377 protein-coding genes, 5 tRNA genes and 2 pseudogenes (1 of these 384 cut by a window edge) are annotated in these 394,724 nt (G+C 61.3%); 201 read left to right on the top strand and 183 right to left on the bottom strand.

What is annotated here, in order from left to right; all coding sequences use genetic code 11:
• The 3 genes from R8L07_21985 to R8L07_21975 form a co-directional block, all read left to right on the top strand.
• Nucleotides 1–2,107, top strand: a 2,107-nt coding sequence (locus R8L07_21985; protein ID MDW3208214.1) for a CHAT domain-containing protein, incomplete at its 5' end; no start/stop codon positions are given.
• A 30-nt stretch (nt 2,108–2,137) separates the two neighbouring features.
• Nucleotides 2,138–2,674 (top strand): isoprenylcysteine carboxylmethyltransferase family protein, encoded by a 537-nt coding sequence (locus R8L07_21980; protein MDW3208213.1) that lies wholly within the window; start codon nt 2,138–2,140, stop codon nt 2,672–2,674.
• Nucleotides 2,675–2,680: 6 nt separating this feature from the next.
• The gene (locus tag R8L07_21975) at nt 2,681–3,292 is read left to right on the top strand and encodes a TetR/AcrR family transcriptional regulator (GenBank protein ID MDW3208212.1); all 612 of its coding nucleotides are present in this window, start codon (nt 2,681–2,683) and stop codon (nt 3,290–3,292) included.
• Between the two features lie 67 nt (nt 3,293–3,359).
• On the opposite strand, the gene R8L07_21970 is transcribed toward R8L07_21975, so the two are convergent.
• Both R8L07_21970 and rpmE read right to left on the bottom strand, forming a co-directional pair.
• Complete coding sequence (locus R8L07_21970) at nt 3,360–3,824, bottom strand: Hsp20 family protein (GenBank protein MDW3208211.1); 465 nt, start codon at nt 3,822–3,824, stop codon at nt 3,360–3,362.
• A gap of 243 nt (nt 3,825–4,067) precedes the next feature.
• Nucleotides 4,068–4,289, bottom strand: coding sequence for a 50S ribosomal protein L31 (gene rpmE, locus R8L07_21965; GenBank protein ID MDW3208210.1), 222 nt, complete (start codon nt 4,287–4,289; stop codon nt 4,068–4,070).
• Nucleotides 4,290–4,534: 245 nt separating this feature from the next.
• Between rpmE and R8L07_21960 the strand changes: the two genes are divergently transcribed.
• Both R8L07_21960 and R8L07_21955 read left to right on the top strand, forming a co-directional pair.
• The gene (locus tag R8L07_21960; protein ID MDW3208209.1) at nt 4,535–4,807 is read left to right on the top strand and encodes a histidine kinase; all 273 of its coding nucleotides are present in this window, start codon (nt 4,535–4,537) and stop codon (nt 4,805–4,807) included.
• A 98-nt stretch (nt 4,808–4,905) separates the two neighbouring features.
• Nucleotides 4,906–5,556: a MarC family protein gene (locus tag R8L07_21955; GenBank protein MDW3208208.1), complete on the top strand. Its 651-nt coding sequence runs from the start codon at nt 4,906–4,908 to the stop codon at nt 5,554–5,556.
• A 58-nt stretch (nt 5,557–5,614) separates the two neighbouring features.
• Here R8L07_21955 and R8L07_21950 read toward each other — a convergent pair whose 3' ends face one another.
• Nucleotides 5,615–5,995 (bottom strand): hypothetical protein, encoded by a 381-nt coding sequence (locus tag R8L07_21950; GenBank protein MDW3208207.1) that lies wholly within the window; start codon nt 5,993–5,995, stop codon nt 5,615–5,617.
• A gap of 232 nt (nt 5,996–6,227) precedes the next feature.
• Here R8L07_21950 and clpS point away from each other — a divergent pair, with 232 nt between their 5' ends.
• Both clpS and clpA read left to right on the top strand, forming a co-directional pair.
• The gene (gene clpS, locus R8L07_21945) at nt 6,228–6,611 is read left to right on the top strand and encodes an ATP-dependent Clp protease adapter ClpS (GenBank protein ID MDW3208206.1); all 384 of its coding nucleotides are present in this window, start codon (nt 6,228–6,230) and stop codon (nt 6,609–6,611) included.
• A gap of 156 nt (nt 6,612–6,767) precedes the next feature.
• A complete protein-coding gene (gene clpA / locus R8L07_21940; GenBank protein ID MDW3208205.1) occupies nt 6,768–9,113 on the top strand; it encodes an ATP-dependent Clp protease ATP-binding subunit ClpA in 2,346 nt (781 codons plus the stop codon).
• Between the two features lie 75 nt (nt 9,114–9,188).
• Here the strand turns inward: clpA and R8L07_21935 are convergent, their stop codons facing one another.
• Nucleotides 9,189–9,794, bottom strand: a complete 606-nt coding sequence (locus tag R8L07_21935) for a hypothetical protein (GenBank protein MDW3208204.1) — start codon at nt 9,792–9,794, stop codon at nt 9,189–9,191.
• A 344-nt stretch (nt 9,795–10,138) separates the two neighbouring features.
• On the opposite strand from R8L07_21935, the gene R8L07_21930 reads away from it, so the two are divergent.
• A complete protein-coding gene (locus tag R8L07_21930) occupies nt 10,139–11,452 on the top strand; it encodes a HAMP domain-containing sensor histidine kinase (GenBank protein ID MDW3208203.1) in 1,314 nt (437 codons plus the stop codon).
• A 7-nt stretch (nt 11,453–11,459) separates the two neighbouring features.
• On the opposite strand, the gene R8L07_21925 is transcribed toward R8L07_21930, so the two are convergent.
• From R8L07_21925 to R8L07_21880, 10 genes are all read right to left on the bottom strand, one after another.
• Nucleotides 11,460–12,065 carry a hypothetical protein gene (locus R8L07_21925; GenBank protein MDW3208202.1) on the bottom strand — a complete coding sequence of 202 codons (606 nt, stop codon included), beginning with the start codon at nt 12,063–12,065 and terminating at the stop codon, nt 11,460–11,462.
• A 260-nt stretch (nt 12,066–12,325) separates the two neighbouring features.
• Nucleotides 12,326–12,862 (bottom strand): hypothetical protein, encoded by a 537-nt coding sequence (locus R8L07_21920; protein ID MDW3208201.1) that lies wholly within the window; start codon nt 12,860–12,862, stop codon nt 12,326–12,328.
• Nucleotides 12,859–14,100 (bottom strand): DUF2325 domain-containing protein, encoded by a 1,242-nt coding sequence (locus R8L07_21915; GenBank protein MDW3208200.1) that lies wholly within the window; start codon nt 14,098–14,100, stop codon nt 12,859–12,861. Before R8L07_21915 ends, R8L07_21920 begins: the two co-directional genes overlap by 4 nt.
• Before the next feature lie 113 nt (nt 14,101–14,213).
• A complete protein-coding gene (locus R8L07_21910) occupies nt 14,214–14,654 on the bottom strand; it encodes a YqaA family protein (GenBank protein ID MDW3208199.1) in 441 nt (146 codons plus the stop codon).
• A gap of 12 nt (nt 14,655–14,666) precedes the next feature.
• A complete protein-coding gene (locus tag R8L07_21905; GenBank protein MDW3208198.1) occupies nt 14,667–14,822 on the bottom strand; it encodes a hypothetical protein in 156 nt (51 codons plus the stop codon).
• A gap of 4 nt (nt 14,823–14,826) precedes the next feature.
• Nucleotides 14,827–15,315 carry a GFA family protein gene (locus R8L07_21900; protein MDW3208197.1) on the bottom strand — a complete coding sequence of 163 codons (489 nt, stop codon included), beginning with the start codon at nt 15,313–15,315 and terminating at the stop codon, nt 14,827–14,829.
• Between the two features lie 48 nt (nt 15,316–15,363).
• On the bottom strand, nt 15,364–15,624 hold the full coding sequence (locus R8L07_21895; protein MDW3208196.1) for a hypothetical protein: 261 nt from the start codon (nt 15,622–15,624) through the stop codon (nt 15,364–15,366).
• 400 nt (nt 15,625–16,024) lie between these two features.
• On the bottom strand, nt 16,025–16,459 hold the full coding sequence (locus tag R8L07_21890) for a hypothetical protein (protein ID MDW3208195.1): 435 nt from the start codon (nt 16,457–16,459) through the stop codon (nt 16,025–16,027).
• Nucleotides 16,460–17,812: 1,353 nt separating this feature from the next.
• Nucleotides 17,813–18,847, bottom strand: coding sequence for a proline racemase family protein (locus tag R8L07_21885; protein MDW3208194.1), 1,035 nt, complete (start codon nt 18,845–18,847; stop codon nt 17,813–17,815).
• 1 nt (nt 18,848) lies between these two features.
• Nucleotides 18,849–20,894, bottom strand: coding sequence for an NADH:flavin oxidoreductase (locus R8L07_21880; GenBank protein ID MDW3208193.1), 2,046 nt, complete (start codon nt 20,892–20,894; stop codon nt 18,849–18,851).
• Between the two features lie 116 nt (nt 20,895–21,010).
• Here R8L07_21880 and R8L07_21875 point away from each other — a divergent pair, with 116 nt between their 5' ends.
• Nucleotides 21,011–21,664 carry a TetR/AcrR family transcriptional regulator gene (locus R8L07_21875; protein MDW3208192.1) on the top strand — a complete coding sequence of 218 codons (654 nt, stop codon included), beginning with the start codon at nt 21,011–21,013 and terminating at the stop codon, nt 21,662–21,664.
• A gap of 125 nt (nt 21,665–21,789) precedes the next feature.
• Here R8L07_21875 and vapB read toward each other — a convergent pair whose 3' ends face one another.
• The gene (vapB, locus tag R8L07_21870) at nt 21,790–22,020 is read right to left on the bottom strand and encodes a type II toxin-antitoxin system VapB family antitoxin (protein MDW3208191.1); all 231 of its coding nucleotides are present in this window, start codon (nt 22,018–22,020) and stop codon (nt 21,790–21,792) included.
• A 148-nt stretch (nt 22,021–22,168) separates the two neighbouring features.
• Here vapB and R8L07_21865 point away from each other — a divergent pair, with 148 nt between their 5' ends.
• Nucleotides 22,169–22,804 carry a tyrosine-type recombinase/integrase gene (locus R8L07_21865; protein ID MDW3208190.1) on the top strand — a complete coding sequence of 212 codons (636 nt, stop codon included), beginning with the start codon at nt 22,169–22,171 and terminating at the stop codon, nt 22,802–22,804.
• Between the two features lie 177 nt (nt 22,805–22,981).
• A complete protein-coding gene (locus R8L07_21860) occupies nt 22,982–23,914 on the top strand; it encodes a CPBP family intramembrane glutamic endopeptidase (GenBank protein MDW3208189.1) in 933 nt (310 codons plus the stop codon).
• Between the two features lie 74 nt (nt 23,915–23,988).
• Here the strand turns inward: R8L07_21860 and merA are convergent, their stop codons facing one another.
• The 4 genes from merA to R8L07_21840 are packed head-to-tail and all read right to left on the bottom strand — an operon-like array spanning nt 23,989 to nt 26,429.
• Complete coding sequence (gene merA / locus R8L07_21855; GenBank protein ID MDW3208188.1) at nt 23,989–25,419, bottom strand: mercury(II) reductase; 1,431 nt, start codon at nt 25,417–25,419, stop codon at nt 23,989–23,991.
• Between the two features lies 1 nt (nt 25,420).
• A complete protein-coding gene (merF, locus tag R8L07_21850; protein ID MDW3208187.1) occupies nt 25,421–25,669 on the bottom strand; it encodes a mercury resistance system transport protein MerF in 249 nt (82 codons plus the stop codon).
• 5 nt (nt 25,670–25,674) lie between these two features.
• On the bottom strand, nt 25,675–26,007 hold the full coding sequence (locus R8L07_21845) for a cation transporter (protein MDW3208186.1): 333 nt from the start codon (nt 26,005–26,007) through the stop codon (nt 25,675–25,677).
• Between the two features lie 23 nt (nt 26,008–26,030).
• Nucleotides 26,031–26,429 carry a mercuric transporter MerT family protein gene (locus R8L07_21840; GenBank protein MDW3208185.1) on the bottom strand — a complete coding sequence of 133 codons (399 nt, stop codon included), beginning with the start codon at nt 26,427–26,429 and terminating at the stop codon, nt 26,031–26,033.
• A gap of 78 nt (nt 26,430–26,507) precedes the next feature.
• Between R8L07_21840 and R8L07_21835 the strand changes: the two genes are divergently transcribed.
• The 13 genes from R8L07_21835 to R8L07_21775 all read left to right on the top strand — a co-directional run bounded on the left by R8L07_21835 (nt 26,508) and on the right by R8L07_21775 (nt 35,165).
• Entirely contained in the window at nt 26,508–26,921 is a 414-nt protein-coding gene (locus tag R8L07_21835; GenBank protein ID MDW3208184.1) for a helix-turn-helix domain-containing protein, read from the top strand.
• Nucleotides 26,922–28,287: 1,366 nt separating this feature from the next.
• Nucleotides 28,288–29,748, top strand: coding sequence for a multicopper oxidase family protein (locus R8L07_21830; GenBank protein ID MDW3208183.1), 1,461 nt, complete (start codon nt 28,288–28,290; stop codon nt 29,746–29,748).
• A gap of 59 nt (nt 29,749–29,807) precedes the next feature.
• On the top strand, nt 29,808–30,218 hold the full coding sequence (locus tag R8L07_21825) for a DUF411 domain-containing protein (protein ID MDW3208182.1): 411 nt from the start codon (nt 29,808–29,810) through the stop codon (nt 30,216–30,218).
• Between the two features lie 12 nt (nt 30,219–30,230).
• A complete protein-coding gene (locus R8L07_21820; protein ID MDW3208181.1) occupies nt 30,231–30,410 on the top strand; it encodes a hypothetical protein in 180 nt (59 codons plus the stop codon).
• Nucleotide 30,411: 1 nt separating this feature from the next.
• The gene (locus R8L07_21815; GenBank protein ID MDW3208180.1) at nt 30,412–30,981 is read left to right on the top strand and encodes a DsbE family thiol:disulfide interchange protein; all 570 of its coding nucleotides are present in this window, start codon (nt 30,412–30,414) and stop codon (nt 30,979–30,981) included.
• A gap of 14 nt (nt 30,982–30,995) precedes the next feature.
• Nucleotides 30,996–31,538 carry a TlpA disulfide reductase family protein gene (locus R8L07_21810; protein MDW3208179.1) on the top strand — a complete coding sequence of 181 codons (543 nt, stop codon included), beginning with the start codon at nt 30,996–30,998 and terminating at the stop codon, nt 31,536–31,538.
• Complete coding sequence (locus R8L07_21805; protein ID MDW3208178.1) at nt 31,535–31,849, top strand: hypothetical protein; 315 nt, start codon at nt 31,535–31,537, stop codon at nt 31,847–31,849. The genes R8L07_21810 and R8L07_21805 overlap by 4 nt, the downstream gene beginning before the upstream one ends.
• A 28-nt stretch (nt 31,850–31,877) precedes the next feature.
• Nucleotides 31,878–32,144, top strand: coding sequence for a hypothetical protein (locus tag R8L07_21800; protein ID MDW3208177.1), 267 nt, complete (start codon nt 31,878–31,880; stop codon nt 32,142–32,144).
• 65 nt (nt 32,145–32,209) lie between these two features.
• Nucleotides 32,210–32,857 (top strand): SCO family protein, encoded by a 648-nt coding sequence (locus R8L07_21795; protein MDW3208176.1) that lies wholly within the window; start codon nt 32,210–32,212, stop codon nt 32,855–32,857.
• 50 nt (nt 32,858–32,907) lie between these two features.
• Nucleotides 32,908–33,303 (top strand): copper chaperone PCu(A)C, encoded by a 396-nt coding sequence (locus R8L07_21790; protein MDW3208175.1) that lies wholly within the window; start codon nt 32,908–32,910, stop codon nt 33,301–33,303.
• On the top strand, nt 33,300–33,926 hold the full coding sequence (locus tag R8L07_21785) for a cytochrome-c oxidase (GenBank protein ID MDW3208174.1): 627 nt from the start codon (nt 33,300–33,302) through the stop codon (nt 33,924–33,926). The genes R8L07_21790 and R8L07_21785 overlap by 4 nt, the downstream gene beginning before the upstream one ends.
• Entirely contained in the window at nt 33,923–34,435 is a 513-nt protein-coding gene (locus R8L07_21780) for a hypothetical protein (protein MDW3208173.1), read from the top strand. The genes R8L07_21785 and R8L07_21780 overlap by 4 nt, the downstream gene beginning before the upstream one ends.
• A complete protein-coding gene (locus R8L07_21775; GenBank protein MDW3208172.1) occupies nt 34,428–35,165 on the top strand; it encodes a cytochrome c biogenesis protein CcdA in 738 nt (245 codons plus the stop codon). Before R8L07_21780 ends, R8L07_21775 begins: the two co-directional genes overlap by 8 nt.
• Nucleotides 35,166–35,433: 268 nt before the next feature.
• On the opposite strand, the gene R8L07_21770 is transcribed toward R8L07_21775, so the two are convergent.
• A complete protein-coding gene (locus tag R8L07_21770; GenBank protein ID MDW3208171.1) occupies nt 35,434–36,066 on the bottom strand; it encodes a cation transporter in 633 nt (210 codons plus the stop codon).
• A gap of 82 nt (nt 36,067–36,148) precedes the next feature.
• On the opposite strand from R8L07_21770, the gene R8L07_21765 reads away from it, so the two are divergent.
• Nucleotides 36,149–36,586 (top strand): helix-turn-helix domain-containing protein, encoded by a 438-nt coding sequence (locus tag R8L07_21765; GenBank protein MDW3208170.1) that lies wholly within the window; start codon nt 36,149–36,151, stop codon nt 36,584–36,586.
• Nucleotides 36,587–36,868: 282 nt separating this feature from the next.
• On the opposite strand, the gene R8L07_21760 is transcribed toward R8L07_21765, so the two are convergent.
• Both R8L07_21760 and R8L07_21755 read right to left on the bottom strand, forming a co-directional pair.
• Nucleotides 36,869–38,053 carry an ABC transporter ATP-binding protein gene (locus R8L07_21760; GenBank protein ID MDW3208169.1) on the bottom strand — a complete coding sequence of 395 codons (1,185 nt, stop codon included), beginning with the start codon at nt 38,051–38,053 and terminating at the stop codon, nt 36,869–36,871.
• A gap of 961 nt (nt 38,054–39,014) precedes the next feature.
• Nucleotides 39,015–39,428: a MerR family transcriptional regulator gene (locus tag R8L07_21755; GenBank protein ID MDW3208168.1), complete on the bottom strand. Its 414-nt coding sequence runs from the start codon at nt 39,426–39,428 to the stop codon at nt 39,015–39,017.
• 75 nt (nt 39,429–39,503) lie between these two features.
• Here R8L07_21755 and R8L07_21750 point away from each other — a divergent pair, with 75 nt between their 5' ends.
• The 3 genes from R8L07_21750 (at nt 39,504) to R8L07_21740 (ending at nt 42,348) form a co-directional block, all read left to right on the top strand.
• The gene (locus tag R8L07_21750; GenBank protein MDW3208167.1) at nt 39,504–40,292 is read left to right on the top strand and encodes a glutaredoxin domain-containing protein; all 789 of its coding nucleotides are present in this window, start codon (nt 39,504–39,506) and stop codon (nt 40,290–40,292) included.
• A gap of 134 nt (nt 40,293–40,426) precedes the next feature.
• Nucleotides 40,427–41,101, top strand: a complete 675-nt coding sequence (locus tag R8L07_21745) for a cytochrome c biogenesis protein CcdA (GenBank protein MDW3208166.1) — start codon at nt 40,427–40,429, stop codon at nt 41,099–41,101.
• Entirely contained in the window at nt 41,098–42,348 is a 1,251-nt protein-coding gene (locus R8L07_21740; GenBank protein MDW3208165.1) for an MFS transporter, read from the top strand. Before R8L07_21745 ends, R8L07_21740 begins: the two co-directional genes overlap by 4 nt.
• 201 nt (nt 42,349–42,549) lie before the next feature.
• On the opposite strand, the gene R8L07_21735 is transcribed toward R8L07_21740, so the two are convergent.
• The 5 genes from R8L07_21735 to cueR all read right to left on the bottom strand — a co-directional run bounded on the left by R8L07_21735 (nt 42,550) and on the right by cueR (nt 47,007).
• Entirely contained in the window at nt 42,550–42,975 is a 426-nt protein-coding gene (locus tag R8L07_21735; protein MDW3208164.1) for a hypothetical protein, read from the bottom strand.
• 391 nt (nt 42,976–43,366) lie between these two features.
• Nucleotides 43,367–44,269, bottom strand: a complete 903-nt coding sequence (locus R8L07_21730) for a hypothetical protein (GenBank protein MDW3208163.1) — start codon at nt 44,267–44,269, stop codon at nt 43,367–43,369.
• Nucleotides 44,270–44,340: 71 nt separating this feature from the next.
• Entirely contained in the window at nt 44,341–46,005 is a 1,665-nt protein-coding gene (locus R8L07_21725) for an acetolactate synthase large subunit (GenBank protein MDW3208162.1), read from the bottom strand.
• 178 nt (nt 46,006–46,183) lie between these two features.
• Entirely contained in the window at nt 46,184–46,618 is a 435-nt protein-coding gene (locus R8L07_21720; GenBank protein ID MDW3208161.1) for a cytochrome c, read from the bottom strand.
• Complete coding sequence (gene cueR / locus R8L07_21715; GenBank protein MDW3208160.1) at nt 46,615–47,007, bottom strand: Cu(I)-responsive transcriptional regulator; 393 nt, start codon at nt 47,005–47,007, stop codon at nt 46,615–46,617. Before cueR ends, R8L07_21720 begins: the two co-directional genes overlap by 4 nt.
• Before the next feature lie 123 nt (nt 47,008–47,130).
• Between cueR and R8L07_21710 the strand changes: the two genes are divergently transcribed.
• On the top strand, nt 47,131–49,287 hold the full coding sequence (locus R8L07_21710) for a heavy metal translocating P-type ATPase (GenBank protein MDW3208159.1): 2,157 nt from the start codon (nt 47,131–47,133) through the stop codon (nt 49,285–49,287).
• Here R8L07_21710 and R8L07_21705 read toward each other — a convergent pair whose 3' ends face one another.
• From R8L07_21705 to R8L07_21675, 7 genes are all read right to left on the bottom strand, one after another.
• Nucleotides 49,288–50,112 (bottom strand): VCBS repeat-containing protein, encoded by an 825-nt coding sequence (locus R8L07_21705; protein ID MDW3208158.1) that lies wholly within the window; start codon nt 50,110–50,112, stop codon nt 49,288–49,290.
• Between the two features lie 10 nt (nt 50,113–50,122).
• Nucleotides 50,123–51,382 carry a polyhydroxyalkanoate depolymerase gene (gene phaZ / locus R8L07_21700; protein ID MDW3208157.1) on the bottom strand — a complete coding sequence of 420 codons (1,260 nt, stop codon included), beginning with the start codon at nt 51,380–51,382 and terminating at the stop codon, nt 50,123–50,125.
• 198 nt (nt 51,383–51,580) lie between these two features.
• Nucleotides 51,581–53,161, bottom strand: a complete 1,581-nt coding sequence (gene serA, locus R8L07_21695) for a phosphoglycerate dehydrogenase (protein MDW3208156.1) — start codon at nt 53,159–53,161, stop codon at nt 51,581–51,583.
• A 4-nt stretch (nt 53,162–53,165) separates the two neighbouring features.
• Nucleotides 53,166–54,323 carry a phosphoserine transaminase gene (locus tag R8L07_21690; protein ID MDW3208155.1) on the bottom strand — a complete coding sequence of 386 codons (1,158 nt, stop codon included), beginning with the start codon at nt 54,321–54,323 and terminating at the stop codon, nt 53,166–53,168.
• Nucleotides 54,324–54,433: 110 nt separating this feature from the next.
• Complete coding sequence (locus R8L07_21685) at nt 54,434–55,108, bottom strand: gamma-glutamyl-gamma-aminobutyrate hydrolase family protein (GenBank protein MDW3208154.1); 675 nt, start codon at nt 55,106–55,108, stop codon at nt 54,434–54,436.
• Complete coding sequence (locus tag R8L07_21680; protein MDW3208153.1) at nt 55,105–56,133, bottom strand: amidoligase family protein; 1,029 nt, start codon at nt 56,131–56,133, stop codon at nt 55,105–55,107. Before R8L07_21680 ends, R8L07_21685 begins: the two co-directional genes overlap by 4 nt.
• Nucleotides 56,134–56,166: 33 nt before the next feature.
• The gene (locus tag R8L07_21675) at nt 56,167–58,023 is read right to left on the bottom strand and encodes an SLC13 family permease (protein MDW3208152.1); all 1,857 of its coding nucleotides are present in this window, start codon (nt 58,021–58,023) and stop codon (nt 56,167–56,169) included.
• A gap of 389 nt (nt 58,024–58,412) precedes the next feature.
• On the opposite strand from R8L07_21675, the gene R8L07_21670 reads away from it, so the two are divergent.
• A complete protein-coding gene (locus tag R8L07_21670) occupies nt 58,413–58,643 on the top strand; it encodes a hypothetical protein (protein ID MDW3208151.1) in 231 nt (76 codons plus the stop codon).
• Between the two features lie 114 nt (nt 58,644–58,757).
• Nucleotides 58,758–59,276, top strand: coding sequence for an invasion associated locus B family protein (locus tag R8L07_21665; GenBank protein MDW3208150.1), 519 nt, complete (start codon nt 58,758–58,760; stop codon nt 59,274–59,276).
• Here the strand turns inward: R8L07_21665 and R8L07_21660 are convergent.
• Together R8L07_21660 and R8L07_21655 are read right to left on the bottom strand one after the other, a co-directional pair.
• Nucleotides 59,261–59,533 carry a hypothetical protein gene (locus tag R8L07_21660; GenBank protein MDW3208149.1) on the bottom strand — a complete coding sequence of 91 codons (273 nt, stop codon included), beginning with the start codon at nt 59,531–59,533 and terminating at the stop codon, nt 59,261–59,263. The two genes, R8L07_21665 and R8L07_21660, sit on opposite strands and share 16 nt — an antisense overlap.
• A gap of 267 nt (nt 59,534–59,800) precedes the next feature.
• Nucleotides 59,801–59,875, bottom strand: a tRNA-Thr gene (locus tag R8L07_21655).
• Between the two features lie 138 nt (nt 59,876–60,013).
• Between R8L07_21655 and R8L07_21650 the strand changes: the two genes are divergently transcribed.
• The 3 genes from R8L07_21650 to R8L07_21640 all read left to right on the top strand — a co-directional run bounded on the left by R8L07_21650 (nt 60,014) and on the right by R8L07_21640 (nt 62,510).
• On the top strand, nt 60,014–60,202 hold the full coding sequence (locus R8L07_21650; GenBank protein MDW3208148.1) for a hypothetical protein: 189 nt from the start codon (nt 60,014–60,016) through the stop codon (nt 60,200–60,202).
• 221 nt (nt 60,203–60,423) lie between these two features.
• On the top strand, nt 60,424–61,698 hold the full coding sequence (murA, locus tag R8L07_21645; protein ID MDW3208147.1) for a UDP-N-acetylglucosamine 1-carboxyvinyltransferase: 1,275 nt from the start codon (nt 60,424–60,426) through the stop codon (nt 61,696–61,698).
• Complete coding sequence (locus R8L07_21640; protein ID MDW3208146.1) at nt 61,698–62,510, top strand: PhnD/SsuA/transferrin family substrate-binding protein; 813 nt, start codon at nt 61,698–61,700, stop codon at nt 62,508–62,510. Before murA ends, R8L07_21640 begins: the two co-directional genes overlap by 1 nt.
• 1 nt (nt 62,511) lies before the next feature.
• Here the strand turns inward: R8L07_21640 and R8L07_21635 are convergent, their stop codons facing one another.
• The gene (locus tag R8L07_21635) at nt 62,512–63,042 is read right to left on the bottom strand and encodes a hypothetical protein (GenBank protein MDW3208145.1); all 531 of its coding nucleotides are present in this window, start codon (nt 63,040–63,042) and stop codon (nt 62,512–62,514) included.
• Nucleotides 63,043–63,103: 61 nt separating this feature from the next.
• Complete coding sequence (locus R8L07_21630; GenBank protein ID MDW3208144.1) at nt 63,104–63,898, bottom strand: helix-turn-helix domain-containing protein; 795 nt, start codon at nt 63,896–63,898, stop codon at nt 63,104–63,106.
• Nucleotides 63,899–64,000: 102 nt separating this feature from the next.
• Here R8L07_21630 and hppD point away from each other — a divergent pair, with 102 nt between their 5' ends.
• Both hppD and R8L07_21620 read left to right on the top strand, forming a co-directional pair.
• Complete coding sequence (gene hppD / locus R8L07_21625; GenBank protein MDW3208143.1) at nt 64,001–65,080, top strand: 4-hydroxyphenylpyruvate dioxygenase; 1,080 nt, start codon at nt 64,001–64,003, stop codon at nt 65,078–65,080.
• Nucleotides 65,081–65,123: 43 nt separating this feature from the next.
• Nucleotides 65,124–65,918 carry a creatininase family protein gene (locus tag R8L07_21620; GenBank protein MDW3208142.1) on the top strand — a complete coding sequence of 265 codons (795 nt, stop codon included), beginning with the start codon at nt 65,124–65,126 and terminating at the stop codon, nt 65,916–65,918.
• Here the strand turns inward: R8L07_21620 and R8L07_21615 are convergent.
• From R8L07_21615 to R8L07_21565, 11 genes are all read right to left on the bottom strand, one after another.
• Complete coding sequence (locus tag R8L07_21615; protein MDW3208141.1) at nt 65,915–66,634, bottom strand: SOS response-associated peptidase; 720 nt, start codon at nt 66,632–66,634, stop codon at nt 65,915–65,917. The genes R8L07_21620 and R8L07_21615 overlap by 4 nt on opposite strands.
• A gap of 7 nt (nt 66,635–66,641) precedes the next feature.
• Nucleotides 66,642–67,256 (bottom strand): CDP-alcohol phosphatidyltransferase family protein, encoded by a 615-nt coding sequence (locus tag R8L07_21610; GenBank protein ID MDW3208140.1) that lies wholly within the window; start codon nt 67,254–67,256, stop codon nt 66,642–66,644.
• 85 nt (nt 67,257–67,341) lie between these two features.
• Entirely contained in the window at nt 67,342–68,436 is a 1,095-nt protein-coding gene (gene paaE / locus R8L07_21605; protein ID MDW3208139.1) for a 1,2-phenylacetyl-CoA epoxidase subunit PaaE, read from the bottom strand.
• Nucleotides 68,437–68,446: 10 nt separating this feature from the next.
• Nucleotides 68,447–68,971, bottom strand: a complete 525-nt coding sequence (gene paaD, locus R8L07_21600; GenBank protein ID MDW3208138.1) for a 1,2-phenylacetyl-CoA epoxidase subunit PaaD — start codon at nt 68,969–68,971, stop codon at nt 68,447–68,449.
• Nucleotides 68,972–68,974: 3 nt separating this feature from the next.
• Nucleotides 68,975–69,748, bottom strand: a complete 774-nt coding sequence (paaC, locus tag R8L07_21595; GenBank protein ID MDW3208137.1) for a 1,2-phenylacetyl-CoA epoxidase subunit PaaC — start codon at nt 69,746–69,748, stop codon at nt 68,975–68,977.
• Nucleotides 69,749–69,751: 3 nt separating this feature from the next.
• Nucleotides 69,752–70,045 carry a 1,2-phenylacetyl-CoA epoxidase subunit PaaB gene (gene paaB, locus R8L07_21590; GenBank protein ID MDW3208136.1) on the bottom strand — a complete coding sequence of 98 codons (294 nt, stop codon included), beginning with the start codon at nt 70,043–70,045 and terminating at the stop codon, nt 69,752–69,754.
• Nucleotides 70,046–70,057: 12 nt separating this feature from the next.
• The gene (gene paaA, locus R8L07_21585; GenBank protein MDW3208135.1) at nt 70,058–71,041 is read right to left on the bottom strand and encodes a 1,2-phenylacetyl-CoA epoxidase subunit PaaA; all 984 of its coding nucleotides are present in this window, start codon (nt 71,039–71,041) and stop codon (nt 70,058–70,060) included.
• Nucleotides 71,042–71,199: 158 nt separating this feature from the next.
• The gene (locus R8L07_21580) at nt 71,200–71,640 is read right to left on the bottom strand and encodes a DUF2948 family protein (protein MDW3208134.1); all 441 of its coding nucleotides are present in this window, start codon (nt 71,638–71,640) and stop codon (nt 71,200–71,202) included.
• A gap of 74 nt (nt 71,641–71,714) precedes the next feature.
• Complete coding sequence (locus R8L07_21575; GenBank protein ID MDW3208133.1) at nt 71,715–72,347, bottom strand: flavin reductase family protein; 633 nt, start codon at nt 72,345–72,347, stop codon at nt 71,715–71,717.
• Nucleotides 72,348–72,451: 104 nt separating this feature from the next.
• Complete coding sequence (locus R8L07_21570; protein ID MDW3208132.1) at nt 72,452–73,366, bottom strand: fumarylacetoacetate hydrolase family protein; 915 nt, start codon at nt 73,364–73,366, stop codon at nt 72,452–72,454.
• Between the two features lie 131 nt (nt 73,367–73,497).
• The gene (locus R8L07_21565) at nt 73,498–74,637 is read right to left on the bottom strand and encodes a cupin domain-containing protein (GenBank protein MDW3208131.1); all 1,140 of its coding nucleotides are present in this window, start codon (nt 74,635–74,637) and stop codon (nt 73,498–73,500) included.
• 227 nt (nt 74,638–74,864) lie between these two features.
• On the opposite strand from R8L07_21565, the gene R8L07_21560 reads away from it, so the two are divergent.
• Together R8L07_21560 and R8L07_21555 are read left to right on the top strand one after the other, a co-directional pair.
• Entirely contained in the window at nt 74,865–75,590 is a 726-nt protein-coding gene (locus R8L07_21560; protein MDW3208130.1) for an FCD domain-containing protein, read from the top strand.
• A gap of 212 nt (nt 75,591–75,802) precedes the next feature.
• Entirely contained in the window at nt 75,803–76,156 is a 354-nt protein-coding gene (locus R8L07_21555) for a DUF1428 domain-containing protein (GenBank protein MDW3208129.1), read from the top strand.
• Between the two features lie 46 nt (nt 76,157–76,202).
• On the opposite strand, the gene R8L07_21550 is transcribed toward R8L07_21555, so the two are convergent.
• The 3 genes from R8L07_21550 to R8L07_21540 all read right to left on the bottom strand — a co-directional run bounded on the left by R8L07_21550 (nt 76,203) and on the right by R8L07_21540 (nt 81,046).
• Nucleotides 76,203–76,757 (bottom strand): putative glycolipid-binding domain-containing protein, encoded by a 555-nt coding sequence (locus R8L07_21550; GenBank protein MDW3208128.1) that lies wholly within the window; start codon nt 76,755–76,757, stop codon nt 76,203–76,205.
• A gap of 235 nt (nt 76,758–76,992) precedes the next feature.
• On the bottom strand, nt 76,993–78,000 hold the full coding sequence (locus tag R8L07_21545) for a hypothetical protein (GenBank protein ID MDW3208127.1): 1,008 nt from the start codon (nt 77,998–78,000) through the stop codon (nt 76,993–76,995).
• Between the two features lie 481 nt (nt 78,001–78,481).
• A complete protein-coding gene (locus tag R8L07_21540; GenBank protein ID MDW3208126.1) occupies nt 78,482–81,046 on the bottom strand; it encodes an FAD-dependent oxidoreductase in 2,565 nt (854 codons plus the stop codon).
• 445 nt (nt 81,047–81,491) lie between these two features.
• Here R8L07_21540 and R8L07_21535 point away from each other — a divergent pair, with 445 nt between their 5' ends.
• Together R8L07_21535 and R8L07_21530 are read left to right on the top strand one after the other, a co-directional pair.
• The gene (locus tag R8L07_21535; GenBank protein ID MDW3208125.1) at nt 81,492–82,112 is read left to right on the top strand and encodes a PAS domain-containing protein; all 621 of its coding nucleotides are present in this window, start codon (nt 81,492–81,494) and stop codon (nt 82,110–82,112) included.
• 211 nt (nt 82,113–82,323) lie between these two features.
• Nucleotides 82,324–83,895, top strand: coding sequence for a trimethylamine methyltransferase family protein (locus R8L07_21530; GenBank protein ID MDW3208124.1), 1,572 nt, complete (start codon nt 82,324–82,326; stop codon nt 83,893–83,895).
• 69 nt (nt 83,896–83,964) lie between these two features.
• On the opposite strand, the gene R8L07_21525 is transcribed toward R8L07_21530, so the two are convergent.
• Entirely contained in the window at nt 83,965–84,417 is a 453-nt protein-coding gene (locus R8L07_21525; GenBank protein MDW3208123.1) for a hypothetical protein, read from the bottom strand.
• A 131-nt stretch (nt 84,418–84,548) separates the two neighbouring features.
• On the bottom strand, nt 84,549–86,177 hold the full coding sequence (locus R8L07_21520) for an ABC transporter substrate-binding protein (protein MDW3208122.1): 1,629 nt from the start codon (nt 86,175–86,177) through the stop codon (nt 84,549–84,551).
• 209 nt (nt 86,178–86,386) lie between these two features.
• Between R8L07_21520 and R8L07_21515 the strand changes: the two genes are divergently transcribed.
• On the top strand, nt 86,387–87,991 hold the full coding sequence (locus R8L07_21515) for a choline dehydrogenase (GenBank protein ID MDW3208121.1): 1,605 nt from the start codon (nt 86,387–86,389) through the stop codon (nt 87,989–87,991).
• Between the two features lie 37 nt (nt 87,992–88,028).
• On the opposite strand, the gene R8L07_21510 is transcribed toward R8L07_21515, so the two are convergent.
• Nucleotides 88,029–88,103 (bottom strand) — tRNA-Val (locus R8L07_21510).
• 102 nt (nt 88,104–88,205) lie between these two features.
• Entirely contained in the window at nt 88,206–88,706 is a 501-nt protein-coding gene (locus tag R8L07_21505) for an anti-virulence regulator CigR family protein (GenBank protein MDW3208120.1), read from the bottom strand.
• A 160-nt stretch (nt 88,707–88,866) separates the two neighbouring features.
• Between R8L07_21505 and R8L07_21500 the strand changes: the two genes are divergently transcribed.
• Complete coding sequence (locus R8L07_21500; GenBank protein ID MDW3208119.1) at nt 88,867–89,700, top strand: DUF3108 domain-containing protein; 834 nt, start codon at nt 88,867–88,869, stop codon at nt 89,698–89,700.
• A gap of 212 nt (nt 89,701–89,912) precedes the next feature.
• Entirely contained in the window at nt 89,913–90,128 is a 216-nt protein-coding gene (locus R8L07_21495; protein MDW3208118.1) for a hypothetical protein, read from the top strand.
• Nucleotides 90,129–90,209: 81 nt separating this feature from the next.
• On the opposite strand, the gene R8L07_21490 is transcribed toward R8L07_21495, so the two are convergent.
• Nucleotides 90,210–92,282, bottom strand: coding sequence for a methyl-accepting chemotaxis protein (locus tag R8L07_21490; protein ID MDW3208117.1), 2,073 nt, complete (start codon nt 92,280–92,282; stop codon nt 90,210–90,212).
• Between the two features lie 254 nt (nt 92,283–92,536).
• Here R8L07_21490 and glmU point away from each other — a divergent pair, with 254 nt between their 5' ends.
• Nucleotides 92,537–93,892 carry a bifunctional UDP-N-acetylglucosamine diphosphorylase/glucosamine-1-phosphate N-acetyltransferase GlmU gene (gene glmU / locus R8L07_21485; GenBank protein ID MDW3208116.1) on the top strand — a complete coding sequence of 452 codons (1,356 nt, stop codon included), beginning with the start codon at nt 92,537–92,539 and terminating at the stop codon, nt 93,890–93,892.
• 34 nt (nt 93,893–93,926) lie between these two features.
• Nucleotides 93,927–95,756 (top strand): glutamine--fructose-6-phosphate transaminase (isomerizing), encoded by a 1,830-nt coding sequence (gene glmS, locus R8L07_21480; protein MDW3208115.1) that lies wholly within the window; start codon nt 93,927–93,929, stop codon nt 95,754–95,756.
• Here the strand turns inward: glmS and R8L07_21475 are convergent, their stop codons facing one another.
• A complete protein-coding gene (locus R8L07_21475; GenBank protein MDW3208114.1) occupies nt 95,757–96,203 on the bottom strand; it encodes a GNAT family N-acetyltransferase in 447 nt (148 codons plus the stop codon). It lies immediately after the preceding gene.
• Nucleotides 96,204–96,308: 105 nt separating this feature from the next.
• Here R8L07_21475 and R8L07_21470 point away from each other — a divergent pair, with 105 nt between their 5' ends.
• The 10 genes and pseudogenes from R8L07_21470 to R8L07_21425 all read left to right on the top strand — a co-directional run bounded on the left by R8L07_21470 (nt 96,309) and on the right by R8L07_21425 (nt 106,745).
• Nucleotides 96,309–96,851, top strand: a complete 543-nt coding sequence (locus R8L07_21470; protein ID MDW3208113.1) for a hypothetical protein — start codon at nt 96,309–96,311, stop codon at nt 96,849–96,851.
• 91 nt (nt 96,852–96,942) lie between these two features.
• Nucleotides 96,943–98,190 carry an MFS transporter gene (locus tag R8L07_21465; GenBank protein MDW3208112.1) on the top strand — a complete coding sequence of 416 codons (1,248 nt, stop codon included), beginning with the start codon at nt 96,943–96,945 and terminating at the stop codon, nt 98,188–98,190.
• Between the two features lie 141 nt (nt 98,191–98,331).
• Nucleotides 98,332–98,856: a hypothetical protein gene (locus R8L07_21460; GenBank protein MDW3208111.1), complete on the top strand. Its 525-nt coding sequence runs from the start codon at nt 98,332–98,334 to the stop codon at nt 98,854–98,856.
• 102 nt (nt 98,857–98,958) lie between these two features.
• Entirely contained in the window at nt 98,959–99,984 is a 1,026-nt protein-coding gene (locus R8L07_21455) for a hypothetical protein (GenBank protein MDW3208110.1), read from the top strand.
• A 175-nt stretch (nt 99,985–100,159) separates the two neighbouring features.
• A complete protein-coding gene (locus R8L07_21450; GenBank protein ID MDW3208109.1) occupies nt 100,160–101,284 on the top strand; it encodes a porin in 1,125 nt (374 codons plus the stop codon).
• A 255-nt stretch (nt 101,285–101,539) separates the two neighbouring features.
• Entirely contained in the window at nt 101,540–102,343 is an 804-nt protein-coding gene (locus R8L07_21445; protein MDW3208108.1) for an ABC transporter ATP-binding protein, read from the top strand.
• A pseudogene (locus R8L07_21440) lies at nt 102,253–103,044 on the top strand (ABC transporter ATP-binding protein). The gene R8L07_21445 and the pseudogene R8L07_21440 overlap by 91 nt, the downstream one beginning before the upstream one ends.
• 3 nt (nt 103,045–103,047) lie before the next feature.
• Nucleotides 103,048–104,073 carry a branched-chain amino acid ABC transporter permease gene (locus R8L07_21435; GenBank protein ID MDW3208107.1) on the top strand — a complete coding sequence of 342 codons (1,026 nt, stop codon included), beginning with the start codon at nt 103,048–103,050 and terminating at the stop codon, nt 104,071–104,073.
• An 11-nt stretch (nt 104,074–104,084) separates the two neighbouring features.
• On the top strand, nt 104,085–105,458 hold the full coding sequence (locus R8L07_21430) for a branched-chain amino acid ABC transporter permease (GenBank protein ID MDW3208106.1): 1,374 nt from the start codon (nt 104,085–104,087) through the stop codon (nt 105,456–105,458).
• A gap of 93 nt (nt 105,459–105,551) precedes the next feature.
• Nucleotides 105,552–106,745 carry an ABC transporter substrate-binding protein gene (locus tag R8L07_21425; protein ID MDW3208105.1) on the top strand — a complete coding sequence of 398 codons (1,194 nt, stop codon included), beginning with the start codon at nt 105,552–105,554 and terminating at the stop codon, nt 106,743–106,745.
• A 60-nt stretch (nt 106,746–106,805) separates the two neighbouring features.
• Here the strand turns inward: R8L07_21425 and R8L07_21420 are convergent, their stop codons facing one another.
• Nucleotides 106,806–107,417 carry a PAS domain-containing protein gene (locus R8L07_21420; protein ID MDW3208104.1) on the bottom strand — a complete coding sequence of 204 codons (612 nt, stop codon included), beginning with the start codon at nt 107,415–107,417 and terminating at the stop codon, nt 106,806–106,808.
• 93 nt (nt 107,418–107,510) lie between these two features.
• The gene (locus tag R8L07_21415) at nt 107,511–108,515 is read right to left on the bottom strand and encodes a putative transporter (protein MDW3208103.1); all 1,005 of its coding nucleotides are present in this window, start codon (nt 108,513–108,515) and stop codon (nt 107,511–107,513) included.
• Between the two features lie 150 nt (nt 108,516–108,665).
• Here R8L07_21415 and R8L07_21410 point away from each other — a divergent pair, with 150 nt between their 5' ends.
• Nucleotides 108,666–109,490 carry a dienelactone hydrolase family protein gene (locus R8L07_21410; GenBank protein ID MDW3208102.1) on the top strand — a complete coding sequence of 275 codons (825 nt, stop codon included), beginning with the start codon at nt 108,666–108,668 and terminating at the stop codon, nt 109,488–109,490.
• A gap of 18 nt (nt 109,491–109,508) precedes the next feature.
• On the opposite strand, the gene R8L07_21405 is transcribed toward R8L07_21410, so the two are convergent.
• The 4 genes from R8L07_21405 to R8L07_21390 all read right to left on the bottom strand — a co-directional run bounded on the left by R8L07_21405 (nt 109,509) and on the right by R8L07_21390 (nt 112,401).
• Complete coding sequence (locus R8L07_21405; GenBank protein ID MDW3208101.1) at nt 109,509–110,132, bottom strand: PAS domain-containing protein; 624 nt, start codon at nt 110,130–110,132, stop codon at nt 109,509–109,511.
• Nucleotides 110,133–110,310: 178 nt separating this feature from the next.
• Nucleotides 110,311–110,895: a hypothetical protein gene (locus tag R8L07_21400; GenBank protein MDW3208100.1), complete on the bottom strand. Its 585-nt coding sequence runs from the start codon at nt 110,893–110,895 to the stop codon at nt 110,311–110,313.
• Nucleotides 110,896–111,276: 381 nt separating this feature from the next.
• A complete protein-coding gene (locus tag R8L07_21395; GenBank protein ID MDW3208099.1) occupies nt 111,277–112,158 on the bottom strand; it encodes a bile acid:sodium symporter family protein in 882 nt (293 codons plus the stop codon).
• Nucleotides 112,159–112,324: 166 nt separating this feature from the next.
• Nucleotides 112,325–112,401 (bottom strand) — tRNA-Met (locus R8L07_21390).
• A gap of 212 nt (nt 112,402–112,613) precedes the next feature.
• Here R8L07_21390 and R8L07_21385 point away from each other — a divergent pair.
• Entirely contained in the window at nt 112,614–113,465 is an 852-nt protein-coding gene (locus R8L07_21385; protein MDW3208098.1) for a phytanoyl-CoA dioxygenase family protein, read from the top strand.
• Nucleotides 113,466–113,483: 18 nt separating this feature from the next.
• Here R8L07_21385 and R8L07_21380 read toward each other — a convergent pair whose 3' ends face one another.
• The 5 genes from R8L07_21380 to R8L07_21360 form a co-directional block, all read right to left on the bottom strand.
• Nucleotides 113,484–114,266, bottom strand: coding sequence for a hypothetical protein (locus R8L07_21380; protein ID MDW3208097.1), 783 nt, complete (start codon nt 114,264–114,266; stop codon nt 113,484–113,486).
• Between the two features lie 12 nt (nt 114,267–114,278).
• Nucleotides 114,279–115,421, bottom strand: coding sequence for a tRNA 2-thiouridine(34) synthase MnmA (mnmA, locus tag R8L07_21375; protein MDW3208096.1), 1,143 nt, complete (start codon nt 115,419–115,421; stop codon nt 114,279–114,281).
• 85 nt (nt 115,422–115,506) lie between these two features.
• Entirely contained in the window at nt 115,507–116,151 is a 645-nt protein-coding gene (bluB, locus tag R8L07_21370) for a 5,6-dimethylbenzimidazole synthase (protein MDW3208095.1), read from the bottom strand.
• Entirely contained in the window at nt 116,148–116,705 is a 558-nt protein-coding gene (rsmD, locus tag R8L07_21365; GenBank protein MDW3208094.1) for a 16S rRNA (guanine(966)-N(2))-methyltransferase RsmD, read from the bottom strand. The genes bluB and rsmD overlap by 4 nt, the downstream gene beginning before the upstream one ends.
• Nucleotides 116,686–117,663 (bottom strand): pseudouridine synthase, encoded by a 978-nt coding sequence (locus R8L07_21360; protein MDW3208093.1) that lies wholly within the window; start codon nt 117,661–117,663, stop codon nt 116,686–116,688. Before R8L07_21360 ends, rsmD begins: the two co-directional genes overlap by 20 nt.
• Before the next feature lie 109 nt (nt 117,664–117,772).
• On the opposite strand from R8L07_21360, the gene R8L07_21355 reads away from it, so the two are divergent.
• Nucleotides 117,773–118,219 (top strand): nucleoside deaminase, encoded by a 447-nt coding sequence (locus R8L07_21355; GenBank protein ID MDW3208092.1) that lies wholly within the window; start codon nt 117,773–117,775, stop codon nt 118,217–118,219.
• Nucleotides 118,220–118,652: 433 nt separating this feature from the next.
• Entirely contained in the window at nt 118,653–120,185 is a 1,533-nt protein-coding gene (locus R8L07_21350; protein ID MDW3208091.1) for a M48 family metalloprotease, read from the top strand.
• Nucleotides 120,186–120,195: 10 nt separating this feature from the next.
• On the opposite strand, the gene R8L07_21345 is transcribed toward R8L07_21350, so the two are convergent.
• Entirely contained in the window at nt 120,196–120,999 is an 804-nt protein-coding gene (locus R8L07_21345; protein MDW3208090.1) for a DUF4198 domain-containing protein, read from the bottom strand.
• Between R8L07_21345 and R8L07_21340 the strand changes: the two genes are divergently transcribed.
• The 10 genes from R8L07_21340 (at nt 121,000) to R8L07_21295 (ending at nt 128,582) form a co-directional block, all read left to right on the top strand.
• On the top strand, nt 121,000–122,154 hold the full coding sequence (locus tag R8L07_21340; GenBank protein ID MDW3208089.1) for a HupE/UreJ family protein: 1,155 nt from the start codon (nt 121,000–121,002) through the stop codon (nt 122,152–122,154).
• A gap of 88 nt (nt 122,155–122,242) precedes the next feature.
• Nucleotides 122,243–123,133, top strand: a complete 891-nt coding sequence (locus R8L07_21335; protein ID MDW3208088.1) for a bifunctional helix-turn-helix domain-containing protein/methylated-DNA--[protein]-cysteine S-methyltransferase — start codon at nt 122,243–122,245, stop codon at nt 123,131–123,133.
• 78 nt (nt 123,134–123,211) lie between these two features.
• Nucleotides 123,212–123,877, top strand: coding sequence for an ATP phosphoribosyltransferase (hisG, locus tag R8L07_21330; GenBank protein ID MDW3208087.1), 666 nt, complete (start codon nt 123,212–123,214; stop codon nt 123,875–123,877).
• Nucleotides 123,867–125,186 (top strand): histidinol dehydrogenase, encoded by a 1,320-nt coding sequence (hisD, locus tag R8L07_21325; GenBank protein ID MDW3208086.1) that lies wholly within the window; start codon nt 123,867–123,869, stop codon nt 125,184–125,186. The genes hisG and hisD overlap by 11 nt, the downstream gene beginning before the upstream one ends.
• A 51-nt stretch (nt 125,187–125,237) precedes the next feature.
• Nucleotides 125,238–125,732 (top strand): UPF0262 family protein, encoded by a 495-nt coding sequence (locus R8L07_21320; protein MDW3208085.1) that lies wholly within the window; start codon nt 125,238–125,240, stop codon nt 125,730–125,732.
• 37 nt (nt 125,733–125,769) lie between these two features.
• Nucleotides 125,770–126,210 carry an arsenate reductase ArsC gene (locus tag R8L07_21315; protein MDW3208084.1) on the top strand — a complete coding sequence of 147 codons (441 nt, stop codon included), beginning with the start codon at nt 125,770–125,772 and terminating at the stop codon, nt 126,208–126,210.
• A 1-nt stretch (nt 126,211) separates the two neighbouring features.
• A complete protein-coding gene (locus R8L07_21310) occupies nt 126,212–126,796 on the top strand; it encodes a Maf family nucleotide pyrophosphatase (protein MDW3208083.1) in 585 nt (194 codons plus the stop codon).
• Entirely contained in the window at nt 126,793–128,169 is a 1,377-nt protein-coding gene (locus R8L07_21305; GenBank protein ID MDW3208082.1) for a ribonuclease E/G, read from the top strand. Before R8L07_21310 ends, R8L07_21305 begins: the two co-directional genes overlap by 4 nt.
• A gap of 3 nt (nt 128,170–128,172) precedes the next feature.
• A complete protein-coding gene (gene yacG / locus R8L07_21300; GenBank protein MDW3208081.1) occupies nt 128,173–128,415 on the top strand; it encodes a DNA gyrase inhibitor YacG in 243 nt (80 codons plus the stop codon).
• 91 nt (nt 128,416–128,506) lie between these two features.
• Nucleotides 128,507–128,582 (top strand) — tRNA-Phe (locus tag R8L07_21295).
• 155 nt (nt 128,583–128,737) lie between these two features.
• On the opposite strand, the gene R8L07_21290 is transcribed toward R8L07_21295, so the two are convergent.
• Complete coding sequence (locus tag R8L07_21290) at nt 128,738–128,959, bottom strand: hypothetical protein (protein ID MDW3208080.1); 222 nt, start codon at nt 128,957–128,959, stop codon at nt 128,738–128,740.
• Between R8L07_21290 and R8L07_21285 the strand changes: the two genes are divergently transcribed.
• Both R8L07_21285 and R8L07_21280 read left to right on the top strand, forming a co-directional pair.
• Nucleotides 128,931–130,073, top strand: coding sequence for an aromatic ring-hydroxylating dioxygenase subunit alpha (locus R8L07_21285; GenBank protein MDW3208079.1), 1,143 nt, complete (start codon nt 128,931–128,933; stop codon nt 130,071–130,073). The two genes, R8L07_21290 and R8L07_21285, sit on opposite strands and share 29 nt — an antisense overlap.
• Before the next feature lie 332 nt (nt 130,074–130,405).
• On the top strand, nt 130,406–132,364 hold the full coding sequence (locus R8L07_21280) for a methyl-accepting chemotaxis protein (protein MDW3208078.1): 1,959 nt from the start codon (nt 130,406–130,408) through the stop codon (nt 132,362–132,364).
• Between the two features lie 21 nt (nt 132,365–132,385).
• Here R8L07_21280 and R8L07_21275 read toward each other — a convergent pair whose 3' ends face one another.
• A complete protein-coding gene (locus R8L07_21275; protein ID MDW3208077.1) occupies nt 132,386–133,135 on the bottom strand; it encodes a ribonuclease T in 750 nt (249 codons plus the stop codon).
• A 283-nt stretch (nt 133,136–133,418) separates the two neighbouring features.
• Between R8L07_21275 and R8L07_21270 the strand changes: the two genes are divergently transcribed.
• The 4 genes from R8L07_21270 to R8L07_21255 all read left to right on the top strand — a co-directional run bounded on the left by R8L07_21270 (nt 133,419) and on the right by R8L07_21255 (nt 137,593).
• Nucleotides 133,419–134,693 (top strand): extracellular solute-binding protein, encoded by a 1,275-nt coding sequence (locus R8L07_21270; protein ID MDW3208076.1) that lies wholly within the window; start codon nt 133,419–133,421, stop codon nt 134,691–134,693.
• 104 nt (nt 134,694–134,797) lie between these two features.
• Complete coding sequence (locus tag R8L07_21265; protein MDW3208075.1) at nt 134,798–135,676, top strand: ABC transporter permease subunit; 879 nt, start codon at nt 134,798–134,800, stop codon at nt 135,674–135,676.
• On the top strand, nt 135,676–136,518 hold the full coding sequence (gene ugpE / locus R8L07_21260) for a sn-glycerol-3-phosphate ABC transporter permease UgpE (GenBank protein ID MDW3208074.1): 843 nt from the start codon (nt 135,676–135,678) through the stop codon (nt 136,516–136,518). The genes R8L07_21265 and ugpE overlap by 1 nt, the downstream gene beginning before the upstream one ends.
• A gap of 1 nt (nt 136,519) precedes the next feature.
• The gene (locus R8L07_21255; GenBank protein ID MDW3208073.1) at nt 136,520–137,593 is read left to right on the top strand and encodes a sn-glycerol-3-phosphate import ATP-binding protein UgpC; all 1,074 of its coding nucleotides are present in this window, start codon (nt 136,520–136,522) and stop codon (nt 137,591–137,593) included.
• A 4-nt stretch (nt 137,594–137,597) separates the two neighbouring features.
• Here the strand turns inward: R8L07_21255 and R8L07_21250 are convergent, their stop codons facing one another.
• On the bottom strand, nt 137,598–137,894 hold the full coding sequence (locus tag R8L07_21250) for a DUF1330 domain-containing protein (GenBank protein MDW3208072.1): 297 nt from the start codon (nt 137,892–137,894) through the stop codon (nt 137,598–137,600).
• Between the two features lie 102 nt (nt 137,895–137,996).
• On the opposite strand from R8L07_21250, the gene R8L07_21245 reads away from it, so the two are divergent.
• From R8L07_21245 to boxB, 3 genes are all read left to right on the top strand, one after another.
• Nucleotides 137,997–138,905: a LysR family transcriptional regulator gene (locus R8L07_21245; protein ID MDW3208071.1), complete on the top strand. Its 909-nt coding sequence runs from the start codon at nt 137,997–137,999 to the stop codon at nt 138,903–138,905.
• A 130-nt stretch (nt 138,906–139,035) separates the two neighbouring features.
• The gene (boxC, locus tag R8L07_21240) at nt 139,036–140,694 is read left to right on the top strand and encodes a 2,3-epoxybenzoyl-CoA dihydrolase (protein MDW3208070.1); all 1,659 of its coding nucleotides are present in this window, start codon (nt 139,036–139,038) and stop codon (nt 140,692–140,694) included.
• 31 nt (nt 140,695–140,725) lie between these two features.
• Nucleotides 140,726–142,153 carry a benzoyl-CoA 2,3-epoxidase subunit BoxB gene (boxB, locus tag R8L07_21235; GenBank protein ID MDW3208069.1) on the top strand — a complete coding sequence of 476 codons (1,428 nt, stop codon included), beginning with the start codon at nt 140,726–140,728 and terminating at the stop codon, nt 142,151–142,153.
• A gap of 99 nt (nt 142,154–142,252) precedes the next feature.
• Here boxB and R8L07_21230 read toward each other — a convergent pair whose 3' ends face one another.
• Nucleotides 142,253–143,344: a putative zinc-binding metallopeptidase gene (locus R8L07_21230; GenBank protein MDW3208068.1), complete on the bottom strand. Its 1,092-nt coding sequence runs from the start codon at nt 143,342–143,344 to the stop codon at nt 142,253–142,255.
• A gap of 158 nt (nt 143,345–143,502) precedes the next feature.
• Entirely contained in the window at nt 143,503–144,369 is an 867-nt protein-coding gene (locus tag R8L07_21225; protein MDW3208067.1) for a transglutaminase family protein, read from the bottom strand.
• 195 nt (nt 144,370–144,564) lie between these two features.
• Here R8L07_21225 and R8L07_21220 point away from each other — a divergent pair, with 195 nt between their 5' ends.
• Complete coding sequence (locus R8L07_21220; GenBank protein ID MDW3208066.1) at nt 144,565–145,098, top strand: PAS domain-containing protein; 534 nt, start codon at nt 144,565–144,567, stop codon at nt 145,096–145,098.
• Nucleotides 145,099–145,151: 53 nt separating this feature from the next.
• Here R8L07_21220 and aat read toward each other — a convergent pair whose 3' ends face one another.
• The 11 genes from aat to paaG all read right to left on the bottom strand — a co-directional run bounded on the left by aat (nt 145,152) and on the right by paaG (nt 154,649).
• Complete coding sequence (aat, locus tag R8L07_21215; GenBank protein ID MDW3208065.1) at nt 145,152–145,808, bottom strand: leucyl/phenylalanyl-tRNA--protein transferase; 657 nt, start codon at nt 145,806–145,808, stop codon at nt 145,152–145,154.
• Between the two features lie 60 nt (nt 145,809–145,868).
• Entirely contained in the window at nt 145,869–147,209 is a 1,341-nt protein-coding gene (accC, locus tag R8L07_21210; protein MDW3208064.1) for an acetyl-CoA carboxylase biotin carboxylase subunit, read from the bottom strand.
• A gap of 25 nt (nt 147,210–147,234) precedes the next feature.
• Nucleotides 147,235–147,687, bottom strand: a complete 453-nt coding sequence (gene accB, locus R8L07_21205; protein ID MDW3208063.1) for an acetyl-CoA carboxylase biotin carboxyl carrier protein — start codon at nt 147,685–147,687, stop codon at nt 147,235–147,237.
• 79 nt (nt 147,688–147,766) lie between these two features.
• On the bottom strand, nt 147,767–148,216 hold the full coding sequence (aroQ, locus tag R8L07_21200) for a type II 3-dehydroquinate dehydratase (protein MDW3208062.1): 450 nt from the start codon (nt 148,214–148,216) through the stop codon (nt 147,767–147,769).
• A gap of 71 nt (nt 148,217–148,287) precedes the next feature.
• Nucleotides 148,288–149,031 carry a class I SAM-dependent methyltransferase gene (locus R8L07_21195; GenBank protein ID MDW3208061.1) on the bottom strand — a complete coding sequence of 248 codons (744 nt, stop codon included), beginning with the start codon at nt 149,029–149,031 and terminating at the stop codon, nt 148,288–148,290.
• Nucleotides 149,028–149,873 (bottom strand): TauD/TfdA family dioxygenase, encoded by an 846-nt coding sequence (locus tag R8L07_21190; protein MDW3208060.1) that lies wholly within the window; start codon nt 149,871–149,873, stop codon nt 149,028–149,030. Before R8L07_21190 ends, R8L07_21195 begins: the two co-directional genes overlap by 4 nt.
• Nucleotides 149,874–149,991: 118 nt before the next feature.
• Nucleotides 149,992–150,870: a phenylacetic acid degradation operon negative regulatory protein PaaX gene (paaX, locus tag R8L07_21185; GenBank protein ID MDW3208059.1), complete on the bottom strand. Its 879-nt coding sequence runs from the start codon at nt 150,868–150,870 to the stop codon at nt 149,992–149,994.
• 9 nt (nt 150,871–150,879) lie between these two features.
• Nucleotides 150,880–152,175: a phenylacetate--CoA ligase PaaK gene (gene paaK, locus R8L07_21180; protein ID MDW3208058.1), complete on the bottom strand. Its 1,296-nt coding sequence runs from the start codon at nt 152,173–152,175 to the stop codon at nt 150,880–150,882.
• A 3-nt stretch (nt 152,176–152,178) separates the two neighbouring features.
• A complete protein-coding gene (gene pcaF, locus R8L07_21175; GenBank protein ID MDW3208057.1) occupies nt 152,179–153,384 on the bottom strand; it encodes a 3-oxoadipyl-CoA thiolase in 1,206 nt (401 codons plus the stop codon).
• Between the two features lie 3 nt (nt 153,385–153,387).
• Nucleotides 153,388–153,846 carry a hydroxyphenylacetyl-CoA thioesterase PaaI gene (gene paaI, locus R8L07_21170; GenBank protein ID MDW3208056.1) on the bottom strand — a complete coding sequence of 153 codons (459 nt, stop codon included), beginning with the start codon at nt 153,844–153,846 and terminating at the stop codon, nt 153,388–153,390.
• Nucleotides 153,847–153,854: 8 nt separating this feature from the next.
• A complete protein-coding gene (gene paaG / locus R8L07_21165; GenBank protein MDW3208055.1) occupies nt 153,855–154,649 on the bottom strand; it encodes a 2-(1,2-epoxy-1,2-dihydrophenyl)acetyl-CoA isomerase PaaG in 795 nt (264 codons plus the stop codon).
• A gap of 141 nt (nt 154,650–154,790) precedes the next feature.
• On the opposite strand from paaG, the gene paaN reads away from it, so the two are divergent.
• Nucleotides 154,791–156,476 (top strand): phenylacetic acid degradation protein PaaN, encoded by a 1,686-nt coding sequence (gene paaN, locus R8L07_21160; GenBank protein ID MDW3208054.1) that lies wholly within the window; start codon nt 154,791–154,793, stop codon nt 156,474–156,476.
• A 21-nt stretch (nt 156,477–156,497) separates the two neighbouring features.
• Here paaN and R8L07_21155 read toward each other — a convergent pair whose 3' ends face one another.
• From R8L07_21155 to R8L07_21145, 3 genes are all read right to left on the bottom strand, one after another.
• Nucleotides 156,498–156,923 carry a hypothetical protein gene (locus R8L07_21155; protein MDW3208053.1) on the bottom strand — a complete coding sequence of 142 codons (426 nt, stop codon included), beginning with the start codon at nt 156,921–156,923 and terminating at the stop codon, nt 156,498–156,500.
• A 95-nt stretch (nt 156,924–157,018) separates the two neighbouring features.
• A complete protein-coding gene (locus tag R8L07_21150; protein MDW3208052.1) occupies nt 157,019–157,213 on the bottom strand; it encodes a hypothetical protein in 195 nt (64 codons plus the stop codon).
• A gap of 95 nt (nt 157,214–157,308) precedes the next feature.
• On the bottom strand, nt 157,309–157,614 hold the full coding sequence (locus tag R8L07_21145) for a DUF1330 domain-containing protein (protein ID MDW3208051.1): 306 nt from the start codon (nt 157,612–157,614) through the stop codon (nt 157,309–157,311).
• A gap of 119 nt (nt 157,615–157,733) precedes the next feature.
• Here R8L07_21145 and R8L07_21140 point away from each other — a divergent pair, with 119 nt between their 5' ends.
• Entirely contained in the window at nt 157,734–158,891 is a 1,158-nt protein-coding gene (locus R8L07_21140) for an aminotransferase class I/II-fold pyridoxal phosphate-dependent enzyme (GenBank protein ID MDW3208050.1), read from the top strand.
• 1 nt (nt 158,892) lies between these two features.
• On the opposite strand, the gene R8L07_21135 is transcribed toward R8L07_21140, so the two are convergent.
• Complete coding sequence (locus R8L07_21135; protein ID MDW3208049.1) at nt 158,893–159,375, bottom strand: Lrp/AsnC family transcriptional regulator; 483 nt, start codon at nt 159,373–159,375, stop codon at nt 158,893–158,895.
• Between the two features lie 132 nt (nt 159,376–159,507).
• Between R8L07_21135 and rocF the strand changes: the two genes are divergently transcribed.
• Together rocF and rocD are read left to right on the top strand one after the other, a co-directional pair.
• On the top strand, nt 159,508–160,464 hold the full coding sequence (rocF, locus tag R8L07_21130) for an arginase (protein ID MDW3208048.1): 957 nt from the start codon (nt 159,508–159,510) through the stop codon (nt 160,462–160,464).
• Between the two features lie 13 nt (nt 160,465–160,477).
• The gene (gene rocD / locus R8L07_21125; GenBank protein ID MDW3208047.1) at nt 160,478–161,686 is read left to right on the top strand and encodes an ornithine--oxo-acid transaminase; all 1,209 of its coding nucleotides are present in this window, start codon (nt 160,478–160,480) and stop codon (nt 161,684–161,686) included.
• A 67-nt stretch (nt 161,687–161,753) separates the two neighbouring features.
• Here the strand turns inward: rocD and R8L07_21120 are convergent, their stop codons facing one another.
• The 4 genes from R8L07_21120 to R8L07_21105 all read right to left on the bottom strand — a co-directional run bounded on the left by R8L07_21120 (nt 161,754) and on the right by R8L07_21105 (nt 167,485).
• The gene (locus tag R8L07_21120; GenBank protein MDW3208046.1) at nt 161,754–163,421 is read right to left on the bottom strand and encodes an ATP-binding protein; all 1,668 of its coding nucleotides are present in this window, start codon (nt 163,419–163,421) and stop codon (nt 161,754–161,756) included.
• 297 nt (nt 163,422–163,718) lie between these two features.
• The gene (locus tag R8L07_21115) at nt 163,719–165,569 is read right to left on the bottom strand and encodes a ribonucleoside-diphosphate reductase subunit alpha (protein ID MDW3208045.1); all 1,851 of its coding nucleotides are present in this window, start codon (nt 165,567–165,569) and stop codon (nt 163,719–163,721) included.
• Between the two features lie 438 nt (nt 165,570–166,007).
• Nucleotides 166,008–167,099 (bottom strand): AI-2E family transporter, encoded by a 1,092-nt coding sequence (locus R8L07_21110; GenBank protein ID MDW3208044.1) that lies wholly within the window; start codon nt 167,097–167,099, stop codon nt 166,008–166,010.
• Between the two features lie 53 nt (nt 167,100–167,152).
• Nucleotides 167,153–167,485, bottom strand: a complete 333-nt coding sequence (locus R8L07_21105) for a GcrA family cell cycle regulator (protein MDW3208043.1) — start codon at nt 167,483–167,485, stop codon at nt 167,153–167,155.
• A 462-nt stretch (nt 167,486–167,947) separates the two neighbouring features.
• On the opposite strand from R8L07_21105, the gene R8L07_21100 reads away from it, so the two are divergent.
• A complete protein-coding gene (locus R8L07_21100; protein ID MDW3208042.1) occupies nt 167,948–168,754 on the top strand; it encodes an SDR family oxidoreductase in 807 nt (268 codons plus the stop codon).
• A gap of 34 nt (nt 168,755–168,788) precedes the next feature.
• Nucleotides 168,789–169,634 (top strand): hypothetical protein, encoded by an 846-nt coding sequence (locus R8L07_21095; GenBank protein ID MDW3208041.1) that lies wholly within the window; start codon nt 168,789–168,791, stop codon nt 169,632–169,634.
• Here the strand turns inward: R8L07_21095 and R8L07_21090 are convergent.
• The 4 genes from R8L07_21090 to R8L07_21075 all read right to left on the bottom strand — a co-directional run bounded on the left by R8L07_21090 (nt 169,618) and on the right by R8L07_21075 (nt 172,525).
• Nucleotides 169,618–170,073, bottom strand: a complete 456-nt coding sequence (locus R8L07_21090; GenBank protein ID MDW3208040.1) for a GNAT family N-acetyltransferase — start codon at nt 170,071–170,073, stop codon at nt 169,618–169,620. The two genes, R8L07_21095 and R8L07_21090, sit on opposite strands and share 17 nt — an antisense overlap.
• Nucleotides 170,063–170,917 carry an aminotransferase class IV gene (locus R8L07_21085; protein ID MDW3208039.1) on the bottom strand — a complete coding sequence of 285 codons (855 nt, stop codon included), beginning with the start codon at nt 170,915–170,917 and terminating at the stop codon, nt 170,063–170,065. The genes R8L07_21090 and R8L07_21085 overlap by 11 nt, the downstream gene beginning before the upstream one ends.
• A gap of 62 nt (nt 170,918–170,979) precedes the next feature.
• Nucleotides 170,980–171,315 carry a PilZ domain-containing protein gene (locus tag R8L07_21080; protein ID MDW3208038.1) on the bottom strand — a complete coding sequence of 112 codons (336 nt, stop codon included), beginning with the start codon at nt 171,313–171,315 and terminating at the stop codon, nt 170,980–170,982.
• A gap of 250 nt (nt 171,316–171,565) precedes the next feature.
• Nucleotides 171,566–172,525: a ribonucleotide-diphosphate reductase subunit beta gene (locus R8L07_21075; protein ID MDW3208037.1), complete on the bottom strand. Its 960-nt coding sequence runs from the start codon at nt 172,523–172,525 to the stop codon at nt 171,566–171,568.
• A gap of 213 nt (nt 172,526–172,738) precedes the next feature.
• Between R8L07_21075 and R8L07_21070 the strand changes: the two genes are divergently transcribed.
• Nucleotides 172,739–173,350, top strand: coding sequence for a transferase hexapeptide repeat family protein (locus tag R8L07_21070; protein ID MDW3208036.1), 612 nt, complete (start codon nt 172,739–172,741; stop codon nt 173,348–173,350).
• Between the two features lies 1 nt (nt 173,351).
• Here R8L07_21070 and R8L07_21065 read toward each other — a convergent pair whose 3' ends face one another.
• Both R8L07_21065 and R8L07_21060 read right to left on the bottom strand, forming a co-directional pair.
• Entirely contained in the window at nt 173,352–175,340 is a 1,989-nt protein-coding gene (locus R8L07_21065; GenBank protein MDW3208035.1) for a hydantoinase/oxoprolinase family protein, read from the bottom strand.
• Between the two features lie 137 nt (nt 175,341–175,477).
• The gene (locus tag R8L07_21060; protein ID MDW3208034.1) at nt 175,478–176,947 is read right to left on the bottom strand and encodes a methyl-accepting chemotaxis protein; all 1,470 of its coding nucleotides are present in this window, start codon (nt 176,945–176,947) and stop codon (nt 175,478–175,480) included.
• A gap of 261 nt (nt 176,948–177,208) precedes the next feature.
• Here R8L07_21060 and R8L07_21055 point away from each other — a divergent pair, with 261 nt between their 5' ends.
• Entirely contained in the window at nt 177,209–177,826 is a 618-nt protein-coding gene (locus tag R8L07_21055; GenBank protein ID MDW3208033.1) for a hypothetical protein, read from the top strand.
• 6 nt (nt 177,827–177,832) lie between these two features.
• Here R8L07_21055 and R8L07_21050 read toward each other — a convergent pair whose 3' ends face one another.
• Complete coding sequence (locus R8L07_21050; GenBank protein ID MDW3208032.1) at nt 177,833–179,353, bottom strand: gamma-glutamyltransferase; 1,521 nt, start codon at nt 179,351–179,353, stop codon at nt 177,833–177,835.
• A gap of 124 nt (nt 179,354–179,477) precedes the next feature.
• On the opposite strand from R8L07_21050, the gene R8L07_21045 reads away from it, so the two are divergent.
• Nucleotides 179,478–180,620 (top strand): M14 family metallopeptidase, encoded by a 1,143-nt coding sequence (locus R8L07_21045; GenBank protein MDW3208031.1) that lies wholly within the window; start codon nt 179,478–179,480, stop codon nt 180,618–180,620.
• Nucleotides 180,621–180,653: 33 nt separating this feature from the next.
• On the opposite strand, the gene R8L07_21040 is transcribed toward R8L07_21045, so the two are convergent.
• Nucleotides 180,654–181,358, bottom strand: a complete 705-nt coding sequence (locus R8L07_21040) for a response regulator transcription factor (protein ID MDW3208030.1) — start codon at nt 181,356–181,358, stop codon at nt 180,654–180,656.
• A gap of 176 nt (nt 181,359–181,534) precedes the next feature.
• Between R8L07_21040 and fliI the strand changes: the two genes are divergently transcribed.
• The 4 genes from fliI (at nt 181,535) to R8L07_21020 (ending at nt 185,656) form a co-directional block, all read left to right on the top strand.
• Nucleotides 181,535–182,893, top strand: coding sequence for a flagellar protein export ATPase FliI (gene fliI, locus R8L07_21035; protein ID MDW3208029.1), 1,359 nt, complete (start codon nt 181,535–181,537; stop codon nt 182,891–182,893).
• Nucleotides 182,893–183,315 (top strand): flagellar FliJ family protein, encoded by a 423-nt coding sequence (locus R8L07_21030; protein ID MDW3208028.1) that lies wholly within the window; start codon nt 182,893–182,895, stop codon nt 183,313–183,315. The genes fliI and R8L07_21030 overlap by 1 nt, the downstream gene beginning before the upstream one ends.
• A 181-nt stretch (nt 183,316–183,496) precedes the next feature.
• Nucleotides 183,497–183,889, top strand: coding sequence for a hypothetical protein (locus tag R8L07_21025; protein MDW3208027.1), 393 nt, complete (start codon nt 183,497–183,499; stop codon nt 183,887–183,889).
• 111 nt (nt 183,890–184,000) lie between these two features.
• Nucleotides 184,001–185,656: a caspase family protein gene (locus R8L07_21020; protein MDW3208026.1), complete on the top strand. Its 1,656-nt coding sequence runs from the start codon at nt 184,001–184,003 to the stop codon at nt 185,654–185,656.
• On the opposite strand, the gene R8L07_21015 is transcribed toward R8L07_21020, so the two are convergent.
• The 4 genes from R8L07_21015 to R8L07_21000 all read right to left on the bottom strand — a co-directional run bounded on the left by R8L07_21015 (nt 185,657) and on the right by R8L07_21000 (nt 189,443).
• Nucleotides 185,657–186,094 carry a hypothetical protein gene (locus R8L07_21015; GenBank protein MDW3208025.1) on the bottom strand — a complete coding sequence of 146 codons (438 nt, stop codon included), beginning with the start codon at nt 186,092–186,094 and terminating at the stop codon, nt 185,657–185,659. It abuts the gene before it with no gap.
• Nucleotides 186,091–187,599, bottom strand: a complete 1,509-nt coding sequence (locus tag R8L07_21010) for a hypothetical protein (GenBank protein MDW3208024.1) — start codon at nt 187,597–187,599, stop codon at nt 186,091–186,093. Before R8L07_21010 ends, R8L07_21015 begins: the two co-directional genes overlap by 4 nt.
• 102 nt (nt 187,600–187,701) lie before the next feature.
• Nucleotides 187,702–188,454, bottom strand: coding sequence for a MinD/ParA family protein (locus R8L07_21005; protein ID MDW3208023.1), 753 nt, complete (start codon nt 188,452–188,454; stop codon nt 187,702–187,704).
• Complete coding sequence (locus R8L07_21000) at nt 188,451–189,443, bottom strand: hypothetical protein (protein MDW3208022.1); 993 nt, start codon at nt 189,441–189,443, stop codon at nt 188,451–188,453. The genes R8L07_21005 and R8L07_21000 overlap by 4 nt, the downstream gene beginning before the upstream one ends.
• 235 nt (nt 189,444–189,678) lie before the next feature.
• On the opposite strand from R8L07_21000, the gene R8L07_20995 reads away from it, so the two are divergent.
• A complete protein-coding gene (locus tag R8L07_20995; GenBank protein ID MDW3208021.1) occupies nt 189,679–190,209 on the top strand; it encodes a hypothetical protein in 531 nt (176 codons plus the stop codon).
• Between the two features lie 26 nt (nt 190,210–190,235).
• Here the strand turns inward: R8L07_20995 and flhA are convergent, their stop codons facing one another.
• The 12 genes from flhA to R8L07_20935 all read right to left on the bottom strand — a co-directional run bounded on the left by flhA (nt 190,236) and on the right by R8L07_20935 (nt 204,239).
• Nucleotides 190,236–192,362 (bottom strand): flagellar biosynthesis protein FlhA, encoded by a 2,127-nt coding sequence (gene flhA / locus R8L07_20990; protein ID MDW3208020.1) that lies wholly within the window; start codon nt 192,360–192,362, stop codon nt 190,236–190,238.
• 53 nt (nt 192,363–192,415) lie between these two features.
• On the bottom strand, nt 192,416–193,810 hold the full coding sequence (locus R8L07_20985) for a sigma-54 dependent transcriptional regulator (protein ID MDW3208019.1): 1,395 nt from the start codon (nt 193,808–193,810) through the stop codon (nt 192,416–192,418).
• A gap of 5 nt (nt 193,811–193,815) precedes the next feature.
• The gene (locus R8L07_20980) at nt 193,816–194,652 is read right to left on the bottom strand and encodes a MotA/TolQ/ExbB proton channel family protein (protein MDW3208018.1); all 837 of its coding nucleotides are present in this window, start codon (nt 194,650–194,652) and stop codon (nt 193,816–193,818) included.
• A gap of 17 nt (nt 194,653–194,669) precedes the next feature.
• Nucleotides 194,670–195,089: a flagellar motor switch protein FliN gene (gene fliN / locus R8L07_20975; protein MDW3208017.1), complete on the bottom strand. Its 420-nt coding sequence runs from the start codon at nt 195,087–195,089 to the stop codon at nt 194,670–194,672.
• Nucleotides 195,090–195,092: 3 nt separating this feature from the next.
• The gene (locus R8L07_20970; GenBank protein ID MDW3208016.1) at nt 195,093–195,956 is read right to left on the bottom strand and encodes a FliH/SctL family protein; all 864 of its coding nucleotides are present in this window, start codon (nt 195,954–195,956) and stop codon (nt 195,093–195,095) included.
• A 28-nt stretch (nt 195,957–195,984) separates the two neighbouring features.
• Nucleotides 195,985–197,001 (bottom strand): flagellar motor switch protein FliG, encoded by a 1,017-nt coding sequence (gene fliG / locus R8L07_20965; protein ID MDW3208015.1) that lies wholly within the window; start codon nt 196,999–197,001, stop codon nt 195,985–195,987.
• Between the two features lie 154 nt (nt 197,002–197,155).
• On the bottom strand, nt 197,156–198,805 hold the full coding sequence (fliF, locus tag R8L07_20960; GenBank protein MDW3208014.1) for a flagellar basal-body MS-ring/collar protein FliF: 1,650 nt from the start codon (nt 198,803–198,805) through the stop codon (nt 197,156–197,158).
• Nucleotides 198,806–199,190: 385 nt separating this feature from the next.
• A complete protein-coding gene (locus R8L07_20955; protein MDW3208013.1) occupies nt 199,191–199,460 on the bottom strand; it encodes a DUF1153 domain-containing protein in 270 nt (89 codons plus the stop codon).
• 186 nt (nt 199,461–199,646) lie between these two features.
• Entirely contained in the window at nt 199,647–201,131 is a 1,485-nt protein-coding gene (locus R8L07_20950; protein MDW3208012.1) for a flagellar hook-basal body complex protein, read from the bottom strand.
• Nucleotides 201,132–201,196: 65 nt separating this feature from the next.
• The gene (locus R8L07_20945; protein MDW3208011.1) at nt 201,197–201,892 is read right to left on the bottom strand and encodes a FlgD immunoglobulin-like domain containing protein; all 696 of its coding nucleotides are present in this window, start codon (nt 201,890–201,892) and stop codon (nt 201,197–201,199) included.
• A gap of 56 nt (nt 201,893–201,948) precedes the next feature.
• Nucleotides 201,949–203,526, bottom strand: coding sequence for a flagellar hook-length control protein FliK (locus R8L07_20940; GenBank protein MDW3208010.1), 1,578 nt, complete (start codon nt 203,524–203,526; stop codon nt 201,949–201,951).
• Between the two features lie 287 nt (nt 203,527–203,813).
• Nucleotides 203,814–204,239 carry a flagellar protein FlaG gene (locus R8L07_20935; protein MDW3208009.1) on the bottom strand — a complete coding sequence of 142 codons (426 nt, stop codon included), beginning with the start codon at nt 204,237–204,239 and terminating at the stop codon, nt 203,814–203,816.
• 233 nt (nt 204,240–204,472) lie between these two features.
• Between R8L07_20935 and R8L07_20930 the strand changes: the two genes are divergently transcribed.
• Nucleotides 204,473–204,901 (top strand): flagellar biosynthesis repressor FlbT, encoded by a 429-nt coding sequence (locus tag R8L07_20930; protein ID MDW3208008.1) that lies wholly within the window; start codon nt 204,473–204,475, stop codon nt 204,899–204,901.
• 5 nt (nt 204,902–204,906) lie between these two features.
• Here the strand turns inward: R8L07_20930 and R8L07_20925 are convergent, their stop codons facing one another.
• The 3 genes from R8L07_20925 to R8L07_20915 form a co-directional block, all read right to left on the bottom strand.
• The gene (locus R8L07_20925; GenBank protein MDW3208007.1) at nt 204,907–205,575 is read right to left on the bottom strand and encodes a methionyl-tRNA formyltransferase; all 669 of its coding nucleotides are present in this window, start codon (nt 205,573–205,575) and stop codon (nt 204,907–204,909) included.
• A gap of 80 nt (nt 205,576–205,655) precedes the next feature.
• Complete coding sequence (locus R8L07_20920) at nt 205,656–206,159, bottom strand: flagellar biosynthesis regulator FlaF (GenBank protein ID MDW3208006.1); 504 nt, start codon at nt 206,157–206,159, stop codon at nt 205,656–205,658.
• A 153-nt stretch (nt 206,160–206,312) separates the two neighbouring features.
• Nucleotides 206,313–207,350 carry a flagellin gene (locus tag R8L07_20915; protein MDW3208005.1) on the bottom strand — a complete coding sequence of 346 codons (1,038 nt, stop codon included), beginning with the start codon at nt 207,348–207,350 and terminating at the stop codon, nt 206,313–206,315.
• 372 nt (nt 207,351–207,722) lie between these two features.
• On the opposite strand from R8L07_20915, the gene R8L07_20910 reads away from it, so the two are divergent.
• The 9 genes from R8L07_20910 (at nt 207,723) to R8L07_20870 (ending at nt 219,216) form a co-directional block, all read left to right on the top strand.
• Nucleotides 207,723–208,682, top strand: coding sequence for a flagellin (locus tag R8L07_20910; GenBank protein ID MDW3208004.1), 960 nt, complete (start codon nt 207,723–207,725; stop codon nt 208,680–208,682).
• Between the two features lie 259 nt (nt 208,683–208,941).
• Nucleotides 208,942–210,906 (top strand): hypothetical protein, encoded by a 1,965-nt coding sequence (locus R8L07_20905; GenBank protein MDW3208003.1) that lies wholly within the window; start codon nt 208,942–208,944, stop codon nt 210,904–210,906.
• On the top strand, nt 210,903–212,927 hold the full coding sequence (locus tag R8L07_20900) for a 6-hydroxymethylpterin diphosphokinase MptE-like protein (protein ID MDW3208002.1): 2,025 nt from the start codon (nt 210,903–210,905) through the stop codon (nt 212,925–212,927). The genes R8L07_20905 and R8L07_20900 overlap by 4 nt, the downstream gene beginning before the upstream one ends.
• Nucleotides 212,928–212,944: 17 nt before the next feature.
• Entirely contained in the window at nt 212,945–213,958 is a 1,014-nt protein-coding gene (locus tag R8L07_20895) for an N-acetylneuraminate synthase family protein (protein MDW3208001.1), read from the top strand.
• 6 nt (nt 213,959–213,964) lie between these two features.
• On the top strand, nt 213,965–215,803 hold the full coding sequence (gene asnB / locus R8L07_20890; protein MDW3208000.1) for an asparagine synthase (glutamine-hydrolyzing): 1,839 nt from the start codon (nt 213,965–213,967) through the stop codon (nt 215,801–215,803).
• A 6-nt stretch (nt 215,804–215,809) separates the two neighbouring features.
• A complete protein-coding gene (locus tag R8L07_20885; GenBank protein ID MDW3207999.1) occupies nt 215,810–216,928 on the top strand; it encodes an N-acetyl sugar amidotransferase in 1,119 nt (372 codons plus the stop codon).
• 28 nt (nt 216,929–216,956) lie between these two features.
• Nucleotides 216,957–217,685 (top strand): hypothetical protein, encoded by a 729-nt coding sequence (locus R8L07_20880; protein MDW3207998.1) that lies wholly within the window; start codon nt 216,957–216,959, stop codon nt 217,683–217,685.
• Nucleotides 217,685–218,521: a class I SAM-dependent methyltransferase gene (locus R8L07_20875; GenBank protein ID MDW3207997.1), complete on the top strand. Its 837-nt coding sequence runs from the start codon at nt 217,685–217,687 to the stop codon at nt 218,519–218,521. Before R8L07_20880 ends, R8L07_20875 begins: the two co-directional genes overlap by 1 nt.
• Nucleotides 218,518–219,216 (top strand): GNAT family N-acetyltransferase, encoded by a 699-nt coding sequence (locus tag R8L07_20870; protein ID MDW3207996.1) that lies wholly within the window; start codon nt 218,518–218,520, stop codon nt 219,214–219,216. The genes R8L07_20875 and R8L07_20870 overlap by 4 nt, the downstream gene beginning before the upstream one ends.
• Here the strand turns inward: R8L07_20870 and R8L07_20865 are convergent.
• The 3 genes from R8L07_20865 to R8L07_20855 form a co-directional block, all read right to left on the bottom strand.
• Nucleotides 219,213–219,914, bottom strand: coding sequence for an NTP transferase domain-containing protein (locus R8L07_20865; protein MDW3207995.1), 702 nt, complete (start codon nt 219,912–219,914; stop codon nt 219,213–219,215). The genes R8L07_20870 and R8L07_20865 overlap by 4 nt on opposite strands.
• Before the next feature lies 1 nt (nt 219,915).
• On the bottom strand, nt 219,916–220,995 hold the full coding sequence (locus tag R8L07_20860; protein ID MDW3207994.1) for an NAD(P)-dependent oxidoreductase: 1,080 nt from the start codon (nt 220,993–220,995) through the stop codon (nt 219,916–219,918).
• Between the two features lie 70 nt (nt 220,996–221,065).
• Nucleotides 221,066–222,223, bottom strand: coding sequence for a DegT/DnrJ/EryC1/StrS family aminotransferase (locus tag R8L07_20855; protein MDW3207993.1), 1,158 nt, complete (start codon nt 222,221–222,223; stop codon nt 221,066–221,068).
• Nucleotides 222,224–222,433: 210 nt separating this feature from the next.
• Here R8L07_20855 and R8L07_20850 point away from each other — a divergent pair, with 210 nt between their 5' ends.
• Nucleotides 222,434–223,618, top strand: a complete 1,185-nt coding sequence (locus R8L07_20850; protein MDW3207992.1) for a glycosyltransferase — start codon at nt 222,434–222,436, stop codon at nt 223,616–223,618.
• Between the two features lie 24 nt (nt 223,619–223,642).
• On the opposite strand, the gene R8L07_20845 is transcribed toward R8L07_20850, so the two are convergent.
• The 6 genes from R8L07_20845 to R8L07_20820 all read right to left on the bottom strand — a co-directional run bounded on the left by R8L07_20845 (nt 223,643) and on the right by R8L07_20820 (nt 229,407).
• On the bottom strand, nt 223,643–224,143 hold the full coding sequence (locus R8L07_20845; GenBank protein MDW3207991.1) for a PAS domain-containing protein: 501 nt from the start codon (nt 224,141–224,143) through the stop codon (nt 223,643–223,645).
• 127 nt (nt 224,144–224,270) lie between these two features.
• Nucleotides 224,271–225,284, bottom strand: a complete 1,014-nt coding sequence (locus R8L07_20840; GenBank protein MDW3207990.1) for a Gfo/Idh/MocA family oxidoreductase — start codon at nt 225,282–225,284, stop codon at nt 224,271–224,273.
• A 26-nt stretch (nt 225,285–225,310) separates the two neighbouring features.
• Nucleotides 225,311–227,344 (bottom strand): flagellar basal body rod C-terminal domain-containing protein, encoded by a 2,034-nt coding sequence (locus tag R8L07_20835; protein MDW3207989.1) that lies wholly within the window; start codon nt 227,342–227,344, stop codon nt 225,311–225,313.
• 84 nt (nt 227,345–227,428) lie between these two features.
• Nucleotides 227,429–227,857 carry a hypothetical protein gene (locus tag R8L07_20830; GenBank protein ID MDW3207988.1) on the bottom strand — a complete coding sequence of 143 codons (429 nt, stop codon included), beginning with the start codon at nt 227,855–227,857 and terminating at the stop codon, nt 227,429–227,431.
• Nucleotides 227,854–228,222, bottom strand: coding sequence for a rod-binding protein (locus R8L07_20825; GenBank protein ID MDW3207987.1), 369 nt, complete (start codon nt 228,220–228,222; stop codon nt 227,854–227,856). Before R8L07_20825 ends, R8L07_20830 begins: the two co-directional genes overlap by 4 nt.
• Nucleotides 228,223–228,225: 3 nt before the next feature.
• Entirely contained in the window at nt 228,226–229,407 is a 1,182-nt protein-coding gene (locus R8L07_20820; GenBank protein ID MDW3207986.1) for a flagellar basal body P-ring protein FlgI, read from the bottom strand.
• Between the two features lie 123 nt (nt 229,408–229,530).
• On the opposite strand from R8L07_20820, the gene R8L07_20815 reads away from it, so the two are divergent.
• Both R8L07_20815 and dksA read left to right on the top strand, forming a co-directional pair.
• The gene (locus R8L07_20815; GenBank protein MDW3207985.1) at nt 229,531–230,109 is read left to right on the top strand and encodes a flagellar assembly protein FliX; all 579 of its coding nucleotides are present in this window, start codon (nt 229,531–229,533) and stop codon (nt 230,107–230,109) included.
• Nucleotides 230,110–230,427: 318 nt separating this feature from the next.
• Complete coding sequence (gene dksA / locus R8L07_20810; protein MDW3207984.1) at nt 230,428–230,793, top strand: RNA polymerase-binding protein DksA; 366 nt, start codon at nt 230,428–230,430, stop codon at nt 230,791–230,793.
• 235 nt (nt 230,794–231,028) lie between these two features.
• On the opposite strand, the gene flgH is transcribed toward dksA, so the two are convergent.
• From flgH to flgF, 4 genes are read right to left on the bottom strand one after another with little or no spacing between them, the layout of a single operon-like run.
• Nucleotides 231,029–231,805, bottom strand: coding sequence for a flagellar basal body L-ring protein FlgH (flgH, locus tag R8L07_20805; GenBank protein MDW3207983.1), 777 nt, complete (start codon nt 231,803–231,805; stop codon nt 231,029–231,031).
• A 44-nt stretch (nt 231,806–231,849) separates the two neighbouring features.
• A complete protein-coding gene (gene flgA / locus R8L07_20800) occupies nt 231,850–232,872 on the bottom strand; it encodes a flagellar basal body P-ring formation chaperone FlgA (GenBank protein MDW3207982.1) in 1,023 nt (340 codons plus the stop codon).
• Between the two features lie 31 nt (nt 232,873–232,903).
• A complete protein-coding gene (gene flgG / locus R8L07_20795) occupies nt 232,904–233,689 on the bottom strand; it encodes a flagellar basal-body rod protein FlgG (GenBank protein ID MDW3207981.1) in 786 nt (261 codons plus the stop codon).
• Nucleotides 233,690–233,730: 41 nt separating this feature from the next.
• Nucleotides 233,731–234,462, bottom strand: coding sequence for a flagellar basal-body rod protein FlgF (gene flgF, locus R8L07_20790; protein ID MDW3207980.1), 732 nt, complete (start codon nt 234,460–234,462; stop codon nt 233,731–233,733).
• A 278-nt stretch (nt 234,463–234,740) separates the two neighbouring features.
• Here flgF and R8L07_20785 point away from each other — a divergent pair, with 278 nt between their 5' ends.
• The 9 genes from R8L07_20785 (at nt 234,741) to R8L07_20745 (ending at nt 244,285) form a co-directional block, all read left to right on the top strand.
• Entirely contained in the window at nt 234,741–235,253 is a 513-nt protein-coding gene (locus R8L07_20785; GenBank protein MDW3207979.1) for a flagellar basal body-associated FliL family protein, read from the top strand.
• 91 nt (nt 235,254–235,344) lie between these two features.
• A complete protein-coding gene (gene fliM / locus R8L07_20780) occupies nt 235,345–236,439 on the top strand; it encodes a flagellar motor switch protein FliM (GenBank protein MDW3207978.1) in 1,095 nt (364 codons plus the stop codon).
• A gap of 96 nt (nt 236,440–236,535) precedes the next feature.
• Nucleotides 236,536–237,069, top strand: coding sequence for a DUF6468 domain-containing protein (locus R8L07_20775; GenBank protein ID MDW3207977.1), 534 nt, complete (start codon nt 236,536–236,538; stop codon nt 237,067–237,069).
• A 7-nt stretch (nt 237,070–237,076) separates the two neighbouring features.
• Nucleotides 237,077–237,733, top strand: coding sequence for a hypothetical protein (locus tag R8L07_20770; protein MDW3207976.1), 657 nt, complete (start codon nt 237,077–237,079; stop codon nt 237,731–237,733).
• Nucleotides 237,734–237,932: 199 nt separating this feature from the next.
• Nucleotides 237,933–238,319, top strand: a complete 387-nt coding sequence (locus R8L07_20765) for a response regulator (GenBank protein ID MDW3207975.1) — start codon at nt 237,933–237,935, stop codon at nt 238,317–238,319.
• Between the two features lie 49 nt (nt 238,320–238,368).
• On the top strand, nt 238,369–238,872 hold the full coding sequence (locus R8L07_20760) for a DinB family protein (protein ID MDW3207974.1): 504 nt from the start codon (nt 238,369–238,371) through the stop codon (nt 238,870–238,872).
• A 213-nt stretch (nt 238,873–239,085) separates the two neighbouring features.
• The gene (locus R8L07_20755; protein MDW3207973.1) at nt 239,086–239,922 is read left to right on the top strand and encodes a hypothetical protein; all 837 of its coding nucleotides are present in this window, start codon (nt 239,086–239,088) and stop codon (nt 239,920–239,922) included.
• Nucleotides 239,919–240,725 carry a flagellar motor protein MotB gene (locus R8L07_20750; GenBank protein MDW3207972.1) on the top strand — a complete coding sequence of 269 codons (807 nt, stop codon included), beginning with the start codon at nt 239,919–239,921 and terminating at the stop codon, nt 240,723–240,725. Before R8L07_20755 ends, R8L07_20750 begins: the two co-directional genes overlap by 4 nt.
• On the top strand, nt 240,722–244,285 hold the full coding sequence (locus R8L07_20745; protein ID MDW3207971.1) for a hypothetical protein: 3,564 nt from the start codon (nt 240,722–240,724) through the stop codon (nt 244,283–244,285). The genes R8L07_20750 and R8L07_20745 overlap by 4 nt, the downstream gene beginning before the upstream one ends.
• A gap of 21 nt (nt 244,286–244,306) precedes the next feature.
• Here R8L07_20745 and fliP read toward each other — a convergent pair whose 3' ends face one another.
• The 3 genes from fliP to R8L07_20730 form a co-directional block, all read right to left on the bottom strand.
• Nucleotides 244,307–245,071: a flagellar type III secretion system pore protein FliP gene (gene fliP / locus R8L07_20740; GenBank protein MDW3207970.1), complete on the bottom strand. Its 765-nt coding sequence runs from the start codon at nt 245,069–245,071 to the stop codon at nt 244,307–244,309.
• Nucleotides 245,068–245,463 (bottom strand): flagellar biosynthetic protein FliO, encoded by a 396-nt coding sequence (locus R8L07_20735; protein ID MDW3207969.1) that lies wholly within the window; start codon nt 245,461–245,463, stop codon nt 245,068–245,070. The genes fliP and R8L07_20735 overlap by 4 nt, the downstream gene beginning before the upstream one ends.
• A 72-nt stretch (nt 245,464–245,535) precedes the next feature.
• Nucleotides 245,536–245,883: an EscU/YscU/HrcU family type III secretion system export apparatus switch protein gene (locus tag R8L07_20730; protein ID MDW3207968.1), complete on the bottom strand. Its 348-nt coding sequence runs from the start codon at nt 245,881–245,883 to the stop codon at nt 245,536–245,538.
• Between the two features lie 389 nt (nt 245,884–246,272).
• On the opposite strand from R8L07_20730, the gene flgB reads away from it, so the two are divergent.
• The 8 genes from flgB (at nt 246,273) to recA (ending at nt 253,123) form a co-directional block, all read left to right on the top strand.
• Nucleotides 246,273–246,680 (top strand): flagellar basal body rod protein FlgB, encoded by a 408-nt coding sequence (gene flgB / locus R8L07_20725; GenBank protein MDW3207967.1) that lies wholly within the window; start codon nt 246,273–246,275, stop codon nt 246,678–246,680.
• A 27-nt stretch (nt 246,681–246,707) separates the two neighbouring features.
• Nucleotides 246,708–247,118 (top strand): flagellar basal body rod protein FlgC, encoded by a 411-nt coding sequence (flgC, locus tag R8L07_20720; GenBank protein MDW3207966.1) that lies wholly within the window; start codon nt 246,708–246,710, stop codon nt 247,116–247,118.
• Nucleotides 247,119–247,233: 115 nt separating this feature from the next.
• On the top strand, nt 247,234–247,554 hold the full coding sequence (gene fliE / locus R8L07_20715) for a flagellar hook-basal body complex protein FliE (GenBank protein MDW3207965.1): 321 nt from the start codon (nt 247,234–247,236) through the stop codon (nt 247,552–247,554).
• An 83-nt stretch (nt 247,555–247,637) separates the two neighbouring features.
• Entirely contained in the window at nt 247,638–247,904 is a 267-nt protein-coding gene (gene fliQ / locus R8L07_20710; GenBank protein ID MDW3207964.1) for a flagellar biosynthesis protein FliQ, read from the top strand.
• Nucleotides 247,905–247,932: 28 nt separating this feature from the next.
• Entirely contained in the window at nt 247,933–248,694 is a 762-nt protein-coding gene (gene fliR, locus R8L07_20705; protein ID MDW3207963.1) for a flagellar biosynthetic protein FliR, read from the top strand.
• A gap of 18 nt (nt 248,695–248,712) precedes the next feature.
• The gene (gene flhB, locus R8L07_20700; GenBank protein ID MDW3207962.1) at nt 248,713–249,789 is read left to right on the top strand and encodes a flagellar biosynthesis protein FlhB; all 1,077 of its coding nucleotides are present in this window, start codon (nt 248,713–248,715) and stop codon (nt 249,787–249,789) included.
• Complete coding sequence (locus tag R8L07_20695) at nt 249,786–251,804, top strand: response regulator (GenBank protein MDW3207961.1); 2,019 nt, start codon at nt 249,786–249,788, stop codon at nt 251,802–251,804. Before flhB ends, R8L07_20695 begins: the two co-directional genes overlap by 4 nt.
• A gap of 218 nt (nt 251,805–252,022) precedes the next feature.
• Nucleotides 252,023–253,123 carry a recombinase RecA gene (gene recA, locus R8L07_20690; GenBank protein MDW3207960.1) on the top strand — a complete coding sequence of 367 codons (1,101 nt, stop codon included), beginning with the start codon at nt 252,023–252,025 and terminating at the stop codon, nt 253,121–253,123.
• Nucleotides 253,124–253,233: 110 nt separating this feature from the next.
• Here the strand turns inward: recA and rsmA are convergent, their stop codons facing one another.
• The 6 genes from rsmA to R8L07_20660 are packed head-to-tail and all read right to left on the bottom strand — an operon-like array spanning nt 253,234 to nt 260,843.
• On the bottom strand, nt 253,234–254,076 hold the full coding sequence (gene rsmA, locus R8L07_20685) for a 16S rRNA (adenine(1518)-N(6)/adenine(1519)-N(6))-dimethyltransferase RsmA (protein MDW3207959.1): 843 nt from the start codon (nt 254,074–254,076) through the stop codon (nt 253,234–253,236).
• The gene (pdxA, locus tag R8L07_20680) at nt 254,073–255,074 is read right to left on the bottom strand and encodes a 4-hydroxythreonine-4-phosphate dehydrogenase PdxA (GenBank protein MDW3207958.1); all 1,002 of its coding nucleotides are present in this window, start codon (nt 255,072–255,074) and stop codon (nt 254,073–254,075) included. The genes rsmA and pdxA overlap by 4 nt, the downstream gene beginning before the upstream one ends.
• 11 nt (nt 255,075–255,085) lie before the next feature.
• A complete protein-coding gene (locus R8L07_20675) occupies nt 255,086–256,384 on the bottom strand; it encodes a peptidylprolyl isomerase (protein MDW3207957.1) in 1,299 nt (432 codons plus the stop codon).
• A gap of 2 nt (nt 256,385–256,386) precedes the next feature.
• Complete coding sequence (gene lptD, locus R8L07_20670) at nt 256,387–258,600, bottom strand: LPS assembly protein LptD (protein MDW3207956.1); 2,214 nt, start codon at nt 258,598–258,600, stop codon at nt 256,387–256,389.
• A complete protein-coding gene (lptG, locus tag R8L07_20665) occupies nt 258,600–259,700 on the bottom strand; it encodes an LPS export ABC transporter permease LptG (protein ID MDW3207955.1) in 1,101 nt (366 codons plus the stop codon). The genes lptD and lptG overlap by 1 nt, the downstream gene beginning before the upstream one ends.
• A 21-nt stretch (nt 259,701–259,721) precedes the next feature.
• Complete coding sequence (locus R8L07_20660) at nt 259,722–260,843, bottom strand: LptF/LptG family permease (GenBank protein MDW3207954.1); 1,122 nt, start codon at nt 260,841–260,843, stop codon at nt 259,722–259,724.
• 305 nt (nt 260,844–261,148) lie between these two features.
• On the opposite strand from R8L07_20660, the gene R8L07_20655 reads away from it, so the two are divergent.
• The gene (locus R8L07_20655; GenBank protein ID MDW3207953.1) at nt 261,149–262,630 is read left to right on the top strand and encodes a leucyl aminopeptidase; all 1,482 of its coding nucleotides are present in this window, start codon (nt 261,149–261,151) and stop codon (nt 262,628–262,630) included.
• Complete coding sequence (locus R8L07_20650) at nt 262,627–263,097, top strand: DNA polymerase III subunit chi (GenBank protein MDW3207952.1); 471 nt, start codon at nt 262,627–262,629, stop codon at nt 263,095–263,097. Before R8L07_20655 ends, R8L07_20650 begins: the two co-directional genes overlap by 4 nt.
• Nucleotides 263,098–263,202: 105 nt before the next feature.
• Here R8L07_20650 and R8L07_20645 read toward each other — a convergent pair whose 3' ends face one another.
• A complete protein-coding gene (locus R8L07_20645) occupies nt 263,203–263,808 on the bottom strand; it encodes a urate hydroxylase PuuD (protein MDW3207951.1) in 606 nt (201 codons plus the stop codon).
• A 308-nt stretch (nt 263,809–264,116) separates the two neighbouring features.
• Between R8L07_20645 and R8L07_20640 the strand changes: the two genes are divergently transcribed.
• Nucleotides 264,117–264,713, top strand: coding sequence for a superoxide dismutase (locus tag R8L07_20640; GenBank protein ID MDW3207950.1), 597 nt, complete (start codon nt 264,117–264,119; stop codon nt 264,711–264,713).
• A gap of 56 nt (nt 264,714–264,769) precedes the next feature.
• Here the strand turns inward: R8L07_20640 and R8L07_20635 are convergent, their stop codons facing one another.
• Entirely contained in the window at nt 264,770–266,302 is a 1,533-nt protein-coding gene (locus R8L07_20635) for a hypothetical protein (protein ID MDW3207949.1), read from the bottom strand.
• 269 nt (nt 266,303–266,571) lie between these two features.
• Between R8L07_20635 and R8L07_20630 the strand changes: the two genes are divergently transcribed.
• Entirely contained in the window at nt 266,572–266,733 is a 162-nt protein-coding gene (locus tag R8L07_20630) for a hypothetical protein (protein MDW3207948.1), read from the top strand.
• Between the two features lie 21 nt (nt 266,734–266,754).
• A pseudogene (locus R8L07_20625) lies at nt 266,755–267,150 on the top strand (superoxide dismutase).
• Nucleotides 267,151–267,245: 95 nt separating this feature from the next.
• Here the strand turns inward: R8L07_20625 and R8L07_20620 are convergent.
• Nucleotides 267,246–268,103, bottom strand: coding sequence for a LysR family transcriptional regulator (locus tag R8L07_20620; protein MDW3207947.1), 858 nt, complete (start codon nt 268,101–268,103; stop codon nt 267,246–267,248).
• Nucleotides 268,104–268,201: 98 nt separating this feature from the next.
• On the opposite strand from R8L07_20620, the gene R8L07_20615 reads away from it, so the two are divergent.
• Both R8L07_20615 and R8L07_20610 read left to right on the top strand, forming a co-directional pair.
• Nucleotides 268,202–269,131, top strand: a complete 930-nt coding sequence (locus R8L07_20615) for a DMT family transporter (protein MDW3207946.1) — start codon at nt 268,202–268,204, stop codon at nt 269,129–269,131.
• Nucleotides 269,128–270,168: a helix-turn-helix domain-containing protein gene (locus R8L07_20610; GenBank protein ID MDW3207945.1), complete on the top strand. Its 1,041-nt coding sequence runs from the start codon at nt 269,128–269,130 to the stop codon at nt 270,166–270,168. The genes R8L07_20615 and R8L07_20610 overlap by 4 nt, the downstream gene beginning before the upstream one ends.
• Nucleotides 270,169–270,220: 52 nt before the next feature.
• Here the strand turns inward: R8L07_20610 and R8L07_20605 are convergent, their stop codons facing one another.
• From R8L07_20605 to R8L07_20590, 4 genes are all read right to left on the bottom strand, one after another.
• Nucleotides 270,221–271,045 carry a DUF2182 domain-containing protein gene (locus R8L07_20605; GenBank protein MDW3207944.1) on the bottom strand — a complete coding sequence of 275 codons (825 nt, stop codon included), beginning with the start codon at nt 271,043–271,045 and terminating at the stop codon, nt 270,221–270,223.
• Entirely contained in the window at nt 271,045–271,692 is a 648-nt protein-coding gene (locus tag R8L07_20600) for a DUF1326 domain-containing protein (protein MDW3207943.1), read from the bottom strand. The genes R8L07_20605 and R8L07_20600 overlap by 1 nt, the downstream gene beginning before the upstream one ends.
• Before the next feature lie 257 nt (nt 271,693–271,949).
• Nucleotides 271,950–272,849: a hypothetical protein gene (locus R8L07_20595; protein ID MDW3207942.1), complete on the bottom strand. Its 900-nt coding sequence runs from the start codon at nt 272,847–272,849 to the stop codon at nt 271,950–271,952.
• A gap of 119 nt (nt 272,850–272,968) precedes the next feature.
• On the bottom strand, nt 272,969–273,640 hold the full coding sequence (locus R8L07_20590) for a hypothetical protein (protein MDW3207941.1): 672 nt from the start codon (nt 273,638–273,640) through the stop codon (nt 272,969–272,971).
• Nucleotides 273,641–273,783: 143 nt separating this feature from the next.
• Here R8L07_20590 and gatB point away from each other — a divergent pair, with 143 nt between their 5' ends.
• Nucleotides 273,784–275,241 carry an Asp-tRNA(Asn)/Glu-tRNA(Gln) amidotransferase subunit GatB gene (gene gatB / locus R8L07_20585; GenBank protein ID MDW3207940.1) on the top strand — a complete coding sequence of 486 codons (1,458 nt, stop codon included), beginning with the start codon at nt 273,784–273,786 and terminating at the stop codon, nt 275,239–275,241.
• 345 nt (nt 275,242–275,586) lie between these two features.
• Here the strand turns inward: gatB and R8L07_20580 are convergent, their stop codons facing one another.
• From R8L07_20580 to phaC, 4 genes are all read right to left on the bottom strand, one after another.
• Nucleotides 275,587–277,542, bottom strand: a complete 1,956-nt coding sequence (locus R8L07_20580; GenBank protein MDW3207939.1) for a CocE/NonD family hydrolase — start codon at nt 277,540–277,542, stop codon at nt 275,587–275,589.
• 110 nt (nt 277,543–277,652) lie between these two features.
• On the bottom strand, nt 277,653–278,516 hold the full coding sequence (locus tag R8L07_20575) for a DUF2189 domain-containing protein (GenBank protein ID MDW3207938.1): 864 nt from the start codon (nt 278,514–278,516) through the stop codon (nt 277,653–277,655).
• 160 nt (nt 278,517–278,676) lie between these two features.
• Nucleotides 278,677–279,828: an HD domain-containing phosphohydrolase gene (locus R8L07_20570; protein MDW3207937.1), complete on the bottom strand. Its 1,152-nt coding sequence runs from the start codon at nt 279,826–279,828 to the stop codon at nt 278,677–278,679.
• Nucleotides 279,829–279,927: 99 nt separating this feature from the next.
• The gene (gene phaC, locus R8L07_20565) at nt 279,928–281,679 is read right to left on the bottom strand and encodes a class I poly(R)-hydroxyalkanoic acid synthase (GenBank protein MDW3207936.1); all 1,752 of its coding nucleotides are present in this window, start codon (nt 281,677–281,679) and stop codon (nt 279,928–279,930) included.
• A 446-nt stretch (nt 281,680–282,125) separates the two neighbouring features.
• On the opposite strand from phaC, the gene R8L07_20560 reads away from it, so the two are divergent.
• From R8L07_20560 to recJ, 6 genes are all read left to right on the top strand, one after another.
• Nucleotides 282,126–283,214, top strand: a complete 1,089-nt coding sequence (locus R8L07_20560; protein MDW3207935.1) for an OmpA family protein — start codon at nt 282,126–282,128, stop codon at nt 283,212–283,214.
• Nucleotides 283,215–283,220: 6 nt separating this feature from the next.
• Nucleotides 283,221–284,480, top strand: a complete 1,260-nt coding sequence (locus R8L07_20555; GenBank protein ID MDW3207934.1) for a CaiB/BaiF CoA-transferase family protein — start codon at nt 283,221–283,223, stop codon at nt 284,478–284,480.
• A 160-nt stretch (nt 284,481–284,640) separates the two neighbouring features.
• Complete coding sequence (locus R8L07_20550; GenBank protein ID MDW3207933.1) at nt 284,641–285,849, top strand: LL-diaminopimelate aminotransferase; 1,209 nt, start codon at nt 284,641–284,643, stop codon at nt 285,847–285,849.
• Between the two features lie 19 nt (nt 285,850–285,868).
• A complete protein-coding gene (locus tag R8L07_20545; GenBank protein MDW3207932.1) occupies nt 285,869–287,158 on the top strand; it encodes a homoserine dehydrogenase in 1,290 nt (429 codons plus the stop codon).
• 76 nt (nt 287,159–287,234) lie between these two features.
• Nucleotides 287,235–288,197, top strand: coding sequence for a class II fructose-bisphosphatase (glpX, locus tag R8L07_20540; GenBank protein MDW3207931.1), 963 nt, complete (start codon nt 287,235–287,237; stop codon nt 288,195–288,197).
• A 9-nt stretch (nt 288,198–288,206) separates the two neighbouring features.
• Nucleotides 288,207–289,997: a single-stranded-DNA-specific exonuclease RecJ gene (recJ, locus tag R8L07_20535; protein MDW3207930.1), complete on the top strand. Its 1,791-nt coding sequence runs from the start codon at nt 288,207–288,209 to the stop codon at nt 289,995–289,997.
• 12 nt (nt 289,998–290,009) lie between these two features.
• On the opposite strand, the gene R8L07_20530 is transcribed toward recJ, so the two are convergent.
• Nucleotides 290,010–291,299 (bottom strand): flagellar hook-basal body complex protein, encoded by a 1,290-nt coding sequence (locus R8L07_20530; GenBank protein ID MDW3207929.1) that lies wholly within the window; start codon nt 291,297–291,299, stop codon nt 290,010–290,012.
• Between the two features lie 193 nt (nt 291,300–291,492).
• On the opposite strand from R8L07_20530, the gene R8L07_20525 reads away from it, so the two are divergent.
• The 7 genes from R8L07_20525 (at nt 291,493) to R8L07_20495 (ending at nt 301,713) form a co-directional block, all read left to right on the top strand.
• Nucleotides 291,493–291,568: transfer RNA gene (locus R8L07_20525), tRNA-Glu, on the top strand.
• 79 nt (nt 291,569–291,647) lie between these two features.
• Nucleotides 291,648–293,018 (top strand): tyrosine-type recombinase/integrase, encoded by a 1,371-nt coding sequence (locus R8L07_20520; GenBank protein ID MDW3207928.1) that lies wholly within the window; start codon nt 291,648–291,650, stop codon nt 293,016–293,018.
• 867 nt (nt 293,019–293,885) lie between these two features.
• Complete coding sequence (locus R8L07_20515; GenBank protein MDW3207927.1) at nt 293,886–294,545, top strand: recombinase family protein; 660 nt, start codon at nt 293,886–293,888, stop codon at nt 294,543–294,545.
• Between the two features lie 117 nt (nt 294,546–294,662).
• A complete protein-coding gene (locus R8L07_20510) occupies nt 294,663–295,031 on the top strand; it encodes a hypothetical protein (GenBank protein ID MDW3207926.1) in 369 nt (122 codons plus the stop codon).
• Nucleotides 295,032–295,519: 488 nt separating this feature from the next.
• Complete coding sequence (locus R8L07_20505; GenBank protein MDW3207925.1) at nt 295,520–297,061, top strand: class I SAM-dependent DNA methyltransferase; 1,542 nt, start codon at nt 295,520–295,522, stop codon at nt 297,059–297,061.
• Nucleotides 297,058–298,224 carry a restriction endonuclease subunit S gene (locus R8L07_20500; GenBank protein MDW3207924.1) on the top strand — a complete coding sequence of 389 codons (1,167 nt, stop codon included), beginning with the start codon at nt 297,058–297,060 and terminating at the stop codon, nt 298,222–298,224. The genes R8L07_20505 and R8L07_20500 overlap by 4 nt, the downstream gene beginning before the upstream one ends.
• A 3-nt stretch (nt 298,225–298,227) precedes the next feature.
• Nucleotides 298,228–301,713 (top strand): DEAD/DEAH box helicase family protein, encoded by a 3,486-nt coding sequence (locus R8L07_20495; GenBank protein MDW3207923.1) that lies wholly within the window; start codon nt 298,228–298,230, stop codon nt 301,711–301,713.
• A gap of 211 nt (nt 301,714–301,924) precedes the next feature.
• Here R8L07_20495 and R8L07_20490 read toward each other — a convergent pair whose 3' ends face one another.
• Nucleotides 301,925–302,773: an IclR family transcriptional regulator gene (locus R8L07_20490; protein MDW3207922.1), complete on the bottom strand. Its 849-nt coding sequence runs from the start codon at nt 302,771–302,773 to the stop codon at nt 301,925–301,927.
• A gap of 257 nt (nt 302,774–303,030) precedes the next feature.
• Between R8L07_20490 and R8L07_20485 the strand changes: the two genes are divergently transcribed.
• The 4 genes from R8L07_20485 to R8L07_20470 are packed head-to-tail and all read left to right on the top strand — an operon-like array spanning nt 303,031 to nt 307,381.
• Entirely contained in the window at nt 303,031–304,242 is a 1,212-nt protein-coding gene (locus R8L07_20485) for an aminotransferase class V-fold PLP-dependent enzyme (protein ID MDW3207921.1), read from the top strand.
• A gap of 4 nt (nt 304,243–304,246) precedes the next feature.
• Nucleotides 304,247–305,227: a pyridoxal-phosphate dependent enzyme gene (locus R8L07_20480; protein MDW3207920.1), complete on the top strand. Its 981-nt coding sequence runs from the start codon at nt 304,247–304,249 to the stop codon at nt 305,225–305,227.
• A gap of 14 nt (nt 305,228–305,241) precedes the next feature.
• The gene (locus tag R8L07_20475) at nt 305,242–306,405 is read left to right on the top strand and encodes a DSD1 family PLP-dependent enzyme (GenBank protein MDW3207919.1); all 1,164 of its coding nucleotides are present in this window, start codon (nt 305,242–305,244) and stop codon (nt 306,403–306,405) included.
• A 10-nt stretch (nt 306,406–306,415) separates the two neighbouring features.
• Nucleotides 306,416–307,381, top strand: coding sequence for an ornithine cyclodeaminase family protein (locus R8L07_20470; protein ID MDW3207918.1), 966 nt, complete (start codon nt 306,416–306,418; stop codon nt 307,379–307,381).
• Between the two features lie 106 nt (nt 307,382–307,487).
• Here the strand turns inward: R8L07_20470 and R8L07_20465 are convergent, their stop codons facing one another.
• Genes R8L07_20465 through puuE form a run of 4 tightly spaced genes read right to left on the bottom strand, consistent with a single transcriptional unit; the run spans nt 307,488 to nt 311,616 of the window.
• A complete protein-coding gene (locus R8L07_20465) occupies nt 307,488–308,849 on the bottom strand; it encodes an 8-oxoguanine deaminase (protein MDW3207917.1) in 1,362 nt (453 codons plus the stop codon).
• A 3-nt stretch (nt 308,850–308,852) separates the two neighbouring features.
• Complete coding sequence (locus tag R8L07_20460; protein MDW3207916.1) at nt 308,853–309,347, bottom strand: ureidoglycolate lyase; 495 nt, start codon at nt 309,345–309,347, stop codon at nt 308,853–308,855.
• The gene (locus R8L07_20455; GenBank protein MDW3207915.1) at nt 309,344–310,201 is read right to left on the bottom strand and encodes a bifunctional allantoicase/(S)-ureidoglycine aminohydrolase; all 858 of its coding nucleotides are present in this window, start codon (nt 310,199–310,201) and stop codon (nt 309,344–309,346) included. Before R8L07_20455 ends, R8L07_20460 begins: the two co-directional genes overlap by 4 nt.
• Nucleotides 310,198–311,616: an allantoinase PuuE gene (gene puuE, locus R8L07_20450; GenBank protein ID MDW3207914.1), complete on the bottom strand. Its 1,419-nt coding sequence runs from the start codon at nt 311,614–311,616 to the stop codon at nt 310,198–310,200. Before puuE ends, R8L07_20455 begins: the two co-directional genes overlap by 4 nt.
• Nucleotides 311,617–311,791: 175 nt before the next feature.
• Here puuE and uraH point away from each other — a divergent pair, with 175 nt between their 5' ends.
• From uraH to R8L07_20410, 8 genes are read left to right on the top strand one after another with little or no spacing between them, the layout of a single operon-like run.
• On the top strand, nt 311,792–312,151 hold the full coding sequence (gene uraH / locus R8L07_20445; GenBank protein MDW3207913.1) for a hydroxyisourate hydrolase: 360 nt from the start codon (nt 311,792–311,794) through the stop codon (nt 312,149–312,151).
• Between the two features lie 3 nt (nt 312,152–312,154).
• A complete protein-coding gene (gene xdhA / locus R8L07_20440; GenBank protein ID MDW3207912.1) occupies nt 312,155–313,615 on the top strand; it encodes a xanthine dehydrogenase small subunit in 1,461 nt (486 codons plus the stop codon).
• Between the two features lie 11 nt (nt 313,616–313,626).
• Nucleotides 313,627–315,957, top strand: coding sequence for a xanthine dehydrogenase molybdopterin binding subunit (gene xdhB, locus R8L07_20435; protein MDW3207911.1), 2,331 nt, complete (start codon nt 313,627–313,629; stop codon nt 315,955–315,957).
• Nucleotides 315,958–315,961: 4 nt separating this feature from the next.
• Nucleotides 315,962–316,819, top strand: coding sequence for a xanthine dehydrogenase accessory protein XdhC (xdhC, locus tag R8L07_20430; GenBank protein ID MDW3207910.1), 858 nt, complete (start codon nt 315,962–315,964; stop codon nt 316,817–316,819).
• On the top strand, nt 316,812–318,371 hold the full coding sequence (locus R8L07_20425; protein MDW3207909.1) for an ABC transporter ATP-binding protein: 1,560 nt from the start codon (nt 316,812–316,814) through the stop codon (nt 318,369–318,371). The genes xdhC and R8L07_20425 overlap by 8 nt, the downstream gene beginning before the upstream one ends.
• A complete protein-coding gene (locus R8L07_20420; GenBank protein MDW3207908.1) occupies nt 318,361–319,437 on the top strand; it encodes an ABC transporter permease in 1,077 nt (358 codons plus the stop codon). Before R8L07_20425 ends, R8L07_20420 begins: the two co-directional genes overlap by 11 nt.
• Nucleotides 319,434–320,357, top strand: coding sequence for an ABC transporter permease (locus R8L07_20415; GenBank protein MDW3207907.1), 924 nt, complete (start codon nt 319,434–319,436; stop codon nt 320,355–320,357). The genes R8L07_20420 and R8L07_20415 overlap by 4 nt, the downstream gene beginning before the upstream one ends.
• Nucleotides 320,358–320,382: 25 nt before the next feature.
• Complete coding sequence (locus R8L07_20410) at nt 320,383–321,459, top strand: BMP family ABC transporter substrate-binding protein (protein ID MDW3207906.1); 1,077 nt, start codon at nt 320,383–320,385, stop codon at nt 321,457–321,459.
• Nucleotides 321,460–321,522: 63 nt separating this feature from the next.
• On the opposite strand, the gene R8L07_20405 is transcribed toward R8L07_20410, so the two are convergent.
• On the bottom strand, nt 321,523–322,437 hold the full coding sequence (locus R8L07_20405; GenBank protein ID MDW3207905.1) for a LysR family transcriptional regulator: 915 nt from the start codon (nt 322,435–322,437) through the stop codon (nt 321,523–321,525).
• A 111-nt stretch (nt 322,438–322,548) separates the two neighbouring features.
• Between R8L07_20405 and R8L07_20400 the strand changes: the two genes are divergently transcribed.
• The 12 genes from R8L07_20400 (at nt 322,549) to R8L07_20345 (ending at nt 335,215) form a co-directional block, all read left to right on the top strand.
• A complete protein-coding gene (locus R8L07_20400; protein MDW3207904.1) occupies nt 322,549–323,805 on the top strand; it encodes a urate hydroxylase PuuD in 1,257 nt (418 codons plus the stop codon).
• The gene (gene guaD / locus R8L07_20395) at nt 323,806–325,110 is read left to right on the top strand and encodes a guanine deaminase (protein ID MDW3207903.1); all 1,305 of its coding nucleotides are present in this window, start codon (nt 323,806–323,808) and stop codon (nt 325,108–325,110) included.
• Nucleotides 325,111–325,362: 252 nt separating this feature from the next.
• The gene (locus R8L07_20390) at nt 325,363–327,024 is read left to right on the top strand and encodes a PAS-domain containing protein (protein ID MDW3207902.1); all 1,662 of its coding nucleotides are present in this window, start codon (nt 325,363–325,365) and stop codon (nt 327,022–327,024) included.
• 155 nt (nt 327,025–327,179) lie between these two features.
• Nucleotides 327,180–329,207 carry a TonB-dependent receptor gene (locus R8L07_20385; GenBank protein ID MDW3207901.1) on the top strand — a complete coding sequence of 676 codons (2,028 nt, stop codon included), beginning with the start codon at nt 327,180–327,182 and terminating at the stop codon, nt 329,205–329,207.
• Complete coding sequence (locus R8L07_20380; protein MDW3207900.1) at nt 329,207–330,358, top strand: ABC transporter substrate-binding protein; 1,152 nt, start codon at nt 329,207–329,209, stop codon at nt 330,356–330,358. The genes R8L07_20385 and R8L07_20380 overlap by 1 nt, the downstream gene beginning before the upstream one ends.
• A complete protein-coding gene (locus R8L07_20375; GenBank protein ID MDW3207899.1) occupies nt 330,351–331,448 on the top strand; it encodes an iron ABC transporter permease in 1,098 nt (365 codons plus the stop codon). The genes R8L07_20380 and R8L07_20375 overlap by 8 nt, the downstream gene beginning before the upstream one ends.
• The gene (locus R8L07_20370; protein ID MDW3207898.1) at nt 331,448–332,266 is read left to right on the top strand and encodes an ABC transporter ATP-binding protein; all 819 of its coding nucleotides are present in this window, start codon (nt 331,448–331,450) and stop codon (nt 332,264–332,266) included. Before R8L07_20375 ends, R8L07_20370 begins: the two co-directional genes overlap by 1 nt.
• Nucleotide 332,267: 1 nt before the next feature.
• On the top strand, nt 332,268–332,609 hold the full coding sequence (locus R8L07_20365) for a DUF2218 domain-containing protein (GenBank protein MDW3207897.1): 342 nt from the start codon (nt 332,268–332,270) through the stop codon (nt 332,607–332,609).
• Nucleotides 332,606–333,259, top strand: coding sequence for a MotA/TolQ/ExbB proton channel family protein (locus R8L07_20360; GenBank protein ID MDW3207896.1), 654 nt, complete (start codon nt 332,606–332,608; stop codon nt 333,257–333,259). Before R8L07_20365 ends, R8L07_20360 begins: the two co-directional genes overlap by 4 nt.
• A complete protein-coding gene (locus R8L07_20355; GenBank protein MDW3207895.1) occupies nt 333,256–333,681 on the top strand; it encodes a biopolymer transporter ExbD in 426 nt (141 codons plus the stop codon). The genes R8L07_20360 and R8L07_20355 overlap by 4 nt, the downstream gene beginning before the upstream one ends.
• 5 nt (nt 333,682–333,686) lie before the next feature.
• The gene (locus R8L07_20350) at nt 333,687–334,094 is read left to right on the top strand and encodes a biopolymer transporter ExbD (GenBank protein ID MDW3207894.1); all 408 of its coding nucleotides are present in this window, start codon (nt 333,687–333,689) and stop codon (nt 334,092–334,094) included.
• Nucleotides 334,091–335,215, top strand: a complete 1,125-nt coding sequence (locus R8L07_20345) for a TonB family protein (GenBank protein ID MDW3207893.1) — start codon at nt 334,091–334,093, stop codon at nt 335,213–335,215. Before R8L07_20350 ends, R8L07_20345 begins: the two co-directional genes overlap by 4 nt.
• Before the next feature lie 3 nt (nt 335,216–335,218).
• Here the strand turns inward: R8L07_20345 and R8L07_20340 are convergent, their stop codons facing one another.
• The 3 genes from R8L07_20340 to R8L07_20330 all read right to left on the bottom strand — a co-directional run bounded on the left by R8L07_20340 (nt 335,219) and on the right by R8L07_20330 (nt 338,683).
• Complete coding sequence (locus R8L07_20340) at nt 335,219–336,235, bottom strand: AraC family transcriptional regulator (protein ID MDW3207892.1); 1,017 nt, start codon at nt 336,233–336,235, stop codon at nt 335,219–335,221.
• A 143-nt stretch (nt 336,236–336,378) separates the two neighbouring features.
• Nucleotides 336,379–337,884 carry a glycerol-3-phosphate dehydrogenase gene (gene glpD, locus R8L07_20335; protein MDW3207891.1) on the bottom strand — a complete coding sequence of 502 codons (1,506 nt, stop codon included), beginning with the start codon at nt 337,882–337,884 and terminating at the stop codon, nt 336,379–336,381.
• A gap of 13 nt (nt 337,885–337,897) precedes the next feature.
• Nucleotides 337,898–338,683 (bottom strand): DeoR/GlpR family DNA-binding transcription regulator, encoded by a 786-nt coding sequence (locus R8L07_20330; GenBank protein ID MDW3207890.1) that lies wholly within the window; start codon nt 338,681–338,683, stop codon nt 337,898–337,900.
• A gap of 161 nt (nt 338,684–338,844) precedes the next feature.
• Between R8L07_20330 and R8L07_20325 the strand changes: the two genes are divergently transcribed.
• The 14 genes from R8L07_20325 to R8L07_20260 all read left to right on the top strand — a co-directional run bounded on the left by R8L07_20325 (nt 338,845) and on the right by R8L07_20260 (nt 353,655).
• Nucleotides 338,845–340,581, top strand: coding sequence for an ABC transporter substrate-binding protein (locus R8L07_20325; GenBank protein MDW3207889.1), 1,737 nt, complete (start codon nt 338,845–338,847; stop codon nt 340,579–340,581).
• Between the two features lie 131 nt (nt 340,582–340,712).
• Complete coding sequence (locus R8L07_20320; protein MDW3207888.1) at nt 340,713–341,780, top strand: ABC transporter ATP-binding protein; 1,068 nt, start codon at nt 340,713–340,715, stop codon at nt 341,778–341,780.
• Between the two features lie 10 nt (nt 341,781–341,790).
• Nucleotides 341,791–342,867 carry an ABC transporter ATP-binding protein gene (locus tag R8L07_20315; protein MDW3207887.1) on the top strand — a complete coding sequence of 359 codons (1,077 nt, stop codon included), beginning with the start codon at nt 341,791–341,793 and terminating at the stop codon, nt 342,865–342,867.
• A complete protein-coding gene (locus R8L07_20310; GenBank protein MDW3207886.1) occupies nt 342,864–343,727 on the top strand; it encodes a sugar ABC transporter permease in 864 nt (287 codons plus the stop codon). The genes R8L07_20315 and R8L07_20310 overlap by 4 nt, the downstream gene beginning before the upstream one ends.
• Complete coding sequence (locus R8L07_20305) at nt 343,727–344,527, top strand: carbohydrate ABC transporter permease (GenBank protein ID MDW3207885.1); 801 nt, start codon at nt 343,727–343,729, stop codon at nt 344,525–344,527. The genes R8L07_20310 and R8L07_20305 overlap by 1 nt, the downstream gene beginning before the upstream one ends.
• A gap of 18 nt (nt 344,528–344,545) precedes the next feature.
• Nucleotides 344,546–344,824: a DUF2160 domain-containing protein gene (locus R8L07_20300; protein MDW3207884.1), complete on the top strand. Its 279-nt coding sequence runs from the start codon at nt 344,546–344,548 to the stop codon at nt 344,822–344,824.
• A 3-nt stretch (nt 344,825–344,827) separates the two neighbouring features.
• On the top strand, nt 344,828–345,247 hold the full coding sequence (locus tag R8L07_20295) for a methylglyoxal synthase (protein ID MDW3207883.1): 420 nt from the start codon (nt 344,828–344,830) through the stop codon (nt 345,245–345,247).
• The gene (locus R8L07_20290) at nt 345,244–346,281 is read left to right on the top strand and encodes a carbohydrate kinase family protein (protein MDW3207882.1); all 1,038 of its coding nucleotides are present in this window, start codon (nt 345,244–345,246) and stop codon (nt 346,279–346,281) included. The genes R8L07_20295 and R8L07_20290 overlap by 4 nt, the downstream gene beginning before the upstream one ends.
• Nucleotides 346,282–346,311: 30 nt before the next feature.
• Nucleotides 346,312–346,902, top strand: coding sequence for a LysE family transporter (locus tag R8L07_20285; GenBank protein ID MDW3207881.1), 591 nt, complete (start codon nt 346,312–346,314; stop codon nt 346,900–346,902).
• Between the two features lie 124 nt (nt 346,903–347,026).
• Nucleotides 347,027–348,850, top strand: coding sequence for an ATP-binding protein (locus R8L07_20280; protein ID MDW3207880.1), 1,824 nt, complete (start codon nt 347,027–347,029; stop codon nt 348,848–348,850).
• Nucleotides 348,847–350,184 carry a sigma-54 dependent transcriptional regulator gene (locus tag R8L07_20275; GenBank protein ID MDW3207879.1) on the top strand — a complete coding sequence of 446 codons (1,338 nt, stop codon included), beginning with the start codon at nt 348,847–348,849 and terminating at the stop codon, nt 350,182–350,184. The genes R8L07_20280 and R8L07_20275 overlap by 4 nt, the downstream gene beginning before the upstream one ends.
• A gap of 268 nt (nt 350,185–350,452) precedes the next feature.
• A complete protein-coding gene (locus tag R8L07_20270) occupies nt 350,453–351,466 on the top strand; it encodes a TRAP transporter substrate-binding protein (protein ID MDW3207878.1) in 1,014 nt (337 codons plus the stop codon).
• A gap of 198 nt (nt 351,467–351,664) precedes the next feature.
• Nucleotides 351,665–352,282: a TRAP transporter small permease gene (locus tag R8L07_20265; GenBank protein ID MDW3207877.1), complete on the top strand. Its 618-nt coding sequence runs from the start codon at nt 351,665–351,667 to the stop codon at nt 352,280–352,282.
• Between the two features lie 5 nt (nt 352,283–352,287).
• A complete protein-coding gene (locus tag R8L07_20260) occupies nt 352,288–353,655 on the top strand; it encodes a TRAP transporter large permease subunit (GenBank protein MDW3207876.1) in 1,368 nt (455 codons plus the stop codon).
• Nucleotides 353,656–353,664: 9 nt separating this feature from the next.
• On the opposite strand, the gene R8L07_20255 is transcribed toward R8L07_20260, so the two are convergent.
• Nucleotides 353,665–355,059: an amidase family protein gene (locus tag R8L07_20255; GenBank protein ID MDW3207875.1), complete on the bottom strand. Its 1,395-nt coding sequence runs from the start codon at nt 355,057–355,059 to the stop codon at nt 353,665–353,667.
• 15 nt (nt 355,060–355,074) lie between these two features.
• Entirely contained in the window at nt 355,075–356,178 is a 1,104-nt protein-coding gene (locus R8L07_20250) for an FAD-binding oxidoreductase (GenBank protein MDW3207874.1), read from the bottom strand.
• A 277-nt stretch (nt 356,179–356,455) separates the two neighbouring features.
• On the opposite strand from R8L07_20250, the gene R8L07_20245 reads away from it, so the two are divergent.
• The 4 genes from R8L07_20245 (at nt 356,456) to R8L07_20230 (ending at nt 360,763) form a co-directional block, all read left to right on the top strand.
• Nucleotides 356,456–357,442, top strand: coding sequence for an ABC transporter permease (locus tag R8L07_20245; GenBank protein ID MDW3207873.1), 987 nt, complete (start codon nt 356,456–356,458; stop codon nt 357,440–357,442).
• Nucleotides 357,443–357,813: 371 nt separating this feature from the next.
• Nucleotides 357,814–358,674 carry an ABC transporter permease gene (locus R8L07_20240; GenBank protein ID MDW3207872.1) on the top strand — a complete coding sequence of 287 codons (861 nt, stop codon included), beginning with the start codon at nt 357,814–357,816 and terminating at the stop codon, nt 358,672–358,674.
• Nucleotides 358,671–360,344: an ABC transporter ATP-binding protein gene (locus tag R8L07_20235; protein ID MDW3207871.1), complete on the top strand. Its 1,674-nt coding sequence runs from the start codon at nt 358,671–358,673 to the stop codon at nt 360,342–360,344. The genes R8L07_20240 and R8L07_20235 overlap by 4 nt, the downstream gene beginning before the upstream one ends.
• 2 nt (nt 360,345–360,346) lie before the next feature.
• The gene (locus tag R8L07_20230; GenBank protein MDW3207870.1) at nt 360,347–360,763 is read left to right on the top strand and encodes a thioesterase family protein; all 417 of its coding nucleotides are present in this window, start codon (nt 360,347–360,349) and stop codon (nt 360,761–360,763) included.
• A 27-nt stretch (nt 360,764–360,790) separates the two neighbouring features.
• Here the strand turns inward: R8L07_20230 and R8L07_20225 are convergent, their stop codons facing one another.
• The 3 genes from R8L07_20225 to R8L07_20215 all read right to left on the bottom strand — a co-directional run bounded on the left by R8L07_20225 (nt 360,791) and on the right by R8L07_20215 (nt 364,514).
• A complete protein-coding gene (locus R8L07_20225) occupies nt 360,791–361,333 on the bottom strand; it encodes a hypothetical protein (protein ID MDW3207869.1) in 543 nt (180 codons plus the stop codon).
• 95 nt (nt 361,334–361,428) lie between these two features.
• The gene (locus R8L07_20220; GenBank protein ID MDW3207868.1) at nt 361,429–362,547 is read right to left on the bottom strand and encodes a CaiB/BaiF CoA-transferase family protein; all 1,119 of its coding nucleotides are present in this window, start codon (nt 362,545–362,547) and stop codon (nt 361,429–361,431) included.
• 65 nt (nt 362,548–362,612) lie between these two features.
• Nucleotides 362,613–364,514, bottom strand: a complete 1,902-nt coding sequence (locus R8L07_20215; protein MDW3207867.1) for an ABC-F family ATP-binding cassette domain-containing protein — start codon at nt 364,512–364,514, stop codon at nt 362,613–362,615.
• A gap of 197 nt (nt 364,515–364,711) precedes the next feature.
• Here R8L07_20215 and ndk point away from each other — a divergent pair, with 197 nt between their 5' ends.
• The gene (gene ndk, locus R8L07_20210) at nt 364,712–365,134 is read left to right on the top strand and encodes a nucleoside-diphosphate kinase (protein ID MDW3207866.1); all 423 of its coding nucleotides are present in this window, start codon (nt 364,712–364,714) and stop codon (nt 365,132–365,134) included.
• Between the two features lie 79 nt (nt 365,135–365,213).
• Here the strand turns inward: ndk and R8L07_20205 are convergent, their stop codons facing one another.
• The 3 genes from R8L07_20205 to purM form a co-directional block, all read right to left on the bottom strand.
• Nucleotides 365,214–365,348 (bottom strand): hypothetical protein, encoded by a 135-nt coding sequence (locus tag R8L07_20205; GenBank protein ID MDW3207865.1) that lies wholly within the window; start codon nt 365,346–365,348, stop codon nt 365,214–365,216.
• A 104-nt stretch (nt 365,349–365,452) separates the two neighbouring features.
• Nucleotides 365,453–366,112, bottom strand: a complete 660-nt coding sequence (gene purN, locus R8L07_20200; protein ID MDW3207864.1) for a phosphoribosylglycinamide formyltransferase — start codon at nt 366,110–366,112, stop codon at nt 365,453–365,455.
• 8 nt (nt 366,113–366,120) lie between these two features.
• Nucleotides 366,121–367,188, bottom strand: coding sequence for a phosphoribosylformylglycinamidine cyclo-ligase (gene purM / locus R8L07_20195; protein MDW3207863.1), 1,068 nt, complete (start codon nt 367,186–367,188; stop codon nt 366,121–366,123).
• A gap of 62 nt (nt 367,189–367,250) precedes the next feature.
• Between purM and R8L07_20190 the strand changes: the two genes are divergently transcribed.
• The 4 genes from R8L07_20190 to R8L07_20175 all read left to right on the top strand — a co-directional run bounded on the left by R8L07_20190 (nt 367,251) and on the right by R8L07_20175 (nt 371,519).
• On the top strand, nt 367,251–368,429 hold the full coding sequence (locus tag R8L07_20190) for a DUF2066 domain-containing protein (protein ID MDW3207862.1): 1,179 nt from the start codon (nt 367,251–367,253) through the stop codon (nt 368,427–368,429).
• Nucleotides 368,426–369,124, top strand: a complete 699-nt coding sequence (locus R8L07_20185) for a hypothetical protein (GenBank protein MDW3207861.1) — start codon at nt 368,426–368,428, stop codon at nt 369,122–369,124. The genes R8L07_20190 and R8L07_20185 overlap by 4 nt, the downstream gene beginning before the upstream one ends.
• A gap of 18 nt (nt 369,125–369,142) precedes the next feature.
• The gene (locus R8L07_20180) at nt 369,143–369,922 is read left to right on the top strand and encodes an SDR family oxidoreductase (protein MDW3207860.1); all 780 of its coding nucleotides are present in this window, start codon (nt 369,143–369,145) and stop codon (nt 369,920–369,922) included.
• Nucleotides 369,923–370,007: 85 nt separating this feature from the next.
• Nucleotides 370,008–371,519 carry a CHAD domain-containing protein gene (locus tag R8L07_20175; protein ID MDW3207859.1) on the top strand — a complete coding sequence of 504 codons (1,512 nt, stop codon included), beginning with the start codon at nt 370,008–370,010 and terminating at the stop codon, nt 371,517–371,519.
• A gap of 28 nt (nt 371,520–371,547) precedes the next feature.
• Here R8L07_20175 and R8L07_20170 read toward each other — a convergent pair whose 3' ends face one another.
• Nucleotides 371,548–372,072, bottom strand: coding sequence for a histidine phosphatase family protein (locus R8L07_20170; protein MDW3207858.1), 525 nt, complete (start codon nt 372,070–372,072; stop codon nt 371,548–371,550).
• A gap of 263 nt (nt 372,073–372,335) precedes the next feature.
• On the opposite strand from R8L07_20170, the gene R8L07_20165 reads away from it, so the two are divergent.
• Both R8L07_20165 and ppx read left to right on the top strand, forming a co-directional pair.
• On the top strand, nt 372,336–374,534 hold the full coding sequence (locus R8L07_20165; GenBank protein MDW3207857.1) for an RNA degradosome polyphosphate kinase: 2,199 nt from the start codon (nt 372,336–372,338) through the stop codon (nt 374,532–374,534).
• Nucleotides 374,535–374,617: 83 nt separating this feature from the next.
• Nucleotides 374,618–376,120 (top strand): exopolyphosphatase, encoded by a 1,503-nt coding sequence (ppx, locus tag R8L07_20160; protein MDW3207856.1) that lies wholly within the window; start codon nt 374,618–374,620, stop codon nt 376,118–376,120.
• 19 nt (nt 376,121–376,139) lie between these two features.
• Here ppx and R8L07_20155 read toward each other — a convergent pair whose 3' ends face one another.
• The 5 genes from R8L07_20155 to nhaA form a co-directional block, all read right to left on the bottom strand.
• Nucleotides 376,140–377,384, bottom strand: coding sequence for a M23 family metallopeptidase (locus R8L07_20155; protein ID MDW3207855.1), 1,245 nt, complete (start codon nt 377,382–377,384; stop codon nt 376,140–376,142).
• 1 nt (nt 377,385) lies between these two features.
• Complete coding sequence (gene rnd / locus R8L07_20150) at nt 377,386–378,552, bottom strand: ribonuclease D (GenBank protein MDW3207854.1); 1,167 nt, start codon at nt 378,550–378,552, stop codon at nt 377,386–377,388.
• 74 nt (nt 378,553–378,626) lie between these two features.
• Nucleotides 378,627–378,938: a DUF190 domain-containing protein gene (locus R8L07_20145; protein ID MDW3207853.1), complete on the bottom strand. Its 312-nt coding sequence runs from the start codon at nt 378,936–378,938 to the stop codon at nt 378,627–378,629.
• Nucleotides 378,939–378,947: 9 nt separating this feature from the next.
• Nucleotides 378,948–379,910 (bottom strand): sodium-dependent bicarbonate transport family permease, encoded by a 963-nt coding sequence (locus R8L07_20140; protein ID MDW3207852.1) that lies wholly within the window; start codon nt 379,908–379,910, stop codon nt 378,948–378,950.
• A gap of 9 nt (nt 379,911–379,919) precedes the next feature.
• The gene (gene nhaA, locus R8L07_20135; GenBank protein ID MDW3207851.1) at nt 379,920–381,131 is read right to left on the bottom strand and encodes a Na+/H+ antiporter NhaA; all 1,212 of its coding nucleotides are present in this window, start codon (nt 381,129–381,131) and stop codon (nt 379,920–379,922) included.
• A 116-nt stretch (nt 381,132–381,247) separates the two neighbouring features.
• Between nhaA and R8L07_20130 the strand changes: the two genes are divergently transcribed.
• On the top strand, nt 381,248–381,433 hold the full coding sequence (locus R8L07_20130) for a helix-turn-helix domain-containing protein (GenBank protein MDW3207850.1): 186 nt from the start codon (nt 381,248–381,250) through the stop codon (nt 381,431–381,433).
• A 12-nt stretch (nt 381,434–381,445) separates the two neighbouring features.
• Here the strand turns inward: R8L07_20130 and R8L07_20125 are convergent, their stop codons facing one another.
• On the bottom strand, nt 381,446–382,321 hold the full coding sequence (locus R8L07_20125; protein ID MDW3207849.1) for an ABC transporter ATP-binding protein: 876 nt from the start codon (nt 382,319–382,321) through the stop codon (nt 381,446–381,448).
• Nucleotides 382,322–382,624: 303 nt separating this feature from the next.
• Between R8L07_20125 and aspS the strand changes: the two genes are divergently transcribed.
• The 3 genes from aspS (at nt 382,625) to R8L07_20110 (ending at nt 387,011) form a co-directional block, all read left to right on the top strand.
• The gene (gene aspS, locus R8L07_20120) at nt 382,625–384,415 is read left to right on the top strand and encodes an aspartate--tRNA ligase (protein ID MDW3207848.1); all 1,791 of its coding nucleotides are present in this window, start codon (nt 382,625–382,627) and stop codon (nt 384,413–384,415) included.
• A gap of 123 nt (nt 384,416–384,538) precedes the next feature.
• Nucleotides 384,539–386,095 (top strand): FAD-dependent oxidoreductase, encoded by a 1,557-nt coding sequence (locus R8L07_20115; protein MDW3207847.1) that lies wholly within the window; start codon nt 384,539–384,541, stop codon nt 386,093–386,095.
• 7 nt (nt 386,096–386,102) lie between these two features.
• Nucleotides 386,103–387,011, top strand: coding sequence for an NAD(P)-dependent oxidoreductase (locus R8L07_20110; protein ID MDW3207846.1), 909 nt, complete (start codon nt 386,103–386,105; stop codon nt 387,009–387,011).
• Nucleotides 387,012–387,376: 365 nt separating this feature from the next.
• Here the strand turns inward: R8L07_20110 and R8L07_20105 are convergent, their stop codons facing one another.
• On the bottom strand, nt 387,377–388,012 hold the full coding sequence (locus tag R8L07_20105; GenBank protein MDW3207845.1) for a hypothetical protein: 636 nt from the start codon (nt 388,010–388,012) through the stop codon (nt 387,377–387,379).
• 204 nt (nt 388,013–388,216) lie between these two features.
• Between R8L07_20105 and R8L07_20100 the strand changes: the two genes are divergently transcribed.
• Nucleotides 388,217–390,256 (top strand): NADH:flavin oxidoreductase, encoded by a 2,040-nt coding sequence (locus R8L07_20100; GenBank protein MDW3207844.1) that lies wholly within the window; start codon nt 388,217–388,219, stop codon nt 390,254–390,256.
• 27 nt (nt 390,257–390,283) lie between these two features.
• Here R8L07_20100 and R8L07_20095 read toward each other — a convergent pair whose 3' ends face one another.
• Both R8L07_20095 and R8L07_20090 read right to left on the bottom strand, forming a co-directional pair.
• Nucleotides 390,284–390,778 carry a hypothetical protein gene (locus R8L07_20095; protein MDW3207843.1) on the bottom strand — a complete coding sequence of 165 codons (495 nt, stop codon included), beginning with the start codon at nt 390,776–390,778 and terminating at the stop codon, nt 390,284–390,286.
• A 174-nt stretch (nt 390,779–390,952) separates the two neighbouring features.
• Entirely contained in the window at nt 390,953–391,777 is an 825-nt protein-coding gene (locus tag R8L07_20090) for a DUF1194 domain-containing protein (protein MDW3207842.1), read from the bottom strand.
• Nucleotides 391,778–391,901: 124 nt separating this feature from the next.
• Between R8L07_20090 and R8L07_20085 the strand changes: the two genes are divergently transcribed.
• Nucleotides 391,902–392,741, top strand: coding sequence for an alpha/beta hydrolase (locus tag R8L07_20085; protein MDW3207841.1), 840 nt, complete (start codon nt 391,902–391,904; stop codon nt 392,739–392,741).
• Here the strand turns inward: R8L07_20085 and R8L07_20080 are convergent.
• Nucleotides 392,725–393,201, bottom strand: a complete 477-nt coding sequence (locus R8L07_20080; protein MDW3207840.1) for a PAS domain-containing protein — start codon at nt 393,199–393,201, stop codon at nt 392,725–392,727. The two genes, R8L07_20085 and R8L07_20080, sit on opposite strands and share 17 nt — an antisense overlap.
• Before the next feature lie 180 nt (nt 393,202–393,381).
• Between R8L07_20080 and R8L07_20075 the strand changes: the two genes are divergently transcribed.
• Together R8L07_20075 and R8L07_20070 are read left to right on the top strand one after the other, a co-directional pair.
• Entirely contained in the window at nt 393,382–394,320 is a 939-nt protein-coding gene (locus R8L07_20075) for a threonine/serine dehydratase (protein ID MDW3207839.1), read from the top strand.
• A gap of 357 nt (nt 394,321–394,677) precedes the next feature.
• Nucleotides 394,678–394,724 carry the start of a metal-dependent hydrolase gene (locus R8L07_20070; GenBank protein ID MDW3207838.1) on the top strand. Its footprint extends 1,048 nt past the window's final position, so only the first 47 of its 1,095 coding nucleotides appear in the window; its start codon is at nt 394,678–394,680; its stop codon lies off the right edge, out of view.

Below are 394,724 nucleotides of genomic sequence, written 5' to 3'. Positions count from 1 at the left end.
GCCGATCGCGCGCGGCAGCCGCGGTGCCGCCGACCTCGGCGCGCGCAAGGCGTCGAAGCGGAATCCCCGCGCGGTGATGAACGAAGGTCTGAATGCGATGACCGCCATTCTGACCTTCGGGATGAATAACCCGAATTCCGAAGACAGCTTCTACGCTCAACAGGTGCGGACATTCGCTCGGATCGAGCCGCTCGGCTGGCTGGCGACCATCGAGGCGCTGCGCGGTGACCCGGATGCGGCCCAGCGGTATCGGAGCGGGCTGATGGCAATCTATGAGCAGTCCAACAAATCCGAAATTGACGATGCGACCCAACTGGCACTTCTGCGCCGATGGATCGGACAGAGCTACTTCATCGAAGGACGCTACGAAGACGCCTACAATGCCTTCACCCGGGATGACCGATCCGGCTTCCAGAAGGCGACGGACGCGTTTATCGGCGCGCTGATGGTGATCGAGAAGCCGATCCTCGAGCCGATTGCCTATGCCGTTGCCGGGACAAATTTCGACGATATCGGGTTCGTTCAGGATTTCCCCCTGCAGGTCATGGTCTATCGCACCGCCTTCAAGGCGGGGCGCATCGACGAGGCCCAGGTCGGCTATGACGAGTTGCTGGCCGAGTCTCGATTGGCGAGTTTCGGGGACACCCATTTTCAGATCCTCTATGAGCGCGGCCAGATTGCCCTGGCCCAGGGAGATCCGGCCGGGGCGCAGCGCTACTATCGCCGTGCGATCGAGGTCCTGGAACGCCAGCGGTCCAATCTCGAGAGTGAGTCCTACAAGCTTGGTTTCGTCGGGAACCGCAACGACGTCTATCTGGACCTGGTCCGCCTCCTGATCGCGGAAGGCGATGCCGTCGCGGCATTCGATTATGCGGAACGGGCCAAGGCCCGTGCCATGGTCGACATGCTGGCCAGCCGGCGTCAGTTCGCGACCAGCAATCCCGCGGTGGCCGTCCTTGTCGACGAACTGGATACTCTGGAGCGCAAGTCTGTCGAGGTGGCGTCCCTGGACGTCGACAGCCAGGCCAAGCGGGCGGCGACCCTCGACCAGAAGCGGCAGGCCCTGCAGTCAGCCGCGCCGGAGCTGGCATCCCTGGTGACGGTGTCGCCGGAACAGGCCGCTGCCATTCAGGCCCGATTGGCGCCGGACGAAGTCCTGCTGGAGTATTTCGGGCAGGGTGAAGATCTGATTGCCTTTACCGTCACCCGCCAGGAAATCCGGGCCGTGGCACTGCCGCGGTTCCCCCTGGCGTCGACCGTGACCAATTTCCGCCGGTCTGTGCAGAATGTGCGGGCGGATGCCTATCTGAAGGCCGGGCAACGGGTGTATGACCGTCTGGTTGCGCCGGTGGAAGGCCAGTTGGTCGGCAAGCGGCTGACCATCGTGCCGCATGGACCGTTGCACTATGTCCCCTTCGCCGCGCTGCATGACGGATCGTCCTTCCTGATCGACCGGTTCAATCTGAGAATCCTACCCAGCGCGTCGGTCATGCGATTCCTGAACAAGGAGAACGCGCCAACCCAGGAACTCCTCGCCTTTGGCAACCCGGATCTTGGCGACCCGTCTCTGGACCTTCCGGGGGCGGAAAACGAAACCCGGGCCATCGACAAGGGCTGGGAGCATTCCCGCGTTCTGCTGCGCCAATATGCGTCGGAATCGAGCTTCAAGAAGTTTGCGCCGGCCTTCCGCTACCTGCATCTCGCCTCTCACGGCCAGTTCGATCCCACGGCGCCGCTTTCGTCGCGCCTGCTGTTGTCGCCGGGCGATGGGGAGGACGGTTCCCTCACCGTGGATGAACTCTACGGTTTGCGTCTCAACGCGGACCTGGTGACGCTCAGTGCCTGCGATACCGGTTTGGGGACGGTGGAGACCGGAGACGATGTGATCGGCCTGACGCGCGGCTTCCTTTATGCTGGGGCGCAGTCGGTCGTGGCCAGCCTCTGGCCCGTTTCGGACGAGGGCACCGCCTATCTCATGGAGCATTTCTATGAAAACCTGCGGACCATGCCGAAGGCCCGCGCATTGCGGGAGGCGATGATCGAGACCCGCAAGGAGTTTCCGCACCCGGTCTTCTGGTCGGCGTTCCAGCTCACCGGCTCGGTCTGAGGCGGCACGAACCGGATACCCGGCACCGAAATGCCGGGTATCCGGAATTTTCTTGCGCCGATACTTAAAAATGATAAAAAACATAAACCTTCAATTAAATCCATTCCGCAGGGAGTCTCGCTGTTGACCTGGTTCATTCCACCCTATCTGGTCGCGATCCTGATCACCGTCTGCGTGACAATTCGGCTGACGATCGATTCTATCCCGCTTCTGCCGCCGCCGTATAATCTTGCAGGGCTTTTCTTCATTCTGGCCGGCGTGGCGCTGCTGCTGATGGCGGCGCGGCGATTCAAGGCGGTGCGGACGAACATCCACACGTTTCGCGATCCGAACCGACTCGTAACCACCGGCCCGTTCGCAGTGACCCGCAATCCAATGTATCTGGGCTTCCTGATTGTCCTCACGGGCGTGGCGATTGTCTGTAATACCGCCCTCGGCTTCGTGGTCGTGCCGATTTTCTTCATCGCCGCCAACTGGTGGTACATTCCGTTCGAGGAGGCACGCACGGCAGAGCAGTTTGGCTCAGAGTACCAGGCCTATCGCGAGCGGGTCAGGCGCTGGATCTGAACTCCGATGCCGCGCCCTAGAATCGACGTCGATGCGCAGAAAGACCGCATCCTTTCCGCCGCCGAACAGATCCTGCGGCGGACGGGCAAGGCAACCCTGACCGTTCAGGATGTCGCCGATGAATGCGGCATGTCCCCCGCCAATGCCTACCGTTTCTTCCGCAACAAGGAAGACATGATCCGTAGCCTCGTGGCGCGATGGTTCCGGGAGATCGAGGTCGAACTCGATGCCGTTGTGGATACTGTCGCCGATCCTGAACAGGCGCTTCGGGACTATGTGGTGACCCAGCATCGGTTGAAATGCGCGCGCTTCGATGCCGATCCGGCCCTGTTCCGGACCTATCTCGCGCTGGCGGACCGTCATCGGGCCGCCGTTCAGGGGCATGTCGAGAGACTCCACCGGCAGTTTGAAAGACTGGTTGCCCGCTTTCTGGCGGCCGAGGGCCTGACGCGAACACATGCGGTTGAAGCGGCGCGCATGCTGCAGGATATGACGGTTGCCTATCGGGCGCCGCAGATGATCGCACTGGACAGGGATGCGCGCACTCGGGAGCGTTTGGACCGCATTCTCGACCACGCCATTGCGGCGCTGAGAACCCATCGATGGGATCCGGCCTAGCCCGAAAATGATCGGGGCGCGCCGATCCTGCGACGCGCCCCGATTCCGGTCCGGTGAAAGGTCGCTGTTACGCGGCCTTTTTCTCTATGGCTTTCCGATTGTTGCCATTCGCGGTCGTGATTGCGATCTGGCGCGGCTTGGCTTCTTCCGGCACTTCACGCTTCAGCGAAATGTGCAGAAGGCCATTCTGCATGGAGGCGTCTCCGACCTTGATATGGTCGGCCAGGCTGAACTGACGCTCGAAGGCGCGTTCCGCGATGCCACGATGCAGGAATTGACGCTCGACGGCGTCTTCCGGGACGGAAATCTTGCCTTTCACGGTCAACTGGTTTTCCTGCACCGTGATTTCCAGGTCGTCCTCGGAGAAGCCGGCCACAGCCATGGTGATGGTGTAGCTATCCTCGTCGAGCTTTTCGATATTGTAGGGCGGGTAGGTCGGCACCTGTTCGGCCGCCAGAGTGTCCAGTGTACGGGCCAAGCGATCGAAGCCGACGGTCGTACGCAACAGCGGGGTCATATCAAATCCACGCATGGTGATCCTCCTTCTTGAGCGATACCAGTTTTTCCCGAGACGCCCCGATGACGGCGGCGTCTCCCGTTGTGCCGAATTGCGTTGGTCCGCTTATCGGAACCCCAAGCTGGGCATTCCACGGCGCCTTCCGGCCAAGCGGATATGGGAATAGAATTCTGGTCGTTCAAGAGGGAAAAATTGGACCCGGAACGCGAAAAGGGCGGCCTGAGGGCCGCCCAGAAACGCACGTCCAGCAAGCGCTGCTTACTTGATGCCGAAACCGGCGAAGCGCTTGTTGAAGCGGTCCAACTGGCCGGACGCCATCAGCTTGCCCGTGCCGCCGGTCCAGGCCGGATGTCCGGTCGGATCGATGTCCAGCTTCATTTCGTCGCCTTCGGAACCCCAGGTCGAGCGCGTCTTGTAGCTCGTGCCGTCGGTCATGGTGACGGTGATCCAGTGGTATTCCGGATGAATGTCTTTTTTCATCGCACTCGCGCTCCAAAATTCCTGCGTCGCGTCGCGCCTACGGCGCCGTATCGACGGCTTCTCATCTGCGTATCGAGCGCGGCTTGTACCCGCGCAGGGTCCGCAATGCAACCGGTTTCTGCGGAAAATCTCGTTGTCGACGCCCGAGGGAGAACGGGGCTATGCTGCGACCAGAGGCAATCTGGGACAATCCAGGGGCAATCGGGAATGTCCGAATTCGAACACCATGGTGAGGAGACCGTCCAATGACGCATTTTCTTGTTTCCGACGAGCATCCCGACGGTCAGCGTCTCGAGACGATTCTGCGCGTGCTCCGGAAGGACGTTCTGATCCGCTGCACCAAGATTACCGACGATGTCCGCCCCGAGGCCCAGCACGTACTTGCCAACAACATCAAGGTTCTGGAGCATCTGAGTGAGGCAATTCGCCTGGCGGAGGATTCGACCCGGATCCTCGATAAGGCCTTTGGGCCGAGCCAGGCCGCGAAGGGCGGACCACCCCGGATCGGAACGGAGTAGTTTTTTCTCGGCGATCTCTCCTTTTTGCATGAATCGGTGCATATATGCGTGAGAGCGGGCCGCGCGCGTCCGATTGACGTCGATATCAGGATTTTTGCATGCCGGATTGGCTAAACTGGGCGGAACTCGCGCGGGAATTCATCACCATTCTGGTGGTGGTGGATCCGATCGGGTCCCTGCCGGTCTTCTATTTCGCCACGGCGCGGGTGCCGAAACATCTCCACATCAAGTTCGCCGTGCGCGCGGTCCTGATCGCGACCATCGTCCTGCTGCTCTTCCTGGTCGGCGGTCAGATTCTGCTTGAGACCCTCGGTTTGCGGTTCGGGTCGTTCCAGATTGCCGGCGGTATCATTCTGTTCCTGTTTGCGATGACCATGATCTTTGGCGAGGCGAAATCGGATCGCGAGATCAAGGAGGCGGAAAGGGACTATCTTTCGGGCGCGGTCTTTCCAATGGCGATGCCGTCGATCGCTTCCCCCGGGGCGATGCTGGCCATTGTCGTGTTGACCGACAACCATGAAACCCCGATTGCCGAGCAGGCCGCGACGGGCGTTCTGCTCCTGGGGGTCATGGCAATTACGCTGGTTCTGCTGCTGATGGCCGCAAAGCTCAAACCCCTGCTGGGAAACACCGGTGCCAATGTGGTCAGTCGCGTGATGGGCATCATCCTGGCCACCATCGCGGTCGATGCCGTCCTGGGCGGGTTCCAGGACCTCGGCCTGTTGGAACTGCTGCCGCCGCAGGGCTGATGCCGCCCAGACCGGCTCCGGGGGAACGGATTCCGGGGCGCGTAGTCTGGGCGTGGTTTCAGGGCGCGCGGGTCGGCAGGCTGGCCGGATCCAGTTCATCCATCCATCCCAGATGGGACATGCCTTCGGCGTCGAGGTAGCTGCGGTACTGATTCTCTTTTCCCTTTTCGACGAACAGCATGTACAGGAGGCCATGGGCATCGTTCCGGCATAGCGCGGCGCGCAATCCCTGTCGCGGCAGCGTGCCATTCAGGGAATTGGATGCGTAATAGCCGAATTCCTTGCGCGTGACGTCAAAGGCGGTGGCGCCCCGATTGTCGGTGCGAAAGGTCACCTGCTCATCCGGGGCCAGTCGGACCGTGCCACAATCCAGCAATTCGATGTCGCCCTTGGCGCCCACACGGAACGGGCGGGGCGGATCCTGAATATCAAATTTCATCGCTGCCTCCGTCAGACGGACCTTTCCGCAGCCCCAAAGTCAGGGACTTAACCAGATCATCATGACGGGTGCCGCCGATCAACCGGTCCTTCGGCATGATCTCCCCCTTTGAATGCGCTTGAATCGCACAATATAATGCGGTGCACTGAGGCAGTGGCCGTCGGTCGGGGCATCCCGGCCCGAGGCGGCTTCACCCGATTTTCCAACAAGAGTCAGGATCGGTCGAACAGACATGACGGAATGGCAGCGGCAGGAACCCGGGGCGGCGCTTCACGGCGGGCCGGACAGGGACGACCGCAAGGACGGTGATGAAGGCGGCGGTCCCGGTACCGGCGTCGTCACGAAGACGCGTCCGAAGACCAAGAAGCCGTCGATGTACAAGGTGCTGATGCTGAACGACGACTACACGCCGATGGAGTTCGTCGTCTTCATCCTGGAGCGCCTGTTCAACAAGAGCCGCGAGGAGGCCACGCAGATCATGCTGCATGTCCACAATCGCGGTGTCGGCGTTTGCGGCGTCTATACTTATGAAGTGGCGGAGACGAAGGCGACGCAGGTCATGGACCTGGCGCGCAAGGAAGGCCACCCGCTCCAGTGTACGCTGGAGAAGGAATAGGGAAAACCGGCGCGGGACTTGCATAGCAGGCTCCGCGTTCCAAACTGAGTCTTAAGGACTTCGTTAACCCGACTCGTATTAGACTTGAGTCATCAGGGCCGGCCAACGGACGGAATCCTCAGGGGCCGGCTCCTCGAACCAGGAGACTGCCGTTACATGTTATCCAAGGCTCTGGAACAGACTCTGCATCGCGCCCTCGGTCACGCCGGGGAACGCAGCCATGAATATGCGACTTTGGAGCATCTGCTGCTCGCCCTGACCGAAGATCAGGACGCTGTCGCCGTCATGCGTGCCTGCGGGGTCGATGTCGAGAAGCTGGGCGGCAGTCTGTCGGACTATATCGACAACGACCTCAGCAATCTCGTCACGCTGCTGGACGAGGACCCGAAGCCGACCGCCGGTTTTCAGCGCGTACTGCAGCGCGCTGCGATTCACGTCCAGTCGTCCGGCCGTGAAGAGGTGACCGGCGCGAACGTCCTGGTCGCGATTTTCTCGGAGCGGGAAAGCCACGCCGTCTACTTCCTGCAGCTTCAGGACATGACGCGCTTCGATGCGGTGAACTATATCTCGCACGGCATCGCCAAGGTGCCGGGGCAGGAGCCCGATCCGGCGGCTGCGAGTGCGGCCCCGTCCGGGACGGAGGAAGATGCCAAGGCCGAAGACGTCAACAAGTCGGGGCACGAGGCGCTGGACGCCTATTGCGTCGATCTGAACGCCAAGGCAGGCGAAGGCAAGATCGACCCGCTGATCGGGCGCACGCAGGAAGTCGAGCGTGTCATTCAGGTCTTGTGCCGCCGGACCAAGAACAATCCGCTTCTGGTCGGCGATCCCGGTGTCGGCAAGACCGCTATCGCCGAGGGCCTGGCGAAGCGGATCGTCGAACTGGACGTGCCGGACGTGCTGGCAACCTGCACGATCTTCTCGCTGGACATGGGCGCGCTGCTGGCCGGGACCCGCTATCGCGGTGATTTCGAGGAACGCCTGAAGGCGGTGATGAAGGAATTGGAGCAGACCGAAGGCGCCATCCTGTTCATCGACGAAATCCATACCGTGATCGGCGCCGGTGCCACGACCGGCGGCGCTATGGACGCATCCAATCTGCTGAAGCCCGCGTTGCAGTCCGGATCGCTGCGCTGCATTGGGTCGACGACCTACAAGGAATATCGCGGCCATTTCGAGAAGGACCGGGCGCTTGCCCGCCGCTTCCAGAAGATCGACGTGACCGAACCGTCCGTTGATGACGCAATCAAGATCCTGATGGGGCTGAAGCCATATTACGAGGATCACCACCGGGTGAAGTACACCCATGATGCCATCAAGACGGCGGTGGAACTGTCGTCGCGCTACATCAACGACCGCAAGCTGCCGGACAAGGCGATCGACGTGATCGACGAGGTCGGCGCGGCGCAGATGCTGCTGGCGGAAAGCAAGCGCAAGAAGCAGATCGGGACCCGCGATGTCGAGGCGGTGGTCGCCAAGATCGCCCGTATCCCCCCGAAACAGGTCAGCCGCGACGACCGCGACGCCTTGTCCAATCTGGAGTCCGACCTGAAGACGATGGTCTATGGCCAGGACAAGGCGATCGATGCGCTGACCTCGGCGATCAAGCTGGCGCGTGCCGGTCTGCGCGAACCGGAAAAGCCGATCGGGTCCTACCTGTTCTCCGGCCCGACCGGCGTCGGCAAGACCGAGGTCGCCAAGCAGCTGGCCCGAACCATGGGCGTCGAACTGAAGCGCTTCGACATGTCGGAGTATATGGAGCGGCACACGGTGTCCCGTCTGATCGGCGCGCCCCCGGGTTATGTCGGCTTCGATCAGGGCGGTCTTTTGACCGACGCTATCGATCAGACGCCGCATTGTGTCCTGCTGCTCGACGAGATCGAGAAGGCGCATCCGGATCTGTTCAACGTCCTGTTGCAGGTCATGGATCACGGCAAGCTGACGGACAATAACGGTAAGTCGGTCGACTTCCGGAATGTGGTTCTGATCATGACCACCAATGCCGGGGCCGCCGACATGGCGAAGCCCGCCATCGGTTTCGGCCGGGAGCAGCGCGAAGGCGAGGATACCGAGGCGATCGAACGACTGTTCACGCCGGAGTTCCGCAATCGCCTGGACGCCGTGATCCCCTTCGCCCGGTTGTCGAAGGATGTCATCGGTCAGGTCGTCGACAAGTTCGTGATCCAGCTGGAAGCGCAACTCGCCGATCGCGATGTGACCATCGAACTGACCGACGAGGCGCGTGCCTGGTTGGGCAACAAGGGCTACAGCGACCTGTACGGTGCCCGCCCGCTGGCCCGGATCATCCAGGAACACATCAAGCGACCGCTGGCCGAAGAGCTGTTGTTCGGCAAACTGGCCAATGGCGGCAATGTCCTGGTCGATGCCGACGCGTCCGAAGACAAGCTTCGCTTCGCCTTCCCGGATGCTCCGGCCAAGAAGGCCAAGGGGAAGAAGGGCAAGGGTTCCAGTTCGGTGCCAAAGACCGGTGAGAAGGCCTAGGTCGAAACCGTCCTGAAAGAACAAGCCCCCGGCCCAGTGAGCCGGGGGCTTTTCTGTTCGCGCCGTCGACTACGCTCAAACCCAGGCGTGCGGTGCCTCCAGAACCCTGAAGGATTCGATTTCCGACGGGGGCCGGGTGGATGTACTGAACAGGGTGGCGAAGGGAATCGGCGGCTTGGTGACCGTGATCAGGGCCAGGATGCAGATGCGGCCGTTCCGCCGGATCGGATAGAAGCTGCGCTCGGTCAGGAGGGACCTTTCATAATCGAAGCGGGCCTTGGTCGAGGAAAATACCGGACGATACGATTCATGCGCACGCCGTGCCAGAGCGGTGACGCTCCGCCGAATGTTGAGGAAGGGAAACTTCGACAACGGCTTGCCGGTCATGTTCACTCTGGAAAACTCGATCAGTTTCTCCCCCATCACGCGATAGACGAAATCCGCGGCTGTCCCATCCTCCGATTCGACAACATCGAAGAGGACGAGGCTCGGGAACACGGAGTGATGAAAGTTTTCGGGACGTATGTCCTGCCAGTCTGGCATGTCACCGTCGCCGGGCAGGCCGGAAAGATATTCCGACAGCCAGTAATGTTCCTGGTGCGTCGGAAGCAGATCGCTCGATGGGATGAGTCGGGGCGTTGCGCGGGCCGTTGCGGCACTGACGATGGTCTGAATGAACATTGTGGAGCGAACCTCGGTTTCAGTCGCTCCCCACCCCTCGAGGAAAAGACTAACAAGGCCGTCCTAACCAATGGTTAACAGACGGCCTGCGTGACGATTCTCCGCCCTCTCCAAGTAGCCGGGGAACTGAGCCTTGTGTGATCTGTTTTACCAGAGGTTAAGGAATCTCGAGGTAAAAGAAGAATATTGCGGTCGATACTGACGCCTCAAGGGAAGAAACGGCAGGTTGTATTGTGACAATTACTGCTTCCAATGCTGAGGGTGCAGTCAAGTTTTTCCGACTGCCAGCATTACATGCCGTTAGTCTGCGTGCGGTTTCGCTCGCGCTGTCCTATTTCGGACTGGTGGCAATTGCAGTCTATGCGCTCTATGAAGATTTCGAGACGCGGGCACGTGACGTGGCGGTCATACAGGCCGAATCGAACTCCGTTGGCTGGGCGGAATTCTTCGGTCATGGGATTGCAGCGGACTCCACACTCTTTTCTGCAAAGCTACCCTCGGCTGCCGAGCGGCGGCTATTGGAGGCGGCTTTGTCCGTACCGGGGGTCTTCCGGTTCAAACTGTTCGACACCAATGGCCAATTGCTTCTGATTTCTGACGATGCGGGCGTCACTTTGGCAACGGCGAAGGATCATCATGCCGACGTTGCCGCCGAGGTCGCGCGATCCGGCATTGCGCAATCCTTTCTAAAGGATGGGGATGAGCGGGACGGTCGACCGGATGTGTATGTGGAATCTTATGTGCCGGTTCGGGTCGGAGGGGAGGTCGTAGGGGTCGCGGAGGTCTATCTGGATGAATCCGCGACAACTCGCCATTTCCGGCTGGAATTTCTGGCGCTTGGCGTTCTTGTGGCTGGCGCGATCGCGCTGTTGCTTTGCTTGCCGTGCCTTGGCCTGGTCATGGCCTTGAAAAGACTGCGTGCGAAGCGGCGGGACCTGATTGCGCAACGCATGAGGGCAGAACGCGCCGAGCGGGTGAAGGCGGATTTCATGGCGTGTATGAGCCATGACCTGCGAACACCGTTGAATTCAATTCTCGGGTTTTCGGATCTGATGCGCCTGCAGGTCGGGCGCGCCAAAGACCCGGCAGGCTGCGTTGAGTATGCCGAACTGATTCACACGAGCGGCAGCAACATGCTGACCCTGGTGAACGACATTCTGGACCTCTCGGCGGTGGAACTTTCCAAGACGCCGCATCAGGCGCGCATGATCGACCTGGAAAGCGAATTGTCCACTTGCATCTCAGAGGTTCGGGCCGCGAATGCCGGTAGAAATGTGGCGATCCAGTTGCATCTACCGAAAACCGTTCCGGTGCCACTGGTCGACCCTCACGTTCTCAGCCGCATTGCGTCCAACCTCCTGTCGAACGCAGTCAAGTTTACCGCGGATGGTGGGCGTGTTGATTTGCGGGCCTATCGCGCCGGTGAAGCGGTGTGCATCGATTTCATCGACACCGGTATCGGCTTGGCCCCGGAAGACATCGACGTCATCGTCGAACCCTTCACCCAATTGGGGCACAATCCTCACCTTGCACGAAAAGGTGTCGGGTTGGGACTTCCGATCGTGAAGGCCTTGCTGGACAAGGCCGGTGGCAAAATGGCCATTACCAGCAAACTGGGGCTTGGCACGACAGTGACGGTTTCCCTACCGGCGGCATGATGCCGAATCAGGCCCACGCATTCGGAGCATCCAGCATTCGGAAATAGTCGTCCTCCGCCGCTTCAAGGAATTTCTCTTTGAACAGCTCTGAATAGGGCGGCGGTGGTTTGGTGACGGTAATCAGGCCCAGAATGGCCGGCCCGCCATTACGTCGGATGGGATACATGCTGCGTTCGGTCAGCAACGTCTTGTCACCGTCCACATTGGCGTAGGTCGCGCAGAATATCGGACGGCCGGAGGTGTGAGCCTGCTTGGCGATCTCCATCACCGTATCCCTGATCTTGGGGTAGGGGAATGTCGACAGGGGCTTGCCGGTCATGTTTACCTTGGAGAATTCGATCAGCCGGTTCCCCATGATCCGGTAAACGAAATCGGCAGGGGTACCTTTCTCATCCAACACAACATCGTACATGACAAGGGATGGGAAGAGTGACGGATGAAACTCTTCCGGCCGCACGTCGCGCCAATCAATCATCCCGTCTGCGCCGGCGGCCTGCAGCAGATATTCGGACAGCCGGTAATGTTCCTGGTGGGTTGGTAACAGTCCCTCGGATTCATGAAACTGCGGATTTTGCCGCATTGCGCCCTCGGCGTCGAACAATTGACCGGACATCTCGGAGACATTCCCCCTAACGGCACGCCCCATACCTCCGTACCAAAGGTAGCGAATACTCCCTAACCATTGGTTAAGCGGACGGTACCGGGTTCGGGGGGATGTCGGAAAGCGTCCGGACCCAGGCAGGACCTGTGCAGAGCCTCGAACGGGGAAGCGGTGTTCGTGCCAAAGACCTGTGGCCTACACCAATGTGGGGGGCTGTCCTGAGACGGGCTTACCGGGACCGGCTTTGTCGGGCCGGTCCCGGTTGGTCGCAATCAATGAATGGTGTGGACCGTTGCGGTTTGGCCCTCGATCGCCTCGCCGGCCGCGGCGGTGTGCAGGATCCAGGGACGGGGGCGCAGCCGCAATTCGGCGTCGATGAAGGCATGGGCAAGCGCCTGCAGCGGGATCCGGGACAGCCGGATCGCCGCCGGCGGCAGCCAGACCGACAGGTACTGGTCCGGCGCCATCGGCAGTACGGCCGGGTCATGGCGCCCGGTCTGCTGCATCGCGGCCAATGCCCCCATCAGGCGATGTTCGTCCTGGCTGACGCTCTTGCAGTTCGGGCAGCGGATGTCGATCGACACCTGCGTGGAGACCGCCAGGACCGTCATGAAATGGTCCAGCGCGGCCTCCGTGCCGTCGGGAACGTCCGACAGGATCAATCCGTGACGGATCGCCTCCGCCGCCTCGCGGTCTTCGGTCCGGTAGGCCCGTACCCACATCCGGATGGCCCAGAGCGCGAGCTGTTCAGGATGGTTCAGGGCCCGGAAACTCTCTTTCAGATAGGCTTCATCGGCAAGACGGCTCAACGGTATGTCCTCGCTTCCTCGGGTGTGGCGTCACGGGCGGAAAGCGAAGTTCCGCCGTCCTTGATGGTTTTTTCCAACCCGGCCAGGAAGGAAGACAGGCTGGATGTACGCAGCGGTACGAAGGGCTTTCGGGTCTGCTGGCATACCGATTTCAGCCGGTACATGGCCTTGTGGCTGACGCAATCCGTGGGAAAGAACACCGCATCCGCCTTCAGGATCGCGCCGGAGAGTTCCTCAAGCGATTGTTCCAGCCCGCCGTCGTGATGCAGTAACACGCCGTTCCAGTCGGCCACCAGGTTGCGCATCTGCCCGACATGGCGCGTGCGTCCGCCGACATACAGCAGGCAACGGTCCTTCAGGTCGCAGCTGAAATTGGCGCAGCGGCCTGTCGGATCATCCGTTGCCGCATCATCGCCCATGGCGTGCTCCAGCGCCTGAATTTCCTCTCGCAAGGTTGGCACGAGGGCGCGGAATCCGGCATTCTCCTGGCGCAGCGTCGCATTCTCTTCGCTCAGGCGGGCGAGTTGCGCTTCCAGGTGGGCGACGATGCCGCCGGCATTACCGCGCTCCATGGCGCAGGGCGGTACCTTGCGGCTTTCCTTTCGCGCCGTTTCCAGCCGCCCCGACAGGCTGGCGACCTGACTTTCCAGCTCCTCGATCCGGGCATCCTTTTCCCGGATCTTTGCGACGGACCTGGCGCGGGTGTGCTCGGCCAGTTCCTGGGCGGCCGCCAGATCGCTTTCCAGACGCCGCAGATTGGCCAGATCGGCGCGGTTGGATGCCCCGACCAAATGGGACAGCATGTGGACGTCGTTGTAGATCTTGCTGCCCAGCCGCAGATCGATTAGCGGATGGCTGAGCATCGCCCAGTATGGGCCGGGCACATCGCCGATGCTGAAGGCTGCGGTCCAGGCATCACACAGATCGGAAACCGTCCGTACCTTCTGGAGCTTGCGAATCGCACCGGCATGGCGACGGTTCAGCACCTTCTCCAGCATTTTCGCGGCGATCGTCGGCTTGCCGCACAGTTTCACGAAATAGCCGTGGAGGTAGCTGTCGACGTCGTAATAGGGATCCGTGGGCGGCTTGTAGCCCAGCTTCCGGGCGACGCGGCGCAGGTCCCCCAGGGTCAGGCAGGTGCCCACGATCGAACAATGCCAATTGGAATCGATTTCCCAAAGGCGGCGGCGCCGGTCCAGGCCGCAGGTCAGACTAGTCGGTTCGCACTTCTCGCACATGACATTCTCTCGAGATATTCTGAGAATGCGAATGATTTGCAAAATCAGGTGACGCGTCAACCCTTGTGTGCAGAATTTTTGTGGCGCCTCTCATCCGATGTGGATGGGCGAGGTCAGATCCACTGCAGGGTGAGGGCGGCGACGACGATGTAGCGCACGGTCTTTGCGATCGCGACCAGGACGATGAAGCTGATCAGGGGTTCCTTGAGAATTCCGGCGACAACGGTCAGAGGGTCGCCGATGAAGGGCGCCCAACTCATCAGGAGGCTCCATCGCCCGTATTTGTGGTACCAGCGAATTGCGCGGTCCAGCTGTTCCTGGCGGGCCGGAAACCAGCGTTTGTGACGAAACCGCTCCACGCCCCGTCCCAGCGCCCAGTTCACGACGCTGCCCAGGGTGTTTCCAACACTGGCGACGGCGATCAGTAGCAGCAGCGTGTAGTCCTGAGACAGGATGAGGGCGGCCAGCCCGATTTCGGACTGCGCCGGAAAGATCGTTGCCGCGAGGAAGGACAGCAGAAAGAGGCCGCCATAGATACCGAGGGCTTCGTACACGGCGGTGATGGCCTAGTAACGCCGACGTGCTTCCCGTTCCTCGTCGCAGGTAACGGAGGATTCGGAGAGACAAAGTTGCGTCAGCAGGTCGCGTCCCATCTCACGCCAGTCCCAGGCCATGCATCCGGAAAGGATCAGCATTGCGAAGACGGAGGCCGCCATGCGCATGGGCCTATTCATGGCCGGGCCTGACCGCTGCGAGAAGGCGCTCAAACTGCTCCGGCGGCCAGATCTGACGCATGTCGTAATACTCCGGCACGGAGAGTGCGCCATTTGGAATCGGAGTCCAGGGGACCTTGCTTGAGGTGAAGATGTGGATGTCCGGCGGGAACCGGTCCGGCTCGTCCAGGGTCCCGACCCGGATGAACCGCAGCTTTTCACCATTGGAATACTCGCTCCAGAGCGCGATATGGCATTCAGGACAGCGATAGACAATGTGCGGATTGCCGCTTTCGGTGGGAAGGCGACACGGCGTCGGCTCGCCGGCCCGAATCTCTACCTTGGACCCTTCCACCAGGGCATTGACGACAAAGGCGGATCCCGTCTCCCGCTGGCAGAAACGGCAATGACAGCAATGCACAAACATCGGGGGCGCGTTCACGCGATACCGGACATTGCCGCAGGCGCAGCCGCCCTCAAAACGGGAGTTGTCTTCAACCATGCCGAAACCCTAGTCGCCGACACGGCACCTGTCTACCGCTGCTCCGTGTCAGAAATGGATTCCGGTAAGCGGCTGGTCGAGATAGGTCGGAAAGGGGGGCTGGGAGGCCTGGTTGAGGAAAAGCTCGCATTTCGTCATGACGATGGAGTCCTGCGGTGCGCGCCCTGTGGCAATGCGCTGAATCCGCGGACGCTCGACACCGCAGGTTTCGACCGACTGCCAGCCATAGTTCCAATGCGTTATCGGGCCGCAATGCAGCAGGTCCGGGCGGCAGACGACAATCAACATGACGGCAAAGACGGAATTCATGAAACGCCTCATCACACCAACAGTGATGCGGCTTGATAATAATAATGAGTCGCAGTTTCAATGGCCGATTTGAGAGAGTCGGCGATGCGGAGGTCGACCATTCTCCGCCTTCGGCGGACGGTGGCACATAACACCGGACGGACGTGGCAAGGTTTCCTGGAAGATCATCTCACGCCCGCGCTACGCGAGGCCTGGATCAATGCCGCCCAGTTCCACTCGCTCAGCGGACGTTCGGATCGAATGGCGCTATGGGAGGCCGTTAGCCAGATGCGGACGCTACCGAAATCTGGAAGTAGTTTGACGGCTCAAGCCATAGTCGCCCGATCAAGATTGATCGGACAATGGGTAGGAGTGCACCGCACTAATCGTCCCCATCCCCCCCAAATTGGTCAATCCACACTCACATATGTACGACAACCGCCACAACCGCCAACACTGCAGGCAACAAAAACACAAACAGCACAAACCAAGCCCAACAAATCCAGACAAGCTGAAAACAACGCCCTCTCACCAACGCAATACGCGCCCTCGCATCAGAGCAAATATCCAAGCCTTGAATATTTCTGGAATTTAGAAACCCCAACATAATTTGAGATTTGCTAGTATCTATCCCGTAAACCTCAGGCAGATACGAAACCCCAAAATACAAATAAATAGACAAAAATAAAAATGTACATAGAAATGTAAAAACTAGCGGAGTAATCATTAATATTGAGATATCGAAAATAAATGTAAAATACAAAGATAGAAACGAAACAAAAACCTGAATAATAAATAGGGCCCTAAACCTCTTCCACGTAGAGAAGTCTGCCTCAACTATTTTTGTTACGCTCACCGCTCCGTCCCACACATTACCCAGAACCCACCTTCTCCAGTATCGAAAAAAACCACCGGCCGTCCGCACCAGATTTCATACTTGCGTACGAAGCTGCAATCAAACCGATTTGATTTCGCAAAACGCCCCCATCTAAGAGAGACTTAACAAAATTACCACAATAGAAAGTGTCCTTTCCAGGGAAGCAAAGGGACTCTAGGTGTTCCACAGAGGTCGGGTACCTTCGTCGGTCTTGTTGAGCTACCTGATTCGCAGCTTAGAACGTCTCTTTCGGGTCAGGCAGCGGGCCAGACCCCAGGCCCCTTCCGCCGACGACGGATAGCCAGAAGCGGACAGTCTCGCGGGCCCAAACCAATTGCCAGAAACGGACATGCGGTCGCAGCTTTGTCTCTGGTCCTCCCTAACCGACATGACTTCGAGACGCTCGGTTGCCCGCCATTCTGTAGGGGTACACGGGGCTATTTGACGGTAAAACCGTCTTGCCAAACGTGCTGGCTCATTGCCCTGACGGTGACACCCCAAGAGCCAACTCGCAAAGGTGCATTTACCGGGCAACGAACTATTACCCAGTTACCAACGTGCGAGGAACTAGTTGGTCCAATTGCACGTTCAACAACCAAACGATGACCATCCGGTGAGCGCCATTCGATTTCTAGATCGGTTTGCCTCGGCAGTGCGTTCGTTAGGATGAAGAGGTAAACTTCCTCTGTAGAAGCGAATACGTGACGAACCGGCGGACTGTCCGGATCATAGAACACAGCAGGTCGGTATGGAGGTGTTGCGGCGGTCAGTCGAACTCGCTCAAATAAATCGGCTGCTGGGCGTTTCAGAGCAGCGACTTGTTCGTATCTTTGGCGGCCAATACAACGCCGATAAGCCCCTGAAGGAAATCCTAGCGCCTTTTCACGGACAATTGGCTCGCCAGCCGCCGATACGCCTAAAAGTTCCATTTCTCCGTGGGCATTACAGGCATCCCACATGGCGATGCCCAGTTCCTCCCGATCGTTTACTGTTGGAGTCGCTTGTTCAGCGCATGCACTTAGGAGGAATAGAAACAGTCCAATTATAGATCGATTCATGAGAGTGACCGGTAACGCCTGAAAATATCGCAAAGCGCGAGTATAAAATTTATTGGCAATTGAGAATAGCCTCTTTCTACTGTTCTACGCCAATCTAGATTCACCTGAGTGCCAGAATCACAATCTTCTGTTTGGTCCTGATTCCGATGGGCACCGACGTCGGAGTGTACATAACTCTACCCCTGTCGAGTGACGGCGTCTGGCCGGAACATGAGTCTGGTAGCTGCCGTGAAATCCATACGATAGTAGCCAGGAACGGACATCTCCACTGGTTCTATTTGCTTGTCATTGGCCAGGTATCGGCAATCCTATATCCACTCGGCCATGGATCGTCCGGATCCAGCATATGCTGATGCGTTCCGGTTACCCATGCGCGGCCACTGATCTGCGGTCGGATTGCGGTGAGGCTACCTACCTGGGTGGTACCCAGGATCTTGCCGTGAAACTCTGATCCGATGATCGAAACGCCGGTGAAACGGTCTCCGACCCCCATCAAACCTCTAGCATGAAGCAACGCCATGCGTGCCGAAACGGCGGTGCCGGTCGGGGAGCGGTCGAGTTTACCTGGTTGAATCGAGACAACAGATTGTGCCCTTAGGCCGACCCCGTCCTGTTCGAGAGGCCCGGCAAACAGGCAGAACGAGTGATGCCCCCAATCGGGCCGTGTTGGATGGTGGAATGTCAGTTGCGCATTGGCGGCATTGGTAATCCGAACACCGAGTTCGGCCAGGTGACGGGCATCTTGAACATCGAGTTTCAACTCGAGATCTTGAGTATCCACGACGACAAAGCTATCGCCGCCGAAGGCTGTGTCGACAGAAATGGTGCCCAGTCCCTCAACCACCAATTCGACGCCCAAGCTGTGTGCGAATGACGGCAGATTCTCGACGGTAATCCTTTCCGCTTTGCCGTTAGCGCAGTCCGCGCGAACGTGGACCAATCCGCCAGGAGCTTCCAGTACCATTTCAGTGACAGGCTCCGTCATCGGAACGATCCCCGTGTCCAAAAGAGCCGTTGCGACACAAATTGAGTTGGACCCGGACATTGGCGGAGTGTCTTCGGGCTCCATGATGATCCACGCAGCCTGGGCATCCGGGTGTCGTGGCGGCACCAGTAGATTGACGTGCCGGAATACTCCGCCACGCGGTTCGTTCAGAACAAAGTTCCGGAGAGTCTGGTCCTCGGCGATCCACTTGCGCTGCTCCCACAAAGTGTCACCTGGCGGCGGAGAAACACCGCCAACGATGACATCGCCGACTTCTCCCTCCGCATGCACCGAGACGACATGGATGATTTTCGTAGTGCGCATTTCAGACGTCCTTGACGAGGCGCAACGCGTCATAGATCGCGGCGTGGGTGTTTCGTGCGCTAACGGCGTCACCGATCCGGAAAAGCTTGAATTTGCCATCAGGATTACGAACGAGATTCTGTGGACGACCGGCAATTAGCGCCTCGTGGTCAACGGCTCCTTGATTTGATGCGAGAGGCTTCAGCTCAAAGTAAAGATCGGCCAACGGTAGAGTACCGTAGTTCAGAACTACTTGGTCATAGGTCTTCTCAGTCGTGTGGTCGCTGTAGTCCGTCCCGATTGTAGCCTTCAGCCGGTTTCCGTCCTTCTGCACCCCTTTGAGCCTTCGTGTGACCGTGAAGGTGACGTCCTTATCCTGCAGTGCGCGCATGTAAGGGACGAGGTTCATCGCCATGACGTCAGGGGCGAAGGTGCGATCCGGCGTCATGATCTCGACTTTTGCACCTGCATTGGCAGCAATTTCTGCGGCCATCAAACCGGGATGATCGCCACTTTCGTCATAGATCAAGACATCCTGCCCCGGTTTCACGTCCCCGGAGATCAAGTCCCATGCGCTGACAACAAGGGACGCTTCCTCACCGCTTTCAAACAGCTCCATGTTTGGCAAGCCGCCTGTAGCGACGATTACCACGTCCGGGTTCAGTGCGGTTACATCGTCGACCTCGGCCCAGGTGTTGAACCGAAACTCGACGTCCCGGGCGGCGCATTGGGCCATCCGCCAATCAATGATGGACATCATTTCCCGCCGTCGCGGATTCTGTGCAGTCAAACGGATTTGACCGCCCGGGTTCGGCTGAACCTCGAAGACGGTGACATCATGACCGCGCTCGGCAGCTACCCTTGCCGCCTCCAAACCGGCCGGGCCCGCACCGACAATTACGATTTTCTTCTTATCGGTTGCGGGCGCAATCTCGTGCGGCATGGTTAGTTCGCGTCCGGTAGCCGCATTGTGGATGCAGAGCGCCTCTCCACCCGCGTAGATTCGGTCAAGGCAGTAGGTGGCCCCGACACATGGGCGAATATCCTGCTCTCGCCCCTCCACGATTTTCTTTACAATATGCGGATCAGCCATGTGGGCGCGGGTCATGCCGACCATGTCGAGCAAGCCTGACGCGATGGCGTGCCGGGCCGTCGGGACATCCGGGATTTTTGCCGCGTGAAATGTCGGCATGCCCGTCGCTTCCTTAACGGCCCCGGCAAAGTCGAGATGCGGTGCGTTCTTCATGCCTTGCACAGGGATGACATCAGTCATCGCCGGGTCCGTGTGAATGCGGCCGCGAATGACATTCAGGAAATCGACCATTCCGCTGGCGGCGAGCCGCTTCGAAATCTCGAGACCTTCTTTCGGAGTGATTCCGCCTGCCTCGGCTTCGTCGGCGGTGTAGCGCAGTCCGACAACGAATTCGTTGCCAACGCGGTCGCGTATCCCACCCAACACGTCGAAAACCAGTTTCATCCTGCTTTCCAAGGTCTGGCCGCCGTAGGGGCCGTCCAGATCGTTGGTCAGAGGCGACCAGAATTGGTCTATCAGGTGGCCGTAAACTTGCAGCTCAATGCCGTCCATGCCGCCGGCTTTCATTCGCTCCGCGGCGTCAGCATAGTCTCGAATTATTCTTTCTATGTCCCAGTCTTCCGCGAGTTTTGGGAATGCTCGGTGAGCGGGCTCCCGATGCTTGGAAGATGAGACGGAAGGGAGCCAATCGCCCTTGGACCAGTTGGTACGCCGCCCCAGATGCGTGAGCTGGATCATGACGGCACAACCATGATCGTGGCACTTGTCGGTTAGTTGCCGGATCCATGGAACCACTTCGTCCTTATAGGCGAGGATGTTGTTGAAAACCGGGGGGCTGTCTTTCGACACCGCTGCGGAACCGGCCGTCATCGCCAGTGCCACGCCCGCCTTTGCGCGTTCCGCGTGATAGGCCGCATATCGTTCCTTCGGCATTCCGTCTTCTGGATATGCCGGTTCATGGCTGGTCGTCATGATCCGGTTGCGCAAAGTGAGATGCTTTAGCTGATACGGCTGAAGTAGTGGATCTTTGGACATGGCGCTCTCCTCAATGGATGAGCGGGTATCTCATAAAATGTACACATGTGTCAATTGTGAGTACAGCACTGTTCATTTCCCTTGTTCAATGGGGAGGCGCGGAGTATCTACAGGGTATGAATGATGGTACCGGCATGCATAAGGAATCGGGTTGGCGGGGGTCACGCGAAACCTGGTTGGAGGCGGCAAAGTCAGCCTTGGTCGAATCCGGGGTCGACGCCGTGAAGATTCAGCCGTTGGCCACGGCTATGAGCATTTCGCGCACGAGCTTCTATTGGTTCTTCAAGGATAGACCGGCGTTGCTCGACGCGCTCTTGAGCGAGTGGGATGAGAAGAACACCGGTGCGTTTGTGGCGGCTTGCGCAGCCTATTCCGAAACTATCACAGAGGCGGTTCTCAACCTTATTGCCGTATTCCATGACGAAAACTGCTTCGAGCCGCAACTCGACTTCGCGATTCGTGGCTGGGCTCATAAATCAGAGGCCGTGGCACGGCGAGTCAACGCAGCGGATGAGCGACGCCTCGACGCGATCCGTTCGCTATTTGTGAAGTACGGCTTCTCAGCAGACGATGCTGATGTCCGTGCCAGGACGGTCTACCTGACCCAAATTGGATATATCTCCATGCAAGTGGTGGAGAGTACCTCCGAACGCATGCGGCGCGTTCCGTCATACGTGAAGACATTCTGCGGTCAGGCCGCAACTGACAGCGAAATGGCTCGGTTCTACGCACGCTTCGACTTTGAAACCGCGACCGAAATACAACGCTAGTTGTGAGTTGAAACCTCGACTTCTGCACTCTTCTGATATGGGTCAGGCAGCAAGCCAGGCACCACGCCCCTTCTGCCGGCGGCCGTTAGCCAGAAGCGGACGTTTTAAGGTGGCTGCACGCGCCTTCAGAGACCTTCGCGCACCTGTTGCCCAGGTTGATCGCGCGTGGCCATGAAGTCCGAGGTCGCCCGGTCGCCTTCGAAGAAAGTTCTCCACGTTGCGCCTTGTGGGTAAATCACAAGCGCGTTTCCAACGGCCAGGACTTCAACCTTTTTGATGTGATCCGGAAACGCCAATGCCTTTGGGATCCGAACGGCCTGGGTTCGGTTGCTGTAAAAGACTGTAGATTTTGTCATCGCCTTCCCTCCCAGGGCTTATGGGGAAACAAGTTTGGCCCCGCTGCATATGCCGATCTTGTTCAGGTTAGCAGGGGTTGGCAATTCGGTCGTTTCATCTACCGACCGCATACTGCTCTCTTCCATCCATCTTCTGAGGAGAGCTCCGATGGTACATTTAACCATTAACTGCGCCCCAAGCAGACGCCGTGTGCCCTGGAACAAGGGAAAGTTCACTGGCCCGAAGCCACCTTTGAAAGCGAAACATGTATGGGCCATTCGAGCGCATCTTGGGTTGTCAAGGAAGGTTCGGGATCTCGCCCTCTTCAATGTGGCGATCGACAGCAAACTGCGTGGTTGTGATGTCGTCGCTTTGAAGGTGAACGACATAGCCCCGAATGGCTGTACGGCGAATCGAGCGACGGTCCGTCAGCGGAAAACCGGCAGACCGGTCAAGTTCGAGCTAACCGAACCAACACGGGAAGCCGTCGATGCCTATCTCGAGTCACCCCGGCGGCCACTGGGAGAGTATTTGTTCCCTGGGAACCGCGGTAGAGATGAGCATCTAACAACTAGGCAATACGCGCGACTGGTCGGCAACTGGGTCACATACATTGGTCTCGACCGGGCCTTGTACGGGACACATTCGCTGAGGCGTACAAAGGCGACGCTGATCTACCGAAAAACCGGAAACCTGCGTGCCGTCCAGCTGTTGCTGGGCCATACAAAAATCGAGAGCACCGTTCGTTATCTAGGAATAGAAGTCGATGATGCGCTCGAAATTGCTGAACAAGTTGAAGTCTGACCCTTAGGGCGGAGCGGATTTGGTCCGCTCTGCCTCCTCTAGTGGAACGTAGCCAGGAACGGATGTGCGTTGGAAATTAGGTTGGTACTCAAAGCTCGCTGAATCTGTGCCGGTTACTATTCTTCGTTGACGCTATTTCTGTTCCTAGTTGCCTGAAAGTAAACACCTGAGTTTATAATGAATGGGGCCGCATCAATTCCATTTGATCGCGCGGCGCATGGAGGAAAATTGAAAGAGCACCAAGAAGGCGAACCGCAAATGGATTCATCGGCGATGTTTGCTGTACTTCGGGGGCGAAGTTTGTTGCTGATGTTATTGCTGGCAACGGCGCTTCCACTCTTGAGTGCTAGATTCATTTGGCCTGAATTTTTTGTAGCTGAGGTACGGTCGCTTCCGGACGCGATTGTCGGGTGTGCGGTGTATGTTCTCTTAGCCAGCTTAATTTGGGTTGCTTGTAAGAAAGCGGGCATTGCAGATCAAATTTCGTTTGGGCACCGGCTAAATGCAAAACAGGTTTGGATTTACAGTCTTCTTGGCATCCCGCTAGTTGGCGTTTCGGTTTTTGGCTTATACTCAGTTTATTTGCCACTATCATACGCTTGGCCGGATTTCGTGGTTTTTTGGGTATTGGACGTTCCGCCTCTTATCTGGTGGGAACCACGAATTGAAGCTGTTCTTGCGAGTGGGGTTAATGCGATTGTCCTCGTGGCTATCGCGCCTGTAGTCGAAGAATTATTTTTCAGGGGCTTTCTGCTTAATAGGTGGCACCAACAATATGGGCCCGCCAAGGCGGTAGTGTTCTCGTCCATGATATTCGCCTTGTTTCATGTTGACGTTGTTGGCGGGTTAATTTTTGGAGCTGTTCTCTCAGCAATTTACATGAAAACAAAATCTCTTTTTGGGCCCATAGTCATCCACATGTCGAACAATGCGATTGTGTTCGTGTTGCTATTAGTCGAAGGGACAGTTTATAGCGGGACACAGAATTGGACCTTGGATGAGTTTCGAGCCTTTTGGTGGTTGGGGCCCCTTGGCGCTGTAATAGGCATTCCGTGGATCGTTTGGTTTTTCCGAAAATCGCTTCATCATAGACAAGCGCCCTCAACCTGAATGTCCGTCACGGGGCCATTAGTGAGGCAGGCCCCCTGGCTCCTTCGCCGGCGTCCGTTAGCCAAAGGCGGACGTTATCCGGCACAGCATGATAGCTTGGTGACATCCTTGTCGAAGGTTTGGGCTGCGAGCTTCAGTCCCTCGACCGTAGTTAGATAGGGGAAAATGGTCTCTCCAAGCGCTTTGGTCGTCATTCCGAATTTGAGCGCCATGGCCAATGTCTGGATGCTGTCGGCGCCCTCGGGTGCGAGGACCTGACCCCCGAGCAGGTGGTCGGTCTTGGCATCCGCAACCAGCTTGATCAGTCCCCGCGTGTCGCGCGCGGCAAGCGCGCGCGGTACTGCGTCCAGCGGCAAGATGGAGGTCTTGATCGCGTGACCGGTCGCCTCCGCCGCTGCCTCGGTAAGGCCCACGCCCGCCACCTGCGGGTCGGAAAACACCACCCACGGCATGGCACTGTTGTCGTAGGCAAGGCTGTCGCCGTTCAGCGCATTGAGGGCGGCGATCTTCGCCCCATAGGCCGCCATGTAGACGAACTGATCGCGATCAGTCACGTCGCCGGCGGCGTAGACACCAGACCGAGACGTACGCATCCGGTCATCGATAACAATGGCGCCACGGCTGTCCTGTTCAATGCCGGCATCATTCAAGCCCAGCGCATCGGTATTGGGCGTGCGCCCTGTCGCGATCAGAAGCCTCTCGGCCTTCAGCTCGATCAGACGGCCATCTTCCTTTATGCAGACAGTCACGCCGGTCTCGTCTTCGCGGCAGGCATCGTAGGCGATGCCGCAATGAAGGACGATTTCCTCGTCCCGGAATACGTCTGCCAGAGCTGCGGAAATTTCCGGCTCTACCTGCGGCAGAAGGCGCGAGCGGCAGATCACTGTCACCCTGACACCCATACGGGCCATCATCTGCGCGAGCTCGGCGCCGATATAACCACCGCCGAGGACGATCAGGCTCTCGGGTAGTTCTTCCAGTTCCAGAAGCGTCGTACTGGTCAGGTAGCGCACGCTTTCGATACCGCGAACAGGCGGCACGGCAGGCCGCCCGCCCGTAGCGATGATGGTCTTTCCAGCAGCTACGGCGGTGTCGTCAACGAGGACACCTGCCCCGTTCAGCCGGGCCTCACCTTCCAGATAGGCAATAGTGTTGTATTCGGGTAGGAGGTCCGCGTACTTCTTCTGCCTGAGCGTGGAGACGAGGTCATCCTTGGCGGCGATCAGACGCCGCCAGTCATTCAACTGGGTTTCCCCGGTCAGCCCCGGAAAACGACCCACGGCGCGTGCGCCATGCAGCGCCTCGGCGGCCCGGATCATGGTCTTGGACGGAACGCAGCCGACATTGACGCAGGTACCGCCAATGGTGCCATGGCCGATCAGCGCCACGTTCGCGCCCTGTTCGGCGGCCGTGATGGCGGCGGAAAATCCCGCCGAGCCAGCGCCTATGACGGCGATGTCGTAACTCGCTTTGGATGATTTGGTCGGGGCGCAGCAGTCCGCCATGTCAGTCTCTTTCCTTGTTTGTCTGAGTGCTCGTATCGCAACAGGCCGCCGCGCGGGTGCGCCGCCACAGGCCGTAGGCCGTCAGGCTGAGGAAGACGGCGAGCGAGGGCAGAAGCACGTAGTCGAGCCCGCCCACCCAGGCCGACAGGCCGAGCGCACCGAGGGCAACGACCAGCACGGGGGTTGCGCAGCAGATGGCAGCGATGACCGTGCCAATGATGCCGGTCTTGAGGATCGTGGCGTCCTTCATCAGGCTCAGCCTTTGACCGATGCAGGATAGCCCGCGTCGGTGGAGGCGGCGGCAATGGCGTCTGCGTTCGTCACCGACGGGTCGAAAACCACCGTCGCCGTCTTGGCGTCGAAATCAACAGCTACCGATGTTACACCCGCAACGCCCTCCATAGCCTTCTTCACAGTGATGGGGCACAGGGCGCAATTCATGTTCTCGATCGCGAATACCTGGGTCTGGGCGGCGGACACTTGCTGGGATGCAAACTGCGCTGTGGCCGGGGGCACGGACGACCCGATTGTCCAGCCAAACCCGATTAGGGTCAGCAAAGTGATGGAGAGGATGACGGTTCGTTTCATCAGTGTAGTTCCTAAGTTCCGGTTCAGTAGAATATCGGCGCCCACCAATTGATGGTCAGCGCGAGCAGAACGATGACGGTTGAAAGCCATAGGGCGGTCTTGGCGATGACGGTCGAATTCGGCCTAGCGCAGTAGCTGCCGTCTTCGCAGGCTGGTTTGGTTTTGAAGTAGACCTGCCAAAAGCCAAGTCCGATGAAGGTCAGCGCAACACCTGCAAAGTAAGGTTTGAAGGGCTCCAGTGTCGTCAGATTGCCGATCCACGCCCCGGAAATGCCCAGAACCACAAACAACAGCGGTACAACACAGCAGGTCGACGCGAGAATGGCCCCAATCACGCCTCCTGCCGTAAAGAGCTTTCGCTTCCGGTCGTCGATGTCTCTCTCAACTTGTAACGGGCGGATTTTTGTCTCGGTCGTGCTCATACGTCATCATCCTCGCTTTCACTCTGGCGCTAAGGTAATGTCTGTAGTGCCTACAGACTCAAGAGGGTTTTCATGATCATGGTTGATCACATTTCCGAGAGACGTTTGATGCGTGCGGAACTCGCGCGGCGGACGGGCTGCAACCTGGAGACCATTCGCTACTACGAGAAAATCGGCATGATGCCAGCCCCCCCACGCACGGCCGCTGGCTATCGTATCTATGATGATGCGCACGTTTCGCGCCTGCGCTTCATCTTGCGCGGCCGGGAATTGGGGTTCTCCATCGGGGACTTGCGTGGGCTTTTGCGTCTAGTCGACCGGGGGACTCAGACTTGTGCCGAGGTGAAGGTGCTTACGGAACAGCATCTGTCCGATGTGCGCACCAAGATTGCGGACCTCAAACGAATTGAGAAGGTACTAGCCGCAACGGCGGCGCAGTGCTCCGGCGAACAGGTGCCGGAGTGCCCGGTATTGGAGGCTCTAGCGTCTTGATCGGGACAGTCTTTGTCTATATCGGCGACGTTGCCGAGATTGCTGTGTGCTTCGTGGCCTGCGCCATAATGGTGGTTCAACCCGTCTGATAGAGCCTGACGCAATCGGGTACCCCGTTAAGTCGTCGGGAAGCTAGCATGGGGCAGCCCAAATGGGCTTGGCAAACGTCCGTAGTGGGTCAGGCAGCAGGCCAGATCCCTGGCTACTTCGCCGGCGGCCGTTAGCCATCCAGCAAATGTAGTGGTACAGCACTCTCCTGATAGCCGGACTCTCACAAACCTTGGACGATTGTCGGCATTTGCGTCTACGACGGTTGTGTGCTGTCGAAGACCTAAATCCGCACCGCATTAGCCTTGCATGGTAAACGTACCGCCAACCCGATTTACCGGGCTTAGCCGATAATCGCAGTTCACGGGCTGGAAAGTCCTCGCGGGCGCCAAGGATGGTCTCGTGGCGAATGCCGCCAAGGCCAGTACATCGAACTTCTGTCCGCCTTGGTCCGGAATTTCCTATCTCGACTGAACCGCCCGCCTGATTGCCGAGAGCAGCGCCGTAGACGGTTACACGGTGGGAGTCGGCGATTCCATTATCACAACTGAATAGCACCGGATAGGCCGGATTTCCCCGGCATCCAGCTAGGCAGCCAGTTTGTTGCGTCAATAGAGCCGGTCGCATCAGACAATGGCAATGCCCCTCAAAACCGGCGCGTCGCCGAACGCGCTCGGCGAGATCATCTTCCTATATTAGACGATTGTGGAGAGGTTGGAGCTCGCCGCGTAGACGGTAGTGGCGTTACTGTGCTGCTGCACGGGATGGGGCATTAATCCAATGATGCGACATCTTACACCTCGACAGCTCAAAGCCTGCACCATATAAGGTGATATGCATTTTCGCACCCGCATCTTCACGCTTGCCATAATCGCCCTCTTCGCGACAGGCGCAGTCGTTCATTCGGTGGGTGCGAACAGTATGTCGCTCAAAATGGCCGTGGCTGACATTGGCGGAGTTGGCATGGAAATCTGCCAAGGGTGTGGCACCGACGTTGATAGAGAAATGAGCGAACCGACTTGCGAAATCGTTTGCACGGTCGCTTTCGCTGCCAGCCTCAGCCAGGTCGATACGTTCAGCCCCCGCATTGCTGAGTTGGCTACGCTACAATTGGTGGAACACCTGACAGGCTGGACCGGTCTGCCTGAACCTTACCCTCCCCGAACTCTCATCTGATCCAACGCGGGTCGAGGCGCGCCTCGTTCATTGCGTTCTGACGCGATTTCCGAGCCTTTGCGCCGGCTATCGCCGCTGACCTCATGCACGGATCAAGATCTGCGCGTGTGACGCGATACAGACACCAGATGAGACCACAACAATGTCACCAATCCACACCTCGGCGCTGTCACGGCGAAGCCTGCTGACAGCGCTTGCCGCCGGCTCGGCGAGTCTTGCAATGCCGATCATTATGACAAAGGCTGCGCGCGCCGAAACCAAGGCGTTCTCGCTGCGCGCCGCACGCGGCAGGGCACGTCTCGTACCCGAGCCGCACGGCGAAACCCCGGCCTGGTGCTACAATGGCGCCGTTCCCGGCCCCGAGATCCGCGTGCGACAGGGCGAGCGCCTGCGCATCACGGTCGAGAACGCCCTGGCCGAGGAAACTACCGTCCATTGGCACGGGGTGAGGCTACCGAATGCGATGGACGGCGTGCCGCACCTGACTCAACGCCCGATCGCGGCGGGCGATACCTTCGTTTACGAGTTCGACGCGGTCGATGCCGGAACGTTCTGGTACCACCCCCACCAGCGTAGCTTCGAGCAGGTCGGGCGCGGCCTCTACGGTCCGATGATCATCGAAGAGACCGAACCCCCTCGCGTGGACCGCGATATAACCTGGGTCATCGACGATTGGCGGCTGACGCAATCCGCCGAGATCAGCGAGGATTTCGGCAACCGCCACGACATGAACCACGGTGGCCGGGTCGGCAATACCGCTACGATCAACGGCCGCGTGCCGGATACGTTTGCAGTGCGTCGCGGCGAGCGGGTGCGGTTGCGGCTCATCAACGCCGCGAATGCGCGCATCTTCGGCCTCGACTTCCAGACTCACGCGCTCAAGGTCATCGCGCTCGACGGCCAGCCGGTCACCCCGCACCAACCAACGGACGGTCTGGTCGTCCTCGGCCCTGCCATGCGTGCCGACCTCATCCTCGACATGACAGGCGAGCCGAGCAGCCGAGTCTCGGTTGTCGACCGGTTCTATAAGGGCCTCGAATACCGGCTGGTCGATCTCGCCTATGACGAAGCGCCGCTGAGGGAATACACGCCCGACTGGCCCATCGCCCTGCCGGCCAACCCGCTGCCCGAGCCGGATCCCGGCACGGCCCGTCGGCACGACGTCGTTTTCAACGGTGGCATGATGGGCGGCATGGTGATGCGCGAGATGGGCGGCAGCATGGGCGAAAGCGGCTCAGGCGGCATGGGGGGAACTATGGGCATGATGCACGGTAACGGCATCTGGTTCATCAACGGCAAGGCTGCCGAAGGCCATGTCCTCGATCCGATGCTGACGCTTGACCGCGGCAAGAGCCATGTGATCGCGATGACCAACGCGACAGCCTGGCATCACCCGATCCACCTACACGGCCACTCCTTCCGGGTGATCTCGCGCAACGGCGCCAAGACGACCCACCGCGAATGGCAGGACACGGTGCTGATGGCGCCCCGAGAGAAAGTCGAGATTGCCTTTGTCGCCGACAATCCCGGCGACTGGATGTTCCATTGTCACATTCTCGAACATCAAGCTGGCGGGATGATGGGTGTCATCCGCGTCGTCTGACCTAGAAAACCAAGGAGAGAACCATGCGCAAAACCGCTATCGCCGCATTTACCGCCACCATGTTGGGTGTCGCCGGCTATTTAACTCTGGGCACTAAGGCACAGGCCGAAGAGGTGACCCTCTACAAGAACCCGCAATGCGGCTGCTGCGAAGTCTATGCCGAGTATCTGCGAGAAAATGGCTTCACAGTCACCGTCGAGCCGACCCATGAACTCGTCCCGATGAGCCGCGCGGCCGGCATCCCTGACGATTTCCAGGGCTGCCACCTCGCCTTCATCGACGACTACGTTGTGAGCGGCCATGTGCCCGTGGAAACGGTCAATCGCCTGCTGGACGAGCGGCCGGACATCAAGGGCGTGACCTTGCCCGGTATGCCGCTAGGTTCGCCCGGCATGAGCGGCGTCAAGACCGCTCCCTTCACCATTTACGCCGTAGGTGACGATCAACCGTCCGTCTACGCGGTCGAATAAGGAGAGTTTTCGATGAACAACGCACCGACCGAGATGGGCATGAGCGGTCAGATGATGGACTGCATGGGCGGCATGATGATGTGGGGCATGGGTCTCGTCGGACTGCTCGTAGTCGCGCTGCTCGTGCTGGGCATCGCCGGGCTGATAAAATATCTGTTCGTCGACGCTCGGCGTCGGAACGATCATGGCTGAGATGTTCCGAAGCAGGACGGGCTCTCAACGTCGGACTGTCTACCGGCTCGTCTTCGCGGCTCCCGTAGTGCTTTTCGGCATCTTGGCCATCGCCCTTGGATGGAGCCTCACGCAGAACGCAAGAGACATCCCTTCGGCGCTGATCGGCAGGCCTGTGCCTGAGTTTACCTTGCCGCCCGTCGAGGGAAGGACACTGGGGCTATCCAGCGGTGATCTGCACGGCGAAGTGTCGCTCGTCAACGTCTTCGCCTCCTGGTGCACGGCCTGCCGCTACGAGCATCCGCTGTTGATGGACCTCGCCCGGCGCGGTGTCGTGCCGCTGCACGGCCTGAACTACAAGGACCGGCCGGCGGACGCCGCAGCATGGCTCGACGAGCTGGGCGATCCCTACACCCGCTCCGGTGCCGACCGGGACGGCCGGGTTGCCATCGATTGGGGTGTCTATGGCGTCCCCGAGACCTTCGTCGTCGATGCAAATGGCCGCATTGCCTTCAAGCAAATCGGCCCGGTGACGCGCGAGGTTCTTGAAAACACGATCCTACCGCTGGTGGAACGCTTGCGGACGGAATAAGTGGAGACACAACCATGAAGACCATTTCCATTGCCGTGCTCGCCCTCTTTCTTGGGTTGGGGACTTCCGTAGCGGCTGAGCCGTCGGCGATGCGCCTGCACGAGACGCCGCAGCCCGTCCCCCGAATCGACTTCACAGGCGGGAGCGGTGCACCGCACACGCTGGAAGCCTGGCGGAGCAAGGTGGTCCTTCTCAATGTCTGGGCCACCTGGTGCGGACCGTGTCGCGCCGAGATGCCTACGCTCGACCGACTGCAAGCAACGTTGGGTGGCGAGCACTTCGAGGTTCTGGCGCTGTCGATCGACCGTGCGGGAGCCGACTTGGTCCGTGAGTTCTTCGACGAGATCGGTATCGAGCATCTGGGCATCTTCGTGGACAAGACGGGTAAGGCCTCCCGCGATCTCAAGATCTTCGGGCTTCCGGGAACGTTGCTCATCGGACCGGACGGCCGGGAACTCGGCCGGCTGATCGGGCCGGCGGAATGGGACACGCCGGAAATGATTGCCTTCTTCGAGACCGTGATCGCCGACCATACAGGAAAGGAAACGAACCCATGACCAGTGAAGGCAGACCCGAGGACGCCGTCCCGCCAGCGGCGCCACGCGCTTTTCCGTCCTGGCTGACAAAGCGGCGGATTCTCATGCTCGCTGGAGCCGCGGTCGTCGGCCTCGGGCTCGTGCTGAACTGGAGTTGGCTGACGGCGATCGGCGCCGCGCCGATCCTGCTCACCCTCGCCCCGTGTCTTGCCATGTGCGCGCTCGGCCTGTGCATGCGCGGCGGCGGCACGGCCGCTTGCCAGACCCGCGGCAAACCATCCGTCAGGACAGAAGCGCCCGACGTTATCGCTCGGCGTTCCGAAGAACGCTGAGATTTTCACACGAGAAAGGAGAACGACCATGCGTAATACCCTGAAAACCTTGGCTGTTGTCGGCGGATTGTTCGTCGCGACATTCCCTGCGCTCGCCGACGAACAACGGCCGCATCAGGCAGAAGGACAGATGCCGGGCATGATGCAGGGCGAAAACGGAATGTCCGGAATGATGGGCATGATGCAGATGATGCAGCAGATGGGTCCGATGATGGAGCAATGCCGCGAGATGATGGCGGCCATGACGAACCACATGAAATCGGGCCCGCACGCAACGGAGTCCGACGAGGGCTGACTGTCATGCGCCCGCTCGGGCTTTGGGCTCTCTCGGCCCGAGCGGGCGTGCTTCGAGGTAATTCAATGACTTCTCGCACATTCCCAAAACTGGCCCGGGTTCGATACGCCCTCTGGGGTCTCACCGTCGTCGCGGCGTCCGTATTTGCCGGCCTATACATGAGAGGGACACCGGCACCGCAGGAAGGCCGGCAGGCCACGCAAATCGGTGAAGCGGCGATCCGCTCGGAATTCACGCTGACTGACCACACCGGAGACCGCGTCACCGAGGCCGACTTTCTGGGTCGCTGGCAATTGGTATTCTTCGGGTTCACCTATTGCCCCGATGTTTGTCCCACGACGCTGGCCTACATGGCGAGCGTCCTGGACACACTCGAAGCGACGGCGGACAGAATCGCGCCTCTGTTCATCACAGTCGATCCTGCGCGGGATACGCCGACAGTAATGGCCGACTATGTATCGGCATTCCATCCGAAACTCACCGGCTTGACCGGTAGTGAAGAGGATGTCGCCGCTGCGGCCCATGCCTTTCGCGTCTACTACGAACGGTTGGAGGAAGGCAGCGCCCAAGACGGCTATCTCATGGCGCATTCGGGCCACATCTACCTCATGACCCCCGAGGGGCGGTTCGAGACCACCTTTCTTGAAGGCGATCAACCCCCGGAAGAGGTGGCTCGGAAAATCCAGGACGTCATAGAGAGGTACGGAAAATGAGAGCTGCTCTATTGATCGTCGCTGTTTTGGCGTTTTCGCCAGTATCCGCGATGGCCGACGAGACCGTGAGGATTGTGGAGCCCTGGGCCCGTGCCACCATTCTCGCATCCCGTCCCGGCGCCGTCTATCTGACCATTGAGAGTACGCGCGACGACCGGTTGCTGTCGGTTGAGAGCCCTGTTGCCGACCGGGTGACGATCCACACCACTGAGAACAACGACGACGTCAATCGGATGGTGCTCCTCGACGCATTGAGTTTGCCGGCGGGCGAGCGGGTCGTGCTCGCGCCAGGCGGCACACATCTGATGTTGATGGGCCTGAGCGAGCGGCTGACCGAAGGTGCGCGGTTTCCTATCACCCTGCGTTTCGATCAGGCTGTCGAGGTCACAGTCACTGTCCCTGTGCTCGGCGTCGGGGCCAACGGGCCGGAAGAGGATATGCAATGAAATACCTCGCCATTCTGGGCCTACTTGTAGCAGTCATGCCGGCGTTCGCCCATCACCCCGGCGAACGATTGGACGAGGTGATGGCGAACAAAGAACCCGCCTTCGAACCGACGGATACCCGGTCGATGCCGGATCTGGCGCTGACCGATGAGCAAGGCGCCAGGCTGACCTTTCGCGATCTGCGGGAAAGCATCGTTGTCCTGAGCTTCGTGCCTCGCGATTGCGGGGCTCCCTGTGTGGAACAACAGGACAACCTCGCCTCGGTGCAGGAGCAAGTGAACATCACGCCCATGAAGCAGATGGTGACGTTCCTGACGATCCGTGATCGCAAAACCTCCAACGGTGCACCTTGGGATAACGCGAATTGGCGATCAGTGGCGCCCCAAGACGAAGTGGTGGCCGAAAGCGCCCGCCGCTTCGCGACTTTGAGCGATCGAAACCCATCGTCCCCGCTCGTTCACGTGATCGATAGGGGTAGCCGGCATGCCGGCCTGTTTCACGGAACCGAATTCCAACAGATCAACCTCGTTCGCTATATCAACGGCCTGACGAACGCGCCCCCGGCCGGTGACGAACCAGAACCCGACACTTGGTGGAATAGCCTCATGGGGGTGTTCAAATGAGCGTTTCCGGGTCAGCGAGTACGTACGGTCCTGGCAACCAGTCAATCTCATGGCTGAGGGCCTTGCGCCGGTACATCTTCTTTGTCGCCCTCGCAAACCTAATCTGGGAGTTCGCACACCTGCCGCTATACACGCTCTGGGAAACTGGGACAGCTGAAGAGATCGTCTTCGCTGCCGTTCATTGCACCGGCGGCGATATACTCATCGCACTCAGCACCATCATGTTGTCCCTGTTCCTGTTCGGCACGGGGGCATGGCCTGGCAAACGCCGGCTGCCTGTCGTCGCGGCCACTGTCCTCTTTGGGGTAGCCTATACGATCTTCAGTGAGTGGTTGAATATCGAGGTCCGGGAGGCTTGGGCCTATGGCGACCTGATGCCTGTGATTCCCGTTCTGGAGGCCGGTCTAAGCCCAGTCTTGCAATGGATCATCGTCCCGCTCGCCGGCTTCCGTTTTGCCACGGCGTTCCCGGTGGTGCCTCCTTGTGGGAATGTGACCGACGATGCTTGAGCTATCCGGAATTGGCTTGATCGCCGCATTCCTGGCCGGCGCCGTATCGTTTGTATCGCCCTGCGTCCTGCCTTTGGTGCCGGGCTATATCTCCTATGTCGCCGGACAAACGGCGGGCGCGACCGTTGTCGAATCGTCCCATCGTCGACGACAGGCACTGAGCATGGGCCTTTACTTTGTTCTTGGGTTTTCCACTATTTTTATGGCTCTTGGCGCGAGCGCGACCGCGCTGGGTCAGATGCTGTTAGGCTACCGGTACGGGCTCAATCTCGTTGGCGGCGCCATTATCATCCTGTTCGGTATGTTCTTGATCGGCATGGCAAAGATCACGATGCTGCAACGAGATTTCCGGTTCTACCTTTCCATTCCTGGCGGGCGGCCACTATCTGCCTATGTTCTTGGTCTCGCCTTCGGTTTCGGCTGGACGCCCTGTATCGGGCCAATCCTTGGTGCCATTCTGACTGCAAGTGCAGCCACTGCAACAGTGCCCGAGGGCGTCGCTCTGCTTGGCATCTATTCGGCGGGCCTAGGAGTGCCGTTCCTGCTCACAGCCACTTTTACTAATTGCCTGACACGGCACCTTCGCACGATCAGTCGAGTCGGCCATCGGCTGCATCAGTTTGCGGGGCTGGTAATGATAGCAATGGGGCTTGCCATGATAACTGGGCAGCTTTCGGCGCTGTCCTATTGGCTGCTCGAGGCATTTCCATCACTCGGTCGCATCGGATAACATTCGAAATTGGACCAGCGTCTCAAAATCGAGCATTCTAGCTTAGTAGATATCGTAAATTTCCCACATGCGTATGTAGATTTTTGCGTCGTCACGAGTTGTGTGACCAAGAGCGGCCAATAGAACAGCGTCCCGTCCACACCTTTGATTCAAATCAACTGATAGTCGTCGATACCATCATATTGAATCAATCCAGAACGTGAAGGGTTCTCTTGTGCGCCAAGCCATCAAGAGCCTAACGTTAGATGGTCCCGTTCATGACCGAACGTTACCGTCCTGACGTGTCACGTGGCATGGGCAGTTCCTCGAAGGCTTGGCGAATGATCTGGACTGCGGACCATGAAAACAGCCCTGCCATGACGGCTGCGACAACGAGGTCGGGCCACCCCGTTCCCGTGCCCCAAACGCCGATCGCCGCGAGCATAACAGCGATATTGCCGATGGCGTCATTGCGGCTGCACAGCCAAACCGAGCGGACATTAGCGTCGCCGTCCTTGAACCGCATTAGGATAACGACACTGGCCATATTGGCGGCAAGCGCAAGAAATCCAATTGCCCCCATAACCTCCGCCTTGGGCACGCCGATGAGGAAGGCCTGATAAATCGAGCTGCCGAGAACCCAGACGCCCATCCCACCAAGGCTTAGCCCCTTGAACACCGCAGCAAGCGACCGTGCCCGGATAGACATGCCGATGACGCAGAGGCTCAGGGCATATGTCGCTGTATCGCCAAGGAAATCGAGTGCATCGGCCTGTAGCGCCTTCGATCCCGCTAACGCACCGGCGGAAATCTCGACAACGAACATCGCTGCGTTAATAGCGATAACCGCCCACAGCGCACGGCGAAACGCAACCGACGCGCCATCGAACTTTGCTTCCGATCCGCAACACCCACCACTCATTTTTACTCAATCCTCTTGTCATATCCCGATTGAGTTCACAAAGTAATTGCTACAGCCACTGTAGGTTCAAGAGGAAAATTGCATGCCCACTTCGCTAACCATCGGCAGGGTATCGAAGGCGACGGATTGCAAGGTTCAGACGATCCGCTACTACGAAGATATCGGACTCATTCCGCCACCCGATCGATCGGGCGGGAATCAGCGGGTGTACGAGCCCCGACATGTCGAGCGAATTCGGTTCATTCGGCACGCCCGGGAACTTGGGTTCTCGCTTACCGCTATCCGCGATTTACTCAGTCTTTCGGACAATCCTCAGCATTCATGTGAGGCCGCTGATATGATCGCCCGGGAACAGCTGGTCGAGGTCAAACACCGGATCGGTCGATTGCAATCTTTGAAAACGGAACTGGAACGCATGATCGATCAATGCAGCGGCGGCAAGGTTTCAGACTGCCGGGTGATCGAGGTCCTCAGCGATCACAACGAATGCGTCTCCGATCATGGGTCCGCGACGACGTGACGAATGTCCGCGATGGGTCAAGCAGCGAGCCGGGCTGCAGGCCCCTTTCGCCTCCGCCCGTTCGTTAGGAACCGACTCCCCCGAAACACGGAAGAACACTTGGTCTGCATCCCAGTTTAGGAAGGAGGCCTGAAAATACCTAAGGGCTCTTCAGTGATCCAACATGATTGTCTGAGCGGGTCGCATCAGAGCCTGCGCAACTGGAACATTCCGATCATTCTGCAGGGGCAAATGCCTTCGTCGGTAAGAAAGATTAAGGTGGCAATCACGTCGAGGCCAACCCTAAGTACGTGTGCGAATTTTCAGAAAGCTTTGAATTTCCTCGTATCGCACATGTACGTCGGCAGAAGCTTGATAGTATCGAAAGAGCTCTTTTACCGGCGAAGCCAGATCTTTGTATGCAGTTAGTACAGCAACCAGTGCACCAAGCGACAAGCGACCCTCGATCACAAGAACGCCGCCGATCGTGTAAAAGAAGAATGGCGTCAATTGACCGATGAAGTTGTTTAAAGATTTCATGAAGAACTTTCGCTCGTGAATACGAAAGCGAATGCTTTGGAGTTGGCGAAAAGAACGAAATAACGCCTCCTGCCGCTTATCTTCGGAATGCGTCACATCACTCACCAAAGCCCCAAACCGTCGAACCTCGCGAACCCGCTCTCTCGCCAATTCGTTAATGCGAGCCTGGAGCCGCGGTACAATCAGGATTTGAACCGGTAGAAGCGCAAGGGCTGCCCCACCAAGTATTGGGTCCTGCATTAACATAAAAAATATGATTGTCAGGAACGTACCGCCTTGAAAAACCGGCAATACGAGCGCCTCTCCTGCAAAACCTCCGATGGGCTCAACTTCCTGAGCCGCGACAGGAATAAAATCTGCGCCATGCCCGCGGCCGGGGCCTCGTTGCCAGATGCGATAGGTTAACAGACGTAGTCGGCGGGCAAATATCTCAGACACCCGTCCCGCCTTTACGTTGACCTGATATTTCAGGAACCCGTTCAGAGCTACAACCGCCAGGAACGCTGCGCATAACAACGCCAAGAGAGTGATCTGGTCGACGCTTATTCCAAAGTACTCGACTGGAAAATGGCCTGACTCGATCGCGTTGTTAATGATCAACTTTGGCAACTCAAGTGTCAGATACAGAATTGGGAGAGACGCAGCCGCCCAGACGATTAGGGCGATTTGGGGTCCTTTCGTGCTTGAAAGAATGAATGCCAGGAGCGGTCTCTCTAGCGAAAACGGGTTTTGAACCCGCTTGAATAGGTGTCTGCGTTGTTGCCGCCGAAAGATTCGTCCAATCGCTACAATGCCGGGTATTCCCGCGACAGCAAGCAATGCGGCTGGCAAACCAAACATGATGAAATGGGTGACCAGATGGATTGACCAGTGATAGTCGTTTCCCAGCAACGCAGTGAGGCTGTGTCCGGCCAGATGCATATCGTTCAACAACTGGACGCTTGTCATAGCGTGACCTTCCTCGAGACGGTCGCCCGTTGGCCGACACAATCATTTTTCCCAAGAGCGACAGACAGATCGACATGCCTGCTCCGAGCGTCATGAGTATAGCCATAACGTTTTTGCCCGTAGTTCCGGCGAATCCCACCGTGGCAACACGTCACTATTGGGTCTCCCCAAACGGGGTCTCAATTTTGCTGTTTAGGTTCGTTTGGGCAGGTGCTGTTCGGATCATTGAGAAGGCAGTGGCAGCAATCGCGACCGCGATAGCGATCGCGGCAATTAACCGGAATGAGGACACAGTAAGGAACTCCTTCAGACACAGGAAATGGAGGTACGATTGAATTTTTTGAGCCATCCGCCGACCGCGCGTCTTTGAAGCGCCTCACGTCAAGTAGAAGGCGTCCAAGACAGTGATTTCCGGCAGATGGAAAGTGGGCGTTGATTAAACGCGAGGAGGCTTCTTTGGGCTATCCTCGATAAATGTCGCAGGCCGAACATCGGAAGCGAAATAATCGGCCCGTACAAACAAGGCCGATGAAATGATTCCATTTGCAATGTCGAGCAACGGGGCCGTACACACAATCATGCAAAGCCCCTGATCGTGGTCTGAGTGCCGTTCGTGATTCTTCTCCGCCGAGGACATATCCGCGGGACTAGCGACAGTGCCGTGATGACCCTCAATGTGAGAGTTGCTCATTAGCGGAGCGTTTGTTGCAAAGAGAAATGCAATTGCAATCAATGCCCCGGCAATTCTGAAAAATGGGCGCATCAGAACCTCCACCACGCAAGATAGTCTTAGCCATTCAATTCACAAGGAGTTTCTGACGGGCGAAACTGAACTTTTCTCCTGCTCCTAGCCATGCGGAACAGGTTGGAAACGGCGAGGCATCCAGAAGCGAACACGCAAGCCGGGCAATTCAAACGCACCAGTGCTGTCTTTAAAATCCACAGGCCGGTAGAGCCGAAACTATCGGTTCATTGGCTCAAATGACGCAAGAATTGGACAACGTTCCTCCGCCCCAGAAATGCACGAATCAGCAAGTTTCTTCAAGGCTCTACGTGCATTCCTGAGTTCCAGAATCTTGGCATCAAGCGCTTGAATACGGATCGTAGCCATTTGATGGGCTTGCGCTCGGTCGTTGGTTTCGTCGAGCGCAATCAGCTTTGCGATCTCGTCGAGCGTGAATCCTGCTGTTTTCGCAGCTCGAATGAACTTCAATGTCCGAAGGTGCTCGCCTCCATAGCGCCTTGTTTTTCCTTCGCCGGTTCGCCCTAAGGGCCGTTCCGGAGTGTCCAGGAGACCGAGCCGCTGGTAGAAACGGACGGTTTCAACCCCGACACCACATGATTGCGCAAGGACGGATATAGTCATGTGTTTCATATCTTGACTCCGTACCTATATACGGCAGGTACAACGCCGGCACTTCGTATCATACCCCAACTAGTAGGTGCCAACATGAACATCGTATCAAAACCGAATCCCACCTCAGCAGTGCTCTACCGAATGGTGACCGATGAGCACTTATGTCCGTTTGGTCTGAAGGCCAAAGATTTGCTTCGCCGTAGCGGATATGACGTCGATGATCGCTTATTGCGATCCCGAAAGGAAGTCGACGCGTTCAAGCAAGAACACGATGTCAAGACCACACCTCAGGTCTTTATTGGAGAAGAAAGAATTGGGGGGTATGACGACCTGCGCCGACATTTAGGCAAGTCGGTGCCGGAACCGGGTGCGACTAGCTACAAACCGATCATCGCGCTCTTTTGTATAACGGCCCTAATGGCCATGGGTACAAGTTTCGCTGTTCACGGATCCCCACTGACCGTCCAAGGTATCGAGTGGTTCATTGCGTTCAGCATGTCGGTCCTCGCCCTGCTAAAGCTGCAGAATGTCGAAACCTTTTCGACGATGTTTCTGAACTATGACCTGCTTGCACGGAAATGGGTTCCGTACTCTTATATCTACCCCTTTGCTGAAGGGATCGCGGGCGTTCTCATGATTGCCGGGGCGTTGAATTGGCTTTCTATTCCATTGGCCTTTTTCATCGGTAGCGTCGGCGCCATCTCGGTGTTCAAGGCCGTGTACATTGATCGGCGGGAGCTCAAGTGCGCCTGTGTTGGCGGGTCGAGTAACGTGCCACTCGGATTTGTTTCTCTCACGGAAAACATCATGATGGTCGCAATGGCAGTATGGATGGCATTGGGGCTTGCCGGAGTCACGTTCGCAACTGGGCACGGCATGTAGCTGACACCTAATTCGGCGGGCCGGTCTCCTCTTCCCTTCATTGAGCATTGACCGGCCCTACGCTACTTGCTCCCCATTTGTAGGAGGCGAAATTCGCTTGACCTTCCACCTGCTGGTAGCCGCACAGTTGTTGGATGACTGGTCTTTCGTTTCATACTCTGATCATCTTACCTGCTGGCCTCGGTCTTATTGGATTCGTCGAGCCCTGTACAATCGGCGGCCACTTGATCTTCCTAGGTACGCAGCCAGGTCAGAAGCGCGTCCAACAAACCAAGGCCTTTATCACCTTCGTCGTTACTAGAACCACCGTTGCCGGCGGATGCGGTGCTCTGATCGCATTACTTGGTCGGTACATTATCGATGTTCAGACAACTTTTAGGATCGTGTTCGGCATTTTGTATGTATGCCTCGGGGCTGCTGCTGTTTTTGGAACTACGCATTATCTAAAAGCTTCCATAGACATCGCTCCCAGGTCTTGGCGCAATGCTACGAGCCCCTTAACTCTCGGGTTGGCGTTTGGACTGAACATACCGGCTTGTGCCGCCCCGATCCTATTTGGCTTGCTAACTATGGCGGCCACAGGCGGTACGGCTGCCTCCGGCTTTGTAATGATGGCCGTTTTTGGCTTGGCCATGTCTCTACCGCTGGCTTTGTTCATCTACGTGCCGCGAGTAACGTGTTGGCTGACCTTGGCCGGTGGTTACATGCGACGGCGACGTTCGGTTCTGGCTGCAACCTTCTTTGTGTTGGGCGTATGGTCAATTTGGTTCGGCCTCTATGTAGACCCTGAAAACTGGTCAGGGAAATGACAGTACGCCGTCGTTTTGCCAGCGTTGCGATGGCCGGTGTCACATTCCAGGCTGGATCGTCCGCCGTAGACTCCTCGACTATTGTTGCGGCCCTAGTTTTCCAATTGACCGGCAGCTCTATTCTTGTCGGCGCCGTAACTACGATTCTCCGAATTGGTTGGTTGTTCCCACAACTCTTCGTTGGCTTTCTTGCGCAGCGAGGTGCAGACAGCCGGCGTTACTATATGATTGGCGCCTTCGGGCGCGCCCTTTGCATCGGTTGTATAGCGGCAACCCTGTTCTACAGTGCGGATTGGAAGGCCCCCTGGCTAGGTGCCGCAGTGATGACCCTCTGGACCGCCTATGCCTTTGTCAGTGGGATCGTAGCCGTCCCATATAATGATATTGTCGCCCGGGCGGTGCCGTCCGAGCTGCGAAGTCGGCTGTTGGCGACCCGGTTTTTCGGCGGTGGCGTCCTGGCGCTAGGTGTCGCTTATCTTGCCGACAGGCTCCTTGCCGCCCAGATGTTTCCAGTCTCCTACGCCGCACTGTTCGCTATTGCGGCCGGGCTGATGCTTATTTCATCTATCGTGTTTGTTACAATGGGAGAACCTCCGCAAGCCAAAGGCAGCTTAAAAATTCCGAGCTTTCACATCTACTTACTTGAAGGAAGAAAAGTCTTCGTAAGAGATAAGCAATTTCGAATGTTCGTTTTTGCCCAGTGGTGCGGTGGTGCTGTTATGATGGCGATGCCTTTTTACGTGGTTCATGTCGCCGAGTTGGGGTTTGATCTACAGCGGGTAGCTATTCTGCTTGGTGCCCAAACAGCAGGCGGTCTAGTTTCGAACGTACTTTGGGGCTGGTGGGGTGATGCTCGCGGCAAAGGTAGCTTGCTTCAAGGGATAACCTTCTTACGCATCTTGCCTCCCTTCGCGGTGTTAATTTTCTCATCTGGCGCGATGCCTAGCGAAATTGATCCATTCGTAATATTTGCGGGCGTTTTTTTCGTTCTCGGTGCGTTGGCAAATGGCCTGACGATCGCGGTCATTGGCTTCCTGATGGATATTTCACCCGAGGCGCTACGCCCCGCTTATAGCGGCTACTTCAATGCCCTTACGACACCCGCCTATCTTTTCCCTCTGATTGGCGGAGTCATTGCGGATTCTGGTAGCGCCATAGCGATCTTTACAATTTCCGCTTTAGCCGCAGCCGCACAATTCGGATTAGTCAGAAGCATTATGAGATCGCCTGTACAAGCCGGCCATTGAGTCCGTTATGGGTCAAAACCCGGCAGATTAACTCCACAGGGCAGCCCGTCCGCTTGTGCTTTCGTTTCAGACTGATCCGTATCGTGCGCCTGCAACAATCGGCATGCCCCAGCGAACTCTACGCTGCGGCGAGTCCGGTTCTGGTGTCTTTTCAGACCGCCCGAGATCTCGACTGAACATTGACGCTCGTTCGGTGCCGGGTCAGGAGGCCGGGTCCGGGGCTGCTTTCTTCGCGATCTCCGGCTTCATTTCCCAGGATTGGCCGGCGGCGACCAGGCAGCTGATCCCGTCGGGGCGGGTGATGACAATCGTCCAGGATCCCGAGTCGGAGACGAACAGTTCGGCGACCATGCCGCTGCCCGTCACGCCGTATCCCGCTTCGGTCTCGTTGAACCCGATCTTGAGGCGTTCGACCACGGAGTCCCGCAGACCGCAGGCCGCCGCTTGTGCATCCGCGACCTTGAGCGGCCAGGCGAGAGCCAATGCCGCCACAAACGCCGCGGTCACCAGGCTCAGACGGGTCGCCTGCCACGGGGCGCGTGCCGTCGCGTCACTTGCGGCTGAATTCGGACGAATGGTGTTGTACGGAGAGTTCCGGTCCGTGAATCCGATGTCTGAGCGTGTCATGGCGTTCTCCTTTCCGGACCGGATCGGAACCGAACGGGTCCGAACCGACCCACTGCCATGGCGCATTCTGCGCCGTTTCGCCTACGCTCCCTGCTGATGCACGTCCTCTTTTGCGGTCCCGACACTGTCCCATCGAACCATGGCCGTGCGGGGCCGACCCTCCTGCCAATGTCTCCGCCGATGTCACTGTCGATGTCTCCGTCGACCTAGCGAGACATGTCTTTACATTGATGTTGGGACGATTCTGGTAAAGTTCGAGTAAATATATTCGCCTTGCCGAAAATGTGATCGGCGCCCTCGGCTCCCGGTCAGGGAAATTTATAATTTGGTTTCAGATAGATAGGGGCGATATCCGACGCTTGAGATGCGCGCCCCGACGGTCTTGGTGCATTCAGGGGGCGCCCGGGACGGTCGCGTCCAGGGCGGCGGTCAGGTCCTGCTGCGGGCTGCGCATACAGGCATCATAGATCATCGGCATCAGATCGCGCCGGTCGTCCAGTTCCGCAGGGCTCAGATTCCACGCCGCGCCCTTGGCCGTGTAATAGCCGAGCACGAAGTGAACCAGCATGGTGAACTCATTGGGATTGCCCTTGAAGGGATTCGGCGGGCGACCGAAAACCGCGTCGCAGGATCCGCCGAACATGACACCGCCTTCAACTGCGGGCCGGTCGGGCAGGGGCGCGGGAATCGTGTTCGACAGCGCCTCCAGAAAGCTGGCCTCCGGGTCATCCAGGCAATGCTGCCGGAGCCCCGGAATGACATCCCGCCGGGTTGCGATTTCGTTGACGCCGAGTCCGTTCGGGGATGCCGCGCTGTAGAAGCCCAGGGCGAACATCGCGACCCAGGGCATTTCCTCTTCGGGGCGGCTGTAGACCCTTTCGCCGGGCTGGAAGAGCGCACCGCAGCGGTCTTCATAGAATGCCCTGTCCGGGACTGCCCTGTCCGGTGCCGTGCCGGCGGCCGGGTTTGCGGTCAGGAACCGTGCCAGGGGTCGCCGCCCCTCCGGCGTGATGGCAAAGGTTCTGGTTTCTGGCGGCAATCCCGCCGGCGGCTCCACCGGCCGCAACCAGCCGCGCGCCGCCAGCTCTGACCAGAAGGCGTGGTTTGCCGACCCGTCGACGGTCATCAGAACCGCATCGCCGGATCGAAGCGCCTGCGGCAGCGTTGCCTGGTCGCCGGGCGTCAGTGCCTGCCAGCGTTCGACCAGCGCCGTGTCCTCCTGGGCGATGGCGGGCGCGACCGGACACAGGCAGACACACGCCGCGAGGGCTGCCATACGAACTGATTTCAGCATGTCGCCTCCGTCGGAAAATCGATTTCGGCGGACCCTACGCGTCGCGGGGCAGGGGGACAATGCCCGCGCCTTTACAGGGCGACGCTGACATTCCCCAGCCGCTCCGACAGGCGCATGTTCTCGGAGTAATCGACCGGAATCGCGATCAGGGCGGGGCCGTCCTGCTGGAACGCCTCCTCCAGGGTCGGAATGATCTGATCCGTCGCGGTGATCTCCCGGCCCCACATGCCGAAGCTCTTCGCCAGCTGGACGAAGTCCGGATTGTTGAAGGCGAGGTCCGAATGCTTGCCCTGGAAGCCGTTCTGCTGCTTCCACTTGATCAGGCCGTATTCGCCGTCGCACCAGACCATGGCAACCACGTTCAGCTTCCGGCGCACCGCGGTTTCCAGTTCCTGCACATTCATCAGGAAACCGGCATCGCCGGAAATCGACAGGACCTTTCTGTCCGGATACGCCATCTTTGCGCCGATCGATCCCGGCATGGCGAAACCCATCGTGCAAAATCCGTTGGAGATCAGGCAGGTATTGGGCTCCTGACACTGATAGTGGCGCGCGATCCACATCTTGTGCGCCCCGACATCGGACAGCAGAATGTCGTCGGGCCCCATGAACTGACGGACATCCCACAGGATCTTCTGCGGCTTGACCGGGACGGCGGTATCGTCCTTCTCGGCGGAGAACTCGTCCGACATGATCCCGCGCAGCTTCGCCCGGTCGTGGATATCGAACAGGGGCAGGCGGTCCTCGTACATGTCATTGACCGCCTCGTTCAATTGCCACAGGGCGTCGGCCAGATCCGCGACGACTTCCACAGTCGGCTGATAGTCGCGGTCGACTTCCGCGGGCCAGAAATCGATATGGATGATCGTCTTGTCGTCCTTGTTGGTCCGGTTCCATGCCGCCGGACCGTATTCGACCAGATCGTAGCCGCAGGAGATCACCAGATCGGCATCGTCGAAGGCAAGGTTGTTATAGTCGCCGGAGCCCAGCCCCATGGTGAAGAGGCAATGCGGATCGTCCATCGGCACTGCGCCCTTGCCCATGAAGGTATTCACGACACCGATCCCGGTTTTCGTCGCCAGGCGATAGAGCTGCTTTGCGGCGCGTTTCCGGATCGCGCCATTGCCTGCCAGGATGATCGGCTTCCGGGCCTGGCCGATCAGGCGTGCGGCCTCCGCAATCGCCTTGTGGTCGGCGGCCGGGCGGCGGACCTTGTTGATGCGGATCGGCTTGTCGTCGATTTCCTGCTTGGCGACATCTTCCGGCAGTTCGATCACCGTGACACCGGGCTTCTCCTGCTCGGCCACCTTGAACGCCTTGCGAACCACTTCCGTGATGTTCTTGGCGGAGACGATGGACTGGGCCCATTTGGAGATCGGTCGCATCATCGCGACGGAATCCATGTTCTGGTGGCTTTCCTTGTGCAGCCGGTTGGTGGATCCCTGACCGATAATAGCGACCACCGGGGCGCGATCCATGTTTGCATCGGCCAGACCGGTGACGAGGTTCGTTGCCCCCGGGCCCAGTGTCGACAGGCACACGCCCGCCTTGCCGGTCAGGCGGCCATAGGCATCCGCTGCGAAGGCGGCGGCCTGCTCGTGCCGGCACAGCACGAAATCGATGTTGGAATTCATCAGGGAGATCATGACATCGGCGTTTTCTTCGCCGGGTACGCCGAATATCCGTTCGACCCCTTCGGATTCGAGACATTGAACGAAAAGGTCGGAGGCTTTCATCTGGCTTTTCCCTTCAGGACTTCGAATTTGGGCACCTGCCGAATCCGTCCGGATCGAGCAGACCGGGTGCGGGCGGCGAGAGTCCCTGCGGATGTCTCAGGCCCTGGCAGTTTCGGACTTCCGGCCGCAGGGTGGCAAGTAAACCATCGATGACGTGGATGGACAAAGCCGCAGCGCGCTACTGACGGCTCATTTTGTCGTGGCGCGCCCGGATTTCCGCAGGCCAGGTGCTCTTGATGTAGGACAGTACGGCGATGATCTCTGCGTCGGTCAGTTTCTCAGCATAGGCCGGCATGTCGGTCTGGTAGTCCTCGCCGGCAAATTTCTGCAGGCCGTATTTGGTGATGTCGAACAACTGGCGTTCGCTGTGATGCCATGTGTGCCCGGTTTCGTCATGGGGCGGGGCAGGCATTCTTCCATTGGCCTTGCGCTGCCGCCAATCCGGCTCGCCTTCCAGTTTTGCCCCATGGCATGCCGCGCATTCCGACTGATAGATCACGCTGCCGAGACCGATGAAGTCTTTGTCGTCGGGCAGGAAGAAGGTTTCGGCCGATGCGGCCGCGGTCGTCATTGCAAGAACGGAAGCGGCGGCAAGTGCCATCCGGCAAGTCATGGTTTGTCTCCGGCAAGGTTTTCCAGGATTGGACAGGACGGGCGGGAATCTCCGTCGCAACAGTGCACCAGATGCGACAGCGTATCGCGCATCGCGTTCAGCTGCCGGATCTTCGCGTCGATTTCCACCAGGTGGTTCTGCGCCACCGCCTTAACCTCGGCGCTGGTCCGGTTCTCGTCGGTGTAGAGGCCCAGAAGCGTGCGGCAATCCTCGACCGAGAATCCGAGGTCCCGCGCGCGTTTTACGAAGTGCAGGAGCTGCACGTCCTCATAGCTGAAATCGCGATACCCGTTGTCGCAGCGCGTCGCGGACACAAGGTCGATCTGTTCGTAATACCGAATTGTCTTGGCGGGCAATCCGGTCAGTTTGGCCGCGTCCGATATGTTCATTTTCCGCCCTCCAGGTGCCGAAGGAATTTTTTTTAAAGCTTCCACCCACTGGAGGGTCAATACACCTCTTGACCTTCCAGTCACTGGAAGCCCCATCTAGGGTGGCGAAAGGAAGGTGGCAAGATGGCTATCCAAGAATTCGACATTGATGGAATGACCTGTGCCGGCTGCGCCCGCACAGTGGAAAAGGCTCTTTCCGGCGTGCCTGGCGTGGCACAGGCGACGGTAAATCTGGCGCTGGAGCGCGCCCATGTGGAAGGCGATGCATCCAGCCAGGATCTGATTGCGGCGGTAGGGCGCGCGGGCTATGCCGCCTGGCGCAGGGAGGATATCGATCCGGAAGAGCGAGAGGCGGCAGTTCGCGCCGAAACCCGCAAGACATGGCTGTGGCTCGGTCTGTCTGCCGTTCTGACGGTGCCGTTCCTGGCGCAAATGATCTTCATGGTGCTCGGGCTTCACTGGATGATGCCTTACTGGCTCGAGCCTTTGCTGGCTGCGCCGGTCGTCTTTGGCGCAGGGTTCAGGTTCCATAAGGGGGCGCTTCATGCGATCCGGTCGCTCAGCGGGACCATGGACCTGCTGGTCTCCATCGGGACGGGGGCGGCGTATTTCTATTCGCTGTGGTTGGTCCTGACCCTGGGGGCGCAGGCTGAGGGACATCTCTATTTCGAGGCCGCCGTCGTCATCATAACGCTGGTCCTGTTCGGGAAGCAGTTGGAGGCGCGCGCCAAGGCCGGTGCCAGCGAGGCAATCCGTGGGTTGATGGCATTGCGCCCGGACACCGCCCGGCGGGAGACCGCGTCGGGGGGCGAAGAGACTGTGGCCATCGACGCCGTGGCGCTGGGCGACGTCCTGATCGTGAAATCCGGGGAACGTATCCCGGTCGACGGCCACGTGGTCGGCGGTGGTTCCGATGTTGATGAGTCTCTCGTAACCGGGGAAAGCGTGCCGGTACCGAAAGGGGTGGGCGACCCGGTGATCGGGGGCGCGGTCAATGGCGATGGTCTCTTGCGCATCGAGGCGACCGCCATCGGCAAGGATACGACCCTGTCGAAGATCACGCGATTGGTCGAACGGGCGCAAAGCGGCAAGGCGCCCGTCCAGAAACTGGTCGATCGGGTCAGCGCCGTCTTTGTGCCGATCGTTCTTGTGATCGCGATTGGCACCTTCGCCGGGTGGATGATTGCCGGTCAGGGGTTTGAGCAGGCAATCATTGCGGCAGTCTCGGTCCTTGTGATCGCCTGCCCCTGTGCCTTGGGGCTCGCATCGCCCACAGCCATCGTGGCCGGAACCGGGGCCGCGGCACGTGCCGGCATTCTGATCAAGGATGTCGATGCGATGGAGCGCGCCATGGGCATCGATACCGTGCTTTTCGACAAGACCGGCACGCTTACACGGGGCAAGCCCGAACTGGTGGCGGGATCGGATGACGCGGAAGCCCTGCGCGACGCGGTTATTCTTCAGCGTGGCAGTGAGCACCCGCTGGCCAATGCCTTCCGACAGGCATTTGATGGCAACATGGACGAGCTGCCGTCCCCGGATTCCTTCCGCAATCACTCCGGTGAAGGGATAACCGGTACGGTCGACGGACGGGCCCTGGGGCTGGGCAATCGGGCCCTGATGAAGCGAATGAAAGTCTCCCTGGCAGCCGAGGATGAAAGCCGAATCCACGCGCTGGAGGAGAAGGGCAGTACGGTTGTCCTGATGGCGCAGGATGGCCGCTTGCGCGCCATTTTCGGCCTGGCCGACACACCGCGGGACGGTGCCCGGGCGATGATTGCCCGGTTGAAGGGTCGCGGACTTCGCCTCGGCATGATTTCAGGCGACAGCCCGGCCGCTGCCAGGCATGTGGCTGAAATGCTGGGGCTCGATGATGTCGAGGCGCAGGTGAAGCCGGACCGGAAGGCCCGAACGGTGCGGACCTATCAGGAAAACGGCAGCCGGGTTGCCATGGTCGGTGATGGTATAAACGATGCGCCGGCTCTGGTTCAGGCGGATCTTGGGATCGCCATGGGCACGGGGGCGGAGATCGCCTTGGATGCCGCGCCAATCACGCTGATGCGGCCAGATCTGGACCTCGTGGCGGGTACTCTGGAAATCTGCCGTCGTACGGTCTGGAAGATTCGGCAGAACCTGTTCTGGGCCTTCATCTACAATGTGATCGGTCTGCCGCTGGCGGCATTCGGGTATCTCAGTCCCGCCATTGCCGGGGCGGCCATGGCGATGAGCTCGGTCAGTGTGGTCACAAGTTCGCTGCTGCTGCGGCGTTGGCGGCCCTGATCACTGTTTCTCGGGATAGGGGCGGGTAATGGTGCGATTCAGCCCGCCCCTGACCGGGACCTTAACAAAGTTTCCAATCAGTTCCAGGTCCCCCGATATTTCGCGGCGCATCTTGTAGGCTGCGATTTCCCGGAAATCGCCCCCGGCCATGGAAAGGGCCACCAGTTCCTTGCGATCCTGACGCGGCAGCAGGAGGTCCGTAACCCCGTCGCCGTCCCAGTCCGTCGCCAGGGCCAGTCCCAAAGCCCGCGAGCCGATTGCGTGGGTCGAGTATCCTGCCCTTCGCGATTCCTCGACCAGCCTGTCGGATGCCCCATCCCAGCCATACAGGATCAGGATGCCGCCGATATGCGGCGTGCGGATGACGGCAATTTCCTGCGCCCCGTCGCCATCGAAATCTGCCACGCCGGCCGGATTCAGCCACCGGTTCGCCGTTCCGATAGGCGCTGCCTCCGCCACTGGTTTCACGGCGCCGTCGCGGACGGAGAAAAGGGTGATCGTGGCGCCGAGATTGCTATAGGACCGGATCGTCAGAATTTCCGGTGTGCCGTCGCCATCGACGTCTGCAATGCGCGGGGTCAGGTCTTCGAAGACACTGTCTTCCGGCAGGTCATAACGGTAGGACTTGCCGTCCTGCTCGACGATCAGGCTGCCGGCTTCGATGGCGTCCCCCAGAATGCCGTGGGCGTAGCGCTCGGTTGGCGTCGCGTACCAGGCCTTCAGGCCCATGCCCTCGGCGATCGCGCCGTCGGGCAGCATTTCCTGCGCGGCGACGGGCAGGGACAGGGGGAGGAACAGGGCGAGGGCCGGGAGCAGACGGATCATGCCCGCCAGTCTAAGCCGCGTCCTGTTTGACGTCACCTGCTTCCATTCGGCGGACGAAGGCACCGATTTTCGGACAGATCTGCTCGCGCCAGCGGCGGCCGTTGAAGATGCCGTAATGGCCGACCTGTGGCTGCATCAGGTGCTCGCGCAGGGCTTCCGGAATGTTCGGGCAGATGTCGTGTGCCGCTTCGGTCTGGGCCGGGGCGGAAATATCGTCCAACTCGCCCTCGACCGTCATCAGACCGATATCGCGAATCGTTTCCGGGCGCACCAGGCGACCCTTCCAGGTCAGTTCACCCTTCGGCAGCGAATGTCGACGGAAGACGTGATCGACCGTCTCCAGGAAGAAGTCGGCCGCAACATCGGCGACGGCCATGTATTCGTCATAGAAGGCCCGCGTGCGGTCGGCGGATTCGCCGTCCCCCTGCACCAGATGCTTGAACATCGACCAGTGGGCGCCGGCGTGGCGCGCCGGGTTCATCGACCAGAAGGCGCGCAACTGCAGGAATCCCGGATAGACCTTGCGATTGGCGCCCGGATAGCGGGCCGGTACGCGATGGATCACGTTGCTTTCGAACCAGGACATCGACCGGTTTTCAGCGACCTGGGTCACCACCGTGGACGCCGCGCGGGTATCGACCGGGCCGCCCATCAGGATCATGCTCGCCGGGCAATGCGGGGCCTTCTCTTCCGCCAGCAGGGCCACCGTGGCCAGCACCAGTGGAGCCGGCTGGCAGACCGCCATGATGTGGACCGGTCGCGGGTCCTCGGCATGCAGATGGGCCAGGAAATCCATCAGGTACTGCATGTAGGCGTCGATGCCGAACCGACCCTCGGTTTTCGGCACCTGGGCCGCATCGTGCCAATCCGTCACCCAGACTTCATTCTCTTTCAGCAGCGCACGGGCGGTATCGCGCAGCAGCGTCGCGTAGTGACCGGACATTGGCGCGACCAGCAGAATACGCGGCTGTTTCCGATCGAATCCAGTCTTGCGGAAACGCACGAGGTCGCCGAACGGCTGGCGCACAACCGGCTCGATCTCGATCGGCTGCGGCTTTCCGTCAATTTCGACCGTTTCGATGTCCCATTCCGGCTTTCCGCGTTCTGCCAGCAGACTTTCGACGACGCCGGAGCCTGCTGCCATCATGCGACCGAGAGGGGTCCAGCTAAGAGGATGGAACGGGTTCACGAAGGTCAGGCGCGTCGCCTCCGCCATCAGACGGACCGGCGCCAGCGCACGGGATCGCGCATCGTACATCGAGTAAAGCATCGAGAATCCTTAATGGTTCGAAACCGGCTCGAGTGTACCGACATATATTGCAGGTGCGAAAGACAAAATAGGCCAGATCGGCGAAACTCATTTTACGGGATTGAAAACAAGGCGTGTTTGCGCTGCCGCAATCCCTGCTGCGGGCGCTCAATTCCCGACTACGATGTGCGCGTATCCTCGGCGACAACCGCCGGGCGGTCAGAATTTCAGCGTCTTGACCTGCTTGATCTGAGGCAGGGCCTGAATCTGCGTCAAAACCTCCGGCGAGATCGCCTCATCGACGGAAATCAGGGCGATGGCGTCACCGCCGGCCTCCGCACGGCCCAGATGGAAGGTCGCGATATTGACCCCCGCATTGCCCAGAACCGTCCCCAGACCGCCGATCAGGCCGGGCTTGTCGTGGTTCGTGATGTAGAGCATATGCGGTGTCAGTTCCGCCTCGATCGCGATGCCCTTGATGTCGACGATACGGGGCAGGTCGCCGCCGAACAGGGTACCTGAGACGGAACGGGTGAAACGCTCCGTCGTGACCGTCAGCTTGATCAGCGTCTGATAGTCGCCGGGGCGGTCATGAATCACTTCGGACACATCGACGCCGCGTTCGCGGGCAAAAACCGGGGCGTTGACCATATTCACCGCATCGGAGAACGGCTTCATGACCTCCGCCAGTGCCGCCTGGACCAGCGGCTTGACATTCAGTTTCGCAACATGGCCTTCGAATTCCAGCGTCACGGCCTTGAGGGCGGTTTCCGTCACCTGTCCTGCGAACGAGCCCAATTGGCAGGCCAGCGTCATGTAGGGCTGCAGGCGGGGTGCATCCTCGGCGGAGATCGACGGCATGTTGAGCGCGTTGCTGATGGCGCCTGTCAGCAGGTAATCGGACATCTGTTCCGCGACCTGCAGGGCGACATTTTCCTGCGCCTCTTCAGTCGCAGCGCCGAGATGCGGTGTTGCGACGACGTTGGGCGTATCGAACAGCGGGTTTTCCCGTGCCGGCTCAACGGTGAAGACATCCAGTGCCGCACCGGCGACATGGCCGCTGTCCAGCGCGTCCTTGAGCGCCGCCTCGTCCACGATTCCGCCGCGGGCGCAGTTGACGATGCGGATCCCCGGTTTGCATTTCGCCAGCGCCTTCGCGTCGAGCAGATTGCGGGTGCTGTCGGTCAGCGGCGTGTGGATGGTGATGAAATCCGCCCGTTCCAGCAGATCGTCCAGACCGACCTTCTCGACACCCAACTCGCGCGCCCTTTCCGGCGACAGGAACGGGTCATAGGCCACGACTTTCATTTTCAGACCCTGGGCCCGGTCGGCCACGATGCTGCCGATATTGCCGGACCCGACGAGACCCAGCGTCTTGCCGAACAGTTCGACGCCCATGAATTTCGATTTCTCCCACTTTCCGGCGCGGGTGGATGCGTCGGCGGCGGGAATCTGCCGGGCCAGGGCCATCATCATGGCGATGGCATGTTCGGCAGTCGTGATGGAATTGCCGAAAGGCGTGTTCATCACCACAACGCCGTTACGGGTCGCGGCGGCCAGATCGACGTTGTCGACGCCGATCCCGGCCCGACCGACGACCTTCAGGTGTCCGTTTCCGGCGTTCAGCACCTCTTCGGTCACCTTGGTCGCGGACCGGATGGCCAGCCCGTCGTAATCGGCGATACGCGTCAGCAGGTCTTCCGCCGGCAGGCCCGGCTCGAAGTCGACCTCGATACCGCGGTCGCGGAAGACCGCAACGGCACGATCGCTCAGCTTGTCGGAAATCAGAACTTTCGGCATCGGCTTACTCCGCGATTATCTGGGCATAGGCCCAGTCGAGCCAGGGCATCAGCGCCGCCATATCCGACGGCTCGACCGTGGCACCGCCCCAGATGCGCAGACCTGGCGGCGCGTCGCGGTAGCCGTTGATGTCCAGCGCGACGCCTTCCTTTTCCAGCAGGGTTGCCATGCGCTTGGGCGCCGTCGCGCGTGCGTCTCCCTCCAGCGGGCAGGCGTCGGACAGCATCAGGCAGATCGATGTGCTGGATCGTGTCGCCGGATCGTTGGGCAGGAATTCGATCCAGTCGGTCCGGGCGACCCAGTCTTCGACGGTTTCCAGATTGTTCTGCGACCGCTCAATCAGGGCGGACAGCCCGCCGATACTTTCGGCCCAGGTCAGGGAATCGATCGCGTCTTCGACGCACAGCATCGACGGCGTGTTGATCGTCTCCCCTTTGAAGATCCCCTCGATCAGCTTGCCGCCCTTGGTCATGCGAAAGATCTTCGGCATCGGCCAGGCCGGGCTGTAGCTCTCCAGTCGCTCCACGGCGCGGGGGGACAGGACCAGCATGCCGTGGGCCCCTTCACCACCCAGCACTTTCTGCCAGGACCAGGTGACGACATCCAGCTTGTCCCAGGGCAGATCCATCGCAAAAGCGGCGGACGTTGCGTCGCAGATCGTCAGGCCCTTGCGATCGGTGGCGATCCAGTCGGCATCGGGCACTTTCACGCCGCTGGTCGTCCCGTTCCACGTGAAGACGACGTCCCGGTCCGGATCGACCGCGCCCAGTTCGGGCAACAGACCATAATCGGCCTCGATCACGCGCACGTCTTCCAGTTTCAGTTGCTTTGCGACATCGGTGACCCAGCCCTTGCCGAAACTTTCCCAGGCCAGCATGTCGACGCCACGCGGCCCCAGAAGTGACCACATCGCCATCTCGACAGCACCGGTATCGGAGGCCGGAACGATGCCGATACGATAGTCGTCCGGAAGGCCCAAGATGGCTCGGCTGCAATCAATGACTTCCTTCAGCTTCGCCTTCCCCGGTCCGGAACGATGGGAACGACCGAGAAGGGCGTCGTTCAGCGCCGCCGGCGACCAGCCGGGTCGCTTCGCGCAAGGTCCTGAGGAAAACAGCGGGCTAACCGGACGTTGCTCCGGCTTTTGGACGTTGGCGGTCACGGGCGGGGTCTCCATCGAGAGGTCGAAGTGTGCGGAAGCTAGGATCGGGTGACGCCGCCGTCAACGGCCAATTTGTCGCTAAATCGCGGAAAGGTGTCGCATATATCTGTCTAGCGCGCAGCAGTCACAAGGGCGCGGTACAGTCGCTGCTGCGACGATTTCTGCGGCATGTATTCCGGATGCCACTGAACCCCCAGCATGAAACGATCGCCCAGATGTTCCAGACCCTGGGTGACACCGCGCCGGTCCGCGGCGGCCAGACGCATGCCGTCGCCGGGATACTCCACGGCCTGATGGTGCAGGGAGTTCACCCAGATCTCCGTGCGGCCCAGGATGGCAGCCAGTCGCGTGTCCGGAGCGACATCCACACGCTTTCGCGGCAGCACGGTGCGCAGTTTGGGAAGGTCCGGGTAGCGGGCATAGATGTCCTCGATCAGGGAACCGCCCCGCCAAAGTGCCAGCATCTGAGCACCGCGGCAGACGCCGAGAACCGGAACGGTGCTGCCGCCAAGTGTCTCGAGCAGCGCGTATTCCAGGCGGTCCCGGTCCGGGTCGATCCGGATCGCGGGGTGCACGGCGCCGCCATACAGTGAGGCGGAGATGTCGTCTCCACCGCCGATGACGAGGCCATCGAGGTCGGCTGCGGCCGCCTTCACGTCGTCGACCCGGCTGGCGGTCAAGCGCCGCGCCCTGCCGCCGGCCCGCCAGATGGCAAATCGCTGAAACTGCCAGGAGCGCCAGCCCCGCATGTGGCTGGTCGTGACTCCGATCAGAGGCTTGCTCATAACCGGTACTCCGCGCCCAGACTTTCAGAGAAACGGGCCAGATCGCCGGACAGGGGAAAGGTCGACAGGGTCTGGAACGTCCGACACGCCGATTCCAGAGCGCTTCTGTCGCTCGCGAGACGCTCCACCGCCAGCCATCGGCGCCATTCTGCGATGGGGCCTGCGTGGTTTTCAGAGAACAGCGTGTTGGGAAGGCGCCAGTGATAGGTCGGGCGTGGCTTGATCCGCGGATCGTCGATGACGGCCCGCACCTGCTCTCCGCGCAGATGTGCAAACAGGGGCAGCATGTCCAGTTCCCGATTTCTGGTGTTGTTGAACGACAGATAATCGGCAATCAATCCTTTAAGGTCTGGTGAATAGTCCGCCCGACAGACATGCCGCAGATAAGAGGTCGGGAAGGGGTCGATATACGGGAAGGCACGTCTGGTTCCATCGACCCGAATATCGCTGCGCAGCCAAGGGCTCAGCAGCAGATAGGCCTGCATAGTCGGCAGGATGTCCGCTACATCCTCGCCCGTCGTCTCGACATTGAGGTGAAGGCCGAAAGCATAGAGCAGCCCCTCGTCCGTGCCGGCGGCGCCGGCCTGGCCGAGATCCCGGTAAAGGGTTTCCATCTCCATCAGACGCGGCCATTCGATCGGCGGGGCAACGATCTCGCACGGGACGAGGTCTCCGGCCAGATCGCCCAGGATTCGACTGGTTTCGGCATCAAGCTCGCGAATCCATTCCACCAGATCGGATAACCAGGGGCGGGTCGGGTCGACCTCTCGCAGGCGGTCGTTGGGATGGACGTATTGCGCGTCCAGTTCGACCCGGAAAGGGGCCGGATTGCTGTCTTCTATCGTGTAACGATGGGGGCTGTTCTGACGGATTTCACCGCCGAAGCGCTTACGCACCAGTTCCGCCGCGTCCCGGGGGCGCAAGGCAGCGAATTCGAACTCCAGCCCGACACGGCGGAACGCGCCGTCCGGTCCCTCCGGACTGGGCGGTGGCGTGATTGCGGATTTGGTCGGAATGCCCGTCACAACATCAAGGGATGTAGGGGGCGCCGCGGCAATTTAAAGGCCGAACCAGAACGGGGCGAAAAGACTGAAGGCGATCCAGCAGATCAGCAGCAGCGGCGTGCCGGCCCGGATGAAATCCTTGAACTTGTATCCGCCGGGCGCCATGACCAGCAGATTGGTCTGGTAGCCGACCGGACTGCCGAAGGAACAGTTCGCTGCGAAAACCACGGCAACCGCGAAGGCCTCCGCCGGCACACCGATGTCGTGGGCGATCGCGACTGCGATCGGTGTGAAGAGGACCGCCGTAGCCTTGGTCGATAGGACATTCGCCAGCACGGCGGTCAGCAGGAAGAAGCCGGACAGGACCACCGCCGGGCTGGACTCGCCCAGCAGTACCACAAGACCGTGGGCCAGGAAGGCCGCGCCGCCGGTCGCTTGCATTGCTGCGCCAAGTGCCAAGGCGGCGGCGATCAGCAGGATGATCTTGTGATCGATGGCGCGGATTGCCTCCTCCGCACTCAGGGCGCCGGAGATCACCATGGCCGCGGCACCGGACAGGGTGGCGACTTCCGTTGGAAGAAGGCCGGTCGCCGCCGACCCGACGGTTGCGAAAAAGATCAACCCCGCCCGCTTTGCATGGTGCGGCTGCGGCAGATCCTCCGCCGACCACTCCAGCAGGACGACTTCCTGACTGCCGCGCAGGGCCTCGATATCCGCTCGGCGCCCCTGAATCAGCAGGATGTCGCCCGGTTCGAGCGGGATCTCCGTCGGGCGCGTGCGCGGCATGCGGATGCGCCGCTCGATGCCCAGGACGACACAATCGTGGCGATACCGGAATCCGATCGTATCCAATGTGCGTCCGACCATCCGAGACCCGGGGGTCACCATCACTTCCGCAACCGACTGGGCACCGGACCGCCAACGTGCATCGGCATCGATCATGCGCGCCATGCCGCTGCCGGACATGATTTCCGGCGTCAGGGATTTCGGATTGTCCTTGTGGAACTGCAGCAGGCGATCCCGCGTCGCGGCGACGATCAGGATGTCATCACGCTGCAGTGGAATGTCCTCATAGGGCGGGGTGAAGCTCTCGTCGCCGCGCTCGATCGACAGGACGGTGATGCCCGGCAGGCCCGGAAAGAAACCGGCGGACGGCGTCATTCCTTCCAGCACACTGCCGCGCCGAACGGTGATCTGTGCCTTGAACTGCTTCGCCTCGCGCTGGGCACCGCCGGTCTCGCCTTCCCGGTCCGGCAGCAGCTTCGGCAGGATCAGGATAACATAGACCATGCCGGCACCGGCTACGACGAGTCCCGGAATGGTGAAACTGAAGAAGTCGAAGCCCTCCTCGCCCAATTCGATCATGGCGCTCGACACCAAGAGGTTGGTGGACGAGCCGATCAGGGTCGTCATGCCGCCCAGGATCGCAGCGAAACTGAGGGGCATCATGTAGCGCCCCGCGCTGCGGTTCGACCGGACGGCAAGTGCCTGCATGATGGGGATGAACAGCACGACGACCGGGATGTTGTTCAGCACCGCAGAGACAGCGCCAACCAGCAGCAGCGCCATTCCAATCGCCGCCGTCGGACGTCCTTTGGCGGCTGCGTAGACGACGGTCGCCGCCGAATCCAGGGCGCCGGTCCGGTTCAGGCCTTCGCCGAGTATCAGCAGCGCCAGCACCGTCAACATGGCGGGATTGGCAAAGCCGGTCAGCAGCTTGTGGGCGTCCAGCAGGTTGTCGCCATCCGGTCCCGGGACCGGAATCAGGTGGAAAACCACCATCAGCGCACAGATCACCGCGAGGGAGGTGACCTCCAGCGCCAGTTTTTCGGTCGCGTACAGATAAAGGGTACCGGCAATCAGAATGAAGACCAGGATCATCTCCAGGGTCTTCACATCGGTCAGTTCCATTTCGGTATCGCCCCCATACTGAAACCCGCTGTGACCAACCGGCCAACGCCGAGCTTAACGCATTCTTCGACAGAAGTAGAATATCCCGCACCGATCGGGAAACATCAGATATTCGGTGCTGCCATTCGCCCCAGAATCGCAATCGGTTACCCAAGGGACAGCCGCTTCAAAAACCAATCTGCCGAAGAGCGCTACCCTTGCCGTATTGGTATCCCGGCACCTCTGGCGCATCAAATCCAATCACGACCACTGGTTGGTCGCAGAAACGGCATTTACGGTCGCTTACGAAAAAAATCTGTTGAGTTCGCACCGAGTCCAGGTATATCTCGCACTGCACAATCGGTTGGCGCGACCGACCGCATCTCTCTGCAGAACCGGACCTGACGACTATGCCGAAATATCGGACCCATTTCGAACTGGATATTCAGGATATCGACCGCATCGAAGCATCCCTGACACAGCGTGTCGGCGATCTATCCCGTCGTGTGCTGTCGGCGGGGGGCGACAAGCCCGAAGTATCGAACCTGCAGAACGAAATTCAGCAATTGCGCGGTCTGCTCGGTCGGATCCATCAGCAGAAGATCTGGTACGCGCCCAAGGATTTCCAGCCGGGCGGCTGAGGCGGCGGACACATCCCCGGATGCCGTTCCCACGCGGAATGGGGCGGGTTTATTGCGCGGCGCCCCGCGGTTAGTGTAGAGCGGATACCTTCTCAATCCGCTCCGGGTGCCGATATGCTCATTCGAATTCTCACCGTACTGGGACTGATGTCCCTGATCGGATTTTCGGGTCTTCCGGCGCTTGCGCAGAGCGCGGAAGGGGCGACGACGGAAGTGCTTCGCGAAAGCCATGGCGACTGGGACATTCGCTGCAGCTCCGCCAAACCCGAAGATTGCTACATGATCCAGACCGCGGTGGATGATCGCGGTCGGCCGATGGTGGAGTTCAGCCTGATTCGACTGGCATCCGATGCGCCCGCGCCGGCCGGCGCCACGGCGGTGGTTCCATTGGGAACGGCGCTTCCGGAAGGATTGCTGTTCCAGGTCGATAATGGCGAGCAGTTGCGCTTTGCCTACGATTTCTGTGCCCGGGCAGGATGTGTGTCCAATCTGGCGCTGACAGCGGATCAGATCGAAGCGATGAGGCGTGGGCTTTTCGCCATCGTGACGATCAGGTCCGCGGCCCGTCCGGAGCAGCCGATATCCGTCCGGATTTCGCTGCGCGGATTCACGGCCGCCTATGGTGCGCTCTGATCGACCGGCCTCGACACCGGCGCTCGCGCGATCAGCAGGTGCGGCGAAATCGCCATCGGTCGAATGATCTTTGAAACGCCCACCCGTCGGGCGGATTGAACCCGGGTGCGTTGTCGCAATATGGAACGCATGCCGCCGATTGCCGCGGCCGCTCCTTTCAGAGAGGAAAGGCGGAACAGGCAAAGGTCGCGGATCACCATGCCCGCCTGTGAGATCAGGAACAGCGGCAGGGTCGCAATCAGGATGGCCGCCGGCATGTTTTTCAGCCAAACCCGGATTCGGTTCCGGGTCCCGAAACACGATGCGAAGGCGCTGTAGCGGGCTTCGAAAAAGCGATCATTTGAAGTTCAGAAACTAAAGTTAAGCTCGATCTTAGATGAATGAATGAAGATAACTCTATCTTCATTACTTTCTTCTTATAGAGCAGGGAAAAGTTTGGTTTGTGGAGTGACGTCTACGCAAGTATAGCCCAGCTAGTCTAGCAGGGGCAATCGGAAACCCGGAAGGATCAATTGTAGGAAACATGGTGCTGCCGGAGAGAATTGAACTCTCGGCCTCTCCCTTACCAAGGGAGTGCTCTACCCCTGAGCTACGGCAGCTTCTTGGATGGCGGAAGGAATGTCGAGAATCCGACGTTCCCTGCCCAAGCGGGCGCGCTTATGCCATAGCGTCGGGGGGTGTGCAAGGGCGAAGGTGCGCCGCTTGACTTCACCGCCGTGGAGCGGCATTTCCGGTGCATGACGAAAGGCCGCAAACTCTCCGACAGCGAACAGGCCCGCCTTGATCGACAGGCCGAAAAGTTGCGCGCGAATCTGGCCCGCCGAAAGGCGCAGCAACGCGCACGACGGCAGGAGACGCAGGGCGAATCGTCTAGTCTTCCCGACGAGGGTGCCGGGGGCGGCGGCGGTTCGGACCCGACCGACTGACTGCCGCGGCCCTTCGCCCCGAATTCGCCCCGTTTCGGCCTTCATGACCGTCCAGATGAACGCGTATGTCCAGGGACCGCCGGGCAGGCCGCCCGGTCCAACCGAAGAACAGGCTCCGCAGAGAGGTTTCCATGTCACCCCATGATCTGAATAATGCGTTCCAGGACAACATTGTCGCGCCGACCGAAACCCAATTGGCGGCGACCGGAAAGTCGGGTGGCATGGATAAGATCAGGATCGTCGGCGGGACGCCGCTGAAGGGTGAAATCCGCATCGGCGGCGCCAAGAATTCGGCGTTGAAGCTCATGTGCGCGTCAATCCTGACCGACGGGGTGCTGACGCTTTTGAATGTGCCGCGCCTGGCCGACATCCGCACCACAGCGCAGTTGCTGGAGAGCCTTGGGATCGATGTACGCTTCGATGCGCCGGAAGGCGATGCCGCGCCGCAGCGTCTGTCGCTGAACGCCGGGACGCTGAACAACACGGTCGCCGAATACGACATCGTCCGAAAGATGCGTGCCGGGGTTCTGGTGCTGGGGCCGCTTCTGGCGAAGCATGGGAAAGCGCGGGTATCGCTGCCGGGTGGTTGCGCCATTGGAACGCGGCCTGTGGACCTGCACCTCAAGGGCCTGCAGCTTCTGGGCGCCGAGATCGAGTTGGACGGCGGCTACATCATGGCTGAAGCGCCGTGTGGCCTGACGGGTGCCGACGTGACCTTCCCCTTCGTCTCCGTAGGCGCCACCGAAAACCTGATGATGGCGGCAAGCCTGGCGCGCGGAACCACGCGCCTGATCAATGCCGCGCGGGAGCCTGAGATCGTCGACCTGGCCGATTGCCTCAAGGCCATGGGGGCAAAGATTTCCGGAGCCGGCAGTGACACGATCGAGATCGAAGGCGTTGATACACTGCATGGTGCCGAACACGCCGTCATGCCGGATCGCATCGAGACCGGCACCTATGCCATGGCCGTCGCGGCGACGCGCGGCGATGCGACGCTGGTCGGTGCCCGGCCGGAAACGCTGGGGGCCGCAATTTCTGCGATGGAGGCGGCGGGCGTAATCGTCGACCGCGTGCCCGACGGCATGCGCATCCGATGCGGGGCGCTCATCGGGACAGACGTGATGACGGAACCCTATCCCGGCTTCCCGACCGATCTGCAGGCCCAGATGATGGCGCTTCTGTCCACGGCACAGGGCGCGTCCATGGTGACCGAAACGATTTTCGAGAACCGCTTCATGCATGTCCCGGAGCTGAACCGCATGGGGGCCAGCATCAATCTGCATGGCCGTTCCGCCATGGTTCGCGGGGTTCCCCGGTTGACCGGCGCGCCGGTCATGGCGACGGACCTGCGGGCCTCGGTGGCGCTGGTGATTGCCGGACTGGCAGCCCAGGGAGAGACCTTCGTGAACCGGATCTATCATCTCGACCGCGGGTATGAACGACTGGATGAGAAACTGGCCGCCTGCGGTGCCGTGATCGAGCGCGTCGCCGGTTGATGACAGCGCCTTTTGCCAGCCTGCCGCAATACGATCTGCCCGAACTGACCGACGCGACGGACGCGTGGTGGGATGGCCTTGCCGCGCATCTTCGCCGGCATGGTGTCGAGGCGGTCCCGGAAAGCCTGACACGGGTTGAAGACGCCGAGGCGCTTTGGCGCGATCCAGCCCTTATGCTGACCCAGACCTGCGGTTATCCCCTGATGACGGAGCTGAAGGATTATCTTCAGCCGGTGGCAACGCCGCATTACGATTGCGAAGGGTGTGAGGCCGGGCTGTATTCCAGTGCCCTTGTTGTCCGCCGATCCGACCGGATCGCGACCCTGAACGATCTGCGCGGCAAGCGTGCTGTCGTGAACAACGCCAATTCCCATTCCGGCATGAATGCATTGCGCCATGCCGTGGCGCCGCTGGCGGAGGCAGGCCGGTTCTTCGCCGATTTTCTGTACAGCGGAGGCCATGCCCATTCGGCCGAGGCGGTCCGACGGGGCCGCGCCGACATCGCCGCGATCGACAGCGTCACCTGGGCTTTGCTGCAACGGGTCCGTCCTGAGGCAACAGACGAGCTGGAAGTGGTGCAGTGGACGCGCAAGGCTCCTGCCTTGCCGTATGCAGTGCGGATCGATGCCACGCCATCGCAGGTTCGCCGCATTCAGGAAGCGGTACTGGACGCGGCCGAGGACCCGGATCTGGGCGATGTCCGGGCTGCCCTGCTGATTAAGGGGATGAAGGCGGCAGGTTTCGACGACTATGCCCCGATCCTGACCATGAAAGCGGAAGCCGAAAGCCGGGGCTACCCGCAGATCGGGTGAGCTAGTTTCGGCTGCGGCGTGCCTTCACGAACTGGACCCCGCCCGACAGAAGCTCCGTCACCGCTTCCCGAAGGATCCCTTCCGATTTCTGACGCATCTGCAGGTCGATCTGAGGCTTCACGCTTTGCAGATCGGGAAAGGCCGGCGACATCTGGCGCTCTGCGGCCAGCGACGTCAGTTGTTCGTCGGTCAGATGTGCGGAGTAGGCCGCCGCCATATTGCATTCCCAGGACGGGGTAAGCATCAGCAGGGACTGGTCCAGAAGTTTCTGGTAGAAGCCGATCAACTGCTGCCCGTATCCCCTTTGTTGGGCTTCGGCCAGCGTGGCATTGAAGGTCGGTGTTTGCTGCGCCATGCCCATGATCATGCCGGCCAGATGACGCTTCGGCTGGACCGTCTGACGCACGAAGCTCAGGCTTGCCGCCGTTCCACATCGCACGCCTTCGGTCGACTGGGCGGATGCGGAGGGGGATGCGGCAATCAGGAACAGCGAGGCGGCCAGCGCACAGATCGGACCGCGAATAAGGAACATGGAAACACCTATTGGGTTCGGATATCGCCGATATGGCGATGACCCCGCATAACTTCCAGCCCTATCCCATCTGCCCTGCGGTTGAAAGGGCGGCACGGGATATCCTCTGCGCCGTGGCGGACAGGCTGCCGAGATGGGCCGCCGCCACGGAGGATGCATCCCGGTCCCGTGCCGGCCAGACCAGGCTTACCGCGCCGATGATGCGATTTTCGAGGGCGATCGGCACGGAAATGTCCATCGGCTCCGCGCCGTAGTCGGAACTGTCCGGCCAATAGCCGGCAGCCCGGATTCCGTATCCCCGCCGACGGGTCTCGGACAATTCCCGTTCCAGTCGGCCGCTGGTCAATTCAAAGCGAATTGCCGGCGAATCCGCGGCCTCGATGTAAGTCAGAATGCGGCTGCGCTCCCGCGTATCCATGAACGCCAGAACCGCCCGTCCGGGGGAAGAGAAGAGAAAACTCGGACGGAAACCGGCAACGAGCGGGTCGACGCCACCGGGGACGCGTTTGCGCGTGCTGTCGACGACTTCCAGTGAGGGCACCGGGGTCAGTGCGACCAGATCGGCCGGAAATCCGGTCTCGCGGCTCAACGCCTGTACTTCCGCCATTCCGCTGTGCAGCAGCGACTGCCGAATGTCGGTTGACGGACGCGCGGTCGTGGCGGGGAGGTAGCGACCGTCATTGATGCGCCGGGCGATCCATCCGGCTTCCTGAAGGGTGGCCAGAAGCCTCAGTAGACTGGCCTTCGGCAGCCCGGTTTCCCGTGCGAGCGTGGCGAGGCTGCTGGCGCCCTTCCGGTGGAGCCGGTCATATACCGCCAGGCCGCGCCGCAGGCTTTCAATGGTCTTTACAGCCACGAAGGACGATCTCGTCGTTTCACTTGGTGAAACACCCACCTACCATAACTCCGGCATTCAAACTACCTTCATGGAAACGTTTTTCCTTGCTGGAGGCAGACCATGACCCAGGATGCGCAGAACCCGATTGGACTTCAGGGCTTTGAATTCGTGGAGTTTTCCGCCCCGGACCCAAAGCTTCTCGAGCAGGTCATGACCGCATTGGGGTTCACCAAGGTGGCGCAGCACCGGTCCAAGAAGACGGCGCTCTACCGGCAGGGCGATATCAACTTCATCCTGAATGAACAGCCACGCAGCCAGGCGGAATATTTTGCGGCCGAGCATGGTCCCGCCGCCTGCGCCATGGCCTTCCGGATTCAGGACGCCCACCACGCCTATGACGAACTGTTGCGGCGCGGGGCGGAGCCAATGGAATTGCCGACCGGCCCGATGGAACTGCGTCTGCCCGCGATCAAGGGTATCGGTGGGGCGCCAATCTTCCTGATCGACCGGTTCGGCGACCAGGCGACGATCTACGACATCGATTTCAAGTATCTCGACGGCGTCGACCGCAACCCGGTAGGGGCAGGGCTGAAGACCATCGATCACCTCACCCACAACGTCTACAAGGGGCGGATGGGCTATTGGGCGTCCTTCTATGAACGCTTCTTCAACTTCAAGGAAATCCGGTATTTCGACATCAAGGGCGAGTATACCGGATTGCACTCCAAGGCCATGGCGGCGCCGGACGGGCTGATCCGTATCCCTCTGAACGAGGAGGCGACGGAAGGCAAAGGCCAGATCCAGGAGTTCCTGGACGACTTCAACGGCGAGGGCATTCAGCATATCGCGCTTTCTACCGACGACATCTACGCCACGGTCGATCGCCTGCGGGCACTGGGCGTCGATTTCATGAAGCCGCCGCCCGAGACCTACTACGACATGCTGGAAGAGCGTCTGCCCGGCCATGGCGAGCCGGTGGACGAGATGAAGGCACGAGGTCTGCTGGTCGATGGTTCCACGGATGACGGGGACCCGCGTATCCTGTTGCAGATATTCACGAAACCGCTTCTGGGTCCGGCCTTCTTCGAGATCATCCAGCGCAAGCATGACGAGGGCTTCGGCGAGGGCAACTTCAAGGCGCTGTTCGAAAGCATCGAGCGCGATCAGGTGCAGCGCGGGGTGATCACCGCCAAGGCGTGAAGCGGCGGTTGCGGTTCCGGGCGTCACCGGCCATTCTCGCACCATGACGGCACGGTATTGGGCGGATCTGACGGTGGAGGAGTTTCGCGCGGTCGACACAGACCGCGCGATCGCCATTCTGCCTGTCGGCGCCACTGAGCAGCACGGTCCCCATCTGCCGCTCTCCGTCGACAGTGACCTCGCCGCTGCAGTGCTGAATGCGGCGATACCCGAAATCGATCCGGCCGTTGATGTGCTGATCCTGCCGATGCAGGCCATCGGCCGCAGTATCGAGCATGAGGATTTTCCCGGCACACTCAGCCTTTCCGCCGATACGCTGATGCGGCTTTGGATGGATATCGGTGCCGGCGTCGCCCGGGCGGGGCTCCGCAAGCTGGTGATTTTTAACGGTCATGGCGGGAATGTCTCGACCATGGATATCGTCGCCCGCGATCTGCGGGCGGCCCATGGCATGTTGACCGCGCATACATCCTGGTATGCCCTGGCCGAGCCGGATGGCGTGCTGGATGCCCATGAATTGACCCATGGAATACATGGCGGCGCATTAGAGACATCGGCCATGCTGGCGATCCGGGAGGCGGCTGTCCGCAAGGACAAAATGGCGGCGTTTCCCTCCGCGGGGGAGGGGTGGGCCGAGCGCAATCGCTTTGTCGGCGTCGGCGGCAAACCGGTGAAACTCGGCTGGCTGATGCAGGACCTCAACCCGGATGGGGCTGCGGGGGATGCCTCGGCGGCAGATGTGGCGACAGGCTGCCGGCTGATCGAGCGCGCTGCGGCGAATCTCGCGGCCTTTTTGTCCGAATTCGACGCGATGGAGCCGCCGTTCCGCCAGGCCTAGAACAGCGACATCTGATCGTCCGCCTTCTTTGCCGGTTCCTTCAACTGTTCGGGATCCAACTCGATTGCTGACGCCAACTCGGCATCGTCATTGCGGACATCGTTCAGCCGCCTGCTGACCGGGTGATAGACAAGTTTCCGCGCGCCAACATAGGGGCGCATGACCCGGGCGGCCTCGTCCTCTTCGGCATTCAGCCACGTGTCGAACCGATGCGGATCGACGATGACCGGCATGCGGTGATGCAGGTCCTTCAACGCGTCATTGGCGTCTGTCGTGACAATGCTGCAGGTCTCGACATCCGACCCGTCCGCCCCCTGCCAACGCTCCCACAGGCCCGCAAAGGCGAAAACCTCGCCATCGTCGAAGGCAATGCGGAAAGGCTGCTTCTTGCCGCCCAGCGTCTTCCATTCATAAAAGGCATCGACCGGAATAAGGCAGCGGCGTCGCTTGAATGCGGTCTTGAACGATGGCTTGTCGCGCACCGTTTCGGCACGGGCGTTGATCATCTTGGCGCCGATGGACGGATCCTTCGACCAGCCGGGGATCAGGCCCCAACGCGCCATGAAGCAGGTGCGCGCGCTGTTTTCGTCCCGGACGGCCAGCACGGCCTGGGTCGGCGCGATATTGTATCGGGCGGGCAGGTTGGGAATGCGGTCGAACCCGAACAGTCTGCGAATGCCCTCGATCGGTGTCGTCAGCGAATACCGTCCGCACATATCGGCCCTAACCCTCTTCCTTGAACATCGCCCGCGCCGCCAGAATGCGGGTTGCGGTCGTCACCCAGCACAGCGCGCCGAAGATAACGGCGAGGACCGGGAAATGCTCGGGCAAAACGCAGCACAGAACGAAAAAGGCGATGGTCTCCGTTCCCTCCGTCAGCCCGCCGAGATAATAGAAGGATTTCGAGCCGCGCAGGTCGGTCGACAGCTCCCGCTTGGCCGCGACGATGGCAAAGGCGAGGAAGCTGGTGCCGGTGCCGACAAAGCTGAAGATCAGAAAGGCGGCGGGCAGGGCGTTTTCGGTCGGGCTCAGGGCCGCAAAGCCCAGGGGGATCGCCGCATAGACGATGAAATCCAGCACGATGTCCAGATAGCCGCCGAAATCCGTCGCCCCCTGGCGCCTTGCCAGTGCTCCGTCCAGCCCGTCCAGCAGGCGGTTTGCCAGGATCAGGGCGAGGCCAATCCAGATCGCGTTCAGACCGATCGCGGCTGCGCCGGCGATGCCGAGAAGGAAGCCGAACACGGTCACCGCATTCGCGGAAAGTCCGACCCTGGTCAGCCGGGACGCAAGTGCATCCAGGGGCGGGTCGATCAGGGGGCGGAGGCGTGCATCCAACATGCCGCCATGATGCGGCGCGGATCATCGCGAGACAACAATCACGCTTGCGCGAAAGCGGCGGCCCTCGCGAAGCCCGCATGAAATCCTATTTCGCGTCGAAATCCAGCACCACGCGGTCCGTCATCGGATGCGACTGGCAGGCCAGCACGAAACCTGCCTCTGTTTCCTCCGGGGTCAGGGCATAATTGACGTCCATGGCGACCTCCCCCTCCAAGACCTTGCACCGGCAGGTGCAGCACATGCCGCCCTTACAGGAATAGGGAATGTCGGCGCGGCTCTCCATCGCGATATCCAGAATTGCCGGGCCGTCCGAGGCGACGTCCAGATCGCTTTCGATACCGTCAAAGATCAGGGTGACCTTGCGCTGCTTGGCGCGGTCCGCATCGCTGAGAGTCTTGGCCCGTTCTTCCCGGGCCTTCTGAGCCGCCGCGCCGCCATCTGCCGGTGTGAACAGTTCCGTGTGAATTTTGCCGTCGTCGACACCGGCATCCTTCAGGGCGGCTGTCACCTCCTCGATCATGCCTTGCGGGCCGCACAGGAACACCTCGTCCGCATCCGCCGCATCGACGGGACCGGCGAACAGCGCAGCGCATTTTTCACGGTCAATCCGGCCGTTCAGCAAGGGCACTTCGCGCGGCTGGCGGGACAGGATGTGGATCTGGCTGAACCGGGTCGGATAGACGTCCTTCAGTTCCTGCAATGTTTCCAGGAAGATGATCGAGGCCGACGTCCTGTTGCCGTAGATCAGGGTGACCGTGCTATTCGGTTCGGCTTCCAGATAGGTCTTGGCGAGGGACAGGATCGGCGTGATGCCGCTGCCCGCCGCAATCATCAGATAGGATTTCGACGCCGCCGCGTCGACCGGCGCGGTAAACCGCCCCTCCGGCGGCATGACCTGGAGCGTGTCCCCGACCGTCAGCACATCGTTGGCATAGGTCGAGAAGCGGCCATCCAGCACCTTCTTCACGGCCACGCGCAGTTCGTTGTCGTTGACGCCACTGCAGATGGAATAGGAACGCCGGATATCCTCGCCGTCGATTTCGGCACGCAGCGTCAGGTACTGGCCGGCCGCAAACCGGAACGTTTCGCGCAGATCCTCCGGCACGTCCAGGCGAATGGAAACGGCGTCGTCCGTTTCGCGCCGAATGTCCGAAACCGTCAGGGAGTGAAAGCCCGCCATTACCCGATCCTCAGATACATTTGAAATACTCGAAAGGCTCCAGGCAGTCCGTGCAACGGTACTGCGCCTTACACGCGGTGGAGCCGAACTCACTGACCTTTTCGGTCGCCGCGCCGCCGCAGTGAGGGCAGGGAACCTCCGGATCGGCACCAAACAGTGCACCGCGGCCGACCCCTTCGTCGGCTGCCTTGCCGACGGGCGGGGCGATGCCGTATTCGCGCAGTTTGCGCCTGCCCGCATCGCTGATCCAGTCCGTGGTCCAGGCCGGGGCCAGGACGGTATCGATGGTCACGTCGTCATAGCCAGCCCGTAGCAGCCGGTTGCGGATCGACAGGTTGATCGCGGCCGTCGCCGGGCAGCCCGAATAGGTCGGCGTTACCGCCAGGCGCACCGCGCCGTTCTCGTCGACACGAACGTCCCGAACGACACCAAGATCGCGAATGGATAGCGCGGGGACTTCAGGATCCGGCACCTCTTCCAGAAGGTCCCAGATCGCTGCCTCGCGCCGCTTGTCATCCAGGGCGACGACGGTCATGGCCTACCACTCCATGTCCGGATAGGCGCGCTGCATGAACTGCAGGTCGGACAGGATGAAGCCGAGATATTCCGAATGCGCGCCGCTGCGGCCACCGCTGCGTGGAAACTCCGCTTCGGGCCGGCTCAGGGTGGCCTCGGCCAGAACACGGTCGACCATCGTGTCCCAGGCAGGACGCAGGGATTTCAGATCCGGACCGATTCCGGCGGCAGTCATGGCTTCGTCCAGCGCGTCGGTTTCGAAGAGCTCGTCGACGAAAATCCAGTGCTCGTCCAGGGCAAGCTGGACCCGTCGCTTGCTTTCATCCGTGCCGTCGCCCATGCGAATGATCCATTCACCACTGTGGCGACGGTGGTAGGTCACTTCCTTCAGTGACTTGGCGGCAATGGCGGCCAGTTCCGAATCCGCGCTTTTCGACAGCGCCATGTAAAGCTCGACATGGAAGCAATCGATCAGGAATTGCCGTACCATTGTCGCCGCAAAGTCGCCGTTCGGCTGCTCGGCCAGCAACAGGTTCTTCCACTCGGTCACGTCGCGCTTGAAGGCGAAATCGTCCTCGTCTCGGCCTGCGCCTTCGACCGTTCCGGCATAGGTGTAGAGCAGGCGGGCCTGGCCTATCAGGTCCAGCGCGATGTTGGACATCGCAATGTCCTCCTCCAGAACCGGGCCGTGGCCGCACCACTCGGACAGGCGGTGACCCAGAATCAGAGAGGTATCGCCCAAACGCAGCAGGTACTCTGTCAGGTCCCGGCGGTCGATGTCGGTCTTCGTCGCCATGGCTTACATGTTCTCCACGCCGTCCGGCACTTCGTAGAAGGTCGGATGGCGGTAGACCTTGTCATCGGCGGGATCAAAGAAGGGGCCGCGCGATTCAGGCTGCGAGGCATGGATATGGGCGGCCTCGACGACCCAGATGCTCTCGCCTTCACGGCGGCGAGTGTAGACGTCACGGGCGTTCTGAATCGCCATCTCGGCGTCGACCGCGCGCAGCGAGCCGACATGCTTGTGACTTAGGCCCTGGCGGCTGCGCACGAAGATTTCCCAAAGCGGCCATTCGCGGGAGGAAGCGGGCATGGCGATGTCTCCTTACTCGGCGGCGGCGGCCTGACGGCGCGCGCGGCGTTTCTCGGCATGGGCCAGGGCGGCTTCACGCACCCAGGCGCCATCCTCCCAGGCCTTGCGGCGGGCTTTCAGGCGTTCGCGGCCGACGGGGCCGCCGCCCTTCAGAATGCGTTTGAATTCGTCCCAGTCGATCGGTCCGAAATCGTAATGGCCGCGGTCCTCGTTCCATTTCAGATCCGGGTCCGGGATGGTCAGCCCCAGGATCTCCGCCTGCGGCACGGTCATGTCGACGAAATGCTGGCGCAGGTCGTCATTGGACCGTCGCTTGATCTTCCATTCGGTGGATTGGTTGCCGTGGGTCGACTCACTGTCATGCGGGCCGAACATCATCAGGGACGGCCACCACCAGCGGTTAAGGGCCTCCTGCGCCATTTTCTTCTGGGTTTCGGTACCCTGGGCCAGTTTGGTGACGATCTCGTAGCCCTGGCGCTGGTGGAAGCTCTCTTCCTTGCAGATGCGCTCCATCGCGCGGGCATAGGGGCCGTAGGAGCAACGGCACAGCATCACCTGGTTCACGATGGCGGCTCCGTCGACCAGCCAGCCGATGGCGCCGATATCGGCCCAGGTCAGGGTCGGGTAGTTGAAGATCGAGGAATACTTGGCGCGTCCGTCATGCAGCGCCTCAATCGTCTCGTCACGCGTCGTCCCAAGCGTCTCGCAGGCGCTGTAGAGATAGAGCGCGTGGCCGGCCTCATCCTGGATCTTGGCCAGCAGGACGGCCTTGCGTTTCAGGGTCGGCGCCCGGGTCAGCCAGTTCCCTTCCGGCAACATGCCGACCACCTCGGAATGGGCGTGCTGCGAAATCTGGCGGACCAGAAGCTTGCGATAGCCGTCCGGCATCCAGTCGCGGGGCTCGACCTTTTCCTCGGCCTCCAGCAGGGCCTCGAAGCGGGCTACCCCGGCTTCGTCCCAGTTCTCGTAACCCTTCTTGTCGCGAAGTTCGTTCATGCTTCCATCCCTGCCACGGCAGCCCGCAGAACGGGCTCGAGTGTCTCATCGCCTTTATGATACACTTTTTGACGATAACTTCAATTATTTTGTATCACGTTGATTCGTGCGAAATCAGGGCGCGGTTCCGCGCGCACCGAAAGTGATGCTGTCCGGAATCAGTCTTCGGCGTCGTTCGGCCGGTGTTCCGGCCGCCACTGCGTCGGCCAGGGCTCGCCAAGATCCTCCAGGCCGACTGCCAGCTTCCCGACAGTCAGCCGCAGGGCCGCGTCGCCGGAGAAGGTCAGCATCACAGTGTCGTCGTGATAGGCAATTGACAGCAGCGACAGCATGCGGTCGCGACCGTCCTTCGGCATGTTGCGGCGCTCGACCTTGGTCACGAAGTCGAAACGCAGGCCGGAATGCGTCCGGCTGTAGGGGGGGAAGTCACCCGCAACCTCCCAGCGGAAGCGGTTCAGCGCGATCAGGAAACGCTGTTCGTCCGCCAGGTAGATCATGTCCCCGGCAGGAGCCAGGGCGTCCTGCACCATACTGGACAGAACCGACAGGTCCTCCAGGTCGAAGGCCCGAAGTTTGAGAGGCGCCGCCTCGTTACGCATTACAGTGATATCCCCCGTCAATGCCTTGATCGGACGATACAAGTCCCGCCGGGGAGTGTCGAGGGCTGCGGCAATCAGTCCTTTTTCGGCCAGTCCGCCCAGGTTGGCCGGTCGAGCTGGAAGGTATCGCCCGTGCGGGTATACCAGCCGCTGCCATGCATGCGTCCGATCGTGTGGATGCTGGGCGTGTCGACATACCCCTTTTCCGCATCCATGACATATTCGTCGTCGATGCGGATGCCCAGAACCCGGCCGACGACCAGGGTCTGGCGCGGTCCGGTGACTATGGAGGCATGGTTGACGCATTCGAAGGATACCGGGGATTCCGCAATCTGCGGCGGTTTCACGAATTGCGACGGCCGCTCCGTCAGCCCGGCGCAGGACAGTTCATCGACGTCGCGCGGGGCGTCGATGGAGGTGACGTTCATCTTCTCGGCCACGTTCTCCGTGACCAGATTGATGACGAATTCGCCCGTGGTCAGAATGTTTTCCGCCGTGTCCTTGAATCCCTTTTTCGGGTCCTTCAACAAACCGATGACGACTGTCGGCGGCTCGCTGCCCATCACGTTGAAGAAGCTGTAGGGTGCCGCGTTGACGACACCTGCTTCGGACATGCTGGTAACCCAGGCGATGGGCCGCGGCGTCACGGTCGAAGTCATCAGCTTGTAGGCGATCTGACTCGGAATCTGGCTCAGGTCGAACTGCATTGTCAGGCTCTCCGCTGGTCCCGCGAAGGCTCCTGCTTTCGCAGGAGCACGGGGTAGGGCGTGTTCCTGCGGAAGCAGGAACCTTCATAGGTGTCGTGTCGTTGTCAGCCGATCTTCACGACCGGATGACGGATGGTGCCGATGCCCTCGACATGGGCTTCGACCACGTCACCGGGCCACAGCCATTCCTGCGGCGTGCGACCGGCGCCGACGCCTTCCGGCGTGCCGGTGGCGATGATGTCGCCCGGTTCCAGCGTGATGCCCTGGGAGATGTCCGAAATCAGAGTCGGGATCTTGAACAGCATGTGCTTGGTGTTGGAGTTCTGCTTCTCGACACCGTTGACCGTCAGCCACAGGTTCAGGTTCTGCGGATCGGCGACTTCGTCCGGTGTCACGATGCAGGGACCGAACGGCGCATAGGTGTCCATGCCCTTGGAATAGATCCACTGACCGGCGCGGCGGTTGTCGCGGGCGGAGATGTCGATCATCACGCTGTAGCCGAAGACATGACGCATCGCGTCCTCTTCCGAAACCTTGCGCGCCGTCCGGCCGATGATGACGGCCAGTTCGACCTCCCAGTCCAGCTGCTGCGTGATCGCGGCATTGTGCTCGATCGCCTGGCCCGGGCCGATCACGGCGGTCGGCGGCTTGGAGAAAATCACCGGCTTTTCCGGCAGGTCCTTCGGGCCGTCCAGCGGCTTCTTGGTCTCTTCGACATGTTCCAGGTAGTTCAGGCCGATGCCGAAGATGTTCTTGCGCGGCCGCGGGATCGGTGCGCAGAGGCTGACATCCTCCACCGGCAAGGCGGCGCCCAGCGGCCATTTGTTGCGCGTCACGTCCAGGACCTGACCGATTCGGCTCAGCGCGGCCGGTCCCAGATCGATCAGTTCCAGCATGGTTTCCGGAAACACCTCGCCGGTTGCCTCACCCAGGAAACCGATATCGATGACATTGTCCTCCTCAATCGCGCCCAGGCGGGCAGGGGCTTCGATGGTGGAGCGGAAGGTCACGAGTTTCATGCGGTTTGGTCCTTTTTGATATTCGATGTTCCCTACCTGCCGTGTTCCTGCGAAAACAGGAACCTTCTATGACGTCGGCCCGGTGGTGGTTCATGTAGGCTCCCGCTTTCGCAGGGGCGCGGTTGCGGTGTCTATTCGGGCAGCGGCTGGTGCCCGCCATTGTCGCCGAAGGCTTCCTCGCGATAGAGGCCCAGCGCCTTCATGACCGGCAGGTCGTTGAAGCAGAACAGGCAGGCGTCTTCACTGTCCGACGCATTGGCATGTTCGTGCCAGGCCCAGGACGGGACGCAGAAAATGTCCCGCTCGGACCAGTCGAAGCGCTGTCCGTTGATGATCGAATGCCCGGAGCCCTTGGCGCATTGATAAAGGTAGCTGCCGGTGTGACGGTGGGCGCGGGTTCTTTCGCCGGGGCGCAGCATCTGCATGCTGGCACCGATGGTCTGCATCACCGGGCCGCCGGTCACCGGGTTCACGTAATTCATCATCACCCCGTCGAAGGGCGAACCATCGCTGCTTTCCGCCAGCCGCGACAGCGCCTCATAGGTCGGCTCCCATTCGTATTTGAACATCGGAGAATAGCCCTTCTGCCAGTCGCCGCCGGTTGCGGTCAGGCTGTAGGGCGTCAGGCCGGGATTGCCCCAGGCCTTGGTCATGTCATCGACCGGGTAGGCCGTCGCTTGCTGCAGGTCGGGATGAACCTCGTAGAAATTCGCCTCCAGGCAGTTGACCAGCGGGATATCCAGGCCGTCCTGCCAGATGCAGGGGGTCCCGTCCTCGGACACCGCGTGTTCGTGCCAGGTGCCGTTCGGCGTCAGCACGAAGTCGTTGCGCTTCAGCGTCATCTTGTGTCCGTCGACGATGGTATAGGCGCCGGAGCCTTCCATGATGAAGCGCAGGGCAGAGGCGGAATGCCGGTGTGCCGACGCGCGCTCCCCCGGATGCATGACCTGCAGTCCGGAATAAAGCCAGCCCACCGCCGCGGCCACTTCCTTGCGGCCCGGGTTTTCGAGATAGATCACCCGGCGGCCTGCCTTTTCCGGCGATACCAGATCGACCGAACGCAGCACATGCTCCCGAAGGTCGTTGTAGCGCCAGATCATCGGCAGGGAATCCGATTTCGGCTCCCAGGGCTCGATCTTGTTGGCGACGGTCCACAGGGCGCCCGCGCTGAAGGTTTCCAACTCGTCGTAATAGGCGTCCAGCTCCGGAGTATCCTCGACATTGGCGCGTCCGGCGACGTCCTCGCGATGGTTCTGACGGCTTGAGGTCATGGTCTGCACTCCCGGTATGCGTTTCGCCGGCCCGTTTGTCCCGGATCGTTGTCGAAAGACTGACTCCGGGGGGCCGGCTTGTAAACAGGATTTTCGAAAATCTTGTGCATTTACGAAATAGCTCCTATCGTGCTCCTGCGAAAGCAGGAGTCTTCTTTGACCGTGCGCGTTGCCGGATCGGCGAAGGCTCCTGCTTTCGCAGGAACGCGTATTAAAGGATACATCCAGTGACCCAGCCCCTGACCTCCCCTTACGCCCCCGCCGCGGCCAATGACGCGCCTGGCAAGGTGACGCTGGCTGAAAGTGTGTATGAGCGGATGCGCTGGGACATCGTGCGCGGGGCGCTGGCGCCCGGCCTGCCGTTGCGTCTGGAACAGTTGAAGGCCCGTTACGGCGCCGGCTTTTCGCCCCTGCGGGAGGCGTTGAACCGCCTTCAGGGGGAACGCCTCGTCCAGGCCCTGTCGCTGCGCGGCTTCATCGTCGCCCCGCTGTCGCCGGAGGAAATGAAAGACGCCATCGAGTCGCGCATCGTCATTGAGACCGAGGCCCTGCGCCGGGCGATCCAGCGCGGTGACGATGCCTGGGAGGCGGAGATTCTTGCCGCCGCCCATCAGCTTTCCCGACAAACCGGCCGGATCGCGTCGGACTTGCCCGGCGAGGCGCTGGATCAGGCGCTGATCGAGCTGGAATCCCGTCACCGCCGTTTCCACCGCGCCCTGATCGCTGCCTGTGGCTCGCCCCGCCTGCTGCAGATGGCCGATACGCTCTACATGGAAACCGAACGCTACCGCGTCACCGCTCTGACCCGGGCGGTGACCACCGGCGAACGCAACGCCGACGCCGAACACAAGGCCCTGGTCGACGCCATCCTGGCGCGCGACGCGAACACCGCCATCGAGCTGCTGGAGCAGCACTTCCGGGACACCGGGCGCCAGATGGTGGGGCTGATCTAGGGCGGTTGCGCCGGAAGCCGCACCGAATGCCAGCTGGGCTACAGTTTAGGGGACCGCACAATTCCGGGCGCATGTCCCTGTACTGGAAGCCGCCAGACAAGACCCGTCCCGAACTGGCCCCATTTCAGGTGGTAGGAGCTTACCGCGACCGTCGTTGAACGGACACGGATACGTGGTAGTGTCCAGTGCGTTAAAATTCTTGGGGAAAGACGATGGCCTATATTGACTGTTTCGTTGCGGCGGTGCCGAAGGATCAGCGCGAAGCGTTTCTGAATCACGCCCGGGTGGCGGCGGAGGTGTTCAAGGATTGCGGCGCGTTGCGGGTGGTGGATTGCTGGGCGGAAGATGTCCCGGACGGGGAGGTCACGTCCTTTCCGATGGCGGTCAAATGCGGCGCGGATGAAAGCGTCGCCTTGGGATGGGTCGAATGGCCGGACAAGGAAACCCGAAACGCCGGCTTTGAGAAACTGATGCAGGACTCTCGCATGGACCCGGCAACGAATCCGATGCCCTTCGACGGCAAGCGACTGATCTTCGGCGGTTTCGATAAGATCTCCGATGTCTGATGGCGTTTGGCGGGAGACGGGATGGTCCGCCTTCGGCTGCCGGGGATCAGGTTCTCGCACCCCAAAGTCCGGGATAGTCGATCACCAGTCCGAAATCGTCGACCTGCAGGTCGAACCGGTATCCCGGTGACGTGTATCGATAAACGCGCTCTTGAAGTCGTTCGTAGCTCTGCACCAGCGGTTTCACCTGCCAGTCCTGCGTGTCGAGCCATAGGGCCGTGACCTCTGCCCGTGCGCCGACGGCAAGGCGGAGGCGGCGGATGGCGAGCGTGTTGGTGGCGGGGGTGAAGCCGAGGTCGACGTCACGGGCACCGGCTACGCCGTCCAACCGTGCGCCGTTCAGGCTCCAGCCACCATCCCCTTCCCTGGACAGGGCGATGTCGACATCCCGCGATCCATGCCAGCCGGTGACCTGTGCCTGTTCGCTGGTCCAGTCGGGGGCGCAACGGATCGTGTAGGCAAGGGACGCGACTTCGCTCTCTTCGACGAAATTAGCCGTGCCGTCGACGGCCCAGCCGCCATCCGCGCGGCGACGAATGCCGCAGGCTTCCGATCCGTCAACGTCCAGGCGCTTCCAGAAGATCGTCCGGTCTCGATCCATGGTCTCGTTCCTTCATGCCGGTAATGCCGGGACATGGTGCCGGGCGGCAGGGAGGGCGCAAGAAGAAAAACGGCGTGGGTGAAAGCTTCGCAGCCTTCAGTCGTGCAAGTCAAAAAAGCAGCGTTGTTCCGACTGAATACGCCCAAGCTTATAGCGTCATCTATACAATGTTTGGATCGCAAAGGAATTTCATACCGACCGACGCCGTTTGGAGAGTTTTCAGAACGGAGTAAGGTCAGGCCGGATCGGAAAGTGTCATTCCATGGCGCGCGGCGCCGCGCTTTACAAGGTCTGCAACAAGAGCGACGTAAAAGGATTCGTCCCTGCTGCACGACAATACGAAGTTGCTGCCAGGATTTATTGCAGGCTTGTTCAATTCGAGAAACGCGACGGTGTCATCCGCTGGATTGTAACGGAAGTCCGCGCGGAAAAAATCCAAAGGGTAGAATTCTTTGTATAGTTCTTTGCAATAGGCGTTCAGGCGTTTTGCCAAGTGTGGGGCGTCCAGGCGCTCTCTCGTCCTCCCTTTCCCACCCTCCATTTTTTGCGCCCGAGTCTGAATGTTTCCCGGTGCGTCGGAAGTTACCTTTAGGGGCCAACCGACTTGGGCATTCTGCATGCCATCGCCCACACACGCGATGGTAACATCAAACCCGGGCACGAACGCCTCCACCAAAGCGTGCTGACCCTCGTGCAACAATCTCTTCAAGCGACGTTCCGCAGTAACACGGTCTTTTGATACGGCTTCCTCATTGATGAACTCGGAACTCATGCCGAAACGCGGCTTGACCACACAGGGGAACCGAACGGGGCTCCAGTCGACGTTGGCATCGGCCGGGCTGACGGAAATCCAAGTGGCCGTAGGAATGCCACGCTTCAATGCTTTCAATTTGCACGCATGCTTGTCTTCCACTAGCGCCAATGTCAGTGCGTCACCGCACAGCATGGGCAAGCCGATCGCTTCGCAATGTGCCGCGACAACCGATTCTTCGCTCGAAAGACTGTCGCTCGAGTACACGGAAACGGCATAATCGCATTGCTTTCCCAGAGTCAGCACGTCTTTGGGGCTTCTAGCCACAATCACGTTCGGGCAGATCGCCCGCAGCGCTTGGAAGAGTGAAATGTGGTAGGCTACGTGAACGGAATCGGTGCGGATTGGAGGATGGTATTCGGGTGAATAGCGGCGTTCAAAATCAGGAGGTACGAACCCTGCCACGAGCAGGATGGACTTAATCTGTCGCACAGATCGGTGCCTAACCTTCAGGTTTAAACGGCAAATCGTACGCCGGGAGGCGACTGTGTAGGGCCGCAGGACAGTATTCGATTTCCGATGGCCATGTCCAGACGTCGTAGAATGCTGAACGCGCTCAGAGGTCGGGTTAGAAGGACGCAAGCGGTCTTACGCGGCGTTGCGGGGCATCCGGCACGTGGTTCCCGACAAAACGCGACGTTTGGGCGGTTGGCAGACTACCATCAGCGAGAAGCGTTGTTGGCCCGCGGGATTGGCGCGCTCACGGAAGTGTTCCTCGCTGAGGTGGCCTGTACAAAAAGCGTTCCGAAATGGAATCGATTGAGGTCCACCTTCTCACGAATTCGAGACAGCATCTCATGAAGCGATGACACGCGACCAAGTGACAGGTGCTTCAGAAGAAAGGAACGGCGCGGAGACTGGCTCCGCGCCGCGTGAGGCTGAACAGGGGGATGAAACGAAACGTCGTGCGGCCTTACGACTTCATCCGCGCATTGGTCGGGTCGTAGAGGGCTTTCATGCCGACTGCTTCGACCTTCACCGGGAATTTCTGGTTGAAGAACTCGATCTCCAGTTCGCGGCCTTCCTGGCAGTATTCGTGGGGCAGGTAGCCCAGCGCGATGTTCTTGCCGATGGAGGGGCCGAAGGCCAGCGAGGTCGTGTAGGAGCGTCGGCCCAGGCTGTCGATCAGGACCTCGTTGGTCGCCGGATCGACAATCGGGCAGTTGCCGGTCATGAACCGGGCGACTCCGTCCTTGTCGGTATTGTCGGTGACCGTCAGCGTGCACAGCATCGCCGCCTGATGGGGCAGGTCGCGGTGGCGCAGGTTGGCCTCCTTGCCGCGGAAATCGGCAGCCTTGACCTTCGGACGGGCGAGGCCGGCTTCCAGCAGATTGTATTCGGTCAGCAGGTCGGCGTTCTGCAGACGCAGGCTCTTTTCCAGGCGGCGGCTGTTGGCATAGGTCTCCACGCCGACCGGGGTGATGCCGACCTCCCGGAACATGTCCCAGAGCGCCAGGCCATAGGCCATGGAGAAATGCAGTTCCCAGCCCTGTTCGCCGACATAGGAGATGCGAAAGCCCTTCACCGGAACGCCGCGCAGGGTGAAATCCTTGCAGGCGCCGAAGGTGAAGTTTTCCGGGTCCAGGCCGGCCGGGTTGTCCGCCAGTTGCTTGAGCGTGGCGCGGGCGTTCGGGCCCCACACGCCGATGCAGCCGTAATGATCGGTGCGGTCCTCGACGAAGACGTCCCACTCCTTGTCCTGGGCCATGCGGCGCAGATAGGTGGCATCGCGGTTGCCGGCATCGCCGCCGTCGATCATCTGGAACCGGTTCTCACCCAGGCGAAGGACGGTCAGGTCCGCCATGACCCCGCCGGTATCGTCGAGGAAGTTGGTATAGACGCCTTTGCCAACGGCCGTGTCGCCCGCCACCTTGGACGAGGACACGTATTCCATCAGCGTCGCGGCATCCCGCCCGGTGATGTCGTAGATCGCGAAATGGGACAGGTTCACCATGCCGATATTCTCGGACAGTTCCAGATGCTCGGCGTTGGAGACGCGCCAGAAATGGCGGTTGTCCCACTCGTTCAGACGCTCCGGCACGCGGTCGGCGTATTTTTCCAGCAGGGGGGCGTTGCTGGCATAGCCATGCGCGCGCTCCCAGCCGGCAATTTCCATGAAGTGACCGCCCAGTTCCTTCTCGCGCAGGTAATACGGCGCCGTGCGCAGATTGCGGCCCTTGGAATAGGGTTCACGGTTGTGGACCGGCGGATTGTAGATCTTGAACGCCGTCTCGTAACAGCGATCGTAGATGTATTTTTCGGACTTCTGGATAGGGTAATAGCGGGCATAGTCGATTCCGTGATGGTCGATATGGGTACGCCCGTCTGTCATCCAGTCGGCGATGATCTTGCCGGTGCCCGGGCCGTCCTTGACCCAGACGGAGACGCCGTACCACAGGCCGCGCACATCGGGCGATTCCCCGATCGACGGCCCACCGTCGGCGGTGACCTGCAGCAGACCGTTGAAGGAATGCTTCTCGTTGTAGCCCAGCTCTCCCAGGATCGGGGTCAGTTCCAGCGCGCGCTCCAGCGGTTCCATGATCTGTTCCATGTCCAGATCGCGCTGGGACGGGGACAGGCGCGCCTCTTCCTTTTCCAGCAGGTCGCGTGGATGGACCAGGCGGGGGTCCTTTTCCTCGTAATAGCCCCATTCGATCTGGCCGCCCTCGGTCGTGCCGGCGGCGCCGGTATCGCGCAGATAGGCGGAGTTGCCCTGATCGCGCAGCAGCGGATAGCCGATCTCCTTGCCGGTGCCCTTGAATTCGTCATAGGGCCCGAAGAAGGTCAGCGGATGGTCGACCGGCATGACCGGCAGGTCTTCCCCCGCCATCTCCGCAATCAGGCGGCCCCACAGGCCGGCGCAGACCACGACCCTGGAGGTCTCGATATAACCGCGGGAGGTTTGAACGCCCTTGATGCGGCCGTTTTCGATATCCAGGCCGGTGCAGGGGGTGTTCGGCATGGTCTCCAGCTTGCCGGTGGCTTCGGCCTCCTGGATCATCTCACCCGCGACGGTCTGGGAACGTGGGACGACCAACCCGGCATCCGGGTCGAACAGCGCGCCCTGGATCATGTCTTCCTCAATCAGGGGCATGCGCTCCTTGACTTCCTGCGGCGTGATCAGGTGCACGTTGCTGCCGAAGGCACGGCCGGAGCTGACGCGGCGTTCCAGTTCGCGCATGCGCTCGTCGTCGCCCTTGCGCGCGACTTCGATGCCGCCGATACGTTCATAGCGACCGCGCTTCTCATAGAAGTCGATCGAGTATTTGGTGGTGAAGATCGTCATCTGATCATGCGCGGTCATGAAACAGAAGTCGGACGCATGCCCAGTGGAGCCGATATCCGTCGGAATGCCCGACTTGTCGATGCCGATGATGTTCTCCCAGCCCCGTTCGATCAGGTGATGGGCCACCGAAGCCCCGACGATGCCACCCAGGCCGATGATCACGACATCCGCCTTCTTCTGGAACTGCGCCATAGATACCGTCTCCGTCATAGAAGAATTCGTTGAGTTCCGTCCCGTGCCGATCGATCCGGTGATCGGATTCGACGCAGGCAGGGCAGCCCGCCTCAGGATCGGGCTGCCGTCAAACTGTCCATCGCGGCGCAGGATGTTGAAATCCGGCCGATCCGGCTTTCACGATTGCGACGTTGACGGCAATTCCTACGCCACGGGGGCTCCCGAGAATGGCAGGGTAACCGGTCGTAGTAGCCCGTTGTAGTTGCCAAATTATGGTTAACGGCGTATGAATATGAGACTAGGGGCGGGAGAAGAATCTCCTATAATTTGGCGTACGGTTACCGGGCTTTAAGCTTTTCCGTGAGAAGCTGCACGCGGCGAGGAGCTCCCTCGCCGCAAGCCGGACACCTGTGTCCGGGGCGGTCCCTCATGGACAATGGCGATTCTGCAGTGTGGTGCATAGATGCCGGAAGGCGGAGATTCAAAGGCAGCCGCGCGATCTGATCTGGCCGCGGATATGATCCTTTCCGACGAGCGGGAGAGGGTGGCGGCCTTCTTCGCCCGGGAGGCGATGGATCCGCCGACCTTCGTCTGGAACCCGGACCCCGAGACGTTTCCGCATCTCCTGCTGAAGGAGTTTCTGGCGACATGGCAGGCAATGCCGCGGACGGATGCCTGCCCGTTGCCACAGGTCAGGGATTTCGACGTCTTCACCTTTCGGCACGCGATTGGCCACATGATGTATCTGGATGTGATCGACGGCGGAAGGGACTTCCGATACCGTGTCTATGGCAGCCGGATCGCGCAGTTCTCGGGCTTCGATCTGACCGGGAAGTGTCTTGGTCATGCCGATGCGCCTTCGATCAGCCGGGATTTCATGCTGGCCTGCTACAAGGCACTGATCCGACGGCAGGAGCCGCTGTTCACCCAGCACAAGTCGCCGCGCGATTTCCTGGTTGCGACATGGAGCCGGCTGCTGCTGCCCCTGGTGAATGAGGCCGGCCAGACGGAACGGCTTCTGGGCGTCAACATTCCGAGCGGCAAGGAACCCCTGAATACCAGTGTCCGCTCCGTCTTCAACTAGCGCATTTCCGATCCAGCCGCCAAACACTCCGATGACGCGGCTAATGAGGAAGGAAGTCGCGAATTCGAACGTCGACGCCGCGTCCCGGGTCCATAAGGAGGCTTCGGGTTGGCGCGGAACCACGTGAACCCGAGGTCTGAGGCGATTGGTTTATCTGACTCCGTCCGCCAGCGCTGGCGTGCGGATAGCGGCGTTCGAAAGGGAATTCCAGATGAGTGAACAGACGGCCGAAACCACCGGTGGCGGAAGACGGGCAGGGCGCGGCGGTGGCGGCGGGCGCGCCGCACGACAGGCGGCGCGGGCCGCCGGCGGGCAGACTGCGCCGGCCTATATCACCCGTAAGATCGGCTATTTCGAATTGCTTCAGGAAGAGACGCTCGAACTCATCGAGCGTAATGCCGACACGGTGCTGGAGGAGATCGGTCTTGATTTCCGCGGCGACGAGGAAGTGCTGCAGATGTGGCGCGACCAGGGCTGCGACGTGCAGGGTGAACGCGTTCATTTTCCGCGCGGTCTGTGCAAGAAGCTGATCCAGGACACCGCGCCGTCGCTCATCACCCAGCATGCCCGAAACCCGGCGCGCACGGTCAAGATGGGCGAGGGGCATACGGTTCTGGTCCCGGCCTACGGCCCGCCCTTCGTCCGTGACCTCGACAAGGGGCGCCGATACGGCACGATCGAGGATTTCCGCAACTTCGTGAAACTGGCCTATATGTCGCCTGGGCTTCACCATTCCGGCGGCACGGTCTGCGAACCCGTCGATGTTCCGGTGAACAAGCGCCATCTGGACATGGTCTACAGCCATATGCGCTATTCCGACAAACCCTTCATGGGGTCGGTTACGGCGCCGGAGCGCGCTGAGGACACTGTGGAGATGTGCAAGATCCTGTTCGGCGCGGACTTCGTCGACCAGAACTGTGTCGTCATCAACCTGATCAATGCCAACTCGCCGATGGTCTGGGACGATACGATGCTGGGCGCGCTGAAGGTCTATGCGCGCAACAATCAGGCGACGGTGATCTCGCCATTCATCCTGTCAGGCGCGATGAGCCCGGTCACGGTGCTCGGCACGCTGACGCAGCTCTATGCCGAAGCGCTGGCGGGCATGGCCCTGACACAGGTCTGTCGTCCCGGGGCACCGGTGGTGTTCGGGACCTTCGCCTCGTCGATATCCATGCAGTCCGGTGCGCCGACCTTCGGAACCCCGGAACCTTCACTGGTCCTGTATGGCGCGGCACAGCTGGCACGCCGGCTGGGGGTGCCCTTCCGGTCCGGGGGCGGGTTCACGGCGTCGAAGACGGCCGATGCGCAGGCGGCCTATGAATCGGCAAACACGCTGCAGACGGCGGCGCTGGGGGGTGTGAACTTCATGCTGCACACCGCGGGCTGGCTCGAAGGCGGCCTTGTCATGGGCTACGAGAAGTTCGTGATGGATGCGGATCAGGCATCGATGCTCGGTCGCCTGCTCGATGGTCCGGACCTCAGCGAAAACGGTCAGGCGATGGACGCGATTCGCGAGGTTGGCCCGGGGATGCACTATCTCGGCTGTACCCATACGCAGCGGAATTTCGAGACCGCCTTCTACCGCTCGCCGCTTGCCGACAACAATTCCTACGAACAATGGGAAGCCGAAGGCAGCCTCGACATGAACCAACGCGCCAATGCCCGCGTGAAGAAGCTGCTTTCCGAGTACCAGGCACCGGAGATCGACCCGGCGGTCGACGAGGCTCTCCAGGCCTTTGTCACGCAGCGCAAGAACTCCATGCCCGACGCCGCCTACTAGGTGCCGACTGTCCCGAGTGAAGGAAGTGCCGGCGTAATGCCGGCACTTTTCTTTTTTGGGAAAGACCTGTCAGCGCATGATTTCCCGGGCCATCTGCTGAAGCTGCCCGGGAAGGTCCGCTTCCACGCGACCGAGCCATTTCAGTGCCTCATCCAGGTCTTCGAACGTCGCGCGTTCTTCGTCGTAATCTGAAATCTGCTCCGCCATGCCGAAGATCAGACGCACGGTCACAAGGCTGAGCGGATTTGGGCAGACGACTGCGAGTTTCGTCGGCGCTACCCCGCCGCCGTCGCCGAAGTAGGTTTCCCTGTCGACGTGAGCGATCTCCATACCGGCCTGCGGGGTCAGTTCGCTGAGTTGTGCGTTCGGATGCAGCAGCATCAGGGTGTCCAGCGTAACGCCCTCTGACGGGTCGAAGCCGGGATTGGATATCCCGTCGATCACGTCCCGGGATGCTACGTGACCCCACATGAACCCGACGATAAGCGACCGGTCCGGCACAAGCCGCAACGCGTATCCCACGATCCCCAACCCCAACCTTGTTTGCTGAATCGTACCGCAATCGTTGTCGGCGGTCGAAGGGCCGTTTTGAAAAAAGAACGGCCCGGGCGATGCCGGGCCGTTCCAGTACGTTGTCGAACTGAGAGTTTCGCTTACGCGAACCACCAACGTTCGGCGTTCTTGTGACCATCCAGTTCCCAGTTGCTGGCCATTTGCTCCGGCAGCTGGATCTTGGAACTGGCCGCATGGGTGTAGGCCATGTAGATCGGGATGATGTTGCCGCAGTCTTCGTTACAGATCCGCTGCATCTCGACATACATTTCGCGACGCTTCGTCGTATCCAGTTCGGCGCGGGCCTGAACCAGAAGCTCATTGAAGCGTTCGTTTTCCCAGAACGATTCGTTCCAGTCGGCACCCGAGGAGTAGATCTGGCTGAAGATCCAGTCTTCCGTCGGACGGCCGCCCCAGTAGGAACCGCTGAACGGCTTCTTCAGCCAGACGTTCGACCAGTATCCGTCATCCGGCTCACGCACGACGTTGATCGTGATGCCGGCTGCCTTTGCGGTTTCCGCGAAGAGCTGCGCACCGTTGACCGCGCCTTCAAAGGCGGTGTCGGCGATATGCAGGTCGACCGTCAGGTTTTCCATGCCCGCCTGTTTCAGGTGGAACTTGGCCTTTTCCGGATCGTATTCACGCTGCGGCAGTTCTTCCGGCGTGGCGCGGTAAATGTTGGCCGGGCCGATCGGATGGTCGTTGCCGACTTCGCCCAGACCCTGAAGCAGTTTCTCGACGAACTCGTTCCGGTCGATCGAATACTTCAGCGCCAAGCGGACATCGTTGTTGTCGAACGGTGCCGTGTTGCAATGCATCGGCATCGTCGCATGCTTGTTGCCGAAGGTTTCAAAGACCTGGATGGTCGGTACCTGACGCATCAGGCTGACCGTGTTCAGATCCAGGTTCGTGATGCAGTCCAGTTCGCCGGTCTGCAGACCCGTGTTGCGCGCGTTGGCGTCCGGCACGAACAGCGATTCGACTTCGTCGAAATGCGCACGGCCTTCCTTCCAGTAGTTCGGGTTGCGCTTCACGACGGTACGAACGCCCGGATCGAAACTGACCAGCGAGTAGCCGCCCGTACCGACGCCGGATTCCCAATCGATCGTGCCGTCGTCCTTTGCCGGGCAGATGCCCAGGTGGTAGTCCGACATCAGGAACGGGAAATCGGCACTGCCGCCGCTCAACGTGAAGACGACCGTATCCTTGCCGTCTGCCTTCACATCGGTGATCGGCGAGACGATGCCCTTCGCCGCGGAATCGGTGTCCTCACCGCGGTGATGGTTGATCGAGGCTACGACATCAGCGGCTTCCAGCGTCTTTCCGTTATGGAATTCCACGCCCTGGCGCAGCTTGAAGGTCCAGGTGGCGGCATCCGGTGCTGCTTCCCAGCTCTCCGCCAGTTCACCGGTCAACTGCCCGTCAGACCCGATTTCCGTCAGGTTGTTGCGCAGCATACCGAAGCTGACATTGATCATGTAGGAATCGAGGATCTGTGCCGGATCCATCGTATCCCCGGACCCGCCGCCGGTCAGCGCCTGGCGGAAACGTCCGCCTTTTTTCGGGGTTGCCGCCTGAACCCGATCGACATGGCCGAACACCGTGGTGGAGGCGACGCCCGCACCGAGCGCGGCGGCAATGAATCCGCGACGGCTCAGTTCTCCGCGCGCGAATGCCCTCTTCATGAGATCAAATTTGTGACGGAGCTCCCCGTCCATCTTATTCGACATCTTTGTACTCTCCCTGTTATTGGACGGTCCCAGTACCGCCATCACATGGTAGCGCCAAGCGCGCGGAGCCGTTAGCGCAGATATACTCGCCGTCCCTTGAGATAAGGTCACCAGCACGCGCGCCTGACCTTTCCGACGAGTGGGCTCAAGGCTATCATGTCCCTGATGCAATGCAACAAATTGGGGACGGGGACGCGGTGACGGCTGGGCTGGGAGAATTCGATTACATCATCGTCGGAGCAGGGACCGCAGGCTGTGTCCTGGCCAATCGGCTGAGCGCAGACCCGAAGAACCGGGTCCTGCTTCTGGAGGCCGGGGGTAAGGATGATTACCTGTGGATCCACATTCCCGTCGGCTACCTTTATACGATGGGCAATCCGCGCACCGACTGGCTGTTCCGGACAGAGGCGGAACCCGGCCTGAACGGTCGCGCGCTGGACTATCCGCGCGGCAAGGTTCTGGGCGGCTGTTCGTCCATCAATGGCATGATCTACATGCGGGGGCAGGCCCGGGATTACAACATCTGGCGCCAGATGGGAAATACGGGTTGGGGCTGGGACGACGTCCTGCCTTACTTCGTGAAATCCGAAGACCATGTGGACGGCCGAAACGACAATCATGGAACCGGCGGTCCGTGGCGTGTCGAGCATCAGCGCCTGCGCTGGGACATCCTGGACGCCTTCCGCGAGGCGGCAATTGAAACCGGCATTCCGGCCACGGATGACTTCAACACCGGAAACAATGAAGGCATCGGCTATTTCCAGGTCAATCAGCGGCGCGGCGTCCGCTGGTCCTCCGCGCGCGGGTTCCTTCGCCCGGCGATGAACCGGCCGAATCTGCAGGTCGTAACCAAGGCACACTGCAAATCGGTCATCATCGAAGATGGTCGCGCCGTTGGGGTCGACCTACTGGTCGACGGATCGGCAACATCCGCGCGCGCGGCGGGGGAGGTCGTTCTGGCCGCCGGCGCGGTGGCGTCGCCCGTCATCCTGCAACGGTCGGGCATCGGCCCCGGCGCGGTGCTTCAGGAACACGGCATCTCCGTGCGCCATGATCTGAAGGGGGTCGGCGAGAATCTGCAGGACCATCTGCAAGTTCGGCTCGCCTTCAAGGTTGAGGGGGTGCGCACGTTGAATGAGCTGACCCACAACCCGCTGCGCAAGGCCGCGATGGGGTTGGAATACGCGCTGTTTCGGTCGGGGCCGCTCAGCATGGCGCCCAGCCAGTTGGGCTGTTTCGCGAAATCGGATCCGGACCGTGAGACGCCGAACCTGCAATACCATGTGCAGCCCCTGTCGACGGACAAACTGGGGGAGGCGTTGCATCCGTTCCCAGGCTTCACCGCCTCGGTCTGCAATCTGAGGCCTGAAAGCAGGGGAACTGTCCGATTGCGATCAGCGGATCCGATGGACAAGCCGGTCATCCGGCCAAACTATCTGCACGACCCTGCGGATCGGAAAGTCGCTGCGGATGCGATCAAGCTGACCCGCCGAATCGCCCAGGCGCCCGCGCTGCAGAAATTCAGGGCGACGGAGTTCAAGCCGGGACCGCAGATCGACGGCGATGAGGAACTGGCCCGTGCTGCCGGCGATATAGCGACGACCATCTTCCATCCGGTTGGAACCGCAAAGATGGGGCCGGCTTCAGACGATACTGCCGTTGTGGATCCGGAACTCCGGGTTCACGGCATTGGCGGCCTGCGTGTTGTCGATGCGTCCATCATGCCGACCATCACTTCGGGCAACACCAACTCGCCAACCGTCATGATCGCAGAGAAGGCGTCCGACATGATCCTGCGCGCTGCCAGAGCCTGAGGCACGCGTGAAGGGAAGTCTAATGATCGGGAAGGAATGGTGGGCGGTACTGGGATTGAACCAGTGACCCCTCGCGTGTGAAGCGAGTGCTCTCCCGCTGAGCTAACCGCCCGTCGCCGTAGCGGACGGTCGGATACTCCCTGGCTTGGGGACTGTCAAGCGACGGCGACCCGGAAACGGTTTCCTGGCCGCAATTTTCCGCAGGAAGGAAAATTCACTGTGCGCGCACGACATCTACCAGGATGTCGACTACGACACCGGTTGCCGCGTCCACCAGCGCGACATCATCGCCCACTATCAGGGCATCGACTATCTTCCCGACGCTGGAATCGCGATTACGCAACTCGGCCTGCAGCGGGGCCGGGATGCTCTTCTTCGCGATACCGGGGGGCAGCGGTTTGCCGCGGGCGACATTCTTCGCAATCCCGGGGGGCAGGGCTTCCACTGGTTGAGGGTGGCTCTGGAAGTATTCCTCAATCAGCGCCCGGGACGACGAATCTATAATGGACCGGGCGATCACGTCCCCGATATCGTCAGAAGGCTGTGGCGTGGAAGACTGTTCCTTTTGGGCGTTTCCGCCTTTGTCCTTGTTGGCATTCTCGTTCTTCGCATTCGCGCCGGCGGGCACCAGGAAAGCAAACACCGCCACAGCGGCAAGGCCTGCGACGAGGGTCCTGGCTCGGATAGTGCGATGCTTCGATTCGGCATAAGTCATGCTGTGTCTCCACAAGTTGGTGCTGCCCGACCCTTAACGAAGATTTGGGGGGCAGTTTCGTTCTTTCAAATTTTGACCGTCATATTTCTGGACCACCGACAGATATGAACCCATATCAGCCCTAATGCGTGACGCGAACACCACGACGAGACCAAAATTCATGCTGGGCGCACTCTTTGTTGCCGCCCTGATTTTCCTGTCGATCGGCGCGTCGGCGGCTCGTGCCGACACGTCGGACCCGCTGACCCTCGAATACGAGGCCTATTTCGGGGGCTTTCATGTCGCATCCGGGCGTACGTCGATTGCGCTGGAGGGCGAAGGCTACACGATCACCGGAAAGGCTAGGGCGCGCGGTCTCCTGGACTGGTACAGCGGCTGGCAGGGGAATGCGGTCTCCAGGGGACAGATCGGCACGGATGGTGCGGTCGTCCCGTTAACCCATGACAATGGCGGTGTCTGGCGCGGCAGCACCCGTCGAAACGCGCTGGTCTTTCAGCCCGACGGGTCGGTGGAGGTGGCACAGGAATCCCCGCCGGACCCGAACAAGCTGACCCCGATTCCGCCGGCATCGATTCCCGGAAGCGTGGATCCGATCAGTGCAATCCTGTTTCTCGCGGGGGTGATCGAAAAGGGCGGCGGATGCAATGGCAGCATCCCGATCTATGACGGTCGGCGCCGATACGATCTGTCCGTCACGGAAGGCGCAACCCGGACCTTCGAGAAGAACGATTACACGATCTTCGCCGGGGAGGCGACCGCCTGCGAGATCGAATTCCAGAAGATCGGCGGCTTTCGCAAGGACCAGTCGAAATATTCGCGGACTGCGCGCGACCGCACCGTCTGGGTGGCGCGGCCACTGCCCGATGCACCGCCGATTCCGGTGCGGGTGGATGTCGAGACGGATTTCGGACAATTGGTTGTCCACCTGACCGCGGCGCGGCACAGCGGCCGCGAAATCGCGCTGGAACCCGGCAGAGACAATCTGGCCGATTGACGGTTCTGATCGCACAGACTTGAGAGCAGGGCGATTGCGGTCCTGCCATGCGGCGCATGCTTCGCCTTCCGCCCGGCATGCCGCAACATTCCCCCTTTCGGTCCGCAGAGGAAAAACAACTTTTCCGATATAAAAAAATCGAATCCGTAAACGAATTGGAAACCTTGTTATTCTATTTTCCGGAGCATCCAGTCGAGGGTGGGGACCAGCGCATGGAAACGACGAACGACCGCATCAACAATATTCGTACCGTTCTGGCGGATATTGTGGGCAGTGATCTGGCGGACAGTCTGGTTCGTGCCGGCCGCAAGCGCGGCGAATTCGATCTGGACATGCAATTGGCCATCAATGATGGGCTGCAATCCCTTACAATCGAGAAGCGACAGGAAGCCATCGCGCTTCTCGATTCGATGCTTCAGGACGCCTGACGGAATGTAGGCGCCGCTTGCCACGATTGCGGGCGGGATGAACCCCGCCCGCTTTTGAATCGTCCTGGTTCGACCTCGGGATCAAACCGACTGGCTGCGGATTCGATCCAGGAAGGCATTGACCTGGCGGTCCAGTTCCTGAGCCCGGTCGGACAGTTCCTGGCTGATATCCTCCACGGTCTTGGCGCGCTCGCCGTTCTGTACCGCCAGGTCCCGCATTTCTCCAACCTGATCGGAAACCGTCGACGTGCCGGCTGCCGCCTGGCCGACGGCGGAGGAGATTTCGCGTGTTGCCGCCTCCTGCTCCTCGATGGCCGCGGCGATCGATGCCGCGGTCGAGTGGATATCGGCGATCGTCTGGGAGATCGACTTGATGGCGTCGACCGTTGTCCGGGTCTCACCCTGAACCGCCTCGATCTGCTGCGCGATCTCGCCTGTCGCCTTGGACGTCTGGTTGGCCAGGGATTTGACCTCGTTCGCAACGACGGCAAAGCCTTTCCCGGCCTCTCCCGCGCGCGCTGCCTCAATCGTCGCATTGAGGGCCAGCAGGTTGGTCTGTTCGGCAATATCGTTGATCAGGGACAGAACCTCGCCAATTCGGTCCGCTGCGCGCGCCAGATTGCCGACCAGAGTGTTCACCCGATCCGCCTCCGATACGGCGCCGTCGGCCACCGACGTGGCGCGGGTGACTTGGCTGGCGATCTCACGGATGGAACTCGACAGCTCCTCCGCGCTGGCGGCGACCGTGTTCACGTTTTCCGAGGCCTGGTTCGCCGCGTCGCCAACGATGGAGGACTTCTCCTGATTCGTCGACGCGGAGTTGCGGACATCCTGGGCGGCCTGACGGAAGGCGTCGCAGCTGCGGTTGACGCTGCGAATGATCTCTCCGACGGCCGCTTCGAAATCCTCGGCAAACTGCCGGCGGGCGACCGCCCGTTCCTGGGACTGTCGCTGCTGATCCTCCAGCCGTTCCTGTTCCAGGGCCCGCATGCGGATTGCGGATTCCCGGAAGGAATCCAGAGCGGTGTTGATCCTGCCGATTTCGTCCCCGCGATCCTGGCCCGGGACTGCACTGTCCAGATCGCCCGCTTCCAGCCGCGCGATGGAGGCCGCGGTCGTGCGCAGCGGTGCCTTGATGATGCGACTGGCGACCAGGAACAGGACAAGGGCGACCACGCCAACAACGCAGAGACCGCCGATCCAGGAAATAATCATCAGGTCATGAACCGGCTTCTGCACGGTGGCATCGGGGATTCGCACAACGACCGACCAGGGGGTGGTCGTGCCGGTGATCTTCGCCGGTTCAAAGATCAGTCGCTCATCGTTAACTTCCTCGACCAGTCGGTCGCCGGCCTGCACGGCTTTCAGGGCGCCCGCGAGTTCCGGAGAGGTTTCGCTGATCGGCTTCCCGCGGATTTCGTCATCTTCATGGGCGACCCAGGATCCCTGATACGACAGCAACTGCAGGCGTCCGTCACCGAATGGGTTCTCTGCCGCGAAGGCTTCCGACAGATCGTTCAGGCTGATGTCGACGCCGGCAACGCCGACGACCTTGCCCTCGTGAAGGATCGGCACACAGAAGGACACCAGCACGACCCATTGCCCCTCGATATCGTACCCGACGGCATCCGTGACATAGGGCTTGCCGGTTTCAAGCGGGACCTGGAAATAGGCGTTTTCCGGTCCGCTGCCCTGATATGCCGTCAGGTGATAGGGCTGAATGCCCTTGCCGAAATTGTAGAAGTAGGTGGAGTAGCGTCCGGTTTCGTCGGTGAACGGTTCCTTGCCCTTGAACTCTTCATCCCGGCCGTCGAGAGCGTTCGGAATGAAGCCCGCCCAGGCGCCCGCCAGGGCCGAGTTGTCCTCCATCGTCTTTCGCAGAACGTTGTTCAACGCGTCACGATCCACGGCACCGGCTTCTTTCAGCCCTTCGAACACGGAAGACAGGCTGGATGCCAGGGTCATGCCTTCATTCAGCAGGCGAGAGACCTGTTCAGCGTGCTTTTCGGCAATCGCCTCGGCCTTCTCGTTCGAGAGTGTGGAGACCGAATTCGCAGCAAGGCTGGTCTGGAGCCAGATTGCGACAATCAACAGAATGGCGGTGCAGGCGACACTGATCAAAGTCAGCTTTGCGCCGATGGATAGGTTCTTCATTTGAGCGTTTCCCGTTTCCCCGTCATGCCCACAGGCATGCTCTGCCCAATGTGGTAAGCAAGTATGATTAAGAAGTGATTAAGTGCGCGCACCAAATCGCCGATTTCGGCATGCTGTCACAAATCGAAATAACCCGTAACGGGCCGAAACACGATGTGACTTGGCCGGATGTCCGGCGTATGGCAGTTTCCCGGCCCATTGGCGCTGAAAACCGCGTCTCCGTCCCGATAGAAAGTCTCTGCTGGTTATTCCTGATGTCCGACCATCCGATTGCCGCCGTCATTCTCGCCGCCGGAAAAGGAACGCGCATGAAATCCGCGCTTCCCAAGGTCCTGCACAAGGTCGGTGGCATGCCGCTGATCGGCCATATCATCGCGGCGTTGGAGCCGCTGGCACCAGCGCTGCAGGTCGTTGTGGTCGGGCCAGAAATGGACAGTGTCACCGCAGCGGTTGCGCCGATCCCGACCGCCGTCCAATCGGACCGGCTCGGCACGGCCGATGCGGTCAAGGCGGCCAGACCGTCATTGCAGGGTTTCGAAAACGGAACCGTCTTCGTCCTGTTCGGCGACACCCCCTTTATCGCACCGGAAACCCTGTCGGCCATGATCGATGCGCGGCGCGCGGGGGCCGGAATTGTCGTCCTGGGATTCGAACCTGAAGATCCGGCGGAATACGGTCGCCTGGTAACCAACAATGCCGGCGCGCTGGAGGCCATTGTCGAGTTTCGGGACGCCGACGAGGCAACACGCGCCATAGGCCTTTGCAACTCCGGCGTCATGGCGATCGACGCCGCGCGGCTGTTCGACCTGATTGATCGGATCGGCAACGATAATGCGAAGGGTGAATATTATCTGACGGATATCGTCGCCCTGGCGCGCGCCGACGGCATGGAATGCCGGGTGATCGTCGCCGATGAATCGGAACTGTTGGGCATCAATTCCCGCACCGAATTGGCCGACGCGGAGGCTCAGTGGCAGGGCCGTGCCCGCAATGCGGCAATGGACGGGGGCGCGACGCTGCTGGACCCGGCCACGGTCTATTTTTCCTGGGACACAATTGTCGGACAGGATGTGGTGATCGGGCAGAACGTGGTCTTTGGCCCCGCGGTTCACATTTCCGACAATGTCGAAATCAAGGCGTTCAGCCATCTGGAAGGATGCCGCGTTTCCAGTGGCGCGGTGATCGGACCCTATGCCCGGCTGCGCCCGGGGGCGGAAATCGGCGAGGGTGCCCGGGTCGGAAACTTCGTCGAGGTGAAGAATGCGACGCTGGGGACAGGCGCCAAGGCGAACCATCTCAGTTATATCGGGGATGCGCAGGTCGGTGCGCGCGCGAATATAGGGGCCGGCACGATCACCTGCAATTACGACGGCTATCTGAAGCATCGCACCGTGATCGGCGAGGAGGCCTTCATTGGCTCCAACTCCGCTCTTGTCGCCCCTGTGACCATAGGTCAGAGAGCCACGGTGGGGGCCGGGTCGACGATCACGAAGCCCGTCTCGGATGATTCGCTGGCGCTGGCGCGTGGCGACCAGAAGGAACATGTCGGCATGGCGGCCCGGATGCGTCAGCGTCTGAAGGCCCGCAAGGACGCGTTGAAGAACAGTTAAGGGCGCTGCCCTCAAGCAAGATCGGGAAATTTTCATGTGCGGTATTATCGGCATTCTGGGTAAGGCGGACGCAGCGCCGCTTCTGGTCGACGGCCTGCGGCGTCTTGAATACCGTGGTTATGATTCCGCGGGTATTGCGACGCTGGTGAACGGGCGGATTGGCAGGCGTCGCGCCGAAGGCAAACTGGACAACCTTGCGGCGGTCCTGGCATCGGAGCCGCTGGCCGGGACCACCGGTATCGGTCATACCCGATGGGCCACACATGGCGTGCCGTCGGAGGCAAATGCCCACCCGCATGCGACGGAACGCGTCGCCATCGTCCATAACGGCATTATCGAGAACTATCAGGAACTGCGCGACGGGTTGTCGGGCAAGGGCGTCAGTTATGACAGTGAGACCGACACGGAGGTCGTGGCCCATCTGGTGTCGGATTTCCTGGCCCAGGGCCTGAGCCCGCAGGAAGCGGTCGCGAAAACCCTTCCCATGCTGGAAGGGGCGTTCGGATTCGTCATGGTCTTCGCCGGCCACCACGATCTGATGATCGGCGCGCGCCGCGGGAGTCCGCTGGCCATCGGCTACGGCGATGGAGAAATGTATTTCGGATCGGATGCACTGGCGCTGGCGCCGCTGACCCGGCGGATCTGCTACCTGGAAGAAGGCGACTGGGCGGTCATTTCCCGCGACAAGGCGGAGGTTTTCGATACTCAGAGCAATCCGGTCGAACGTCGCGTCGTCGAGACAGCTGTGTCCGGGGCGATGATCGGCAAAGGCAATTATCGCCACTTCATGCAGAAGGAAATCCATGAACAGCCCGCCGTGATCGGCGACACGCTTCACACCGTGCTCAATCCGGCGACCCAGACCATTACGCTGCCGGATCTGCCCTTCGACCTAACGTCGGTGCCGAAGGTCACGATTGGCGCCTGTGGCACCGCTTCTTATGCCGGCATGGTGGCGAAATACTGGTTGGAAAGCGTGGCGCGGCTGCCGACCGAAGTCGATATCGGCTCCGAGTTGCGCTATCGGGAAACGCCGTTGCCGAAGGATGGACTGGCGCTGTTCATCAGTCAGTCGGGCGAGACCATGGATACGCTGGAGGCGCTGCGTTACGCCCGGCAGCAGGGTCAGAGCATCCTGTCCATCATCAATGTGCCGGAATCGACGATTGCCAGATCCTCGGATGCGGTAATCCAGACCAAGGCGGGTCCGGAAATCGGCGTCGCGTCGACCAAGGCGTTTACGACCCAGCTCACTGTTCTGGCGTGCCTTGCCATTGCGGCGGCCAAGGCGCGCGGACATCTGACCCGGCAGCGGGAGGCGGAACTGGCGTCGGCGCTGGCCGAAGTGCCGGGAAGGGCTGCCGAGGTTCTGAACCATGACGACTACATCCGTCAGATCGCTCAGACGGTTGCGGAGGCGCGCGACGTCTTCTTTATGGGGCGCGGATCGGCCTATCCGATTGCCATGGAAGGCGCGCTGAAGCTGAAGGAAATTTCCTATATCCACGCCGAAGGATATGCCGCCGGAGAGATGAAGCACGGCCCCATCGCGCTGATCGAGGAAGACGTGCCGGTCGTAATGATCGCGCCGTCCGGCCCGCTGTTCGAGAAGACGGCGTCCAATGTTCAGGAAATGGTCAGCCGGGGCGGACGGGTAATCTTCCTGTCCGACGCCGCGGGGATCGAGAAGATGAGCCGCATGGCCAAACCGTTCGCCAGCATCGAACTGCCCAAGGTGGATCCCTTCGTGGCGCCAATCCTCTACACCATTCCGGTCCAGCTGCTGGCCTATCACACCGCAGTCTGGAAGGGCACCGATGTCGACCAGCCCCGCAATCTGGCGAAGGCGGTGACCGTCGAGTGATCAGGTTTCCATATACATCGTGATGCGCCTGGAATCGGCAAAGCCGCACTTTCGGTAATAGTCGGTCAATCCCTGATCGGCCTCCGCTTCGGGTGTAATGACCAGAATGACCTGGCTGGCATCACGCGACCTTGCCCAGCGGACCGCGCTGTCCAGGAGCAGGCGCGAGAGGCCCTGTCCCCGGTAATCCGGGGAGACATAGAGGTCCTCCAGTTCGCAGGACCAGCCGAATTCGACTCCGAAGGTGACTGTTGCGGAGCTCATCCCGACAGGCTTGCCATTGTTCTCCGCGATCCAGACTGCTGCGCGGTCTTCGGATAACATCGTCGCCAGATTGCGGGCGACGTGCTCTTCGGGAACTTCGATCCCGTCTTCCCGATAGAAATCGAGGTAAAGCGGCAGGAGTCGTCTTTCGTCGCCTTGACGTGCACGTTGGATGGAAATCACTATCGGGGCCCTCATGTTCAGGATCGGCATGCAATATCAGTTCAAGGAGCTTGTTACGGGTCGAGGCGGCGTTGTCCAGTGCGACCTGTATCAGGAAAGGCAGACATGACCGATCTGGGGCCGCTTCCCCGTATTTCGGCCAGTGACGTTGCGGACGATGAATTGCGGTGCCGGCTCGCGCTTTGGCATGCGCAGCGCATCGACGGCATGGGAGTGCCCTTGACGCGTGAGATCGATCCCTTTGCCGTGCCTGCGCTGGCAGGATCGGTCATTCTGTACGATGTCGATCCGAAATTTGGGCTTAAGTTCCGACTGGTCGGCGAGGACGTGAAGGCCCGCATCGACCGCAATCCCAAGGGACTGCCCCCTGAGGCCGTCGTGGGTGATGATGCTTACGGTCAGCTTATCGTCGCACAATTGCGGCATTGCCTTGAGGCGGGGTTGCCGCTGTATTCCCACCATGACTTCCGGGCGCCAGGTGATGAAATGGTCAGGCCTGCGATTCGCATTGCCATGCCCTATGGCAATGGTCGGCGTGTCACCAGGTTGCTCTGCTATCAGAAATTCTCCGGGAAACTTGCCTTTCCGAAGACGCCGGACGACCCGGATTGGCGCATTGTGAAAATCGCTCTGGTCGATCGGGCATGATGGTCCGGCTCGCCAAACCGGATACCGTCGCCTAGTCTCCGGACCGCGCCGGCGGAGTGTCCGCGGGTCGGCGAGCCGGGAGGCAGGAGACATGCAGGCACGAACACGATCGATCGCGACGATTCTTCTGGGGGCCGGCATCGTCTTCCTGGGATACGGTCTGATGGTGACCGTCCTGCCGATCCGTGCGCAGTTGGAAGGGTTCGGCGAAACCGCGATTGGTCTGATGGGGTCGGCCTATTTCGTTGGTTTCGTAATCGGTTGCGCGGTCGGGCCCGGCGTGGTGAAGGCCGTCGGCCATACACGCGCCTTTGCGGGCTTCGCGGCCCTGGTCGCGGCTCTTGCGCTGGTCTTTCCTCTGGCGGTCGATCCCTGGCTTTGGATGGCGCTGCGGTTCATCAGCGGCATCTGTCTGGCCGTAGTCTACATGGTGATCGAAAGCTGGTTGAACGAACAGGCGACCAACCGGATTCGCGGTATGGTCCTGTCCGTCTACATCATCGTCGGGAACCTGGCCACGATCGGCGGCCAACAGATGGTTGTGGTCTACGATGCCGCCGGTCTGGCCCTGTTTTCGCTGGTCGCGATCCTGATTGCGATATCACTTGTTCCAGTGTCGCTGACTCCGGTGAATGAGCCCGATCCGATTCCCTCGGCAAAGCTGCGGATCGCGAGGCTCTATCGCCTGTCGCCGACCGGATTCGTCGGATGCTTGCTGGTCGGTCTGGCGGATGGCGCCTTCTGGACCTTCGGCCCGGTGTTTGCGCAAGACAAGGGATTGCCGGTGCAGGAGATCGCCTTCTTCATGGGGGCGTTCATGGCGGGGGGCACCATCCTGCAATGGCCGCTGGGATGGCTGTCGGACCGGATTGATCGACGCATTGTCGTCGCCGGCTGTGCCGCCGGGTCCATCGCGACGGGCCTGGCGCTCGCCTTCTGGGAGCCGGATCAGGCATGGATGGCGCTGGCCCTGGCGCTCGCCCATGGCGGCGTGATGATCCCGATCTACGCCCTTTGTATTGCGCATGCCAATGACTTCGCCCCGCACGAGGAAATGGTCGAGGTGTCGAGCGGCCTCCTGCTGCTCTATGGTGTTGGTGCCGCGGTCGGACCCATTGTCATCGGCCCGGTGATGGAACGGGCCGGTTCGGGCAGCCTGTTCGTCATGATCGCCGCAACCTTTGCGGCGCTGGCGCTCTTCGCCCTTTACCGGATCGGCATTCACCGTGTCGCTGAACAGGCGACCCGAGGCCAGTTCGCACCGGTTCCGAAATCGTCTCCTTCCGTTTATACACTCGAGGCTGACGACGCGGACGAGACCGAGGAACTGGGCAAGTAGCTGTTGGCAGTTCAGCAGGCTGCCGCCCGTCCGACCGACTGTTCATGGTCGGCCTTTCCCTCGGGAACACACGCGTCCGGCGACGTCCCCGTTGAAAAGACGGTTTGCGGCACCCGAAAGCTGGGCTAGTTTTCAATCGATATGGCAAACAAGGTCCAGATTTCCTGCAACTATCAGCCCGACGAGGATCGCATCCTGATGCGGGCGCGGCTGACCGACAAGGACGCGCGGATGTGGCTGACACGCCGCATGGTGCTTCAGTTCCTGGCGTCGATCGGCAAGATCTTCGACCATCTGACGGGAACTCAGGCGCAGCCGACGGAACAGCGGCAGGCCGTTGCCGACTTCCGGCGCGATGCAGCCGTCAGTCAGGCAAATTTCCAAACCCCCTATGACGATGACGGTCTGGAACCCTATCCTGCTGACGGCCCGCTGCTGGTAAAGAAGCTGAACGTCGCCGCGCTCGACAATGGTGGTGTTCGTCTGACATTTACCGGAACCACGACCGATGGGGTGCGCTTGAACCTGGGCGAGAAGGAACTGCACGCCGTGGTTCACATGCTGCGCCAGACTGCAGAGAAAGCGCAATGGGCCCTTGGGGCCCATCTTGGTCCGGTTCAGGACGCAGCCAAGTCTGCGCCGGCAAAGCCTAAGGTGCTGAACTAAAAAATCCAAAAAGTTCAATTTTAGGGTGCGCTCGAATGCGCCATATCCTACCGTTATGCCGTAGCGGCAGGGGCACGCGTTGCTGCATCGGGTGCCCGGGGGATGTCTAGCGATACGGGGGATCGTGTGAAAATCAGTGTTGTTTTGCTTGTCTGCGTGATGCTGGTTGGCTGTCAGACTTTGTCGAAGTCCACCGGCAACGGGCCGATCAAACTGTCACGACAGGCAGCGCAGGCCTTCGATTACTATCTGGCGAACGATCCGCTGGTGTTCGCAGTAACGGCCGACGGCAGAGGCGTATACTACTATCGATGTATCGAAGTGGGCTGCGACCACAATCGCGTGGTGGCGACGACGATAGCAAAATGCACGGCCCGATATGGCCGTGCCTGCAAGCTGTTTGCGATACGCAAGGAAATTGTTTGGCAAAACCCCGGAAACTGGCGCCCGGCCGGCAGCGAGACCACAGCGTCATCCCAGAACAGGATTGCCGCCCGGATCCGAACCACACTATCAAAAGAGGCGGCCTATTGGCGTTACCGAAAGGCGCCTGGGCATAAGGCATTGGTTGCAATGGCACCCGGAACCAATGGCAGGATTGCGCATTGGGGTGTTTCCTATGGACATGCCTCACCGGCAGACGCCTTGCGAGTCGCTCAGCAGTTCTGTGTCGGCGCAAGCAGTGGCCCGAGATACATTGGCTGCCGCGTTGTGGAACTCAACGGGCAAACGATGTGGCCGATGCACAAAGATGAGCTGTCAAAGGCAAGGCTGGTTCAACTGACTGATGTAGGCGAGAAGATGCCGGCCTATTCGGGAACGCGTCCATTGACTTTGACCTGGGACGGTGAAAACGCCTGGACGACGGAGATGTCCTACGAGATGCGGGTCGGAAGGATTGAGTTCACCTTTCAGCGAGTAGAAACCGACACCTTCTGCACGGGCGAGGCGGTGCTGGTTGATGGCTCCGGGGGGCTTCAGTTCCAGTTCCGCTGTTCGAATGGCAAGGCCGTGTCCGGAACAGGGACGGTCTCGGCTACGGGAAGCACGGCAAGCCTGAAGGGACATGATGCATCCGGTGCGGCTGTCGACCTTGCCGTCGGGCCGGATCCTGTTCTGTTTCCGTAGTATCGGGGCAGACATATTCGGTTCCACGCAACAGAATGTTGCGCATTTGTCACTTGATACTTCGATTTTGATTTCGGCGTGGCGCGCCCTGTTGCCCGGCGAAAACTTCGCGCGTAGAAGACTTCGGAGCAATAACCAAACGGGCGACTAGCCTGGTCTGATTTGGAGGTATGAAATGAAGAAAGTTCTGTTGACCACGTCGGCGCTGGCCGGTGCGTCCCTGCTGACGGCTGGCACTGCGGCGGCTGAAGCCCCGGTGATGACGTTCTCGGGTGCTCTGGCTTATGAAATGGTTGCGTTTGGCGGCGACCAGGCTGATGCCGGTACCGGTTTCAACGTGACGGCGAACGAGCAGCAGTCCGAGCTGGTTTGGGACGCGCGCGGTTCGGCTGACAACGGCCTGAACTACCGTGCGAACATCCAGTGGCGCTGGGCCAACGGCGGCGCCGGTGGCAACGCTGGTACGTTTGACGAAGCGTGGATCGACTTCACGGGCGGTTTCGGTCGTCTGTTCATCGGTGGCGAAGACGGCGTGTCCGATCTGGTTGCCGGTACGTCGGGCCACACGGTTCAGGTTGGTACCTGGGGTACGGACGGCAACAACGCGCTGCGTCACGTGAACTTCCTGGGCATGGCCACGGGTCTGCACTACTACGCGTCGCATGCCGGCATGACGTCGGACGCGAACAAGATCGGCTACATCACGCCGAACTTCGGTGGTTTCAGCGCCGGTGTTTCGTACTCGCCGAACTCGACGTTCCTGCAGGCGCAGGGCACGAACAACGACGGTAATGCGAATGCGTTCGAATTCGCTGCCGGTTGGTCGGGTTCGTTCGGTGACGTGACGCTGGGTGTTGACGGTTCGTACGGCATTGCCGACGACCAGTCTGGCGTGAACGGTACCGACAACGAAGACGTCCGTGGCTACATGGTCGGCGGTACGGTTGGTTTCGCTGGCTTCCAGATCGCGGGTGCGTTCCTGGACAACGGCGACTCGAACTGCGTGAAGACGGTTGTGAACTGTGACGCGGGTGACGGCTGGAACGTCGGTGCGTCGTACAACTTCGGTCCGGGTGCAGTCTCTGTGATGTACCAGAACTCGGAGAACGACACGGACGGCAACGGCCGGGACGACGAAGTGTCGATCCTGCACGCTGGTGTGAACTACAACATCGCGGAAGGCCTGTCGGCTCACCTGAACGGTTACTGGTTCGACCTGGAGAACGAGTCGGGCTCCGGCGTGGCTGCGAACTCCAACGACGCGACCGTCGTTATCCTGGGTACCCGCGTTACGTTCTAATCGCGGAAACCCAATGGGTTCGGGAAGGGGCGGCTTCGGCCGCCCCTTTCTTTTTTGGCTGAAATCAGACCAAGGGAAAATCAGGTTCCCTCCGTGCGAGGCGCGGAAAATCCACTGATTTTGCGGTTTCCAGGGAAAGTTCGGATTGAAGAATCCGGTGGGACTCGGCATGTTGCCCTAACATTGGCGGGCAGGGACATGGTGGCCGGATCGAAACGCGGATCCGAGAAACACCAGACCTAGGGTTGGGGCCGGATGATCAGAACAGAAAATGTCGTAAAGCGCTTCGGCGGTTTGACCGCAGTCGATGGCGTCAGCCTTACCATAGAACAAGGCAGCATTACCGGTCTTGTCGGACCGAACGGGGCGGGAAAGACCACCTATTTCAATCTGATCGCGGGCCGATTTCCCCCGACATCCGGAAAGATATTTCTGGATGGCGAGGATGTGACGGGGTTGCCGCCGCACGATCTGTTTGCACATGGCCTGTTGCGAACCTTCCAGATTGCGCATGAATTCTCCCATCTGACCGTGCGGGAGAACCTGATGATGGTCCCGCCGGATCAGGCCGGAGAAACGCTTTGGAATGCGTGGTTCCGACCCAGCGTTGTTCGGCAGCAGGAGGCGGAAATTCGCGACCGCGCTGATGATGTCATCGATTTTCTGAACCTGTCGCATATTGCCGACGAACTGGCGGGCAATCTTTCCGGCGGGCAGAAGAAACTGCTGGAACTCGGCCGCACCATGATGGTGGATGCGAAAGTCGTGCTGCTGGACGAAGTCGGCGCCGGGGTAAACCGAACACTGCTGAACGAGATCGGCGACGCGATCCTGCGTCTCAATGCCGACCGCGGCTATACCTTCTGCATGATCGAGCACGACATGGATTTCATCAGCCGCTTGTGCAATCCGGTGGTCGTCATGGCCGAGGGGCGGCTGTTGGCCAGCGGCACAGCGGAAGAAATCAAGGCGAACGACGCCGTGATCGAGGCCTATCTCGGCACCGGACGCGATCGGGCGGAGGAGCGCTCCTCGGAGAAGGCGGAGGCGGACGCATGAGCCACCTGATCGGCAAGGATATGCGCGGGGGCTATGGCGGCGCGGACATTCTCAACGGCTGCACAGTTGCGGTCGACAAGGGACAGATCGCGGTTGTCGTCGGCCCCAATGGCGCCGGAAAGTCGACCGCCATGAAGGCACTGTTCGGCATGCTCGATCTGCGCGAAGGGAATGTGACGCTTGGCGGTCGGGATATTACGGCGCTCAGCCCGCAGGATCGGGTGGCCTGCGAAATGGCGTTCGTCCCGCAGACCAACAACGTTTTCGCCGGGATGACCGTCGAGGAAAACCTGGAAATGGGCGCCTACCTGCGTCGTGACGATTTCTCCGGCACGATGGAGGAGGTGTTTGACCTGTTCCCCATCCTGAAGGAAAAGCGCAAGCAGTTTGCGGGGGAACTGTCCGGTGGTCAGCGCCAGCAGGTCGCTGTCGGTCGCGCCCTGATGACGCAACCGAGCGTCCTCATGCTCGATGAGCCAACTGCCGGCGTGTCGCCAATCGTCATGGACGAACTGTTCGACCGTGTGATCGCCATCAAGAAGACCGGCATCGCGGTCCTGATCGTCGAACAGAATGCGCGGCAGGCATTGGAGATTGCGGATATCGGCTACGTCCTGGTTTCCGGCGAGAACCGCTTCACCGACACCGGCGAGGCCCTGCTGGCCGATGCCGAAGTGCGGCAATCATTCCTGGGGGGCTGATCCATGTCCGAGACATTCGAGCTCCTGAACGCTTTGGCGCTGATGTCGAATTTCGTATTCGTGCCGGCGCTGTCCTATGGGTCTCAACTGGCGCTCGGCGCGCTGGGCATCACGCTGGTCTTCGGCATTCTACGGTTTGCCAACTTCGCCCATGGCGACCTGATGGCCTTCGGGACGATGGTGGTCGTCCTCGTGACCTATTGGCTCCAGGCGCAGGGCATCGGGATCGATCCACTGCCTACCGCATTGCTGGCCCTGCCGATCGGTATCGTCGTTGCGATCGCCGCGACCCTGCTGATCGACCGAAGCGTATTTCGGTTCTATCGCAAGCGCCGGGCGGCGCCGGTGATCCTCGTCGTTGCCTCCGTCGGTGTGATGTACGTCCTGAACGGGGTGACGCGGTTCATCATCGGGCCGGACGATCAGCGTTTCGCGGATGGGGAGCGCTTTCTCATCAACGCGCGGGAATTCAAGGAAATCACCGGCCTTGCCGAAGGCGTTACCATAAAATTCAGTCAGGGGGTGACGGTGGTCGTGGCGATCGTCGTGGTCGCGGCCCTGTTCTGGTTCCTGCAGAAGACCCGGACCGGCAAGGCGATGCGGGCCTATTCGGATAACGAGGACCTGGCGCTTCTGTCGGGCATCAATCCGGATCGTATCGTTGCCGTGACGTGGATCCTCGCGGCTGTTCTGGCGACAATCGCAGGGACGCTCTACGGGCTGGACAAGAGCTTCAAGCCCTTCACCTATTTCCAACTCATTCTGCCGATGTTCGCGGCAGCCATCGTTGGCGGGATCGGGCAGCCCATCGGTGCCATTGTCGGCGGCTATATCGTTGCCTTTTCTGAGGTGATGGTGACCTACGCTTACAAGAAGGCGCTCGCCTATCTCGGCCCGGGCGGCTGGGAGCCGGACGGCCTGATGCAGATACTGTCGACCGAGTACAAGTTCGCGGTCTCCTTCATCATTCTGGTCATTGTGCTGCTTGTGCGACCGACCGGCATCTTCCGCGGAAAGGTGATCACATGAGGATCGGGGACATGTCGCCACTCGGCCGGAGAACTCTGTTCGCCTATATCGGCATGGCGCTGCTGCTGATTCTGATCGGCTTTCTGCAGTCCTGGTCCGTCGCCCTGGTCATGATCAACCTTTGCCTGATCTCCGCGATCATGGCGCTGGGCGTGAACATCCAGTGGGGCTATGCCGGGCTGTTCAGCGCCGGGACCGTTGGCTTTGCGGCCCTGGGCGGCCTTGCGGGCGTCCTGATCTCCGAGGCCCCGGTTCCGGAGGCCTGGAGTGCCGGCGGATTCAATGTCCTGATGTCCGCCGCGATGCTGGCGGTCCTGGTTGCGGCGATCTTTGTCATCTTCGCGGTCATGCGGCCGGGGCGCACGCGCAAGATCGTCCTGACGCTGACCGTTCTCGTCGGATATTTCATCGTTCGACAGTTCTTTGACGCGGGCACCGATGCCATCGAGGCGGTCGATCCGGCGCTGACCGGATTCCTGGGCGGGCTCAATCTGCCGATCATCCTGTCCTGGCCCGTGGGGGGGCTGCTTGCCGCCCTGGTTGCCTGGGGGATCGGCAAGATCGCCTTGGGACTGCGCGCGGACTATCTGGCCATTGCGACGCTGGGGATTGGCGAAATCGTCATCGCCGTCATCAAGAACGAAGAATGGCTGGCGCGCGGTGTGAAGAATGTCAGCGGCCTTGATCGCCCGGTTCCCAAGGAAATCGTCCTGCAGGAATCGGACTGGTTCCTGGGCTGGGTCGAATGGTTTCATGCCTCCGCCCTGCAGGGGGTGAGCGGCGATGCGCGCCTCGACATGCTGCGGGGATTCGCCCAGTACGACGCCGGTATCGCGGTGAAACTGTGCTACGTGATCCTGTTCTCCGCAGTTCTGGTCTGCCTGTTCGTGCTGGCTCAGAAGGCGCTGAATTCGCCCTGGGGCCGGATGATGCGGGCCATCCGCGACAACGAGGTCGCTGCCGAAGCGATGGGCAAAGACGTTACCAAACGCCACCTGCAGACCTTCATCCTGGGCTCTGCCGTTATCGGGATCGCCGGGGCGATGCTGACCACTCTGGACGGGCAGTTCACGCCGGGGACATACAATCCGCTGCGCTATACCTTCCTGATCTGGGTGATGGTGATCGTCGGCGGCTCGGGCAATAACCACGGTTCCGTCATCGGTGGGTTCCTGATCTGGTTCGCCTGGGTTCAGGCGGAGCCGGCCGGTGCATTCGTGTTGGATCTGCTGACCTCCGGACTTGCGGAAGACAACCCGGTACGCGAGCATCTGTTGGGCGCTGCGGCGCACATGCGGCCCCTGTTGATGGGGCTTGTGCTGCTGCTTGCGATGCGTTTCAGTCCCAAAGGCATTCTGCCGGAGCCGGTACGCGCCGATCGCTGATCGGGGGTGGAATCAGGACCGACGCGGGCGGAACGCAATGACAATAATGGAGCCGCCTCATGGGGAAGCGGCCTTAATCTGGGAGTAGTCTTGATGAAGAAACTGTTGCTAGCGACGAGCATGCTGGCCCTGGGCGCGACGGGCATTTCCGGCGCGGCGCAGGCTGAGGTCAAGCTCGGCATCATTCTCGGCTTCACCGGGCCGATCGAATCCGTCACGCCCGGCATGGCCGATGCGGCGGAACTGGCGATGAAGGAAGTCTCCGACAGCGGCAAGCTGCTCGGTGGCGAAACCGTGACGCCGGTTCGGGCCGACTCGACCTGCGTCGACAGCGCGGCCGCGACGGCTGCTGCCGAACGTCTGGTGACTTCCGATGGAGTCGCGGCGATCGTCGGCGCAGATTGCTCCGGTGTGACCGGCGCGGTGGCCAACAACGTCACCATTCCGAAGGGTGTCGTGATGATCTCGCCGTCGGCGACGTCGCCGGCTCTGTCCGCCCTGGAAGACAACGGCTATTTCTTCCGTACCGCGCCGTCCGATGCCCGTCAGGGTCAGGTTCTGGCCGACATCATGAAGGACCGCGGCCTCAAGTCGGCGGCGGTAACCTACACGAACAACGACTACGGCAAGGGTCTGGCCGATGCGTTCCAGTCCTCCTTCGAAGCGGCCGGCGGCACGGTAACGACCTCTGTTGCGCATGAAGACGGCAAGGCGGACTACTCGGCTGAGGTCGGCACGCTGGCCGCATCGGGCGGCGACGTCCTGGCGGTCTTCGGTTATGTCGATCAGGGTGGTCGCGGCATCATCCAGAGTTCGCTGGACACAGGTGCGTTCGACACCTTCCTGGTCGGCGACGGTATGACTTCGGAAGCACTGGTCGAAACCTTCGGTTCCGACATCGACGGTACCGTCGGCACGCTGCCGGGGAACGATTCCGAAGGGGCCAGCATGTTCCTCGACTTCGCGAAGGCGAATGGCGTGGACGGCGATGGTGCCTTCCGTCCGGAAAGCTACGACGCGGCTGCGCTGATTCTGCTGGCCATGCAGGCGGCCGGCACGACCGACAGCGCCGCGGTCAAGGACAAGGTCATGGAGGTCGCCAACGCGCCGGGCGAGCCGATCCTGCCGGGTGAACTGGCCAAGGGTCTCGAGATCCTGGCGAATGGCGGCGACATCGACTATGTCGGCGCGACCGCCGTGGAACTGATCGGGCCGGGCGAGGCCGCCGGCTCCTACCGCGAACTGCTGGTCGAAGGCGGCGCCTTCACCACCGTGCAGATCCGGTAATTCGAATACGATTTGAAGGGAAGGGGCCCGGCGGCGACGTCGGGCCCTTTTTCCATGGGGTCAGTTCAGGCCTGCCGCGAATGACAGGGAAACCGGGTGTTCCTCCGGTTTGAGCACCTGATTTTCCGGAGGGACGACCGTGTCGTACTCCACCACCCAGCCCCCCAGGATCTGATCGACATCGGCGCCGTTCTTGGACATCGGTAGAGCCAATCGACGATAGATCGCCGATGGCAGGTCGCCGCCGTCGAGTGCAGATACGCTGAGCCCTGCCTGACGCGTTGTAGCGACGGTACAGAACAGTTCGTTGAGATGGTCCAGCATCGCACCGTGCCGAATATCCTCGACACACAGCCCCTCCACGCGTTGCCGGACCTGGGACTGGATGAAGGTGCCGACCAACCGATAGCGATGACGCCGCGCATTCTCCAATGGCTCCGTGATGAAGACATGGGGCAGCAGCATGCGGATTTCAGCGGGGTTCAACCTGTCCCGAGGCATGCATCCGTCGACGCTACGCCGATCGCACCAGTAGTCGAACAGCTGAACCAGAACCGGGTCCGTCAGAATCTGTCGAAGTTCGCCCATCGACACGCAATCGTGCCGTCGCAAGTCGTCGCGCCGCATCGGTGTCGGCCACCCTTCTTCCGGCGCGATACGAGACCGGCGCATGCGACCCTCACCGCATGCGTGATCCTGTGCCGTATCGGCCCATCACCCCTTCCGTCCGGGAAAGAAGCCTAGGGGGTAAATCTTAACGAAGTGTTAGGATTCCGGCAGTGCCCTGCTTGGCGGAACATCCCGGTAGATTTCGGCTTCGAAGGCGCGCAGACGCTTATAGACCGAGATAAGTTCGACGATGATGCTCCAGCTTCGGACCAGGAACTGGAAGGATGATTCCACGCGGCCGAAGGCCCGCACGATCTGCTGCATCACACCCAGAGATATGGCGCCGGACACAATCGTCGGGCCCAGTGCGATATAGGGCACGATTACCCCGAACTGCAGATAGGACCACTTGGCGACGTCGAAATACATGTAGTGGAAGAACAGCCGGAAATAGTTGCGCCGCACATGGTGAAACAGTTCGGCGACCGTCGGCGGCTGGGCCCGGTCCTCGTGATCCTCGCCATAGACCAGTTCCTTGCGGTAGGCGGCCTCAACCTTCTGGTTGTTGAACTCGAGGCCGGGCAGCTTGATGCCCACCACGGCCAGCACGGCGGTTCCGAACAGGGCAAAGATCACCGCGACATAGACAAGCGCGTGTTCCACTTCGCCAATCCCGGGCAGCACCTTCACGGATTTCGATAGTTCCCAGAGGATCGGCAGGAAGGCGAACAGTGTCATCAGCGAATCCAGCAGGTTGCTCCCCAGCGATTCCATGATGGTTGCGAAGCGGCGTGTGTCCTCCTGGACCCGCTGGCTGGCCCCCTCGATATGGCGCAGGCGCTCCCAATGGGACATGTAGAAATTGTTCATCGCATGGCGCCAGCGGAACACCCAATGCTTGGTGAAGAAGGACAGCATCACGGCGACGACGATGTAGATGCCGGCGATCCTGGCGAAGGTCGCCAGGAACCCAAAATACTCATCCAGCGTCACGGAGCCCGGCTCCCCCAAAGCCTTCTGGACCAGATCGTAGAAGCCCCCGAACCATTCATTGATCTGGACATCGATCTCGACCTGATACCAGGTCCCGCCGACGATCACGGCCATACCCAGCCAGGCCCACAACATCCATTCACGGCTCAGAAAGAACGAGCGGAACATGGGATGGTCTCACTTTCTCGATTTCTGGAAGTTTGCTCGGATTTCAGCACGGGAGAGTTTGTCGGATTCGCCCCCGGATGACGATACGCAAATTGGCGCGCCCACGGGTTTCAAGCTAACGTGAACCGGTATGTCGTGGGGGAGGATGCGATGCGTCTCTTGAAACTGCTGCCGCTCTGTCTGGCCTTCTGCTTGGTGGGGTGGAGCCAGACGCTGAAGATCGACAGTTGGCCGGCACCGTTTCAGGACCCGGTCCGGGTGACCGCCAAATTCTGGCCCGCCCCGCACCTGGAAGGGCGCGCGCCGGCAGTTATCCTTCAACACGGCTGCGGCGGCTGGTATGGCGACAATATCGAAAACTGGGCCCTGTGGTTCAACGCGCGCGGCTTTCATGCGCTTGCCATCGACAGTTTCGAATCGCGCGGGCATCCGGACGGCATCTGCGCGTCTCTCGCGACCGGCGCGAAGGTCGGCCTGCTGGCGCGGACGGAGGACGCATACGGCGGTCTGGCATGGCTAGCGGCGCGAGACGACGTCGATCCGGCCAGGGTGGTACTGATGGGCTTTTCCAACGGCGGAACGACTGCCCTGAATGCGGTGACGAAGGGGAAGCTGCCGCGGAACGTTCCCGTCGACCTGCGCTTTGCCGCGGCGATCCCGATGTATCCCTGGTGCGGTGTCGGTGCCAATGCCGGCACCTTCGAAACCCTCGCGCCGGTCCAGGTCATCATCGGAGAGGCCGATGACTGGACGCCCGCGCGCCTGTGCGACAAGGCGATGGAGAACCAGGCCGGAAGCCCGGCGTTTCAGGTCGAGAAGATTCCCGGTGCCTATCATTCCTTCGACATGACGGCCTGGCGCGGCCAGCCAGTCGGGTCGCGCGACTATCTTGGCTATCGTCTGGAGCCGAATGCCGAAGCGATCGCATCAGCGCAACAGACGATTGACGCGTTTCTGAGCCGCGAATTGAACTAGGGGAGACCGTCCCGGCGATCAGCTATAGCGCTGATCGTGCATGAGTTTCCATTCATGGGAACTCAGTTCGCGTCCCTTGTCGGCCAGGTTGCAGACCAGAAACCGGACCACCTTGTTTCCGAATTCGTCATGCACCGGCAGTATCAGCCGCTTCCAGGCGCTCGCATCGATCCAGCTCAGCGGCTGGTGATGGGTGAACATCGGTTTCGCGGTCCTGAATACGGCGCGGTAGCAGGCGCGATAGAACAGTGCCTGGTTGGATCGAACGGACCGGTTCATCTCCGACACCAGTTTGCCGGTCCAGTCCTTGCCGACCATCGAGGATATGCCGGTGCCGTACACCCTGTATCGGGCATCCATACCGTCCTCTTCCACATCCAGAAGCATAATTTTCGACAGGACTTTTCCTATCGCTGTCGGGTCCACCATGCTTGACGTGAAGAGGCTGTCGGATCGCCTGGCCTTTTGCGACTTCCAGAAGTCCAGCACGTCCTGGTGGGCTTTCTCCTGGGGAAGCCAGGATTCGTCGACGAATGCGATGTCGTCGACACCATGCGCGAAGGCGTCACGCCATCGGCCCGAGACAATCAGGTCGGCCGCGCCTTCTATCGACTCCGTACTCGGATCAATCCAGTCAGGCATCTTTACCTCTATCCGGAAGGACCGGAATTATCGCCGAAAATCTCTAACACAGGCTTAATCGCAGTCCCCGCCCCAATCAATGCGTTGAGGTGCCTCACCCCGGTACCTGTGACGGTTTCGGCCAAAGGAAAACGGCGCCCGATAGGGGGCGCCGTCTCCTCAGGGATTGTCAGGCCGATTACATCACATTGGCCTCGTTGGCCGCGTCGACATACTCGCGCCAGCTCTCGACATAGTCGTCTCGGGCCGCGTCCCATTGCGCGTAAGTCTCGGCTTCATGCATCCGATACCAGTTCGAGCGGACTTCGTTCAGCTTCTCGGCGACCGATTCCGGTGCGTCAGCTTCGACCACGAGGATTTCGTGACGCACGATGTCATAGGACGTGCTCTGCTCGAACGTACGGCGTTCTTCCGGAACGGCGGAGTTCGATGCCCAGCCCTTCCTCTCGGCCGCTTCGAACTCGCTCTTGAACTCGGCCCAGGCTTCCTCGAAATCGGCCTTCAGGCTGTCGTATTTCGGGCTGCCGACCGGTTCGTCGGATACGGTGTTCCAGTCCTGGTTGACCTTGACCCAGGAGGCGCGGACCGACGGATCGATTTCCATCGTTTCCATGCGCTCTTCGTAAAGGTTCACTTCGCGCTCGATGTGGCGCTCGTAGTTTCTCCGCTCTTCGGGGACGGCGCTGCCCGTTTCGGCCATCGCCGGCGCTGCGGCGAAACCAAGAGACATGGTCAGGGCGGTGGCTGTCAGAAGCGGTTTCATACAATGAACTCCTTTCGCTTTGGCATGCGTGCCGGAGCTGCAGAAATCCTGCCGGCCCCGGCCTGGGGCACCGTCAAATCGTAGGGGGTGCGAAGATTTGAGAGCCTCGGCCCGACAGGAAGGTGCCTGCCCGGCGCCCCGGCTCACCGAACCACATAATGTCTGTGATACACGCGTCAACCGCTCGGGAACATTTCCAGGGGGCTGGAAAGGCGTTGCTGGTCGGTTGCAACGTGGCCTGCTGTCCAGTTTTCCGGGCGTTGCAGCGCGGCCGAGATTTCGAGATTTTTCCTCTCGTGGCGGGGTGCTCTCGCCGTCATTGGGCGAGGGGAATCGCCTCGTCCGTCCTGCCCATGGCCCTGGTCGAGGCGCGCGCGTAGCCTAGGACGGCGCGTGCCTGCGTCGAAGATAGGCGATGAAGATCAGCGCCGTGGCGAACATGATCAGGCTATAGGTCGCGGCCGGGACCGTCGCCAGACCGCCGCCGAAAAGCAGGGTCGCAACGGCGATGGCCAGGGTCCCGTTCTGCAGCCCGCATTCGATCGAAATGGCGATGGCCTGCGGTGCGCCGGTGGCGAGACACCGTGCGATGGCGTAGGCCAATCCCATCATCACGACGTTGAGCGCCAGCGTCACAAGCCCGGCCTGGGCGAAGTAATCGACGATATTGGCACGCTCCTGAAGAATCGCGCCCAGCAGGACGAGCGCGAACAGCACGGCGGACGCCTTGTTGGTCGCCGGCACGATGCGCCGCGCGAGGCCTTCGGCGAAGCGCCGGGTCAGCAGGCCGATCAGCACCGGGATCGTGACGATCACGAAGACACCGATCGCGGTGCTCGTGACCGAAACGGGCCCGGCATCGCCGCCGACGAAATGTCCGTAGGAGAAGACGACGATGAACGGGATGGTCAGAACCGACAGAAGGCTGATCACCGCGGTCAGGGAGATCGACAGGGCCACATCGCCCCTGGCGAAGGCCGTCAGGATGTTCGACGTCACGCCGCCCGGCGCCGCGGCGATGATCATCACCCCCAATGCCAGTTCCGGGGCCAGTTCCGGGGCCAGTTCCGGGGTGAGCGGCCACAGGCTGACCAGGCCGAAGGCGACGAGGGGCAGCAGCACGATCTGGGACAGCGCGCCGATCAGGAAGTCACGCGGCGCCTTCGCAACCCGGGCGAAATCCGCGACGGTCAGCCCCAGCCCCAGTGAAAACATGATGAAGGCCAAGGCCAGCGGCAGCACCACATCCGTCACGATTCCCATCTCGTCCCCCCATCGTCTTGATCTCGCCGGGGTAATTTCCCCGACCCGTGAGCGAGACTAAGGAGATTTGCCGCCCGATGCGAGCGCGGAAACGGGCACAAACGACTGCACCTGCCCATTCCCGTGTTGGATGGGCCGCGATCCAAAACGAAGCTGATAGAGGGGATGGTGGCGGATCAGGGACTCGAACCCCGGACACATGGATTATGATTCCACCGCTCTAACCAACTGAGCTAATCCGCCGTGATGCCGTTCCGCATCGATCCCCGCCGGCAGGCTTTCCGGCCGGGCCGGAGTTCCTTCGACGAGGTGCGCTTATCTATAAAGACCGCGCCGGGCTGTCAAGCGGGTCGAACGCGCAAATTTGTGTCCTGAACCGCATAGTCGACGATCACCGACGGTTTCACCATCGGGGCAGGGCATAGGGCGCCGTATGTCAGGGAGGCCGGAAGTCGATGCTGACGGATGAACAGCGGGAATTCTATCGGGAGAACGGCTATCTTGTCCTTGAGCGCCTGATCCCGGAGGCGCGGCTGGTCGAGATCCGGGAGGTCATTTCGGCCTTTCGGGAGCGCGCGCGGCGCGTGACCGCCAGCACACCGGTCTTCGACGTGGCGCCGGGGCATGGTCCGGAGACACCGAAGCTCCGCCGGGTGAAGGACCCGGTCCTTCAGCATCCGACATTCGATGCGCTGATGCGCGATCCGCTGATCGTCGATCCGGTCGCCGACCTGCTGGGCGGCACGGCGCGATTCGACCATTCCAAGCTCAATTTCAAACCGCCGGGCGGGAAGGCGCAGATCGACTGGCATCAGGACTGGGCGTTCTATCCGCATACCAATGACGACCTTCTGGCCGTCGGTGTGATGATCGAGGATTGCACGGCGGAGAACGGGCCGCTGATGGTGATTCCCGGATCGCACAGAGGACCGGTCTACGATCATCACGATGGCGGGTTGTTCGTCGGTGGCATTTCCGACACGGACCTGACCGGGGAGGTGCCGAAGGCGGTTTCCCTGACCGCGCCGGCAGGGTCGGTTTCGATCCATCATGTCCGCACCCTGCATGCGTCGACGGAAAACCGGTCCGACCGGGAGCGGCCGCTGCTGCTCTTTTCCTATTCCGCCGTGGATGCCTTTCCGGTCTTCGAGGCGCGGGACCTGTCCGCCTATGACACGCTGATCCTGAGAGGGGAGCCAACGCTGACGCCCCGCGCCACCGGTGTCCCGATGCGCCTGCCCCTGCCGCGGGAGGCCACGGCGGATTCGATCTATGACAACCAGGCGGGGCGCAAGAAGGTTGCCTGACGGCGTCCCTCCGGGAAATCAGTCGATGAGATGGGCCGGAATATAGCGCCGGATTTCCGGGACGGGCAGACGATCCAGCAGCGCGCCGCTGCCGGCACCGTCCCGGACGATGGCGGCAAGCCTGTCGCGCGTGGCCTCCGGCACCGCCTTGGAACAGGCAAGCCAGCCATAGACCTCCGCCAGGACGGCCTCTTCCTTCAGGATCAGGTCCGGGTCCGCCGCCAGCCTGAAGTTGACCACGATGTCGACATCGATGATCCCGCGCAGGCGACCGCGCTTCAGCATCTCGAATATGCTCTCGCGCTCCGATATCGGGGTGACGTCTTCACCGGCCAGCCGGGCGTAGTGTTCGATTGTCGTGCCCAACATCACACCATACCGGTCGTCGTCCAGATCGGCGGACATGTTGCCGGAGCCATAGCGCACGATGCGCGACCGGATGATCGGCAGGACCCAGTGATAGTCGTCTTCGACCTGGGGCAGGCGGATCAGGCCGATGGAGCAGACCAGAATGGGTTCGCGCATCGCGACATGAACCCGTCCCGCCGGGAGGGAGGGGGTATCGATCGTCCGGTCGAGATGCTCCTTCAGGTAATCCGTGAAGGCGGTCTGGATCCGGCCGATTTCGCGGACGCCGCTTTCGACGACCAGCAGCGACAGCGGCGCGCCGTCGTCCCCTTCACGTGTCGTCCCCGAGGGGGCGTCCTGTGCCTGAACCGGTCGGGCCAGGCTCAGAACCAGCAGCAATGCAGAAAGGCCGATGGTTGCGCCGCACCGGGGCAGGGAAAGCCGCAATGGCATGCGTCCGGACTCTCAGGCCGCCAGTTCGTCGGGGCCGCGAATGCCCTCGCGCAGGATCCAGCCGCCACCCAGAACATGGCTTGCGGCGCCGTCAGGGTCGTAGAAGACGCAGGCCTGGCCCGGGGAGACGCCCTGCTGCGGGTCTTCGAATACAACCTCGACATCGCCCAGCGTCGTCGCTTCGACCCGTGCCGGGACCGGTGCCATCGTGTTCCGGATCTTGACCAGCACCGGCTGAGGGCCGTCGGACAGGCGCGCCGGGCCTAGCCAGTTGACGTCGGACAGGCGCAGGCGAGCCACGGCCAGTGCCTCGCGCGGACCGACGATGACACGCGCCGCCTCGGGGTCCAGCCGCACGACATAGAGCGGGTCTGTGTCGTCCTTGCGGCCGCCTATGCCCAATCCCTTGCGCTGTCCGATCGTGTAGTTCAGCACGCCGTCATGCTGCCCCAGGACGCTGCCGTCCATGTGGACGATTTCACCCGGGCGGGCGGCGTCGGGGCGCAGCTTCTCGACGATACGGGCATAGGACCCGTCCGGGACGAAACAGATGTCCTGGCTGTCCGGCTTTGCTGCCACGGGCAGATCGAAGCGCTCCGCCAGGGCCCGGGTCTGGGTCTTGTTCAGGCCCCCCAGCGGAAACCGCAGGAAATCGAGCTGTGCCTGGGTGGTCGCGAAGAGGAAATAGCTCTGATCCTTGGAGGGGTCGACGGCGGCGTGCAGTTCCGCGCGGCCTTCCGGTGCGCGGTGGCGGCGGATGTAATGGCCGGTGGCCAGTGCCTCCGCACCCAGATCCCGCGCGGTGCCGAGCAGATCGCGGAACTTTACCGTCTGATTGCAGCGCACGCAGGGGATCGGAGTTTCACCGCGGGCATAGGCGTCCGCGAAATCCTCGATCACGGCGTCACGAAAGGCGCTTTCGTAATCCAGGACGTAATGCGGGATGCCGATCCGCTCCGCCACGTTGCGGGCGTCGTGGATATCCTGGCCGGCGCAGCAGGCGCCCTTGCGCTGGATCGCGGCCCCATGGTCATAGAGCTGCAGCGTGATGCCGACGACGTCGTAGCCCAGCTCCTTCAACAGCGCCGCGGTGACGGAGGAATCCACCCCGCCGGACATCGCCACGACCACGCGCGCGCCATCCGGCACATCCATGTCGGGCAGGTCGAAGTCGGACAGGCTGGCTTTCACGTCACTCATGGCGGGGGAGATATAGGAAAAACCCCGTCTGACGCAAGGATTACCGGCGGAAGATGCGGTCTTCCACGGGGCGGCGCGTCTCCCAGCCGGCGCTTTCCAGCTCCGGGGTGTCGCTGGTTCTGGCCGGATAGCCGATGCACAGATAGGCAATGAACCGCCAGTCCTGTGGAACGTCCAGCGCGGCGTTCATCTCGCCGGGATCCAGGATCGACAGCCAGCCCAGCCCGATCCCTTCCGCCCGTGCCGCGAGCCAAAGCGTCTGGATCGCGCCCACGACGGAAAAATCCAGGGTCTCCGGCATGGTCTTGCGGCCCAGCCCGGATCCCTGGTCCGGATCCGGGTCGCAGAACACCGCCAGTTGATGCGGCGCATCGTCCAGACCCTGAAGTTTCAGACGGGCGTAGAGCGAGGCCTTGTCGCCGTCATAGCCCTTCAGCGCCTCCGCATTGCAGGACTCGAACGATGCCTTGATGCGGGCACGTGCAGTCTTGTCATCGACGAGAACGAAGCGCCAGGGCTGGCTGAGCCCGACGGAGGGCGCGCGGTCGGCCGTCGCCAGCAGACGCTCCAGCACGCCGTCCGGCAGGGGATCGGTCAGGAAATGCCGTACGTCCCGGCGCCAGGCGAACAGCTCGTCCAGGGTCGCGCGGAAATCCCGGTCGAATTGCGGGGCCGACCCGGTCATCCTTGCCGCTCCAGAAACAGGAACCGCGTTGCGCCATACTTCCGGTCGTCGACCTGTTCCAGTCCGTCCGGGACGCTGAAATCGCGTTTGGGGTGCACCTGAACGACCGCCAACCCGTCATCGGCCATCCATCCTGCACTGATGGCCGCGGTCAGCGCCGTCGCCGCGGCATCCACGTCATAGGGCGGATCCAGGAACAGCAGGCCGCAGGCATCCCGCGCTCTTGGCGGGCGTGTCGCATCCTGGGTCAGGACATGGCAGGCGGTTGCCGCGTCCTTCATCCGGGTGATGTTCCGACGCAGTACCTGCAGCGCACCCGGGTCGGTCTCCAGGAAATGGCATTGCGCGGCACCACGGCTGATCGCTTCCAGGCCGACGGCGCCGCTGCCGGCAAAGAAATCGGCCACCGAACGGTCGCGCAGACGGCCCAGATACTTCGGGCCTGCCAGAATGTTGAACAGGGATTCCCGCGCCCGGTCTGTCGTCGGGCGGGTGGTATGGCCCTCGGGCGCTTCCAGCGTCAGACCGCGTCGGCTACCGGCGACGATCCGCATTCGGCGTCCCCCGTCGTGTGGCCGGGCGCCCGGCCCCGGAAGGTCTGGATTCCGCCGATGCCGAAGTCGGAGCGCGCCCGCCCGCCCTCTTGGCGGCACCCTTCTTGGCGAGGGGCTTCTTCGTCGCGGCCTTCTTGCCGCCGGCTTCATCATCCGGGCGTGACTTGACGTTGCGCCGGGGGCTGAACTTCTGCTTCGGCTTGGCCTTCGCCCAATTGCCGTGGTTCTTGCTGCTTTCCCCGCCGATCAGGTCGCGCATGATCTTGGCCGGAACCTCCTCCACAGCGCCGCGGGCCATGGCGCCGAGGTGAAACGGTCCATAGGACACCCGGATCAGGCGGTTCACCACATAGCCGAGATGCTCCATGACCTTCCGGACCTCGCGGTTCTTGCCCTCGGTCAGGGATACCACCACCCAGGCATTCGCACCTTGCTGCCGCTCCAGCTCGGCGCGGATTTCGCCGTAGCGAATGCCGTCGATGGTGACGCCGTTTGCCAGGCTTTCCAGCTTTTCGGCTTCGACACGGCCGTGGACGCGCACGCGATACCGGCGAATCCAACCGGTGGCCGGCAATTCCAGCTTCCGGGCCAGTTCGCCGTCATTGGTCAGAAGCAGCAGGCCTTCGGAGTTGAGGTCCAGGCGACCGATGCTGACCACCCGGGGCAGGGCAGGCGGCAGGCGTTCGAAGATGGTCGGGCGTCCCTTCTCATCGCGGGCGGTGACCACAAGGCCGGTCGGCTTGTTGTATTTCCAAAGCCGCGCGGCCTGTTCGGCGGGCAGCGGCGTGCCGTCGACCAGGATTTCATCCTCCGGGCCGACATTCAGGGCCGGGCTGGTGATCTTCGTGCCGTTTACCACGACACGGCCGGCCTCGATCCAGCGTTCCGCATCCCGTCGCGAGCACAGACCTGCGCGCGCGATGCGTTTCGCCAAGCGTTGGGAATCGCTATCGGTCATGGCGTGCTTGCCCTTGCCCTGCTAGAGAATTGCGTGTCGGCAAAGCCTTAAACCTGTGGGCGGGCCGCCGCAAGCCGCGTGGAGACGCGCACTTTAACGGAAACGCGCCATGCCGGACCCAATGGATATCGCATTCGAGGAAGCCGAACTGGCCGCCCAGCGCGGCGAAGTGCCCGTTGGCGCGGTCATCGTGGAGGCCGCCAGCGGCCGCATCCTTGCGCGGGCCGGCAATCGGGTCGAGGCGGAGTGCGATCCGACGGGACATGCGGAACTGCTGGCGATCCGTGCTGCCTGCGCGACAAGGGGGGAGCCTCGGCTGCCGGATTGCGATCTCTATGTGACGCTGGAGCCTTGCGGGATGTGCGCGACCGCGATTTCTCATGCCAGGCTGCGCAGGATCGTCTTCGGCGCCTATGACCCGAAAGGCGGCGGCGTGGAGCATGGCGCCCGCATTTTCGAGCGGGATACCTGTCACCACCGTCCGGAAGTCGTGGGCGGTGTGAGAGAGAAACAGGCCGCCGATCTGCTGCAGCAATTCTTCAGGAATTTGCGTTGAGAGGGTCAAAATAGAGAAACCCGAACCTCTTGCCTGAGGGTGGGGAGGGTCGGCAAGAGGCCCGGGGATCTCGATTCCGGTCGAGACCGGATGACTTGCCTGGCACGGTGCGACTTGCGATCGGGTGACATGGTCCGCACCAAGCACACTCATAGTTCCAATAAGCATGCCAGTTTGGTGTTGGTGCCCAATTCGGTTGCAAAAAATGAATTAAAATATTGTTTTTAAAGAAAGAAAAAATCTTTAGTCAATTTCTTTGCCTGTGGTCTCGTGTCCAGGTCCGGCTGAGAGATTTGCAATTTGCAATTCATTCTGCAAATCCCATTTCGATATGCGAATGCCCTGAATTTGGACATACGTACTGTTTTTCAGGGCAACAGCACATTTATAGTCTGGATGCGATACGAACAGGTGTGAGGACGTAATGCGGGACATGACGAACGTCGCGGGCGGCAAGACCCACATATGCGGATTGGGCTGCGCGCACGGGTATCACGTAAGCCGGCGCGCTGCCCTGAAGCTGGGGCTGGTCGGCGGCGCAGCTGCGACAGTGTCAGGCTGCGTAACGACCAATCGGGCGACCGGCGAGAGCCAGTTGACCGGGTTCAATACCCTGGAAGACGACAAGAAGATCGGTCGGGAGCAGCATCCGAAACTGGTCGAGGCTTTCGGCGGCGAATATGAGAACCCGCGCCTGCAGACCTATGTGTCGCGGATCGGTCAGGAGCTGTCCCGTTACGCCGAGTATCAGGAATTTCAGTATCAGTTCACCATCGTCAACTCTCCGATCATCAACGCCTTCGCCTTGCCGGGGGGTTATTGCTATGTCTCGCGCGGCCTGATCACCCTTGCTTCCAACGAGGCGGAACTGGCGGGCGTCATCGCACATGAGATTGGCCATGTGAATGCGCGCCACACGGCGCAGCGGATTGCCCAATCGCAACTGGCGCAGGGACTGCTGATGGGGGCGGTGCTGCTGACCGGTCAGCGAGCGGTGGGACAATTGGGCAGCGGTATCGCCAACGCCGTCCTGAAGAGTTTCTCACGCGAGCAGGAACTGGAAGCGGACAGCCTGGGCATGCGCTACATGTCCGAAGCCGGGTATGATCCGGAAGCCATGGTCGGCTTTCTGGACACGATGCGCGATCATTCGCAGATCGAAGCCGAAAAGCGTGGCCTTCCCGCAGGCAGCGTCGATGAGCGCAATATCAATGCGACGCATCCCCGGACGATCGAACGCGTCCAACAGGCTAAAACCATTGCTGCGGAGTATTCGAATGCCGGTCAGGTCGTGAACCGAGATCGCTACCTGGAGAACATTGACGGCATGCTCTATGGCGACGATCCGAAGCAGGGGATTGTGCGCGGAACGGAATTCATCCATCCCGACCTGCGTTTTCGATTCGAGGTCCCGGAAGGTTTCACGATCCAGAACGGGACGAGTGAGGTCGTCGCCCAGAAGGACAATGTCAAAGCCGCCATCGTCTTTGATGCCGATCGGAACAAGTCCGGCGACATATTGAGCTACCTGACCGGGGATTGGGGCAAGGGCGTCAATCTGACCGACGTCGGGCGCATCGACATCAACGGTCGCCCTGCGGCGACGGGGGCAACCCGGCTCAACGGCCTGGACTATCGTGCCGTAGCGATCCAGGGCGAGGGGGACCGCGTGTTCCGGTTCCGGTTCATTTCGGATCCTGCCCAGACCTCCGGTCTTAATGTACCGTTCCGGGAGACGACCTATTCCTTCCGTTTGCTCAGCGAAGCGGAGGCATCGCGGATTCAGCCCTACCAGATCATCGTGGTTCCGATTTCGCCCGGCGACACTGTCGCGTCGCTGGCGTCCAACTTCCCGGAAGGAAAGTTCAGTCAGGCGGCCTTCCGTGTGATCAACGACCTGAAGCCGCAGGAGGCCCTGCCGAATGGCGGACGGGTGAAAGTCGTCGTTGGCGGTGGGGGTGTCTGACCCGCCCGGGTCAGGGTCGCCCGAAGGTCGTTGAGGCCCAGTAGCTGATCCAGGGCGGGTCCATGTCCTCAATCATATGCACCGCATTCAACAGGTATTGCCCCGGACCCAGGTCCGGCAGCAATGCTTCGCCGGCGGCGTTCGTGGTCACGTCACGACGCATGGCCGTGCTCTCCGCACCCGCTTTGTAGAATACCTTGATCTGACGGTCGGTCAGGGGTTCACCCTGCCACAACAGACGGACGGCGAGCCGGTCCGTTTGGAATGGGTTGTCCGACATGATCAGTTCGAGCGGCAAGCCAAAGGCCCGGTCGCCGCCCTTGGCATGACCAACCGCGACCAGAGCCTTGGCGCAGCGGACAAACCCTTCGGTAAACTTGTCTGGGTCCAGACCGCGTTCCTGGTGCCGGGCCAGGATCGACGGCAGGCCTTCGTCCTCCAGATAGCCGGCGAAGACCGACCAGTCGTCAAAATCCACGGTTTGCCCGGTTGATTGATACACCACAACATGAAGCCCCTGGGTAAACGTCGGCGCATTGAGGATCGGTACATCGCCCACAATGCCGTCCACCGGGCGCATGCCGTCCGGCGCATGCAGTTCAAAACGTGTAAAACGCTCCGGCAGATAGAGGTGCCTGTAACCTTTGAAGTTCTGTCCTGTCTTCGCATTCCCGATGATCGACGCGCCGGCTTCCACCTGAAAGGCGTAGGGTTCGAGCCAGAACTCGTGAGCCTTGGCGTTCGGGATGCTTGCCAGCCAGAGGAGGGGGCTTAGGATCACCGGCAAGGCGGCGAGGGCGAGGCGAAGTTGCACGTGTTGGATTCCTTTCAGGGCGAGCTTATGCCGCTGCGTCTTGGGCGCAAGTGGCTGATTTCCCTATTCCTGCTGCTTGCTTTTTCCGGCCCTGCTGGCGCGCATGAAATCACGCCGACCCTGGCCAATCTGTCTTTTGACGACGGTCGCTACCGGATCGAGATCACGACCAATCTGGAGGCCCTTTTGGCGGGAATCGGGCCCGACCATACCGACACGTCGGACGCGCCCGGCGCCGCGGAATACGATGCCTTTCGGCAAATGACGTCTTCGTCGCTGCAGGGTGTCTTCACCTCGAATTCGGAAGCGCTGCTGACAGGCATTGAAGTCCGGATCGATGGAAACCGTGTCCGACCGAAGATTCAGGACCTTCGTATTCCACCGGTGGGCGATACCGATTTGCCGCGGGAGACAGTTCTGGTCCTGGCTGGGGACCTGCCGGGCGCGGCCCGAAATCTGACCTGGGCCTGGAGTCGGGATTTCGGGTCCAGCGTGCTTCGGGCGCAAAGCGACGACGGTGCGCCCGTTGCCGTGTGGCTGCAGAACGGCGAGCGCAGCCCGCCCATTCCGGTCATCGGCGCACCGGCACAATCCTGGGTACAGGTTGCCTGGGACTATCTTGTGATCGGCTTCACGCATATTCTGCCCAAAGGCCTGGATCACATACTTTTCGTGGTCGGGCTGTTCCTGTTGAGTCCGAAACTGCGCCCGCTGTTCTGGCAGGTCACCGCCTTCACCATTGCCCATACCGTGACCCTGGCGTTGGGGATTCTGGGTGTCGTGGTGCTGTCGCCGGCGGTCGTTGAACCCCTGATCGCGGCCAGCATCGTCTATGTCTGCATCGAGAACCTGATGACACAGCGGCTGACGGCCTGGCGTCCGGCTATCGTCTTTGGTTTCGGGTTGCTGCACGGGCTGGGATTCGCTGGTGTCCTGGCGGAGATTGGATTGGGGCACGATACCTTCGTCACCGGGCTGGTAGCGTTCAATGTCGGGGTGGAGGCAGGGCAGATCGCTGTTGTCCTGATCTGCTTTGCGGTGACATTCCTGATCCGTGGGCGGAGCTGGTATCGACGGGCTGTTGCCGTGCCGGCATCCACGGTCATCGGACTGATCGCGGCCTATTGGACGATCGAGCGCCTGGGCATCATATAACCGCCGCAAGAACCGGGTGGGGCCGGGGACGACGGCAGAGTACAAGAGGTCCAGATTTGCATGTGAATGCGGAGAAGGACCAAACGGAATGTCGATAATGATGGACGATATCGAAAACCAGCGGGATTACCGGCGGATCGGCAAGGCGCTGGATCATCTGGCTGAATCCTGGGGCGACGATCGGCCCAGCCTGTCGGACCTCGCGGAGCGTTGCGGCATGAGCGAATTCCACTTCCAGCGCGTTTTTCAGCGCTGGGTGGGCCTCAGCCCGAAAAAATTCCTCAGCGTGGTCAGCCTGGAACAGGCAAAACAGGCCCTGGACGGTCAGTCCGACCTGCTGAACGCCAGTTTCGATGCGGGCCTGTCGGGGCCGGGACGGCTGCACGACCTGTTTGTGACTTACGAAGCGATGACACCCGGCGAATACAAGCGTGCCGCCAAGGGGCTGGACATCCGATGGGGTTGGCATGACGGACCATTCGGCAAGACACTGCTGCTGGCAACGGACCGGGGGTTGTGTGGTCTGGCGTTCCTCGACGCGCGGGGCGAGGCGGAGTGTTTCCGCGATATGGCCGATCGCTGGCCCGAGGCGTGCCTGCGGGAAGACCCGGTCTATACGCAGGACTACATGGATCGCATCTTCGCCGAGCCGGAATCCATCGATGCCGACCGGGGCATCCGCCTGTTCCTGAAGGGGACCGAGTTCCAGGTGAAGGTCTGGGAAGGCCTGATGCGGATTGAGCCGGGCAATTACACGACCTATGGCAGCCTTGCCGAACGCATCGGCATGCCCAGCCGGGCGGCGCGCGCAGTGGGGACCGCTGTCGGGGCCAATCCGATCAGCTGGCTGATCCCCTGTCACCGCGTGATCCGGAATTCCGGAATGTTGGGCGGCTATCGCTGGGGCCTGCCGCGCAAGATCGCCATGATGGGATTTGAACGTACCGGCCAGGGACTGCGCCTCGACGTCGCGGGGTAAGTGCCGATAAACACTGGAAACGGCGGGGCCGGTGTGCCATTTACCGGCTCACGAAATCAATTGACCGGTCCCGCCGCCATGACCACAGCGAACGAGCCACTTGTGCTGGCCCTGCCCAAGGGCCGGATTCTGGACGACCTGCGCCCGATGCTGGAAGGCGCGGGCATCCAGCCGGAACCGGCATTCGACGACCCGAAATCGCGCCTGCTGCAGTTTTCGACGAACATTCCGAACCTGTCGATCATCCGAGTGCGCAGCTTCGATGTCGCGACTTTCGTGGCGTTCGGCGCCGCCCATCTTGGCGTCGCGGGGAACGATGTCCTGATGGAATTCGACTATCCGGAACTCTATGCGCCGGTCGATCTGAATATCGGCTATTGCCGGATTGCCGTCGCTGAGCCGGCGGAATTGAGTGCCGCGGACGACCCCAGCCGCTGGAGCCATATCCGCGTTGCCACCAAATATCCCAATATAACGCGCCGGCATTTTGCGCGCCGTGGTGTTCAGGCCGAGTGCATTAAACTGAACGGGGCGATGGAATTGGCGCCCGGCATGGGGCTGTGCCGCCGCATCGTCGATCTGGTCTCGACGGGACGCACGCTGAAGGAGAACGGTCTGGTCGAGGTCGAAACCATTGCCGAGATCACGTCGCGCCTGATCGTGAACCGCGCCGCGTTGAAAACCCGGTCGGAGGAGGTCGGCGGCTGGGTCGATCGGTTCCGGGAGGTCGCCCGTGCCGCATAAATTCGACGTTGCCGACCGCCTTGACGCTACCGATGAAGGTTTTGAAGAGGCCTTTCAGGCTCTGCTGAACGCAAAGCGTGAAATGGATGAGGATGTCGATCGCGTCGTCGCCGATATCCTGTCCGATGTCCGTCATCGTGGTGATGCCGCACTGGTCGACTACACCAATCGTTTTGATCGGGTTGCCATTTCGGCTTCGGATCTGCGCATTCCGCAGGCGGAACTGGAAGGCGCGGCGGCGAAATGCGAACCTGAAACCATCGCCGCGCTGAAGCTGGCGGCGGACAGGATCCGTTCCTTCCACGAAAAGACGCTGCCGGGCGGGCTGGATTACACGGACGCGGCCGGGGTGCGCCTGGGTGCGCGCTGGACGCCGGTTTCCGCAGCCGGTCTCTACGTCCCCGGCGGTACAGCCGCCTATCCCAGTTCCGTCCTGATGAATGCCATGCCGGCCAAGGTCGCCGGCGTGCCGCGCCTGGTCATGGTCGTGCCGACGCCGGACGATGTGATCAACCCGCTGGTCATGGCCGCGGCGCATCTGGCAGGGGTGGACGAGGTCTACCGTGTCGGCGGGGCCCAGGCGGTCGGCGCGCTGGCCTATGGTACCGAGACGATCCAGCCGGTCGACAAGATCGTCGGACCCGGCAATGCCTTCGTCGCCGCCGCCAAGCGCCGCGTCTTCGGAACGGTGGGGATCGATATGATCGCCGGTCCATCGGAAATTCTGGTCGTTGCCGACGCGGAGAACGACCCGGACTGGATCGCTGCGGATCTGTTGAGTCAGGCCGAGCACGATACTTCGGCGCAGTCGATCCTGATCACCGACGATTCCGGTTTTGCGGATGCGGTAGAAGCCGCCGTCTCCGCCCGACTGGAAACCCTGCCGCGCAAGGAAATCGCCGGGGCAAGCTGGGCGAGCCACGGGGCGGTCATTGTAGTGGAGAGCCTGGACGATGCGCTGCCGCTGATCGACCGAATTGCGCCTGAGCACCTGGAACTGGCTGTCGCCGATGCCGATGCGATGGGACAGAAAGTGCGAAATGCGGGTGCCATATTCCTGGGTCGGTACACACCGGAAGCGATCGGAGACTACGTGGCGGGGCCGAACCATGTTCTGCCGACCGCGCGAAGCGCCCGTTTTTCCAGCGGTCTGGGCGTCGTCGATTTCATGAAGCGGACATCCTTCGTGCGCTGTGATGCCGACAGCCTCTCGCAGATCGGGCCGGCCGCGGCCACGTTGGCGGAAGCGGAAGGACTGGGCGCCCATGCCCTTTCCGTTACCGTGCGGCTCAATATGCCGTCTCGCTAAGAGTTTTTCTCTCCTCTAAACTCCGCCCCGCGAGAGCAATGGAGCACGGCCATGAGCGAATCGAAGTTCGACGAAACCACCGACAAGATTGTTGCCATCGATCTGGACGAGAAGAGCGTCGTCCGCCGCAGTGTCGAGGTCGAACACGAACGCAAGGTCGCGATGTACGACCTGCTGGACATGAACCGCTTTCGTCCCGTCGGGGACTTTACCGGTCCGTTCAAGGTGCGCCTCGGAATCGAGGACGGCAAACGTCTGATCTTCAAGATCGACGATGAAGACGGTACCAATCTGACCAATGTCTCCATGCCGTTGTCGCCGTTCCGCCGCATCGTGCGTGACTACTTCCAGATCTGCGAAAGCTATTACGACGCGATCAAGAAGCTGTCGCCCAGTCAGATCGAGACCATCGATATGGCCCGGCGCGGACTTCATAATGAAGGGGCCGACGTGTTGGTGGACGCCTTGAAGGACAAGATCGACATCGACAAGGCGACGTCGCGGCGCCTGTTCACGCTGGTATGCGTACTGCACATTCGCGGCTGATCGGAAAGGACGGGACAGGCTACCGAAAGCGCGCGCGATGATCTTCTCCGCCGACGACCTTCCCGATGCGGTCATGTTCTGTTGCACCATGAACTCGATCCGCTCGCCGATGGCCGAGGGCATTATGAAGTCATTGTTTGGAACGAAGATCTATGTCGACAGTGTCGGCGCGCGGGAAGGGGATCTGGACGGCCTGATGGTCGAGGTAATGTCGGAAATCGGCATCGACATGTCGAAGCACCATGCCAAGACCTTCGATCAGCTGGAGGATAACTTCTTCGACCTGATCGTTGCCCTGTCACCGGAAGCGCAGCACCACGCGGTGGAACTGACCCGTACCATGGCCTGCGATGTCGTGTTCTGGAACACCTTCGATCCGTCGATCATCGAGGGCAGCCGGGAGCAGAGGCTTGACGCCTATCGGCAAGTACGCGACCAGATCCGCCAACGAATCATGAAGACTTTTTCGGTAGAGTAGATTGAGCCAGAAACCCCAGCTTGTTCTCGCCTCCGCCAGTCCGCGGCGCCTCGATCTGTTGGCGCAGATCGGAATCGTGCCGGACCGTGTATGCCCGGCGGAAATCGACGAGACCCCTTTGAAGGCCGAATTGCCGCGAAACCTGGCGCGGCGTCTCGCGGAGGGCAAGGCGCGCGCGGTCGCGGACGGACAGAGTACCGGCGTCGCAGTACTGGCCGCGGATACGGTCGTTGCGGTCGGTCGCCGCATCCTGCCGAAAGCCGAGGATGCAGCGACGGCCCGCGAATGCCTTGCACTGCTTTCCGGCCGGCGTCATATCGTGTATGGCGGCATCGCGTTGATCGGTCCGGATGGCAAAGTCCGGTCGCGCGTCGTCGAGACGGCGGTTGTCTTCAAGCGTCTCGAGGACCGGGAAGTCGACGCCTACATCGCGTCGGACGACTGGGATGGCAAGGCGGGCGGCTATGCGATCCAGGGCCGTGCGGCCGCGCTGATCCGGCGCATCAACGGATCCTACACCAACGTCGTGGGCCTGTGCCTGCATGAGACGTCCAAACTACTCAATGGAATCGGACTGACGGTATGAGCAGAGCGGCGGAAATCTATATTGAAGGCAGTCCTGCCGAACGGCGGGCGGGTCATCTGGATGCCGATGGCCGCGCCATTGCCATCGACATCGACCGTGCCAACCGGCCGCGCCTGACAGGCGGGATCTACCTTGCACGCGTCCGGTCCGTCGACAAACGGATGGGCGGCGCTTTTCTGGATCTGGGCATCGGGCCGCATGTCCTGCTGGCCAAGGCTCGTGAGGTAGAGGAAGGCGATTCCCTGATCGTGCAGGTCGCCCGCGATTCTCACGACGATAAAGGGCCCGCCGTTGTCCGGCAGGTCGTTCTGTGGGGCCGCTATGTCGCCCTGCAGCCCGGTCGTGGCGGCGGTCTGCAATGCGCGCGGGCTCTGGGTCAGGGCAAACGGCGCGCAGAGGCGCTGAAGGAAGCAGAAGCCGCAATCAAGGACCCGACGGATCTGATCCTGCGGGGGCCGGCTGCCTCCGTTTCGGGGGAGATTCTGTCCGCCGAGACAGCCCGCCTGCATGCGCTCTGGGCCGAGGTGCAGGCTCGCAAGGCCGCAGCCAAGGCCCCCGCCCTGTTGATGGAAGCGCCTGGTTTCATCGACCTGTGCCTGCGGGAGGCCGGACCCGACGCCCGGGTGGCGCTGGACGACAGGCTCGACTTCGCAGCGGCGGAGGAACTGGTGCGCGAACGCTACCCGGACCTGTCCGAAGGCCTGGCGTTTCATCAATCGGCGACGCCGATCTTCGATGCGTCCGGTTTGTCGGACGTTCTGGAGGAGGCGCTGGGCGCCGAAGTGCCGTTGACCGGCGGTGGGCGGATCACAATCCAGGAAACCAGGGCGCTGACGGCCGTCGATGTCGATATGGGGGCGGGCGAAGCCGGTTCCTCCATGAAAGACGAGGCGCTGCATCGCCTGAATCGCCGCGCGGCGGACGAGATTGCACGACAGATCCTGCTGCGCCGCATCAGTGGTTTGATCGTGATCGATTTTGCGGGCGTGAAGCAGCGCGGCAAGATGAAGGCGCTGCTTGACATGTTGCGCAGCCGCCTGAAGGGCGGGGAAGGGCATGCGGATGTTCTGGGCATTTCCGCCGCCGGGCTGGTGGAAATCACCCGGCAGAGAATCGGCCCCAGTCTCGCGCAGCTCTGTCTCTCGCCAAGCCCGGCCCTGCGGCCCGCGCCCGATGCGGAGGCGGCTGATATTCTGCGCCGTGCCCTGCGCCTGAGAGGGGCCGGGAAGCCGGTGGCGGATCTGTCCGAGGCTGCTGCCGCGCTGTTCAAGGGGCCGCTGAAGACCGCCCTGGAGGAAACCGAACGGCGCCTGGGCCAGCCGCTGATCCTCAATCCCGGGGCACCGCGTCCCGATGTGCGGATGGAGGCCTGACCCATGCTGGATCCGGAACGTACCCGCGTCGACAAGCGCAAGAAGGTGAAATGCCCGATCTGCGGAAAACCGCCGGGCGATGACGTGAAGCCGTTCTGCTCAAAGCGCTGCCAGGACGTGGATTTGAACCGCTGGCTGGGCGGCGCCTATCGCATCGAAACCGACGAGGCGCCGGACGATATGGCCAATGATCCTCGGTCGCGGGAGGGCGCCGAAGGCTGGCCGTCCGATAACGACAAATTCTGATCCCCATAACGTCGAAACAGGGGTTGCAAGACGCCCTGAAACCTCTTAAACACCCTCTCGCGCTCGCGGACAAAACAGTCTGTCAGAGCCTGCCCAGGTAGCTCAGTTGGTAGAGCATGCGATTGAAAATCGCAGTGTCGGTGGTTCGATTCCTCCCCTGGGCACCACCTTTCCTCGGAAAAAGTTGAAGCGTGAAAGCGGATCCGGGTTGGTTCCGGCGACCTGTTCTGCGTGCCCTCCGGCAGGGCCCTCCGGCAGGGCCGTTGAGGGGCGCCCTGACCGCGGTCAGGGGCTCGGTGCCGTCGGATTAGGTTTTTTCAAATCAGAACTTTGAGAGAATATGGTTTTGCTGCGTCAGGAACTGCGATACCGGTTTCGGGAGCGCTGGATTTCGTGCTGAATGCATGCGTTCCCTGATTTTGCGTTTCGCGACCTGAACCTTCGCCGGATTCGGCGCTTCGGTATCGGTCGCCCAAGGGTTTCTCGTTGCTCTCTTGCCGCCGGAGTTGCGTGAAATGATGCGATCCTTCTCGAAGCCCAGCATCGCCGATCTGTCCGAAACCCTGCGCCATGTCGCCGCTCTACCGGAAGACTTTGCCCAGTGCCTTCCGGGGGCGTTCTACACCAATCCGGAATACTTCGCCCACGAGGTCGACAGCATCCTGTCGTCGGAGTGGCATTGCCTCGGGCGGGTGGACGAAATTCCCAATCCGGGTGACTACTTCACGTTCCAGATCCTGGACGAGCCCTTGCTGGTTGTCCGCGGTGATGACGGCGCCATTCGGGTTCTGTCCAACCTGTGCCGTCACCGCGGGATGCTGCTGGCCGAAGGGGCCGGATCGGTCCGCAATTTCGTGTGTTCCTATCATGCCTGGAGCTATGCCCGCGACGGTGCGTTGCTGAACGCGCCCCGGATGGAGAACAAGGGGGTCAAGGCCGGGAGCTGCCGTCTGCCGGAATTCCGCAGCGAGACCTGGAACGGTTTCATCTATGCCAATTTGGATGAGGAGGCAGCGCCGCTTGCCCCGCGTCTGGGCGGTCTGGAATCGTTGATCGGCGCGTATCGCCCCGCGGAGATGCGAACGGTGCGCAGTTTCGATGAGGTCTGGCATACCAACTGGAAATGCCTGATCGAAAATTTCATGGAGGCGTACCATCTGTCCGTGGTGCATCCGCAGACGCTGCGCCCCTATACCCCGACGGGGCTGAGCCGCAAATCGTTGTCCGATGACAATTTCACCGCCTATTGCGCGAACTATCCGGCACGGGCCCGGTCTCGAGGGGTCGGAGCCCCGGGCCTTTCGGAGGACGAGCGCCGACGGTCCACCCTGTTCAACCTGTTCCCGACCCAGATAGCCAGCCAGTCGGCGACGCTGCTCGTATCCTTTTCTGTGATGCCGCTGGCGGTTGACCGCATCCGGGTCCGCTGGACCCTGTCGACCTATGGCGACGAACTTTCACCGGCAGAGCTTGAGGAGCGCATTGCCCTCTGGATCGAGGTGAATCGCGAGGATCGGGAAAAACTGGAAAGGTTGCAGACCGCGCTGCGGTCCCGCCATGCCCCGTCGGGTCCATTGGCGCCGCGGGATTTCGAGGGCACGATCTGGGACTTCTATCGCTATCTCGGACGGCGGCTTCCGGTGGCAGACCCGGTCTGACGCCATCGACCGGCAATTAGAGCATGCCAAACCCGAATGGGTTCAGCTCTGATAGCGCGTCACATCGTTGGGGTCGCGTAAAGATTGTCCTGCCGAAACCATGTCGTGTCAGAACGCAGTCCCCCCCAAATCAGTGCGCCGGCACCACCATTCCATGAATGCAATTACGTTGGTCTCGCAACAAGGGAAATCCTTTAAAAATCATAAGGTTCCTGAGATTTCTATTAATCGATTCTTCAGGTTTTAGCGTCACTACTCCCGGAAACATCCTGGCCTCGCCCCACCACACCCGGTTTGGCGAGCCTTCGGTCTTCTTTCAGGAGTAGGGTTCAATGACAGGTGCGGGATTCTTCAAGTCAACGGGCATCCGGACGCAGATCAGTGTTCTTGCCGCAGTCGCTGCGATCAGTTTCGCCGTGGTTGCCGTTACGGTCATCGCCGGCAGTGTCTATCAATCTCAGCTCCAGACGGAAGCCGATGCAGCCCGCGATTCGCAATCGATAACGCGTGCCGTAGCCTATGGGTTTCTGAATGCGCGGCGGCGCGAGAAGGACTTCCTGATCCGCAAGGACGAGACCTATATCGGAAAGCATGCCGACGTCATGGCGTCGATCTACCAGAACCTGGATCAGCTGGACGACGCGGCCGTTTCCGAATTGACCCGGGAGGTCCGGACCGGTCTGGAGACCTATGAGGCTCAGTTCGCGTCGGTCGCGAGCACCTGGAAGGAAATCGGCCTGAACGAGGAAGAAGGCCGCCTTGGTGCCTTGCGGGCTTCCGTCCACAATGTCGAGGAGCGCCTGAAGGAGTTTCAGGACGACCGGCTGACGGTGATCATGCTGATGATGCGCCGCCACGAGAAGGACTTCCTGCTGCGGCTGGCGGAGAAGTATGTCGAACGCATGCCGAAGCGATATGCGGAGTTCACGGAGGCGCTGCCGACCTCCAGTGTTCCGTCCGACGTTCGTCCGGAAATCGACAGCCTGATGCAATCCTATCTGAACGACTTCAACCGGATGGCCGAACTGCGCCTGAACCTTGTGGAACAGGAGTCTGAACTCTCGGCTCTCTTTGCGGCGATTCAACCGACCTTCGAGGAGATTCTGGCGCATTACGATCGGACGGCTACTGAATCAATGGAGGCGGCCGAGGACGCGGCGCGGACCGTACAGGCCATCGTCATCGCCGTGATCGTGATTGCAGCCGTCGTAATGGGCGGGCTCGCCGTCATGATTATCGGCAGTGTCTCACGACCGATCGCGGCGATGACGGATGCGATGTCGCGCCTCGCCGCTGGTGAGAAGGATATTCCGATCCCGGCGACTGACTACACAAATGAGATGGGGCGCATGGCGCAATCGGTGGACGTCTTCAAGAGTGCCATGCTGGAAGCCGAAGAGGCATCCGCCTTGCGCGAAGCGGACGCCAAGGCGAAGGCGGAACGGGCGGAGCTGCTTCAGCGCATCACCCAGGATTTCGAAGCACGGTCCACGCAGGCGTTGGAAACCGTCGACCGGTCGGTGACGCAGCTCGGCCGAAATTCCGAGGAAATGAGCAATGTGACCGAACGGGCAGCGAGTCAGGCCAGTGCCGTTGCAGCCGCAGCGCAGGAGGCTTCCTCGAATGTTCAGACGGTGGCCGCCGCTACCGACCAGCTGACGGCGTCGATCCGCGAAATCGGGTCCCAGATCACCGTGTCGACCCAGGTCACGCGGGATGCGGTCGAACAGGCGCGGGAAACCGATGTGATCGTCAAGGATCTCGCCGTTTCCGCTGAACAGATCGAAGAGGCGGTGAAGCTGATCAACGACATTGCCGAGCAGACCAACCTTCTGGCGCTCAATGCGACCATCGAGGCGGCGCGCGCGGGAGAGGCCGGGAAAGGCTTCGCCGTTGTTGCGGAGGAAGTGAAATCGCTGGCCAATCAGACGGGTCGTGCGACGGAGGAGATCGGCGGCCAGATCGCCAAGGTCCAGCGCAATACACAGTCCGCTGTCTCGGCGATCACGACCATCGCGTCGACGATTGAAAAGGTAAACGAGGTCGCTGCGGCCATTGCTGCGGCGATCGAACAACAGACCAGCGCGACGCAAGAGATTGCCCGAAATGTCGAGGAGGCCGCTCAGGGCACGAATATGGTGACGCAGAATATCGACGGGGTATCGAGCTCCGTCGGGGCCGCCGACAAGACGGCGAAGCAGGTCCGCGTCGACAGTGGGGAGGTGGCGACCCAGTCGCGGCTTCTGAACAGTCTGGTCGAGACCTTCCTGGTGAAGGTGCGGGAAGCCTGATCGTACCCGGCGCCGGCGGGGTCAGCCGTTGAACCCCGCCGCGTCGACCTTGCCGGCCCTGCATCCGGGCCTGCCGGCAGGGGCAGCGGCGATCATTTCCGACAGGGTGTCTTCGCCGGGCTGACCGGTTAGCGCAATGCGCAGCTCAACGATCAGGGGCGCGGCGTCTGTGTTGCGGCAAACGATCTCGACGCGGGCCCCCGATCCCGGGCCAAAGGCCTCGTCGAACGCGGCTCGGATGGCATCGGATGTAAGGGTGCCGCCGATCGCATTCCGGAACATGTGCCGGACGGGGGACGCGTTCAGCGCCGCCAGCAGCGCAAGGGAATGGGCGAAATAACTCTTCGGGTCACGCGGGTGATAGCAGGTGCCGTGCTTGATCCATTCATGCCGGTCCAACCCGGATTGCGTGCCCGGCATTGCCTCTGCCAGCTGATCGCGCAGCGTTTGCGGGAGGGACGGCACCGGCAGGGCCATCCAGCCACCAGTCCGGTCCAGATCGACAATCTTTGGCGTAACGCCGCAATAGGTGTTGTCGCGCGGCTGCGGCCATAGGCCATGCAGCGTGAAATGCGTCGCATCGAACCGGGTATCCGTCTGGGTTCGGCATTCGGGAAGGTCCGGTTTCGTTTCGCAGAATCCGGGCTGCCACGATACGGCAAGCACGAGGTCCTGTTCTTTGGCATGGACGTCCCCGGCCGAACCCAGCGTCCAGAACAGGACGGCCAGCAGCAGGGACAGGATCAGGGACTTCTCACGGAAATTCGTCATGACATCCGTATGCTAGGCCCTTCGCACGATTGGTCCAGTGATAAGCCTGTGACGGTCGATGCTGCGACACGAAACTGCAACGCATCGATAAGTCCGCCGTAACAATCCCGACATAACGCTGTCTCACAGCGGCTGTAGACCTCGCGCTCATCCTGCGCGCCAAAGGTGGTGAAATCGCGCAGGCGGTCCGGAACACAGGGGCTGCCACCGATCCCAATCGAGTTCCTTTCGACATCTAGGGGAGAAAGTGCGGATGCGACGCAGCACTCTTTTCGCCGCGGCCATGGCGGCGGGCATGGGGTTCATGGGCACGGCCCAGGCGGAACCCACGGAAATCACCTTCTGGCACGCAATGGGCGGCCGACTGGGCGAAGTGGTCGACGAAATGACCGCTGAGTTCAATGCCAGCCAGAGCGACGTCAAGCTGACCTCAATCTACAAGGGCGGGTATGAGGACACGATGACGGCCGGTATCGCCGCCTTCCGGGCCGGCGAACATCCGCACATCATTCAGGTGTTCGATGCCGGTGCGGCGACGATCATAAACGCACCGGGCGCGGTTTATCCGGTGGCCGACCTGCTCAAGGAGCACGGTGTGGGCTTTGACGTTGAAGCCTATATCCCCGGCGTCCGTTATTTCTATGCCGACAGCGACGGCAAGATGATCGGCATGCCCTTCAACTCCTCGACGCCGCTTCTGTATTTCAACAAGGAGGCATTGGCGAAGGCGGGTGTCGAAGCGCCGAAGACCTGGGAAGACTTCGAGGCAATCGCACCGAAACTGGTCGAGGCCGGTTATGTGCCGCTGTCTCAGAGCCACAGCCCGTGGATCTTCTCGGAGAACTTCCATTCCCGGCATAATCTTCAGATGGCGACGGCCAATAACGGCTTCGATTCCACCGATGTCGACATCCTGTACAACAATGAGCACCTGAAAGGTCATTGGGCCAAGGTGAAGGGCTGGCTCGACAAGGGCTGGTACGGCTACTACGGCCGCGGCTGGGGCGAGAATCAGGACGCTTTCGTTCAAGGCAAGACGGCGATGTGGTTGGGGTCTTCGGGTTCCTTCGGCGGCCTGCGCAAGTCGGCTGAATTCGATTTCGGCACGACCTATCTGCCGTATTGGCAGTCGATCATCGAAGAGCCCAAGGGCACCTTCATCGGCGGTGCGGCGCTGTTCGCTTTCTCCGGCCATGACGACGACGAATACAAGGCGGTCGCCAAGTTCTTCGAATACATGACGAAGCCGGAAACCCAGTTCTTCTGGCACAAGGAAACCGGCTATGTGCCGATCACGACCGGTGCCTACGATCTGGCCAAGAAAGCCGGCTACTATAACGAGGCCCCGGATGCCGAGGTCGGCATTCTGCAGCTTTCCCAGCCGGGCGGCGAATGGACCAAGGGCTATCGCCTTGGCTACTACGTCCAGATCCGTGAGGTCATGTACAAGAATTACGAGCAGCTGCTGAACGGCGAGGCCTCGGTGGACGAAGCCTTCCAGGCTATCGAATCTGAGTCGAACGAACTGCTCGACCGGTTCCACGACACCTATAACTGATCCGGACGAACCCGCTCACCGGAGTTTTGCGGCGTGCCGGCTTGCCGGTGCGTCGCCTCCGGTGTGGCGGGATCGCAATGAAGGGCGGGGGCCATTCAGTCGTCATGAAGCGCGTACAGTTCGAACGATCGCCGATCCCCTATCTGTTTCTGCTGCCGCAGATCGGCATCATATTCGTTTTCTTCCTCTGGCCGGCGCTGCAGGCCGTCTATCAGTCCTTCCTGCTGGAAGATGCCTTCGGCCTGTCGAGCCAGTTTGTCTGGTTCCGGAACTATGAGGACATGGTTCTGGATCGGGACTGGGTGCGTTCGGCCGTCTTCACGCTGGTGTTTTCGGCCATCGTCGCCTTCGGGTCTCTGGGGGTCGCGCTGCTGTTGGCGGTGAAGGCGAACGAGGCCATACATGGCGCCACGACCTACAAGACATTGCTGATCTGGGCCTATGCCGTAGCCCCGGCCGTGGCGGGACTGATCGGACATGTCCTGTTCAATCCGCTGGTCGGCGACCTGCATTTCCTGCTGAACGGTCTGGGCTGGGATTTCGATCGCGGGACGGATGGGCTCGACGCGGCGTTCATGGTGTCGCTGATCGCGATCTGGAAACAGGTTTCCGTCAATTTCATCTTCTTCCTGGCAGGTCTGCAGAGCATTCCGAAATCGGTCCAGGAAGCGGCTGTCCTCGACTGCCGCAGCCCGGAAAAGCGGTTCTGGACCATAACCTTCCCACTTCTGGCGCCGACCACCTTCTTCCTGCTGGTGATCAACATCACCTACGCCTTCTTCGAGACCTTCGGGATCATTGATGTGACGACACGCGGCGGACCCGGCGGTGCCACGAATACGCTGGTCTACAAGGTCTACAAGGACGGTTTCCTGGGCGCCGATCTGGGCGGCAGTTCGGCACAGTCGGTGGTTCTGCTCCTGATGGTTCTGGCGCTGACCGTGTTCCAGTTCCGCTTCGTCGAACGGAAGGTCCACTACTGATGCTGCGCACCATCCTCACCCATCTGATCCTGATCGGGGGCGTCCTGTTTCTGGTCACCCCGCTCTGGGTCGCGCTGGCCAGTTCGACCCATGCGCCGGAGACGCTGATGCGCGATGGGCTGCAATTCTGGTTCGGCGACCGCTTTCTTGAGACCTACAAGAGCGTCCTGTTCGAAACCGGCGGCGTGACCAAGAGTTCGACCGCCGCTGGAATGCTGGTCAACAGCCTGATCCTCGGGCTGGGTTTCGCCATCGGCAAGATCGTGGTTTCCATGCTGGCCGCCTATGCCATCGTTTACTTCCGGTTCCCGCTGGCGCTGCCGATGTTCTGGATCATTTTTCTGACCCTGCTGCTGCCGCTGGAGGTCCGCATCGTCCCGTCCTACGAGGTCGTGGCGCAGCTCGGGCTCTTGAACACCTATACCGGCCTGATCGTGCCGCTGATCGCCTCCGCTACAGGGACGTTCTTCTTCCGGCAGTTTTTCAAGTCTGTACCCGACGAGTTGCTGGAGGCTGCCCGCATCGATGGGGCGGGACCGTTCCGGTTCTTCATCGACATCCTGCTGCCGCTGTCCAAAACGATGATCGCTGCGATCTTCATCATCATGTTTGTGGTTGGCTGGAACCAGTATCTCTGGCCCCTGATCATGACCACGGACGATCAGCTCTACACCATCGTCATCGGGATCAAGCAGGCCTTCCAGGTCGTCTACGAGGGTGGGGAGGTCCCGCAGTTCCAGGAAGCCTTTGCTCTTGCCGTGCTGGCAACGCTGCCGCCGGTCCTGGTTGTCCTGTTCTTTCAGCGCTGGTTCGTGCGCGGATTGTTGGAAAGTGAGAAGTGACATGGCCCAGATTTCCATCCGTTCCGTCGAAAAACGTTACGACAACGGCGCCCATGCGGTGCGCGGGGTGTCCATGGACGTGGAAGACGGTGAACTGGTCGTCCTGCTGGGCCCGTCGGGCTGCGGGAAGTCCACCTTGCTGCGCATGGTGGCGGGGCTGGAAGGCATCACCGAGGGTGAGATCGCCATCGACGGCAGGCGAATCAATGAGGTCTCACCGTCCGAGCGGGACGTCGCAATGGTGTTCCAAAACTATGCCTTGTATCCGCATATGTCCGTCTTCGACAATCTGGCATACGGGTTGAAGAACCGCGGTGTTGCAAAAGGGGAGATCCGTCGCCGCGTCGATGAGGCCGCCGCGATTCTGGAGATCGGTGACTATCTGGAGCGCAGGCCACGGCAACTCTCCGGGGGGCAGCGTCAGCGCGTCGCCATGGGACGTGCCATCGTGCGAGAGCCGAAGGCCTTCCTGTTCGATGAACCGCTGTCCAATCTGGACGCCAAGCTGCGCGTCCATATGCGCGTCGAGATCAAGCGCCTGCAGCAGCGCCTCGGTGTGACCAGTCTCTACGTCACCCATGATCAGGTCGAGGCAATGACCCTCGGCGACCGCCTGATCGTCCTGAACCAGGGGGTCGCTGAACAGATCGGCACGCCGCTGGAACTCTACGAACGCCCCGAGACGCTGTTTGTCGCCGGCTTTATCGGCACGCCGGCTATGAACCTGCTGCCGGGTCGACTTGAGAATGGCGGGCTTCATGTCGCCGGTGGCGGGCATGTAAGCCTGCCCGACACCATCACCGCCGCGGCGGGTGGTGCCGGTGTGACGCTTGGGCTGCGGCCCGAACATCTGACGATCGGAGGTGCCGGGCCGGTACAGATCGGCGCCCGGGTCGAACTGGTCGAGCATCTGGGCGCCGATATGCTGGTACATGCCCGGCTGTCGGAAGGGGGGCCGCTGCTTACCGCACGGTTGGCGGCAGGGGCTGCGATTCCTCCGGACGGTACTGTCCCGTTCAGCCTCCGCCCGGAGAACATTCGCTTGTTCGACAGCGACAGCGGCCGCCGGCTTTGAACGTCTATCCGCCGGCCGGGTCCATCAGATAGATCGTGGTGTCCGCGCCGCCGGTTCTGAGGGCGTGGATTTCCTTCAACGCCGGATCGCCATGCCAGGCCCGTACCGCCTCGGCATCGGGAAAGGCCAGCAGGACCATGGCGGCCGGTTGCGGCAGAGACCCTTCAAGCAGTTGGGGGTTGGGGGCCTTCACGGCGACCGAACCGCCATGTTTGGCAAGCGCGGTTGCGGCGGCTTCCTGATAGCGCTTGAAGGTTTCCGGGTCGGTCGGCGTTACATGGGCGAGGGCGTATACGGTCATTGTCTGCACTCCGGTATCTGTTGGGGTGCCGTGAGGGTGCGACAGGTCGTGGCGTGAGAAAATTCTCAAAATCTGTCGCACAGTTGTGCAAAAATGCACAGCATGACGGATTGGGATGACCTGCGGATCGTGTTGGCGGTGTCGCGTGCCGGTGGCTTGAGCGCCGCTGCGCGTTTGCTGGGCGTGAACCATGCCACGATTTCACGACGGGTGGCCAAGCTGGAAGACGGTCTCGGCGTGCAGCTTTTCATGCGGCAGCCGGACGGCCTTGTGCCGACGGAAGCGGGACAGCGCGTGGCCGCAACCGCCGAGGCCATGGAAGATGCGCGGCGCGAGTTGGACCAGGCCCTGGAAACCCGCGACCGTGATCTTTCCGGCAGACTGGTCGTGACGGCGCCTCTGCTGGTGCTTGTCGGCCCTTTCGCACGGGTGTTTGCTTCCTTCAGGACGCGCTTTCCCGACATTGAACTCGATTTCGTGACCGGTACCGGCCTGTTGGACCTGCATCGCAGAGAGGCCGATGTCGCCATCCGTGCGGTCGACGCGCCCGAGGAGGATCTGTGGGGGCGTCGACTGACCGAGGTCAGGGCGGCAATATATTGCACATCGGACTATCATGAGAGGGCGCACGTTCTGGTGCAGCGGGACGGCCCGCTGGCACCGTTGGAATGGATCGGCTTCATCGGACAGGCGCACCCTCCCGAAGAAATCATCAACAGGTTTCCGAATGCGTTCATTGCGGCGCGTTTCAACGACAAGCCCGCGATGATCGGTGCCGCGCGCGCGGGCATGGGATTGGTGAGATTGCCTTGCTTTATCGGCGATTTGGAGCCCGGCCTCATGCGCTTTCCGGATCTGCCTCTGCACCGCTACGCCGATATCTGGGCGCTGACCCACCCGTCGTTGAAACGGGTCGAACGGGTCCGCCGCTTCATCCAGGAATGCGCAGCTGAAGCCAGGCGAATGAGACCCCTGTTCCTCGGCGAGGGCACCAGAGGTGGTGAAGAGTAAAGGCGAGAACAGGCATTATAGTTCCTTGTCAAATTCTGGAATTGCATTATAGTGCATGTTCAGAAACAGAACGTACTCGGCGTTATCCCTGCTTGTGGGCGTCGTGTGCCGATTGGGAAGGGACAACATCATGGCTTACGACAATCTCATCACCTATGACCGCGATCCGGAGAGTTACAGACATTGGTCTCTGGATGTGGACGGCGAGATCGCGACCCTGACCCTGACCGTCGATGAGGACGGGGGGATCCGACCGGGTTATCAGCTGAAACTGAACTCCTACGACCTGGGCGTCGATATGGAACTGCACGATGCCCTGCAGCGCATCCGTTTCGAGCATCCGTCTGTGAAGTCCGTCATCCTGACATCCGGTCTGGACCGCATGTTCTGTGCTGGCGCGAACATTTACATGCTGGGTACGTCGTCCCATGGCTGGAAGGTGAACTTCTGTAAGTTCACGAACGAGACCCGGAATTCGATGGAAGACAGCTCCAAGCACTCGGGGCTGAAGTTTATCGCCGGCTGCAATGGCGTGACTGCCGGTGGTGGGTACGAAATGGCCCTGGCATGCGACGAAATCTTCCTGATCGATGATCGATCCAGCGCGGTCAGCCTGCCGGAAGTACCTCTGCTGGGCGTTCTGCCGGGCACGGGCGGTCTGACGCGCCTGACCGACAAGCGCAAGATGCGTCGTGATCTGGCGGATGTCTTCTGTACGTCGACTGAGGGTGTGCGCGGTCAGCGCGCCAAGGAATGGCGCCTCGTCGATCATATCGCGCCGAAGCAGGTTTTCATGGAAAAGGTCCGTGAACGCGCGGCCGAGCTTGCAAAGGAAAGCAAGCGCCCGGACGCGGCCGAGGGCGTGAAGATGACGCCGGTCAAGCGCGAAATCCGTGACGACGGCTACAGCTATCCGAATGTCGATGTGACGCTGGACGGGGATGGCCGCAAGGTAACAATCACCGTGAAGGCGCCGACGACAACTGTCCCCGCCGACATCGATACGATCCTGAAGCAGGGCATGGACTGGTGGCCGCTGGCCATGGCGCGGGAACTGGACGACGCCATCCTGATGCTGCGTACAAATCATGAGGAAGTCGGTCTTTGGGAGTTGAAGACGCAGGGTGACGCCGCGCGCGTGCTCGAAGCCGATGCTGCCGTCCTGAAGAATAAGGACAACTGGTTCGTGACCGAAGTGCTGGGCATGATGCGCCGCACCTTCGCGCGGCTGGACGTCACGTCCCGCAGCATGTTTGCGATCATCGACGAAGGCAGCTGCTTCGCGGGCAGCCTGTTGGAACTCGCCTTCTGTGCGGATCGTTCCTACATGCTGGACCTGCCGGATGACGAAGAGAATGCGCCGGCGATCATTCTGGGCGACATGAACTTCGGCCCGCTGGAAGAAGTCAATGGCCTGACCCGGCTGCAAACCCGTTTCCTGGCGGAAGAAAACATTCATGAGCAGCTGATGAAGCGCAAGGGCGAGCCGCTGGTCGGCCCGGTCGCCGAGGAAATCGGCCTTGTCACCTTTGCCCCGGACGACCTGGACTGGGACGACGAGTTGCGCATCGCCATTGAGGAACGTGCGTCGCTGTCCCCGGACGCGCTTACGGGCATGGAAGCGAACCTGCGCTTCGGTGGCCAAGAGACCATGCTGACAAAGGTCTTCGGCCGGTTGTCTGCATGGCAGAACTGGATCTTCATCCGCCCGAACGCCGTCGGCGAAAAGGGTGCGCTGAAACTCTTCGGAACCGGCTCCAAGGCCGATTTCGACTGGAAACGCGTCTGAGCCTAGACCGAAGAAAGAGGGAGCCCGAGAGATGGCCGCTATCGATTACCAAGAGCGTATTCCCAACAATGTCGACCTGAACAATGACCGGCGCCTGCAGCGCGCGCTGGAACATTGGCAACCGAAATTCCTGAACTGGTGGCAGGATCTGGGACCTGAAGGTTTCATGAGCCACGACGTCTACCTGCGCACGGCCGTGTCCGTCGATGCCAAGGGCTGGGCTCATTTCGGCCACGTGAAGATGCCGGAATATCGCTGGGGCATTTTCCTGGCAGATCGAGAGATGGACCGGACGATCGGTTTCGGTGACGAGTTCGGCAAGCCGGTCTGGCAGGAAGTTCCCGGAGAGCATCGCGCCGTGCTGCGTAACCTGATTTCCACCCAGGGCGATACCGAACCCGCGTCGGTCGAGCAGCAGCGCCTGCTGGGCCAGACCTGTCCGTCCCTCTATGACCTGCGCAACCTGTTCCAGGTCAATGTGGAGGAGGGGCGTCACCTCTGGGCCATGGTGTATCTGCTGCACGCATATTTCGGCCGGGATGGCCGCGAAGAAGCAGAAGAACTGCTGATGCGTCATTCTGGCGATGTCGACAATCCGCGCATCCTCAGCACGTTCAACGAGCCCATCGACGATTGGCTGAGCTTCTTCATGTTCACCTATTTCACCGACCGGGACGGCAAGTTCCAGCTGAAATGCCTGGCCGAGAGCTCTTTCGATCCGCTGGCACGTACCTGTCAGTTCATGCTGACCGAGGAAGCCCACCACATGTTCGTCGGCGAGACGGGTATCGGTCGCATCATCAAGCGGGCGCTGGAAGTCATGAAGGAAACCGGCAGCGACGATCCGGAAGTGATCCGCAAGGCCGGCGCGATCGACCTGCAGCTCCTGCAGCGCTACGTGAACTTCTGGTTCTCGTCATGCCTGGACCTGTTCGGTTCCGAAAAGTCGTCCAATGCGGCGAGCTATTTCGCGAGCGGTGTCAAGGGACGGCCCGACGAGGCGCGGTTCGAAGATCACATCTGCCGCGACACGACTTTCGATCTGGATGTGCCGGACGAAAACGGCAGGGCGGTGACGGAAAGCATCCCGATGCGCAACGCCATGAACGAAGTCGTCCGTCAGGCCTATATCAAGGACTGCATGGTCGGTCTGACCCGCTGGAACCGCCTGATCAAGAAGGCTGGGTTCGACTTCGAGATTACACTGCCGAGCGAGCGGTTCCGCCGTTCCATCGGGCCGTGGGCGAACATGACCATGGACCCGACCGGCAAGCAGATCTCGCCGGAAGAGTTCGAACAGCGCAAGACCGAGTTCCTGCCGTCGGAAGAGGATCGGGCCTATGTGAAGAGCCTGATGAAGCCGGTCATGGAGCCGGGCAAGGTGGCGGCGTGGATTGCCCCGCCGGACCGCGGCATCAACAACCAGCCGGTGGATTACGAATACGTCCGCGTACACTGATCCCTGATACGAGTTCCCGTTACGGAAAGCCCCGCCCACTGGCGGGGCTTTCTGCGTTTGCGGGAAGGGCCGGTGTTACTGGCGCACCAGGCGTTACTCTTACCCCGCTGCCTGGGCCGCCACCGCCTCCTGTGAAGCATTGGCTGCCGCTTTCGTGATCGTGTCCCGAACGAACCGGACTTTTTCGACAACGTCCGGGACAACCAGTTCCGGTACGAAATCGATCAGGCCCATGCCTCTGTTCAACTCATTCAGAAGTATCCCCAGCCTTGCATAGGCGTCGAGAAGATCGTCGACATTGTCCGGCACGTCGAGGGTCATCAGTCCCGATGCGCTGGCGGTCTCCATCACGTCGACGACGTCGAGATAGAAGGCGAAAGTCTCGGCCCAATCTTCCCAGGGATGCATGGTCGCGTAGGCGCTGATGAAGGAATCCTGCCAGTCCGCCGGCGGTCCTTCCGCGTAGTGCCGTTCCAGGGCTTCCCCATAGGTCGGGTTCTCGGGATCGCCGAACAGGTCCTTGAACGCGGCAAGCGCCGGCGGGTCGCCCTCGATCAGAAGATCCCAATAGTAGTGGCCGATCTCATGCCGGAAATGGCCGATTACGGTCCGGTGCGCCTCGCCCAGATCCACACGCATCTTTTCACGTTCAACCGCGTCCGCCTCACGGATATTGATCGTGATTTTCCCGTCCGCGTGACCGGTGAAAACACGTTCATTCTTGCCAACCGTGCGCCAGAGACTTTTCGGGGCGATACTATCCCCCTTGAAGTCAAAGGAAAGTCCGGGTGAAAAACCGTCGGCACGCGCACCATGCGGCAGACCCAACCCGTCCAGGCCGTGAATGAGGCGTCGCTTCGCCTGCTCCAGCAGAAGCCAATGTTCGTGATTTCCCGGAACGGAGAGATCGGGGATCGTGTCATTGTACCGGCAGCAATCGCATAACCCCCCGCTCGTCATGCCGGTTTCGGGATCGACGGGCAGGTTTCGATTACAGACGTCGAACTCAACCCGGTTTGAACATTTGGCGACCGGACGCTCGCACCGCACGCACTGCATGCCGTCGGCGAATTCCTCCATTGCCGTCATTGTCTGGCAATACGGACACCAGCCCACCTCCCGCTCGCAGGCCAGACACTCGGTGTTTTCGAAGAACAGGCGATTGCCGCAGTCACAGGAAAATCGTTGCATTTCTGGTTCTCCATGAACCGATGAAACACCGGGGTTGCTGCCTGATCGGATACCGGCCACCCGCCGGACACCATCGCTTTCGGTGAAGCCGGTCGATCAACAAAATCAGCATATGTCCGAAGTTGTCGCTTTGCACTCGAAAGAGCGATGGTCCGGCCCTATCGGCGGCCGTATAGTGCCCGACGCGCCCCGTCTTCTGAGGATGGCGTCTCCGGCGTATGTTGGGCCTCGTCCGTCCATACATGCCATTCGACGAGCTTGTGCGGCCCAAAGGTGGTCAGCATGGCGCAGTCGGCAGCGTCGCGTCCCCGTGCCATCAGAATGCGCCCGCGCCGCCGGACATTGAAACGGGCGTCGAATGTGTACCAGGCGCCGCCGAGAAACACTTCGAACCAGGCCGAGACGTCCATTGGAAATGGCTCGGGTTCAATATCGATGTCCCCCAGATAGCCGGTGCCGTAGCGGGCGGGAATGTTGAGGGCGCGACAGAAGGTGATCGCGAGATGTGCAAAATCCCGACACACACCGGCGCGGCGCTCAAACACTTCCGCAGCCGACATGTTGGGTCTGGAATGGGAATACCCGAAGGTAATGTTGTTGTGGACCCAGTCGCAGACGGCCTGGACCCTTGGCCAGCCGGGCGCAGTATCGCCGAAGAGGGTCCATGCATGGTCCATCAGTCGATCCACTTCGCAGTACCGGCTGCCGAGCAAGAACCGAAGTGTTTTCACAGGCAGGCTTTCGACGGGAAGCTGCGTGGCGTCGGGGACCAGAGGGTCCGGCTCAAACGGGTCGTTCACGATCGTGTTGGCGCTCAGTCGAAGATCGCCGACGGGCGCGATGCCGCGAACGCACCGGTTACCGAAATGGTCCAGAAAAGGTTCCAGCGGTATCGCGGGTTGGGCCGTAACATCGTCCGGTTGGCACAGGGCGTCCGCCCGGTCCGGATGAACCTGCAGCATTGCCATGAAAGGCGCCGGTTGGGTGCAGGCCACGACAATCTCACACCCGGTAGAGATGAACATGATCTCACTGGTCCAGAACGGTTGATGGAGCCGTTATCATACCCGTCGGATCGATGTGTCGCCTAGGGGGCATCGAGAAAGGGGCACGACGCTTTTCCGAGAGAAGCGATGGTGTGGCGCGTCCAATGCTGTAGAAGAGAACCCTTCCGCTCGACGACACATGGGTGCATGCTGACCTTGAAAGTCAGGTGATGCATGCCGTTTCGGAACACTCCCACAGCGCGGCTCTTGCAGTCCTTTCTGGAGTTCTGGCGGCGTTGTGGCGCCGGCGGAATCCCTACCAAAGCCGCGTTGGATCCCATTGGCCTCGCCCGCGGTGGGTTTATGCCGCATATCTGGCTCGTGGAACGCGTGGGGGAAGACAGGTTCGTATACCGGATTGCCGGTGAACGAATTATCGAGGTCTTAGGCTTCTATCCGCGTGGCAAAGAGCTGCACGACCTGTTTCCGGGCCCCGTGGCACAGGAACTGACAGCGCGCTGGTCGAAGCTTCTGGATGAAAGGCTGGGCTACCACAATCACGGAAAAATTGTGGCGCCGGACGGCGGCGTCTTCATCGGGGAGCGCCTCGGGCTTCCTTTGCTGGACAGCGCCGGTGAGCCCCGCTTTGTCGTCGGCGTGACACAGTATCTGGTGCGGAACCGCCTGCCTGAAAAACGACCGGAAATTACCATCCGTTCGGAGCCGTCGGAGTTACTGACGGTCGACGATCTGCTTTCCGGAGACTGACACCGGTCCAGGCGCCCGCTGATATCCCTTCAGGAGGTGCCGGAATGACGCGGCTACGTCTCAGACGGCAGGCCGTCCAGATACTTGAGCGCTTCGCCGTCCGCATAGCCGTGGAAGAAATCGGCCTCGTGGTTCAGGGCGTCGGCCAGCAGGGCACGGTACTCGCTGCGTGGGACCTCTTTGGCGCCGAATTTCTGCAGATGCTTTGTGACAAATTGTGTGTCCAGCAGGCGGAAACCGGCAAAGGTCAGGCGCGCAACAAGATGGGCAAGGGCGAGCTTGCTCGCATCCCGCTCGCGCGAGAACATGCTTTCCCCGAAAAAGGCGCTGCCCAAGGTGACGCCATAAAGGCCGCCGACCAGGCGGTCGCCGTCCCACACTTCAACCGAATGGGCGTGGTTCATGCGGTGGAGCGCCGTATAGAGCGTCAGGATCTTGTCGTTGATCCAGGTGCGCGGACGACGTTCCGTCGATTCCGCGCAGCCATCCATGATGCCCTCGAAATCACGATCGAATGTGACCCGGAACCGGTTTGAGCGGATCGTCTTGCGCAGTCGCCGCGGGATATGGAAACCATCGAGGGGGATCACACCCCGGATACGGGGGTCGATCCAGAACAGGTCCGGATCATCCCGGTCCTCGGCCATCGGGAAAACGCCGATCGCATAGGCCCGCAACAGCATGTCCGGCGTGAGATCAAGCGGTTCCATTATGCCTCGGCAACAAGGGCGTCTCCACGTTGCGGCCGATGACGGTGCTCTGCCCTCGGCCTATTTCAGGCCCATCCACTTTTCCAGCCAGTGGATGTCATAGTTTCCGTCGATAAACGGTCGCTCCGCAATGATTTTCTGATGCAGCGGTATCGTGGTCTGTATGCCGCCGATGACATATTCGTCCAGGGCACGACGTAGACGCATCAGGCATTCGTTGCGGTTGGCGCCGTGCACGACAAGCTTCGATACAAGGCTGTCGTAATACGGCGGCACGCGGTAACCGGAGTAAAGCTGGCTGTCCACGCGGACACCCAGGCCACCCGGCGCGTGATAGTCGGTGATCCGGCCCGGGGTCGGCATGAAGGTTTCCGGGTGCTCCGCCGTCACGCGGCATTCGATGGCATGTCCGGCGATCTCGATATCGCTCTGCTTGAACGCCAGCGGCATTCCGGCAGCGACCTTGATCTGCTCCCGCACGAGGTCGATGCCGCAGACCATTTCCGAAATCGGGTGTTCGACCTGCAGTCGGGTATTCATCTCGATGAAGAAGAACTCGCCGTCCTCGTAGAGGAACTCGATCGTGCCCGCACCGCGATAGCCCATCTCTCCGATGGCCTTGTTGACCGTGTCGCCGATGCTCTTGCGCTGGGATGCGTTGAGCGCCGGGGAAGGGGCTTCCTCGATCACTTTCTGGTGCCGGCGCTGGATCGAACAGTCGCGTTCGCCCAGGTTCACGCAATTGCCCTGGCCGTCACCAAGCACCTGCACCTCAATATGCCGGGGGCGGCTGAGATATCGCTCCATATAGACCGTGTCGTCGCCAAAGGCCGCTTTGGCCTCGGTTCGACAAATGGCCCAGGCCTGAGCGACATCGGCCATCTTGGACGCAACCTTCATGCCGCGCCCGCCGCCGCCGGCGGCCGCCTTGATGATCAGCGGGAACCCGATCTCTTCGGCCAGCTTCAGGGCCTCTTCCTCGGTGTCGACCGAGCCGTCGGACCCGGGAACGACGGGGATGCCCAGCCGCTTGGCCTCATCCTTGGCCGCCACCTTGTCGCCCATGACGCGCATATGTTCAGGCGTCGGGCCGATGAAGGTGATGCCGTGATCCTCGACCATTTCGGCGAACCGGGCGTTTTCCGACAGAAAGCCGACACCGGGATGGATCGCGTCCGCGCGGGTCAGCGTCGCCGCGGTCAGGATCGCCGGAATATTCAGATAGCTGTCCTTCGGGGCGGGCGGACCGATGCAGATCGCCTCATCCGCCAGCCGAACATGCATGGCATCGGCGTCCGCCGTCGAATGGATGGCGACGGTCTGGATGCCCATTTCCTTGCACGCGCGGTGAATGCGAAGGGCGATTTCGCCGCGGTTGGCGATCAGGACTTTTTCAAACATGGCCGTCAGATCCCGCTTTCGCGTGTCATTCGATGATGACCAGCGGTTCACCGAATTCGACGGGGTGACCGTCGGCGACAAGGATTTGCGTGACCTTGCCGGCTTTCGGCGCCGGAATCTGGTTCATGACCTTCATGGCCTCGATGATCAGCAGTGTCTGGCCTTCGGTGACCTGGCTGCCGACCGAGATGAAGTTGGCCGCGCCAGGTTGCGGTGCCATGTAAACGGTGCCGACCATGGGCGAGGTGACTGCGCCCGGATGGCTGGCCGCGTCGGAGGCCGCCGGGGCATCGCCGGCTGTCGGGGGCGCGCCCGCAGGCGGGGCATAGGCCGGCGCCGCTGCATAGACCGCACCGCCGCCGCGTTGCAGACGCAGCTTGTTCTCGTCCTCTTCGACGACCAGCTCGGTCAGGCCCTTGTCTTCCATGAGATCAGCCAGCTTGCCGATCAGTTCGATATCGACGTCGAGTTTCGCCATAAGGCCAACCCACCCCTTATTCGTGATGTCCGTTGGCCCCCTTGTACAGGGGTTCGCACGGACAGAAAAGACGCCAGACCTAACGATCGCCGCTCAATATCTCGGCCATCGCCTCCAGCGCCAGTCGGTATCCGGTCGTCCCCAGCCCGCAGATCATGCCGACGGCGATCGGCGCAATCAGGCTGGTGTGCCGAAAGCTTTCGCGCGCGTGGATGTTGGAGATATGCACCTCCACCACCGGCAGTTCCGCCGCTGACAGCGCATCGCGCAGCGCAACGGATGTATGGGTGAGCCCGCCGGCGTTTATGATGATACCGGCATGGCCTTCCCGCGCTTCGTGACACCAGTCGATCAGATTGCCTTCATGGTTCGATTGCCGGCAATCCGCAGCCAGCCCCAGGGTCGACGCGGCGTCTACGCACATCGCCTCGACATCGGCCAGCGTGGTCGCGCCATAGATGGACGGTTCACGCTTGCCTAACATGTTCAGGTTCGGCCCATTCAGGACCATGACGCGGCGATCAGCCATGGGACTGCTGTTTCCTTAAGAATTGCAACGCGATAGCGCGAGAGACTAGCCGAATCCGCGGAAGGCGACAACTACGCCGGACGCGCGATGACGATGATTTCGCGCTCGTTTTCGTCCAGGGGGCGGCGATCCCAGAAACCAAACAGTTCCGGATCGGCAAATTCGCAATCCCCCAGCATCCGGACGAGGTCCGGCACCTCGACATAGTTCAAGGTTCCGATTCCCGTATGCCGGCTGCCATCAGGAAATGCGAAATGGGTTTCGTAGGTGACGCGGTTGCGCGACCCGCTGACGACCCGGTTGTGAACCGTGACCGGGCCGACATTCGGCACATCCACTGTCTCCAAACTCTCTTCCGGATTCCAACTGCGCCAGCTTTCGAAGGCCGGATTGCGGGTTTCAAAGGCCAGAGCGCCGCCCGTTGCCAGATGTCGCCGAAAGGTCCGAAGGACTTTCAATATGGACGCTTCATCCAGAAAGACCTGAAAGGCGTGGCCGGACAGGACGATCCAGTCGAACCGTGCTTCCAGATCCAGGTTCTGTGCCTCAGCCTGAACCCATGTCACCCGATCGCCGAACGGCTTGGATCGCGCGATGTCCAGCATGGCTGCCGCCGGGTCGGCGCCCGTGACCTCATGCCCGCGCCGCGCCAGTTCGACGGCCAGCGTTCCGGTGCCGCAGCCGACATCCAGCACGCGACACGGTTTGGTTCCGATCAGACCTGCATAGAAATCCTGATCCTCGCGCCAGGGGTTCAGGGAATCGTATACCTGCGCCATGCGCGGGTCGGTATAGGATGGGTCGGGGCCGCTCATTCCGGGCGCTCTCCTGCAAAGGTCGTTCGGTACATGAGGCGCCGATGGCCGTCATAATCATTGATTGCGTAATGCAGGGTCATCCGGTTGTCCCAGATGCACAGGTCCCCCGGACGCCAGCGGTGCCGCATGGTGAAGTCGGGTCGCAGGCAATGCTTCAGCAATCGTGCCAGAACGTCCCGGCTTTCGTCTTCGGGCAGACCTTCGACCGCCACCGTATAGGTCGGGTTCACGAACAGTGCCTTGCGTCCACTTTCCGGGTGGGTCCGCACGATGGGATGCAGTCGGGGACGGTCCGCGTTTTCGTCACCCCGTCTCATCCGGATACTTCTGGAAACGGCTATGTCGCTGGGCGGGGCGTGTTTCTTGCCGTAAGGCGCGCCCAGATGGACGGCCTTGCGATGTTGGACGATCGCCTTCAGGTCACCCGGCAACCGTTCATAGGCGGCCACCTGACTGGACCACAATGTGTCACCGCCATAGGGCGGTACCTCGACGGATTGCAGCAGCGACCCGCCGGGTGGTGCTTCCAGGAAGCTGAAGTCGGAATGCCAGTCTCCGCCGAAAACCTCGATGTTGCATTCGTCGGCCTCCTTCAGAACCGCAATGACCTCGGGATCCTGGGCCGATCCCTCGACATAGGGTACCTTCAGAACCTCACCGAAGATTTGCGTCGCCTGTTTCAAGGCCGGCATTTCCAATGCCTGTCCGGGCAGGACCAGAACCAGATGACGGCCCAGCAAGTCCCGCAGCGCCTTTGCCTCGTTGCCGGCGATCGGTGCCGACAGGTCGATACCGGTGACTTCCGCGCCGAGATACCCTGCAATCGGGTCAACTTTCATGGAACCGGTTCCTTTCGGACCGGGACCTTAGTGCGAAATGCCGATGGGCGGCAATGCCGGTCGATTCAGCCAGTTTCAATGTGCAAAGATGAGACCGGCAGGGCAGGGGAAAGTCGCCCTATTTGAAGCGCGGCATGGCAAGTCCATTCGCGGCTTCTTCCGCCAGGACCCTTTTCAGATGCGATTGGGACGCGGGCTGGAGCGCGCGATACAGATCGCGGGCGAGGCTCCGTGCCGCATGACCAGGCCATCGTTCCGGCAGAAGCATGTCCGGCAGCGCAGGATCGCGCAGCAGGGCCCGGCGATAGGCATGGATCAGCAGGGTGCGCGCAACGAAGGCATCTTCCGGCCCGAGATGAGGCGCATCGCTGCGCAGCCGTTCGAAAAGGCTGAGGAACTCGGAATAGTCGGCCGCAATTTCCTCCAGAGGCCAGGCCTTTGCCGCCAGCCCGGGAAGCGCTCCATCGGACCGGGACTCGGCGGCAAAGACGACGCAATCCTCGGTGCTCTCCAGTTCTGAAAGCACGGTATTGACCTGATCTGCCGCATCGCCCCGCGCCGTCCCCAGCAGTCCGGGCGCCAGACGCGCGAAACCCAGCCATCCCAGTTCCCGGGAAAGAGCATCCCGCTCCGCTGCCGACAAGGCGTCGGGCATCGCGATCAGGGTCCATTTGCCGTCCCGCTGCGGCGGTTCCGAGGCATAGATGCGTGCCTGGGCGGAATCGAACTGCCGTCGGCCGATGCGGGTCAGGGTGTATCGACTGCGTCGGCCGACACGCTCCGCTTCCAGAATACCGTCCTGGACCAACCGGAACACCGCCGTACGAGTCACGCGCTCGTTCAAACCCAGCGGCGCCACGAGGTCGATCAGCGCGCCCAGCCAGCAGCCGCCGCCAAAGGGCAGGACGGAATCGCCATAAACCGTAACGATCAGCGATTTCGCGCGCGGTCTGTCCGGCGAAAGCAGTTGCAGAAAGGCACAGGCGGCGGAGGACATCGGGCTGGATCAGGCCTTCCGCAGATCGACAACCCGTTTCGCCTTGCCGATGGAACGCTCGACCGCACCTTCGTCCAGCACGTTCACGGCCGCCGAAACGCCGATATAGGACTTCACCAGATGGGCGAGGTCCCTGGCGGCCGTGGCGCGGCTGTCCGCGTCGCTGCCGGGTTTTCCTTCGACATTGATCGTCAGGGTGTCCATCGAACCGTCCTTGCCGATTTCCAACTGGTAATGTGGCGCCAGCCGGGAATCCTTGAGGATCAGTTCCTCGATCTGGGTCGGGAAGACATTGACGCCGCGGATGATCAACATGTCGTCGCTGCGGCCGGTGACCTTCTCCATGCGGCGCATCGACCGGGCCGTGCCTGGCATCAGCCGTGTCAGGTCACGCGTGCGATAGCGGATGATCGGCAGCGCCTCCTTGGTCAGGCTGGTGAAGACCAGTTCGCCGAACTCTCCATCGGGCAGCACTTCGCCGGACTCCGGATCGATAATTTCCGGATAGAAATGGTCTTCCCAAACATGCAGACCGTCCTTCGTCTCGACGCATTCATTGGCGACGCCGGGGCCGATCACCTCGGACAGACCGTAGATGTCGACGGCGGACAATCCGGTTCGCGCCTCGATCGATGTCCGCATCTCGTTGGTCCAGGGTTCCGCCCCGAAGATCCCATAGCGGATGCTGCACTTGTCCTTCGTCAGGCCCTGACGGTCCATCTCGTCTGCCAGCGCCAGCATGTAGGACGGCGTTACCATGATGACGTCCGGTTCGAAATCGGCGATCAGCTGAACCTGCTTCTCGGTTTGGCCACCCGACATCGGGATCACCATCGCACCCAGGCGTTCGGCCCCGTAATGCGCGCCCAGGCCGCCGGTGAACAGGCCGTAGCCGTAGGCAATGTGGACCTTCATTCCGGGTCGGGCCCCGGCGGCGTACATCGACCGTGCCATGACATCCGCCCACATGGAGACGTCATTGGCGGTATAGCCGACGACCGTCGGCTTTCCGGTCGTGCCTGAAGACGCATGAATCCGCGCCAGTTCACTGGTCGGATGGGCGAACATGCCGAACGGATAATTGGCCCGCAGATCGTCCTTCACCAGGAAGGGGAACTTTGACAGATCGGACAGATCCTGAAGGTCGTCCGGATGAACGCCGGCCGCATCGAAGCTCTCCTTGTAGTGGCGGATCTTCGAATAGGCGTGGTTCAGGGTCGCCCGCAGCCGCTCCAGCTGCAGGGACCGGATCTCGTCGATACTTGCGGTTTCGATCGGGTGAAGGCCCGGAATCCGTTCGTTCATGCGTTACACCTTTTCCAGTACCGTCGCGATGCCCTGTCCGACTCCGATACACATGGTGCACAGGGCATAGCGCGCGTCGCGGCGGTGCAGTTCCTCGACCGCCGTCAGGATCAGGCGCGCGCCGGACATGCCGAGCGGGTGGCCCAGGGCAATGGCGCCGCCATTCGGGTTAACGTGTTCGGCGTCATCAGGCAGGCCCAGGCGCCGGGTGACCGCGAGGGCCTGTGCGGCAAAGGCCTCGTTCAGTTCGATCACGTCGATGTCGCCGATCTTCAGACCTAGGCGCTCCAACAGCTTCTCGCTGGCGGGGGCGGGACCGTAGCCCATGATGCGCGGCGCCACACCGGCGGTGGCCATGCCCAGCACACGCGCGCGCGGCGTCAGGCCGTTGGCGGCGGCCGCTGCCTCCGAGGCGACAAACAGCGCCGCCGCGCCGTCATTCACTCCGGACGCGTTGCCGGCAGTCACACTGCCATCCTTGCGGAAGGGCGTCGGCAGCTTGGCCAGTTTCTCGGCGCTGGTGCCGGGCCGGGGGTGTTCGTCGCGGTCGACCACGATGGGATCGCCCTTGCGCTGAGGAATGGATACAGGCGCGATTTCTACGGCCAGGCGCCCGTTTTCCTGGGCAGCGACGGCGCGTTGCTGGGAGCGGGCGGCGAAAGCATCCTGATCGGCGCGGGAAATCTGGAAGTCCTCCGCGACATTCTCTGCCGTCTCCGGCATGGAATCGATGCCGTAGCGCTCCTTCATCAGCTTGTTGACGAAGCGCCAGCCGATCGTGGTGTCATGAATTTCGGCATTGCGGGAAAAAGCGGTGTCGGCCTTGCCCATCACGAAGGGCGCGCGGCTCATGCTCTCCACGCCGCCGGCGATCATCAGCGAGGCATCCCCGGCACGGATGGCCCGCGCCGCGGTTCCGACCGCATCCATGCCCGACCCGCAAAGCCGGTTCATGGTCGACCCGGGCACGCTGTCCGGCAGGCCTGCCAGCAGGGCTGCCATGCGGGCGACATTCCGGTTGTCCTCGCCCGCCTGATTGGCGCAGCCATAGATCACATCGTCGATGGCTGCTGCATCCAGTTTCGGGTTCCTTTCCATCAGCGCCGCGATCGGGTGTGCGCCCAGATCGTCGGCCCGCACCGGGGACAGGGCCCCGCCATAGCGGCCGATGGGCGTGCGGATGGCGTCGCAAATGAAGGCGTCGGTCATAGATCAATCCTCTGCGTCGGGTGTCAGGCCCGGGACGATCACGCCCTTCAAGCGCCGGGATTTGCCCCGGAACAGCGCGATCGTGGCACCGTCCTGATTGGTGATGCGGACATCGTAAACGCCGCTGCGGCCCGCCAGGGCCTGTTCGCGGCATTCCGCTGTCAGCTTGTCGTTCAGTCGCCCTGGGCGCAGATAATCGATTTCGCAGCCCTGGGCGACGGTTACCTTGTTATAGGCATTGCAGCCAAAGGCGAAAGCACTGTCAGCCAGGGAAAACAGGAACCCGCCGTGACAAGTCTTGTGCCCGTTCAGCATATCCTCGCGAACTGTCATGGACAGTTTGGCATAGCCGGGGCCGATGGCGTCGACCGACATGCCAAGACCACGGGTTGCCGCATCCGCGGCCAGCATCGCCTCCGCTGCTTTTTCGGCCACTTCCTGCGGGTCTGGATCGCCGGTCATGGCGCTGGTCACTCGCCGCGGAAGACGGGCTGGCGCTTTTCCAGAAAGGCCGAAACCCCTTCGCGGTAATCGGCCGTTCGCCCAGCCTGACGCTGCAGGTCCCGCTCCAGGTCCAGTTGAGAATCCAGATCATTGTCGACCGCGGCGTGGATCGCCTGCTTGATGAAGCCGTAACCCACGGTTGGACCCGCAGCCAATTGCGCCGCAATCGACTTCGCCTCGGTCATCAGCGCGTCATCGTCCACGCATTTCCAGATCAGGCCCCATTGCTCAGCCTTCTCGGCAGGCAGCTTTTCGCCCAGCAGTGCCATGCCCTTGGCGCGGGCCATGCCAACCCGATGGGTAAGGGACCATGTGCCCCCGGCATCCGGCACGAGACCCAGCTTGCAGAAAGGTTCCAGGAATGCGGCGGAACGGGCGGCCAGCACGATATCGCAGGACAGCGCGACATTTGCCCCGGCGCCGGCGGCAATACCGTTCACGGCACAGATGACCGGCATTTCGAGACCGGCAATGGTTCGGACCAGCGGATTGTAGAGGCGCTCGATCGTGTCGCCGAGATCGATTTTGGCGCCGTCATCGTTCCCCATCTGCCGGTCGGAAAGGTCCTGTCCGGCACAGAACCCGCGGCCGGCACCGGTGAGGATCACGCATCGCACCGCCTTGTCGGACTGTGCCTTGGTCAAGGCATCACGGATCTCGGCGTGCATCTGGTCATTGAAGGAATTCAGCTTGTCCGGACGATTCAAGGTGATCGTCGCGACCCCGTCTTCGATGTCGAAGAGAATGGTCTCGTAACTCATTCTTCAGCCTCCCTTGAGCCCGTTCCGGCAAATTTGATTAACGCCAAAATGATACAAGATTAGACACTGCGCAAGGAATTTGGTATCAAATCGCACTGCCGATTTCGGCAATCCAGAACCCTTCTTCAGGAGTAAATCCGCATGGCGAACAGCTTCTTCGACGCCCATCGCGACACGCTGAACCTGGCCCTCGACGCCATGCGCAAACGGGATTACTGGACCCCCTATCCGGAACGCGCGAGTGGCTCCATCTACGGGGAAACTGCGGCCGCGGACGGGGAAGCCGCGTTCAAGGGATATCTGGGAAATCTGTTCGACCTTCCTGGGCATCCGTCGGAAGGGGAGGTTGCTTCGGATGAAGCGTCGCCCTACGGGATTCCGTTGAACCTGTCCTATCCGCGCCTTCCCGTGGATCTGGCGGTTCGGTCCGCCGGGGCGGGCATCAAGGCGTGGCGCGATGCGGGGCCGGATGTGCGCGCGGGCGTCTGCCTCGAAATGCTGGACCGGATCAACAAGCGCAGCTTCGAGATGGCGCATGCCGTGATGCATACGACCGGGCAGGCCTTCATGATGGCGTTTCAGGCCGGCGGTCCGCACGCGCAGGACCGTGGGCTGGAAGCGGTCGCAACGGCCTATCAGCTTCAGTCCGCGGTGCCGGAAACGGTTCGCTGGGAAAAGCCGCAGGGCAAGAACCCGTCGCTCATGCTCGACAAGAAGTACCGCATCATGCCCAAGGGCATCGCGGTAACGGTCGGGGTATCGACCTTCCCGACCTGGAACGGCTATCCCGGGATCATGGCGTCGCTGGCAACCGGCAACCCCGTCATCATCAAGCCGCACCCGACGGCGGTCCTGCCACTGGCGATTTCGGCGCGGATTATGCGCGACGTTCTGTCAGAGGCGGGGTTCGATCCCAATCTGGTGCTGCTGCTGACCGATACCCGGGCGAATCCGGTCGGGCAGGACCTCTGCACGCGGCCGGAAGTGAAGATCGTCGATTTTACAGGCTCGAACGCATTCGGCGACTGGCTGGAGGAAAACTGCCGACAGGCGGCGGTCTATACGGAAAAAGCCGGTGTGAACGCGGTCGTCGTCGATGATTTCGATAACTTCAAGGGACTGTGCCGTAACCTGGCCTTCACGCTGTCACTCTATTCGGGGCAGATGTGCACGACGCCGCAGAACATCTTCATCCCGCGGGAGGGGATCAAGGTCGGCGGCCAGACGATGAGCTTTGACGAGGCGGCGGCGGCCATCGCCGGGGCGGTCGACAAGTTCAACAGCGATCCGGCCAAGGCGGTGCACGTGCTGGGCGCCATCCAGGCCGAGGCAACGGCCGAGCGGATCGAGACGGCGCGGGGAATGGGTAAGGTGCTGCTGGACAGCCGAAAGATCGACCATCCGGACTTCCCGGAGGCGCGGATCCATACGCCGCTCATTCTGCAGGTCGACGCAGCGGAGCGGGAAAAGTACGAGAATGAGCTTTTCGGCCCGATCACCTTCATTGTCGCCTGCGACGGGATCGACGGGGCGCTTGAGGCGTGGCGGTCGACCGTTGCGACGAAGGGGGCCATCACCTCCGCCATTTACACGGATCGCCCGGCGGTACTGGAGGCCGCTGAAAGCCTGGGTGAGGAATTGGGCGTTCTGATGAGCGTCAATCTGACCGGCGGCGTTTTCGTCAATCAGACAGCCGCTTTCAGCGACTACCACGCCAGCGGGGCGAATCCGGCCGCCAATGCGTCCCTTGTGGATACCGCCTTCGTGGCGGGCCGTTTCCGGGTCGCGGAAACGCGGGTGCATGTGGAACCGGCCGCGCAGGAATAGGGATTTTTTCCGGGAGCCGGGTCAGGCGTCGAGGACTTCGTTGACGCTGGCCCGATGACTTTCGTCGGCAGCGTTGACCAGCATCAGGGAATAGCCGTCGGCTGAAAGTGCCTCCAGGCGGTCCATGATGTCCTGGCTGATCTTCAGTTCGTCCCCCAGATCATCGAAGACGTGGCGTTCGGAAGCATCGATCTTGAGGTCCGCCTGGGCGAGAACGAGCAGTTCGTAGAGAACGATCCGCTTCGCGCGCGGCGTGTCTAGGACGGTCAGGTTGTCGTTGGTCATCAGATCCTTCGGGTCGACATCCAGGGACTGCCCCAGTTCCGCCTCGACCCGTTCGATCGCGGCCTTTTCATGGTCCTCCAGACGCCAGTCCGCCAGCACCATGCGCTTGGCCAGTGCCATGAACATCTTCTTTTGAGGGTCGGACAATTCGTTCAGGAACATGACAGGTAATCTCCCTTTGCCTGGCCGGCCCCGATCATATCCGAGGCACGGCCGGGCACAAGGGGAAGGCGACGATGGCCTGCCGGTCTCTCAGATCAGTTGACCGCGACGAGGGCAACGCCGAGTTTGCTTTCGAGGGCCTTGACCTGGGAGAGAGCACCTTCATCCAGTTGTGCCGGTGCCATCTCGACCTCCTTCAGGGCGACCAGGGGACGGCCGAGCCTGGTCTCAAGTTCCTTGATGGCGTGAAGATCGCGCTCGTTCAGGTTGGCAAAAGCGAAATACGACATTCGAACCTCCTGTATGGCCGGTTGCCTCATGCGGGTCCCGCTTGGTGGTACGTCGTCGAGTCCGTGACCGGATTACGTCACACGGCACGGGTCCGTCAGGCGAAGGCGCTCGGGTCGATCCCTTCTACGAGGATGGCCGAGCCTGTGGCATTCGCCAGCCGGACCGGCAGGACCTTCTGGTACTCGGGCGAATGATACCATTTCTTTGCCGTTTCCTTGTCCGGAAATTCCAGGACGACGATGCGGTTCGGCATCCAGTCGCCTTCGACCTGCTCCGCGGCGCCGCCCCGGATCAGGTATCGGCCGCCATAGTCCGCAATCGTCTGGGGCACCGCGACCTGGTACTCCTTGAACGCTTCGGCATCGGTGACGGTGATATTGGCGATGAAATAGGCCTTCACGGCGATTCTCCCTTTTGATTTGACCTTTTTGGCGATGCGGCGACAGTGTCGCCTCCATTCTGCCGCATGGGCAATCTCAATTCCGTTCGTGCCTTCATTCTGTACCGGGAGAAACCGAAATGACCGATCGCAAAGGCGCCAATTCGCTGTCGCCGGAAACTCTGGCCGCCCAGGCTCTGGGGTGGGAAGATGAAGCCACCGGGGCCGTGGTGCCGCCGGTCCAGTTTGCGACGACCTTCACCCGGCGCGACGATTACGGACCCCGCGACAATGTCTATATCCGGCCCGACTGCCCGACGTCGGCCCATGCGGAGGAGGTGCTGCGTGCGCTGGAAGGGGCGGAGGCCGCGCTGAGCTTCGGCTCCGGCATGGCCGCCTGTACCGCCGCGTTCCACGCGCTGCAGGCGGGCGATCACGTGGTCTGCGCCCGCACGATCTATCACGGTGTCATTGCCTGGCTGGAAAACTTTGCCGAGGCACGCGGCATTACCTATTCCTTCTTTCCGAACCACGACCTCAATGCGCTTCGCGAGGCGATCCGGTCGGGTGAGACGAAACTGGTCTGGATCGAGACGCCGGCCAATCCGATGTGGTCGGTAATCGACATCGCGGAAGCGGCGCGGATTGCGCATGAAGGCGGCGCGGCGCTGGGGGTCGATTCCACCTGCGCGACGCCGGTTCTGACCCGTCCGCTGGAATTGGGGGCCGATCTGGTCTGTCACGCGGCGACCAAGTATCTGGCGGGCCATTCCGACGTTCTGGCGGGCATGCTGGCCTGTCGGGAAAAATCCCCGCTTTGGGAACGCATCGTAACCCACCGCAAGTTCGCCGGTCCGATGCTCGGCGCGATGGAGGCCTTCCTGCTGATCCGGGGGATGCGGACACTCTATCTGCGTGTCGAACGTCAATGCGAGAGTGCCATGAAAATCGCGACCTTCCTGAAGGACCATCCGAAGGTGGAGACGGTGCGCTATCCTGGACTGCCCGATGATCCGGGCCATGCCGTCGCGGCCTCCCAGATGTCAGGCGGTTTCGGCGGAATGCTGTCCTTCCAGCCGCTCGGTGGCATGAACGAGGCCATCAAGGTGGTGCTGGCCTGTCGCGTGCTGAAACCTGCGACGTCGCTGGGCGGTGTGGAAAGTCTGATCGAACACCGCAAGACGTCGGAACACGGCGTCGTCACGGAGACGCCGGAGAATCTGATCCGGATATCGACGGGGATTGAGCGGGCGGAGGACCTGATCGCGGATCTGGATCAGGCATTGTCGGTGCTGTGAGCTAATCCAAGCCGGACAGCAGGCTTTCCAGGGGCAGACCGTCAAAATCCTTTGTACGGTCCAACACGACATGACTGGCGATCCGGACCTTTGCCGGACCGTCCTCGATCTGTTTTTCGCTGATCCGGTGATAGTCAGCGACGCTGCGGCAAACAAACCAGAGCATGTAGTCGAAGTCGCCGCTGACCTTGAAGCACTGGATGATTTCGGGAATGTCCGCCACCAGGGCCTCAAAAGCGCGATAGTCCTCGTGACCGGCCGTGTCCAGGCTGACTGTCGTCAGGACCATGACGTTCGGACAGAGCCGGTCGAGGTCGACCTGGGCATGAAACGGTCCGATGATCCCGTCCGTCTCCAACCGCCTGAAGCGTTGAAGGCAGGGGCTGGGCGACAGGCCGACGCGGTCCGCCAACGCCTGATTGCTGATCCGTCCATTACGTTGAATCTCCATCACGATTTTGCGGTCGATGCGGTCGAGGGCCATGCCGGAGAACCTTTCGTCGAGGCGGATGGTAACAGCAGAATCTGCTGAACAGCCCGGTCATATAAGCGGGAAATTTCGATCAGTATCTGGCATAATCCCATGAAATCCGCAATCGAGGGCCGGTGAAAGATCATGACAGTCGCGAAAGAATCTACCGCACGGAAACCCGAAGTCGCTCTGATCGGCGCGCCGAGTGATATCGGCGCTGGCCATCGCGGCGGGTCGATGGGACCTGAGGCGCTCCGGGTTGCCGGCCTGGCCCAGGCCCTGCAGCGCATGGGATGCACCGTTGAGGATCGCGGTAACCTGCACGGGCCGGTCAATCCTGATCAGCCACCGGTGGAGGGGTATCGTCACCTGCCCGAAGTCATTGAATGGTGTACCGCTGTGCGCGACGGCGTCCATGGCATCCTCAGGGATGGAAAGATGCCGATCCTGCTGGGCGGCGATCACTGCCTTGCCATCGGGTCCCTGGCCGGGCTGGCGCATTACTGTGCGGAACGCGGTGAGGAATACTCGGTCCTGTGGCTGGATGCCCATGCCGATTACAATACCGCCGACGTCTCGCCCAGCGGCAACATCCACGGCATGCCGCTGGCCGTGGCCGCCGGCCACGGCCCGGACGGTCTGACCGGCCTTGGCCCGTCCAAGCCGTTCTTGAATCCGAAGCGCGTCGTTCAGGTCGGCATTCGCTCCGTCGATGCGATCGAAAAGAAACTGGTCGTCGCATCCGGCATGGAAGTGCACGACATGCGCCGCATCGACGAAAACGGCATGCGCCAGACCATGACCGATGTTCTGGACCGGCTGGCGTCGCTGGGCGGCCACGTCCATGTCAGTTTCGACGTCGACTTCCTGGACCCGTCCATCGCCCCGGGAGTGGGCACGACCGTACCGGGCGGGCCGACCTATCGCGAGGCGCAGTTGTGCATGGAAATGATCCATGACAGCGGCCTGATGAAATCCCTCGATCTGATGGAACTGAACCCGGCCTATGATGTGAAGAATGCGACGGCGAACCTGACCGTCGAGCTTGTCGAGAGCCTGTTCGGCGAACAGATCCTAAGCCGCCACGACGCGGCGCTTTGAGAAGGTACCAGCCATGAACGCCATTGCCTCCACCGATTTCCTGGCCGTCGAATCCGAACTCGGCGCCCACAACTACAAGCCGCTGGACGTTATCCTGACCAAGGGCGAGGGCTGCTGGGTCTGGGACGTCGACGGCAAGAAGTATCTGGACTGCCTGGCCGCGTATTCGGCGGTGAATCAGGGGCACTGCCATCCGCGCATCTTCGAGGCCATGATGAAACAGGCCAGCAAGCTGACCCTGACGTCGCGGGCATTCCGCAATGATCAACTGGCGCCGTTCTATGAGGAAATCTGCGCGCTGACCAATTCCTCAAAGGTGCTGCCGATGAACAGCGGGGCCGAAGCCGTCGAAAGCGCCATCAAATGCGTGCGCAAATGGGGCTACGAGGTGAAGGGGGTCCCGGAGGACAAGGCGGAGATCATCGTCTGCCAGGACAATTTCCACGGCCGGACGCTCAGCATTGTCGGCTTTTCCACCGACCCCAGCGCGCGCAGGAACTTCGGACCTTTCGCGCCGGGCTTCAAGGTCGTTCCCTTCGGCGATGCCGATGCCTTGGAGGCGGCCATCACGCCCAACACGGTCGGCTTCCTGGTCGAACCGATTCAGGGTGAGGCCGGTGTCATCATCCCGCCGGAAGGGTATCTGCGCGCCGCGCGGGAGATCTGTACCCGCCACAATGTCACGCTGATCCTCGATGAAATCCAGACCGGGCTGGGGCGCACGGGTAAGCTCCTGGCGGAAGAGCATGAGGGGATCGAAGCGGATCTGACCCTGGTGGGGAAGGCGCTCTCCGGCGGCTTCTATCCGATCTCCGCGGTCCTTTCGAACTCCGAGGTTCTCGGGGTTCTGCAGCCCGGTCAGCACGGCAGCACATTCGGCGGAAACCCGCTTGCCTGCGCCGTTGCCCGTGAGGCGCTGAAGGTGCTTGTCGAAGAGGGCATGATCGAGAACTCCGAGAAACAGGGCGCCTATTTCCTGGAGGAGCTGAAAGGCATCCGCAACAACGCCATCAAGGAAGTGCGCGGGCGCGGCCTGATGCTGGCGGTCGAATTCCATCCGGAAGCCGGCGGCGCGCGGAAATACTGTTACGGGCTGAAGGACAAGGGCGTCCTGGCGAAGGAAACCCATGAGCATACGATCCGCTTTGCCCCGCCACTGACGGTCAGCCGAGATGAAGTCGACTGGGCGCTGGAGCGGATCAATTCCGTCCTGACCGGCTAATCTTCGGGGCCGTTCCCTGGAGCACAGCGGTCTGTCTGCCGGCAGGCGGACCGCCGCCCGGGTCTTGTCACGATTGCGCCGCTGAGGCGATGGTAGGCTGGTCGGCGCACAAGTCTGTGCTTCGCCTTTTAGACCTGGACGGCGCGTCGGTCTCTTGACCGGATGCCTTTTTCTTGGGGCGGCCTCCCGATCGTGCAGCCGGAACGTCTCTTGGAAGGGTGAAAATCACGGTGGTTCCCGAACCGTGAGCGCTTTCGATTTTCAGGGTGCCGCCGTGTAGCTTGGTAAGATTGGCCGCCAGAAACAGGCCCAGCCCCGTTCCTTCCTTATCGCGAGCATGGGCGCTCTCCACCCTTTCAAACGGTGCAAGGGCAACCTCGATCTCTTCCGGGCTCATGCCAGCGCCTTCGTCCCGGATTCGGACTTCAACCATATCCTTTCCAGCGCCGCGCAAATGCACCGATACAACGCTACCGGCTGAGGAGAACTTGATGGCGTTGGTGAGAAGGTTGTTGATGATCTGGATGACGGCGCGCCGGTCCGCCGATGCGTCGGGAACTGTTCCGTCGCTCTTCAGGACAAGAACTATACCGGCGGTCTCGGCAATCTGACGAACCTGACGAAGGCAGGTTTCGGTCAGTTGGACGAGGTCGACCTGTTCCCGCTTTAGGGTGTACTTGCCGGCCTCGATCTTGGATGTGTCCAGGATATCGTTGATCAGGGATGTTAGCAGCAGGCCGCTTTGGTGAATATCGTCCAGATAGCCGCGGTAGCGCGTATCGCCGATCGGGCCGAAAAGTTCGGACATCATGGTCTCACTGAATCCCACGATCGCGTTAAGCGGCGTTCGTAGATCATGGCTCATCGCCGCCAGGAATTCAGTCTTGGCAAGATTGGCGCGCTCCGCTTCCTGGCGTGCCTGTTCCGCTTCAGCCTTGGCCTGTCTCAGATGAATTTCACCGTTCACCCGTTCCGTGATGTCCTTGGTCACCCCCATGAGCTTCACGACGGTGCCCTCATCGTCAAAGACCGGCTGGAAGCTGCTTTCGAAGTAGAGGATCTCGCCACCGGCATTGACCCGGAATTCGAACATTGAGCCGAAACCGAGCCTTGCATCATCCATAAGCTTGGCAATGCGTTCCTTGTCCTCGTCGATTGGCACGTCCAGATAGTTCAGGCCGCAGATCAGCTTTTCATCCTCAACGCCCATCATCTGGAGGCCCGCCGGGTTCATCGACTGCAGTCGGCCTTCCAGGTCGATCTCGTGAATGCAGATCGGGGCAGCCTTCACGAGGTTCTTGTGTTTCCGCTCGCTGTTTCGCAGGGCGCTGTCCATGTCAGCTTGCCGCCGACGCCGTTCCGACCGGTCGAGCAGGTGGCGCGTGAAGGATTGTAGCAGTTCGGCGAATTGCTGTCCGTCGGAACGGACAAAGAAGGATGTTATGCCAAGGTCGAGGATTCGCACGGCCTCGGCCTGGTCCCGTTGATCGGATAGCAGCAGAAGGACCGGTACGAAGGGGTGGCATTCAAGGATCGATGTCACCAATTCGATCGTTCCGGCACCGGCGAGAGTATTGGACAGGACGATCAACTCCGGCTGCCGGTGGTCGATGGCGTCCCTAATGGCCGCGACCGACCCGGCATGCTGAGTTTCAGGAGCCAGGAAATCCAGGGCACGGGCAACCTGTTCCGCAACGGCCGTGTCTGAATCTGCAACCAGTATCAAAGGCATCATCTCGCGCCCGTGCCGCCACAAGCGACACCCCTTCCATGCACGCCAACTTTGTTGATGCCTTCTCCCCATGCCGACGAACGGTTGTGCCGCCGGTCAGACAATCCCCTTTGAGATATCACACAATCTATAAAAAATGTATGAATAAATCCCGCTGTGGAGTTGCGGATATCTTCGTGCCACGCAATACGTGCCTGGGCGCCTCAATGGGCGGATGAGCGTCTGCGCCACCGCCAGAGTCGACAGAGCGATCGACGGCCGAACCTGCTTCCGAACGCTCTGTCGGTTTCATTCAGGACGTTACTGGCAGCTGAGGCATTCCTCGTATTCGGGCTGGACGGCGGGGCGGGGGGCGTCGCCGCTGTTTACCCGGCCGGCCATCGGGATCGATACCGCGCCGCTGCCGGCCATGTTGACCCGCACCGTGTCGTCGGCCTCTGCTCGCTGGATCGACTTGGAGCGGCAGTAGTAGAGGCTCTTCACCCCTTTTTTCCACGCGCGGAAATGCAATTGGTGCAGGTCGCGCTTGTGGACATTGGCCGGTAGGAAAACGTTCAGCGACTGCGCCTGACAGATGAACGGTGCCCGGTCGCCGGCATGGTCGATCAGCCAGCGCTGATCGATTTCGAAGGCCGTCTTGAAGACGTCCTTCTCCTCATCCGACAGGAAGTCGAGATGCTGGACCGAACCTTCATTGACCGAGATCGACGACCAGGTGTCGTCGTCGTCCTTACCCTTTTCCGCCAGCAGCGCCTTCAGATGCCGGTTCCGGACAGTGAAAGAGCCGCTTAGCGTCTTGTGGGTGTAGCTGTTCGCCGCGATCGGTTCGATACCCGGTGAAGTGCCGCCGCAGATGATAGAGATGGATGCGGTCGGTGCGATCGCGAGCTTGTTGGAGAAACGCTCCTGAATGCCGAACTCCGCGGCATCCGGGCAGGCGCCGCGCTCCGCCGCCAGATCGCGTGAGGCTTTGTCGGCCTGAGCGCGGATATGCTTGAACATCCGGGTGTTCCAGACCTTTGCCATGACACCTTCCATCGGAATCATCATCGCCTGCAGGAAGGAATGATACCCCATCGTGCCTAGACCGACCGAGCGTTCCCGCATGGCCGCATATTTGGCGCGTGAGAAGTCGTCCGGCGCATTGTCGATGAAATCCTGAAGCACATTGTCCAGGAAGCGCATCACATCCGGCACGAAATCGTCTTCCTGCTCCCATTCGAGGTATTTCTCGAGGTTCAGGGAAGACAGGCAGCAGACCGCGGTGCGCTGTTCACCATGGTGGTCGACACCGGTCGGCAGCGTGATTTCGGAGCAGAGGTTGGACGTCTTGACCGTAAGCCCGGCCAGTTTCTGGTGCTCCGGAATGTTCCGGTTCACATGGTCGCCGTAGAGAATGTAGGGCTCGCCCGTTTCAATCCGGGCGGTCAGGATGCGAATCCAGAGATCGCGGGCCCGGACCTTGCGGATCATCGCCTTGTCTTTCGGCGATACCAGCTTCCATTCCTCGTCATTCTCGACCGCGCGCATGAAGTCGTCGGTAATGACGATCCCGTGGTGCAGGTTCAGTGCCTTCCGGTTCGGATCGCCGCCGGTCGGGCGTCGGATTTCGATGAATTCCTCAATCTCCGGGTGCCAGATCGGCAGGTAGACCGCAGCCGAACCGCGGCGCAGCGACCCCTGGCTGATCGCCAGCGTCAGGGAATCCATGACCCGGATGAAGGGAACCACGCCCGACGTCTTGCCGTTGCCGCCGACGGTCTCGCCAATGGAGCGCAGATTGCCCCAGTAGCTGCCGATTCCGCCGCCACGGGCCGCGAGCCAGACATTCTCGTTCCACAGGCCGACAATGCCTTCCAGGCTGTCGGTGCTTTCATTCAGGAAGCAGCTGATCGGAAGGCCGCGCTTGGTGCCGCCATTGGACAGGACCGGCGTGGCCGGCATGAACCAGAGCTTCGAAATATAATCATAGAGCCGCTGCGCATGGGCTGAGTCATCGGCAAAATGCATTGCAACGCGGGCGAACATGTCCTGGAAACTTTCGCCGGGCATCAGGTAACGATCGCTGAGCGTCGCCTTGCCGAACTCGGTCAGCAGACCGTCGCGGCTGCGATCGACGGTGACCTTGATGCCGCGCTCGTTCTGCTTGATGTCGCGAAGTTTCCGGTCGAGGTCGGCTTCTTCCTGCTGTCGCGCCGGGCGGGTGCCCTTTTTGGCCTTGTCCAGGGTGCGATCGAGGTCTCGCAGGATGTCGTCCTGGTTCGAAGACTTGATGGATCCGTCCGGCACGTGTCTTACCCCCAACTGCTCTGGCCTATGGCCCGCTTCGGTTCTGTCTTTTATCCCCAAACCGAAACCGCATTCCCTCTGATCGGGAAGCCCCGGTTTTGCGGCGTCTGTTCGGGATGCTCTGCCCCGATATTCACAGCCTGTGGACTGAATTGCCTGTGGATAACTTTATATTCACCCACAATATAGCGGCCATCTCGACTGCGGGGCACAAGATATAGCGAAGTGAGAGTCCGTGTCAAAGGCAAAAGTGACCAAATAAAGACTCGAAAGCGGAACGATTCCGGCGTCCGGACGGGGTCAGGCGGCCGTGTCTTTTCGGTCCACATTGCCGGTCGCCGAGAGCACGATCGCGATCGGTCGTGTCGCCTCGAACCCGGCGCAGACAATCATGGCAATGACCATGAAGGGCATGGATAGAACCATTCCGACGATGCCCCAGATCTGGCCGAACACGGCCAGCGAAAGCAGGATGACAAGCGGACTGAGATTCAGCGACCGTCCCATCATCCGGGGCTCGATGACATTGCCGACGGTCAGTTGCACGCTGGCCAGGACCACCGTCGTGATGACGAAGGGAATCGGCGAACTGAACTGCACCAGTGTCAGAACGGCGGGGAAGGCGACTCCGGCCAGCGATCCGACATAGGGAATGTAGTTCAGGATAAAGATCAGGACGGCCCAGAAGCCCGCGAAATCGACCCCGACCAGGGCCATGACGATATAGCTCAGAATCCCGGTAATCGCGCTGACGAAGGTCTTCAGACCGATATAGGTCTGAATATCCTTGGTAATGCGGCCGATCATTTCGCGCGCCCGCTTGCGGTCGTCGGTCTTCGTGAACAGTGCCTCCACCTTGCGACCGAACGTGACCTGCTCCAGCAGGATGAAGACGACATAAAAAAGAACGGTCAAAGCGTTCCCGGTGACGGAGGCAAGGGCGGACACGGCACTGCCCAGGGTCTTGCCGACATCGATCTGGTCGATCAGATCGCGGATGCTGGGGAGTTCCTTTGCACCGGCAAGCGCCAGCCACCGGTCGACCATGCCGCGAATGTTCTCTTCATACTCGGGAACGGCGGCGCTGACCGCCGCGATGTTGCTGCGGATCAGATTGGCCAACGCAACGAAGGCCAGGATGAAGATCAGGATCGACAGGGTCATTCCGGCCCAGGCCGGCAGCGATCGCCCGGCGATCGTGATCCGATTGATCCGAACGGCAAGGGAATCCAGCAGGATGACAATAAAGACGGCGATCACGAAGGGCAGGAGAATGGCCTCCGCGATCACCATCAGATAGACCAGAAGCGCGACCAGCGCGAAGGCGGAGAAGACGCTCAGAACCCGGATGTTCGCCAGATTTCGTGGCGCGGAGTCCGTCTCGTCCGTCATCGGAATAGACCTTCCGGGGTCGGGCGGGGCCGGTCACCTCGGCCCGGCCTGAATTAGGCGGCGTTGTCGTCCTTGCGCCGATACGCGACCGAGCAATGCTTCTCGCAATAGGGTTTGCCCGGAACGGCGTTCTTGCCACAGAAATGGAACTCGTCGGTGCCCGGATGGCCAATCGGCCACTGGCAGTGACGCTCCACCACATTCGGGATGGGCAGCGGCGTGTGCCGCTTGACCTGCGTCGGACGGGAGGAAAGGCCGAGGCGGTGCGCCTTGCCGATCACCGCGTTCCGCGTGACACCGCCAAGTTTCTCGGCGATCTGTCGGGCCGTATAGCCGTTGGTCCACATTCCCTTGAGGAGGGTGACCCGCTCGTCCGTCCATTCCATGATAGACCGTCTCCTGCTCTTGGGGCGGGCCGGCGTCTGGCCTTGCCGTGCCGCGCCATTCTTCGAAGCGACACCGTTGGGCGTAGATCCATCGGTCACACGGAGTCAGACTCCACGCGGAATTCCAATATATCTTGTGCCGTCGGTGTGTGCGGGCACAATATACGGCGTATTTCGGAGTCTCAAGCGAAAAATCGATTCGGGCGAGATTCTCTCCGGCGCGCCGCGATTCCAATCCGGGGTCAAGAGCGGAATCGATCGTTTCCCAACAAGGATTCGGACTGAATCAGCCATTTTCACCGGAAATCAGCCGCGAATCGGGTCGCGTTTCCAACCACAATATCTTGTGCGTCGGATGGTAATCTGTCCAGGCGGAACAGGTCTTCGGATAGCCGGTCCATTGTCATCGGGACGGTGCGTTCCGATAATGCCCGGCAACGATAAACGGGGAGAGAAATCAAGATGGCCGATCGGTTGAAGGACAAGGTGGCCCTGGTGGTCGGCGCAGGGTCTGTCGGGCCCGGATGGGGAAACGGAAAGGCCGCCGCTGTCCTGTTTGCCCGGGAAGGGGCTGCAGTGCTTTGTGCGGACGTCAATCTGGCCGCGGCGGAGGAAACGGCGCAGATCATCCGTGATGAGGGCGGTCGGGCAACGGCCGTCCAGGTCGATGTCGTCCGTCAGGACGAGATCAAGGGCATGGTCAACGCCTGCTTGGACGCCTTCGGGCGCATCGACATCGTGGACTACAATGTCGGTCTTGCGCATGTCGGCAGCGTGGTCGACCTGCCCGAAGAGGACTGGGACCGGATTTTCGACGTCAATTTGAAGGGGTGCTACCTGACCATGAAGCACGTCCTGCCGGTGATGGAGAAGCAGGGCGGCGGGTCGATCGTGAACATCTCGTCCATCGCGTCTATCCGCTATACCGGCGTGCCCTATGCCACCTACTACGCCACCAAGGCGGCAATGAACCACCTGACCAAGACCGTGGCGGCCGAGTATGCGCCGAAGGGGATTCGGGTCAATGCGGTGTTGCCGGGTCTGATGAAGACCCCGATGGTGGAAAAATCGGCGGGCCTGGCCGGCACCTATGCCGATGGCGATGTCGAGGCGATGTGGAAGGTGCGGGATTCGCAATGCCCGATGGGACATATGGGGGATGCCTGGGATGTCGCCTATGCCGCGCTTTTCCTCGCATCGGACGAATCCAAATACGTCACCGGTCTGGAACTGCTGGTCGACGGCGGGATCACGCTTAAGTATAGCTGAAAGATCCTGTCCACCGGCCGGGAGCGGATGTTCCATGTTGCGTTTCATGATCGCTATCGTATTTGCCGCACTGCCTTTTGAGGCAGCGCTGGCCGAAGATATTCCCTATCGGTATCCGACCCAGGAAGGGTTCATCGTCGCCATCGACGATGCCTCCCGCCGGGCTGTTCCACAGGACGACCCTGTGGCTGTGGCGGCGATGGACCGACTGGCCGAAGTGCTGGAGAGCGACGTCTACAGAGTTCCGGTCGAGTATGGCCGAACGCTCGCCTGGAATGTCGGGGAACGGTTGATAAACGGCATGACGCGGCAGGACCATCTTGCCCTATACAATCGTTCCCGGGATCGGGATGTCTCGCGCATTCAGCCGGCATCGGTGCTGTTCCTCAGGCTGAATCGGCGGGGTGAGGGGCTGTCGGCCCGCATGGATTGGGTCGACGTGGTGCGTGGCGAGATCCTGGCACGCTATGCCTCGGAGCCCGTCACCGGGACGACGCCGGGCGAAGTTGCGGACCGGCTGACGGCATTCTTCCGGGACAGCGCGGATGCGATCATTGATCAATTGGGCCCGGCACCGCCGCGTGGATATGGCGAGGTTCCTCCGGCATGGCTCATCGTCCCGATCTCCTATCGAATCGACTTTCGCGATTTGCCGGCCGATATCCGGCAGGAGAGTGTCGACTTCCTGACGGTCGAACTGCCCTATTTTCTGGGGAGCACGGTACGACATGTCGAGCCGGACCGGCTGGTACTGTCCTACGAGACCCGGGCGCCGAGCTGGTGGGTTGCGGACCGGCTTATGGAACTGTTTGAAGAACTGGGCGTAGATGCCCGGATCGAGCCGAGAGAGGTCGGGTTGAGGATCACGCCGGCTGAGTGAGGGACATCCGGTAGCGAACGGAGTCGGACGGCCCTGCGACCTTGTCGTACAGACCGCGGGCCCGGTAGTTGTTGATCTCCGTTGTCCAGTAGAGACGATCGCATCCCAGGTCTCGGGCGGCGTCGCCAACCGACTCGATCAGCTTCCGTCCGACCCCGCTACCGCGTATGTCGGCGGCCACATAGAGGTCCTCCAGATAGCAATCCTTCCCGTCCAGCCAGGTGCTGAAATGGGTCAGATAGGCGGCGAAGCCGACCGCAACGCCGTCGTCCCGGGCGATCAGACAATGGACCGGAAGATCGTCGTCGAGCATGCGCGACCAGGTCTTCTCGGTGCGCCCCTCCGGAAGGGTCGTTCGGTAGAATGTCAGATATGCCTGCCACAACTCCCTCCAGTCTTCGAAGTCGGCGGCGTGCACCGGGCGGATTTCAAGTGTCATAGGATACGTCCAAACGGTGCTGGGGACGGTCATGCCAGTCCCAATAGGTCTGCTTGATGCGAAGTGTGGCCGGGCCGGGGGCGTCGTTGCTGAAGATCCGGTCGTCCAATCGGCGGATCGGCATGATGCCGCCGCCGGTCGTTGTGGCGAAGGCTTCGTCGGCCTCCTTGAATTCGTCGACGGTGACCGGTCTTGTTTCCACCGGCATGCCCAGTTCCTCGCAAACCTCGATCGCCGTTCGCCGGGTTATGCCCTCCAGAACGCCGCGATTGGGCGTAATCACGGTTCCGTTCTTTATCGCAAAGACATTGAACCCCGGGCCTTCACAGACGAACCCCGATGCATCGGCCAGCAACGCGCTGTCGGCGCCTGCATCCTCAGCCTCGAACAGGCCGTAGGTCATGTCACCCCAATGGTAGTTCTTAACCCGGGGGTCGACGGATTCGGGCGGGATGCGGATCGAGTCCGGGACGATCAGATGGGCTCCGCGCGCCACGACATCCTCCGGAAAGACCCAGACCCACGGTCGGGCATAGGCGACCAGATAGTTGGCGCACGCTCCGGGCATGCGGCTGGCCCGGACCGGCACGCCGCGCAGACAGACCATGGCGACATAGGATCGGCGCAGGCCGGAACGGCGCACGCATTGGATCAGAATGTCCCGAATCTCGTCTCGGCCCTGGGGAATCGACAGGCGCAGCTTTGCCATCGAGGCCTCGAACCGGTCGAGATGGTCTTCCAGCCGAAAGAAGGCGCCATCCCATACCGAGACCACGTCATAGGTGGCGTCGGACCGCACGAGTCCCCAATCGGTGACGCCGATCCTGGCGTCCGCGAGCGGCATGTACGCACCGCCCATCCAGGCGATACCGTCGGTTGGTGGCGGTGAGGTCATGCGGGTACCAGTTACTTGCGGGCGAGATAATCCGTCAGGAGACGCTTCCAGTTAGGATGAGGGCTTTGGTAGTGGATCGCAAGGCCGTCCCCCAGTCTCCGGATGACGCGGCCGGACGCGGCGACCGGCAGGATCTGACCGCGAACGGGAACCAGGAGATTGAAGATCAGCGCCTGGCCGGTAGCGATCCATGCCGGCGCCCCACGAACCTGAATGCCGGTCGCGGAAATGTCGACGATGTCCAGCTCGCGACCGTCCATCTCGAAGCGAATCTTGTTCGACGAGAACCTTGGAAATCGACGGTTTTCTGACGATTTCTTGGATAGAATGCCACCCATCCGGAACATGATTCCCCTCCAAAACCAGCCAGGATGAGACGAAGTCTACTACCCTATGGTTAAGAAAAAACCCACAAAGGAAAGATTTTCCAGTGTGGGTTCAGGTTGCGGCCCGGTACGTGGCCGCTGAGGCACAGGGGTATCGGAAACTTCAGGACCCGGATCCTGTCGATCCAGGCCCGGCTCCGGTCCCTGCGGCCGGCCACCAGAGGCGCAGCGGGCCCGATCCGGGCTGCCGCGCGCCGTCGCGGGGACCCTACTATTCGAACGCTTCCTCCCAGGAACCCTGGGTCGACGCCTTGGAATACTCCGTCGCGCGGTTCTCGAAGAAGTTGGTATGTTCGACGCCGTTCAGCATCTCGTCCATCCAACGCAGCGGGTTCTTGTCCGTGTGATACATCGGCTGCAGACCCAGTTGGGTCAGGCGGCGATCCGCGATGTAACGGATGTAACGCTTCACATCCTCCGCCGTCAGGCCCTCCACGGCGCCAAGCTCGAATGCGAGGTCGATGAAGGCATCCTCGTGGCTGACGATGGTATCGCAGGCCTTGTAGAGGTCGCGCTGGAACGCTTCGGTCCAGATCTCGGGATTCTCGGAAATGAAGGTCTTGAACAGCCGGATGATCGAGGCGGTGTGCAGCGACTCGTCGCGCACCGACCAACTGACGATCTGCCCCATGCCTTTCATCTTGTTGTGGCGCGGGAAGTTCATCAGCATGGCAAAGCTGGCGAAAAGCTGCAGACCCTCGGTGAAACCGCCGAAGACGGCCAGCGTCTTGGCAATGTCCTCTTTCGTGCTGGTGCCCCAACCCTGCATGTAGTCGTATTTGTCCTTCATCTCCTTGTATTTCATGAAGGCGGTGTACTCGACCTCGGGCATGCCGATCGTGTCCAGCAGGTGGCTGTAGGCTGCGACATGGACCGTCTCCATATTGGAGAAGGCGGCCAGCATCATCTGGACTTCGGTCGGCTGGAAGACCTGGGAATAATGCTTCATGTAGCAGTTGTTGACCTCAACATCCGCCTGGGTGAAGAAGCGAAAAATCTGGGTCAGAAGATTGCGCTCGGCCTTGGTAAGCGTCTTGTGCCAGTCCTTGACGTCGTCGGCCAGCGGCACTTCCTCGGGCAGCCAGTGGATGCGTTGCTGGGTCAGCCAGGCCTCATAAGCCCATGGATAATTGAATGGTTTATAGACCGGGCTGGCATCAAGCAGCGACATGGTTAACCCTTTAGAACAGCGTTGCGTGGATCAGTCTGGGAGAATAATAGATATGGTGTTTCGTGCAAGCCTGATTTCTATATCTTGTGGGTTTTCCCCAGCTTCCTAACAGGCTTTCCACAGGGTTTTCCACCAGAACCGTGCTATCGGCTTGTCAGGCATAGCCGGATCGGCTTGGCTTCCAGGCAAGAACAGACTCTGGAGGCCGCCGCAATGCTGAAACCGAAAACCTATGCGTTGGAAGGGGTGCGCCCCGTTATCCATCCGACTGCCTTCGTGCATCCGACTGCGGTACTGATCGGCGATGCCATCGTCGGCCCGCGTTGCTATGTCGGACCGGGCGCGGCGATGCGCGGCGATTTCGGCAGGGTGATGCTGGAGGAAGGCTCAAACCTGCAGGACAATTGCATCATGCACGCCTTTCCCGGCATGGATTGCGTGATCGAGGTTGACGGTCATATCGGCCATGGCGCGATCCTGCACGGCTGCCGCGTCGGGCGGAACGCACTGGTCGGCATGAATTCGGTCGTGATGGACGGTGCCGTGATCGGCGACAGCGCGATGGTCGCGGCAATGGCCTTCGTGAAAGCGGGGTTCGAGGTGCCGCCGCGCATGCTGGCGGCCGGCACACCGGCGAAGATCCTGCGCGAATTGAGCGATGCGGAAATCGCCTGGAAGGAAGAGGGCACACGCGACTACCAGCGGCTCAGCGAACGCTGCCACGCCAGTCTGGAAGAATGCGAGCCGCTGTCGGAGGAGGAACCCGACCGACCGAGGCTCGACGCGGGAGCTTCCGTGCCGCTCTATCAGAAGAAGGGTGGGTAGCTCACGCGCCGGCCAGTTTCGGGCGGCCGTAGGCGGTGGCGCCGATCCGGCTTTCGATGAAGACCTGGAATGAACCGGCGACGGTCGCGACCCGGTCGTCACGGCTGGATTCGACCCGGATCTCGGTGGCGCCGGCATCGACCGCCCTGGCTCTGGCCTCAGATTCCGCGAGGCCGATCGCGCTTGCGGCAGCTTCTTCCAGGTCCCGGAAGTCCGTGACACCATCCAGACCATGCACCCGGAACAGGCCCTCCGCGGGGGAGGTGATCAGGATCTGCACACGCTGACTGACGCCGCCCGCGACGGCACCGACGGCATTGCAGACCTCCGCGAAACGGGGCACGTCGAATTCCGTGTTCAGGCGTTTTGCGATTTCCGGATAATAGGTGCGGGCGGGGGCGCCGATGCCGATCAGCGGCCGGCGCAGCCGGACTTCGAAATCGATCAGGTCTTCGGACGCGTCATGGGCCGTAAAGGCCGCCTCCATGAAGCGTCGGCCGCTGCGCCCGGGCGCGTCGGGCAACACCGTCTCCACCACGGCCATGCAGGATTGTATCGTCAGCCGGTCGATGACCTGACGGGCCAGTTCCTCGCCGGAATCCGCCAGCGGGATTCCCGGGCGGCGCTCCGTGCGGGCGCTCAGTTCGGATGCAAGGCGCGCCGCGTCGACATTCCAATCCGCGTGCAGTCCCAGCACATGGGCCGCGTCCGAGGGGGTGAAGCCGCACAGGATCACCAGCCCCCGATCCACAAGGCGCAACAGCGGTTGTTCCGGTGCCCGGGCAGCCAGCAATTGTTCAAGGGATTTCGGCCCGTCCTGCAAGGCATCCCAGACGCGCTGTTCCCCGCGGCTGAGGGCCCCGCCGCGGCGTTCGCGCAGTTTGATTGCGAACCGGCCGTCATGCGGCTTCGGCCATGGCCGCGCCAATTGCGCTTCCAGGATCGGCAGAACGGTATCGTGGTCGCGGGCCAGCAAGCTGATCGGCACCATGCGGCGCGGTCCGACCCGCAGGCGCTTCTCGTCATCCAGCCCGATCTCGCTGTCGCCGCCCAGGCCGATCGTGTGAACCGCAATGGCTTCCACCATCGTTCGGTACCCGCCGACAATCGCACCGTCCGGCGCCAGGACCGGTCGGGCATTCCGCAGGACCGCGATGTCGGTCGTGGTGCCGCCGATGTCAGAGATGACGCAGTCCTCGCGACCGCTGAGGAACTGGGCACCGACGACACTGGCCGCCGGGCCGCTGAGGATTGTTTCGACCGGGCGTGTCAGGGCGGTTTCCGCCGAAATCAGCGAACCGTCCCCTTTGACAACCATCAGGGGGGCCTCGATGCCATTTTCGGACAGCATGCCCTCGACCGCCCGGATCAGTTGCTGAATCAGCGGCACGAGGCGTGCGTTCAACAATGCCGTCAGCGCGCGGCGCGGGGCGTCGAGCGCGCTGGCCATTTCATGGGCACAGGTGACGGGCAGGTCGATGCGCGATCGCACGGCATCCCGGACGGCAACTTCATGGCTGGGATTGCGGACACCGAAATAGCCGCAGATCGCGACGGCAGAGACCTTTTCCGCCAGGGCGTCGATCTTCGGCAAGGCCTCCTTCAGGTTCAGCGGCATCCGTTCATGGCCGTCCGGTCCATGCCCGCCTTCCAGAAACAGCACGGGGTCGGACCCCATCGCAGCGCGCAGACCGGCCCGGTCCAGGGCTTTCTCGTCCTGCCCGATCAGGATCAGGCCGACCGGGAATCCATGCTGCTCAACCAGGGCATTGGTTGCCAGCGTCGTGGAAAGCGAAACGAGGCGAATTTGGGTTGGATTCAGGTCCGGCGCGGACTGCAGCGCGGCGGTTGTCGCTTCGCGAACACATATGGAAAGATCATGCTTGGAGGTCAGCGCCTTGGCCGACGCCAACACGGTGCGGCTTTCGTCGTCGAACAGAACGGCGTCGGTGTAGGTGCCCCCCGTATCGATGCCCAACAACAATGCCATCCGCTTCCCTCCGCCGTTCGCATTGCAGACCGTCCGACGCTCTTCGCACCGGCCCGGCGGCGCGTCAATCGCGGTATCGTCACCGAAGAGCCGGAACGCGACATTCAGGGCGGAACCGGAGGAAGTGCCTGGCAAACTTACAGGGCGCGGACCTCGCGGAGGAAGTCGTCGACGGAGGAGGAGAGGGATTCGGCCTGACGGCTTAGCTCGGAGGCAGCCCGCAACGTCTCACCGGCGGCGGATCCGGTTTCGCTGGAGGCCTGGCTGACACCGGCAATGTTGGCGGTGACTTCCTTCGTGGCCGTCCCTTGTTCCTCCACGGCGGCAGAGATCGTTCCGGAAATTTCGCTGATCTGGGAGATGATTTCCGTAATGGCACCGATCGCGTCGACCGCGCCGGTCGTTGCGGTCTGGATGCTGCGGATCTGGCTACCGATTTCGTCCGTGGCTCTTGCGGTCTGGTTGGCCAGCGACTTGACTTCATTCGCGACGACAGCGAACCCCTTGCCGGCTTCACCGGCGCGCGCCGCCTCGATTGTCGCGTTTAGCGCCAGAAGGTTCGTCTGGCTGGCAATGTCGTTGATCAGTTCCACGACGTCGCCAATCTTCGACGCAGCCTCGGCCAGGCCCTGGACCTGCTGGTTGGAATTGCGCGCCCGCTCCACGCCGCTGCGGGAAATGTCGGACGCCTTGGCGACCTGGCTGCTGATTTCCTCAATGGATTTCGCGAGTTCTTCGGAGGCGGCGGCAACCGTATTGGCCTGAACATTCGCTTCTTCGGCTCCTGTGGCCATCGTTTCGGATGTCGCCTGTAGCTCGGTCGCCGCGGACGAGACGCCGTCGACGATGGATTTCACATTGGATTCAAAATCGTCCGCCACTTTGACCTGACGCGTCACGACCGACCAGGTCAGCAATGCCGCGATGTATCGACCGTCATTTCCGTGAATGGCGGAAACCCGAAGGTCCAGCGTCTCCGGGCCCAACCGGATCTTGGTGTTGTACGGCAGGTTGCTTTCGTCCCGCAGCAGCCTGCGCTGGTGTTCCGGCGCCTTGTGGAACACGTCAATGCTTGTTCCGACCAGATCCTTTGCCTTGATCGGCAGCAGGTGTTCCAGGCCGGACAAGGTGCGGACCGTTGCATCGTTGGCGTAGGTAATGGTGAAGTTTTCCAGTTCGCACATCATCGCGTTTACCGGAATCTGGTCCAGCATCTGTTGCTGGACCAGCACGCTTTCCTCCTGCCTGGCCTTCTCCGTGATGACAGACCATGTCACCATGGGGGCGATATACTTGCCGCGACGATCAAGGATCGGCGTTATGTGCAGGTCCAGCTTTTCGCCGCCGATCGATATGACCGCACGATGCGGCAAGTTCTTGACGTCGGCCAGCATCTTCCGCTGGTGCGCGGGGTTCTTGTGAAACACGTCGATCGAAGTTCCCAGCATTCGGTCGGCGGGGCAGGGGAGGGCATGTTCGATCGACTTCAGGGTCTTCCTTGCAGCCGCGTTCAGAAAGTCGATCTTGAAGGATTTCAGGTCGCAGGTCATGACGTTGATCGGCATGTTCTCAACCATGGACCGGAGAGTTTTCGGATCGTGGATCATCGCAGATTGTCACCCTGTCTGTTTACGAAACCGAGTTCTCAGAAATGGTGAACACGTTTAACGAGAAATGCAAACATTCTATTGTTCGAATTCAATCGCGTGGCTCAAACTGTCGCGCAGTACGCGGTGCAGGATGCTACTGCCCGTATCTCGTGTATTGAAAGTTGAAGTGTCCAATGCCGGAAATCGGGTGTGCCGTTCCATGCAGAGACGTTAGGAGTTCCGGTCAGGGATGAACGAACCGAAACAGGCAGGACAGTCATGCGCAGACCAATGACCTGGAGATCCTTGGAAACACTGGGTCGGGTGCGGCTCAGCGAGAGTTTCTTCATGCGCGATTTTCTGTTCAGCGAAGTCGCAGCCATGCATGGAATGAGCAATGTTCCGGAAGATCCGGACACCGCTATCGAGGCGGGAAAAGGGTTGTGCGAGACTTTGCTGGAACCCTTGCAGGAAACCTTCGGCAGGATTGCCGTAAGGTCGAGTTATCGCTCGCCTCAGGTGAATCGGTTCGGGAACGAGAATGGCATGAACTGCGCGCGCAATGAGGCGAACCGGGCCCATCACATCTGGGATCGTCGCGACAGGGCGGGACGACTGGGGGCCACTGCCTGCATCGTCATCCCGTGGTTTGCCGATCGCTATGACAAGGGGGCCGACTGGCGCGGACTGGCCTGGTACATCCACGACCATCTGCCCTATCACAGTCAGTGGTTCTTCCCGAAACTGGCCGCCCTGAACCTGCAATGGCGTGAACAGCCGGAAGGCCGCATCGACAGCTATATCCGGCCGCGCGGCTGTCTGACCAAACCCGGCATGGCCAATCATGGCGGCAGGCACGAGAACTGGTACCAGGACTTCCCGGCGTTCCGGGGATAGATCAGGTCAGGCGACCAGAACGGCGGCGCCACCGCGGCGCGGATCGCCCGCGGCAAATACACCGTCCGGGCCGGTTCCCGCCAGGTGCACACCGCCGAAGAAAAAGCTTTGATCCTCCCAGACCTGACTGTCGGGAAAGTCCTGAACCAGCCGTGCGACGACCGCTGGCGGATGGCCGCCCTCAACGCTCAGATGTCCTTTCTCGACATGCAGTCGGGGGGCGGCAATGGCGGCTTCAGGCGTCAGATCGCCGTCGATCAGGTTCAGCAGGACCTGCAGGATGGCGCTGCGTATCCGGTTCGACCCGCCGCTGCCCAACGCCACTCGCCGCCCATCCGGCAGGGACGCAATGCAGGGTGACATCATCGAGGAGACACGGCTGTTCGGCCGCCAGGTGAAGAACCCGCCGGGATTCAGGTCCTCTTCTCCCAGCATGTTGTTCATGGCGATACCGGTGCCCGGAATGACGCGTCCATTCCCTTCCCCGTTCGACAGGGACAGGGCGGCGAGCGCACCGTCTGCGTCGACAATCGACAGATGCGTGGTGCCGCCGGTCTTCAGCGCGATGGTGTTCGACGTCGGGAGTTCCTCGTCAAACAGGCGCAGCAGGCTGTCCGGGCCGGGGTCGTCGGCGAACCCGCTGCGACGGCGCGCGTCGCCGGTTCGGGCCATGACCTCGGCGAGGATCGCGGCGCGCTGTCCCGAATCCGTTGCCGATGGGTCCTTCATGCGGTCCATCAGGGTCAGGGCAAAATCGATCAGCGGTCCACCGGAGGACGGCAGATCGTTGAGTGAGATGCACGCGCCGCGGTAGTCGAGGCGCCGGGGCGGTCGGGTCGCAACCCGGTATCCGGCCAGATCCTCCGCCGTCAGCAGCCCGCCATCTGCGCAATCGCGACAGATCGCTCTGGCCACGTCGCCCCGGTAGAACAGGTCCGCGCCTTCCGTGACGAGCGCATCCAGAAAATCTGCGAACCCGTCGGGACGAAAGCGATCGCCGGTGCGTTTCAGGCTACCGTCGGTGTTGCAGTATAGGGCACGGGATCCCTCGGTGGACATCGCAATCGGGGTCACCACCTCAAGCACGATCGCCTGAAGCGGATCGAGGGGCGCGCCCTCCCGCGCCAGGTCGATTGCCGGGGCCAGGGCCTCCTTCAGCGGCATTCGCCCCAGGGTTCGATGGATGTGGAACAATCCGGCGACCATGCCCGGCACCGCCGCAGCGGCCCGCCCGATATGGAAGGCCTGGGTGGTCGTCCCGAAATCGGCATGGATTTCGGCAAAATCCAGTCCGTCCGTCACCGCCCGCCCGGGGGTCTGGGTGAAGAAGTCGACGATGTGAACCGGCTGATCGCTCGGCGCGGCCATAAGAAAGCCGCCGCCGCCATAGGAACACAGAACGGGCTCCGTAACACAGGCCGCCGTCATGCCGGCGATGGCGGCATCGAAGGCGTTGCCGCCCATGCGCAGGACGTCCGCGGCGACACGCGCCGTCTCACTGTTCCCAGCCGCTACCGCCGCCGCCATTACATCCCCCGAACACCGTCCATCCGGTCATTCTAGGGATTTTCGGGCAAATCAGAAAGTCGGGCTTGTCGGGTCGGGGGGGGCGCCGTACGGTCCGGCATCCCTCACTCTGAAGAGTAGCATCATGACCCATAGCGTGGAACGCATCCCCCTTAAATCGCCGTCTCCGGGTACGGAACGCTTTCTGACGGTTCATCGTTTTGGTGAACGCGACGCGCGGCCCAAGACCTATCTGCAGGCGGCGCTGCATGCCGATGAATGGCCGGGGCTGATGGCGTTGAACCACCTTATCCCGATGCTGGCCGAGGCGGATGCCGCGGGCCGGATCACCGGGGAGATCGTGGTGTTGCCCTATGCCAATCCGATAGGCCTGTCGCAGCGCATCGGTGGTGCTGCGGCAGGGCGCTATGCCCAGGACGGGTCCGGCAACTTCAATCGCAACTGGCCGGACCTGTCGGCCGGTGCGGCGTCCTATCTGAACGGCGCGTTGAGCGGTGACGCGGAGCGGGACGTTCCGGCCATGCGCGCGGCGTTGCTGAAGGCTGTCGGCGATCTGTCGACGCGCACGGACACTGCACACTGGCGTGCCCAGCTACTGTCGCTGAGCATCGATGCCGATCATGTCATCGACATTCACTGCGACAATGAAAGCCTGGCGCATCTCTATTGCCACCGCCGTCACGCGGATCAAGGGGTTGCCCTGGCGGCCTATTCCGACATTCCGATCGTCCTTCTGGAAGAGGAAGCCGGCGGATTCTCTTTCGACGATTGCAACGCCGGCGTATGGCGTCGCATGGGGGATCTGGTTGAGAACGGCAATAGTTTGCCGATGGCATGTTTCGGGTGCACCCTGGAACTGCGCGGGAAAGACGACATCAGCGACGAACTGGGCCACAGCGATGCAACGGGCCTCTATAATTTCCTCATTGCACAGGGCGCGATTTCCGGAGATGCGCCGGAAATGCCCGATGCGCCGGAACCCTATCGCCTGGAGGAGGTCGACACGGTAACCGCACTGGAAAGTGGTCTACTGGCCTACAAGGCCGACGTCGGCGAGATGGTGCGGGAAGGGCAGGTTCTGGCGGAATTGATCGACATTTCCGCCGCGGATCCCACCAAGGGGCGGACGGTCTTGCGCTCGGAGACCGACGGAATCTTCTTCGCCCGGGTTGATTTGCGACTGGTCGAGGCGGGAGAGCGCATTGGCAAGGTCGCCGGACGCAAACCGCTGGCCAGCCGCCAACAGGGCGCGCTGCTCGAAGATTAGGCGCGCGGCGAAAACATGGGGAAAAGGTCGGCGTCAGCCGGCCTTTTTTCGTTCACCGCCCTCATTCGGATCCCGCAGCACATAGCCCCGGCCCCAGACGGTTTCGATGTAGTTGTCGCCGTCCGCCGCCGTCGCCAGTTTCTTGCGCAGTTTGCAGACGAAGACATCGATGATCTTGGCTTCCGGTTCGTCCATACCGCCGTAGAGATGGTTCGGGAACATCTCCTTGGTCAGTGTCGAGCCCTTGCGCAGGGCCAGAAGTTCCATGATGCCGAATTCCTTGCCGGTCAGATGGACCGGTCGCCCTTCGATTTCCACCGTTCGGGAATCAAGGTTCACACTCAAGGCGCCGACATTGATGGTGGATTGGGAATGGCCGCGCGCGCGTCGCACGATCGCCTGAATCCGTGCCATCAACTCGCGCTTGTCGAACGGTTTGGTCAGGTAATCGTCGGCGCCGTAGCCCAGGCCCTTGATCTTGTTATCCATCTCGGCCAGTCCGGATAGGATCAGGACAGGGGTTTCAATTCGGGCATCGCGCAAGCGGCGAAGGACTTCATATCCGTCGATATCCGGAAGCATGAGATCCAGAATGATCAGGTCGTAATCGTACAATTTGCCGATTTCCAACCCGTCCTCGCCGAATTCCGAGTGGTCGACGACATAGCCCTCCGACGAGAGCATCAGTTCGATGCTTTGTGCCGTGAGGCGGTCGTCCTCTACCAGTAAGATGCGCATCAGCACGCTCCTGTGTTCGCGACGCCGCGAATGCGTTAACCGAATTTGATTATAGGGATACCATGATACCGGCACCGATGCCAAATGGTTGCGTCGCGGCAAGATGCTGAAAAGCATCGAAATGTTTCCGGAATCCGATAAATTGCGGGGGTTCGGGACTCGAAACTGGATGAAAAATGACGACGGTACTGGACCACCTCATTGCGGATTTCAGCCGCATTCCGACACGCAGCATCCACGGCCGTGTCGCCGCGGTTCAGGGCATGCTGGTCGAGATTGAGGGCGTCGATGGACATCTGTCGATCGGCGACCGGTGCACCCTGCATGCCCGGCGTGGGAAAAAGATCCCCTGCGAGGTCATCGGCTTTCGCGATAAGCGCGCGCTGGCCATGCCTTACGGCGCGCTGGAGGGCGTCGCGCTTGGAACGCGGGCTGTCATCCTGAACAGCGAACCGGCCATTCGGCCGACAGACGCCTGGCTCGGCCGGGTCATCAATGCCTTTGCCGAACCGGTCGACGGCCAGGGACCGCTGACCATGGGAGAGAAGCCCTATGCTGTGCGCGCGGAACCGGTTCCGGCGCATCGCCGTCGGCGTACCGGCGCGAAGATTGACCTCGGCGTGCGCTGCCTCAACACATTCACGACCTGTTGCCGCGGTCAGCGCATGGGCATATTTGCCGGTTCCGGTGTCGGCAAGTCCGTGCTGATGGCGATGATGGCCCGCTTCTCGGAAGCCGAAGTGATCGTCATCGGTCTGATCGGAGAGCGCGGTCGCGAAGTTCAGGAGTTCATCCAGGACGAACTCGGCCCGGAAGGGTTGGCCCGAAGTGTGGTCGTCGTCGCCACGTCGGACGAATCAGCGCTGATGCGGCGAGAGGCCGCCCATGTGACCCTGTCCGTGGCGGAATATTTCCGGGACCAGGGAAAGGACGTCCTGTGCCTGATGGACAGTGTCACCCGTTTCGCAATGGCCCAGCGCGAGATCGGACTGTCGGCCGGGGAACCGCCGGCGACGAAAGGCTATACGCCGACGGTCTTTGCCGAGTTGCCGCGCCTGCTGGAGCGGGCGGGGCCGGGCGCCGGCGAGGGGACGATTACCGGACTCTTTACCGTGCTGGTCGAGGGGGATGACCATAACGAGCCGATTTCCGATGCGGTGCGGGGGATTCTGGACGGGCATATCGTCCTCGACCGGACAATTGCGCATCGCAATCGGTTTCCGGCCGTGAACATTCTTCGGTCCGTCTCCCGAACCATGCCGGATTGCAACACAGAGGAGCAGACGGCGCTGGTGAACCGGGCGCGTCGCCTGCTCGCGGCCTATGACGACATGGCGGAACTGATCCGTCTCGGCGCCTATCGGAAGGGATCGGATCCGCTGGTGGATGAGGCGATTTCCTATAACGGTCCGTTGGAGGCCTTTATCGGGCAGGCCAAGCACGAACGTAGTAACCTTGAACAGGGGTATCAGGAACTTGCGGAGGTTCTGGGGGAAACCTACGGCGAGGCCGGCTCCGCTGCGGCTGATGACTGATGGCGAAGGATACGCTCGAGACATTGATCCGCCTGGCCGGAAGCGAGGTCGATGAGGCACGTCGCGGATTGCAGAAGGTTCTGGCCGAAGAGGATAGGATACGGGCGGATATCGCGGCGCTTGAAGCATCCATCGAAGCGGAAAGCGACCTGATCCGCCGCCAGCCGGAGCTTTCCGGCAGTTTCGGCTTGTTCCTGGCGCGCGCAAAGGTGCGACGCGGAGAACTCGACACCATGCTGGACGATGTACTGCCACGGGTCGAAGCGGCCAGGGACGTTCTGGCCGAAGCGTTCGCAAATCAGAAGAAGTACGAAATCGCCAAGGAAAACAGAGAGTCTGCCGCCTCTGAGGAGGCGAGACGCCGGGAAGGAATCGCGCTGGACGAGATCGGCTTGAATGCGCACCGTCGCCGGAACGAGTGATTTCTGCGGTATAATTATGTTTCGATCTGATTGCTTCCGATTGTCAGATTGTGCCGCCCGATCCGTCTTTTGAACGCAATTTTGCGAATATGTAAACTGCGCGCCCCGGCCTCTGGACAAACCTGTTTCCGGCCCCTTATTTCCCGCTCCTCATGACACGGCCAAGCGGGAAATACTCGGAATGGCGTATCGGATTTTTGAATCGGACCGGGTGACGACAGTCAGCGCATCCGGGAGCGTTACCCAGACGGAACGCCTTGCGATGCTGAAGGACCTTGCGGCCTCCCTTCAGGTGAATCCCCGTCAGACGATTTTGGTCGATTGCAGCTCCAGCAACATGACGTGCAGCCTGGAAGAGGCGCACGAGTTCGGCAAGGAACTGGCAACTGTCCTGGGGGAGCATCCCAATCTGTCGGTCGCAATGTATCTGCCGCACGACGAGCAGGTCCTGAAGCATTTCGATCTGTCGGTCATGGTGGCGCGCGGCAAGGGGGTGGATATCGCGACCTTCACCGATCCGGACCAACTGCTGACCTACACGGCGCTGCGTTCGGCCCCGCCCGATTGGTGCTGAGAGCCGCGCAATTCCTCACAATTTTGATCTCCGATGCTTCGATAGTATGCTAGTGGATGCGTCGGGCGGCGAATGATCCGTGAGTAGCGGACAAAAGCGGCGGGGATCAAGATGGCCAAGATTACTCAGGTGCTCCTGGCGGGCCTCCTTCTGGCATTCGTGTCTCACACCGCGAACGCCGAAGACCGGCACGCATTGGTGATCGGCAACAGTTCCTATTCCATTGGTCCTCTGGACAATCCGCGCAATGATGCGCAACTGATGGCCGATGTCCTGCGCGCGACCGGGTTTGAAGTCACGCATCATACGGATCTGACCTATCGACAGTTTCAGCGTGCTGTCGTTCAGTTCGGCCGCGATCTTCAGGCAGCGGGAGAGGACACGGTCGGCATGGTTTATTATGCCGGGCACGCGGTTCAGACCAACGGCGAGAATTACCTCGTTCCGGTCGACGCCGATATCGCCGATACCCTGGACCTTGAAATTCAGACGCTGCGCGTTGCAACCTTGATGAAGAGCCTTGAGGCTGCCGGCAACAGGCTCAACCTCGTGGTTCTGGACGCCTGCCGCAACAATCCGTTCAAAAGTATTTCCCGATCCGCAAGCCGCGGGCTGGCAAAGGTCGATGCGCCTTTTGGGACGCTTCTGGCCTATTCGACATCGCCAGGGGAGATCGCGACCGATGGCACGGGCCGAAACAGTCCGTATACGGCGGCGCTGGCGCGTGCCATGCGAACGCCCGGTCTCCCGGTGGAGCAGGTGTTCAAGCGTGTTCGCATCGAAGTTCTGGAAAAAACCGGCAACCGCCAGATCCCTTGGGAAAGCTCTTCCCTGACCGGGGACTTCTACTTCCTGCCCGAAGCGCCGGTGGCAGCGGCACCTGCGCCGGCACCCGTGCCGGAAAGTAACAGTCGCGATGCGGAGGTGGAGTATTGGAAGTCGATCGCGAATGCGACCGATCCGACGCTTTTTGAGAGTTATCTGTCCGTCTATCCCGATGGTCTTTTCGTCGATATCGCCAGGCAGCGTGTCGACAGCCTGACCGCACAACGCGAAGCGGCGGCGCAGCAGCAGGCCGCACAGCAGCGCCAGGCCATGGCATCCCAGGCCTGGCAGGCGGTCAAGGATAGCGAGGATCCCGCGCTGGTACGTTCCGTGATCGATCAGTATCCGGACACGGTTTATGCTCAGTTGGCGCAGGTGAAACTGCAATCGATTCAGAGCCGTTCCCAGGTCGCCGCCGTGACGCCATCCGTCGACGACGGAGAGCGGGAGCGACTGTTTTGGCAATCCATCCAGAACAGCACCGAGCGGTCGGATTACCGCGCCTATCTCGATCGCTTCCCGGACGGGACCTTTGCCGCCATTGCCCGTAATCGGGCGGAGAACGGGTATCAGCCCCAGACCGCAGCCCTGGGAAATGCCGCCACAGCCGCACATCCCTACGATGGCCGTTGGATGGTCACCTGGAAGGTCGTGGGGGGCTATTACAACGCCGTGCGCTGGTGTGCCGCCGGCGAGAAAGGGACGACGGAGGTCGAAATCAGGAACGGTGAGTTCGACGGTACCTTGCGGTCCAATTTCTCAGGAACGGCCTATGTGAAGATCAAGATCGATGAAGGGGGCGGGGTGCGTTTCCACGCCCGTGTCCCGGGCTGGAGCGTCGGCACCATCGCGAACAACTTCACGATTGAAGGCGACGGTTTCGACGAAACTCTGAAGTCGACCGGCTATTGCCGCGCCGAACTGGCGATGCGCCGAAAGTAGTCAGAACGACGGCAATCGAGACAGCAGGGCTGGATTGTCCCAACGCGGCCGCCGGTCTTCCATAAGTACGGCATGCCCCGAATCCAGACCGTCTTCAGAGGCGGCAACGCGAATCTGAAGGAAACGGGGCACCAGTTCGTTGTTCAGGTCGTCGAGTACCATCGCCGCCAGGGATTCAAGGCTCTCCGCGTCCGGCAGGGCGGCCAGATAGACCCCGAAGGCATCCTCCTGCAGCAGCAGTTTGTCCGGCACGTAGCGCAGTTGCAGCGATGCGCCGCCATCGACCGTCATGCCGATGACCTTGCACAGATAGTCGACACGCGGCAGTGGGTTTCGCACCGTTTCCACATTGGACTGGCGCTCCAGGCGTGCGCGGACGATTTCGGCATCCTGAGCCAGGGCTTCCGCCGCAGCGCTGTTTTCGGACGTGTTGCTCATACGGTGAACCCTCCCGGCTTTGGCTCGTCGATTTCGGGAAACAGGTCGAAGGCGGGAACAACCGAAAAGTCGATCCGACCGCCCAGTCCCAGGGCCGACACCGTATCGGCGAACAAGCCTCGGATCTCATCCCGCTCGGCGGCGTCGAAGGGCTTCTTGGTGCGAACGACCAGATCGATCTGTCTTTCCTTTGCCAGTCCGTCGAACTGGATCGGGCCAAGTCGGCTGAAATCGGCTTCTACGACGAAGCGTTTGGATTCGGGCCGAGAGCCGCCGTTTTCTCCGTCCTCATCGTTGTCCCGCCTGGGGCGCGTGTACAACCGAATCTGCTCCAATTGGCTATCGTTCAGGAGGGGCAGTGTCGTCACCCGCCAGTCCTGACCGGCGGAATCCCGGGCTTGTCCGGTCTGGCTCAAATCACCCTCCAGACGCGACAGAAGCCCGGACTTCTTCGCCCCGGACTCCGAAAGCGCCCGGATATTGTCGCCGCCGAGCCATTTGTCCAGCCCGCCCTGACGCATGGCGCCGATCAGGAAGGCCGCCGCGAGGCCGAGCTGGGCGTTGGGCTGCGGAATCAGCGACTGTGTCAGGCGTTGGGCGGCTGCCGGGTCGCCGCTGCGCAGAAGGTTTACCGCGTCCTGCAGGGCCTGGAAACGCGCCGTACCCATGTCCGCCGATCCGCTTCCCGCTGCCGGAAGCCGGGGGGCGCCGACAGTACTGAGGAGAAGTTGCGTTCCAGCTGGCGGTGTGGAGGGAAGCTGGATCGAAAGGCTGCCGATCTGTGATTGGGCGGCGACCGTGCCACCGGCGGTCTGGCCTGTGACTGTCGCCGTGAAGGCGCCCTGCGCACCGCTGGCAGACAGCGGCTGCCCCTGCGGTGCGAAGCCAAGCAGGCGCAGCTGTACCGCACTGCCGGGCGGCAGCGCGGCGGGCGTGCGGGCGGTTGCTTGCGGGGCATTCGCCGGATTGCTCGCCGGTTGGGTGGTGGTCGGTCCCGCTTGCTGCGGCGCTGACGCTGACGGGGCGGAACCGCCGCTTGCGGCAGCCTGCCCCGCCGCTCCATTCGTTGGTGCCCCGGTCACGGTCGCGGAGAAGACGGACCCTTGCGTCAGGGTCGTGACGACGGCCGGTTGCGGGGATGTGGCTGCGCCCTGGGATGTACCTGCGCCCTGCGGCACGGCGGTCTGCGTCGCGGCCTGGCCCGTCGACTGCGGCTGCAGGAACAATGTCGTGGGGGAGCCGGTTGCCTGTAGGGCCACGGCCAGCGTCGTCCCCACGGGCAGAGGCAAGGGGGTCTGTACGGTCACGGATTGTCCGCCGGGAACGGACAGGGTCAGTTGCCCCGCTGCCGGCTTGCCCGTGACCTGGGCGGTAATGCTGCCGCCATTCTTCAGAGCCGTTGCCAGGCTAGGTGGCAAGCTGGGCAGTGTAGCGGTCCCGGACGGCAATGTCGTCGTGCCGCCGCCTGTCGTGGGTCCCGTCGTCGGGACGATGGGTGTCTGCATCGGTCCTCCGGTCGGTTCTCCGACCGCCTCTATACCATATCCCGGCGCGGCCGTCCGTTCTGGGCGCCGCATTCAGGCCTATGCAGAATTCGCGCCAAGAGGTCAGATCAGCGACCGGGCGATGGCTTCGACATCCGATGCGGCTTCCGAGGTCGGGGACCGAGTAATCAGCGGCTGCTGCGCGCGAATGGCCTCCCGCACGCGATTGTCGCGTCGTACGATCCCGGCCAGGCCCGGTTTGCGTCTCAGGAAGCCTTCACAGGACTTCGCCAGGGTATCATACGTCCTGCGACCGCGGTTGGCGCTCTCCGCCGCATTCACGACGACCTGAATGTCCATTTCCGGATGGCTGGCCCAGCCCAGCTTGATGAAGGCATAGCCGTCGGTCAGTGAGGTCGGCTCGTCATTGACGATCAGAAGCGTCCGGGCGGCCTTTGCGGCGAGCATCTGCACGGTCTTGTCGACCCCGGCGCCGAGATCGATCAGCACATGATTGTACCCGCCGGCCAGTGCGATCAGTTCTCGTCCGATCCGCTCGATCCGCGGCGGCGGAAGCGTGGCCAAGGAGCCGCTGCCGGACCGGCCGGCCAGAACGTCGAAATTGCCCTCCGGAAAGCGTTCGATGCACTGGCTCAGGCGGGACTTGCCCGCAATAGCCTGACCCACGTCGTGCTTCGGCATCAGGCCCAGCTGAATGTCGATATTGGCGAGGCCGAGATCGCCATCGAACAACAGGACCTTGCGCCCGGCCCGCGCCATCGCGTGAGCCAAGGTGATGGCAAACCATGTCTTGCCGACCCCGCCTTTGCCGGAGGCGACCGCGATCAGATTGTTGGTCGGTATTTCCGCGTTCATGACGCGCCTACTCCTTCACCGCGGCTATCCTGCGCCGCCAGATCCTCGGGAAGCAACAGCCGGGCCAGACCGGCCGCATCGAGTGCCTGCAGGCCCTTGCCGATTTCAGGAGCCAGCGACACTTCCGACAGATGCAGCCCGCCGGCATCTGCCGCCGACAGCAGCGCCCCGTAGCGCTTGGCCATGTCCAGTCCGGTCATAAGAAGGCGCGTCGCGCCTACCGGGCGGAATGCCTCCGCCAATTCCGCGGCCTCCTCGGCATCCCGGCCGGCCGCCAGGACCAGAACGGTCTCGACCTTGCCGGCCTCGGCCATCTCGACGAGGTGGGCGATATCCGCCATCTCGTAGGGATTGCTGCCTGGTGTATCGATTATCACCATCTCGCTGCGTCTGAGTTTGGTAAGGACATTGGCAAGGGCGTCGCCGTTTGCCGCCTCGTACAGGGCTGCCCCGAGCTTCTCGGCGTAAATTCGCAACTGGTCGACCGCTCCCACACGCACCGGATCGGCCGCGATCAGGTTCACCGGCGGGGCGCCATCCTTGTCGTGCGACAACGCGATCCGTGCCGCAAGCTTTGCGCAGGACACGGTCTTGCCGACCCCGGGTGGCCCGATCAACATGATGGGCGGGCCGCCGGGCGCATGGGGAAGGTTCTTGAACTTGAACACTTTCGACAGGGCGGCCGTCAGGACGGAAACCGGCGTCGTGTCCGTACCGTCGGTCGCCGCATCAATGATGCGGTCGATGATCCCGTTCGGGACATGGTGGCGTTCCAGAACCTCCGTCAACAGTTCCAGAGTCTCCTCGGAGGCGCCTTCGCTGAAGAAGTCGAAATCCTGGTCGTCGGGATCGATGGCGGCGGTTACCCGTGCGCCACGATTGGCATCGTCTTCATGCGTGGCAACGATAATGGCATTGGGGCCAAGTGTCTGGCGCACCAGTTCCATTGCCGATGCCAGTGTATCTGCATGAAAAGTCTTAAGACGCATGTTGAAAGGACTAGAGGAAGTCCTCGCGGCTGGAAAGTATGAAATCCGATATGCATCGGCCAAAACATGCTATAATGGCGCCACGTGCAGAAGGCACGGATGCCAAAGGTCAGAAACCATGATCGTGCAAGGATCGTCACAGGCCGGTCTGCCAACAGCCGCCAGCGGCCCGACCAAACACCGAAAATCTGTAACGGAATCGCGTCTTTCCGAGAAGCCGCAGGCTGTCCAGAGCATGGAAGCCGCGGTTGAGAAGGCGAAGGAGACCCGCAAGGCGTTTGCCGCCCAGCGCGTCAAGCAACTGCGCGAACAGATGCAAATCATGCGGTGGTTCGCCATTGCCAGTCCGAAAACAGCGGCACAACAGGCAGCGCGGCTGGGGCAGGATCTGAAAGCCGCGGTGCGCGACTATGCGGACCCTGGTGCGGGCCTCGGCATGCCCGGTATGAAGAACGGTCACACCTCGCTTGAAATCGGCGCCGAAGACGATGGGGCCGCCATTCGGGAAAAATTGCGCGCCCAGTTGGATGTCCTCAAGAAGGCGGTCGAGGACGAGCCGCTGGACAAGGCGTTCGTCGTCGACGTTCTGGCGCTGCGGTCGAGTATCGCCGGACTGGTCGATGTGGCGCAGTCCGGGGCCAGAAACGACCTGACCGCGCGGCGCAACATCCGTCGGGCGCAGCACGCGCTTCAATCCGTGGCAGCGATGCTGGGGCAGGCCCCGCCGCCGGCACCGTCCACCAGCATTCTGAGCATCCTGGCCTGACACGGACCGACTTCGCAGCCTGAATGTCAGATCTGATCGACGGTCTTGATCTTGGCCTTGGGATGAATTTCGTTCTGGCTCATCACCACCGTGACCGGGCGGAAGCGTTCGATGACGGATCGCACATAGGGGCGGATCGCCGGACCAACCAGCAGGGCAGGGGTCTCACCCTGCATGGCCTGTCTTTCGAAGACAGTGCGGACCTGGTTGATGAACTCCTGCAGCTTCGATGGCGCCATGGCGAGCTGTTTCTCCTCGCCCTGTCCGACGATGCTTTCGATGAAGGCCTGTTCCCAGGCCGGGCTTAGCGTGACCAGCGCAACGAAACCGGCGTCGTTGGTGTAGGCATCGGACAGCTGACGTGCCAGTCGCGAACGGACGTGCTCCGTGATCTGGGTCAGGTTTCGCGTATAGCCCACGGCTTCCGAGATCCCCTCCAGAATTGTCGGCAGATCCCGGATAGAGACGCGTTCGTTCAGCAGGTTCTGCAGGACTCGCTGAACGGCACCGAGGGCGATCTGGTTCGGGATCAGGTCGGACACCAGCTTCTGCTGTCCCTGCGGCAGTTCATCCAGCAGCTTCTGCGTCTCCGCATAGGACAGAAGTTCGGACATGTTGTCCTTGATGATCTCGGTCAGATGCGTGGTGATGACGGTGGCACTGTCGACCACCGTATAGCCGCGGAACATGGCCTCCTCGCGCTGGTTCTCCTGGATCCACACGGCCGGCAGGCCGAAGGTAGGCTCGACCGTCGCTTCGCCCGGCAAAGAGATCTTGTCGCCGCGCGGGTCCATGCACAGCTGCATGTTCGGCCGCAGGTCGCCGCGCCCGGCCTCGATCTCCTTGACGCGAATGATGTAGGTGTTCCCGGGAAGCTGCAGGTTGTCCTGAATGCGCACGGCCGGCATCACAAAGCCCATGTCGCCGGCCAGTTGCCGCCGCAGCGCCTTGATCTGGTCCGTGAGCTTGTGTTCCTGCGATGCGTTGATCAGCGGCAGCAGCCCATAGCCGAGCTCCAGTCGGATCAGATCGATCTGTAGCGCGGCGGAGATCGGTTCCTCTTTCGGTGCGGCCTCGGCGACGGCCTCTTCTTCTAGGGCCCGAGTTTCCTCCTCGACCTTCCTGCGTGCATTGGTTTGCGACACCATGAAGGCCGCGACACCGGCCAGGGTCGCCATGATCAGAAACGGCCAGGCCGGCAGGTCCGGGATCAGCGCCATCAGCAGCAGAAGTCCGGATGCAATCCCCAGGGCACTGGGATAACCGGACAATTGTCCGAAAAGGGCCTTGTCCGTTGCGCCCGTGACACCGGCCTTGGTGACCAGCATACCGGCGGCGACGGATACGATCAGCGCCGGAATCTGGCTGACAAGCCCGTCGCCGATGGTCAGCAGCGTGTAGTTCTCCGCCGCATCGGCCATAGACATGTCGCGCTGGACGACACCGATGATGATGCCGCCGACGATGTTGATGAAGGTGATCAGGATCCCGGCGATCGCATCACCGCGGACAAACTTCGACGCACCATCCATGGCCCCGAAGAAGGAGCTTTCGCTTTCCAGATCCTTACGCCGCTTGCGCGCCTGGTCCTCGTTGATCAGGCCGGATGACAGGTCGGCGTCGATTGCCATCTGCTTGCCCGGCATGGCGTCCAGGGTGAAACGTGCGGCGACTTCGGCGATACGACCCGCACCTTTCGTGATGACGATGAAATTGATCAGCACAAGGATCGAGAAGACGATCACCCCGATGACATAGTTGCCGCCCGCGACGAAGCCGCCGAAGGCCTCGATAACCTGGCCCGCTGCATCGGTACCGGTATGCCCTTCCGACAGGATCAAACGGGTCGAGGCGACGTTGAGCCCCAGCCTGAGCATGGTCGCGATCAGCAGGATTGTCGGAAAACTGGTCAGTTCCAGGGGGGTGACGATGAACACCACCGTCATCAGGATGATGACCGACAGGGTGATCGAGATCGTCAGGGAAAGGTCCAGAAGCCAGGTGGGCAGGGGGATCAGCAGCAGGACCAGAATGGCGACGATGCCGACCGGCAGGAACAGTTCCGTGCTGGTAAAGGCCGCACGCAGCCGTTGCCCGGTTTCACCGCCGGGGCCACGCGTTACCCGATTGCCGGAGCCATCCGTCTGCGCCATTCGTTTCGTCTATCCTTCAGCGTCATTGCCGCTGCAACCCGTCAGCCTACCTGTCACGATTCGCCCGGCGCCGGGACGGCGTGACCTTCTTCCGAATACTGTTTCAGCTTGTTCCGCAGCGTGCGGATCGAGATTCCCAGGATGTTGGCCGCGTGGGTTCGGTTGCCCAGGCAATGTCCCAATGTGCCGATGATCAGATCGCGTTCGACATCGGCCACCGTGCGTCCGACCATGGATTGCGTATCGCCCCCGGCATTGCCGGCGACCGATCCCGGAACAGCGGCTTCCGGCGGCGGCGAGACGGCGGGGGCTTCGTTCGGCACGGCAGGAGACGACGCAGCGGCAGCTGCTTCGGTCAGCAGGATGGCATCCGTGCCGATCTCATCACCGGAGGCCAGCAGAACAGCACGATGCATCGTGTTCTCCAACTCCCGGACGTTGCCCGGCCAATGATAGGCCTGCAGCATCGCGGCGGCATCCCTGGACAGGGCGCGGACCGGCATGCCGTTGGCCTCGGTATACTTCTTGATGAAATAGTCGGCCAGCAGCGGAACATCCATCGGCCGCTCCGCCAGGGCGGGCAGGCTCAGATTGACCACGTTCAGGCGATAGTAGAGATCTTCGCGGAAATCGCCCGCCTTCACGGATTCCTGAAGATTGCGGTTTGAGGTCGCCAGGATGCGGACATCCACCTTGACCGGCTTGCTGCCGCCGACCCGGTCGATCTCGCGTTCCTGAATGGCGCGCAGCAGCTTGGCCTGAAGGCGCGGATCCATCTCGCTGACCTCGTCCAGCAGCAGGGTGCCGCCATCCGCCTCCTCGAACTTGCCGACACGGCGTGCGATGGCGCCGGAGAAGGCGCCCTTCTCATGTCCGAAAAGCTCGCTTTCCAGAAGGTTCTCCGGGATTGCCGCGCAGTTGACGGCGACGAAGTTTCCGGTCGCACGCCGCGACTTGGCATGGATGTAGCGCGCCATCACTTCCTTGCCTGTACCGGACTGCCCGGTGATCAGGACCGATGCGTCGGACGGCGCGATCTGATCGGCCAATTTGATGACGCGCTGGGTCGCCGGATCGCGATGGATGATGCTGCTGCTTTCTTCGGCGACGGCTTCCAGCACGGCGGCGATCAGGTCCGGATCCGGCGGCAGCGGCAGATATTCCTTCGCGCCGGCCCGGATGGCACCTGCGGCGGCGGACGCTTCGGTTCCTTCGATACCGCAGGCGACGACCGGCGTGTTGATATGCTCCGCCTCCAGCCCCTTGCACAGGCGTTCGACATTCAGCCGGACGTCGATCAGAACTAGGTCCGCACCCTTGCCTGACCGGAGATGCTCCAGCCCCTGATCGATGGAATCCACCGCAGCGACCTTGGCGCCGCGCTTGATCGCGATCTGGCTGGCGCCGGTCATATGTCCTTCCAGTGTGCCGATAATCAAAAGCTTCATGGGACCTATCCGAAATAGTCCACCCGCTGAGACGGGGGCAGAACGGTATTGAACAACATCTCGAGGCGGCGAGGGTTTTCCTGACGCCCGATTGAGGACGCCGCCATGACGTAAAGCTGGTTCAGCAGCATTTCCTCGGTCGCATTACGCTCCATCTTGGAGGCCAGGGGCGTGAACACGACGTTGGACAGCAGGGCGCCGTAGAAGGTGGTCAGCAGCGCGACCGCCATGGACGGTCCGATCGTATTGGGGTCGTCGAGATTTGCCAGCATCTGGATCAGCCCGACCAGGGTACCGATCAAGCCCATGGCCGGGGAAATTTCCGCTGCCTTCTTCAGGATCGAGACCGATCGGCTCTGACGCTGGGCGATGGCCTGTACTTCGCGCCGCATGATGCGTTCGACATCCTCCCCCGGCGTGCCGTCGACGACCATGGACAGGCCGGCCCGCAGCATTTCGCGGTCTTCGACGGCGGGCATGTAGCTCTGAATGGCCAAGACACCGCGATAGCGGGCGATCTGCGCCAATTGCAGGAGCTGCGTCGCGGCCTCGCCGGCGTCCAGGTTGCTACGGAAGAAGGTTCGCCCGACGGTGCGAAAGGCCCCCGCCATGTCACGAAGCGAGAAACAGGCCGTAACGACGCCAAAGGTGCCGCCGATGACGATTAGAACCGAAGGATAATCAATGAAGGAACTCGGGCTGCCGCCCAGAACGATGGCCGTTCCGATCAGAATGGCAGCGCCGAGAATGCCGAAAATCGTGGCGATATCCACCGACCCGCGGGTTGCGGGTTGGGTGAGGGGGCGCTGACCGCCTTGTCCCGGCTGCGTATCGGTTGCCATCGACGCCCTCTGTCCGATCAGGTCTGCGACTTATCGGATTTGATGATTTCCGTCATGGTCACGCCCAACTTGTCATCGACCAGAACCACCTCGCCACGCGCGACAAGCCGGTTGTTGACGTAGATGTCGATCGCTTCACCGACCTTGCGGTCCAGTTCCACCACCGCGCCGCGGCCCAGTTTCAGCAGCTGACTGACCTGCATCGACGCCTTGCCCAAAACCGCGGCAACCTGCACCGGGATCTCGTAGACGGCCTCCAGATCGCGGGCACCCGTCGGCGCCATCAATTCGGCGGCACGCGGGTCGAGGTAGTCGTCCGTACTGGTGCCGTCTCCGAGCTCCTGCAGATCGAAGTCGTTCGGCGTGGCACCGCCTTCGGCCGCCACCGCTTCCGGCGGTTGACCGTTTTCGTCCTGGGGATCGTTTTCGTCTGCCATATCCTATCGCTCCTCCGCCGGGTCCGGACCGGGATCCATCCCGGTATCGTCCGGCGTTTCGTCAGCCGCGTCCAGAGCGGCATCGGGCTGCGGCGCCTCCGCGGGCTGTGACATCACGGCCTCGCGGCTGGGTTCCGCCGCCTCGTCCTCGTTCAGTTCCGCCTCGATCCGGGCCACGGCACGGTCGATGGCTTCATCGATGGCGGATTTGATCGTCTCGTATTGCCGTTCCGCGCCGCCGGCTCCCCAATCTACACGAACGTCGGACGGACCCAGTTCCTCATCCGTCAGAAGACGGATCTGACCTTCGAACCCGGCGCGCTGTGCCGCCTTGTTCAGCCGATCCCCCAGCAAGTCCGCCGTTTCCTCCGACAAATGGATCGTCAGGCGCCCTGGATCTTGCAATTCAGCCAGGCATTCTGACACGACGGCCAGGGCCTCGTCGCAGCCATGCTTGCGGATATAGACCGGCATGATCTTCGTCATCAGTTCCTGCACGATCCGCGCCATGTTGGCCTGCGCACGCTCATTCGCGTTGCGCTGTGCCTCACCCAGCTCGGACACCAGCGGCGCCAGGCGCTCCAGCAGGTCGTTTAACTGCTGTTCCAGCGAGTCCATCGCCTCGGCATGGCCTTCGCGGAATCCGTCGGCATGCCCCTCCATGTAGGAGTCCTGCTTGGCCGCGGCGAGGTCGTCCTCGGTATAGATGACCGGAACTTCGGGTTCCGCGGGTTCGGCCGCCTCCGATTCCGCCGCAGCCTTCTCCTCGGCCGCCTTCTTCAGGGCAGTCAGGTCGTTGCCGCGCTCGTCGAACGTGCGCTCGAACAGGAACGGCTTCATGTTTACCTTCCGGGCCGATTTCGCCATTACAGGGCGGCTCCGTTGCGTTCCGCGCTCAATAGATCAACTCGTCGTCGGCGCCGCCTTCGGAGATCACGATCTCGCCCTTGGCGGCCAGGTCCTTGGCCAGATTGACCATCTCCATCTGGGCCTCGTCGACGTCGCGCAGACGGACCGGACCCATGGCATTCATGTCCTCGCGCAGAATCTTGGCGGCGCGTTCGGACATGTTGGAGAAGAACATTTCCTTGATCTGCTCGGACGAGCCCTTCAGGGCCGTGCCCAGCTTGTCCTTGTCGACATTCCGCAACAGCGTCTGGATTCCGCTTGGATCCAGTTTCTGCAGATCCTCGAAGGTGAACATCAGCGCCTTGATGCGTTCCGCGCTGTCGCGGTTCCGCTCTTCCAGAAGCGTCATGAACCGGTTCTCGGTGTTCCGGTCCAGCGCGTTGAAGATTTCCGCCATCATCTCGTGGCTGTCGCGTCGCGCCGTGCGGGCCAGGTTGGTCATGAACTCGTTGCGCAGGGTGCGTTCGACATCGTCCAGGACCTCCTTCTGCACGGCCTCCATGCGCAACATGCGCATGATGACCTCCATCGCGAAGCTCTCGGGCAGGGCGGCCAGCACCCGGCTGGCATGGTCCGACTTGATCTTCGACAGGACGACGGCGACGGTCTGCGGGTATTCGTTCTTCAGATAGTTGGCGAGGACGACTTCGTTCACATTCGCCAGCTTGTCCCACATTGTCCGGCCGGCGGGACCACGGATTTCCTCCATGATCTGCGCGACCTTGTCCGGGTCCAGGGCCTTGGCCAGCAACCGTTCGGTGGACTCGTAGGAACCGACCAGCGATCCGGTGGAGGAAATCTGCTCCGCGAACTCCACGAAAAGGCGCTCGACCAGATTGGAACTGACCGTGCCCAGATTGGCCATGGTCTGGGAAATCTCGCGGATTTCCTCGTCGTCCATATGCGTGAACAGCTTGACCGCGTTGTCCTCGCCGATGGCCAGGATCATCATGGCGGCTTTCTCTGGGCCGTTCAGACTTCTGTAGTCGTCGCGTACGCGCATCGTTCCGGTGTCGCCAATTTCTCTACTCGCATCCGCCCGGACGCGGGACCGGTCGCCCCCGGCCGCCCGGGTCGGGCATCCAATCCATCCTTATACGGCGAGTCCGGCGGTTCCAACATGGTAAACCGCTGGAACCCGACGCGTTTCACTAAATTTAGTTCGATTCCTGATACATCCAATTCCGCAGGATCGAAACGGCCTCTTCCGGATGCTTATCGACGATCTCGCCGATCTTCTTCAGGGACGACGCCTTCACCCGGCCTTCGATATGGGCGATGTCGATCATGGATTCGAACTCTTCGCCACCCTCGTGCGGCACCATCGCGCCTTCCATGCCGCCTGCCGCGGCGACGGCGCCGCCGGACTGATCGGTGATCATGGTCGGCTGATCCGCGGCAGCACGCGCGGCGGCGGCCTGTTGCTGCATGTCCAGCAGCCGGGTTACCAGCGGGCGGACGATCACGAAGGCGATCAGCAGCACCAGCAGGGCGATGATCGACGTCTGACCGATTGCGCGCAGATCGGACACCGGGATCGGGATGCCCAGCACCTCCTGCTCGTCCAGCGGCTCGTAGACCGGCACGTCCTCGAAGCGCAGATTGTGGATGGTCACCTGATCGCCGCGGCCGCGATCGACCCCGACGGCGGATTCCACCAGTTCCCGCAGAACTTCCATCTCCTCGTCAGAGCGGCTTTCATAGGTGCCGTCAGGCTGGCGGATGCCGTCGACGACGACGGCAACCGACAGGCGTTCCACCCGGCCTGGCGGCACAATACGTTCCGTGCGGGTGTTGCCGGTCTGGAAATTCTGGATCGATTCCGTGCTGGTCGAGGTTTCGGTATCGCCTGACGCGCCCCCGCCCAGCCCGCCGGCGTCCGGGAGGTTGTTTCCGACAGTCACATTGTCCTGGGCTGCTTCGGAAGACTGCGACGTGTTTTCCGTCTCGCGGGAGGAGACCAGGACCTGTTGTTCCGGGTCATAGGACTGAATGTTCTGAACTTCCTGGGAGAAATCCATCTCCGCGCTGATTTCGACCCGCGCCTTGCCGACGCCGACGACGCGTTCCAGCATTTCGGTGACCTTGCCCGAAAGACGGCTTTCGAAGCCGGTGCGCATGTCGGCAATACTGTCCGCGCCCAGGCCACCATCGTCGGTGTCGCCGCCGCCATGGAGCAGGGTGCCTCGATCGTCGATGATGGTGATCTTCTGCGGGCTAAGCTGCGGAACCGCGGTCGCGACCAGTTGCTGGATTGCGGCCGTCTGCGTGCGGTCCAGACGGTAGGCGCCGCGCATCTTGATGATGATGGATGCGGTTGCCTGCTGCGGCGTACGGGTGAAGACCTCCCGGCGCGGCATCACGATGTGGACACGGGCGCCGCGCACATTGTCGATCGATGCGATGGTCCGCGACAACTCGCCTTCCAGCGCCCGCAGCCGGTTGATTTCCTGCTCGAAACTGGACTGTCCCAGGCTTTCGTCTCGGTCGAAGATGTCGTAGCCGACGACCCCACCGCTGAGACCCTGTTCGGCGAATTCCAGACGGAGTTGCGAGACCTGATCGCGCGGCACGGAAATCCGCGACTGGTCGTTGGACATGCTGTATTCAACGCCGCGGCTGGCCAGTTGATCGGCGATCTGGTTTGTCGATTGGGGGTCCAGGTCGCTGTAGAGCAGGGCCATTTCCGGCTTGGCGCCGTTGATGACCAGGAATAGCAACAGACCCAGCATGGTTGCGGTCCCGGCAACGATCGCCGTCAGCCGTGGCATGCCGATATTGCGAATGGTATCCAGCAGTCCGCCCACAGTTCCGCTCCTCTGTCTTCCGGCCGCCAGGAAAAGGTCCGTCCGCCATGACGTCCCTCCTGCCGGAATCCCCAAGGCCGGAGACCGAAATCCTGGTCTACCGGCGTCTCCCTATGCTCTAGCGTCGAATCGATTGCCAGGGCGATTCGCGTTTTCTGCCGGTCCGATTCGTTCCTTGCAGCCAGCATGCCAGCCGAAGTAACCAGAAGAAATCAGGTCGGCAGAAATTGCCTATCTCCTTGCGAAAATAACCCATATTCGTTTTGGTGCAAGGAGAAATGCACCAGATATAGACTAAACCCCAGGGGAATCTCCAATAACAAGTATGACACACAAAACCTGTGATTCGACTTCTTGGAATCAGGACTTGAGTCTTTTCAGACCGTTAGCGTGAGTCCTGCCCCTCGCGATAGTGATGGAGGCGTGTCACCCTCAGCCCCCGCACACCATGCCGTTCCACCATCTGGCGCCACCCGGACAATTCTTCCGGCGTCAGATCGTATCGCTGGCAGGCCTCCCGCTCCGTTAGGATCCCGGTCTCGACCGCGCGTACCACCTGTGCCTTTCGTGAAATCACCCATCGGCGTGTATCTGCCGGTGGAAGTGCGATCTCCGTTTTCTCCGCTGTTCTACCTGCCTTGCCGTGTTCGGCCATCGTTTTGCCCTCCGCGTTCTCACTTCTCTCGAACTCCCTCTGCAGGGAAGAATGAGCTTAAAATATTAATAAAGGATAAATATGTCTAAAATTTTATTGAATGCGCATGATCGCATATCCCAAAGAAACAGGGCGCTTCCGGTGGAAGCGCCCTGAAGTGAGGCAGATTTGGTAGGGGTAAGAAGGTTAACGTTTCGCTCGGATCAACTCGTCGAGCATCTCGTCCGCCGTTGTGATGATCCTCGTATTCGCCGCAAAGGCGCGCTGCGTGACGATCAGTTTCGTGAACTCGTCCGCCAGATCGACCGTGGATTGTTCCAGTGAGGAGGAGGCAATCTGGCCCGCCCCACCGGTATTCGCCACCTTCACAACCGCCTGACCTGACTTGTCGGTCTGGGCGAAGACGTTCCCGGTGCGCGGATCCAGGCCGTTCGGGTTGTTGAACGTGACCAGCGGCACCTGGAACAGCTGACGCTGCTCACCGTTGTCGAACAGGGCAGTCACGACACCGTTCTCATCCACCGAGACGGAGGACAGGGAGCCGAACTGCTTGCCGTTCTGCTGAATGTCGTTGATGACGCTGGTACCCTCGAACTGGCTGACCCCGTCTGAGCCGTTGATCGATCCGAGGTTGATATCGATTGCAACGGCATCGCCCGATGTCGTGGCATCGCCGTCGTAGTCGACCATGACCTGCATCGTGTTGCCGCCGGTCAGCGCGAAGCCGGTGTTGTCATTGGCGCCGTTGGGGCCGTTGAAAACGGCGGCAAGCGTTCCGTTCGGATTGAACTGGACACTGCCGAAGTTCACACTGGTGCCGCCGATGGCGGTGTCGGCGTTCCCCGAATAGTCGCCGCCGTTGACGAATGCGTTGGTTTCAGCCGTTCCCAACTGGTCATCGCCCGCGGTGTCGGAGCCGGCACCGGTATCGACATCGGCTGCCGTCCCGTCATTGTTGGTATCAAGATCGACGAAGTTCCCCGCAGACAGCGTCCCCGTTACGTTCCAGGTGTTCGCCGACGCGCCCGACTTCGTGAAGGTCAGCGTCAGGGTACGCTGGGCCCCCTGACGGTCGAAGATCTGAATGGAGGTATCGAACGTGCCCGCGGTCGCCGTGGAGGCCTGCAGGTTCGCGGCCAGCGTTACTTCGGATGATGCAACGGGGGAGGCGGACTGGCTTGCTACGTTCACCCCGTTCATGGCGGTCAGAACGTTCGTGACGTCAAACCCGGTATCGGTCGAGTTCCGGCCGAAGCCCATCAGGAAGAACCCGCCGGAATTGACGAGGTTCCCATCCTTGTCCGCGCGGAATTCGCCGGCGCGGGTGTAGAAGATTTCCCCCGTCGGCTCATAACGGTTGGTGTTCGAGTTCAGCGTCACCTGGTCGGTGACCGCGAAGAACCCCTTGCCGGAGATCGCGAGGTCGGTCGATGCCGTCGAAGCGGCCAGCAGGCCCTGAGCGTCGATCTCACGGCCCACCTTGGACTGCACACCACCGGAAGCGAAGAGGGTTTCCGACGCCTGGGTCGTAACCAGGGTCGAGAAGCGCGGGCGGTTCACCTTGTAACCGACCGTGTTCACGTTCGCGATGTTGTCCGAAATCATGGCCATTGACTGGCTCTGCACGAAGAGGCCGGACACGCCGGACCGCAAACCACCGAAGATACTCATTTTCTAATCCTCCGCTCCTCGAAAGGCGTCCCTGGGGACGAAGTATGGACCAGCGTTGCCGATGATCAGGCGCCTGCCGGGTCGTCCACCCGTGTGACCCGCGACAGCGGGATTCTGACATTGCCCATCAACAGGGTCGTCGCGCCGCTGTCGAATTCGATACCGGTCACCGTTCCCTCTGTTCTGTAGGTAATTTTCTCGATCGGCTGATCGTCCTCGGTCAGCGCGCCAACCTGAAAGCTGTAGGATCCGTTCGGCAGGGTGTTTCCCTGCTGATCCTTGCCGTCCCAGGCGACTTTATGCTGGCCGATTTCCCGCGAAATGCCGGTGATGACGCGCACCAGATCTCCTGCGCTATCGTAGATTTCCATCGTCGCGGCGTCCGCCTCTTGCGGCAGGGTATAGGACAGGGTGACCTGCTCGCCCTGGAAATTGACTTCGTTGTAGTCCGCCTGGATGTTCTTGCCCATGAAGCCGACCGCGGTGCTGGCCTCGTTCAGGCGCGTCAACGCGATCAGGTCCTCCAACTGGCCGCTCTGGCGCACCGACTGTTCGACATCGGCGAACATGACCAGCTGATTGGTGAATTCATGGGTATCGAGCGGCGACAGCGGGTCCTGGTTCTGCAACTGCGTCGTCAGAATGGTCAGGAAGTTGTCGAAGTTCGACGCAAGACTGTTCAGAGACTGCAGTTGTTCCACGGTCTGGTTCGGGGTGTTGACCGAACCGTTCTGAAGCAGCGAATTGATGTCGTTCGCCATGGGTCACTCTCCTCGCATCGCCCGGGCATAGCCGGCGGACGGATTGCGCCTCTCTCCTAGATCTTCACGTCCAGGCGGCCATCGCTGTCGAAGCCGCCGGTCTCTTCGAAAATGAAGCCGGTCTCCAGCATGTCGTCCCCGGCAAGGTCGGAGCCGGACTGGCCGCCATTCGCGGTCTTCTGCTGTCCGTCGCCATCGCCCGCATTCTCACCCTGAAGCGAGAAGCTGAGACTGTTCTCGTCCGCCTGCATGCCGGCATCGTTCAGGGCCTGGACCAGGCTGCGCGAATCCTGGCGCAGCATGTCGAGGGTTTCCGGACGCTCGGCGGAGACAACGGCCGTCATCTTGCCGTCATGGGTCATTTCCATCTTGATCTCGACCTTGCCGAGCTCCTGCGGGCGCAACTGAACCGTGATCCGATCCTGGCCCTGGGAAACGCCCTTCTGAATGTTCACGGCCACCTGGTCGGCCACGACATGGGCCGGCACCGGCGGCGGCCGGTTGGCGCTGGCCGCCGGGTTGGGCGCCGTGCGGCCCTGGATGCTGTTGTTCTGGCCCATCGTCGCTGTGCCACCGGTCGCGGCGTCAACGGTCGTGCCGCTCTGTGTCGAACCCGTCAGGGCCGAGAACTGACCACTTGCGGCGGCCGCGCGCGGCAATCCGGCGGCCGTCGGATTGGCCTGGGGGTTGTTTTGGGCCTGAGAGGCGGCGGCGTTGCCCTGGGCGCCTTCCGCCCCGGACTTCGCGGCGTTCTTGGCCTGCGCATTGGCGGAGCCACCCGCAGCAGCCTGTGCTTTCAGACGATTGAAGATGTTGTTGGCCCCATCTTCGGCTTCGACGGCGGCGTCGCCGTCAGCCTCGGCCTGGGCCTGGATGTCGGCGGCCACGGATTTCTTGCCGGCTGCTTCGGCATCCACGGCCGCGCGGGCACTCAGGGTCGTCTGCGGCTGCGACGAGACCTGCTTGGAGTGATCGGTTACGGTCGCGGCAATCTTGTTGTTGCCGGATTTCGCCGCCTTCTTCGCCGCCTCGGCCAGTTCGGCGGGCACCTCTTCTGCGGGCACGTTCTCCGCGGCGGCGGTGCGCTGTGCAGCCTTCGCGGCGGCGGAGCTGTTGTTCTGGGCAGCGGTGTTGCCATCGCCTGCCTTGGTTTGGTTCTGACCGTCGGTCCGGCCCTGGTTATTCTGGGCGGCCGCGGTGTCGCCTCCATCCGTCGCCTTAACCTTGCCCGCATCCGTGGGCTGGGCCTGTTGTGCGCGCGGGCGGTCGACATCGGCGACAGCCGGGGCGGCTGCTGCCGTCGCGGCATCGTCATCCAGGCTGTTTGTCGGATCGAAATCGTCAACGCCGTCGTCGTTGGACGTATCCTCGCGGCGGTCGACGATCGGTGCCTGCTGGCGGTCTGCGACGACTTTCTGCGGCAGGTTCAATGTGTTGTCGAGACGTGTGAAGACGATATTGGCCGTCAGGCGCCCCTTCAACAGTTCCGCAAACCGGGTTTCGAGAGAACCGGCCTCCGTACCATCGGCGGCCTTGTTGCCGTCCTCGTCCTTCGAGCGGTCGCGGTTTGTCCGCGTCGCTTCCGTGACGGAAAACAGATCCTGGTACTTCTCGTTCGTGCTGCTCACCGACATGGCACATCTCCAGTGTCAAATCTGCCGGGGATGCAGCAAGCGGCGGGCCAATCTGGCGAGGGCGTTCTAGGGAACTGTTATATAAGGGATTTTTCTGTGGGGTTGGCGCCGGGCGGGTAGGGGGCTTGCCTGTGTCGGCAGTTTCATCCGGGTCGATTCCAGCAGTGAGGCGGAATCTTCTGCCCGGGCCCGGGGAGCATCAACGAGGAGTCGCAACAGGTGCGATGAACGCCTGCAACGGCGCCGGAGATTTCCGGCACCGTCCGATGCGAACCCTGATCGGGAGATCAGATCGACTGATCGAAAGCCTGCGAACTGGCGCTGGGCCGCGCGGTAATCCGGTCGACCTGCGACTGCAGGAACTCGATCAGACTTTCCGACGGAATTCGGCGGATCACCTCTTCCGTCCGCGGCAAAAGGATTTCCAGGAAAACCCGGTCTTCCTCGACATCGAAGTCGACGCGCGTACGCAAGCCTGCAATCTCCAGGTCCTGCAGGGCCGAAACGCCTTGCTCACGCTGGGAGCGTTCTTGACGGCGCAGGGCGTCGTCCTCCCGGGCATTGGCTTCGGTGTTCTCGGTCGCAGCCGTCACGACGTTGTCCGGCACGTTTTGAACCGTGCTGGTCGCGCCTGCCTGTGCCGTTGCGTTGGGGGCCGGCTGCGACTGGCTGTTCTGCTGCAGCGGCACTTGCGGTGTAAGATTGACGTCCATTTCTCGTCTCCTCGACAGCTTCTGCTATCGTGCGTGTGGTCCCTGGGTGTCCGAAAGATTCAGGGATATTGGCACGGACACACCAGTCCACTGCACTCAATATGACGTCAAATCTCGAAAATTGCAAGTCTGGGGCGGCGCGAGGACGGTTTGCGCCACAAATGCGAACCATTATATAGAAACTGTCAGTACCGGCGCGGCCCATCGCGTCCGAGAACGGGAGGGATTGTGTTATGCCGCTGCGAATCAAGCTGCCGTCAAAGGAACGGATCATCATCAATGGCGCCGTTCTGGAGAATGCCGGCGAGGCGACGACAATCGTTCTCCATAACCGGGCGGACATCCTTCGACGCAAGGAAGTGATGAGCGAAGAGGATGCGCAAAGCCCGGCGCGGCGGATCTACTACGCGCTGCAATGCGCCTATATGTTCGAGGATGAGCGGCCCAAATATCGCCAGATCGCCCTTGAGTTCCTGCAACAGTACGAGAGCGCGGCGCCGAGTGCCGGGGATCACGTGAAGAAAATCCGGACGGAGATCGAAAGCGGTTCGCTTTACAATGCACTGCGTGCGACGCATCCGCTCATCGAACACGAGACCGAGCGGTTCAAGAGCCTCGGACTTTGGCCCGTGGAAGAAGAAGCCGCCGGCGAGGACGCCTGAAGGGTTCAGGTCGGCCCCTGCGATGCCTTGAGGAGCAGGGATTTGTGTTCCGAAGCAAGCCCGGCCGCTTCATGGTCCGCCGGCAGGGGCGTGTAAACCCAATTGAATGCGCGCAGTCGCCGGTCCAGCTCGACCGGGTCGACGTCTCCGGGGACACGGCGCATGGCGTCGAAATGGGCGAGGGTCGTCTTTCTGCCCGACCAGGTCTCACCATTGCCGTCCAGATCGGCATTGAGTGTCGCCAGGGACACGACATTGTTGAGGAAGAGCCGCGCAAGACGCTGATAGGCAAGGATTGCCAACGCACCGGCGGTGGTCAAGCCATGGGTCGGGAAGCGTTCGCAGTCCAGGATCTCCCCTGAATCGACTCGGGCGACCATGCGGTGAAAAGTGACGCCGAAGATCTTCGACTGATCGTAGCATGCGAAGGCAGAAGGTCGGTTGCCGGGGTATTCGGGCGGTCCGGGGTGAAAGTTGTAGGCACCCCCGCCGTAGAATTTCAGCTCCGGGCCCGGGACGACGACCGATGTCGAAAACCCGATGAGCCTGGCATTGCCGCTGAGCCTGTTGCGCGCTGCAACCATTTCGTCGACACTGCCGGCCCGCACAATTCTCAACTCGCCGGCACACCGCTTCAAGGCCGCTTCGCAGAAAGCGGCCTCGGGTTTCTTCATTAACAGCACAATGTCTATGGGGCCGGAATGCTCCACCGCCGTTGGCGGTGGCTCGGGCACTGCGTGAGGTGCCGTCCCGCTCACGCCTCGTGATCGGTGGCGGCCGGCTGAAGTGTCGGCGGGGCTTGATCGTTGTCGGCAGCAGCCGTGTCGCTCGCCTCGGACGACTTGTTGGATTCGGCGAACTCGCGACGCAGCCGCTCCGCCTCTTCCACATCATCCGACGGACTGCCCAGCAGGCCGGCGCCAATCTGCCGGTTGATGTTGACCAGCACCGTCAACTTCGACGCTTCCGGGTTGGCGATGAGTTCTGCCGACCGCTTGTCGATGAAGTTCGACAGGTTGATCAGGTTTTCGCGGATTGCCCGGGGGGTCTGACATTCCGGATCGACGAGTTCCGCCTGAAAGATCGTCCACAGCCGCCAGTTCAGACGCACCACATCGCGAATTGCGGCGATATTCTCGGGGACCTTTGCTGCGTCATCCAGGCGCCTTGCCAGTTCGATCAGCGCATAGCCCTCTGTTGCCTGTGGCGGTGCATTTTCCAGAGCGGCGCGTTGTTGGGACGCGTATGGATTCGACATGGTACCCCGGGCAGCTTTTGTTCAGCGGTTCGATCATCATCTGGTCCAGTCTGGATGCGTTGACCAGCCGCGACGATGAGTTTGTCAGTCTATCATTGCTTCGTAAAGGTGTGGTTAACGTTCACTCCATCCAGCCCGCAAGACATAAATCATTCAGCGCAGGAAATTGACCAGCGTAAGCTGACTTTGCCGCGCGATCGTCGTGAAAGAGGCCTCCAACTGCGTCTGCAGGGATGATATGCGCACCGCCACCTCCGCTTCATCCGCCACGGTCAAATCGTCCAGTGCGGTCTGGGAAATGGTGATGAATCCCTCATGGATCTGCGACGTTCTTTCCAGCTCGTTCAGGATCGTGCCGTTGCTGGCCTGAAGTTGGCGAAGTTGCGTGCGTGCGGTGTCGAGGGCGTTTCTGGCGTCGCCGAGAAATTCCTCGCGTTCATCTTCGGTCAGACCGGACTGGGCCGCCGATTTCAGACGCAGCAGGCCTTCGACCAGATTCTGGAAGGCGGGTTCTGTGGCGCGAAGGTTGTAGTTGACCGGCTGCTTGTCGGTGATCGTGACTCGCAGCCGGGCATAGGCCGCCGCGTCGATCGTGTTGGCCCCGGCAAATCCGGTCAGGTAGGATTCCACCGAAGCCGCGCCGCCGGCGTCTACCGTGTGTTGGGGCAGGGTGTCGGCGGTCTCGATCGCGTTCGCGGTGGCGCCGTTCGATACCAGGTCCGTCGTATTATACAGCGTCAATGTCCGCAGATCCGTGACCGGCGCCGTTCCGAAATTGGACCCGGCGAAAATGAAGCGGTCGCCCAGCTTGATGTTCAGGTTGGCCTCAAGCTCCAGCATGAAGTTGTTCGCCAGCACGGTCGTTGTCGTAGGAAAGTCCACATCCTGACTGGACAGCGGCTCGGCCGCGGAAAGGGCGTCCGACGTCATCTCGACAAGCCGCTCCAGGATCGCGTCATAGGAAGCGGCGGTGGATTGGGTCACCTCAATGGAGCGCAGATAGGATTCCCGCGCCTCGATGTCTTTGCGAAGATCGACGATCCGTGACGCATCCTGACCATAGAACTTCAATTCCTGAAAATTCTGGCCGGTAGCCAGTGAGAAGTTCAGGCGGTCCAGTTGCTTTCGGCTTTGTGTGATGAAGGACAGGTTCTGGGCAAGAACCCCCGTCACGCTGACTCTTGAAACCATGGCTCGATGTTCCTTCTGCCTGTCGCTCGGCCTTGCTTCTGCTGCGTTCGAACGACGTCAGCTTTTCAAGCAAGAGGCGTGCCATGACTGTGGTCGGGATGCCAGGACCTGCATGCGGCCTGACGGGCGGCCGTCCATCGGTTTTCGTCGCGGGCCCGGTCAAATTGGTGTAATACGATGCCGAAGCGTTCATGCGCCAATGTCAGGTTTCGGGGCGGAATGGTGTGAAGCGGTGGGGCGGAAACGAGGAGTCGCTTTTTTGTTGACAGCCTGTTCGGCAGCTTCTATATCCGTCAATGTTCGAGCGAAGTCGTTCGACCCGTCCGCAGAAGCGTGACGTTACATATTGGCAATCCAGAAAGGAACTGAGCCATGTCCGGTGATATTACCCTTACTTCCGCCCAACGTAGCGCTCTGCTGACCCTGCAGAACGTCGCGGATTTGTCTGACCGCACCCAGAACCGCCTGACGACCGGTAAGAAGGTCAACTCGGTGGTCGACAATGCGGTGTCCTTCTTCCAGGCGAAATCGCTGAGCGACCGCGCCACTGACTTCACCGACCGTAAGGACGGTATCGATCAGGGCATTTCCTCCATTACCGCCGCCCTCGACACGCTGGACAGCGTCGACTCGCTGCTCAAGCAGATGAAGGGTGTTGCCGAAGCCGCGAAGACCCAGACCGCCACGGAGCGCGCGTCGTCGACCACGCAGTTCGAAGAGCTGGGCAACCAGATCTCGCAGCTGATCGAAGACGCCAGCTATCAGGGCTTGAACCTGCTGAACAACACGGGTTCGCAGCTGGATATCGCGTTCTCGACCCGTACGGCCTCGCGCCTGCAGGTTGACGGTTTCGACCTGAACGCCACCTCGGTTACGGCCACGGGCACGCGCTCGCTGTTCACGGGCATCAACACGGTGGTTGCCGCCGGTACCTTCGGAGCGAACGTAAGCTTCGTCGGTCTGTCGTCTCTGACCGCCACGGGCCTTGCGAACACGGACGCCCTGTCCTTCACCGACTTCAACCAGATCGGTACGAACAACTCCTATCTTGCCGCTGTGGATGACATCGTCTCCAACCTTGACCTGGCGATCAGTCGCGTTCGTTCGGTCTCCGCCGAACTGGGTACCAACGTTGCCATTCTGCAGACCCGCGTTGACTTCACCGAAGCCTACGTGAACACGCTGCAGGGCGGTGCAGACAAGCTGACCCTGGCCGACCTGAACGAAGAAGGCGCCAACCTGGTTGCCCTGCAGACCCGCCAGCAGCTGGGTATCCAGTCGCTGTCTATCGCCGGTCAGCAGCAGCAGGCAATTCTGGCCCTCCTGAACTAATCGAGGCCGGAATAGAGTGAGTTACGCCGGGGCCCGATCACCATCGGGCCCCGGTTTGTTTTTCCGGTCTGACTGATCATCCGTAAGTACCGGACGGGCGGGGCGGTTCCTTCCAGGTCATATCCGATATCCCCCTTGCGTGGACCGGGCGAAAAATCGACGATACCGATCGTTGAGAACGAAGGCACAATCCGAATCAAGGCATTGTCGCCGTCCAGCAAATCCGTACGAGTGACGGGCACGGGAGCGAAAGAACGGCATGTCCGACGGCGGAAGTACATTCGACCTTAGCTTCGACATTCCTTCAGGGTTCATGATGGGGGGAAACCCCGCGGTCGTGGACTGTTTGCGGTGTCTTGAGGAACACAACACGGAACAGGCCCTGGAGGCCGTGGAGCGGTTGAAGAACGAGCAGGGCGAAACGCCGCTTGTCCGCCATCTCCTGGCGCTCTGCATCTGCCGGCTCGGCCGTGTCGTTCCGGCGATACGACTTTTGCAGGCCGCCCATGACGAATCGCCCCAGGCATTCGAACATGCCGAGGTTCTGGCGGCACTACTCAGCCTCGTCGGACAAAGAACGGAAGGTGTTTATTTCGCCAAACTTTCGACAGCGTTGAAACCGGCCTATCCGGAATACAGGTTGGTTCCACGCTGGCTGATCGGGTTCGGCGCGGCAATGGTCATCGCGACCGAGAACCCGATCGTCGAGAACGGATATCTCCTGATCCAGGACGGTGCCTATGAACGGGCGGCTCAGGATTTCATAGATGCCGTCGATCTCGACAGGACGAATGTCGAAGCCTGGAAGGGGCTTGTGGACGTCAATCGGCTGCGCAGCCGCCCGGGCAACAGCCTGCGTGCAGCGGAAGCCTATGCCTCTCTGAAAGCGGACGATCCCTGGGCACTGTGGACGTTGGCGCGGTGTCGTCTGGAAATGGGGCTGGTATCGGAAGCATGGGAAACGGTCAACGAAGCGCTGACCCTGGCGGGACCGGACTGTGCGATTGCACAGGGACTGCCGGCCCTGGTGCGCTGGGATGAAAACACGCCCCAGGAATTGTCGCGGCAGTTGTCCGATGCCTGGAACGCCTTGGCGAATGTGCAGCCTGTCGGGGTAGAAGTGCATGTCCGTGAATCGGAGAATGCCCGTTTCCGCGTCGGAATTCTTTCCGGGTCGTTGAAGTCCGGTTCCGAAAGGGCTGCCCTGTTGTCGACCATCGATGAGAGCCTGGGGCGCGCCGCGGATCTGCACTACTACTCCAATTCCGAAATCGAGGACGCGGTCTCCAGGCGCCTGCGACGCAGCGCCCAGCGATGGCGCGATATTTCCCGTGTCGATGACGAGACCGTTGCGACGATCATTCAGAATGATGAAATCCAGGTTCTCCTGGACCTTGACGGCTACGACTGGTCGGGCCGTCCCGGGGTGACGGCGCGCATGCCGGCCCCGGTTGTTCTATGCCTGTTTGGCGAGCCCGGGGCGGTGCCGGGGGCGGAGCATGGTGTCCTTGCCCTGGGGGACCCGTTTGCACCCGGATTTTCGCCCGACATGGCAGGCGGCATCATTTTGGACAAAGGGTTGTCGACATGGCCCCTCTATGTCGAGCCCGAGGAAATGGCGGATGCGGCCGCCGCACCGCCGACCATGCGTGTGCTGATCGATGCGGATGCGGGACGTCTGTCTTCCGGTTTTCTGAACAGCGTGGCAGAGGCCGTCCGCAAGGGGATGAGCGGAACCCTGACCATTCGCGGTGACGATCCGAGCGACAGCTTGGCCACGGAGATCCTCAGCAAGCGATTCACAGAGGCGGGACTGAGCCTTGATACCGTCAGGCGGGTATCCCGAGACCATCCGATTGAGGGTCTGTTGGCCGAATCCGACCTGTTCCTAGACGTGAATCCCGTGCCGTCGATGGAAAGCGCGCTGACGGCGCTTCGGTTCGGCATTCCGGTTCTGTCGCGGATGCCGGCGCGGCCACAGAATGCCGCCGTCGCGAGCCTACTCTACTGCCTGGGACTTTCCGACTGGCTGCCGAAGGATGATGCGGCGCTGGCAGACCGCCTGGCGGAACTTTCTCAAGATGTGCCGGCATTGCGCGCCGCCCGTCAGCAGGTTCGAAAGGCCGTGACCGATGCGGGATCGCTGGATGCCCGTATTGCCCGTGGGCGCGCCTTCACCGCTCTGTTCGACCGGTTGCTCGCGGCGGCCAAGGAGGCAGCATGATTACGCTGAATTTGAAATCCGACCCGAAGGCGGCGGCGCTATACAACCGCAATATCGAGGCGATCCGCCGCCATGTGCCCGACATTGCGGACCGGCTACAGGCGTTGGAAGAACCGGTTTCCAAGGTTGTTCAGACCGATGACGGAGACATGAACCTCGATATCGGGCACACGCTGTTCTACGAGAAGGGCGTCGGCAAGTTCGTGGACGAACAATACGAGGGGTATCTTAAGGAGCCGTATCGTATCGACGTCGGCTGGCCGATCCCTGACAGCGACCCGCCGCAGATCATGACCAAGGTTGCGATCCGCCGGCTGACCCAACTGGCGAAGGCGAATGGAATCGAAAGGATGCCCGGCGGGAAGCAGCGCGGGGTAACCGGGTTCGCCGTGTCGCTCGGGGTCGGGATTGGCGACCATATCGGCCGGCTGCTGCGCGATCACGACGCCCAGTCCCTGATCGTCGTTGAACAGTTCATCGAGTTCATGTGGCACTCGCTGCATCTGAACCCCTGGCACGAGTGGATCGACATCGTCGAGAAACGCAACGGCCGGGTTTTCATGATCTTCGACGACAACCCCGCTTCGGCATCATCGGAACTGACGGATGCGCTCAGGTCGGACAATGGCGGGACGCTGGATGGAACGCTGATCTACACGCATTACCGGTCCCATCTGGTGCGCGAGATTCATCGCGGCCTGTCGGACCAGATTTCCTATATCGGTTCCAACCGCGGCTTCTTCGAAGACGAGAACATCATGATCATGAACGCGAGCCGGAATTTCCTGGCACGCGAACATGCCGTCTGGCGCAGCCGTCCGCGCCGTGAAAAGACCTGTCCCGCCTTCGTGGTCGCGGCGGGGCCGTCCGTCGACATGGCGATCGATACGATCCGGGAATACAAGGATCGTGCCGTTATCATATCCTGCGGATCGGGGCTGAAGGTACTCCTGTCGCAGGGCATTCGGCCCGACTTTCATGTCGAGGTGGAAAACACCTTCGGTCAGGCCGATATTCTGGAGAAGGTGGCGTCGCAGCACGATCTTTCCGGAATCACCCTGGTTGCGGCCGCCACGGTCAATCCCCGGACTGCGGCCGTGTTCGACAGGGTAATCTTCTTCCATCGCGATACGGTCTGCTCAACCCGCTTCTTTGAGCTGGACGGGCATCCGGTTTTCCTCGCCGTACCCACCGTCTCGAACGGGGGGCTGCGATTTGCCCTCGGTATGGCTTTCAAGGAGGTCTATCTGTTCGGCGTCGATCTCGGGACCCGCATCCCCGACTATCACCATTCAAAGGCGTCGGCCTACTATACGGACGAGGAGTTTATGTTCTCGTTCCAGGGCACCAAGGAATCCACGATCATGCCGTTCACGACCGAGGGTAATCTCGGGGGAACGGTCATGACCAATGACGGGTTCCTGCTGAGCCGGCTGTTCATGCAGAAGCTGGCGCGGGCCTATGCCGGGTATACTGTCTACAATTGCTCGGACGGTGTGGACATTCCATTTACCGTGCCGAAACTGCCGGCAAAGGCGAAGTCGGCTGCCAGCCCCAAGGATCGGGCGAACGCTATCGATCTCGTTTTCAGGGAGGTTGAGCACTACGCCCAGGGCGAATGTATCGACCTTGCCCGTTATCGGGAACTTCGCGAAAAGACGATCGCCTGGTACGAGGACGCCCATGTCGTGATTGACCGTCTGGCAGAGGACGAAACACCGGATGTCTTCAAGGCCTATGACAGGCTCTGGAAGCTGTTCCAGCCGCCAACGGAGGCGGAGTTCGACCCAATTGACGCCGTCGTATGGCAGAACAATTTCGGCACAGTAATGACCCTCTACAATGTCTATTTTCGGATGCACCGACGGGTCGCGGACACGGACGCGCCGCGCGTCTACCAGTTGTTCCTGTCCGAACTCAGATGTTTCCTGAAGGACATGGAGGCCATTCTCCTCAGCGTCATTGACTTGCTGATGGAGGAAACAGAGCAGGTCAAGGCGGAGCAGTCGCTTTCCGCATGAGGAGAGGCCATCAGGCAATGGAACTTTTCGGTGTCGACCTGTCGCAGCGCCCGGCGCTGATCGCCGAAGTTGGTGTGAACCATGAGGGTAGCCTGGATAAGGCGCTGGAATTGCTCGGTTTAGCTGCGCGCGCCGGGGCAGATGCGGTCAAGTTTCAAAGCTACACACCAGAGCGCTTTATCGCAGCAAATGACGCCGAACGGCGTGCACGGGTGGCCCGTTTCGGGCTGGATGAGGCCGCGCACCTGACCTTGAAAGCAAAGGCGGAGGCACAGGGCATTGCCTTTTGCTCCTCCGCGATCAGCGAGGACTGGGTTCCCTTCCTGGCCGAACATTGTGCCGCGATCAAGATTGCCAGCGGCGATATCGATTTCGAACCGGTGATCCGGGCCGCCAGTGCGTCCGGGAAGCCTGTCATCGTGTCCACCGGCACCGCCGATTTGGCGGAGGTTCGGCGTGCGGTCGCTTGGGCGCGGGAGGAAATGGGCCAAGCTGTGGTGGAGCGTCTTGCCGTGCTGCATTGTGTTTCGGCCTACCCCACGCCACTGGACCAGGCCAATCTGACGGCGATCCCGACCCTCGCCGCGGAACTGGACCCGATCACGGTTGGATATTCCAATCATGTGATCGGTCCGGAGGCACCCATTGCGGCGGTCGCGCTGGGTGCGAAAGTGGTGGAAGTGCATTTCACCGATCAGAAGCAGGGGCGGGATTTCCGGGACCATGAATTGTCCTGTGACCCGGATGACCTCGCGTATCTCGTGAACATCCTTCCCAAGATCGCTCAATCGCGCGGCAGCGGTGAAAAGGTCCCGCAGGCCTGCGAAGATGGAACCGGTCCTGCCATTCGCAAGGGATTGACCGTGGCCCGGGATTTGCCGGCCGGACACGTCCTGTCGCGTGCCGATCTTGTGTTCACCCGGCCGGCGACCGAATTTCCGTCGCGCTGCATTTCCGCCGTGGTCGGGCGCAAGCTCCTGAAGCCGGTTCAGCAGGGATTTGTGCTGCAGCGCGACGCCGTAGAGGAGTAGTCGGCGATGTGCGGGATTGCCGGGCGCCTGGCAGCTTCGCCCTTGTCGATCGATCGGCGCCGGGTCGTGCTGAACCGGATGCAGCGGCGCGGGCCGGACGGTACGGGTTATTTCTGGTCTGACCGTTCCGATGGCCGGATTCTGGAACTGTTTCACAGCCGACTCTCGATCATCGATCTCGATGCCCGCTCGGATCAGCCGTTTCGCAAGGACGGCCTGACCCTGATCTACAATGGCGAAATCTACAATTACCTCGAATTGCGGCGGGAGCTGGAGGGGCTGGGGCACCGGTTCGTCACCACCGGTGATACCGAGGTCCTGCTCGAAGCCTGGCGGGCCTGGGGCGTCGAGGCACTTGATCGGCTCGTCGGCATGTTCGCTTTCGCCATTCATGACGCGCAAACCGGGCGTGTGACCCTGGCGCGGGACCGGTTCGGGGAAAAGCCGCTCTATCTTTGGGATCGCGGTGCAGACGGATTTGTGTTCGCATCGGAAGTCAAGACGCTGGCCGCGCTGGCAGGGGCCCGTCCGGACATCGATCGACACCAGCTGCGCCGCTATCTTGTGAACGGATACAAGGGCCTACGCCGTGACGGTCGGACGTTCTATCGGGATATCCGGGAACTGCCCGCCGCCCATGCAATGGTGCTGGACCCGGGAAAGCTGCCGACCCTCGTTCGCTACTGGTCACTGGCCTATGCCCCGGAGAAGATGGACGCCGCGGCGGCGCAGGAATCTGTGAACGATGCCCTGCAGCAGGCGGTGTCCCGAACCATGCGTGCGGACGTTCCGGTCGCGGTGCGGCTGTCCGGGGGTATCGATTCCAACGTCGTCGCGGGGCTGGCCCATCATCGCATGGGCGCCGATATCACCTGCTTTTCGATCATCGAGGATGACTGGCGGTATGATGAATCGGCGATGATCGCGGAAGCGCTGAAGGCTCTCGATGTCAGAAACCGGCAGATTCGGATACCCAGGGAAGGATTCCTGGATCGCCTGGACGACATGATCGGCTATTTCGACGGTCCGCCGCTGACCATTTCCTATTACCTGCACTACCTGGTCAGCGAAGCGATCCACGAAGATGGGTTCAAGCTGGCCCTTGGCGGAACCGGTGCGGACGAGGTCTTCAGCGGCTACTACGATCATTATCTGTTCTGGCTTGCCGAAATGCAGGACGAGCCTGACTTCGACCAATTGGTGGTGGGCTGGCGCGAGACCTATGGCCAGTTCGTCCGCAATCCGCATCTGCAGGACCCCAGGGCGTTCATCGACCGGCCGGGCGCGCGCGATCACATCTTCCTGGGGGCGGGTGGGTTTGCCGGCTTCCTTACGGAGCCGTTTGACGAACCGCATGCGGAAATCGACTTCTGTCCGGCGCAGATGCGGAACCGGATGCTGAACGAACTGGTGCGGGAAACCGTGCCGGTCATGCTGCATGACGATGATCTGGCTGCGATGCGGTGGTCGGTCGAAAATCGTGCGCCCTATCTGGACCGGGATCTGGTGGAGACCCTGTTCCGGATTCCCAGCCGGCATCTGATCCAGAACAATCTGCCCAAATATCTTCTGCGGCAGGCAGGGAAGGGGATCGTTCCCGATGTCATCCTCGACAATCCCAGAAAGCAGGGAATCAATGCACCGGTCACGTCCTTCGTCGACTTTACCGATCCGGCCATCCGTGATCGGCTGATGCAGGACGGTTCATTCTTCGACATCGTGAAACGCGACCGGTTCGACGCTCTGCTGTCGTCGGAGATCGAGCGAAACAGTGACAGCAAGTTCCTGTTCTCGCTGCTGGCTGCCAGGATCTTCCTGGACCGGCACGAGGCATGGACGGAATAGGCGACCATGCGTTATTGCACCCAATGTATCCTTCCCGACACACGGCCGGGCATCCGCCTGGACGAGAACGGTGTCTGCACGGCGTGCCACGGACATCGCGACAAGGAGGAGCGCATCGACTGGTCTGCCAGGGCGGCCGCTTTCGAAAAGCTTGTTGCGGAAACGAAGCAGCGGTCGACCTCCTATGACTGCATTGTGCCCGTTTCCGGTGGCAAGGATAGCTGGTACCAGATCATCAAGGCGAAGGAGGCCGGCCTCAGTGTGCTGGCCGTAACCTGGCGCACCCCGGCACGGACGGCCATCGGCCAGCGTAATCTCGATGCCATGATCCGGAACCTTGCCGTCGATCACATCGACTACACCATCGATCCGGACGTCGAACGCCGCTTCATGAAGGCGGCCTACGAGGAGCGCGGGACGACCGGACTGCCGATGCATATGGCGCTGTTCGCAATTCCGATCCGACTGGGCATTCAACTGCGCATCCCCTTGATATTATGGGGGGAAAACCCGCAGCTCGAATATGGCGGAAGCGAATTGGAACGCCTGTCGGACCGCCTGGACGCCGACTGGCTGTCGCGGCATGGATGCCTTGAATCAACGGATGCCGATCACTGGGTCGGCCGGGAAGGACTGACGCCGGAGAACTTGCTGGCCTATCGGGTTCCAATGGACCCGGATTTCGAAATCCGGTCTGTCTTTCTGGGGGCTTTCTTTAAATGGAATAGTTTTAAAAACACCGATATCGCCCAGAAACATGGGTTCGAATATGGTAAACAGGACTTGAAAACGGGCACATGGGACTTTGCTGACATCGATTGCAATTTCATTTCATTGCATCATTTCTTGAAATGGTACAAATTCGGCTTTACGCGTGCGTTCGACACGCTGTCGGTTCAGATCCGTTACGGCATGATAACGCGGGATGAGGCGATAGCCGAAATCGCAAGCAAGGGGATGGAGATCCCCAAAGACGATATTGCCGCGTTCTGTGCGTTTCAGGATCAGCCCGAAAGCTGGTTCTGGGAGGTGGCGGAACGGTTCCGGAATTCGGACGTCTGGCAATGGGACGGGACTGTGTGGCGGATTCCGGGATTCCTGATTCCGGAATGGCGCTGGAATTGAACCGTTTGGAGACGGGTCTGAGTTCGAGATGATGGAGCCAAAAAGCCTGCGGGTCGGGATATTGACGACCGACACCCCGCATCACACGCGGTTTGTGCAGGCCCTAGCCGAAAAATGGACGATCACGCGGGTCTTCGAGGAGAAGCGCAGCATCAGCGCGACCTTCGAAACCAGGCATGCATTCGAAGACCAGCGGGACGCATACGAGGTGGACCAGTGGTTCGGCGGCAAGGGGAAGTGTCTCGCCGATGTCGCGGATGTACAGACCTTTTCCGACCTGAACGGGCCGGAGGCGGAGGCCGCGATGCGCGATGCGGGCTGCGACGTGCATCTGGTCTTTGGCACCGGAAGGCTGGAACAGCATATCATCGATCTGACACCGGACCGTTTCGTCAATCTGCATGGCGCCGATCCGGAACACTATCGTGGCCTCGATACGCATCTATGGTGCGTCTATCACCGGGATTTCCGGGGGCTTGTCACCACCCTGCACAAGGTCAGCCCGAAGCTTGATCGTGGCGGGGTGGTCATGAAGATGCCGATCCCCCTGACCCGGGGCATGGAACTGTACCAGCTGCGCAAGGCCAATACGGAAATCTGCATCGAGATTTCCAATCGCGGTCTGGAGATGATGGCTTCCTACGGGCAATTCATCAGCCAGCCGCAATTGTATATCGGGCGCCATTACTCATTCATGCCGGCGGTTCTGAAAGAACGCTGCGTTCGACAGTTCGCCGAATACACAGCGACCTTGTGATGACCGGCGGCGCGGGGCGGGAGCCAGACATTCATTGTCCGGTGACAGGGGCCCGCGACTGGACCCTGGTGAAGTCCTACGCCGCCAGACCGGAGGGGGAGACGGATTTCGGCTTCGACCCCTATCGTCGCGATCTCTATCTCAGCCCATCCACCGGGCATGTCGTAAACCGTCACGGCATGGACCTGGGGGGGCTGTATGGCGGCGATTACTGGGACAGGACCTACGGCGGCGGTCGGATGGCCAGGGTCTTCGACAAGATCATGTCACTCCCGGAAGGCGCTTCCGACAACCGGGGGCGTGTCGCCTATGTCAACGCCGGCTGGCGCGCTCTTGGCCATGATTCCGGCGCAACCTTGCTGGATGTTGGATCGGGGCTTGCCGTCTTTCCCGCGGCCATGCGTGCCACAGGTTGGCGGGCTACCGCCCTTGATCCGGACCCGCGCTCCGCCAGGCATGCGGAGGAGAAGGCGGGCGTGGAGGGGCTGGTCGCCGATTTCATGACGGACAGTCTGGATCGCCATTTCGATCTGGTGACCTTCAACAAGGTTCTGGAACATGTCCCGGACCCGGTTGCGATGCTGGCCCGTACGAAGTCCGTGCTGGCACCGGGGGGCGCGGTCTATGTGGAACTGCCGGACGGCGAGGCCGCTCTTGCGGCGGAAGGCCCGGACCGCGAAGAGTTCTTCATCGAGCACTATTGCGCGTTTTCAGCAGTATCCTATGCCCTCTTGGCGCGCCGGGCCGGATTCCGGCTAGAGCGTGTCGAACGATTGGTCGAGCCCAGCGGAAAGTACACATTGCGCGGGTTCCTGACCGCGGAGACAGGGGCGTGATACCCGAAGGCTGCAGCCTGCGCCCCTTTGACAGCGAGATGCTGGGGCGCCCCGTCTGGTATCTGGAGGACCCGCGGCAGGCGGCTGACGCCGTGGTCGCGGCAAGGGCGGACGGGGTCGGCCTCATCTTCCATCGCGGGGAAGGCGGTTCGGAACAGCCCCTTGCAGGCGCCGGATTTCGGGCGGTCGAAACCCTTGTGACGCTTGTGGCGACGTTGCCGGTCGGGACAATGGCGCTTCCAAACGGTTGCCGATTGGGGCAGCGGCAGGACGGCGATGCGGTCGAGGCTATCGCGCGTGCCGCGTTCCGCAGTGACCGCTGGCATACAGACCCCGCGATTCCCGATGAAAAGGCGCATGCTTTCAAGGGCGTCTGGGCACGTAACGATCTGGAAGGTCGCGCCGCAGCGACCCTGGTGACCGTGGCGGAGGATGGGACTGTGTCGGGCTTCAACGCCCTTCTGGCACGCGACGATGATCTGATCATCGATCTGATCGCGGTCGCGCCGCAATATCAGGGAAAGGGCATGGGCCGCTTGCTCGTGCACGCGGCACTTGCCTACGGTGCCGGCCGATATCGGACAATCCGTGTCGGTACTCAGGCGGCGAACACCGCTTCCCTGCGCCTTTATCGGTCGATGGGGTTTGAAGAGATGTCCAGGGCCGTCACCTGGCACTGGACACCGCCCGATTAGGCGATTGCGGGCAGCCCGGCCAGAATTTCGTCCAGACTGGCGGTGATCGGATCGCGAAGATTGGCGATCAGCTTCCGCGCGCGTTTCAGATCTTCCTCTGTATCGACCGCGATCGACAGCTTTTCGTAGCCCGGATCGTCGGGCAGCACGCTGGTGATGCGGAACGCGTCCGTATGTTCGTACGCATACAGGGTGACATGTTCGCGATAGGCAAGATCGTCCGTGGCATCCAGAATGCGCTGGATCGCCGTCTTGGACACCGCCTCCGCACTGGCGCCGATCGGAAAGGATCGCGGAAAGACATTGGTCGCGATATCCACATCCGCGTCCAGATAGGCCGCGGCGACCCGGTCCACGACCGCCGGGTCGGCGAACGGGCTGTCGCCGCAGATCCGCAGAAACCAGTCGAGCCCGTTTTCATCGCACGCGTCGCGGCAGCGTTTCGCGACATCCAGGGCATCGCCGCGATAACATCCGATCCCTTCGGCACGCGCAAAATCTTCCAGCGGGTCGTCAACCGGCCGGTCCGTTGTCGCCAGGATCATGTCGCTGACATGGCCGCAGCGGCGCAGGCGATCAATTGCCCGCCCCAGTACAGGGCGGCCACCCAGATCCATCAGGCCCTTGCCCGGCAGGCGCCGGGAGTCGAGCCGGGCCAGCAGCAACATGGCCGCCGGTCCGCGAGCGGTGGCGGTCATGTCAGTTTGCTTCCGTTTGCTGCTGGGCGCGACGCCATTGGTCCGCATACCATTCGCAGTACTGTTTGAAGCCGCTTTCCAGCGTCCATTCCGGCTCGAAGCCCAGCTTCTCGCGGGCGCGTTCGATCGACAGGGTACCGCGGATGGGCTTGTCCTTCGCGCGCGGCCGCTCCTCCAGAATGGCTTCCGGCACGACCGATTTCACGACAGCCGCCAGGTCGGCGATGGTTCGCGCGTTGCCGAAGGTGAGATTGAAAGTCGAACTGTCATCATGACCCTTGTGCAGGGCGAGCGCCCGAACCATGCCCTGGGTCAGATCCTTGATATAGGTGAAATCCAGCTTGCCGTCGCCGCCACCTTCCAGCAGCAGCGGCTTGCCCGTCAGGGCATTCTCGATGAAGACCTGGCTGACCCGGCGGGAAATGCAGCGTTCGCCATACAGGGCGGATGGACGGATGACGGTCGTGCCCAGGCCGTATTGCGTACGATAGGTCCGGACCAGGCGTTCGCCCATGAACTTGGCATTGGCATAGATTCCTTCCGGGCGCGGGAAGGTCGTTTCATCCACGCTGTCGCCCTCGAAATCGCCGTAGACGGTCGACGAGGACATGAACATGACCTGGTTGATTTCCTTCGCCTTCGGTCGTGCCAGTTCCAGCACGTTGCGCAGGGTGATCAGCTGCAGATCGAAACACAGGCCGGGTTCGGCCTTGGCATCGACGGCACTGGCAATTGCCGCCATGTGGACGACCTTGGTTGGCTGGAACTTCTCGAAGACCCGACCCAGATCGGCGAGCAGCCGCGCGTCGCTGTTCATCAGCTCGACGCCGTGCTGCCGCAGCAGGAGGAAACGGTCCAACAGGAAATTCTGATAGGCCGTGCGCTGAACCTGGGCGCGGCCCGGCTCGTAGCAGTTCTCGATCAGGCTGTTGACCATCAGATTGTCGCAGATGCCGACAGTCGCGCCCAGCTTGGCGAGATCGAGTGCGAGGTTATGGCCGATAAAACCGGCGCCCCCGACCAGCAGGATGCGCTGGTCGGACAGATGTCCGGACAGACTTTCAAAAGGGATGTGACTCATCGCGGGGCCTCCTTCTGGTTTTGCCGCAACTTCCTGGGTCCGCAGGACCGTACGACATTCTGTCTTTCGGTCACTTGGAACCATCCATATACGCTTCCCGAAAGGCGTTGCCTAGTTTTTCGGCATCGCCCGGACCGAGATGCGGCCCGACGGGCAGGGATATCGTCTGCGCCGCCAGCCATTCGGCCACCGGGAAGTCACCGGTCTTATAGCCGTATTTCTCTGAATAATAGGTAAACAGCGGAACGGGACCCGGATAGTGCACGGAAGATCCGATTCCGCGTGCGTTGAGCCCGTCGACCACCGCATCGCGAGAGACCGACCCGTCACGGGGCAGCACGGCATTCAGGCAATAATGGGACGATACGGCTGGGCCGTGCCGGTCCGGGAAAATCGTCAGACCGTCGATTTGCATCAGGATTGCCCGCAGCGCCGCATCATTGGCGCTGCGCGCGTCCTGGAAGGCATCCATCCGGTCGACCTGCGTCAGCCCGACGGCCGCCTCGACCTCACTCATCCGGTAGTTCAGGCCCAGTGCATCGACGTCGTATATGCCGGGCCGGGTGCGCTCGCCCAGCGCGCGATTGTACCCGAAGGCGCGTCGCTTGCGGAGCTGTGTCGCCAGATCGCTGTCATTGGTGGTGACCATGCCGCCCTCGATGGAGGTCATGTGCTTGACCGGATAGAAGGAAAAGCTGCCGGCTAATCCCAATGTCCCGGCCTTTCGACCGTCCCAGGTCGCGTCGACGGCCAGGGCGCAGTCTTCCAGAATGAAGGCCCCCTTCGCGTCGGCCACCGCGCGTATCCTGTCCATGTCGCAGGGCAGGCCCAAATAATGGACGGGCATGATCGCCGCCAGGGGACCGTCGACGGCCTCCAGCGCGGACGGGTCCATGTTGCCGGTTTCCGGATCGACGTCGATGAAGACGGGTTCCGCGCCGACCAGTTCGACGGAATGGGCCGTGGCGACATGGGTCATCGCCGGAACGGCAACGCGGTCACCGGGGCCGATCCCCTTGACGAAGAGAGTGAGGTGCAGACCGGCGGTGCAACTGGACACCGCGACGGCCTCCTTCGCCCCGATACGGGCCGCGAAGGCCTCCTCGAAGGCTGGGGTAACCGTGCCATGAACCAGCATCCCGCTGTCCAGAATGGCGCGAACCGCTTCGAAGGCGGCGTCGTCCAATTGCGGTTTGCCAAAGGGAATGGGGGAGGGTGTGTCTGACATGAAAGGGCAGGCGCCTCCTCAGCGCGCAATGCTGCGGGACCATCCGGGTCCGGTGGGCTGTTCTCCGTTCAACTGGATAGCAAGAATCGCACCATTCCCGCCCGCGGTAAATGGCTGGAACAAGAACGGCGGTTTCGCCGTCGCTTCGGTTTTCAGACGGACGAATTGCGCTACATTGGCCGGACGCCCAACCTGCAAGAACGAGTCGACATGCAAGCGCCCCCCCGATGTTTCATCGTAAAAAGCTTCACGCCCTACGCGTCGCTGGAGGTGATGCTGACCGATATCGGATATGCATTGCAGCGGCGTCACATGGTGGTGACGGATCACCTCCACAGCAACTTTCCGAATTTCGAGCTTTTCAAACGTCAGTTCGCACAGATCTCCAAACATGACGGGCGCCGCCTCGTGATCGACGAGAACAGCGAGCACAATTACCGCACCGACGGGCGGTCATTGTATGATGTCTGGAACCTGCCGCGGTTCTCTTTCATTACCGACAATCCGGTGCGCAAGCTCGACCTGCTGAAGGCCTTTCCGGATATCGGGTTGGCCGGGGTTGTGGATCTGGACTTCCTGGAAATCTGGGATGAGTTCAGATTTCCGGGGCGTGGCGTCATTCCGTTTCCGCATGGCGGCCCGGATGCGCTGCCGGAATTGCCGTCCACGGCAGAGCGGGACATCGATGTGCTGCTGGTCGGCAATATTTCCAGTGCCCTCAGCACCGAAGACTGGCTGAACGCGTCAGCCGGAACGGACCCCCTGTTGCGGACGGCGTATCAGCGTGCCTTCGACCGCTCGGTCAGCGGAGACGAGTCCCTCTGGCGGATCCTGCGGTCGGAATTCGCGGATGCCGGTGTCACGGCCGATGCCGATTTCGTTGCCGCAGCCGTATGCCATCTGGAAACCCACCTGATCGCCCATCGCCGCAGGGCCATCCTGCACGCCCTCAATGGGCGAAAGGTTGCCTTCTACGGCAATCAGGAGGAAGGCGAGACGCTGTCGGTCTCTGACGATGTCGCGGTCAACGATATCCTGCCGTTCAGGGATGTCGTCGATTTGATGATGCGCAGCAAGATCGTGCTGAACATCAGTCCCAGCTTCCGGAACGGCGCGCATGAACGTGTCTTCTATGGTTTGAGCCGTGGCGCTTTCATTCTGGCGGAGCCGACCAGATTTCTGCGCCGGGAAATGGAGGAGGGGCTGGGCGTGTCCTTCCTGCCCTATGATGTTTCCCAGGTCATGGGGGCGGTGGACGCCCTACTGGACCGGCCGGATGAGGAACTGGACGCGATGCGCGCACGCGCCGTCGCCCATTATCAGCAGAACCACACCTGGGGACACCGGGTCGATGCGATGCTGGAGGCCGTGTCGAAGGAATTCTGGTCTGCTTAGCGGATTGGCGGGCGGCCGTCCTTGTCAGTCCTGCATCACGAACCGGTTTGCGTCGAAAGGCAGCATCGCATAGCCGGCGAGCAGCGTTTCCGACCGCCCGCTGTCGCCCTGCAGCGGCATCAATAACCGCGCAAAGTTCCGATACTTCTGCTCGTTGTCGGGTGCATAGGCTGTCAGATAATGCGGCCGCAGGGTTCTGGCGACCTGGAGAAAATAGGGTAACTGTTGCTGCCCGATGGGATAGTAGGCCGGATCGTCCAGATAGAGACCGGTGCAATCCTTTCCAAACCACGTCGTTATCTGCGTCCCGACCAGGCGCAATTTCACTCTGTCGGGATCCCATTCAATGTCAAACAGAGCGATCTGGGGTAGAAGGGACCGCGGAATTGCCAGCGGATCGAGATCCCCCTTCATCGGGGCGTCCCGGTCTCCGCGCAGGCTCTCCCAGAATGTGTAGAGCGCCTGCAGATTGTCGTCACCGACTTCCTCTACCGAGAAAGGCGACAGATCGTCCAGATCGGTCATGAGCGCCTTCTCCTTCCCATTCGGTAAAGGGTACCCCGTAGCCGGGAAGGCTTCTACCACCTGAAAATTGTAGAATGGCCGGGAAGTTCGGCAGATTATTGTTTGGGTGGCGGCCGACCCCGTCAGGTCACACGACGGTGGGAACCGGTGTCGCCCGCTTCGTCTCGGCGCTTTCCCAGGCACTGATGCAGATATTCATGACCTGAAAGACATCTTTTGCGGCGACGATCGGCTCTCGATCCTCGCGGATGGCGGCTATGAAATCGGGCAGCAGGTCGCCCTTCTCGATCGCCGGGTAGGGGACATCGAATGTCTCCTCATCTTCGGGCCGGTCGCCCCGATACAGCCGCGCCGGGCCGTTCGCATTCTCGAAACTCAATGCCGTGCCGTAGACGTTCAACGCATGAATCTGCCGGCGCTGAGGCCCGAAGCTTGTCGTAGACTTGGCCAGCAGGTCGCTTTCGAACCGCATCAGGGTCGTCATCGTGTCAGGGTACGGGAATGCTGAGCCTCGGGTCAGCTTTTTCGCTGCCATGGCCGTCACTTCGACCACTTCCTCGCCGGCGATCCAGCGCATCAGATCGATCAGATGGATACCGCCGCCATAGGTGACGCAGTAGAAATCCATCTTGCCGCGCCAGCCTTCGGTGATCTTCCACAGGATCTGGTGGATGTAGTCCCCCTCCATGTAATGCAGGTCGCCGAAGTCACCGCGCCGGACCATGTCGCGAACGGCAATGAACCGCGGGCTCTGCCGCAATATGAGGTTCGACGACAGGCGCTTTCCACTGTTGTCCCAGGCCCGGATCACCCGTTCCAGACCTTTACGGTTCAGCGCGACGGGCTTCTCGCAGAAGACATGCTTGCCTGCCTGGAACGCCGCGACGGCCTGTTCGACATGGGCATCGTCATAGGAACAGATCGACACGGCGTCGATATCCGGATCCTCGACGATGGCGTGGTAATCGGCGTGACGTCCTGGGACATCCTGCCGGTCGGCCACAGCGCGCAGTTTATCCGGATCGATGTCGCAACAGGCGGTGACTTCGACCCCGGGGATCGCGTTGTATCCCACGATATGACGTTCGCCGACCCCAAGGCCGATCACGCCGACCTTGAGAGGCGGGGCGGAGTCGCGCATCGCTCAGATCCCTTATCGGCTGGTGCTTACCGGCCGGCCAGTTCCAGCGCCTGGAACATCTGGTTGATCGTGTCGATCACCCGTGCCGTTGCGGCATAGGCGTTCTGCAGAACGGCAAGATTGGCCATTTCCTCGTCGATGTCCACGCCGACCTCGTCGCGCAGGGACTGCTCAAGGCTGCTGCGAAGGGCGAAACTTTCCTCAGACTGACGCGTTGCACGGTTGCCCAACTGGGTCAGTCCGGTCGTCACGGCGTTGCTGAGACCGGTATAGTCCCGGGTCGAGGTCGAGATGCCGGAACCCGACATGGCGCGCGCGCCGGCGTTCAGGGACTGCACGACTTCGGTCCGGTTGCCCGTCTTGACCGCCAGGGACCGATTGCTCAGCGCGGTGGCCAGGCCGAAATTGGTTCGGCTGATGTCCAGCGGTGTCGTGCCGGATTCAGCGACGAAGAAGTTGTTGCTTTGGGCGGAGGTGGCGGTGCCCAGGATGCTGACATTGGTGCCGTTGACCGTGAAGCCCAGCCCCGTCAGCGCCGTGCCGACACCGGCCTCGTTAATGGCCAGCGATCCGTCGTCGCTGGTGATTTCGAGCACGTTGCCGGCACCGAGACGGGCATACATGCCGTCCTGAGCATTGATCGTGTCGAGGAGCGTCTGAACGGTATCACCGGCACCGATCGTGTAGGTGACCGCGCCGCCCAGCGATGCGTTGTTGAAGGTGATCTGGTCGCCGACATTAACACCGTTGATCGAACTCAGCGTCGTGCCGGTGGTCAGTGGTACCGTGCCGGCTGCGTGTTCCATCTTGTAGGCGTAGGCGAGGGGAACTTCGCTGTCGGCGGAAACCTGACTGGTGGACAGGCCGAATCCGGCGGCCGCCGTGCCGCCGATGGTGAACTGTCCGCCGTCGCTCAGGATTTGCAGGTTGCCGTGACCGTCGACACGGGCACGGACCTGGTTGATCGCATTGATGGCGGTGAGAACATCGTCGATGCTGTCGCCGGCGTTGATCGTCACCGTGCCCTGGTTCACCGCGCCGACGGTGAAGGTCAGTGTCTGTCCCGCCGAGACGATGCCGCTGGTCGTCAGGTCGGCATTGCCGCGGACGAAGGTGGTGCCGGAAGTCCGGGCGGTGGAATCGTCCGCAAGGGAAAATGCGAGTTCATCCAACTGGTTGCGGAATTTCTCGAGTGAGCCCGTGCCGAGGTTGGAACTGGTGATCGCCGCGGAATCCGTTCGGATGAAGTTCAACAGCGACCCAAGCTGACCATCCGGCAATTGTCCGCTGGTAACGAGGTTCGTCGAAGACGAGCCGCTCGACGTCAGGACCCGGGTTGCGGTGTTCCAGCTGAAGGTTTCGGGTTCGGAATCGACCAGCGCAATCCCGGAGGTCGTATAGATCGACAAGGTGCCGTCTGTGCGTTCGAAGGTACGGATCTGCGCAATCTTGGCGACTTCGGCCGCCTGTTCGTCGCGCAGGTTCTCCAGGTTCGATGTCGGGCGTCCGGAGGCGCGCGCAATGACGATCTGGGCGTTCAGCCGGTCCACTTCCTGAAGCGATTCATTGAGGGTCGTGACCACCTCTTCAATGTCGTTTAGGATCTGATCCTCGATCAAATCGATGCCGTTCGACAGCCGTTCGATCTCGGACACGATTCCGTCCGCGGCGATCAGCACGTCATTCTGTGCAGCGTCGCTCTCCGGAGAGGCCTCGAGCGCCTTGAAGGCGGTGCGCAGGGATTCGAACTCATCTACCAGCGGGGTCTGTCCGTTGATCGTCCCGACGAGTTGTTCCAACTGTTGATACAGCTTGTCCCGGATCCCATCGCCAGACGCCGTGGAAATCTGCTGATACAGGTCGCGCAGCAAGCCGGAATTGGCCGCGCGCTCAATATCGGCGAGTTGAACACCGCCGAACTGCAGGTTGGCATACTGGCTGATGCGGCGGTTGTAGTTCGGATTTGTTGCGTTGGCGACGTTATCCGAAACCACGCGGGTCGCGGCGTTCAGCGTGTTGACCGAGGTGACGGCAACGCTGAGGGCGGAGAACAGGGACATCGGCTTTGCCTTTCCTGACTATCGGGGGGTGATCGCGGCGCGTTTCGCTTCTGCGGCGTCGCCGCACCCCAGGCTTCCTTCGGTTCAGATTTCCTGATTCATGGCGACAGGCGCTGCAGCGCGGCTTTCGGTGACTGTGCCTTCGCGTCCGTAGCGTGGAACCTGTCCGGCGGCGCTTTTCGCCGCTTCGATGATGCGGTTGACGATGTGCTGGCTCGACTTCGTGAGGATTTCCAGCTTGCGCCGGTTGACCTTCATCGCATCGTCGAAGGCATAGGCCAGTTCCTTCAGCCGGTCGTTCAGGTCGTCGGGCAGGGAGGCAGCGAAATCCGGCTCCTTCGCAATTGCCGCGATCTGGTCCTCGTACAGTTTGAACAGGGCCTGCTTCTCCTCGACCACCGGCGTGAGATCGGACGAGCGGGGACGCTCCAGCATCTCGTTTTCGCGCTGCAGGACCGCGACGAGATCCTGCATCAGATCGATCAGGTTATGGGCTCGGATGGTGGCGTTCATAGTCCGGACTCCTGCGTGTCTGGGGTCTGGTTCTTTGCAATTGGATTGGACTGAGCTTCCTGAATGCGAAGCAGTTCTGCGGAAACCGTGTCGGCGATGCCGAGGCTGCCCTGCCGCGCGATCAGCGACCCGAATTCCTGAACCATCAGGGATTGGAAGATGCCTTCCGCATGGCCACCGCCGAAAAGCCCGTCCGTGGACAACTCCTCGAACATCGGCTGCAGCATCTGTGTCGCAAAGACGGCCTCGAAGTCTTGTGCGGCCTTCCGGATATCCTGCGGCAACTGATTGCCGGAGAGCTTCGGCGCACCCGAGAGCATCATGCTGCGGGCGGTATCCATCATCATGTCCGATGCGTAATCCATGGCTTACAGCACCTCGATTTCGGCTTGCAGCGCACCGGCCGCCTTGATCGCCTGAAGGATGGTGATCATGTCGCGCGGCCCGACGCCCAGGGCGTTCAGACCATTGACCAGGTCCTGCAGTTCGACGGTGCCCCCGACGATGCCCAATCGGCGGTCTTCATCCTCGTCGATCTCGATATTCGTGCGGTCGACGACCTCGGTCGTTCCGGTGTTCGAGAACGGCGTAGGCTGGGACACTTGCTGGGTTTCGGTTATGCGCACGGTCAGATTGCCCTGGGCGACCGCAACGGTGCTGATCCCGACATTCTCACCCATGACGATGACGCCGGATTGCTCGTCGATCACCACCCGGGCGATCTGGTCGGGCTCGACGCGCAACTGTTCGACATCGGTCAGCAATTCGACCAACTCACCATCATAGCTCGGTGGAATGATCAGTTGCACGGTGCCGGGATCCAGTGTCTTTGCGGTCGGCTCACCGACGAAAGCGTCGATGGCCCGCGAAATGCGGCGCGCCGTGGTGAAGTCCGGGTTGCGCAGGCTCAGCTTGACGGTGCGAAGCTCGGCCAATTCGAAGGGAATCTCGCGTTCGATGATGGCGCCGTTGGCGATGCGGCCACTGGTCGGAACACCCTTCACGACCGTTTCCGCCGCCCCCTGGGCCGAAAAGCCGCCGACGGCGACCGTTCCCTGCGCGACGGCATAAATCTCGCCATCGGCGCCCAGCAGCGGGGTCACCAGCAGGGTGCCGCCCAGCAGGCTGTCGGAATCGCCCATAGCGGAAACCGTCACGTCCATTCGCGAACCCTGGCGCGAGAAGGGCGGCAGGGTCGCGGTGACCATCACGGCAGCGACATTGTCGGTATCCAGATCGTCATCGCTGGCATTGACGCCCATGCGTTGCAACATGCCGACGAGGCTCTCACGCGTGAACACCGCGCTTCCTAGGCTATCCCCGGTGCCGTTCAGGCCGACAACCAGGCCGTAGCCGACCAGCATGTTGTCGCGAACACCTTCGAAGTCGACGATATCCTTGATCCGGGACTGGGCCGACGCGACGGTCGGAACCAGTGCCCAGCAGATCGCTATCAGGGTCAGGGCGGCCAGCCACCGCAGCAGAACGCGGAATGTCGGCGTGCGAACGTCGCCATAGCCCTGCGATCTTATGCGAAAATCTTTGGTCATGTTTCTCGTCTCTCTCTCCAGGAAGGTCGGAATCTTCCTGTCCCACGCATTTGAATGCGAAAGTCGTGCCAAACGCGGGTCAAAGAAACTCAATATAAAACAATGCCTTGTTCCTGACGGGGGATGTCGTTGATTGAGCTGAGGCAAGACTTGCCGGGTCCGGTTCTACTTGCTGCTGGCGTGGAATCGTCGGCCAATCCGTCCGCAGGCGTTTCGTACGCCGACGAAAACGGGTATGGTAAAGCCATGAAAATCGATGGCCCTGGATCGTCCGGAAAGGTCGGTCCCTCAAAGAAAACGTCTAAGTCGTCCGGTGCCAAAGGTGCAGGCTTCTCAGAGGCATTGCGCGGTTCCGGCGACGGTAAGGCTGACGATGCGGCCGGCGTGTCCGGCGGCGCGGGGTTGAGTTCCGTCGGGGCATTGCTGGCGTTGCAGGGGATTGAAGAGACCCCGACCGTCGACCCGGACGAAAAGAAGCGTAACCGGGCGGCCGTTGACCGCGGCGAGGAACTGCTGGAGCGTCTGGACGAGATTCGGATCGCCCTTTTGCAGGGGAGCATTCCCCGCCAGAGGCTGTTGCAGATCCGTGAGTCCCTGGCACGCCGGGGCGACTCGGCGGCTAATCCTCAGCTCGCGGCGCTGATCAACGACATCGAGTTGAGAGTTGAAGTGGAACTCGCGAAACACGGTAACGGGGCATAGTTCCGTCCTGTCGCTGCGCCGCGGGCGGGCCGCGATGGCCATTCCTGCCGCGATAATCCGGGCCTTTCAGGAAAACATCGCGGTATCGTGATGTTGCGTTGCGGAATCGCAAGTGGAATATCGAAGGAAAGAAAAGGGGTTGTGTTGTTAGGCATTGCGCAATATAAGCCGCGCGTTCCTATGTAGGGGGGCCGACCAACTCGGGAGAAGGGTATGTCGAGCAGCGAGGCTTCGGACGATACTGTTACCAACACCTCGACGCCTCTTGCGTCTACGCTGTTGCCGCCGGATTACCGGCCCCGCGAAGACGAAGAGTTCATGAATCCCCTGCAGAAAGAATATTTCCGACAGAAATTGCTGACCTGGCGGGCCGAACTTCTTCGGGAGTCGACCGAAACGCTGGAGAGCATGCAGGAGGAAAGCCTGGCGCAGCCGGACCTTACGGACCGCGCGTCGATGGAGACGGACCGGGCGATCGAACTGCGGACCCGGGACCGCGAACGAAAGCTGATCGCCAAGATCGATGCGGCCCTGGAACGGATCAGCGACGATTCGTACGGCTATTGTGAAGAGACCGGCGAGCCCATTTCGCTGCGCCGCCTGGAAGCGCGCCCGATCGCGACCCTGAGCCTTGAGGCACAGGAGAACCACGAGCGGATGGAACGCCTTCACCGCGAAGACTGAGTTTGCGGAACTGCTGACGATAGCGGCGTCGGCGGTTCATTGAGAGGGGATGCGATAGGCCCGGCACGTTGGGAACGTGCCGGGCCTATCGTTTTCGGGCTGCGCTTGACCGTGTCCTTAAAGAGAAGGGGGCCCGGCTGGGTGGCCGGGCCCCGTTCGGACAACGCCGCGTGGGGAGAGAGAGGAGAGGAGAGAGTACGCGGGCGTATCCGAAACCTATTGCTCCAAGCCGATCCTAGAACGGCATGATGATGTCGATGATCTGCGTTCCCCAGCGAGGCTGCTGGAAATCGGAGATATGGCCACGACCGCCATAAGCCAGTCGGGCCTCGGCGATATCGTTGTAGTTCACCGTATTCGTGGCGGTGATATCCTGTGGCCGGATAACGCCGGCGATCTGGAGTTCGCGGATCTCGTAGTTCACGCGCGTTTCCTGACGGCCGTGGATGACAAGGTTGCCGTTCGGCAGAACCTGGGTGACGACCGCGGCGACTTCCAGCGTGATCGCCTCAGAACGCGCAATCGTGCCGGTACCGTTGTTGGTCGTCTGGTTGTCGAAAGCCAGGATGTCGGCAGGGTTCACCGCTTCCGGAAGAATGCTGTCGAGTGCGGCCCCGTAACCGAGGAGCGCCGGGATATCGACGTTCTCGTTCGTTTCCCGGGACCGGTTGGTGGTGTTGGTCAACTGCGCTTCCTCGTCGATCGCAATCGTTACGGTGACGATGTCGCCGATATCGTTGGCGCGCAGGTCCTTCAGGAAGGCGCGACTGCCCGGGCGCCAGAGGGAATTCGGCGCGTAGGAAGCCGTGACGGGTTTCGGCATCGGCATGCTGACCGGCTTGTAACCCGGTTGATGCGTCGGATTGATGATCGGATTGATCGGCGGCTCTTCGCCGACCTGGGACAGGCGCTCCAGCGAATTGCAGCCGGCCAGAAGGCTCGTCGCCAGGATCGCGCCCAGTACGGTGGTATGACGGCGCATGCGCTTCCCGGATGGATAAGGGTGGGTCATCGTTTTCTCTCCTCGGGTGGATGCCTTGGGCGTTGCCGGTCGCATTACTGGATATTCGCGGCCAGGGGCTGCGGCAGATTGACGGACGCGCGGCCCTCTCCGGTCACCACGGCGTCGATCACGGTGTTGCTCTGGGTGTTCTGCACCCGGATGATGTCACCCAGCGCGCCGGATTCCATGGCGCGGGCATTGACCGTCAGCGCCAGGCTTTCCGTTTGCAGGGAGACGACGATAACGCGGCCCTTCTGGACAAGGAGTGGGGCATTGACGTCGCCGATGCGCACGGGCTTGCCGGCAGAAAGGGAGCGACGGACGGCCTGGCCGACAAGTCGGTCCGGGTCGACGATCAGATTGGTGCCCAGACCGTCTTCGCGCACCCGCATCATGGTGATGTCTGCTTCCTCGATGATGCTGCCGATGCCCAGACGTCGTGCCGGGACGGGCATTTCCACCATGCGATGGAAGCGACCGGCGATGTTGACGCGTTCCAGCGGGCGGCCATCGGCAGGGGCGATCACGGTCGCGGTGAACCGACCGCTGCGCGGGTCCAGATCGAAGCGATCGATGCGCGCCGTCGGTGCGACCGTGCGCGGCAGATCGATGCGAACAGTGCCGCCATCCATTTCCAGTTCGATCAGATCGTCTTCGCCGGTGCGCGAAAAGTAGGACTGCCTCAGAAGGTCGTCGATCTGGTCCGGACCGATGATGGAGCTGGGGCGGGAGACCAGAACGATATCGGCGGTACTGGACGGCTGCCAGTCGACACCGAAGGTCTTTGCCACCTTCCAGAGCCAGACTGCCGGAAGGGTCAGCTCTTCGCCCGGCGCGGGAGCCCGCGCGATGACGCGATCCGCATATCGGTCCAGTGGCGTGAAGATGTGACCCAGAAGGATCTGGTCGCCTTCCACCTCCACGATCGGGTTCAGGACCACCGGCGCCTTCGTTTCCTCGGTTCCGGTCGTGTCGCCGGCATGGGCGGTGATCGCGGGAACGGTGAGCGCAAGTGTCAACCCGGCCAGCAGCAGGGCGTAGACGATGCTCAGGCTGTGTGTCGTTTCGGGCTTCATCTTCAGTCTCCTCGCGCTCGTGTTCCGGCGATTAACGCAGGTTGGTCAGCGTCGACATCATCTGGTCCGAGGTCTCGATGACCTTGGAGTTCATTTCATAGGCCCGCTGGGCGGTGATCAGGTTCGTGATCTCCTCCACGACGTTCACGTTGGAGGTCTCAAGGAAGCCCTGCTGGATCGTGCCGAAACCGGCGGTTCCCGGCGCAGCCGTGGTCGGTGCGCCCGATGCGGGGGTCTCCAGGAACAGGTTGTCCCCGACAGCCAGCAGGCCGGCGTCGTTCGGAAAACGGGCCAGTTCCAACTGCCCAACAGTCTGGGGGGCCGTCTGTCCGTCAAGCGAGACGACGACCTGACCCGACGCGTTGATCGAGATATCGATGGCGTTGGCAGGGATGGTCAGTCCGGGCTGGACCTCGAAGCCGTCGACCGTAACCATGTCGCCATCTCCGTCCAGCTGGAAGGAGCCGGCGCGTGTAAAGGCCGTGTCGCCATTCGGGAGCCGGATCCGGAAATAACCCTCGCCGTTGATCGCCACATCCAGCGGGTTCTCCGTCAGGGTCAGGTTGCCCTGTTCCGTGATCCGGTAGACCGCAGCGGTTTTGACCCCGAGGCCGACCTGCACCCCGACCGGCACCGTGGTGTTGGCATCGGAACTGTCGGATCCGACACGGCGCATGTTCTGGTACAGCAGGTCCTGAAACTCGGCGCGACGGCGCTGATAGGACGTGGTGTTCATGTTCGCGATGTTGTGGGAGATGACCTCGACGTTCAGCTGCTGTGCCAGCATGCCCGTCGCGCCGATGCTCAAAGATCGCATTGCCTTCTCTCCTTACCCTTGCCGGTCCGTGTTTCGGCGGCTTACGCCTGGCCCTGACGGCCCAGCTTGTCGATCATGTCCTTGATGCGGTCGTCTTCGTTCTTCAGGAACCGCGTCACGCTCTCGTGCGTTCGGTTGATCTGCATCATCCGAGTCAGTTCAAGGATCGGTTGAACGTTGGAATCCTCGATCATTCCCTGCGCCAGGGAAGGGGTGTCGATGTCCTCCGGCTCCACGTCGGGCGGGGCGGAAAACAAGCCGTTGGCGGCTTTGCGAAGCTGTTGCGGGTCTTCAAAGTCAACCACCCGCAACTGCCCCAGGACCCCAGCGTCGTTCGAGATCGTCCCGTCGGAAGCGATCGAAATGCGACCTTCGTCGGCGTTGATCGTGATCGGGCCGTTCTGTCCCATCACCGGATAACCGGCGCCGGTCACCAGCTGTCCGTCGGCATCCAGTTGGAAGCGTCCATGACGGGTGAAGCGCTCGCCCAGTGGCGTATCGATGACGAAGTAACCGGCCTCTTCGGTGATCGCGACATCAAAGTCATTGCCGGTCGTGACCAGCGGGCCGTTGGTCAGGTCGCGGGCCATGCCGACATCCTGCACGAAGGACAGCTCGTCCTTGCTCTCCGGATTGGCCAGATACTCGCGGAAGACCAGGCGTTCAGCCTTGAACGCGGGCGTGTCGGCGTTGGCGATGTTGTGGGCGACGACATCCATCGCACGCCGCAGTCCCAACTGTCGGGACAAACCGATATAGGTGGTGTTTTCCATGGCGCACGCGCCTTTCGCTCTCTCCGTTTCTGGGGTGTCCGTTTCCCGACAGACACGCCCGCTCTCTCTCGCCGGACATAAAAGCAATCGGCATGCCAGTTTTGAAAGTGGCGTAATATCAATGGGTTGTATTCCTGGCTCGACCTTTGTTATATCCCGAATGCGGTTTCGGCCCCTGCTTTTCCCGGATGCCGTTAGGTTTTTCCGTTTCGGTTACTCTGTGTTAGGGTCTGGCCCGGTAAAATGTGCCGAAGCACCACGTTGGCGGATAGGGGTTTATGAGCGAAGAAGACGAAGACGACGCACCGGTAAAACGGAAGGTCAGCGGCAAGAAGCTGGTGATTTTCATCCTGTTGCCGGTGATCCTGATCTGTGCCGCCGTCGGTGCGGCGATTGCGCTGGGTTTGTTTGATGGGCTGTTGGGGGGAGACCCGGCAGCGGAAGAGGAGCAGACAGAGGAAGTCGCCGAACCGACCATCGAACCCCCGGGCATCTTCTATGAAATGGAGGAGATGACCGTTTCGCTCAGCGGCACCGGAACGCGGAAGAATTTTCTCGTTCTCGAGGTTCAATTGGAGCTGGAGGATCCTGCCGCCGTACAGCGCATGGACCAGCTTCGGCCGAAAGTGGTCTCGGAATTCAACGTTTTCCTGCGCGAACTGCGCCCGGAGGAGTTGAACGGCAGTGAAGGCGCCTATCTAGTGCGCGAGGAGTTGTACCGCAGGGTCAGCCAGGTGCTGGCGCCGACCCCGGTCAAGGACCTCCTGCTGGTGAAGATGCTGGTGCAATAAAGGCAATATGTTTTTGGCCCCGGATTTGCTTGGCTTGCCGAAGGAGACGGCGCGGACGGGTCGTCCGGACACAGGCGGTGAGGCGTAAGATATGGCTGACGATCAAGACGCAATGGCAGAAGAATGGGCCGCCATGGCCGACGAGGACGTCGGTGAGGGCGATGCCGGTGCGGATGATCTGGCCGCTGAATGGGCCGCCATGGCCGAAGGCGGAGAGGAAGGCGGCGGCGCAGCCCGCGTCCTGAACCAGGACGAAATCGACAGTCTTCTCGGCTTCCAGGAAGGCGGCGACGATGACGGCAGCAAGTCCGGGATCGAAGCGATTATCGATTCGGGCATGGTGTCCTATGAACGCCTGCCGATGCTGGAAATCGTTTATGACCGTCTGGTCAGGATGATGTCCACAAGCCTGCGTAACTTTACCTCGGACAACGTCGAAGTCAGCCTGGACAACATCACGTCGATCCGTTTCGGGGACTATCTGAACTCCATTCCGTTGCCGGCGATGCTGACCGTCTTCAAGGCGGAGGAGTGGGACAATTACGGGCTGATCACCATCGATTCCTCGCTGATCTACTCGATCGTCGACGTTCTGCTGGGCGGGCGGCGCGGTACGGCGGCAATGCGGATCGAAGGGCGGCCCTATACGACGATCGAGCGCAATCTCGTGGAGCGGATGATCAATGTCGTGTTGGCGGATCTGTCCGCGGCATTCGATCCACTGTCCTCCGTGACGATGCGTTTCGACCGGTTGGAGACCAACCCACGCTTTGCGACGATTGCACGGCCGGCAAACGCGGCGATCCTGGCGCGACTGCGTATCGACATGGAGGATCGCGGCGGACGGCTTGAACTGCTGCTGCCCTATGCGACGCTGGAGCCGGTTCGCGAACTTCTGCTGCAGATGTTCATGGGCGAGAAATTCGGCCGTGACTCCATCTGGGAAAACCACCTGGCCACGGAATTGTGGTTCACGGAAGTCCCCATCGAAGCCGTTCTGGACGAGGTTGGCATGTCGCTCGGCGAGGTTCTGGAATGGGAGGAGGGCATGTTCCTGCCGCTGCAGGCCTCGCCGGATTCCCCGATTCAGATCCGCTGCGGCAGCATGCCGATGTTCACCGGCACAATGGGGCGAAAAGGCGGCAATATCGCCGTACGGATCGACAAACGGGCCGAAGTGGAATAGCTACTCCATTGACGGATCGAATCCGGGTAGTCTTGGAACCGTACTGCCGTTCGGGCGATCCTGTCACTGGCCGGGCGTGAAAGGCGGATACGGAAAATGGTCGGTTCGACGCTGGGCATCGCACTTGATATCGCGCTCATGGCATTGCTGGGCGTGGCAATCTATTACGGCGTCCGTCTGAACCGCCAGATCGCGGTCATTCGGTCGGGTCGGGAGCATCTGGAATCCTTGATCAAGGATTTCGGAACGGCGACGGAACGCGCGGAGAAGGCCCTGCATAGCCTGAAGGGCGACGCACGGGATACTCTGGACCAGGCGCGGCAGTCGGCCCTGAAAGCCGGCGAACTCTGCGACGACCTGGAGTTCCTGATCAAGCGCGGCGAGAAGGTGGCCGATGCCCTGGAAACAGGAATCCGCGCGGGGCGGGCCACATCGAAGGCCGCGGAACAGTCTGTGGAGACGTCATCCGAGCCGGCCCGGCGTTCGGCGCGACGCAATGCGCTGACCGCGCCGCCGGAGGACCGGCCGGAGCCGGAAGCATCCACACCGGCCCGTGACAAGACCGCTGCCAGAAAGGCGCGGGCAAAGTCGAAATCGGAATTGTTGAAAGCGCTTCAGGATATGAGGTGAGGCAGCGTTGGTTCGCATCCGACTGATACCGGCAGCAATCATTTTGGCCGCGGTGGGCTTGTCCTTCCGCGCCGGGTCGATCTGGGAGTCCCTGTCGGACGATCCTGCGCCCGCCGGTCTGTCCAACGGCCTCGCCATTGCCCAGGACGCGGATGCGGTCCCGCCGGTGCCGGGCGATACCGGTGACGCGCCGGTGCCACTGGAGTTGGATGATAGCGACGTGCCGATCATCGATGGATCGGAAAGCATGCATCCGACCGAGTTGAGATTGGCCAACAGCCTCGCCGAACGACGTCTGCAACTGGATGACCGTGAGAGGGAACTGGCCCAGCGTGAGGCGATGCTGGCGGTCGTGGAAACCCGGCTGAGCGAGACGCAGAAACGGCTGGAAAGCATTCGCGACGAGATTCAGCAACTCCTGGCGCGGTACGAGAACCAGGAGGATGAGGAAAGCGCGCGGCTGCAGCGGGTTTATTCCAACATGAAGCCGAAACGCGCAGCGGCCATTTTCAATACGATGGAACTGGATACGATTCTGAGCGTGATCCGCGGCATGAGCGAGCGCAAGCTGGCACCGATCCTGGAGGCGATGGATCCGGAAAAGGCCGTGATCGTGACACAGGAAATCGATGCACGGGAGGCGTTGCCCGAAATTCGTCAGTAACATGTGTAATGCGAGAAAATCCCTTGCACGGCCATTGTACTGTTAACTTCGGGTAAAGAATACGTGTATATAAATATTGCGTGACGGGGGGGAGCGGATACGTTCTACCTGTTAATTCGGTGAGGCCAACAACGATTGGCGAAAATTGGGATCCCATCCGGTCGCAAAGACTGGACGAGAGGTGAGGCGGAGTACGGCGATGGCAGTCGACATGAATATGAACATCCTGATCGTGGATGACTACAAGACGATGCTGCGGATTATCCGCAACCTGCTGAAGCAGCTCGGGTTCAACAATGTCGATGAGGCGACCGACGGCAGCGACGCGCTGACGAAGCTGCGCGGCAAGGAATATGGCCTCGTCATTTCGGACTGGAACATGGAGCCGATGACCGGCCTTCAGCTTCTTCGCGAAGTGCGGTCAGACGAAAAGATGAAGAACCTTCCGTTCATCATGATCACCGCCGAGAGCAAGACGGAAAACGTCATTGCCGCCAAGGAAGCCGGTGTCAGCAACTATATCGTAAAGCCCTTCAACGCCGCGACGTTGAAGGCAAAGCTGACATCCGTCATCGGGAACTTCTGATTTCAGCCATATCCACTTATCGGACCAGGTCACATTTGGGCGGGATGCAATGATTGATCCCGCCTATGTGCGCACCATGGCCCGGTACAATATCTGGCAGAACGGAAATCTGTTCACCGCGGCCGAGACGCTGTCTCCGGATGATCGTGCTGCGGATCGCGGTGCGTTTTTCGGATCGATCCACGGCACCCTCAATCACCTGCTGTGGGGCGATCAAATGTGGATGAGCCGGTTCACGGACCGGCCGAAGCCCGAGATCGGCATCGGCGACTCAGGCCGCCTGTTCGCCAATTGGGACGATCTGGCTCGCAACCGCCGGGCCCTTGATTCGGAAATCCTGGCCTGGGCGGAAGGGCTGGATGGCGCGTGGCTGGCGGGTGAGTTGTCTTGGTATTCCGGTGCCACGAAACGAGAGATGACGCACCGGCTCGCGGATCTGGTGGTTCATTTCTTCAATCATCAGACCCATCACCGCGGACAGGTCCACGCCATGCTGACTGCCGCCGGGGCGCATCCCGACGATACCGACCTGATGCTGATGTCCGCCGAGTAAACCTGGGCCGCTCGAAAGACTAGGCTGCCCGCATCGGTGCCAGAAATTTGTCGACCTCCGCTTTCGGCTCTTCAGAGCGGCGTTCGAGTTGCTGCGCGGCCTCGTGGACGTTTGATGAAGGCACCCTGCGCGAGCAGGTGTGTGACCCTCTCACGAGGGCAGCCTAAATCATTGCCGACATTGCTAGAATGCGGTGCAGTTTGGGGAGATTCCTTGCCGGATTCCGAGGGAATCCTGCATATTGAAAGAATGATCGAGGAAGTCGAAGACGACGGAGAAGAGAAAGATCCGCTGCCTGTCCGCAAGGAGACCGGGCCGCTGATGTTTTTGAGCCTTTTTCTCCTGCTGCTCGCCTTCTTCATCCTGCTGAATACCATCTCGACCCTCAGGGAGACCAAGTCCCGCGATGTGTTGAGTTCCGTTGCCGCCACGTTCCAGAGCGATACGGATCCTGACGAGACCGCCGAGATCCTCGTTTCGACATTGGGCCCGGTACTGGAACCGGAACAGGTCATCGACGAGGTCGAGCGGCTATGGCTGACGGAGATCCCCTTCGTGAAGGTCGAGCGGGTGACCAATGGCCGTCACATCGTCATCGAACTGCCAATCATTCAGCTCTTTGTCAGCGGTCAGGCCCGTGTTCGCGGCGACAGACAGGACCTGGTCAAGGCGACGTCCTATGTCCTGTCGTCGCGCATCCCGGATCAGGTCGTAATCATGCAGGCCATTCTTTTCGTCGAAGGTCTGGGGGCGGTTTCGCCGACGGTGGTGTCGTTGTCCAATGCCGGAGACGAAAACCGGACCGTCGATCCGGCGGATCCGGACGCCAATTTTGGTGCCGAGCCGGACCTGAACGGGACCGAACTGGCGTTTGCGCGGGTCGGTGTCCTGGCGCAAAGCCTGATTGACGGCGGCACTCCGCCAGACAATCTCGAGGTGGGTATCCGCAAGGGCAACGAAGCCCGTATCCGGTTTCGCTTCTTCATCCGGTCCGCGGACGCGGCGCGGATGACGTTCTCCGATGTCACCCGTGCCGGAGGGGAACAATGAGCGATATCTTCCAGGCACAGCAGGACGATCCGCAGGAAGAGGCGTTTGACGAGGCGCCGGTCGAACGTCAGCCGGAATCGACCGGTGCCGTGCTGGACGATGACGGCATTCCGGAAGATGTGGTGGAGAAATCGCCGATCTGGCTGGTGACCTTTGGTGACGTTTCGGCCCTGATGCTCGCATTTTTCGTGATGCTGTATTCGATGTCGCATCTGCAGTCCGAAAAATGGGATGCCGTCATCTCGATTCTGGCCACTCGGGACGAGCCGGTGAAGCCGGGAGAGCCGACCCCCGTCGGCGAACGGACGATCACGCGGATCGACCTCATTCCCGCATTTCCCACCGGCTATCTTGAACGGATCCTGAACGAGAAGCTCGACGGCGATCCCTTGCTGGCGGATATCCGGATGACCGGGCTGGAGGATCAGTTGGTCTTGTCCTTGCCGACCGACCGATACTTTGACGGTTCCGGTGCAACACTGAACAATCTCGGCATTCGAACCATCTCCAGCCTTGCCTCGGTTTTCCGGCAGTTCGGTAACCGATTGGACATTCGTGGACATACCTCGCCGGAGCCGCTGCCTTCGGACTCTCCATTCCGCGATCGCTGGGGCCTCAGTCTCGCACGTGCCCTGGCGGTGGCTAAGTCATTGGAACAGGCTGGCTATAACGGTGATTTGTCGGTTTTGGGACAGGCGGACTCGGTTTATCGTCACATTGACCGGGATATTCCGGAATCCCGCCGCTTCGAACTGGCGCGGCGGGTCGATATTGTCATCGTGCCGGAGGCCCGGGGCCAATGAGGTCTTTTCGCCCCAGATTACGCGTCGGATTGCTATCCGCCCTGCTGGCGACGGCAGCCATTCCTGTCGCATGGGCCCAGGATGCGGTCAGCGTACGCGCCTGGCAGCATTCCGATTTTGCCCGCATGGTCTTCGACTGGCCGAGCGCGGTCGGCTATTCCGCGTCGATCGACGGTAGGGTCCTGACCATTCGTTTCGACCGGGCCATGTCGGTCGATCTGGCGCCGGTGCGGGAGCGACTGGGGGATTACGTGACCCAAGCCAGCGCCGCCCCCGATGGTCAGGTCCTCACCTTTCAGCTGACCGGCCCGATGGCGCTCGGCGACTTCACCAACGAGAACTCGATCGTCGTCGATCTGCGCCAGGCGCCGAACGTGGCGGAACAGGCGCCGACACCGGCCCAGACCGAGGCGCCGCCCCCGCAGGTCGCTGTTCCGGCACCCGACGAGGCGGTCGCCCTGAACGTTAGAGTCGGGGAGCATCCGAATTATACGCGGATTGTTTTCGACTGGCCGACATCGACGCAGTACTCGGTGGATCGCGATGGCCGCGCCGTCACCGTCGATTTCGGACGCGCGGCGCGGATCGACGTGGCCGCCCTGACCGAGGCGCTGCCGCCCGGTATCCGGGTTGCTGCAGCAGTACCGTCCACGGGACGAACCGTGGTGACTTTTGCCGTGCCGGCTGCCGCGGAACTGCGCCATTTTCCTCTGGACGAGAAGGTCGTTCTGGATGTTCTGGCGGATGCCCGCATACGCAATGTGCCCGCGGCGCCCCTGAACGTCGCGCAATTGCCTGCGGTGCCGCAAACCGACACGACGCCTGAACCAGAACCTGCACCCCCACAGGAAGGCGCGCCTACGGTGGAAGATGCCCAGGCTGCCGCGCCGGCACCCGCAGAAGTACCGCGCGAGGAACTACCCGAAGCGCAGCAGGAAGCGCGCAGTCAGGCAGCCCTGGCCGAAGCGCTGCAGGATGGCAGCATCGAGTTTCGCGACGGGATGACACCGGACGTACCCAACGTGCCGCCTGCGCCCGAGACATCGGCTCAGAGAGACCCGATTCCGCCACCGGAGCAGCCCGAGCAGACAGCGGGCACGGGGCAGACCGCGGATGCGACCGCTAATTCCGCGCAGAAGGCGGCGGCCGCAAATACGCTCGAGGACGATGTCGGGCCGCCTCTGTTCACGTTCACATTCGACTGGGACCAGAATGTTGGTGCCGCCGTGTTCCGCAGGGCAGACAATATCTGGATCGTGTTCGACGCCTCACGGTCCATCGATCTGTCCGAGTTGCGGGCGACTGGTGCCCCCATCGTCGAACGGCTTGACCAGCTACCGGTTTCAGGGGCGACGGTTCTCCGAACCCAGGTCTCCGACCGCAAGGTCAATGTGCGTGTACGGCGGGAAGGATTCACCTGGGTTGTGGATTTCGTGAATGCGCCGCTGCGCCCGATTGGTCAGGCGCCGATCGCAGCCGATGTCACTTCCGAAATCGGACCCCACCTGCTGTTTCCCAGCGATGACCCGGGCTCGGCACTGAACGTGCCCGATCCTGAGATGGGCGATGTCATGCGCGTCGCGACCTTCCATGAATCCGGTTCCGGTGTGGACGGATTGCGGCGGTATCCTGAGTTTGAACTGCTGCCCAGCGCGCAGGGGCTGGCGATGGTTCGTCTGTCGGATACGGTTCTGCTGGACCGGAACTTTGATGGATTCCAGATCAGCGATCCCGACGGGCTTGTCATCACGGCAATCGCCCCGGAGGCGCCCATTGCCTCCGGTCCGATCCTCAGCGCGCGGCGCCTTTTTGACCTTTCAGGCCTGATGCGGGGCAGTCAGGCCGATTTCCAGCGATCGCAGCGCGCGCTGGTGCAGTCCCTGGCAGAAGTGCCCGATGAAAAGATCAACACGGCCCGTCTGGATTTCGCTGGGTTCATGATGGCCCATGATCGTGGGCAGGAGGCCCTGGGCGTGCTGCGGGTCGTGGAAAAATCGGATGCGCAATTGATGGCGCGACCGGAGAACCAGGCACTGCACGCCGCAGCCGCGGTCCTTGCCGGACGCAGCGAACAGGCACGCGGGCTATTGAACGATCCGCGCCTCGACGGGTTTGCCGAGGCGGCAATCTGGCGCGGTGCGGCCCTGGCCAGCGAAGGCATTTACGGGCCCGCCAGCGATGCCTTCGGCCCTGGCGACAGTCTGCTGACCCGGTATCCGTTTCCACTGAAGGCGCGGCTGGGGCTGCTGCGCATCGAGACGGCCTTTGCGAACAAGAACCTGCATGCGGCGGAAGCCTGGATCGATCAGCTGGAGCTTGATCGGGGGGCCATGACGCAGGGGCAGCGGGCAGCCCTTGACTATCATCGCGGCCGTCTGGCCGTCGCGCGCACCGACTTCACCCTGGCGGAGGAAATCTTTCAGGAGGTGATGAAGAGCGGCGACCGCAAGTATGCCTACCAGGCGGAGCTCGCCTGGATTCGCCTTGGCCTGCGGCAGGGGCTGATGGAGGACGATGAGGCGCTGGAGCGGATGGAGAGGCTTCGCTATGCGTGGCGCGGCGACCGGACGGAACTCTACCTGTTACGCAGCCTGGGGGAACTCTATCTCAATCAGCCGAACTACTTCGATGGTCTGGATGTCTACCGTACTGCCGTGAAGTACTTCCCGGGCGATCCGGTCGCGGAGGATCTGGCCGGTGAAATGACCGAGGTCTTCGAACAGCTCTTCCTCGAAGGCGGCGTCGATGAACTGCCGCCGCTGCGGGCGTTGGCGCTTTATGAGGAATTCAAGGAGTTGACGCCGGCCGGCGTGGCGGGGGATCGGCTGATCGAAAACATCGCCGATCGCCTTGCCGCCATCGACCTTCTGGAAGAGGCGGCGGAGAAGCTGGAGGAACTGCTGGCCGACGAGAACCGCCTGCCACCCGGCGAGGAACGGGTTCGGCTGAGTTCCAAACTCGCGCTCATCTATCTACTGGATAACGAACCCCAGAAGGCGGAAGAGGCGCTGGCCAAAGGCGGCGGCGATCTGGATTTCTTGGAAATCGATCCAGCCCTGCGAGCGGACCGCGACCGGTTAAGGGCACGCGCAAAGTTCCAGTTGGGCAACTATGACGAGGCGATCAAGGAACTGGCGGGGGATGTCAGCCTGGAGGCGGACATGTTGCGGCGGGACATCTATCGTCAAACCGAAAACTGGCAGGAATCGGCCAAGGTGCTGCAGCGTCTGGCGGGGAACCCGCCCGCCGACCCGGCGGAAGGTGTTGAAGGACAGACCGCCCGTTACGTCATCAACTGGGCGGTCGCCCTGTTCCAGAACGAAGACCGCGACGGTTTGCGCGATCTGGTCGATCTGTGGGGACCGACCATGGCGAACAGCAGCCTGTCGGGGGTGTTCGATTACATCACCAATCAGGAACGCCCGCCGACCGGTGGCGACGTGTTGCAGACCGTCGATCAGCTGATCGGTTCTCAGCGCTTCGACAACTTCCTGTCGGCCTATCGCGACCGCTTGTTCGCACCGCCCGAGCCTCCGAATGTCGAGGTCAGCGCATCCTGACCCGTATCCGGTGTCGTCGCACTATATCGGGTTGAAGCTCTGCACCAGACTGCCGACGACCAGGTACCACCCGTCGACCAACACGAAGAAGATGAGCTTGAACGGCAGTGAGATCATCACCGGCGGCAGCATCATCATCCCCATGGACATCAGGACCGACGCGATCACCATGTCGATGACGACGAAGGGGACGAAAAGCAGAAAGCCGATTTCAAAGGCGCGCTTGAGTTCCGATATCATGAAGGCGGGTATCAGGGCCCGCAGCGGCGTATCGGCCGGATTGTCGACGGCCGGCATGCCGCCGATGTCGAGAAAGAGCATCAGATCGCGGTCCCGAACATGCCGAAGCATGAACTCCCGGAACGGTGCGATTGCCAGTTCGAAGGCCTGTTCCTCCGAAATCCGTTCCTCGATCAGGGGCTGGATCCCGTCATTGTAGGATTGTTCCAGCGTCGGCTGCATGATGAAGAAGGTCAGGAACAGGGCGAGGCTGATCAGCACCGTGTTCGGTGGCGTCTGCTGCGCGCCGAAGGCGGTCCGCAGCAGCGAGAAGGCGATAATCAGCCGCGTGAAACTGGTGATCATGACCAACAGTGACGGGGCAAGGGACAGCACCGTCAGCAGCGCGATCAACTGTACCAGGCGACCGGTCACCGTCCCGCCTTCGCCGATATCGATATTGATCGACTGGGCGAAGGCCGGCAGCGCGGGCAGGATCATCAGGGCTACCGCAATCGGGAGGACGGGGAGCAGTCGACGAAGGAATGTCGTCATGCGGCGGGTCATGCGTCCTGCCTTTCCTCTGACGCCGTCGCTGTCGCCGGTTTTCTACGTATCTGACGGACCATGGCATCCAGGCGGGTGGCTACACCGGCGGGTGTCGGCATCTTCTCCTGGTCGCTTTCGTCCGGCGCGTCGATATCGGATTCGACGATCCGGTCGCCATTCGGGCCGAGAAGCAGGAGGTGTTCCTTGCCATCGCGCCGTACCAGCATCAGTCGGCGCCGTGGATCGAGGGGCAGCGTTTCGATAATGGACAGACGCCGCGCCCCGGTACGGTTTCGCGGCATGGTGAGGGCGCCCGGACCGAACCGCCGCAGCATCAATGCCACGAATCCGATCAGGCCCAGAACGAATATCAGGGCTAGAACGAATTGTGCGTAATCGGCGGGGTCCATCCGTACGTTCGGCCTTCTGATCGACGCAGAGAGTCTGTCGGCCGACCCACTCAATTCGGAAAGTACCGAATATTAGCGCGGATCCAGGTCCGGCGGAGACCGACCATTCAGAGCGTAAACGTAGCGAAGGATTTCCGCCACAGCGATGAAGGCCTCGACTGGGATCTCCTCGCCGACCTCAGTGGCTGCCAGGATCTCGACCAGATCGGAGTCGGAGCGAACGGGAATGTCCAGCTCCTCCGCCATTTCGATAATTCTTTCAGCAAGATAGCCACGGCCGCTCGCGCTGACGACTGGCGCCTGATCGGCGTTGTCCGGCTTGTAGGTCAGGGCGACCGCGACGGATTCCGGAACAGCGTCGGACTCTGTATCCGCCGGCGTGGGGGCGCGCTTCGAGAACGGGCGCTTTGAACGGTTCATTCCGATACTCCGCTTGAGCCCGAAGAGTATGCGGCAGATTCTTTATAAATTTCAATGGGTTTTGTGAGCTTCTCGATTCTTTGAATTCGATGGTTTGAGTAAAACATTATGGTATTCTGGTCGTAAAGTTAAGTTACCTTTTTTGAGAGGGGGTAATTCACAATGATAATCCGTAAAATGAATTTTATACTAGAATATATCCGGTTTCATCATGAGGCAAATCAAGATAATTTCTTGAAATGCTCTGAGTTCAGGATGAGCAGGTGCGAATCGCTTGGTCGATAGAGAAAGTTGGCACGGTGATTGCTTAAATGTCGTCGTGGGGTCGCGATACCGGAGGAGAGACCGGTGACCCGACGAAAACTGGAGAGAGGACAGATCCGATGGGAATGGGAAATACCGCCCTTTTCGGAATGATGACCGAAAAAATGGCCTGGTTGGGTCAGCGTCAGCGCGTGCTGGCGCAGAACATCGCCAATGCCGACACACCGGATTACAACGCGCGCGACCTGAAGCCGCTCAGCTTCAAGGATTCGATGTCCCGAGAGGCCGCGCCGGTTTCGCTGTCGGTTTCCGACCCGCGTCACGTCGCGCTGCCCAAGCAGAATTCGCAGTTCCGCGAAAATCAGGCGGACAAGACCTACGAAGTCTCGATTGACGAGAACAGCGTGGTTCTGGAAGAGCAGATGATGAAGATGAGCCAGACTGCGGGCGATTTCACGCTGGCCACCAACATCTATCGCAAATACATGCAGCTTCACCGCGCGGCGCTCGGCCGCGGCGGCCAGGGCGGCTGATAGCCGGTTCGGCAGGAGGACAGGACAATGGACGATTTTCGCGCTTCGATGTTCATCGCCGGGTCGGGTATGCGGGCCCAGGGCGTTCGCCTTCGGGTGATCTCGGAAAACATCGCCAACGCCGATTCCGTGGCGGACACACCCGGCGGCGATCCCTATCGACGCAAGGTCATCACCTTCAAGAACGTCATGGATGACGCCTTGCAGGCCGATGTGGTACGGGTTCGGGAGATCGGCGAGGATCCGTCGGATTTCGAACTGCAGTTCGACCCGTCGCATCCGGCGGCAAACGAGGACGGATACGTCCAGTTGCCGAATGTAAGCACGCTGATTGAAAGCATGGACATGCGGGAGGCAAGCCGCAGTTATCAGGCGAACCTGCGCATGGTCGAAATGGCGAAGACGATGTTCTCGCAGACCGTGAGCATTCTTCGCTGACGCCTGATGCCCGGCCGTTCGGGAGGGAGAGACCTGAACGGCAAAATCGGGTAGGATGTCAGGAGACGCCGTGTAGCGGGTGGGACCGAACTTCGCGGCGGAAAGGAGAGAGACGATGGCAATCGATCCGATGACAGCCGCTGCGGCCTACCGCGCGAATTCGGGGGCGGGCCGGGCCTTTGAGACAGGCTCTCAGGACGGCCCTACCGAAACCAGCGGATCCAGCTTTGTCGATCTGGTCCGCGGTGCGGCAAAGGAAGCCATCGATACGAATTATCAGGCGGAGGAAGTGACCGCCCGGGCCATGGCCGGACAGGCAAATGTTACCGAGGTCGTGACCGCGCTGGCGGAGGCGGAAAGCACGCTGAATACCATCGTGACCGTGCGCGATCGTGTCATTTCGGCCTATCAGGAAATCCTTCGCATGCCGATCTGATCCGGCTTGGCCGGGGACGGAATCGGATAGTCTGTTTCGCGTGCCACCGGTGGGGTGGCATGCCGGCGTTCGACGGAAGGACGATGAACGAAGCTCAAGCACTCGATGTCGCGCGTGAGGCGGTTTACGCCTTGCTGATCGTGTCAACCCCGCTGATGGTCATCGGGCTGGCGGTCGGTCTGGCAATCGCCATTTTTCAGGCGCTGACGCAGATTCAGGAAGTGACCCTGACCTTTGTTCCGAAGATCATCGTGATCTTCCTGTCGCTGTTGGTCCTGTTGCCCTTCATGTTGCGGCAACTGACCGACCTGACGATGTTCCTGATGGACAAGATCGTGGCGATCGGCTGACCGCAAACCCTCCCGAAGGGCCGCCGCAATGCTTCAGGCCGTACTGACGGCAGAAGTGTTCACAGTCTTCATGGTGTTCGCCCGCGTCGGCAGCGCCTTTGTCATGCTGCCTACGATCGGGGAACAGTTTCTCAGCCCGCGGGCGCGCCTGGCCCTGGCGGTCATGATTGCGCTGGTTGTGGCGCCCGCGGTGGAGCCGGTCATTCCGGCCCTTCCGCCGACATTGTCGGGCATGCTAGGGCTGCTGTTCATCGAGATCCTGGTCGGCCTGTTCATCGGGACCGCCGCACGACTGCTGTTCATGGCGCTGGCGATCGCCGGATCGTTCTACAGCTTCATGAGCGGCCTCGCGAGTGCGCTCATGTTCAACCCGTTGGCCGCCGATCAGGGCGCGCTGCTGTCGATCTTCTTTTCGCTGGTCGGCATTCTGCTGCTGTTCGCGACGGATGGGCACCATCTGTTGATCCGCGCGGTCGTGGAGAGCTATTTGCTGTTCGAGCCCGGCGTCTATCCGATGATCGGCGACATGGCCGATGTCATCGCGCAAACGGTGACGAACTCCTTCCGTCTGGGCCTGCAACTGGCCGCGCCCATCGTGGTCATCGCGCTGTTGTTCTATGTACTGCTGGGACTCCTGGCGCGCCTGATGCCGCAGATGCAGGTCTTCTTCATCGCCATGCCACTGCAGATCATGATGGGGCTGTACTTGTTGATGATTACCCTGAGCGCCACCATGATGTGGTTTCTGAAGGAGTATCATGCCTTCCTCGGCCAGTTTCTGCCGTATTGAAGCGCCAGGTGACGGGACATGTCTGAACAACCGGACGATTCACAAAAAACAGAGGAACCCACCTCGAAACGGCTGGCCGACGCCCGATCGAAGGGTCAGGTGGCGGTCAGCCGTGAAATCAATACCTGGGTCCTGCTGTTCGGGACGGGGCTGATGATTGCCCTGGTCTTCCCGACCCTGATGCACGATCTGGCCCGGATCTTCACGGCATTCTTGGAGCGGCCTCATGATCTGCTCACGGATCGCGGCGGTCTGGGTGCCGTCACGTCTGAACTCGTGCTGGCGGTGGCGGGAATCCTGGCGGTGCCGATGGCCATCTTCGTCGTTCTGGCGCTGGCATCGGGTGTCGCGCAGACGGGCTTCAATTTCGCCACCAAACCGATTGAGCCGGAACTCAGCAAGATTTCACCCATGAAGGGGCTGCAGCGGCTGTTTTCGGCAAAGCAGCTGGTGGAGTTCGTCAAAGGCCTGATCAAGATCGTACTGGTCGGCATAATCGGCGTCGTTCTGCTGATGCCGGAAATGGAGCGAATCGACACCTTGCCGTCGATGCCGGTATCCGAACTGATGTACGAGATTCAGGCGCTGGTGCTGCGAATCTTCATCGGAATCCTCGCCTTTCTGCTGGTCATTGCCATTCTGGACGTCCTGTTCCAGCGCATGCAGCATATCAAGCAACTGCGCATGACGAAGCAGGAAGTGAAGGAGGAATACAAGAACACCGAAGGGGACCCGCAGGTGAAAGGGCGGCTGCGGCAGATCCGCATGCAGCGTGCCCGCGAGCGCATGATGCAGTCGGTCCCGTCGGCTGATGTCGTGGTAACCAACCCGACCCATTTCGCGGTCGCGCTTTCCTATAAGCCGGAAGAAATGGAAGCGCCGATTCTGGTCGCCAAGGGGCAGGATCTCGTCGCCCAGCGCATTCGCACCCTGGCGGAAGAGCATGACGTGGCGATTGTCGAAAACCCGCCCCTGGCCCGCGCCCTCTATGCCTCCGTCGAAATCGACCAGGAAGTGCCGCCGGAGCACTATGAAGCGGTGGCGAAGGTCATCTCCTACGTCTTCGGCCTGTCCGGAAAGAGGATGCCCGGATGATCGGCAACTGGTTCAGTGGTGGCGGTAAGCGGCAGGCTGTCGTGGAAAAGGACCGCGCCCGGGCACGGGCGGTGGCATTGGCCGCCAGTTCGGCGCTGGATGCGGTTGTCCTGACGGTGGAACTGGACGGCACGGTGTCCGACTGTGCGGATGGCATCGGGCTTTTTCCCACGGGCGTGTCGCCTGCATCGGTCGATGAGGCGATCGATCTTCTGGGGGGGATGCGCGATCTGCGGGACACCGTATCCATCGTCCGGGCCCGCGCCGAGCGCCCCGATCACGCCGAGGAGGAGCATGATGATCGCGGTCAGCCGGTGGTCGCCATACCCGCCGGTTCCGGTGGCGGACGGTCGGAGGAAGTACGCTGGATCACGGTCGAGGCGCGGCGGATCGAAACCTCGGACGACCCGATGGAGTGTCGCTCGGTTTTGGTTTTTCGGGAAGTCACTGAGGAACGGCGTCGCGCCGACGCCACGGAACGCCGGCTGGCCCTGATGAATCGGGCTTTGGACCGGGCCCCCTTCGGTCTGGTCGTGCTGGACGCGGATGGTCAGGTCCGCGATACGAATACCGCCTTTCGCCGCCTGATCGGCGGACGTCCGGTTTCCGGCAAGGATTTCGCCGACCTGTTCGTAGTGGATGATCAGGAACGTCTGAGCGAAATGCTGAAGATGTTGTGCGAAACGCCGGGCGACGCCCCCAATGTGGCGCCGATCGATCTGCGCCTGAATTCGGAGGAGGAGCGGGTGGTGACGATCTACGCCAACCGCACCATCATTCCCGAACGGGAGCGCCACGGCGTTCTGATTCACGCGATTGACGCCACGGAGCGAAAGCGGCTGGAAACGCAATTCGCACAGTCCCAGAAGATGCAGGCCGTGGGACAGCTTGCCGGCGGGATTGCGCACGATTTCAACAATGTGCTGACGGCGATCATCGGGTTCTGCGACCTGCTGCTTCAGCGCCATCAGCCCGGCGACCCCTCTTTTGCCGATGTGATGCAGATTCAGCAGAATGCCAATCGGGCTGCCGGCCTGACACGGCAGTTGTTGGCCTTCTCGCGGCAGCAGACGATCCGTTCCCGCCTCGTCGATGTGACGGATACGCTGGCGGAACTGGCAAATCTGCTGCGCAGGCTTCTTGGTGAAAGCATCGAGCTGTCCATGATCCACGGGCGCGATCTGTGGAATGTCCGGGGCGATCGCGGACAGTTGGAGCAGGTCATCATCAACCTTGCGGTCAATGCCCGGGACGCCATGGAACGCGGCGGTCGGTTGATCGTTCAGACAGACAATTTCTCCTCGGACCGACCGTATCAGATGCGTGAGGAAGTCATGTCCGCCGGGGAATATGTCACGATCACGGTTACCGATACCGGGATGGGCATGACCCCGGAAGTGTTGAGCCGAATCTTCGAGCCCTTTTACACGACCAAGGAGGTCGGGCAGGGGACAGGCCTGGGGCTTGCCATGGTCTATGGCAGCGTCAGCCAGATGGGCGGCTTCGTGGTTGCCCATTCCGACGGCCCCGGCAAGGGCGCTTCCTTCAGCTTGTACCTGCCGCGGGCTCAGGCAACGGCGAAGGATGCGGCAGACACTGCAAAGGGCACCGAAACGGCGGAGCTGACCGACGACACCGGTGGCGAGCGAATCCTGCTGGTCGAGGACGAAGACGCCGTGCGGCTGTTCAGTGCCCGCGCCCTGCGATCCAAGGGGTATGAAGTCACCGAGGCGCGGACCGGGGAGATCGCCCTGGAAATCCTGGCGGACGCGTCGTTCGACCTGCTGATCACGGATATGGTGATGCCGAAGGTCGATGGTGCCACCCTGATCCGGGAGGCGCGCCGGGCCATGCCCGACCTGCCGGTCATCTGCATTTCAGGTTACACGCGGGAATCCGTCGCCAAGGAGGTGGCGGAACTGCCCAAGGTCAGCTTCCTGTCAAAACCGTTCTCTCTGAAACAGCTCTCGACACGCGTGCGCAGTTCGCTCGAATCGGCGATCAAGTCCTCCTGATCGGACGGTCCCGGCAAGTCCATACCGAATTCGGTGCTAATCCGGAACGATCTGGAACAGGGGCGGGGAGAATTGCGAATTCCCGTCATACTATTCTTTTTTCGACGACAATTATTCCTCGACAATGAGAACAAAAAAAGACTTTGTGGAAAAGAACAATTCGTGTACGGTCATGCCAGTTGCATCGGAAACGCGGCTGTGACAGGAAGGACGCACCAATGACGCAAGCGGCACTCCGCCTAGTGGGCAAGGACGAGATGGACAAACAAAAAGCACTGGAAGCGGCCCTGGGCCAGATCGAACGATCCTTCGGGAAGGGCTCGATCATGAAGCTCGGCCAGCAACAGTCGCTGGATATCGAAGCGGTCTCCACCGGCTCCCTGGGGCTGGACATTGCGCTCGGCATCGGTGGCGTGCCGAAGGGGCGGATCATCGAAGTGTTCGGCCCGGAAAGTTCGGGCAAGACGACCCTGGCTCTGCATGTCGTCGCTGAAGCTCAGAAGACCGGTGGAACCTGTGCCTTTGTCGACGCGGAACATGCGCTAGACCCGGTCTATGCGCGCAAGCTTGGCGTCAATGTCGACGAATTGCTGATCTCTCAGCCTGATGCCGGTGAGCAGGCGCTGGAGATTGCGGATACGCTGGTGCGTTCGGGCGCGGTCGATGTGCTTGTGATCGACTCGGTCGCAGCGTTGGTGCCGCGCGCAGAGCTGGAAGGCGAAATGGGCGACAGTCATGTCGGCCTTCAGGCCCGCCTGATGAGTCAGGCCCTGCGCAAGTTGACCGGCTCGATCAAGCGCTCCAATTGCCTGGTGATCTTCATCAACCAGATTCGCATGAAGATCGGCGTCATGTTCGGAAGCCCGGAAACCACGACCGGCGGTAATGCGCTGAAGTTCTACGCCTCGGTGCGTCTCGATATTCGCCGTATCGGCCAGATCAAGGACAAGGACGAGGTCGTCGGGAACCAGACCCGCGTCAAGGTCGTCAAGAACAAGGTCGCGCCGCCGTTTCGAATGGTCGAGTTCGATATCATGTATGGCGAGGGCATCTCGAAGACCGGCGAACTGCTCGATCTGGGCGTCAATGCCGGGATCGTCGAGAAGTCGGGGTCCTGGTTCTCCTACAGCGGCAACCGTATTGGTCAGGGGCGTGAAAACGCCAAGCGTTTCCTGTCCGAAAACACGGATGTCGCGGGCGAGATCGAACGGTCCATTCGCGAGAAGGCGGGCATTCTCTCGTCCAACATGCTGGACCGGCCCGATGAGGACGAGAAGAAGGAAGCCGACCTCAGCCCAGAGGATGCGCCGGACGCCTGATCCGGACAATGAAGCATTTCCCGGTCGTTTGAAGTTGAAGCGGCCGATATGTTGCCGGCAGAGCACCGCGACCGGCGGGGGGATCGTCCTCCCGCCGGTCGTACTTTGTGTCAGCCGGTGCGCCACTCTCTGGCGAGGGCCACAAACTCCGTAACGGATAGTTCTTCGGCCCGCCGGGTTGCCGCAATCCCGGCTCTGCCCAGAAGTGCCTCCGCCGGTATGCCGAGGGATTTCAACGATCCGCGCAGCATCTTGCGGCGTTGCCCGAATGCGGCCTGGGTAATTTTCTCCAGGTCCTCCATTCGGCAATCCGTGGGGCCCGGAACACGGGGCACGAGACTGACGACGCTGGAGGATACTTTCGGCGGTGGGGTGAAGGCCTGTGGCGGCAGCGTCAGCGCAATGCGCGTTTCGCACCGCCAGTTGCACAGTACCGAAAGCCGCGAATAGGCGGAATCCCGGGGGCTGGCGACAATCCGATCCGCGACCTCCTTCTGGAACATCAGGGTCAAGCCGGCAAGAGCGTCTGCCTGCCTCAACCAGCCGATCAGTAGCGGTGTCGCGATGTTGTAGGGCAGGTTGGCCACGATCCGGATTGGACCGGGGCCCAGCGCCGTGACGTCGACATCCAGTGCATCCTCCTGAAGGATGGTCAGTTGTCCCGCCGCGGCGTCGACCAGCGGCTGCAGTGCCGTGATGCACCGCACATCCTTTTCGATCGCGACAACTTTCTGCGCGCCTTCCAGAAGCAATCCACGGGTCAGCCCTCCAGGGCCTGGACCGATTTCGACGATCGTTCCCTGGTCAATGGCACCTGCCGCGCGCGCAATCTTGGATGTCAGATTGAGATCGAGCAGGAAGTTCTGTCCCAGGGACTTACGTGCGGCGAGACCGTGGTCGGCGATCACGCTGCGAAGCGGCGGCAGGGCCGCAACCGCATCCCGGACACTCATGCCGCCTTGTCCCGGTGCTGCGCCATCCGCCCGGCCATTTGAATTGCCGCGACCAGACTGTCGGGTCGGGCCTTACCGGTTCCGGCCAGATCGAAGGCGGTTCCATGATCCGGAGAGGTCCGGATGAAGGGCAAGCCCAAGGTGACATTAACGCCGCCATGAAAGTCGAGGGTCTTCACCGGGATCAGCGCCTGATCATGGTACATGCAGATTGCCACGTCGTACCGTTCGCGGGCCTCTGCATGGAACATGGTGTCGCCGGGCAGGGGGCCGCAAATGTTGAGGCCTTCACTGCGCAGCTGATCGAGGGCGGGCGCGATGATTGTCTGTTCCTCGGTCCCCAGGGCGCCGCCTTCACCGGCGTGAGGGTTCAAACCGGCCACTGCGAGGCGTGGTGTTGTCAGCCCGAACCAGCGGATCAGGTCGTGATGAACGATCCGGCAGGTGTCGACGATCAGCTCAGGGGTAAGAGTGGTCGCGGCAGCGCTCAGGGAGACGTGGACAGTGACCGGCACTGCGCGAAGCTGATCGTTTGCCAGCATCATGACGGTGCGGGGAACGTTACCAAGTTCCGCCAGAAACTCCGTATGTCCGGGATGGTGAAATCCGGCCTGATACAGAATGCCCTTGTGGATGGGATTGGTGACGAGCCCGGAGGCTGTTCCTGCCATGCAGAACGACACGGCCGCTTCGATGGAGCCCAGAACAGCCCGTCCGTTCTCCGGGTTCGGGCGTCCGGGTTCGACCGGGGCAGGCAGGGACAGCGGCAATACCGGCAGCGCGTTATCAAAAACGGCGCCGGCCTCGTCGGGGCTGTCGATCTCGCTGATCGGCAGTGCCGGGTCTATGGCGGTCAGTCGGGCCGGATCATCTATCAGGGCAAATACCGGCAGGTTTAGAGAGTTCCGCGCCTTCCAGGCGGCAATGGCAATCTCGCCGCCAATTCCGGCAGGCTCTCCCATCGTGACGACCAGCGGCCTTTCCGGTTCATTAGGCAAGACCGGATCCTCTACAGCCGGATGTCGATAAATGCCTCGCGGCGAAGGTCCCGCATCTTGCGGCGGACGAGCAATTCCAGGCGTTGGGTTCCCAACCGTTCCTGGATCTGAACGCGGCTCGGCAGGCTCAGGCCGGGGTCGCTGCGCTCGCAAATGGTGACCAACAGGATCGCGTTGCCGTTGTCGATCGGATCCGAGGTCTGGCCGGGTTGCAGGGAGGCAATGGCTTCTTGCACCTGACCGGGAAGTTCCCCCAGCTTAATGTCCCGCGCGGCCGCCACATTGGCGCCTTCCCGGCTGTCGCCATAGCGTTTCAGTGCGTCGCAACTGTCGATTCCGGGCATCGCCGCTCTTAAGTCCTGAACAATGGCCTGGCGATCCTGGTCGGACGCATGTCCCGGCACGCGCTGGATCAGTTGAAACAGGCTGACTTCGGTATTGGACGGATCCCGTCCGATCCGCTGTACGTCGGTGACATAGAGGAGATAATAGCCGGCGAAGGTTCGGATCGGGGCGGAAATCATACCCGGCTGCAGATCGGCCAGTGCATCGTCCAATTCTTCCGGCAACTGACCCGGCGCGATCCAACCCAGATCGCCCCCTTGCGCGGCTGACCCGCTTTCAGAGAAACTGTTCGCAACACTTGCGAAATCCGCACCGCCTCGAATCTGGCTCAGAAGGCGTTCCGCATCCTGGCGGACCTGGTTGTCCTCATCGGGATTGTCGACGCCGAGAAAGATTTCATAGGTTCGTTTCTGCGGTTGGTCGGAGACTTGACGCAGGCGTTCAAGCTCCTCGTCAATCTCCTCTTCGCCGACTTCAACCTGGCGCGCCAGCCGTCGACCGGCATATCGGGCCCAGGCAAGCTGCGAGCGGATCTGTACGCGCAGTGTTTCGATTTCGATGCCGCGAGAGGCAAGGAAAGCGGGAAATTGCACCGGGGGAATGTTGTTGCGCTCCGCAAGCACTCGGATTTCGTCATCCACCTCGCGATCGGAAATCGTGACGCCGTTGCTTTCCGCCTCCTGAACCTGAAGACGCTCGTCGATGAGGCCGCGCAGGACCTGGGGCATCAGACGCTGCCGGGTCTGTTGGTCGAGCCGCAGGTTGGAAGACAAGGCGACAAGACGCAGCCGTTGTTCAAGATCGAGCACCGAAATGATGTCGTCATTCACGACCGCCGCGATCCGCATGAGGTTCTGCTGTGCGCTCGCGGTTTGAGGTGCTGCGACAAATCCCGGCACGGCGACAGCCATTGCGGCCATTGTCAGAGCACATGCCCGGCACAGCGTACCGATCCGATTAGCCATTACTAGAACTCCACCTCGCCCAGTGTCTTGTAGGTCAGGCGAAACAACAGGGAATCTTCCTCCTCAACATCGGCGCTTCGCGTGAAGGTTCGCACATACCGTCCGGAGAAGATAAAGCATTCGTCTTCGTAGATAAGCCCTGCAGAGTGGGAAAGCGAGCCCCCGCCTTCTTCCAGGTCCTGCAGTGTCGCCAACTGGGTCGACCAGTAGTCGTTGAACTGATTGTTGAGACTTAAGGACAGTTCTTCAATGGCGGCCGCGGAGGGATCAAGATTGTCGCGCACGAAGGTATAATTCGCATTGATCCGGAAGCCTTCCCCGCCGGTGCTGAGCGTCAACTCATTCCGGTTTGCCAGAAAATCATCGGCCTGAAAGTTGAAGCGATAGAAGGCGGAGAAGTATTGGTTGGGCGAGATTTCCAGGCGACCGACCCAATCCGAGCGTTCGTTTTCGATTCCGGTATCGCGCTTCAGGTCCTGATCCGGGTGCAGGCGGTAGCTTTGTCCGATAAAGAAGGCGAAGCGGCCACCGTCATCTCCGTAATGCGCAAGATTCATGCCCGCGACGACCTTCTGGCCGGTCTCAACCCGGTCGAGTCCGTTCGATCGGTTGGCGGACAGGATGTTGATGTCGTCGGTTTCGAAGACAATGCTGTCGTTATTGGGAATATCTTCGTTGTTTCCGCCATTGGGCGCCGCATGCAGGGCCACAATGGGTTCGATGACCTGCCTGCCACCGACCGAATATCGCGCCATCGGATAGCGGGTCTCCGCACTGATACGCGGAACGACGCGCCCGGTCAGGCCATCGTCGACGGCGCGTCCGGCATCGTCATTCCGGCCGGATTGATCCACGTTGTAGACGTCGCCGCGCAGACTGCCGCTCAAGGTCGTGACCAGTCCGAAATCGGCAATGATTTCGCGCCGGTAGCCCGCCTGGAGTGAAAAACGCTGGCTGTCGGCATCGTCCCCGTCGGTAAGGCCGCGGAAATTTGCATCCAGCGACCACCGCCCGCCCATGCTGTCGGCCTCTCCCAGCCCGTTATAGTCCAGCAACGGCAGGATCAGCGGCGTGTCCGATCGCTGACCCTGACGGAGATTTTGGAAGGAATAGGTGCGCGCCGAGGAATAGTTCCGTCCGCGGAAGCCTTCCGCATAGGCCTCCGAGGTCATTGAATCCCCGGGGTTTTCCCAGAACGAGAACTTCCGGAGGTAGGTCTGGTCGGTTGATCGGTTCACATCCCAACCCCAGCGCCATGTCTCATCGACCATGAACTGGCCTTCACTGAAGAAATGTCCGCGGAACACATCCTCTTCGATCCGCTCGACGTCGGGGGAGCCAATCTTTTCGTCGGTAATGGTGAAACTGCCGGAGGTCTCCAGATAGCCCTTGTCGAATGCCTCGCGATATTCGCCTGAATAGATCACGCCCTGATCACCGGTCAGGATCGGGTCCAGTGTGGCGTCCTTGTCCGGGGCGATGTTCCAGAAGAATGGCGTACGCAGGAACCAGCCGGTATTTGTCTTGGACCCGAAACTCGGGGCCAGGAACCCGGTGCGGCGCTTCACCGTCGGGTCGGGGTGCGTGAAATATGGGGAGTATGCGACCGGTACACCGTACATTTCGAGCACGGCATCGTAGTACTCGACCTGCTGCGCGGATTGATCGTGAATGACCCGCTCCGCCTTGACCTGCCATAGTGGCGCGCGGCTTGGGTCTTCCTTGCAGACCTCGCAAGGGGAATAGACCGCCTTTGCCATTTCCGTGACGTCGCCATTGCTGCGCCGGCCACCGGCCGCGGCGATGCGGGCATTGTCCGCCAGCAGGATGCGCAGGTTCTCGATCGTACCGTCCCGCATGTCCTCCGACAGTTCGACGTAATCGGCGAAGATGACCTCGCCGGTCGGCTCCAGAATGCGAATGTTGCCGGAGGCGGTTACCGTCTTGGCATTCTGGTTGTAGCTCAGCGTATCGGCGAGGAGGATACGGTCGCCATGGGCGATCTCGACATCGCCGCGGGCGACGATGACGCCCAGATCCTGATCGTGACTGACTTCTTCCGCACGCAGCAGAATCGGTAAACCTTCCTGGTCAAAGGACTGCGCCACGGCCGGTTGATCGGATACGGACTGCGCCAGGGCGGACGGTGCGGACAGGGATGTCGCGCAAGCCAGCAGTGCTGCCCCAATGGCAAAATTCAGCGCACGCGACGCCATCAACCGTCCTCCAGATGCAGCAATGCCGTAATTCCCAACATCATTGCGACCCCCGCCGGCATCCAGGCCGCGAAAACCGCCGGAATGCTCATGGAAAGACCCAATGCGTGTACGACATTGGTAAAGAAATACAAAATGAACCCGCTGACCACACCGCCGATAATCATCATGCCGGTGGAGGATCTTCGGGAAACCTTGATCGAGAAGATTGCCGCGATCAGGACCATGGCACACAGCAATGCCGGCAGGGCAAGCAGGCTGTGCAGGTACAGCCGATGGGCGTTGGCACTGAACCCGGCATCTTCCATGGTGCCGATGAACTTCGGCAGTTCCCAGAATGACAGCGTATCGGCCGAGGCGAAACTGTCCTGGATGCCTTCCATAGTCAGTTCCGTGGCAAGGCGATAGACCTCAACCTGGCGGGTGTCGCCCCCCGGCACGGAAAGATAGGCGTCGCGCAGTTCCCAGTAACCCTTGCGGAGTACCGCCGTCGCAGCGTCGATGCGACCGACGAACCTGTCCTGATCCTCAAGTTGAAAGACCACGACGCCTTCCAGAAAGGCCTCGTCGCCGGCGCCTTTGACATCCTTTGCATGGATGACGGCACGCGCATCCTGCTTGCCCTGGCGCAGCCAGACGCCAGTTTCAGAGACCGCAAACTCCGCCCGGTTCTTGCCGAGATACTTGCCTTCCAGCGTTTCATAGTGCGAACGCATCGCCGCGGCGAAAGGATTGAACGTCGTGACCAGGATGACCCCGACAAGGAAGGTGATGACCAGGGGTGCGGTCAGAAACTGCCATGCGGACACACCCGCCGCGCGGCTGATCACAAGCTCATTCGACTTGGCCAGGCGCCAGAAGCACATCATGCCGCCCAGCAGCACCGCAAAGGGGAGCATGTCCTGGACCAGATGCGGCAGTTTCAGGAGCGACATCTGGATCAGGACATCGGTTGTCACTTCCTGCTTGCCGGATGCCCGGCGCAGCAGTTCCACGATGTCGAACATCGCGACAACGGCCAGAAGGGTCAGGAAGACACAGGAAAACCAGAAGGTGAACTGGCGTCCCATGTAGAACGAAAGCGTTCGTGAGAAGTGCATCCCCCTGGCCCCCGATCCCGATTATTCCGCCGCGGCCAGCGCGGTGCTGTCGGCGCTGCGCCGACGGTGCTTGCGCGGCCGCAGGACGAAGTAAAGTCCGACCAGGGTCGGGACGGCGACGTTCAGATAGATTGCCGGCCAGAGCCTGAGGTCGGTGCCTGCGGCAGAAACGGCCGACATGTGTCCGACCAGGACTAAAATCATCGCCGTGACCGCGCCGATAAGGGAAATCAGATTGCCCTGGCGTGAAAAGCCGCCGCGCAGGACGAAGGCCAGGGCTACGACGGAATAGGCAATCGGCAACAGCGCTGTCGCCAATCGATTGTGTCCTTCGGCCCTTAGCTTGTCGGCATAGTATCTGTCGTTCGTATTGGACATGTCCGGGTTGAACAGGGCCGGAAGCAGGCGCTCCTCAGGTTGACGCCAGCCGGGATTGTGACCCTTTGCCGGTCCGCCAATGTCGATCACGGTGCGATCGAACTCGACCAGGTGCAGGGTTCCGTCCTGAAAGGTCTGGCGGCTGCCGCGCACCACCAGGATACGCGGTCCGGATTCCGTTTCGACGACGGCGCCCCGTTCAGCCATGATCGTGTAGGGCGCCTCGGGGTCTTCCTGATTGTGGTACAGAATGCCGAAAAGCTCCGCCCCCTCGCGCTCCTTGACGAACAGGGTGATCGTTGAATCCACCGTCGTGAAGCGGCCTTCATGCAGAAGCGCCGCCCCCCATTGTGAACGGTTCTTTTCCACGTGAAAGCGCATCTCCTGGGCGGCCTTGGGCATGATGTAAAGGGTCATGCCCAGACACACGATGCTTGCCAGCACGGCGACGACAAGCCCGGGCTTGGCAAGGGACGCCGTGCTCATGCCCGCCGACCGCATGACAACCAGTTCGCTGTCGTTGATCATGCGGTTGTAGGTGAACAGCATCGCGCCGAAGAGCGCGATGGGCATGACCAGGGCGACGAAGCGCGGCACCATCAGCGATGCCATGAAGGCGAATTCCGTAAGCGGCAGTCCGCGATTTACGATCAGATCAATCAGGCGTACTGACTGCACGAGCATGACCGCAACGCAGAGCACGACGGTCGCGAACACCGTCACGCCGACCACCTGTCGCATTATATAGCGGTTAATGCGTTTCATTCTTACCAGATATCGCGTTGTGCGCTTTGCTTGAACCGTGCTTGGAATAATTATCAGAAAGCAATTGATTCTGCACGATTTTTATCGCCATCAATCCCTAAAAATACTTTCAGATACTTGGCGCATGCGGAAATCTTGCAGCCGCGCCGGATTTCCGATTCGGGACCCCGCAGGCGGGTTCCTTTTCCCGACCGGCGGCGATAAAGTCAAGGCTGCTCGGCAAAATGTGAACAGGCCGGGCCCGCATTCATGCCGGGCTTTTCTGCCGGCGACTTCCTGCCCCAAACACTGAGGACGGTTCGAATATGAAGATCAGTTTTTCCGACAAGATGGACCTGCCGAAATCCGGAATGCTTGCCGTGGGTGTCGAAGAGGGCGGACATCTGCCGCCCGCCGCCCGGGCGGTCGACGAGGCATCCGGCGGCGCGGTGTCGCGGGCGCTGGCCGGCAACCGCTTCAACGGCAAGAAGGGGGACAGCTTGACCCTGATCGCCCCGGCAGGGATGGAATGCGCGCGTATCGCGCTGTTCGGGGTCGGCAAAGGACTGCAGCCGCTCGATTGGCTGTCGGTCGGTGGCAAGCTGGTCAAAGCCGGCAACGGCGCGGGCGACAAGCAGATTTCGGTCCATCTGGATTGCGGGGCGGACGATCTGTCAGCCGCGGCGGCTGATCTGGCAGAGGGCGCGATGCTGGGCGCCTATCGTTTCGACAAATACTTCACCAAGAAGAAGGCGGATGAGAAGCCTTCGGTCAAAGGCGTGTCGATCCACCTGGCATCCGCTGCGGAAGCCAGGAAAGCCTTCAAGCCGCGCGCCGCCGTCGTGGAAGGGGTCTATCTGACCCGCGACGTCGTGTCTGAACCGCCGAACGTCATCTATCCGGAAAGCCTTGCCAATGTCTGCAAGGAGCTTGAGGAGCTGGGCGTCAAGGTCGACATCCTGAACGAAAAGAAGATGGCGAAGCTCGGCATGGGCGCGCTGCTTGGTGTGGGCCAGGGCTCGACCCGGGAAAGCTTCCTCGTCTCCATGCGTTGGGACGGCGGTGCAAAGAACAAGGCGCCCGTCGCCTTCGTCGGGAAGGGCGTGACCTTCGATACCGGCGGGATATCGCTGAAGCCCGGCCCCGGCATGGAGGAGATGAAATGGGACATGGGCGGGTCCGGTACCGTCATCGGCCTGATGAAGGCCTTGGCGGGACGCAAGGCAAAGGTCAACGCCGTGGGCGTCGTCGGTCTGGTTGAAAACATGCCGGACGGCAATGCGCAGCGTCCGGGCGATGTGGTCACGTCGATGTCCGGCCAGACGATCGAGATCCACAATACCGACGCAGAGGGCCGTCTCGTGCTGGCGGATGCGCTTTGGTACACGCAGCAGGAATTCAAGCCCAAGACCATCATTGATCTGGCAACGCTGACCGGGGCGATCATCATCTCCCTGGGGCATGAATATGCTGGCCTGTTCTCAAATGACGACGATCTTTCGGAACAGCTTTCCGCCGCCGGGAACGCCAGTGGCGAGAAGGTCTGGCGGCTGCCGCTGGGCGATGCCTATGACAAGTTGCTGACTTCCGACTGCGCGGACATGAAGAACATTGGTGGCCGAGGCGCCGGTTCGATCACCGCCGCCCAGTTCCTGCAGCGCTTCATCCAGGATACGCCCTGGGCGCATCTCGACATTGCCGGCATGGCCTGGGGGTCAAAGGACAAGCCGACCTCCCCGAAAGGAGCGACGGGATTCGGCGTACGGCTGCTGGATCGTTACGTCGCGGATGTGCACGAGTCGAAATGACCGAGATCCGCTTCTATCATCTGCAGCGGACGCCGCTGGAGGCGGCGCTGCCGAAGATGCTGGAAATGTGCCTGTCCCGGGAGTGGAAGGCGGTGGTCATGGCCCGCTCGGAAGAGCGGGTTTCCGCCCTCTCGGACCATCTCTGGACATTCGATGACCGGGGATTTCTGCCACATGGCGACAGGCGGGACGGCCATGCCGAACAACAGCCGATCTGGCTGACGCCCGAGGACGAGAATCCCAATGGCGCCACGGTGCTCTTCCTGACTGACGGTGCGATGTCCGACGCGATTGGTTCCTTCGAACTGGTTTGCCGCCTGTTCGACGGCCGTGATGAGGAGGCGGTTACGGAAGCCCGCACTCGCTGGGCCGCGGAGAAGGAGGCTGGACATACGCTGACCTATTGGCAGCAGACCGATCGGGGGTGGGAAAAGAAGGCATCCACGGAGAAACCGTCGGAAGTGTGAGCCAAGACCCGACGGGGCGGATGACTGGTCTTCAGAAATCTTCCGTCAGACAAGGAAAGGGCCCCGAATGATCGGGGCCCTTTCTGATTCAAACCGTGTTTCGGCTTAGTAGATGTTCTGTGCCGAGACCATGGCATAGAGCATCGGGAAGGAGAGCAAGGTGTTGGTGCGCGAGAACAGCATCGCCGTCCGCGCCGATTTGGCCTTGCTGTCGGCATCCGCCTCGACGATGCCGAGCGCACGCTTCTGGTTCGGCCAGATCACGAACCACACATTGAACCACATGATCGTACCCAGCCACATGCCGATCCCGATCGCCGTGTGCCGAGACACGTCGGACATGATGCCCAGCGTGATGGCATCCGACAGATATCCGTTCAGATGGGCCAGAATGAGACCTGTCACGATCGTCGACATGGCCCCCCAGCGGAACCAGAACAGTGCCGCCGGCGCGATAACCTTGCCGATGGCCGGCTTCTGCTCATCCGGAATTTTCGGCATGTTGGGAATCTGGACGAAATTGAAATACCACAGCAGTCCGATCCACATGACACCGCTCAAGACGTGGAGCCAGCGGAAGAAGAATGTCCACCAGGCATAGTCGAGGGCGAACGACCCCGCATGCCAGGCCGAAATGATCGCGACCATGATGATGGTCAGGATCAGGCCCGCGATAACCGTGTTACGCAGATTGCTCAGGATTGAAGCCATACTTCATCCCCCCATTCAAAATGCGCCCATTCGATTCCATATGCCGGAACAGCCCGGCCATTTTCAGCGGCATTGCCGCCGGGGCGCGATGTTTCGAAAGAATTTTGTAACAAAAGTCGGGTTGTTTCCGCAATGGATTTATGGGTATTGAGAGTTTTGCCCGGAATTCCGGGAGTCACCGAAAAATGTCCTTATAAATCTTTGGGTTGACCTGACGCAGACGCCCATTAGGTACAGGTGCGAATGGTTTCGAAACGAAGCCGCACCAAGAGACAACCCTCAAGCCAGACCGAAAGGATCATAGCCAAATGGCCATCGAACTGCCTGCACTGCCCTATGCTCAGGACGCCCTGGAACCGCATATTTCGGCGAACACGCTGGGCTTTCACCACGGCAAGCACCACAATGCCTATGTGACCAAGTGCAACGAGTTGATTTCCGGTACCGATCTGGACGACGCCACGGTCGAGGAAATCACCAAGGCGGCGCATGACAAGGGTGATCAGGGCCTGTTCAACCAGGCGGCCCAGGTCTGGAATCACACCTTCTACTGGAATTCGATGAGCCCGAATGGCGGCGGCGCCCCGACCGGCGACATCGCGGACAAGATCAACGAAGACTTCGGCTCCTACGAGGCCTTTGCCGATGCGTTCAAGAATGCGGGCGCAACTCAGTTCGGCTCCGGCTGGGCCTGGCTGGTCCTGGACGGCGGAAAGCTGGCCGTCGAAAAGACGCCGAATGCCGGCACGCCACTGGTCGAAGGCAAGACGCCGATCATCACGATGGATGTCTGGGAACACGCCTACTATCTGGACTACCAGAACCGCCGTCCCGACTATATGGGCGCTTTCCTCGGCAACCTGATCAACTGGGACTTTGCCAACGCCAATCTGAAGGCGGCGTAAACGTCAGTCAGCTTTTCGGGAAACGCCGTCTTCAATTCTTTGGGGGCGGCGTTTTCTTAGGGGCGGGACCCCCGCCACTCGTCCAAACCTCCGGCATTGTAGATTTCGTCTAGAATTTGGCGGGCTAAAATTATTGCCTCGCCGGCCGGCATTCCAGAGCGCATTCGGGAATCGTATAAGATCTCAAGGGTGAGCCGTTTCGTATCAATTAGTGACCAGTTCACTAGAAAACTGTCGTAGTTCTCCAGCGCCGAAATATGAAGTCCGCTGGCGGCTTGCGCGATTTCGCGCTCGACTATACTTTTCCGAGACGCTCGCGCTTCAAAGAAGTTTACGTCGAACTCCATCTTTTGAAGGCTCCATGCGTTTACTCCGACTCTTCGGGTAAATATGGACCCTGCAAGCCGTTCATCCTGCACAGGCCGCCGTATAACTATCTCAATTGTTTTGCGTATAATTCCGGATTCTTCTTTGTTCAAACCGGCGCCATCCAGAGCTGCGGAGATATGGTCGCGCACTCTTTTTGCAAATCGACTGATATCTGGGTCGCCGTGCGTCAAATGAACCGACGGGCGGTAAGTCCAACGCATCAGCGTGGCATTTTCAGGAACTGTGTCACAGGTTGTAACAGAATCTGGGGTGGACCAGATCACGCCCCTACAGAATGCATCCAATGCTTCGTGGGGATCGTACCAACTGGGTTGCTCCCTCAGTGCAATCAGTACAACGAACGAGACTGCGCCAAATAAGATGTACCCAACGGTGTTCATTACATTCCGCCACATCCTCCGGCTTAGGGGGATGGCACGAGGCTTTTCTTCGATTTCATTAGGAAATGTCGTGCTGTCCAAGGTTTCCAAATCTCGAACAGACGGTCGAAAAGTGAGTGAAATAAGGCAAGATGCTGATACGTAAACAAGCAAAGCTCCAAGGAGCACCCCGACGACTTGATCGCCCCAACGAAGCGCAACAAACGGCACGTAGAAAAGCAATACGATTCCGACGGCAAGGAAAACGCCGCCAGACAGGTAAATTATAATCCTTAGTGTAATTGGAGCCGGCCCTTCGGCTCTAATGTCGTCTAATCGCAAGCGGATTGGTTTCGGTCTGGGCTGGTGGATTTCTATCACGTTCGAATGTGACGAGATCCATTCTCGCAAGCGCCCTACGGACCGTGATGTCCAAATACGTAGTATGGAGGCGATTGGAACTGAAATCAGACATATGCCGGTGACGGGGACCCCGACTGAGCCCATATCACTGAATAGGTCTGGAAAGCGATCATGGGCACCCATGAAAACGTAGTCAAAAAACTGTCGATGCGGGTCGATCGTCAAGAAGACGAAGGTCGCTACGGCAATCACGGCGGCGAACACGCCAATGGACATACATTGGTCCCAGGTCAATGGGCGGCGTGGCATGGATGCAAGTCTGGTGTGCGAACTCAACTTACGAGCAAGGTCCAGAGGAATTTCGTAGCCAGGGGCTCGGGAATTGGGCCAGTAGGCGATACGGTCATCCCGGTCGACGAAGAAGCCGTTCGCTTGCCGTTCTAAAGTGTCAAAACCCAGAAAGCGGTATTCGCTCAATACAATCCCCTCCCGTAGTCACTAGCGACCCTAATCAGTTTCTCTCAGCGAGTGCTACCAAAAGAGGAAGTGTAAAGATTTCTCTGCGTTTGGGGGAGGGTCCAATTAAGGAATAGGTTTAGAGTCAGAACTGCAATGATTTTGGTTTCTAATGGTGGGAGACATTGTGACCCCCGGTTCAAACTGCTTGCTGATCACATCCGATGATTCGAGTGCCAAACGCCGGTAGACTGTTCCCGAAACAGACAGAGGGAATGGGGACGGACGTCATGGCATTTACGTTTTCCTCGGATCAGGAAGCCGCCTTTCATCGGGATGGTTACGTCACTGTGCCGGGCATGTTCGAGGCGCAGGAGGTCTCGCTGCTGAACCGCGCGATGGAGGAGTGTCCGTCGATCCACGACCATGTACTGGTCCGGCCGGATCAGTAAGGGTTCGGGACCAAGATCGTGCTGTTCAACCAGGCGGCCCAGGTCTGGAATCACACCTTCTACTGGAATTCGATGAGCCCGAATGGCGGCGGCGCCCCGACCGGCGACATCGCGGACAAGATCAATGAGGATTTCGGGTCCTACGAGGCCTTTGCCGATGCGTTCAAGAACGCCGGCGCAACTCAGTTCGGCTCCGGCTGGGCCTGGCTGGTCCTGGACGGCGGAAAGCTGGCCGTCGAAAAGACGCCGAATGCCGGCACGCCGCTGGTCGAAGGCAAGACGCCGATCATCACGATGGATGTCTGGGAACACGCCTACTATCTGGACTACCAGAACCGCCGTCCCGACTATATGGGCGCTTTCCTCGGCAACCTGATCAACTGGGACTTTGCCAACGCCAATCTGAAGGCGGCGTAACAGGTCTAAGTGAAAGATTTTTGGAAGCGGCGTCGCCTCCAGGGGCGGCGCCGTTCGACTTTCCGGCCGGCAATCGCCGCATTGCGAATCGGAACCTAACGCCTCAGTTCCGCCAGAACGGTTCCGAGGGCCTCCGCTGCGTCCTGGAAGTCGCTCCGGTTCCAGCGAATTCCGATGCATCTGGATAGACCAAGATCGGAAACGGATAGCGGCACGACGTCGGATGTGGCGAGGCTGCGCGGGGCGATGGCATATCCGACGTCACGCGCGACGTAGGACATCGCCAACTGATCGCGGTCGGTCCGCGCCGCAGGGCGGATCGTCAGGCCCGCATTGCGCAGCGTGTTGTTTGGCAACTCGCATGTTCCGCGAAGTATGATGCGTTCCCCTTCGAGATCCTGAACCTGAATGCTCAGGCGGCCGCTGCGGGCCAGGGGATGGGATTTCGCCACCATGGCCACATAGGGTTCATGCCACAGGGGGCGTGACATCGGATCGGTTCCATCAACCACGGTCCACAGCAGGTCGGCGCGCCCCTGTTCCAGATCGGAAGCAAGGGACGACGCATCGCTTTCGCGCAATTGCCATCGCCAGTTCGAGGCCTCTTTGGCGAGGACAGCCTGCGCCTGGGCGACATCGGCAGCGGCAAGCGTATGAAGCACGCCAAGCCGGAGTGCGGGCGCACGGCTGTCAGCGGCTTTCAGACTTCGGACCGCGGTGTCCCAGCGTTTGAGGATCTCTTTCGCTTCGGCATACAGTTTCAGTCCGGCGGCAGTCGGCTTGGTCCGTCTTCCGCCGCTGAACCGCTCAAACAGCGTGGCGGCCACCTGTTCCTCCAACGACCTCAACGCCGTTGAGACGGCAGGCTGGGAAACATTGAGCCGCTCTGCCGCCGCGGTGACCCCTTGGCATTCGACGACTGCGACAAGCACGCGGAGTTGTTTGAAATGCATAAACATACCTTATCTCAATTCATTAATTATATATGTTATCATTATGTTTGGCGGCAGGCTAGAACGCTTCTCCCTGACTCTCTCGGAGGATTTCTGCCATGGCCGTTTCGGATTCCCCGCAAAGGACGCAGTTCCAGGAGGCCGCCCGGATCAGAAGGGAGCACGCGATAGGCGTGATCTGCGCATTGACGGTCGTTCTCCTCTTCTCCGGCTTCAACATCATGTCCCGGGTCGGAAGCACCGCAGGATTTGGGGTATGGGACATTGCGGCTCTTAGGTTCGCGGTCGGCGGCCTGATCATGCTGCCGCTGTTCCTGCGTCGGCGTTTCGCGGGCATGGCACTGGCGGCGGTAATTCGCATGGCCTTTCTGGGCGGGCTCGGGTTCGCGCTCCTTGCCTATGCCGGGTTCTTCCTGGCACCGGCAGCGCATGGCGCGGTCCTCTTGCACGGTACGCTGCCGCTGTTCACTTTTGCCGTCAGTCTGCTGCTTGGGGAAAGCGTGCGCCGCGGGTCGATTCCCGGCGTCCTGCTGATTGCCCTGGGGATCGGATTGATGGCGTTCGATACCATGCGCGGTGCGACATCCACTCAACTGATTGGGGATTTCTGCCTGCTTCTCGCCGCGCTCTGCTGGTCGGCATGCGGCATCTACGTCAAACGGGCGGGGATTCCTGCGGTTCAAGCCGCTGCCTTGGTGGTTGTTGTTTCAGCCGGGCTCTATTTGCCGGTCTATTTCACGGTGTTCGGAATCGATGGATGGATCGCCGTGGAGGCGCAGGATCTTCTGGTGCAGGCGATTTTCCAGGGGGCGCTGGTCGGCGCTGTATCCATCTTTGTCTATATGCGGTCTGTGCACAGTCTTGGCCCGAACGGAACCGCGCTGTTCACCGCGGCCATTCCATGTGTGACGACGCTGATCGCGATTCATGTGCTCGGGGAGTTTCCGGGCCGCCTTGAATGGGCTGGAGTAGGGATCGTCACGCTGGGGATGGTCGCTGCTTTCGCCGAGCGGCTGATCAACCGATGACTCGGTGGGCGTCGGCCCAGCGGCCGCTCAAGACATGCATTCTTGTCACGGAAAGGTCCTACGCATCCTCATTGCTGGGGGTCTACGATGTCCTGTCGACGGTATCCAACCTGCACCACCTGGACCCGAACGTTCCGAAGGACGCGCCGTTCGATGTAAGCATCGTTTCTCACAAGGGGGGAAGGGTCCGTACCGCCAGCGCACAGGACATCGACAGCAGTAGCGCCATTGACGACGCGACGGACGCGGATCTGGTGATCGTCCCGTCAATTTCTCATGATACGAAGGGTTGGGTTCGCGGCGAAAATCCGGAAGTAACCGCGTGGCTGAAGGCGGTACACAGCAGGGGTGGGCTGTTGTGTACGACCTGTTCCGGTGTCTTCATGCTGGCCGAAACGGGGCTGCTCAACGGGCTGCAAGCCACGCTGCATTGGGCGCATGTTCCCGATTTCCGGACCGCCTTTCCAGAGGTTCAGCTCAAGACGGAACGGCTGCTGGTGACAAGTGGTGGCAACCGAGAATTCGTGATGGGCGGCGGCGCGTCGTCCTGGCAGGACCTCGTACTTTACTTGATCGCCCGGTTCGTCGGCTATCCGACGGCACATGCCGTCAGCAAGTTCTTTGTCATGCGCTGGCACTGGGAGCAGCAAGCGGCCTTCTATATCTTTGCCCCGGAGTTGGACCACGGCGACGATGTGATCCTGCGCTGCCAGCAATGGCTGGAGAAGAATTTTTCCAGTCCCAACCCGGTGCTCGCGATGGCCTCTCTGACCGGTGTCGCTCCAAGGAGCTTCATCAGACGGTTCAGGCGGGCGACGGGCCTGACGCCCATTCAATACGTGCAGCAACTGCGCGTCGATCGAAGCAAGCGGCTTCTGGAGCAGTCTTCCCTGTCGATCGAGGACATCTGCTGGAAGGTGGGATATGAGGATGCCGCGTTCTTCCGACGCCTCTTCAAGCGCCTGACCGGGGTCACGCCTGGCATGTATCGGAAGAACGCGGCATTGCCGGATTTCACGGATTGCGAGGTCTGGTGACTAAGAGATCCTGAACGTCTGATCGCATGTTAGGCAACCGGCGGCAGGACGCTCAAACCAACAGCCATATTCCCCCATAAACCATCCCAATTCCGGCAAGACGCCCGAAGCCGGCACCGGCCGGCAGGACCTTCTCGATCAGGACGAAGATCGCCAGGCCCGTGATCCAGTAGAGGTTCATCACGCCGCCCGCAAAGAGCAGACCCATCAGAAACCAGCAGCATCCGAGGCAGTAGGCGCCGTGATGCAGTCCCATGCGGAGCGCACCCCACTGGCCTCTACGCCAGTTCCGTGCGAGGAACGCCCCGGGAGACCGGCAGGTCTGCAGGCATTTCTCCTTCAACGGGGTCCATTGGTACAATCCGGCCAGGACCAACAGGATCGCAGTGAATGTATTGTTCAGACTCCACATGGTCATGGGGTGCACAAGCCCTGCGCGCTCATACACGGCCTGCAGGACCGTGGCCAGAAGGCTGAAACCACCCCAGACGAGCAGATACCCCGCAACGAAGCGCCAACTGCTTCCCATCCTTGTGGTTGGGGAAGGGGACGAGGATCCAATTCGCCGCATGCGATCGTAGATCAGAACCACCGGCACGGCGCTGGGCAACATCATGGCGACCATCATCAGCCACCACATGACAAAGATCACGAGACTGTAGCCGGCGCCCCACCCCATGGGGGGATGAACCGGCGTGGTTTTGGGGGGCGGAAAGGCCGGTTCGCTCATGGCTGCCGGATCCATGCCCAGCCCGACACCGGTCACCACATAGAGCCATGACAAAAGGATCACCGCCCCAAGCGGCAGCGCGACAAGAAACTTGTCGCGCCTCAGGCTCGTCGCCAGTATCCCCAGGAAATCCGCCTGGAGTCGCATCAGGCGGCCCTCGCCTTGATGATTCCCGACTGGGACAGATGGATTTCCGCGAATTGCCCGTAGCTGTCCTTCAGTTCCATCGGGATGTCACCGAGTGCCGTCGACGTGCCGCTGCCCATTTCGGCGACCGAGTACTCAAATCCATTGGGCAGGTCGATGCGCGCGCGGTGTTCATCGCCGGTCACGGGGTTCCGGATCGGCGTTCCTCTTGATTCAATCAGTCCAGGGACGATCAGCCGCGCTACCCGGCTGTCGACATCGACATCAAAATCGACAGGCCGGTAAAGCGGCGGCAGTGCTTTCTGCATTGTCGTGCTGAAGACCTGCCAGTGCGTTGCGCCCATATCGGTATCGAGCCCGTATAGTATGCGGCTCAGTGCCGCCCTTTGTTCCTCGCTGGCGCGCTCGTCGATGATGGCCTGAGAAATCCCGTTCCCCAGATGGATCGGATTGGGCCAGTGCAGCAGCCAGACGACATTCAGCCCGTCCAGCCGGACACCGCCATGAAAGCCGCTTTCGATGTGCATTGCGCCCATGCCCGTGCAGGTGCCGTCCGTCGGCAACGCGTTGAACTGGCAGGGGCAGCCAAAGTCGCAGTTACAGTTCACGAATTCCTTGCCGTGAATTTCCCAGAAGTTTTCAGTCATCTTGCTCTCTACCTTTGCCTGATCGATGTCGTGAATCACGATCGGGCCGCATGGGCCCGAACGCCGGCCGGAAGGTGCCCAAGTCGATTTCCGTGCGGTAGAGGCACAATGACCTCAATGGGGTCATTCGCGTCACGGAACCGAGCTGATGGCTTCGCCAAGGATCATCCAAAGGGGCGACGGTCGAAAATGCAGAACGGCGATCCGCCGCCTTCCAAACGGTCGACGTTCCAGCAGGCTGGGGATATGGGGGGATGCTAGCGGACTGTTTCGCGCCGCTCGGCCAGCCAGGTTCGGAAGGATTTCGACTGGCTCAGGCCCTCGGCCAGGTTGTCGATGGCGGCGACCGATTCCCGAATATCCGCGCCGGCCTTCAGATCCGGCGCGTAATGCAGGGCCGTCAGGGCGGTCTCCAGCGATACCGTGACATCCTGGAATTCGAGCTCCGCCCGGGCCGGACGGCGCCCGACGACACGGCCCAGAACCGTAGCCGCCATGGCCTCGGCATAGAATTTCAGATTGGATTCATAGGATCGGCCAGGACCGGTGTTCTTCTCGGCCCAGTCCCGAATGGCCTCCGCGTTCAGGGACAGTTCGACCCAGTTCATGCTGCCCTTCGAATGCCCCCAGCGCAGCGACCGGGTCTTTTCCTTCACGTCCTCCGGCATCGTGTGCCATGGCGGAAAGCGGATATCGATTGTCCCGCTGCGGCTGACCGGTGGGTCCTTGGATATCTGCACATCCGAGAACCCGGCGACGTTCAGATGGTCGCGCAGTGCCAGATAAAGATGATGCCGGACCGCACTGTCGGCACCCTTGGGCATCTCGCGGATTACGACACGCGGCGTGCGCTCCCAGCGGTACAGGATCGGCTCATTCTGGGCACCCGCTTTGCGCCAGCAATCGTCGGCGCCCCGAAATGTCGTCCGGCAATAGGCACTGGCCAGCCGGTCCGGCGGATAGATCTCCACCGGCGCCAGAACGGGAAGGAGGTTCGATGCCGAATAGAGTGTCGCTGCCAGCACCGCCATGGCCGCCAGGACCGGAGTGAGCCAGTTGCGCGTTGCCGTCTTGAACCCGGAATCACCCAGCCCGTTGACGAATTGCCGCCGTGCCGCGTTTCCATGCCGCCATTTGTAATCGGTGTCGCCGGTCATCCCCGTGCCGCTTGTTGTCGTGCGGTCCCGCTTTCGACACGGGAGGGTAGCGCGGTGACATCCCGACCGAAAGTGAAACATGGGACGTCGGGCGACCTTCCCATTGCGCGGGGAGGGGACTACATGGACTCGGTCGCGGCTATGAGGTCTTCCCGCATCTCGTAAAGAGCGTTCTGGGTTGAAATCGACGGTCGAGTGAGTTCGCGGTAGAGCCAAACTACAGCGCCAATGGAGTAGAACATCACAACAATATAATATGGATGCTCAGATACTACTCGCCAGAAAAGTAGTCCGAATAATCCTGCCGAGCCCGCAAGAAACAGCATCAGGATTACGAAGAACCGGTTGGTCAAGGATGAGGGGGTACCAGATAGATTCTCGGAGGGGCGAATCTTGAATGGCTTTGGGCGTGGTATCAGAACTTTCCGCGAGCAAAGTTTCTCCGCATCAGCCTTGAACGCGGCTGGGGAATGAAATTTTTGCTGACGCCAATCCAGAAGCTGAATTACGGCCAGATAGGCAATTGCGATTGCAAATCCGAGCCATGTAGTCACGCCCTGTGAGATGGTCATTACGATGAAAAAAACGAGAAACCCAAGGCTCAACGCACAGCCAGAAAAATACCGATTAGCGTCCATTCTTTTGGCGATTTTTGCGGCGTTCGAGGGGCTCAGAACATAGCCTGGGCCGTCCTTTTCAGCCCAGAAAACAATTCTGTCTCGGGAATCGACAAAGAAACCGTTCTCCTGCCTCCAGCCAGGCAGAAAACTAAGGAACCGATAGTCGGACATTCGTGAAATCATCCAGAACGGTGGCGGGCGATACCAAGGATACCCCTTCTGCGGGCAAACCGTAAACATCCATCCCTTGCCACGCCCGGCGTGGCCCGGTATTCGATCCACTCTGATTTTCAGCCGCAGAAACGGGCCGGACAATGGCGTACAGACTCAAGGGTAAGACCGGGGAATGGGAAGTGGTAATCGGCATGGAAGTCCATGCCCAGGTCACGTCTAAGGCAAAGCTGTTTTCGGGCGCGCCGACCGATTTCGGGGCCGAACCGAACAGTCAGGTGTCCCTGGTCGACGCGGCCATGCCGGGCATGCTGCCGGTGGTGAATGCCGAGGCGATCCGCCAGGCCGTGCGTACCGGGCTGGCGCTGAACGCAAAGGTCAACAAGCGGTCCGTCTTCGCGCGCAAGAATTACTTCTATCCCGATCTGCCCCAGGGCTATCAGATCAGCCAGTACGAGGAGCCGATCATCGGCGAGGGCGAGATCGAGATCGACATGGAGGATGGCGAGGTCCGCAGGATCGGAATCGAGCGGCTGCACCTGGAACAGGATGCCGGAAAGTCGATCCATGATCAGGTTCCGGAAAAGACGCTGATCGATCTGAACCGCGCCGGCGTCCCGCTGATGGAGATTGTGTCCAAGCCTGACATCCGCTCGCCCGACGAGGCATCGGCCTATGTCGGCAAGCTTCGGTCCATCCTGCGCTATATCGGCTCCTGCGACGGGAACATGCAGGAAGGCTCGATGCGGGCCGATATCAACGTGTCGGTGCGCAAGCCGGGCGATCCGCTGGGTACGCGGGCCGAGGTTAAGAACGTCAACTCCCTGCGCTTCATCCGGCAGGCCGCCGAGGTCGAGGCAAAACGCCAGATTCGCCTGATCGAAAGCGGCGGCACGGTGGTGCAGGAAACCCGCCTGTTCGATCCGAACAAGGGCGAGACACGGTCGATGCGCACCAAGGAGGACGCCCACGACTATCGTTACTTCCCGGACCCGGACCTACTTCCGGTGGAGTTCGACGATGCCTATGTCGATGGCTGCCGCGAAGGCCTGCCGGAACTGCCGGATCCCAAGAAGCACCGTTTCATGAAGGATTACGGGTTGAGCGCCTATGACGCGGGCGTTCTGGTGGCCGAGCGTGAAACGGCAGACTTTTTCGAGACCGCGGCGAAAGCCGGCGGCGATGCCAAGCTGGCCGCGAACTGGCTGACCGTCGAATTGTTCGGCCGCCTGAACAAGACCGGGCAGAGCCTGGACGAGATCCGGATCGATGCCGAAGGGCTGGGCGGTCTGGTCAAACTGATCAAGGACGGCACCATCTCAGGCAAGATCGCCAAGGAGGTCTTCGACGAGATGCTGGAAACCGGAAAGCCGGCCGCCGAAATCGTCGAGGCGAAGGGCCTGAAGCAGATTTCCGATACCGGGGAACTGGAAGGCATCATCGACACGCTGATCGCGGACAATCCCGGCCAGGTCGATGCCTATCGCGGCGGCAAGACCGGCCTGATCGGTTGGTTTGTCGGTCAGGTGATGAAGGCCACCAAGGGTCAGGCCAACCCCGCCATGGTCAACCAGTTGCTGAAGTCGAAGCTGGACGGTTAGGCGGTGCTGCCGTGTTCCTGCGAAAGCAGGAACCTTGGTGGATCAGCCGCTGTAGCCTGTATCAGGAAGGCTCCTGCTTTCGCAGGAGCGCGGTGTAGATGCCGCAGAGGGGACGCTGGGGACACTTCTCGCATAACCCGTGGTCCAGGGCGGCAGGCAACCACCTCGCCGACGGCTCTGGCTTGGCGGGAATGACGAGTGGATTGCACTGCCGTGTTCCTGCGAAAGCAGGAACCTTGGTGGATACGCGGTATTGCCCAAGCTTAGAAGGCTCCTGCTTTCGCAGGAGCACGACGGTGGGGCGTCCTCCCTCTCCCTGGAGGGAGAGGCCGGGGTGAGGGGGCCTTACCGGGGAACGGTCGCGTTAAACTTCTGCACGAACACCCGGTCCTCCCCCTCGAATGCTTCGAGGCGATAACTCGCTTCGTAGCCCGTCGCTGTCGCCTGCATCTCCGTAGAGGTCTCGGTTCGCACCGACCAGTCGCCACGGGCCATGCCGCGGGTCCAGTCTATGCGGACATGGGCGCTGGATGGGTCGCTTTCGTCCAGGGTCCAGACCTCTTTGAGGGTGCAGGTGGCAATCAGGCCGTTCTCCAGATCTTCGATTTCACCCTCGTCGGAGGCGATGGTCAGGACGGATCGGCCCTGCGCATCCTTCGTCCATTCCTTCGTCTCCTCGCCTGGACGAAGGATGCGGCGGCGGCGGGGGCGGGCGCTTTCGGGCGGTGGCGCATTCCATGGGATTTCCGGGCCGGAGCGAACGGGCAAGGTGACCTGCGCATCCGTTACCGCCAGGTGGACGGGGGTCGCCTCCGGCCAGACAAATGGCCAGTAGCTGCTGGACAGGGCGAGGCGCAGGCGGTGGCCTTCCGGCAGGCGATAGGCGCATTGATCCAGATCGATTGCGACTGTGACGTCCTCTCCGATCGGCATGTCCGACGGATGCTCCATACTGTCCCGTCGGCGCAGATCCAGCATGCCGTGGGCGATCAGGGCGGAAGTTCCGTCCGGACGCAGATCGCAGAGCCGGACGATCAATTGCGCGGCGGGCTGGTCCGACCGGACCCTGGCACGGAACCCGGCACGACCCAGCAGAACGGTCTCGCCCGGCGGAGGGTCGAAGTCGAAACAGGCGGATCGGGCATCATCCTGCTGCTGGTCGCCGGGCAGTTCGCCTGGTCCGAATCCGAAGGTGAAGTATTCGCCGCAACCGCGGCCGCAGGCCAGATCGAACGGAATGTCGGCATCGCCGAGCATCACGGGATGCGCCTGCACATTGGTCGGTGGCCAGGCGGCTTCCGCCAGCCAGACGCCGGGGCGTTCGGACTGGCTTACGGAGGGGACGACACTGTCCATGACATAGGCGCGGTAAGCGGGGTCGTCTTCAACCCCGGTATCGATCCCTTTCAGCCATTGATCCCACCAACGCAGGGCCTCCTGCAGATAGCCCATCGCGGGTTCGATATGCGAGATATGCGGATACTTGTGACCCCACGGCCCGGCGATGGCCTTGACCGTTCCGGGCAGGTTTTCGGCGAGATGCGCCATTGCATTGCGGTAGCCGTCCAGATAGCCGCCGATCGCCAGAACGGGGGCCTCGATGGCAGCGAAATCCTCGCAGACCGAGCCATGCTTCCAATAGGCGTCCCTGTCGCGGTGACGCAGCCAGGTTTCGGCCAGAAACGGCGTGTTCTCCAGCCGCTCCAGCCACATCTCCCGCCACTTGTCGCCAACGATGGCCGGATCGGGCGGCATCGAGAACCAGGACAGGACCGTGGCCGCCCAGCCGATATTCTCCGTCAGCTGAATGCCGCCCTTGTAATGAATGTCGTCGGCATAGCGGTCGACGGTTGTTCCGATGGTAATGACCGCTTTCAGAGCGGGCGGCTTGAGGGCGGCAATCTGCAATCCGTTGAAGCCGCCCCAGGATATCCCCTGAATCCCGACCGCGCCGCTGCACCATGGCTGGTTCGCGATCCAGGCGATGATATCGACCCCGTCCTGCAGTTCCTGAGGGGAATATTCGTCGTCAAACAGGCCTTCGCTGTCACCGCAGCCGCGCCTGTCGACGCGCAGACAGGCATAGCCATGTCCGGCGAAGTATGGATGCATGCCCTGATCGCGGACCAAGGTACCATCCGTCTTGCGATAGGGAAGATATTCCAGAATGGCCGGAACCGGATTTTCGTCGGCGCCTTCGGGTAACCAGACGCGCGCGGAGAGGCGGGTGCCGTCGGGCAGGCGGATACCCATATCCGTGTGTTCGACGACGCGGTGCGGAAAGTCTTCGACAAGTGTCACGGGGTCGGCACTCCGTTTGGGGACGAGGTGCCGGACCCTAACGCAAAAGCCTGTACCCGGAACAGGAATTCGGGGACAGGCTGTTCAACTCCTGCCCCCGAACGGAGCGATCAGGCGACCGTCTTGCGGTAGATGTGCCATGTCGCATGGCCCAGGATCGGCAGAATGACGATCAGTCCCAGGAAGAAGGGAATCGTTCCGATCACAAGGCCGGCGGCCAGTATGAAAGCCCAGACCGCCATCGGTCGCGGATTGCGGCTGACCACGCGGATCGAGGTCGCAACCGCGGTGCCCAGGCCGACATTCCGGTCCAGCATCAACGGGAAGGAGACGACGCTGACGGCGAAGACCGCGAGCGCAAACACGAAGCCGATGGCTGTGCCAAGCACCATCATGGTCCACCCAGCACCTGTCGTCAGGATGTCATCGGCAAATCCGATGATCGAGGTCGGCGGTTCCGGCCCCAAAGTGGCGCTGTAGAGCATATGCGCTACGGCCAGCCAGGTCATGAAGACGGCAATCAGCCCCAGACCGAAGATCAGCATGGCACCGAAACGCGGGGATGCGATGAGCCCGAAGGCGCTGGACCATTTCACCTCAAGTCCCAGTTCCCGGCGGCGACTCATCTCGTAGAGCCCGATTGCCGCCAGAGGCGCCAGCAACGCGAAGCCGGATGCGGCCGGGAACAGGAGCGGCAGCATGGAATAGTGCAGGGCCGCCCGGGCCAGCAATATGCCGACGATGGGGTAGATCAAACAGATGAAGACGACGTCGGTCCGACAGGCAGCGAAATCGTCCAGCCCCGCCTTCAGCGCGGCCCGGACGTCCGCGACGCCGATCCGTTTCACGACGGGGACACCGGTTCGGTTATGAACCGCCTCGCCATGCATGGCATCCGCGACGGACATCAGGTCCGCCCCGGCATTCTTCAGGGCATCGATGCCCACTTCGATTGGATTTCGTATGGCCTGCATCTCGATACCTCCCTTTCAGTTATCAGAGGGAGCCGGAAGCGAATCCATACGTATACTATGCTAGTTTTGAATGTTTGTCATTTCACGACTTTACGCACCTGTGTAACCGCCGGGCGCTTTCTTCCCGGCGGTGTCCGTCGACTTGGCGGTATGTCGGTAATCAGCTGGCCACTTCCTTGAACTTCTCAAGAAGGGGACCGTCGAGATGGCCGTTCGCCACCATCTCATCCATGATGTTGAAGGCCTTCTGCTTGGACATGGCAGGCTTGTAGGAGCGCCTTTCGGTCAGGGCCGAGAACACATCCGCGATGGCGCAGATCAGCGCCAGCTCATGAATTTCCGCACCTTTCAGGCCATAGGGGTAGCCGGTGCCATCCAGTTTCTCGTGGTGCATTTCCATGCAGGCCCGGACCGGGAAGGATAGCCAGTCTGTCTTTTCCAATGTCACCCGGGCGCCGTCGGGATGACGGCGCATGATCTCCAGTTCCTCCGGGGAGAGTCGGTTCGGCGAGGACAGGATTTCATTGGGGACCACCCATTTGCCCAGGTCGTGGCAGAGGCCGCCCTGCGCGACGACCTCCATATCCGTCTTGCGAAAACCGAGATGCATGCCGAAGGTCGTCATCCAGCCCGCGACCTTGAGGCTGTGGCCGAACGTGTCCGCATGATGCGATCTCAGGGCGTCCATGGCGCCAATCAGTTCACCGCCGGAGGCGGCCCGGATCAACTGCCCGGAGATCTCCGCCAGGGTGTCCTGCTCCAGTGCGGCCCCCTGGGCGGTGCTTTCCTGCAGCTTGGCGATGTTGCGCCGGGTTTGTTTCAGCAGACCGCGCTGGATGGGGCTCAAATTCTCCCAGGAAATCTCGTCACGGACCGTCAGGGCATTCGCGGTTGCAGCGTAGATGTCGCCCCAGCTTTCGGGCCGGACAATCGATCGGTCGACGCGGCGAAAGCTTTCCTGGATGGCGACCGCCTGATCCATGGTTTCCGACAGAACGACAAGCTTCGCCGAAGGACCTTCGGGGCGGGCATCGAGATGACGGATGGCGTCCTTGAGGACAAGCTCCGGATTTCGGCCGTGCCCCGCTGTCATATCCAGGATCACGCAGGCGAAACGCCCCTTGGATTCCGCAATCGTTCGCATGAAATCCAGCGAAGTCTTCGGCGTTGACACCTCGAACTCCGCGGACATTGCGCTGCGCAGTCTTTGGGCGGTTTCACCGTCGCCCGGTCCGAAGAGGATGAGCTCCTGATCGAGAAAACCGTCGGACTTTTCGCCTTCCTTGCGCTCCAGAATAATCGATTTGCCCACTGTACCACTCCCAATCGATCTGAACCTGTCATGCCAAATTGACAGCAGATCGTTAATGATCGGTTTGGGATAGATACAATGTCGGACAAATTTGATCGATCACACGATCCTGGTCTTCACGTAAGATCCGGGAGCCGGCTCGATCGGCTCGACCTTGCCGCAGCCCGGTTCACGGGCTTCGACCTGTGGGCCCGCCGACTTCTCCAGCCATTTCTTCCATTCCGGCCACCATGACCCTTCGTGCTGGGTGGCTTTTTCCAGCCACGCGTCCGGGTCCTTCACCTTGCGGTTATAAAGCCAGTATCCGTATTTCGGCTTGTCCGGGTTGGGTGGGTTGATCACGCCCGCGATATGGCCGGAGCCGGCGAGGCAGAATTTCACCGGGCCGGCATAGGTGTTCACAGCGGCATAGGTCGATTTCCACGGCGCGATATGGTCTTCGCGCGTGGACAGCACGAAAGTCGGTGTCTTCACCTTGGTAAGGTCGATCGGCACACCGTCCAGTTCGATCCCGCCTGGCTCGATCAGCGCATTCTCCAGATACATCTTGCGCAGATAGAAGGAATGCATCGCCGCAGGCATGCGGGTTGAATCGCTGTTCCAATACAGCAGGTCGAAGGGGAAGGGGTCCTTGCCCATCAGATAGTTGTTCACGACAAAGGACCAGATCAGGTCGTTGGCCCGCAGCATGTTGAAGGTCGTGGCCATCTCGGTGCCTTCCAGATAGCCGCGCTCGTTCATCTTTGCCTCAAGGGCGGCCAGCTGTTCCTCATCGATGAAGACTTCCAGTTCCCCGGCCTCGGCAAAGTCGATCATTGTCGTGAAATAGGTGACCGACTTGACCCTGTTCTGCTGCCCCTTTGCCTGCAGGTAGGCCAGCGTCGCGGCCGTCAGCGTGCCGCCCAGGCAGTAGCCGATCATGTTGACCGACGGCTCCCCGGTAATCTTTTCAATCTGATCGATGGCGGTCAGCGGACCTTCCAGCATGTAGTCGCTGAACGACTTGTTCGCGAGTTCGCGGTCCGGATTGACCCAGGAAATGACATAGACGGTCAGGCCCTGACCGACGGCCCATTTGATGAAGCTGTTCTTCTCCCGTAAATCCAGGATGTAGAACTTGTTGATCCAGGGTGGCACGATGAGCAGCGGCACCTTGTGCACGGTTTTGGTCGTCGGGGCGTACTGGATCAGCTGGATCAGGTCGTTCTGATAGACGACCTGTCCCGGGCTGGTCGCAAGGTTGCCGCCGACCTCGAACGCATCCGCATCCGTCATGGATATACGCAGCTTGCCCTTACCCTTCTCAAGGTCGGACAGCATGTTTTCCAATCCGCGGACCAGATTGTCGCCCTTCGTATCGAGGGTCTCGCGCAGCACTTCCGGGTTGGTCATCAGGAAGTTGGTCGGCGCCATCGCATCGGCGAACTGACGGGTGTAGAAATCGACCTTCTTCATGGTCTTGTCGTCCAGACCTTCGACGTCGTGGACGGTGGATTGCATCCAGCGCGCTGTGAGCAGATAGGACTGCTTTATGTAGTCGAACAGCGCGTTCTCCGACCAGGTTGCGTCCTTGAAGCGTCGGTCGTCGCGGGCTGGCTCGATCAGCGTTTCGCTGTCCTGGCCGAGCATCTTGCGTGTCGTGGAGGCCCAAAGGTTCATGTAGTCGGACCACAGATTGAAATTGGCCTGCATGACAGCGCCGGGATTCATCATCATGGCCTGAGTCATTTCAAGAAAGGTCTGGCCGATGTTGAGCGGGTCGCCGTGACCGAGAGGGCTTTCGCCGTCCTGGTTCTGTCGCGCCAGGAAATCCTGCACTAGGCGCTGGCTGCGTTCTGCGATTTCGGTCATCGTCCGCGACCATTCCACGGGGTCGGGCCAGTTATTGGGATCTGAAGGACCAGAGGACGGATCACTCATGAACACGGTCTCCCTTCTTCGCGTTGGGCGAATATTATGTCGTTTACGGCATAACACGTTCCGGGCGCATTCGGGTAGACGGCACGGGCCGACTCCCCGTTTACTGCCTCGATATTGATATAGTGCAGTGCAACAAAACTCCCAACAGCTCAAGGCAGCGGGTGCGGAAATGACGCATCTTTCACGCATCGGTAATCCCGTTGAAACCATAGGGTTCTGTTGCCGGGGAAGGGTGCGGCCCTTATGATGCGCGCCGCTGCCGATTCCGGACGAATTGCTTCGGAGGACGCTCAGCGGCGGAAAGAAATGACGACTGGCAAGCAGTCGAACAAGGCAAAATGGTGGGGTTAATGAGCGGTTCGAATTTTGGACGTTTGGTGAAAATCGCGACAATATCGGCGCTGCCGCTGCTGCTGAGCGCATGCGATACCAGCCGTGACATTGTCGAGGCCGTAAACCCGGTCAGCTGGTTCGACAGCGATGCGGAAGTCACCGAAGACACCGAACCGAAGCCGATTCCGGGTGAAGACGGTGATTATCCCGCCATAGGCTCAGTGCCGAGTGCACCGGCGGAACCAGGGATCAAGCGGGAATATCTTGCGCTTGCCGATGTGCTGACCGCGGATCGTGAAAACGCCTTGTATTCCGATGAGGTGATCCGCAAGGAGTCGCCGCCGCTGCGCATCACGACGCCGCCGAACCCGGCTGCACCGCCTGCCGAGCCGCCGACCGCATCCAGCATCACACCGCCTCCCGAAGCGCCGTCGACCGTTCAGGCACCACAGCCCGCGCCCGTACCGCAGCCGGTGCCCGCGCCCCAGCCCGCAGCATCTGCTCAGGCGGCTCCGGCCCCGACGCCGGTTCCAACACCGGCTCCGGCGCCCCGTGCGGTACCGGTGCCGCAGCCGAGCACAGCCAGTCAGTCAGCCGCCACGCAGGCCGCGCCGCAGCCCGTCCCGACGCCGGCTCCGGCGCCGCAGCCGTTGACGCCGTCGTCGTCTTCGGCCCCGGTTCAGGCCGCGCCGCCGCCGCCCAGCGCCGCGCCGACAACGGCGCCGCCGGCGAACCAGACTGCCGCCGCCGCGGCGCAGACCGCCATTCCGACGCGCTCCCAGATGATTGCGACGATCTACTTTCCAAGCGGCGGCGCCACGCTGACCGAACGGGACCGTGGCATTCTTCAACAGGTCGCGCAGATCTATAATCGTGACGGCGGCAAACGCGTTGTAATCGTCGGCCATTCCAGCCGGTCCGGCGCGAGCGGGTCGGAATCGCAACAGGCGCTGGTCAATTACAAGGTCTCTCTGGACCGTGCCGCCGCGGTTGGGCAGACGCTGGTCAGCGCCGGAATCCCGTTGGAGCAGATCGTCGTCGACGCTCGCGGCGCGCAGGAACTGAAGTATTCTGAAGAGACGGAAGCCGGTCAGGCCGGCAACCGTCGGGCGGAAATCTTCCTGCAGTATTGAGGTCTCATGTCTTCGGCACCCCCCGCTTCCCCTCCCACCCCTCTGAAGGGGGTTAGGGTACTCGACCTGTCCCGTATTCTTGCCGGCCCATGGACAGCCCAGATGCTGGCCGATCTCGGTGCCGAGGTCATCAAGGTCGAACGGCCCGGTAGCGGGGACGACACGCGCGGTTGGGGCCCACCCTATGCCCGGGCCGACGGGACCGAGGGGCGGGGAGAAGCCGCCTATTTCATGGGGGCGAACCGGGGCAAGAAATCGCTCGCCATCGACCTGAAGTCGCCGGAAGGCGCGGCACTTGTCCGGAAACTCGCCGCAGAATCCGACATCCTGATCGAAAACTTCAAGGTCGGCGATCTGGCTCGCTATGGTCTAGACCCTGCATCCCTGCATGCGGTCAATCCGCGCCTGATCGTCTGTTCCATCACCGGTTTCGGTCAGAGCGGCCCGCGTGCTTCTCAAGCCGGCTATGATCTGATGATCCAGGGCATGGCGGGATTGATGAGCATCACCGGCCCCGGAGACGATCAGCCGGGCGGGGAACCGACAAAAGTCGGTGTCGCGGTGGTGGATATCCTGACGGGCCTGAACGCGGCCATCGCCATTCTGGCCGCCCTGAATGAACGCCATCAGACAGGGCGCGGGCGCCATATCGACATGGCGCTGTATGATGTTTGCGCCGCCAGTCTGGCCAATCAGGCGATGAACTACCTGATCAGCGGCAAGTCACCGGTCCGGATGGGCAACAAGCATCCGAATATTGCACCCTATGAGACCTATGCGGCGTCCGATGGTCATCTCATTCTTGCGGTCGGCAATGACGGCCAGTTCCGCAAGTTCTGTCAGGTCGCGGGGCTGACCGATCTGCCGGACGATCCGGACTACGCGACAAATTCGGCGCGTGTGGCAAACCGGGTAGCGCTCAGCGCGATGCTCGAACCGGTGCTGGGTAGCCGCCGGCGCGACGACTGGTTGGAGGCGCTGAAGAATGTCGGGGTGCCCTGTGGGCCGATCAACACGATCGAAGAGGTCTTTGCGGATCCTCACGCCGTGGCGCGCGGGCTGGTCCGGGAGCTTCCGCATGCCAGCCTGGGGTCGGTACCGACCGTGTCCAGCCCGATCCGATATGATGGTGCGGCGCCGGTGAGCGACCGTGCGGCGCCGGTGCTTGGCCAGGACACGGTCGAGGTTCTTCAACATGCGCTCGGGCTGAGCGAAACCGAAATCGACGATCTGGTGGCGCGGGGCATTGTTCAGAGGTCGGACTAGCGCGGGACTGTCCGATATGGTCGGGATATCCCCAGAAACCGCACGATCACTACACAATTAACACAGAATAACCGTTTATCTGGCCGCGCGCGTCCGGTATTACACACAGGCCGGACGCATCGCCGGACTTCAGCCGTTTCGTGCAGCAAGGATCAGCCGGGTGAACGATCAATTTCACCGCATTCGCCGTCTACCCCCGTATGTCTTCGCCGAAGTCAATGCCGCCAAGGCGCAACTGCGGCAGGACGGTGCCGACGTCATCGATTTCGGCATGGGCAATCCGGATTCCCCGACGCCACAGCACATCGTCGACAAGATGGTGGAGGCCGTCCAGGACCCCCGGACCCATCGCTATTCCACCAGCCGCGGGATTCCGGGGCTGCGAAAGGCCCTGAGCGCCTATTATGAGCGCCGGTTCAATGTTGCGATCGATCCGGAGTCGGAAGCAATCGTCACCCTGGGCTCGAAGGAGGGGCTGGCAAACCTGGCGCAGGCAATCACCAGCCCTGGCGACATCGTGCTGGTTCCCAATCCGTGCTATCCGATCCACAGTTTCGGCTTCATCATCGCCGGCGGTGCGATCCGCAGCCTGCCGGCAGGGGGCGAGATGGATCAGCCGCTTGCGGTGTTCCGTCAGAACTTCATGGATGCGCTGAGCCGTGCGGTCGCGCATTCAATTCCGAAACCGCTGGCCGTCGTGCTGAACTTTCCGCAGAACCCGACCGCGCAATGCGTCGATCTGGATTTCTATGAAGAAGTTGTGGATTTCTGCAGGCACCACGAAATCTACATCCTTTCCGACATCGCCTATTCGGAGATCTATTTCGGCGATGTGCCGCCGCCCTCCATCCTTCAGGTGCCGCAGGCGCGCGATATCGCAGTGGAGTTCACCTCCCTCAGCAAGACGTATTCGATGCCCGGCTGGCGCATCGGCTTTGCGGCCGGCAACAAGAAGCTGATCGCGGCTCTGGCGCGCATAAAGTCCTATGTCGATTACGGCGCCTTCACGCCGATCCAGGTTGCGGCGACGGCCGCGATGAACGGACCGCAGGACTGCGTCGACGAGGTGCGCGCGCTCTACAAGGAGCGGCGCGATGTGCTGGTCGACGGGCTGAACAAGGCGGGATGGAAAGTGCCGTCGCCGGAGGCGACGATGTTCGTCTGGGCCCCGCTGCCGGAACGGTTCAGCAATATGGGGTCGCTGGAATTCGCCAAACTGCTGCTTGAGAAGGCGGATGTCGCTGTGGCGCCGGGCGTCGGGTTCGGGGAATACGGCGAGGGATACTTGCGTTTCGGGCTCGTTGAGAATACCCAGCGCATCCGGCAGGCACTGCGGAACATTCGCGGTTTCCTGGCCGCGGACGAATAGGAGAGGGTAGGGGATATCGATGGCCGATGCGTTGAAGATTGCCGTTGCTGGATTGGGTACCGTCGGGGCGGGGGTTGTTTCCCTGCTCGCGCGTCAGGGCGAGTTGATTGCCATGCGATGCGGGCGGCCGGTCACGGTAACTGCTGTTTCCGCACGCGACCGCACCCGTAATCGGGACTGCGATATCTCCGGGATGGCCTGGTACGACAACGCCGTGGACATGGCGCGGGAGGCAGATTGCGATCTTGTCGTCGAACTGATCGGCGGCAGCGAAGGCATCGCCAAGGAAACCTGCGAGGCGGCGCTGGATGCAGGGCGTCACGTCGTGACGGCCAACAAGGCCCTGATCGCGGTGCACGGCGCTGAACTCGCCCGGCGCGCGGAGGCGAAGGGGCTGGCGCTGAACTACGAGGCCGCCGTTGCTGGCGGTATCCCGATCATCAAGGCGCTGCGCGAAGGCCTGGCAGGGAACCGGATCGAAAGCGTCCAGGGCATCCTGAACGGCACCTGCAACTACATTCTGACCACGATGCGCGATACCGGCCGCGCCTATGCCGACGTGCTGGCCGAGGCACAGCATCTCGGCTATGCGGAGGCCGATCCGACATTTGACGTCGATGGGATCGATGCGGCCCACAAGCTGGCCATTCTGGCCGCCCTGGCTTTCGGGCGGGACGTGGATTTCGACGGCGTGCATATCGAAGGGATCGGGCGCATCGCAGCGGCGGATATCGAATATGCCGAGGAACTGGGATATCGCGTGAAACTGCTGGGCATTGCCACCGATGAGGCCGACGGCGTGATGCAGCGGGTCCATCCCGTTCTCGTTCCGGCGGACGCACCGATTGCCGGCGTCGAAGGTGTCTTCAATGCGGTGGTAACCGAAGGGGATGCTGTCGGCACGTCGGTTCTGGAAGGACGCGGGGCCGGTGCCGGTCCGACGGCGTCGGCGGTGGTCGGCGACGTGATGGATATTGCCGCCGGCCGCATGGCGCCGGTTTTCGGTGTGCCGGTCGACAGTCTGAAGCCGGCATCCAGCCTGTCGGTCGCCCGTCGCCACGGCGCTTACTATGTCCGGCTGCGGGTCTTCGACCGTCCGGGCGTGATTGCCGGTGTGACGGCGGCGCTACGTGACGAAAATGTCTCGATGGAATCGATAATTCAGCGCGGGCGGGACCCAAACGAGCCCGTGGACGTCGTACTGACATTGCACGAAACCGACGAGGCGCGGATGACCCGCGCGCTCGACCGGATCGGGCAGCTCGACGCGGTCATCGAACCGCCGCACATGATCCGGATCGAACGCTGATCCGGGCCTAACGAACCCACGGCCGTCCAATGGCCACGGCCGAAGAGAGATACTGAGAGGAAAGACGATGGCGAATATGGATCGGAACCTTGTGCTGGACGCGGCCCGCGTCTCCGAAGCGGCGGCGATCGCCGCCTGGGCCTGGCGCGGCCGCGGTGACAACCATGCGGCGGACCAGGCCGCGGTGGACGCCATGCGCACCGCGCTGAACCGCCTGGATATCCGTGGCCGGATCGTGATCGGCGAAGGCGAGCGTGACGAAGCCCCGATGCTGTATATCGGTGAGGAAGTGGGGACCGGTACCGGCCCGCGCGTCGACATCGCCCTGGATCCGCTGGAAGGCACGACGATCACCGCCAAGGGGCTGCCGAACGCCCTGGCGGTCATTGCGTTTGCCGAAGACGGCAAGATGCTGCATGCCCCGGACGTCTACATGGACAAGATCGCGGTCGGTGGCGGTCTGCCGCCCAACATCATCGACCTCGACGACACGCCGGCGACCAACCTGCGCCGCGTGGCCGAGGCCAAGCGCTGCAAGGTTTCCGATCTGATGGTCTGCATTCTGGACCGCCCGCGCCATGCCGACCTGATCAAGGCGGTGCGCGAGGCCGGTGCTGGCGTCAACCTGATCGGCGACGGCGACGTCTACGGTGTCATGGCAACCAGCCAGGCCAATAGCGGCATCGATGTCTATATGGGCTCCGGCGGCGCGCCGGAAGGCGTGCTGGCCTGTGCCGCCCTGCGCTGCATCGGCGGTCAGTTCCAGGGCCGCCTGCTGTTCCGCAACGATGATGAAAAAGCGCGTGCGGAGCGGACGGGAATCGTGGACCTGAATCGCAAATACGACATGAAGGAACTTGCGGCGGGCGACGTGATCTTCGCGGCGACCGGTGTGACCGACGGCAACCTGCTGCGCGGTGTCGAAATGACCGAAGGCGGCGCCCGGACACAGTCTCTGGTCATGCGCTCCTCCACCGGTACGGTTCGCAAGATCGAAACGGTCCATGACTTCGCCCGCAAGGATTGGATCAAACTGTAAGGAATTGGCATGGCATTCGACGGGTCGTCCGAAGCATTCCTTGGGGTCGCGCAGTCGGCCTCGGGAAAGCGCTGGGAGGCACGGCCCGACGATGCCCGCCTGACAGCCGCCCTGGCTCAGCGGTACAATCTGCCTGAGCCGGTGGCCAGGGCCATGGCCGCGCGCGGTATCGATCTCGACGCTGCGGAAGCCTTTCTGGACCCCAAACTGTCCCGCGACCTGCCCGACCCGTCGCATCTGCGCGATATGGATCAGGCGGTTCGACACCTTGCCGACGCGATCAAGGGCGGGAAGACCATCGCGGTTTTCGGGGATTACGACGTCGACGGCGCGACGTCTTCCGCGCTGCTGCTGCGTTACGTCCGGGCGGCGGGGGGACGGATACTGAGCTACATCCCGGACCGGCTCGCCGAAGGCTATGGGCCGAACGTCGCCGCGCTGCTCAAGCTGAAGCAGGACGGGGCCGATATCGTCATTACCGTCGATTGTGGCATTACCGCCTTCGACGTCCTGCAGGAGGCGGCGGATCGCGGCGTTGCGACCATCGTCGTCGACCACCATGTGGCTGAGCCGCGCCTGCCTGCCGCGCTGGCGGTGGTAAATCCGAACCGGCTGGACGACGACAGCCCGCACGGCAACATGGCGGCGGTCGGGGTCACCTTTCTGCTGATTGTCGCGCTGAACCGGACCTTGCGGGCCGAGGGCTGGTTCGACGCCCGTCCGGCGCCGGATCTGATGGCTCTGCTGGACCTCGTTGCCCTGGGCACAGTCTGTGATGTGGTGCCGCTGACCGGGGTGAATCGCGCGCTGGTTGCCCAGGGCCTCAAGGTCATGGCGCGACGCGGCAATGCCGGCCTGTCGGCCCTGTCGGACGTCGCGCGGGTCTCGGAGGCGCCGGGAACCTATCATGCAGGCTTCCTGCTGGGCCCCAGGGTCAACGCCGGTGGCCGGGTGGGGGAGGCGGCTCTGGGAACGGAACTGCTGTCCACGGACGATCTTCAGCGCGCCCAGGTCATCGCGCAGCGTCTGGACGCCTATAACGAGGAACGTCGCGAGATTGAGAAGACCTGCCTTGAGGAGGCGATCGCCCAGGTCGAGGCGTCCGGTGACACCGAGGCGGCAATGATCATTGCCTCCGGCCAGGGCTGGCACCCGGGCGTCATCGGTATCGTCGCCAGCAGGCTCAAGGAACGCTACAACCGGCCGACCTGCGTGGTTGCGCTCGACGACGACGGCATCGGCAAGGGCTCCGGCCGCTCGGTCCCTGGTATCGATCTGGGCTCCGCCGTGATTGCGGCACGTCAGAGCGATCTGCTGATCAATGGTGGCGGCCACAAGATGGCGGCAGGATTTACCGTCGCGGCGGACCGACTGGCAGAATTGACCCGGTTCCTGCGCGACCGCATCGCGGTGGAAGCCGGCACGGCGGGGCTGACCCCCATTCTGCGCCTGGACGGCACGGTCAGCGTCGGGGGCGCCTCACTGGACCTCATTCGGGCGCTGGAGCGGCTGCAACCCTTCGGCCAGGGAAACGCGGAGCCGCGCTTTGCCATACCGGAGGCGCGGATCGTCCAGGCCCGGGTGGTCGGGGAGGACCATGTCCAGATCCAGGTCGCCGACGCCATGGGCGGGCGGCTGAAGGGCATCGCCTTCCGTTGCGCCGACACGCCCATGGGGCAGGTTCTACTGCGGGCTCAGGGTGACCGGGCGATCCATCTGGCCGGGCGCCTGCGCCTCGATACCTGGCAGGGGATCGAGAAGGTGCAGTTGATGGTCGACGATGCAGCGGAAATTCGGTAGCCGGCTGCGGCGTTAACTCTTCAGCTCCGTTGCCGTGCGAACCATCTCGTCCACTGTCTTGAGGGTCGTTGCCGCCGAGGAATAGGCCCGCTGGGTAATGATCATGTTGGTGAACTCGGTCCCGAGATCGGTCGTCGACAGTTCGATGGCCGATCCGGCAAAGAAGACGCGGTCCGTGTTCGCCAGATCGATCAGGTTCAGATCGCCTGAATTCGGACCCACACGCCAGTGGGTCTGCCCGGAGGACAGCAGCCGGTTGGGCTCGACGACATCGGCGACGGCGACACGGCCAAGCGGCCGGTCGATCCCGTTGGAGAAGATGCCGATGATGTTGCCGTTCTCGCCGAATTGTACGCTGCTGAGGACGCCGTCGGTATTGCCGTCGACCCGGAGATCAACCTGGTTGGCACCGTCGGCGTAGCTGGTCGACCCGGCAAGGTCGAGAGTGAACGCCGTGGTGACCGCGGGCGCGCCCCAGTCGATGGAGAGGTTGATCGGGGCCTCAGCCACACCGTTGACCAGGCTGATCTGGCCGTTGGCGTCGAATTCGACCTGAATCGGCTGGACGGCCGGGGTGGTTACCGTGCCGCCAGTTCCGGAAACCGTCAGGTCCCAGACATTGGTGCCGGCAGCCTTGGTGAAGCGGGTGATGACCTGGCGCACATCACTGGTCCCGTCGTCATCGCCGGTTCCGTCAAAGATCGGGATGTCGAAATCGAACCTGTCGCCGGCCGTGGCTGTCGCGGGCAGATTGACCTGCAGCACGGTCTCGGTCGTCGCATTGGCTTCGAAGGTGTTGCCTTCCTGATCAATCCGGATCGCAGAGAGCGATCCGATGCCGCCGGTATCGACCTGGAACGTGCCGTTCTCCGCATCGAACGGCCATCCCATCAGGAAGTTGCCCTTGATGTCGGTCAGATAGACCTCCGCACCGGCCCCTTCGCCGACCAGGGTCTGACTGAACCGCCCGGCATCGGTCAGTTCGATCGTGCGGCCGGAGGGGGTGAGCGAAGTCGATGTGACAAAGAAGCCTTCGCCGGAAAGCGCGGCATCGAGCGCGCGGTCGGAACTGGTGACGACGCCTTCTGTCTCGCGAAACACCTGTTGGTGCGCCTGCGTGCCCAACAGCCCCTTGAATCGGCTGCCGTTGTTTGTGCCGGCAACCATTTCCTGGAAGCGAACCTGTCCGGCCTTGTAGCCCGGTGTCTGCGAATTGGAGACGTTGTCGCTGATGTTCTGGAACGAACGCGACTGGGCCTGCATGGCGCTGATCGCGGGCGAGAACAGGGAATAGGCTACCATGAGCAGGCCTCGTCTTTCATCGTCCCGGATTGGACGGACTGATCCGACGAAACTAATGCAATCTGCGTGCCGTTTCCGGAATTCAACAAAACAAAAAACTTGTCGATTTGATGAAACGGGACGCTTGACCAACCCGCCGGGGCTCTGTAAACACCCGCTCCACGGACGGCACACATCGCCGCGCCTCTACAGCGACCCCTTCGTCTAGAGGCCTAGGACACCGCCCTTTCACGGCGGCAACACGGGTTCGAATCCCGTAGGGGTCGCCACTTCTCCTAACATATTGAAATAGCTCACGAATTCGGAACGTTGTTGTCCAATCCGTTGTCCACTGTGTACAACACGGATATGGGTAAAGACGTGCTGGAAACCGAGTTCCTATATCAGCCCAAAGGCCGCAAGGGCTGGTGCTTCCGTATGCGGACGCCGGAAGCGCTGATCGGCTACACGAACCCCAAGACCGGGAGACCCTACGGCAAGGAAATCCGCGAGGGGCTGGGGACGCGAAACCTTCGGGAAGCACGGCACAAGCGTGACATTCGGCTCGGGCAGATCAGAGCAGAAGAACTTAAGGCGCGTGCCGAACGCCTTGGAGACATGGACGAGGCGCTCTCCTACGCGGAGATATTGGCGCAGATCGACGACCCCGAACTGATCGAAGCGACCGAAGAAAGCATCATGCTCCGCACGGAGAAGATCGAGCGATCCCATGGATACGAAGTTGCCAAGCGCTGGTATGACGCAGCGACTGGCAAGGAGACGCCCCTCAAGACGATCTACGAGAAGTACCTTGAGGATGACGGCGGGAAACTCTCCAAGTCCACGCAGATAAACCTCAAGACGGCGTGGGAGGACTTCCGGCGGTTCTGCAAGGGTGACGTGACGATTGAGACGGTTGACCGGCGTATGGCCGCTGAGTTCGTGACCCAGTATCTGCCAACGCTGAAGACGCCGCGTTCCCCGAGCGGCCCTTCCCCCGCGACCATCCAGAAGAAGGTGACTCTGCTCAAGGGCATTTGGACCTGGGCGATGAAGCGCGGCTACATCCCCTATGAGCCGATGACCCCATGGGACAAGCAGGCTCCATCTAAGAAGGAGGTACGAGCTGCAGCGAAGACACGCCGACCGTTCACCGCCGAAGAAGTCAGGAAGCTATTCAAGGCGGAACCTGCAGGCTCAACCCTTGGGGACGTAATGCGAATCGCGCTCCTGACTGGTGTCCGTCTCAGCGAGATCATGGAGATTGACGCGTCATGGGTCGATAAGGACGGCAGGGGCTACACCGTCCCGAAGGGCAAGACCGAAAGTGCAGTCCGCTATGTCCCGCTTGTCGGTCCCGCTCAGGACGTGATCCAACGACGCATGAAGGTGGTAAAGGAGAAAGGGTCTCTCTTCCCCGAACGTGGCAAGCGCAAGTCCGATGACAAGCGTTCCCCAGCGGTGTCGTCAGCCTTCACTCGGCTGCGGCGGAAGACATTGGGCGAGCAGACCGATGGGGAACTGGCCGAACACTCCTTTCGCCATACATGGCGCACGGCGGCGCGGCGGGCCGGTGTCGATCTTCGGACCTCCAGCGAGCTTGGTGGCTGGTCCAGAGGGGACAGCGTGGATACGGTCTACGACCATGGCCTGGAGATCACTCGGTACAGGCAGGAGCAGGAGAAAATCCGCGGTTGGCTGGTAGCGGAGGGATATCTCATCAAAGACCAAAACGAATGACCCGCTCTACGATCCCGTAAGGCGGGTCAAACGCGAGTTCTTAGATCAAGCCGGGGTGAACTTGGCGCTGCCTGCTGTCATGCATGGAACGGCACGCGCTGCAGGGAAGTCTCGCGACCCTACGACTTGCCTTCGAGCACTGCCGGGGGCTGCACGCGGTCAATATGCTGGTTAAGCGATAGGCAAGCAGCGCCAAACCCAGTTAGTTATGTCTCGCGAGAGCGACTGGATCTCCTTCGAACAAGGCGTCCTATCGAGTAACCCAATATCGCCCATACAATCCCCACAACAACGGCGACTGCCAGCGAGAAGATGCTCGCCCCAGTCGGTTTGCTGAAGTGAAGGAGCGCCGTATCGACGAGTCCGCAGAAGATACCAATCGCTATTGCGGCCCACCGGTTTGGAAGCAGTAACCCGCCAATTAGCGAACCGAATCCCGCAACAGACAGGGACTTCGCAATAATCGTTCCAAGAATGTATCCGAGTTCCCCCACAAATACCTCCTTTCTTGGGTGGTGCTACCTATTGAATACAGCAAATGAGGGTTTTTCTGGTCAATACCCTGTGGATGTTTGCCGTAAAAATCTGAGGCGGTATCAATCTAGTAGCTGGCGTGCGGTCCCCCCGGGCGGGGTGTTGTCGGACGGTGAGCTAGGGGGTAATGCGGGCGGATGTTCTTACTCTGCGTTCTTAACCCTTTGAATTTTCTGGTGTGAGCTTTCCGGCGTCTGGAATTCAGGCGCAACGGATATCGCTGCAACAGCAACATGATCGAGCGCATCGTAACATGCACAACGAACGTTGACATTGGTGACGGCAGACTCCATGTGGTTATCCGTTGTGGATGTGACGCATGGAGGCAACGAAGTGATCCGATACGTGACCTACAAGCGGGTGAGCACGAAGGAGCAGGGGCGCAGCGGTCTGGGACTGGAGGCGCAGGAGCGGGACATAGCGCTCTTCCTGGACAGCTACAGCGAGGAGCCTTGGGAGGTCCTGGGCGAGTTCATCGAGGTACAGAGCGGCAGCGACGACACCCGCCCTGAGTTGGGGAAGGCCATCGCTCTGGCGAAGAAGGAGGGAGCGGTCTTGCTGGTCGCCAAGCTCGACCGGCTCAGCCGAGACGTCCACTACATCACCGGACTGATGAAGGACAAGCGACTCCAGTTCAAGGTTGCGTCCATGCCCTACGCCGACAAGCTGCAGCTCCAGATCTATGCGGTGCTGGCAGAACAAGAGCGGGACTTCATCTCTCAGCGTACCAAGGCGGCGCTCCAGCAAGCGAAGGCACGTGGAACACGGCTGGGCGGCTTGCGGGACAAGACCATGAAGCGGAACGTCGTCCTGAAGGCACAGGCTGACGAGCGGGCCAGGGATCTGCAGGGCATTGTAGTGCCGCTGCGTGAGAAAGGAGGCAGCCTCCGGGAGATCGCGGACGCTCTGAACACGGCCAGGATCCCGACTGCGCGTGGTGGACGCTGGCAGGCGCAGCAGGTGAAACGATTGCTGGATCGCCTTGCGGATTAGCCGGACTGTTCCGGTCAGGCGGTCGGTGGGATCGGTGCAAGTGGGGTTGCACGATTTGCTTGCCGTTTCTCGTCGAATTCCCGTATCGATTTCATCCTGGAAAATTGGGAGAACACCATGCCGTTCGAGATCGGGAAGAGTTACACACGTCGGGACATCCACAATGCCATTGGTGGAAGTATGCAGGCCTACCTACCGACTGTTGGAGGCGAGATCGTCTGCGTCTGTCTCCGTCACGATGACAATCCGGAGGCACCCCGCGTTGTTCTTGTCGGGAGTGGCCCCCAGGTTCTCGAAACCGGCCGGAAACTATCGAAGAAACGCGACCCTCTCCCGGTGTTCTTGAAGCACCGACCGGATGATTGGCGCTACGCCGGTATGTTCAAGACATCGGGATCGACGACGGATCTGAAGACAATCCAGGAACACGAGAAAAGAGCTGGTCGTACCGGTGTTCGGATGATCGTGTATCTCGACCCCGTGTGATCGGACCTGAACTGGCAGACCCGGGATCGGGAAAGACCCCAATATCTAGTACCCGGGAATTAGGTTGCACTAACAGGGGAAGGCTGGGGGGACACTACGGGATACAGCAGATGGAGGGCTGGTGTACGTAGGAATTATGGAAGAGGGGAACGGTAGAGGGACACCAGTAGAGACACTAGTAGTGTAACTAGAAGGGACACTAGTAGAGTAACCAGTAGGGACACCAGTAGACACACTGGTGGATAAACCAAAGGGGAACCAGAGGACACCGACAGGTGATCTTGAGGGGGGAACCTCTGGGGACACCTTTGGACCATGAGGTGCCGGGTCTCGATGATGATGGTCAGCCATGTCCGATATCACACCCCATGGTCTAAAGAGCGTTTCCAGTCGCCCTAAACAGTTGCGGTTCGTTCCTGCTGGACGCTAGGGTTGGAGTCATGGTGGGTGTCGGTGGATAGATCCAGCGACAGTGAGGGTAGGCGAGAATGATCACAGGGGAAATCCGCAGTCAGATCGACAGGATCTGGAATGCCTTCTGGTCGGGCGGGGTGTCGAACCCGCTCTCAGTGATCGAGCAGATCACCTACCTGTTGTTCATCAAGCGGCTGGATGACCTGCAGACCCTGGCGGAACACAAGGCGGAGATGCTGGGGGAGCCGCTGGAGCGGCAGATCTTCCCGGAAGGGGAGGATGAGCAGGGGCGTCCCTGGTCGGATCTACGCTGGTCCCGCTTCAAGCACTTCGAACCCCGAGAAATGATGCAGGTGGTCGATGAGCGGGTCTTCCCATTCCTGAGGGACCTCGGGGAGAAGGGGTCTAGTTACGGTGCGCACATGAGGGACGCACGGCTGGGCTTCTCCAACCCGGCGCTTTTGGCCAAGACGGTCGACATGCTGGACGAAATCCAGATGGAGGACCGCGATACCAAGGGCGATGTCTACGAATACATGTTGGGCAAGATCGCGAGCGCCGGTCAGAACGGCCAGTTCCGCACGCCACGCCACATCATCCGGCTGATGGTCGAACTTACCGCCCCGACCCTGTCCGACACGGTCTGTGACCCGGCAGCGGGAACCTGTGGCTTCCTGGTCGCGGTCGGAGAGTATCTACGCGACACCTACCCGGCGCACGGCTGGACCGATGCCCAGCGCAAGCATTTCAACGAGGGTATGTTCCACGGCTTCGATTTCGATCCCACTATGCTGCGGATCGGCGCGATGAATATGATCCTGCACGGGGTCGACAGTGCCGATGTCTCCTACCGAGACAGCCTGGGGGAACTGCACGGGGAGGACAAGGACGGCTATTCCCTGATCCTGGCCAACCCTCCCTTCGCCGGTTCCCTTGACTATGAGGCGACGGCCAAGGACCTGCAGAAGCTGGTCAAGACCAAGAAGACGGAACTGCTCTTCCTGGCGCTCTTCCTGCGCCTGCTGAAGATCGGCGGACGGGCGGCGGTGATCGTTCCGGACGGCGTGCTCTTTGGCTCCTCCAAGGCTCACAAGGTGATCCGCAAGACACTGGTGGAGGACCACAAGCTCGATGCGGTGATCAAGCTGCCGTCAGGCGTCTTCCGTCCCTATGCCGGGGTGTCGACCGCGATTCTGTTGTTCACCAAGACCGGAGTCGGCGGTACCGATCACGTCTGGTTCTATAACGTGCTTCAGGACGGCCTGTCGCTGGACGACAAGCGCACCGACAAGGTCCCGCTGGAGAAACAGGGACCGGTCCCGAAGGAGCCGCTGTCCGATGCCGAGGCAGAATGGAACAACCTGCCGGACGTCCTGGCCCGCTGGCAGGCGCGTGAGACCACCGAACGCGACCGCCCCCGCACCGCCCAAAGCTTCTGTGTCCCGAAGTCCGAGATCGCCGATGGCGGGGCGTATGACCTGTCCTTGGGTCGCTATCAGGAGATCGAACACGAAGCGGTCGAGTACCCGCCGCCAGAGGAGATCATCGCCGACCTGCGCAAGATTGAGGACGAGATCACCAAGGGTCTCTCTGAGTTGGAGGACATGTTGGGATGAGGTGGCCTACGGTCCAACTGAGTGAGATCTCGTCAGATATCTCCTACGGGGTCACGGCTTCAGCTACTGAAGAACCAGACGGGCCGAAGTTTCTTCGGATTACGGATATACAGGAGGACCATGTCGACTGGTCGTCAGTCCCATTTTGCGATGCTTCGGCTAAGGGTTTAACTGAAGCTCGCCTAGCTCCAGGGGATATTGTCTTTGCGCGAACTGGGGCCACGACAGGAAAAAGCTACCTGATAAGGCTATGTCCCGAGGGTAGTGTCTTCGCTTCATATCTAATTCGCGTTCGGCCTAGTAGTCAGGTCGATTCAGGATATCTGGCACATTTCTTTCGGTCGCCCGAGTATTGGAGACAGGTGAAAAAACAGGCGCAAGGGGCGGCACAGCCAGGCGTGAATGCGTCCAAACTAAAGGCACTTCAGATTCCGCTCCCTGCACTCGACGAGCAAAAACGCATCGCGGCGATTCTGGACAAGGCGGATGCGCTGCGCCGCCTGCGCCAACAGGCCATCGACCGCCTCAACACCCTCAGCCAATCCATCTTCCACGAGATGTTCTCCGAAGCGGCTGGTTGGAGGTATGAAACCCGGAAACTTGAGCACGTTTGTCGAAAGATCACTGACGGGACTCATCAATCCCCGAAATGGGCATCTGAAGGTGTTCCCTTTATATTCGTGAGCAATATCAAAGGGCAGAAGATTTCGCTGGAGACGTCCAAGTTCGTAGATAGGGACGAGTATCGTAAGCTCACAAAGAGCACCCCGATCGAGCGAGATGACGTGCTGTACACCTCAGTTGGTTCGTACGGCAACGCAGCAAAAATTGTGACGGACGAGAGTTTCGTCTTCCAACGACACGTCGCTCACATCAAACCTGACCCCGCGCTTGTCCGTTCGGACTTCCTTGTCGAATGCCTGGAAACACCCCTCCTTAGGGTGCAAGCGGATCGCGTGGCGACTGGGATTGCGCAGAAAACGGTGACCTTAAAGGGACTTCGTTCGTTCGAGGTTCCGGTTCCCCCACTAGAGGTGCAAGACGAATTCGTTCGGCACAAGGAAGCGCTTCGCGTAGCAGCAGGACACCAAGCTGCAGCCTTGACCCGGACGGAGTTGCTCTTCGCCTCCCTCCAACAGCGCGCCTTCGCTGAGGAGCTTTGAGCCGTGTCGCAATTCGCCTTCCTGGAGACCGAGTTCGCGAGCCTGCATAAGACCGCCGAGATGGCGGAGCGGTTCGCGCTGTCGGATCCCCGGGGGGCGTGTTTCAACGCGCGGGTGACGCTGGAGGCGATGGTCGAGTGGCTCTATCGGGCCGACCGATCGCTGAAGACGCCGTACCAGACGACCCTATCCGCCCTGATCCATGAGGCGAGTTTCCGCAAGCTGGTGGGGCAGGCACTGTTCACCAAGGCCAAGATCGTCAAGGACCTGGGGAACAAGGGCGCGCATGCCGGGAAGGCGCCGACCAAACAGGATGCGGTGACGGCGGTCTCCGAACTGTTCCACCTCTGTTACTGGTTGGTGCGGACCTATGGCCGCAAGACGGTGCTGAAACCAGGGCTGCAGTTCGAGCCGGGGCAGTTGCAGGAGGTGCTGACCATCACCGCCAGCACGGTGGAGCAGATCCGCCGGCAGCGCGAGGAGCTGGAACGACACAAGGCCGCGTTGGAGAAAGCGGAAGAGGAGCGGCTGAAGGGTGAGGAGAGCCGCAAGACCCTGGAGGCGGAACTGGACCGCCTGCGCCGCGAAGTCGCCGAGGCGAAAAAGGCCAACCAGGCGCAGCCCGACACCCATGACTATAACGAGGCTCAGACACGCGACCGTTTCATCGACTTGCTTCTGGAGGAAGCCGGGTGGCCACTGGACCAGGAGCGAGACAGGGAATTTCCGGTCAAGGGCATGCCCTATGGGACCGGGGAGGGCTTCGTCGATTACGTCCTCTGGGGAGACGATGGGAAACCTTTGGCGGTCGTCGAGGCGAAGCGGACCAAGAAGGATGCGCGGACCGGTCAGCAACAGGCGAAACTCTACGCGGACTGTCTAGAGGCCCAGTTCGGTCGCCGTCCAATCATCTTCTACACCAACGGCTATGAGCATTGGTTGTGGGATGACGCTTTCTATCCGCCGCGCCCGGTACAGGGCTTCCTGAAGAAGGCGGAGTTGACGCTGCTGATTCAGCGGCGAGAGACACGCAAGTCGCTGGACAAGGTCATCATCAATGAGGAAATCGCTGGGCGCTACTACCAGACCCGCGCGATCCGACGGGTAGGGGAGAGCTTTGAGAAGGACCACCTGCGCAAGGCGCTGCTGGTCATGGCGACCGGATCTGGGAAGACCCGCACGGTGATCGCCCTGGTCGACCAGTTGATGCGCGCGAACTGGGTGAAACGGGTGCTGTTCCTGGCTGATCGGGTCGCCCTGGTCCGGCAGGCGCACAACGCTTTCAAGACCCACCTGCCAGCGGTCGCCAGCGCCAACTTGTTGCAGAAGCACGACAGCAAGCTGAACGACCATACCGCCGCAAGGGTCTGCGTATCGACCTATCCGACGATGATGCGCCTGATCGAGCAGATGAACGATGGCGCGCGAGACTACGGCACCGGGCATTTCGATCTGGTGATCATCGACGAGGCCCACCGCTCGGTCTACCGGAAGTACCGGGCGATCTTCGACTGGTTCGACAGCCTGCTGGTGGGCCTAACGGCGACCCCGCGTGACGAGATCGACCGCGACACCTACTCCTTGTTCGAACTGGAGAAGGGCGTTCCGACCGATGCCTATGACCTGGATGATGCGGTCAAGGACGGCTATCTGGTCCCGCCCCAGGCGATTTCGGTGCCGCTCAAGTTCCAGCGTCAGGGAATCTCCTATGACGACCTCTCCGATGAGGAGAAGGAGGAATGGGATGCCATCGAATGGGATGAGGAGGGGGCGGAGAAGCGCGACCGCGTAGAAGCCGCGGAGGTCAACAAGTGGCTGTTCAATCAGGATACCGTCGACAAGGTCCTGGAGCAGTTGATCCGCGAGGGACTGAAGATCGACCAGGGGGAGCGGCTCGGCAAGTCGATCATCTTCGCCAAGAACTCTCTGCATGCCCAGTTCATCGCCGAGAGGTTTGATGCCAACTATCCGCATCTGCGCGGCCAGTTCGCGAGGGTGATCGACTACAAGGTCGACTACGCGCAATCGCTGATCGACGACTTCTCCGACCCGAAGAAGCTGCCGCAGATCGCGATCTCCGTCGACATGATGGACACAGGCATCGATGTGCCGGAGGTCCTCAACCTCGTCTTCTTCAAGATCGTACGGTCCAAGACCAAGTTCTGGCAGATGATCGGCCGGGGAACGCGGCTCTGTCCCGACATCTTTGGACCGGGTGAGCACAAGACCGAGTTCAGGGTCTTCGACTACTGCCAGAACTTCGAGTTCTTTGGCGAGAACCCGGAGGCCAAGGAGGCTCCGATTCCGGCTTCGCTCGGGCAGAAACTCTTCGTGGCACGTCTGGACCTGATCGGCCAGATCGACGCGGAGACGAAACAGATCAAGGAGGTCTCGAAACCTCCAGGGCTGGCCGAAGACGGGACGCCCTATACAGCCAAGGGTGAGGCAGGTGAGGCCCCTGTTGTGGACCTTCCGGGGTTACGGACGGCGCTCGTGAAGCGGCTCCACGACGAGGTCTCGGAGATGGCCGTAGACAATTTCATCGTCCGGCCGAAGCGGAAGCATGTTGAGAAGTTCCAGGAATGGTCGTCCTGGGTCAACCTGGACCAGGCAGCAAGGATCGAACTCGCCGAACACGTCGCGGGACTTCCGAGCGCGATGCCGGACGACGAGATCGAAGCGAAGCAGTTCGACTATCTGATCCTGATGGCGCAGCTCTGCGTCCTACGTGGAGACCCCAGCATCGTGTCTTGCCGCAAGAGGATCCAGAAGATCGCCGACAAGCTCGAAGATCTCGACAACGTACCGATGGTCGCCAAGGAAATGGCTCTAATCCAGGAGCTGCTGACCGACGATTATTGGACCGACGTCACCGCCCCGATGCTGGAGACCGTTCGGCGGCGACTGCGTCTACTGATCAAGCTGATCGATCCCGGGAAGCGGAACCCTGTCTATACCAACTTCGAGGACGAGATCGGGCAGGGGACGGCGATCACCCTGCCGGAGATCGGCACAGGCACCGACAAGAACCGCTTCATGCAGAAGGTTCGGCACTTCCTCGACTCGGAGAAGGACCACATCACGCTTCAGAAGATCCGGAGGGACGAACAGCTCACACCACAAGACCTGGACGAGCTTCAGCGCATGTTCATCGAGGCTGGTGTTGGAGCGCCGGAAGAAGTGGCACAGGTGTCCGGAGAGGAGGGCCTGGGTGTCTTCCTGCGGTCCGTGCTGGGGTTGGACCGAGAGGCGGCTAAACGCGCCCTGGGACGCTTCGCAAGCGCGGAGAACCTAACCGCAGACCAGACAGAGTTCATTGACCTGATCGTGAACCACCTGACCGAACGCGGTTATATTGACCCGAAGTTCCTCTACGAAAGCCCATTCACCGACCTGGACGATAAGGGTGTCAGTGGCGTCTTCGAGGCAGCAGATGTGAAGGAGCTAGTGGGCCTCCTGCGCTCGGTGAAGAGGCGCGCTGCTGCGTGAACCATGTTGTGATGAGATGGACACGTCGGGCGGCTCGAGGTATGTTGTACACAATGGTCAACAGGGTTTGTGGACAACAATAAAGACGAAATTGTCAGTAGTTTCAACAGGTTGAGTTGATGTGTGATCCCCTCCCGTAGGGGTCGCCACTTTTCCCTGAGATTGAACTCCAGCGCTCTTCCGGTTTGGCCGGTTGATGGCGAGTCGGGGGTTATCGGATTTCGGCGACCGGGGCGCGGGGCTCGCCGCCGAGCTTGTCGGTGATGGTCGCCGCGGCGCGTTTGACGGTGGCGGCGAGGTCATGGGTGGTGGCTTCCGTGATGCGCGCCGCCGGTCCGGAGATCGAGACACCGGCGACGGCCTTGCCGAAAGCGTTGTAGATCGGCGCCGCGATGCAGCGCATCCCGACATGGCTTTCCTCGTCGTCCAGAGACCAACCCTGGCGTCGAATCGTTTCCAGTTGCGCAAACATGTCACTGGATACCACGACGGTTTTGGGGGTGAGTTCGGCCAGACCGCGACGGCGCAGGATGGCCTCCGCCTCCTGCGGGGGCATTTCGGCCAGCATCATCTTGCCCACGCCGGACGCATGGATCGGCCCGCGTGTTCCCGGCGGAAAAAAGGCCCGGATCGGATGCGGGGTCTCGACCTGGCTCAGAAAGACGACATATCCATCGTCGATAATGCCGAGATTGGCCGTCTCCCCCGTTTCCTGAACCAGCCAGCGCATGACCTCGAACCCCGCTTCGACCAGATTGCTGCGCAGGATGAAGGCATTGCCGATCCGAAACGCCTCGATGCCGATCTTCCAGACCTGCGGGGCGGGTTCGAAATCGACGAGCTGCCGGTTCTTCAGCGTCATCAGCAGGCGGTGAACGGTAGACGGCGGCATGCCGACATGAAGCGACAGATCCGTCAGGTTCAGGCTGCCGTGCTTGGCCAGGATGCGCAGCAACTGAATGCCGCGGTCGAGGGCGCGAACCGTCCCTTCCTCGCTGTCCGGTGCGGCACTGCGGGGCCGTCCGCGGCGCCGGGTCGACGGTTCCGGTGAAGCTGTCATGACGCGTTTCCTTCCTGTCTCATGACGTCCATCATGACGCCGGCAGGGCCATTTCCAAAGTGAATTTCTTTTCCATATTTGGATTATGAGCAAAAATGAAAACAAAAATATTGTGTGAAATCAACAATATAATAATTTCAAAATAAAATAGAAAAACTTTCCAGAAAAATTGACGCCGATAACGGTGCCGGTATCGTCATCATGCAACGAGGCCGCATCGGCCCGTGACAGAAAATTGCGACAGGAAGGATTCAGACATGAACGCGCATCTTCCCGTGTTCAGTGGCCAGAACCCGGTCTTTATTCCCGGCCCGACAAATATGCCGGATCGTTTCAGGCTGGCCATGTGCGCCCAGACGGCGGACCATCGGGCGCCGGATTTCGTGGACCTGTTGGGACCGCTGCTGGACGACCTGAAGCAGGTATTCCGCACCGAAGCCGGGCAGGTCATAACCTTCCCCGGGTCCGGGACCGGAGGATGGGAAGCGGCGATCAGCAATACCCTGTCGCCTGGTGACCGGGTCCTGGTGGCCCGCTACGGCATGTTCTCCCAACGCTGGATCGACCTGTGCGAGCGTCTGGCGCTGGATGTTGAAGTCATGGATTGCGAATGGGGGGAGGGCGCGCCTGCGGATCGCTTCGCGGAACGGCTGCGTGACGATGCCGGCCAGACGATCAAGGCCGTGCTGGTTACCCATAACGAAACCGCGACCGGTGTCGTCAGCGACATCGCCGCGGTGCGCCGGGCAATCGACGGGGCCGATCACCCGGCGCTTCTCTATGTCGACTGTGTCAGTTCGCTGGGTTCCATGGATTTCCGGATGGACGAATGGGGCGTGGACATCGCCATCACCGGATCTCAGAAAGGGTTCATGTTGCCGGCCGGCCTGGCAATCGTTGCTATCAGCCCGAAGGCCCTGGCCGCCTGCGAGACGGCGCAATGTCGACGTTGCTATTTCGATCTTCGCGACATGCTCGCCGCCAATGCAAAGGGCGGATATCCCTATACGCCGGCGCTGCAACTGATGCTGGGCCTGAAGGACAGTGTATCCGTGCTTCTGGAGGAAGGGCTGGATAACGTTTTCGCCCGCCACCGTCGCGTCGCGGAAGGTGTTCGGGCAGCCGTCGCGGCCTGGGGACTGTCACTCTGTGCCAAGCGGCCGGAGCTCTATTCCGACTCGGTAAGCGCCATTCTGGTTCCTGGCGGGTTCGACGGGAACGCCCTCGTCAATCATGCCTATGAGGCCTACGGCGTCTCGTTCGGGGTCGGTCTGGGGCAGATGGCAGGCAAGGCCTTTCGGATCGGCCATCTCGGCTCCCTGCCGGACTCGCTCGCTTTGTCCGGCCTCTCCGTCATCGAAATGGCGATGAAGGATCTCGGCTATCCGATCGAACTCGGCAGCGGCGTGGCGGCTGCACAGGATATCTATCGCCGGGGCTCGGGCGCGGCCCAGAGCGCGGCGGCCTGACGACATGGGGGACGCAATGCAGATTCCGACTTATGACGATGTCCTGGCGGCAAGATCCCGGATTGCCCCGCATATTCATCGGACTCCGGTCCTGACGTCCGGATATCTCGATGAACTGACCGGCGCCAAGCTGTTCTTCAAGTGCGAGAACTTTCAGAAGGCCGGGGCGTTCAAGGTGCGCGGCGCATCCAATGCCGTGTTCGGGCTGGATGAGGCCAGGGCCCGTATCGGGGTTGCCACCCATTCCTCCGGCAATCATGCGCTGTCACTGTCCTATGCGGCGGGCCGCCGGGGTATTCCGGTGACGGTCGTGATGCCGAGAACGGCGCCCGAGGCAAAGAAGGCGGCCGTGCGGGGCTATGGCGGGCGGATCGTCGAATGCGAACCATCGACGTCGTCGCGGGAGGCGGTCTTCGCCGATGTCGTCGCCGAGACCGGGGCGGAATTCGTTCACCCCTATAACGATCCCCGGGTCATTGCCGGGCAGGGCACCTGTTCCCTGGAACTGACGGAGCAGGTCGACGGTCTCGACGCCGTGGTCGCACCGATCGGCGGCGGCGGCATGGTGTCGGGCACCTGCCTGACCCTGTCCAGCATCGCCGGTCATGTCGAGATCTATGCGGCGGAACCGAAGAATGCGGATGATGCCTGCCGATCCTTCAAGGCGGGCCACATCATCGCGGACGACGCCCCTGAAACGGTGGCCGACGGGCTGAAGGTACCGCTGAAGGACCTGACCTGGCACTTCGTTTCGTCCCATGTCACCGACGTACTGACCGCGACCGAGGAGGAAATCGTCGAGGCGATGCGACTGACCTGGCAGCGGCTGAAGATCGTCATGGAACCTTCCAGCGCGGTGCCGCTCGCAACCGTTCTGAAGAACCGCGATGTGTTCGCCGGCAAGCGTGTCGGCATCGTCGTAACCGGTGGCAATGTCGACCTCGACAAGCTGCCCTGGCTGAACCCTCAAGCACTGGCTGCGTGAAACAGGAGACACCAATGAGCAACAGACTGGATTTCTCGACCCTGGAAGTCGGATATGACGTGCCGGCCGCAGTCGGAATGGACGAAGCGGACATTCAGACGCCTTGTCTGGTCGTCGACCTGGATGCATTCGAACGCAACGTCGCCAAGATGCGCGACTTCTGCCGGGAAGCCGGCGTGCGGCACCGCGTGCACGGCAAAATGCACAAATCCGCCGATGTGGCCCTGTATCAGATCGAACATGGCGATGCGTCCGGCATCTGCTGCCAGAAGGTCTCGGAGGCGGAGGCCTTTGCCCGGGCCGGGGTGAAGGACATCCTTGTCTCCAATCAGGTTCGGGATCCCGCCAAGATCGACCGTCTGGCCCGTCTGCCGACATTAGGGGTGCGGACGCTTTGCTGCGTCGACGACCTGACGAACGTCGCCGACCTGTCGGCGGCCGCGCAGAAGCATGGGACGGAAATCGAGTGTCTGGTCGAGATCGACTGCGGCGCAGGGCGATGCGGCGTGACCGAAACGGCTGAAGTTGTCGCCATCGCCAAGGCGATCGATGCCGCGCCGGGCCTCAGGTTCGGCGGCATTCAGGCCTATCAGGGCGCGATGCAGCACCTTGACCGTTACGAAGACCGAAAGGCGAAGATCGACATCGCTGTCGCGATGGTGACGGACGCGGTTCAGGCGTTGAAACCGGAAGGTCTGGACTGCGACATTGTCGGGGGCGGCGGCACCGGGTCGTATTATTTCGAGGGCGCGTCCGGTGTCTATAACGAGCTGCAATGCGGTTCCTACGCCTTCATGGATGCGGATTACGGGCGTATTCTGGACAAGGACGGCAACCGCATCGATCAGGGGGAATGGGAGAACGCCCTGTTCATCCTGACATCCGTCATGAGTCACGCGAAGGCGGACAAGGCGATCTGCGATGCCGGTCTGAAGGCACAGAGCGTCGATTCCGGACTGCCCGTCGTGTTCGGCCGAAGCGACGTCGAATATGTGAAGTGCTCGGACGAACATGGTGTGATCGCCGATCCCGACGGTAAGCTAGCGATCAACGAGAAACTTCGTCTGGTTCCCGGTCATTGCGATCCGACCTGCAACGTTCACGACTGGTATGTCGGCGTTCGGGGCGGGAAGGTCGAGACGCTCTGGCCGATCACGGCGCGCGGCAAGGCGTATTGAGGGGCCGGTCATGCTGATCGTATCGGAAGAGACGTGCCGGCGTGTGGTCGGACGTGCCGACGCATACGCCGCGGTGGAGGCCGTGTTCGGCGCCATGGCAAAGGGGGAGGCCAGCAACTTCCCTGTCGTCCGGGAGGCCATCGGCCATGCCGATGCTCTCTATGGCTTCAAGTCAGGTTTTGATCGCGCGGGGCTGGTCCTGGGCGTCAAGTCGGGCGGCTACTGGCCCGGAAATGTGGAAAACGGCCTGACCAACCACCAGTCCACGGTCATCCTGTTCGACCCGGATACCGGGCGGTTGAAGGCCCTGGTCGGCGGCAATTATCTGACGGCGGCTCGTACGGCCGCCGCCAGCGCCGTTTCCATCGCCCATTTGGCACGCCAGGATGCCCGGGTCCTCGGCATGATCGGGGCAGGGCACCAGGCGACCTTCCAGCTAAGAGCCGCCGCAGAACAGCGGGACTTCGAAAAGGTCGTTGCCTGGAATCTTCATGCGGAGATGCTGCCATCTCTCGCAGCCGTGGCCGATGAGTTGGGTCTGCCCTTCGAAGCTGTCGATCGGGAGTCGCTGGGTGCGCAGGCGGACGTCATCATCACCGTCACGTCAGCCCATGAGCCTCTGCTGATGCGGGACTGGATCAGGCCGGGCACACATATCGCCTGCATGGGGACCGACACCAAAGGAAAGCAGGAACTGGACCCGGCTCTGGTGGCCGCCGCCTCCGTCTTCACCGATGAGGTCGCCCAATCCGTGACCATCGGTGAGACGCAGCATGCGGTCGCCGCCGGCCTGCTGGACCCGGCGGCCATCACGCCGATCGGCGCCGTCGTCAACGGGACGCATCCGGGCCGGACGTCTGAAGCGGAAGTTACGCTGTTCGATGGGACCGGTGTCGGGTTGCAGGATCTCGCAGTCGCGTCCGTTGCGGCCGATCTTGCGCAGCGCCACGGGGAAGTAGTGACGGCGGAACTCTAGGAATCCATCCCTCGTCATGCGGGACGGCGCCGTTGTCCCGACCGTGACGACCCTTGGCCTCCGCGTCCGCGGGGGCCGCTTTTTTGGGAATGTTACGCGGTAAAGGTCAGTCGAGAAGACGGGCGACCCGGCGACGGGCTTCCGCCGCGATGCCAACCGGGTCCGCCGAGGTCAGTTGCCGGTCCCGGACTATGGGGCGGCCTTCGACCAGAAGGTCGCGCACCGGCAACGGGCCGCAGAGAACAAGCGCGGCGACGGGATCCCAGGCGCCGGCGGCTTCAAGCGCGGAGACGTCCCAGATTGCGACATCCGCACGCTTGCCGGTTTCGATGGAGCCAAGTTCTGTGCCCCGTCCCAGAACCGCCGCGCCGCCCAGCGTGGCGACTTCGAGCACCTCGCGGGCACTCATGGCGTCCGCGCCATTCTGGACGCGCTGCAGCAGAAGCGCCTGGCGTGCCTCCGCGATCAGGTTCCCGCTGTCGTTGCTGGCCGAACCGTCGACCCCGAGGGCGACAGGGACACCGGCGTCCCGCATCTGTCGTAATGGCGCGATCCCGGAACCGAGGCGGCAATTCGAACAGGGACAATGCGCAACGCCGGTTCGTGTCCGGGCGAACAGATCGATTTCCGCCGCGTCCAGTTTGACACAATGGGCGTGCCAGACATGGTCACCGGTCCAGCCCAGGTCTTCCGCATATTGTCCGGGGCGGCAGCCGAAATTGGCGAGGGAATAGGCGATGTCCTCGTCGTTCTCTGCCAGATGGGTGTGCAACATCACACCCTTGTCCCGGGCAAGCGCGGCGGCGTCTTTCATCAGTCCTGTGCTGACGGAAAAGGGGGAGCAGGGAGCGAGCCCGACCCGGACCATCGCACCGGGCGCCGGATCGTGAAACGCGTCCACCACCCGAATGAAGTCGCGCAGGATCGCCTCCTCTTCCTCGACGAGGGAATCCGGAGGCAGGCCGCCGTCGGATTCGCCGATGCTCATGGCCCCGCGGGTCGGGTGAAACCGAATGCCGATCGTTTGCGCGGCCGCGATCGTGTCCTCCAGGCGGACGCCGTTCGGGTAAAGATAGAGATGGTCCGAACTCATGGTGCAGCCGGACAGGGCCAGTTCCGCCAGGCCCAGCTGTGCCGACACGAACATGTCGTCCGGCGTCATGCGTGCCCAGATCGGATACAGCGCCTTCAGCCAGCCGAACAGCAGCGCATCCTGACCGGCCGGTACCGCGCGGGTCAGGGTTTGATAAAGGTGGTGATGGGTATTCACCAGACCCGGTGTCACGACACAGCCTGTCGCATCGATGACCGTGTCCGCGGCCGTGTCGGCATTCCTCTTGCCGACCGAAACGATAACCCCGTCTGCCAGCAGGATATCGGTACCCTTCAATTCGCGACGCCCCGCATCCATGGTCACCACAACATCGGCGTTGCGGATCAGGACCGTTCCTTCGGCGGGCGAAGCCATGGCTTACTCCAGAACGATCGTGTAGGGGGCGTCGAGGGCATGTTCCTCAAGGTTGGCACCCTTACCCACGCGATCGACAATCAGGAAATCCGACGGACCATCCAGCGGCGCCAGTACGCCGTGCCAGCAATTCGCATTGTACTGAATGCCCTGAGCACCATTGGCCAGGAATGCCTTCGGCCGGCCTGGCCTGCCGTTTTCGTCCGGTGCGACGATCACGATGAACTGCGTGCCGTTCATTGGAATGAAGGCCTGACTGCCCAGTGGATGGCGTTCCAGCAGGTCCAGTTCCAGGGGGAGGGAGACGGCGTCGCTTCGCGCGACGCTCAGCGCTACCGCACCTTCCTCACCGGACCATTCAGGGCGGGCGAGATCATGAAACCGCCCGCACCGACCTGCATTGATCATGAAGCTCGGGCTACCGCTGGCTTCGATCACCGCGCCAAAGTCGGCGAAACCGGCGCGGGTCAGCGGCTCGACCGGGATGGTTCGGCTCATCGTCCGAAGGCCCCGACGCCCCGCAGCTTGGCGTGGCGATTGATGTCCTTGTACAGCAGGTACCGGAATGTCCCCGGGCCACCGGCATAGCAGGCCTGCGGGCAGAATGCCCGCAGCCACATGTAGTCGCCGGCCTCGACCTCGACCCAGTCGCGGTTCAGTTTGTAGACCGCCTTGCCTTCCAGAACGTAGAGACCATGCTCCATGACGTGGGTTTCCTCGAAGGGAATGACGCCGCCCGGCTGGAAGGTGACGATATTGACCTGCATGTCATGGCGCATGTCGGTCGATTCCACGAACCGGCTGGTCGCCCAGCAGCCATTCGTATCCGGCATTGGCGTCGGCGTGACGGCGCTGTCATGGGTGACGAAGCTTTCGGGCGGATCGATTCCCTCGACCGGTTCATAGAGCTTACGAATCCAGTGGAATTCGGCGCGTTCGCTGTCGCCGTTGTGCAGGCGCCAATCGGCGCCGGGCGCCAGAAAGGCATAACTGCCGGCGCGCAACGAATGGGTTTCGCCATTCAGTGTCAGGGTTGCCGTCCCTTCGACCATGAACAGGACGCTTTCGGCGCCGGATTCAAGGTCGGGGCGGTCGCTGCCGCCGCCGCGGCTCACCTCGACGATGTAGTGCGAGAAGGTTTCCGAAAATCCGGATAGCGGCCGGGCGATGATCCAGGCGCGGGTCTCGGACCAGAAGGGCAGGTTGCTGGTGACGATATCACTCATCACCCCTTTCGGAATGACGGCATAGGCTTCGGTGAAGACCGCCCGTTGCGTCATCAGGTCGGTCTGGGCGGGCAGTCCGCCCTTCGGTGCGTAATACGATCTTTCGCGTGAGGCGACATCGTTCATGGTAGAAGTTCCTTCAGTCTGAGCTCCGCAATTCGTTCCACCTGTCTGCAGGCCTCCGCGAATTCCGTGTCGCGATCGTTGTCGATGCGCGTCTTGAATGCGTTCAGAATCCCTTCCTTGTCATGATCGCGGACTGCGATGATGAAGGGGAATCCATGTTTTTCCACATACCGCGTGTTGAGTGCCTGAAACGTCGAGCGCTCGTCATCGGTCAGCGCGTCGAGACCGGCGCTGGCCTGTTCTTGCGTGGATTCAGCGGTCAGTCGTTTCGCCTGAGCCAGTTTGCCGGCCAGATCGGGGTGGGCGTTCAGGACTGCCAGGCGCTCCGTTTCGTCGGCGCTTCGAAAGGCCCGCGCCAGAAGGCTGTGAACCCCGATCGCCGTATCGTGGGCCGGTCCGCGTTCGAACCCGTCATAGGCCCGTTCGGCGATCCAGGCAGAATGTTCGAAAATGCCGCCAAAGGTCTTCACGAAGGTCGTGCGGTCCATCGTGCTCGGACGGGTTCGGCGCGAGTGGGGGAAATGGGACCTCCAGTGATCGGCGATCTCGATCCGTCGCGCAAACCAGACGGCTTCGTGGCCCTTCGCGTAGTCGATGAAGCGCCGAAGCCCCTGCAGCCGACCCGGACGGCCGATCAGTCGGCAATGCAGACCGATCGACAGCATCTTGGCCTGGCCGGCTTCGCCCTCGGCATACAGGGTGTCGAAGCTTTCCTTCAGATACTGGAAGAAATGGTCTCCGGTGTTGAAACCCTGCGGGGTGGCAAACCGCATGTCGTTCGCATCCAGGGTATAGGGCACGATTAGCTGGTCACGGTCCCCGATCTCCATCCAATAGGGAAGGTCGTCGGCATAACTGTCTGAAATATAGTCAAAACCGCCCTCTTCGGCGACGAGTTTCACCGTGTTGACCGAGCATCGGCCGGTATACCATCCCGTCGGTCGTTGGCCCGTGACTTCGGTGTGCAGCCGGATCGCCTCGCGAATCTGCGCGCGCTCCTCGGCCTCTGGCATGTCCTTATGTTCGATCCATTTCAGGCCATGGGACGCGATTTCCCATTTCGCATCCTGCATTGCGCGGACCTGCACCGGGTTGCGCGCCAGCGCAGTGGCGACGCCATAGACGGTGACCGGTATCTGCGAATCGGTGAACAGACGATGCAGACGCCAGAAGCCGGCCCGTGCGCCATACTCGTAGATCGATTCCATGTTCCAGTGACGCTGATCCGGCCAGGCGGCCGCGCCGACGATCTCCGACAGGAAGGCTTCGGAAGCGGGGTCTCCATGAAGCAGGCAGTTCTCGCCACCTTCTTCGTAGTTGACCACGAACTGAATGGCGATCTTTGCATTGCCCGGCCATTGGGGATCGGGCGGGACCTGGCCGAAGCCATGCATGTCGCGCGGATAAACGGACATTGATGAACCTCACAATCTGATACGGGCACAATTTCAGAAATCGGGCGGATCGACATTCAATAATTTATTGAAAGAGTCTTATGAGCAGCCCGCTTTTCTATAAAGTTTCGTCGCGTTCTAATTCCACAAAACAAAAGTACCGGCGAAGAGTCCGGACACGCAACGGAGGTACGTTATGGCGACGGGTCGATTGACCACGCATGTATTGAATACGGCATCGGGGCGCCCGGCGGCGAACCTGAAGGTCTCGCTTTATCGCCTGGACGGCGAAAATCGCACTCTTGTCCGTGACATCCGAACCAATTCCGATGGTCGCGCGGATGAACCGCTGCTGTCCGGCGACGCCTTCAGGACAGGGGTCTACGAACTGGTGTTCCATGCCGGGGATTACCTCAAGGGCGAAGGGCTGGATGCGGCGCCGCCGCTTTTCCTGGATGTCATCCCGATACGGTTCGGGATCGCGGCGGCCGATCAGCACTATCATGTGCCGCTGCTGCTTTCGCCTTACGGCTATTCGACCTACAGAGGGAGCTGACCTGTGTCCGAGGTCCGGAACGAAATCCGATTTCTCCTGAATGACCGTACGGTCCGGCTGCGTGATGTCGGCTGTTCCGACACGCTGCTGGATCACCTGCGACTCGATCAGGCGCTGCGCGGGACAAAGGAAGGCTGCGCCGAGGGCGACTGCGGTGCCTGCACGGTGCTGGTCGGCCGCCTGGATGGGGACGGTCTGCGTTACGAGACGGTCAACGCCTGCATTCGCCTCCTGCCTTCCGTCGATCTGTGCCATGTCGTGACGATCGAACATCTTCGCGCGGCCGATGGCGGTCTTCACCCGGTCCAGCAGGCGATGGTCGATCTGCACGGCAGTCAATGCGGGTTCTGTACGCCCGGTATCGTCATGTCGCTCTATGCGTTGTGGATGCAGAACGCGAAGCCGCAGGAAGCCGATGTCGAGGTCGCGCTTCAGGGAAATCTGTGCCGTTGCACCGGATATCAACCGATCATTCGCGCGGCGCTGGATGCGTCGGGGCGTGGCGACCCGGCGCTGGACGTGCTCACCACGGAACGGGATGCCATCATCGGGCGGCTACGGGAACTCGACGACGGCTGCCGGGTCGTGACGTCGAACGGCGGTTCCACGGCGATCCTGCCGTCCGGTGTGGACGATCTGGCCGAGATTCTGAGCGAATATGAAAACCCGACCATTGTTGCCGGGGCCACGGATGTGGGGCTCTGGATCACGAAGTTCATGCGTGAAATTGCCCCCGCCGTCTTCATCGGCCACCTGACGGAATTGAAGCGGATCGACGTCGACGACGACGGTGTGACCCTGGGGTCGGGCGTAACCTATTCGGAATGCGAGCCGGTGATAGCGGCGCATTTCCCGCATCTGACGGATTACTGGCGTCGGATCGGCGGCTGGCAGGTCCGTAACATGGGCACGGTCGGCGGCAATATCGCCAATGGTTCCCCGATCGGTGATACGCCGCCGGTACTGATTGCGCTGGGGGCGGAAATCACGTTGCGGCGCGGCCGGGAACGTCGGGTCGTGAAGCTGGAAGACTTCTTCATCGATTACGGCAAGCAGGACCGGGAAGCGGGCGATTTCGTGGAATCGATCCGCATTCCCTTCGCCGATCCCAGTGCCCGCCTCGCAGCCTACAAGATATCCAAGCGGCGCGACGAGGACATCTCGTCCGTTTGTGGCGGCTTTTGCGTCACGTTTGACTGCGGTCTGGTCAAGGACGTTCGTTTGGCCTTCGGCGGCATGGCGGCGACGCCGAAGCGCGCAATGACGGCTGAGGCGGCCCTGCGGGGTCGGGAATGGACCGAAACGACCGTGGCAGAAGCGATGAAGGCGTTGTCACAGGATTTTGCGCCGATCAGCGACTGGCGGGCTTCTGCGGAATACCGTGCTACGGTCGCGGCGAACCTGCTGCGCCGCTTCTATCTGGAGACCACGGATGCTGAAAAGTCTGTGAGGCTGAGCGCATGATGGACGGAGATCTGAAGATGACGACGCCGGACCCGATCCGGGGCACCGTGCATACGGATGAACGACACGATTCCGCCCACAAGCACGTCACCGGGCGCGCCGAATATGTCGATGACATCCCGGAGCCGGCCGGCACGCTGCACGCTTATCTGGCCTTGTCGACGGTGGCGCATGGCGAAATCCAGTCGACGGATTTTTCGGAAGTCCTGGCGCATCCCGGCGTTGTCGGCGTGCTGACGGCAAAAGACATTCCCGGCGTGAACGATGTCAGCCCGACCCATCTGCATGACGAACCGATCTTCGCGGAGGGCAAGGTCGAGTTCCACGGGCAGCCGATCTTTGCGGTCGTCGCTGAAACAAGAGATGCGGCCCGTCGTGCAGCCCACAAGGCGCGGGTCAACTATCGCGAGCTGCCCCACAAGGTCGACGTCGCGGACGCGATCGACGCGGATTATCCGCATGTCACGGCGCCGCTGAAGTTGGAGCGCGGCACGGTCGAACCGGCATTGGAATCCGCGCCGAACCGGTTGCGCGGCACCATGAGGATCGGCGGTCAGGACCACTTCTACCTGGAGGGCCATATCGCCTTCGCCATTCCGGGTGAGGACGAAGATGTCACCGTATACTCCTCGACCCAGCATCCCAGTGAAGTGCAGCACATGGTGGCGCTTGTACTGGGAACCGCCTCCAACGCGGTGACGATCAACGTTCGGCGGATGGGCGGCGGTTTCGGCGGGAAGGAAACCCAGCCGAACCTCTTTGCCGCCGTCGCCGCTGTTGCCGCGAAAAAGTACGGCCGGCCGGTAAAGCTGCGTCCGGACCGGGACGATGACATGATTGCGACCGGCAAGCGGCACGATTTCAAGGTCGACTACGACGTGGCCTACGATGACGACGGCCGTATTCAGGCGGTCGACGCGACCTTTGCCGCGCGCTGCGGATTTTCCGCCGATCTCTCCGGTCCGGTCACCGACCGGGCGCTGTTCCATGCGGACAATGCCTATTTCTATCCGAATGTGCGGTTGCGCTCCCGCCCCATGAAGACCAACACGGTCTCCAATACGGCATTTCGGGGGTTCGGGGGGCCGCAGGGCGTCGTCGGTGCCGAGCGGATCATCGAGGAAATCGCCTATGCGCTCGGCAAGGACCCCCTGGAAATCCGCAAGGCGAATTTCTACGGCGGGGCAGGACGCGACGTGACCCCCTACCACCAGACGGTCACGGATTGCATTCTCGACCGGCTGATTTCGGAGCTTGAAGAAAGCGCCGACTATGCCCGCCGCCGCGAGGCGATACTGGCATTCAATGCCAAGGGCGGTGTGATCCGGAAAGGCATCGCGCTGACGCCGGTGAAATTCGGCATTTCCTTCACCGCCACCTGGTACAATCAGGCCGGCGCCCTGATTCACATCTACAATGACGGGTCGATCCATCTGAATCATGGCGGCACCGAGATGGGGCAGGGGCTCTTCACCAAGGTGGCACAGGTCGTCGCGGACTGTTTCCAGGTCGATCTCGACCGGATCAAGATTACCGGCACGACAACCGCCAAGGTTCCGAACACATCCGCGACGGCCGCATCTTCCGGGTCGGATCTGAATGGCATGGCCGCCCAGAATGCGGCCGACCAGCTCAAGGAACGGCTGGTCGCCTTCGCGGCGGAGAAATGGAATGTGGACCCGGATCAGGTCGCATTCGAGCCGAACCAGGTCCGGGTCGGCAACGAACGGATGGCCTTCGCGGAATTCATTCGTCACGCCTATATGGCACGGGTGCATCTGTCCGCCGCCGGCTTCTACAAGACCCCTGACATTCATTGGGACCGCGCGGCGGGTAAGGGGCGGCCATTCTATTACTTTGCCTATGGCGCGGCGGTGTCGGAGGTCAGCATCGATACGCTGACCGGCGAGTATCAGGTCGAGCGGGCCGATATTCTGCACGATGTCGGTCGATCCCTGAATCCGGCGCTCGACCGAGGCCAGGTGGAAGGCGGTTTCGTTCAGGGCGTCGGCTGGCTGACGACAGAGGAACTCTGGTGGGACGACAAGGGCCGCCTGCGGACGCACGCGCCGTCCACTTACAAGATCCCGCTGGCTTCGGACCGTCCGCGCATCTTCAATGTCGAACTGGCACGTTGGTCGGAGAACCGCGAATTGACCATTCGGCGATCGAAAGCGGTTGGAGAGCCGCCGCTGATGCTGGGGGTATCGGTGTTGGAGGCGCTTTCCATGGCGGTTGCCAGCGTCGCGGACTATCAGGAATGTCCGCGCCTTGACACGCCGGCGACGCCGGAGCGGGTGCTGCTGGCCGTCGAACGGTTGCGCCAGGGACACGAGGGGTAGCGCCGTGACCGACCTCAAATCGTTCCTGAACGCCGAATCTGCCGTCGCCCGGGTCGAACTGACCGAGGTGAAAGGATCGTCCCCGCGTGAGGCCGGAACGGCGATGTTCGTGTCACCCGATGCGACGCACGGTACGATCGGGGGCGGCCAGCTCGAATATATGGCGATCGATCAGGCGCGGACGATGCTGGCGGCCGGGCGGGACAAGGACAGGATGTCCGTACCGCTGGGCCCCGAGATCGGTCAGTGCTGCGGTGGTCACGTGGAAATCGACATCACCCTGATGGACCGGGCCGCGATTGATGTGGCTGTTCGGGAATGCGAGCTGGCCCAGCAGGCGCGCCCGCATGTCTATGTCTTCGGTGCCGGCCATATCGGACGCGCGCTTGCCGATTGTCTCGCCTTGCTGCCGGTCAGAACCATCCTGGTCGATGAGCGGGCCGAAGAAATCGCACTGTGTACCGCACCGGTCCAGAAACGCATTACCCCGCTGCCGGAAGCGGAGGTCCGCAGGGCCCCGGCCGGAAGCGCTTTCATCATCCTCACCCACGAACATGCACTCGATTTCCTGATCGCCGCCGAGGCCTTGGCCCGGACCGACTCGCGCTATGTCGGAATGATCGGGTCCAAGACCAAACGTGCTTCGTTCGAACGTTGGTGCAGGAAGAATATCAACCCGCCGATAAGAGCGGAAAATCTCGTCTGTCCGATCGGCGCACAGGGCAGCAGCGACAAACGTCCGGAAGTCATCGCGGCATTCGTTGCCGCGGAGGTGATCGCTACGTTGACGGTCGACAGTGACCGTCGGACGGGCCACGCGCCGCCTTCCGAGAATGTGGGAGGAGTAAAGGTCGATGAGTGACGGTCAACATGCACGGCTGGAATTGCGCGGGGTGACGAAATCGTTCCCGGGCGTTCTGGCCAACGACCATGTGAGTTTTTCAGTTGGCCCCGGTGAGATCCACGCCCTGCTGGGTGAGAACGGCGCCGGGAAGTCGACACTGGTAAAGATGATCTACGGCATCATGCAGCCGGACGAGGGCGAGATCCTGTTCGACGGCAAGGCGGTGCAGGTTCCCAATCCGAAGGCCGCCCGAAGCATGGGCATCGGCATGGTCTTTCAGCACTTCTCGCTGTTTGAGGCGATGACGGTGCTGGAGAACATCGCGCTGGGCATGGACCACAGCACGTCCTATTCGGCGCTGGAGGTCCGAATCCGCCAGGTGCTTCATGAGTATGAACTGGCGCTGGACCCGCATCGGACCGTCTCCACCCTGAGCGTCGGCGAACGCCAGCGCATCGAGATCGTTCGGGCTCTGCTGCTGGAGCCGCAGTTGCTGATCATGGATGAACCGACTTCGGTGCTGACGCCGCAGGAGGTTCGCCAATTGTTCAAGACCCTGCGGACCCTGGCCGAACGTGGTTGTTCGATTCTGTATATCAGCCACAAGCTGCACGAAATTCAGGAGCTGTGCGACGGCGCGACGATCCTGCGCGGCGGCAAGGTTGTCGGTGATTGCGATCCGCGTCGTGAAACCTCCCGCAGCATGGCCGAAATGATGATCGGCGGCACGCTGAAGGAGATCGAAAAGAAGGGCGAGCGGAAACTCGGCCCCGCCCGCTTCGTGGTCGACGGGCTGTGCCAGGAGGCCGAAGGCGAGTTCGGGGTCAATCTGAATGATATTACCTTCGGTGTCCGCTCCGGCGAGATCTTCGGAATTGCCGGTGTTGCCGGCAATGGACAGAACGAGCTCCTGCTCGCACTCGGGGGCGAGATTCCCTGCGACCGGGTCGACGCGATCAAGATCGACGGCACGTCCGTCGGGAACCTGAATGCCATTCAGCGCCGCAAGCACGGATTGTGCGCGGTGCCGGAGGAACGAAACGGCCATGGCGCCGTTCCCAACTTCTCGCTGAGCGACAATGCCATCCTGACCGCCAGAAACCGCAAAGGTATGGTCAATTGGGGGATTATCAACGCAAAGCTCGCCGAGAGCTACACCGACGAAGTGATCCACACCTTCGCGGTAAAGACGACGGGGGCGGCCTCAACGGCGGGATCTCTGTCGGGCGGAAATCTTCAGAAATTCATCATGGGGCGCGAAATCATGCAGGCCCCGGATGTACTTCTTGTCTCGCAGCCGACCTGGGGGGTCGATGCCGGGGCCGCGGCCGCCATTCACCAGGCCATCGTCGATCTGGCGGCCGAAGGATCCGCCATCGTCATCATCAGTCAGGACCTCGATGAGCTCCTGGCGATCTGCGACAACATCGCGGTCATCAATGAAGGGCGGCTTTCGAAGACGCTGAAGGTTGGTGAGGCCACGGTCGATGAGATCGGGCTGCTGATGGGGGGCGTGCACGGGGACGCTTCGGCGACCGTGGAAATTTCGGGGGCGTCTCATGCTGCTTGAACTTGAAAAACGCAAACAGCCCAGCCGGAGCATGTTGTATCTGACGCCCGTGATTGCGGTGCTGCTGACCATGTTTACCGGCGGGGTGATTTTCACGTTGCTTGGCTATGACGGCTTCGCGGCCGTCTGGAAGATATTCGTATCCCCGGCCATCGACATCGGGAAGTGGACCGACCTCGGAATCAAGGCTGCGCCGCTGATCCTGATCGCAACCGGGCTGTCCATCGGTTTTCGTGCCAATGTCTGGAATATCGGCGCGGAGGGACAATACGTGATGGGCGGCCTTGCCGCCACCGGGGTAGCCCTGGCGACCTGGCATCTGGAGGGGATCTGGATTCTGCCGCTCATGTGCCTCGGCGGGATCGTCGGCGGCATGCTCTATGCGGGCATTCCGGCATTCCTGAAGACGCGTCTGAACGTCAATGAAATCCTGTCCAGCCTGATGCTCACCTATGCGGCCATCCAACTGCTGTACTATCTGATGCGCGGTCCGTGGAAGGATCCGGATGGGTTCAATTTTCCACAGACCCGGCTGTTCAATGACAGCCAGATGCTGCCCGAGGTCGCGGGAACCTACATTCACATTGGCGTTCCGCTGGCTTTCGTGATCGCGATCGCGGTCTGGTACGTCCTGTCGCGTACGGTGTTCGGCTTCGAAATTCGTGTCGTCGGCGCGGCGCCGGAGGCGGCCCGGTACGGCGGCTTCAACAAGAAGCGTACGGTCTGGTTTTCGTTGTTTGCCGCTGGTGGTCTGGCCGGATTGGCGGGTACCTTCGAGGTAGCCGGGCCCTTCGGTCAGATGGTGCCGCAGTTTCCGACCGGATACGGGTTCACGGCCATCATCGTAGCCTTCCTGGGGCGTCTCCATCCCATCGGTGTGATTCTGGCCGGCATCATTCTCGCCATCTCCTATGTCGGTGGCGAGATTGCCCAGACCACGATCGGCCTGCCCAGTGCGGCGACCGGCGTGTTCCAGGCCATGATGCTCTTCTTCCTTCTGGCAACGGATATTCTGGTGAACTACCGGCTGCGTATCGGCAGTCTTTCGAAGGGGACCGCGGCATGAGCGACGCGATTATCATTTCTATCATCATGACCGTTGTCGGCGCCTCCACCCCGATACTGCTGGCGGCGCTGGGGGAACTCGTGGTCGAAAAGAGCGGGGTCCTGAACCTCGGCGTCGAAGGCATGATGCTGATCGGTGCGGTCAGCGGATTTGCGGTCATGTCCGTCACCGGATTCGGCATTGTTGCGGTCCTGGCGGCGGCGGTTGCCGGCGCCCTGGCATCGTTGATCTTCGGATACCTGACACTGACCCTGACGGCCAATCAGGTGGCCACCGGGCTCGCCCTGACCATTTTCGGGATCGGCCTGTCCTCGCTGATGGGGGAGGGCTATGTCGGACAGACGGTGCCGGTGCTGGGGCCGATCTTCCCGGAGGCGTTGTCGGACCATCCGGTCCTGCGGGTCCTGTTCGGGCACAATCCGTTGGTCTATTTTTCCTTTGTGATGCTGTTCACGGTCGCGTGGTTCCTGAAACGTACGCGCGGCGGCCTGATTCTGCGGGCTGTGGGGGAAAGCGATGTCTCGGCGCATTCCATCGGATACTCCGTCGTCGGCGTGCGTTACCTCGCCGTGGCATTTGGCGGAGCCATGGCCGGAATCGGCGGATCGTTTTATTCGCTTGCCTTGACCCCGATGTGGGCCGAAAAACTGACGGCAGGACGTGGCTGGATCGCATTGGCCCTGGTGGTCTTCGCGGCGTGGCGTCCGACCAGATTGCTGGCCGGAGCCTATCTCTTCGGTGTTGTCATGACCCTTGAACTGCATGCAAAGGCAGCCGGGTTCGGTCTGCTGGCACCGGAGTTTCTGGCGGCGATGCCGTATCTGGCGACCATCGCCGTGCTGGCGCTGATATCTTGGCGGAAATCGGTCGGTGCGCAGGCCCCGGCCTGCCTGGGACAACCGTTCAAACCAACAGTCTAATTCACTAGAACAGGGAGAGTGAAAAATGTGGAACGTTACGCGTAGAAGACTGCTTCAAACCGCAGGTGCGGCCAGCACCCTGCCGCTGCTCGGCGCCCAGGCGCGTGCGGCGGACCCGCTGAAGGTGTCCTTCGTCTATATCGGCCCGATTGGCGACCATGGCTGGACCTATGCGCATGATCAGGGGCGCCTTGAAGCGATCGAGAAGTTCGGGGATGCGATCGATGTGTCCTATGTCGAGAATGTGGCCGAGGGCCCCGATTCCGAGCGCGTCATCCGGCGCCTTGCCGAAGACGGCAGCAATCTCGTCTTCACGACCTCTTTCGGCTACATGAACCCGACGCTGAAAGTCGCCAAGCGCTTCAAGGACGTGAAGTTCGAACATGCGACCGGCTATCAGCGCGCCCCGAACATGGCGACCTACAATGCCCGCTTCTACGAAGGCCGTGCGGTCTGCGGTACGATCGCGGGACACATGTCGAAAACCGGGGTCGCAGGCTACATCGCCTCGTTCCCGATTCCGGAAGTTGTCATGGGGATCAACGCCTTCACGCTGGCCGCGCGCAAGGTCAACCCGAACTTCCAGACGAAGGTCCTTTGGGTGTCGAGCTGGTATGATCCGGCCAAGGAAGCCGACGCCGCCAAGGCCCTGATCGACCAGGGTGCAGACGTGATCGCCCAGCACACCGACAGCCCGGCCGCACTTCAGGCCTGCGAACAACGCGGCCTGATGGCCTTCGGTCAGGCCTGGGACATGTCGTCCTTCGCGCCGACTGCGCATCTGACGGCGATCGCCAACAAGTGGGGCACCTACTACGTCGACCGCATTCAGCAGGCGCTGGACGGTACCTGGGAAAGCACCGACACATGGTGGGGTCTGAAGGAAGGCGTGCTGGAAATGACGCCATTCAACGACCGGATTCCGGGCGACGTGCAGGCTGCGGCCAAGGCAACGGAGCAGGGAATCATCGACGGCTCCGCACCGGCATTCGCCGGGCCGATCTTCGATCAGACCGGGGCGCAGCGTATCGGGGATGGCGAAGCGCTGGGCGACGAGGACCTGCACAAGATGGACTGGTACGTTCAGGGCGTTCAGACCTGATCCTGCCGCGTTTGGACTGGAAGGGCGCCGGCATGCCGGCGCCCTTTCGCTTTGTCGGGTCGGCTACGCGGTCATCGCCTCGAGCCGTTTGCGGCATTCGCTGACCATGAAGTCGATGAACAGGCGGATCTTCGGATCCTGCAGCCGTCGGTGCGGGTAAAGGCAGGCGATGCGTGACGGGGGCGGCGGGGTCGATTCCAGAACCGGAACCAGGGCACCGCTACGAATATGTTCCGCAACCTCGTAATAGGGCTTGTTGATGATCCCCCGGCCTTCAATGGCCCATTCGGTCAGGACGTCGCCCTCATCCGCGTCGTAGGGTCCGCTGATGTCGAAACGCTTCAGACCTTCCTCCGTCTCCAGCATCCAGTAGTATTCCGATGAACCCGGGAAGCGCAGCAGCAGGCACCGATGCGGTTTGGTGACGAGATCCCTCGGATGCTCAGGCACTCCTGCCTCCGCCAGATAGGAGGGCGCGGCGCAGAGAACGCGGCGGCAGTCCAAGATCTTGCGCACCTTCATGCTGGAATCGTCCAGTTGCCCCAGGACAAAGGCGACGTCGACTCCTTCATCGAAGATATCGACCTTTCTGTCGGACAGACGAAGACGGATTGCGAGATCCGGATACTGGTCGTTGAATATGGGAACAAGCGGGGCAAGGACCCGTCGGGCCAGCCCGAGAGGTGCCATGACCCGTATCGCGCCGCGCGGATGCTGGGAGTAATTGGCGACGACGGCCTCGGCCTCGTCCAGGGCCTCGATGACCCGCCGTGCGTGCTCGTAGAACAGCCGTCCGACCTCCGTCGGTACGATCTTCCGAGTCGTACGGTTGAACAGGCGAATTCCGAGGCGACTTTCCAGCTCCTTGATTCGGTTGCTGGCGACCGCCGGGGTCAGTCGCTGGTCGCGGCCGCCGGCGGTGATGCTGCCGAGTTCGACGGTGCGAACGAAGACGCGAATGCTGTCGAGATAAGGCATGGGACCGGCTGCCCTTTTTCAAAGAAACCGCGAAAGTGAACAGTAGATTATTTGATTCCGAAAGGAAATGGAGCGTGCAAGGTTAGCGTGCTCGAATGACGGAGGGAATGAATGCTGGATTGGCCGATTTTCATGGACTGGCTGTCTTTTGCCGCGCGCTGGCTGCATGTGATCACCGGCATCGCGTGGATCGGTTCGTCTTTTTACTTCATCGCTCTGGATCTCGGTCTGCGCAAGGTGCCGACCTTGCCGGAAGGCGCCCATGGTGAAGAATGGCAGGTTCACGGCGGTGGCTTCTACCACATCCAGAAGTATCTGGTCGCGCCGGCCGCGCTGCCGGAACACCTGACCTGGTTCAAATGGGAAAGCTACGCGACCTGGATGTCCGGGTTTGCACTGATGTGCATCGTCTACTATGCGGGGGCCGATCTCTACCTGATCGATCGCGAGGTCTGGGACATCCGTCCGGCCCCGGCCATCTTCACCTCCATTCTGTCCCTTGGCATCGCCTGGCTGCTCTATAACGGTCTGTGCCGGTCGCCCCTGAAGGATCATCCGACCGTTCTGATGATCGTTCTCTATGTCGGTCTGGTCGCGTTCGCCTGGGGCTATACCCAGCTTTTCACGGGCCGTGCGGCGTTCCTGCATCTCGGAGCGATCACGGCGACGATCATGTCGGCGAATGTCTTTCTGGTGATCATACCCAATCAGAAGATCGTCGTGGCGGACCTGAAGGCGGGGCGGGCGCCGGATCCGAAATACGGACAGATCGCCAAGCTGCGGTCGACGCACAACAACTACCTGACCCTTCCGGTCCTGTTCCTGATGCTGTCGAACCACTACCCGCTAGCCTTTGGAACCGAATACAACTGGGTGATTGCCAGCTTGGTCTTCCTGATGGGGGTCACCATCCGGCATTTCTTCAATTCCATGCACGCCAGGCAGGGGAAACCCTGGTGGACCTGGATTGCGACGACAGTCCTGTTCATTGCCATCATGTGGCTTTCGACGGAGCCAAGGATTCTGCAGCAAACGGCGGTGGAGGCCGGCTTCAAGCCCGCCAAGCGCGAGTTCACCCATGTTTCGGAACCCTTTGCGGAGTCGGTGCATTTCGATGATGCCTACGGCACAGTTCAGGCCCGATGCTCGATGTGCCACGCCCGGGAGCCGCTCTGGCCCGGGATTGTTGCGCCACCGAAGGGGGTCGCCTTGGAAACAGCCGCCGATGTCGCCCGCCATGCCCGGGAGATCTATCTGCATTCCGGTCGATCCCACGCCATGCCGCCGGCCAACGTGACAGCCATGGAGAGCGAGGAGAGGGCCCAGATCGTCCGCTGGTTCGAGGGTGTGTCCGGGGGGATTCACTAAATGTCGGCCACAGTTCTGCGGGGTCGGGTTCTGAGCTTCCGATCCGAGCCGCGTGATATCGAGGACGAGGCGTCCTTCAGCTATATAGAAGACGGTGCGCTGCGGATCGAAGACGGCCTGATCGTGTCCTGCGGTGAGTTCGCGGAGATTGAGTCCGCGGACGCCGCGGTTATCGATCATCGCCCGCACATCCTGTTCCCCGGCTTCATCGATGCCCATGCCCACTTTCCCCAGATGCAGGCGATCGCCTCCTGGGGAAGCCAGTTGTTGGATTGGCTGGAGACCTACACCTTCCCGGAGGAGGCCAAATTCGCGGATCCGGCCCATAGTCGGACCATCGCCCGGCGTTTTCTCGACGAGTTGACGCGGCACGGAACCACGACGGCGGCGGTCTATTGCACCGTACATCCGGCATCCGTTGAGGCCTTCTTCGAGGAGGCAGCAGTCCGCAACATGCGCATGATTGCCGGCAAGGTCATGATGGATCGGAATGCGCCGGACTATCTGCGCGATACGGCCATGTCGTCCTATGACGACAGCAAGGCGTTGCTGGAGAAGTGGCACTGCAGGGGCCGGGCGCTCTATGCCGTGACGCCGCGTTTCGCGATCACGTCCACGCCCGCGCAGATGGAAGCCGCCCAGGCATTGGTGAGGGAACATCTGGATGTCTATGTCCAGACCCATCTCTCGGAAAATCATGACGAGATTGCCTTCACGGGGGAGCTCTATCCCGATGCTCGGGATTACCTGGATGTGTATGAGAAATATGACCTGGTCGGCGACCGAAGCCTGTTCGGTCATTGCATCCACCTGAGTGAACGGGAACGTCAGGTCATGGCGGAGACCCGCTCGGTGGCGGTTTTCTGCCCGACCTCGAACCTGTTCCTGGGCAGCGGCCTGTTCGACGAAAAGGGGCTGCGGGAGACCGGTGTGCGGCGTGCGATTGCGACCGATGTCGGCGGCGGCACCAACTACTCGATGCTTCGAACCCTGGATGAAGGATACAAGGTCCTGCAACTTCAGAACCAGAAGCTCGATCCGCTGAAGTCGTTCTATTGGGCGACGCTCGGCAATGCGCGCGGTCTCCAGTTGGAGGATCGCATCGGCACGCTGAAGCCCGGATCGGAGGCTGACATCATCGTCCTGAACAGTCATGCGACCTCTGCCATGGCCACACGGATGGAAACCGTACGCAGCCTGCAGGAAGAGCTCTTTGTTTTGGAGACCCTCGGCGACGACCGGGCAATTGCCGAGACCTATATTGCCGGTGTCGCAGCGAAACGCCGTGTGATCCTGTCGGAATAGGAAAGGGTGGCAATGACCAGTTCCGTCACCCGTTATCAGTACACGCCAAGGACGTGCGTTCCCTGACACGCACCTCTGATGGCAGACCGCAGGTTGCGCGCGTCGACCAGGCCTACTGTTATGATTTTGTTAAAGGGTTTCAGTCATATTCGTGTGCCGGAGGGGTGCTTCGCGGGCAGCACGGGGGGTGCGATGGCCGGAGCGGCACAAGCCGTTCGGCCTCGGCTACGCGAAGAAGGACTGGAGCTTTGAATGAGCGCTGCAACGTCCCGGGACATCGCTGCCGCAGTCGGTCTGGCACCTAGCGACGTCCTAAGGGATATTTTCGAACATGTCTGTCAGGGTATCAGCTACTTCGACGCAGAGCTGAACCTCGTCTGCTGTAACTCGCTGTACCTTGAACTCCTGGACTTTCCTTCCTGGATGGGGGCCCCCGGTACGCCGGCGGCGGCCTTCTATCGCTACAATGCGGAACGTGGCGAGTATGGACCGGGTTCGATCGAAACGCTGGTCGAGGAACGCGTCGAACTGGCGCGTCGGTTCGAACCGCATTCCCTGGAGCGCGAACGGCCCGATGGTACCGTCCTGCTGATCGAAGGGAACCCTGTGGCGCGGGGCGGCTTTGTCACGACCTATACGGATATCACCGGTCTGCGCCGCTCCGAGGCTGCGTTGAAGGCGGCCAATGACCGCCTAGAGGAGCGCGTTCAGTCACGAACCGCCGTATTGGCCGAGCGTGAGGCCGAACTGCAGCGCAAGACCGACATGCTGGAGACGGTGCTTGAAAGCGTGACCAACGGGATCACGATGTTTGACAGGGAAATGCGACTTTCCCTGATCAACGGGCGCGCCGCGGAATTGCTTGAGTTGCCGCCGGAACTCTGCGTGCCGGGAACGCCGATGCGGGACATCATCCACTACAAGGCGACGCGGGGCGATTACGGTGTCGGGGATGTCGACGACCTGATGCAACGTGCCCTGCTCAGTGCGTCGGAAATGGAGGTTCATCGCTTCATTCGCGAACGCCCGAATGGACCGGCCGTGGAGGTGAACGGACGGCCGATCCCCGAAGGGCTGGTCACGACCTTTACCGACATCACTGAGCAGTTGAATGCGCAGCGGCTGCTTCGCGAATCCAACTCCGAGCTGGAGGAAAGGGTCGAAAGCCGGACCCGTGAACTGCGCCTTGCGAAGGAACAGGCGGAGCGCGCCAGTCAGGCGAAGTCCAATTTCCTGGCCCAGATGAGCCACGAGTTGCGCACGCCGCTGAACTCCATCATCGGCTATTCGGATATGGTGCGCATGGAGATGTTCGGGCCGATCGAAAACCCGAAGTACTCCGAATATCTCAATCTGGTGAATAAATCCGGCCGCTATCTGCTGGAACTCATCAGCGATATTCTCGAAATGTCCCGACTGGAATCCGGGAAGGCCGAACTCGACGAAACCCTCGTGAGAGTTGGTTGTGCGATCCAGGAAGCCTGCCTGACCGTGGATGAGCGGGCGCAGCGCCGACGCCTGAAGATCGTTCAAGAAGTGGGTGAAGACTTGCCGCAATTGAGGGTTGATACGCGACGCCTGCAGCAGATGCTTTTGAACCTGCTGACAAATGCGATCAAGTTCACACCGGAAGGGGGTGAGATCCATGTCCGGGCCTTTGCCCGGTCCGACGGTGGCATGACCGCGGCTGTGGCGGACACCGGGATCGGGATCTCCGAAAAGGATATTGAGCGGATCCGTGATCCCTTTACGCAGGTACGCCGAAACAGCAACACCAGCGAGGGCACGGGCCTTGGCCTCTCCATCGTCGACGGGTTGATGCGTGAGCATGGCGGCATGATGCGGATCGACAGTGAGGTAGAGAAGGGCACCACCGTCTCCCTGGATTTCCCGGCAAGTCGGACGAAGTCCTGAAGTAGTGACCCCTAAGGGCATCCCGGCTTCGGGGCCCCGCAAGAGATTTCTGTAAAGCTTTTTGCGAAATCGCGAATCTCTCCGGGATGGTCGCGTTCACTTCGTATTGATAATCAGTCGCACTCTCAAATCTGGTGTTTCAGGAGGGTGGACCGATGGGCAGAGCCAATGCCGCCGCGACGTCGCGGCGCGATACGAATGTAGTGAACGTTTTCCGGGCGACGCTTCTTGGCTGTGCCGCGTTTTCGGTGATGAGCACGGGTGCGGTCGCGCAGGATACGACCGACGGGGACGAGACAATCCTCATGGCCCCGATTTCCGTCACCGCCACTGAAGTGGCGCCCGGTGGTGTGACAATCACTGAGGAAGAACTGGAACGCCGGAATCCGCAGAGCATCAAGGATGTCTTCCGCGGCGAGTCGGCGATCCAGGTCGGCGGTGGGTCCGATGTCTCGCGCAAGATCTACATCAACGGGGTCGAGGACACGAACCTGAATGTGAAGATGGATGACTCCCGTCAGGTGAACTCCGCCTTCCATCATCTCGGCACGGCCATCATCGATCCGGGACTGCTGAAATCCGTCTCGGTCGAAACCGGCGTGGGTCCGGTGGATGTGGGGCCGGGCGCACTGGGCGGGTCCATTGCCTATGAAACGAAGGACGCCCGCGACATGCTGGAAATCGACGAGATGCTCGGCGGCTTCTCGCGATCCCAGGTCGGCAGCAATGGCAGGACCTATTCGCAGGCGTTGGCCTTTGCCGGTCAGCACGAAAATTTCGAAGCCATGGTCTATGGCTCTGTCGACGGGGGTCGGAACTACGAAGACGGCAGGGATGACGAAGTAATCGGCACACGGCCGAACATGCGCAACAGCATCGGCAAGGCCGCCTGGACCGGAAACACCGGCGGCCGCCTGGAGTTCAATACAGGATACATGGAAGACAAGGGGATACGACCCAACCGTGCGAATTTCGGGTCGTTGAACAACGGTGCGGAGCCGACGCTGCAGGAATACAACAGAAAGCATTTCACGCTGTCCTATCGGGATGAGGCGCCGACGGAGACATTCAATCCGGAAGTGGTGCTGAGCTACACCGAAACCGAACTGTTCATTCACGACCTGGCATTCGGTCCGTTCCGGTTCGATCTGCGTTCCCAGACCAAGAGTTATAGCGGCAAGGTAGCCAACACGTTTTCGACCGGTCTGGGGCTGGCCGAAAGCGGTAGCGTGACGGTCGGCACGGATTTTTACCGGGATGTCGGGCATGGCGATATCAGCGGCGGGTTCTCAGCCGCGACCGTGCCGCGCGTGAATACGGAAACCTCAGACAATGTCGGCCTGTTCGCTCAGGCACGGTTGAACGTGACGCCGGCCTTCCGCGCCAATCTCGGGTTGCGATATGACCAGCAGCAGTTCGAAGGGGTGGACGGGACCAGGCTTGACGGCGGCGGGCCGAGTGCCAGCCTCAACCTCGAATATGACGTTCTGCCCTGGCTGACGGGTTATGGCGGCGCCGCGAGCAACTACGGCCCGATACCGCTCGGCGAGTCCCAGATCTACAACTTCGCGGCGCAATGGGTCTATGACGGCCTGACCTCATCCCGATCATACAACTACAAGGCCGGGGTGAAGGTCGAGGATGGCGGCGTTTCCGGAGACTTTCATGTCTACCAGACAGAAATTGACGGCAGCCACAATCTCGGCTCCGCCACCCGAAATTCGACGCGGGATCTGACGGCGCGCGGCTTCAATGTATCCGGGCAGTATCAGGAGGATATCGGGTATGTCCGGGCGACCTACTCGAACAATCGCTTCCGGTCCGACGGCTTGCCGCTCAGCAGCGGCGACGCCTCCTATCACGGGCTGCAGATGGGAAACACGGCGACTCTCGACATCGTGCGGGAATGGATCGACATCGGCTTGGCCGTCGGTGCCAGCGCCGAATATGCCTTCGAGGACGACACCAACGAAACCTTCCCGAACAAATCCTATTTCGTGACGGATGTCTTTGCCCAGTATCAGCCGACCGAGATGGAGGCCGTGACCCTGCGCCTGGATGTCCGGAACCTCTTTGACGAACTCTATGTCGACCGGGCTACCTCCGCGACGGACAACTCTGCCGCAACGCCATTCAACGAGCCGGGCCGGAGTTTCCTTGTTTCCGCGAAGGTGGATTTCTGATGCGCCCGCTTGCACGTGTCGCAAGCGTGATCGGTGCGGTGGCGATGTATGTTGCCGCCGCTTCGGCCCATGCCAAGGATGTCATCACGATAACCGACCTCGCAGGGCGCACCGTGGACGTCGCGGTGCCGGTCGAACGGATTGTGCTGGGCGAGGGCCGCGTGCTGCCGACGCTGGGCATTCTCGATCGCGAGGATCCGACCCAACGGATTGTCGGGATGATGGGGGATTTCGAACAGTTCGATGCCGCAGGCTATGCCGATTTCTCAAAGCATTTTCCAGGCGTTGAAGACATCACCCGCGTCGGAAAGAGCGGCTCCTACACTTTCAGTCTCGAGGCGGTGGTCAGTCAGAGGCCGGATCTCGTATTGCTCGGGATCGGGGGAGGCCACAGCCCCAGCGAACGGCATACCGACATCCTCGAGAAACTCGAGGCTGCGGGTATTCCAGTCGTATTCATCGATTTTCGAATTGAGCCGCTGGTCAATACACCCGCCAGTCTGCGCCTGCTTGGGCGGTTGATGGGGCGCCAGGATGAGGCGGAAGAATTCATCGCTTTCTATGAAGAGAACCTGGCCAAGGTGAGTGAAGGACTTGCCGGATTGGAAACCCGTCCGACGGTCTTCCTTGAATCCCGCGTCGGCCTTCGCCCGGATTGCTGCGAGGCCATGGGCAACAAGATGATGGGGCGTTTCATCGACTGGGCCGGCGGTATCAACCTGCTGGGTGAGCAGATTCCCGGAACCCACGGGACCATTGCCCTGGAATATCTCCTCACCCATCAGCCCGATCATTATTTCGCAACGGCCATCGGGTCGCCGTCGACGGTTGAGGAGTTTCCGGAACGCATTGTGCTTGGCGCCGGTGTCGACGAGGAAACCGCCCGCACCAGTCTTTCCCTGGTCCGGGCGCGGAAGGGGTTGAAGGAGTTGTCGGCCGTTCGGGAGGGCCGCGCCTTTGCCGTCTGGCATCATTTCTACAACACGCCGATGCATGTTGCCGCGGTGCAGGCCATGGCGAAGCAACTTCACCCCGAGAGGTTCCGTTCGTTGTCGCCGGAAGCAACCTTGCAGACCTATTTCGACAGATTCCAGGCGGTGCCGCTGAATGGCGTCTATTGGGTTTCCTTGAAGGGCGCCGCCAATGAGTAGAAGCGTCGATGCGGCGGTTTCCGGGGCGGCCGATTCCATGCCGCCCCGCTCTCTTTCCGAACGCTACAGGCGCTTCCAGTTTCGGCGCATGGTTTGGCTGGCCGCGTTCCTTGGGATGCTGGCGGGCGGCTTCGTTGTAAATGTGGCGTCCGGCCCGGCCGGACTTTCGGTTCCGCAGGTGATTGAGGGACTGATTGATCCGGACGGTCTGTCTTCTGCGATGCATGTGATCATCTGGGACGTTCGCCTGCCATTTGCCGTCATGGCGATTGTCGTCGGGGCCTGCCTGGGATTGGCGGGGGCGGAGATGCAGACGGTCCTGAACAATCCCCTGGCAAGCCCGGCAACGCTGGGAATTTCGTACGCCGCTACCCTGGGGGCTTCCATCGCCATTGCCTTCGATCTGGCCGGCCCCTTTGGCCTGCCCGAGGATTATGTGACGCCGCTCTTCGCGTTCCTGGGGGCGATTGCGGCCATGGCCTTGATTCAATTGCTGTCGCGGCTCTACGGGGCGTCGCTGGAGATTGTCATCCTGTTCGGGATCGCCATGGTCTTCGCGCTGCAGGCGCTCGTATCCCTGATCCAGTTCGTGGCCGATTCCAACAGCCTGCAGCAGATTGTCTTCTGGACGATGGGCAGTCTGGCCCGGGCGACATGGCAGAAGATCGCCATCATCACGGTGGTTCTGGCGGTTTGCGGCGTGTTCTCCATGGCCCAGGTCTGGCGGCTGACCGCCCTTCGCGGCGGCGAGGAATATGCCAGAAGCGCCGGTGTCCAGATTGAGCGCCTCCGACTTCTGACCTTGTTCCGGGTCAGTATCGTAGCGGCGGTCGCCGTTTCCTTTACCGGCGTGATCGGATTTGTCGGGCTGGTCGGCCCACATATCGCGCGTCTGGTCTGCGGTGAGGATCACCGGTTCTTCCTGCCAGGCTCGGTTCTGGCTGGTGCCATCATCCTGACGGGCGCGTCCATCGCCAGCAAATCGATCATTCCGGGCATCATTATTCCGGATGGGATCGTTACCGCCCTTGTCGGAGTTCCGATGTTCCTCGTGCTCGTCCTGACCCAGATGCGCAAGGGGCGTCGGTGATGCTAGAGATCAGGAACCTGTCACTGGCCTATGGCAAGACCCGTGTACTGCAGAATGTCTCCCTTCCCGCAGTTTCCGATGGGGCACTTGTTGGGGTCCTGGGGCCTAACGGCGCTGGGAAATCGACATTTCTGCGGGCGGTCGCCGGCCAATCGACCTATTCGGGTTCAATTCTCTTCGAAGGGCGCGAGGTATCCCGCCTGCCGCATCGTGAGCGCACCCGCCACATCGGGTTCATGCCGCAGTCTCCACCAAACACGTCCGGCTTCGTCGCCTATGAACTGGTGGTGAGTTCCTGTCGTTCCGCTCGTCCCGATTTGACGGCAACCGAGGTCGCAAACTCTGCGGAGGCCGTATTCGGCTACCTTCAGCTTCAGGAACTTGCCTTCCGACCCTTGAGCCGCATGTCCGGCGGGCAGCGCCAGCTGGTTGGGCTGGCCCAGATTCTGGTTCGCGATCCGAAGGTCCTATTGCTGGATGAGCCCAGCAGCGCCCTGGACCTGAAATGGCAGGTGACGGTCTTCGAGATTCTTCGAAAACGTCTGGTCGAAAGGGGCGGTCTTTGTCTTGTCGCCCTGCATGATCTGAATCTTGCCATTCGCTATTGCGACTTAGTCGCAATCATGAGAGGTGGAAGATGCATCGCCTATGGACCACCCGCCCAGGCCCTTACGCCGACCGTCCTGCGGGACGCCTATGACGTGAGCGGGCGGGTGGAAACCTGCTCTCGCGGGCAGCCGATAGTCATTGTCGACGGAGGAGAGGACGTCGCCTTGGAAACGCAAACACCAATCAGAAAGGTGAGTGGAGAACCATAGGATGCAACACTGCCACACAAAGGTCCGCACGCAGTTCGCCAGCAAGTATCTGCAGCAGCTTTGCAAACATTTTGCCCACAAGGTGGAGGTCGAGTTTGACCGCACGGTCGGGCGCGTCGCCTTTCCCGGTGGCCTTTGCCTCATGCTTGCCGAAGACGACGGCCTATCCTTTTTCGGGGAAGCCCATGCCGAAGAAGGGGTGCCGCGCATCAAGTCGGTCATCGACAGTCACCTGATCAAGTTTGCCTGGCGCGAGGACCTGTCGATCGAATGGCAGGACGGTCTGCCCGAGCGCCTGCCGGTCGACAGACTGCCTTCCCTGAAGGAGTTCACCATTCAATGAATGAAGTCCCCATTGTCGTCTTGCAGGACAGTATTCAGTTCCTGAGCGCCGGCGGGCCCGTCGTCTATCTCCTCTGTGCCTTGTCAGTCGTGTCGCTCACCATTGCGCTGGTCAAGTTCTGGCAGTTTCTGCGGGCCGGCGTGTTCCGGGCTTCTTTCGCGGGGCGGGCAGCCGGCCTGTTTCGTGACGGGCAGTACGAGCCGGCCTTGCGTATGGCGGACCGGTCCAGCATTCGCTGCAGGATCGTGAAGCAGGCAATGGAAGGGAAGCTGTCGGGGCACGGCGATCCGGACAGATCGCGGGACGAGGTCCTGCGCGTTGCGGAAAGCGCTGTTGAAGAGCTGGGCGGATATCTTCGCATGCTCGAAATCATCGGCACGCTGGCGCCGCTATTGGGCCTGCTGGGGACCGTTCTGGGGATGATCGATGCCTTCCAGGGAATGGAGGCGGCGGGCGATCAGGTGGATCCCTCGGTCCTGTCCGGCGGCATCTGGCTGGCTCTGCTGACAACGGCGGTCGGGCTGGCGGTCGCCATTCCGACGGTAGCCGTGCTGAACTTCTTTGAGCGACGGCTGGAGATCCTCTCCCACGAGTTGGATAACCTCGTCGCAAAGGTCTACCTGACAGATCTGGACGGCGTGGCAGCGTGAGTGCGGATTACGGCAGATTGCGGCAGCGACGCGGACGACGTCGGGCGGCGATCAGCCTGACGCCGCTTGTCGATGTCGTCTTCATCCTGGTCATTTTCTTCATGCTGGCGTCGTCCTTCGCACGCACCAACAGCCTCGGACTTGTGCCGCCTGCCACGTCCTCGCCGGCGCGAAGCAGTGGCGGTGCGCAGGACGTGATGGTTCTGAGGCTTCTGGGAGACCAGGCGCTCGAGCTGGATGGAGAGCCTGTCGAAATGGGGAATCTCGCGACCCTCATCCGCGCGGATGGGCGGCGCAAACTGCTGCTGCTCCCGCAGGATGAGGCCGCGCTTCAGGATATGGTGACGGTGCTCGACATCACGGAAGCATTGGATATCGACGGGCTGTCGATTGCCATTCCTCCCGAGGAGGCGGTCCGGTGAGCCGCATGAGTTACGTGTATCGGCGGCGTTGGCGCTCCGGCGATGCAGAGGGGCATATCCTGCCGCTGATCAATATCGTCTTCCTGCTGCTGTCGTTTTTTCTCATCGCGGGCCAGATCACGAAAAGGGCGCCGGTGGACGTCAGCCCGCCAGTCTCTGACAGCGACGCCAAGGACAGAAACAATGCGTCGACCATTCAGGTCGATTCAGACGGCAGGGCCACGATAGACGGTCAGCCCTTGTCTGAAGGGAACCTGGCAGCACTGCGGGCGGATGGGACAGTTGTTCCGGAACCGCTGCGCGTACATGCAGATGCGGCCGCTTCCGCAGTGGCGGTGCTGCGTGTCCTCCAGAAAGCGCGAGAAGCGGGCTGGCAGAAGATCGAACTGGTCACAATGCGATCGGGGTCATGAGACAGACTCCGATCGCCTGGACCGTTGCCCTCATTCTGGCGATTGGGCTGCACGGTCTCGCATTTGTCGGGTTTTCTGCCCGTCCCGATGATGGGGCGGAGGATCTGGGGACCGGCGGACAGAATGTCTCGATCACGATGATTGCGTCTCTCGCCGGAGGCGATGCCGGCGAGATGAACGAGCCGAACGAACCGGCGGAGCGAGCTTTGGAGGCCCCATCGGGCGACCCAGCCGAGGAAAACGCCCCGCCGTCCAGTATAGCCGCGCCGGAATCGCTGCCCGAGCCGGAGCCGCTGCCCGAGCCGGAGCCGCTGCCTGATCCGGAACCGCTGCCCGAGCCGGAACCGCTGCCCGAGCCGGAACCGCTGCCCGAGCCGGAACCGCTGCCCGAGCCGGAACCGTTGCCCGAGCCGGAACCGTTGCCCGAGCCGGAACCGTTGCCCGAGCCGGAACCGTTGCCCGAGCCGGAACCGTTGCCCGAGCCGGAACCGTTGCCCGAGCCGGAACCGTTGCCCGAGCCGAAATCCGCCTTTCTGCCGCGTCCGGAACCGCCGGATCGGGAGCCCGCCAAGCCGCAGCCCGAGCGGCCGCCGAAGCCGGTTGCTCCGAACGACATTGCCGATGCCACTGCGCCGGAATTGGCACAGCCTCGACCTCAAGCTGCTGAAACCGAAGAGGTCGCGGATTCGCCCGAGTCCGAGTTGGTGCGGAACGCTGCCGCACCCTCCGTGGCCGGGCCGGTGAGCGCCGGCACGGCGCAGAAGGCGCCGGTCGGTCAGGCGCAGGATGCGCGCACCAATGAGGGCGGGGATGTCGTGGTCGCACCGTCCCCGAACTACATCACCCAACTGCGCTACTGGCTGGAGCGTCACAAGACATATCCGAAACAGGCTCGTCGCAAGCGCATGCAGGGTGTGGTGGTTGTCGCCTTCCGGGTCTTCCGGGACGGCCGCATCGACAACGCTACGATCCGGGACAGGTCCGAGCACGGCCCGCTGAACGAAGAGGCCATGGCGATGCTGGTGCGCGCCGCGCCGCTTCCGGCCTTTCCGGAATCGATGAAGGGGAACTATCTCGACCTCGTCATTCCGGTCGAGTTTTCACTCCGCGGAAATCAGTAACCGTCAGCGTCTGCATCCGGATGGCGCTATGCCGAACATGCGCTTGAAGGCGGTGGAGAAGCTGGCGGGGTTGTCGTAGCCCGCCAGATAGGCGGCCTCGCTGACTCGCTTTCCGTCCAACTCGAGCCAGTCGCGTGCCGCGATCAGCCGCTGTTCGCGAATGAAGGCGCCGATCGTCATTTTGTAGGTCGACTTGAAGGCGCTTTGCATCGAACCGACGCTCATGCCCATTGCTGCGGCAATGGCAGCCAGCGGCAGGGGAGAGGCCACGTTGTCCAGGATGTACTGTCGGACCTGTTGTGCCCTTCCGGCCTCGGTCAGGCTGGGGTCGGTGGTCTGGTCTGTTTCGTTTCCCCGATTCAGGATGTGGCGGAATGCTTCATAGACGATTTCGGTGGCCTTTGCTTCCGCCGACAGGACCCTCAGTACCGGAAGATCCTGCGTCGGGTTGATCAACTGCTCGGCCAGCGTCTGAACGTGGCGCGAGGGACGCCAGGTTCCGATGGCCCTGTGCCGGACCAGACAATCGGGGGAGGGGGTATCGTTATCCGCCAGATCTCTCAGGACAGTCTGAACCCATTCGCGCGGTATGCCGATGATCACCTTGCGAATGTGGGCACCGCGTTTCGACCGGCGCCGGATCACTGTCTCGTCCGTCAGGTTCCAGTATTGGCCGATTGGCTCTGACCCGGTGCCCAGCGTCATCGGGCGGTCACCCAGCCAGGTGTCCAGACTGCCCTCCAGCACGATGGCCACGACGAAGGCGGCCTGCATTTGCCAACTCGCGTCGGTATCGACGGTACCGGTGGTATCCGTGACATGGATTGCCAATCCCGACGGGGCGAGAATGTTGTTCATGCGCCCGCGGATCACGGTTCGGTCCACCTGGCCGTCGTCCGCCGATATGCGAAAGCCCGTGGCACGTGTCGCTTCCGACGTGCGCCGAAGGGCGGACAGGCTGACATCGCCTTCGAAAGAAACCGCCGTATTGCATGTGCCAGAACTGCCGGCGCCCGTCATTCGGTCTGCCTTGATATGCCATTGGTTCGGGCATGCTCCATACCCGCAGTCACAGGTATAGTGTTATTGCGAATTATTCGCAAAAGAAAAATATCGATATTCTTTTCTGCGTCAGGGAGGTCTGATCCGCTCTTGGGAGAGGATCAGGATTGTGCGGCCATCCAGTTGTCGAGAGCGGCCTTCTCCGCCTCGCTCAGGCGAAGGCCAAGCTTCGTGCGCCGCCACAGGACGTCGTCTGCGGTTCTGGCCCATTCGGACTGCATGAGATGGGTCACTTCCGCCGCATAGAGGTCCGCCCCGAAATGGGGGCCGAGGTCGTCCGTTGACTTTGCTTCCCCGAGAATGGCCGGGGTCAGGGACCCATAGTGTCGGACCATTCGATCGATCAGGGATGCAGGCATGGCAGGATACTGCCTGCAGAGATCTTCCATCAGGCGCCCTGCGCCCTCCGCCGGAAAGTCGCCGCCGGGTAACGGCGCGTCCGCCGTCCAGCTGCCGCCCCGGCTACCGAGGCGTGCCTCGATTTTCTCCAGCATGCTTTCGGCCAGCCGCCGGAACGTGGTGATCTTGCCGCCGAAGACATTGATCAAGGCGGGCTCGTCCTCCGCACCGTCCACGCGCAGCACATAGTCGCGCGTCGCTTCCTGGGCGGCACTGGCCCCGTCATCGAAGAGCGGGCGGACACCGGAATAGGTCCACACGATATCGTCGCGGCCGACCGGTTGCTTGAAATAGTCGCTGGCACCGGCCAGCAGGTAGTCGGTTTCAGCGTCGGATATGCCATACTCATCCAGATCGCCGTCGAAATCCCGGTCCGTGGTGCCGATCAGGGTGAAGTCCTGCTCATAGGGGATGGCGAAGAAGATGCGCTGGTCGCTGTTCTGGAAGATGTAGCACCGGTCATGATCGAACAGTTTGCGGGTCACGATATGACTGCCCTGCACAAGCCGTACATTGTGGGCGCCGTTGTCTCCCGCTGCCCCGCGCAGCAGCCGGTCGACCCAGGGGCCCGCGGCATTCACGACCAGACGCGCCCGGCAGGTCCGGGTGTCGCCGGACACCGTGTCGCGCAGTTCGATCTCCCATAGGCCGTCCCGGCGGGTCAGACGGATGCATTCCGTTCGGGTCATGATGTCGGCGCCCCGGTCCGCCGCATCGCGCGCATTCAGGATCGTCAGCCGCGCATCCTGAACCCAGCAGTCCGAGTACTCGAAGCCGCGCGTGAATTCGTCCTTGAGCGGCGCCCCGGCCGGGTGATCACGCAGATTGAGGGCCTTCGTCGGCGGCAGCAGCTTCCGGCCGCCGAGGTGATCGTAAAGAAACAGGCCGAGGCGCAGCAGCCAGGCAGGCCGCAATCCGCTGTGATGCGGCAGCACGAAACGCAGGGGCCAGATGATGTGCGGTGCATTGCGCCACAGGGTCTCACGCTCCATCAGGGATTCGCGCACCAGCCGGAACTCATAATGTTCGAGATAGCGCAACCCGCCGTGGATCAGCTTGGTCGAGCCGGATGACGTTCCCTTGGCCAGATCCTCCTTCTCGCACAAACCGACGGAGAAGTCGCGACCGACGGCGTCGCGGGCGATGCCGCATCCGTTGATGCCGCCACCGACGATGAAGATGTCGTAAGGAGATGTATCGTTGCTCATCAGGGTACGGACCTCAGTCGCTTTCGGTGTCGGGCGCGCCGCAGATTTCGACGGTAACGTCGTTCTCGCGGCAGATCGCTGCCAGGGAAGGGGGAAGGGGCGAGTCGGTGACCAGGACATCGATTTCGGACAGGTGCCCGATTCGAACCGGCGCGCGTCGATCGAACTTCATGCTGTCTGCGACCAGAATCGTCTGACGCGCCTGCCGCATGATCTCCTGCGAGACCCGGACCTCGCGGTAGTCGTAGTCCAGTAGCACACCGTCGGAATCGATCGCCGATGCCCCGATGATCGCATAGTCGACACGGAACTGCCGAATGAACTCGACCGCACTTTCACCGACGATTCCGCCATCCGTCGACCGGACGATCCCGCCTGCGACGATGACCTCGATGTTTTCCGCGCCGCGCAGGAGGTTCGCTACGTTCAGGTTGTTCGTCACCACCATCATGCCCTGATGCGTTCGCAGGGCCTGGGCGACCTGTTCTGTTGTCGTGCCGATATTCAGGATCACGGCGCAGTTTTCCGGAATCAGCGCGGCGGTTCGCACACCGATCCGCCGTTTCTCTTCCTCTGCCAGAACCCTGCGTGAGTCATAGGCGTAGTTGCTTGCACCGGAAGGGTAGAGCGCGCCGCCGTGGATGCGTTGTAAAAGTTTGCGGTCGCACAACTCATTGAGATCCTTGCGGATCGTCTGGACGGAGACCTCATACGCCTCTGCCAGGGAGTCCACCTGTACCCGACCGCGTTCGCGGGCGAGGGTCAGAATCTGGGCCTGTCGGGGCGAGAGGGGTTCCATTCGGTTTACTTTCGTTTTCTTTCGGATTGCGCCCTTTCGATCTCAATACCACAAATTTTGATCGTTTCTAGCAAAAAATAAGCAATTTAGTTTTCGTATTGACGTGCTTTTGGTTTCGTTTGATAGTGCGCCCATAAAACCGACTAGGGAGGTACCCCAGAATGCGAAACCAACTGATCGCATCTGTTGCGGTCGCTGCGGCTCTCGCTTTCGCTGGCAACGCGGTTGCCGGTGAAGAGGAAGCCAAGAAATGGATCGAGGAGGAGTTCCAGCCCTCGACCCTTTCGGCCGACGAGCAGATGGAAGAAATGCGGTGGTTCATCAAAGCCGCCGAACCGTTCAAGGGCATGGAAATCAACGTGCTGTCGGAAACCATTCCGACGCATGAATATGAATCGAAGGTCCTGACAAAGGCGTTCGAGGAAATCACCGGAATCAAGGTGAACCATCAGCTGCTCGGCGAGGGCGAGGTGGTGCAGGCGGTTCAGACGCAGATGCAGACGAACCGGAACCTGTACGACGCCTATGTCAACGACAGTGACCTGATTGGCACCCATTCGCGTCTGCAACTCGCCGTCAATCTGAGCGACTTCATGGCAGGCGACGGCGCTGACGTCACGAACCCGATGCTGGATCTCGACGACTTCATGGGCAAGTCGTTCACGACCGGTCCGGACGGCAAGCTGTACCAGCTTCCCGATCAGCAGTTCGCGAACCTCTACTGGTTCCGCAAGGACTGGTTCGACCGCGAAGACCTGCAGGCGCAGTTCAAGGAAATCTACGGCTACGACCTCGGCGTTCCGGTCAACTGGTCGGCCTATGAGGACATCGCCCAGTTCTTCAGCGAGCACGTCAAGGAAATCGACGGCGTCCGCGTTTACGGTCACATGGATTATGGCAAGCGCGCACCCGATCTGGGCTGGCGCATGACCGATGCCTGGCTGTCCATGGCGGGTGCCGGCTCGAAAGGTCTGCCGAATGGCCGTCCGATCGACGAATGGGGCATCCGGATGGAAGCGGACAGCTGCAATCCGGCCGGCGCGTCGGTGTCTCGCGGTGGCGGCACGAACGGCCCGGCGGCGGTCTATGCGATCCGCAAGTGGGACGAATGGCTGCGCAACTACGCCCCTCCGGGCGCCGCGGATTACGACTTCTATCAGTCGCTGCCGGCGCTCAGCCAGGGTAACGTTGCCCAGCAGATTTTCTGGTACACCGCCTTCACGGCGTCGATGGTTGCCCCGAAAGCCGACGGCAACAACACGGTCGACGATGCCGGCAAGCCGCTTTGGCGCATGGCGCCGTCCCCGCACGGACCGTACTGGGAGGAAGGCCAGAAGCTGGGCTATCAGGACGCCGGTTCCTGGACCCTGTTCAAGTCGACCCCGATCGACCGTCAGAAGGCGGCCTGGCTGTATGCCCAGTTCGTCGTGTCGAAGACCGTCGACGTCCGCAAGAGCCATGTCGGCCTGACCTTCGTTCGGGACAGCACGGTGCGTCACCAGAGCTTTACCGACCGCGCGCCGAATCTGGGCGGTCTGGTCGAGTTCTATCGTTCGCCGGACCGGGTCAACTGGACCCCGACGGGCGTCAACGTGCCGGATTATCCGAAGCTGGCGCAGCTGTGGTGGCAGAATATCGGGGACGTGAACTCCGGTACCTTCACGCCGCAGGAAGCCATGGACCGTCTCGCCGGTGAGATGGACCAGGTGATGTCCCGCATGCAGCGCGCGGACGAGGCGAACAACACCTATGGCGGATGCGGTCCGCGTCTGAATGACGAAAAAGACCCGAGCGAATGGCTCGGCAAGGGTGGCGCCAAGGCCAAGCTCGACAACGAGAAGCCGCAGGGGAAAACTATCTCCTACGACGAACTCGTGAAGCGTTGGGCCGAAAACTGATCCCGATTTAGGGATCCGCTTGGCCGGTCCGGAGGGTTTGCTCTTCCTCGCCCTCCGGACCGTGCCGGCTCACGGAAAATCCTGTAAATTCGTTTGTACCTTTCTCACACGCGGTTGAGAGACGGAGTCCTATGACCCTAGAACTGAGACAAATCGCCAAGACGGTGGACGGTTCGGTGCATATTCACCCGACCGATCTGACCTTCGAACCGGGGAGCTTCAACATCCTCCTCGGCACGACACTGGCGGGGAAGACGACGCTGATGCAGCTGATGGCCGGCCTGGACCGTCCGACCGGCGGGTCGCTGCACTTCAACGGGAAGGATGTGACCGGGATGCGGGTGCAGGACCGCAACGTGTCCATGGTCTATCAGCAGTTCATCAACTATCCGAACTTTACCGTCTTCGAGAATATCGCATCGCCCCTGCGCGTGGCGCGGCGGAATGAACGCGAGATTAAGGAGCGGGTCGGGCGCATGGCGGAACTGCTGAAGCTGACCCCGATGCTCGACCGCCGCCCGTCGGAACTTTCCGGCGGCCAGCAGCAGCGCTGCGCGATGGCGCGGGCGCTGGTGAAATCATCGGATCTGGTCCTTCTGGATGAGCCGCTGGCCAACCTGGATTTCAAGCTGCGCGAGGAATTGCGCGACGAACTGCCGAAACTGTTCGCCGATCGGGACTGCGTCGTCGTCTATGCGACCACTGAGCCGACCGAGGCGCTGCTGTTGGGCGGCAAGACGGCGACCATGCATGAAGGCAGCGTGACCCAGTTCGGCCCGACCGGCGAGGTCTACCGCCGACCGAAGGATGTGATCAGTGCCAGCGTGTTCTCGGAACCGCCGATCAATACGGCGACCATCCGCAAGACCGGCGGAAAGGTCGATCTCGGCGGGGGCGCGCAATGGGATACTCCGGCGGTGCTTTCCAACCGACCGGACGGTGAATATCGCATCGGCCTGCGCCCACATCATGTCCTGCCGGAGCGAAAGAGCGATTCAATGGTCCGGGTTCAGGGCAAGGTGCTGGTGACGGAACTCAGCGGTTCCGAAAGCACTGTCCATTTCATGGTGGGTGACGAGACCTGGGTTTCCCTGGCGCATGGCATTCATTCGTTTGATGTCGGTGCGACGGCGGAACTCTATGCCGATGTTGTCCACGCATTCTATTTCGGCCCCGATGGCGGCCTGATCGCGGATTGAGGAGGGAGCCATGGCGAAGATTACCCTCGACGGCATCCGCCACAGCTATATGGATGCGCCCCAGACCGATGCGGACTGGGCGCTGAAGCAGGTCGATGTGACCTGGGACGACGGCGGGGCTTATGCACTGCTGGGACCGTCCGGCTGTGGCAAGACAACCTTGTTGAACATCATCTCCGGCCTGTTGCATCCGAAGCAGGGACGTATCCTGTTCGGCGATGAGGACGTGACCGGACTGGCCCCGGACCAGCGGCATCTGGCACAGGTGTTCCAGTTCCCCGTCGTCTACGACACGATGACGGTTTACGAGAACCTGGCATTTCCGCTGCGCAATCGCGGTGTCGACGCGACGATCATCGACAAGCGGGTGCGGGAGGTCGCAGATTTCATCGACATGACCGAGCGTCTGGATACCCGGGCCAAGGGGCTGACGGCGGATGGCAAGCAGAAGATCTCGCTGGGCCGCGGCCTGGTGCGTGAGGATGTGAACGTCATCATGTTCGACGAGCCGTTGACCGTCATCGACCCGCACCTGAAATGGCAACTGCGGTCGAAGCTGAAGGAACTGCATCAGCGGGTGCAGCGCACGATGATCTATGTGACGCACGATCAAACGGAGGCCCTGACCTTCGCGGATAAGGTCGTCGTGATGAATCTCGGCGAAATCGTTCAGATTGGCACGCCGGTCGACCTGTTCGAACGGCCGCAGCATACCTTCGTCGGGCACTTCATCGGTTCGCCGGGGATGAATGTTCTGCCCTGTGCCATCGATAATGGCAGTGCCATGTTCGCCGGCCAGAAGGTCTCGACCGTGAACAAGGCCGGCGGTGCGGGCGGTTCGATGGAAATCGGCGTCCGTCCTGAATTCGTCCGGCTGACGCAGGACGGTCTGCCCGCGACGGTCGTGAAGGTCGCGGATGCCGGTCGTCACCGTATCGTCGAGACCCGCTGCGGCGATCAGATCGTACGCCTGCTGGTCGGCGAGGGTGAAGAGATACCGAGCGATTCCGTCCATCTGGAATTCGATCCGTCCAGCACGCGGATCTATGCCGACGGCTGGCTGGTCGAAGGGGAGGCAGGTCGATGAACAAGACCATCAATCAGAAGGCCTGGCTGTTCGTCTTGCCGGTCTTTGCGCTGGTCGCGTTCAACGCGATCATTCCGCTGATGACCGTCGTGAATTATTCGGTTCAGGAAACATTCGGCGACAACACCTTCTTCTGGTCGGGCGTGTTGTGGTTCGAGGAGATACTGACGTCCGAACGTTTCCACGACAGCCTGGGTCGTCAGCTGCTCTTCACCTTCTCGATCCTGGCGATCGAAGTGCCGCTTGGCATTGCCATTGCGCTGACCATGCCGCGCAAGGGGCCGTTCGTGCCGGTCTGCCTGGTGCTGATGGCGCTGCCGCTGCTGATTCCGTGGAACGTCGTCGGGGCGATGTGGAACATCTTCGCGCTGCCGGATATCGGGCTGCTGGGTTATTCTCTGAATGCCCTCGGCTTCGACTACAACTTCACGCGCCAGCCTGGCGATGCGTGGTTCACCCTGATCCTGATGGATGTCTGGCACTGGACGTCGCTGGTGGTGCTGCTGTCCTATGCGGGACTGGTGTCGATCCCCGACGCCTACTATCAGGCGGCAAAGATCGACGGGGCGGGGTCCTGGTCCATTTTCCGGCACATCCAGCTGCCCAAGATGAAGCGGGTGCTCACCATCGCGGTGCTGCTGCGCTTCATGGACAGTTTCATGATCTATACCGAGGCGTCGGTGCTGACCGGCGGCGGCCCGGGCAACTCGACGACGGTTCTGTCCATCGACCTCGTCAAGATCGCGCTCGGTCAGTTCGACCTGGGCCCGGCGGCGGCGATGTCGCTGATCTACTTCCTGATCATCCTGGCGCTGAGCTGGGTTTTCTACACGCTGATGATGCGCAACGAGGATTCGTGATGCGACGCAGAAACTGGATCGTCCCGACGGCCTATATCGTCTTCCTGATGCTGCCGATCTACTGGCTGGTGAACATGTCGTTCAAGACCACCAACGAGATCCTCGGCGGGTTCAGCCTGTATCCCAAGGAATTCACGCTGGACAATTACATCACCATCTTCACCGACCCGACCTGGTATACCGGCTATCTCAACTCGCTGGCCTATGTCGGGATCAACACGGTGCTGTCCGTGGCGGTGGCCTTGCCGGCAGCCTATGCCTTCAGCCGCTATCGCTTCATCGGTGACAAGCATCTGTTCTTCTGGCTGCTGACCAACCGGATGGCGCCGCCGGCCGTCTTTGCGCTGCCGTTCTTTCAGCTCTATTCGGCGGTCGGCCTGTTCGACACGCATATCGCGGTCGCGCTGTCCCATACGCTGTTCAACATTCCGCTGGCGGTCTGGATCCTGGAGGGCTTCATGTCCGGGGTGCCGAAGGAACTGGACGAGACTGCCTATGTCGACGGGCATTCCTTCTGGGGCTTCTTCCTGAAGATCTTCATTCCGACGATTGCGGCGGGGATCGGCGTCGCCTGCTTCTTCTGCTTCATGTTCTCATGGGTTGAGCTGCTGCTGGCCAAGACGCTGACGGCGGTGGAGGCGAAACCGATCGCGGCGACAATGACACGAACCGCCAGTACCTCCGGCTACGAGCTGGGGCTGCTGGCGGCAGCGGGCACACTGACGATCGTGCCGGGTGCATTTGTCATCTACTTCGTGCGAAACTACATTGCCAAGGGCTTCGCCCTGGGCCGCGTGTAACGGAAAGGCGATACGGAAATGCTGACATGGATGGCATGGACCTGGCCGACAGCGGCGTTCTTCGCCTTCATCGCGGTCTGCCTGATCACGATGACGGTGCTGGAACTGCGCAATCCGGGGGGCGCGCCGCGTCGCGGCGTCCTGGGACTGGATACGACCCGTGGTGACCGGTTGTTCATCTGGCTCCTGGGCAGCGCCTTCATCTTTCTGGCCTGGCTGGGCCTCGTCGGAACGCCGCTCTGGGCGCCGCTGGCGATCGCGCTGGTCTATGGCTTCAGTGTCTTTCGCTGGGTGTGATCGATCGTGGTCGTCAAACGCATCGGTCTGGTTGCCCACGACGCCCGCAAGGCGGATCTGGTCGAATGGGCGAAGGCGCGCCGTGCGCTGCTGGCCCCGCATGAACTGATCGCCACCGGCACGACGGGTGGGGCACTGCGCGAAGCCACGGGGCTGGATATCGAGTGCATGAAAAGTGGCCCGCTTGGCGGCGATTCCCAGATCGGTGCGCGGATTGCCGAGGGCAAGCTGGACATACTCGTGTTCTTCACCGATCCCCTGTCGGCCCTCCCGCACGACGTGGACGTCAAGGCGCTGACCCGCCTGGCGACGCTGTACAACACCGTTCTGGCCTGCAATCGCGCCACCGCTGACTATGTCATCGAAAGCCCCTATCTGATACGGGAGTATCGGCATGGTGAGCTTCCGGGGACCTCCGAATGAAAGCAGTGACGGTCGGCTCTGCGACGGTCGACGTGATCGCGACAGTGGACAGCGACGATATCGAGCGGATGACCCTGCATAACAGCACGGCCTCCTTTCTGTTGCTGGAGCCCGGCCGAAAGGTCGATGCGACCTCCGTCATTACCCAGACCGGAGGCGGCGCAATCAATGCGGCCATTTCCCTCAAACGTCTTGGCTTCGATGTATCGGCCCTGGTAAAGGTCGGGGATGACCACAATGCCGAAAAGGTCATTGATCGGCTGAACGAGGTCGGCGTCGGGACCGATCTGGTGCGCACCTGTGACCGGGAAGCGACGGCGGTATCTGTCATGATCGCGTCCCACGATCGAAACGCGGCCATCTTCACCCATCGCGGCGCCAACTGTTCGGTTACGGATACGGATGTCTCGGCGCAGTCCTTTGCCGGCGCCGATCTGGTTTATGTCACCAATCTCAGCAACCAGTCCGCGGACCGCTTTCCGGACATCGTGGCGCGGGCGAAGGTGGCCGGCGCGTTTGTCGCCGCCAATCCGGGAATCCGGCAATTGACCGGCAAGACCGCGCCCTTCTTCGACAGTCTGCCGAACATCGACCTTTTCACCTGCAACTTCGAAGAGGCCCGGGCGCTGGTGCCGGCGATGATGGAACGCACGGGCTGGGACCGAGAGACGGAAGCTGCGCCGCCCGATGCCCCGGTGCTGGAGATCGAAGGATTTCGTCTGCCATTGACGGCTTGGTTCAGAAGGGTCCATGCCTTCGGGCCGCGTTATGCCGCGATCACAAATGGCGGGGATGGGGCTTTCCTTTCCGACGGCCGCTCGGTCCATCTGGAGCCGGCACGCAAGGCAAATGTGGTCGGTACGGCCGGGGCGGGCGATGCGTTCGCGTCCACACTGGCCGCTTCCCTCGTAAAGGGTCTTCCGCTTCCGGAAGCGGCCGCCATGGCAGCGGCGAATGCAGCGTCGGTCGTGGCGCATGTCGATACGCAATCCGGTCTAAAGACCTGGGAACAGCTGCAGGACGATATCGCTTGATCCTGTAGGCACAGCCCCTAGAAAAGGGGCATGTTCACTTTCGCCGCCGCCGTCTTCTTTCTGATCATCACCCCCGGGCCCGGTGTTCTTTCCGCCGCCGGCGTCGGTGCGGGATACGGGCTCGGCGCGGGAACGCGCTATGTTGCCGGATTGTGCGTCGGAACCAATCTGGTGGCGTTGGCGGTCGTGACGGGTGTCGCTGCCTTCGTGTTGGCGGAACCGGCGATCCGGACCGTTCTGCTCTACGCCTCCGTGGCTTACCTTCTCTACCTGGCGGCCCGTATCGCCCTGGCCGGCGCAAAGGTCGCCTTCATCGAGCGCAGCAAGCCGCCCGGATTTCTGGGGGGCATTACGCTTCAGATCATCAATCCGAAGGCCTATGCGGTGAACACGACACTGTTCTCCGGATTTGCCTTCATGCCCGCCGACCCATTGGCCGAGACACTGATCAAGTTTGCCATCATGAATGCGATCTGGATTCCAATCCACTTCCTCTGGGTTGGTGCGGGAATCTGGCTGCATCGCCTCGATCTGCCTCAGCGTGTGCAGTTCGCGATCAACGTTCTGATGGCCCTGTCGATGCTGGCTGTCGTTGCGCTGGCCCTGCTGGCGCAGCAGTAACAATTGTTCCGTCCCGCGCGGCTGCTAATCTGCGGGCATGAACATCCAGACGCACAGATACTTTTCTGTCCGGCGGGGCGGGCTTTCCTTGCTGGCCCTGGTGTCCGCATGTCTCGTGTCGGCCATGATCCTGTTTGCTGCCCATACGGTGATCCGGGGCTGGCAGTTGAGAGAGCTTGGTGAACATGCGCGTGGGGCGCTGGATCTCTACACAACGGAATTGGGACTAACCCTGGCGCGGTTCGAATCGGCGCCGAAGCTGATCGCCCGACATCCCGATGTCATGACATTCCTTTCCGGCGACAGGGGGGCCCCGAAGTCAGACGCGTTGAACCGGTTGCTGGAACGACTGAATGACGAGATCGGCGCCTCGGATGTCTATGTCATGGACACGACCGGGTTGACCCTGGTTGCCAGCAACTGGCGGTCCGAAAAGACATTTATCGGGAAAAGTTTCGAATACCGGCCCTACTTCACCGATGCGATGGCGGGGGAAAACGGACGCTTTTTCGGTTTGGGAACAACATCGGGCGTGCGCGGACACTACTTCTCGGCGCCGGTGCGCTCGGCCAACGGCGAGATTGTCGGTGTCGTGACCGTCAAGGTTCCCAGCGCGCCATTGGAAAGCCTCTGGTCCGGGCCGGGGCGCCTGATCGTCACGGATGAATTCGGGATCGTGTTCCTGTCCAGTGATCGGGCATGGCTTTACGGTGGCATGCGTCCGATGACGGAAACCGAACGCGCGCGGCTGATTGCCACCAAGCGCTACGACCTGGCCAGCGTGCGACTTTTGCCGATTGAAACGCAGCCAGGCGCCGAAAACGCCGTCCTTATCCGGCAGGCCGATGCCGTGGGCCCCAGCCTGCTTCAGGGCGATCACCTGATGGTGTCGCGCGGTGTGCCCGTTATGGCCGCTCAAGGGGCGGTCATCGTTCCCACGCGGGATGCATTGTTCCGGACCTGGATGCTGACCATGCTGAGCGGATTTGCCGTGGCCAGCCTCTGGCTGGTTGCCCTGGCACTGGTTCAGTATCGCAGCAATCTGGCGCAGCGCCGCCGTTTCGAGGATGAAAGCCGGCAGCAGCTGGAAACCTGGGCCGCGGAACTGGAAGCCCGTGTGGCGGAACGCACCGCGGCGCTCAGCGCCAGCAACGAGGCGCTGTCTGTGGAGATCGCCGAGCGGGAACGGATGGGCCATGAACTGCGTGAGACGCAGTCCGACCTGATCCAAGCGGAAAAGATGGCCGCATTGGGCGAGATCTCCGCCGGGATCAATCACGAACTGAACCAGCCACTTGGCGCCGTGCGCGCCTATGCCGATAACGCGGTGAAGTTCCTGACCCGCGGTGATACCGGAAAGGTCGCGGAAAACCTGAAGGAGATCGCAGATCTGTGCGACCGGATGGGCCGTATCGTCCGGGACCTCAAGATCTACAGCCGCAAGGATCCGGTTTCCGTGGAACCGATCGGTCTGCGGGAAACCGTGGCGGCGGCGTTGCGCATCGTCCGGCACCGGCTGTCGGACCTGAAGGTTTCCGTATCCGGGCTGGATGATGTTCCCGACATCGCCGTTGTCGCGGCCGAAACCGGACTGACGCAGGTTCTGACCAACCTGTTCAGCAATGCGGCGGATGCCATGTCGGAAGGGGATGGCCCGAGGCGTCTGGACCTCTTCGCCTCCGTGGATGATGAGACTGTCATCCTGACACTCAAGGATTCAGGGCCCGGGATACCGGACACTGCGCTGGATCGGCTGTTTGACCCCTTCTTTTCCACCAAGAAGGGGGAAAAGGGTTTGGGGCTCGGGCTCGCAATCTCGCGCAAGGTCATGCGCGGTTTCGGCGGGGACCTGTCGGCCAGGAACGATCCGGCGGGGGGCGCGCAGTTCAGCCTCGTTCTGAAACGGACCGACGGGCAGGCGGCGACCGTCAGAAAGACCGGCACATGACCGATTGTATCGTTTTGCTGATCGAGGATGATCCCGACCTGCGCGCTGCCTGCAGCCAGGCCCTGGAACTGGAGGACATCCCGGTTCGCGCCCTGTCCGATGCGGAATCCGCACTGATCGAAATCGGATCGGACTTTGCCGGGATTCTGGTCAGTGACGTTCGATTGCCAGGAAAATCGGGACTGGATCTGCTGTCGGAAGTCCGCAAGCGGGATTCCGAAATTCCGGTCATTCTCATGACCGGTCACGGCGATATCGCCATGGCGGTGTCGGCGATGCGGGATGGGGCCTATGACTTCATCGAGAAGCCGTTTGCCCCGGAACGGCTGGTGGAGGCGGCGCAACGGGCGCGGGAGAAGCGGTCGCTGATCCTGGAAAACCGCGCCTTCCGCGCGCAGGTCGCCCGTGCCGAAGGCATGGAAGCACGCTTGATCGGGGTATCGAAAGGGGCGGATCGACTGCGTCGTCAGATCGCCGCCGTGGCGGCGAGCGACGCCGATGTCCTTCTGCTCGGTGAAACCGGAACCGGAAAGGAAGTCGCCGCCCGCTGCCTGCATGATTTCGGTCCACGCGCGGGTCGTCCCTTCGTTGCGATCAATTGCGGTGCCCTGCCGGCCACGGTGGTGGAGAGCGAGATTTTCGGGCATGCGCGCGGGGCATTCACGGGGGCGGCCCAGCGACGCGTCGGCAAATTCGAGGCGGCAAACGGGGGGACGGTCTTCCTCGATGAGATCGAGAGCATGCCCCTGGATGTTCAGGTCAAACTGCTGAGGGTTCTGCAGGAGCGTGTGGTGGAGCCGCTGGGCGAAAACCGTCAGGTTCCGATCGATATCCGGATCGTCGCGGCGACCAAGGCGGACCTGAAGGATGAAGTCGCAGCGGGCCGTTTTCGGGAAGATCTTCTGTATCGCCTGGATGTGGTGACGATCCAGATTCCGCCACTTCGGGACCGGATAGAGGATGTTCCGGTCCTGTTTGAGCATTTCGTGACCGCTTGCGCAAAGCGTCGCCATATGGAGGCCCCATCGCCTGACGCGGCCAACCTCATCTCACTTCAGGCCGAAACCTGGCCCGGGAACATTCGGGAACTGAGGAACCGGGCGGAGCGCTATACCCTGGGGCTGGACGACATGCCGGACGACCCGGCCGGGAACCGTCCGAAATCCCTGCCGCAGCGGCTGGAGGCCGTCGAACGAGCGGAGATCATCGCCGCACTGCGACGCTACAAGGGTTCCGTGAAGCAGACGCATACCGCCTTGGGGATCGGTCGGAAGACACTCTACGAGAAGTTTCAGAAGCACGGTATCGATCAGACGCAGTTCAAGGATGACTGAGATATTGTATGATTGTCCACACATGGCGTTCTGCATGTGTGTGGATTTCCGCACATGTGTGTGAATGCCTGATTTGTGCGTTTGCGGAAAAGGGGTTGCGTTTCAAAGTAATAGAACGCGTTTTCAAGCTCGAAACCGCGCACCCGAAACTGGCACATCATTTGCCACTGGATGCGCGGACCCGTCGGCAAGCCGGCCGGTCGGGGGCATGCCGGACGTTTCAACAGGGGCGTCGGGCCATAAAGAAATCCACTGGGAGGTAACGACCATGCGTAAACTCATGACCGCGGCCGCTGCGGCTGCCGTAACCGCTTTCATGGCGTCCGCGCCGGCACAGGCGCAGGATGCCTGTCAGGAAGGCGAAGTCGTCATCAAGTTCAGCCACGTCACCAACACCGACAAGCACCCGAAGGGTATTGCCGCGTCCCTGCTGGAGCAGCGCGTCAATGAAGAGATGGACGGCAAGGCCTGCATGATCGTCTATCCGAACTCGCAGCTTTACGATGACAACAAGGTTCTGGAAGCCCTGTTGCTGGGCGATGCCCAGATGGCTGCGCCGTCGCTGTCGAAGTTCGAGAAGTTCACCAAGAAATTCCGCATTTTCGACCTGCCGTTCCTGTTCGAGGACATCGCGGCGGTTGAGCGCTTCCAGAATTCCGAAGACGGCCAGGCGCTGAAATCCTCCATGAAGCGTAAGGGCCTGCTGGGTCTTGCCTTCTGGCACAACGGCATGAAGCAATTGTCGGCCAACAAGCCGCTGCTGAGCCCGTCCGATGCCGAGGGGCTTAAGTTCCGGATTCAGGCGTCCGACGTGTTGCAGGCCCAGTTCGAAGCCATCGGTGCGGTGCCGCAGAAAATGGCATTCAGCGAAGTCTACGGCGCGCTGCAGACCGGCGTTGTGGACGGTCAGGAAAACACTTGGTCGAACATCTACGGCAAGAAGTTCTTCGAGGTTCAGGACGGTGTGACCGAATCCAACCACGGCATCATCGACTATCTGGTCGTGACCTCGACGGAGTTCTGGGACGGCCTGGATGACGACGTCCGCGACCAGCTGGCGACGATCCTGAAGGAAGTCACCGAAACCCGTAATGCCGAATCGACCGCGATCAACGAGAAGAACAAGCAGTTGATCATCGAAGCCGGTGGCGAAGTCCGGACCCTGACGGCCGAACAGCGTGCCGCCTGGGTCGAAGCGATGAAGCCGGTCTGGGATCAGTTCGCCGATGATATCGGGGAAGATCTGATCGCAGCGGCTCAGTCCTACAACGCGGCGAACTGATCGCGTAGACTGTTTCGGTTCGGTGCCGGTGGCGGGTGTTCTTCGGAGCAAGTCCGCCACCGGTTCGGACGAACCGAATGGGACGTTCCCAATACTGTTTCGGCGGCCCGCCCGACATAAGAATCCTGGGGAAGACAGGCGGCGCCGGCCCGAACGACCGAAACCACGGGAAACGGGCCCGGGATTTGGGGGAGGACAATGCAAGCTCTCGGCAATTCGGTGACCAGGCTCGAAGAGATCCTGATCGCCCTTCTTCTTGGCGCGATGACGCTGATCACATTTGCGAACGTGGTATTGCGCTACGGTTTCGGCAGCGGCCTGCTGTGGGGACTGGAAGCCGTCGTCTTTCTGTTCGCGTGGCTGGTGCTTCTGGGCGCGTCGTATTGCGTCAAGATCAACGCCCATATCGGCGTCGATGCCTTCGTCGTCATGGCGCCCGCACCCTTGCGAAAGACGCTGACATTGCTGTCGGTCGCGGCCTGCCTGGCCTTTTCCATCCTGCTTCTGATCGGTGCCTGGAACTATTGGTGGCGCTTCGCCTCGTCGGCAGCCTTCCTTGAGGTGAACGACGTTCCGATGCCGGTTTTCCTGCAGTTTTTTGCAGATTGGCTGAATGAGGGCGAAGAATACGAGAAGATGCCCCGGTTCATCCCTTACTTTGTCCTGCCGCTCAGCATGGCTTTGCTGGCGCTGCGTTTCCTGCAGGCCGGATGGCGCGTCTACACCGGACGCCAGGACCTCATCATCGTCAGTCATGAAGCCGAGGACGCGGTTGAAGAAGCCGGTCGGTCCATGCGCGATTCCGAGAGGAACTGACCGCTATGGAAGCTCTACTGCTTTTTCTTCTGGTGATCGGCCTGCTGCTGATCGGGGTTCCGATTGCCGTGTCGCTGGGTCTATCCAGTATTCTGTTCCTGGTCGTCTATTCGGATGCGTCTCTGGCGTCAATCGCGCAGACCCTTTTCTCCGCCTTCGAAGGACACTACACGCTGCTGGCGATCCCGTTTTTCATCCTGGCATCGTCCTTCATGTCGACCGGTGGCGTGGCCAAGCGGATCATTCGTTTTGCGATCGCCTGCGTCGGGCATTTCCGGGGCGGCCTGGCGATTGCCGGGGTCTTCGCCTGCATGTTGTTCGCGGCCTTGAGCGGATCGTCCCCGGCGACGGTTGTCGCAATCGGGACGATCATCATCGCGGCCATGCGGCAGGTCGGATATACCAAGGAATTCGCGGCGGGCGTGATCTGCAACGCCGGCACGCTCGGCATCCTGATTCCGCCCTCCATCGTCATGGTCGTCTATGCCGCAGCGGTGGATGTGTCGGTCGGACGCATGTTCCTGGCCGGTGTCCTGCCCGGACTGCTGGCCGGACTGATGCTGATGGTCGGGATTTACATTTTTGCGCGGATCAAGAATCTGCCGGCCCAGCCCTTCGCCGGCATTCGGGAGATCCTTGTCGCCGGCAAGGATGCGTCCTGGGGGCTGTTCCTGATCGTTGTGATCCTGGGCGGAATCTACGGCGGCGTGTTCACACCGACGGAGGCGGCCGCCGTCTCCGCCGTCTACGCCTTCCTGGTCGCGAACTTCATCTATCGTGACATGGGCCCGTTCAAGGATGGCTTCCCCAGCAATCCCGTGGCGATCGTGACCGGAACCGTACGCAGCTTCTGGCATGAGGATACCCAGAAGACGTTGCTGGAAGCCGGCAAGCTGACGGTGATGCTGCTGTTCATCATCGCCAATGCGCTGATCCTGAAACACGTGCTGACCGAAGAGCAGATTCCGCAGTCCATCGCGGCAATGATGCTGGATGCCGGCTTCGGACCGGTCATGTTCCTGATCATCGTCAATGTGATCCTGTTGATCGGTGGTCAATTCATGGAGCCGTCGGGCCTGATTGTCATCGTCGCGCCGCTGGTCTTCCCGATTGCAATCCAGCTGGGAATCGATCCGATCCATCTGGGGATCATCATGGTGGTGAACATGGAAATCGGCATGATCACGCCACCGGTCGGGCTCAATCTGTTCGTGACCTCCGGTGTAGCGCAGATGCCGATGATGGATGTCGTGAGGGCGGCGCTGCCCTTCCTGGGCATCCTCTTCATCTTCCTGATCATCATCACCTATGTCCCGTGGGTGTCGACCTATCTGCCGACGACCTTCCTGGGGCCGGAGATCATCACACAATAGTCACGGGAGTTACCCCGCCGGGTCGATCGGGCTTGGCGGGGTACCGCCCGCTTCCAGGATACGTCCTGCCTCGAACAGAATATCCTCGCGGTAGCGCGGTGCGGCGATCTGAACACCAATGGGGGCTGTGCCAGCCATTCGGGTGCTGACCGTCATCGCCGGTATGCCGGCCAGCGGCAGGGCGATCTGCACCAGTTGGGCCTCGGCCACACGATCGAATGCATCGGGGGACTGCACGTCGAGCTGATCCGGAAAGGGCGGCTCGGCAGACACCGGCAGCAGAACCAGCGGCGTATCGGCCAGGAACATCTGCCATTCCCGCACTAGGCGATACCGCGCCTGCAATGCGTCCATCAGGGGCTCGAACCCCTCGCAGCCGGCGTGGCGTACCAACTGATCGAAAATGAACAGTGCATCCTCGTTGCCTTCGCGCGCCATGGCATCCAGGGCGGATCGTCGGAAATCCGCGAGCCACAGGATCAGCTGAATGGCCATCATTTCGCGCAGCGGCGGGCAGGGGCGTTCCTCTACCTGCCAACCGGCGTCGCTCAGTCGGCCCGCGGCGTCCCGTAGGGCGTCCTGTACCGACGGATCGACCGCGAGGCCTTCCGGGGCGACAGTCAGGACAGCCTTCTTTTGCAGACGCGGCTTTTCGCCCGGATCCGGCACATACCAGGAATCCCGAAGGTCCGGCTGGCTCATCGCTTCGAAGCCGAGGCGCAGATCGTCCACCGTCCGGGCGATGGGCCCGGAAACCGCCATGATCTGTGCGCCGATATGGCGGTCCGGCGCCGTGAAGTTGACCGCCGGAATGCGCCCGAAGGTGGGGCGCAGGCCGTGAACGCCGCAGGCATAGGCGGGATAGCGGATGGATCCCGCGATATCCGTGCCGTGCCCTATGGCGCCTATCCCCGCCGCGACGGCGGAGGCCGCGCCGCCGGAGGATCCGCCGGGCGTCAATCCCGCGTCGCGCGGGTTCCTGGTTCCGCCATGCAGATCGTTTCGCGTGAACCAGCGTGTGGAGAAGGCGGGCGTATTCGTGCGTCCGATGATAATGGCACCGGCCTTGCGCAGGTTTGCAACGACCGGACTATCCGTCTTTGCGATCAGGTCTTTCTGGATCCGCAGGCCGTTTGTGGTGGCATGCCCCTGCTGATCGACATTCACCTTCACGGTCACCGGGACACCGCACAGAATGCCGGGATCCATCCCCTTCGCGATCTTGGCGTCGACAGCGTCGGCGGCTTCCAGCGCTTCTTCCGGCATCTCGGCGACAACAGCATTCAACGCCGGATTGACCGCCGACAGACGGGCCAGGACGGATTCGGTGGCCGCACGCGCCGTGAAGCGTCGGTTGCGAATGCCCAAGGCGGTTTCGGCCGCGCTCAATTTCCAGAGTTCCATCGGTATGCTCACGGCTCAGTCCTTCCTGATCATGCCGGGAAAGCGCCCCGGACGAAACGCGGCCAGCATGTCCGGGGATTCGCCGCGGATCACCTCTTCAGAAACCAGCTCGCCGACGATTGCGGCGAGGGTCATACCGGAATGCATTGTCGCGACATAGAGCCCTGCAAGCCCGTCAACCGGGCCAATCACCGGATAACCGTCAGCCGGGATCGGCCGTGTCGCGACGGTGTATCGTTCGAGCTGAAGCGGTGCGCATCCCGGCAGCAACGCGCCGGCATCCTGCAGCATGGCCGCCGCCAGTTTCTCCGGGTCGTGCAGTGCACCGTCCCGATGGGCGCTTTCCCCGATCAGAAGTCGACCGTCCCGCAACTGCTTTACATGCGTGGTCTCTGTCCAGATGGCCCTGGAGAGCTTTGCTGAAACGGGACGGGTCGTGACCAGCAAACCCGGCCGGTTCCGCATCGGCAGGTCACGCCCCAGCGATGCGAGCAGGTCGGCCGTGCCGGTTCCGGCGCAGAGGATCGTTGTGTCCGCGCGTAACACGGCATCGCCGCAGGTCACGCCGCCCGCGCGACTCTTTTCCACGATGACGCCGTCGGCAGGCAGACCATAGACCGTCCGCGCGCCGGCCTCTGCGGCTGCGGCCAGAATCGCACCCGTCGCATGCGCGCCGTCAATCAGGCCATCATCGGGGGAATACAGGGCCGCGGCAGGCGGCGCTGCCAGCATTGGTTCCAGCGTCCGAATTTCCGTCGAGTCCACCCGGCGAAGATCCTGACGGCCGGCATAGTCCGCGTCGGGATCGAAGAGCCCCGAATCCCAGACGATCGAACCACTCCAGTCGATCTCCAATCGGCCGGACAGATCCTGTTCCAGCCGATGATAGGCGTCGATGCCTGCACGCCGCAGTGCGACGTAGCTGGGTGTGTCGGCGGCAATGGCGTTGATCCAGGCCCAGGAACGCCCGGAGGCGCCTGCGTGCGGACCGACCGCGTCGATCAGGGTCACCTGGCACCCCGACCGGGCCAGGCGAAAGGCGATGGAGGCACCGATGATACCGGCACCGACGATCAGGCAGGTCTGGGCTACCTCGGAGCGGGGCGCATTTTCCGGCATTATTGGGGAACTCCGACTGACGTGTGCGTGTCGCGCGGGCAAGGCTAGCCTGTTCCGTGAGCCGGCGGCAAGCGGTCGAAGCGTTGATCGGAATCATCGTCAGGTAAGAATAATTTTGGCGACAGTATCCGATGGCCGATGTTAGGTTTAGCTGACAAAGGCGGCGCTAACCGCTTGAGAAAGAAATGGGACCGGGCATCGACCCGTCCCGACAGGGTGGCGGGGGCCGAACGGCCCCGACAAGGGAGAACGATGCGGGGTAGCCGCAGGGGGATGTATGTCTAAGATCTTGGCGACAATCGCCCAGAGGCTCGGCCTTGGGGTTTTGACGCTATTCGTCGTGTCATTGGTGATCGCGGGCATGCTGGAATTGCTGCCGGGCGATTTCTGCGAAACCATTCTGGGGCAGTCGGCGACGGAGGAAACCGTCAATGCGTGCCGCAGGGAGAACGGCTTCGATCAGCCTTTCGTGATTCGCTATGTCGACTGGCTCAGCGGCTTTGCGACATTGGATATGGGGCAGTCGCTCGCCAACAAGCGCGACATCGCGGAACTGATTTCCGTTCGGCTGTCCAATACCCTGTTCCTGGCCGGGTTTACGGCCGCGATCGCGGTACCTCTGGCGCTGTTTCTCGGTGTCCTGGCGGCGCTCTATCGCTACAGCCTCTATGACCGGTTCGTGAATGTCTTCACGTTAACGTCGATCTCCTTCCCGGAGTTCTTCGTCGCCTACATCCTGGTGCTGCTGCTGTCGGTGATGACGGTCGGGCCCAACCCGATCGGCCCTGACGGCCCGTGGTTCCCGGCCATGGCCTCGGTAAACGAGGATACGAGCTTTGGTGAGCGACTGTATCTGGTCTTCCTGCCGGCGTTGACCCTGACCCTCGTGGTCGTGGCGCATATGATGCGGATGACGCGGGCGGCGATCATCAACCTGCTGGCCAGCCCGTACATCGAAATGGCGCGACTGAAGGGGATCAAGAACTCCCGCATCATCGTCAGTCACGCATTGCCCAACGCGCTGGCCCCGATCATCAACGTCATCGCGATCAACCTTGCCTACCTCATTGTCGGCGTCGTGGTGGTGGAAGTCGTCTTTAACTATCCGGGCCTGGGCAAGATCTTCGTGGACCATGTGAAGTTCCGTGACGTGCCGGTCGTTCAGGCCAGCGCGATGATCTTCGCCGCGACATACATCCTGTTGAATCTGACTGCGGATATTCTGTCCATCGTGACGAATCCGCGTCTGATGCATCCGCGCTGAGGGGGAGGGGAACAACCATGAGCAGTGTCGACAGCACCGCCACCGGCCCGGAAGCGCTCGTGCGTGCGCCGACCCTTACCATTCAGGTCGCCTGCGCCGTTGCCTTCACCTTTCTGGTCGCCGGGTTTGCGGTCAATCTTGATGGCGATCTCGTCAGTGCCGCCAGCGGGTTCATCGTGGCTGCGGGCTTTTGCGCCGCGTTCTACCGATGCTGGCCGCGGCTGCTATCGGAGGCCGGTCGTGACGGCATCCTGGCTGCCGGGGTCGGGATTTACGTACTTGCGGGCCTCATCTACTGGCCGCAGTTTTCAGCCAATCCCTGGTCTTCCTTCGCCGGGATGGCGGGTGCCCTGATATTCCTGCTGGCCGTCTTGGCCGGCTGGAAAGAGGTCAGGAAGGCGCCGCCGACAGCTTGGTTCGGTCTCACGATCATCTTTTTGTACGTGCTGGCATCTTGTCTGGCGCCGATCATTGCGCCCTATTCCCAGTCGGCACCGATGGGCGCGTCCAACATGCCCTGGGGCAGTGAGTTGAAGGATGGCGGCATTGCCTATCTGGGCACGGATCAACTCGGCAGGGATATCCTGTCACGGATGCTTTACGGTGCCCGCAACACGGTTGGGATCGCCTTCGTCACCACGGCGCTGACCTTCCTGATCGGGTCGCTGCTCGGGCTGCTTGCCGCCTCGATGCAGGGCTGGATCGATCAGGGGCTCAGCCGGCTTGTCGATGTGTTGATGGCCATCCCGCAACTGATCTTCGCGTTGGTGATCTTCACCGTGGTCGGGTCCGGCGCGGTGAAGATGATCATCGTCATTGCGCTGCTTGATTCGACCCGTGTTTTCCGACTGTCCCGATCCGTCGCGATGAGCATCGTCGTCATGGACTATGTCGAGGCGGCAAAGCTGCGCGGTGAGCGGATGTGGTACATCATCTACAAGGAAGTGCTGCCCAATGCCACTGCGCCGCTAGCGGCTGAGTTCGGACTGCGCTTCTGCTTCGTCTTTCTGTTCATCAGTGCCCTCAGCTTCCTGGGCATCGGCCTGCAGCCGCCGACGGCGGATTGGGGCGCGATGGTTCGGGAGAGCGCGAACCTGATCAACTTCTTCCTCTATGCGCCGGCCATGGGTGTGACTCCGCTGCTGCCGGCCTTCGCAATTGCCTTGCTGACCGTCGCCGTGAACTTCGTGGTCGACTGGTTCCTGCACAAAATGAGCGGTTTGAAAGAATGAGCGATACCAAACGCGGCCAGAAGGGCGACATTCTTCTGGAGATGAAAGGGCTGAAAATCGAAGGCCGTGCCGATGAGGAATGGCTGGAGATCGTCCATGGTGTCGACGTGACGCTGCGTCGGGGCGAGGTGCTGGGCCTGATCGGCGAATCCGGGGCCGGAAAGTCCACAATCGGGCTGGCCGCCATGGGGTACGCCCGTGACGGCTGCCGGATCAGCGACGGCGAGATCTGGTTCGACGGCACCGAATTGCGCAGCGCACCGGACGAGACCCTGCGCAGGCTGAGGGGGCATCGCATTTCCTATGTCGCGCAGTCGGCCGCGGCATCCTTCAACCCGGCCCATCGGTTGATTGACCAGTATTGCGAAAGCCCGGTTCAACACGGTGTCATGTCGCGCGAGCAGGCGGAGAAGGACGCGAAGGACCTGTTCCGGCGCCTTCGTCTGCCCAACCCGGACACGATCGGCGAACGCTATCCGCACCAGGTGTCCGGCGGTCAGTTGCAGCGGGCCATGACGGCAATGGCGATGTCCTGTCGTCCGGACCTGATCATTTTCGACGAACCGACGACCGCCCTGGACGTGACGACCCAGATCGAGGTTCTGGCCGCGATCCGGGATATCGTCGACCAATTCAATACGGCAGCGATCTACATCACCCACGACCTCGCCGTCGTCGCGCAGATGGCCGATACCATCAAGGTTCTGCGCTACGGCAACACGGTCGAGGAGGGGGATACCCGACGGATGCTGGCCAAGCCGGAGGAAAAGTACACATCCGACCTCCTGGCGGTCCGAACCTACAAGCGCGATCAACGCGACCGGCCGGAAAATGAAGGGCCGCTGATGCAGGTCCGCGGGGTCGACGCCTCCTACGGGACGGTGCCGGTTCTGTATGATGTCAGTTTCGACATCTACAAGAAGCGGACGGTTGCGGTTGTCGGCGAGTCCGGCAGCGGCAAGAGCACCACCGCCCGGGTCATAACGGGCCTGCTGCCACCCAAGGCCGGGGAGGTTCTCTACAAGGGGCGTCCCCTGCCGCTCGATTATCGCCAGCGCGATACCGATCAGCTGCGCCGGCTGCAGATGATTTACCAGATGCCGGACACGGCGCTGAACCCGAAGTCGCGGATTCGTGATGTGATCGGGCGCCCGGCCTTCTTCTATCTCGGCCTGACGGGCCGGAAGCTGGAAGAACGGGTGCGTGAGTTGCTGCGTCTCGTGGAACTGGAGCCCGATCAGTACATCAACCGCCTCACGACGGAACTGTCAGGCGGACAGAAGCAACGCATCTGCATAGCCCGCGCCCTGGCGGCGGAACCGGAACTGATCATCTGTGACGAGGTGACGTCCGCACTCGACCAGCTGGTGGCGGAGGAGATCCTGAAACTGCTGCAGCGCATGCAGGACGAGTTCGACCTGTCCTACATGTTCATCACCCATGACCTCGCCACCGTGCGGGCGATTTCCGACGAAGTGGTGGTGATGCAGAACGGCCGGGTGGTCGAACTGGGGCCGAAAGAGGAAATGTTTACCCCGCCGCATCACGACTATACCGACCTGCTGCTTTCCTCCGTGCCCGAAATGGACCCGGACTGGCTCGACCGGCTGCTGGCCGAACGGGCGGAGATGGCGAAACAGGGCAGGGTCCTCAAGGCAGCGGACAATTGACCATGGCGGCATTGCAGATAGACGGCGATTTCATCGCGGACGAACCAGGGCAGTTCGACGAGCACGGCATGGCCCTGTCCTTTTTCTACTACCGCACCTGCGACCGGGCGTCGGACTATTTCCTCGACGAGGTCGGGATCGGGGCCGAAGCCCGGCGCAGCATCAACCGGTCGACCTATTCTGCCACCGCGACACTTGACGTCGTGGAGCCCGTGAAACGCGGCACGGCCCTGCGCTTCGAAATCACCGTCAGCCGGATCGGCGGAAAATCCGTCGGCTACAGGGTCACCATGCTGGGGGCAGAAGATGACCGGGTCCGCGCGATCTATGACACGGTCGGGGTCTGCATGGACATGACCGGCCCGACGCCGATGGCGATCCCGGAAGAAGTACGCGAAAAACTGTCCGCATTCGCCTGAATCAACAGAACGTCCTCGGCTGACAGTCTATTCGGACTCCCGACAGTCCGGTGTGTCTGCCGGAACTTCGGTCGCATAGAAGAAAACAAAGTCGTCCAGTTCCGGTGTTTGCATAAACATGGAGACATGCAGCACTGTTCCGTTGCTCTGACGAAATGTACTCTTGATAACTCTCGCCCAACCGTAGTTGTTCGGTCCACAAAGCGAACGTGCCACGTAGCGACCATCGGCAATTTGTTTGTCGGCCCAGCGATCGAAAATAGCGGCTAGTTCGGACAATTGGTAATCCAGTGGGTCGTGCAGAAGTGTTGAATGCTCGACGAGACAGCCACGAAGAGTCAGGTCTCCGACTACCTTCTCAGTGTATACCAATAGAATTGGGTACTCGTTGCTGATCCAACTCAAATCGCCATGATCGGCGTAACGATGCTCTGTATAGTCGGCAGGCATCTGCTTCAGTCCCCGATAGTCCGGGGTCTGTTTTTTCTCCATTCCTGCGACGCAACGCTCGAACATGAACTCGGATGTTTGGTCGAGCCGATCGGGTGCGCAAAAGGTGATACCCAGCAAGACGCAAACACGCCCGAGTGTGAGACCTACCATCAAGAGTCACCAATTTTTAGCCTGACTTGGCTGTTCTACAGCCGATAGTTGCTAGCGGCCAGTTAGAACTCGGCTCGCAGTGCATCTGTGTTTTCCCCGACGCCCGGAACGCGGGCGAAACTTTCGTCCTGACCTTGCCAGTAGGCGGGCGGGGCGATCAGGTCGACTGTGTCGCCGTTCGGAATGGTCACCGGGTATTTGCGCAGCTGCGGATGGTCGGCCAGCCCCGCCATGTCGTTCAGCATCCCATAGGCGATGGCGGCGGCATTCAGGCGTTTCGCGATCTCTGCGGCGGGGGCGGCGGTGAAAACCGCGCCGATTTCGGCGTTCAGGGCGGCCCGGTTTGCAACCCGCGCATCGTTATCCGCAAAGCGCGGGTCGGCTGCCAATGCCGCATTGCCCAGAACATCGGCGCAGAGCCGCTGCCATTCCCGCTCGTTCTGGATCGAGAACAGGACGGGGATGCCGTCGCTGCAGGGATAGGCGCCATAGGGGGCAATGGTCGGATGGTTCAGGCCGACCCGGCCCGGGGTCACGCCGCCATAGACATGCTGCAGGAAAGGAACCGTCATCCAGTCGGCCATGCCGCCGAACAGGGAAACCTCGATGGTCCGGCCCTCGCCGGTGCGTCCGCGCAGGATCAGGGCCTCCAGAATGGCCTGATAGGCATACATGCCACAGGCGATGTCGCAGACGGAAACCCCGACCCGGCCGGGGCTGTCGGGTGTGCCTGTAACCGAACACAGCCCGGTTTCGGCCTGGACCAGCAGGTCGTAAGCCTTCATGTCGCGATAGGGACCGCTCTGACCATATCCGGAGATGTCTACACAGATCAGCTCCGGGCGCGCCGCGCGCAGTTCCGCGGAGCCAAATCCGGCGCGCGAGGCGGCACCTGGGGCCAGATTCTGAATGACGATATCGGCTTTCGCGATCATCGCGTCCAGCAGAGCCTTGTCGTCTTCGTCCTTGATGTTCAGGGCTGCAGATTCCTTGCCGCGATTTAGCCAGACGAAGTAGGCGCTCTCGCCTTTGGCCAGCTTGTCGTATCGCCGGGCAAAATCGCCCTCCGGCCGTTCGATCTTGATCACCCGTGCGCCGGCATCGGCAAGACGAGAGGAACAATAGGGCGCCGCCACAGCTTGTTCGATGGATATGACCAGGAGGCCGTCCAGTGCCTTCATGTACAATTTCTCCCCGGTCCGGCTTGGACCTCTGAAACTTTCTTTGTCGCGCGGACGGGCAGTCGTTAGGTCTGTTCCGCCCGCTCCAGCGCGTCCTGTGCCTGCAGCCAGGCGTCTTCCGTTCTGGCAATCGCCCGATCCAGGTCAGACGCCGCCTTTGTCAGATCGGCGACACCGGCACCGTCCCCTGCATAAAGGGCCGGATCCGCCAGTTTGACATCGATCCGGGCGCGTTCCGCGCTGAGCTTCTCCAGTTGCGCCTCCAGCCCCTCGGCCGCCTTGCGCAGGGGGGCCAGCTTCGCGCGGGCTTCCGCGCGGCTGCGGCGGTCGGGCTTCTTGTCGTCCTGCGCCTTCTGTTTCGGCGGGCCGTCATTCGCTGCCGCCCGGCGCTGTTCCAGCAGATGGCGGCGGTAATCCGAGACGTCGCCGTCAAATGGCGCAATGGTGCCACCTTCGACCAGGATGAGCCGGTCCGCCGTGGCTTCCACCAGATGCATGTCGTGGCTGACGACGATGACGGCGCCTTCATACTCGGCCAAGGCATGGATCAGTGCCTGTCGGGCGTCGATGTCCAGGTGGTTCGTCGGTTCGTCCAGCAGCAGCAACTGCGGACGGCGCCGACAGATGACGGCGAGCGAGAGCCGCGCCTTCTCACCACCGGACAGGCTTCCGATCTTGGTGTCGGCCTTGCCCTGCGGAAAGCCGAACCGACCGAGATGGGATCGCAGCTTCTCTTCAACCGCCATCGGCTCCAACGCCTGCAGTTCCTCGACCGGACTGCGGTTCGGCGACAGTTCTTCCATCTGGTTCTGCGCGAAATAACCGACCTCCAGCTTGGAGGAACGGCGCAAGGCGCCGCTGCCCGCTTTCAGACGATCGGAGAGCAGACGCAGCAGGGTGGTCTTGCCGTTGCCGTTCGCCCCCAGAAGCGCGATCCGGTCGTCCATGTCGATGCGCAGGTTGAGACGCCTGAGCACCGGGTTTTCCGGATCGTAACCGGCGGAGACATCTTCCAGGGTGATGATCGGTGGCGGCAGAATGTCCGGCTTCGGCAGCTGGAAACTGACCGTGTGATCGTCCGTGACGCTGGCGATCGGCTCCATGCGCTCCAGCATCTTCAGGCGGGACTGTGCCTGGCGGGCCTTGGACGCCTTGTAGCGGAAGCGGTCGACGAAGGCCTGGATATGGCGACGCTGTTCCTGCTGTTTGGCGTAGAGCGCCGTTTGACGTGCCTGTTTTTCGGCGCGCGTACGTTCGAACCGATCATAGCCGCCCGAATAGAAGTTCAACCGGCCGCCCTCGAGATGCAGGATCGCCGTCGGGATGCGGTTCAGGAAGCCACGATCATGGCTGACGATGATCAGGGTACGGGGATAGCGCGACAGATAGCTTTCCAGCCACAGCGCCGCTTCCAGGTCCAGGTGGTTGGTCGGCTCGTCGAGCAGCAGGATTTCCGGTTCCCGGAACAGGGCGCAGGCGAGCGATACCCGCATCTTCCAGCCACCGGAGAAGGTCGACAGGGGGCGGTTCTGGGCTGCATCGTCGAAGCCCAGCCCGTCCAGAATCCGTGCCGCGCGGGCTTCCGCCCTGTGTCCGTCCAGATCGATCAGGCGGGCATGAATTTCACCGATATCGTCTCGTACCTCGTCGCTGGCCGCTGCGTCGCGCAGGGCGGCCAGTTCCGGGTCCGATGTCAGGACGGTCTGCAGCGGCGTCACGCTGCCGTCGGGAGCTTCCTGCGCCACGGTGCCGATACGATCACGGTTGCCGGTCGCGATTTCCCCGGAATCGACTGAAATCTCTCCGGCGATCAGACGCAGCAGGGTGGTTTTGCCGGCCCCATTGGGCCCGACCAGACCGACACGGTGGCCGTCGGGCACCGTCGCCGAGGCGCCGTCCAGAAGCGTGCGCCCGCCGACGCGATAGGTGACATCGTCTATTCTCAACATGATGCGCCGGATTAGCACTTTCCGGTCCTGTTGCAAATCTCGCACGGGGCTGGTGGCGGCGGGACGCCGGGCTTGAAGCCCGAGGGGCATCCGTCTATAAGGCGCCCGCGCCGCAACTGGCCGCCCGAGTGGCGGCGGCCGGCGGCTTGAACAGATTATGGGATACAACGAGGGACCGCGACCGGCGGCCCGACCAAGAGGGGCGAAGAGATATCATGGCTCTGGAACGCACGTTTTCGATCATTAAGCCGGACGCGACCCGTCGCAACCTGACCGGCAAAATCAACGCCATGCTGGAAGACGCCGGCCTGCGCATCGTCGCGCAGAAGCGCATCCGCATGACCCAGGAGCAGGCCGAAACCTTCTACGGTGTGCACAAGGAACGCTCTTTCTTTCCGGACCTGGTCAAGTTCATGACCTCGGGCCCGGTTGTTGTTCAGGTGCTGGAAGGTGAAAACGCCATCCTGAAAAACCGCGAAGTGATGGGCGCCACCAACCCGGCCAACGCCGACGAAGGTACGATCCGCAAGCTGTATGGCGAATCGGTCGAAGCCAACTCGGTGCACGGTTCGGATTCGCCGGAAAACGCGGCGATCGAAATTGCATACTTCTTCGCGGGTAAGGAAATCGTCGGCTAAGCCGGGCGGTTCACCGTGCAGATACGAGAAAGGCGCCGGTGACGGCGCCTTTTTTCGTGTCCGGATTGTCCCAAACGGGTCAGCCGGTCAGTGTCGCGGCCATAATCGCCAGCACGATTACAATGGCAACGCTGGACCAGGTGATCGTCTTTTTGAGCCCATCCCAAGTGTCCAGGTTGGCGCGCGGCGCTTTGCTGAATTCCATGTCGTCCATGTTTAAAGCCCTTTCCCCCTATGCCGGCACAGCGGCCAGCGGTTCATGCATCTGCCGCACAGTTTACTCAAACCCGCGCGGCGCTCAAGATTCCATGTAGTTGGTCAGTCATCCGTCCATGGCAGGCGCAACGGGCCGGGCTGACCGTCGATACGTGTCTCCGACCCGCTGACCTCGACCCGTCCGGCGGTCACGAGCGCGAGGGCTTGCGGAAAGATCACGTGCTCCCGGCTGAGCACCCGCTGCTGCAGCGTGTCCTCACTGTCGCCGGGCAGTATCGGGACTTCGGCCTGCAGGATCAGCGGCCCGTCGTCCAGGGCAGGGCGAACCAGATGCACCGTGCAGCCATGCATCTCGTCGCCGGATTCCAGGGCGCGGCGGTGGGTGTGCAGTCCCTTGTACCTGGGCAGCAGGGAGGGATGGATGTTCAGCATGCGGTCGTGCCAGGCTTCCACGAATCCTTCCGTCAGAATCCGCATGAAGCCGGCGAGACAGACATATTCGGCACCGTATTCGCGCAGGGTCAGATCGACCGCGGCCTCGAATGCGGGCCGGTCCGGATAGTCGCGGTGATCCACGACGGCACCCGGAATGTTGGCGGCCCTGGCCCGTTCCAGGCAATAGGCGCCCGGCACGTTGGTCAGGACCAGACCGATCCGTGACGGAAACCCCGGGTCCTGCGCTGCGTCGATAAGCGCCTGAAGATTGGTGCCGCCGCCAGAAGCGAGCACCGCAACACAGGGACGTTGATCCTCAACAGCCATCGAAGGCGCTACAGGTTGAGCGCGACCGGACGTCCAACGACGTCGCGGGGGGCGACAGTCCCGATGACACAGGCCGTTTCGCCCTCATTCGCCAGTGTCGTCAGGACCATGTCGGCCTTGCCGGCGTCGACACACAGAATCAGGCCGATGCCGCAGTTGAAGGTGCGGAACATCTCATGCGGGGCGACGCCACCGGCTTCCGCGATCCATTCGAATACCGGGGAACGCTTCCAGGCATTCACATCGACACTGACCCCCATATCGTCGGGCAGGATGCGTGGGATGTTCTCGAAAAAGCCGCCGCCGGTGACATGCACGATGCCATGGACGCCGCCTTCGGCTGCCTTGATCGCTGCAAGAGCCGACCGGATGTAGATTCGTGTCGGTTCCAGGAGGGCCTCACCCATCGACTTGGCCGTGTCCCAGGGGCAGGGCGAGGCGAAGGTCAACGCATCGAGGGTCATGATCTTTCGGACCAGGCTGAAGCCGTTCGAATGGACGCCGCTGGATGCAACACCGATCAGGACATCGCCTTCGGAAACCTTTTCACCGGTGATCACCTCGTCGCGCTCGACGGCGCCGACGGCAAAGCCCGCCAGATCATATTCGCCGTCCGGATACATGCCCGGCATTTCGGCGGTTTCTCCGCCGATCAGGGCGCACCCTGCCAGCTTGCAGCCTTCGGCAATGCCCGCGACAACCTGTTCTCCGACATCGACCGACAGTTTCCCGCAGCCGAAATAGTCGAGGAAGAAAAGCGGCTCTGCCCCTTGAACCACGAGATCGTTTACGCACATAGCAACAAGGTCGATGCCGACGGTGTTGTGAATGCCGCTATCGATCGCGATCTTGAGCTTGGTGCCGACACCATCGGTGCCGGATACCAGCAAGGGATCCTTGAAACCGGCGCCCTTCAGGTCGAAGAACGCGCCGAACCCGCCCAAACCGGCATCCGAGCCGGGGCGAGCGGTCGCCTTGGCGAGCGGTTTGATCCGGTCGACCAGCCTGTTGCCAGCGTCGATATCGACGCCCGCATCGGCGTAGGTAAGACCGCTTCTTTTAATGTCCTGAGATATGGCGCCCTCCTGTCTCGGCGGCTATAACGGGCGGGACATTATCCAAAAGGGAGCCATTTGCAATGGCCGAACGGCCCCAATCCCCGTTTTTGACCCGGAAAATCCCCGCTGTCGGGCTTCTCTCGGTGCTGGTTCTGGCATTTTGCCTTTCAGGACCGCCGAAAGGGGCCGAGGCGCAGGACCTCTATGCCGTTTCGGGCATCGAGGTGGACGAGACGGCTTCCAGCGAACTGCAGGCCAAGCAGGTCGGGGTCGCGAAGGCCAAACGCGCCGCGTTTCAGGAGATGATGGCGCGCCTGACGCTGGCGGGCGAGGCGCCGCCGATACCGGATGACGAGCGATTGGAGTTCCTGATTCGCGACATGTCCTTCAGCGCCGAAAAGTTCGGTGGCGGCCGCTATATCGCGACACTGACCGTGCGCTTCCAGCCGGACGAGGTGAATCGTTACCTGCAGCGCAGCGGAACCGCCTATCTCGGCAATCCAAGTCCGCTGGCCGTCATCCTTCCGATTTTTCGGGACGAGAACGGAGACCAGCTCTGGTCCGACACGAATCCCTGGCTCGATGCCTGGTGGCGCCTGGACGAGAATGGGACCGTCGTGCCGTTTACCGTGCCCCTGGGTGACCTGGGCGATATCGGTGCCATTGATGCCCAGCGCGCCGTCAGCGTCGATCCGGCCGGCATCAATGCCATTGCCGGACGCTATCGCGCCGGTGCGGTGGCCATTCCGATCGCGACCTTCGCGGCGGAGGGCGGCATCTTGGTCGAACTTGCGACTTTTGGCGCGGGATGGCCGGGGCAGCCCGACCTTCTGCGTTTCAGCGATGAGGCATTGACCGAACGCGCCGGTATTCTGCTGGCCAAGGAGGAGGACGGCGCGCAAGGCGAGGGCGACCCGACATCGCGTGCGGCACAGCTCTTCGCGGCCGCATCCATGACTTTGGAAGCCATGGAGGCACGCTGGAAAGGTGAGAACATCCTCCGCTTCGATCAGGAAGCGTCCAAGCTGACGGCCCGTGTCGGCCTCACCGGTCTGGAGGATTGGCTGAAGATTCGGGCTTCCCTCGGCAGTGTTGCCCCGATCAAGTCCTGGCGCCTGTCCGAACTGGCCACATCCCATGCGGTACTGGAAATCGACTATATCGGCGATACCGACCGGTTGGGTCGTGCTTTCGCCCGTGTGGCCCTTGCATTGGCGCCGGGCGATGACGGAGAGACCTGGACCCTGACCCGTCGATGATCGGCCAGCCATCCCAGATACCGTTCGATCTGCCTTTCCGCGCGGCCTCCGGGCGGGAAGACTTTCTGGTTGCCGCCTGCAACGAGGCCGCCGTGGTCTGGGTCGACCGCTATCCGGACTGGTCGGATGCGGTCGCCGTTCTGCGGGGACCGCCCGGCAGCGGAAAATCTCATCTGACCGCGGTTTGGGCGACGGCGGCCGACGCTGTTTGGCTGGACGGGCCGGACCTTCGGGTTGCGGAACTGGACCAGCGGATCGGGGCGGCGAAGGCGGTCGCGGTGGATAACGCCGATTGCTGTGCCGAGCCGGATTGTCTGTTCCATCTGGTGAACATGATGCGGGAGCGGAAAGGACATCTGCTGATCGCGGTTCGGGAACCACCGGCACGATGGACCTTTGGTACAGCGGACATGCGCTCCAGACTGGCGGCCGTGCCCTTGCTGGAGTTGGGCGCGCCGGACGACGAGATCCTTCAGGCGGTTCTGGTCAAACAGTTTGATGACCGGGGGATCCAGGTTTCGCCACAGCTTGTGCGTTCACTGCTGACATGGATGCCCCGAACCTTTGACGCGGCACGGGCGCTGGTCGGGGAAATCGATCGCCTCAGCCTTGCCGCGAAACGCAAGCCGTCGGCCCAGATGGTCCGGCCGGCCCTCGCCAATTTGGGCTTTCTCGATGAAAGCGAACCGACCTAGCAAACAGGGAGTGTGAACATGGATCTCGGTCTGAAGGGCAAGAAAGCGATCGTCTGTGCGTCGTCCAAGGGGCTGGGAAAGGCCTGTGCAATGGCCCTGGCGCAGGAGGGGGTGGATCTGGTGATCAACGCCCGCAGCGCCGATGCCCTGGAGAGAACTGCGGATGAGATCCGGCAAGCGACTGGCGTCACCGTGACGCCGGTCGCAATCGACGTGACCACCGACGAAGGCCGGGACGCCCTGCTGTCCGCCTGTCCAGAGCCCGATATCCTGATCAACAATGCCGGAGGGCCGCCCCCGGGGAATTTCCGGGACTGGGATCGCGACGACTGGATCAAGGCGGTCGACGCAAACATGCTGACCGCGATCTTTCTGATCAAGGCGACCGTGGACGGAATGATGGATCGGAAGTTCGGTCGGATTGTCAATGTGACCTCCTCCGCCGTGAAGGCGCCGATATCGATCCTGGGCCTGTCGAACGGCGCGCGGGCGGGGCTGACCGGCTTCGTGGCCGGCATCGCTAGGGAAACCGTCCGGCATAACGTGACCATCAACGGCCTCTTGCCGGGTCCGTTCAATACCGACCGTCTGCGGGGCACGATCGCGGCCCGTGCGGCAAAGGACGGCATCAGCGAAGACGAGGCGCTGAAACGGATCGGAGAAGCCAATCCGGCGGGGCGCGTCGGGGAGCCGGATGAATTTGGTCATGCCTGTGCGTTCCTGTGCAGTGCGCAGTCAGGCTTCATTACGGGCCAGAACCTTCTGGTCGATGGCGGCGGGTTCCCAGGCACGCTGTAGTTGCAGATGGTGGCAATCGGATGAAGCTTTTGTGACGATACACTATCTGATTGATTACATTGATCGGAGGGCTATGAATCCGGTCATGTCAGAGAGTGAAATCGAACTTAAGCTTCGTCTCGACCCGGCCGATCTGGACCGCTTCCGACGCGACCCCCTGATCCATCGCGCCAAGCGCGGACGCGCGGTGTCGAAGAATCTGTTGGCTGTGTATTTCGATACCGACGGCCTGGATCTGAAATCCCGCAAGATGGCGTTTCGGATCCGTCAGGAAGGGTCGGACCGAATTCAGACCGTAAAGGGGGCCGCCGGCGGTGCCGGGCTGCAGCGCCGTCGCGAACACAATGCGCCGACTTCGTCACAAGAGCCCGATATCTCTCTGATCGCGGATATGGCGCTGCGGGACGATATCGCCACGCTGACAAGGAAGTCGCCGCTGCGTCCGGTCTTCACGACGGATATCCGCCGTACCGCCTGGATGCTGGACTTGGGAGGGGGCGCCGTCGAACTGGCTCTTGATGTCGGCCGGATCGACAGTTGCGGCCGTTCGGTAGAAGTCTGCGAAGCCGAGCTGGAACTCAAAGGCGGCACCCCGCAAGCCCTGCTGGAATTCGCGGCGGACCTGGCGGATCGCTATACATGTCACGTGGGGGAAGAAAGCAAGGCCGCAAGGGGATACGCGCTTTTCCTTCAATCCAACCCCAAACCGCGCAAGGCGGAGAAGGTTGTTCTGAAGCCTGACGATCGCGCCTGGTCCGCCCTTGGTCGGCTCGTGGAGGAGGGCACGTCGCAGGTTCTCGGGAATGATGCCGTGATCCTGGATGGCACGCATATCGGCGGCGTGCATCAGAGCCGGGTGGCCGTGCGCAGGATCCGTGCCGCGTTGGCGGCCTTTCGTACCATTCTGCCGGACGAAATCCGCAAACCGCTGAGCAGGGAACTGCAGCGTCAGCAGGGGGCTCTTGGGCCGGCACGGGACTGGGATGTGTTTCTGAATGAAACGCTGGAGCCACTGAGCGCGCGCCGCGATGCGCCCAAGGCCCTCAAGGCATTTGTCGAGCGCGCCAGGACGGCACGGGATCGGTCGTACAAGAAGGCACACAAGGCTTTGCGGTCGCCGCGCTACGGCAGGCTGCAGATCGCATTGGTACGATTTCCCTACCTCCCGGAACCGCTGGCGGCGCGGGGATTGAATATCGGCACGATTGCCCGGCGCCTGTTGGATGACCGTCTGACGGTTGTCCGTACCGCTGCGGGTGAAGACCCGACCTCGCTTCCGGAGGAGGCCCTTCATGCGCTGCGCATCGACATCAAGAAATTCCGTTATGCGATTGAATTTTTTGAAAGTCTTTATGGTTCCAACGATGTGAAGCCCTGGCGTTCCGCCAGCAAGAAACTACAGGAGTGTCTCGGCGGTTTGAACGATGCCGTCGTGCATGCGGCGCTGGTCGACGCCATGGATGCACCGGACCGGCCGGTGCCGAAGTCGGTCCGGCAATACATTGCCGCGCACAATCGGAAAAAGGTCGAGGCCGGTCTTTCGGATCTGGCTGGAAAGTGGATGGTGTTTCAGCGTCTGACGCCATTCTGGCATTGAGGCGGTGGCGGCCTCCGGGCGCTGATGTTCAATTCGGCAAAGCGCGCGGAGTGATGAAATCTGTGAGGGTCGCGGTGTCGGGTGCAATGGCGGGCCATGGCGTGTCACCCAGATCGAGTACGGCCAGCCCCGCCGTGGGGAACTTTTCCTTCACGGACACGAGGTGATCCGGCGTGGTGGCGGACTTGCCCAGGGCGAGGGTCAGGTCCTGCATGATCGGGTTGTGGCCGATTACCATGACGCGTTTCGTGCCGATCGGCAGACGCCGCAGACGCTCCAGCAGATCGTTTTCGCTTCTCGCCTCGTAAATCGAATCTTCCAGTAAGATGCGGGTTTCTCCCTCTAGGAACGGCAGGACAAGGCCCAGGGTTTCCCGGGTACGTCGGCTGGTGGAGCAGAGAATTAGGTTCGGTCTAATCTTCCGATCCCGCATCAACATGGCCATGCGCGGCGCTGCCTTCAGGCCTCGATTGGCCAGTGGCCGGTCGAAATCCTTCATTCCGGGCTCGGCCCAGCTGGATTTGGCATGGCGGAAGACATAGAGCAGCGGCATGATGGTCACTTCCATAGTCTGTCGACAGAGGCCGATTACCACGAGCCCATACGCGGCCTCAAGTGACAGAAATCCGGCACCCTTAGCCACAGGTTTGTAACAAAATTCGCCGTGACACCCGCGCGAGCATTCGCTATCCCGCATGAACAACTCGTGTATCCTATCGGGATTTCACTGGGAGATCTGCCGTGACGACAGAGAATAGCGGAGAGCCGACAAGCGCAGCCGACGACGGCCAGAACGATGCCGATACGGTCATTGCCGTGCCGCAAAATCCGCGTTCTCCGGCGGATTGGGGGGCGGAGCGCTTCATAAACCGCGAACTCTCGTGGCTTGCCTTCAACACACGTGTCCTTGAGGAAGCCAGCAACACCCATCATCCCTTGCTGGAACGTCTGCGCTTCCTGTCCATCTCGGCCAGCAACCTTGATGAGTTCTACATGGTTCGCGTTGCCGGCCTGAAGGGGCAGGTGTCGGCAGGGATCACGACTCCCAGCCAGGATGGCAATTCCCCGGCACAGCAGCTGCGTCTGATTTCCGAAGAGGCCGGTGCCCTAATGCGCCTGCAGCAGCAGATCTGGGAGGAGCTCCAGATCGAATTGCGCCGCAACTCCGTGACGCTGCTCAACGCGGACGAGCTGACGGTCCGGGAACGCAGCTGGCTGGATGGGTTTTTCCTGGAGCAGATATTCCCGGCCCTGACGCCGCTGGCCGTCGACCCGGCGCATCCGTTCCCCTTCATTCCGAACAAGGGGCTCGTGCTGGCACTCGAACTGATGCGGCCGGAAGACGACAAGCACATGAACGGCCTGTTGCCGGTGCCCAGCAATCTGGACCGCTTTATCCGCCTGCCGGGACAAAAGGCGCGTTTCATCCTTCTGGAAGACACGATCCGGATCTACATGGACCGGCTGTTCCCGGGCTTTGCCGTGACGGGGCAGGGGATGTTCCGTGTCATACGGGACAGCGACGTTGAAATCGACGAAGAAGCCGAAGACCTTGTGCGGACCTTCGAAAGCATGCTGCGCCGACGCCGTCGCGGTCACGTCATCCGCTTGACCATGGATGCCAGCATGCCGGAGGAGCTCCGGGATTTCGTGATCGATCAGTTGGATACCGATTCGGACGACGTCTTCCCGCTCGACGGCATTCTGGGCATGTCGGATGTCAGTCAGATGATCGTGTCGGAACGCCGGGACCTGCTGTTCGATCCCTTCAACATCCGCTTCCCGGAACGCATCCGCGACTTCGGCGGCGATTGTTTCGCGGCAATCCGGGCCAAGGACATCATCGTTCACCACCCGTATGAAAGCTTCGATGTCGTGGTTCAGTTCCTGCGCCAGGCCGCGCAGGACCCGGCCGTCGTCGCGATCAAGCAGACATTGTATCGAACGTCGAAGGACTCGCCGATCATCGCTGCGCTGAGTGAGGCGGCGGAGGCGGGCAAGTCGGTTACGGCGCTGGTCGAACTCAAGGCCCGTTTCGACGAGGCGGCAAACATCCGATGGGCGCGCGATCTTGAACGGTCGGGCGTTCAGGTCGTCTATGGCTTCGTGGACCTGAAGACCCATGCGAAAGTGTCCATGGCGGTGCGCCGCGAGGGGTCGGGTCTGCGGTCCTACGTTCATTTCGGGACCGGGAACTATCATCCGATCACCGCCAAGATCTATACCGACCTCAGTTACTTCACCTGCGACCCGGCGCTGGCGCGGGATGCCGCGCGCGTCTTCAACTACATGACCGGTTATGCGACGCCCGAAGGGCTGGAACGACTGGCGATTGCGCCGATTACACTGCGCCACCGTCTGCTGACCAGCATCCGCGAAGAGATTGAGCACGCCAAGGCAGGCAGACCGGCCCAGATCTGGATCAAGGTCAACAACCTGGTCGACGGCGAGTTGATCGACGCACTCTATGATGCCTCCAATGCCGGGGTCGAAGTCGATCTCGTCATCCGCGGGATCTGTTGTCTGCGCCCGGGCGTGCCTGGCCTCAGCGACCGTATTCGGGTGAAGAGCATCGTCGGGCGCTTTCTGGAACACAGCCGCATCTTCTGCTTCGGGGCAGGGAACGGATTGCCGTCGTTGGACGCCAAGGTCTACATCAGTTCGGCTGACCTGATGCCGCGGAATTTGGATCGGCGTGTCGAAACCATGGTTCCGATAGAGAACGTGACCGTGAAGCGGCAGATTCTCGAACAGGTCATGTATGCAAATCTCAATGACGAGGCGCAGACCTGGCACATGGAACCGACCGCTGAATATGATCGAAACGAACCGGTCGGGGCTGGCTTCAACTGCCATGTCTTCTTCATGACCAATCCAAGTCTTTCCGGACGTGGAAAGGCGATCAAGAGGGCCGGCAAAATGGCGACGACGGTCAAGCGCACGAAGGCCAAGGCGAAGAAGGCGTCGGGCAAATCACCTGCGGCGAAATCGTCAAAGGCGGCCAAGACCGGTTGACGTGCTGGACCTGATCTTCGATTTTCCCCGCGTCAAAGCGTGCCGGATCTTCCGGTCTCGCGGCCGCAGTTTTAGGGATCGCCATGGCCGATAGGCGCACCAGCTTGCCTGATAGCCCGCCCGTCGCTGTTGTCGACATCGGGTCGAATTCGATCCGGCTCGTCGTCTACGAATCCTCTGACCGGGCACCGTTCGCCATCTTTAACGAGAAGCTGCTCTGCGGCCTCGGGCGCGGACTGGATGCTACGGGCCGCCTGAATGACGACGGCATCGAACAGGCCCTGGCCGCCCTGCCGCGCTTCATGAGATTGGCCGCCGACATGGGGGTCGCGCGGGTTGACATGCTGGCGACCGCGGCGGCGCGCGATGCGGAGAACGGGCCGGAATTCGTGCGCCGGGCCGGTCAGCTTTGCGGCCAGGAGATACAGGTTCTGTCCGGTGAGGAAGAGGCCCGACTCAGCGGCCTCGGTGTCCTGTCCGGTACGCCGGGTGCCGATGGTCTGATGGGCGATCTCGGGGGCGGCAGTGTCGAACTGGTGGAATTGAGTGACGGGCATACCGGCCGACAGGCAACGCTTCCCATGGGACCGTTGCGGCTGGACCCGAAGCTGGTTGCCAAGCCGGCCAAGGCCAAGGAAGAGATCGACCGCGCCTTTGCCCAGATTTCCTGGCTGCCGGAGATGAAAGGGCGGCGCTTCTATCTGGTTGGTGGTGCATGGCGTAATCTGGCCCGGCTGCACATGGACCACATCGAATACCCTTTGCATGTCATTCACGACTACCGGATCGGCGCCGATGACGCGCTGGAACTGGCGGAAATTGTGTCCCGGCAGTCCCCCGCCGCGCTTCAGCGGGTTCCCGGCGTCTCCAAGCGGCGTGTCGATGTCCTGCCCTATGCGGCAATGCTTTTGCACCGGATCATGGTTGCAGGTCAGCCGACGGAAATCGTGTTCTCCGCCAACGGATTGCGGGAAGGGTGTCTTTTCGACCGTCTCGATCCCGAAGCACGCAGGGAAGACCCGCTTCTGGCCGGATGCCGCCGGATCGCGGATCACGAGCGTCCGGATGCCGCCGTAACCGGGGACGATCTGTTCGACTGGATGTCGCCGATCTATGACAAGGAATCGGCGGCGGACCGACGGTTGCGGCATGCCGCCTGTATTCTGGCAGACATCGCGAAACGGGAGCATCCGGACTATCGGGCAGAACACGCGCTGCTGCGCGTGAAGCGCCTGCCCTTTGTCGGTATTCATCACGACGAACGGGTTTTCCTCGCGCTTGCGGTTGCAAGTCGGCATGCGCAGATGGATGAAGATCATCCGGCCATGCGCACGGTACGGGCCCTGATCGAGCCCAGCCGAATGGATCAAGCGCGGGCCATCGGCCTGTCGATCCGTCTGGCCTACACGTTGACGGGGGGGATCACATCGGTCCTGCACCGCATCGGTCTGACCCGTACAGACGAAAAACTGATCCTGCGCGTCCCGGCGGATTTGTCCTTCCTGGTGGGGGAAGTCGTGGAGCGTCGCTTCTCCACGCTGGCAAAGGCGATGACCCTTTCGCCGGAAATCGACCGGCTGGCCTGAAACGCCGAATGCGGCGCCGTCAGCGGACTTCCACGGATTCGTTGACCGTCAGCAACAGGACCGGCTCACCGCTTGCGTCTTTGCGATAGTACCGGAACTCACCTGTATAGATGCCCGGGACAAGGGGATCGATCAGATCCTGCTTTCCAATGGCGAACAGGCGGGACTGCCGGAACTGGCTGAACGCGCTACCAGATTTGACGAAGCGGGCGCCCGTCGGGTCCGTGATTTCCGCCACGAAGGCATCGCCCTCCTGTATGCCTGCCACATAGACATGCAGAACGAGGGCCGTCGCATTGGCGGAGATCGGTCCGTTGTTGAACAGGCCATATTCGACCGCAGCCCGGTTGAGGGTCTCATCCGCAAAGCCGGAGCGAATGACGACGGTCCGGAGATAGCGAAGCTTGGCGAGAGTTTCGGGCTGCCACATCGAATCCCCGGCGAGGCCGCACCCCTCGTGACGCAGGGCGCTGGTAAAGGGATCGACAAAACTGCCCAGTTCGCTGACTTCGAAGTGGACATGGGGAAACTCTGTCAGTCCGGACATGCCGACCTGGCCGATCATCTGACCGCGCGCGACGACGTCGCCCGCACTGACGGCGACGCTGCCGCGTTTCAGATGACCGTAGATGGTCTTGATGCCGTCGCCATGATCGATGACGACGCGATTGCCCAGGCCGCGATCGGCGACAGCCGCGCGGCCGAACAGGCGGTAGTTTGCGTCGGGCATGCCGTCGTGAGCCTGTTCGACAGTGCCGGGGGCGGCGGCCAGCACGCTGACGCCCGCCTGCATCTGGCGTTCCGTCAGCAGACGGAAATCCGTGCCGCGATGTTCGGCATAGGTCAGCGATCCGCAGGAATAATCCCGGGGATCGGTTTCCAGCCCGGCATTGACATAGTTGAGGATGTAGCAGTCCTCGCCGTAGACCGGGCAGTCGAGCGGCATCGAGAAGCGCAGAGGCCCTTCCTCCTCCGACATCATCGGTGCCGACTCCATGGCGTTCTGCTGCGGCTGCGTGCCCGACGCGCCGTCCTGGCCGGGCAGCGGCGGCAGGTCACTGCCTTCTGGCTGGGCCGGCGGCAACGGCGGAGTTTGCGCAACCTGTCCACCCGCATCCGATGTCTCCGGGGACGTTGCCTGAGGCTGCGGGGTCGGCAGGTCCGTCAGATCCAGGGAAGTACCGTCGTCGGTCGCGAAATAGCGCGCGGCCAGACCTAGTCCGACCAACAGGATTACCGCCCCGATCGCTGCCGCAATGCGCATCTCAGTTCTCCCTCCGGATCACGTCGATCCCGTTTGCACCACAAGTCAGCGCGATCTCCCCGCGCTTCAGGGCCAGTGCATCGTCACCAAACAGTTCCCGCCGCCAGCCGGAAAGGGCCGCAACCGGCGCGTTGTCATCCGCTGCAATCCGCTCCAGATCCTCGCCGTTGGCGATCAGTCTGGAAGCGACACCGGCGGATTCACAATTGCGCTTGAGCAGGACCTTCAGGAGGTCCGTGACCGGCCCAAGTCCGGGCGGCGGACGTTCCTGCTTCGGCGGTTTGGGAAGGTCTTCCTTCTGCACGGCCATGGCGCGCGCCACCGCGTCCAGCAATCCCTTGCCCAATTTCCCTTCGGCAAAGCCGCGGCTCAGACCGCGAATACGCGACAGATCGTCCAGCGACTTTGGGGCGCTGCCGGCGATATCCAGCAGCGAATCGTCCTTGATGATGCGGTTGCGCGGCAGGTCTCGGGCCTGGGCCTCGGTCTCGCGCCAGGCGGCGACTTCACGAACGATCTGGAGAAAACGCGGCTTGCCGCCCCGTACCTTGACCCTGCGCCAGGCATCATCGGGGTCGTTTCGATACGTTTCCGCGCTGGACAGGATTGCCATTTCCTCTTCCAACCAATGCGACCGGCCGGTCTTCCGCAGCGATTCATCAAGATAGAGGTAAATATCGCGCAGATGCGTTACGTCCGAAAGGGCGTACTTCATCTGTCGGTCGGTGAGTGGGCGATGGGCCCAATCGGTAAAGCGAGAGGACTTGTCCAACTCCTGGCGGCAGATCTTCTTGACCAGGCCTTCATAGCCGACCTGATCGCCGAAGCCGCAGACCATCGCCGCGACCTGGGTGTCGAACAGCGGTGCCGGTACTTCGCCCATCAGGTTATAGAAGATTTCCAGATCCTGGCGCGCGGCATGAAAGACCTTCACGACCTGTCGGTCGCGCATGATGGCAAACAGCGGGGCAAGGTCGATCCCGTCCGCCATGGGGTCGATGGCGCGCTCGGTACCCGCTTCCGGAGCCGAAATCTGAATCAGGCAAAGTTTTGGCCAATAGGTCTTGTCGCGCATGAATTCGGTATCGACCGTCACCCAGGGGGCGTCGGCGATGCTTTCGCAATAGGCGGACAAGGCGTCGGTAGAAGCGATTATCGAACTGGACATGACCGTCCGCGTATAGACGAGTCGCTGGGGAAGGGGAAGGCGGAAACGGGTAAGGGTGTATAGGTTTCATCCGTTTAGAACTTATCCGGCCGCAGAACCTCGACATCGGAAAGCGAGACGATACCCATCTGCCGGTCCAGTACCTTTCGCACCGCGTCCAGGACCTTCGGGACCTTGTCCTTGTCCAGGACGATCAGGACCTGAACCATGCGCCCGGCATCCGATGACAGGCTGTCGCGGCGCCAGGATCCGCGTGTTCCGCGCCCGGCGAGTGCGGGAAGTGCCGTATATCCCGGCACCTCGACGTCATCGAGAATATCCAGCAGCCTGTTGAGAAAGGGCGCTTCGATGATGATGGACAGTCGTTTCTTCGGGAAGGTTTCCATGTCGGGCCCCTATGACAGCCAATTGGCGAGTGTGATGTAGAACGGTATCCCAATCGTCAGGTTGAACGGAAACGTAATTGCCAGAGACAATGTCAGATAAAGCGACGGCTTTGCCTCAGGCAGGGCGAGACGCATCGCGGCCGGAACCGCAATATAGGAGGCGCTCGCCGTCAGGACCGACATCAGGGCGATGCCGCCCGGGTTCAGGCCAATCAATGCTCCTGCAAGGCCACCGATCACGCCGCCGATCGGTGGCATGTAGAGGCCGAATACCAGCAGAGGCGCTGTCAGCGTCTTGCGGACCTGGCGCAGTTCGCGACCGGCGACCAGTCCCATATCGAGCAGGAACAGGCACAGGACACCCTTGAACGGGTCGGAGATGAACGGGGCAATATCGACATAGCCTCCTTCACCCGTTGAGAGACCGATCAGAAACGCACCGATCAACAGAACGACGGAGCCGTTCAGCGCAACCTCGCGCCAGGGCACTTCCCCTTTGGTGTCGCTGCTGCCGCGCTTGGCAAGGATCAGGGCGGACGCAATTGCAGGGACCTCCATGGCCGCCGCTGCTGCAACCATGATGCCCGGATAACTGATTCCGGCGGCGTCCAGCGCTGCCGTCGCGGCAATGAAGGTGACGATGGAGATCGAGCCGTAATGCGCCGCGATGGCGGCCGCGTCGACCCGTTCAAGCCGCGTGGTCGCCCGTAGCAGCCCGAACGCGAGGACGGGCATGCAGAAGGACAGGATCGCGGCGGCGCCAATGACCAGTAGAAGGTCCATGCCGAAACCGTGGCCGGCCGCGGCGACCCCGCCCTTGAACCCAATGGCGAGCATCAGATAGAGCGACAGGGCCTTGGCGACGGCTTCCGGTACCGACAGGTCCGATCGGGCGAGGGCGGCGATCAGCCCGAGGGCAAAGAACAGAACCGGCGGCGAAACCAGGTTCTGGATTGCGAGTCCCCACTCCATGGCGGCGGCCTACCGGTTGATCGCTTCGGCGCCGACACGCCGCTCCGCAGCGCGGTGCGACAGGCGCAGGACGATGTACCCCAGGACAGCGGATACGATACTGCCGGACAGCACCCCGACCCGCACGGAGGCCGCCTGTTCCGGTGTTTCGAAGGCAAGGTTGCCGATGAACAGGCTCATCGTGAAGCCGATTCCGGCCAACAGGGAGACGCCCCATATCTGTTGCCAGTTGATGCCGGACGGCAGCTTGCTGATACCCAGCATGACCGCCAGGACACAGGCCAGAACGATGCCGATCTGCTTACCGGCAAACAGGCCGACGGCGATTCCCGCTGAAATCGGCTCCAGCAGGGATGACGGCCCCATGCCGGCGAGCGAAACCCCGGCATTGGCGAAGGCGAAGATCGGCATGATCCCGAACGAGACCCAGGGCACCAGAGCATGCTCCAACCGATAGAGCGGGGGCTCGTCTTCGTCTTCCCGTTCACCCATCGGAATGCAGAACGCGACAACGACACCGGCCAGGGTCGCGTGGACACCGGATTTCAAGACGGCAACCCAGAGGACGACACCTAGCAGCATGTAGGGGGTGATGGCTCTGACGCCGAGGCGGTTCAGGGCTGTCAGCGCAATAATCATGAGCGCGGAAATTCCGAGGGCGGCGCCGGACAAATCGGCGGTGTAGAACAGGGCGATGATCACGATCGCGCCCAGATCGTCGATGATTGCCACTGCCAGAAGGAAAACCTTCAATGCGATCGGAACGCGTCGTCCCAACAGGGCCAGGACGCCGAGCGCGAACGCGATATCGGTTGCAGCCGGAATGGCCCAGCCGCGCATGGCATCCGAATCTCCGGCATTGAAGCCCCAATAGATCAGCGCCGGGACAATCATGCCGCCGACCGCGGCGATGGCAGGCAGGGAGGCGGCGCGAAAACTGGAGAGGTTGCCGGCGATGATCTCGCGTTTGATCTCCAGGCCGACCAGCAGGAAGAAGATCGCCATCAGGAAATCGTTGATCCAAAGAAGCAGGGGCTTCGACAGGCCGATATCGCCGTAGGCAATCGTGAACTTGGTTGCCAGTGCTGCCGTATAACCGTCCGCGAGGCCGGAATTCATGACGAGCAGGGCGGCGGCTGCCGCGGCGATCAGAACAAGGCCGGGCGCCGTGTCGTGCCCCATGGCCTTGACGATTTCATTGTAGAGAGCGCGAACCGGCATATTCCCCCCTGTCAGGCGATAAACGATGGCAAACAGCCATCAACGTAGGTAACCACTTGCAAACGTCAAGAAGGAGTCCCACACTTTTCGACCTACATGAATGGCAGTGTAGCACGATGTTGAACAGTCCACTTTTGACCGTCCACGAAGTCGCCGACTTGCTGAAGGTTCGCGAGGCAACGGTGCGTGTCTGGATTCAGTCCAACGAATTGCGTGCCATCAAGTTCGGTCGGGAATGGAGGGTCGATCGGGAAGACCTAGAGGCCTATCTGAACGCGCACGCCAATCGACCCGCTGATTGAGGCGGCGGCAGATCAGATCCAGCGTTTGATCATGCGGTGCTGAACATTCGCCTGTGCGGCAATCCGGTAGTAGGCGATCAACTCGCGCAGGGGGCTGGCCAGACGGTCGAATCCGGACATGAAGGCGACCACGACCCCGATGCTGGTTTCGCCCTGGATCACGAAATATCCGCCAAAGACCAGGGCGCTGAGCGGTGCCAGGTTGTTCATCAGGTTGATGAACATCTTCAGGGCAAACTTAAGAACGAAAAAGCGGATGCGATTGTTGTACAGCCCGTCGAAGCCTCTTTGGATGGCGTCTTCGTTCCAATCTTCGTCCCCGTCAATCTCGGCGACGGAATCGCTCATCCCGCGCATCAGTTTGACTCGCTGGGCGATCATTCGGTTCAGTCGGACCTGCAGCAAGGGCACGACGACAAGCTGCGGCAGCAGAAACGGCAGGCACAGGGCCGCAACCGTCGGGTCGACCGTCAGCATATAGCCGCCGATCGCAAGCAGCATTCCGACGTTGACGCAGGGCTGGGAAAATCCGTCCCCTACAAAGCCGCCCAACTTGTCGATCTCATTGCCGATGACCGCGACCGCGCTGCCGCCATTGCGATCCTTTTCCTTCGTGACGTGGCGGCGATGCACGGATAACAGGGCGCGTCGACAATGTTTGATTGCGCTTTCGCTCAGCCAGCCCTGATAGAGCCTGAGGCCGTATTTGACCGCCGCCTGCACCAGAACCACTGCCAGATAGAGTCCCCCCAGCAGGAACAGACTCGTCAGGTCGGACTGTGCCACGGCACCATCCACGATCCGCCTTTGCAACTCCAGGGGCGCCATGCTCAGCCCCGCAACCAGGAAGGCGATTGCGCAAACGGCGAACTGATGGCGGCCGCTCATTGCCCAAACGAAACCCGCAAGTGTCGAGGACGGCTTTCCACCGTTCCTTTCCTTTATCGTGCGGGGGGACAGCAGTCTCGAAATCACAGCCTGGTTCCTGGATGTTCTGGATCAGAAAAGGTCATGTAGGGTCCCGGATCGGAATATCGAACAGGATACAGGACACCGGGGTGATTGGGGCGGTATTTCGGTCCTTGGGGAATCCCTCAGCCCCCTTGACATTCCCGGCGGAAAAGGGCCCTTTCGCGCCGGAATTCATGGGGCCGGACGCGCTCCGATTATCATTGTTCTGGAGCTGTCATCATGCACGCTTATCGCACGCACACCTGCGCCGCCCTTCGGGCCTCGGACGCGGGCGAACAGGTACGACTGTCGGGTTGGGTTCATCGGAAACGGGACCATGGCGGTCTGCTGTTCGTCGATCTGCGGGACAATTACGGTCTGACCCAGTGCGTCGTGGATGCGGACGATACGGCGTTGCTGGAAATGGTCGAAGGGTTGAGCCTGGAATCGGTCATCACCGTCACCGGCAAATGCGTCAAACGCACGGATGAGACGATCAACCCGAACCTCCCGACCGGTGAGATCGAAGTCTATATCAAGCAGCTGGACATCCAGTCGCGGGCCGGGGCGCTGCCGATGCCGGTCAATCAGGACGCCGGCTACCCGGAAGAGATTCGCCTGAAGAACCGTTTCCTGGATCTGCGGCGCGAAGAAATGCACCGCAATATCCTGCTGCGCAGCGATATCATCAGCTCAATTCGGCGCCGCATGGTCGACCAGGGTTTCCGCGAGTTCCAGACGCCGATCCTGACGGCGAGCTCGCCGGAAGGCGCGCGCGACTTCCTGGTTCCGTCCCGCCTGCATCCGGGCCAGTTCTACGCGCTGCCCCAGGCGCCGCAGCAGTTCAAGCAGCTGCTGATGATTTCCGGTTTCGATCGGTACTTCCAGATCGCGCCCTGCTTCCGCGACGAGGACGCCCGTGCCGACCGCTCGCCGGGTGAGTTCTATCAGCTCGATTTCGAGATGTCCTTTGTCACCCAGGAGGATGTATTCGCGGCGATCGAACCCGTCCTGCACGGCGTGTTCGAGGAGTTTGCCAATGGCCGCAGCGTCTCGCCGCTGCCGTTCCAGCGCATCCCCTACGCCGAGGCGATGGCAAAATACGGGTCCGACAAGCCGGACCTGCGCAACCCGTTGGTCATGTCGGATGTCACCACGCATTTCCGCGGCTCGGGCTTCAAGGTCTTCGCCGGGATGATCGAAAAGGACGAGGCCGTTCGGGTCTTCGCCATCCCGGCCCCGAAAGGGGGCAGCCGCGCCTTCTGTGATCGCATGAACAGCTGGGCGCAGTCTCAGGGGCAGCCGGGTCTGGGCTACATCTTCTTCCGCGAAGGGGAGGGCGCCGGTCCAATCGCGAAGAACATTGGCCCGGAACGAACCGAGGCGATCCGCACCGAGCTGGAACTCGCGGACGGCGATGCGGTGTTCTTTGTCGCCGGTGTCCCGAAAAATTTTGCGTCGTTTGCCGCGGCCGCGCGCACGAAGCTTGGCGAGGATCTGGAACTGATCGACGAGAACCGGTTCGAGTTCTGCTGGATCGTCGACTTCCCGATGTTCGAATACAACGAGGACCTGAAGAAGGTCGATTTCTCGCACAATCCGTTCTCGATGCCGCAGGGTGGCATGGACGCGCTGGAGAATCAGGATCCGCTCGACATCCTGGCGTACCAGTACGACATCGTTTGCAACGGTGTGGAACTCAGCTCCGGGGCCATCCGGAACCATCTGCCGGAAGTCATGTACAAGGCATTCGAGATCGCCGGCTACGGGCCGGAGGTTGTCGACACCCGCTTCGGCGGCATGATCAATGCCCTGAAGCTGGGCGCCCCGCCGCATGGTGGGTCGGCCCCGGGCATCGACCGGATCGTGATGCTGCTGGCCGGTACGACGAATATCCGCGAGGTCATCGCCTTCCCGATGAACCAGATGGCGCAGGATCTGATGATGGGCGCGCCGGCACCGGTGTCCGATCGTCAGTTGGAAGACGTGCACATTGCCCTGAACCTTCCGGATGGCGATCTGGACGTCTAAGGTTCCAGGACATTTCAGGCTTTTGGCGGGCGGCACGGGCATAACAGCTGTGCCGCCCGCTCTTCTTGTGTGGCCTTGCCTGGTGCGATGCAATGTTGCCGGAACCACACGCGGGGGCGGGGCATGGCCGACTGGAAGCGGGAACCTTTGGCGACGCTGGCCGGAGATCCCTATGATGTCGTGATCATCGGTGCCGGGGTAAACGGCGCCAGTGCGGCCAGGACATTGACCGCGGAGGGGTATCGCGTCCTGATCGTCGACAAGGCCGATTTCGCGACCGGATCGTCCGGTCGGTCCAGCGGCCTGATGCATTGTGGCCTGCGATACCTGGAACCGAACCCGACTTTCTGGAATTTCTTCAAACGGCCGGACAAGCTCTTCGTCGCCTTGAAGATGGCGCGACAGACCATGCGGGACCGGACGGAATTCATCCGCGACAACCCGGAACGGGGCGTGCCCTATGCCTCCCATTTCCCGATCTACAAGGGGTCGCACTACAAGCTCTGGCAGTTGCGGCTTGGTCTCTGGATTCTGGATTTCCTGGCTGGGCGGTCCGGGGAAAAGCTGAACCGCGCCATTCTGGGGCGCGAAGAGGTTCGCCGTAATCCGCTGTTGCGGCATCTTGCTGACATTGATGAACTGGCCGGGGTGGCCCGGTTTCAGGAAATTCGATTCAACTGGCCGGAGCGGATCTGCCTCGACATGGTGCTGGATGCCAGGCATGGCGGGGCTACCGCGCGGAACCACACTGCGGTTACCGGAATGGCGAGGGACGGCGATCTGTGGCGGGTCTCCCTGAAGGACGAACCGACCGGGGAGGAAGCGACCGTCACCGCCCGGCGCGTCTACAATGCCGCCGGAATCTGGATCGACCGGGTCAATCGCAATACCCGCCCGCAGGCACGCCGTTTCATCACGGGAACCAAAGGCGCGCATATTGTCGTCAAGCTGCCGCCGGAAATGGCCGGGCAGGGGATTGTCTCGCTCAACAGTCTGAAGGAGCCGATCTATGGCATTCCCTGGCGCGGGTTCCACTATTTCGGTCCAACGGAGACCCACTATCACGGAGATCCGGACGCCATTTCCGCCACCGAGGAGGAGGTTGCCTTCCTGCTGCGCGAGGCGAATGCGCTGCTGCCGGGCCTGGCATTGAGGCGGGAGGATGTTGTTTTCACCTGGGCCGGGGTGCGGCCGCTGGGTTTCGACCCGGGCTACCCCGAAGGCAAGCGGTCCCGGGAGATCCATGACCTGTCCGCTGATGGCATGCCCGGTGTCTATGCCATGACGGCCGGAACGATCATGATGCACAAATCGGCGGGGCGTGCCTTCCTTGATGTGTTGCGCCCGACCCTGGCGCCGTCCGGACCGAGATGCGATGTCACTCGGCCCGCGCCGTCAGAAGAGCCGCGGGGCACGCCTCTGGACAATGAGCCGGGCAGCGTGACCGACGCGGAGGTTGCCCGTTGCGCCCGGGAGGAGGGGCCGCTCACCCTGACGGACCTGATGGTACGTCGCCTCGGACTGACCTGGACCCTCGGACAGGGCCGCGCCCAGGCCCAGCGCGTCGCGGAGGTTGCCGCACCGGTTCTGGGATGGGATGAGAGCCGCACCCGGGCGGAGGTCGATTCCTATCGGACCTATCTGGACCAGGTTCATTCGGTTCATGGGAATGCGGAGTAACAGGCCGATGCGTATCGTCTATTTCGATTGCGCCGCCGACACCGCCGCTTTGGTGGCGCAGGAGCCCGGCTTCTTCAGCGGCATTGAAGTCCATGAGGGCAGTCCGGCGAATGAGGGCGAGATCATCGGCCGCCTGAAGGGGGCGGATGTGGCGATCAACGGCCATAGCTATATGCCGGCCGCGGTGCTGGAGGCGCTCGCCCCGACGCTGAAGCGGATTGTCTTTCTGGGGACCGGGGCCGAAACCTATATCGATATGGCCGTCGCGGACCGCCTTGGCATATCGGTCGAGGTCTGCCGCGATTACGGCAGCCGCACCATTGCGGAATTTGCCTTTGGCCTGCTGCTCGATTCCGCCCGAAAAATCTCCCGGATGGATCGCGATATCCGATCCGGGAACTGGCACGTACGTGGCGGACCGGAATTGAAGGGCAAGACCCTTGGCGTGGTCGGTCTGGGCGGGATCGGCAAGGAGATGGCCAGGATCGGCGCGGCCTTTGGCATGAATGTTCTCGCCTGGAACCGTAGTCCGCTGAAAGAGGAGCTTCCGGTCGAACTGGTTTCTCTGGAGACCGTGTTCGAGAAATCCCTGGCCGTCTCGCTGCATGTCGCGACCACGCCGGAAACCATCGGCATGATCGGCAGCGATCTGTTAGGCCGGATGCCGGAGGGCGCAATCCTGGTCAATGTCGCGCGCGGGGAACTGGTCGATCAGTTGGCTCTGTACGCCGCCCTGACGAACGGCCCCCTCGGCCATGCCGCACTGGACGTCTACCCGGAGGAACCGCTGCCGTTGGATGACCCAATCCGCGATTTCGACAATGTCACCCTTACATCGCACGCCGCCTGGAACACCCCCGACGCTGGGCGTCGGTTGCTGGAGATCGGGGTCGGGCTGGCGCGCGCGGAACTATGACGCAGTGCTCAGCAGTAATGATCAAAACCATTGTAGTTTAACGGCGCGATGACCGCGCTACCATTTGGTGCTGTTGCGGAGGTGATAGCTCTGTCGGTTCCGGTGGTCGTTGTGAAGATATTGAAAGAAAAACGGATCGCATTGGCAATCGCCAACGGTGCCAAATAGCCTCCAAAATTGTTCCACGACGTCATAGTTTCGACCTGTGCGGCGACAGTCGCGATGGTTTAGGTTCCGGATAGAAATCCAATAAATCGGTCAGAATTCGTCCGAATTTCACCGCCGGCCAGAGCGAAGGGGCTCAGGTCAGCCGTGCTCCACGACCCAATCTCCGTTCCCGACAGGTTTGGCGCCAACTTCATCACTCATGCCGCCGCTCCCTGAGCTGCCGCCTGATAGGGTTCCCAGGCATCCTTGTCGAGGTCCGGGAACTCGATCGTGCAGTCGCCTTCCTCGATGCCGTATTCCTCGACCTTGCCCTGGCTGTTTGTTTCGCGTTCCACGATTTCGCCGTCTGGCAGGGTGATGCGACAGAGCTCGTTGGGGATCGGTTCGCCGTTCTCGCCGACCAGTTCGACGATGATGAAGTGGTCCTTTTCCTTCTTGGCCGGCACCCCGGTCGGGTTTTCCTCCGGCTCCACCGCGTCGGTCACGATAATGGCGCTGTCGGAATCATCCTCACCCTGCCAGCCGCCGCTGGGCAGGATGCGGTCGATTTCGACGGCCCAGCCAAAGTCGAAATGCCGCGACAAGGCGGCCATCGCATCGTCGTCGGACAGGCGACTCACACCGCTGCCGTCGTAGAAGGCAAGGGCGCGGCGGATTTCTCGTAAGGTCGACTGCCGGTCCGGCTGTGCCGATAGCAGCCTGTGGGCGGTTTCCCGATCCAGACGTTGCCAGCGCTCCGTCCAGCCATGGCCATGCGGCTCCACCGCGGCCGCGTCGCGCCGGTCGGTCATCAGCCACAGGGCCCGCAAGGCCGTTTCGAACCGTAGGATCATGCCCGCATCCAGATTGCTACGATCTAAGAGAGCAATGATTCGCGTAAAAGCAGCAAGCATTGTTGGGGGAAATGCAACTCAAAGACACTCGTTCCGTGACGGCACGACGGCTGTTACCGTGACCTGCTTTTATTCCGAAATGGCCTTGATAGGCTTCCCGTCTGTCCAGCCGACACTTTTCAGCCAAACGGGAGAGCGCCCGCCATGCCGGATACCGTTACCAAGGACCCTTTGCTGCAGCCGATCACCATCAAGCATCTGACGATCCGGAACAGGATCATGAGCACCAGCCATGCCTGCGGCCTGCACGACGATGGGATGCCTGCGGAACGATATCAGGCCTATCATGAGGAGAAGGCAAAGGGGGGCATCGGCCTTTCCATGTTCGGCGGGTCATCCAACGTCGCCGCGGACAGCCCCAATACCTTTCAACAACTGAATATCGGGGTCGACGCGGTGATCCCGCATCTGCAGCGTTTCTCGGAGCGTATGCATCGCCACGGTGCGGCCCTGATGTGCCAGATCACCCATCTGGGCCGACGCGGGGATTCCTATGCCGGTGACTGGCTGCCGATGATCGCGCCGTCGCCGACCCGCGAAACCCTGCATCGCGCCTTCGCCCGGGAGATGGACCGCGACGACATCGATCGCGTGGTGAAGGCGTTTGGGGATGCCGCCTGGCGCTGCAAGGAAGGCGGCCTGGACGGTATCGAGACGCTGGCCGGCGGCCATCTGATCGGGCAGTTTCTGTCCCCGGCCACGAACAAGCGAACAGATGAGTTCGGCGGATCCCTGGAAAACCGATGCCGCTTCGGTCTGATGGTCTACGATGAAATCCGGCGCAGGGTAGGGGATGACTTCCTGGTCGGGTTCCGTTTCGTGGTCGACGAAGGGTTGGCCGGCGGCCTGACCGACGAGGACTGTCTGGCCATTGCCGAGAAGTTCCAGGAGAGTGGCACGCTTGATTTCTTCAATGCCATCTATGGACGGATGGACACGGCGCTCAGCCTTGCAAAGGATAACATGCCGGGCATGGCGATGCCGATCGCACCCTGGTTGGAAAAGGCAGCCAAGTTCAAGCGCGCCGTCAAACTGCCGGTCTTTCACGCCGCACGCATCTCAGACCTAGCCACCGCCCGTTACGCCATTGCCGAGGGGCTTCTGGATATGGTCGGCATGACGCGCGCGCATATCGCCGATCCCTACATTGTCCGAAAACTGGAGGCGGGGGAGGCGGATCGCGTTCGGCCCTGTGTCGGCGCCACGCATTGCATGTCGGAACATCGGCCGACCTGCCTTCATAATCCGTCCACCGGCCGGGAAACCCGATTCCCGCACGTCATCACCAGATCCGAAGGCCCGGCCAAGAGGATCGTGGTCGTCGGGGGCGGGCCAGCCGGGCTTGAGGCGGCACGGGTCTGCGCCGAACGCGGCCATGTCGTGGAATTGTATGAAGCGTCGGCTCAACTGGGGGGCCAGGTCCAGCTTGCCAAGACCGCCAGCTGGCGCGGCGATATTGTCGGGGTGGTGGACTGGCGGGCGCAGGAGCTGGAGCGTCTCGGCGTCACGGTATATTTGAACCGCTTCATGGAGCCGTCGGATGTCGAGGCGCTGAGGGCCGATGTGGTCATTGTCGCGACAGGCGGGATTCCGGATACGGAATGGATCCCCGGGGCGGAACATGTGACCACATCCTGGGATGTCCTGACCGATACGCCGACAGGCGGAGAGGAGGTCATCGTTTGGGACGGAACCGGTCGTCACGCGGCACCGACTGCCGTCGAACGCCTGCGTCAGGCGGGCGCATCGGTTTCCCTCTATTCGATCGATGACATGCGCATCCAGGAACAGGCCTATGGTGAGAGGGTCTTCTGGAAGAAACGCCTCTACGAATTGAAGGTCGATCCGAAAATGGACCGCCGCCTGATCGATGTCCGTCGTGACGGCAACCGTCTGATCGCGCGCTTCGAGAACGAGATCACCACGGAAGTGGAAGAAGTCTCGGCCGACCGGGTCGTGGTCGAACACGGCACCTTTCCGATGGACGGGATCTTTCAGGATCTTCGGGGCAGGGCGACAAACGGTGGACGCATGGATCTTGAGGCCCTGGCTGCGGGCAGACAACAGCCGTATGAGGAGGCTCACGGCGACGGGTATCGCGTCTACCGCATCGGCGATTGCGTCACGTCACGCAACATTGCGGCGGCAACCTATGACGCCTTGCGGCTCTGCATCAATCTGTAGTGTGTGGTCCGCAACGCGCCGGTAGGACTACTGTGCGGTAACGACACCGCGCTGGGAATCTTGCCCGGTACCGGTCTGGGTGCTGCCCGCGCTGGGCAATGCAATGCTGGCCGCGGGTGCGGATTGACCGGCACCCGAGGATGAGGACTGACCGAAAGGAGCGGACATCGAGGATGTTCCGCCCTTCTGACTGACCAGATACCAGCCACCGCCGGCGAAAAGCCCCAGCGTGATACCGAACAGAAGAACCAGCGTGGTCAGGATTGCAGCGGTCAGACGGCGTTGCCGGGAAAGGCCGTTGATTTCGGTGATCACCTTCTCAACCTTTCCGTCGACACGCTTGTTTCCGTCATTCATCTCCGATTGCAGCCGGATCAGGGCTGCGGACAGGTCCGCGCGAAGCGCGCTGTGCGCCTGCTGGACGGATTTGGATTCGGCCGCGACGATACGCAAAGCGGCCCGCACCTGCGCCTCGACGGCGGACAGGTGTGCCCGGAGCTCCTCGCGGGACAAATCCGTCATGTATTCGCGTCCCTCACCCTGCAATAGGCGATGTTACACATCGGGTTATCTTGCAGTCTAACACATGCCGTCACGCGGATATGATAGGCCACTATTGGATACTCAATGATTCTCGACGTGCCGTCCATACCAACTTTCTGGTTGGCCGGGCAAGGATAAGTCATGGTTAACGTATTAGGAATCCCGATTTTTCTGGCCCTCCCGAAGTCCGTTCCGGGCTGGCCATTCTGACTGCAGACGCCCCGGATCGGCCTCGGAAACCGGTACGAACCGAATCTCGCGAAGCAACTTCTTTCGGATCGCTTTGCCATACTCCTTGTAGTCGTTGGCGATCATGACAAAGGATCCGATGCCGCCAATCAGGTCGCGCGCGTAATAGGCGTCGAGCTCCGGATCCTCGTTCAGGATGGCGAGCGCGTTGATCGTTATGCCGCGTTCCACCAGAGCGTCCCGTACCGGCGTGACGACAGAACCGGTATTCTTCCGACCGTCACCTGAAACATCGATGACCCGCCGGAACGCGTCGTATGGGGCCGACTGGATATATGCGCCAGCCTGGCTGAGCGCGTCTCCGAGGGCTGTTGCACCATCCGCCGTCTGGCGCGCCATGGTGGAGAGGTGAACGGAGAACTGGACCGCCGCTTCGGGCGTGTCGATTAGCCTCCAGGGAATGCTCGGGATCTGGCTGTTCTCGCTGGACCACTGCATCACCGCGAGGGCGATTCTGCCGTTCGGTCCCGCCAGGGCTGCCTCGACGATTTCCGGGTCCAGGAAGGCGAGGGCGAGGCCTTGTGTCTGCAGATTGTATTCAGTGCGGCTGACACTGTAGGAACAGTCAATAGCGAGGAGCAGGATCAGATCGACCGGCAGGTTGCCCTGGGCATGGACCGGACCGGTCAGCAAGGCCGCGGTGCCGGACACGAGGGCCGCGCGGCGGGACATGCCACCGCAGACCGACTTGCGGCCCGATTTCGGAACGATATCCTTCGGAATCGACATGCGGTTTCCGACACTGTTTCGGACCGAGCGGGCTAATCGCCGGCAGCCGGGTGAAATCATGCGGCATGGTTCACTGGACCGCAACCGACACGAAGGCTATCAACGGTGGGAACCGATGCGAGGAATGGCCGGGCCGATCATGACCGTGACATTGATGATTACAGGGGCGGTCCTGCTGGCCTATGTGATGCTGGTGCTCGGCCTGTACATCGCGCAACGGGCCCTGTTGTACCACCCCAATGGCGACCGACCGCGTCCCGGGGCGGTCCTGTCCGGACATGTTTCGATCGAAGAAGTCCCCTCGCATGACGGTCTGGGACTGTTTTCCTGGTGGGCGGCGCCAGCGTCGGCGGATGCGCCGGTGCTCCTGTATTTTCATGGCAATGCCGGAAGCCAGGCCGACCGGGAAGAGCGCATGACGGCGTTCCTATCGAAAGGTTGGGGCGTCCTGATGCCGGCCTATCGATACAATGCGGGCACCGACGGGCGACCATCGGAGGACGCGCTGATCGCCGATGGGCGCGCTGTTTTGAACTGGCTGCAGGACCGCGGGATAGCGCCGGATCGGATCGTTCTGTTCGGGGAATCGCTTGGTTCCGGTGTCGCAACGGCCCTGGCGGCGGAACGACCGGATCTCGGTGCGCTTGTCCTCGATGCGCCTTTCGACAGCGTCATGGAAGTGGCCGCGCGGCTCTATTGGTACGTGCCGGTCCGACTGCTTCTGAAGGACCGTTTCGATTCCGCCGCGCGCATTGCGAATGTCCGAATACCTGTACTGATCGGGCATGGTGGCCAGGACCGGATCATCCCCGAACGCCATGGCAGACGCCTTTTTCAGGTGGCGCAGGAACCGAAGGAATTCGTGTACAAGCCGGAAGCGGGCCATGTCGATCTGTTTGAACACGGATTTCTGACCGATATAGAAAGGTTCGTGACGGAGCACATGGCTAAGGGTCGGGGGTGAAAAAGGTTCCGCCGAACAGCCAGATCTGACCGCCTTTCCGCGCCAGGATTGGCAGCGACATGGTTTCGATGATGCCGATATGGTCGCCGCTGGCGAACCGAACCTTCAGGAAGATCGGCGTTCTCGATTGTGCAACCTGGTTCGAAATTCGGATGGCCTCTTCGGCCTCGTCGGCGCGCATGTGCCGCCGAAAGGGGACACCGGTCACGTCGCGCCCGAAATAGCGGACGATTTCGCTGCCCAGCAGGCGATACTGCCAATCGCCGTTCGGAAGTGGATCCATGATGAAGATCCGGTCGGCGCATCCCAGTCTGGCGACCTCTTCAAGCTTGATGTCGTTCCGGTTCGGCAGTTCCGTGCCGGTCCATAATGACCGCCAGTAGTCGTGGAGCGCCCTTGCTTCCTGCAGTTCAGGCTGCTCGAGAATTTCGAACAGCGGATCGACTTCAAATTTGACCAACGGCCATCCCCTAAATCCCGGCGCCCTACCTTATGCCGGTTGGTTAACATAGAGTTTTTGCATTGCTTTAGGAAGGGAGGCGATTGCGCCGTTGAGGCAATAATTCGGTGACGGATCAAAACTTGCCAGAGCGGCAACCGGCGGCTACCGGTTCCGGAAACAAGACTGTAGGGGCCATCGATGATTGCGAAAAATGACATCTCCGCCGCCTATGATCGGATCGGGTCCTATATCCGCCGCACGCCGGTCATATCACTCCCCGCCGGCGATTTTCTCGATGGCGTCGACGTCACGCTTAAGCTCGAACAGCTTCAGCATGCTTCCTCCTTCAAGCCGCGTGGTGCGTTCAATGCGTTGTTGTCGCAGTCCGTTCCGTCCGCCGGTGCGATTGCCGCATCCGGGGGCAACCATGGGGCTGCGGTGGCCTTTGCAGCGCGGCGCCTGGGATACAGGGCTGAAATTTTCGTACCGGAGATTGTCTCGCCGGCAAAAAAGCGGCTGCTGGAATCCTATGGCGCAACGCTGAACGTTGTCGGGCGGGAGTTTGCGGAGGCGTTGGAGGCTTGCCAGGCACGACAGGCGGAAACCAGCGCGGTGCTTCTGCATGCCTACGATCAGCCGGATATTCTCGCCGGACAGGGAACCGTGGGGCTGGAGTTCGAAGCGCAGGCGCCGGACGTGGATACCTACCTGATTGCCGTTGGAGGCGGCGGCCTGATCGGCGGCGTTGCAAGCTGGTTGTGCGGACGGAAGAAGGTGGTGGCCGTCGAAACGGTCGGTACTCCCTGTTTGAACGCGGCGCTCGAGGCAGGGCATCCCGTGGATGTGACCGTATCCGGACCTGCCGCGGATTCACTCGGGGCGCGTCGCGTCGGTGAACTGGGTTTCGCAGCGGCGCAGGCATTCGTTTCGGAGAGCGTCCTCGTTGGGGACGATGCGGTACGCGCGGCCCAGAGACTGCTGTGGGATCGCCTGCGTTTGATCGCGGAACCGGGGGGCGCCACGGCCCTGGCAGCGCTGGTCGGCGGAGCCTATAGGCCCGAACCGAAAGAGCGTGTCGGTGTTCTGGTCTGTGGCGGCAACACCGATCCGGCAAAGATCGCCGAGTCCGCGTCGTAATGGAGATCGCGCCCAAAAAGTAACGGCCCCGCCTGATACAGGCCGGGGCCGCTACCTAATTTGGGAAATGGGTGTCAGCTGAACGCCCGGGTGAGCGTTTCTGCATTTGCGGCGATCGCCGCTACCAGCAGAAGGGCTGAACACAGGACGGTGTCCATGGGTGTTCTCCGTCTTCGGAATTTGTCATGTCGCCTCATCGCGACGCGCCATAGATGCGCCTAGTTGCAGTGCAGTACAAACGCGAGCGGCGTAACCTAGCCCTGCATTCGGTGCATACCTCGCGACAAAGCGTGACAATCGATGGCGGCACCCTACATACAGGCTTCTGGGGATCGACCGGGTATCAGGAGATAAGGCGTGGATTCAGCGACACAATTCGTACTGGGCGCCTGTGTCGGCGCCGC

The sequence above is a fragment of the Alphaproteobacteria bacterium genome, from assembly GCA_033344895.1.
In the GTDB taxonomy this organism is placed as follows: domain Bacteria; phylum Pseudomonadota; class Alphaproteobacteria; order UBA8366; family Aestuariispiraceae; genus Pacificispira.
This window is presented reverse-complemented; position numbering and strand designations above follow the sequence as displayed.

What these genes read in the sequence shown, in the direction of transcription:
- R8L07_20825 (MDW3207987.1), bottom strand. Translation starts at nt 228,222, where the DNA reads ATGGATTACGCATCGGACATGATGATGGATACCGCCCGCAGCATGATG.
- R8L07_21795 (MDW3208176.1), top strand. Translation starts at nt 32,210, where the DNA reads ATGACTTCTCGCACATTCCCAAAACTGGCCCGGGTTCGATACGCCCTC.
- pcaF (MDW3208057.1), bottom strand. Translation starts at nt 153,384, where the DNA reads ATGACCGACGCCTTCATTTGCGACGCCATCCGCACGCCCATCGGCCGC.
- R8L07_20605 (MDW3207944.1), bottom strand. Translation starts at nt 271,045, where the DNA reads ATGCGACTCCAGGCGGATTTCCTGGGGATACTGGCGACGAGCCTGAGG.
- R8L07_20330 (MDW3207890.1), bottom strand. Translation starts at nt 338,683, where the DNA reads ATGGAACCCCTCTCGCCCCGACAGGCCCAGATTCTGACCCTCGCCCGC.
- R8L07_20745 (MDW3207971.1), top strand. Translation starts at nt 240,722, where the DNA reads ATGAGGTCTTTTCGCCCCAGATTACGCGTCGGATTGCTATCCGCCCTG.
- R8L07_20840 (MDW3207990.1), bottom strand. Translation starts at nt 225,284, where the DNA reads ATGCGCGACTCCGCCCCGCCTCTCAAGGTCGGCGTGATCGGCCTTGGG.
- R8L07_20910 (MDW3208004.1), top strand. Translation starts at nt 207,723, where the DNA reads ATGTCCGGTGATATTACCCTTACTTCCGCCCAACGTAGCGCTCTGCTG.
- R8L07_21275 (MDW3208077.1), bottom strand. Translation starts at nt 133,135, where the DNA reads ATGACGAATTTCCGTGAGAAGTCCCTGATCCTGTCCCTGCTGCTGGCC.
- R8L07_20365 (MDW3207897.1), top strand. Translation starts at nt 332,268, where the DNA reads ATGCAACACTGCCACACAAAGGTCCGCACGCAGTTCGCCAGCAAGTAT.
- R8L07_20100 (MDW3207844.1), top strand. Translation starts at nt 388,217, where the DNA reads ATGCCGGATACCGTTACCAAGGACCCTTTGCTGCAGCCGATCACCATC.
- R8L07_20480 (MDW3207920.1), top strand. Translation starts at nt 304,247, where the DNA reads ATGGGGGACGCAATGCAGATTCCGACTTATGACGATGTCCTGGCGGCA.
- R8L07_21355 (MDW3208092.1), top strand. Translation starts at nt 117,773, where the DNA reads ATGCCGGACCCAATGGATATCGCATTCGAGGAAGCCGAACTGGCCGCC.
- R8L07_21245 (MDW3208071.1), top strand. Translation starts at nt 137,997, where the DNA reads ATGACGGATTGGGATGACCTGCGGATCGTGTTGGCGGTGTCGCGTGCC.
- flhA (MDW3208020.1), bottom strand. Translation starts at nt 192,362, where the DNA reads ATGGCGCAGACGGATGGCTCCGGCAATCGGGTAACGCGTGGCCCCGGC.
- R8L07_20875 (MDW3207997.1), top strand. Translation starts at nt 217,685, where the DNA reads ATGACCGGCGGCGCGGGGCGGGAGCCAGACATTCATTGTCCGGTGACA.
- fliR (MDW3207963.1), top strand. Translation starts at nt 247,933, where the DNA reads ATGCTTCAGGCCGTACTGACGGCAGAAGTGTTCACAGTCTTCATGGTG.
- R8L07_21305 (MDW3208082.1), top strand. Translation starts at nt 126,793, where the DNA reads ATGAGCAGAGCGGCGGAAATCTATATTGAAGGCAGTCCTGCCGAACGG.
- rpmE (MDW3208210.1), bottom strand. Translation starts at nt 4,289, where the DNA reads ATGAAAAAAGACATTCATCCGGAATACCACTGGATCACCGTCACCATG.
- R8L07_21650 (MDW3208148.1), top strand. Translation starts at nt 60,014, where the DNA reads ATGACGAAAGGCCGCAAACTCTCCGACAGCGAACAGGCCCGCCTTGAT.
- R8L07_21925 (MDW3208202.1), bottom strand. Translation starts at nt 12,065, where the DNA reads ATGTCCGGTCAATTGTTCGACGCCGAGGGCGCAATGCGGCAAAATCCG.
- R8L07_20390 (MDW3207902.1), top strand. Translation starts at nt 325,363, where the DNA reads ATGAGCGCTGCAACGTCCCGGGACATCGCTGCCGCAGTCGGTCTGGCA.
- R8L07_20380 (MDW3207900.1), top strand. Translation starts at nt 329,207, where the DNA reads ATGCGCCCGCTTGCACGTGTCGCAAGCGTGATCGGTGCGGTGGCGATG.
- R8L07_20400 (MDW3207904.1), top strand. Translation starts at nt 322,549, where the DNA reads ATGCTGGATTGGCCGATTTTCATGGACTGGCTGTCTTTTGCCGCGCGC.
- R8L07_21030 (MDW3208028.1), top strand. Translation starts at nt 182,893, where the DNA reads ATGGCGAAGGATACGCTCGAGACATTGATCCGCCTGGCCGGAAGCGAG.
- R8L07_20275 (MDW3207879.1), top strand. Translation starts at nt 348,847, where the DNA reads ATGACCGATTGTATCGTTTTGCTGATCGAGGATGATCCCGACCTGCGC.
- R8L07_21070 (MDW3208036.1), top strand. Translation starts at nt 172,739, where the DNA reads ATGCTGAAACCGAAAACCTATGCGTTGGAAGGGGTGCGCCCCGTTATC.
- R8L07_21540 (MDW3208126.1), bottom strand. Translation starts at nt 81,046, where the DNA reads ATGGCGCAGTTCCAGAAGAAGGCGGATGTCGTGATCATCGGCCTGGGT.
- R8L07_21825 (MDW3208182.1), top strand. Translation starts at nt 29,808, where the DNA reads ATGTTGGGTGTCGCCGGCTATTTAACTCTGGGCACTAAGGCACAGGCC.
- rsmA (MDW3207959.1), bottom strand. Translation starts at nt 254,076, where the DNA reads ATGAGTGTCCGGGATGCGGTTGCGGCCCTGCCGCCGCTTCGCAGCGTG.
- lptG (MDW3207955.1), bottom strand. Translation starts at nt 259,700, where the DNA reads ATGCACTTCTCACGAACGCTTTCGTTCTACATGGGACGCCAGTTCACC.
- R8L07_21435 (MDW3208107.1), top strand. Translation starts at nt 103,048, where the DNA reads ATGTCCGAGACATTCGAGCTCCTGAACGCTTTGGCGCTGATGTCGAAT.
- R8L07_20320 (MDW3207888.1), top strand. Translation starts at nt 340,713, where the DNA reads ATGACCCTAGAACTGAGACAAATCGCCAAGACGGTGGACGGTTCGGTG.
- R8L07_21430 (MDW3208106.1), top strand. Translation starts at nt 104,085, where the DNA reads ATGTCGCCACTCGGCCGGAGAACTCTGTTCGCCTATATCGGCATGGCG.
- R8L07_21980 (MDW3208213.1), top strand. Translation starts at nt 2,138, where the DNA reads ATGCCGGGTATCCGGAATTTTCTTGCGCCGATACTTAAAAATGATAAA.
- R8L07_21665 (MDW3208150.1), top strand. Translation starts at nt 58,758, where the DNA reads ATGCTCATTCGAATTCTCACCGTACTGGGACTGATGTCCCTGATCGGA.
- R8L07_21565 (MDW3208131.1), bottom strand. Translation starts at nt 74,637, where the DNA reads ATGACCTCAAGCCGTCAGAACCATCGCGAGGACGTCGCCGGACGCGCC.
- puuE (MDW3207914.1), bottom strand. Translation starts at nt 311,616, where the DNA reads ATGTCCGTTTATCCGCGCGACATGCATGGCTTCGGCCAGGTCCCGCCC.
- accB (MDW3208063.1), bottom strand. Translation starts at nt 147,687, where the DNA reads ATGGCGAAACTCGACGTCGATATCGAACTGATCGGCAAGCTGGCTGAT.
- lptD (MDW3207956.1), bottom strand. Translation starts at nt 258,600, where the DNA reads ATGGCGTCGCGTGCGCTGAATTTTGCCATTGGGGCAGCACTGCTGGCT.
- R8L07_20970 (MDW3208016.1), bottom strand. Translation starts at nt 195,956, where the DNA reads ATGGCGAAATCGGCCCGGAAGGTAAACATGAAGCCGTTCCTGTTCGAG.
- R8L07_21730 (MDW3208163.1), bottom strand. Translation starts at nt 44,269, where the DNA reads ATGCTGAAATCAGTTCGTATGGCAGCCCTCGCGGCGTGTGTCTGCCTG.
- R8L07_21120 (MDW3208046.1), bottom strand. Translation starts at nt 163,421, where the DNA reads ATGATGCCTTTGATACTGGTTGCAGATTCAGACACGGCCGTTGCGGAA.
- R8L07_20945 (MDW3208011.1), bottom strand. Translation starts at nt 201,892, where the DNA reads ATGGCGAACGACATCAATTCGCTGCTTCAGAACGGTTCGGTCAACACC.
- R8L07_20830 (MDW3207988.1), bottom strand. Translation starts at nt 227,857, where the DNA reads ATGAACGCCACCATCCGAGCCCATAACCTGATCGATCTGATGCAGGAT.
- R8L07_20775 (MDW3207977.1), top strand. Translation starts at nt 236,536, where the DNA reads ATGGTCGGTTCGACGCTGGGCATCGCACTTGATATCGCGCTCATGGCA.
- R8L07_20370 (MDW3207898.1), top strand. Translation starts at nt 331,448, where the DNA reads ATGCTAGAGATCAGGAACCTGTCACTGGCCTATGGCAAGACCCGTGTA.
- recJ (MDW3207930.1), top strand. Translation starts at nt 288,207, where the DNA reads ATGGCATTCGACGGGTCGTCCGAAGCATTCCTTGGGGTCGCGCAGTCG.
- R8L07_20300 (MDW3207884.1), top strand. Translation starts at nt 344,546, where the DNA reads ATGCTGACATGGATGGCATGGACCTGGCCGACAGCGGCGTTCTTCGCC.
- R8L07_21895 (MDW3208196.1), bottom strand. Translation starts at nt 15,624, where the DNA reads ATGAATTCCGTCTTTGCCGTCATGTTGATTGTCGTCTGCCGCCCGGAC.
- R8L07_21395 (MDW3208099.1), bottom strand. Translation starts at nt 112,158, where the DNA reads ATGGGAATCGTGACGGATGTGGTGCTGCCGCTGGCCTTGGCCTTCATC.
- R8L07_20315 (MDW3207887.1), top strand. Translation starts at nt 341,791, where the DNA reads ATGGCGAAGATTACCCTCGACGGCATCCGCCACAGCTATATGGATGCG.
- R8L07_21005 (MDW3208023.1), bottom strand. Translation starts at nt 188,454, where the DNA reads ATGAACGCGGAAATACCGACCAACAATCTGATCGCGGTCGCCTCCGGC.
- R8L07_21765 (MDW3208170.1), top strand. Translation starts at nt 36,149, where the DNA reads ATGCCCACTTCGCTAACCATCGGCAGGGTATCGAAGGCGACGGATTGC.
- R8L07_21935 (MDW3208204.1), bottom strand. Translation starts at nt 9,794, where the DNA reads ATGTTCATTCAGACCATCGTCAGTGCCGCAACGGCCCGCGCAACGCCC.
- flgG (MDW3207981.1), bottom strand. Translation starts at nt 233,689, where the DNA reads ATGCGATCTTTGAGCATCGGCGCGACGGGCATGCTGGCACAGCAGCTG.
- R8L07_21670 (MDW3208151.1), top strand. Translation starts at nt 58,413, where the DNA reads ATGCCGAAATATCGGACCCATTTCGAACTGGATATTCAGGATATCGAC.
- paaA (MDW3208135.1), bottom strand. Translation starts at nt 71,041, where the DNA reads ATGAACGAACTTCGCGACAAGAAGGGTTACGAGAACTGGGACGAAGCC.
- fliI (MDW3208029.1), top strand. Translation starts at nt 181,535, where the DNA reads ATGACGACGGTACTGGACCACCTCATTGCGGATTTCAGCCGCATTCCG.
- R8L07_21050 (MDW3208032.1), bottom strand. Translation starts at nt 179,353, where the DNA reads ATGGCGGCGGCGGTAGCGGCTGGGAACAGTGAGACGGCGCGTGTCGCC.
- R8L07_21880 (MDW3208193.1), bottom strand. Translation starts at nt 20,894, where the DNA reads ATGTCCAAAGATCCACTACTTCAGCCGTATCAGCTAAAGCATCTCACT.
- R8L07_21750 (MDW3208167.1), top strand. Translation starts at nt 39,504, where the DNA reads ATGAACATCGTATCAAAACCGAATCCCACCTCAGCAGTGCTCTACCGA.
- R8L07_21380 (MDW3208097.1), bottom strand. Translation starts at nt 114,266, where the DNA reads ATGCCATTGCGGCTTTCCCTGCCCCGGTGCGGCGCAACCATCGGCCTT.
- R8L07_20750 (MDW3207972.1), top strand. Translation starts at nt 239,919, where the DNA reads ATGAGCGATATCTTCCAGGCACAGCAGGACGATCCGCAGGAAGAGGCG.
- R8L07_21455 (MDW3208110.1), top strand. Translation starts at nt 98,959, where the DNA reads ATGTCTAGCGATACGGGGGATCGTGTGAAAATCAGTGTTGTTTTGCTT.
- R8L07_20730 (MDW3207968.1), bottom strand. Translation starts at nt 245,883, where the DNA reads ATGAACCGTTCAAAGCGCCCGTTCTCGAAGCGCGCCCCCACGCCGGCG.
- fliG (MDW3208015.1), bottom strand. Translation starts at nt 197,001, where the DNA reads ATGCGCGTACGCGACGACTACAGAAGTCTGAACGGCCCAGAGAAAGCC.
- glmS (MDW3208115.1), top strand. Translation starts at nt 93,927, where the DNA reads ATGTGCGGTATTATCGGCATTCTGGGTAAGGCGGACGCAGCGCCGCTT.
- R8L07_20510 (MDW3207926.1), top strand. Translation starts at nt 294,663, where the DNA reads ATGCCGTTCGAGATCGGGAAGAGTTACACACGTCGGGACATCCACAAT.
- rsmD (MDW3208094.1), bottom strand. Translation starts at nt 116,705, where the DNA reads ATGCGGATCGTCGCCGGTAGCCGACGCGGTCTGACGCTGGAAGCGCCC.
- R8L07_21755 (MDW3208168.1), bottom strand. Translation starts at nt 39,428, where the DNA reads ATGAAACACATGACTATATCCGTCCTTGCGCAATCATGTGGTGTCGGG.
- R8L07_21000 (MDW3208022.1), bottom strand. Translation starts at nt 189,443, where the DNA reads ATGCGTCTTAAGACTTTTCATGCAGATACACTGGCATCGGCAATGGAA.
- gatB (MDW3207940.1), top strand. Translation starts at nt 273,784, where the DNA reads ATGGCGTACAGACTCAAGGGTAAGACCGGGGAATGGGAAGTGGTAATC.
- R8L07_20255 (MDW3207875.1), bottom strand. Translation starts at nt 355,059, where the DNA reads ATGGAACTCTGGAAATTGAGCGCGGCCGAAACCGCCTTGGGCATTCGC.
- R8L07_20765 (MDW3207975.1), top strand. Translation starts at nt 237,933, where the DNA reads ATGGCAGTCGACATGAATATGAACATCCTGATCGTGGATGACTACAAG.
- R8L07_20815 (MDW3207985.1), top strand. Translation starts at nt 229,531, where the DNA reads ATGTCGTTGATTGAGCTGAGGCAAGACTTGCCGGGTCCGGTTCTACTT.
- R8L07_20350 (MDW3207894.1), top strand. Translation starts at nt 333,687, where the DNA reads ATGAGTTACGTGTATCGGCGGCGTTGGCGCTCCGGCGATGCAGAGGGG.
- R8L07_21065 (MDW3208035.1), bottom strand. Translation starts at nt 175,340, where the DNA reads ATGGCATTGTTGTTGGGCATCGATACGGGGGGCACCTACACCGACGCC.
- R8L07_21860 (MDW3208189.1), top strand. Translation starts at nt 22,982, where the DNA reads ATGAATGGGGCCGCATCAATTCCATTTGATCGCGCGGCGCATGGAGGA.
- R8L07_21280 (MDW3208078.1), top strand. Translation starts at nt 130,406, where the DNA reads ATGACAGGTGCGGGATTCTTCAAGTCAACGGGCATCCGGACGCAGATC.
- R8L07_21290 (MDW3208080.1), bottom strand. Translation starts at nt 128,959, where the DNA reads ATGCTGGGCTTCGAGAAGGATCGCATCATTTCACGCAACTCCGGCGGC.
- hppD (MDW3208143.1), top strand. Translation starts at nt 64,001, where the DNA reads ATGACCCAGGATGCGCAGAACCCGATTGGACTTCAGGGCTTTGAATTC.
- R8L07_21085 (MDW3208039.1), bottom strand. Translation starts at nt 170,917, where the DNA reads ATGCCGCTCGCGGACGCCAGGATCGGCGTCACCGATTGGGGACTCGTG.
- R8L07_21705 (MDW3208158.1), bottom strand. Translation starts at nt 50,112, where the DNA reads ATGATCCGTCTGCTCCCGGCCCTCGCCCTGTTCCTCCCCCTGTCCCTG.
- R8L07_21615 (MDW3208141.1), bottom strand. Translation starts at nt 66,634, where the DNA reads ATGTGCGGACGGTATTCGCTGACGACACCGATCGAGGGCATTCGCAGA.
- R8L07_21080 (MDW3208038.1), bottom strand. Translation starts at nt 171,315, where the DNA reads ATGTTCCGGATGGGTGGCATTCTATCCAAGAAATCGTCAGAAAACCGT.
- aat (MDW3208065.1), bottom strand. Translation starts at nt 145,808, where the DNA reads ATGGAACCGCTTGATCTCACGCCGGACATGCTGTTGCGGGCCTATGCG.
- R8L07_21500 (MDW3208119.1), top strand. Translation starts at nt 88,867, where the DNA reads ATGCTGGGCGCACTCTTTGTTGCCGCCCTGATTTTCCTGTCGATCGGC.
- rocD (MDW3208047.1), top strand. Translation starts at nt 160,478, where the DNA reads ATGAACGCCATTGCCTCCACCGATTTCCTGGCCGTCGAATCCGAACTC.
- R8L07_20590 (MDW3207941.1), bottom strand. Translation starts at nt 273,640, where the DNA reads ATGTCCGACTATCGGTTCCTTAGTTTTCTGCCTGGCTGGAGGCAGGAG.
- R8L07_20500 (MDW3207924.1), top strand. Translation starts at nt 297,058, where the DNA reads ATGAGGTGGCCTACGGTCCAACTGAGTGAGATCTCGTCAGATATCTCC.
- ugpE (MDW3208074.1), top strand. Translation starts at nt 135,676, where the DNA reads ATGCTGCGCACCATCCTCACCCATCTGATCCTGATCGGGGGCGTCCTG.
- R8L07_20630 (MDW3207948.1), top strand. Translation starts at nt 266,572, where the DNA reads ATGGCATTTACGTTTTCCTCGGATCAGGAAGCCGCCTTTCATCGGGAT.
- R8L07_20735 (MDW3207969.1), bottom strand. Translation starts at nt 245,463, where the DNA reads ATGGACCCCGCCGATTACGCACAATTCGTTCTAGCCCTGATATTCGTT.
- R8L07_21040 (MDW3208030.1), bottom strand. Translation starts at nt 181,358, where the DNA reads ATGCGCATCTTACTGGTAGAGGACGACCGCCTCACGGCACAAAGCATC.
- R8L07_21955 (MDW3208208.1), top strand. Translation starts at nt 4,906, where the DNA reads ATGCCGGATTGGCTAAACTGGGCGGAACTCGCGCGGGAATTCATCACC.
- R8L07_21875 (MDW3208192.1), top strand. Translation starts at nt 21,011, where the DNA reads ATGAATGATGGTACCGGCATGCATAAGGAATCGGGTTGGCGGGGGTCA.
- R8L07_21900 (MDW3208197.1), bottom strand. Translation starts at nt 15,315, where the DNA reads ATGGTTGAAGACAACTCCCGTTTTGAGGGCGGCTGCGCCTGCGGCAAT.
- R8L07_21075 (MDW3208037.1), bottom strand. Translation starts at nt 172,525, where the DNA reads ATGTCGCTGCTTGATGCCAGCCCGGTCTATAAACCATTCAATTATCCA.
- R8L07_20660 (MDW3207954.1), bottom strand. Translation starts at nt 260,843, where the DNA reads ATGAAACGCATTAACCGCTATATAATGCGACAGGTGGTCGGCGTGACG.
- R8L07_21570 (MDW3208132.1), bottom strand. Translation starts at nt 73,366, where the DNA reads ATGAAACTCGTGACCTTCCGCTCCACCATCGAAGCCCCTGCCCGCCTG.
- R8L07_21610 (MDW3208140.1), bottom strand. Translation starts at nt 67,256, where the DNA reads ATGTTGGATGCACGCCTCCGCCCCCTGATCGACCCGCCCCTGGATGCA.
- paaK (MDW3208058.1), bottom strand. Translation starts at nt 152,175, where the DNA reads ATGAACGAACGGATTCCGGGCCTTCACCCGATCGAAACCGCAAGTATC.
- R8L07_20915 (MDW3208005.1), bottom strand. Translation starts at nt 207,350, where the DNA reads ATGGTTTCAAGAGTCAGCGTGACGGGGGTTCTTGCCCAGAACCTGTCC.
- R8L07_21135 (MDW3208049.1), bottom strand. Translation starts at nt 159,375, where the DNA reads ATGGCCCTCGACCGCATCGACCGCAAAATCGTGATGGAGATTCAACGT.
- R8L07_21490 (MDW3208117.1), bottom strand. Translation starts at nt 92,282, where the DNA reads ATGAAGAACCTATCCATCGGCGCAAAGCTGACTTTGATCAGTGTCGCC.
- R8L07_20695 (MDW3207961.1), top strand. Translation starts at nt 249,786, where the DNA reads ATGATCGGCAACTGGTTCAGTGGTGGCGGTAAGCGGCAGGCTGTCGTG.
- R8L07_20545 (MDW3207932.1), top strand. Translation starts at nt 285,869, where the DNA reads ATGGCCGATGCGTTGAAGATTGCCGTTGCTGGATTGGGTACCGTCGGG.
- R8L07_20245 (MDW3207873.1), top strand. Translation starts at nt 356,456, where the DNA reads ATGTCTAAGATCTTGGCGACAATCGCCCAGAGGCTCGGCCTTGGGGTT.
- R8L07_20280 (MDW3207880.1), top strand. Translation starts at nt 347,027, where the DNA reads ATGATCCTGTTTGCTGCCCATACGGTGATCCGGGGCTGGCAGTTGAGA.
- R8L07_20900 (MDW3208002.1), top strand. Translation starts at nt 210,903, where the DNA reads ATGATTACGCTGAATTTGAAATCCGACCCGAAGGCGGCGGCGCTATAC.
- R8L07_21410 (MDW3208102.1), top strand. Translation starts at nt 108,666, where the DNA reads ATGCGTCTCTTGAAACTGCTGCCGCTCTGTCTGGCCTTCTGCTTGGTG.
- R8L07_21660 (MDW3208149.1), bottom strand. Translation starts at nt 59,533, where the DNA reads ATGCCGGCGGCCATCCTGATTGCGACCCTGCCGCTGTTCCTGATCTCA.
- R8L07_20310 (MDW3207886.1), top strand. Translation starts at nt 342,864, where the DNA reads ATGAACAAGACCATCAATCAGAAGGCCTGGCTGTTCGTCTTGCCGGTC.
- R8L07_20175 (MDW3207859.1), top strand. Translation starts at nt 370,008, where the DNA reads ATGTCAGAGAGTGAAATCGAACTTAAGCTTCGTCTCGACCCGGCCGAT.
- R8L07_21220 (MDW3208066.1), top strand. Translation starts at nt 144,565, where the DNA reads ATGCCGTTTCGGAACACTCCCACAGCGCGGCTCTTGCAGTCCTTTCTG.
- R8L07_21190 (MDW3208060.1), bottom strand. Translation starts at nt 149,873, where the DNA reads ATGAAAGTTGACCCGATTGCAGGGTATCTCGGCGCGGAAGTCACCGGT.
- R8L07_21495 (MDW3208118.1), top strand. Translation starts at nt 89,913, where the DNA reads ATGGAAACGACGAACGACCGCATCAACAATATTCGTACCGTTCTGGCG.
- R8L07_21095 (MDW3208041.1), top strand. Translation starts at nt 168,789, where the DNA reads ATGTTGCGTTTCATGATCGCTATCGTATTTGCCGCACTGCCTTTTGAG.
- mnmA (MDW3208096.1), bottom strand. Translation starts at nt 115,421, where the DNA reads ATGGATGTGCCGGATGGCGCGCGCGTGGTCGTGGCGATGTCCGGCGGG.
- R8L07_21810 (MDW3208179.1), top strand. Translation starts at nt 30,996, where the DNA reads ATGAAGACCATTTCCATTGCCGTGCTCGCCCTCTTTCTTGGGTTGGGG.
- flhB (MDW3207962.1), top strand. Translation starts at nt 248,713, where the DNA reads ATGTCTGAACAACCGGACGATTCACAAAAAACAGAGGAACCCACCTCG.
- R8L07_21550 (MDW3208128.1), bottom strand. Translation starts at nt 76,757, where the DNA reads ATGGATCGAGACCGGACGATCTTCTGGAAGCGCCTGGACGTTGACGGA.
- R8L07_21530 (MDW3208124.1), top strand. Translation starts at nt 82,324, where the DNA reads ATGAGTGAACAGACGGCCGAAACCACCGGTGGCGGAAGACGGGCAGGG.
- R8L07_20075 (MDW3207839.1), top strand. Translation starts at nt 393,382, where the DNA reads ATGATTGCGAAAAATGACATCTCCGCCGCCTATGATCGGATCGGGTCC.
- R8L07_21685 (MDW3208154.1), bottom strand. Translation starts at nt 55,108, where the DNA reads ATGAGCAAGCCTCTGATCGGAGTCACGACCAGCCACATGCGGGGCTGG.
- R8L07_21915 (MDW3208200.1), bottom strand. Translation starts at nt 14,100, where the DNA reads ATGTGCGAGAAGTGCGAACCGACTAGTCTGACCTGCGGCCTGGACCGG.
- R8L07_20925 (MDW3208007.1), bottom strand. Translation starts at nt 205,575, where the DNA reads ATGAAGAAACCCGAGGCCGCTTTCTGCGAAGCGGCCTTGAAGCGGTGT.
- merF (MDW3208187.1), bottom strand. Translation starts at nt 25,669, where the DNA reads ATGAAGGACGCCACGATCCTCAAGACCGGCATCATTGGCACGGTCATC.
- R8L07_21885 (MDW3208194.1), bottom strand. Translation starts at nt 18,847, where the DNA reads ATGCGCACTACGAAAATCATCCATGTCGTCTCGGTGCATGCGGAGGGA.
- R8L07_21445 (MDW3208108.1), top strand. Translation starts at nt 101,540, where the DNA reads ATGATCAGAACAGAAAATGTCGTAAAGCGCTTCGGCGGTTTGACCGCA.
- R8L07_21865 (MDW3208190.1), top strand. Translation starts at nt 22,169, where the DNA reads ATGGTACATTTAACCATTAACTGCGCCCCAAGCAGACGCCGTGTGCCC.
- R8L07_20760 (MDW3207974.1), top strand. Translation starts at nt 238,369, where the DNA reads ATGATTGATCCCGCCTATGTGCGCACCATGGCCCGGTACAATATCTGG.
- paaX (MDW3208059.1), bottom strand. Translation starts at nt 150,870, where the DNA reads ATGTCCTCCGCCGCCTGTGCCTTTCTGCAACTGCTTTCGCCGGACAGA.
- R8L07_21350 (MDW3208091.1), top strand. Translation starts at nt 118,653, where the DNA reads ATGACGAACGTCGCGGGCGGCAAGACCCACATATGCGGATTGGGCTGC.
- R8L07_21225 (MDW3208067.1), bottom strand. Translation starts at nt 144,369, where the DNA reads ATGTTCATCTCTACCGGGTGTGAGATTGTCGTGGCCTGCACCCAACCG.
- R8L07_20640 (MDW3207950.1), top strand. Translation starts at nt 264,117, where the DNA reads ATGGCCATCGAACTGCCTGCACTGCCCTATGCTCAGGACGCCCTGGAA.
- R8L07_20785 (MDW3207979.1), top strand. Translation starts at nt 234,741, where the DNA reads ATGAGCGAAGAAGACGAAGACGACGCACCGGTAAAACGGAAGGTCAGC.
- R8L07_20235 (MDW3207871.1), top strand. Translation starts at nt 358,671, where the DNA reads ATGAGCGATACCAAACGCGGCCAGAAGGGCGACATTCTTCTGGAGATG.
- R8L07_21800 (MDW3208177.1), top strand. Translation starts at nt 31,878, where the DNA reads ATGCGTAATACCCTGAAAACCTTGGCTGTTGTCGGCGGATTGTTCGTC.
- R8L07_20145 (MDW3207853.1), bottom strand. Translation starts at nt 378,938, where the DNA reads ATGGAAACCTTCCCGAAGAAACGACTGTCCATCATCATCGAAGCGCCC.
- R8L07_21315 (MDW3208084.1), top strand. Translation starts at nt 125,770, where the DNA reads ATGATCTTCTCCGCCGACGACCTTCCCGATGCGGTCATGTTCTGTTGC.
- R8L07_20140 (MDW3207852.1), bottom strand. Translation starts at nt 379,910, where the DNA reads ATGGAGTGGGGACTCGCAATCCAGAACCTGGTTTCGCCGCCGGTTCTG.
- paaI (MDW3208056.1), bottom strand. Translation starts at nt 153,846, where the DNA reads ATGACCGGCGATCCAGACCCGCAGGAAGTGGCCGAAAAAGCAGCGGAG.
- R8L07_21785 (MDW3208174.1), top strand. Translation starts at nt 33,300, where the DNA reads ATGAAATACCTCGCCATTCTGGGCCTACTTGTAGCAGTCATGCCGGCG.
- R8L07_20845 (MDW3207991.1), bottom strand. Translation starts at nt 224,143, where the DNA reads ATGACCGATCTGGACGATCTGTCGCCTTTCTCGGTAGAGGAAGTCGGT.
- bluB (MDW3208095.1), bottom strand. Translation starts at nt 116,151, where the DNA reads ATGACCGGGTCGGCCCCGCAATTCGACCGGGATTTCCGCGCGACCCTG.
- R8L07_20490 (MDW3207922.1), bottom strand. Translation starts at nt 302,773, where the DNA reads ATGACAGCTTCACCGGAACCGTCGACCCGGCGCCGCGGACGGCCCCGC.
- serA (MDW3208156.1), bottom strand. Translation starts at nt 53,161, where the DNA reads ATGCCGAAAGTTCTGATTTCCGACAAGCTGAGCGATCGTGCCGTTGCG.
- R8L07_21725 (MDW3208162.1), bottom strand. Translation starts at nt 46,005, where the DNA reads ATGAAAGCCTCCGACCTTTTCGTTCAATGTCTCGAATCCGAAGGGGTC.
- R8L07_20110 (MDW3207846.1), top strand. Translation starts at nt 386,103, where the DNA reads ATGCGTATCGTCTATTTCGATTGCGCCGCCGACACCGCCGCTTTGGTG.
- R8L07_20980 (MDW3208018.1), bottom strand. Translation starts at nt 194,652, where the DNA reads ATGGCAACCGATACGCAGCCGGGACAAGGCGGTCAGCGCCCCCTCACC.
- R8L07_21460 (MDW3208111.1), top strand. Translation starts at nt 98,332, where the DNA reads ATGGCAAACAAGGTCCAGATTTCCTGCAACTATCAGCCCGACGAGGAT.
- R8L07_20345 (MDW3207893.1), top strand. Translation starts at nt 334,091, where the DNA reads ATGAGACAGACTCCGATCGCCTGGACCGTTGCCCTCATTCTGGCGATT.
- R8L07_21405 (MDW3208101.1), bottom strand. Translation starts at nt 110,132, where the DNA reads ATGCCTGACTGGATTGATCCGAGTACGGAGTCGATAGAAGGCGCGGCC.
- R8L07_21635 (MDW3208145.1), bottom strand. Translation starts at nt 63,042, where the DNA reads ATGTTCCTTATTCGCGGTCCGATCTGTGCGCTGGCCGCCTCGCTGTTC.
- R8L07_20920 (MDW3208006.1), bottom strand. Translation starts at nt 206,159, where the DNA reads ATGTCGAATCCATACGCGTCCCAACAACGCGCCGCTCTGGAAAATGCA.
- R8L07_21845 (MDW3208186.1), bottom strand. Translation starts at nt 26,007, where the DNA reads ATGAAACGAACCGTCATCCTCTCCATCACTTTGCTGACCCTAATCGGG.
- R8L07_21905 (MDW3208198.1), bottom strand. Translation starts at nt 14,822, where the DNA reads ATGCGCATGGCGGCCTCCGTCTTCGCAATGCTGATCCTTTCCGGATGC.
- R8L07_20575 (MDW3207938.1), bottom strand. Translation starts at nt 278,516, where the DNA reads ATGCAGGCCATACGAAATCCAATCGAAGTGGGCATCGATGCCCTGAAG.
- R8L07_20325 (MDW3207889.1), top strand. Translation starts at nt 338,845, where the DNA reads ATGCGAAACCAACTGATCGCATCTGTTGCGGTCGCTGCGGCTCTCGCT.
- R8L07_20130 (MDW3207850.1), top strand. Translation starts at nt 381,248, where the DNA reads ATGTTGAACAGTCCACTTTTGACCGTCCACGAAGTCGCCGACTTGCTG.
- asnB (MDW3208000.1), top strand. Translation starts at nt 213,965, where the DNA reads ATGTGCGGGATTGCCGGGCGCCTGGCAGCTTCGCCCTTGTCGATCGAT.
- R8L07_20290 (MDW3207882.1), top strand. Translation starts at nt 345,244, where the DNA reads ATGAAAGCAGTGACGGTCGGCTCTGCGACGGTCGACGTGATCGCGACA.
- nhaA (MDW3207851.1), bottom strand. Translation starts at nt 381,131, where the DNA reads ATGCCGGTTCGCGCTCTCTACAATGAAATCGTCAAGGCCATGGGGCAC.
- R8L07_21320 (MDW3208085.1), top strand. Translation starts at nt 125,238, where the DNA reads ATGAGCGAATCGAAGTTCGACGAAACCACCGACAAGATTGTTGCCATC.
- R8L07_20190 (MDW3207862.1), top strand. Translation starts at nt 367,251, where the DNA reads ATGGCCGAACGGCCCCAATCCCCGTTTTTGACCCGGAAAATCCCCGCT.
- vapB (MDW3208191.1), bottom strand. Translation starts at nt 22,020, where the DNA reads ATGACAAAATCTACAGTCTTTTACAGCAACCGAACCCAGGCCGTTCGG.
- R8L07_21155 (MDW3208053.1), bottom strand. Translation starts at nt 156,923, where the DNA reads ATGTTCCTGAACGAATTGTCCGACCCTCAAAAGAAGATGTTCATGGCA.
- fliM (MDW3207978.1), top strand. Translation starts at nt 235,345, where the DNA reads ATGGCTGACGATCAAGACGCAATGGCAGAAGAATGGGCCGCCATGGCC.
- ppx (MDW3207856.1), top strand. Translation starts at nt 374,618, where the DNA reads ATGGCCGATAGGCGCACCAGCTTGCCTGATAGCCCGCCCGTCGCTGTT.
- R8L07_21255 (MDW3208073.1), top strand. Translation starts at nt 136,520, where the DNA reads ATGGCCCAGATTTCCATCCGTTCCGTCGAAAAACGTTACGACAACGGC.
- rnd (MDW3207854.1), bottom strand. Translation starts at nt 378,552, where the DNA reads ATGTCCAGTTCGATAATCGCTTCTACCGACGCCTTGTCCGCCTATTGC.
- R8L07_20820 (MDW3207986.1), bottom strand. Translation starts at nt 229,407, where the DNA reads ATGACCAAAGATTTTCGCATAAGATCGCAGGGCTATGGCGACGTTCGC.
- R8L07_21100 (MDW3208042.1), top strand. Translation starts at nt 167,948, where the DNA reads ATGGCCGATCGGTTGAAGGACAAGGTGGCCCTGGTGGTCGGCGCAGGG.
- R8L07_20465 (MDW3207917.1), bottom strand. Translation starts at nt 308,849, where the DNA reads ATGGCTTCGCCCGCCGAAGGAACGGTCCTGATCCGCAACGCCGATGTT.
- guaD (MDW3207903.1), top strand. Translation starts at nt 323,806, where the DNA reads ATGTCGGCCACAGTTCTGCGGGGTCGGGTTCTGAGCTTCCGATCCGAG.
- merA (MDW3208188.1), bottom strand. Translation starts at nt 25,419, where the DNA reads ATGGCGGACTGCTGCGCCCCGACCAAATCATCCAAAGCGAGTTACGAC.
- R8L07_20995 (MDW3208021.1), top strand. Translation starts at nt 189,679, where the DNA reads ATGGAAGCCGCGGTTGAGAAGGCGAAGGAGACCCGCAAGGCGTTTGCC.
- glpX (MDW3207931.1), top strand. Translation starts at nt 287,235, where the DNA reads ATGGATCGGAACCTTGTGCTGGACGCGGCCCGCGTCTCCGAAGCGGCG.
- R8L07_21520 (MDW3208122.1), bottom strand. Translation starts at nt 86,177, where the DNA reads ATGTCGAATAAGATGGACGGGGAGCTCCGTCACAAATTTGATCTCATG.
- R8L07_20265 (MDW3207877.1), top strand. Translation starts at nt 351,665, where the DNA reads ATGCAAGCTCTCGGCAATTCGGTGACCAGGCTCGAAGAGATCCTGATC.
- R8L07_20655 (MDW3207953.1), top strand. Translation starts at nt 261,149, where the DNA reads ATGAAGATCAGTTTTTCCGACAAGATGGACCTGCCGAAATCCGGAATG.
- aspS (MDW3207848.1), top strand. Translation starts at nt 382,625, where the DNA reads ATGCACGCTTATCGCACGCACACCTGCGCCGCCCTTCGGGCCTCGGAC.
- R8L07_20985 (MDW3208019.1), bottom strand. Translation starts at nt 193,810, where the DNA reads ATGAAGCTTTTGATTATCGGCACACTGGAAGGACATATGACCGGCGCC.
- R8L07_20855 (MDW3207993.1), bottom strand. Translation starts at nt 222,223, where the DNA reads ATGTCAGACACACCCTCCCCCATTCCCTTTGGCAAACCGCAATTGGAC.
- R8L07_21105 (MDW3208043.1), bottom strand. Translation starts at nt 167,485, where the DNA reads ATGGAATGGACGGACGAGCGGGTCACCCTCCTCAAGGGAATGTGGACC.
- flgC (MDW3207966.1), top strand. Translation starts at nt 246,708, where the DNA reads ATGGACGATTTTCGCGCTTCGATGTTCATCGCCGGGTCGGGTATGCGG.
- R8L07_21735 (MDW3208164.1), bottom strand. Translation starts at nt 42,975, where the DNA reads ATGACACGCTCAGACATCGGATTCACGGACCGGAACTCTCCGTACAAC.
- R8L07_20555 (MDW3207934.1), top strand. Translation starts at nt 283,221, where the DNA reads ATGTCTTCGGCACCCCCCGCTTCCCCTCCCACCCCTCTGAAGGGGGTT.
- R8L07_20105 (MDW3207845.1), bottom strand. Translation starts at nt 388,012, where the DNA reads ATGATCCTACGGTTCGAAACGGCCTTGCGGGCCCTGTGGCTGATGACC.
- R8L07_20420 (MDW3207908.1), top strand. Translation starts at nt 318,361, where the DNA reads ATGCTGCTTGAACTTGAAAAACGCAAACAGCCCAGCCGGAGCATGTTG.
- yacG (MDW3208081.1), top strand. Translation starts at nt 128,173, where the DNA reads ATGCTGGATCCGGAACGTACCCGCGTCGACAAGCGCAAGAAGGTGAAA.
- R8L07_20455 (MDW3207915.1), bottom strand. Translation starts at nt 310,201, where the DNA reads ATGAACGATGTCGCCTCACGCGAAAGATCGTATTACGCACCGAAGGGC.
- R8L07_21720 (MDW3208161.1), bottom strand. Translation starts at nt 46,618, where the DNA reads ATGACTTGCCGGATGGCACTTGCCGCCGCTTCCGTTCTTGCAATGACG.
- flgH (MDW3207983.1), bottom strand. Translation starts at nt 231,805, where the DNA reads ATGACCCACCCTTATCCATCCGGGAAGCGCATGCGCCGTCATACCACC.
- paaE (MDW3208139.1), bottom strand. Translation starts at nt 68,436, where the DNA reads ATGGCGGGCTTTCACTCCCTGACGGTTTCGGACATTCGGCGCGAAACG.
- R8L07_20940 (MDW3208010.1), bottom strand. Translation starts at nt 203,526, where the DNA reads ATGTCGGTGAGCAGCACGAACGAGAAGTACCAGGATCTGTTTTCCGTC.
- R8L07_21770 (MDW3208171.1), bottom strand. Translation starts at nt 36,066, where the DNA reads ATGAGTGGTGGGTGTTGCGGATCGGAAGCAAAGTTCGATGGCGCGTCG.
- R8L07_21110 (MDW3208044.1), bottom strand. Translation starts at nt 167,099, where the DNA reads ATGACGGACGAGACGGACTCCGCGCCACGAAATCTGGCGAACATCCGG.
- R8L07_20085 (MDW3207841.1), top strand. Translation starts at nt 391,902, where the DNA reads ATGGCCGGGCCGATCATGACCGTGACATTGATGATTACAGGGGCGGTC.
- R8L07_21840 (MDW3208185.1), bottom strand. Translation starts at nt 26,429, where the DNA reads ATGAGCACGACCGAGACAAAAATCCGCCCGTTACAAGTTGAGAGAGAC.
- R8L07_21425 (MDW3208105.1), top strand. Translation starts at nt 105,552, where the DNA reads ATGAAGAAACTGTTGCTAGCGACGAGCATGCTGGCCCTGGGCGCGACG.
- R8L07_21055 (MDW3208033.1), top strand. Translation starts at nt 177,209, where the DNA reads ATGCGCAGACCAATGACCTGGAGATCCTTGGAAACACTGGGTCGGGTG.
- R8L07_20935 (MDW3208009.1), bottom strand. Translation starts at nt 204,239, where the DNA reads ATGGACGTCAATCTTACACCGCAAGTGCCGCTGCAGCAGAACAGCCAG.
- boxB (MDW3208069.1), top strand. Translation starts at nt 140,726, where the DNA reads ATGGCCGCTATCGATTACCAAGAGCGTATTCCCAACAATGTCGACCTG.
- R8L07_21505 (MDW3208120.1), bottom strand. Translation starts at nt 88,706, where the DNA reads ATGACTTATGCCGAATCGAAGCATCGCACTATCCGAGCCAGGACCCTC.
- R8L07_21780 (MDW3208173.1), top strand. Translation starts at nt 33,923, where the DNA reads ATGAGCGTTTCCGGGTCAGCGAGTACGTACGGTCCTGGCAACCAGTCA.
- glmU (MDW3208116.1), top strand. Translation starts at nt 92,537, where the DNA reads ATGTCCGACCATCCGATTGCCGCCGTCATTCTCGCCGCCGGAAAAGGA.
- R8L07_20880 (MDW3207998.1), top strand. Translation starts at nt 216,957, where the DNA reads ATGATGGAGCCAAAAAGCCTGCGGGTCGGGATATTGACGACCGACACC.
- R8L07_21675 (MDW3208152.1), bottom strand. Translation starts at nt 58,023, where the DNA reads ATGGAACTGACCGATGTGAAGACCCTGGAGATGATCCTGGTCTTCATT.
- R8L07_21640 (MDW3208146.1), top strand. Translation starts at nt 61,698, where the DNA reads ATGACAGCGCCTTTTGCCAGCCTGCCGCAATACGATCTGCCCGAACTG.
- R8L07_20220 (MDW3207868.1), bottom strand. Translation starts at nt 362,547, where the DNA reads ATGAAGGCACTGGACGGCCTCCTGGTCATATCCATCGAACAAGCTGTG.
- glpD (MDW3207891.1), bottom strand. Translation starts at nt 337,884, where the DNA reads ATGAGCAACGATACATCTCCTTACGACATCTTCATCGTCGGTGGCGGC.
- ndk (MDW3207866.1), top strand. Translation starts at nt 364,712, where the DNA reads ATGGCTCTGGAACGCACGTTTTCGATCATTAAGCCGGACGCGACCCGT.
- R8L07_21195 (MDW3208061.1), bottom strand. Translation starts at nt 149,031, where the DNA reads ATGAGCGGCCCCGACCCATCCTATACCGACCCGCGCATGGCGCAGGTA.
- R8L07_21535 (MDW3208125.1), top strand. Translation starts at nt 81,492, where the DNA reads ATGCCGGAAGGCGGAGATTCAAAGGCAGCCGCGCGATCTGATCTGGCC.
- R8L07_20595 (MDW3207942.1), bottom strand. Translation starts at nt 272,849, where the DNA reads ATGACCGGCGACACCGATTACAAATGGCGGCATGGAAACGCGGCACGG.
- R8L07_21010 (MDW3208024.1), bottom strand. Translation starts at nt 187,599, where the DNA reads ATGCAGACACCCATCGTCCCGACGACGGGACCCACGACAGGCGGCGGC.
- R8L07_21420 (MDW3208104.1), bottom strand. Translation starts at nt 107,417, where the DNA reads ATGCGCCGGTCTCGTATCGCGCCGGAAGAAGGGTGGCCGACACCGATG.
- dksA (MDW3207984.1), top strand. Translation starts at nt 230,428, where the DNA reads ATGAATCCCCTGCAGAAAGAATATTTCCGACAGAAATTGCTGACCTGG.
- R8L07_20675 (MDW3207957.1), bottom strand. Translation starts at nt 256,384, where the DNA reads ATGGCTAATCGGATCGGTACGCTGTGCCGGGCATGTGCTCTGACAATG.
- R8L07_20170 (MDW3207858.1), bottom strand. Translation starts at nt 372,072, where the DNA reads ATGCCGCTGCTCTATGTCTTCCGCCATGCCAAATCCAGCTGGGCCGAG.
- R8L07_20360 (MDW3207896.1), top strand. Translation starts at nt 332,606, where the DNA reads ATGAATGAAGTCCCCATTGTCGTCTTGCAGGACAGTATTCAGTTCCTG.
- phaC (MDW3207936.1), bottom strand. Translation starts at nt 281,679, where the DNA reads ATGACCGAAATCGCAGAACGCAGCCAGCGCCTAGTGCAGGATTTCCTG.
- R8L07_20895 (MDW3208001.1), top strand. Translation starts at nt 212,945, where the DNA reads ATGGAACTTTTCGGTGTCGACCTGTCGCAGCGCCCGGCGCTGATCGCC.
- R8L07_21270 (MDW3208076.1), top strand. Translation starts at nt 133,419, where the DNA reads ATGGCGGCGGGCATGGGGTTCATGGGCACGGCCCAGGCGGAACCCACG.
- flgA (MDW3207982.1), bottom strand. Translation starts at nt 232,872, where the DNA reads ATGAAGCCCGAAACGACACACAGCCTGAGCATCGTCTACGCCCTGCTG.
- aroQ (MDW3208062.1), bottom strand. Translation starts at nt 148,216, where the DNA reads ATGGCTGATCGCCGCGTCATGGTCCTGAATGGGCCGAACCTGAACATG.
- fliP (MDW3207970.1), bottom strand. Translation starts at nt 245,071, where the DNA reads ATGACCCGCCGCATGACGACATTCCTTCGTCGACTGCTCCCCGTCCTC.
- R8L07_20835 (MDW3207989.1), bottom strand. Translation starts at nt 227,344, where the DNA reads ATGTCCCTGTTCTCCGCCCTCAGCGTTGCCGTCACCTCGGTCAACACG.
- R8L07_21450 (MDW3208109.1), top strand. Translation starts at nt 100,160, where the DNA reads ATGAAGAAAGTTCTGTTGACCACGTCGGCGCTGGCCGGTGCGTCCCTG.
- R8L07_21820 (MDW3208181.1), top strand. Translation starts at nt 30,231, where the DNA reads ATGAACAACGCACCGACCGAGATGGGCATGAGCGGTCAGATGATGGAC.
- R8L07_20470 (MDW3207918.1), top strand. Translation starts at nt 306,416, where the DNA reads ATGCTGATCGTATCGGAAGAGACGTGCCGGCGTGTGGTCGGACGTGCC.
- rocF (MDW3208048.1), top strand. Translation starts at nt 159,508, where the DNA reads ATGACAGTCGCGAAAGAATCTACCGCACGGAAACCCGAAGTCGCTCTG.
- R8L07_20250 (MDW3207874.1), bottom strand. Translation starts at nt 356,178, where the DNA reads ATGCCGGAAAATGCGCCCCGCTCCGAGGTAGCCCAGACCTGCCTGATC.
- R8L07_20205 (MDW3207865.1), bottom strand. Translation starts at nt 365,348, where the DNA reads ATGGACGACATGGAATTCAGCAAAGCGCCGCGCGCCAACCTGGACACT.
- R8L07_21090 (MDW3208040.1), bottom strand. Translation starts at nt 170,073, where the DNA reads ATGACACTTGAAATCCGCCCGGTGCACGCCGCCGACTTCGAAGACTGG.
- paaD (MDW3208138.1), bottom strand. Translation starts at nt 68,971, where the DNA reads ATGACCGTCGTCGCCCTGGATGACAAGCGGCGCGAGGCAGCGATCTGG.
- flgB (MDW3207967.1), top strand. Translation starts at nt 246,273, where the DNA reads ATGGGAAATACCGCCCTTTTCGGAATGATGACCGAAAAAATGGCCTGG.
- R8L07_21045 (MDW3208031.1), top strand. Translation starts at nt 179,478, where the DNA reads ATGACCCATAGCGTGGAACGCATCCCCCTTAAATCGCCGTCTCCGGGT.
- R8L07_20460 (MDW3207916.1), bottom strand. Translation starts at nt 309,347, where the DNA reads ATGAGCCGAACCATCCCGGTCGAGCCGCTGACCCGCGCCGGTTTCGCC.
- R8L07_20115 (MDW3207847.1), top strand. Translation starts at nt 384,539, where the DNA reads ATGGCCGACTGGAAGCGGGAACCTTTGGCGACGCTGGCCGGAGATCCC.
- R8L07_20385 (MDW3207901.1), top strand. Translation starts at nt 327,180, where the DNA reads ATGGGCAGAGCCAATGCCGCCGCGACGTCGCGGCGCGATACGAATGTA.
- R8L07_21015 (MDW3208025.1), bottom strand. Translation starts at nt 186,094, where the DNA reads ATGAGCAACACGTCCGAAAACAGCGCTGCGGCGGAAGCCCTGGCTCAG.
- murA (MDW3208147.1), top strand. Translation starts at nt 60,424, where the DNA reads ATGGATAAGATCAGGATCGTCGGCGGGACGCCGCTGAAGGGTGAAATC.
- R8L07_21335 (MDW3208088.1), top strand. Translation starts at nt 122,243, where the DNA reads ATGTCGATAATGATGGACGATATCGAAAACCAGCGGGATTACCGGCGG.
- R8L07_20610 (MDW3207945.1), top strand. Translation starts at nt 269,128, where the DNA reads ATGACTCGGTGGGCGTCGGCCCAGCGGCCGCTCAAGACATGCATTCTT.
- hisG (MDW3208087.1), top strand. Translation starts at nt 123,212, where the DNA reads ATGACCACAGCGAACGAGCCACTTGTGCTGGCCCTGCCCAAGGGCCGG.
- R8L07_21020 (MDW3208026.1), top strand. Translation starts at nt 184,001, where the DNA reads ATGGCCAAGATTACTCAGGTGCTCCTGGCGGGCCTCCTTCTGGCATTC.
- R8L07_21555 (MDW3208129.1), top strand. Translation starts at nt 75,803, where the DNA reads ATGGCCTATATTGACTGTTTCGTTGCGGCGGTGCCGAAGGATCAGCGC.
- R8L07_20410 (MDW3207906.1), top strand. Translation starts at nt 320,383, where the DNA reads ATGTGGAACGTTACGCGTAGAAGACTGCTTCAAACCGCAGGTGCGGCC.
- phaZ (MDW3208157.1), bottom strand. Translation starts at nt 51,382, where the DNA reads ATGCTTTACTCGATGTACGATGCGCGATCCCGTGCGCTGGCGCCGGTC.
- R8L07_20865 (MDW3207995.1), bottom strand. Translation starts at nt 219,914, where the DNA reads ATGACCGCCACCGCTCGCGGACCGGCGGCCATGTTGCTGCTGGCCCGG.
- R8L07_20475 (MDW3207919.1), top strand. Translation starts at nt 305,242, where the DNA reads ATGAGCAACAGACTGGATTTCTCGACCCTGGAAGTCGGATATGACGTG.
- R8L07_20340 (MDW3207892.1), bottom strand. Translation starts at nt 336,235, where the DNA reads ATGACGGGCGCCGGCAGTTCTGGCACATGCAATACGGCGGTTTCTTTC.
- R8L07_21025 (MDW3208027.1), top strand. Translation starts at nt 183,497, where the DNA reads ATGGCGTATCGGATTTTTGAATCGGACCGGGTGACGACAGTCAGCGCA.
- R8L07_20885 (MDW3207999.1), top strand. Translation starts at nt 215,810, where the DNA reads ATGCGTTATTGCACCCAATGTATCCTTCCCGACACACGGCCGGGCATC.
- R8L07_21835 (MDW3208184.1), top strand. Translation starts at nt 26,508, where the DNA reads ATGGTTGATCACATTTCCGAGAGACGTTTGATGCGTGCGGAACTCGCG.
- R8L07_20905 (MDW3208003.1), top strand. Translation starts at nt 208,942, where the DNA reads ATGTCCGACGGCGGAAGTACATTCGACCTTAGCTTCGACATTCCTTCA.
- R8L07_21265 (MDW3208075.1), top strand. Translation starts at nt 134,798, where the DNA reads ATGAAGCGCGTACAGTTCGAACGATCGCCGATCCCCTATCTGTTTCTG.
- R8L07_21415 (MDW3208103.1), bottom strand. Translation starts at nt 108,515, where the DNA reads ATGTTCCGCTCGTTCTTTCTGAGCCGTGAATGGATGTTGTGGGCCTGG.
- R8L07_20405 (MDW3207905.1), bottom strand. Translation starts at nt 322,437, where the DNA reads ATGCCTTATCTCGACAGCATTCGCGTCTTCGTTCGCACCGTCGAACTC.
- clpS (MDW3208206.1), top strand. Translation starts at nt 6,228, where the DNA reads ATGACGGAATGGCAGCGGCAGGAACCCGGGGCGGCGCTTCACGGCGGG.
- R8L07_20285 (MDW3207881.1), top strand. Translation starts at nt 346,312, where the DNA reads ATGTTCACTTTCGCCGCCGCCGTCTTCTTTCTGATCATCACCCCCGGG.
- paaB (MDW3208136.1), bottom strand. Translation starts at nt 70,045, where the DNA reads ATGCCCGCTTCCTCCCGCGAATGGCCGCTTTGGGAAATCTTCGTGCGC.
- R8L07_20260 (MDW3207876.1), top strand. Translation starts at nt 352,288, where the DNA reads ATGGAAGCTCTACTGCTTTTTCTTCTGGTGATCGGCCTGCTGCTGATC.
- R8L07_20485 (MDW3207921.1), top strand. Translation starts at nt 303,031, where the DNA reads ATGAACGCGCATCTTCCCGTGTTCAGTGGCCAGAACCCGGTCTTTATT.
- uraH (MDW3207913.1), top strand. Translation starts at nt 311,792, where the DNA reads ATGGCGACGGGTCGATTGACCACGCATGTATTGAATACGGCATCGGGG.
- R8L07_21470 (MDW3208113.1), top strand. Translation starts at nt 96,309, where the DNA reads ATGACCGATCTGGGGCCGCTTCCCCGTATTTCGGCCAGTGACGTTGCG.
- R8L07_21805 (MDW3208178.1), top strand. Translation starts at nt 31,535, where the DNA reads ATGACCAGTGAAGGCAGACCCGAGGACGCCGTCCCGCCAGCGGCGCCA.
- R8L07_20600 (MDW3207943.1), bottom strand. Translation starts at nt 271,692, where the DNA reads ATGACTGAAAACTTCTGGGAAATTCACGGCAAGGAATTCGTGAACTGT.
- R8L07_21975 (MDW3208212.1), top strand. Translation starts at nt 2,681, where the DNA reads ATGCCGCGCCCTAGAATCGACGTCGATGCGCAGAAAGACCGCATCCTT.
- R8L07_20950 (MDW3208012.1), bottom strand. Translation starts at nt 201,131, where the DNA reads ATGAGTATCTTCGGTGGTTTGCGGTCCGGCGTGTCCGGCCTCTTCGTG.
- R8L07_21360 (MDW3208093.1), bottom strand. Translation starts at nt 117,663, where the DNA reads ATGACCGATAGCGATTCCCAACGCTTGGCGAAACGCATCGCGCGCGCA.
- purN (MDW3207864.1), bottom strand. Translation starts at nt 366,112, where the DNA reads ATGGCTGTTGAGGATCAACGTCCCTGTGTTGCGGTGCTCGCTTCTGGC.
- R8L07_20125 (MDW3207849.1), bottom strand. Translation starts at nt 382,321, where the DNA reads ATGAGCGGCCGCCATCAGTTCGCCGTTTGCGCAATCGCCTTCCTGGTT.
- R8L07_20860 (MDW3207994.1), bottom strand. Translation starts at nt 220,995, where the DNA reads ATGAGTCACATCCCTTTTGAAAGTCTGTCCGGACATCTGTCCGACCAG.
- R8L07_21400 (MDW3208100.1), bottom strand. Translation starts at nt 110,895, where the DNA reads ATGAAACCGCTTCTGACAGCCACCGCCCTGACCATGTCTCTTGGTTTC.
- paaN (MDW3208054.1), top strand. Translation starts at nt 154,791, where the DNA reads ATGGCGAACAGCTTCTTCGACGCCCATCGCGACACGCTGAACCTGGCC.
- R8L07_21250 (MDW3208072.1), bottom strand. Translation starts at nt 137,894, where the DNA reads ATGACCGTATACGCCCTCGCCCATGTAACGCCGACCGACCCGGAAACC.
- fliE (MDW3207965.1), top strand. Translation starts at nt 247,234, where the DNA reads ATGGCAATCGATCCGATGACAGCCGCTGCGGCCTACCGCGCGAATTCG.
- R8L07_20230 (MDW3207870.1), top strand. Translation starts at nt 360,347, where the DNA reads ATGGCGGCATTGCAGATAGACGGCGATTTCATCGCGGACGAACCAGGG.
- R8L07_21775 (MDW3208172.1), top strand. Translation starts at nt 34,428, where the DNA reads ATGCTTGAGCTATCCGGAATTGGCTTGATCGCCGCATTCCTGGCCGGC.
- flgF (MDW3207980.1), bottom strand. Translation starts at nt 234,462, where the DNA reads ATGGAAAACACCACCTATATCGGTTTGTCCCGACAGTTGGGACTGCGG.
- R8L07_20095 (MDW3207843.1), bottom strand. Translation starts at nt 390,778, where the DNA reads ATGACGGATTTGTCCCGCGAGGAGCTCCGGGCACACCTGTCCGCCGTC.
- R8L07_20930 (MDW3208008.1), top strand. Translation starts at nt 204,473, where the DNA reads ATGCCGCTGCGAATCAAGCTGCCGTCAAAGGAACGGATCATCATCAAT.
- R8L07_21150 (MDW3208052.1), bottom strand. Translation starts at nt 157,213, where the DNA reads ATGTCGTATTTCGCTTTTGCCAACCTGAACGAGCGCGATCTTCACGCC.
- R8L07_21790 (MDW3208175.1), top strand. Translation starts at nt 32,908, where the DNA reads ATGGCCGACGAGACCGTGAGGATTGTGGAGCCCTGGGCCCGTGCCACC.
- R8L07_20530 (MDW3207929.1), bottom strand. Translation starts at nt 291,299, where the DNA reads ATGGTAGCCTATTCCCTGTTCTCGCCCGCGATCAGCGCCATGCAGGCC.
- R8L07_20415 (MDW3207907.1), top strand. Translation starts at nt 319,434, where the DNA reads ATGAGCGACGCGATTATCATTTCTATCATCATGACCGTTGTCGGCGCC.
- R8L07_21580 (MDW3208134.1), bottom strand. Translation starts at nt 71,640, where the DNA reads ATGCGTAACGAGGCGGCGCCTCTCAAACTTCGGGCCTTCGACCTGGAG.
- cueR (MDW3208160.1), bottom strand. Translation starts at nt 47,007, where the DNA reads ATGAACATATCGGACGCGGCCAAACTGACCGGATTGCCCGCCAAGACA.
- recA (MDW3207960.1), top strand. Translation starts at nt 252,023, where the DNA reads ATGACGCAAGCGGCACTCCGCCTAGTGGGCAAGGACGAGATGGACAAA.
- R8L07_20520 (MDW3207928.1), top strand. Translation starts at nt 291,648, where the DNA reads ATGGGTAAAGACGTGCTGGAAACCGAGTTCCTATATCAGCCCAAAGGC.
- paaC (MDW3208137.1), bottom strand. Translation starts at nt 69,748, where the DNA reads ATGGCGACGAAGACCGACATCGACCGCCGGGACCTGACAGAGTACCTG.
- R8L07_20155 (MDW3207855.1), bottom strand. Translation starts at nt 377,384, where the DNA reads ATGCGCATTGCGGCAGCGATCGGGGCGGTAATCCTGTTGGTCGGACTA.
- R8L07_21060 (MDW3208034.1), bottom strand. Translation starts at nt 176,947, where the DNA reads ATGATCCACGATCCGAAAACTCTCCGGTCCATGGTTGAGAACATGCCG.
- accC (MDW3208064.1), bottom strand. Translation starts at nt 147,209, where the DNA reads ATGTTTGAAAAAGTCCTGATCGCCAACCGCGGCGAAATCGCCCTTCGC.
- R8L07_21745 (MDW3208166.1), top strand. Translation starts at nt 40,427, where the DNA reads ATGACTGGTCTTTCGTTTCATACTCTGATCATCTTACCTGCTGGCCTC.
- R8L07_21385 (MDW3208098.1), top strand. Translation starts at nt 112,614, where the DNA reads ATGCTGACGGATGAACAGCGGGAATTCTATCGGGAGAACGGCTATCTT.
- R8L07_20645 (MDW3207951.1), bottom strand. Translation starts at nt 263,808, where the DNA reads ATGGCTTCAATCCTGAGCAATCTGCGTAACACGGTTATCGCGGGCCTG.
- boxC (MDW3208070.1), top strand. Translation starts at nt 139,036, where the DNA reads ATGGCTTACGACAATCTCATCACCTATGACCGCGATCCGGAGAGTTAC.
- R8L07_21620 (MDW3208142.1), top strand. Translation starts at nt 65,124, where the DNA reads ATGACGGCACGGTATTGGGCGGATCTGACGGTGGAGGAGTTTCGCGCG.
- clpA (MDW3208205.1), top strand. Translation starts at nt 6,768, where the DNA reads ATGTTATCCAAGGCTCTGGAACAGACTCTGCATCGCGCCCTCGGTCAC.
- R8L07_20185 (MDW3207861.1), top strand. Translation starts at nt 368,426, where the DNA reads ATGATCGGCCAGCCATCCCAGATACCGTTCGATCTGCCTTTCCGCGCG.
- R8L07_21465 (MDW3208112.1), top strand. Translation starts at nt 96,943, where the DNA reads ATGCAGGCACGAACACGATCGATCGCGACGATTCTTCTGGGGGCCGGC.
- R8L07_20850 (MDW3207992.1), top strand. Translation starts at nt 222,434, where the DNA reads ATGCAAGCGCCCCCCCGATGTTTCATCGTAAAAAGCTTCACGCCCTAC.
- R8L07_20180 (MDW3207860.1), top strand. Translation starts at nt 369,143, where the DNA reads ATGGATCTCGGTCTGAAGGGCAAGAAAGCGATCGTCTGTGCGTCGTCC.
- R8L07_20650 (MDW3207952.1), top strand. Translation starts at nt 262,627, where the DNA reads ATGACCGAGATCCGCTTCTATCATCTGCAGCGGACGCCGCTGGAGGCG.
- R8L07_21710 (MDW3208159.1), top strand. Translation starts at nt 47,131, where the DNA reads ATGGCTATCCAAGAATTCGACATTGATGGAATGACCTGTGCCGGCTGC.
- R8L07_20615 (MDW3207946.1), top strand. Translation starts at nt 268,202, where the DNA reads ATGGCCGTTTCGGATTCCCCGCAAAGGACGCAGTTCCAGGAGGCCGCC.
- fliQ (MDW3207964.1), top strand. Translation starts at nt 247,638, where the DNA reads ATGAACGAAGCTCAAGCACTCGATGTCGCGCGTGAGGCGGTTTACGCC.
- R8L07_21140 (MDW3208050.1), top strand. Translation starts at nt 157,734, where the DNA reads ATGACCGATCGCAAAGGCGCCAATTCGCTGTCGCCGGAAACTCTGGCC.
- R8L07_20505 (MDW3207925.1), top strand. Translation starts at nt 295,520, where the DNA reads ATGATCACAGGGGAAATCCGCAGTCAGATCGACAGGATCTGGAATGCC.
- R8L07_21230 (MDW3208068.1), bottom strand. Translation starts at nt 143,344, where the DNA reads ATGCAACGATTTTCCTGTGACTGCGGCAATCGCCTGTTCTTCGAAAAC.
- R8L07_20955 (MDW3208013.1), bottom strand. Translation starts at nt 199,460, where the DNA reads ATGGCCGAACACGGCAAGGCAGGTAGAACAGCGGAGAAAACGGAGATC.
- R8L07_21815 (MDW3208180.1), top strand. Translation starts at nt 30,412, where the DNA reads ATGTTCCGAAGCAGGACGGGCTCTCAACGTCGGACTGTCTACCGGCTC.
- R8L07_20270 (MDW3207878.1), top strand. Translation starts at nt 350,453, where the DNA reads ATGCGTAAACTCATGACCGCGGCCGCTGCGGCTGCCGTAACCGCTTTC.
- R8L07_20375 (MDW3207899.1), top strand. Translation starts at nt 330,351, where the DNA reads ATGAGTAGAAGCGTCGATGCGGCGGTTTCCGGGGCGGCCGATTCCATG.
- R8L07_21950 (MDW3208207.1), bottom strand. Translation starts at nt 5,995, where the DNA reads ATGAAATTTGATATTCAGGATCCGCCCCGCCCGTTCCGTGTGGGCGCC.
- R8L07_21575 (MDW3208133.1), bottom strand. Translation starts at nt 72,347, where the DNA reads ATGCAGTTCGACCTGAGCCAGATTCCGAGTCAGATCGCCTACAAGCTG.
- paaG (MDW3208055.1), bottom strand. Translation starts at nt 154,649, where the DNA reads ATGAGTTACGAGACCATTCTCTTCGACATCGAAGACGGGGTCGCGACG.
- R8L07_21740 (MDW3208165.1), top strand. Translation starts at nt 41,098, where the DNA reads ATGACAGTACGCCGTCGTTTTGCCAGCGTTGCGATGGCCGGTGTCACA.
- R8L07_20425 (MDW3207909.1), top strand. Translation starts at nt 316,812, where the DNA reads ATGAGTGACGGTCAACATGCACGGCTGGAATTGCGCGGGGTGACGAAA.
- R8L07_21760 (MDW3208169.1), bottom strand. Translation starts at nt 38,053, where the DNA reads ATGACAAGCGTCCAGTTGTTGAACGATATGCATCTGGCCGGACACAGC.
- R8L07_20305 (MDW3207885.1), top strand. Translation starts at nt 343,727, where the DNA reads ATGCGACGCAGAAACTGGATCGTCCCGACGGCCTATATCGTCTTCCTG.
- R8L07_21970 (MDW3208211.1), bottom strand. Translation starts at nt 3,824, where the DNA reads ATGCGTGGATTTGATATGACCCCGCTGTTGCGTACGACCGTCGGCTTC.
- R8L07_21830 (MDW3208183.1), top strand. Translation starts at nt 28,288, where the DNA reads ATGTCACCAATCCACACCTCGGCGCTGTCACGGCGAAGCCTGCTGACA.
- R8L07_21960 (MDW3208209.1), top strand. Translation starts at nt 4,535, where the DNA reads ATGACGCATTTTCTTGTTTCCGACGAGCATCCCGACGGTCAGCGTCTC.
- R8L07_20090 (MDW3207842.1), bottom strand. Translation starts at nt 391,777, where the DNA reads ATGTCGATTCCGAAGGATATCGTTCCGAAATCGGGCCGCAAGTCGGTC.
- R8L07_21285 (MDW3208079.1), top strand. Translation starts at nt 128,931, where the DNA reads ATGATGCGATCCTTCTCGAAGCCCAGCATCGCCGATCTGTCCGAAACC.
- R8L07_20620 (MDW3207947.1), bottom strand. Translation starts at nt 268,103, where the DNA reads ATGCATTTCAAACAACTCCGCGTGCTTGTCGCAGTCGTCGAATGCCAA.
- fliN (MDW3208017.1), bottom strand. Translation starts at nt 195,089, where the DNA reads ATGGCAGACGAAAACGATCCCCAGGACGAAAACGGTCAACCGCCGGAA.